442 protein-coding genes, 9 tRNA genes, 1 other RNA gene and 1 pseudogene (2 of these 453 running past the window's edge) are annotated in these 444011 nt (G+C 66.8%); 276 read left to right on the forward strand and 177 right to left on the reverse strand.

What is annotated here, in order from left to right:
• From RTX79_RS00395 to RTX79_RS00405, 3 genes are all read left to right on the forward strand, one after another.
• On the forward strand, window positions 1-415 hold the 3' portion of the coding sequence (locus tag RTX79_RS00395; protein ID WP_312680940.1) for an inorganic diphosphatase. Its footprint begins 257 nt before the window's first position; the window shows 415 of its 672 coding nt (coding positions 258-672); the start codon falls outside the window, past its left edge; its stop codon occupies window positions 413-415.
• A 33-nt stretch (window positions 416-448) separates the two neighbouring features.
• Complete coding sequence (locus RTX79_RS00400; protein ID WP_312680942.1) at window positions 449-1864, forward strand: cryptochrome/photolyase family protein; 1416 nt, start codon at window positions 449-451, stop codon at window positions 1862-1864.
• Window positions 1865-1999: 135 nt separating this feature from the next.
• A complete protein-coding gene (locus RTX79_RS00405) occupies window positions 2000-2695 on the forward strand; it encodes an OmpA family protein (RefSeq protein ID WP_042612375.1) in 696 nt (231 codons plus the stop codon).
• A gap of 129 nt (window positions 2696-2824) precedes the next feature.
• Here RTX79_RS00405 and RTX79_RS00410 read toward each other — a convergent pair whose 3' ends face one another.
• Window positions 2825-3844 carry a LysR family transcriptional regulator gene (locus RTX79_RS00410; RefSeq protein ID WP_057506671.1) on the reverse strand — a complete coding sequence of 340 codons (1020 nt, stop codon included), beginning with the start codon at window positions 3842-3844 and terminating at the stop codon, window positions 2825-2827.
• 146 nt (window positions 3845-3990) lie between these two features.
• Here RTX79_RS00410 and RTX79_RS00415 point away from each other — a divergent pair, with 146 nt between their 5' ends.
• From RTX79_RS00415 to RTX79_RS00440, 6 genes are all read left to right on the forward strand, one after another.
• The gene (locus RTX79_RS00415) at window positions 3991-4218 is read left to right on the forward strand and encodes a hypothetical protein (protein ID WP_312680946.1); all 228 of its coding nucleotides are present in this window, start codon (window positions 3991-3993) and stop codon (window positions 4216-4218) included.
• Complete coding sequence (locus tag RTX79_RS00420; RefSeq protein ID WP_312680948.1) at window positions 4215-4985, forward strand: SDR family NAD(P)-dependent oxidoreductase; 771 nt, start codon at window positions 4215-4217, stop codon at window positions 4983-4985. The genes RTX79_RS00415 and RTX79_RS00420 overlap by 4 nt, the downstream gene beginning before the upstream one ends.
• Before the next feature lie 112 nt (window positions 4986-5097).
• Complete coding sequence (locus tag RTX79_RS00425) at window positions 5098-6345, forward strand: efflux RND transporter periplasmic adaptor subunit (protein ID WP_312682146.1); 1248 nt, start codon at window positions 5098-5100, stop codon at window positions 6343-6345.
• 98 nt (window positions 6346-6443) lie between these two features.
• Complete coding sequence (locus RTX79_RS00430; RefSeq protein WP_123699343.1) at window positions 6444-9614, forward strand: efflux RND transporter permease subunit; 3171 nt, start codon at window positions 6444-6446, stop codon at window positions 9612-9614.
• 69 nt (window positions 9615-9683) lie between these two features.
• Window positions 9684-10421 (forward strand): SDR family oxidoreductase, encoded by a 738-nt coding sequence (locus RTX79_RS00435; protein ID WP_312680952.1) that lies wholly within the window; start codon window positions 9684-9686, stop codon window positions 10419-10421.
• Complete coding sequence (locus RTX79_RS00440) at window positions 10415-11833, forward strand: efflux transporter outer membrane subunit (protein ID WP_312680954.1); 1419 nt, start codon at window positions 10415-10417, stop codon at window positions 11831-11833. The genes RTX79_RS00435 and RTX79_RS00440 overlap by 7 nt, the downstream gene beginning before the upstream one ends.
• 123 nt (window positions 11834-11956) lie before the next feature.
• Here RTX79_RS00440 and RTX79_RS00445 read toward each other — a convergent pair whose 3' ends face one another.
• The 10 genes from RTX79_RS00445 to RTX79_RS00490 form a co-directional block, all read right to left on the reverse strand.
• Window positions 11957-12808 carry an endonuclease/exonuclease/phosphatase family protein gene (locus RTX79_RS00445; protein ID WP_312680956.1) on the reverse strand — a complete coding sequence of 284 codons (852 nt, stop codon included), beginning with the start codon at window positions 12806-12808 and terminating at the stop codon, window positions 11957-11959.
• 90 nt (window positions 12809-12898) lie between these two features.
• A complete protein-coding gene (locus RTX79_RS00450) occupies window positions 12899-13333 on the reverse strand; it encodes a hypothetical protein (protein ID WP_312680958.1) in 435 nt (144 codons plus the stop codon).
• Between the two features lie 13 nt (window positions 13334-13346).
• Window positions 13347-13685 (reverse strand): ferredoxin FdxA, encoded by a 339-nt coding sequence (gene fdxA / locus RTX79_RS00455; protein WP_312680960.1) that lies wholly within the window; start codon window positions 13683-13685, stop codon window positions 13347-13349.
• A 34-nt stretch (window positions 13686-13719) separates the two neighbouring features.
• Window positions 13720-14475: a 3-oxoacyl-ACP reductase FabG gene (gene fabG, locus RTX79_RS00460; protein ID WP_312680962.1), complete on the reverse strand. Its 756-nt coding sequence runs from the start codon at window positions 14473-14475 to the stop codon at window positions 13720-13722.
• Window positions 14476-14534: 59 nt separating this feature from the next.
• Window positions 14535-16070, reverse strand: coding sequence for a phytoene desaturase family protein (locus RTX79_RS00465; RefSeq protein ID WP_312680964.1), 1536 nt, complete (start codon window positions 16068-16070; stop codon window positions 14535-14537).
• Window positions 16070-16912, reverse strand: coding sequence for a diiron oxygenase (locus RTX79_RS00470; protein WP_312680966.1), 843 nt, complete (start codon window positions 16910-16912; stop codon window positions 16070-16072). The genes RTX79_RS00465 and RTX79_RS00470 overlap by 1 nt, the downstream gene beginning before the upstream one ends.
• A gap of 93 nt (window positions 16913-17005) precedes the next feature.
• Window positions 17006-17272, reverse strand: coding sequence for an acyl carrier protein (locus RTX79_RS00475; protein WP_312680968.1), 267 nt, complete (start codon window positions 17270-17272; stop codon window positions 17006-17008).
• A complete protein-coding gene (locus RTX79_RS00480) occupies window positions 17259-18089 on the reverse strand; it encodes a MaoC/PaaZ C-terminal domain-containing protein (protein WP_345784469.1) in 831 nt (276 codons plus the stop codon). The genes RTX79_RS00475 and RTX79_RS00480 overlap by 14 nt, the downstream gene beginning before the upstream one ends.
• A 2-nt stretch (window positions 18090-18091) precedes the next feature.
• On the reverse strand, window positions 18092-19360 hold the full coding sequence (locus RTX79_RS00485) for a beta-ketoacyl-[acyl-carrier-protein] synthase family protein (protein WP_345784470.1): 1269 nt from the start codon (window positions 19358-19360) through the stop codon (window positions 18092-18094).
• Between the two features lie 61 nt (window positions 19361-19421).
• The gene (locus RTX79_RS00490; protein ID WP_312682148.1) at window positions 19422-20165 is read right to left on the reverse strand and encodes a ferredoxin--NADP reductase; all 744 of its coding nucleotides are present in this window, start codon (window positions 20163-20165) and stop codon (window positions 19422-19424) included.
• 473 nt (window positions 20166-20638) lie between these two features.
• Here RTX79_RS00490 and RTX79_RS00495 point away from each other — a divergent pair, with 473 nt between their 5' ends.
• Window positions 20639-20812 (forward strand): DUF1328 domain-containing protein, encoded by a 174-nt coding sequence (locus RTX79_RS00495; RefSeq protein ID WP_042612362.1) that lies wholly within the window; start codon window positions 20639-20641, stop codon window positions 20810-20812.
• 70 nt (window positions 20813-20882) lie between these two features.
• On the opposite strand, the gene RTX79_RS00500 is transcribed toward RTX79_RS00495, so the two are convergent.
• On the reverse strand, window positions 20883-21266 hold the full coding sequence (locus tag RTX79_RS00500; RefSeq protein ID WP_312680974.1) for a VOC family protein: 384 nt from the start codon (window positions 21264-21266) through the stop codon (window positions 20883-20885).
• Between the two features lie 39 nt (window positions 21267-21305).
• Between RTX79_RS00500 and RTX79_RS00505 the strand changes: the two genes are divergently transcribed.
• Window positions 21306-21689: a hypothetical protein gene (locus RTX79_RS00505; RefSeq protein ID WP_312680976.1), complete on the forward strand. Its 384-nt coding sequence runs from the start codon at window positions 21306-21308 to the stop codon at window positions 21687-21689.
• A 78-nt stretch (window positions 21690-21767) separates the two neighbouring features.
• On the opposite strand, the gene RTX79_RS00510 is transcribed toward RTX79_RS00505, so the two are convergent.
• Complete coding sequence (locus RTX79_RS00510) at window positions 21768-22220, reverse strand: response regulator (RefSeq protein ID WP_057506654.1); 453 nt, start codon at window positions 22218-22220, stop codon at window positions 21768-21770.
• A 309-nt stretch (window positions 22221-22529) separates the two neighbouring features.
• Here RTX79_RS00510 and RTX79_RS00515 point away from each other — a divergent pair, with 309 nt between their 5' ends.
• A complete protein-coding gene (locus RTX79_RS00515; RefSeq protein WP_312680978.1) occupies window positions 22530-22661 on the forward strand; it encodes a hypothetical protein in 132 nt (43 codons plus the stop codon).
• Window positions 22661-22834: a hypothetical protein gene (locus tag RTX79_RS00520; protein WP_312680980.1), complete on the forward strand. Its 174-nt coding sequence runs from the start codon at window positions 22661-22663 to the stop codon at window positions 22832-22834. The genes RTX79_RS00515 and RTX79_RS00520 overlap by 1 nt, the downstream gene beginning before the upstream one ends.
• 178 nt (window positions 22835-23012) lie before the next feature.
• Here RTX79_RS00520 and RTX79_RS00525 read toward each other — a convergent pair whose 3' ends face one another.
• Both RTX79_RS00525 and RTX79_RS00530 read right to left on the reverse strand, forming a co-directional pair.
• Entirely contained in the window at window positions 23013-23231 is a 219-nt protein-coding gene (locus tag RTX79_RS00525; protein ID WP_312680981.1) for a helix-turn-helix transcriptional regulator, read from the reverse strand.
• Window positions 23232-23244: 13 nt separating this feature from the next.
• Complete coding sequence (locus RTX79_RS00530) at window positions 23245-23529, reverse strand: hypothetical protein (protein WP_312680982.1); 285 nt, start codon at window positions 23527-23529, stop codon at window positions 23245-23247.
• A gap of 50 nt (window positions 23530-23579) precedes the next feature.
• On the opposite strand from RTX79_RS00530, the gene RTX79_RS00535 reads away from it, so the two are divergent.
• Window positions 23580-24056: a hypothetical protein gene (locus RTX79_RS00535; protein ID WP_312680983.1), complete on the forward strand. Its 477-nt coding sequence runs from the start codon at window positions 23580-23582 to the stop codon at window positions 24054-24056.
• A gap of 5 nt (window positions 24057-24061) precedes the next feature.
• Here RTX79_RS00535 and RTX79_RS00540 read toward each other — a convergent pair whose 3' ends face one another.
• The 13 genes from RTX79_RS00540 to RTX79_RS00600 all read right to left on the reverse strand — a co-directional run bounded on the left by RTX79_RS00540 (window position 24062) and on the right by RTX79_RS00600 (window position 32260).
• Window positions 24062-26062 (reverse strand): DNA cytosine methyltransferase, encoded by a 2001-nt coding sequence (locus RTX79_RS00540; RefSeq protein WP_312680984.1) that lies wholly within the window; start codon window positions 26060-26062, stop codon window positions 24062-24064.
• Between the two features lie 170 nt (window positions 26063-26232).
• Complete coding sequence (locus RTX79_RS00545; RefSeq protein WP_312680985.1) at window positions 26233-26619, reverse strand: hypothetical protein; 387 nt, start codon at window positions 26617-26619, stop codon at window positions 26233-26235.
• Window positions 26612-26893 carry a hypothetical protein gene (locus tag RTX79_RS00550; RefSeq protein ID WP_312680986.1) on the reverse strand — a complete coding sequence of 94 codons (282 nt, stop codon included), beginning with the start codon at window positions 26891-26893 and terminating at the stop codon, window positions 26612-26614. The genes RTX79_RS00545 and RTX79_RS00550 overlap by 8 nt, the downstream gene beginning before the upstream one ends.
• Window positions 26890-27966 carry a DUF4406 domain-containing protein gene (locus RTX79_RS00555; RefSeq protein ID WP_312680987.1) on the reverse strand — a complete coding sequence of 359 codons (1077 nt, stop codon included), beginning with the start codon at window positions 27964-27966 and terminating at the stop codon, window positions 26890-26892. The genes RTX79_RS00550 and RTX79_RS00555 overlap by 4 nt, the downstream gene beginning before the upstream one ends.
• Before the next feature lie 9 nt (window positions 27967-27975).
• The gene (locus RTX79_RS00560; RefSeq protein WP_312680989.1) at window positions 27976-28878 is read right to left on the reverse strand and encodes a recombination-associated protein RdgC; all 903 of its coding nucleotides are present in this window, start codon (window positions 28876-28878) and stop codon (window positions 27976-27978) included.
• 74 nt (window positions 28879-28952) lie between these two features.
• Complete coding sequence (locus RTX79_RS00565) at window positions 28953-29207, reverse strand: hypothetical protein (RefSeq protein ID WP_312680991.1); 255 nt, start codon at window positions 29205-29207, stop codon at window positions 28953-28955.
• Complete coding sequence (locus tag RTX79_RS00570) at window positions 29204-29554, reverse strand: hypothetical protein (RefSeq protein WP_312680993.1); 351 nt, start codon at window positions 29552-29554, stop codon at window positions 29204-29206. Before RTX79_RS00570 ends, RTX79_RS00565 begins: the two co-directional genes overlap by 4 nt.
• Entirely contained in the window at window positions 29541-29699 is a 159-nt protein-coding gene (locus RTX79_RS00575) for a hypothetical protein (protein ID WP_312680995.1), read from the reverse strand. The genes RTX79_RS00570 and RTX79_RS00575 overlap by 14 nt, the downstream gene beginning before the upstream one ends.
• Window positions 29696-29992 (reverse strand): hypothetical protein, encoded by a 297-nt coding sequence (locus RTX79_RS00580; protein ID WP_312680997.1) that lies wholly within the window; start codon window positions 29990-29992, stop codon window positions 29696-29698. Before RTX79_RS00580 ends, RTX79_RS00575 begins: the two co-directional genes overlap by 4 nt.
• Window positions 29989-30186 (reverse strand): hypothetical protein, encoded by a 198-nt coding sequence (locus RTX79_RS00585; RefSeq protein WP_312680999.1) that lies wholly within the window; start codon window positions 30184-30186, stop codon window positions 29989-29991. The genes RTX79_RS00580 and RTX79_RS00585 overlap by 4 nt, the downstream gene beginning before the upstream one ends.
• Window positions 30183-30413 carry a hypothetical protein gene (locus RTX79_RS00590; protein ID WP_312681000.1) on the reverse strand — a complete coding sequence of 77 codons (231 nt, stop codon included), beginning with the start codon at window positions 30411-30413 and terminating at the stop codon, window positions 30183-30185. Before RTX79_RS00590 ends, RTX79_RS00585 begins: the two co-directional genes overlap by 4 nt.
• 259 nt (window positions 30414-30672) lie before the next feature.
• Entirely contained in the window at window positions 30673-31404 is a 732-nt protein-coding gene (locus RTX79_RS00595) for a hypothetical protein (protein WP_312681002.1), read from the reverse strand.
• A gap of 193 nt (window positions 31405-31597) precedes the next feature.
• Window positions 31598-32260 carry a LexA family transcriptional regulator gene (locus RTX79_RS00600; RefSeq protein ID WP_312681003.1) on the reverse strand — a complete coding sequence of 221 codons (663 nt, stop codon included), beginning with the start codon at window positions 32258-32260 and terminating at the stop codon, window positions 31598-31600.
• An 82-nt stretch (window positions 32261-32342) separates the two neighbouring features.
• On the opposite strand from RTX79_RS00600, the gene RTX79_RS00605 reads away from it, so the two are divergent.
• Window positions 32343-32843 carry a transcriptional regulator gene (locus RTX79_RS00605; protein WP_312681004.1) on the forward strand — a complete coding sequence of 167 codons (501 nt, stop codon included), beginning with the start codon at window positions 32343-32345 and terminating at the stop codon, window positions 32841-32843.
• Window positions 32844-32890: 47 nt separating this feature from the next.
• Here the strand turns inward: RTX79_RS00605 and RTX79_RS00610 are convergent, their stop codons facing one another.
• Window positions 32891-33163 (reverse strand): hypothetical protein, encoded by a 273-nt coding sequence (locus RTX79_RS00610; RefSeq protein WP_312681005.1) that lies wholly within the window; start codon window positions 33161-33163, stop codon window positions 32891-32893.
• 142 nt (window positions 33164-33305) lie between these two features.
• On the opposite strand from RTX79_RS00610, the gene RTX79_RS00615 reads away from it, so the two are divergent.
• The 38 genes from RTX79_RS00615 to RTX79_RS00800 all read left to right on the forward strand — a co-directional run bounded on the left by RTX79_RS00615 (window position 33306) and on the right by RTX79_RS00800 (window position 61450).
• Window positions 33306-33749 carry a phage regulatory CII family protein gene (locus RTX79_RS00615; protein ID WP_182655565.1) on the forward strand — a complete coding sequence of 148 codons (444 nt, stop codon included), beginning with the start codon at window positions 33306-33308 and terminating at the stop codon, window positions 33747-33749.
• Complete coding sequence (locus tag RTX79_RS00620; RefSeq protein ID WP_312681008.1) at window positions 33746-34060, forward strand: winged helix-turn-helix domain-containing protein; 315 nt, start codon at window positions 33746-33748, stop codon at window positions 34058-34060. Before RTX79_RS00615 ends, RTX79_RS00620 begins: the two co-directional genes overlap by 4 nt.
• 3 nt (window positions 34061-34063) lie before the next feature.
• Complete coding sequence (locus tag RTX79_RS00625) at window positions 34064-34954, forward strand: helix-turn-helix domain-containing protein (RefSeq protein WP_312681010.1); 891 nt, start codon at window positions 34064-34066, stop codon at window positions 34952-34954.
• Window positions 34944-35618 (forward strand): hypothetical protein, encoded by a 675-nt coding sequence (locus RTX79_RS00630; RefSeq protein WP_312681012.1) that lies wholly within the window; start codon window positions 34944-34946, stop codon window positions 35616-35618. The genes RTX79_RS00625 and RTX79_RS00630 overlap by 11 nt, the downstream gene beginning before the upstream one ends.
• Window positions 35615-35851, forward strand: a complete 237-nt coding sequence (locus RTX79_RS00635) for a hypothetical protein (protein ID WP_312681014.1) — start codon at window positions 35615-35617, stop codon at window positions 35849-35851. Before RTX79_RS00630 ends, RTX79_RS00635 begins: the two co-directional genes overlap by 4 nt.
• Window positions 35851-36219, forward strand: a complete 369-nt coding sequence (locus RTX79_RS00640; RefSeq protein ID WP_312681016.1) for a Ref family recombination enhancement nuclease — start codon at window positions 35851-35853, stop codon at window positions 36217-36219. Before RTX79_RS00635 ends, RTX79_RS00640 begins: the two co-directional genes overlap by 1 nt.
• Entirely contained in the window at window positions 36216-36722 is a 507-nt protein-coding gene (locus tag RTX79_RS00645; protein WP_312681018.1) for a hypothetical protein, read from the forward strand. The genes RTX79_RS00640 and RTX79_RS00645 overlap by 4 nt, the downstream gene beginning before the upstream one ends.
• On the forward strand, window positions 36719-36946 hold the full coding sequence (locus RTX79_RS00650; RefSeq protein ID WP_312681020.1) for a hypothetical protein: 228 nt from the start codon (window positions 36719-36721) through the stop codon (window positions 36944-36946). Before RTX79_RS00645 ends, RTX79_RS00650 begins: the two co-directional genes overlap by 4 nt.
• The gene (locus RTX79_RS00655) at window positions 36943-37374 is read left to right on the forward strand and encodes an HD domain-containing protein (RefSeq protein WP_312681022.1); all 432 of its coding nucleotides are present in this window, start codon (window positions 36943-36945) and stop codon (window positions 37372-37374) included. Before RTX79_RS00650 ends, RTX79_RS00655 begins: the two co-directional genes overlap by 4 nt.
• Complete coding sequence (locus RTX79_RS00660) at window positions 37371-37631, forward strand: hypothetical protein (RefSeq protein WP_312681024.1); 261 nt, start codon at window positions 37371-37373, stop codon at window positions 37629-37631. Before RTX79_RS00655 ends, RTX79_RS00660 begins: the two co-directional genes overlap by 4 nt.
• On the forward strand, window positions 37624-38040 hold the full coding sequence (locus tag RTX79_RS00665; protein ID WP_312681025.1) for a hypothetical protein: 417 nt from the start codon (window positions 37624-37626) through the stop codon (window positions 38038-38040). The genes RTX79_RS00660 and RTX79_RS00665 overlap by 8 nt, the downstream gene beginning before the upstream one ends.
• On the forward strand, window positions 38030-38458 hold the full coding sequence (locus RTX79_RS00670) for a hypothetical protein (protein ID WP_312681026.1): 429 nt from the start codon (window positions 38030-38032) through the stop codon (window positions 38456-38458). The genes RTX79_RS00665 and RTX79_RS00670 overlap by 11 nt, the downstream gene beginning before the upstream one ends.
• An 8-nt stretch (window positions 38459-38466) precedes the next feature.
• A complete protein-coding gene (locus RTX79_RS00675; protein WP_312681028.1) occupies window positions 38467-39216 on the forward strand; it encodes a hypothetical protein in 750 nt (249 codons plus the stop codon).
• A gap of 88 nt (window positions 39217-39304) precedes the next feature.
• The gene (locus RTX79_RS00680) at window positions 39305-40048 is read left to right on the forward strand and encodes a glycoside hydrolase family 19 protein (protein WP_312681030.1); all 744 of its coding nucleotides are present in this window, start codon (window positions 39305-39307) and stop codon (window positions 40046-40048) included.
• Entirely contained in the window at window positions 40048-40368 is a 321-nt protein-coding gene (locus RTX79_RS00685) for a hypothetical protein (RefSeq protein WP_312681032.1), read from the forward strand. The genes RTX79_RS00680 and RTX79_RS00685 overlap by 1 nt, the downstream gene beginning before the upstream one ends.
• Window positions 40365-40841, forward strand: coding sequence for a hypothetical protein (locus RTX79_RS00690; protein WP_312681034.1), 477 nt, complete (start codon window positions 40365-40367; stop codon window positions 40839-40841). The genes RTX79_RS00685 and RTX79_RS00690 overlap by 4 nt, the downstream gene beginning before the upstream one ends.
• A complete protein-coding gene (locus tag RTX79_RS00695; protein WP_312681036.1) occupies window positions 40838-41050 on the forward strand; it encodes a hypothetical protein in 213 nt (70 codons plus the stop codon). The genes RTX79_RS00690 and RTX79_RS00695 overlap by 4 nt, the downstream gene beginning before the upstream one ends.
• Window positions 41050-41439, forward strand: coding sequence for an HNH endonuclease (locus RTX79_RS00700; RefSeq protein WP_312681038.1), 390 nt, complete (start codon window positions 41050-41052; stop codon window positions 41437-41439). Before RTX79_RS00695 ends, RTX79_RS00700 begins: the two co-directional genes overlap by 1 nt.
• A 65-nt stretch (window positions 41440-41504) precedes the next feature.
• Window positions 41505-41921 carry a hypothetical protein gene (locus RTX79_RS00705; protein WP_312681040.1) on the forward strand — a complete coding sequence of 139 codons (417 nt, stop codon included), beginning with the start codon at window positions 41505-41507 and terminating at the stop codon, window positions 41919-41921.
• Window positions 41863-43707 (forward strand): terminase large subunit, encoded by a 1845-nt coding sequence (locus RTX79_RS00710; protein WP_312681042.1) that lies wholly within the window; start codon window positions 41863-41865, stop codon window positions 43705-43707. The genes RTX79_RS00705 and RTX79_RS00710 overlap by 59 nt, the downstream gene beginning before the upstream one ends.
• A complete protein-coding gene (locus tag RTX79_RS00715) occupies window positions 43704-44999 on the forward strand; it encodes a phage portal protein (protein ID WP_312681044.1) in 1296 nt (431 codons plus the stop codon). The genes RTX79_RS00710 and RTX79_RS00715 overlap by 4 nt, the downstream gene beginning before the upstream one ends.
• Window positions 44965-45870, forward strand: coding sequence for a head maturation protease, ClpP-related (locus RTX79_RS00720; RefSeq protein WP_312681046.1), 906 nt, complete (start codon window positions 44965-44967; stop codon window positions 45868-45870). The genes RTX79_RS00715 and RTX79_RS00720 overlap by 35 nt, the downstream gene beginning before the upstream one ends.
• Window positions 45867-47192, forward strand: a complete 1326-nt coding sequence (locus RTX79_RS00725; RefSeq protein WP_312681048.1) for a phage major capsid protein — start codon at window positions 45867-45869, stop codon at window positions 47190-47192. The genes RTX79_RS00720 and RTX79_RS00725 overlap by 4 nt, the downstream gene beginning before the upstream one ends.
• A 50-nt stretch (window positions 47193-47242) precedes the next feature.
• Window positions 47243-47605, forward strand: a complete 363-nt coding sequence (locus RTX79_RS00730; RefSeq protein ID WP_312681050.1) for a hypothetical protein — start codon at window positions 47243-47245, stop codon at window positions 47603-47605.
• A 3-nt stretch (window positions 47606-47608) separates the two neighbouring features.
• A complete protein-coding gene (locus tag RTX79_RS00735) occupies window positions 47609-47947 on the forward strand; it encodes a head-tail connector protein (protein ID WP_312681051.1) in 339 nt (112 codons plus the stop codon).
• Window positions 47944-48282 (forward strand): phage head closure protein, encoded by a 339-nt coding sequence (locus RTX79_RS00740; protein ID WP_312681053.1) that lies wholly within the window; start codon window positions 47944-47946, stop codon window positions 48280-48282. The genes RTX79_RS00735 and RTX79_RS00740 overlap by 4 nt, the downstream gene beginning before the upstream one ends.
• A gap of 30 nt (window positions 48283-48312) precedes the next feature.
• Window positions 48313-48777 (forward strand): hypothetical protein, encoded by a 465-nt coding sequence (locus RTX79_RS00745; RefSeq protein ID WP_312681055.1) that lies wholly within the window; start codon window positions 48313-48315, stop codon window positions 48775-48777.
• Window positions 48777-49130: a DUF3168 domain-containing protein gene (locus tag RTX79_RS00750; protein WP_312681057.1), complete on the forward strand. Its 354-nt coding sequence runs from the start codon at window positions 48777-48779 to the stop codon at window positions 49128-49130. Before RTX79_RS00745 ends, RTX79_RS00750 begins: the two co-directional genes overlap by 1 nt.
• Window positions 49131-49194: 64 nt before the next feature.
• Window positions 49195-49689 carry a phage tail tube protein gene (locus tag RTX79_RS00755; RefSeq protein WP_312681059.1) on the forward strand — a complete coding sequence of 165 codons (495 nt, stop codon included), beginning with the start codon at window positions 49195-49197 and terminating at the stop codon, window positions 49687-49689.
• Window positions 49690-49781: 92 nt separating this feature from the next.
• The gene (locus tag RTX79_RS00760) at window positions 49782-50171 is read left to right on the forward strand and encodes a hypothetical protein (protein ID WP_312681060.1); all 390 of its coding nucleotides are present in this window, start codon (window positions 49782-49784) and stop codon (window positions 50169-50171) included.
• 41 nt (window positions 50172-50212) lie between these two features.
• Window positions 50213-50416, forward strand: a complete 204-nt coding sequence (locus RTX79_RS00765) for a hypothetical protein (RefSeq protein WP_312681061.1) — start codon at window positions 50213-50215, stop codon at window positions 50414-50416.
• Between the two features lie 11 nt (window positions 50417-50427).
• On the forward strand, window positions 50428-52560 hold the full coding sequence (locus tag RTX79_RS00770; RefSeq protein ID WP_312681063.1) for a hypothetical protein: 2133 nt from the start codon (window positions 50428-50430) through the stop codon (window positions 52558-52560).
• A complete protein-coding gene (locus RTX79_RS00775; protein ID WP_312681065.1) occupies window positions 52560-52916 on the forward strand; it encodes a hypothetical protein in 357 nt (118 codons plus the stop codon). Before RTX79_RS00770 ends, RTX79_RS00775 begins: the two co-directional genes overlap by 1 nt.
• Complete coding sequence (locus RTX79_RS00780) at window positions 52913-53374, forward strand: DUF1833 family protein (protein WP_312681067.1); 462 nt, start codon at window positions 52913-52915, stop codon at window positions 53372-53374. Before RTX79_RS00775 ends, RTX79_RS00780 begins: the two co-directional genes overlap by 4 nt.
• Window positions 53374-53769 (forward strand): peptidoglycan endopeptidase, encoded by a 396-nt coding sequence (locus RTX79_RS00785; RefSeq protein ID WP_312681069.1) that lies wholly within the window; start codon window positions 53374-53376, stop codon window positions 53767-53769. The genes RTX79_RS00780 and RTX79_RS00785 overlap by 1 nt, the downstream gene beginning before the upstream one ends.
• Entirely contained in the window at window positions 53760-58529 is a 4770-nt protein-coding gene (locus RTX79_RS00790; protein WP_312681071.1) for a host specificity factor TipJ family phage tail protein, read from the forward strand. Before RTX79_RS00785 ends, RTX79_RS00790 begins: the two co-directional genes overlap by 10 nt.
• A 15-nt stretch (window positions 58530-58544) precedes the next feature.
• A complete protein-coding gene (locus tag RTX79_RS00795; RefSeq protein ID WP_312681073.1) occupies window positions 58545-60698 on the forward strand; it encodes a hypothetical protein in 2154 nt (717 codons plus the stop codon).
• Between the two features lie 2 nt (window positions 60699-60700).
• Window positions 60701-61450: a LamG-like jellyroll fold domain-containing protein gene (locus RTX79_RS00800; RefSeq protein WP_312681075.1), complete on the forward strand. Its 750-nt coding sequence runs from the start codon at window positions 60701-60703 to the stop codon at window positions 61448-61450.
• Here RTX79_RS00800 and RTX79_RS00805 read toward each other — a convergent pair whose 3' ends face one another.
• Window positions 61451-62116: an SOS response-associated peptidase gene (locus tag RTX79_RS00805; protein ID WP_312681077.1), complete on the reverse strand. Its 666-nt coding sequence runs from the start codon at window positions 62114-62116 to the stop codon at window positions 61451-61453.
• A gap of 92 nt (window positions 62117-62208) precedes the next feature.
• Between RTX79_RS00805 and RTX79_RS00810 the strand changes: the two genes are divergently transcribed.
• Together RTX79_RS00810 and RTX79_RS00815 are read left to right on the forward strand one after the other, a co-directional pair.
• Complete coding sequence (locus RTX79_RS00810; protein ID WP_312681079.1) at window positions 62209-62574, forward strand: hypothetical protein; 366 nt, start codon at window positions 62209-62211, stop codon at window positions 62572-62574.
• A 63-nt stretch (window positions 62575-62637) separates the two neighbouring features.
• Window positions 62638-62850, forward strand: coding sequence for a hypothetical protein (locus RTX79_RS00815; protein ID WP_312681080.1), 213 nt, complete (start codon window positions 62638-62640; stop codon window positions 62848-62850).
• Here RTX79_RS00815 and RTX79_RS00820 read toward each other — a convergent pair.
• Window positions 62838-64055 (reverse strand): tyrosine-type recombinase/integrase, encoded by a 1218-nt coding sequence (locus tag RTX79_RS00820; RefSeq protein ID WP_312681081.1) that lies wholly within the window; start codon window positions 64053-64055, stop codon window positions 62838-62840. The genes RTX79_RS00815 and RTX79_RS00820 overlap by 13 nt on opposite strands.
• Before the next feature lie 155 nt (window positions 64056-64210).
• Window positions 64211-64603, reverse strand: a transfer-messenger RNA (tmRNA) gene (ssrA, locus tag RTX79_RS00825).
• 267 nt (window positions 64604-64870) lie between these two features.
• Here ssrA and RTX79_RS00830 point away from each other — a divergent pair.
• Complete coding sequence (locus RTX79_RS00830) at window positions 64871-65392, forward strand: hypothetical protein (protein ID WP_312682150.1); 522 nt, start codon at window positions 64871-64873, stop codon at window positions 65390-65392.
• A 125-nt stretch (window positions 65393-65517) separates the two neighbouring features.
• Here RTX79_RS00830 and smpB read toward each other — a convergent pair whose 3' ends face one another.
• Window positions 65518-66021 (reverse strand): SsrA-binding protein SmpB, encoded by a 504-nt coding sequence (smpB, locus tag RTX79_RS00835; protein WP_042612310.1) that lies wholly within the window; start codon window positions 66019-66021, stop codon window positions 65518-65520.
• Window positions 66022-66078: 57 nt separating this feature from the next.
• On the opposite strand from smpB, the gene RTX79_RS00840 reads away from it, so the two are divergent.
• Window positions 66079-66507, forward strand: a complete 429-nt coding sequence (locus RTX79_RS00840) for a type II toxin-antitoxin system RatA family toxin (protein ID WP_057687205.1) — start codon at window positions 66079-66081, stop codon at window positions 66505-66507.
• Between the two features lie 4 nt (window positions 66508-66511).
• The gene (locus RTX79_RS00845; protein WP_312681083.1) at window positions 66512-66775 is read left to right on the forward strand and encodes an RnfH family protein; all 264 of its coding nucleotides are present in this window, start codon (window positions 66512-66514) and stop codon (window positions 66773-66775) included.
• Between the two features lie 72 nt (window positions 66776-66847).
• On the opposite strand, the gene RTX79_RS00850 is transcribed toward RTX79_RS00845, so the two are convergent.
• On the reverse strand, window positions 66848-67240 hold the full coding sequence (locus tag RTX79_RS00850) for an outer membrane protein assembly factor BamE (protein ID WP_312681085.1): 393 nt from the start codon (window positions 67238-67240) through the stop codon (window positions 66848-66850).
• Window positions 67241-67343: 103 nt separating this feature from the next.
• Here RTX79_RS00850 and fur point away from each other — a divergent pair, with 103 nt between their 5' ends.
• Window positions 67344-67760 (forward strand): ferric iron uptake transcriptional regulator, encoded by a 417-nt coding sequence (gene fur, locus RTX79_RS00855; RefSeq protein ID WP_042612306.1) that lies wholly within the window; start codon window positions 67344-67346, stop codon window positions 67758-67760.
• A gap of 133 nt (window positions 67761-67893) precedes the next feature.
• On the opposite strand, the gene recN is transcribed toward fur, so the two are convergent.
• Window positions 67894-69555 carry a DNA repair protein RecN gene (gene recN / locus RTX79_RS00860; protein WP_312681090.1) on the reverse strand — a complete coding sequence of 554 codons (1662 nt, stop codon included), beginning with the start codon at window positions 69553-69555 and terminating at the stop codon, window positions 67894-67896.
• A 115-nt stretch (window positions 69556-69670) separates the two neighbouring features.
• Here recN and hrcA point away from each other — a divergent pair, with 115 nt between their 5' ends.
• The 6 genes from hrcA to RTX79_RS00890 all read left to right on the forward strand — a co-directional run bounded on the left by hrcA (window position 69671) and on the right by RTX79_RS00890 (window position 76874).
• Entirely contained in the window at window positions 69671-70735 is a 1065-nt protein-coding gene (gene hrcA / locus RTX79_RS00865) for a heat-inducible transcriptional repressor HrcA (protein ID WP_312681092.1), read from the forward strand.
• 63 nt (window positions 70736-70798) lie between these two features.
• On the forward strand, window positions 70799-71308 hold the full coding sequence (gene grpE, locus RTX79_RS00870) for a nucleotide exchange factor GrpE (protein WP_057687200.1): 510 nt from the start codon (window positions 70799-70801) through the stop codon (window positions 71306-71308).
• 210 nt (window positions 71309-71518) lie between these two features.
• Window positions 71519-73441, forward strand: coding sequence for a molecular chaperone DnaK (gene dnaK, locus RTX79_RS00875; RefSeq protein WP_123699330.1), 1923 nt, complete (start codon window positions 71519-71521; stop codon window positions 73439-73441).
• Between the two features lie 155 nt (window positions 73442-73596).
• Window positions 73597-74724, forward strand: a complete 1128-nt coding sequence (dnaJ, locus tag RTX79_RS00880) for a molecular chaperone DnaJ (protein ID WP_057687198.1) — start codon at window positions 73597-73599, stop codon at window positions 74722-74724.
• 129 nt (window positions 74725-74853) lie between these two features.
• Complete coding sequence (pdxY, locus tag RTX79_RS00885; protein ID WP_312681096.1) at window positions 74854-75762, forward strand: pyridoxal kinase; 909 nt, start codon at window positions 74854-74856, stop codon at window positions 75760-75762.
• Window positions 75759-76874 carry a prephenate dehydrogenase gene (locus tag RTX79_RS00890; protein WP_312681097.1) on the forward strand — a complete coding sequence of 372 codons (1116 nt, stop codon included), beginning with the start codon at window positions 75759-75761 and terminating at the stop codon, window positions 76872-76874. The genes pdxY and RTX79_RS00890 overlap by 4 nt, the downstream gene beginning before the upstream one ends.
• Before the next feature lie 653 nt (window positions 76875-77527).
• Here the strand turns inward: RTX79_RS00890 and RTX79_RS00895 are convergent.
• The 5 genes from RTX79_RS00895 to RTX79_RS00915 form a co-directional block, all read right to left on the reverse strand.
• Entirely contained in the window at window positions 77528-77719 is a 192-nt protein-coding gene (locus RTX79_RS00895; protein WP_309686330.1) for a hypothetical protein, read from the reverse strand.
• Between the two features lie 68 nt (window positions 77720-77787).
• A complete protein-coding gene (locus RTX79_RS00900) occupies window positions 77788-79551 on the reverse strand; it encodes an ABC transporter transmembrane domain-containing protein (protein WP_312681099.1) in 1764 nt (587 codons plus the stop codon).
• Window positions 79544-80149 carry an IMPACT family protein gene (locus RTX79_RS00905; protein ID WP_312681101.1) on the reverse strand — a complete coding sequence of 202 codons (606 nt, stop codon included), beginning with the start codon at window positions 80147-80149 and terminating at the stop codon, window positions 79544-79546. Before RTX79_RS00905 ends, RTX79_RS00900 begins: the two co-directional genes overlap by 8 nt.
• Window positions 80150-80201: 52 nt before the next feature.
• Complete coding sequence (locus tag RTX79_RS00910) at window positions 80202-81158, reverse strand: hypothetical protein (RefSeq protein WP_312681102.1); 957 nt, start codon at window positions 81156-81158, stop codon at window positions 80202-80204.
• Complete coding sequence (locus RTX79_RS00915) at window positions 81155-81796, reverse strand: RNA polymerase sigma factor (protein ID WP_083492057.1); 642 nt, start codon at window positions 81794-81796, stop codon at window positions 81155-81157. Before RTX79_RS00915 ends, RTX79_RS00910 begins: the two co-directional genes overlap by 4 nt.
• A 122-nt stretch (window positions 81797-81918) precedes the next feature.
• On the opposite strand from RTX79_RS00915, the gene RTX79_RS00920 reads away from it, so the two are divergent.
• Window positions 81919-84747 (forward strand): bifunctional diguanylate cyclase/phosphodiesterase, encoded by a 2829-nt coding sequence (locus RTX79_RS00920; protein WP_312681104.1) that lies wholly within the window; start codon window positions 81919-81921, stop codon window positions 84745-84747.
• On the opposite strand, the gene RTX79_RS00925 is transcribed toward RTX79_RS00920, so the two are convergent.
• Together RTX79_RS00925 and RTX79_RS00930 are read right to left on the reverse strand one after the other, a co-directional pair.
• Window positions 84744-85337, reverse strand: coding sequence for a TIGR00730 family Rossman fold protein (locus tag RTX79_RS00925; RefSeq protein ID WP_057687281.1), 594 nt, complete (start codon window positions 85335-85337; stop codon window positions 84744-84746). The two genes, RTX79_RS00920 and RTX79_RS00925, sit on opposite strands and share 4 nt — an antisense overlap.
• A 111-nt stretch (window positions 85338-85448) precedes the next feature.
• On the reverse strand, window positions 85449-86945 hold the full coding sequence (locus RTX79_RS00930; RefSeq protein WP_057687282.1) for an aminotransferase class III-fold pyridoxal phosphate-dependent enzyme: 1497 nt from the start codon (window positions 86943-86945) through the stop codon (window positions 85449-85451).
• Between the two features lie 213 nt (window positions 86946-87158).
• On the opposite strand from RTX79_RS00930, the gene queA reads away from it, so the two are divergent.
• The 6 genes from queA to fabV all read left to right on the forward strand — a co-directional run bounded on the left by queA (window position 87159) and on the right by fabV (window position 94788).
• Window positions 87159-88223 carry a tRNA preQ1(34) S-adenosylmethionine ribosyltransferase-isomerase QueA gene (gene queA, locus RTX79_RS00935; protein ID WP_312681108.1) on the forward strand — a complete coding sequence of 355 codons (1065 nt, stop codon included), beginning with the start codon at window positions 87159-87161 and terminating at the stop codon, window positions 88221-88223.
• Between the two features lie 461 nt (window positions 88224-88684).
• On the forward strand, window positions 88685-89815 hold the full coding sequence (gene tgt, locus RTX79_RS00940) for a tRNA guanosine(34) transglycosylase Tgt (RefSeq protein ID WP_057508479.1): 1131 nt from the start codon (window positions 88685-88687) through the stop codon (window positions 89813-89815).
• Window positions 89816-89946: 131 nt separating this feature from the next.
• Complete coding sequence (gene yajC / locus RTX79_RS00945; protein WP_042615071.1) at window positions 89947-90291, forward strand: preprotein translocase subunit YajC; 345 nt, start codon at window positions 89947-89949, stop codon at window positions 90289-90291.
• Window positions 90292-90353: 62 nt separating this feature from the next.
• Window positions 90354-92207, forward strand: coding sequence for a protein translocase subunit SecD (secD, locus tag RTX79_RS00950; protein ID WP_185000368.1), 1854 nt, complete (start codon window positions 90354-90356; stop codon window positions 92205-92207).
• Between the two features lie 19 nt (window positions 92208-92226).
• Window positions 92227-93201 carry a protein translocase subunit SecF gene (secF, locus tag RTX79_RS00955; protein WP_057508477.1) on the forward strand — a complete coding sequence of 325 codons (975 nt, stop codon included), beginning with the start codon at window positions 92227-92229 and terminating at the stop codon, window positions 93199-93201.
• A 327-nt stretch (window positions 93202-93528) separates the two neighbouring features.
• Complete coding sequence (gene fabV / locus RTX79_RS00960) at window positions 93529-94788, forward strand: enoyl-ACP reductase FabV (protein ID WP_312681116.1); 1260 nt, start codon at window positions 93529-93531, stop codon at window positions 94786-94788.
• 49 nt (window positions 94789-94837) lie between these two features.
• Here the strand turns inward: fabV and RTX79_RS00965 are convergent, their stop codons facing one another.
• The 3 genes from RTX79_RS00965 to RTX79_RS00975 all read right to left on the reverse strand — a co-directional run bounded on the left by RTX79_RS00965 (window position 94838) and on the right by RTX79_RS00975 (window position 98738).
• Entirely contained in the window at window positions 94838-96907 is a 2070-nt protein-coding gene (locus RTX79_RS00965) for an EAL domain-containing response regulator (RefSeq protein ID WP_312681117.1), read from the reverse strand.
• Window positions 96908-96999: 92 nt separating this feature from the next.
• Window positions 97000-98184: an NAD(P)/FAD-dependent oxidoreductase gene (locus RTX79_RS00970; protein WP_312681118.1), complete on the reverse strand. Its 1185-nt coding sequence runs from the start codon at window positions 98182-98184 to the stop codon at window positions 97000-97002.
• Between the two features lie 5 nt (window positions 98185-98189).
• Window positions 98190-98738, reverse strand: a complete 549-nt coding sequence (locus RTX79_RS00975; protein ID WP_057508474.1) for a YaeQ family protein — start codon at window positions 98736-98738, stop codon at window positions 98190-98192.
• A gap of 42 nt (window positions 98739-98780) precedes the next feature.
• Here RTX79_RS00975 and RTX79_RS00980 point away from each other — a divergent pair, with 42 nt between their 5' ends.
• The 17 genes from RTX79_RS00980 to pcaC all read left to right on the forward strand — a co-directional run bounded on the left by RTX79_RS00980 (window position 98781) and on the right by pcaC (window position 114664).
• On the forward strand, window positions 98781-99683 hold the full coding sequence (locus tag RTX79_RS00980; RefSeq protein WP_312681120.1) for a pseudouridine synthase: 903 nt from the start codon (window positions 98781-98783) through the stop codon (window positions 99681-99683).
• A 284-nt stretch (window positions 99684-99967) separates the two neighbouring features.
• A complete protein-coding gene (locus RTX79_RS00985; protein WP_042615064.1) occupies window positions 99968-100177 on the forward strand; it encodes a cold-shock protein in 210 nt (69 codons plus the stop codon).
• A 158-nt stretch (window positions 100178-100335) separates the two neighbouring features.
• Window positions 100336-101025, forward strand: a complete 690-nt coding sequence (locus tag RTX79_RS00990; RefSeq protein WP_312681124.1) for a glutathione S-transferase — start codon at window positions 100336-100338, stop codon at window positions 101023-101025.
• Between the two features lie 42 nt (window positions 101026-101067).
• Complete coding sequence (locus tag RTX79_RS00995) at window positions 101068-102636, forward strand: protein adenylyltransferase SelO (protein WP_312681125.1); 1569 nt, start codon at window positions 101068-101070, stop codon at window positions 102634-102636.
• A gap of 227 nt (window positions 102637-102863) precedes the next feature.
• The gene (locus tag RTX79_RS01000; RefSeq protein ID WP_312681126.1) at window positions 102864-104375 is read left to right on the forward strand and encodes a right-handed parallel beta-helix repeat-containing protein; all 1512 of its coding nucleotides are present in this window, start codon (window positions 102864-102866) and stop codon (window positions 104373-104375) included.
• Between the two features lie 23 nt (window positions 104376-104398).
• A complete protein-coding gene (locus RTX79_RS01005) occupies window positions 104399-105700 on the forward strand; it encodes a carbohydrate porin (RefSeq protein ID WP_312681127.1) in 1302 nt (433 codons plus the stop codon).
• 29 nt (window positions 105701-105729) lie between these two features.
• The gene (aroD, locus tag RTX79_RS01010) at window positions 105730-106581 is read left to right on the forward strand and encodes a type I 3-dehydroquinate dehydratase (RefSeq protein WP_312681129.1); all 852 of its coding nucleotides are present in this window, start codon (window positions 105730-105732) and stop codon (window positions 106579-106581) included.
• A gap of 49 nt (window positions 106582-106630) precedes the next feature.
• On the forward strand, window positions 106631-107950 hold the full coding sequence (locus RTX79_RS01015) for an MFS transporter (protein WP_312681131.1): 1320 nt from the start codon (window positions 106631-106633) through the stop codon (window positions 107948-107950).
• Window positions 107947-108123: a hypothetical protein gene (locus RTX79_RS01020; RefSeq protein WP_312681133.1), complete on the forward strand. Its 177-nt coding sequence runs from the start codon at window positions 107947-107949 to the stop codon at window positions 108121-108123. The genes RTX79_RS01015 and RTX79_RS01020 overlap by 4 nt, the downstream gene beginning before the upstream one ends.
• The gene (locus RTX79_RS01025; protein WP_312681135.1) at window positions 108120-108812 is read left to right on the forward strand and encodes a 3-oxoacid CoA-transferase subunit A; all 693 of its coding nucleotides are present in this window, start codon (window positions 108120-108122) and stop codon (window positions 108810-108812) included. Before RTX79_RS01020 ends, RTX79_RS01025 begins: the two co-directional genes overlap by 4 nt.
• Window positions 108809-109456 carry a 3-oxoacid CoA-transferase subunit B gene (locus RTX79_RS01030; protein ID WP_312681137.1) on the forward strand — a complete coding sequence of 216 codons (648 nt, stop codon included), beginning with the start codon at window positions 108809-108811 and terminating at the stop codon, window positions 109454-109456. Before RTX79_RS01025 ends, RTX79_RS01030 begins: the two co-directional genes overlap by 4 nt.
• Window position 109457: 1 nt before the next feature.
• Window positions 109458-110672 (forward strand): 3-oxoadipyl-CoA thiolase, encoded by a 1215-nt coding sequence (gene pcaF / locus RTX79_RS01035; RefSeq protein WP_428695925.1) that lies wholly within the window; start codon window positions 109458-109460, stop codon window positions 110670-110672.
• Window positions 110673-110777: 105 nt separating this feature from the next.
• Window positions 110778-111488, forward strand: coding sequence for a protocatechuate 3,4-dioxygenase subunit beta (gene pcaH, locus RTX79_RS01040; RefSeq protein WP_312681139.1), 711 nt, complete (start codon window positions 110778-110780; stop codon window positions 111486-111488).
• A 4-nt stretch (window positions 111489-111492) separates the two neighbouring features.
• Window positions 111493-112056 (forward strand): protocatechuate 3,4-dioxygenase subunit alpha, encoded by a 564-nt coding sequence (gene pcaG, locus RTX79_RS01045; protein WP_312681141.1) that lies wholly within the window; start codon window positions 111493-111495, stop codon window positions 112054-112056.
• A gap of 66 nt (window positions 112057-112122) precedes the next feature.
• Entirely contained in the window at window positions 112123-113478 is a 1356-nt protein-coding gene (locus tag RTX79_RS01050; RefSeq protein ID WP_312681143.1) for a 3-carboxy-cis,cis-muconate cycloisomerase, read from the forward strand.
• Between the two features lie 11 nt (window positions 113479-113489).
• Window positions 113490-114269, forward strand: a complete 780-nt coding sequence (gene pcaD / locus RTX79_RS01055) for a 3-oxoadipate enol-lactonase (protein WP_312681144.1) — start codon at window positions 113490-113492, stop codon at window positions 114267-114269.
• A gap of 11 nt (window positions 114270-114280) precedes the next feature.
• Window positions 114281-114664 carry a 4-carboxymuconolactone decarboxylase gene (pcaC, locus tag RTX79_RS01060; RefSeq protein ID WP_057508461.1) on the forward strand — a complete coding sequence of 128 codons (384 nt, stop codon included), beginning with the start codon at window positions 114281-114283 and terminating at the stop codon, window positions 114662-114664.
• A gap of 71 nt (window positions 114665-114735) precedes the next feature.
• On the opposite strand, the gene RTX79_RS01065 is transcribed toward pcaC, so the two are convergent.
• Both RTX79_RS01065 and RTX79_RS01070 read right to left on the reverse strand, forming a co-directional pair.
• Window positions 114736-115590, reverse strand: coding sequence for an IclR family transcriptional regulator domain-containing protein (locus RTX79_RS01065; RefSeq protein ID WP_312681145.1), 855 nt, complete (start codon window positions 115588-115590; stop codon window positions 114736-114738).
• A gap of 102 nt (window positions 115591-115692) precedes the next feature.
• The gene (locus RTX79_RS01070) at window positions 115693-118092 is read right to left on the reverse strand and encodes a membrane-bound PQQ-dependent dehydrogenase, glucose/quinate/shikimate family (protein WP_312681146.1); all 2400 of its coding nucleotides are present in this window, start codon (window positions 118090-118092) and stop codon (window positions 115693-115695) included.
• A 310-nt stretch (window positions 118093-118402) separates the two neighbouring features.
• On the opposite strand from RTX79_RS01070, the gene RTX79_RS01075 reads away from it, so the two are divergent.
• The gene (locus RTX79_RS01075) at window positions 118403-118939 is read left to right on the forward strand and encodes an adenine phosphoribosyltransferase (protein WP_042615061.1); all 537 of its coding nucleotides are present in this window, start codon (window positions 118403-118405) and stop codon (window positions 118937-118939) included.
• 116 nt (window positions 118940-119055) lie between these two features.
• Here the strand turns inward: RTX79_RS01075 and dbpA are convergent, their stop codons facing one another.
• A complete protein-coding gene (gene dbpA, locus RTX79_RS01080) occupies window positions 119056-120432 on the reverse strand; it encodes an ATP-dependent RNA helicase DbpA (RefSeq protein WP_057687400.1) in 1377 nt (458 codons plus the stop codon).
• A gap of 37 nt (window positions 120433-120469) precedes the next feature.
• Between dbpA and RTX79_RS01085 the strand changes: the two genes are divergently transcribed.
• Window positions 120470-122365 (forward strand): ATP-binding cassette domain-containing protein, encoded by a 1896-nt coding sequence (locus tag RTX79_RS01085; protein ID WP_312681149.1) that lies wholly within the window; start codon window positions 120470-120472, stop codon window positions 122363-122365.
• A gap of 54 nt (window positions 122366-122419) precedes the next feature.
• Here the strand turns inward: RTX79_RS01085 and RTX79_RS01090 are convergent, their stop codons facing one another.
• Both RTX79_RS01090 and RTX79_RS01095 read right to left on the reverse strand, forming a co-directional pair.
• Window positions 122420-122884, reverse strand: coding sequence for a c-type cytochrome (locus tag RTX79_RS01090; protein ID WP_057687402.1), 465 nt, complete (start codon window positions 122882-122884; stop codon window positions 122420-122422).
• A gap of 11 nt (window positions 122885-122895) precedes the next feature.
• A complete protein-coding gene (locus tag RTX79_RS01095) occupies window positions 122896-123303 on the reverse strand; it encodes a c-type cytochrome (protein WP_042614923.1) in 408 nt (135 codons plus the stop codon).
• A 203-nt stretch (window positions 123304-123506) separates the two neighbouring features.
• On the opposite strand from RTX79_RS01095, the gene RTX79_RS01100 reads away from it, so the two are divergent.
• Genes RTX79_RS01100 through RTX79_RS01110 form a run of 3 tightly spaced genes read left to right on the forward strand, consistent with a single transcriptional unit; the run spans window position 123507 to window position 131268 of the window.
• Window positions 123507-124661 (forward strand): efflux RND transporter periplasmic adaptor subunit, encoded by a 1155-nt coding sequence (locus tag RTX79_RS01100; RefSeq protein WP_309686265.1) that lies wholly within the window; start codon window positions 123507-123509, stop codon window positions 124659-124661.
• Window positions 124658-128191: an efflux RND transporter permease subunit gene (locus tag RTX79_RS01105; protein ID WP_312681154.1), complete on the forward strand. Its 3534-nt coding sequence runs from the start codon at window positions 124658-124660 to the stop codon at window positions 128189-128191. Before RTX79_RS01100 ends, RTX79_RS01105 begins: the two co-directional genes overlap by 4 nt.
• A complete protein-coding gene (locus RTX79_RS01110; protein ID WP_312681156.1) occupies window positions 128188-131268 on the forward strand; it encodes an efflux RND transporter permease subunit in 3081 nt (1026 codons plus the stop codon). The genes RTX79_RS01105 and RTX79_RS01110 overlap by 4 nt, the downstream gene beginning before the upstream one ends.
• 94 nt (window positions 131269-131362) lie before the next feature.
• Here the strand turns inward: RTX79_RS01110 and RTX79_RS01115 are convergent, their stop codons facing one another.
• The 6 genes from RTX79_RS01115 to ykgO all read right to left on the reverse strand — a co-directional run bounded on the left by RTX79_RS01115 (window position 131363) and on the right by ykgO (window position 136282).
• A complete protein-coding gene (locus tag RTX79_RS01115) occupies window positions 131363-132613 on the reverse strand; it encodes a TraB/GumN family protein (protein ID WP_312681158.1) in 1251 nt (416 codons plus the stop codon).
• Window positions 132614-132617: 4 nt separating this feature from the next.
• Entirely contained in the window at window positions 132618-133148 is a 531-nt protein-coding gene (locus tag RTX79_RS01120) for a GNAT family N-acetyltransferase (RefSeq protein WP_057687407.1), read from the reverse strand.
• A 22-nt stretch (window positions 133149-133170) separates the two neighbouring features.
• Window positions 133171-134058 carry a carbon-nitrogen hydrolase gene (locus RTX79_RS01125; protein ID WP_309686239.1) on the reverse strand — a complete coding sequence of 296 codons (888 nt, stop codon included), beginning with the start codon at window positions 134056-134058 and terminating at the stop codon, window positions 133171-133173.
• A 556-nt stretch (window positions 134059-134614) separates the two neighbouring features.
• Window positions 134615-135655, reverse strand: a complete 1041-nt coding sequence (locus RTX79_RS01130; protein WP_312681162.1) for an agmatine deiminase family protein — start codon at window positions 135653-135655, stop codon at window positions 134615-134617.
• Window positions 135656-135697: 42 nt separating this feature from the next.
• Window positions 135698-136027: a hypothetical protein gene (locus RTX79_RS01135; protein ID WP_309686235.1), complete on the reverse strand. Its 330-nt coding sequence runs from the start codon at window positions 136025-136027 to the stop codon at window positions 135698-135700.
• Window positions 136028-136156: 129 nt separating this feature from the next.
• Complete coding sequence (gene ykgO / locus RTX79_RS01140; protein WP_005409283.1) at window positions 136157-136282, reverse strand: type B 50S ribosomal protein L36; 126 nt, start codon at window positions 136280-136282, stop codon at window positions 136157-136159.
• Window positions 136283-136490: 208 nt separating this feature from the next.
• On the opposite strand from ykgO, the gene cmk reads away from it, so the two are divergent.
• The 8 genes from cmk to galU all read left to right on the forward strand — a co-directional run bounded on the left by cmk (window position 136491) and on the right by galU (window position 144794).
• Window positions 136491-137168: a (d)CMP kinase gene (gene cmk / locus RTX79_RS01145; protein ID WP_057506687.1), complete on the forward strand. Its 678-nt coding sequence runs from the start codon at window positions 136491-136493 to the stop codon at window positions 137166-137168.
• Window positions 137169-137380: 212 nt separating this feature from the next.
• Complete coding sequence (rpsA, locus tag RTX79_RS01150; protein WP_057506688.1) at window positions 137381-139066, forward strand: 30S ribosomal protein S1; 1686 nt, start codon at window positions 137381-137383, stop codon at window positions 139064-139066.
• Window positions 139067-139154: 88 nt separating this feature from the next.
• Window positions 139155-139460 carry an integration host factor subunit beta gene (locus RTX79_RS01155; RefSeq protein ID WP_042615402.1) on the forward strand — a complete coding sequence of 102 codons (306 nt, stop codon included), beginning with the start codon at window positions 139155-139157 and terminating at the stop codon, window positions 139458-139460.
• A 75-nt stretch (window positions 139461-139535) separates the two neighbouring features.
• On the forward strand, window positions 139536-139817 hold the full coding sequence (locus tag RTX79_RS01160) for a lipopolysaccharide assembly protein LapA domain-containing protein (RefSeq protein ID WP_312681165.1): 282 nt from the start codon (window positions 139536-139538) through the stop codon (window positions 139815-139817).
• Window positions 139818-139823: 6 nt separating this feature from the next.
• A complete protein-coding gene (gene lapB / locus RTX79_RS01165; RefSeq protein ID WP_309686229.1) occupies window positions 139824-141002 on the forward strand; it encodes a lipopolysaccharide assembly protein LapB in 1179 nt (392 codons plus the stop codon).
• A gap of 3 nt (window positions 141003-141005) precedes the next feature.
• A complete protein-coding gene (locus tag RTX79_RS01170; RefSeq protein ID WP_312681166.1) occupies window positions 141006-141986 on the forward strand; it encodes an MraY family glycosyltransferase in 981 nt (326 codons plus the stop codon).
• A 15-nt stretch (window positions 141987-142001) separates the two neighbouring features.
• Window positions 142002-143906: a polysaccharide biosynthesis protein gene (locus RTX79_RS01175; protein ID WP_309686225.1), complete on the forward strand. Its 1905-nt coding sequence runs from the start codon at window positions 142002-142004 to the stop codon at window positions 143904-143906.
• A gap of 3 nt (window positions 143907-143909) precedes the next feature.
• On the forward strand, window positions 143910-144794 hold the full coding sequence (gene galU, locus RTX79_RS01180; protein WP_309686221.1) for a UTP--glucose-1-phosphate uridylyltransferase GalU: 885 nt from the start codon (window positions 143910-143912) through the stop codon (window positions 144792-144794).
• A 584-nt stretch (window positions 144795-145378) separates the two neighbouring features.
• Here galU and RTX79_RS01185 read toward each other — a convergent pair.
• From RTX79_RS01185 to RTX79_RS01195, 3 genes are all read right to left on the reverse strand, one after another.
• Window positions 145379-146587: an acetyl-CoA C-acyltransferase gene (locus RTX79_RS01185; RefSeq protein ID WP_057506694.1), complete on the reverse strand. Its 1209-nt coding sequence runs from the start codon at window positions 146585-146587 to the stop codon at window positions 145379-145381.
• A gap of 69 nt (window positions 146588-146656) precedes the next feature.
• Window positions 146657-149029 (reverse strand): 3-hydroxyacyl-CoA dehydrogenase/enoyl-CoA hydratase family protein, encoded by a 2373-nt coding sequence (locus tag RTX79_RS01190; protein ID WP_312681169.1) that lies wholly within the window; start codon window positions 149027-149029, stop codon window positions 146657-146659.
• 26 nt (window positions 149030-149055) lie between these two features.
• Window positions 149056-149736, reverse strand: coding sequence for a TetR/AcrR family transcriptional regulator (locus tag RTX79_RS01195; protein WP_309686214.1), 681 nt, complete (start codon window positions 149734-149736; stop codon window positions 149056-149058).
• Window positions 149737-149984: 248 nt separating this feature from the next.
• Between RTX79_RS01195 and ndk the strand changes: the two genes are divergently transcribed.
• The 14 genes from ndk to RTX79_RS01265 all read left to right on the forward strand — a co-directional run bounded on the left by ndk (window position 149985) and on the right by RTX79_RS01265 (window position 166034).
• The gene (ndk, locus tag RTX79_RS01200) at window positions 149985-150410 is read left to right on the forward strand and encodes a nucleoside-diphosphate kinase (RefSeq protein ID WP_042615376.1); all 426 of its coding nucleotides are present in this window, start codon (window positions 149985-149987) and stop codon (window positions 150408-150410) included.
• A gap of 9 nt (window positions 150411-150419) precedes the next feature.
• On the forward strand, window positions 150420-151637 hold the full coding sequence (rlmN, locus tag RTX79_RS01205; RefSeq protein WP_057506697.1) for a 23S rRNA (adenine(2503)-C(2))-methyltransferase RlmN: 1218 nt from the start codon (window positions 150420-150422) through the stop codon (window positions 151635-151637).
• Complete coding sequence (locus RTX79_RS01210; protein WP_312681173.1) at window positions 151624-152433, forward strand: type IV pilus biogenesis/stability protein PilW; 810 nt, start codon at window positions 151624-151626, stop codon at window positions 152431-152433. The genes rlmN and RTX79_RS01210 overlap by 14 nt, the downstream gene beginning before the upstream one ends.
• A gap of 6 nt (window positions 152434-152439) precedes the next feature.
• A complete protein-coding gene (locus RTX79_RS01215; protein ID WP_312681174.1) occupies window positions 152440-153312 on the forward strand; it encodes a RodZ domain-containing protein in 873 nt (290 codons plus the stop codon).
• Between the two features lie 80 nt (window positions 153313-153392).
• A complete protein-coding gene (locus RTX79_RS01220; protein WP_057506700.1) occupies window positions 153393-154031 on the forward strand; it encodes a YfgM family protein in 639 nt (212 codons plus the stop codon).
• Window positions 154031-155236 carry an outer membrane protein assembly factor BamB gene (bamB, locus tag RTX79_RS01225; RefSeq protein ID WP_057506701.1) on the forward strand — a complete coding sequence of 402 codons (1206 nt, stop codon included), beginning with the start codon at window positions 154031-154033 and terminating at the stop codon, window positions 155234-155236. Before RTX79_RS01220 ends, bamB begins: the two co-directional genes overlap by 1 nt.
• A 16-nt stretch (window positions 155237-155252) precedes the next feature.
• Window positions 155253-156650: a ribosome biogenesis GTPase Der gene (der, locus tag RTX79_RS01230; protein WP_057506702.1), complete on the forward strand. Its 1398-nt coding sequence runs from the start codon at window positions 155253-155255 to the stop codon at window positions 156648-156650.
• A gap of 129 nt (window positions 156651-156779) precedes the next feature.
• The gene (gene moeB / locus RTX79_RS01235) at window positions 156780-157922 is read left to right on the forward strand and encodes a molybdopterin-synthase adenylyltransferase MoeB (RefSeq protein ID WP_312681178.1); all 1143 of its coding nucleotides are present in this window, start codon (window positions 156780-156782) and stop codon (window positions 157920-157922) included.
• Window positions 157923-158041: 119 nt separating this feature from the next.
• On the forward strand, window positions 158042-159874 hold the full coding sequence (locus RTX79_RS01240; RefSeq protein WP_312681180.1) for a monovalent cation:proton antiporter-2 (CPA2) family protein: 1833 nt from the start codon (window positions 158042-158044) through the stop codon (window positions 159872-159874).
• Between the two features lie 126 nt (window positions 159875-160000).
• Window positions 160001-160897: a bifunctional methylenetetrahydrofolate dehydrogenase/methenyltetrahydrofolate cyclohydrolase FolD gene (gene folD / locus RTX79_RS01245; protein WP_312681182.1), complete on the forward strand. Its 897-nt coding sequence runs from the start codon at window positions 160001-160003 to the stop codon at window positions 160895-160897.
• Between the two features lie 209 nt (window positions 160898-161106).
• Entirely contained in the window at window positions 161107-162561 is a 1455-nt protein-coding gene (gene guaB, locus RTX79_RS01250) for an IMP dehydrogenase (protein ID WP_312681184.1), read from the forward strand.
• Between the two features lie 109 nt (window positions 162562-162670).
• Window positions 162671-164236, forward strand: a complete 1566-nt coding sequence (gene guaA, locus RTX79_RS01255; protein ID WP_312681186.1) for a glutamine-hydrolyzing GMP synthase — start codon at window positions 162671-162673, stop codon at window positions 164234-164236.
• A 330-nt stretch (window positions 164237-164566) separates the two neighbouring features.
• The gene (locus RTX79_RS01260; RefSeq protein ID WP_312681187.1) at window positions 164567-164977 is read left to right on the forward strand and encodes a hypothetical protein; all 411 of its coding nucleotides are present in this window, start codon (window positions 164567-164569) and stop codon (window positions 164975-164977) included.
• Between the two features lie 274 nt (window positions 164978-165251).
• Window positions 165252-166034: a 3-hydroxybutyrate dehydrogenase gene (locus RTX79_RS01265; RefSeq protein ID WP_312681188.1), complete on the forward strand. Its 783-nt coding sequence runs from the start codon at window positions 165252-165254 to the stop codon at window positions 166032-166034.
• A 32-nt stretch (window positions 166035-166066) separates the two neighbouring features.
• Here the strand turns inward: RTX79_RS01265 and RTX79_RS01270 are convergent, their stop codons facing one another.
• The 4 genes from RTX79_RS01270 to RTX79_RS01285 form a co-directional block, all read right to left on the reverse strand.
• Window positions 166067-166375 carry a hypothetical protein gene (locus tag RTX79_RS01270; protein ID WP_312681189.1) on the reverse strand — a complete coding sequence of 103 codons (309 nt, stop codon included), beginning with the start codon at window positions 166373-166375 and terminating at the stop codon, window positions 166067-166069.
• Complete coding sequence (locus RTX79_RS01275) at window positions 166372-166770, reverse strand: hypothetical protein (protein WP_312681191.1); 399 nt, start codon at window positions 166768-166770, stop codon at window positions 166372-166374. The genes RTX79_RS01270 and RTX79_RS01275 overlap by 4 nt, the downstream gene beginning before the upstream one ends.
• A 506-nt stretch (window positions 166771-167276) precedes the next feature.
• A complete protein-coding gene (locus tag RTX79_RS01280; protein WP_312681193.1) occupies window positions 167277-168719 on the reverse strand; it encodes a tyrosinase family protein in 1443 nt (480 codons plus the stop codon).
• 207 nt (window positions 168720-168926) lie between these two features.
• A complete protein-coding gene (locus tag RTX79_RS01285) occupies window positions 168927-172049 on the reverse strand; it encodes a discoidin domain-containing protein (RefSeq protein ID WP_428695926.1) in 3123 nt (1040 codons plus the stop codon).
• A gap of 492 nt (window positions 172050-172541) precedes the next feature.
• On the opposite strand from RTX79_RS01285, the gene RTX79_RS01290 reads away from it, so the two are divergent.
• Entirely contained in the window at window positions 172542-173291 is a 750-nt protein-coding gene (locus tag RTX79_RS01290; protein ID WP_312681195.1) for a hypothetical protein, read from the forward strand.
• Window positions 173292-173309: 18 nt separating this feature from the next.
• Here RTX79_RS01290 and RTX79_RS01295 read toward each other — a convergent pair whose 3' ends face one another.
• The 8 genes from RTX79_RS01295 to galE all read right to left on the reverse strand — a co-directional run bounded on the left by RTX79_RS01295 (window position 173310) and on the right by galE (window position 181000).
• A complete protein-coding gene (locus RTX79_RS01295) occupies window positions 173310-174179 on the reverse strand; it encodes a DMT family transporter (protein ID WP_057506713.1) in 870 nt (289 codons plus the stop codon).
• A 50-nt stretch (window positions 174180-174229) separates the two neighbouring features.
• A complete protein-coding gene (gene murB / locus RTX79_RS01300) occupies window positions 174230-175270 on the reverse strand; it encodes a UDP-N-acetylmuramate dehydrogenase (RefSeq protein WP_312681197.1) in 1041 nt (346 codons plus the stop codon).
• Window positions 175270-176325, reverse strand: coding sequence for a quinone-dependent dihydroorotate dehydrogenase (locus RTX79_RS01305; protein ID WP_312681199.1), 1056 nt, complete (start codon window positions 176323-176325; stop codon window positions 175270-175272). Before RTX79_RS01305 ends, murB begins: the two co-directional genes overlap by 1 nt.
• Window positions 176326-176332: 7 nt before the next feature.
• Window positions 176333-177103, reverse strand: coding sequence for a class I SAM-dependent methyltransferase (locus tag RTX79_RS01310; protein WP_312681201.1), 771 nt, complete (start codon window positions 177101-177103; stop codon window positions 176333-176335).
• Window positions 177104-177110: 7 nt separating this feature from the next.
• Window positions 177111-177395, reverse strand: coding sequence for a DUF4190 domain-containing protein (locus RTX79_RS01315; RefSeq protein WP_312681203.1), 285 nt, complete (start codon window positions 177393-177395; stop codon window positions 177111-177113).
• A 46-nt stretch (window positions 177396-177441) separates the two neighbouring features.
• Window positions 177442-178224, reverse strand: a complete 783-nt coding sequence (locus tag RTX79_RS01320; protein ID WP_312681205.1) for an SDR family NAD(P)-dependent oxidoreductase — start codon at window positions 178222-178224, stop codon at window positions 177442-177444.
• Window positions 178224-179756: an L-piperidine-6-carboxylate dehydrogenase gene (gene amaB / locus RTX79_RS01325; protein WP_312681209.1), complete on the reverse strand. Its 1533-nt coding sequence runs from the start codon at window positions 179754-179756 to the stop codon at window positions 178224-178226. Before amaB ends, RTX79_RS01320 begins: the two co-directional genes overlap by 1 nt.
• Window positions 179757-180004: 248 nt before the next feature.
• Window positions 180005-181000 carry a UDP-glucose 4-epimerase GalE gene (gene galE / locus RTX79_RS01330; RefSeq protein ID WP_312681211.1) on the reverse strand — a complete coding sequence of 332 codons (996 nt, stop codon included), beginning with the start codon at window positions 180998-181000 and terminating at the stop codon, window positions 180005-180007.
• 254 nt (window positions 181001-181254) lie between these two features.
• Here galE and RTX79_RS01335 point away from each other — a divergent pair, with 254 nt between their 5' ends.
• Both RTX79_RS01335 and RTX79_RS01340 read left to right on the forward strand, forming a co-directional pair.
• Window positions 181255-182787, forward strand: coding sequence for an undecaprenyl-phosphate glucose phosphotransferase (locus RTX79_RS01335; RefSeq protein WP_312681213.1), 1533 nt, complete (start codon window positions 181255-181257; stop codon window positions 182785-182787).
• A gap of 56 nt (window positions 182788-182843) precedes the next feature.
• Complete coding sequence (locus tag RTX79_RS01340; protein ID WP_312681215.1) at window positions 182844-183278, forward strand: low molecular weight protein-tyrosine-phosphatase; 435 nt, start codon at window positions 182844-182846, stop codon at window positions 183276-183278.
• Between the two features lie 45 nt (window positions 183279-183323).
• On the opposite strand, the gene RTX79_RS01345 is transcribed toward RTX79_RS01340, so the two are convergent.
• The 6 genes from RTX79_RS01345 to RTX79_RS01370 all read right to left on the reverse strand — a co-directional run bounded on the left by RTX79_RS01345 (window position 183324) and on the right by RTX79_RS01370 (window position 189250).
• Complete coding sequence (locus tag RTX79_RS01345) at window positions 183324-185471, reverse strand: YjbH domain-containing protein (RefSeq protein WP_312681217.1); 2148 nt, start codon at window positions 185469-185471, stop codon at window positions 183324-183326.
• A 65-nt stretch (window positions 185472-185536) separates the two neighbouring features.
• Entirely contained in the window at window positions 185537-186283 is a 747-nt protein-coding gene (locus tag RTX79_RS01350) for a capsule biosynthesis GfcC family protein (protein ID WP_312681219.1), read from the reverse strand.
• A gap of 24 nt (window positions 186284-186307) precedes the next feature.
• Window positions 186308-186997, reverse strand: coding sequence for a YjbF family lipoprotein (locus tag RTX79_RS01355; RefSeq protein ID WP_312681221.1), 690 nt, complete (start codon window positions 186995-186997; stop codon window positions 186308-186310).
• Between the two features lies 1 nt (window position 186998).
• Window positions 186999-188108: a polysaccharide biosynthesis/export family protein gene (locus RTX79_RS01360; RefSeq protein ID WP_312681223.1), complete on the reverse strand. Its 1110-nt coding sequence runs from the start codon at window positions 188106-188108 to the stop codon at window positions 186999-187001.
• A gap of 82 nt (window positions 188109-188190) precedes the next feature.
• Complete coding sequence (locus RTX79_RS01365; RefSeq protein WP_312681224.1) at window positions 188191-188523, reverse strand: hypothetical protein; 333 nt, start codon at window positions 188521-188523, stop codon at window positions 188191-188193.
• Between the two features lie 94 nt (window positions 188524-188617).
• Window positions 188618-189250 (reverse strand): phosphatase PAP2 family protein, encoded by a 633-nt coding sequence (locus tag RTX79_RS01370; RefSeq protein WP_312681226.1) that lies wholly within the window; start codon window positions 189248-189250, stop codon window positions 188618-188620.
• 125 nt (window positions 189251-189375) lie between these two features.
• On the opposite strand from RTX79_RS01370, the gene RTX79_RS01375 reads away from it, so the two are divergent.
• Window positions 189376-189452: transfer RNA gene (locus tag RTX79_RS01375), tRNA-Arg, on the forward strand.
• A gap of 22 nt (window positions 189453-189474) precedes the next feature.
• Here the strand turns inward: RTX79_RS01375 and RTX79_RS01380 are convergent.
• Entirely contained in the window at window positions 189475-190161 is a 687-nt protein-coding gene (locus RTX79_RS01380) for a hypothetical protein (RefSeq protein WP_312681228.1), read from the reverse strand.
• A 131-nt stretch (window positions 190162-190292) separates the two neighbouring features.
• Between RTX79_RS01380 and RTX79_RS01385 the strand changes: the two genes are divergently transcribed.
• Entirely contained in the window at window positions 190293-191078 is a 786-nt protein-coding gene (locus RTX79_RS01385; RefSeq protein ID WP_312681230.1) for a hypothetical protein, read from the forward strand.
• A 35-nt stretch (window positions 191079-191113) separates the two neighbouring features.
• Here RTX79_RS01385 and RTX79_RS01390 read toward each other — a convergent pair whose 3' ends face one another.
• On the reverse strand, window positions 191114-191350 hold the full coding sequence (locus tag RTX79_RS01390; protein WP_312681232.1) for a DUF1272 domain-containing protein: 237 nt from the start codon (window positions 191348-191350) through the stop codon (window positions 191114-191116).
• 135 nt (window positions 191351-191485) lie between these two features.
• Between RTX79_RS01390 and RTX79_RS01395 the strand changes: the two genes are divergently transcribed.
• Entirely contained in the window at window positions 191486-192514 is a 1029-nt protein-coding gene (locus RTX79_RS01395) for a TraB/GumN family protein (protein WP_312681234.1), read from the forward strand.
• A gap of 26 nt (window positions 192515-192540) precedes the next feature.
• Here the strand turns inward: RTX79_RS01395 and RTX79_RS01400 are convergent, their stop codons facing one another.
• Window positions 192541-193764 (reverse strand): sensor histidine kinase, encoded by a 1224-nt coding sequence (locus tag RTX79_RS01400; RefSeq protein ID WP_312681235.1) that lies wholly within the window; start codon window positions 193762-193764, stop codon window positions 192541-192543.
• Window positions 193765-194386: 622 nt separating this feature from the next.
• Here RTX79_RS01400 and RTX79_RS01405 point away from each other — a divergent pair.
• A complete protein-coding gene (locus RTX79_RS01405; protein ID WP_312681236.1) occupies window positions 194387-194509 on the forward strand; it encodes a hypothetical protein in 123 nt (40 codons plus the stop codon).
• A 255-nt stretch (window positions 194510-194764) separates the two neighbouring features.
• Here the strand turns inward: RTX79_RS01405 and RTX79_RS01410 are convergent, their stop codons facing one another.
• Window positions 194765-195121 (reverse strand): response regulator, encoded by a 357-nt coding sequence (locus RTX79_RS01410; protein ID WP_123700699.1) that lies wholly within the window; start codon window positions 195119-195121, stop codon window positions 194765-194767.
• A complete protein-coding gene (locus RTX79_RS01415) occupies window positions 195114-196271 on the reverse strand; it encodes a two-component system sensor histidine kinase NtrB (protein ID WP_428695927.1) in 1158 nt (385 codons plus the stop codon). The genes RTX79_RS01410 and RTX79_RS01415 overlap by 8 nt, the downstream gene beginning before the upstream one ends.
• A gap of 144 nt (window positions 196272-196415) precedes the next feature.
• Here RTX79_RS01415 and RTX79_RS01420 point away from each other — a divergent pair, with 144 nt between their 5' ends.
• The 10 genes from RTX79_RS01420 (at window position 196416) to thrC (ending at window position 208935) form a co-directional block, all read left to right on the forward strand.
• Window positions 196416-199553: a response regulator gene (locus RTX79_RS01420; protein ID WP_312681244.1), complete on the forward strand. Its 3138-nt coding sequence runs from the start codon at window positions 196416-196418 to the stop codon at window positions 199551-199553.
• A complete protein-coding gene (locus RTX79_RS01425; RefSeq protein WP_057506736.1) occupies window positions 199550-200374 on the forward strand; it encodes a CheR family methyltransferase in 825 nt (274 codons plus the stop codon). Before RTX79_RS01420 ends, RTX79_RS01425 begins: the two co-directional genes overlap by 4 nt.
• A complete protein-coding gene (locus tag RTX79_RS01430) occupies window positions 200374-200943 on the forward strand; it encodes a chemotaxis protein CheB (RefSeq protein ID WP_123700697.1) in 570 nt (189 codons plus the stop codon). Before RTX79_RS01425 ends, RTX79_RS01430 begins: the two co-directional genes overlap by 1 nt.
• A complete protein-coding gene (locus tag RTX79_RS01435) occupies window positions 200940-202052 on the forward strand; it encodes a hybrid sensor histidine kinase/response regulator (RefSeq protein WP_312681252.1) in 1113 nt (370 codons plus the stop codon). The genes RTX79_RS01430 and RTX79_RS01435 overlap by 4 nt, the downstream gene beginning before the upstream one ends.
• Before the next feature lie 45 nt (window positions 202053-202097).
• A complete protein-coding gene (locus RTX79_RS01440; RefSeq protein WP_312681253.1) occupies window positions 202098-202796 on the forward strand; it encodes an AraC family transcriptional regulator in 699 nt (232 codons plus the stop codon).
• Between the two features lie 66 nt (window positions 202797-202862).
• Window positions 202863-203810: a DMT family transporter gene (locus tag RTX79_RS01445; protein WP_312681254.1), complete on the forward strand. Its 948-nt coding sequence runs from the start codon at window positions 202863-202865 to the stop codon at window positions 203808-203810.
• A gap of 68 nt (window positions 203811-203878) precedes the next feature.
• Window positions 203879-204085 carry a hypothetical protein gene (locus tag RTX79_RS01450; protein ID WP_312681255.1) on the forward strand — a complete coding sequence of 69 codons (207 nt, stop codon included), beginning with the start codon at window positions 203879-203881 and terminating at the stop codon, window positions 204083-204085.
• 85 nt (window positions 204086-204170) lie between these two features.
• The gene (gene thrA / locus RTX79_RS01455) at window positions 204171-206684 is read left to right on the forward strand and encodes a bifunctional aspartate kinase/homoserine dehydrogenase I (RefSeq protein WP_428695928.1); all 2514 of its coding nucleotides are present in this window, start codon (window positions 204171-204173) and stop codon (window positions 206682-206684) included.
• A complete protein-coding gene (locus RTX79_RS01460) occupies window positions 206681-207595 on the forward strand; it encodes a homoserine kinase (protein WP_312681256.1) in 915 nt (304 codons plus the stop codon). The genes thrA and RTX79_RS01460 overlap by 4 nt, the downstream gene beginning before the upstream one ends.
• A gap of 26 nt (window positions 207596-207621) precedes the next feature.
• A complete protein-coding gene (gene thrC, locus RTX79_RS01465; protein ID WP_312681257.1) occupies window positions 207622-208935 on the forward strand; it encodes a threonine synthase in 1314 nt (437 codons plus the stop codon).
• A 76-nt stretch (window positions 208936-209011) separates the two neighbouring features.
• Here thrC and RTX79_RS01470 read toward each other — a convergent pair whose 3' ends face one another.
• Window positions 209012-209752, reverse strand: coding sequence for a Crp/Fnr family transcriptional regulator (locus RTX79_RS01470; protein WP_312681258.1), 741 nt, complete (start codon window positions 209750-209752; stop codon window positions 209012-209014).
• A gap of 142 nt (window positions 209753-209894) precedes the next feature.
• On the opposite strand from RTX79_RS01470, the gene hisS reads away from it, so the two are divergent.
• The 10 genes from hisS (at window position 209895) to hisIE (ending at window position 219161) form a co-directional block, all read left to right on the forward strand.
• Window positions 209895-211292, forward strand: coding sequence for a histidine--tRNA ligase (gene hisS, locus RTX79_RS01475; protein ID WP_312681259.1), 1398 nt, complete (start codon window positions 209895-209897; stop codon window positions 211290-211292).
• A gap of 425 nt (window positions 211293-211717) precedes the next feature.
• A complete protein-coding gene (locus tag RTX79_RS01480; RefSeq protein WP_309686042.1) occupies window positions 211718-212026 on the forward strand; it encodes a YerC/YecD family TrpR-related protein in 309 nt (102 codons plus the stop codon).
• A 57-nt stretch (window positions 212027-212083) separates the two neighbouring features.
• On the forward strand, window positions 212084-212995 hold the full coding sequence (gene hisG, locus RTX79_RS01485; RefSeq protein WP_312681261.1) for an ATP phosphoribosyltransferase: 912 nt from the start codon (window positions 212084-212086) through the stop codon (window positions 212993-212995).
• Window positions 212992-214287 carry a histidinol dehydrogenase gene (gene hisD, locus RTX79_RS01490; RefSeq protein ID WP_312681262.1) on the forward strand — a complete coding sequence of 432 codons (1296 nt, stop codon included), beginning with the start codon at window positions 212992-212994 and terminating at the stop codon, window positions 214285-214287. Before hisG ends, hisD begins: the two co-directional genes overlap by 4 nt.
• A complete protein-coding gene (hisC, locus tag RTX79_RS01495; RefSeq protein ID WP_312681263.1) occupies window positions 214284-215378 on the forward strand; it encodes a histidinol-phosphate transaminase in 1095 nt (364 codons plus the stop codon). The genes hisD and hisC overlap by 4 nt, the downstream gene beginning before the upstream one ends.
• On the forward strand, window positions 215375-216448 hold the full coding sequence (hisB, locus tag RTX79_RS01500) for a bifunctional histidinol-phosphatase/imidazoleglycerol-phosphate dehydratase HisB (protein WP_312681265.1): 1074 nt from the start codon (window positions 215375-215377) through the stop codon (window positions 216446-216448). The genes hisC and hisB overlap by 4 nt, the downstream gene beginning before the upstream one ends.
• Entirely contained in the window at window positions 216445-217050 is a 606-nt protein-coding gene (hisH, locus tag RTX79_RS01505) for an imidazole glycerol phosphate synthase subunit HisH (protein WP_057506751.1), read from the forward strand. Before hisB ends, hisH begins: the two co-directional genes overlap by 4 nt.
• Window positions 217047-217781 carry a 1-(5-phosphoribosyl)-5-[(5-phosphoribosylamino)methylideneamino]imidazole-4-carboxamide isomerase gene (gene hisA, locus RTX79_RS01510; protein ID WP_312681267.1) on the forward strand — a complete coding sequence of 245 codons (735 nt, stop codon included), beginning with the start codon at window positions 217047-217049 and terminating at the stop codon, window positions 217779-217781. Before hisH ends, hisA begins: the two co-directional genes overlap by 4 nt.
• Window positions 217775-218551 (forward strand): imidazole glycerol phosphate synthase subunit HisF, encoded by a 777-nt coding sequence (gene hisF / locus RTX79_RS01515; protein ID WP_057506753.1) that lies wholly within the window; start codon window positions 217775-217777, stop codon window positions 218549-218551. Before hisA ends, hisF begins: the two co-directional genes overlap by 7 nt.
• Complete coding sequence (gene hisIE, locus RTX79_RS01520) at window positions 218541-219161, forward strand: bifunctional phosphoribosyl-AMP cyclohydrolase/phosphoribosyl-ATP diphosphatase HisIE (RefSeq protein ID WP_312681268.1); 621 nt, start codon at window positions 218541-218543, stop codon at window positions 219159-219161. Before hisF ends, hisIE begins: the two co-directional genes overlap by 11 nt.
• An 18-nt stretch (window positions 219162-219179) precedes the next feature.
• Here the strand turns inward: hisIE and RTX79_RS01525 are convergent, their stop codons facing one another.
• The 4 genes from RTX79_RS01525 to RTX79_RS01540 form a co-directional block, all read right to left on the reverse strand.
• A complete protein-coding gene (locus RTX79_RS01525) occupies window positions 219180-221342 on the reverse strand; it encodes a hypothetical protein (RefSeq protein ID WP_428695947.1) in 2163 nt (720 codons plus the stop codon).
• An 89-nt stretch (window positions 221343-221431) separates the two neighbouring features.
• Window positions 221432-222949: a serine hydrolase domain-containing protein gene (locus tag RTX79_RS01530; protein ID WP_312681272.1), complete on the reverse strand. Its 1518-nt coding sequence runs from the start codon at window positions 222947-222949 to the stop codon at window positions 221432-221434.
• A 158-nt stretch (window positions 222950-223107) separates the two neighbouring features.
• A complete protein-coding gene (locus tag RTX79_RS01535) occupies window positions 223108-224673 on the reverse strand; it encodes a M56 family metallopeptidase (protein ID WP_312681274.1) in 1566 nt (521 codons plus the stop codon).
• Complete coding sequence (locus RTX79_RS01540; protein ID WP_312681276.1) at window positions 224670-225065, reverse strand: BlaI/MecI/CopY family transcriptional regulator; 396 nt, start codon at window positions 225063-225065, stop codon at window positions 224670-224672. The genes RTX79_RS01535 and RTX79_RS01540 overlap by 4 nt, the downstream gene beginning before the upstream one ends.
• 126 nt (window positions 225066-225191) lie before the next feature.
• Here RTX79_RS01540 and RTX79_RS01545 point away from each other — a divergent pair, with 126 nt between their 5' ends.
• The 3 genes from RTX79_RS01545 (at window position 225192) to RTX79_RS01555 (ending at window position 226976) form a co-directional block, all read left to right on the forward strand.
• Window positions 225192-225968 carry an SGNH/GDSL hydrolase family protein gene (locus tag RTX79_RS01545; RefSeq protein ID WP_312681278.1) on the forward strand — a complete coding sequence of 259 codons (777 nt, stop codon included), beginning with the start codon at window positions 225192-225194 and terminating at the stop codon, window positions 225966-225968.
• A 23-nt stretch (window positions 225969-225991) separates the two neighbouring features.
• A complete protein-coding gene (locus RTX79_RS01550) occupies window positions 225992-226432 on the forward strand; it encodes a hypothetical protein (RefSeq protein ID WP_312681279.1) in 441 nt (146 codons plus the stop codon).
• A gap of 115 nt (window positions 226433-226547) precedes the next feature.
• Window positions 226548-226976 carry a hypothetical protein gene (locus tag RTX79_RS01555; RefSeq protein WP_312681281.1) on the forward strand — a complete coding sequence of 143 codons (429 nt, stop codon included), beginning with the start codon at window positions 226548-226550 and terminating at the stop codon, window positions 226974-226976.
• A gap of 87 nt (window positions 226977-227063) precedes the next feature.
• On the opposite strand, the gene RTX79_RS01560 is transcribed toward RTX79_RS01555, so the two are convergent.
• The 6 genes from RTX79_RS01560 to hutI form a co-directional block, all read right to left on the reverse strand.
• A complete protein-coding gene (locus RTX79_RS01560) occupies window positions 227064-228962 on the reverse strand; it encodes a sensor histidine kinase (protein ID WP_312681283.1) in 1899 nt (632 codons plus the stop codon).
• Between the two features lie 85 nt (window positions 228963-229047).
• Complete coding sequence (locus tag RTX79_RS01565) at window positions 229048-231162, reverse strand: TonB-dependent receptor family protein (protein WP_312681285.1); 2115 nt, start codon at window positions 231160-231162, stop codon at window positions 229048-229050.
• A gap of 350 nt (window positions 231163-231512) precedes the next feature.
• Window positions 231513-233180, reverse strand: coding sequence for a urocanate hydratase (hutU, locus tag RTX79_RS01570; RefSeq protein ID WP_312681287.1), 1668 nt, complete (start codon window positions 233178-233180; stop codon window positions 231513-231515).
• Window positions 233177-234031: an N-formylglutamate deformylase gene (hutG, locus tag RTX79_RS01575; protein WP_309686003.1), complete on the reverse strand. Its 855-nt coding sequence runs from the start codon at window positions 234029-234031 to the stop codon at window positions 233177-233179. Before hutG ends, hutU begins: the two co-directional genes overlap by 4 nt.
• Window positions 234028-235581: a histidine ammonia-lyase gene (gene hutH, locus RTX79_RS01580; protein ID WP_312681289.1), complete on the reverse strand. Its 1554-nt coding sequence runs from the start codon at window positions 235579-235581 to the stop codon at window positions 234028-234030. The genes hutG and hutH overlap by 4 nt, the downstream gene beginning before the upstream one ends.
• A 14-nt stretch (window positions 235582-235595) precedes the next feature.
• Window positions 235596-236801 carry an imidazolonepropionase gene (gene hutI / locus RTX79_RS01585; protein ID WP_312681290.1) on the reverse strand — a complete coding sequence of 402 codons (1206 nt, stop codon included), beginning with the start codon at window positions 236799-236801 and terminating at the stop codon, window positions 235596-235598.
• A gap of 67 nt (window positions 236802-236868) precedes the next feature.
• On the opposite strand from hutI, the gene RTX79_RS01590 reads away from it, so the two are divergent.
• Window positions 236869-238239 carry a formimidoylglutamate deiminase gene (locus tag RTX79_RS01590; protein ID WP_312681291.1) on the forward strand — a complete coding sequence of 457 codons (1371 nt, stop codon included), beginning with the start codon at window positions 236869-236871 and terminating at the stop codon, window positions 238237-238239.
• Window positions 238240-238263: 24 nt separating this feature from the next.
• Window positions 238264-238995 (forward strand): histidine utilization repressor, encoded by a 732-nt coding sequence (gene hutC / locus RTX79_RS01595; protein ID WP_312681293.1) that lies wholly within the window; start codon window positions 238264-238266, stop codon window positions 238993-238995.
• 63 nt (window positions 238996-239058) lie between these two features.
• On the opposite strand, the gene RTX79_RS01600 is transcribed toward hutC, so the two are convergent.
• The 3 genes from RTX79_RS01600 to RTX79_RS01610 form a co-directional block, all read right to left on the reverse strand.
• Window positions 239059-240054, reverse strand: a complete 996-nt coding sequence (locus RTX79_RS01600; protein ID WP_312681295.1) for a restriction endonuclease — start codon at window positions 240052-240054, stop codon at window positions 239059-239061.
• 237 nt (window positions 240055-240291) lie between these two features.
• Complete coding sequence (locus RTX79_RS01605) at window positions 240292-240792, reverse strand: phasin family protein (protein ID WP_057506771.1); 501 nt, start codon at window positions 240790-240792, stop codon at window positions 240292-240294.
• A gap of 106 nt (window positions 240793-240898) precedes the next feature.
• Complete coding sequence (locus RTX79_RS01610; RefSeq protein ID WP_312681299.1) at window positions 240899-241174, reverse strand: polyhydroxyalkanoic acid system family protein; 276 nt, start codon at window positions 241172-241174, stop codon at window positions 240899-240901.
• A 114-nt stretch (window positions 241175-241288) separates the two neighbouring features.
• Here RTX79_RS01610 and RTX79_RS01615 point away from each other — a divergent pair, with 114 nt between their 5' ends.
• The 4 genes from RTX79_RS01615 to aroA all read left to right on the forward strand — a co-directional run bounded on the left by RTX79_RS01615 (window position 241289) and on the right by aroA (window position 245977).
• Window positions 241289-242089 (forward strand): FHA domain-containing protein, encoded by an 801-nt coding sequence (locus RTX79_RS01615; RefSeq protein WP_312681301.1) that lies wholly within the window; start codon window positions 241289-241291, stop codon window positions 242087-242089.
• Window positions 242090-242242: 153 nt separating this feature from the next.
• Window positions 242243-243328 carry a 3-phosphoserine/phosphohydroxythreonine transaminase gene (gene serC / locus RTX79_RS01620; RefSeq protein ID WP_312681303.1) on the forward strand — a complete coding sequence of 362 codons (1086 nt, stop codon included), beginning with the start codon at window positions 242243-242245 and terminating at the stop codon, window positions 243326-243328.
• Between the two features lie 62 nt (window positions 243329-243390).
• Complete coding sequence (pheA, locus tag RTX79_RS01625) at window positions 243391-244587, forward strand: prephenate dehydratase (protein ID WP_312681304.1); 1197 nt, start codon at window positions 243391-243393, stop codon at window positions 244585-244587.
• A 79-nt stretch (window positions 244588-244666) separates the two neighbouring features.
• A complete protein-coding gene (aroA, locus tag RTX79_RS01630) occupies window positions 244667-245977 on the forward strand; it encodes a 3-phosphoshikimate 1-carboxyvinyltransferase (RefSeq protein ID WP_312681306.1) in 1311 nt (436 codons plus the stop codon).
• 265 nt (window positions 245978-246242) lie between these two features.
• Here the strand turns inward: aroA and RTX79_RS01635 are convergent, their stop codons facing one another.
• Complete coding sequence (locus tag RTX79_RS01635) at window positions 246243-246812, reverse strand: energy transducer TonB (protein WP_312681307.1); 570 nt, start codon at window positions 246810-246812, stop codon at window positions 246243-246245.
• Between the two features lie 143 nt (window positions 246813-246955).
• Window positions 246956-247600 carry an energy transducer TonB gene (locus RTX79_RS01640; protein WP_312681308.1) on the reverse strand — a complete coding sequence of 215 codons (645 nt, stop codon included), beginning with the start codon at window positions 247598-247600 and terminating at the stop codon, window positions 246956-246958.
• A 115-nt stretch (window positions 247601-247715) separates the two neighbouring features.
• Between RTX79_RS01640 and serS the strand changes: the two genes are divergently transcribed.
• Window positions 247716-248996: a serine--tRNA ligase gene (serS, locus tag RTX79_RS01645; protein WP_312681309.1), complete on the forward strand. Its 1281-nt coding sequence runs from the start codon at window positions 247716-247718 to the stop codon at window positions 248994-248996.
• 324 nt (window positions 248997-249320) lie between these two features.
• Here serS and RTX79_RS01650 read toward each other — a convergent pair whose 3' ends face one another.
• The gene (locus tag RTX79_RS01650) at window positions 249321-249899 is read right to left on the reverse strand and encodes an FMN-dependent NADH-azoreductase (RefSeq protein WP_312681310.1); all 579 of its coding nucleotides are present in this window, start codon (window positions 249897-249899) and stop codon (window positions 249321-249323) included.
• 124 nt (window positions 249900-250023) lie between these two features.
• On the opposite strand from RTX79_RS01650, the gene RTX79_RS01655 reads away from it, so the two are divergent.
• Window positions 250024-251016 carry a LysR substrate-binding domain-containing protein gene (locus tag RTX79_RS01655; protein WP_042612553.1) on the forward strand — a complete coding sequence of 331 codons (993 nt, stop codon included), beginning with the start codon at window positions 250024-250026 and terminating at the stop codon, window positions 251014-251016.
• A 150-nt stretch (window positions 251017-251166) separates the two neighbouring features.
• Window positions 251167-251256: transfer RNA gene (locus tag RTX79_RS01660), tRNA-Ser, on the forward strand.
• 421 nt (window positions 251257-251677) lie between these two features.
• Here RTX79_RS01660 and RTX79_RS01665 read toward each other — a convergent pair.
• Window positions 251678-252004 carry a hypothetical protein gene (locus RTX79_RS01665; RefSeq protein ID WP_312681311.1) on the reverse strand — a complete coding sequence of 109 codons (327 nt, stop codon included), beginning with the start codon at window positions 252002-252004 and terminating at the stop codon, window positions 251678-251680.
• 316 nt (window positions 252005-252320) lie between these two features.
• Between RTX79_RS01665 and RTX79_RS01670 the strand changes: the two genes are divergently transcribed.
• On the forward strand, window positions 252321-253055 hold the full coding sequence (locus tag RTX79_RS01670; protein ID WP_312681312.1) for a hypothetical protein: 735 nt from the start codon (window positions 252321-252323) through the stop codon (window positions 253053-253055).
• Window positions 253056-253242: 187 nt separating this feature from the next.
• Here RTX79_RS01670 and RTX79_RS01675 read toward each other — a convergent pair whose 3' ends face one another.
• Together RTX79_RS01675 and RTX79_RS01680 are read right to left on the reverse strand one after the other, a co-directional pair.
• On the reverse strand, window positions 253243-253518 hold the full coding sequence (locus tag RTX79_RS01675) for a hypothetical protein (protein ID WP_312681313.1): 276 nt from the start codon (window positions 253516-253518) through the stop codon (window positions 253243-253245).
• Window positions 253519-253575: 57 nt separating this feature from the next.
• Complete coding sequence (locus RTX79_RS01680) at window positions 253576-253740, reverse strand: hypothetical protein (RefSeq protein ID WP_312681315.1); 165 nt, start codon at window positions 253738-253740, stop codon at window positions 253576-253578.
• 163 nt (window positions 253741-253903) lie between these two features.
• On the opposite strand from RTX79_RS01680, the gene RTX79_RS01685 reads away from it, so the two are divergent.
• Entirely contained in the window at window positions 253904-254377 is a 474-nt protein-coding gene (locus tag RTX79_RS01685; protein ID WP_312681316.1) for a hypothetical protein, read from the forward strand.
• 23 nt (window positions 254378-254400) lie between these two features.
• Here the strand turns inward: RTX79_RS01685 and RTX79_RS01690 are convergent, their stop codons facing one another.
• On the reverse strand, window positions 254401-254685 hold the full coding sequence (locus RTX79_RS01690) for a hypothetical protein (RefSeq protein ID WP_312681318.1): 285 nt from the start codon (window positions 254683-254685) through the stop codon (window positions 254401-254403).
• Window positions 254686-254816: 131 nt separating this feature from the next.
• Between RTX79_RS01690 and RTX79_RS01695 the strand changes: the two genes are divergently transcribed.
• Entirely contained in the window at window positions 254817-255314 is a 498-nt protein-coding gene (locus tag RTX79_RS01695; RefSeq protein ID WP_312681320.1) for a phosphoadenosine phosphosulfate reductase family protein, read from the forward strand.
• A 123-nt stretch (window positions 255315-255437) separates the two neighbouring features.
• A complete protein-coding gene (locus tag RTX79_RS01700; RefSeq protein WP_312681322.1) occupies window positions 255438-255692 on the forward strand; it encodes a hypothetical protein in 255 nt (84 codons plus the stop codon).
• Here RTX79_RS01700 and RTX79_RS01705 read toward each other — a convergent pair.
• Entirely contained in the window at window positions 255659-256345 is a 687-nt protein-coding gene (locus tag RTX79_RS01705; protein ID WP_312681324.1) for a hypothetical protein, read from the reverse strand. The genes RTX79_RS01700 and RTX79_RS01705 overlap by 34 nt on opposite strands.
• A 65-nt stretch (window positions 256346-256410) precedes the next feature.
• Here RTX79_RS01705 and RTX79_RS01710 point away from each other — a divergent pair, with 65 nt between their 5' ends.
• The 5 genes from RTX79_RS01710 to RTX79_RS01730 all read left to right on the forward strand — a co-directional run bounded on the left by RTX79_RS01710 (window position 256411) and on the right by RTX79_RS01730 (window position 258104).
• Window positions 256411-256713, forward strand: a complete 303-nt coding sequence (locus tag RTX79_RS01710; RefSeq protein WP_312681326.1) for a hypothetical protein — start codon at window positions 256411-256413, stop codon at window positions 256711-256713.
• Window positions 256710-256856 carry a hypothetical protein gene (locus tag RTX79_RS01715; RefSeq protein ID WP_312681328.1) on the forward strand — a complete coding sequence of 49 codons (147 nt, stop codon included), beginning with the start codon at window positions 256710-256712 and terminating at the stop codon, window positions 256854-256856. The genes RTX79_RS01710 and RTX79_RS01715 overlap by 4 nt, the downstream gene beginning before the upstream one ends.
• Window positions 256857-256898: 42 nt before the next feature.
• Entirely contained in the window at window positions 256899-257150 is a 252-nt protein-coding gene (locus RTX79_RS01720) for a hypothetical protein (protein ID WP_345784476.1), read from the forward strand.
• Window positions 257147-257311: a hypothetical protein gene (locus tag RTX79_RS01725; protein ID WP_312681332.1), complete on the forward strand. Its 165-nt coding sequence runs from the start codon at window positions 257147-257149 to the stop codon at window positions 257309-257311. The genes RTX79_RS01720 and RTX79_RS01725 overlap by 4 nt, the downstream gene beginning before the upstream one ends.
• A 211-nt stretch (window positions 257312-257522) precedes the next feature.
• A complete protein-coding gene (locus RTX79_RS01730; RefSeq protein ID WP_312681334.1) occupies window positions 257523-258104 on the forward strand; it encodes a hypothetical protein in 582 nt (193 codons plus the stop codon).
• Between the two features lie 85 nt (window positions 258105-258189).
• Here RTX79_RS01730 and RTX79_RS01735 read toward each other — a convergent pair whose 3' ends face one another.
• Complete coding sequence (locus RTX79_RS01735) at window positions 258190-258729, reverse strand: hypothetical protein (protein WP_312681336.1); 540 nt, start codon at window positions 258727-258729, stop codon at window positions 258190-258192.
• A gap of 73 nt (window positions 258730-258802) precedes the next feature.
• On the opposite strand from RTX79_RS01735, the gene RTX79_RS01740 reads away from it, so the two are divergent.
• Window positions 258803-258876: transfer RNA gene (locus RTX79_RS01740), tRNA-Gly, on the forward strand.
• Window positions 258877-259093: 217 nt separating this feature from the next.
• Here RTX79_RS01740 and RTX79_RS01745 read toward each other — a convergent pair.
• On the reverse strand, window positions 259094-259378 hold the full coding sequence (locus RTX79_RS01745) for a hypothetical protein (RefSeq protein ID WP_312681338.1): 285 nt from the start codon (window positions 259376-259378) through the stop codon (window positions 259094-259096).
• 1371 nt (window positions 259379-260749) lie between these two features.
• Here RTX79_RS01745 and RTX79_RS01750 point away from each other — a divergent pair.
• Together RTX79_RS01750 and cho are read left to right on the forward strand one after the other, a co-directional pair.
• Window positions 260750-261067 (forward strand): hypothetical protein, encoded by a 318-nt coding sequence (locus tag RTX79_RS01750; RefSeq protein WP_312681339.1) that lies wholly within the window; start codon window positions 260750-260752, stop codon window positions 261065-261067.
• Window positions 261068-261185: 118 nt separating this feature from the next.
• On the forward strand, window positions 261186-262046 hold the full coding sequence (gene cho / locus RTX79_RS01755) for an excinuclease Cho (protein WP_312681340.1): 861 nt from the start codon (window positions 261186-261188) through the stop codon (window positions 262044-262046).
• Between the two features lie 42 nt (window positions 262047-262088).
• Here cho and RTX79_RS01760 read toward each other — a convergent pair whose 3' ends face one another.
• On the reverse strand, window positions 262089-263099 hold the full coding sequence (locus RTX79_RS01760) for an AraC family transcriptional regulator (RefSeq protein ID WP_312681342.1): 1011 nt from the start codon (window positions 263097-263099) through the stop codon (window positions 262089-262091).
• Window positions 263100-263157: 58 nt separating this feature from the next.
• Between RTX79_RS01760 and RTX79_RS01765 the strand changes: the two genes are divergently transcribed.
• Entirely contained in the window at window positions 263158-264402 is a 1245-nt protein-coding gene (locus RTX79_RS01765; protein ID WP_312681343.1) for an MFS transporter, read from the forward strand.
• A gap of 22 nt (window positions 264403-264424) precedes the next feature.
• Here the strand turns inward: RTX79_RS01765 and RTX79_RS01770 are convergent, their stop codons facing one another.
• A complete protein-coding gene (locus RTX79_RS01770; protein ID WP_312681345.1) occupies window positions 264425-264754 on the reverse strand; it encodes a hypothetical protein in 330 nt (109 codons plus the stop codon).
• Window positions 264755-264981: 227 nt separating this feature from the next.
• Between RTX79_RS01770 and RTX79_RS01775 the strand changes: the two genes are divergently transcribed.
• From RTX79_RS01775 to RTX79_RS01795, 5 genes are all read left to right on the forward strand, one after another.
• A complete protein-coding gene (locus RTX79_RS01775; RefSeq protein WP_312681347.1) occupies window positions 264982-265317 on the forward strand; it encodes a hypothetical protein in 336 nt (111 codons plus the stop codon).
• 304 nt (window positions 265318-265621) lie between these two features.
• Window positions 265622-266188: a hypothetical protein gene (locus RTX79_RS01780; protein WP_312681349.1), complete on the forward strand. Its 567-nt coding sequence runs from the start codon at window positions 265622-265624 to the stop codon at window positions 266186-266188.
• A gap of 416 nt (window positions 266189-266604) precedes the next feature.
• Window positions 266605-266994 carry a hypothetical protein gene (locus RTX79_RS01785; RefSeq protein ID WP_312681350.1) on the forward strand — a complete coding sequence of 130 codons (390 nt, stop codon included), beginning with the start codon at window positions 266605-266607 and terminating at the stop codon, window positions 266992-266994.
• Between the two features lie 82 nt (window positions 266995-267076).
• Window positions 267077-267553 carry a hypothetical protein gene (locus RTX79_RS01790; RefSeq protein ID WP_312681351.1) on the forward strand — a complete coding sequence of 159 codons (477 nt, stop codon included), beginning with the start codon at window positions 267077-267079 and terminating at the stop codon, window positions 267551-267553.
• 61 nt (window positions 267554-267614) lie between these two features.
• Window positions 267615-267875: a hypothetical protein gene (locus tag RTX79_RS01795; protein ID WP_312681353.1), complete on the forward strand. Its 261-nt coding sequence runs from the start codon at window positions 267615-267617 to the stop codon at window positions 267873-267875.
• Here RTX79_RS01795 and RTX79_RS01800 read toward each other — a convergent pair.
• Window positions 267865-268461: a hypothetical protein gene (locus tag RTX79_RS01800; protein WP_312681355.1), complete on the reverse strand. Its 597-nt coding sequence runs from the start codon at window positions 268459-268461 to the stop codon at window positions 267865-267867. The two genes, RTX79_RS01795 and RTX79_RS01800, sit on opposite strands and share 11 nt — an antisense overlap.
• A 181-nt stretch (window positions 268462-268642) precedes the next feature.
• Here RTX79_RS01800 and RTX79_RS01805 point away from each other — a divergent pair, with 181 nt between their 5' ends.
• Entirely contained in the window at window positions 268643-269209 is a 567-nt protein-coding gene (locus RTX79_RS01805; protein ID WP_312681357.1) for a hypothetical protein, read from the forward strand.
• Window positions 269210-269274: 65 nt separating this feature from the next.
• Here RTX79_RS01805 and RTX79_RS01810 read toward each other — a convergent pair whose 3' ends face one another.
• Complete coding sequence (locus RTX79_RS01810) at window positions 269275-269772, reverse strand: ferritin-like domain-containing protein (RefSeq protein WP_312681359.1); 498 nt, start codon at window positions 269770-269772, stop codon at window positions 269275-269277.
• 199 nt (window positions 269773-269971) lie between these two features.
• Between RTX79_RS01810 and RTX79_RS01815 the strand changes: the two genes are divergently transcribed.
• Window positions 269972-271051 carry a hypothetical protein gene (locus RTX79_RS01815; RefSeq protein WP_312681361.1) on the forward strand — a complete coding sequence of 360 codons (1080 nt, stop codon included), beginning with the start codon at window positions 269972-269974 and terminating at the stop codon, window positions 271049-271051.
• A gap of 159 nt (window positions 271052-271210) precedes the next feature.
• Here the strand turns inward: RTX79_RS01815 and RTX79_RS01820 are convergent, their stop codons facing one another.
• The 4 genes from RTX79_RS01820 to RTX79_RS01835 all read right to left on the reverse strand — a co-directional run bounded on the left by RTX79_RS01820 (window position 271211) and on the right by RTX79_RS01835 (window position 273085).
• Window positions 271211-271687, reverse strand: a complete 477-nt coding sequence (locus tag RTX79_RS01820) for a hypothetical protein (RefSeq protein WP_312681363.1) — start codon at window positions 271685-271687, stop codon at window positions 271211-271213.
• 155 nt (window positions 271688-271842) lie between these two features.
• The gene (locus tag RTX79_RS01825; RefSeq protein ID WP_312681364.1) at window positions 271843-272259 is read right to left on the reverse strand and encodes a type II toxin-antitoxin system VapC family toxin; all 417 of its coding nucleotides are present in this window, start codon (window positions 272257-272259) and stop codon (window positions 271843-271845) included.
• On the reverse strand, window positions 272256-272510 hold the full coding sequence (locus tag RTX79_RS01830; protein WP_312681366.1) for a FitA-like ribbon-helix-helix domain-containing protein: 255 nt from the start codon (window positions 272508-272510) through the stop codon (window positions 272256-272258). Before RTX79_RS01830 ends, RTX79_RS01825 begins: the two co-directional genes overlap by 4 nt.
• Window positions 272511-272698: 188 nt before the next feature.
• Entirely contained in the window at window positions 272699-273085 is a 387-nt protein-coding gene (locus tag RTX79_RS01835; protein WP_312681368.1) for a DUF2628 domain-containing protein, read from the reverse strand.
• Window positions 273086-273368: 283 nt separating this feature from the next.
• Between RTX79_RS01835 and RTX79_RS01840 the strand changes: the two genes are divergently transcribed.
• A complete protein-coding gene (locus RTX79_RS01840; protein WP_312681370.1) occupies window positions 273369-274793 on the forward strand; it encodes a DUF4832 domain-containing protein in 1425 nt (474 codons plus the stop codon).
• A 134-nt stretch (window positions 274794-274927) separates the two neighbouring features.
• On the opposite strand, the gene RTX79_RS01845 is transcribed toward RTX79_RS01840, so the two are convergent.
• Entirely contained in the window at window positions 274928-275992 is a 1065-nt protein-coding gene (locus RTX79_RS01845; RefSeq protein WP_312681372.1) for an SDR family oxidoreductase, read from the reverse strand.
• A gap of 87 nt (window positions 275993-276079) precedes the next feature.
• Between RTX79_RS01845 and RTX79_RS01850 the strand changes: the two genes are divergently transcribed.
• Window positions 276080-276463, forward strand: a complete 384-nt coding sequence (locus tag RTX79_RS01850) for a winged helix-turn-helix transcriptional regulator (RefSeq protein WP_057687470.1) — start codon at window positions 276080-276082, stop codon at window positions 276461-276463.
• Window positions 276464-276625: 162 nt separating this feature from the next.
• Here RTX79_RS01850 and RTX79_RS01855 read toward each other — a convergent pair whose 3' ends face one another.
• Window positions 276626-277672, reverse strand: coding sequence for an NYN domain-containing protein (locus tag RTX79_RS01855; protein WP_312681375.1), 1047 nt, complete (start codon window positions 277670-277672; stop codon window positions 276626-276628).
• 88 nt (window positions 277673-277760) lie between these two features.
• Window positions 277761-278015, reverse strand: coding sequence for a DUF3253 domain-containing protein (locus RTX79_RS01860; protein WP_312681376.1), 255 nt, complete (start codon window positions 278013-278015; stop codon window positions 277761-277763).
• A gap of 102 nt (window positions 278016-278117) precedes the next feature.
• On the opposite strand from RTX79_RS01860, the gene RTX79_RS01865 reads away from it, so the two are divergent.
• The 3 genes from RTX79_RS01865 (at window position 278118) to RTX79_RS01875 (ending at window position 280511) form a co-directional block, all read left to right on the forward strand.
• Entirely contained in the window at window positions 278118-278690 is a 573-nt protein-coding gene (locus RTX79_RS01865; protein WP_312681378.1) for a nuclear transport factor 2 family protein, read from the forward strand.
• A gap of 190 nt (window positions 278691-278880) precedes the next feature.
• Window positions 278881-280083, forward strand: coding sequence for an OmpA family protein (locus RTX79_RS01870; protein WP_312681380.1), 1203 nt, complete (start codon window positions 278881-278883; stop codon window positions 280081-280083).
• 38 nt (window positions 280084-280121) lie between these two features.
• Window positions 280122-280511 carry a DUF6180 family protein gene (locus tag RTX79_RS01875; protein WP_312681382.1) on the forward strand — a complete coding sequence of 130 codons (390 nt, stop codon included), beginning with the start codon at window positions 280122-280124 and terminating at the stop codon, window positions 280509-280511.
• 8 nt (window positions 280512-280519) lie between these two features.
• On the opposite strand, the gene RTX79_RS01880 is transcribed toward RTX79_RS01875, so the two are convergent.
• Both RTX79_RS01880 and RTX79_RS01885 read right to left on the reverse strand, forming a co-directional pair.
• Window positions 280520-281185, reverse strand: a complete 666-nt coding sequence (locus RTX79_RS01880) for an NAD-dependent epimerase/dehydratase family protein (protein ID WP_312681383.1) — start codon at window positions 281183-281185, stop codon at window positions 280520-280522.
• 62 nt (window positions 281186-281247) lie between these two features.
• Complete coding sequence (locus RTX79_RS01885; protein WP_312681385.1) at window positions 281248-281508, reverse strand: hypothetical protein; 261 nt, start codon at window positions 281506-281508, stop codon at window positions 281248-281250.
• A 224-nt stretch (window positions 281509-281732) separates the two neighbouring features.
• Between RTX79_RS01885 and RTX79_RS01890 the strand changes: the two genes are divergently transcribed.
• From RTX79_RS01890 to RTX79_RS01975, 19 genes are all read left to right on the forward strand, one after another.
• Window positions 281733-283394 carry a type IV secretory system conjugative DNA transfer family protein gene (locus tag RTX79_RS01890; protein WP_428695948.1) on the forward strand — a complete coding sequence of 554 codons (1662 nt, stop codon included), beginning with the start codon at window positions 281733-281735 and terminating at the stop codon, window positions 283392-283394.
• A gap of 408 nt (window positions 283395-283802) precedes the next feature.
• Window positions 283803-284282 (forward strand): hypothetical protein, encoded by a 480-nt coding sequence (locus tag RTX79_RS01895; RefSeq protein ID WP_312682169.1) that lies wholly within the window; start codon window positions 283803-283805, stop codon window positions 284280-284282.
• Between the two features lie 85 nt (window positions 284283-284367).
• Window positions 284368-285489, forward strand: a complete 1122-nt coding sequence (locus RTX79_RS01900) for a virB8 family protein (RefSeq protein WP_312681389.1) — start codon at window positions 284368-284370, stop codon at window positions 285487-285489.
• The gene (locus RTX79_RS01905; protein ID WP_428695929.1) at window positions 285486-286259 is read left to right on the forward strand and encodes a TrbG/VirB9 family P-type conjugative transfer protein; all 774 of its coding nucleotides are present in this window, start codon (window positions 285486-285488) and stop codon (window positions 286257-286259) included. The genes RTX79_RS01900 and RTX79_RS01905 overlap by 4 nt, the downstream gene beginning before the upstream one ends.
• Complete coding sequence (locus tag RTX79_RS01910) at window positions 286256-287482, forward strand: TrbI/VirB10 family protein (protein ID WP_312681391.1); 1227 nt, start codon at window positions 286256-286258, stop codon at window positions 287480-287482. The genes RTX79_RS01905 and RTX79_RS01910 overlap by 4 nt, the downstream gene beginning before the upstream one ends.
• 27 nt (window positions 287483-287509) lie before the next feature.
• On the forward strand, window positions 287510-288553 hold the full coding sequence (gene virB11, locus RTX79_RS01915) for a P-type DNA transfer ATPase VirB11 (RefSeq protein WP_312681392.1): 1044 nt from the start codon (window positions 287510-287512) through the stop codon (window positions 288551-288553).
• Between the two features lie 49 nt (window positions 288554-288602).
• Window positions 288603-289580: a lytic transglycosylase domain-containing protein gene (locus tag RTX79_RS01920; protein ID WP_312681393.1), complete on the forward strand. Its 978-nt coding sequence runs from the start codon at window positions 288603-288605 to the stop codon at window positions 289578-289580.
• A gap of 66 nt (window positions 289581-289646) precedes the next feature.
• Entirely contained in the window at window positions 289647-290033 is a 387-nt protein-coding gene (locus RTX79_RS01925) for a TrbC/VirB2 family protein (protein ID WP_042612597.1), read from the forward strand.
• Window positions 290026-290355 carry a type IV secretion system protein VirB3 gene (locus RTX79_RS01930; RefSeq protein WP_312681398.1) on the forward strand — a complete coding sequence of 110 codons (330 nt, stop codon included), beginning with the start codon at window positions 290026-290028 and terminating at the stop codon, window positions 290353-290355. Before RTX79_RS01925 ends, RTX79_RS01930 begins: the two co-directional genes overlap by 8 nt.
• Before the next feature lie 50 nt (window positions 290356-290405).
• Window positions 290406-292853 (forward strand): VirB4 family type IV secretion/conjugal transfer ATPase, encoded by a 2448-nt coding sequence (locus RTX79_RS01935; protein WP_312681400.1) that lies wholly within the window; start codon window positions 290406-290408, stop codon window positions 292851-292853.
• Between the two features lie 33 nt (window positions 292854-292886).
• Entirely contained in the window at window positions 292887-293678 is a 792-nt protein-coding gene (locus RTX79_RS01940; protein WP_312681402.1) for a hypothetical protein, read from the forward strand.
• Between the two features lie 67 nt (window positions 293679-293745).
• A complete protein-coding gene (locus tag RTX79_RS01945; RefSeq protein WP_312682173.1) occupies window positions 293746-294873 on the forward strand; it encodes a type IV secretion system protein in 1128 nt (375 codons plus the stop codon).
• A 254-nt stretch (window positions 294874-295127) separates the two neighbouring features.
• The gene (locus RTX79_RS18255) at window positions 295128-295442 is read left to right on the forward strand and encodes a DUF4189 domain-containing protein (RefSeq protein WP_428695949.1); all 315 of its coding nucleotides are present in this window, start codon (window positions 295128-295130) and stop codon (window positions 295440-295442) included.
• A gap of 326 nt (window positions 295443-295768) precedes the next feature.
• Window positions 295769-296083, forward strand: a complete 315-nt coding sequence (locus tag RTX79_RS01950) for a DUF4189 domain-containing protein (protein ID WP_312681404.1) — start codon at window positions 295769-295771, stop codon at window positions 296081-296083.
• 351 nt (window positions 296084-296434) lie between these two features.
• Window positions 296435-296794 carry a DUF4189 domain-containing protein gene (locus tag RTX79_RS01955; RefSeq protein ID WP_312681406.1) on the forward strand — a complete coding sequence of 120 codons (360 nt, stop codon included), beginning with the start codon at window positions 296435-296437 and terminating at the stop codon, window positions 296792-296794.
• Window positions 296795-296925: 131 nt separating this feature from the next.
• Window positions 296926-297354, forward strand: coding sequence for a conjugal transfer protein TrbL (locus RTX79_RS01960; RefSeq protein WP_312681408.1), 429 nt, complete (start codon window positions 296926-296928; stop codon window positions 297352-297354).
• Between the two features lie 107 nt (window positions 297355-297461).
• A complete protein-coding gene (locus tag RTX79_RS01965) occupies window positions 297462-297902 on the forward strand; it encodes a DUF4189 domain-containing protein (RefSeq protein ID WP_312682174.1) in 441 nt (146 codons plus the stop codon).
• A gap of 289 nt (window positions 297903-298191) precedes the next feature.
• Window positions 298192-298377, forward strand: coding sequence for a hypothetical protein (locus RTX79_RS01970; RefSeq protein ID WP_312681410.1), 186 nt, complete (start codon window positions 298192-298194; stop codon window positions 298375-298377).
• Window positions 298378-298407: 30 nt separating this feature from the next.
• A complete protein-coding gene (locus RTX79_RS01975; protein WP_312681412.1) occupies window positions 298408-298950 on the forward strand; it encodes a DUF4189 domain-containing protein in 543 nt (180 codons plus the stop codon).
• Between the two features lie 156 nt (window positions 298951-299106).
• Here the strand turns inward: RTX79_RS01975 and RTX79_RS01980 are convergent, their stop codons facing one another.
• Genes RTX79_RS01980 through RTX79_RS02000 form a run of 5 tightly spaced genes read right to left on the reverse strand, consistent with a single transcriptional unit; the run spans window position 299107 to window position 303807 of the window.
• Window positions 299107-300435, reverse strand: coding sequence for an XVIPCD domain-containing protein (locus tag RTX79_RS01980; RefSeq protein ID WP_312681414.1), 1329 nt, complete (start codon window positions 300433-300435; stop codon window positions 299107-299109).
• A complete protein-coding gene (locus RTX79_RS01985; protein WP_312681415.1) occupies window positions 300432-301082 on the reverse strand; it encodes a hypothetical protein in 651 nt (216 codons plus the stop codon). Before RTX79_RS01985 ends, RTX79_RS01980 begins: the two co-directional genes overlap by 4 nt.
• A 58-nt stretch (window positions 301083-301140) precedes the next feature.
• Window positions 301141-301791 (reverse strand): hypothetical protein, encoded by a 651-nt coding sequence (locus RTX79_RS01990; protein WP_312682177.1) that lies wholly within the window; start codon window positions 301789-301791, stop codon window positions 301141-301143.
• Between the two features lie 43 nt (window positions 301792-301834).
• Window positions 301835-303157, reverse strand: a complete 1323-nt coding sequence (locus RTX79_RS01995; protein ID WP_312681417.1) for an XVIPCD domain-containing protein — start codon at window positions 303155-303157, stop codon at window positions 301835-301837.
• The gene (locus RTX79_RS02000) at window positions 303157-303807 is read right to left on the reverse strand and encodes a hypothetical protein (protein ID WP_312681418.1); all 651 of its coding nucleotides are present in this window, start codon (window positions 303805-303807) and stop codon (window positions 303157-303159) included. Before RTX79_RS02000 ends, RTX79_RS01995 begins: the two co-directional genes overlap by 1 nt.
• A 394-nt stretch (window positions 303808-304201) precedes the next feature.
• Between RTX79_RS02000 and RTX79_RS02005 the strand changes: the two genes are divergently transcribed.
• From RTX79_RS02005 to RTX79_RS02030, 6 genes are all read left to right on the forward strand, one after another.
• Window positions 304202-305329: a DNA adenine methylase gene (locus RTX79_RS02005; RefSeq protein ID WP_312681419.1), complete on the forward strand. Its 1128-nt coding sequence runs from the start codon at window positions 304202-304204 to the stop codon at window positions 305327-305329.
• A 170-nt stretch (window positions 305330-305499) separates the two neighbouring features.
• Complete coding sequence (gene mntR / locus RTX79_RS02010) at window positions 305500-305955, forward strand: manganese-binding transcriptional regulator MntR (protein ID WP_057687478.1); 456 nt, start codon at window positions 305500-305502, stop codon at window positions 305953-305955.
• Window positions 305948-306469 carry a tRNA adenosine(34) deaminase TadA gene (gene tadA, locus RTX79_RS02015; protein WP_312681423.1) on the forward strand — a complete coding sequence of 174 codons (522 nt, stop codon included), beginning with the start codon at window positions 305948-305950 and terminating at the stop codon, window positions 306467-306469. Before mntR ends, tadA begins: the two co-directional genes overlap by 8 nt.
• 67 nt (window positions 306470-306536) lie before the next feature.
• Window positions 306537-307106: an oligoribonuclease gene (gene orn / locus RTX79_RS02020; protein ID WP_312682179.1), complete on the forward strand. Its 570-nt coding sequence runs from the start codon at window positions 306537-306539 to the stop codon at window positions 307104-307106.
• 163 nt (window positions 307107-307269) lie between these two features.
• Window positions 307270-308118: an EcsC family protein gene (locus RTX79_RS02025; RefSeq protein WP_312681425.1), complete on the forward strand. Its 849-nt coding sequence runs from the start codon at window positions 307270-307272 to the stop codon at window positions 308116-308118.
• Between the two features lie 132 nt (window positions 308119-308250).
• Window positions 308251-309363 carry an alkene reductase gene (locus RTX79_RS02030; RefSeq protein WP_312681427.1) on the forward strand — a complete coding sequence of 371 codons (1113 nt, stop codon included), beginning with the start codon at window positions 308251-308253 and terminating at the stop codon, window positions 309361-309363.
• Window positions 309364-309446: 83 nt separating this feature from the next.
• Here the strand turns inward: RTX79_RS02030 and RTX79_RS02035 are convergent, their stop codons facing one another.
• On the reverse strand, window positions 309447-310355 hold the full coding sequence (locus RTX79_RS02035; RefSeq protein ID WP_312681429.1) for a mechanosensitive ion channel family protein: 909 nt from the start codon (window positions 310353-310355) through the stop codon (window positions 309447-309449).
• Between the two features lie 126 nt (window positions 310356-310481).
• Complete coding sequence (ppsA, locus tag RTX79_RS02040) at window positions 310482-312860, reverse strand: phosphoenolpyruvate synthase (RefSeq protein ID WP_309685873.1); 2379 nt, start codon at window positions 312858-312860, stop codon at window positions 310482-310484.
• Between the two features lie 146 nt (window positions 312861-313006).
• On the opposite strand from ppsA, the gene ppsR reads away from it, so the two are divergent.
• The 12 genes from ppsR to RTX79_RS02100 all read left to right on the forward strand — a co-directional run bounded on the left by ppsR (window position 313007) and on the right by RTX79_RS02100 (window position 324947).
• A complete protein-coding gene (gene ppsR, locus RTX79_RS02045; RefSeq protein ID WP_057508607.1) occupies window positions 313007-313828 on the forward strand; it encodes a posphoenolpyruvate synthetase regulatory kinase/phosphorylase PpsR in 822 nt (273 codons plus the stop codon).
• 169 nt (window positions 313829-313997) lie between these two features.
• On the forward strand, window positions 313998-314510 hold the full coding sequence (locus RTX79_RS02050) for a DUF1249 domain-containing protein (protein WP_123700613.1): 513 nt from the start codon (window positions 313998-314000) through the stop codon (window positions 314508-314510).
• 40 nt (window positions 314511-314550) lie between these two features.
• Window positions 314551-315039 (forward strand): NUDIX hydrolase, encoded by a 489-nt coding sequence (locus RTX79_RS02055; RefSeq protein ID WP_057508609.1) that lies wholly within the window; start codon window positions 314551-314553, stop codon window positions 315037-315039.
• A gap of 696 nt (window positions 315040-315735) precedes the next feature.
• The gene (locus RTX79_RS02060; protein WP_057508610.1) at window positions 315736-316350 is read left to right on the forward strand and encodes a CDP-alcohol phosphatidyltransferase family protein; all 615 of its coding nucleotides are present in this window, start codon (window positions 315736-315738) and stop codon (window positions 316348-316350) included.
• A gap of 13 nt (window positions 316351-316363) precedes the next feature.
• Window positions 316364-317443, forward strand: coding sequence for a class III poly(R)-hydroxyalkanoic acid synthase subunit PhaE (gene phaE, locus RTX79_RS02065; RefSeq protein ID WP_312681437.1), 1080 nt, complete (start codon window positions 316364-316366; stop codon window positions 317441-317443).
• Window positions 317440-318507 carry a class III poly(R)-hydroxyalkanoic acid synthase subunit PhaC gene (gene phaC, locus RTX79_RS02070; RefSeq protein WP_312681439.1) on the forward strand — a complete coding sequence of 356 codons (1068 nt, stop codon included), beginning with the start codon at window positions 317440-317442 and terminating at the stop codon, window positions 318505-318507. The genes phaE and phaC overlap by 4 nt, the downstream gene beginning before the upstream one ends.
• A gap of 65 nt (window positions 318508-318572) precedes the next feature.
• Entirely contained in the window at window positions 318573-318779 is a 207-nt protein-coding gene (locus RTX79_RS02075) for a PspC domain-containing protein (protein ID WP_309685860.1), read from the forward strand.
• Complete coding sequence (locus RTX79_RS02080) at window positions 318749-319216, forward strand: hypothetical protein (protein ID WP_312681441.1); 468 nt, start codon at window positions 318749-318751, stop codon at window positions 319214-319216. Before RTX79_RS02075 ends, RTX79_RS02080 begins: the two co-directional genes overlap by 31 nt.
• 254 nt (window positions 319217-319470) lie before the next feature.
• Window positions 319471-319686, forward strand: a complete 216-nt coding sequence (locus tag RTX79_RS02085; RefSeq protein ID WP_057508615.1) for a hypothetical protein — start codon at window positions 319471-319473, stop codon at window positions 319684-319686.
• A gap of 182 nt (window positions 319687-319868) precedes the next feature.
• Window positions 319869-322247: a Tex family protein gene (locus RTX79_RS02090; protein ID WP_312681443.1), complete on the forward strand. Its 2379-nt coding sequence runs from the start codon at window positions 319869-319871 to the stop codon at window positions 322245-322247.
• Window positions 322248-322479: 232 nt separating this feature from the next.
• On the forward strand, window positions 322480-324654 hold the full coding sequence (locus tag RTX79_RS02095) for a PAS domain S-box protein (protein ID WP_312681445.1): 2175 nt from the start codon (window positions 322480-322482) through the stop codon (window positions 324652-324654).
• A gap of 134 nt (window positions 324655-324788) precedes the next feature.
• Window positions 324789-324947 carry a hypothetical protein gene (locus tag RTX79_RS02100; protein ID WP_312681447.1) on the forward strand — a complete coding sequence of 53 codons (159 nt, stop codon included), beginning with the start codon at window positions 324789-324791 and terminating at the stop codon, window positions 324945-324947.
• Between the two features lie 112 nt (window positions 324948-325059).
• Here RTX79_RS02100 and RTX79_RS02105 read toward each other — a convergent pair.
• From RTX79_RS02105 to RTX79_RS02145, 9 genes and pseudogenes are all read right to left on the reverse strand, one after another.
• A tRNA-Leu gene (locus tag RTX79_RS02105) sits at window positions 325060-325145 on the reverse strand.
• Between the two features lie 46 nt (window positions 325146-325191).
• A pseudogene (locus RTX79_RS02110) lies at window positions 325192-326037 on the reverse strand (SOS response-associated peptidase family protein); the annotation flags it as partial.
• Between the two features lie 64 nt (window positions 326038-326101).
• Window positions 326102-326177, reverse strand: a tRNA-Ala gene (locus tag RTX79_RS02115).
• 44 nt (window positions 326178-326221) lie between these two features.
• A tRNA-Glu gene (locus RTX79_RS02120) sits at window positions 326222-326297 on the reverse strand.
• A gap of 49 nt (window positions 326298-326346) precedes the next feature.
• Window positions 326347-326422 (reverse strand) — tRNA-Ala (locus tag RTX79_RS02125).
• Window positions 326423-326603: 181 nt separating this feature from the next.
• Window positions 326604-326679: transfer RNA gene (locus tag RTX79_RS02130), tRNA-Glu, on the reverse strand.
• A gap of 49 nt (window positions 326680-326728) precedes the next feature.
• Window positions 326729-326804 (reverse strand) — tRNA-Ala (locus tag RTX79_RS02135).
• Window positions 326805-326880: 76 nt separating this feature from the next.
• On the reverse strand, window positions 326881-329235 hold the full coding sequence (locus RTX79_RS02140; protein WP_428695930.1) for a heavy metal translocating P-type ATPase: 2355 nt from the start codon (window positions 329233-329235) through the stop codon (window positions 326881-326883).
• Complete coding sequence (locus RTX79_RS02145; RefSeq protein WP_312681453.1) at window positions 329232-329630, reverse strand: MerR family transcriptional regulator; 399 nt, start codon at window positions 329628-329630, stop codon at window positions 329232-329234. The genes RTX79_RS02140 and RTX79_RS02145 overlap by 4 nt, the downstream gene beginning before the upstream one ends.
• Before the next feature lie 196 nt (window positions 329631-329826).
• Between RTX79_RS02145 and RTX79_RS02150 the strand changes: the two genes are divergently transcribed.
• The 3 genes from RTX79_RS02150 (at window position 329827) to dsbG (ending at window position 332634) form a co-directional block, all read left to right on the forward strand.
• A complete protein-coding gene (locus RTX79_RS02150) occupies window positions 329827-330870 on the forward strand; it encodes a GlxA family transcriptional regulator (protein WP_057508623.1) in 1044 nt (347 codons plus the stop codon).
• Between the two features lie 100 nt (window positions 330871-330970).
• Complete coding sequence (locus tag RTX79_RS02155) at window positions 330971-331768, forward strand: TlpA disulfide reductase family protein (protein WP_312681456.1); 798 nt, start codon at window positions 330971-330973, stop codon at window positions 331766-331768.
• Window positions 331769-331797: 29 nt separating this feature from the next.
• Window positions 331798-332634, forward strand: a complete 837-nt coding sequence (gene dsbG / locus RTX79_RS02160; protein ID WP_312681459.1) for a thiol:disulfide interchange protein DsbG — start codon at window positions 331798-331800, stop codon at window positions 332632-332634.
• 548 nt (window positions 332635-333182) lie between these two features.
• Here the strand turns inward: dsbG and RTX79_RS02165 are convergent.
• On the reverse strand, window positions 333183-333689 hold the full coding sequence (locus RTX79_RS02165; RefSeq protein WP_312681461.1) for a hypothetical protein: 507 nt from the start codon (window positions 333687-333689) through the stop codon (window positions 333183-333185).
• Window positions 333690-334001: 312 nt separating this feature from the next.
• Between RTX79_RS02165 and RTX79_RS02170 the strand changes: the two genes are divergently transcribed.
• A complete protein-coding gene (locus tag RTX79_RS02170) occupies window positions 334002-336788 on the forward strand; it encodes a beta-glucosidase (protein ID WP_312681463.1) in 2787 nt (928 codons plus the stop codon).
• Window positions 336789-336926: 138 nt separating this feature from the next.
• Here the strand turns inward: RTX79_RS02170 and RTX79_RS02175 are convergent, their stop codons facing one another.
• Complete coding sequence (locus RTX79_RS02175) at window positions 336927-338012, reverse strand: alkene reductase (protein WP_312681465.1); 1086 nt, start codon at window positions 338010-338012, stop codon at window positions 336927-336929.
• A gap of 194 nt (window positions 338013-338206) precedes the next feature.
• Here RTX79_RS02175 and RTX79_RS02180 point away from each other — a divergent pair, with 194 nt between their 5' ends.
• From RTX79_RS02180 to RTX79_RS02195, 4 genes are all read left to right on the forward strand, one after another.
• A complete protein-coding gene (locus RTX79_RS02180) occupies window positions 338207-338965 on the forward strand; it encodes an SDR family NAD(P)-dependent oxidoreductase (protein WP_312681467.1) in 759 nt (252 codons plus the stop codon).
• 70 nt (window positions 338966-339035) lie between these two features.
• On the forward strand, window positions 339036-339485 hold the full coding sequence (locus RTX79_RS02185) for an MgtC/SapB family protein (protein ID WP_057508629.1): 450 nt from the start codon (window positions 339036-339038) through the stop codon (window positions 339483-339485).
• 60 nt (window positions 339486-339545) lie between these two features.
• Window positions 339546-340685 (forward strand): FMN-dependent L-lactate dehydrogenase LldD, encoded by a 1140-nt coding sequence (lldD, locus tag RTX79_RS02190; RefSeq protein ID WP_057508630.1) that lies wholly within the window; start codon window positions 339546-339548, stop codon window positions 340683-340685.
• Window positions 340686-340845: 160 nt separating this feature from the next.
• The gene (locus RTX79_RS02195) at window positions 340846-341637 is read left to right on the forward strand and encodes a CDP-diacylglycerol diphosphatase (RefSeq protein WP_312681471.1); all 792 of its coding nucleotides are present in this window, start codon (window positions 340846-340848) and stop codon (window positions 341635-341637) included.
• A gap of 12 nt (window positions 341638-341649) precedes the next feature.
• Here RTX79_RS02195 and RTX79_RS02200 read toward each other — a convergent pair whose 3' ends face one another.
• Window positions 341650-342285, reverse strand: coding sequence for a hypothetical protein (locus tag RTX79_RS02200; protein ID WP_312681473.1), 636 nt, complete (start codon window positions 342283-342285; stop codon window positions 341650-341652).
• 160 nt (window positions 342286-342445) lie between these two features.
• Here RTX79_RS02200 and RTX79_RS02205 point away from each other — a divergent pair, with 160 nt between their 5' ends.
• Window positions 342446-343633 (forward strand): amidohydrolase family protein, encoded by a 1188-nt coding sequence (locus tag RTX79_RS02205; protein ID WP_312681475.1) that lies wholly within the window; start codon window positions 342446-342448, stop codon window positions 343631-343633.
• A gap of 10 nt (window positions 343634-343643) precedes the next feature.
• On the opposite strand, the gene RTX79_RS02210 is transcribed toward RTX79_RS02205, so the two are convergent.
• Window positions 343644-344516 carry a LysR substrate-binding domain-containing protein gene (locus tag RTX79_RS02210; RefSeq protein ID WP_312681477.1) on the reverse strand — a complete coding sequence of 291 codons (873 nt, stop codon included), beginning with the start codon at window positions 344514-344516 and terminating at the stop codon, window positions 343644-343646.
• Window positions 344517-344644: 128 nt separating this feature from the next.
• Between RTX79_RS02210 and RTX79_RS02215 the strand changes: the two genes are divergently transcribed.
• A complete protein-coding gene (locus RTX79_RS02215) occupies window positions 344645-346111 on the forward strand; it encodes an amidohydrolase family protein (RefSeq protein ID WP_312681479.1) in 1467 nt (488 codons plus the stop codon).
• 12 nt (window positions 346112-346123) lie between these two features.
• Here the strand turns inward: RTX79_RS02215 and RTX79_RS02220 are convergent, their stop codons facing one another.
• Entirely contained in the window at window positions 346124-346876 is a 753-nt protein-coding gene (locus RTX79_RS02220) for a potassium channel family protein (protein WP_312681481.1), read from the reverse strand.
• A gap of 216 nt (window positions 346877-347092) precedes the next feature.
• On the opposite strand from RTX79_RS02220, the gene RTX79_RS02225 reads away from it, so the two are divergent.
• The 3 genes from RTX79_RS02225 (at window position 347093) to RTX79_RS02235 (ending at window position 352892) form a co-directional block, all read left to right on the forward strand.
• Complete coding sequence (locus RTX79_RS02225; protein ID WP_312681483.1) at window positions 347093-347476, forward strand: hypothetical protein; 384 nt, start codon at window positions 347093-347095, stop codon at window positions 347474-347476.
• 239 nt (window positions 347477-347715) lie between these two features.
• Entirely contained in the window at window positions 347716-349401 is a 1686-nt protein-coding gene (locus tag RTX79_RS02230) for a sensor histidine kinase (protein WP_312681485.1), read from the forward strand.
• A gap of 65 nt (window positions 349402-349466) precedes the next feature.
• Window positions 349467-352892, forward strand: a complete 3426-nt coding sequence (locus RTX79_RS02235; RefSeq protein ID WP_312681487.1) for a hybrid sensor histidine kinase/response regulator — start codon at window positions 349467-349469, stop codon at window positions 352890-352892.
• Window positions 352893-352914: 22 nt separating this feature from the next.
• Here RTX79_RS02235 and RTX79_RS02240 read toward each other — a convergent pair whose 3' ends face one another.
• Complete coding sequence (locus RTX79_RS02240) at window positions 352915-353565, reverse strand: response regulator transcription factor (protein ID WP_309685809.1); 651 nt, start codon at window positions 353563-353565, stop codon at window positions 352915-352917.
• A gap of 120 nt (window positions 353566-353685) precedes the next feature.
• Between RTX79_RS02240 and RTX79_RS02245 the strand changes: the two genes are divergently transcribed.
• Window positions 353686-354360, forward strand: a complete 675-nt coding sequence (locus tag RTX79_RS02245; protein WP_312681490.1) for a response regulator transcription factor — start codon at window positions 353686-353688, stop codon at window positions 354358-354360.
• Window positions 354361-354709: 349 nt separating this feature from the next.
• On the opposite strand, the gene RTX79_RS02250 is transcribed toward RTX79_RS02245, so the two are convergent.
• The 13 genes from RTX79_RS02250 to RTX79_RS02310 form a co-directional block, all read right to left on the reverse strand.
• Window positions 354710-355405 (reverse strand): DUF2968 domain-containing protein, encoded by a 696-nt coding sequence (locus RTX79_RS02250; RefSeq protein WP_428695931.1) that lies wholly within the window; start codon window positions 355403-355405, stop codon window positions 354710-354712.
• A 98-nt stretch (window positions 355406-355503) separates the two neighbouring features.
• Window positions 355504-357678, reverse strand: coding sequence for a TadG family pilus assembly protein (locus RTX79_RS02255; protein WP_312681492.1), 2175 nt, complete (start codon window positions 357676-357678; stop codon window positions 355504-355506).
• A 2-nt stretch (window positions 357679-357680) separates the two neighbouring features.
• Window positions 357681-358133: a DUF3613 domain-containing protein gene (locus RTX79_RS02260; protein ID WP_312681494.1), complete on the reverse strand. Its 453-nt coding sequence runs from the start codon at window positions 358131-358133 to the stop codon at window positions 357681-357683.
• On the reverse strand, window positions 358130-359017 hold the full coding sequence (locus RTX79_RS02265; RefSeq protein WP_312681496.1) for a Flp pilus assembly protein TadD: 888 nt from the start codon (window positions 359015-359017) through the stop codon (window positions 358130-358132). Before RTX79_RS02265 ends, RTX79_RS02260 begins: the two co-directional genes overlap by 4 nt.
• A gap of 4 nt (window positions 359018-359021) precedes the next feature.
• The gene (locus RTX79_RS02270) at window positions 359022-359951 is read right to left on the reverse strand and encodes a type II secretion system F family protein (RefSeq protein ID WP_312681498.1); all 930 of its coding nucleotides are present in this window, start codon (window positions 359949-359951) and stop codon (window positions 359022-359024) included.
• Window positions 359952-359982: 31 nt separating this feature from the next.
• A complete protein-coding gene (locus RTX79_RS02275) occupies window positions 359983-360954 on the reverse strand; it encodes a type II secretion system F family protein (RefSeq protein WP_312681500.1) in 972 nt (323 codons plus the stop codon).
• A gap of 2 nt (window positions 360955-360956) precedes the next feature.
• The gene (locus RTX79_RS02280) at window positions 360957-362303 is read right to left on the reverse strand and encodes a CpaF family protein (RefSeq protein WP_312681502.1); all 1347 of its coding nucleotides are present in this window, start codon (window positions 362301-362303) and stop codon (window positions 360957-360959) included.
• The gene (locus tag RTX79_RS02285) at window positions 362288-363532 is read right to left on the reverse strand and encodes a fimbrial protein (protein ID WP_312681504.1); all 1245 of its coding nucleotides are present in this window, start codon (window positions 363530-363532) and stop codon (window positions 362288-362290) included. The genes RTX79_RS02280 and RTX79_RS02285 overlap by 16 nt, the downstream gene beginning before the upstream one ends.
• A 23-nt stretch (window positions 363533-363555) precedes the next feature.
• Window positions 363556-364881, reverse strand: coding sequence for a type II and III secretion system protein family protein (locus tag RTX79_RS02290; RefSeq protein WP_312681506.1), 1326 nt, complete (start codon window positions 364879-364881; stop codon window positions 363556-363558).
• Window positions 364882-364899: 18 nt separating this feature from the next.
• Window positions 364900-365934, reverse strand: a complete 1035-nt coding sequence (cpaB, locus tag RTX79_RS02295) for a Flp pilus assembly protein CpaB (protein ID WP_312681508.1) — start codon at window positions 365932-365934, stop codon at window positions 364900-364902.
• A gap of 20 nt (window positions 365935-365954) precedes the next feature.
• Complete coding sequence (locus RTX79_RS02300; protein ID WP_123699083.1) at window positions 365955-366437, reverse strand: TadE/TadG family type IV pilus assembly protein; 483 nt, start codon at window positions 366435-366437, stop codon at window positions 365955-365957.
• Complete coding sequence (locus tag RTX79_RS02305; RefSeq protein WP_312681511.1) at window positions 366434-366979, reverse strand: A24 family peptidase; 546 nt, start codon at window positions 366977-366979, stop codon at window positions 366434-366436. The genes RTX79_RS02300 and RTX79_RS02305 overlap by 4 nt, the downstream gene beginning before the upstream one ends.
• 99 nt (window positions 366980-367078) lie before the next feature.
• Entirely contained in the window at window positions 367079-367279 is a 201-nt protein-coding gene (locus tag RTX79_RS02310) for a Flp family type IVb pilin (protein WP_057508653.1), read from the reverse strand.
• 582 nt (window positions 367280-367861) lie between these two features.
• Here RTX79_RS02310 and RTX79_RS02315 point away from each other — a divergent pair.
• From RTX79_RS02315 to RTX79_RS02345, 7 genes are all read left to right on the forward strand, one after another.
• Window positions 367862-368851, forward strand: a complete 990-nt coding sequence (locus tag RTX79_RS02315) for a helix-turn-helix domain-containing protein (RefSeq protein ID WP_312681516.1) — start codon at window positions 367862-367864, stop codon at window positions 368849-368851.
• Window positions 368852-369050: 199 nt separating this feature from the next.
• Window positions 369051-373679 (forward strand): YadA-like family protein, encoded by a 4629-nt coding sequence (locus RTX79_RS02320; protein ID WP_312681518.1) that lies wholly within the window; start codon window positions 369051-369053, stop codon window positions 373677-373679.
• 64 nt (window positions 373680-373743) lie between these two features.
• Window positions 373744-374592: an OmpA family protein gene (locus RTX79_RS02325; protein ID WP_312681520.1), complete on the forward strand. Its 849-nt coding sequence runs from the start codon at window positions 373744-373746 to the stop codon at window positions 374590-374592.
• Window positions 374593-374724: 132 nt separating this feature from the next.
• The gene (locus RTX79_RS02330; protein WP_042613608.1) at window positions 374725-375009 is read left to right on the forward strand and encodes a DUF6959 family protein; all 285 of its coding nucleotides are present in this window, start codon (window positions 374725-374727) and stop codon (window positions 375007-375009) included.
• A 62-nt stretch (window positions 375010-375071) separates the two neighbouring features.
• Window positions 375072-376001: a M14 family metallopeptidase gene (locus RTX79_RS02335; RefSeq protein WP_312682182.1), complete on the forward strand. Its 930-nt coding sequence runs from the start codon at window positions 375072-375074 to the stop codon at window positions 375999-376001.
• Window positions 376002-376155: 154 nt separating this feature from the next.
• On the forward strand, window positions 376156-378135 hold the full coding sequence (gene betT, locus RTX79_RS02340) for a choline BCCT transporter BetT (protein ID WP_057687578.1): 1980 nt from the start codon (window positions 376156-376158) through the stop codon (window positions 378133-378135).
• Window positions 378136-378297: 162 nt separating this feature from the next.
• Window positions 378298-380838 (forward strand): methyl-accepting chemotaxis protein, encoded by a 2541-nt coding sequence (locus tag RTX79_RS02345; protein ID WP_312681525.1) that lies wholly within the window; start codon window positions 378298-378300, stop codon window positions 380836-380838.
• 113 nt (window positions 380839-380951) lie between these two features.
• On the opposite strand, the gene RTX79_RS02350 is transcribed toward RTX79_RS02345, so the two are convergent.
• Entirely contained in the window at window positions 380952-381929 is a 978-nt protein-coding gene (locus RTX79_RS02350) for a zinc-binding dehydrogenase (RefSeq protein ID WP_312681527.1), read from the reverse strand.
• 185 nt (window positions 381930-382114) lie between these two features.
• Entirely contained in the window at window positions 382115-382768 is a 654-nt protein-coding gene (gene fabR / locus RTX79_RS02355) for an HTH-type transcriptional repressor FabR (protein ID WP_057687575.1), read from the reverse strand.
• Window positions 382769-382861: 93 nt separating this feature from the next.
• On the opposite strand from fabR, the gene RTX79_RS02360 reads away from it, so the two are divergent.
• From RTX79_RS02360 to RTX79_RS02425, 14 genes are all read left to right on the forward strand, one after another.
• On the forward strand, window positions 382862-383938 hold the full coding sequence (locus RTX79_RS02360) for a flavin reductase family protein (RefSeq protein ID WP_312681529.1): 1077 nt from the start codon (window positions 382862-382864) through the stop codon (window positions 383936-383938).
• 13 nt (window positions 383939-383951) lie between these two features.
• A complete protein-coding gene (locus tag RTX79_RS02365; protein WP_312681530.1) occupies window positions 383952-385082 on the forward strand; it encodes a fatty acid desaturase family protein in 1131 nt (376 codons plus the stop codon).
• Window positions 385083-385164: 82 nt separating this feature from the next.
• Window positions 385165-386199: a glucokinase gene (locus RTX79_RS02370; protein WP_428695932.1), complete on the forward strand. Its 1035-nt coding sequence runs from the start codon at window positions 385165-385167 to the stop codon at window positions 386197-386199.
• Between the two features lie 54 nt (window positions 386200-386253).
• Window positions 386254-387252: a N(4)-(beta-N-acetylglucosaminyl)-L-asparaginase gene (locus tag RTX79_RS02375; RefSeq protein WP_312681532.1), complete on the forward strand. Its 999-nt coding sequence runs from the start codon at window positions 386254-386256 to the stop codon at window positions 387250-387252.
• Window positions 387249-387995, forward strand: a complete 747-nt coding sequence (locus RTX79_RS02380; protein WP_312682185.1) for a copper homeostasis protein CutC — start codon at window positions 387249-387251, stop codon at window positions 387993-387995. The genes RTX79_RS02375 and RTX79_RS02380 overlap by 4 nt, the downstream gene beginning before the upstream one ends.
• A 169-nt stretch (window positions 387996-388164) precedes the next feature.
• The gene (locus RTX79_RS02385; protein WP_312682187.1) at window positions 388165-388635 is read left to right on the forward strand and encodes a DUF2975 domain-containing protein; all 471 of its coding nucleotides are present in this window, start codon (window positions 388165-388167) and stop codon (window positions 388633-388635) included.
• Entirely contained in the window at window positions 388635-388862 is a 228-nt protein-coding gene (locus RTX79_RS02390; RefSeq protein WP_042613600.1) for a helix-turn-helix domain-containing protein, read from the forward strand. The genes RTX79_RS02385 and RTX79_RS02390 overlap by 1 nt, the downstream gene beginning before the upstream one ends.
• Before the next feature lie 51 nt (window positions 388863-388913).
• On the forward strand, window positions 388914-390449 hold the full coding sequence (locus RTX79_RS02395) for a TerC family protein (RefSeq protein ID WP_312681534.1): 1536 nt from the start codon (window positions 388914-388916) through the stop codon (window positions 390447-390449).
• 227 nt (window positions 390450-390676) lie between these two features.
• Window positions 390677-391537, forward strand: coding sequence for an STAS domain-containing protein (locus RTX79_RS02400; protein ID WP_312681535.1), 861 nt, complete (start codon window positions 390677-390679; stop codon window positions 391535-391537).
• Between the two features lies 1 nt (window position 391538).
• Window positions 391539-391901, forward strand: coding sequence for an STAS domain-containing protein (locus tag RTX79_RS02405; protein WP_123699094.1), 363 nt, complete (start codon window positions 391539-391541; stop codon window positions 391899-391901).
• Window positions 391898-392299, forward strand: coding sequence for an ATP-binding protein (locus tag RTX79_RS02410; RefSeq protein WP_309685753.1), 402 nt, complete (start codon window positions 391898-391900; stop codon window positions 392297-392299). The genes RTX79_RS02405 and RTX79_RS02410 overlap by 4 nt, the downstream gene beginning before the upstream one ends.
• Window positions 392290-393309 (forward strand): ATP-binding protein, encoded by a 1020-nt coding sequence (locus RTX79_RS02415; protein WP_312681538.1) that lies wholly within the window; start codon window positions 392290-392292, stop codon window positions 393307-393309. Before RTX79_RS02410 ends, RTX79_RS02415 begins: the two co-directional genes overlap by 10 nt.
• Window positions 393306-394178: a sensor histidine kinase gene (locus tag RTX79_RS02420; protein WP_057506811.1), complete on the forward strand. Its 873-nt coding sequence runs from the start codon at window positions 393306-393308 to the stop codon at window positions 394176-394178. Before RTX79_RS02415 ends, RTX79_RS02420 begins: the two co-directional genes overlap by 4 nt.
• Window positions 394165-396081, forward strand: coding sequence for a response regulator (locus tag RTX79_RS02425; protein ID WP_312681539.1), 1917 nt, complete (start codon window positions 394165-394167; stop codon window positions 396079-396081). Before RTX79_RS02420 ends, RTX79_RS02425 begins: the two co-directional genes overlap by 14 nt.
• Before the next feature lie 17 nt (window positions 396082-396098).
• Here the strand turns inward: RTX79_RS02425 and RTX79_RS02430 are convergent, their stop codons facing one another.
• From RTX79_RS02430 to mdcA, 9 genes are all read right to left on the reverse strand, one after another.
• Window positions 396099-396818, reverse strand: coding sequence for a GntR family transcriptional regulator (locus RTX79_RS02430; RefSeq protein ID WP_057506813.1), 720 nt, complete (start codon window positions 396816-396818; stop codon window positions 396099-396101).
• A gap of 84 nt (window positions 396819-396902) precedes the next feature.
• Window positions 396903-398249 (reverse strand): SLC13 family permease, encoded by a 1347-nt coding sequence (locus RTX79_RS02435; RefSeq protein WP_057506814.1) that lies wholly within the window; start codon window positions 398247-398249, stop codon window positions 396903-396905.
• Between the two features lie 88 nt (window positions 398250-398337).
• A complete protein-coding gene (gene mdcH / locus RTX79_RS02440; protein WP_312681541.1) occupies window positions 398338-399255 on the reverse strand; it encodes a malonate decarboxylase subunit epsilon in 918 nt (305 codons plus the stop codon).
• Entirely contained in the window at window positions 399252-400109 is an 858-nt protein-coding gene (mdcB, locus tag RTX79_RS02445) for a triphosphoribosyl-dephospho-CoA synthase MdcB (protein WP_312681543.1), read from the reverse strand. Before mdcB ends, mdcH begins: the two co-directional genes overlap by 4 nt.
• Window positions 400106-400744, reverse strand: coding sequence for a malonate decarboxylase holo-[acyl-carrier-protein] synthase (gene mdcG / locus RTX79_RS02450; protein WP_312681544.1), 639 nt, complete (start codon window positions 400742-400744; stop codon window positions 400106-400108). Before mdcG ends, mdcB begins: the two co-directional genes overlap by 4 nt.
• 3 nt (window positions 400745-400747) lie before the next feature.
• On the reverse strand, window positions 400748-401452 hold the full coding sequence (gene mdcE / locus RTX79_RS02455; RefSeq protein ID WP_312681546.1) for a biotin-independent malonate decarboxylase subunit gamma: 705 nt from the start codon (window positions 401450-401452) through the stop codon (window positions 400748-400750).
• Window positions 401449-402339 (reverse strand): biotin-independent malonate decarboxylase subunit beta, encoded by an 891-nt coding sequence (locus RTX79_RS02460; RefSeq protein ID WP_312681548.1) that lies wholly within the window; start codon window positions 402337-402339, stop codon window positions 401449-401451. The genes mdcE and RTX79_RS02460 overlap by 4 nt, the downstream gene beginning before the upstream one ends.
• Complete coding sequence (gene mdcC, locus RTX79_RS02465; protein ID WP_057506820.1) at window positions 402336-402659, reverse strand: malonate decarboxylase acyl carrier protein; 324 nt, start codon at window positions 402657-402659, stop codon at window positions 402336-402338. The genes RTX79_RS02460 and mdcC overlap by 4 nt, the downstream gene beginning before the upstream one ends.
• A gap of 12 nt (window positions 402660-402671) precedes the next feature.
• Window positions 402672-404315: a malonate decarboxylase subunit alpha gene (gene mdcA / locus RTX79_RS02470; RefSeq protein ID WP_312681550.1), complete on the reverse strand. Its 1644-nt coding sequence runs from the start codon at window positions 404313-404315 to the stop codon at window positions 402672-402674.
• Between the two features lie 191 nt (window positions 404316-404506).
• Here mdcA and RTX79_RS02475 point away from each other — a divergent pair, with 191 nt between their 5' ends.
• Entirely contained in the window at window positions 404507-404803 is a 297-nt protein-coding gene (locus tag RTX79_RS02475) for a DUF3817 domain-containing protein (protein WP_223181708.1), read from the forward strand.
• Between the two features lie 11 nt (window positions 404804-404814).
• Here the strand turns inward: RTX79_RS02475 and RTX79_RS02480 are convergent, their stop codons facing one another.
• The 3 genes from RTX79_RS02480 to RTX79_RS02490 are packed head-to-tail and all read right to left on the reverse strand — an operon-like array spanning window position 404815 to window position 407416.
• Window positions 404815-405951 (reverse strand): MFS transporter, encoded by a 1137-nt coding sequence (locus RTX79_RS02480; protein WP_312681553.1) that lies wholly within the window; start codon window positions 405949-405951, stop codon window positions 404815-404817.
• A 20-nt stretch (window positions 405952-405971) separates the two neighbouring features.
• A complete protein-coding gene (locus RTX79_RS02485) occupies window positions 405972-406757 on the reverse strand; it encodes a DeoR/GlpR family DNA-binding transcription regulator (protein WP_312681554.1) in 786 nt (261 codons plus the stop codon).
• Entirely contained in the window at window positions 406754-407416 is a 663-nt protein-coding gene (locus RTX79_RS02490) for an HAD family hydrolase (protein ID WP_312681556.1), read from the reverse strand. Before RTX79_RS02490 ends, RTX79_RS02485 begins: the two co-directional genes overlap by 4 nt.
• Before the next feature lie 333 nt (window positions 407417-407749).
• On the opposite strand from RTX79_RS02490, the gene moaA reads away from it, so the two are divergent.
• The 16 genes from moaA (at window position 407750) to glgX (ending at window position 426884) form a co-directional block, all read left to right on the forward strand.
• Entirely contained in the window at window positions 407750-408745 is a 996-nt protein-coding gene (gene moaA, locus RTX79_RS02495; protein WP_057506826.1) for a GTP 3',8-cyclase MoaA, read from the forward strand.
• A gap of 8 nt (window positions 408746-408753) precedes the next feature.
• Window positions 408754-409752: a bifunctional molybdenum cofactor biosynthesis protein MoaC/MoaB gene (moaCB, locus tag RTX79_RS02500; protein ID WP_312681562.1), complete on the forward strand. Its 999-nt coding sequence runs from the start codon at window positions 408754-408756 to the stop codon at window positions 409750-409752.
• The gene (locus RTX79_RS02505; RefSeq protein WP_312681563.1) at window positions 409749-411005 is read left to right on the forward strand and encodes a molybdopterin molybdotransferase MoeA; all 1257 of its coding nucleotides are present in this window, start codon (window positions 409749-409751) and stop codon (window positions 411003-411005) included. The genes moaCB and RTX79_RS02505 overlap by 4 nt, the downstream gene beginning before the upstream one ends.
• A complete protein-coding gene (locus RTX79_RS02510; protein ID WP_312681564.1) occupies window positions 411002-411262 on the forward strand; it encodes a MoaD/ThiS family protein in 261 nt (86 codons plus the stop codon). Before RTX79_RS02505 ends, RTX79_RS02510 begins: the two co-directional genes overlap by 4 nt.
• A 2-nt stretch (window positions 411263-411264) precedes the next feature.
• Window positions 411265-411756: a molybdenum cofactor biosynthesis protein MoaE gene (locus RTX79_RS02515; RefSeq protein WP_312681566.1), complete on the forward strand. Its 492-nt coding sequence runs from the start codon at window positions 411265-411267 to the stop codon at window positions 411754-411756.
• A gap of 14 nt (window positions 411757-411770) precedes the next feature.
• A complete protein-coding gene (gene modA / locus RTX79_RS02520) occupies window positions 411771-412514 on the forward strand; it encodes a molybdate ABC transporter substrate-binding protein (RefSeq protein ID WP_312681568.1) in 744 nt (247 codons plus the stop codon).
• A 3-nt stretch (window positions 412515-412517) separates the two neighbouring features.
• Window positions 412518-413201, forward strand: coding sequence for a molybdate ABC transporter permease subunit (modB, locus tag RTX79_RS02525; protein ID WP_309685713.1), 684 nt, complete (start codon window positions 412518-412520; stop codon window positions 413199-413201).
• Window positions 413191-413877: an ATP-binding cassette domain-containing protein gene (locus tag RTX79_RS02530; RefSeq protein ID WP_057507676.1), complete on the forward strand. Its 687-nt coding sequence runs from the start codon at window positions 413191-413193 to the stop codon at window positions 413875-413877. Before modB ends, RTX79_RS02530 begins: the two co-directional genes overlap by 11 nt.
• Before the next feature lie 50 nt (window positions 413878-413927).
• Window positions 413928-414404 (forward strand): DUF421 domain-containing protein, encoded by a 477-nt coding sequence (locus RTX79_RS02535; RefSeq protein ID WP_057507675.1) that lies wholly within the window; start codon window positions 413928-413930, stop codon window positions 414402-414404.
• Window positions 414405-414715: 311 nt separating this feature from the next.
• Entirely contained in the window at window positions 414716-416248 is a 1533-nt protein-coding gene (glgA, locus tag RTX79_RS02540; protein WP_428695950.1) for a glycogen synthase GlgA, read from the forward strand.
• 56 nt (window positions 416249-416304) lie between these two features.
• Window positions 416305-418479 carry a 1,4-alpha-glucan branching protein GlgB gene (gene glgB / locus RTX79_RS02545; protein WP_312681576.1) on the forward strand — a complete coding sequence of 725 codons (2175 nt, stop codon included), beginning with the start codon at window positions 416305-416307 and terminating at the stop codon, window positions 418477-418479.
• Window positions 418476-420215: a malto-oligosyltrehalose trehalohydrolase gene (gene treZ / locus RTX79_RS02550; protein WP_312681578.1), complete on the forward strand. Its 1740-nt coding sequence runs from the start codon at window positions 418476-418478 to the stop codon at window positions 420213-420215. The genes glgB and treZ overlap by 4 nt, the downstream gene beginning before the upstream one ends.
• A complete protein-coding gene (locus RTX79_RS02555; protein WP_312681580.1) occupies window positions 420212-422089 on the forward strand; it encodes a 4-alpha-glucanotransferase in 1878 nt (625 codons plus the stop codon). Before treZ ends, RTX79_RS02555 begins: the two co-directional genes overlap by 4 nt.
• On the forward strand, window positions 422086-424623 hold the full coding sequence (treY, locus tag RTX79_RS02560) for a malto-oligosyltrehalose synthase (protein WP_312681581.1): 2538 nt from the start codon (window positions 422086-422088) through the stop codon (window positions 424621-424623). The genes RTX79_RS02555 and treY overlap by 4 nt, the downstream gene beginning before the upstream one ends.
• Complete coding sequence (locus RTX79_RS02565) at window positions 424613-424789, forward strand: DUF2934 domain-containing protein (protein WP_309685700.1); 177 nt, start codon at window positions 424613-424615, stop codon at window positions 424787-424789. Before treY ends, RTX79_RS02565 begins: the two co-directional genes overlap by 11 nt.
• Window positions 424776-426884 carry a glycogen debranching protein GlgX gene (gene glgX / locus RTX79_RS02570; protein ID WP_312681582.1) on the forward strand — a complete coding sequence of 703 codons (2109 nt, stop codon included), beginning with the start codon at window positions 424776-424778 and terminating at the stop codon, window positions 426882-426884. Before RTX79_RS02565 ends, glgX begins: the two co-directional genes overlap by 14 nt.
• Before the next feature lie 7 nt (window positions 426885-426891).
• Here the strand turns inward: glgX and atpC are convergent, their stop codons facing one another.
• Window positions 426892-427338: an ATP synthase F1 subunit epsilon gene (gene atpC / locus RTX79_RS02575; RefSeq protein WP_312681583.1), complete on the reverse strand. Its 447-nt coding sequence runs from the start codon at window positions 427336-427338 to the stop codon at window positions 426892-426894.
• Between the two features lie 186 nt (window positions 427339-427524).
• Here atpC and RTX79_RS02580 point away from each other — a divergent pair, with 186 nt between their 5' ends.
• Both RTX79_RS02580 and RTX79_RS02585 read left to right on the forward strand, forming a co-directional pair.
• The gene (locus RTX79_RS02580) at window positions 427525-427926 is read left to right on the forward strand and encodes a response regulator (protein ID WP_312681584.1); all 402 of its coding nucleotides are present in this window, start codon (window positions 427525-427527) and stop codon (window positions 427924-427926) included.
• Window positions 427927-427933: 7 nt separating this feature from the next.
• Window positions 427934-429928 carry an HWE histidine kinase domain-containing protein gene (locus RTX79_RS02585; RefSeq protein WP_312681585.1) on the forward strand — a complete coding sequence of 665 codons (1995 nt, stop codon included), beginning with the start codon at window positions 427934-427936 and terminating at the stop codon, window positions 429926-429928.
• A gap of 416 nt (window positions 429929-430344) precedes the next feature.
• Here the strand turns inward: RTX79_RS02585 and proP are convergent, their stop codons facing one another.
• The gene (gene proP / locus RTX79_RS02590) at window positions 430345-431832 is read right to left on the reverse strand and encodes a glycine betaine/L-proline transporter ProP (RefSeq protein ID WP_312681586.1); all 1488 of its coding nucleotides are present in this window, start codon (window positions 431830-431832) and stop codon (window positions 430345-430347) included.
• A gap of 300 nt (window positions 431833-432132) precedes the next feature.
• On the opposite strand from proP, the gene RTX79_RS02595 reads away from it, so the two are divergent.
• The 5 genes from RTX79_RS02595 to RTX79_RS02615 all read left to right on the forward strand — a co-directional run bounded on the left by RTX79_RS02595 (window position 432133) and on the right by RTX79_RS02615 (window position 436816).
• On the forward strand, window positions 432133-432825 hold the full coding sequence (locus tag RTX79_RS02595) for a YjjG family noncanonical pyrimidine nucleotidase (RefSeq protein WP_312681587.1): 693 nt from the start codon (window positions 432133-432135) through the stop codon (window positions 432823-432825).
• A gap of 135 nt (window positions 432826-432960) precedes the next feature.
• Window positions 432961-433380 (forward strand): host attachment family protein, encoded by a 420-nt coding sequence (locus RTX79_RS02600; RefSeq protein WP_057507665.1) that lies wholly within the window; start codon window positions 432961-432963, stop codon window positions 433378-433380.
• Window positions 433381-433383: 3 nt separating this feature from the next.
• On the forward strand, window positions 433384-433707 hold the full coding sequence (locus RTX79_RS02605; RefSeq protein ID WP_312681590.1) for a thioredoxin family protein: 324 nt from the start codon (window positions 433384-433386) through the stop codon (window positions 433705-433707).
• A 77-nt stretch (window positions 433708-433784) separates the two neighbouring features.
• Complete coding sequence (locus tag RTX79_RS02610; protein WP_312681591.1) at window positions 433785-436139, forward strand: GH92 family glycosyl hydrolase; 2355 nt, start codon at window positions 433785-433787, stop codon at window positions 436137-436139.
• A 107-nt stretch (window positions 436140-436246) separates the two neighbouring features.
• Window positions 436247-436816, forward strand: coding sequence for a hypothetical protein (locus tag RTX79_RS02615; RefSeq protein WP_312681592.1), 570 nt, complete (start codon window positions 436247-436249; stop codon window positions 436814-436816).
• Between the two features lie 213 nt (window positions 436817-437029).
• Here RTX79_RS02615 and RTX79_RS02620 read toward each other — a convergent pair whose 3' ends face one another.
• From RTX79_RS02620 to RTX79_RS02650, 7 genes are all read right to left on the reverse strand, one after another.
• Window positions 437030-437635 (reverse strand): nucleotidyltransferase family protein, encoded by a 606-nt coding sequence (locus tag RTX79_RS02620; RefSeq protein ID WP_312681593.1) that lies wholly within the window; start codon window positions 437633-437635, stop codon window positions 437030-437032.
• Entirely contained in the window at window positions 437632-438633 is a 1002-nt protein-coding gene (locus tag RTX79_RS02625; protein ID WP_312681595.1) for an XdhC family protein, read from the reverse strand. Before RTX79_RS02625 ends, RTX79_RS02620 begins: the two co-directional genes overlap by 4 nt.
• Window positions 438630-440828: an aldehyde oxidoreductase molybdenum-binding subunit PaoC gene (gene paoC / locus RTX79_RS02630; RefSeq protein ID WP_312681597.1), complete on the reverse strand. Its 2199-nt coding sequence runs from the start codon at window positions 440826-440828 to the stop codon at window positions 438630-438632. Before paoC ends, RTX79_RS02625 begins: the two co-directional genes overlap by 4 nt.
• 3 nt (window positions 440829-440831) lie before the next feature.
• Window positions 440832-441782: an FAD binding domain-containing protein gene (locus tag RTX79_RS02635; RefSeq protein WP_312681599.1), complete on the reverse strand. Its 951-nt coding sequence runs from the start codon at window positions 441780-441782 to the stop codon at window positions 440832-440834.
• Window positions 441779-442423, reverse strand: coding sequence for an aldehyde dehydrogenase iron-sulfur subunit PaoA (gene paoA, locus RTX79_RS02640; protein ID WP_312681601.1), 645 nt, complete (start codon window positions 442421-442423; stop codon window positions 441779-441781). The genes RTX79_RS02635 and paoA overlap by 4 nt, the downstream gene beginning before the upstream one ends.
• Window positions 442424-442526: 103 nt before the next feature.
• Complete coding sequence (locus RTX79_RS02645; protein WP_312681603.1) at window positions 442527-443633, reverse strand: catalase family protein; 1107 nt, start codon at window positions 443631-443633, stop codon at window positions 442527-442529.
• A 131-nt stretch (window positions 443634-443764) separates the two neighbouring features.
• Window positions 443765-444011, reverse strand: partial view of a M23 family metallopeptidase gene (locus RTX79_RS02650; protein ID WP_309689677.1) — the end only. It continues 368 nt past the right edge of the window; the window shows 247 of its 615 coding nt (coding positions 369-615); the start codon falls outside the window, past its right edge; the stop codon is at window positions 443765-443767.

Consider the following 444011-nt stretch of genomic DNA (forward strand, 5'->3'; position numbering starts at 1 on the left):
TTCAATGCCGCGTACGCTGGCCGGAGACAACGATCCGCTGGACGCGCTGGTGCTGACCCGCGAGCCGCTGCACCCGGGAGTGATCGTGCGCTTCCGGCCGATCGGCTACCTGAAGATGGTCGACGATGGCGAGCAGGACGAAAAGGTGATCGGCGTGCCGACCGACAAGGTCGATCCCAGCTACGCCCACGTCCGCGATCTGGATGATCTGGCGCCGATCGAGCGCCAGCGCATCGAGGCGTTCTTCCGCGTGTACAAGGACCTGCCCGAAGGCCGCAATCCGGTACAGCTGAGCGGCTGGGGCAATGCGGCCGAAGCGAAGGTGCTTATCCAGCAGTCGATGCAGCGTTTCGACGCCGCCCAGCCAGCGCCGACCCCGTCGGCTCTACAGCCAGGTCACGCGCCATCGCTATGATGGCGCTTCCTGTTTTTGTCCTGGATGCAGCGCGTGTCATCAGCCCTGGTGTGGTTTCGCCGTGATCTCCGCCTTGCCGACAATCCGGCCCTGCAGGCGGCGCTGGAGGCCGGGCATGACGTCGTGCCGGTCTACATCCATGCCCCGCACGAAGAGGGCAGCTGGGCACCCGGCGCGGCATCCAATGCCTGGCGGCACCGCTCGCTGGCCGCACTGGATGCAGACCTGCGCGCACGCGGCTCGCAGTTGGTATTGCGCCAGGGCGACAGCCTGGACGTGCTGCAGCAGCTGATCAGCGAAACCGGCGCCGAAGCGGTGTTCTGGAACCGCAAATACGAGCCGGCGACGCAACCGCGTGATGCGAAGATCAAACGCACGCTGCGCGAGCAGGGCCTGCAGGCAGACAGCTGCAACGGCAGCCTGCTGTTTGAACCGTGGGAGCTGGAAACCAAGCAGGGCGGTCCGTACAAGGTGTTCACCCCCTTCTGGCGCAACGCACTGAGCAACTGGCGACTGCAGCCGGGCAGCGATGCGCCGGCCCGCTTGACCGCGCATGCCGTGCAGGGCGTCGCGCTGGATGCGTTGGGTCTGGCCCCCACGCTGGGCTGGGATGCCGGCTTCTGGGAGCACTGGCAGCCCGGCGAGGCCGGCGCGCGCGAGGCGCTGACCGTGTTCGTCGATGGCGCGCTGCACGGCTATCGCGAGCAGCGCGACCTGCCGGACCGCGTCGGCACCTCGTTGCTGTCACCGCACCTGCATTTCGGCGAGATCGCGCCGTGGCGCATCGTGCATGCGCTGGAAGCCGAGCGCACCGCCGGCCGCAGTGCCGACATCGATGCCTACATCCGCCAGCTCGGCTGGCGCGATTTCGCCCATCACCTGCTGCACCATTTCCCGAAGACCAGCGACGAAAACCTCAACCCCCGTTTTGATGGATTTGCCTGGGCCACGCCCAGCGCCGCCGACCTGCAGGCGTGGCAGCAGGGCCGCACCGGCGTGCCGATCGTCGATGCCGGCCTGCGCCAGCTCTGGCATACCGGCGCGATGCACAACCGGGTGCGGATGATCGTGGCCAGTTACCTGTGCAAGCACATGCGCGCGCACTGGATCATCGGCGCGCGCTGGTTCTGGGACACCCTGGTCGATGCCGACCTGGCCAACAATTCGATGGGCTGGCAGTGGGTGGGCGGCACCGGCGCCGATGCCGCGCCGTATTTCCGGGTGTTCAACCCGGTGACCCAGTCCGAGAAATTCGATCCGCAGGCGCGTTACATCACGCGCTGGGTACCCGAACTGGCCGCGCTTCCGGTCAAGGCCCGTTTTGCACCCTGGCAGCACCCCGCGCTGCTGGCGGACAAGGCGCCGAACTACCCGCGCACACCGCTGGTGGATCTGGCGGAAGGCCGCGACGCGGCGTTGGCTGCGTATCGACGCACCGGGGCGGAGTAGGGCGCTTTTGCACGCCGTCGGGAACAAGCTGAACGGGGCACCGGCCGCAGTCAGGACCCTCATCCCCGCATCGCATCAGGCTGTATATGCTCACCCCGACGCACGCCGGACCAGCCGGCTTCCAAGGAGAACTCCATGATCCGTTCCGCTCCCCGCAATGTGGCCCTTGCCCTGATGACCGCCGCAGCGCTCAGCGCCTGCGCCACCGGCGGTTCCTACGTGCAGAGTGACCAGTACGGCAATGAAACCCAGCAGCAGAACCGCACCGGCCGCAACGCCCTGATCGGCACCGCGGTGGGTGTCGCAGCCGGCCTGTTGACCGGTGGCAGCGCGACCGAGCGCCGCCAGCACGCCATGATCGGCGCCGGCATCGGTGCGCTCAGTGGCGCCGCCGTAGGCCAGTACCAGGACCGCCAGGAACGCGCGCTGCGCGAGCGTACCGCCAACACCGGTATCGACGTGGTGCGCCAGGGCGACAACATCAGCCTGAACCTGCCTGACGGCATCACCTTCGATTTCGGCAAGTCGGCGCTGAAGCCGCAGTTCTACGGCTCGCTCAACGGCGTGGCCAGTACGCTGTCCGAGTACAACCAGACGATGATCGAAGTAGTCGGCCATACCGACAGCATCGGCAGCGATGCGGTGAACAACCGGCTGTCGAAGGAGCGCGCCGATGCCGTGGCGTCCTACCTGACCGCGCAGGGTGTGCAGCGCGCGCGTATTGAAACGCTGGGTGCCGGCAAGGCCTATCCGATCGCCGACAACAGCACCGACGCCGGTCGCGCACAGAACCGCCGTGTTGAAATCCGTGTGATTCCTCTGCAGCAGTAACGCCCAGCGTTGTTGCGGTTGCTGCTTCGGCCGCAACAGAATGCCGCCTTTGCAGGCGGCATTTTTTTGGATGACGGCCAGCGGCCGTCACTACCGAAGCGGATGACGGCCAGCGGCCGTCACTACCGGTCAGGCGGCGACCACTTCCAGGATCCGCTTTCCTTCCGCGGCGGCCTCGGCTTCGGCTTTCTCGGTCTGTTGCTGTGCGTACTTCGCCGCCGGGCACTGCGCCATCATGTAGTTGGCGTCGAAGTTCAACTTTTCGACCAGGAAATCCACGAACGCACGTACCTTCGGCGACACCAGCTTGCCGCCGGCGAATACCGCGTTGAAGTCCACTTCCGGGCCGGTCCAGCCGGCCAGCACGCGCCGCACCATGCCGGTTTCGATGAACGGCTTGGCCATCACGTCGCCGGTCAGCAGCAGGCCTTCGCCGCACACCAGTGCGCCATTGAGCGCGGACACATCGTTGGCCACCATCAGCGGGGTGACCGGGAAATCGCGCAGCTCGCCGCCGTTCTCGCCCAACTGCCAGGTTATCCGGTTGGGATGGCTGTGGTACGCCTTGCGCATGGCCAGGATGCGATGGAACTGCAGCTCGTCCGGGTGCAGCGGCTCGCCATGGCGTTCGATGTAGGCCGGGCTGGCGAACACCTGCGTACGCAGGGTGCCCAGCTTGCGCGCCACCAGGTTGGAATCAGGCAGCGAGCCCACGCGCAGCGCCAGGTCGGCCTCGCCGGCGATCAGGTCCAGCTTCTCGTTGCCCAGGTGCATGTCCAGGCGGATTTCCGGATACATCGCATGGAACTGACCCAGCAGCGGTGCGATCCAGGTAATGCCCAGCGAATAGGGCACGGTGAAGCGCAGCCAGCCGCGCGGGCCGGACTGCAACTGGCTGACCGCACTCTCCGCCTCCTCCAGTTCGCGCGCGATGCGCTGGCAGTGCTCGTGGTAGATCGAGCCGGCCTCGGTGAGGCCCAGGCGGCGCGTGGTCCGGTGCAGCAGGCGCGCGCCGAGCCGCGTTTCCAGTTCCTGCACCTTGCGGCTGACGGTGGTCTTGGGAAGGCCGAGCGATTTAGCTGCAGCAATAAAACTGCCTTGCTCGACCACTTTGACGAAGATCAGCGTTTCGTTGAGATCGTGGGACATGGTCGAATTCCTGGACGTCGGGGACGGGACTATCGTGACAAAAAGATTGGACCGGGTGCGGGATGATTATTCCCCTAAAAGAGGACTAATCAAGTAGGAGTTAGAAGCGCACCATGGCGCCATTCCCGAATCGGAGGCCATCAGCCATGAGCCTGCGCAACATTCTCAACCTCTTCCGCTCCGCCGACCAGGACACCCTGGACCAGGCGATGACGGTCGAAAATCGTCCCAGCTCCTTGGTTAACAAGGATTTTCGGGAGTTTACCGCGGTCCCGCGCCAGCAGCGCGGTGGTGCCCTGCGTATGCGCCCGCGTGGCATGGATCGCCTGGGTCGTATCGGTATTGTCCCGCAGATGGGAGGAAATATCCCGTGAACGGGACGCTGGCACCGGAGGTCCTCGTCCTCGGCGGCACCGGTGCCGTGGGCCAGGGCGTGGTCGGTGCATTGCTGGAAGCCGGCAGCCCGGTGCTGGTGGTCGGCCGCGATCCGGGCCGGCTGGCCGCACTGCGGCTGCAGTTCGACGACGAGCCTGGCCTGGAGACGATGCTCGGCTCGCTGGCCGATGACGCGTCGGCCAAAGTGGTCGCCGACCGCGTGGCGGCGCGCCAGCGCCCCCTCGGTGCGGTGGTCGCCGCGCTCGGTGGTCCGTATGCGCGTGGCCGGGTCATCGACCGTCCCGGCGATGCGCTGATGCAGACGCTGCAGTTGGACCTGATGCCGCACGTGCATGCGGTCCGCCACCTGTTGCCGCTGCTGCAGGACCACCACCACCCGCGCCGCTTCGTGATGATCGGAAGCCCCGCCGGCCTCAAGCCGTGGGCCGCGCATGGTGATTCGTCGATCACCGCCGCAGCGCTGCGCATGTACGCCCAGGTGGTGCACCAGGAAGCGCAGGCGATCGGCGTGCGCGCGCAGCTGCTGGAAGTCGGTGCGCCGGTGTGCACGCCCAGCAATGCGGCCAACGCCTGCATCGAGTGGCCGAGCGCGCTGCTGGTCGGCCGGCGCCTGGTCTCGCTGCTGGACCAGTGCCACGACAACCGCGCCATCGTGCGCTGCGATTCACGCGATGCGCAGCTGCCACGCGGGCTGCTGCAGCTGGACGCGCCGCCGCGCTGGCGCGAATCGGCCGGGAGTGCTTGACCTCAACCTTTGTTGAGGTCGCACCATTCCCCGGCCGCCGGCCCGACCGGCACCCCGAAAGACAGAACACCCGTATCACCACCCCCTACGGATACATGCCATGAACACCATGATGCCCCTCCACCGCACCACCCGCCGCGTGGCCTTCGCCACGGTTTCGGCGTTGGCCCTGGCGATCCTGACTGCCTGCAGTGGCAGCCACGCCGAAGAAGCCGGCGCACCGCCCGCCCCGGAAGTCAGCGCCGCGCCGGTGCTGGTCAAGCAGGTCAGCCAGTGGGACGAGTTCAGCGGGCGCGTCGAAGCGGTCGAGAACGTCGACCTGCGTCCACGTGTCTCCGGCTACATCGACAAGGTCAACTACATCGAAGGCCAGGAAGTGAAGAAGGGCGATGTGCTGTTCACCATCGATGCCCGCAGCTACCAGGCCGAGTACGACCGCGCCCGTGCCGAAGTCGCCCGCGCCCGCACCCAGTCCACGCTGGCCCGCGGCGAGTCCGATCGCGCCAAGCGGCTGTCCGAACAGCAGGCCATCTCCACTGAAACCTGGGAACAGCGCCGCGCGGCGTCCGACCAGGCCGGTGCGCAGGTGCAGGCCGCGCAGGCGGCACTGGATGCAGCCGCGCTCAACCTGGAGTTCACCAAGGTGCGCGCGCCGATCAACGGCCGTGCGGGCCGTGCGATGGTCACCGCCGGCAACCTGGTCAGTGCTGGCGATGCCGCAAGCGTGCTTACCACGCTGGTATCGCTGGACAAGGTGCACGTGTACTTCGATGCCGACGAAGCGACCTTCCTGCGCTATGCGCAGATGGCGCGCAAGGGCGAGCGTCCGAGCGAGCGCGATGCGTCGCTGCCGGTACGCATCGGCCTGAGCGGCGAGCAGGGCTTCCCGCACGAAGGCAAGGTCGACTTCCTGGACAACCAGGTGACCCGCAGCACCGGCACCATCCGCGTCCGCGCGCTGCTGGACAACGCCGATCGTGAGTTCACCCCGGGCCTGTTCGCCCGCGTGCAGCTGCTCGGCAGCGGCCAGTTCCAGGCCATGCTGATCGACGACCGCGCCGTGCTGACCGACCAGGACCGCAAGTACGTCTACGTGGTCGACAAGGACGGCAAGGCACAGCGTCGCGACATCGCGCTGGGCCGCAGTGCCGAAGGCCTGCGGATCGTGGAGAACGGACTGGCGGCCGGCGACAAGGTGATCGTCGACGGCGTGCAGAAGGTCTTCATGCCCGGCATGCCGGTCCAGGCCAAGCCGGTGGCCATGCAGTCGGGCAGCGCACCTGCCGCTGCACCTGCAAAGGCCCCCGTCCCGGCACCCGCACCGGCACGTGTGGGTAGTGAAACCGCCGCACTGAACTGATCCATCCGGCCAGCGTCACCGCGAACCCCGATCCCCTGCCAGCACGGCAGGGGCAGGGTGGCTGCACCCCCACGCCGGCCAAACCCAAGGACATTCCCATGGATTTCTCCCGCTTTTTCATCGACAGGCCGATCTTCGCGGCGGTGTTGTCGATCATCATCTTCGCCGCCGGCCTGATCAGCATCCCGCTGCTGCCGACCGGTGAATACCCCGACGTCGTCCCGCCTTCGGTGGTGGTGCGCACCGTGTACCCGGGCGCCAACCCGAAAGTGATCGCAGAAACGGTGGCCACGCCGCTGGAAGAAGCGATCAACGGCGTGGAGGACATGATGTACATGAAGTCCGTCGCCGGTTCCGACGGCGTGCTGCAGATGACCATCACCTTCCGCCCGGGCACCGACCCGGATGCGGCCGCGGTGAAGGTGCAGAACCGCGTGGCGCAGGCCCAGGCGCGTCTTCCCGAAGACGTGCGGCGCCAGGGCGTGACCACGCAGAAGCAGTCGCCGACTTTCCTGATGGTGGTGCACCTGACCTCGCCGAATGGAAAGTACGACACGCTGTACCTGCGCAACTACGCCCGCCTGCACGTCAAGGACGCGCTGTCGCGCATCCAGGGCGTGGGTGATGCACAGATCTTCGGTGGCGGTGACTACGCCATGCGTGCCTGGCTGGACCCGGACAAGATCGCCGCGCGCGGGCTGACCGCCAGCGACGTGGTCGGCGCGATGCGCGAGCAGAACGTGCAGGTGTCGGCCGGCCAGCTCGGTGCCGAACCGATGCCCAACAGCCAGTTCCTGACCCTGATCAATGCGCAGGGCCGGTTGAAGAGCGAGCAGGAATTCAACGACATCGTGCTCAAGAGCGGCGTTGACGGTGAAGTGGTGCGCCTGTCCGATGTCGCCCGGCTGGAACTGGGTGCCGGTGACTACACCCTGCGTTCGCAGCTGGATGGCAAGAACGCGGTGGGTATCGGCATCTTCCAGGCACCGGGTGCCAACGCGCTGGAAATCCGCGATGCCGTCATGAACACCATGGACGAAATGCAGAAGACCTTCCCGGCCGACGTCAAGTACGAAGCGGTGTATGACACCACCATCTTCGTGCGCGACTCGATCAAGGCGGTGGTGTCCACCCTGCTGGAAGCCATCGCGCTGGTGGTGCTGGTGGTGATCCTGTTCCTGCAGACCTGGCGTGCCTCGATCATCCCGCTGATCGCCGTGCCGGTGTCCATCGTGGGCACGTTCGCCGCGCTGTACCTGCTGGGCTTCTCGATCAACACCTTGAGCCTGTTCGGGCTGGTGCTGGCGATCGGCATCGTGGTCGATGATGCGATCGTGGTGGTGGAGAACGTCGAGCGCAACATCGAAGAAGGCCTGTCGCCGACCGCGGCGGCCCACCAGGCGATGAAGGAAGTATCCGGCCCGATCGTCGCCATCGCGCTGGTGCTGTGCGCGGTGTTCGTACCGATGGCCTTCCTGTCCGGTGTCACCGGCCAGTTCTACAAGCAGTTCGCGGTCACCATCGCCATTTCCACGGTGATTTCGGCGATCAACTCGCTGACCCTGTCGCCGGCCCTGGCCGCGCGCCTGCTCAAGCCGCACGACGCGGCCAAGGATGCGCCGACGCGCATCATCGACCGCCTGTTCGGCTGGATCTTCCGTCCGTTCAACCGCTTCTTCAAGTCCAGCTCGGAAAAGTATGAGCGCAGCGTGTCGAACATCCTCGGCAAGCGCGGCGCGGTGTTCGTGGTGTATGCCCTGCTGCTGGTCGGCACCGGGGTCATGTTCAAGCTGGTCCCGCCGGGCTTCATCCCCACCCAGGACAAGTTGTACCTGATCGCCGGCGTGAAGCTGCCGGAAGGTTCTTCCATCGCCCGTACCGACGCGATGCTGAAGAAGGTCGCGCAGATCGCCATGGAAACCGACGGCGTGGCGCACACCATTTCGTTCCCGGGCCTCAATGCACTGCAGTTCACCAATACGCCCAACACCGGCGTGGCCTTCGTGCCGCTGAAACCCTTCAGTGAGCGCAATGGCCGCACCGCTGCGCAGATCAACGCGGAGATCAACCAGAAGATCGCCGCGCTGCAGGAAGGCTTCGCGTTCTCGATGATGCCGCCGCCGATCCTCGGGTTGGGCAACGGCAACGGCTACCAGATGTTCATCGAAGACCGCGGCAACCTGGGTTACGGTGCGCTGCAGACGGCCGTGCAGACCATGCAGGGTGCTGTTTCGCAGACCCCCGGCATGGCCTTCCCGATCACCAGCTACCAGGCCAACGTGCCGCAGCTGGATGCCGAAGTGGACCGCGTCAAGGCCAAGGCCCAGGGCGTGCAGCTGACCGAACTGTTCGATACGCTGCAGACCTATCTCGGTTCGTCCTATGTCAACGACTTCAACCAGTTCGGCCGTACCTGGCAGGTGATCGCCCAGGCCGATGGCCAGTTCCGTGACAGCGTGGAAGACATCGGCCGCCTGCGTACCCGCAACGACCGTGGCGAAATGGTGCCGATCGGTTCGATGGTCACCGTCAAGCAGACCTTCGGCCCGGACCCGGTGCTGCGCTTCAACGGCTACCCGGCCGCCGACCTGGCCGGTGAAACCGATCCGCGCCTGCTGTCGTCCACCGAAGGCATGGCCAAGCTGAGCGAGATCGCCGCCCAGGTGCTGCCGCCGGGCATGGTCACCGAATGGACCGACCTGAGCTACCAGCAGGCCACCCAGGGCAATGCGGCGCTGATCGTGTTCCCGGTGGCGGTGATGCTGGCCTTCCTGGTGCTCGCCGCGCTGTATGAAAGCTGGTCGCTGCCGCTGGCGGTGATCCTGATCGTGCCGATGACCCTGCTGTCGGCGCTGTTCGGGGTGTGGCTGACCGGCGGTGACAACAACGTCTTCGTGCAGGTCGGCCTGGTGGTGCTGATGGGCCTGGCGTGCAAGAACGCGATCCTGATCGTCGAGTTCGCCCGCGAGCTGGAAATGGGCGGCAAGGGCATCGTCGAAGCGGCGCTGGAAGCCTGCCGCCTGCGTCTGCGCCCGATCGTGATGACCTCCATCGCCTTCATCGCCGGCACCGTGCCGCTGGTGCTGTCGCATGGTGCAGGCGCCGAGGTCCGCTCGGTCACCGGCATCACGGTGTTCGCCGGCATGCTGGGCGTAACGTTGTTCGGGCTGTTCCTGACCCCGGTGTTCTACGTGGCCCTGCGCAAGTTCGTCACCCGCAATGGCGGTGGCCAGCTGGTGACCCACGGCGAATCCACGCTGCATCACTGATCTGTTCCTCCCCGGTAGCCGCCGAGCAAGGCTCGGCGCTACCCCCCTGATCCAACCTGGAGCCACACAATGAACGCGAATACCAACAAGATCGCCCTGGTGACCGGCGCTACCCGGGGTATCGGCACCGAGACCGTGCGCCAGCTGGCGCAGGCCGGCGTGCACACCCTGCTGGCCGGCCGCAAGCGCGACACCGCCGTGGAGGTCGCACTGAAGCTGCAGGCCGAAGGGCTGCCGGTGGAAGCGATCGAGCTGGACGTCACCGATGACGCCAGCATCGCCGCTGCCGTCGAGCAGGTCCGCGCGCGCCACGGCCGGCTGGACATCCTGGTCAACAACGCCGGCATCCTGCTCGATGACATCAGCAAGGCACCGTCGCAGCAGTCGCAGGACGCCTGGCGCCGCACCTTCGACACCAACGTGTTCGCGCTGGTGGCGGTGACCCAGGCGTTCCTGCCGCTGCTGCGCGGATCGGCTGCTGCCCGCATCGTCAACGTGTCCAGCCTGCTCGGTTCGATCACCCTGCACAGCCAGCCGGGCTCGCCGATCTATGACTTCAAGGTGCCGGCCTACAACGTGTCCAAGAGCGCGGTGAACGCCTGGACCGCACAGCTGGCCTACGAACTGCGCGATACCGCGCACAAGGTCAATACCGTGCATCCGGGTTACGTAAAGACCGACATGAACGGTGGCGAAGGCGAAGTGGAGGTGTCGGTGGGCGCGCAGTCCAGCGTGCAGATGGCGCTGCTGGACGCCGATGGCCCGAACGGCAGCTTCACCTACCTGGGCGAGGTGCTGCCGTGGTGATCAAGACCCTGGTGGTCGCCCTGACCAGCGTGCTGCTGGCTGGCTGCGTGACCGTCGGACCCAACTACACGGCACCGGTGGAAGCGCCGGTGACCCTGCAGGGATCGGCGGCACCGGTGTACAGCACCGAGTCGCCGGTGGCGACCTGGTGGGCCCAGTTCGATGATCCGGTGCTGGAGGAACTGGTGCACCGCGCGCTGGCCGACAACCTTGATCTTCGTGTCTCGGTATCGCGCGTGCGGCAGGCCCGTGCGGTGTTCGTGGAAAGCCGGCTGGACCAGGCCCCGCACGTCACTGCGGGCGGCTCGTATGACCGCCGCAAGCAGCCCGATGCGCTGGCCGGTGGCGAACGTGTGTTCAGTGAAACCTACCAGCTCGGCTTCGACGCCGGCTGGGAGCTGGACCTGTTCGGTCGCCAGCGTCGCGCCGCCGAGGCGGCCCGCGCGGACCTGGATGCGGAGTGGGCCAACCTCGCCGACGCCCAGGTGCTGGTCGCTGCCGAAGTGGCACGCAACTACTTCGAACTGCGCGGCACGCAGAAGCGGATCGCGGTGGCCGAACAGACCCTGGGCAACCTGCGCGACACCCAGAAGCTGACCGAAACCCGCTGGAACCTGGGCGCCGGCAGTGAGCTGGACGTGCAGAGCAGCCGGGCGCGCTTGAAGGCCATCGAGGCCGACATCCCGCTGCTGGAAGTCGCCCAGACCCAGTCGCGGCATCGCCTGGCGGTGCTGCTGGGCCTGCGCCCGGATGCGCTGGACAGCGTGCTGGCCCCGCGCGAGGTGCCGGCCTTTGCCAAGGCATTGCCGCTGGGCGATACCCGCGAACTGCTGCGCCAGCGTGCGGACGTGCGCGTGGCCGAACGGCGGCTCGCCGCAGCCACGGCGCGTATCGGCGTGGCCACGGCGGATCTGTTCCCGCGGCTGTCGCTGACCGGCTTCGTCGGCTTCCTTGGCGGTGATGCCAGCGGGCTGGTCAACGGCAGCAACAAGGCGTGGTCACTGACCCCGTCGCTGAGCTGGGCTGCGTTCGATTTCGGCACCGTGCGTGCGCGGTTGAAGGCCAGCAAGGCCGAAGCCGATGGCGTGGCGGCGCAGTACGAACAGGCCGTGCTGCTGGCGTTGGAAGACACCGAAAACGCGTTGACCCGGTATGCCAAGCAGCAGGCCCGGCTGGCGATCGTCGCCGAGCAGGCGCAGGCCGCACGGCGTGCGGAAACGCTGGCGCAGATCCGCTATCGCGAGGGTTCGGAGGACTTCCTGACCCTGCTCGATGCGCAGCGCACGCAGCTGTCGGCCGATGATGCATTGGCCGCCGCCGAAGCAGAGGTCAACGTCAGCGTGGTCGGTGTGTACAAGGCACTCGGCGGCTGGGGCCAGGCAGCGCAGCCAACCATCGCGCTGGCCAACTGACCTGGCGGGGTGACGACCGTCGGTCGTGGGTGGGTGACGACCGTTGGTCGTCACGCCGTTGCGCCAGCGCCGGTAACACCCGGTAGTGACGGCCGCTGGCCGTCATGCCTTCATGCCGTTGGCTTACCGCGCATCCCACTCCAGCTCCACGACCAGCGGGAAATGATCGGACGGCAGGATGCCGTCCACCCGTGCATCCAGCGTAGCGAAGCTGCGCGCCTTGAACCCGCGCACCAGCACCCAGTCCAGTTCCGTGGTCGCCTTCCCGGTGAAATCGTGGAACGTCTTCTTCGGCCCCAGCGGTTCGGCGACCTGTGTGCGCGCATCCTGCAATGCCGTGGTGAACGCGGCATACGTAGGTCCGCCCGGTTCACTGTTGAAGTCACCGGTGACCACCACCGGGATATCGGCCGGCAGCGTTTTCAGGTGCGCCACGATCGCCTGCGCGCTGCGTACCCGCCGCGGCTCGTCCTCATCGCGGTAGGGCAGGTGGGTGTTGAACAGATAGAAGCGCCGTCCGTCTGCCACGCGGCGGAACAGCCCCCAGGTGACCATGCGCGGGAACAGGTTGCCCCAGCTGATGCTGCCCGGCACCTCCGGTGTATCGGAAAGCCAGAAGTTTCCAGACTGTTCAAGCGCCAGCGCCTTGCTGTCGTAGAACACGCCCATGTGCTCATCGCCATCGCCGCCACGCCGTCCTTCGCCGAACCACCGGTAGTCCGGCAACTGCGCGGCCACGTAGTCGGCCTGCTCCTTGACCAGTTCCTGGGTTCCCATCACATCCGGGTGCGCCGTGCGGATGGTCGCCACCAGCGCCTCGCGGCGGTCCGGCCAGCGTTTCTGCGGCGCGGTATCGGCGGGCGTGCGTACGTTGAAGGACATCACCTTCAGCGGCGCGGGCGGGGTAGCCGCCGCGGCCGGCAGCGCAAGCGCCAGCAGGAGCAAAGCGGCAGGGCGCCGCAGACGGTGCAACATGGGAATCCCTCCATTCCAGTCAGACAAGGTCGGGACAAGGTTCGCATGGAAGGGAAGGGACCGGATGTGCCGTTCCGGCTGGTTGGCGCATCACGCGGGCAATGCATCCCATCGCTGCACCAGCCCCACCAGGAACAGCAGCCCGTACACCAGGCAGATGGCCGAGCTGACCCAGACGAAACGTGCACTACGGCCATTGCCGACCAGCACGAACGGGCCCAGCAGCGCGCGCAGCAGGAATACGCTTGCGATGGCAACCAGCATCGGGCGCAGCAGGGGCAGGGGGGCGATCAGGCCCGCCCCGGACAGCGCATAGGCAGCCCATGCCAGCAGCACCACGCAGATCATGCTGGTCAGCGCCGCCGGAACGCGGCTGCCGCTGCGGGCTGCCGCCACGATACGGTCACCCGCGCCGCACCACTGGTAGCCCCGCGGGCCCTGCACGATCACCACCAGGTGCAGCAGCGCGGCCAGTGCGGTCAGTGCCGCGGCAACGACCAGCACGGGTACGTTGAAGGTGCCCATCAGTGGACCTGGTTCATGCGCGTTCCTGGACGTCTTCAAGCAGCGCCAGCCGTCCACTGCGGCCGCTCCAGCGCGCATGGTCCGGCAGCGGTTGCAGACGCTCCAGCAACACCGGCCAGCGCTGCGCCAGCAGGGCGTTCAGGGCCAGGAAGTGCTGGTTGCCCGCATCCAGCGCGTTGTCGGCGACGATCGCATCTTCCGGGCATTCCGGGACGCAGAGGCCACAGTCCACGCATTCCTGCGGATTGATGGCGATGAAATTGGGGCCGACGTGGAAGGCGTCGGTTGGACAGATGTCCACGCAAAGGGTGTGCCGGCACTGGATGCAGTTCTCGGTCACGACGTAGGTCATGGAGAATCTCCTGAAGATGAGGCAGTGACGCTGTTCAAGCGGTCAGCCCCCCGTCGATCACGAAGGTCTGGCCAGTCAGGTAGCCGGCGCTGGAGGACAGCAGGAAGTTGGCCAGCGCAGCCACCTCGCTGACCTCACCCAGGCGTTTGAGCGGGATGTCGGCGGTGATCGATCGACGTATGGCAGGATCGATCTGCTCTACCATCTCCGTTGCGATGAAGCCCGGGGCGATCGCGTTGACGGTGATCCTGAAGCGCGCCAGTTCCACTGCAAGGGTCCGCGTGATGCCGATCATCGCCGCCTTGGTCGCGGCGTAGCCGACCTGGCCCTTGTTGCCTCTCAGGCCGGTCACCGACGACATCTGGATGATCCGGCCCCGGCGCGCCGGAACCATGGCCGAGGACATGAAGCGGCTGAAGTAGATCGCCGAATCGAGGTTGGTGGCCACCACGTCGCGGTAGCGCTCCACGTCCAGGTTGAACATCAACTGGTCGCCGGTGATGCCCATGTTGTTGATCAGGCCGTACGGCTCGCCGAAGCGTGCGATGAGCTGCTCGCAGGCCTGCTCCACCGCGTCAGCGTCGCGGCCATCGCACTGGATGCCGTGCGCCTGCCCGCCCGCCTCGGCGACGTCCTGCTCGAGCTGTCCGGCCGCTTCGGCGGAGGACTGGTAGGTGAAGGCCACGGCATAGCCTTCGGCGGCGAGCGCCTTCACCAGGCCCTTGCCGATGCCGCGGCTGCCCCCGGTCACCAGCACCCAGGGGGTGTTGATTGAAGTGGTTGTCTGCATGTCGGTCTCCCGTTCGACTCGTTGTGAGGTGCGCTGCGCGTTGCTGGATCCTGCGGCGGTCATGCGCGGGCGGGCTGCCGGGTCCACTGCCTGGCAGTCATCTCCGCATAGCCGAATGCCGCTTCGTAACTGGGCCCGGCCACCCACGCGCTGAGGAAGTGGACGCCGCGTACCGGGAATCCATGGTGGAAGGTGTGGCCCTTCAGGCTGGTGCCGACCATCGCCCCGTAGCCCGAACCATCGGTGTTGTTGGTGAACCGGGCGTAGGTATGCGGCGTCGCGGTTTCGGTGTGCAGCACGTGTCCGCGCAGCGCGGGCGCCTGCCGCTGCAGCCGCTGCACCAGCATGGCCGCGGCGCGCGCCTTCTTTTCCCGATAGGCCGGCGTGCGCCGTGGCGGCCAGTGCGCGGCCGAGTCCAGCACGTTCAGGCACAGCACGTTGCCACCTTTGGCATCCAGCGCCCGGTAGTTGGTCACCTCCATGGGCGAACACTGCCAGTAAGCGTGCTCGCTGGCGGCCTCACCGGCGCCCGGCTGCATCGCGGCGCGGCGCGCGGCAACCGCCGCCGCCGGATCGTCGGCGAACAGCATCGATTCGGTATGTGCAACGCCCAGCGTGGACGGGTCCCCGTCGGTCACCAGGTAGACGGTAGTAGTAGAGCGGGCCGGCTTGAGCGCGGCCAGCCGGCTGATCGTGTCCTCCAGCGCCACCTCGCTGCCGAACAGGTTGCTCGCTGCATAGTGCGGAGAGGTGTTGATGTAGACCTGCCCGGCATGGAACGTGCCGCGCCGCGTGCGCACCCCGGTCACGCGTTCGCCGCCATCGGTGAGCACCTGTTCCACCGCCGTGCCGAGCAGCAGCTGGCCACCGGCATCGATCACCTGCTGCGCCAGCAGGTTGGACAGGTGCTGCGAGGAGCCGGTGACGTAAGCATTCCCACGGCACAACGTGGCGTACATCACGTGCAGGTAATACAGGTAACCCAGATCCTCCGGATACCCGCCCACGTAGATGCCCGGTGCGGCCAGCAGTTCGATCAGGAAGGGATCGTCGACCAGTTCGGCCAGGCCCTCATACACGGTCCTGGATTTCAGGTGGCGGTGCGCATGGCGCAGTTGCGCCATGTCCGGCTCGAAACTGCCGTCCTGCATCTGGAACTGGTGGTAGCCATTGCGACCATGGGTGAGCACCTGCTCGAAGAACGTGGCGATGCCGGCCGCCTGCCGCGGGAAGCGCGCGCTGAGCAGCGCCTGCACGCCGGCGGCATCGTTGGGCAGGAGCAGGGACTGGTCGACGTGCTGGGCGCAGAAGTAATCGGCAGGCCGTACCAGTCCCAGCGCGTCCTCCAGGCCCAGGCCGCGCAGGATGCGCAGCAGGTTGCCTCCTTCATCCATGCCGCTGAGCTTGTGCAGGCTGCAGTCGAAGGTGGCCTCCACGCGCGGGCGAGAGAACGTGGACGCATAGCCGCCCGGCACGATGTGCTTGTCGATCAGCAGCAGCCGCGCTGACGGATCACGCTTCACCAGCATGGCCGCGCAGGCCAGGCTGGTGATCCCGGCACCGACGAAGATGGCATCCCAGTGCTGCGCTGTCATCAGCGCAGGCCCAGTTTGTCCACCCACGCGTACAGCGCGGAGAAGCGCTGTGCGTTCAAGCGGGCGTTGTGCTGCGACCGCCATACCGCCTCGATCGCCGCAGCATCATCGGGCTGCACGGGGAATTCGAACGAGGTGTGCAGCGCGATCTCCGGATTGTAGGTGTACATGTCGATCAGCCGCGGGAAGATCTGCCGGCACATCGCACGGACCTGTTCGAGCTCCTGCGCGCTTGCGGTTTCGAAGTAGCACTCGGCGATCCACCTGCCGAAGGCGATATGCCGCGCTTCGTCGTGGTGGTGTGCGCGGAACAGGGTGCGGGTCATCGGCTCCACGTCCGGCCCCTGGCTCGTATGCATCGCGCCCATCTCCGCCACCCATTCCAGCAGCAGGGTGAACAGCACGCCGACCGGCGGTGGCATGGCCGGCAGCGTGTCGGTGAGCAGGGTGTACAGGCCCTGCGGTGGCTGGAACAAGGGCAGGCCGGCCTTGTCCATGAAGCGCTTGAAGGTCAGCGTATGGACGATTTCCTCCTTGGAGAACACCATCAGGTATTCCTGCAGCTCCGGCGCGATGCGTGCGTGGTCACGGGTGATGTAGCCCATGTACAGCGGTGGCAGGGTCTGTTCCAGCCAGATGAACATGGAGATATCGCGCGCGGTTTCCAGCCAGGCCAGTTCGAGCCGGTTGTCCTCGGTCAATGCCTCGGCGAAGGGCGTGCCGGTGATCCAGAGGTGCTCCAGGTGCTTCGGCGCGATGCTTTTGTCGACGGGTTCGTGCCACGGCAACACCGTGGCGTGGTCCATCGTGTCCAGGTGCGAAGCTTCACTTAGGCGGAGCACTTTCCCGATCCGGGCAGGGGTGAGGGTGAGCGTGGTTTCAGTCTGCATGGTGGTCCTTTGCGGCGCGTTGGTCAGGCGGTGAGGAACACGCGGTCAAGCCGGCGCCTGCGCTGCCTGGGTGAGCCCCAGGATGTAGTCGCAGAGCGCCTGCAGCGTGCTGATGTCGCCGCTGGCGAAGGCCTTGGGATCCATTGACACGCCAAGCTTCTTCCTCACCACCACCTGCATTTCCACGAAGTCGAGGCTGTCCAGGTCCAGTGCTTCGATCGTGCTCTGCGGGGTGATGTTCTCGATCTCGTCATCCTTCAGTTCCAGGATCAGTTCGCGGATGATGTTGAAGACGGATTCAGTGGTGTTCATGGGTATCGTTCTCCTGTGGGTGGGCCAGTTTCCGGATCATCAGGCCCAACGTGATGGTCATGACGTGGCGCTGCTGCAGGTGCACGCCAAGCTCGAGCGTGCCCACTGCTTCATCGTCACTTTCGACCAGGTCGATGTTGTCGATCTGGTAATCGACGACGGGGGGAAGCGCACCGGCGAGGCAGAGTTCGCCGGCGAATACGGTCTGGTGCGTGGTCTGCACCAGCAGGTGCGAGGTCAGGGTGTGGATGAGGTCGAGCGGGTCGTCCAGCCGCAAGGCGGGTCCAAGCCGATCGAATACCGTGCCGAGGCGGTAGCGGACGAAGTCACCGAATACCAGCGCATCGAGCGCGACCCATCGATCCAGCTGTTTGCCGAGGCCGCCTTCGAACTGGTGCAGCCACGCAGCGGTTTCGCCCACCGGAAGGGTGATGCGCTGCGCATCGGAGTCCCAGGCAGGCGGTTCGATGCGGCGTGCACTGCCGATGAAATGTTCCGCATCGCCCGTGCAGGGACGCAGCTTGAATGCGGTACGGCCTACCCGAGGGACCAAGGCCAGGCTGACGTCGCGGTCGCGCAGGACCGGCGCCTTCAACAGCGATTTGAAATGGATCCAGGGTGCGGCGTCCTGCCCCGGTTCCGCTGCCGCTGCCCGCCCCAGCGCCTGTTTGATCGGCAGCATCGCCAGCATCCCGTGGACCACCACGTCGGCGGCATTCATGCGCAAGGCCGCTTCGCGGTCGAAATGGATGGGGTTGCGGTCGCCGGAGAGCCGCGCCCAGGCCTCGATGTCGTGGCTGTCGAAACGAAGGTCCATGCTTACTCCGCCCGGGCGATCATCACGCCCGCGTTGGCGCCGCCGAAGCCGAAGCTCAGGTTCAAAGCGTTGTGGATGTCCTGGTCGTGCAGGTGCTGGTTGGGCACGTAGTCCAGATCGCACTCGGGGTCGGGGCGGTCCAGGTGGATGGTGGCGGGGATGGTGCGATGGGCGATGGCCTTCAGGCACAGCACCGCCTCCAGCGCGCCGGCCGCACCGATCAGGTGGCCGGTATAGGACTTGGTGCTGGACATCGGAATCGCATGTGCGGCCTGGCCCAGTGCTTCCTTCAGCGCGTTGGTTTCATTGACGTCATTGAGCGGCGTGGAGGTGCCGTGCAGGTTCACGTAGCCGATGTCTTCGGGGGCCACGCCCGCCTGCGCGCACACCTGGCGGATCACCTGCACGCGTGCCTGCATGTCCTCGGCCGGTGCGGTCATGTCATAGGCGTCGGAGAAATTCGCATAGCCGGTGATCTCCCCCAGGATGCGGGCGCCACGCTGCCGTGCCAGTTCGTAGTCCTCCAGGCACAGCACCGCTGCGCCTTCGGACAGCACGAAGCCACTACGGTCCTGGCTGAAGGGACAGCAGGCGCGCCGGATGTTCTCCTGCTCTTTGCTCAGGGCTTGGATCACATCGACCGACCAGACGTTGAACTGTTCTTTCAACGACTCGCTGCCGCCGGCCAGCATGACCTTGGCGCGTCCGCTGCGGATGGCCTCGTAGGCTTCGCCGATGGCGATGGTGCCGGTCGCGCAGGCGGCCACCGGGCTGTTCTGCACGCCACGGAAGTTCCAGTTCATGGTGACGCCGGCGGTTGCCGCGTTGCACATCGACATGACCGTGGCGAACGAGGTCGCCACGCCGGTCTGGCGGTAGTCATTGTTGTTGTCATTGGCGGTATCCAGGCCACCCCAGCCGGTGCCGAGCATCACGCCACGTTCGAACGGCGTGCAGATCTCGTCGAGCGTGGTTTCGCCGAATGCCATGCGGATGGCCTCCTCGGCCGCGACCAGGCAGTACTTGGCGAACAGCGGCAGCATCTTGGACGTCTTCTTCGGGAACGGCCGCATCTGCTCACGCCCGAAGTCATCGATGAAGCCGAAATAGCGCGCGGTGATGGCGGGATCGTCGTGGGTATACCGCTTGTAACCGACGCGGTAGGCCATGATCGCCTGCCAGATCGCGTCGGCGCTGGTGCCCATCGAGCTGATGGCGCCGTAACCGGTAACGGCGACGCGGCGCGGCGGTGGGGTAACGGGTTTATCCATGGTGCTGGTCTCCTGCAGCAAGGGAGATGGGGCGTCGCCGCGTGGTGGCGGCAAGCGAGAATCAGGCATCTGCGAAGGCGCGTTCCACGACGTAGTCGCCGGCGTGACCGCGTCCCGGGGAAACGGCGAAGCCACGGGCATCGAGCAGGGCGCGTGTTTCTGCCAACATGGCCGGCCCGCCGCAGATCATCACCCGGTCGTTGTGCGGCGAAAGCGCAGGCAGGCCAAGCGCATCGCCAAGCCGGTCATCGGCGATCAGGTCGGTGATGCGGCCCTGGTGCAAGAAGGGCTCGCGGGTGACGGTCGGGTAATACAGCAGTTTCGAACGGACCGCCTCGCCGAGATGATCATGGCGCGGCAACTCGTGCTGGAGATAATCGCGATAGGCGAGGTCGGCGGCCACGCGCACGCCGTGCATGAGCACCACTTTTTCGAATGCGTCATAGGTTTCCGGGTCGCCTGCCAGGCTGAGGAACGGAGCCAGTCCGGTGCCGGTGCAGAGCAGGTAAAGCACCCGGCCTGGCCGCAGGTCGGAAAGGATCAAGGTGCCGGTCGGTTTGTTACCCACCAGCACCCCATCGCCAGGCTGCAGGTGTTGGAGTTCAGTGGTAAGCGGGCCGCCGGGCACCTTGATGCTGAAGAACTCCAGATGTTCTTCATGGCTGGGACTGGCCAGGCTGTAGGCGCGCATCAGCGCACGCCCTTCGCGTTGCAGTCCCACCATCACGAACTGGCCACTTTCAAACCGGAATGACGGCGAGCGTGTGGTGGTGAAACTGAAAAGGCTGTCATTCCAATGACGCACGGCGAGGACGCTTTCTACCCTGTTTGATTTTCCTGCAACCGGTGTCGATGTGTTTTCCCGCGCGGGAAAGGCGTGGGCCGAATACTGCACAACGTCTGGAACATTCATTCAAACTGTGACCGCATGAATGTAGGAAGTGCGACCTTAGTTTTGGAGTCGCGCGCCGGGTGTGCGGCCGGTCACAGTGCTGGTCGTCAAGGTATATACATAAAGTTCAAGGCGTCATGCATGGCTTTTTGGCCGCATGAAATGTCGCAACGCGCGGGTCATTTAGTTCAGATCTTTCTGATGGAAGAAGTGGGTTTGTTGCGAACGCGACAATGTGCGGGATGCGCCTGTAGCGATTTCCGTCCAATGTCGTCGGCAGCGCCGTCAAGGTTCTTCACTCGACGCAATCGGCGGGATCACCGGCACACGACATGGGTCCCGATACGCTTGGGCCAACACGTAACTCCCTGTCGGAAAGGACTGTCATGATCAAGTGGGCCATCATCTTCGCCATCATCGGCCTCATCGCCGGCGCGCTCGGCTTCGGCGGCATCGCCGGTGCGTCGGTCGGCATCGCCAAGTTCCTGTTCTGGGCGGGCATCATCATCGCCGTGGTGCTGTTCCTGCTTGGCATGACGATCGCCAAGAAAGTGACCTGACCGGCCATTCGCGAGCGAGTCAGCAAAAAGCCGCATCGGTGACGATGCGGCTTTTTTATCGGGCGCCGGATCAGCCGAAGGAAGATGCGTTGATCACCGCTTCCACATGGTGTCCATCGGGATCGATGAGGAAAGCCGCGTAGTAGTGGGGGCCGTAATCGGGACGGGGGTCGGGCGCACCATTGTCCCGGCCGCCAGCACTGACACCGTCACGATGGAAGGCATCAACCGCTTCCGGCGATGTGGCTACAAAAGCGATGTGGAAGCCATCGCGCGGCAGGGCGGCATCGTCGGTGAGGTTGAGCAGCAACAGGTCCTGGTCGTTGACCAGGCCATAGCCGATGGATTCATCGCCGTCGAAGACGCGGCGGTAGCCCAGTGCGCCGAGGGCGGCGTCGTAGAAGAGACCGGCGCGGGCGAGGTCGCTTACGCCCAGAGAAAGATGGTGGAACATCGGACACCGCAGTGGGGAACGGACGGTGAGCATAGCGGTGTGTCGGCTTCCGCACTGCGCGGGATACAGCGCTGGCGGCATCTCTTCCCGCCGCATTTCATCGAAAAGCTGGAACAGCGGCTGGAAGCGATGCAGGCGGAGCGTTCCCGACCGTGCGACGTGGTGGTGCCACTGCGACCGGCCACCGGCACGCTGCAGCGCGCGAGCCATGCGGCCGACCCGGCGCAGGATGGAAGCACGGCGGTCCCGGTCAGCACGCTGCGCGCGCTGTCCAACATCCTGGATTTCCTGCACACCGCGCATCTGCTCCAGCAGGACCACATCACCGCCAGCATGGTGTCCGAACAGAGCGTGGAGTGCCTGATCGTGTGCGGGCGGGAACTGTTGAAGGGCCACGCCGGCGCGATGTGGACCAACGCATGAAGGCCGGCGATGAGGCGTGCCACAACCCCGATGCAGTGAATCCGCGCGCCGCGCGGCCGGCTGCGCGAAGCATCCGCCTCAGGCGGTCGGCAGGAACGGGGGCGGCGGCTGGTTGGTCACTCCCCAGAACATGCCAAGCTCCTGTACGGCGGACAGGAATTCGTCGAAGTCGAGCGGCTTGACCACGAACGCATTCACGCCCACTTCGTAGCTTTTCACCAGGTCGCGGTCCTGGCGGGAGGCGGTCAACATCACCACCGGGGTATGTCGCAGGGCGGCGTCGCGGCGGATCTCGGCGAGCACTTCCAGGCCATTCAACTTGGGCAGTTTCAGGTCCAGCAGCACGACGACCGGGCCACCGTGGTGCTGGCCGGCGTAGCGTCCGGTGCTGCGCAGGTAATCCAGCGCTTCTTCGCCATCGCGCACGTGGATGACCGGATTGAGCAACTGGCAGCGGGCCAGTGCGGCGATGGTCAGCTCTGCGTCCTGCAGGCTGTCTTCTACGAGCAGTATCGGTCGCAGGTCTCTCATGCAGCGTCCTTCTGGATCGATTCGCCAGCGTCACTGGTCTGGCGTAGGGGGCGCATAGATTTGCATGAGGCTGCCCCGCTGTCAGTACTCTGATGAACGGTTAACATTAACGCTTCAGGATGTTCGTTCAGACTGTTCTGTGACCTGCTTCGCACCTTGGACTTCCCAATTGGCCAAACGCGTCAGAATCACGCGGGTTTAACCGGCGCGTCGACAAATTGACGCTGCGCGAAGGGTCAACAGGGGGACTCTGCACGGAGGTGAAAGCCTGCGTAGGCGTGAAAAGCCCCCCACACACAGGACTCACTCATGGAGCTCATGATTGCGCTGCTCGGCATTGCCGCAGCCTTTGCCTCGACGCTGGTCGTGCTGCAGGCGGCCACACTCGTATGGAAGAAGCTCCGCTTGCGGCGCGAAGCCATCAGGAGATCGATTGCCTGATGACTGCTGTTCGCTACGCCTATGCAAAAGCGCGCCATTGGCACGCCTCACCGTTGGTATCGGCCTGGGCCGCATGCCGTTATGCCCTGACCGGCGACACCGGGTATTTCCGGTCCCATGCGGGCTGGAGGCTGTCGCGCATCCAGCGCGGTTCATTGGTGCAGGATGACTGAAGCGGTAAACGAAAAAGCCCGGAAACCCTTGAAATGCGGGGGTTTCCGGGCTCTCGCGGACCTTCCCGGTCCCTTCAATGGTGGAGGTGGGCTCTACCCATTTCCATTCGTAAGTGATTGAGTAGACAGCTAGTATTGCGATGCTGGGGGCATAGGTGCCCCCAGCCATGCCCCCAACCTATGCTGCCTTGCTATCCCGCTCGTTGATCCGGGCGTGGATCCATGCGTCGACCTCGGATTCCACCCATGCGGCCATAGTCCCCAGGTGGACCGGGGCAGGGAAGGTGTTCGCCTTGATCCGGTCATAGATCGTCGTCTTCGACATCCCGACGCGCTCCTGCACTTCCTTGAGGCGGAGCAGGCGCGGCGGCGCGGCGGTGGTGATGGATTCGGTCATGTCTTCCTCGATGTCATGCCGCGGATCCGGCGGCCGAAGCCGCCAGGCGCAGGGGGATCTGTACAACGTTGCTGGCCGGCTCAGGAGCCTTGCGCGTGCTGCGCACGGGACGGTTCAGCTGGCGCCAGCTGGCCAGCGCCGCGCCCGGATCGGCGTGCTTGGCCGTCTTCTTGCAGCGGCATTCGACGAAGTGGCCGCCGCCGGCGCTGGCGCAGCGGCCGTCATGGATATGCCGCGCGCTGTGACCGGCGGCGCAGGGCGGCAGGCCCTCGGGGTGGTCGATCTGGCACTGGGTCATTGGGCACCTCGACTGGAATGGAAGGAGCGGAAGCCAATACGATGGAACGGATGAATCTGTTCGCTAATTCGACGCATGCGGAGCTGCATGGCGCTGCCAAGGGGTTGGCTGGCGAGCTGCGCATGAGCGCGGATGTGCAGGACCTGCTGCTGGACAAGCGGTATGTGCCGCCCCACCAGCGAAGGCTCTTGCGCACGCCTGCGCCTGGTGTCGACCGAAGGCTTGCGGACCTGCTCGACGCGCTCGCCAAGCAGGTGCACCACGGCACGTACATCGAGGGCGATGCCGAGCAGCTGCTGCAGGATTCCGATGCCACGCTCCTGGGCGTCTTCGGTCCGAAGCTGGTGGAGCTGCAGCGGAACGCGCGGCATCATGTGGTGCTCGAGGCGGCAAACGTCACCCTGCGGACTCACGCTGCGACGTGGCTGGAGGCGGGCCAGCCCGGACAGACCCGGCACGCTCGCGCGCTGGGCAGCAACCGCGGCCTGGCCGAAGTACTGGCCGAGCTGGAGCAGTGCAGGCGATAGCGTGGTCATGCCGCGACCGCCAGCGGTGATGCGATGGGATCCAGATTGGCCTCCGCGAGTGCGCGCAGTGGCGGTGGGCTGACGCTGTTGCCGACCATGCGCACAGCGGCCGTGGTCTTGAGCGGCGTGCCGTTGGCGGTACGATCGATGATGTAGCCCTGCGGGAAGCCCTGCGCACGGAACAGCTCGTGCGGCTTGAGCATGCGTAGGCCGATGTCCACGATCACGTAAGGCGTCCCCTTGATCACCACGGTGACCAGCGCGAGGCGGTCTTTCGTGGTTACGGTGGCCATCGGGTCGAGCAGGCTGGGCGCGTTGGCGCCGGTGCCGTAGTACTTCACCAGGAAGGCCGCCACCCGCTCGGCGCCTTCGATCTGCTCCTGACTGAGCGTGCATTCCACCAGCGCCTGATTCCCAACGCTGGTGATGGTCGGCACCGGGTCGGAACCGCCGGCGCCGCGGTGCGCGCTGGTGTTGGTCATCAGGTGGGCCGTGACCAGCCTCTGCTGGCTGCCGCTGGCGGTGATGGTGCTCACTGGGTCGCGCGCGTCGTTGCCTGCACCTTGGTAGAAACCTCCGTTGGCCTGCTCGACGAAAGCCGTAGCGAGGGCGTGGTGGCCACCTTGCGCCGCAATCGTGCTCAGCGGCGCACCAGCGTCGGCGCCGACCATGTTGTTACGCAGGGTCACCAAGCTCGCTGCCGCAATGCCGAGGGCGTGCGCAGCCCCCGCCGGGCGCTTTGCGCCAGCGCCCGATGTGATCGTCGGGACAGGATCAGTCACGGGATGTCCGATGCTGTCGCCCCGGAACTTCACCAGCGAAGGCGCCACCAGCGCGGTGTCCGCCTTCGCGGTCATGGTGTACAGCGGATCTGCGCCTGAGCGAGGCTCGGTCTGGCCAGCACGGCCGCCAACACCGGCAAGGATAGGCGTCACCACCGAGAAGTGTCCGCCCTTTACCCCTGCGCAGACCGTGCGCAGCGGCTCGTCGGCAGCCATCGTCCGCTGGTTGCTGGCATTGGCATGCTCGGCGATGAAGGCTGCTGCGGCGGCTGAGTTGTCTGCGCACGCGGAAGGCACCGGCACCACGAAGGGATCCGCCGCCTGCAGCACGTGTCGCATTACGCCCTTGGCGACGCGGCGCATGGTGGCGTCCGCAAGGTCACGTTTCCGTCCGAAGATGGAGGGGCAGGGGATGCTGAAGTCCAAGCAGTCGGCGGCTGACACGCGCGGCTGCTGGCCTGGACCGGCTCCGTGGCTGGCCTTCGGCCATACGATGGCCTCGCCGTCCCGACGCGCGATCAGGAACAGGCGCTCGCGGCTGGTCCCGGCCCCGAAGTCGCTTGCGATCAGCTTCTTCCACTCCACCACATAGCCAAGGGCACGCAAGGCGGCGACGAACTGATCCCAGGTGCGGCCGCTGTGGCGCTTGTCGGGCACCAGCTGCTGGTTGTCCACCGGCACGCGCTCGCCGCGCTCAGCAACGGTGCCATCCATGCGCAGGACGCGGCCAGTCGCCTTGCAGCGCTTCGCCACCAGCGGGCCCCAGGTCAGGATCTGCCAGACGTTCTCCATGGAGATGATGCGCGGCGCAGTATTGGTGCCGTAGAGCGCATCCGCGCGCCGCAGCTGGCCAACCCACTTCAGTACCACCCAAGACAGGGCGCGCGTCTTCCGGCTGCGCGGCTGGCCGCCCTTGGCCTGGCTGAAGTGAGTGCAGTCCGGGGAAGCGTGGAACCAGCCAATGGGGCGGCCGGCCACGTCTACGCGCGGATCCGCGTGCCAGATGTCCTCGCGGTGGTGCTGGGTTAGAGGGTGATTGGCCGCGTGCATGCCGATGGCCAGCTCGTCGTGGTTGTAGGCCAGCGCCGGGTCGACGCCCAGCGCCTGCTTAAGGCCTTCGCTGGCGCCGCCGCCGCCGGCAAATAGGTCCACCACGATCTCGCCAGGGCGCAGGCGCGACTTCTGCGGAGCCGGGAAATTGAAAGAGCGAGAGCCATCAGCCATGGGTAGATTCCTTGGGGCACTGGTTGCAAGAAGCGGTGGACGGAGCGCGCACGGAGAAGCGTGAGCCGCGGATGCGGATGGCCGGGCACATGACCTGATGGCCGCACTGCAGGGTGGCGAGGAAGAAGCGGGCGCCGTGAGGGCGCGCGCTGGTGACGTTGCGGACCGGATCAGCCATAGCGCGGCAGTCCGAGAGAGCGTGCCCGCGATTCGCGGCGCAGCCAGTCTCCGAAAGAGACGTCGCTGTCCTCGCGGAGAAACGCGGCATAGCGGCGCTGGCCTGGGGTCTGCTTCGGCGGCAGCGCCACGGCGGCCTTTCGGCCGGCACCGGTAGCGCAGAAGACGTCATCGCCGCCCGAGAGTGCATTCCCCTGATGTCTCGACATCAGGCCGCGCTCTACCAGGTCCACACAGAGCTTGTGGTCGGCGCTGCCATGGCCGGCCGCAAAGTGGTTGCGGTGACTCGGCTCCCATCCGCCGTGGCCGATGCCGAGGGCGTGCCGGAGAATATCCAGCTGCTCGGCGGGTAGAGAAGCCGAAGCGGTGGCGTCAGCCATTGGGCACCGCCTTGCCGATGTCGATCAGGGCCAGCAGGCGGTTTCGCTCAGTTACGCTCGTGGCTTGCTCTGCGGCAATACTGGCCTCCAGATTGGAAGCCGTGATATTGACCCCCTCTTTACTCAGGGAGTCTGCGCCGGTGTAGAAATCTCGAATTGCTGGCCTGCCGCTGCCTCGCCAATCAAGGCCCGGTGTAAGCACGTTAAAGGCCCGAGCCAGAACGCGAACCGGAACCCCCTTCGTAATCCGGTTGAAATCATCCGCGCGGCTCACTTTGCACTCTCCGTAGCGTTGATGGCCCGCAGCAATTCGCTGGCCGAGCTGTCGATCTTCGCCGGATCGCATTGAAGGAAATTGCACCCGTCCTTCACCCATTGAGCGAGATAACGGAACTGCTCCAGGTCAACGGCCTGCGCGGGCGGGGCGGCGTAGACCTCGCCCGATCCGTCTTCATCGGTGATTGCCCGGTCGGACACCATCAGCACGTCGCCCACTTCCAGATCGGCAATCCCGCCCTCCGTCAGCCAGTCGATGTATCGCTCGCCATCGCCGCCGCGTCGAACGGTTGCTACAGCCTCAACAGTGACCGGCTCCCCCACCGGCTGGCGGGCGGCGAGGTACTGAGCCAGGGCGCATGCGAAATCCGCCGCAAGCGTCGTGGTGATGTAGCGACCGAAGTCGTTGCGGCGTAGCTCACGGGCGAAGAATTCGGCAATGAAGCGCCGGCCTCCCTCGCTGGTGCGCACGTCGGGGGCATCAGCCCGATCCCGCAGCTCATCCCGCAGCCGCACGGCCTCGGGCTCGGCGCCCTCAGCGAACAACAGCCGCATGCCAAGGGAGGTGGCGATGTGGTGCTCCAGCAGCGCGCCACGGGACTGCGACCAGCCCGGCAGGAAGTAGATCGATTCGCAGGTGGCCAGCTGCGCGATATCGCTGCGCAGGTAGTCTTCCCACGTGGCGCCTGGCACGACGCCGTGGTCGGCCGGGTTGATTGCCGCGATGCCGGCGGAGCGCAGCAGCGCTGCCGCAAAGTTGAAGGCGGGATAGTTGAAATCGGCATGTCCGGTCATCGGCCCCGCGATATAGGTGCGGCCGACCCGGTCAGCCTTGAACTGCACGAAGGCCACGACATCGCCCAGCGCCCGCCGTACGGCCAGCTTTCCGGAAGCGGTCAAGGCGTACTCACCGTTCTCGTCACCTTCTGCGAGCCAGCCCAGCTGCTCCAGGCGCTGCATGGTCTCGGGATTGAGGTCGGTCTGGCCCACCTCGCTGAAATCGGTGTCGCAGATGATCAGCTGGCGCAGATCGTCGGCGGTCGGAGACAGGATTTTGGTTTTCTGGTCCATAGCCGGGCCTCAGTTCGCGGCGCTGATGCGGAATGCATCGGCCAAACGGTCGAACAGCGCGCCCAGCTCGCCGGCCTGCAGTGCGAAGCGGGCATCCAGCTCGGCGCGGCGGCCGTCGTCGCAGTCCTCCAACTTGTCCAGGGCGCCATCGAGGAAGCGCAGCTTGCGCACGACCAGGTCATCGCCCAGCACCAGCGAGACGTTGTCCTCGACCACGAGGCCGAGTCGGGTCACCTGCTTGCCGGCATCGAGGTGGTTGCGGATCTCGTCGCTGACGAGCTCCTGTCGGTCTAGCTTGGCGATCGCGCCTCCGGTGACGGGGTCTTCCAGCTGGCACTGCTCGCCAAGGAAGAGGCCAGCGGGCAGCGTCTCACCTGCGATCCACCCGGTGAGCACCGACCGCGGCGCGACTTCGGCATTGAGCGGCATAGCCGGGAAGCTTCCCAGCAGGCCACGGATGTCCGACATCAGGTACTCGCCCTGCTTGCGGCTGCTGGTGTCCACAAAGGCGACGCCGCGTGCCAGGTCGAGGAACACATCGCAGCGGGACGACTTCACGAGAGCCTTCGGCAGCAGCTCGTGGATCAGGTCGTCCTTCATGCGCTTGCGCTCGCGCCCACCGGGGCGGCGCCCTTCGTTGCGCTCGATCTCGGCCAGCTTCTGCTCGAAGGCATCGGCGACGGCGGATGTCGGCAGGATCTTGTCCTGGGCGCCGACGGTCAGCCACAACCAGTTGTCGATGGCGAAATGCAGCTGCTCGGTCTCTTCGCGGCCGAACGGCGAGATGAAACCGCGGGAGGACATTTCCAGCGGTCCGACCGGCTTCAGGGTGGCCGCCGGCAGCAGCTCGCCGACCTGGGAGAAGTCGAGGCCGATGGGGAAGCGGAACATGACGAGGTTACGGAAGAACATGGCTGCTCCTGAAAGGGATTGCCGGCGCGTGGAACCCGGCCGGCGCGGGACTCGGCATGGCCGAGCGGGCGGATTCAGTGGGTATCGGTGTAGGGGTAGCGCTTCTGCTGCGCGTCGCGACGGCGGTCGTCGTTGCGGCGGCGCATCTCCGCCTTGAAGGCCGGCCAGTTCTTGCGGGTCTCCACCACCGCGCGCCAGGCGAAGTACAAGGCGGCGATCAGAAAAACGGCAGTGAAGGTGTGGGCGGCGGTCTGGATAGCGCGGGCGAGCAATGCCAGGCAGAAGCCGGCGGCGAAGGCGCAGTAGGCGGGCACGGTAAGGTGGCTCACTGGCGCACCCCCGCGCTCCCGATCTGTCGCAGGCCTTCAAGATCGGAAAATGCGCAAGCCTTGCCGATCTGCTTCAAAACATCGCCGTGCGAGGCAGCAAGGCGGGAACTGACGGTCCAGTCATCGAACGACCAGTCGATCGGCAGGCGCTCCAGCGCCCAAGCGGCCTCGGCTGCTGCGGCGACCGTATTGGCGGTCACGGCCACCCGTCCGGTCCGCACGTGGGTGACAACTACCTCGTGGTCCCCGCCAATAGCACCGTGGATGCAGAAGTTCTCGCTCACCTTGAGCGCCTGGATATCCCAAGGGCCTTGCTCGGTCGGGACGCTGATATCAATCGTGTTCAATGGGAGCTCCTGCGCCGACGGCGTCCGGATGGTGGATGGCGATATCGGCGTTGCCCTTGAGGATCACTGCGGGCGCCATGGCGTTCGGGGCGGGCAGGGGCGGCAAGCTGGTCTGCATGGCGGCGATGAAGTCGAGATCGGTCATTCGCCACCAGCCTGGTGCCGTGTCTCCGGCGGGATGCCGTAGGTTTCTGCCAACGCCCGCGTCCAGCGAAAAGCGGTCGCGCGGCAGACGTTGAACCTGGTCTGCACGGCATCGACGGTTGGGAACCGCTCCTGCTCGTGGGCCCACTTCGTGAACTCCATCACGGCTCGAAGCGTTCCGTAGCCTGCCCAGTCGTGCTTAATGGTGCGCCGCGCCTGGAGATTCTTTGGCGGGAGATCCATGGACGCGACGAACGGTCGGGCACCGAGGCCCATCGAGTGGCGCAGGCTCATGCGGCACCCGGCGACAGGTCGTCACGGAACTGGCGGCTCAGCTTCTGAGCGGCGGCGACTACGGCGTTGCCACGGTTACCCGCGCGCTGTGCCGAACGGAGCTGAGCGAACAACGGAGCAGGGTTCAGTCCGGCCTCGCGAACGTTGTCCCGCACGGTCTGGAACTGTCGGAAGTCAAAGACCTGGCCGCTCATGCGGCCTCCGCCTTGGTGAAGGTGAGGGCATTGGCGTACTGCTGGGCCGTGGTGTCGGCCATGCGCAGCTCGACGAGCGCGCGCTCGATGTCCTGGGCGAGCCGGGCAGCTTCCTCGGGATTGGCGTGGAGGTATCCGTCGCTGGGCAGCTGGATGCAGACCACGCCAGCGCGGGGCCGGGCCTCGGCGGTGATGGGGCCTTGGGAGGCGAGGGCGAGGGCGGCCATGGTCAGCGGCCCTTGTCGAAGCTGCTGACGAAAGCAGCGGTGAAACCGGCAGCAAAGGCGCTGATGCAGCGCATTGCGGTGGCCATTGCCCGGATGGGGCGCTCATGCGTCGGCATGGTTGGGTCTCCTGCGCCCGGCCCCGGGATGGGGCGTCTTCGGCGACAGGTGTAGTAAAGCGACGCTTTAGGTCAATGTCAAGCAGCGCTTTAGTGATCGAGTAAAAAAAGCCCCGCGAGAGCGGGGCTATGGCTTGCGCGGATTACTTGGTGAGGCGCTCGGGTGAGAACCCGCTGACGTCGAATTCCCAGAGCGGGGCGCCCTGTTGGTAAACGTTGGCCTGGATGCGGACAGTCTCCACTGCCTGCATGCGCCTCACGAAATCGGCATAGCCTTCGATGAAAAGGGTTTCGCTAGAATTGTCGGCCGGTCCCATCGCTTTGTAACGCCGTGGCTGACCTTCGCCGAAGCGAACGAGCACGTCGCAACCCGAGTAACTGGTGCACTGCAGCTGGCCTCTTTCGATCTCCAGCATTACATCGTTGCCGTGCCTCGGGTGCCTGCGCAGTACGAGCTTTGCTCGCTGCGCGCCGGCGTAGGGGAAATCAAACTCGTGCGTATTGCTGCTCGTCACTGTGGCGCCACGGGACATGCGGCTGGTCATCCCATCGTCCTGATCCCAGTACTGCCACTGCTTGCCCAAGCTGGCTTTGCGAATCGCCTCGCGCATCTCTTTTGCAATCGGCTCAGCCTGCTTGGCCTCATCGGATACCGCAAAGGAGCTCAGGAGCTTTTCAGCAGCTGATAGCCTGCTTTGATGCGTTCCAGTCTCGCTCTTGGCCTCGGCCAGCAGCCGCGCGCGCTGCACCTCTGGAGCCTCGCGCGTGATCGGTTCAGAAGCCCGCGCCGGGGAGCTGGCAGCTGTGTCAGCTTTATCGCGGGACGGGAGGCAAGAGGCGACGATGACAAAAATCACGACCAGCAGGATGATCACTGCGCAACCCGACGACCCTTTTTTCTTAGGTGCCGGCGGCGGCGGAGGTTGGTAAGTCGCCTGAATTGGCGGCGGGGCGGCAGCGCGCACCGGATGGCCGCAATTGGGACACGCCGCTGCTTGGTCGCTAACTTGGCGGCCGCATTCTACGCACGATATCAAAGCCACTTCATCCCCCTATTGCTCTAGTCCGTTAGTTGAATCGGTCGATCCTGTTACGCAGGTACACCTTGCCCCCGATGACCGTGTTCACCGGCATGGGGAAGGCTGGGTACAGCGACGCATTCGCGCTCACTACGTAGACTGCATCGCCGCGGTCCTGCAAGGCCTTCACCTGTTGCCCGTTCCCCGTATTGAGTAAGTAGATGCCATCGCCATCAAACGAGTTGATCCCGGTGTCGACCATCAGCGACTCACCTGGCTGAATCACAGGGATCATTGAGTCACCGCGGCCAGTGACCAGCACCAGGCGCCCTGGGGCAGGGACGAATCCAACAACTGATCTGATGTAGGTCGGAGCGAAGTCCATACCCCGCACGATATCTGGATAGTCGTCGTTGATCCTTCCATCCCCCATGTCTACGTCTCCGTCAAGCTGTTGGACGCGAACATAGCTGGCAGAAGTCGCAGGGGAAGAGACGACGCCTATCGCCTCACCCATCCCGAAGTGAGACAAGGGCTTCCCAGTGAGGCTGGCCAACTTCGGCAGCTTTCGCTTATCTACCTTGCCGGTCCGCAGCCAGCCGGACACGGCCTGTTCGGTCACGCCGAAGGCATCTGCGATTCCCTTCTGGGTCAGTTTTGAGTCTTCGATGGCCGATCTGATTGCGGCCGCCATGGCGTGGTTGTCAAGCATCGCTTGATTGTCGAATGCACGCGGGATGATTGTAAGAAAGCATCGCTTGACTGAATACTAAAGTGATGCTTAAGCTAGCCATATGAACGCTATCTCTGCCGCGATCGAGAAGTTGGGGGCCGGCCAGGCCGGAATTGCACGCCTTTTGGGTGTTACCCCGCAGGCGGTAAACCAGTGGGTCAGCGGCAACAGGCCGGTTCCGCCGAGGCATGTGCTTTCTATAGAGGCCGCCACCGGTGTGTCCCGGCACGTCCTGCGCCCCGATGTCTTCGGCTGTCCGCCAGCCGCGAACGGCGATGCTGAGTCCGCTCCGCAAGCCACGCCCGTCGCTCAAATCCGCCAGCTGGTGGATAGCCGCATGAACAAGCGCGCGCTGCGCCAGAAGTTCGGCTTCAAGACGGACGCGCACCTGGCGAAGGTGCTGGGCCTGCCGCTGGAGCAGGTGGAAGGGTGGGGCGAGACGGACATCATCCCCGCGCTGCCGCAGGTAGTGAAGCTGCTGGGCCATGAGGAACAGCCGGCCCAGCAACGTCGCCCGCAGGACCCGGACGCCGACCGCATTGTCACCTTGGAGGTGGCCTGAGATGTGCGCACTGCGCGACACGTGGAACCCACATCTCTTGCCGAACGTCAGTAGTCGTATGCCCCTTCGAGCATCGACCGGGCGTACCCCAGTATTTCCGCGCGCGCCTCTTCCGAAGAGGAAAGAGGATGAGTAGCCACCTCTGCGAGCGTCTGTTCCATCAGAAGGGTCGCATCCGGCCTGTCCCTGAGCGTTTTCATCAATCCGATTGTCATCACCTCGAGAGCAGCGATGCGCCGCGTCTGGGTACGCATCAAGTTGTTGGAGGTTTCGAGGATTTTGGTTAGATCCAGAACCGCTTTCTTTGTCTTCTCGTCCATGTCGCCCTCCTTGCGGGCTGTTCGTGTGGTGCCTGCAGCGTAGCGCAAGGAGGGCGGCGCCAGTCGTCCATGAGTTGTTGATGTCCATGACGCACATGTTGCGCCGCAGTAGTGCCCGAATCCACGTTCACGAGACCACCCAATGAACATCGCAGATGCCGCCCACAAGACCGTCCACGCCTATCCGGGCGGTAGCGAATCGCTGGCCCCGCGCATCGGCATGTCCGCTGCGGTGCTGCGGAACAAGGTCAACCCGAACAACACCACGCACCACCTGACCCTGGCGGAAGCCAGCGAGGTGATGGGGGTGACCGGTGACGACAGCATCCTGCACGCCCTGGCGTCGCAGCACGGCTACACGCTGGCCCGCACCGAGGCGCCGGCTACCGGCAGCCTGATCGGCGCGCTGCTGGCGGCCAGCGGCCTGAAGGGCGACCTGGCGGACATCATCGCCGAGGCGACGAAGGACCAGCGCATTACCCCGAACGAGGCGAACGCGATCGCACAGCACTGCGCGCGGCTGCAGGCGGTGTTCGCGGAACTTTCCAATCACGCGGCAGCGGCCGCAGCGAGGGATGTGCCATGAGCGCCCAGCTTGCCCGCAACAACGATTCCAGCGGGAGCCACGAGGCTGCGGACCGGATCGTCCGGAGCGGTGCCCATGCGGCGCAGAAGGACCTCACCGCCGCAGCCGTGCAGCGCTACCCGGGCATGACCAGCATGCAGCTGGCCCGCGTCACCGGCATGGACCGGCACATGGTTGCCAGGCGCCTGCCGGATCTCGCGAAGGAGGGCCGCGCATTCCGTGGCGCCAAGACCGTGTGTCCGATCAGCAACATCACCGTCTGCACCTGGTGGCCAGTGGCCCAGGGCGACAACTTCACCCTGGCGGTCTAAGCAATGTCCACGATCATCATGTCCCAGTGCTGGCCGCTCCAGCAGCTGAGCGTCACCCAGAAAGCAGTACTCATCTCGCTGGCCGATCAGGCGAACGACGACGGCGTCTGCTGGCCGGCCATCGGCACCATCGCCAAGCGCTGCTGCATGTCCGAGCGCGCGGTGCGCACGGCGATGGACCATCTGGAGGCTGTGGGCCTGCTGAGCCGTGAGCGTCGATTCAACAGCAGCAACGTGTATTCGGTGACGCCGGCCAAGTTCGATGCGTCGGCGGTGGGCACCAAGGCAAAGCGGAAGGCTGCGAAGCCGGGTACTGCACCGGGCGCAGGGGGTGCATCAGATGCAGGGGGTGCGCCCGATGCAGTAGGGGATGCGCCCGCTGCAGGGGGTCCGGCACGGGGCGCAGGTCTGGAGGTGCGCCCCGTGCCGCCTAACCGTCATATAACCATCATTGAACCATCAGATGAACCGTCATTTCCGGCGGTCCTGCCGGACGCGCCGCCGGTGGTCGAATCGGAGACCGAGCTGCAGGCGGCGTGCCGGGCAGCCTGGACGGCCTACGCCATGGCCTACCGCGAACGCCACGGCGCAATGCCGGTGCGCAACGCCAAGGTCAACGCCAACGTGAAGCAGCTGGTGAAGCGCCTAGGCGTGGTGGAGGCTCCGCAGGTGGCTGGTTGGTTCCTGCGGGTCAACGAGCGGATGGTGGTTCAGGGCATGCACGACCTCGGCCTGCTGCTCGCGCGCTGTGAGGCCTACCGCACACAGTGGGCGACCGGCCGGCAGATGACCGCCACCAGCGCCCAGCAGGCGGACCAGACGCAGTCGAACCTGAGCGCGGCGGAAGAGGCCAAGGCCATCCTGGCGCAGGGGAGGGTACGCAATGCTGGCTGATCACGAACAGGACAGGCTGGTGGAGCTGCTGGTGGCCACGGCCGAGGTCATCGGCGACCAGATGCGCCCGACTGCCGCGGCTTTCATCGTCACCGACCTGGCCGGCTATCCGCTGTCGGCGCTGGAGAAGGCACTGGCAGCGTGCCGCCGGGAGCTGAAGGGCCGGCTGTCGCTGGCCGCGATCCTTGAGCGCATCGACGACGGCCACCCTGCACCGAACGAAGCGTGGTCCATCGCGATCCGCGCGGCGGACGAGTCGGCAACGGTGGTCTGGACCGAGCAGACGCGTGATAGCTGGACCGCGGCGCTGCCGCTGATCGAGGCCGGCGACAAGATCGCGGCCCGCCAGGCTTTCCTCGAGGTCTACGCCCGCCTGACCAAGGATGCGCGCGCTGCTGGCCAGCTGGCCGTGCACCACGCATCGATCGGATTCGACGCCTCGGGCCGGGACGCGGTGCTGCAGCGTGCGGTCGCCGCCGGCCAGCTGGCGCACGATCAGGTTGCCGAACACCTAGCGCTGCCACCGGCCACGCCGGCCTTCAATCCGGTCGCGCTGCTGGCCGGCCGCGTCGAGGCATCGCCGGAAGCCAGCGCCCGCACGCGCGCACGGCTGGCCGAGTTGGCGGAACTGCTGGGCGCGCCGAGCGCCAAGGTTGCGGCATGAGCAGGACCCCGACGCGATTCGAGATGGAGATCCGCCCGGTGAGCGAGCCGGTGTCGGCGGCCGGTTGGTATCTCGGCTACGGGTACGGGGTGAAGCCGCTGGTGCTGTACGCATCGCGCGGGCAGACCGTTTGGCGCGATGGCGTGCGTCAGGTGCCCATCACTGGTTACGCCGGCCCCATTCCGGACGGCGTTCCCACGCGCGTTGTGCCAGCCCAAGGGAGCGCGCGCTGATGTGGTCGAAAGCTCCGCCAGCGACGAAGGAAGAGGCCGCCCGCATCGAGTTGGCCAAGGTCGGCCCGTGCATGGCGTGCCTGGCACTGACGACCCAGCACCTGCTGGCAGCGTGGCAGGTGGTCTACGGCTGCGACTACAACCACGCCAAGAGCGGGAACATCCGCCGCGGCCATGCCTTCGGCTTCGCCCTGTGCAAATGGCACCACATGCGCGTGCCCATGGAAGGCAAGAGCTTCGCCCGGATGCGCGCGACCTACGGCCCGAGCCTGCTGGACGGCTCGCGGACCTTCCACGAGACCTACGGCTCGGACGACGACCTGATCGCCCAGCAGACCTATATCAACGAACTCAGGAGCGCAGCATGAGCGACCAGATCCAATCAGTGGCGGAAAAGGTGCGGCAGGCATTTCTCGCTCGCCCGGGCTATGCCTTCACCCATACGGAGCTGTATCAGGCGCTAGGCGCCGACGGCGTGCTCCAGATGGACCTGCGCGCGCGCATTCTCCAGACGCTGCGCTACCTGGTCGGGTGCGGATATCTGGCTAAGCAGGGCGAGCGGGCAGGGGCTACGTTCCGGACGACCGGGCAGCCAATGACGAAGCAGCACGTAGGAAAGGACGCGGCGGCCGCCAACCGCCGCGAGCGTGAGCGGCGCCGCTACGAAGAGCGGAAGGCTGCGCGCACCCTGGCGCCGAAGAAAAGCAATCGCACGGCCCGGGTGGACTCGCGCGCTGCGATGGTGCCCAAACCGCCGATGACGGCGCCCACGGCTCGGCCGGTTGCCGAAACAGTGGAGCAGTTCCGGGCGCGCGGCGGCAAGGTGCAGCGCCTGACGACCCACTGGGAGCAGATGGAGCAGGCAGCATGAGCAAGCGGAAGATCATCGCGGCGGCGAAGCGCAAGGGGCTGACTGTTGAGTCAGCGCACTACGGCTGGACAGCAACGCCCGGAGAGATGGTTCCTGGCTGGGAGGTGCAGTTCGGTCCAGAGGTGGATGAGCTGTTTGCCGAGGAAGCGATCCAATACTTCGACAACGCCGCCGAGGCTATCGAATGGATCGATAGCTTGGAGCCTTTGGAGCCGGGAGCATGAGCATCTGCCCGATCGTCAACGAGGCGTGGCGCGTAGCCCATGCCGCCCACGCTGGCCAAGTCGACAAAGCGGGCCGACCGTACATCGAGCACGTGGCCCGGGTGGCACTGGCTGTGGAGGGCGATGACGAGGCCGAGGCCGTGGCATGGCTGCACGACGTGCTGGAGGACTGCCCCGCGTATGCCCACCTGGTGGTGAAGTTCCCGCCGATCATCGCGGAGGCAGTTCTGGACCTGACCCGAACGCGCTTCGGTGACGCGTCCTACTACTGGAACATCCGCCGAAACTCGCTGGCGCTGAAGGTGAAGCTGGCCGACATCGCCGACAACAGCGATGAGGCTCGCCTGGCGCTGCTGGATCCGGCTACGGCCGAAAGGCTCCGCATCAAGTACGCCAAGGCGCGCGCTGCACTGGGAGTGGGCGCATGAGCGAGATGGATAAGAATGCGCGGGAGCTGCTGGCCGAAGCGTTCGCATGTGATGAGGCAGAGTTGTCGCGGGAAGAGGTAAGGGCCGCGCGCGTAGTTCTCGCGTGGCATGCCGCCCGCATGCCGCCCGATGGCTTCGTGCTGCTGCCGATGCAGGCGACGCAGGAGATGTACGCGGCATGGATGTGCAGCGAGGGCGGCTGGGCCCATCGATACAAGGCGCTGCTGGCCGCCCGGCCGGGAGCTGCCAATGACTGAGCGCGCACTCGAGCTGGTGCTGCCCTGGCCGAGCAAGGACCTGTCGCCGAACGCCCGAGTTCATTACCGGGTCAAGGCTGCAGCCACGAAGCTGGCGCGACAGACAGCGGTGGTGCTGGCCCACGAGGCCGGCTGGAAAGGCCTGCAGCTGCCCGAGGGCCGGCTGCACCTGTGGATCGACTGCTACCAGGCGCCGGGGAAGAAGCTGCCGGACGACGACAACATGATTGGCCGGTGCAAGGCGTACCGGGATGGGATCGCCCAGACGCTGGGCATCGACGACAAGCGGTTCAAGAGCCACCCGGACGTGAAGGACGAGCGCCGGCCGGGCGGGCAAGTGGTGATCCGGATCACGGGCGAGCTGCCAGCAGCAGCCCAGCAGCAAGGGGAGCAGGACAATGCAGGTTGATACGTTCGGGGCATACGTGCGGGCGGAGCTGGAGCACTGGGGCAGGGAGTTCGCGCTGCACCGGGACCTTGACTACCTAGGCCACCATTCGAAGAACGTGCTGCAGGTGCTGATCGAGCACAAGGGCGACATGCCGGGCAGGGCGCAGGGGTACAAGCCGCTGGAGTTGGATCAGCGCGCTCAGCGTATAGAAACGATCATCTTCGAGATTAGCCGCTACAACGTGCAGCGTGCCTGCGTTCTGCGCGCGTTCTATTGCGGGCAAGGCCGGAAGGGGGTTGAACGATGGGAGACAGCGAATCTGCTCTTGGCTAACTGCTCCAAGAAGGTGCTCAGTCGCCCCAAGTATTACGCAGAACATGAGGTAGGATTCGCTGAAGTCAGGGGGTTCCTGACGGGGCTGGCACGCGCCGCATAGGGGTAGAAATGGATTTGGGACTGTCGCCAGAAGCATGGTCGGCTTTGCTTGCCTGCGCCGCGATCATTCTTTCGCAGCTTCCTCCGGTAAGACTTTGGTTTAAAAAACCAGGTCTGTCGCTCATGGTAAGGAATCAGGCGGCGCTTAGGGCATCTGCAAACGGGCCGATGATCCAACTCTTTCTGCGAGTTGAGAACATAGGGACGACTAAAGTTCGAGTGGATCGGGTCAGCCTTGCGGTTCGCCGCGATAGGCTGCCCCTTATGGAGGTCGATGCCCAAGGTTACTTTGAGACCCTAGGCTCCACCAATCCCGTGGTTTTCCACCCTTTTTTCGTTGCCCCAGAGGATGCTTGGACGCATACGCTGAACTTCTTCGCGAGCCTATCCCGAGAAGACGAGCGCGCGTATCGGCGCGAAAAATCGGCCTTGATTACCAATATCCAGAGTCAGTTGTCTGTGCGTCCGGCCGGCAACACGGCGCTCGTATACGCTGATCCTGCGGTTGCCTTGCCGCTGAAAGCAAGGTTCGAGAGGAACTTTGTCTGGCAGCAGGGTGAGTACGAACTTAGCCTTTTCTTGTGGGGCAAGGATGGCAAGGTCATCACCGAAGAGAAGTATCGAATGTTGCTCTTCGAGTCGGATAGGGAAGAGCTTCTTGCGGCCAAAGAGAGGCTCGCCACCGGAGACGGGATCATGTTCGACGGCCAGTTACCACCGGTCGTACTGGTTCCGCTCGATTCCGCAAAAAACGGTTGACGGTCAGACAAATAGGAGTAGTATTTCGGTCACTGTGACATAGAAGCCTCCGGATAGCTCCGGGGGCTTTTTCATTTCCGGAATCCATATGCTCCTTACCGCCTCGACAATCCAGCAGGCGGTCGGCTGCAGTGCCGCTACCGCGCAGCTGTGGGCCAAGCCACTCTCTGATGCGTGCGCCCTGTATGCAATCAGCACGCCGAAACGGCTGGCGGCGTTCGTCGCCCAGGTGGGCCACGAATCGGCCGGTCTGAAGAAGCTGGAGGAGAACCTCAACTACGGAGCGCAAGGCCTGGCCGACACTTGGCCGAACCGGTACTCGGTGAATCCGAATGCGCGTCCCCGCGTGCCGAACCAGCTCGCGCGCGCGCTGGAGCGGAAGCCACAGGCGATCGCCAACAACGCCTACGCCAACCGGATGGGCAACGGGCCGGAGTCGAGCGGCGATGGCTGGAAGCACAGAGGCCGTGGGCCGATACAGAACACGGGCAAGGCGAACCACGCAGGCATGCGCGACACGCTGCGCGCCAAGGGCGTCAAGGCGGTTCCAGACTTCGAAGCGAGCCCGGAGCTGCTTGAGGTTCCGCAGTGGGGCGCCCTGGCGGCTGCTGCGTACTGGGATGCGAACAGCCTCAACAAACTGGCCGACGCCGGCAGGTTCGATGAGATCACCCAGCGGATCAACAACGGACAGACCGGCGCCGCCGACCGCCGGGCGCGGTATGCGCGTGCGCTGCCGATCCTGGCGGAGCGAGCAAAGGCGGCCACGGCAGCTGATTTCAGTAGAGTGAGCGGCACGGTAGACCGCACCGCTCGCAAGGTGGTGCCCTGATGGAAGAGACGACAGCCCCTTGGTGGCTCGCCGGTGGTGCGGCCGCGCTCTGGATTGCTCGTGAGTTCATCGGTGCAGTGCTGAGTCGCAAGCAAGACAGAGCCGAATCAGAGGGAAGCGTTGCACTTATCGCCGGCCTCACGGCTCGCGTTGAGGGTCTTGAAGCAAGTCAGCTGAAGCTGGGTCAGCAGCTCGCCGAAGAGATGAAGCTGCGGATGGAGGCTCAGGAGCTCGCCCACAAGTTGCGGCTGCGCGTGCTGTCTCTGGAAGCGTCCCTTCGCGGACTTGGTGCTGTCATCCCACCGGAGATACCTGGATGAACCGAATCCTGATCGCAGTTGTGATCGCTATCGCCATCTTTGCTGCTGGCTTCACCGGCGGCTGGACCTGGCGTGGGGACCGCGCTGAAGCAGCCGTTGCCGTGCAGGAGGTGGCAGTGGTCAAGCAGAACTTGACCGCTGAGCAGGGCGCCCGCGCCGAAGAACAACAGAGGGCCGACAGCATGGCCATCATTGGAGCAACGCATGAAGAAGAACGTGCTGCGGCCCCGGCCGTCGCTGATGCTGTTGTGGCTGACCTGCGCTCTGGCGCTCTCCGCCTGCGCAACGACCTCGCCGCCTGTCACACCGACCGCCTGTCCCAGGCTGCCGCCAGCGCCGGCCAACGTGATGCGGCCCCCGACCTCGGAGTCACGCTTGCGGGCCCTGCTGTTCGAATCGGCCGAGACGCCGACGACCAGCTCCGCGCCTGCCAAGCCGTCGTCGCCGCAGACCGAGCCGAGGCGACCCCATGACTGATACCCGGAACAGCGACCGAATGATCCTGTCTGGTGGGCCGCCTGAGCGGCCGACCCAGCTGGACCGCATCGAGCAGAAGCTGGACACCCTCATCGCGGCACTGGCCGAAGAGCAGGACGACCAGGAAGATCAGCACCGCATCGTGACACTGGACGGCGAGGCCATCGCTGCCGGCGACCGTGACCAGACGCAGAGCCTCGGCTGATGCCTGGATTCCCCTCACGTCACAAGCCGATGCCACGGCTGGCGCCCGTGCATGAGGCGCAAGGTCATGAAGAGAACTACGGCAAGGGCCGCGGCGGTCGCCCTTGGCGGCGCAAACGCGACACAGTCATGGCTCGTGACAAATACATCTGCCAAACCTGTCTCGCTGCCGGCCGGTACACCGCAGCGGACGAGGTAGACCACATCGTTCCCCGCGCAGAGAGCGGCACCGATGCGGAGGACAACCTGCAGGCCATCTGCCGACCGTGCCACGACGTGAAGACGAAGGCGGAGATCGCGCGAGGCGCGAACCGTTCTCATCCACGTCGCGGCGAGAAGCTGAACGTGGACGCGGGCGCGCAGACCCGGGGGGGAGGGTCGAAAGTCTGAGGGTTTGCCCTCGGACACCGGCCGCTCAGCCAAATTTTTGCACGGTCAAAATTAGGATTTGAAAAATGAGAGGACGGAAGCCGACTGCTCCGGCCCTCAAGGTGATCGCCGGGACCGCCCGGCCGGACCGTGAGGTGCCGGATGCCCCCGAGTTCGATCTGATCGACGAGTTCCCAGATCCACCGCAGCATCTCAACGTAAACGGCGCTGCTATGTGGAATGACCTTGGTCCGCAACTAGTTGCGGCGCGGGTGCTCCAGACGGTCGATCTCTATGCGCTGCAGCAGCTTTGCTACGCCTGGCAGGTCCAGGTCGCAAAGCAGATGGCCGGCGTCGACATCACAGCAGCCGAGCAGACAGCGCTCAAGGCGCTCATGTCTGAGTTCGGCATGACCCCGGCCAGCCGTCGGAAGGTGAGTTCAGGTGGCGACAGCAAGAAGACCGGGAACAAGTTCGGCGCGCTCGGCTCGCCGGGCAGGTAAGCCTGAAAGCGAGGCCGCCACGAAGAAGGCGGCGCGGCGGCCAGCGCGAGCTAAGGCGCCGGACCCATCTGACTACGTCGCGGTAGCCATCGCATACGCGCAGGAAGCAATTGCGGACAAGAAGCGAGCGCGGTTCGGGAAGCTGATCCGCCAGGCTGCACGAAGGTTCATTGACGATCTGGCCCGCGCGAAGAAGCGCGGTGCACCGTTTCGATTTTCGGCCGAACACGCCTGCCATGCATGCGGCTTCATCGAGCTGCTGCCGCATGTCGAAGGTAAGTGGGAGACGCCCGAGATTCGGATGCATAGGTCTCACGTGTTCTTCGTTGTACAGCTGTTCGGTTTCCGCAAACCGGACGGAACCAGGCGCTTCACCTCGGCGCTGTTCGCGGTGGCGCGCAAGAACGCCAAGTCCACCTTGGCATCGGCCATCCTGTTGTACTGTCAGTGCTGCGAGAACGAGGAGGGTGCGCAGGTCATCTCGGCCGCGACCACGTTCCCTCAAGCATCGATCATCTTCAACGTTGCCAAGCGCATGGTGGAGAAGACTCCGGAACTTCGAGAGGCCTACGGTCTGGAGACCTGGGCGAAGTCGATCAGTCGCATGGAAATCGGAGCAAGCTTCAAGCCAATCCACGCCAAGGCTAGTACGCAGGATGGCCTGAACCCTTCCCATGTCGGCCTGGACGAGATCCACGCGCATAAAACACCTGACCTGCTTAATGTTCTGCAGTCGGCTGCTGGTGCTCGGGAGAATCCTCTGTGGTTGTTCACCACCACAGAGGGATACACCAACCCCGGGCCTTGGGCTGAGATCAGGCAGTTCGTGAAACAGCTACTGGCCGGGCTGTTTGGTCACGAGGCCGATCACTACCTGGCGGTGTTCTACGCTATCGATGAAGAAGACAAGGAGGCCGGAATCAAGGCCGACGACACCTTCGATGAGTCGAAGTGGATCAAGGCGAATCCCTTGATCGATGTCAATAAGCACCTTCTCGCAGCTATCCGAAAGGAGGCTGTCGAAGCGAAGAGAATGCCGTCGAAGCTGGCTGAGTTCGAGATCAAGAGGGTCAATCGGCCGGCGGCCTCGGCCAACAGCTGGGTGGCTCTGCCGAAGTGGAAAGCTTGCGCCGGCGCTATCGACCTTGAGGCACTGCGGGATGTCCCGTGCTGGGGAGGGCTCGATCTGGCCAGTACCCGCGACCTGACTGCATTGCGGCTGGTCTGGCGCGTTGGCAACAAGATCATTACCTGGGGACGCCGCTGGGTTCCTGCTGATGCAGTTGAGCAACGCACAGAGCGTGGCACTGTGCCCTACGCCGGCTGGGTTGCGGCGGGCCTGATCGAGCAGACCGAGGGGCAAGTCACCGATTACGCGGTTATCGAGCGAGCGGTCTTGGACGTCGTGGAGCGGTTCAACGTGCAGTCCATCGCGTTCGACCGCTGGAACGCCACGGAAATGGTCAGCCGGCTAGTGAAGGCTGAAGTGCCGCTGGTGGAGTTCATCCAAGGCACGAAGTCCTATCACCCGGCGATGCAAGAGCTGGAGCGGGCATACATCGCCGGGAACCTGGTCCATGACGGAGATCCGGTTCTCACCTGGTGCGCGGCGAACCTAGTTGCCCGAACGGATCAAAACATGAACAAGGCTCCGGACAAGAAGCGTTCCGCGGACAAGATCGATGACATGACCGCACTGCTGATGGCTGTCGGTATTTCAATCAACGTGGAGGCGGGCGACGGTATGGACGATTGGCTCAGCAGCCCTGCGAAGGCAGCCGCATGACCGCGAACAATTCACGTAAGCCGGTCGGTCGCGTAGCTGCGGCAGTGCGCAGCTGGCTAGGGATTTCTTTCGATCTGACGAACGAACAGGCCTGGAGCAGCATGGGGGGCTATCGAGTGGCGGGTGTCAAGGTGAGCACCGGAAGCGCCATGCAGGTGTCGGCAGTCTGGGCCTGTGTGCGTCTCATCTCGGAGACTATCGCTACGTTGCCGCTGACGCTTTTCGAGAAGACCTCGGCCGGTAAGATCCCGGCCTCGCGTCACCCGCTGCACTTCGTCATCCACGATCAACCAAACACGGACTCCACGGCTGCGGTGTTCTGGGAAGCGATGGTGGCCGCAATGCTGCTCCGGGGCGTGGGCAGGGCAGAGAAGCTCATGTCGGCAGGTCAGGTGATTGGATTGGCATTCCTGAACCCCGACAGGACCACCAAGGCGCGGGACAGCCGGGGAAACCTCGAATATCGATACACAGACAAGAGCGGTCGGCAGCGGGTGATCCCGCGATCTCGCATCTGGGAGGTTCCCGGCTTCACCCTCGACGGAGAATGTGGCGTTTCGGTGATCCAGTACGGCGCCAAGGTCTTCGGCAACGCGATCGCCGCTGATGAAGCGGCGAGCAAGACCTTCACCAATGGGATGCTCCAGACCGTTTATTACAAGGTCGCGTCATTCCTCAAGAAGGACCAGCGCGACGAGTTCCGCCGCAATGTCATGGGCACAATCGAACGTGGGGAGACGCCCCTGCTCGAGGGTGGGACTGAGGCCGGCACGCTAGGGATCAACCCCGCCGATGCTCAGCTGCTGGAATCCCGTGGCTTCAGCGTGCAGGAGGTTTGCCGCTGGTTCCGCGTCCCGCCGTGGATGGTGGGTCACACGGAAACGTCAACCAGCTGGGGCACCGGAATCGAGTCCCAGATGATTGGCTTCCTGACCTTTACCCTGGCGCCATGGTTGCGCCGCATCGAGCAGGCGATCCGCAAGGACCTGCTGAGTCCTGCCGAGGGGCAGCGCTTCTACGCGAAATTTGCCGTCGAGGGGCTGCTACGGGCAGACAGCGCGGCGCGCGCCTCCTTCTACTCGGTCATGGTCAACAACGGGATCATGACGCGCGACGAAGTCCGTGAACTTGAGGACCGGGAGCCCATGGGCGGCAACGCTGCGGTGCTGACTGTGCAGTCTGCAATGGTGCCTCTCGATGCGCTGGGTGGCACGAACACCACAGATGCGGAGACGCGCGCCGCGCTCCGAGCCCAGCTTGGGCTGGACCAATTTCGAAACGGAAAAGGCTGAGGCCAAGATGACAATTCGAGCACTTCCGGGCGTCCCGCTGGGTCGGCCGCAGATGGATGTGCGCAGCTATGTGCCCCAGATGGCCTTGAGCCGCTGGGACTCGACGCTGCGGGCGGCCGAGGAAAAGGACGCGGACGAGCGCACGATCGGTGTGTATGACGTGATCGGCGAGGATTGGTGGACCGGCGGCGGGTTTACCGCCAAGCGTATGTCGGCCGCCCTACGCTCGCTTGGTAAGGGGCCGGTGACAGTGGCAATCAATAGCCCGGGCGGCGACATGTTCGAAGGCATCGCGATGTACTCCATGCTGCGCGAACACCCCGGTGAGGTGACGGTCAAGGTGATGGGGCTGGCTGCTTCTGCCGCCTCGATCATCGCAATGGCCGGTGACGCCGTGCAGATCGCTCGCCCAGCCTTCCTGATGATCCACAACTGCTGGCTGATGGCCGCCGGCAATCGCCACGACCTCCGCGACATTGCGGATCAGCTTGAGCCGTTTGATGCCGCCATGGCCGACGTCTATGCGGCGCGTACCGGGGATGACCCCAAGGCTATGTCCAAGCTGATGGATCGCGAAACGTGGATTGGTGGCAGCGCGGCCGTGGATCAGCGATTCGCGGACTCTCTTCTCGAGTCCGAGGCAGTAAAGAAGGACAGTGGCACTGGTGGCACGGCAGCAGCGGTGCGCCGCATGGAGTCCGCTCTGCGTGCCTCGGGAATGTCCAAGGCAGACGCGATGCGACTGATCAGTGATTTCAAGTCCGGCTCGGGCGATCCAGCCGGCAGCGGTGAGGGCGATCCCACCGATCCAACAGCAGCGATTGTCGCTGCACTTCGTTCGTTTGACCTCACCCAGGAGAAAAATCCATGAAGTACACCCTCTGGGCCATCACGGTGGTCCTCGTCGCACTGTTCGCGTCCGATGCTTTCGCTGGCACGCATTTCCTCAACATGGGGCCGCATGGTTTCGCGATGGCAAGTGCAGCGGCGGCCCTGCCTGAAGCAATCAGCGCCGAACTGAAGAAGATCAGTGACCAGGTCAAGTTGCAAGCCGAGCAGGCTGAAAAGGAAATCAAGACCCACGCCCGACTTTCCGAGGAAACGCGAGCATCCGTCGACAAGCTGCTGACGGAGCAGGGCTCGCTGCAGGCACGGCTGCAAGGCGCTGAGCAGTTGATGGCGAAGCTGGAACATGGCGGGTTCGGCGGCGATATGCAGCCGAAGTCGATGGGCGAACAGCTCGTTGACAACGAGGACTTCAAGGCATGGGCGGCTCGCCCGAGTTCGAAGTTCCACATGGACGTCAAGGCTGTCGTTACCAGCGACGGCGCCTCTGCGGGCGACCTCATTGTTCCGGACCGCCGGCAGGGGATCATCATGCCCGGACAGCGGCGGCTGACTATCAGGGACCTGATGAACTCGGTCCCGACCAGCTCCAACGCGATCGAGTATGTGCGTGAGACCGGATTCACCAACAACGCCAACGTGGTCGCCGAAAACCCCACCAACCCGAAGCCGGAATCGAACATCACGTTTGAAGCCGACTCCGCGCCCGTGGTGACGATCGCACACTGGATCCACGCATCCCGACAGGTGCTGAGTGACATCCCGACCCTGCGCGGGTACATCGACGGGCGCCTGCGCTACGGCCTGAAGTTCAAGGAAGAGGCTCAGCTCCTGAAGGGCTCGGGCGTGGGCCTGAACATCAACGGGCTGGTCACCCAGGCAACCGCCTATGCGAACCCCGGCGTCACGGTTCAGGCGGAAACTCGCCTTGACCGCCTGCGTCTGGCGCTCCTGCAGGTCGAGCTGGCTGAGGCGTGGGCCGATGGAATCGTGCTGTCGCCACTCGACTGGGCTGCCATTGAGCTGACCAAGACTGACGACAACGCCTACCTGTTCGCCAACCCGCGTGGCATCGCCACGCCGGCGCTGTGGGGCCGCAACGTCGTTCCGACGCAGGCCATGGACGCGTCCGAATTCCTGGTGGGCGCCTTCGGCGGTGGCATCGCCGCGGAGATCCACGACCGGGAGGACGTGCAGGTGATGGTTGCCACCCAGGACGATCGCGACTTCGTCAAGAACATGGTCAAGGTGCTCATGGAAGAGCGCCTGACCTTGACCGTCTATCGGCAGGAAGCGTTCGTCACCGGTGATTTTGCCGGCCTCGACGCGCCCGCTGGCGGCGGCTGATCCCACCTGGAACGGGGGCGCCGCCAAGCGGCGCCCCTTAGGAGAGCGAAATGATTGAAGTAAAGGCACTGCGCGGGTTGGAGCACGGTGGGACGATCAAGCGCGACCAAGTTTTTCCTGTTGCGACCCAGGCGCACGTTGACCTGCTTGTCGGGAAAGGCCTCGTCGAGGTGGTTGGTGAGGTATCTCAGCCAGGCGGTAACGCCGACAAGGGGGCTAAGCAACCTGAGAGCGCCGGCGTCGCATTGGTTGCCCAGAACGCGGCTGACGTCGTCACCGCCCTTGCTCAGGTGACCGACCCCGATCTGCTGGCCGCAGGCCTCGAGGCAGAAAAGGGAAAAGGGGAAAAAGCACGCAAGAGCGTGATCGAGGCGCTCACCGCTGCCATCGCCGCTGCCCAGCCGCAGGTGTAAGCCATGCGCCTGGTGACTATCGAACAGGCCCGGCAGCACTGCCGGGTCGATACCGCTGACGACGAGATGCTGGCCCTCTATGCCGAGGCAGCAGAGCAGGCTGCGCAGGATTTCCTGAACCGCCAAGTTTTCTCTGACGTGGACGAGCTTGCCGCTGCGGTGCTTGACGGCAAGGCAGGGGACGATCCCATTGTGGCCAACCAGGCAATCATCGCAGCGATTCTGTTGCTGACGGGACACCTGTACCGAAACCGTGAAGCCGTGACTTCGGAGAACGCTGTTCAGCTGCCTCTCGGCGCCCACTCATTGCTCTGGCCGCACCGCGTAGGCCTCGGCGTATGAGCCTGGCCGCTGGGGATCTCCGCCACCGCGTGCTGATCCAGCAGCAGGTGACCACGCGCGACGGGGACGGCGTCCAGACCACCAGCTGGGTGGACGTGGACACGGTATGGGCCAGCGTCGAGCCGCTGTCTGCACGCGATTTCATCCAGTCGGGACAGACCCAGGCGGCGGTGACGGCGCGCATCACCATCCGATACCGCGCCGGCATGCTGCCGAGCATGCGCCTGGTGCACCGCGGCCAGACCTACAACATAGCCGGCCTGCTGCCTGACAAGGCGTCGGGGCTGGAGTACATCACGATCCCGGTCTCCGCCGGCGTCAACGACGGGCGGTAGCGCATGAAGGTGGAAATGAAGATCAACGGGGTGGACGGCCTGCTGGCCACCCTGCAGGCGTTGCCGCCAGAGGTCGTCAGCAAGCGCGGCGGGCCGGTAAAGCTGGCGCTGGCCAAGGGCGCACGCATGCTGCGCGACCAGGCCAAAGAGAACTTTCGGCGCTCAGCGGCTGTAGGCGGCGCGGGCAGCACCGACACCACGGTCAACAACATCATCGCCAGCCGCGGCAAGGCGCCCACCGGGACCAAAGGCGAGCGCCAGCTGGTACGCGTCAAGCGCAAGGTTTTCGTCAATGCCAAGGGCGCTCGGACCACAACACTGCGCGCTGCACAGCTGATGGAGTGGGGATCCGCGCTACAGCCTGCACGGCCGTGGCTGCGGCCTGCATTCCAGCGGCGGGGAAGCCAGATCATCGACACGATGACCGAGGACCTGCTGAAGCGGGTGGAACTGATCACCAAGCGCCTGGCAGCCAAGAACGGGGGTAAGCGCTGATGTTCCCCAAGGTCTACAGGACCATCCGTACGCCTGCGGTCATCGCGCTGGTTGGCGAGCGCGTCAGTGGCCACGGCAAGGCGCCGCAGACGGATCCCCGTCCCTATATCACCTGGCAGATCGTCACCGGCGATCCCTACAGCAACCTCAGCAGCGCGCCGGGCGGTGACTTCACCACGGTGCAGATCGACTGCTACCACAAGGATGAGGCGGGCGCCCAGGCGCTGGCGCTGGCCGTGCGGGACGCGCTGGACGCGGAGCTGATCGTCAACCGTGTCGCGATCGACACGATCGATTCGGACACCGAGCTCTACCGGGTCGGACTGGAAGCCGACTTCATCGACCAGCGCTGAGCCGCTGAAACCATCACCAACCACGCACTGCCGCCCTCGCGCGGCTTCAAGAGAGGATCAAGCCATGACCGAGGGCGTCGTCAAGACCCAGGGCACCCATCTGTTCTTCGTCGACCCGAATGCGGCCGGCGGACCTGCCATCGTGAAGTTTGCCTGCCCGACCGGTGCGTCTGGCTTGGGCGGCGCCGCCGACCAGATCGAGGACACCTGCCTCGACGCGCTGGTCGACAAGACCTATCAGCGCGGCCTCGGCACGCCCGGCCAGGTCACTGTGCCGTTCAACTACATCCCGAGCTCTGCCTCGCACGCCTCGCTGTTTGACCTGAAGGACAGTGGTCAGAACGTGGGCTGGTATATCGGCCTGAGTGACGGCACCGCGGCGCCCACGCTGGTGGACGACGTGCTTACGGCCCCCGCCGCCACTGCGCGCTCGGGTTTCGGCTTCCAGGCCTATGTGGCTGACTTCAACATCGACATCGCCACCAACGAGATCGTCCGCGGCACCGTGACGCTGCAGCGCAGCGGCCCGGTCCTCCGCTACGGCAAGCCGCTGGCCTAAAGCAGCGGCAACGGCTGTGGCTTCAATCTGGGTCGGCATCTGGCGCTGTCAGGCCGTGGCGCCACGCCGGCCCCAACACTTCGAGAACGGGCATGAATGACGCGAACAAGGCGGCCGCCGTGCTGCTGGACGACTCCCTTTTCATCAGCGACCGGGTCCACGTGAAGGACGTGGAGCTGCCCGACGGGAAGCAGCACAAGTTCCACTTCCGCGAGCTGCCGGCGGCAGAGTTCCATGCCTTCATCAACGCGCAGCGGGATGAGAGCGCTGATCGCCAGGCTGACTCGTGGCCCCGGCTGATCGCGAAAGCGGTCGTCGATCCGGATGGCAAGCTGGTGTTGTCGCTGGACCGGGCGCGTGCCCTGAAGTTCCCCGTGCAGGCCGCCTTGGTGAACGCGATCCGCGAGGTGAACAGTTACCAGGGAAAGGCGAGCTCGCCCGACGAGGCAGCGCCGAGTGGTTCCGATACCAGCTCGCTCTGAGCCTGGGCAAGAGCGTCGCGGAGATCGATGCGCTGGGCGAAGTGGAGCTGGCCGGCTGGCGTGCTTTCTTCGAGCTCTACCCGTTCGACGACCTGCATCGCTTCCATCGGCCCGCTTCCGCAATCGCCGGCTCCTTCGGCGCCAAGCCGGAGCAGGTCCTGAAATACCTCTCGCCCGACCCAATCGACTCTGCACTGAGCGACGCCGATCGCGACGTTGCCAAGGCGCTGGGCTTCACCTCCTGACGGGATAAACCATGGCAACCGCCGGTTCCATTGTTGTTGATCTGCTGATGCGTACCGGGTCCTTCGAGACCGACGCTGACCGCGCTGCCAAGCAAGTGAAGAAACTGGGGAAGGACTCCAGCGACAGCGCGGCGCAGGTGGGCGCCGCCTTCGGCAAGATTGGTGGCGTCGTAGCCGGTGGCCTGACCGTGGCCACGGTGGCGGTGGTCAACTGGACCCGGCAGTTGGTGGTCGCTTCCGCTGAGGTGGAGAAGCTGTCGCGTCTCTCCGGCACCAGCGAGCAGACCTTCCAGCGCCTGGCCGCCGGCGCCAGCACCGTGGGCATCCAGCAGGACAAGCTGGGCGACATCTTCAAGGACACCCAGGACAAGCTGGGTGACTTCCTGAGCACCGGCGGCGGTGCGATGAAGGACTTCTTCGAGCAGATCGCGCCGCGCGTCAATCTGACCGCTGACGCCTTCCGGAACCTCAGCGGCCCCGAGGTCCTGCAGAAGTACTACAAGGCGCTGGAGGATGCCGGTGCGTCGCAAGCGGACATGGTCTTCTACATGGAGGCCATCGCCAGCGACTCGGCAATGCTGGCGCCGCTGCTGGCCAACAACGGGGAGGGGTTCCGCAAGTGGGGCGCAGAGGCGGAGCGCGTGGGGGCGATCCTCGACGGTCCGACCATCGCGGCGATGAAGGAAGTGAAGGATCAGTCCAACCAGATGGATCTGGCGTTCCAAGGGCTGCGTAGCGAAGTGGCCACGCAATTGCTGCCGCAGTTCCGGGATCTCGTTCAGCTGCTGGGTGCTGAGGACACGAAGCGTGCCTTCACCAGCATTGCCGGATTCGCGGCGGACATTGCAGGGGAGATGGCAAATGGGGTCGTGCAGATCGCCAGCTTCATCACCAGGTTCCGGGAGATGCGGAGGCTTGACGGCGCCGGAGATGCTGATCTGGCTGGTGCCTCCGAGGATGCGCTGAATCAGAAGATCGGCGAGCTGGGCGCAGTGCGTCGGGCGATGCTGGCTGCCGAAGGCGACAACGAGCGAACGGCGAAGGAGTCCCAGCGCTTGATGCTGGAGATGCAACGCGTCCAGCGAGAGCTGACGCGTCGCTACAAGGCTGAAAACGCAGCCGAGAACTTCAAGGGCGTCACCGGGAGCGTTGACAGCACCGGTCGAATCATCAAGCCGCAGGAAGCTGGCAGCTTTCGCGCCACCGTGGCCGCTGACAAGGACAAGACGGGTGAGAACGCCGCCAAGCGGCTTGCCGAGGCATTGAAGTCAGCCAATCAGCAGCTGGAGCGGCAGATCGCGCTCTATGGCGATGCATCGGAGCTGTCCCGGGTCACCTATGAGATCCAGTTCGGCGGACTGAAAGGAGTCGATGAGGCGTCCCAGTCCGCGCTGCGGTCCGGTGCGTCGTTGCTGGACATGCTCGGCAACATCGATGAGGCCGAGGCGATCATGGCCGAGGATGCGCAGCGGTTTGCCGATGCCTTCAACAGCATGCTGGGGCGAAGCGACGAAGCCAGCGAGGAACACTTCAGCCAGATCTCCACCTACGCAGACCAGGCAGCAAGAAACATGCAGGATGCTTTCGCTGACTTCCTGTTCGATCCGTTCTCCGACGGCTTGGGTGGCATGGTCGACAGCTTCGCCGATGCCATCAAGCGTATGGCCGCGGAGGCGGCGGCGGCACAGATCTTTGAGCGCCTCGGGTCTTGGGCGTCAAGCTACAGCGGCGCCGGCAGCAGCCTGATCAACGCCATAGGCGGGGCCTTCGGAGCGAAGGGGAACCGCGCCGGCGGCGGTCCAGCGGCCGGCTACGACCCTTACCGGGTAGGCGAGGGGGGACGCCCTGAGCTGTTCGAGCAGGGCGGCAAGACCTACCTCATCCCTGGCGATGCCGGCACGGTGCGCCCCATCACTGCAGGTCGCAGCTTGAATGGCCCGGGCGCCGGTGGCGCGGGAGCCCTGCAGGTCGTCATCAACAACCACACCAGCGGCAGGGTCACCACCCGCGAGGAAAACGGTCGCATGCCCGATGGGTCAGTGCTTCGTCGGATGATCGTTGACGTCATCTCCGACGACCTTGCCAATGGCGGCCAGGTAGCTGCCGCGGGCCGGCAGCGCTTCGGTTGGTCGGAGGCCGTCTGATGGCACAGTTTCCCAGCTACGTGAAGATCCGGTTCGCCGGCTACGCAGAAGAGTTCGACCCTTCGGTCGAACGGGTCGAGATGGAGCGCGGCGTGCCGAAGATGCGCCTCGTGAACTCTCACGTGATGCAGGACCTTATGGCCACGCTGCAGTTCAACAGTGCAGCCGAGGCGGCTGCATTCGAGGCTTGGTACTTCGACGATATCAAGCGGATTGGCTGGTTCACCATGGAACACCCGAGGACCAAGGCGATGATCACCGCTCGATTCAAGAACGGAAGCATCGGCAGGCTTGTTCCGCTGATGACCCAGTTCAAGTTCTCGGTACGGGACGTCGTTCTGGAGTACCTGCGATGAGCACGTTCCTTGAGCGCCGCCAGCGCACCACCGACGACGCACCCACGCTCATGCTGCTGGAGGTCTCGGCGCCATCCTTCCCTGAGGTTCTGAGGATCGTCAACGACACACGCAACTGGACGAGCAACGGTATCGAGTACATCGCGTCCCAGTTCGGGTTCAAGCTGCCCGACGACGTGAACGGCCAAGCGCCACGCGCGCAGCTCGTCCTGAGCAATGTGGGCAGAGCCATCACCGAGGATCTGGAGCGCCTTGCCCCTGGGGAGATAGTGACCGCCAGGCTGATGATCACTGACCGCGCCAACCCGAATCTGATCGAGCAGGATCACTTCTTGCCGATGATCTCGGTTTCGGTGAACACCCAGGTTGCTACTGCTGCCTGTGGGGTGGACTTCCTCACAAGGCAGCAGGCGGTGCGCGTCCGCTTCAATCCTCACGTTTCACCAGGGATCTTCTGATGCGGTTGGCGGACGTTGAGCGTTTCGTGGGAATGCCTTACGACGCAGATGCATTCGACTGTGCGGACCTGGTAGCAAAGGTGCAGCTGGAGTTGTTCGGTCGCCATGTTTCCATGCCCAGCCGTCGGCCCCGTGGCGTTCGGGGTTCTGGGCAGCTGGGTGAGTTGTCGAGGCCCTACGCGAAGCACCGGGAGGGGCCGCCCGAAGACGGCGACCTTGTGCTGATGTTCGACCACGGACAACGAAACCCCGGCCATGCCGGGGTTTTCTTCTTTCTGGCCCACGAACAGTGGGTTCTCCACAGCAACGAGAGCAACGGCTGCGCCGTCCTGCATCGCCTTCGCGACCTGCAGGGATTCGGCCTGCGCGTCGAGGGAATATACGAATGGGTCTGATGCTCGAAAAGGCTGATGCTGGACGTCTCGTCGTGACGCCGCACCCGGTGCTCGCTGACGGGCAGCGGAATCAGCCTGCGGACCTGCGCCCCGGCGAGTCGCTTTGCGAGTTCCTGCACCGGCATGTCATCGACCTGGATGCCCAGGACTGGGTCGTATTGATCGGCGGCAAGGCTGTGCCGCGCAGCGCCTGGCCCTATGTCTATCCGAAACACGGGCAGCTGATCGAGGCTCGTGGGGCCGTGGGAAGGTCCGCGATCGCGCTGGTAGCGATGGTCGCACTGACGTACTTCACCATGGGTGCGGGCGCGGGCTGGATCGCCGGCACGTTCGGCGTTGCCGCCGGCGGTGCTGCTGCGGCGGCGATCGGCACTGGCCTCTTCATGGCCGGCTCGATCCTGATCAACAGGGTGCTGCAGCCCAAGCAGCCGAAAGCAGGTTCCGCGGCCCCCACGGTCTATTCCATTGCGGCTGGCCGGAACCGGTTGCGCCCGTACGAACCGCTGGGCTTGCTCATCGGCTCGATGCGCATCGCTCCGGACCTGATCAGCAACTACTACACCCACTACGAGGGTGACGATCAGTTCCTGTCGTTCGTGCTGACGCCCGGCCTCAACGTCCACAGTGTTGACGCGCTCTACAACGGCGACGCGCTGCTGTCCTCCTACGAGGGCGTGCGGGTTTGGTACAACGGCTTCCCCGGCATGGTGAGCCAGGAGATCCCGCTTTACAGCAACGCCGATGTCACCGACGGTGGCACGCTGCTGGACACCACCAACGATCCGAAGAACCAGCCCGGGCCGTGGGTACAGCGAACCAGCTCCCCGAGCACGATTCGCCTTATGGTGGGAGTCGAGTTCCAGATCTTCGATCGCACCACGAAGGGGAAGGACAAGCTCAACAGCGACCAGCTGCAGATCCAGTACCGCGCCGCTGGCACGGCTAACTGGCAGGTGTTCGGCAATTACAACGTCCGCGGCACCAACAACAAGAGCCAGCGTGCCAGCTACGCGATCGACGTGCCCGAGGGGCAGTACGACGTGCGCGTGCGTGTGGCCGGCAACAATACGGACGGCAGTGGCGCGGAGGCATCTTTCGTCTGGACGACGCTGACCAGTGTGCAGCGTGACCAGGCCTCCTATGCTGGTATCGCCCGCATCGGCATCCGGATGCAGGCCAATGGCCAGCTCAACGGGGCGCCGGACGAGATCCGCTGCGTGGCGCATTCCATGCCGATCCCTGTGTGGGATGGCGTCCAGTGGGTGACCCAGCGCACCAGCAATCCAGGCGCGTGGATCCTTGCCTTCGCCCGCGGAATCTATGCCCCCACCGGTGAATTGGTAGCAGGTATGGCGCTGCCCGAGCGGCAGATCAACGTGGAGGCCCTGAAGGGCTTCATGTTGCACTGCGCGGCCAACAACCTGACCTACGACAACTGGATCACGGACGTCCGCAGCCGCCAGCAGGTCCTCGATGTCCTGGCGCTGGCCGGCTTCGGCCAGATCACCTGGCCGCGTGGGCAGCTTACCGTGGGGTGGGCAGCCGACGAGCAGCCTCTTTCGGGGGTGGTCAACATGGCCACGATCCAGAAGGGCCAGTTCCAGGTCGATTACACCCTGGCCAACGCCGCCGATGGCATCGAGTACAGCTACCTCGATGCGGCCACCTGGGAGGCCAAGACGCTTCGCGTGCCGGCGCCTGGCGTCACCACCATGCTCAACCCGGCGCAGGTCACCGGCGAGGGCGTGACCAACGAAGCGCATGCTGCGCTGATGGCGCGTTGGCATCTGGCCCAGAGCCTGTACCAGTACAAGGCGATCGGCTTCGGCGCTGACATCGAGCACCTGTCCTACAGCCGCATGTCGATGTTGGCGTTGTCCCATGACATGACACAGTGGGGCTTCAGCGGGCAGATCCTCGGCGCCAGCCTTGTCGGCGGGCGGGTGAATCTCCAGCTGGATGCCGAGGTGCCGGCGCCTGCACAGGGGAACGCCTTCATCGGCGTGCGCATCCCGGGCGAAAAGGTCTACCGAGTGATGCGCGTGGTGCCGTTCGCCGGCACGACGACCGTGCTCGAGCTGGCCGACCCGTGGCCCGGCGACGCGGCCCTGCCCGGCGACAGCGAAGACAACCCCGCCTGGGATTCGATCTGGATCTACGACTTCAAGCAGACGCCGGGCCTGCGCGTGCGCGTGACCGGGATCCGGCCTCAGAACGACCTGAAGGGCGCAGCAGTCGAGGTTGTGGCCGAGAGCGCCGAGTTCTGGCACTACGTCCACACGGGGGAATACATCCCGTCGCCCAACGAGTCGCTGCTGCAGACGCGGCCGGTGGCCAGCGACCTGAAGATCACCGAGCGGCAGGTGGTGCAGGGCGACACCGAGTTCACCGAGCTGCAGGCGACGTTCTCGATCACCGGCCCGGTCGGCGACACGGTGGTGCTTTCCGACACAGATGGAAACGGCGAGCTGGAGCAGGTCGCGCGCACCGTTACGCGCACGGCCAGCTGGCGGATCCCGGGCGCGGGCACCTATCCGATCACCGTTCGGCCCTACAGCCCGGACGGCAACGCCGGCGTCGCCGCGTCCGTGATCTATACCACTCGCGGCGCAGACGCGCCGCCGGTGCTGGTCGACTTCTTCGACGTGGAGCAGCTGAGCGGAGGCGTGCGGCGATACACCTGGGGCTTCTTCAGCGAGACGATCCAATCGGCCAACTTTGCCGGCGTGGAGATCCGGTACGTGCCCGGGTCTGTGCCCAGCCCGACCTGGGAGCTGATGACGCCGCTCGGCGACGAGGGTTACCACCCGGCGGCGTTCGAGGCGATCCTGCCTGAGTCCGGCCAGTGGACCTACGCGTGTCGCAGCCGGAACACCTCGGGCACGCTCTCCACCCTGGCGCGGGTGATGACGGTGACCCTGCAGCCTAACCTGGGCCAGATCATCGAGGACTTCGAACAGAGCGTCGCGGAGCTGGTGCAGCTGCAGCTGGATCTCGAGCAGGAGAAGCTGGAGCGGTTCAACGAGGACACCCGCGTAGCGCAGCAGGCGGCGGCGGATGCGACGGCCAAGGCCAATGCGGCTCGGGAGGCGGCGATCGCGCACGCGGACGCCCTGAGCGCGGTGATCGGCGACCTGGTCGGTGCGGCGGAGTGGGCCCCAGCCACCAGCTACGAAGTCGGCGCCGTGGTCAAGCACGAAGACGGACTCTACCGTGCTCTGCGGGCCAACATCGACGCGCCGCCGGCCAGCAGCCCGGACGACTGGCAGCTGGTCGGCCAGTTCGCCAGCGTCGGCGATGCCTTGGCCGCTGCGATCGCGATGGCGCACCAGAACGCCTCCGACATCGAGGCCGAAGCGGCCAGGCTCGACGCCATCCTTGTGCGGCTGCCTGCCGGTGATGGCCCGGTGGCGTCGGTTGAGGACGTGGAGCAGGTGATCGTCCGCGTCGAAGAAAACGAGAACGGCCTGAGTGCACTGGGCCAGCGGCTGACCTCTTTCACGGCCCAGGTGGTGGGCGACCACGCCGGCGACGACGACACCGGGGCAGGGGATCCGGACTCCTACGCGGGCCAGATCACCGTGATGACGGTGGCAGCGGACGCCACGCGCGCTGTATCGAAGCGGGTCGACACCGTGGTGGCCGAGTTCGGCGAGTTCGAAGCCAGCGTCACTGAGACGTTCGAGGCCTTCGCAAACGACCAGCAGGCGCTTGCTGAGCGGGTGACCGAAGTCCAGAGCGAGCTGCATGGAGAGGTGGAGCTGGTTGCCAACAACCTGGAGCTGATGCGCACGGAGGTGTTCGAAGGCCCCGAGGGTATCCGCGCGCTGTCCGAGCGTCTGGAAGCGGTGCGAGCCGAGGTCGACGGGGTAGTGGCTGAGGCGATCAGCGGTCTTGAGGCGCGCGTTACGGTCAATGAGATGGGCGTGGCGGAGGTCGAATCCCGCGCCTACCTGCGCGTGATCGGTGTCGGGCCGGACGGCGTGCCTGTTCTGGGCGGCATGACCATCAGCAACAACGGCCAGATCGTGCGCACCCGGTTCCAGAACGACATCTTCGAGATCGCCGCTCCCGATGGCCAGGACGGCTTCGAGTTCCGCGACGGCTACATGCGTGCGTGGGCTGGGCCGACTCAGGCGGTGTTCGGTGCGGGGTTCGGCGCCAACCAGGATCTGATGATCTTCACTGGCCCAAATGTCGGTGCCGAGCAGGCAACAAAGGGCATGGCCACGCTATGGACCGATCGCAACGGCAGCGGGTATTTCGGCGGCTCGCTGTCGGCGGGTGTGCTGAAGAACGCGGTGCAGACGACTACCACCCAAACCATCGGGACCAGTCTGCTCAATGGTCCATTCGCCACCAACGGACGCAACAAGAACGTCGTCATCAGCTTCAACCGTCGGCACGTGCGCATCAAGCAGGCGCAAGGCTCCGACGGCTTCGTGGCGGGCGATGGGACTAATACGGCGACGATCAACGTGTACCGGCAGATAGCTGGAAACCCGGAGACGCTGTGGCAGTCGTTTACCTGCGGCGGCGGGGTGGACATCACCAACGAGTTCGATGGTCCGGATACCGCCATCGCCACCTGGGAGGGCGCGCTGACCGTGAATGACAGCGCGGACGGAGCCGCAGACCGCAGCTACCGAGCCCAGATCGTGGGCTTCACCGCTCAGGACATCTATCACCAATCCGGCAGCTTCAACGTGCAAACGATCACGCAGTCCCTTTCGATTGTGTCGGTTGAAGAACAAGCCTAGTAACGGGGAACCAGAATGGCACTGCAGAAAGTAGACCTTGATACGCCGCAGCCTGGCGGCCGGTTCGGTGACCCGACCCGCACGGCGTGGCGCAAGCACAACGAAAATCTGGACGAGATCGAGTCGCTGGTAAGCGGGGCTGAGCAGAGCGGCGCCGCTGCCGTCGCACGTGTCGTGGAGCTGGAGGATTCCCTCGGCGACGCGGCATACGTGCCGGCGGCAGCGTTCGCCTCGGCCTCCCAGGGCGCCAAGGCGGAAAGCGCGGTGCAGCCTGACCAGCTCGCTGCGGCAGCGGGCGAGCTGCAGGTGCAGCTGGACACCATTGCCTCGGCCCAGCAGGCTGGTGCTATCGCAGAATCCACGTGGGCACGCCTGATCTCTGTTGAGCCGGGCCTGAGCGTCGCAATAGGCGGCGCGGCCGACATCCCGCCTGAAACCGACGGCGGTTCCCACGTCGACCCGATCAAGGCGGGCGGGCAGGTCGTGCCCAATGCGGGCAGGTTCGTGCGGCGCACCTCTGCAGCAAATGGCTGGGAATGGCTGAGTGCGAACACCTTGGCCTCCAAGGCTGACACTGCCTTCGTTGCCCAAGAGACGCAGGCAACGCGCCGCCCGCTGCAGGATATGGTGGCGGTCGCCCCCTTCAACGGCGCTGTGCCGCTGGGCCTGGTCAACGATGACGGTAGCTTCCCCGTGGGTGTGGAGGTGGCCACGGGGAATCTGCTGGCTCGCATCCCGGTGAACAACCCGGGCCTGGTGGCGTCGTTGAACAACCGATTCGCTCAGATCGACCCGGATGGAAGGCTGTTCCTCTACGACGGCCCCGGGCCGTGGGTCCCGCTCATCATCAACGAGCAGCGGCAGATCATCGACGCCATCAACATCGAGACCGGTGAGCGCTTTGGTTCCGCGTCCCAGGCGGGCACCGCGTATGCGTCTGCGCCGCTTCGTGACCTTGCTGCTGCAGCTGTGCCGGCACTTGCTGATTGGGTCCACATCCTGCTCTACGGCCAGTCGCTGTCGATCGGTGCCACGGCGCTGCCGCCGCTCAGCACCAGCAGCAGGTACAGCCACCTGACCTTCCAAGCCGGGCCACGTGCCACCAAGGCCGGGAGCACGGGCGACAACCCCGGCACCGGCGCCGCGGTGCCCTTGTTCGAGAACGCGGTGTCGGGCGACGGGCAGAACAACCGCGGCGAGACGCCGGCCAGCGGTTTGGCAAATGCATTCACCACCCACGCGGCGGTAGAGCAGGGAATCGCACCAGCGGAGCGCGTCCTGTTCGTCTCGGCTCCTGGGCATGGTGGATATCGCCTTGATCAGCTCGACATGGCCAGCTCGTGGATCCAGGTCTTGAAGGATCACGTCACCGAAGCGAAGGCGCTGGCCGACGCGGCCGGCAAGACCTATGTTGTGGGCGCGATTCCGTGGATACAGGGCGAGGCTGATTCGAACACCACCTTTGCCGCTTACCGCGCCGCGATGGTGTCCTTCCGCATGGGCCTGTGCACCTGGATCCGAGGTATCACCGGTCAGGCCTTCGATCCGCTGTTCATCACTTACCAAACGCCCAACAACGGCGCTCTCGACGGGCAGATCAGCCAGGCGCAGCTGGACCTGGCGATGAACGAACCGGGGTTCGCGTTCGGCGGTCCCATTTACCACCTGCACAGCACCGATGGCACGCACGTGGACAACGTGGGTAGCTACCGCATGGGCTGGGCGCTTGGCCGGGCCGTGAAGCAGTACCTCATCGACAAGAAGGCGCCTGCCTTCATCAGGCCGCTGGCTGCGGTACGGACCGGTCGACGGATCTCCTGGCGTTTCGAAGTGCCGCAGGCGCCGCTGGTGCTGGATCTCTCAGGCCTCCCGCCGACGCAGGACTATGGGTTCCGGGTCAATGACGCCAGCGGAGTGGCGCTGCCGGTGGACAGCGTGGCCATCGAGAACGGCGACACCGTCGTCGTCACGCTGGTGGGCGATGGCGCTACTGCCGCGCAGGTGCGCTACAGCCTGGACTACCTCGGCACCGGCACCACCTGGAACGACGAAGAGACCGGCAACCTCCGCGACTCGACACCCGGCCGCTGCGAGGTGGCTGGCAACTCCTATCCCGCCTGGCACGTAGCGCCTTCCTGCCGCGCCACCATCATCAATCTCGGAGCGTAACCATGCAGTCCATCGTCACCATGATCGCCGGTATCCCCGCTGCCCCCGGTGCGCCGGTCGTGCCCGCATCGAACATCAAGCCGCTGTATCCCGGGCGGCCTGAGTCGGCCGCGATCGCGCACTGGCTCCTGGGCGGCAACACGGCCTCGCTGGCGGATCTCAAAACGCAGCGCAGCCTGGTGCCGGCCGGTGCCATGCCGTCTTTCGAATCGAACGTCGCCGTCATCCCCAATGGAATCAACGGACTCAAGACGGGAGTTGCCGACGCGGCCGCCTACACCCTGGCCGTGGTGTTCCGTTTGGATAGCGAGGTGGGTGGCAACGGGCGGGTGATCGGCGGGCCTTCGGGGGCGTCCACGCTGGACAACAAGGGCGTCCTGATCTCGCAGCCAGCCGCCAACACGGTCAATATCACCCCGCGCGCGCATGCTTCTGGCATTGCACTCACTGCAGAACAGCTCGCTCCGGCGTTGGGCAACTACGTGTTTCTGGCTGTGGCAGTCGCTGCGCAGTCGGTCACTACGTTCGTCGGCGGCGTAGGGCGGGCTACCCGCACCCTGCCATCGGCTATCGGACTCTCCGACCGGCAGATTGCGGTCGGTAACGCCTATTACACCGGCGGCACCTACACGGCCGGTATGCGTCTCGCGGAAGCGATTGTGTTCGGCGAAACGCTCACGCCTGCGCAGGTTGACGCGCTGTACCAACGCTCCAAGCAGCGCGCAGCCGAACGCGGCATCACCGTCTACTGACTACGCCGCCGGCTCCAGCAGCTCCGCAACGTTGTTCCTGGGTGAATTGACGGCGCGGCTGACCCGGTAGGCCTCCATCGCTGGTGGCTCGCTGGCCAGCAGCATCGCTATGGCGTCGTCGGGTTCAGAGGCCATCCACTCGTCCACCTGGTCAGGCTGCAGCCACACCGGCATGCGGTCGTGGATGTCCGCTGACACGCCGCTGCTGTCGCCGGTGATGATGGTGAAGGTGCCGAGGTTGCCCTCGGCCAGCAGCGGGCTGGTGTCTTCCCACAGGCCGGCCGCCAGTAGCGGCCCAGCCGCGTGGATGAACCACGGGTCCTTCTTCCCGTCCTCGGGGCTCACCGACCATTCGTAGTACCCGGCCATCGGCACCACACAGCGGCGCTTCTTGAAGGCGGTGCGGAAGGCAGGCTTTGTGGCCACGGTCTCGATGCGGGCGTTGATGGTCGAACCCTGCAGGCCCTTGGCCTTGGCCCAGAAGGGCAGGAGGCCCCACGCCAGCCGAGTGACCTGCCGGCCCGTGCCGCGGTCGAGGATGACCGACGCGCGCTGCGTCGGCGCCATGTTGTAGCTGGGCGGCAGCTCGAGCAGGTCCTGGGCCAGATCGGGCAGGCCGAGCTGGTCAGGTTTGAATATTGGGGTCTGGACGAATCGGCCGCACATGGGCTGACCATAGGCCGGGCGGGGTAGGGCCGGGGTGAACGCTTCACCGATGTATCGGGCCGTGAGACTGGGCCGGCCTATGCTCCCGCCCCATGGACGCCGACACCCAGACCCTGACCCCCATGCCCGAAGGCTTCTACTGGAAGCCCCGCTGCCACCTCGACACGCTGCCGACAGGGTTGTTCCTGCATGGGGAGATTGTGGCGAGCATGCAAAAGAGGGTCGACGGGACGTGGCTGGCCAGGCTTAGCCCCGAAGAAGGGGTGCATGCGCCCTTGCTGCTCCGTCGCTGCAGCTCGTTTGATGCTGGGCGTCGCGGGTGCGAGATGTGGGCCCTGCGCCACGAGCAGGTGCTGCGCCGGAAGGTAGCGAAGAAGCTGCAGTGGATCCAGGACCACGTCGTGCTGCGCGGCAGGGGCGAGCAGCTGGACCAGCAGGACGTTCTAGGGCGGGGCTGAGGCAGTTAGCTGCCGTTGCCTGCGTATCGGCCCCTGCGACGCGCCGCCGGCACCATGGCTGCCATGACGAAGACGAATGCGGGGAAGGCGCGCTGGGCGCGCACTCAGGCTGCCGGCCTATGGCAGCAAGCCACCGAGTTGGACCGTGACCGCACCGGCAGCTGGGAAGACAGGGCACGCCGCCGCCGCGCTGCCGACCGCCTCCGCACCGAGGCCGCCCGATTCGAATCGATCGCGCGCCGCCTCGATCCCTCCCTCGACGATCAGGCCGCCTGACCGGGCCGCAGCGGCACCACATTGCCCATGCGCAGCCGGTCCAAGTAGTCGGCCCATTCCTGCATCATCCGCGTCCGCTCCACCAGGTGCGTGGTGCGGTTGTAGGCGCGGCCGTTCGGATCCTTCACCGCGTGCGCCAGCTGGTGCTCGATGATGTCCGGACGGAAGCCCAGCACCTCGTCCAGCAGCGTACGCGCGCTGGCGCGGAACCCATGCCCGGTAGCTGTGTCCTTATCGAATCCCATCACACGCAGCGCGGCCAGCACGGCCACCTCAGACATCGGCCGCTTGCTGCTGCGGGCGCCAGGGAAAACAAACGTGCCTCTGCCTGTCAGCCTGTGGAGGTCGCGCAGAACCTCAACGGCCTGACGTGCGAGCGGGACGACGTGCGCCTGGCGCATCTTCATCCGCCCCGCCGGGATGCTCCACAGTGCCGCATCAAGGTCGATCTCCGCCCATTCGGCCTGCCTCAGCTCGCCCGGACGAACGAACACCATGGGCGCGAGCTTCAGGGCCGACTGAACAACGACGGTTCCCCGGTAGGCGTACAGGGCCCGCAGCAGGCCGCCCAGCTCCACGGGGTCGACAACGGCGGCGTGGTTCCGCTCAGGCGCCGGCGCGAGCGCGCCACGCAGGTCCGCTACCGGGTTTCGCTCAGCCCGGCCCGTCGCGATGGCGTAGCGCATGATCTGGCCGCAGTTTTGCATGATCCGGTGGGCAGACTCGATGGCGCCCCGGGCCTCGATTTTTCGGGCGACGCGCAGGAAGTCAGGCGCTGTCAGTTCGCCGATGGGGCGGGACCCAATCCAAGGGTAGACGTCGTTGGCCATCCACGCCTCTACCTTGACTGAATACTTCGGCACCCAATCCCGCTTGGCCAGCCATTCGCGCGCTGTGACCTCGAACGTGTTGGACCCCAGTTCGGACTTTGCTTGGGCTACCGCCTTCCGGTGCTCGCCGGGGTCGATGCCGCGAGCAAGCAGCTGCCTGGCCTCTTCGCGGCGCTGCCGGGCTAAGGCAAGCGGGACGTCGGGGTAGACCCCCAAGGCTAGGCGCTTCTCCTTTCCGTTGAACCGGTATTTGAGACGCCACCAGCGGCCGTCACGCGGGGATATCTCCAGATAGAGGCCGCCGCCATCGAAGAGCTTCTGCGTACGGGCAGCAGGCTTCGCCCTGCGTAGGGCCAGATCGGTAAGTGGGGGCATCAGGTCGGGGCCAGGGGGCAGATGCCCCAGAATATGCCCCCACCGTCTCACCAACTGCAACGCACGGGGACGAACGAGCCCGAAAACGAAAAAGCCCGGAAACCCTTGAAATGCGGGGGTTTCCGGGCTCTCGCGGGCCTTCTCGGTCCCTTCAATGGTGGAGGTGGGCGGAATTGAACCGCCGTCCGAAGGCACTCCATCCCCAGCTCTACATGCTTAGCTCACCGTTGAGTCTCGTCCCGGAACAGCACGGTGTGCGAAGCACATCCCGGAACAAGCCTGTTGCGTTCTAGTGCTGGACTGACAGGCAGCCGCCCAGCTCGATTCCATGATAATGACTCTACGCTGCGAGCATGGACACAAGCAGTTTCGAGGCTCCGCCTAAGTCGGCAGAAGGTCTAACTCAACAGCTTTTAGGCTGCGAGTGCGACCGGAGCGTAGTTGTCGTCGTTGGCAACTAGAGTTTTGCAGCTGGATTTACGAGGAAAGCTACCCCCTCGGCATGCGCCAAGCGACTTCACAACCCCCGTCGAAACCAATGCACCCCCGGTTTCAAACAAGTGCCTGCAAGTACTGGCCCGTTTCCGATGACGCTGGAGCAGGGCTGCCCAACGCGAGTGATGCTACGCCAATCCGGCTGAACAGTCACGCAAATGATCGATTTCCGGTGGCAAGCCTGCATGTCGAACTGTTAACGTCTTGCCGACCTATTTGCGACACCTGCCGGGTGAGCATGGGGACAGGCTCTGCAGGCGAGGTAACAGGTGGACGTAAGCAACAAGCGCAGCCTTCGGCAACTGGTCGGTCCGGTGGGAATGGGCTACCTGCGCAGGGCCGTACCTCCGCCGTGGGTATGGACGGCGCTGGTTGCCCTGGTGGCCGCCGGGTGCCTGATCGAACTGCCGGTGACGGCCGCCGCGGCCTTGGTGGCCAGCGCGGTGGTGGTGCACTGGCCGCGTCGCAAGCGCCCATCGCTGGGCTATTGGCGACTTTTGGGCCTGGTAGTGCTGGCAGTGTTGGCATGGGCGCCGGAACCGGACGTATTGTCCCAATGGTTCGAGCATGGCCTGGCAATCGCACTGCTGGCGCTGGCCACTGTCAGTGCGCTGACGCATGTGCTGCAGGCGCGACGGCTGTCGCGCCGACTGCAGCAGGCGGCCGACGCGATGGATGACTCTCGGCTGCTGGCGTTGCTGCCGGGCGAAGCGGCGACACTGGCCGATCGCTGGCGCGCCGGGGACGACAGCCACGCCGATGAGTTGGCCGTGGTGATGCACCTGGCGGTGATGCACGCGGCGTTGTCACCGCGGATGCAGGGTGGGGCGGTAGACGTCTGAGGGGTGGGGCGGGAACGGCGTGACGACCAACGGTCGTCACCCACCGGAGCGAAACATTGACGGCCAGCGGCCGTCACTACTGGAGCGATGCATTGACGGCCAGCGGCCGTCAGTGCTGGGTTGGGTCAGGCGTCGCGGTTGCCGCGGCGCATGACGCGCGACTTTTCGATCGCCCATTCGCGGTCCTTGGCGGCATCGCGCTTGTCGTGGTCCTGCTTGCCCTTGGCCAGCGCCACTTCCAGCTTGATCTTGTTCTTGCTCCAGTACATCGCAGTGGGGACGATGGTGTAGCCATCGCGCTCCACCTTGCCGACCAGCTTGTCGATCTCGCTCCGGTGCAGCAGCAGCTTGCGCTCGCGGCGGTCTTCGGCCACCACGTGGGTGGAGGCCTGGATCAATGGAGTGATCTGCGCGCCGATCAGGAAGATTTCGCCCTGCTTTACATAGGCATAGGCGTCGACGATGTTGCCGCGCCCCGCGCGGATCGACTTCACTTCCCAGCCCTGCAGCGCGAGGCCCGCCTCGAAGCGCTCCTCGATGTGGTATTCGTGCCGTGCACGCTTGTTCAACGCGATGGTTTTGTTGGCCGTCGCGTTCTTTGCTTTATCCTTGCTGCTGTTCTTGCTCATTCCCGTATTGTCTCCGATTCGGGCCCGCCCGGTCGATCACCTGCAGCCGAACCTGAAATGCCTACCATCCGTCGAAGCGCCCTGGTTGAACACTCCGCGGCGCGCATGTTTGATCTGGTCAACGATATCGCCGCCTACCCGCAGCGCTTCCGTTGGTGTTCGGCCGCGCAGATCCTGGAGCAGGGCGACCAGCGCCTGGTGGCCCGGCTGGACCTTGGGCTGGGCTCGTTCTCGACCTGGTTCATGACCGAAAACACCCTGGTCCGCCCCCATTCCATCGACATGCAGCTGCGCGATGGTCCGTTCAAGCGCCTGCATGGCCGCTGGGAGTTCCATTCGCTGGCTGAAGACGCCTGCAAGGTCAGCCTGGAGCTGGAGTTCGAGCCGAAGTCCCGCTTGCTGGCGCCGGCACTGGCGCTGGGTTTCCAGGGACTGGCAGACCGCATGGTCAACGACTTCGTGCGCGTGGCTGACGAGCAGGAATGAGCCGGTGATCCGGGTGCAGGTGGTGCTGGCCTGGCCGCAGCGGGTAGGGGATCGCAGGTTGGAACTGCCAGAAGGCGCCACCGTTGCCGAGGCCATCACCGCTGCGGCGCTGGAGGGCAGCGATGCCTGTCCGGCGGTGGCCGTTCATGGGGTGGTGGCGCGCGCTGACCAGCTGCTGCAGGACGGTGACCGGGTGGAGCTGCTGCGGCCGCTGTTGGCAGACCCGAAGGACAACCGACGGCGCCGGGCGAAGGCGCAGCCGAAGTAGGTTGTCCGGGGGGCAGGGTGACGGCCAGCGGCCGTCACTACCGACTGACGGCCAGCGGCCGTCACTACCGGGTCAGCCGCCGCCCTTCTTCTTTTCTTTCGGCAGGTTGCGGCCGAACTGACGCACGGTCTGGGTGGCCAGCTTGCCGTCCTGGGCGGGGAAGTAGTCGCCTTCCCAACGGGTGACCGCATCATTTTCGAAGTACACGGTGAAATTCTTGGTCTCGGTGCGGCCGACGCGGTCGATGCGCTGGCTGGCCATGTAGTCCCAGCGCTGGGCATGGAACGGGTCGGCCACCGACGGGGTGCCGAGCAGGGCGCTGACCTGCTGCTTGCTCTGCCCGACCTGCAGCTTGGACACGGCATCTTCCCGGATCAGGTTGCCCTGATAGATGGGTTGCTTATAGATGATGCCGCAGCCCGTGGTGGACAGGGCAACGGCGGCGACCAGCAGGAGATTGCGCATCGGGAATCGCGTTTGGGGAAATCGATCCGATGATACACTCCCGGCGTGCCACCGCGACCCAATCCGAGGCAGCTGGCGCTAAATCGCCAATGAACGGAGACATATGGAAACCCACGACCTGCGCAAAGTCGGCCTGAAGGTGACCCATCCGCGGATGCGGATCCTGGCGTTGCTTGAACAGCGCAACGCCCAGAACCACCAGCACCACATGACCGCCGAAGACATCTACCGCCAGTTGCTGGAGCACGGCGATGAGATCGGCCTGGCCACGGTTTACCGTGTGCTGACCCAGTTCGAGGCGGCCGGCCTGGTGCTGAAGCATAATTTCGAGGGCGGCCAAGCCGTCTACGAGCTGGACCGCGGCGGCCACCACGACCACATGGTGGACGTGGATTCGGGCAACGTGATCGAGTTCGAAAGTGCTGAAATCGAGGAGCTGCAGCGCAAGATCGCAGCTGATCACGGGTACGAGCTGGAAGAGCATTCGCTGGTCCTCTACGTGCGCAAGAAGCGCCGCTGAGCCCTGCGGGGTAGGTGGTTGCTGAAAACCCCGGGCTTGCCCGGGGTTTTTCGTTCAGGCGCGCAGCCTGAACGATTCCGCCGAGCACGGCTCGGCGCTACCAGGGCGGGCCGTCGGGCGGCCCGGCCTCGGCTCAGCCCGCCAGCAGCTTCCTGGCCGCCGCGCGCGCTTCCTTGCTGACTTCCACGCCGCCCAGCATGCGCGCCAGTTCTTCTTCGCGGGCCTTGGTGTCCAGCTTTTCCACCGCGCTCTGGGTCATGCCATCCACCGGCGCCTTGCTGACCCGGTAGTGCGCATGGCCCTTGGACGCAACCTGCGGCAGATGGGTCACGCACAGCACCTGGCGCTTTTCGCCGAGTGCGCGCAGCTTCTGCCCGACGATGTCGGCCACCGCGCCACCGATGCCCGAATCGACCTCGTCGAACACCATGGTCGGCACCGCATCCAGGTCCAACGCCGCCACTTCGATGGCCAGCGAGATGCGCGACAGCTCGCCCCCGGAGGCGACCTTGCGCAGCGGGCGCGGTGGCTGGCCGGCATTGGCCGCCACCAGGAACTCCACCCGCTCGGCACCCTGCGGGTCCGGCTTGGCCAGGTCCTGCGGTTCCAGCTGGATCAGGAACTGGCCACCGCCCATGCCCAGTTCGGCGATCAGCCCGGTGGTGGTGGTGGACAGCTCGGTGGCCGCGCGCTGGCGCCCGGCACTGAGCACCGCGGCGTGTTCGCGCCAGGCGGCGGCGGCTTTTTCGATTTCCCCGGCCAGCTTCTGCAGGCGCACGTCGGCCCCGCGCAGCTGCTCGACTTCGGCCTGCATGCGGTCGCGCTGGGCGGCCAGGTCTTCCATCGGCACGCGGTGCTTGCGGGCCAGGTCATGCAGCCGGCCCAGCCGGCGCTCGTTGTCTTCGAACTGTTCCGGGTCCGCATCCAGGTCATCGTGCACCCGGTCCAGCAGGCTCAGCGCCTCCTGCAACTGGATGCTGGCGCTGTCGATCAGCGCATCCACCTCGCCCAGCCGGGCATCGTGTTCGACCATCCGCGACAGGTCGCCGCGCACCTGCGCCAGCAGGCCCAGCGCGGAGGCGTCGTCGTCGCCGTTGATGCGGGTGGTGGAGGTGTCGCAGGTGGTCAGCAGCGCGCTGGCGTGGGCCTGGCGGCGGTGGCTGGCGCCCAGCGCGATGATCGATTCAGGTTCCAGGTCCTCGCGTTCCAGCTCGCGCAGCTGGTGTTCCAGGAAACCGATGCGGTCGCTGACATCGCCCTGCTGGGATAGCGTGGCGGCTTCGTCGACCAGCGCCTGCCAGCCCGCAGCGGCCACGCGCACGGCGCGGCGTTGTTCGGCGTTGCTGGCGTAGGCGTCCAGCAGCGCCAGCTGCGAAGGCCGGGTCAGCAGGGCCTGCTGTTCGTGCTGGCCGTGGATTTCGACCAGCAGGCCGGCCAGCTCGGTGAGCTGGGAGATGGTCACCGGGCGGCCGTTGATCCAGGCCCGCGAGCCGCCATCGGCGCGGATCACCCGGCGCAGCTGGCACTGCTCGTCGTCGTCCAGTTCGTTGTCGGCCAGCCAGCGGCGGGCGCCGGCCAGCTGGTCCAGCGCGAATTCGGCCGACAGTTCGGCGCGCGGCGCACCATGGCGCACCACGCCGCTGTCGGCGCGCAGGCCGGACAGGAAGCCCAGGGCGTCCACCATCAGCGATTTGCCCGCGCCGGTTTCGCCCGATACCACGGTCATGCCGGGGCCGAACTCCAGTTCGGTGGCGCGGACAACGGCGAAATCCTTGATTGATAAGTGTCTGAGCATGGTCCAGTAGGTCTCTCGAGCCGCGCAACGCTAGCACGCACGTTGGCATGTACCAATGACTTGCCAAGCGTCCTTGTCGGCATTATCTAGGAGGGGAGTCTCACAGGCTGATCCGATGCCGCCGTCCTTTGACCAGTTGGCCCCACGTTCGCGCCATCTGCTGCGCACCCTGATTGCCCGCCATATCCAGGATGGCGAGCCGGTCGGGTCGGCAACGCTTGCGCGCACGGCCGGCCTGGATGTCAGCGCGGCCACCATCCGCAACATCCTCGGCGACCTGGAAGACCTGGGGCTGCTGAGTTCACCGCATACCTCGGCCGGGCGCATCCCGACCGCGCATGGCTATCGGGTGTTCGTGGACAGCCTGGTGCAGATGCATCCGCCCGGCGAGCAGGACCTGAGCCGCCTGCGCAGCGAGCTGGCCAGTGGTGCCGGCACCCAGGCGCTGCTGGGTAGTGCCTCCGAACTGCTGTCGGCGATGAGCCATTTCGTCGGCGTGGTCAGTGCGCCCACGCGGGAGCAGTTCGCCTTCCGCCAGATCGATTTCGTGGCGCTTGACGCGCATCGGGTGCTGGCCATCGTGGTGTTCGCCGACAGCGAGGTGCAGAACCGGGTGATCGAGGCGCGCCGGCCCTGGGAGCCGGGTGAGCTGGAGCAGGTGGCCAACTACCTGAATACCCACTTCGCCGGTCTGCCGGTCGTGCAGATCCGCCGCCGCCTGCTGCACGAGCTGCGCGACACCCGCAGCGAGATGGAACAGCTGCTGGCCCATAGCATCGAGCTGGCCGAGCAGGCCCTGCAGCCGCCGGCCAACGACATGCTGGTGGCTGGCCAGACCCGCCTGATGGGCGTGCAGGACCTGTCCGACCTGGAGCGCCTGCGCGAGCTGTTCGAGCTGTTTTCCAGCAAGCGCGAGATCCTGCAGTTGCTGGAGCGCACCATCCAGGCGCCCGGCGTGCGCATCTTCATCGGTGAAGAGACCGGGGTGGTGCCGCTGGAAGGCGTCTCGCTGGTCACCGCGCCGTATACCGCCGATGGCCAGGTGCTGGGCGTGCTGGGGGTGATCGGGCCCAAGCGGATGGCCTATGACCGGATGATCCCGCTGGTGCAGGCCACCGCCGAGGTGCTCGGGGCGGCCTTTTCGCCGGGATCGGGCAACTCGATGCCCCGCGGCGCTTGAAACGCAGTTTCCCGCCCACACTAGGTGGGATGGAGGCGGGGAGTCACCGCCAGGGAAACGCACATGAACCAAGATCATCACGATATCGAATCCAACCCGGCCGCCGACGAGGCCGCCATGGCCCACCACGACCAGCTGGAGCAGCTGCGCGGTGAGCTGGAGCAGGTCAAGGCCGATGCGCTGCGTGAGCGCGCCGACCTGGACAACCAGCGCAAGCGCGTGGCCCGGGACGTGGAACAGGCCCGCCGTTTCGCCAACGAAAAGCTGCTCGGCGAGCTGCTGCCGGTGTTCGACAGCCTGGACGCTGGCCTGAAGGCCGCAGGCGAGGACGCCAGCCCGCTGCGCGACGGCCTGGAAATGACCTACAAGCAGCTGCTGAAGGTCGCCGCGGACAACGGACTGGTCCTGCTGGACCCGACCGGCCAGCCCTTCAACCCGGAACACCACCAGGCGATCAGCCAGGTCGACGCCAACGGCGCCGCCCCGGGCAGCGTGGTGCAGGTGTTCCAGAAGGGCTACCTGCTCAACGACCGCCTGCTGCGTCCGGCGCTGGTGGTGGTCGCCCGCGACTGACCGCAGCGCGGTAACTCCGGTCGCGCCGCGCCCTGTTCGGCGAGCGCGCCGGCAGGGACAGGGCCCGCCGGGCATGGCTCGGCGCTGGCTGGACCCTGAATCGTGGAATACAGCGTCCCGGGATGGCTTGAATGTTCCACGAGCCTCCCCCACATCCCATTCATACACCGGCTACGGCCGGATTCACCGAATATTCTTCAGGAGTCCCCCATGGGCAAGATCATTGGTATCGACCTCGGCACCACCAACTCGTGCGTGGCGATCATGGACGGCGGCAAGGCCCGCGTCATCGAAAACTCGGAAGGCGATCGCACCACCCCGTCCATCGTGGCCTACACCAAGGACGGCGAAGTCCTGGTGGGTGCCTCGGCCAAGCGCCAGGCGGTCACCAATCCGAAGAACACCTTCTACGCGGTGAAGCGCCTGATCGGCCGCAAGTTCACCGACGCCGAAGTGCAGAAGGACATCGCCCACGTGCCGTACGGCATCCTGGCCCATGACAATGGCGATGCCTGGGTGTCCACCAGCGATGCGCGCAAGATGGCGCCGCAGGAAATCTCCGCCAAGGTGCTGGAGAAGATGAAGAAGACCGCCGAGGATTATCTCGGTGAGAAGGTCACCGAAGCGGTCATCACCGTGCCCGCGTACTTCAACGACAGCCAGCGCCAGGCCACCAAGGACGCAGGTCGCATCGCCGGCCTGGACGTCAAGCGCATCATCAACGAGCCGACCGCGGCCGCGCTGGCCTATGGCCTGGACAAGGGTGACAACAAGGACCGCAAGATCGTGGTCTACGATCTGGGCGGCGGTACCTTCGACGTGTCGGTGATCGAGATCGCCAACGTCGACGGTGAGAAGCAGTTCGAAGTGCTGGCCACCAACGGTGACACCTTCCTGGGCGGCGAAGATTTCGACAACCGTGTCATCGAGTACCTGGTCGAAGAGTTCAACAAGGACCAGGGCATCGACCTGCGCAAGGATCCGCTGGCCCTGCAGCGCCTGAAGGATGCTGCCGAGCGCGCCAAGATCGAACTGTCCAGCGCCCAGCAGACCGAAGTGAACCTGCCGTACGTCACCGCTGACGCGTCGGGTCCGAAGCACCTGAACATCAAGCTGACCCGCGCCAAGCTGGAGTCGCTGGTGGACGAGCTGATCAAGAAGTCGATCGAGCCGTGCCGCGTTGCGTTGAATGACGCCGGCCTGCGCTCGAGCGACATCAGCGAAGTCATCCTGGTCGGTGGCCAGACCCGCATGCCGAAGGTGCAGCAGGCGGTGACCGAGTTCTTCGGCAAGGAACCGCGCAAGGACGTCAACCCGGACGAAGCCGTGGCACTGGGTGCGGCGATCCAGGGCGGCGTGCTCGGCGGCGACGTCAAGGACGTGCTGCTGCTGGACGTGACCCCGCTGTCGCTGGGTATCGAAACCATGGGCGGTGTGTTCACCAAGATCATCGAAAAGAACACCACCATCCCGACCAAGGCCTCGCAGGTGTTCTCCACCGCCGAGGACAACCAGTCGGCGGTGACCGTGCACGTGCTGCAGGGTGAGCGCGAACAGGCCCGCTTCAACAAGTCGCTGGCCAAGTTCGACCTGTCCGGCATCGAGCCGGCGCCGCGTGGCCTGCCGCAGGTGGAAGTGTCCTTCGACATCGACGCCAACGGCATCCTGCACGTGTCGGCCAAGGACAAGAAGACCAACAAGGAACAGAAGGTCGAGATCAAGGCCGGTTCGGGCCTGTCCGAGGACGAGATCGCGCGGATGGTGGCTGACGCCGAAGCCAACCGCGAAGAAGACAAGAAGTTCCAGGAACTGGTGCAGGCCCGCAACCAGGCCGATGCGCTGATCCACGGCACCCGTTCGGCGATCACCGAGCACGGCAGCAAGGTCGGCGGCGATGTGATCGGCAAGGTCGAAGCGGCACTGGCCGACCTGGAAACGGCGATGAAGGGTGAGGACAAGGCGCAGATCGAATCGCGCTCGAAGGCCCTGGAAGAAGCCGGCCAGGCGCTGTTCGCCGCCGCTTCGGCCGGTGACCAGGGCGGTGCCCCGGGTGCCGATGCCGGCGCCGGTGCGAAGCACGACGACGTCGTCGATGCCGAGTTCACCGAAGTAAAGGACGACAAGAAGTCCTGATCCAGACCGACGCGGGACGCTGCCTGGCGCAGCGTCCCGTCGTCGCATCAGGGTCCTGGCCGCCGCGAGGCGAGTCGGGGCGCCCGACGCAGGAGCGGACCTTGTCCGCTTTTCTGCTTTGACGAATCCCGACGTACCGGAAAGCGATCCACTCCATGAGCAAGCGCGATTTTTACGAAGTCCTGGGCGTAGCCCGCACCGCCACCGACGAAGAGCTGAAGAAGGCTTACCGTCGCTGTGCGATGAAGCACCATCCCGACCGCAACCCGGGGGATGCGGCCGCCGAAGCGGCCTTCAAGGAGTGCAAGGAAGCTTACGAAACCCTGTCCGACGGCAACAAGCGCCGGATGTACGACGCCCACGGGCATGCTGCGTTCGAACACGGCATGGGCGGTGGCGGCGGTCCGGGTGGTCCGGACATGAATGATATTTTCGGCGACATCTTCGGCAATATCTTCGGAGGTGGCGCCGGTGGCCAGCGCCAGGCCCGTCGCGGTGCCGACATCGGTTACGTGATGGAGCTGGACCTGGAAGAAGCGGTGCGGGGCATCGAGCGCCGCATCGAAATCCCGACCCTGGCCGAGTGCGGCGACTGCGATGGCAGCGGGTCGGAAGACGGCAAGGTGGAAACCTGCACGGTCTGCCATGGCCGCGGCCAGGTACGCATCCAGCGCGGCATCTTCGCCATGCAGCAGGCGTGTCACCACTGCAACGGGCGCGGGCAGACCATCGCCCAGCCGTGCAAGACCTGCCACGGCAACGGCCGCGTGGAAGAAGACAAGGTGCTGTCGGTGAAGGTGCCTGCGGGCGTGGATACCGGCGACCGCATCCGTCTGGCAGGCGAAGGCGAAGCGGGTCCGGCAGGCACCCAGCCGGGCGATCTGTACGTGGAAGTGCGGGTGCGCGAGCACGCCATCTTCCAGCGCGATGGCGATGACCTGCACTGCGAAGTACCGATCCGCATTTCGCAGGCCTCGCTGGGTGACAGCATCCGCGTGGCGACGCTCGGTGGCGAGGCGGAAATCCGCATCCCGGCCGAAACCCAGACCGGCAAGCTGTTCCGCCTGCGTGGCAAGGGCGTGCGTTCGGTACGCAGCCGCAGCGAAGGCGACCTGTACTGCCGCGTGGTGGTGGAAACCCCGGTCAACCTGACGCCGGACCAGCGCAAGCTGATGGAACAGTTCGAAGCCACTTTCGTCGGCGAAGACGCCCGCAAGCACTCGCCGAAGTCGGCGACGTTCATTGATGGCGTCAAGGGTTTCTGGGACCGGATGACGTCCTGACGCCGGTAGTGACGGCCGCTGGCCGTCACGCTCCTGCGCGGCCGTCTGGTAGCGACGGCCGCTGGCCGTCATGCCCTTGATCGTCTGCCGGGTGACGACCGTTGATTGTCACAGGCGTAAAATGGGCAGATGAGCGAATCCCTCGAAAACCACCTGGTCCACGGCCGTCGCCAGCGCCCGGACGGTCCGTCGCCGGTCGATGTCATTTCGGTCCAGTCCCAGCTCGTCTACGGGCATGCCGGCAACAGCGCCGCCGCGCCCCCGCTACGGGCACTGGGCCTGCGCGTGGCCGAAGTGCCTACCACGCTGCTGAGCAACGCGCCCTTCTACGAAACCACCCGCGGGCGCGTGCTGCCGGCGGACTGGTTTGCCGACCTGCTGCGCGGCGCCAGCGAGCGCGGCCTGCCGCAGCGCGCGCGGATGCTGGTATCGGGCTACTTCGGCAGCGTCGACAACGGCGCCGCGTTCGCGGACTGGCTGGATCAAACGCTGCCGGCGTGTCCGCAACTGCGGTACTGCCTGGATCCGGTGATCGGCGATACGCACACCGGCCCTTACGTCGAACCCGGCCTGGAAAAAGTGTTCGCCGAGCGCCTGCTGCCGCACGCCTGGCTGGTCACGCCCAATGCATTCGAGCTGGGCCGCCTGACCGGGATGCCCGCGCTGGCACAGGACGACGCGATTGCTGCCGCCCGCGTGCTGCTGGCGCGTGGGCCGACCTGGGTGCTGGCGCACAGCGTTTCCGGGGACGGCGGCGAGCTGGTGACGCTGGCGGTGAGCGCGTCGGGCATCTGGCGCTGGACTTCGCCGCTGTTGCCGGTGGACGTAGCCGGTACCGGCGATGTGCTGATGGCCCTGATCGTGGCGTTCCTGCTGCGCGGGGAAGACATGCAGCAGGCGATCAGCCGCGCGGTGTCGGGTACCCACGCGGCCCTGGAAGCGACGTTGGCCAATGGCCACGAAGAATTCGACGTGCATGCCGCCGCACCCGCTGCGCTGGCGCAGCCGCACCGGTTTGCCGTGGAGCGGCTGGAATGAGCGTGTCGCCGCGGGTGATCGGTATCGTCGGCAGCGCCGGTGCGTTCGGGCGCTGGCTGACCCGCTTCTTCGAACAACGCATGCAGCTGCAGGTGATCGGTCATGATCCTGCCGACGCCACCTCGCACAGCCCCGAGCAGCTGCTGGAACAGGCCGACGTGCTGCTTTTTTCGGCACCGATCCGGCATACCCCCGCGCTGATCGCCGAGTACGTGCAGGCGTCGGCGGGTCGCGAGGCAGGTCGCTTGTGGCTGGACGTCACCTCGGTGAAAGAGGCCCCGGTGCAGGCGATGCTGGCCTCGCAGGCGGACGTCGCCGGCCTGCATCCAATGACCGCCCCGCCCAAGTCGCCGACGTTGAAGGGCAGGGTGATGGTGGTCTGCGAAGCCCGCGTGCAGCGCTGGCAGCCCTGGCTCAACGAATTGTGCGCCGCCCTGCAGGCCGAGTGCGTGCGTGCCACGCCGGCCCACCACGACAAGGTGATGACGCTGGTGCAGGCGATGGTGCATGCCGGCCATCTGGCGCAGGCCGGCGTATTGCGCGGCTATGCCGCCGAACTCGGCGATCTTTCCGCGCTGCTGCCGTATCGCTCGGCGGCCTTCGAACTGGATACGGCGATCATCTCGCGCATCCTGTCATTGAACCCGGCGATCTACGAGGACATCCAGTTCGGCAACCCGCACGTGGCGCCGATGCTGGAGCGCCTGATCGGCCAGCTGCAGCAGCTGCAGGCGCAGGTGCTGCAGGGCGACGACGCGGCGCGTGCGGGATTCCGCCAGCAGATGCTGCAGGCCAATCGTGATGCGTTCGGCGAGCAGGTGCTTGGCGATGGCAACTACACCTTCGAGCGTGTGGGTTACCTGCTGGCCGACCTGACTGAACGCCAGTCGTTGTCGGTGCACCTGCCCGAAGATCGTGCCGGTTCGCTGCGTGCGTTGCTGCACGTGTTCGAGCAGCACCAGATCAGCCTGGCCTCGATCCATTCCTCGCGCACGCCGGGGGGCGAAGTGCATTTCCGGATTGGTTTCGTGCCCGGCAGCAGCGACATGGCGATCGCCGCGGCGGCGGCCGAAGTGGATGACAGCGGAATCGGCCGGGTGCTGGAACGCTGACGGTTTCATCCACAGGCGGTGTGGATCGTTGTCGCACAAACATGTGGATAACCGGTCTCAGCCCTTGGCACCAGACGCTGTCAAGATGGGTGGCGAAAATTACGCCATCGCGTGTTGAGGGGGGGGCCGGGCCTGCGGCCCGGCGGCCCGCTTTTTCCACGCAACGTCAACGTCAAAAGCTGCAGGTATGTGGGTTGGCGGGGCGGGGTGGCTGTGCAGGACACGCCGCAAGTACGTCCATGTAGGCTCGCTCTTCGCATCCATGCGAAAAGACGGTCCTGCACAGCCACCCCGCCCCTCCCTTCGACAGATCACGGCGGCCTTTTGGTAGAGCCGACCCATGGTCGGCGGACTTTGTGAGGTGTTGGAAGAGTGGAAGATGAGATGGGGTCAGAGTCCTTTCGCTGCGCGAAAGGTGTCTGACCCCTGCCTTTGTTTTTTATTTTCATTACGCGGCGGGCGACCACGGAACCTGTCAGGGGGGCCGGGCGGTGGGGCTGGGCGGGGGCGTTGAGCGCCATGGATGGCGCGAAACGAGGCCCGCATGGACGCAGCTTTTGCCGTCCCCCGACCAGTCCCACCGCCCGGCCCCAAGCACGTAGCCAGCTGTACGCAGCCACCCGCGAGGGGGCAGCGCCCGTTCGCCCGGTTACTCAGATGCTCAGCCGCACATCACCACCGGGCGTCACGAACTCACGCCCGCTGCGCACCAGCACGCGCCCATCTTCCAGTTCGTAACGCGGTTCCGCCCGCGCGCCCTGCGTGGACGCGGCGTCAGGCGTGAACTCCAGGATGATGCGGCTGTCGCCATTGGAATCGACTGCGGGAAACTGACGGAACGACATCGTCTACCTCCTTCACTCCACGGGTCTGCGGCGGCCAGCGTGCGCCGCCGCTTGTTAGCCGCGCGTGGTCAATCGATGAACTGCAGGCGGGCCAGCTCCGCATACAGGCCGCCTTCGGCCAGCAGCTGTTCGTGGGTGCCCTGGGCAATGATCCGGCCATGGTCCATCACCACGATGCGGTCGGCCTTGAGGATGGTCGCCAGGCGATGCGCGATCACCAGCGTGGTGCGGCCTGCCATCAGCCGTTCGAGCGCCTGCTGCACGGCGCGTTCGCTCTGCGCGTCGAGTGCGCTGGTGGCTTCGTCCAGCAACAGGATCGGCGCGTCCTTCAGCAGGGCGCGGGCAATGGCGATGCGCTGCTGCTGGCCGCCGGACAGGCGTGCGCCGCGTTCGCCCAGTTCGCTGTCATAGCCGTCCGGCAGGCCACGCAGGAACTCATCGGCTTCGGCGGCGCGGGCAGCGGCTTCGACCTCGGCATCGCTGGCGTCCAGCCGTCCATAGCGGATGTTGTCGCGTGCGCTGGCGGCAAACAGCGTGGGCTGCTGGGGCACCAGCGCCAACTGGGCACGCAGCGCCGCCGGATCCATCGCGCGCAGGTCGATGCCGTCCACGCTCAACGCACCGGAACGCGGATCGTGGAAACGCAGCAGCAGCTGCAGCACGGTGCTCTTGCCGGCCCCGGAAGGGCCCACCAGCGCGACCGTTTCGCCATGCCGCACGTGCAGGCTGAAATGCTCCAGCGCGGCCGTGTCCGGGCGCTGCGGATAATGGAACACCACGTCGTCGAAACGGATCTCGCCGCGCAGCGGAACCGGCAGCACCGCCGGCGAGGCCGGTGCGCGGATCTCGATGTCTTCCTGCAGCAGTTCGCTGATGCGCCCCATGCCGCCGGACGCACGCTGCAGTTCGTTCCACACTTCGGCCAGCGCACCCACCGACCCGCCACCGATCAGCGCATACAGCACGAACTGGCCGAGCGTACCGGCAGACAGGCGGCCGGCGATCACGTCGTGCGCGCCCAGCCAGAGCACGCCCACGATCGCGCCGAAGACCAGCAGGATGGCGCTGGCGGTGACCAGCGACTGTGCGCGGATGCGCCGCCGGGCGGCACGGATCGAATCTTTCAGCGCATGGTCGAAGCGGCCGCGTTCGTAGGGCTCGCGCGCGTGCGACTGCACGGTGCGCACCGCGCCCAGGGTTTCGGCGGCCAGGCTGTTGGCATCGGCGATACGGTCCTGGCTGTCGCGGGAAATCCCGCGCAGGCGGCGCGCGCCCAGCACGATCGGCAGCACCGCCAGGGGAATGCCGAGCAGTGCCCAGGCGGCCAGCCGCGGGCTGGTCACGAACAGCATCACCAGGCTGCCGACCACGGTGACGCTGCTGCGCAGGGCCACCGACATGGTCGAGCCGATCACGCTGCGCAGCAGTTCGCTGTCGGCCGTCAGGCGCGAGACCAGCTCGCCACTGCGGTTGCGGTCATGGAAGCCGGCGCCGAGCGTGATCAGGTGCCCGTACAGCTGTGCGCGCAGGTCGGCGACGACCTTTTCGCCGAGCAGCGAAACGAAGAAGAAGCGCGCGGCGGTTGCCAGCGCCATCACCACCGCCACGACCATCAGCAGGGCGAACGCACGGTTGATCTGGCCGCCTCCGGTGAAGCCGTGGTCGATCATCTGCTTGACCGCCGGCGGCAGGCTGAGCGTGGCCGCCGATGACACCGCCAGCGCCACCAGCCAGGCACTGAACAACCCCACGTGGCGGCGCACGAACGGCCACAGCGTGCCCAGGCTGCCAAGGCGCTTGAGGGCGGGGCGGGACGCGTCGGTGTCAGTCATCAGTGCGGGACTCGGAAGGAGAGTGCAGGCGTACCCGGTTACGGGTGGCGTCGCGCAGGCGCGTTTTCAATGCATCGCACTGGTCGGCAGGCAGTTCGACGCGCATGATCGCGCCGTCGGCGGTGAAGGTTTCTTCCTGCTTTACCGCCAGGTGCGCGGCCAGTGCGGCGTGCAGGGCGCCGAGGTCTTCGAACGGGGCGAGGATCTGCAGCTGTGCCAGCGCCACCAACGGCTCACGCGGCGCGGTCCGCAGGCATTCGGCGGCGGTACCGCCGTAGGCGCGCACCAGCCCGCCCGCGCCCAGCTTGATGCCGCCGTACCAGCGGGTGACCACCACCATGACCCGGTCGAAGCCCTGGCCGTCGATGGCGGCCAGGATCGGCCGGCCAGCCGTGCCCGACGGCTCGCCGTCATCGCTGGAACGGTATTCGTTGCCATGCCGATAGGCCCAGCAGTTGTGGGTGGCGTCGGCAACGGCGACCTGCTGCAGGAACTCCAGCGCGTGGCTGGCATCGCGGATCGGCGCGGCATGCGCCAGGAATCGGCTGTGCTTGATGTCCAGGCAGTGGTCGACAGCAGCGGCGAGGGTATCGGGCATCCCCGCAATCTTACCGTGCGCACGCCAGCCAGATACCGGACAGGGCGCGGTGTCAGTCGGCGAGCAGCGGTTGCAGGTCACGCGGGAGGCGGGTTTCCGGGTACTGCGCCAGGTAGCGCTCCAGGCTGGCCCGTGCCAGGTCCACATCACCGGCGTCACGCCGATGGCGGATTTTCTGCAGCCACTGCCGCCGCGTCAGCAGCGCATCGGCATCGACTTCCTGCTGCACCGCCGCTGCACTCAGCGCGGGCATTGCCGTCGCGCTGTACGCGTCGGCCTTGTCCTGCGCCGAAGCTGCCGGGGCGGTACGGGCGAAGGTGCTGGGCGCTCGCTCGGCAGGGGCCGGTGCCGACATCGCCGCAGGCGCGGCCGGTGGTGGGGCGGGGGCCGGGGAGGCCTGTGGCAGCACGCGCGACGCGTCGGCTGCGCGGGCACGGAACGCCTGCGGCGCCGGTGCATCCGCGGTTCCGGTCGTGGCCGCTGCAGCGGGCGGTGGCGGTGCTGGCGCTGGGGGCTGCGTGCGTGCGGCAGGCGCCGGCGCAGGGACGACCATGGGCGTCGGGGCCGCATCGGGGACCGGCGTGCGGCGAGCCGGCGCGGCGGATCGGGTGGCATCGTCTTCGGCCGGCACCGGTGCCGCTGCCGCAGCGGGCTCGGGCGCGTTTACCGGCTCCGCCGGCGCGGGGCTGGCCATTTCCTGCAACGTAGGCGCCTGCGGCGGTGCCGGCTGCATCTGCCAGGCCAGCCCCACCGCGAAGATCACCGAGGCGGCGATGCCGGCCACGGCCGGCCAGCGCGGGCGACGCGCACGCTGGCGCCGCTCCTGCACCGGCGCACTGGCGGCTGCCGGCGCATCCACACGCTCTGCGGCCGGTGCGGCCTGCACGGCGGCCCGTGCCGCGGCCAGCACGGCGGCATCCACGGCGGCCGACGGCGCCTTGTCCAACCGGCCGCCGAGCAGCCGGGCCAGTTCGCGTTCTTCGGGGGTCAGGGGATCGCGGCCGTTCATGGGGTCAATCCTGCACGCAGTTTGTCCATCGCATAGCGCAGGCGCGATTTCACCGTTTCCCGGCCCACGCCGGTGACCTGGGCAATCTCTTCCAGGCTGAGTTCCTGCTCCAGCCGCAGCAGCAGTACTTCGCGCTGGTCCGGTGGCAGCGCATCCATGGCCTGCTGCACGCGGCGCCGCTGCTCGAAGCCGCTCAGTTCGCTTTCCGGGGTGTGACCATCGACCACCGCCTCCACGCGCGCTTCGGCGTCGGCCGGTGCGGGGGGACGGTGGCGCGCAGCGCGCCAATGATCGTTCAGCCGGTTATGCGCGATGCGGAACAGCCAGGTGCTGAAGGCCGCCTCCGGCTGCCAGCCGGCGCGCGCGGCGATGACCCGCTGCCACACGTCCTGGAACATTTCCTCGGCCAGACCGGGGTCGCGCAGCTGGCGCACCAGGAAGCCGTGCAGGCGCCGGCGGTGGCGCTCGTACAGGGCCTGGAAGGCGGGCAGGTCGCCGCCGGCCCAGGCCAGCATCAAGGCTTCATCGGTTGGCAGTGCGGCGGTATCCACGGGGGACAGGGTAAGGCCTGCCTGCGATGGCGCATAGCCGGTGACGGGCGGGCGGAGGGATGCGGCCGAGGGAGCGGAAATGGGCATGTCCCGAGCGTCAACGCATGCAGGGGCGGAACGGGGTTGCGGGACGACAAATTCAAGTCGCGGAAAGCGCTATGCTCCGCGCACAGGGGAGGTGCCGGGAGTTCCCGCACCATGGGGTCGTCATGTTGTCCAGCCAGATCGTTGCACCCACGATGGAAACACCGGGCAAGGCGGTGGTGACCACCGGATTGCTGGAGGCCCTGTGTGGCCTGCTGCCAGACCGTGCCTGTCTGTGGGTGGACTGGGACGATCCGCTGCTGGGGCAGGGGAGCCAGTGCCATCCGCCGCAGGCGATGCCGTCATTGCGCGCAGCCGGGGCGCACCCGGCGCAGCACGCGCAATGGCAGCACGACGGTGCGCGCATCGGCCTGCGTGTCGAAGGCGCAGCGGTGAGCGCGGGCTGGTGGCTGGTCGCGCGCGAGGCCCTGCAGCTGGGGCTGCAGCAGGCGCGCCAGGCCGGCCAGATCCACGCCCTGGAAGACGCCAAGCGGCTGCAGCAGGCGCTGTACGAGATCGCCGATCTGTCCGGTGCCGAACTGGAAATGGCCGAGATGCTGCGGCATGTGCATCGCGTGCTGAACACCCTGATGTACGCCCACAACTGCTTCATCGTCGAATATGACGACACGCGGCAGACCATCCGTTTCCTGTACTTCGCCGACCAGATCGATGATTTCATCGCCGATCCGTCGCGCGCCTATGCCGAAAGCGAGCTGCCCGGCAGCCTGACCTTCGCCCTGCTGCAGCATGGGCAACCGCTCAGTGGTCCGTCGCGCCAACTGCTGGCCACCGTGGGCCAGGACGGGCAGCACTGGCGTGGGCCGGAAAGCCTGGACTGGCTGGGCGTACCGATGCTGCGCGAAGGCCGGGTGTGCGGGGCGATCGTGGTGCAGAGCTACGACCAGCATGACCGCTACGGCGAAGCGGACCGCGCGCTGCTTGGCTTCGTCGCCCAGCACGTGCGCACCGCGATGGACCGGCGCCAAGCGCAGGTGCAGCTGGAGCGGCAGGTGGAGCGACGCACGCTGGAACTGCAGCGTGCCAACCGCAGCCTGCAGGATGAAGTCTTCGAACGCCGCCGTGCCGAAAAGCTGCAGGCCGCGCTGTATGGCATCGCCGAACTGGCGATGCAGGCCGAAAGCCTGTCGCAGTTCCACGCGCAGGTACACGGCATCGTCGGCACGTTGCTGGACGCGCGCAACTTCTACATCGCCCTGGTCAACGAGGCGGGGGACGGGCTGGAGTTCGTCTATTCGGTCGATGAATACACCGTCGCGCGCGCGCCGCGTCCCTTCAGCCAGGGGCTCACCGAACACGTGGTGCGCGAGCGGCGACCGCTGCTTGCCGCCCGCGCCGACATCGACGCCATGATCGACGCCGGCCAGGTGCGCGAGTCCGGCGTGCGTTCGCAGTGCTGGCTCGGCGTGCCGCTGCTGCGCGATGACGAAGTGGTGGGCGTGATCGTGGTGCAGAGCTACAGCCCGGACGTGGCGTTCACCGCGCACGACCAGCGCCTGTTGACCTTCGTGGCACAGAACATCGGCGTAGGACTGGCGCGGCAGCGCGACCAGGAACGGTTGCGACGGGCGCATGCCGGACTGGAACAACGCGTGGAAGAGCGCACCCGCGAACTGGGCGAAGTGAACGAGAAGCTGCTGGGGCAGATCGCCGAACGGCTGCGCGCCGAACAGCGGCTGACCCACCAGGCGATGCACGATGGGCTCACCGGCCTGCCCAACCGCATCCACCTGCTGGACCGGCTGGAGGACGCGCTGCTGCGCGCCCGCAAAGGCGAAGGCGGTGAGTTCGCGGTGCTGTTCCTGGACCTGGATCGCTTCAAGCTGGTCAACGACAGCATCGGCCATGCGGCCGGTGACCAGATGCTGGTCGAGGTGGCCAAACGCATCGTGTCGATGCTCGGCCCGGGCAACGTGGTGGCGCGGTTGGGCGGGGATGAGTTCGCGATCCTGCTGCAATGCCCGCATGGCCTGGCGCAGGCACTGGAGTTTTCCCAGCGCATGCTGCTGGCGCTGCAGGAATCGATGTGGGTGGCCGGGCGCGAGCTGTTCCCATCGGGCAGCCTGGGCATCGCGCTGTGGAATGCGCGCTACCAGCGTGGCGAAGAACTGCTGCGCGACGCCGATGCGGCGATGTACCGCGCCAAGGCGCAGGGCCATGACCGCTGCGCGATCTTCGACGAGGACATGCGCGAACAGGCGATGCGCAGCCTGGACCTGGAATCGGACCTGCGCCGGGCGATCATCAACCAGGATTTCCTGCCGTACTACCAGCCCATCGTGCGGCTCAGCGACGGCGTGGTGGTCGGCCACGAGGCCCTGCTGCGCTGGCAGCACGAGACGCGCGGCATGCTGCTGCCGGGCGCGTTCCTGGACCTGGGCGAAGGCAGCGGGCTGATCGAACAGGTCGACTGGCTGATCTACGAACAGGTGATCGCCGGGCTGGCCCGCGGCGGCACCGGCTATGTGTCGGTCAACGTGTCACCGCGGCACTTCCGCTCGGCGGAATTCAGCAACCGGCTGTTCGGCTTGATCGAAGCCTTCGACGCCGACCCGCACCGCCTGCGCCTGGAAATCACCGAAGTGGCGCTGCTGGACGAAGGCCCGCGCACCCTGCGCGTGCTGCAGGCACTGCGCGAGCGCGGCATCCTGGTGCAGCTGGATGACTTCGGCACCGGTTTCTCGGCGCTGTCCTACCTGCATCGATTCCCGATTTCCACGCTGAAGATCGACCAGAGCTTCATCGCCGGACTCAACGGCCCGGACGCGCAGAGCACCCTGGCGCTGGTGGAAGGCGTGGTGTCACTGGCGCGGACCTTGGGTATCACCACCATCGCCGAAGGCATCGAGACCGAAAGCCAGCGCCAGATCCTGCTGGGCCTGGGCTGTGACTTCGGCCAGGGCTACCTGCTCGGCCGTCCGGCCCCGCGTTAGACCAGGGCGTTGCGGCGCTTTTCGTCGATCCACTTGGAGGCCTGGGCGGGCTCGTAGCTGCGCATCCAGTCCAGCATCGCGTCGATGTCCGAGCCGTACCAGAGGTCGGCGCGCTGCGCCGGGTGCAGGAAGCGCTCTTCGACCATGCGGTCGATCATCCCGATCAGCGGGGCGTAGAAACCGTCCACGTCCAGGAAGGCGCACGGCTTGTTGCCGATGCCGAGCTGGCGCCAGGTCAGCATCTCGAAGATTTCTTCCATGGTGCCGAAGCCGCCGGGCAGCGCGACGAAGGCATCGGAGAGCTCGAACATGCGCGACTTGCGCTCGTGCATGGAGCCGACCACTTCCAGCGTGGTCAGGCCGCGGTGTGCGACTTCCCAGTCCGCCAGCTGCTGCGGGATCACGCCGGTGACTTCGCCGCCGGCTTCCAGCGCGGCATTGGCCACCGTGCCCATCAGGCCGACGTTGCCGCCGCCGTAGACCAGGCGCAGGCCGTCGCGGGCGATGCGGTCACCCAGCGCGATCGCGCGCTCGGTATAGATCGGCTTGCTGCCCGCGTTGGAGCCGCAGTAAACACAGAGGGACTTCATTGGGTATTCCTTGAAACGAAAGCGCCCCGCCAGGGGCGGGGTGCGGGATCAGTGTGCGGCGTATTTTACCCGCTGGCAGCGGACGCTGCCCGGTGCCAGCGGAGGCGGGGTTCAGGCAGCCTGGGCCTGTTCGCGGCGCGGGCCTTCGCGCAGGGCGCGGCCGACCATGCCGACCAGCAGTTCCAGCTCGCTGCTGTCCATGCCGAAGTGCGGGGTGAAGCGCAGCGAGCGCTCGCCGCCGTGGATCACGTTGACGCCCTGGCGGCGCAGCCATTCTTCGGTGGAACCGGCGCCGTAGCACTTGAACTGCGGCGCCAGTTCGCAGGAGAACAGCAGGCCGGTGCCCTGCACCTTGGTGATCAGCCCGCCCAGTTCGTCCTTTAGCTTTTCCAGCCGGCGCAGCGCCTCCACGCCGCGTTCGGCGATGTTGCCGCGCACTTCCGGGGTGAGCTGGGCCAGCGTGGCGCAGGCCACGTCCAGCGCACGCGGGTTGCTGGTCATGGTGTTGCCGTAGATGCCCTTGCGGTAGAGCTGCGCGGCGCGTTCGTTCACCGCCAGCACCGACAGCGGGTACTGGGCGGCGTTGAGCGCCTTCGAATAGGTTTCCATGTCCGGCGCGTCCAGGCCTTCGAAGCCGGGGTAATCCACGACCGACAGCACGCCATGCGCGCGCAGCCCGGCCTGGATGGAGTCGATCAGCAGCAGGCTGCCGTGGGCGCGGGTCAGTTCGCGCGCCAGCGCATAGAACGCCGGCGGCACCGAGCGTCCCGGATCGCCTTCGCCCATCACCGGTTCCAGGAACACCGCTTCGATGAACCAGCTGTTGCGCGCCGCCTCGTCGAAGACCGCGCGCAGGGCGGCCTCGTCGTACGGGGCGAGGGCGATCACCGAGTCTTCGTCGCGGTAGCTGGCCAGGTGCTGCTGGTAGGTGCGCCGGCTGGAATCGGAGTACAGGGCAGGGCGGTCGGTGCGACCATGGAAGCTGCCCTTGATCACCACGCGCTTGACCGTGGCACCGGCATGCGGGGCGCCCGGATCAGTCTGCAGCTTGCTGTTCACATCGGCGATGCGCGCGGCCAGGCCGACCGCTTCGGAACCGGAGTTGAGGCACATGAAGCGGGTGAACGGGCAGCCGCCGCGGCGGTGGCCGATTTCCGCGCGCAGTGCCTTGATGAAGCGCTGCTGGGACAGGCTGGGGGTCATGATGTTGGCCATCACCTGCGGCTGGGCCATCGCCTCCAGCACCGCATCCGGGGTATGGCCGAAGCCGAGCATGCCGTAGCCGCCGGCGTCGTACAGCACCGCACCCTTGAGCGTGACCACCCACGGGCCGCGTGCGGTCAGGGCGACATACGGGGTCACCGCGTCGTCGGCGTAGAAGTTGATGAAGCCGTCCTGCATGGCGTCGATCTGGGCTTGTTCGTCCAGCGCCAGCACCTCGCCCAGCTCACCCTGCAGACGGGAGAATGCGGCCGCGGCGGCGTCCACTGCGGCCACCAGGGCGGGGTGGGAGGCGGCAAGGCGCTCCAGCGTGGCGTCATCCAGGCCGGTGGTCAGGCGGGTGCCGGGCTGGGCGCGGAGGGGGGCGAGGCGTTCGATGAAGCTCATTGCAGATCTCCTGAAACGATAGGTCGCACGGCCCCGTAAAAGCAGAACGCGCGGCAAGCGCGCGCGTCGGGTCATGGCTCGTGCATTCGGACTTCCGTTTCGATGCTAGCACGCGGTTTTTTGCGCGATAACCCCGTGCGTTCGCTGCTGCATGGCAGCATTTTCGCGGGCGTTTGCCGCCAACCGCGCTGTCCATCGGTGGCCGGTCGTACAATGCGCGCCATTGCCGACCTGTTGCTGCGTGTTCCCTTGAAGAAGTCCGATTTCCATTACGACCTTCCCGCTGAACTGATTGCCCAGGCGCCGCTGCCGGAGCGCTCGGCCAGCCGGCTGCTGCTGGTGCCCCCTGCGCCGGAAGCGCTGCAGGATGCGCATGTGCGCGACCTGTCCGCGCTGCTGCGCGAAGGTGATCTGCTGGTGTTCAACGACACCCGGGTGATCCCGGCGCGGCTGTTCGGCCAGAAGGCGACCGGCGGCCGGGTGGAGATCCTGATCGAACGCCTGCTGGGCGCGCAGCAGGCGCGGGCGCAGGTGGGGGCCAGCAAGACCCCCAAGCCCGGCAGCCGCATCGCCCTGGACGCCGGTGGCGAGGTGGAAGTACTGGGCCGCGATGGCGAGTTCTATGTGCTGCAGTTCCATGTACCCGAGCCGCTGGAACAGTGGCTGCTGCATGCCGGCCGGCTGCCGTTGCCGCCTTATATCCAGCGCGAGCCGGGGCTGGATGACCGTGAGCGCTACCAGACGGTGTTTGCGCGCGAGATCGGCGCGGTCGCCGCGCCGACCGCCGGCCTGCACTTCGATGATGCGCTGCTGGCGGCCCTGCAGGCCAAGGGCGTGGGTTTCGGCCATGTCACCCTGCATGTGGGCGCGGGCACCTTCCAGCCGGTCCGCGCGGACGATCTGAAAGACCATGTGATGCACCGCGAATGGCTGAACGTCGGCGCCGAGCTGGTGCAGCAGGTGCGGCGCACGCGCGAGGCCGGTGGCCGGGTGATCGGGGTGGGGACCACGGTGGTGCGGGCGCTGGAAAGCGCGATGCGCGATGGCGAGCTGCTGCCGTTTGCCGGGGAGACCCAGATCTTCATCACCCCCGGCTACCGGATCCGCAGCGTGGACGCGATGGTGACCAACTTCCACCTACCGGAGAGCACGCTGTTGATGATGATTTCCGCGTTCGCGGGCAAGGAGCGGGTGTTCGAGGCGTACCGGCATGCGATCGAGCAGCGCTACCGCTTCTTCAGCTACGGCGATGCGATGTTGTTGTTCCCGCAGGGCTGATCGGGTTTCTGTTGGTTTGCGCGGCTCCCTGATACGGGACGAGGCAGCGGATGGGGGCAGGCAGGACACGCCGTGAACCCATCCCTGGGGGCTGCTTTCCGCCCATCCGGGGCTCCAAGCGTCCTGCCTGCCCCCATCCGCTGCCTCTGGACAGTTTCCCGCGCGCGGCCGGAGGTAGAGCCGCCCGTGCGGTGGGGGAGGGGGATAAAAGCGGTGGGTCGGCGCCGTTGGTTTCTATCCGCCGCGGCAGGCGCGGAATGCGGGAGGGGCGGGCGGGGCAGGTTGCGCGGGACGCTGAGCCGCATGGATGCGGCGATGCAGCCTACAGGGACGTACTTGCGGCGTGTCCCGTGCAGCCTGCCCCGCCCGCGCCCCGCGAAGACACCCGAGGCGCCACGCTCTTCGCGGTAAACCGAAAAGTGCGAGACAATACAACGCTATCTGTCCCGAACAACCGCACCATGTCCCGACTGCAGTTCCAGCTCCAGACCACTGATGGCCGTGCCCGCCGGGGCCGCCTGACCTTCCCGCGCGGAACCGTGGAAACCCCCGCGTTCATGCCGGTCGGTACCTATGGCTCGGTCAAGGGCATCTTCCCCGACCAGGTGCGTGCCCTGGGCGCGGAAATCATCCTCGGCAATACCTTCCACCTCTACCTGCGCCCCGGCCTGGACGTCATCGCCGACCACGGTGGCCTGCACGGCTTCGCGCGCTGGGACGGCCCGATCCTGACCGATTCCGGCGGTTTCCAGGTGTTCTCGCTGGCGCATCGCCGCAAGATCACCGAACAGGGCGTGACCTTCGCCTCGCCCACCGACGGCGCCCGCGTCTTCCTCGGCCCCGAGGAAAGCATGAAGATCCAGAAGGTGCTGGATTCGGACGTAGTGATGATCTTCGACGAATGCACGCCGTACCCGGCGACCGAAGACGTCGCCCGCCGCTCGATGGAGCTCAGCCTGCGCTGGGCCCAGCGTTCGCGCGATGCCCACGATGCGCTGGGCAACGACGCCGCGCTGTTCGGCATCGTCCAGGGCGGGGTGCATACCGACCTGCGCAGCCGCTCGGCCGACGCCCTGCAGCAGATCGGCTTTGACGGCTATGCCATTGGCGGGCTGGCCGTGGGCGAACCCGAGCATGAACGCAATGCCATGCTGGACCACCTCAATCCGGTGCTGCCGGCAGACCGCCCGCGCTACCTGATGGGCGTGGGCCGGCCGGAAGACCTGGTGGAAGGCGTGGCCCGCGGCGTGGACATGTTCGACTGCGTGATGCCCACCCGCAACGCGCGCAACGGCCACTATTTCACCTCCTTCGGCACCGTGCGCATCCGCAACGCCCGCTACGAGCGCGACATGGACCCGATCGAGCCGGGCTGCGGCTGCTTTGCCTGCAGCGGCGGCTATACCCGCTCCTACCTGCGCCACCTGGACCGCTGCAATGAAATGCTGGCGCCGATGCTGGGCACCCTGCACAACCTGTTCTACTACGAAAAGCTGATGGCCGACATGCGCGCTGCCATCGCCGCGGGAACCTTCGAGGCCTTCCGCGGGTCTTTCTACGCAGCCCGGGGGGCTGCCGTCCCGCCGCTTTGAGCGGCCGCCCCCTGCCGAAGGGCCCAAGGACGAATCCCTGGGCCCGTGGCATACTTCACGGCTGACACCGATCTGCGGTCGCGCCCGGCCACTTGTGGCACCGGAGCGCCGCCCAACCAAAGGACTCCACGATGAACCTGCTTGCTTTCCTGATTCCCGCCGCCCACGCCCAGGCTGCCGGCGGCCAACCGCAGGGCTTCACCATGACCACCCTGCTGTTCCCGGTCATCCTGATCGCCATCATGTACTTCCTGATGATCCGCCCGCAGATGAAGCGGCAGAAGGAGCACAAGGCCATGCTGGAGAAGATCAAGCGCGGCGACGAAGTGCTGACCAACGGTGGCATCGCCGGCGTGGTCACCGACATCGGCGACAACTTCGTCACCCTGGAAGTCGCTGACAACGTGCGCATCCGCGTGCAGAAGGGCGCCGTCGGCAACGTGCTGCCGGCCGGTACCCTGAAGTCGGCTGTCTGATCCACTCCCTTTTCTGAAGCACAACCGCGGCGCCGGGGATGGCGCCGCGCGGGAACCTCGCAATGCTCGAATTTCCACGCTGGAAGTACGTCGTCATCCTGATCGTCCTGGCGATCAGCACGCTGTATGCGCTGCCCAACATCTACCAGAAGGATCCGGCCATCCAGATCACCGCCAACCGCGGCGGCCTGGTGGATTCAGCGCTGCGTGACCGCGTGCTGGCCGACCTCAAGCAGGCCGGCGTCACCCCGATGGCGGCCGAAGTGGAAGGCGACAGCCTGATCGTCCGCTTGCCCGACCTGCAGGCGCAGACCGCCGCCAACGACGTGCTGAAGCAGAGCGTCGGCGAGGATTACGTGGTGGCGCTGAACCTGGCCTCCACCGTGCCGGACTGGCTGTCCAACCTGGGCGCACGGCCGATGACGCTGGGCCTGGATCTGCAGGGCGGCGTGCATTTCGTGCTGCAGGTCGACCAGAAGGCTGCCCTCGACAAGCGCCTGGACGGCTACACCGAAGACGTGCGCACCACCCTGCGTGATGCACGCATTCCCTACCAGTCGGTCGAGCGCCGGGCGGACAACACCATCGTCGCCAACCTGAGCCCGAGCGCGGGCGAGGGTGCCGGCCTGCGTGCCCGTGATGCGCTGTTCAAGTCGCAGCCGACGCTGGGCTTTGAAGTCAGCGGCAACCGCGTGACTGTCAGCCTGCCCGACGCCGAACTGGACGCCATCGCCAACGGCGCCATCGAGCAGAACGTCAACACGCTGCGCAACCGCGTCAACCAGCTTGGCGTGGCCGAGCCGATCATCCAGCGCCAGGGTGCCGACCGCGTGGTCGTGCAGCTGCCGGGCGTGCAGGACACCGCCGAAGCCAAGCGCATGATCGGTGCCACCGCCACGCTGGAATACCGCGCCGTGGTCGAAGGCAACGCGCAGGACGCCATCACCAGCGGTCGTATTCCGCCGGAAGCCAAGGTCTACCAGCTGCGCGACAACCGCGGCCCGGTGCTGCTGGCCAAGCGCGTGATCGTCACCGGTGACCAGATGGTCGCCGCGCAGGCCACCACCGACCAGAACGGTTCGGCGGCGGTCAGCGTGACGCTGAACAATGTCGGCGGGCAGCGCATGTTCGACTTCACCAGCGCCAACGTGAACAAGCCGATGGCGGTGGTGTACACCGAGCGCATCCCCACCGTGGAAACCGTCGATGGCAAGGAAGTGCGCAGCTTCCGGGTCAAGGAAGAGGTCATCTCGGTGGCCAACATCAACGGCGTGTTCGGCAAGAACTTCCAGACCACCGGCCTGGAGAAGCGTGAGTCCGAAGACCTGGCCAAGCTGCTGAAATCCGGCTCGCTGGCCGCGCCGATGGACTTCGTGGAAGAAAAGATCGTCGGCCCCAGCCTGGGTGCGGAGAACGTGCAGCGCGGTGTCACCGCGGTGGGCTTCGCCTTCCTGTTCACGCTGGTGTTCTTCACCGTGTACTACCGCATGTTCGGTGTCATCACCTCGGTGGCGATGCTGTTCAACCTGCTGATCGTGGTCGCGGTGATGTCGCTGTTCGGCGCCACCATGACCCTGCCGGGCTTTGCCGGCCTGGCGTTGTCGATCGGCCTGTCGGTGGATGCGAACGTGCTGATCAACGAACGTATCCGTGAAGAGCTGCGTGCGGGCATGCCTGCCAAGGCCGCCATCGTGGCCGGTTATGAAAAGGCATCGGGCACCATCCTCGACGCCAACCTGACCGGCATCCTGGCAGGCGTTGCGTTGTATGCGTTCGGTACCGGCCCGCTGAAGGGCTTCGCAGTGACCATGATCGTCGGCATCATCGCCTCGATGTTCACCGCCATTACCGTTTCCCGTGCCCTTGCAGTGCTGGTCTACGGCCGCCGCAAGAAGCTCAAGACCCTGGCCATCTGACGGGAAAAGGATCGATACCATGAAATTGTTTCCGCTCCACCTGATCCCGAACGACACCAAGTTCGACTTCATGCGCACCCGATGGATCGCCATCGGCATCGCCGCGCTGGTGTTCATCGCCGCCCTCGGCAGCATCATCGGCAAGGGCTTCAACTACGCGCTGGATTTCACCGGCGGTACCGTGGTGGAAGTGCGTTTCGACCGGCCGGCCGACGTCGACGCCGTACGCGAGCACCTGGAGACCGCCGGCTATGCCGGTGCCCAGGTGCAGAGCTTCGGCAGCGGCAGCAACCTGCTGATCCGCCTGCAGCCGCAGGCCCAGGCCGAAGGCGAAAGCGCCGGCGAAGCCAACAACCGCACCGCCGAAGCGGTGCGTACGGCGGTGTCGCTGGAAGGCAATGCCGCCACCGTGCTGTCCTCGGAGTTCGTCGGTCCGCAGGTCGGCAAGGAGCTGGCCCTGAACGGCCTGTACGCCGCGCTGTTCGTGCTGGTCGGCTTCCTGATCTACATTGGTTTCCGCTTCGAATGGAAGTTCGCGGTGGTGGCCATCATCACCACGCTGTTCGACGTGCTGGTGGTGGCGGGCTACTTCTCCTTCAGCGGCCGCGAGTTCGACCTGACCGTGCTGGCCGGCCTGCTGTCGGTGATGGGTTTCTCCATCAACGACACCATCGTGGTGTTCGACCGTGTCCGTGAAAACTTCCGCAGCCTGCGTGTCGAGCCGCTGGAAGTGATGAACCGCTCGATCAACCAGACCCTGTCGCGCACCATCATCACCTCGCTGGTGTTCTTCCTGTCGGTGCTGGCGCTGTACATCTACGGCGGCGGCTCGCTGGAAGGGCTGGCGCTGAGCCAGATGATCGGCGCAGTGATCGGCACCCTGTCCTCGATCTTCATCGCCTGCCCGTTGCTGACCATGGGCGTGCTGGCAGTGACCAAGCAGGACCTGCTGCCCAAGGCCAAGGACGAAGAAGCCCTGGCCCGCCGCCCGTAACAAGGCCGCCGGCAGAAACTGAAAAAGCCGCACGAAAGTGCGGCTTTTTCTTTGCCGTTCCCCTCCCCGCACACGCCACGGGCGGCGACGCTGAGCCTGGCGGGGGACGTCGGGTGAGGTGGTGCGGGACCGTTGGAGCCCATGGATGGGCGTAAACGAGCTTACATGGATGTACTTGCAGCGGGTCCCGCACCGCCTCACCCGACGGCCCCACACTGAAACAACGATACGCCCCCGTCGGTTGTGCATAATCCCGCCGCGCACTACGATTCCAGCGTTTCGTGCACGCGCGCCAGCGCGCGGCACCTGTCCCACACCGAGGTCTCCATGGTCATCAAACCGCGCGTCCGCGGCTTCATCTGCGTCACCACCCATCCCACCGGCTGCGATGCGGCGGTCAAGCAGCAGATCGACTACATCAGCGCCCGGCCGAAGATCGTCAACGGTCCCAAGCGCGTGCTCGTCATCGGCGCCTCCACCGGCTACGGCCTGGCAGCGCGCATCACCGCCGCCTTCGGCAGCGGCGCCGCCACCCTGGGCGTGTTCTTCGAAAAGCCCGGCAGCGAAACCAAGCCCGGCAGCGCCGGCTGGTACAACTCGGCTGCGTTCCACAAGTACGCAGGCCAGGCCGGACTGTATGCGAAGAGCGTGAACGGCGATGCGTTCTCCGATGAAGTGAAGGAGCAGGTCATCGCGCTGATCAAGGCCGACCTCGGCCAGGTCGACCAGGTGGTCTACAGCCTGGCGTCCCCGCGTCGCAAGCACCCGAAGACCGGCGAGGTGATCAATTCCACGCTCAAGCCGATCGGCGCGCCGATCACCTTGCGCGGCCTGGACACCGACAAGGTCAAGCTGACCGAAACCCACCTGGAGCCGGCCACCGAGGAAGAGATCGCCGGCACCGTGGCGGTGATGGGCGGCGAAGACTGGCAGATGTGGATCGACGCGCTGGCTGCGGCCGGCGTGCTGGCCGACGGCTGCAGCACCACCGCCTTCACCTATGTCGGTGAAGAGATCACCCAGGCGATCTACTGGAACGGCAGCATCGGCGCGGCCAAGAAGGACCTGGACCAGAAGGTGCTGGGCCTGCGCGAAAAGCTGGCGGCGATCGGCGGCGACGCACGCGTATCGGTGCTGAAGGCGGTGGTCACCCAGGCCAGTTCGGCGATCCCGACCATGCCGTTGTACCTGTCGCTGCTGTTCAAGGTGATGAAGGAGAAGGGCACCCACGAAGGCTGCATCGAGCAGCTCGATGTGCTGTACGACATCCTTTACGGCGGCAAGGCCGACGGCACGGCGGTGGAGCGCCTGCGCCACGACCTGACCGACGCCGATGGCCGCCACGTCGAGCTGATCGACGAGGCCGGCCGCCTGCGCGCGGACTACAAGGAAATGGCGCCGGGCGTGCAGGCCGAAGTGCTGCAGCTGTGGCCGCAGGTCACCGATGAGAACCTGTACGAGATCAGCGACCTGGAAGGCTACAAGGCAGACTTCCTGCGCCTGTTCGGCTTCGGCGTGGAGGGCGTGGACTACGACGCCGACGTGGATCCGGACGTGAAGATCGACAACCTGGTCGACATGACCTGAGGTGCGATGGGTGACGACCCACGGTCGTCACCCACCATGAGCCGGCGCTTCAACCGAAATCGAACTCCATCCGCGGCAAGGCTTCGCCGACGAACTCGCCCTGCACGTAATCCACGCCTGCGCTGAACAGCAGGGTCATGGAATTGGCGTCGGTGACGAACTCGGCAACGGTGGCGATGTTGGCCGCCTGCGCGCGTTCGGTGATTTCCTTGATCTTGTCGAAGTTCTCGCGCGTGCTCGCCGCGTCGCGGGTGAAACCGCGATCCAGCTTCAGGAACTGCGGCTGGAAATGCGCCAGCAGCTGGAACGAATCCAGCCCCGAACCGAACTGCTCCAGCCCGATCCGGCAGCCCAGCGGGGCGACCGCCTGCAGGAACTGCTGGGCGTTGCGCAGGTGGGTGAAGACCTTGGATTCCGGGGCATGCAGCCACAGCCGGTCGCCGGGCACGCCATGCGCCTGCAGCTCATCGCGCAGCGTGCTGATCAGCAGCGGATCGGCGAACGATTCCGGGGTGATCTTGACCAGCATGTGGGTGGCATGGCCGGCGCGCTGGCGTTCGCCCAGGATGGCGATCGCACGGCGCACCACCCAGCGGTTGATGTCGGCCAGCAGGCCGTGTTCTTCGGCGATGCCGAGGAAGGCGACCGGGCTCATCAGTTCGCCGTTGTTGTCCAGTCGCAGGTAGGCTTCGTACAGTTCGCGCGATTCGCCCTGCAGGTTCAGCACCGGCTGGTAATGCAGCTGGAAGCCATCGCCGTCGACCGCTTCGCGGATGCGGTTGACCCAGCGCGCGATGCGCTCTTCTTCCACCCGATCGGTGGCGGCCGGGTCGAAGATGCGCACGCTGTTGCCCAGTTCGGCCGCGGCCTGCACGCAGGTGGTGGCCCGCGCCAGCACCTGGCCGATGCTGGCGATCTTCTCGCCGACCTGCACGCCGCCGATGCTGACGGTGACCGTGGCCGAGCGCTCGCCGATGCTGAACACATGCGCGGCATAGGCGCTGCGGATGCGTTCGGCCAGGGCCGAGGTATCGGCAAAGGCACCGTCGAGCAGCACCGCGAAGCTGTGCTCGCCGAAGCGGGCCAGCTGCGCCTGGCCGCCGACCGTTTCGTTGAGCAGCGCGGCCATGGAAGCGATCAGCGCGTCGGCCGAATCCAGCCCGATGTCCGGCAGCAGGCGCGCGTAATGGTCCGGTTCGACCAGCAGCAGGCCGGAACGGCCTTCGCTGCGGCTGGCCTGGGCCACCGCGTTTTCCACCTGCACCATGAAGGTGGGGCGGTTGAGCAGGCCGGTGACCTGGTCGCGCTGGCGCAGTTCCTCCACTTCGCGGGCCAGTTCGGGGTCCAGTTCCAGCCGGCGGCGGAATACCACCTGCAGGCAGGACTCGCCTTCGTAGCTCGCACTGGTGAACTCCATCGTCGCCGCGAACGCGTTGCCATCCTGGTGGCGGGCGTCGATCTGGTACTGCGGCGGCGGCGGCTCGCCCTTGCTCAGGCCCTTGAGCAGCTGCTTGAAGCCTTCCACGTGCTGCGCGGCCACCATGTCGAGCAGCGAAATACCTTCCACGTCGTCGAAGCTTTCGAACCCGAACATCTCCAGGTAGGCATCGTTGGCGCGGATGTGCATGCCTTCATGGATATAGGCGATGGGGTCGCGCGAGGAAGCGATCAGCGCGTCGCAGCGGCGTTCGGTCTCGCGCATCTGCGCCTCGATCCGGCGCAGTCCGCGGCGTGCCTGCAGGTCGACCCACTGGTCGCGCACCACCGCCAGCAGGTGTTCCGGCCGCGGCCGCAGCGCGAGCGCGCGCAGGCCGTGCGCGCTGGCTTCGACCAGCGCATCTTCCTCGATGTGGTCCACCAGCAGGATCAGCGGCACGTCCTTGCCGCTGGCGGCGATCTGCTGCGAGACCTGGGCCAGGCTGATCGACTGCTGCGGCGCGGCCAGTACCAGGTCGATCGGCTGCCCGGCCAGTACCTGCCCCAGTTCGCCCACGTCCTGCGGCCGCGAAGGCCGCACCGCGATGCCACTGTTGCGCAGCGCGCTGACGATAGCTTCAGCGTTCTCGCCGCTGTCATCCACGATCACCAGGCGCAGCGTGATGTCATTCGAGTTCTGCATTCAAAGGCTCCCCAAGCTGCCCATTAGATACACGATGCGCGCCCGCAGGTCCATGCGCCGGCCCCGCTGGCCGCGCCCTGGAGGGGCCGCGGCTAGACCACGCTGCCGGCGGCGTGGCCGCTGGCCCACGCCCACTGGAAGTTGTAACCGCCCAGCCAACCGCTCACGTCCAGCACCTCGCCGATGAAATGCAGGCCCGGCACCTTGCGCGATTCAAAGGTGGATGACGAAACCTGCGCGGTGTCCACCCCGCCGAGCGTGACCTCGGCGGTGCGGTAGCCCTCGGTACCACTGGCCACCAGCGGGAAGCCGGCGAGCAGGGCGGCGGCCTGGCGCAGCTGCGGCTCATCGATCTGCTTGACCGGGCGGTCCGGCAGCCAGTGCTCGCACAGGCGCTGCGCCAGGCGCTTGGGCAGCACCTCGGCCAGCACCGTGCGCAGGGCCGCGTCCGGGCGCTCGCGTTTCATCGCGCGCAGCCAGTGGTCTGCGTCCTGGCCCGGCAGCAGGTCCAGTTCAAGCGCATCACCGGGTTGCCAGAACGAGGAGATCTGCAGGATCGCCGGGCCGCTGATGCCGCGGTGGGTGATCAGCAGCGAGTTGCGGAAGGCCATGCCATTGCTGCGCGCTTCCACCGGCAGCGCCACCCCGGACAGGTCCGCCAAGCGTTGCTGGTGGGTACCGCTGAGGGTCAGCGGCACCAGCCCGGCGCGGGTGGGCAGCACATCGTGGCCGAACTGCCTGGCGATCTCATAGCCGAAGCCGGTGGCGCCCAGGCTGGGGATGGACAGCCCCCCGGTGGCCACCACCAGCGAGGCGGCGAAGAACATGCCGTGCGCGGTCTGCACATGGAAGCCGTCGCTGCCGCGTTCGATCCGCTGCACCGCGCAGTCGGTGCGGACCTGCACGCCGGCCTCCACGCACTCGTCCACCAGCATCTTGACGATCTGCTTGGACGACACATCGCAGAACAGCTGGCCGAGTTCCTTTTCGTGGTACGCGATGCGGTGCCGCTCGACCAGTTCGATGAAGTCCGCCGGCGTGTAGCGCGCCAGCGCGGATTTGCAGAAATGCGGGTTGGCCGACACGAAGTTGGCCGCGGTGGTGCCGGTGTTGGTGAAGTTGCAGCGACCGCCGCCGGACATCAGGATCTTCTTGCCGACCTTGTTGGCATGGTCGATCACCTGCACCACGCGGCCGCGCTGGCCGGCGGTGAGCGCACACATCAGCCCGGCCGCGCCCGCGCCGACCACCAGCACATCGCACCGCGTTGCCGCCACGCTGCTCACTCCTTGGCGCGCTTGCGCCAGGCCGGGATGACATCCAGCTGCATCTGGTCGTTGATCAGCTGCACTTCGGCGTCCTGGATCAGCACGCTCCAGCGCATGGCACGCTGGATCTGCTGGCTCCACTGCTCCACGAAGGCGCCCGGCAGGTCCAGCACGGACAGGTTGTTGAAGCGCTCCAGCGCCTTGCCCTGCTTCTGCCACCACACATCCGATGCATGCCCGGCATAGGTCACCACCTGCACCTGGCGGCTGCGGTTGCAGGCTTTGCGCACGCGCGATTCGTCCGGGTGGCCCAAGTCGATCCAGCGCAGGATGTCACCGGTGTAGTCCTGTTCCCACAGATCCGGTTCGTCGTCGGTGCTCAGCCCGCGGCCGAACTCCAGCCGGTCCTCGGCATTGAGCGCGAAAGCCAGCAGACGCACCATCAAGCGCTCGTCGGTCTCCGACGGGTGCTGGGCGAGGGTGAGGTTATGGGTCGCGTAGTAGCCGCGATCCATGTCGCTGATCTGCAACTCGGCCTTGCGGATGGTGGCGGTGAGGGCCATGAGGCTTCCGTGGACAAAGAGCACCATGATAATGGGTGCGCCATGACCCCGTCCGATCCGATCCTTCCCGTCGTTGCCGCCAGCCGCCTGCAACTGCCCCCGGGCAGCTGGGACAGCCTGCTGGACGGGCTCTGCGCCCGCTTTCCGCGGGTCAGCCGCGCCCAGTGGCAGGACCGCTTCCAGCGCGGACGGGTGCAGGATGCGCAGGGCAGGGCGCTGCGCCCCGGCCAGCCCTGGCAGGTGGGCCTGGAAATCCGCTACTTCCGTGAAGTCGAGGATGAACCGGTCATCCCCTTCGCCGAGCGCATCGTGCACCACGACGCCCACCTGCTGGTGGCGGACAAGCCGCATTTCCTGCCGGTGGTGCCGGCCGGCGGCCATGTGCAGCAGACCCTGCTGGCCCGGCTGGTGGCCGCCACCGGCAACATGGACCTGGTGCCGTTGCACCGGCTGGACCGCCTGACCGCCGGGCTGGTGCTGTTCTCCACCCGCCCCGACAGCCGGGATGCCTACCAGCGGCTGTTCCGTGAGCGCCGGATCGACAAGGTCTACGAGGCGCTGGCACCCGCGCTGCCGGGGCGGTCGTTCCCGCTGCAGCGCCACAGCCGGCTGCAGAAAGGCGAACCGTTCCACTGCATGTGCGAAGAGGAGGGCGAGCCCAACAGTGAGACCCGCATCGAGGTGGTCGACCGCCAGGGTCCGGTCTGGCGCTACCGGCTGCAGCCGGTGACCGGGCGCAAGCACCAACTGCGCGTGCACATGGCGGCCCTGGGCGCGCCGATCCTGGGCGATGACCTGTATCCGGACTACGCGCCGCAGCCGCCGGGGGACTATCGCCGACCGCTGCAGCTGCTGGCCCGCCGTCTGTCGTTCAGCGACCCCTTCAGCGGTGAATCGCGCTGCTTCACCAGCGCCTTGACGCTGGCTGCACCGGAAGAGGCGTAGGGCGGAAACTGAATTGGGAGGCCGCCTGCGCCCCGATCCGGCCTCGCGCCTTGCCACAGCTGCGCCCGGGCGGTGGACCATGAACGCACTGCCTATCGCTTTTTAGAACAAACACGCGTATCGTCCGTCTCACTGTGTTTGCTAGGGTCACCGTAAATCGTGGCCTGGTGCAGTTGATCTCACGATCTGCTCCATCGATCCGCTTTGCCAACGCCTGCAACTCAGTCTCGGCCCCGATATCCGGTGGCTGCGATTTATTTCACATTGTTTCAGGAGTTTCAAAGATGTCTGATCGTCAGAGCGGTACCGTCAAGTGGTTCAACGATGCCAAGGGCTTCGGCTTCATCACCCCGGAAAGCGGCCCGGACCTGTTCGTGCACTTCCGTGCCATCCAGGGCAACGGCTTCAAGTCGCTGCAGGAAGGCCAGAAGGTGACCTTCGTCGCCGTGCAGGGCCAGAAGGGCATGCAGGCTGACCAGGTGCAGGCGGTCTGATCCGCTTGCTGCCGTAAGGTAGCCAGAAACGCCGGAAGCGAAAGCTTCCGGCGTTTTTTTTTGCCTGCATTGCGGTGGCGGGTGGCGACCGTTCATCGTCACGCGCTCGCCGATCCCCGCTCTCTACCCTGTACCCACCTGACTACACGGATCGCCGCATGCTCACCGTCCATCACCTCGACAACTCCCGCTCGCTGCGCGTGCTGTGGATGCTGGAAGAACTCGGGCTGGCCTACGAGCTGAAGCAGTACGCGCGTGATGCGAAGACCATGCTGGCGCCGCCGGAACTGCGGCAGGTGCATGGGCTGGGCAAGGCCCCGGTGCTGCAGGACGGCACGCGGGTGCTGGCCGAATCCGGTGCCATCCTGGATTACCTGGCCGACAGCTATGACAGCGAGCGCGTGTTGTCGCCTGCGCCGCTGCCGGCCGCTTCGGACGAGCGCATGGCTTACCGTTACTGGCTGCATTACGCCGAAGGTTCGGCGATGCCGCCGATGTTGCTGACCCTGGTGATGTCGCGGATCCGCAACGCGCCGATGCCGTTCTTCGCCAAACCCATCGCGCGCGCGATCGCCGACAAGGCCGAAAAGGGGTTCGTCGGGCCGCAGCGCCGCCTGCACCTGGACTGGATGGAGCAGCGGCTTGCCGCCAGCCCGTGGTTTGCCGGCAAGCGCTTCACCGCCGCCGATATCCAGATGAGCTTCCCGATCCAGGCCGCTGCCAGCCGCGGCGATGGGTTGGCCGACAAGCCGGCGCTGCGCGGCTTCCTGCAGCGCATCGAACAGCGCCCGGGCTACCAGCGTGCCGTGGCCCGCGGCGGCAGCCTGGAGGCGCTCAGCGGGCGCTGAGGGCGTCTTGCCGCTGGGTCCGGCCGCCCCCATGTCGGGTGCATGGATACTGCTGACACCCTCCGTTTCGACAACCGCCTGATCCAGCGCCTTCCCGGCGACCCGGAGCCGTCCAACCAGCGCCGTGAGGTACGCGGCGCGGCTTGGTCGGCGGTCATGCCGACGCCGGTCACCGCGCCGTCCACGCTGGCGGTGTGGCCTGAAGTGGCCGACCTGCTGGGACTTCCGGCCGGCTTCGTGGACAGCGCGGATTTTGCCGAGGTGTTCGCCGGCAACGCGCTGCTGCAGGGCATGCAGCCGTGGGCCGCCAACTACGGCGGCCATCAGTTCGGTCGCTGGGCTGGGCAACTGGGCGACGGACGGGCGATCTCGCTGGGGGAACTGGTCGGCGCCGATGGGCGTCACTGGGAGCTGCAACTGAAGGGCGCCGGACCGACGCCGTATTCGCGCGGCGCCGATGGGCGCGCCGTGCTGCGTTCGTCGATACGTGAGTTCCTGTGCAGCGAGGCGATGCACCATCTGGGCGTGCCCACCACGCGCGCACTGTCGCTGGTCGGCAGCGGCGAGGGCGTGTTGCGCGACATGCTCTACGACGGTCATCCGGACATCGAACCCGGTGCCATCGTGTGCCGCGTGGCGCCCTCGTTCCTGCGCTTCGGCAGCTTCGAGCTGCCCGCATCGCGCGGCGAACAGGAGCTGCTGCAGCAGATGGCGGACACCTGCATCGCGCGCGATTTCCCCGAACTGCAGGGCAGCGGCGAAGCGCTGCTGGGCGACTGGTTCGGCCAGATCGCCGTGCGCAGTGCGGAAATGGTGGCGCACTGGATGCGCGTGGGCTTTGTCCACGGCGTGATGAACACCGACAACATGTCCGTGCTCGGCCTCACCATCGACTATGGCCCGTACGGTTGGGTGGAAGACTACGATCCGGACTGGACGCCCAACACCACCGATGCGCAGGGACGCCGTTACCGCTTCGGTACCCAGCCGCAGGTGGTGTTCTGGAACCTCACCCGGCTGGCGCAGGCGCTGGCGCCGCTGTTTGCCGACGTGCAGCCGCTGCAGGCTGGACTGGATGCCTTCCAGGCCACGCTGGCCGCCTGCACCCGGCGCGACGTGGCGGCGAAGCTGGGCCTGTCCGCAGCCGATGCGGCCGACCTGCAGCTGCACCAGCGCTGGCAGCAGCTGATGCAGGACGGGGCGATGGACATGACCCTGGCGTACCGGGCGCTGATCGGGCTGGACGTGGCGTCGCCGGATGCCGCGGTGCTCGACGGCGTGTTCTACGATCCCGCACGCCAGGCAGCAGTGCGCGAGCCGCTGCTGCAATGGCTGCACGACTATGCCACGCGCCTGCGTGCCGATCCGCTCGAGGCAGCGGAACGGATCGCGCGGATGACGCGCGCCAACCCGCTGTACGTGCTGCGCAACTGGCTGGCCCAGGAAGCGATCGAACGCGCCAGCGAGGGCGACATGGGCGGCGTGCGGGCACTGCAGGAGGTCCTGCGTGATCCGTATACCGAACGGGCCGGGCTGGAGCATTACGCCGGCAGGCGCCCTGCATGGGCCGATCACAAGGCCGGCTGTTCGATGCTGTCCTGCAGTTCCTGAGGCGCGCAGTCGGGGGGATCCGTCTGTACGACGATGGTACTACCCGTTCAGTTCGGTAATCGCACACGCAGTCGATAAACGCACTTGAATGGTGCAGTGCGATAAAACTACTTTCATCCTCGTTCCAAGCGATCCACCCCTGGCGGGGCGAGGGCAGTGCCATGACGGTGCTGAAGCCAGGTGCAGGGGAAGACCGCCGGGATTCCTTCCACCTGTGCGGAGTTCGCATGCACCGTCGTCTGTCTGCCGTTTCCCTGTCCCTGCTTGCGGCGCTGCCATCGCTGGCGCTGGCTTACCAGGCCGAACCGCCGCGCGAGGCGCTGCAGGTGCTGCGCGTTGACCGTTACGCCGACGATGCGGCGCCGGGCTCGCTGCGCTGGGCGATCACCACCGCCAACCAGGCCCCCGGCCGCCACCGGATCGAAATCGAAGCGGTCGGCCAGGCTCCGTACGTGATCCGCCCGGCCTCGCCGTTGCCGGAGATCGTCGGCCCGGTGCAGATCGTCGGCGCGCCGTGGGCACGCGAGGGCGTGCACGTGGCCATCGATGGTTCGGCCTATGTCACCGGCAGCGGTACCGATGCCTGCCCGGGTGCCGAGCCGGGCCAGTCCGGCACCAACGTGCGCACCACCACGCTGCCCGGGCTGGTGCTGCGCGATACGCAGGGCGTGGAGCTGGCCGGGCTGGAGATCCGCAACTTCTGCATCGGCGTGCTGATCAACCGCGCCAGCCACAGCGAGATCCATGACAACCGCATCGTCGCCAACAAGGGCGGCGCCGGCATCATGCTCACCGGCGATGATGGCAAGGGCCAGTCCACGCCCACCACCACCGTGCACAACCGGATCGTGCGCAACGTGTTCCTGGACAACGGCGATGGCCTGGAGCTGACCCGTGGCGCGGCCTGGAACCTGGTGGCCGACAACCTGTTCCAGTCCACCGACGCCAATCCGGAACCCTCGCAGGGCATCGAAATCCTGTGGGGCAACGACAACAGCGTGGTGCACAACCGCTTCGTCGATTATTCCGATGGCCTGCAGATCAACTGGGGCAACCGCAACTACATCGCCGCCAATACCTTCACCGGCAACGCCATCGGCCTGAGCATCACCGGCAGCGGCAACGTGGTCGATGGCAACACCGTCACCGGCAATGGCATCGGCATCGCGGTGCGTCCGCAGCCGGTCAGTGCAGCGAACCGCTTCACCGGCAACCGTCTGTCCGGCAATGGGCTGCACATCGAACGCTGCGAGGCCGGTGGCGCGTGTGCGCCGGGCCAGGCACGCGGTGCGATCGTGTTCGGCGTACCGGGACTGGAACATGCCAGCTTCAAGGGATCCCGCGGCCGCGGCGTGGACAATGACCCGTCCAGGCGTGCGCGCATCTGCAGCGCCGCCGGCCAGGCCGACTGCCAGCCGCTGGCCAACCTCGGCCAGGCTGCACCGACGCTGCAATCGGTGCAGGGCAGGGGCGCTGCCCGCGTCGTGCACGGGGTGTTCAACGGCGCGCCGAACCAGCGCTACCAGGTTGAACTGTTCGGCAACACGGCGAAGGACGGCAGCGAAGCCGAACGCGTGCTGGGCACGGTGCAGGCGGTCACCGATGCACAGGGGCAGGGGCGCTTCGAGGTGCCGCTGGCTGATGCGGGCGAGGGCGCCGGGCTGGCCACGGTCACCGCCACGCTGACCTCCGCGCTGGGCGCCACCTCGCCGTTGAGCGCGCCGCTGGCGCTGCGTTGATGACTTCCTTCCGGGACCCTGCGATGACCTCCACCTCTTCCTGCCTGCTGGCCACCGCCACCGTGGCCGCCCTGCTTGTGCCGATGCTGGCCAGCGCGCAATCCGCCAATGCCAACGCCTACGACGGCCAGACGCTCACCGGTGACTGGGGTGGCACGCGCAGCGAGCTGGCCGCGCGCGGCATCGCGTTCCGCGGCGACTACGTCGGTGAAGCGATGGGCGTGGTCGACGGCGGCTACGGTGAGACCGGCGCGCGCTACGCGCAGCAGGTCCGCGTGGGCATGGACCTGGACATGGGCAAGCTGGCCGGTTGGGACGGCGGCACGCTGCACGTCACCCTCAATGACCGCCGCGGCCGCAGCACCTCGGTGGACTTCGTCGGCAATCGTTTCCCGATCCAGGAAGCCTACGGCGGCCAGTACACGCGCCTGACCGAGCTCAGTTACGACCAGAAGTTCGCCGATGGCCAGTCGTATTTCAAGCTGGGCTACTACGCGATGGGCAACCAGTTCGGGCTGCACAGCCTGCTGACCCATTTCGTCAACGCCGCGTTCTGCGCGCATCCGTTGGCGATGTCCGGCAACAGCGGCTGGTACAACTATCCGGTGGCGCGCTGGGGCGGTGAAATCGCCCAGCAGGTGAGCCCGGCGCTGAACGTGCGGACCGGCTGGTTCCAGGTCAATCCGAACCTGGGCGGCAACATCGAACGCAACGCCTTCCGGCCGTTCGCCTCCGGCACCACCGGCTCGTTGTTCCCGGTAGAGCTGACCTGGACGCCCGGCAAGGGCGGTGATCATCCCGGCGTCTACAAGTTGGGCGGTTACTACGACACTTCACGCGTGGCGCGGCGTGGGCTCGAGCCTGCTGCCACCACCGGCCGCCATGGCGGCTACCTGCTGGCCGAACAGCGTCTGACCCGTGAAGCGGCTGACCCGGAGCGCGGCCTGACGGCCTTTGCGCAGTACATGGTGTCCGACACCGATACCGCGCAGATCCGCCGCTGGTATGCACTGGGCGGCGTCTACCAGGGCATTGGTTCACGCCCCCAGGACAGCATCGCGCTGGGCTATGTCGGCGCGGACATCAACCGCCGCCTGATCGACGCCCGCCGCGCCTCCCTGGTCGATGCTGGTGTGCCTGGTGACTCGCCGCTGTACCACCTCAGCCAGGCCGAGGAGCTGTTCGAACTGTCCTACAGCGTGCAGGTCACGCCGTGGCTGATGATCCGCCCGGACGTGCAGTACATCGTCAATCCGGGCACCTTCGCCTACACCCGCACCGACAACGCCTGGGCGCTCGGCGTGCAGGCCAAGGTGACCTTCTGATGCGTTTCTTCTCCTGCCCGGTGACTCCCATGCGCGCCTTGATGCCCCTGTTGCTGGCCGTGGCCTGCGCCACGTCGATTCCTGCGGTGCAGGCCGCGCCGCCGGCCATCAAACCGCTGCAGATCGGCACGCTGCGGATCGGCGAGGGCATGCCCAAGACCATCGTGCCGATCACCGCGGCGACGGCGGAGCAGGCGCTGCAGCAGGCGACGGTGATCGCCGCCAGCGCGTCCACTGATATCGCCGAGTGGCGGATCGATTACCTGGATATCGCCACCGACGGCACCGCGCTGCTGGCGCTGGGGAAGCGCATCGAGCAGGCGTTGGCAGGCAAGCCACTGATCGTGACCTTCCGCACCCAGGCCGAGGGCGGCAGCAAGGCGATCAGCGATGCCGACTACGGGGCGCTGTACGCCACCCTGCTGCGCGGCGGCTTCGTGCAGATGCTGGACGTGGAGATGTTCCGTGATCGGCAGGTGGTGCAGTCACTGGTCGACGCGGCGCACGCGGCCGGTGCCAAGGTGGTGATGTCCAGCCATGACTTCCACGCCACGCCGCCGCGCGAAGAGATCGTCGCGCGACTGCTCAGGCAGCAGGCGATGGGGGCGGACGTGCTGAAGATCGCGGTGATGCCGCGTGATGCCGGCGACGTGCTGGCGCTGCTGGGCGCCACCTGGCAGGTGCGCCAGCAGAGCGACCGCCCGTTGCTGACGATGGCGATGGGCGGCACCGGCGTGGTCTCGCGGCTGGCCGGGGAGACCTTCGGCCAGGCGATGACCTTCGGCATGATCGGCACGCCCTCCGCGCCCGGCCAGGTCGATGTGGAGCAGCTGCAATCCGTGCTCCAGATCATCCATGCCTCCGGCCAGGCCGGCCGTTGAAGCGCGCCTGCCAGCCTCCTTCCATCGTGTGTCGTCGCAGGTATTCCGCATGAGCAGTCCCTCCGCAAGCGCACCACCGCTGGTCCTGGAAAAGATGACCGCGTTCCAGTGGACGGCCATTGCCATCTGCGTGCTGTTGAACATGCTCGACGGCTTCGACGTGATGGTGATGGCGTTCACCGCGCCGCACGTATCCGCTGACTGGGGACTGTCCGGCAAGGCGCTGGGCATGATGCTCAGCGCCGGCCTGGTCGGCATGGCACTGGGCTCCTTCCTGCTGGCGCCGCTGGCTGATCGCTGGGGCCGCCGGCCGATGATCATGTGCTGCCTGGTGATTCTGACCGTGGGCATGGCGATGTCCGCGCTGGCCGCCACGGCCTGGCAGCTGGCGGCGCTGCGGGTATTCACCGGCATCGGCATCGGCGGCATGCTGGCTGGCGTCGGGGTGATCACCGCCGAATATGCCAACGCCAAGTGGCGCAGCACGGCGGTGGCCCTGCAGGCGACCGGCTACCCGATCGGTGCCACCTTGGGCGGGGTGCTGGCCGCCTGGATGCTGCAGCACTTCAGCTGGCACAGCGTGTTCCTGATCGGCGCGGCGGCCTCGCTGCTGTGCATCCCGCTGGTGATGGCATGCCTGCCCGAGTCACTGGATTTCCTCGTCGCCCGGCGCCCGGCAGACGCCTTGCCGCGCCTGAACACGCTGCTGGCGCGGATGCAGATGGCACCGCTGCAGGCCTTGCCGCCGGCGCCGTCGCGCGATGGCCGGCGCAAGGGGTATGCCGCGCTGTTCGTCGGTGACCTGCGACCGGTCGCGGTGTTCATCGCGCTGGCCTTCTTCCTGCACATGTTCGCGTTCTACTTCGTGCTGAGCTGGACCCCGAAGCTGCTGGTGTCTGCCGGCGTATCGGCGCAGCAGGGCATCACCGGCGGCGTGCTGCTCAACCTCGGTGGCATCGTCGGCGGCAGCCTGTTCGGCTGGCTGGCCTCGCGCTGGGCGCTGTCCCGGTTGACCGCCGCCAGCCTGCTGCTGGCGATGGGAGCGATGCTGGTATTCGCCGGCTTCAACACCACCCTCGGCGTCGCCTTCCCGGTGGCCTTCGTGATCGGGGCGGCGCTGTTCGGTGCGATGGCGGGCCTGTATGCGGCCGCCCCGGTGGTGTTCGCCGCGGACGTGCGTACCACCGGCCTGGGCTGGGCGATCGGCATCGGGCGGGTTGGCGCCATCCTGTCACCGCTCAGCGTCGGCCTGCTGGTCGATCGAGGGTGGCAGCCGTCGGCGCTGTACGTGCTGTGCGCGCTGCCGCTGGGGCTGGCGGCATGGGCGTGCCTGCGGCTGCGCGTCGGCGTGGGGCAGGCGCGCACATGAGTGACGTATCCGCACCTGACGCGGTGTTCGATTATCGAACGGCACGTCCGAATATCGGATTGACCGCCCGGGCCAGCATGGCGACCATGTGGGTATCGGGTTCTTCTTCGTACGTCGCATCACCGCCTGCCGCCATCGGCCATGCAGGGGTGGTGCAGGGAGCAATGCAGTGATCGACAAGACCGTGGCCGATGCAGCAGCTGCTGTGGCCGACATCCACGACGGTGCAACGGTGATGATCGGCGGATTTGGTACCGCCGGCATGCCCGATGCGCTGATCGATGCGCTGATCGAACAAGGCGCGCGTGAGCTGACCATCATCAACAACAATGCTGGCAACGGGGATTCCGGACTGGCCGCGCTGATCCGTCACAAGCGCGTGCGCCGCATGGTCTGCTCGTTCCCGCGGCAATCTGATTCGCAGCATTTCGATGCCGCCTACAAGGCCGGTGAGATCGAACTGGAACTGGTGCCGCAGGGCAACCTGGCCGCGCGCATCCACGCCGCCGGCTCCGGGCTGGGCGCGATCTTCACCCCCACCGGTTTCGGCACGCAGCTGGCCGAGGGCAAGGAAACGCGGGAGATCGACGGGCGCCAGTACGTGCTGGAGCTTCCGCTGCATGCCGATTTCGCGCTGATCAAGGCCGACCGGGGTGACCGTTGGGGCAACCTGGTGTACCGCAAGACCGCGCGCAACTTCGGCCCGCTGATGGCGATGGCCGCGCGCTGTGCGATCGTGCAGGTCCGCGAGGTGGTGGCGCTGGGCGCACTGGATCCGGAAGCGGTGGTGACGCCGGGCATCTTCGTGCAGCGGGTGGTGGCCATCGACAGTGCGCAGGCACTGGACAGGAGCGCGGCATGAACCGCTTGAGCCGCCAGCAGATGGCCGCGCGCGTGGCGCGCGATATCCCCGAAGGAGCCTACGTCAACCTGGGCATCGGCCTGCCGACCACCGTGGCCAACTTCCTGCCCGCCGACAAGGAGATCTTCCTGCAGAGCGAGAACGGCCTGCTCGGCATGGGCCCTGCGCCGGCCGCCGGCGAGGAAGACCCGGACCTGATCAATGCCGGCAAGCAGCCGGTGACGCTGCTGCAGGGCGGCTGCTACTTCCACCATGCCGATTCGTTCGCGATGATGCGCGGCGGCCACCTGGACATCTGCGTGCTGGGCGCCTTCCAGGTGTCGGCACACGGCGACCTGGCCAACTGGAGCACCGGGGCGGCCGATGCCATTCCCGCTGTCGGCGGCGCGATGGACCTGGCGATCGGGGCCAAGCAGGTGTTCGTGATGATGGACCTGCTGACCAAGCAGGGCGAGAGCAAGCTGGTTGCCGAATGCAGCTATCCGCTGACCGGCCTGCGTTGCGTATCGCGCGTGTATACCGATGTCGGCGTGTTCGACGTGGGCGCCGACGGCGCGCGCGTGGTGGAGATGGTCGACGGTGCCAGCCTGGAGATGCTGCGCGAACTGACCGGGCTGCCGCTGCAGCTGGCCGAAGGAACCTGAAATGCGCCTGCATGACACCTACATCATTGATGGCATCCGCACGCCGATCGGGCGCTATGCGGGCGCGCTGGCCGGCGTGCGTGCCGATGACCTCGGCGCGATCCCGCTGCAGGCGCTGCTGGCGCGCCACCCGGGACTGGATCCGGCGTTGATCGAAGAGGTCTACCTGGGCTGCGCCAACCAGGCCGGCGAAGACAACCGCAACGTCGCGCGGATGAGCCTGCTGCTGGCGGGCCTGCCGGTGACCGTGCCCGGCAGCACGGTCAACCGGCTGTGCGGTTCCGGGCTGGATGCCATCGGCACGGTGGCACGCGGCATCGCCGCCGGCGAACTGGGCCTGGCCATCGCCGGTGGCGTGGAATCGATGTCGCGCGCGCCGATGGTGATGGGCAAGGCCGGCACTCCGTTCGCGCGTGACCAGGTCCTGGAAGACACCACGATGGGCTGGCGTTTCATCAATCCGCGCCTGCGCGAACTGCATGGCGTGGAAACCATGGGCCAGACCGCCGAGAACGTGGCCGAGCGCCATGCGATCTCCCGAGAGGACCAGGATCGGTTCGCGCTGCGCAGCCAGCAGCGCGCCGCGGCGGCGCAGCAGGCGGGCTTCTTCGACGGCGAGATCATCGCGGTCGATGTGCCGGGCCGCAGGCGTGGGGAGACCGTGCGCGTGGAGCACGATGAACACCCGCGTGCGGATACCACGCTGGAGGCGCTGGCGCGCTTGAAGCCGCTGTTCCGCCAGCCTGGCAGCGTGACCGCGGGCAACGCATCGGGTATCAACGACGGCGCGGCTGCGCTGCTGCTGGCGTCCGCCGCGCAGTTGCAGGCGCTGGGCCTGACCCCGCGTGCACGCATCCTCGGTTTCGCCAGTGCGGGCGTGGAGCCGTCGGTGATGGGCATGGGGCCGGTGCCGGCGACGCGCCGGCTGCTGGCCCGGCTGGGCCTGTCGATCACCGATTTCGATGCCATCGAACTCAACGAGGCCTTCGCCTCGCAGGGACTGGCCTGCCTGCGTGAACTCGGCCTCGCCGACGATGCGCCACACGTCAATGCCAATGGCGGTGCGATCGCGCTCGGCCACCCGCTGGGCATGAGCGGCGCACGCATCGCGCTGACCTTGATGCGCCAGCTGGAAGCCAGCGGCGGCCGGCGTGGTCTGGCCACCATGTGCATCGGGGTCGGCCAGGGCGTGGCACTGGCCATCGAACGGGTGTGAGCCCGGGTTCCCCTTCCTGTTTCACAGCCGCTGCCCGCCCTGCGTGGCAGCGTGCGCGAATGCACCAGCCGCGGCCTGCGGGCCGCCTGCCAACCGGAGTACGCGATGAGCGATCCCACTGAACTGCGCGGCTATCGAAAGCCGAATCCCGGCACCCAGCCGCCCCGTATCCACCTGCCGTACGCATCCACCGCCAAGCGCGGGCCCAGCCGGGATCCGATCGCGATCCCGGTCACGCTGTCCGAAGTGACCGGCCCGACCCTGGACCGCATAACCCTGGGCGCGCACGCGGCGGATCTCACCGCCGGCTTCGCCGGTGAGCCGCTGGGCGAGCGCATCATCGTCAGCGGCCGCGTGCTGGACGAAAACGGCCGCCCGGTGCGCAACAGCGTGGTGGAGGTCTGGCAGTGCAATGCCGCTGGCCGTTACCTGCACAAGGGCGACCAGCACGATGCGCCGCTGGATCCGAACTTCAAGGGCACCGGCCAGGTGCTGACCGACGCGCACGGCCGCTACCGCTTCACCACCATCAAGCCCGGCGCGTATCCGTGGCGCAACCATTACAACGCATGGCGCCCGGCGCACATCCATTTCTCGTTGCACGGCGAAGGCATCGGCCAGCGGCTGGTGACCCAGATGTATTTCCCCGGCGATCCGCTGCTGGAATACGACCCGATCTTCAACTGCGTGGACGACGCCAAGGCGCGTGCGCGCATGGTATCGGCGTTCGACTGGGAAACCAGCGCCAACGAATTCGCCCTCGGCTACCGCTTCGACATCGTGTTGCGCGGCCGCAAGATGACCGTGTGGGAGTAATCCAATGAGTTTCCAATCTACCCCGTGGCAGACCGTGGGGCCGTACTACCGGCTGGGCCTGGAACCGCTGTATCGCACCGGGATCGCACCGGTCAGCGCGCTCGGCGAACGCGTGGAAGTACGCGGCCAGGTGTTCGATGGCACCGGGCTGCCGGTGTCCGATGCGGTACTGGAAATCTGGCAGGCCGACGCGCAGGGCATCTATGCCCATGCCGAGGATCCGCGCCGCGACGACCACGATCCGGCCTTCGACGGCTGGGGGCGGGTGCCCACCGATGAAAACGGCCGCTTCGCCTTCAACACGGTCAAGCCGGGCAGCGTCGCCGGTCCCGGTGGCCGGGCACAGGCGCCGCACCTGGTGGTGCTGGTGTTCATGCGCGGCCTGCTGCGTGCGGCCAGCGCACGGATCTACTTCAGTGACGAGCCGCGCAACGACGAAGACCCGATCCTGCACCTGGTCCCGGCGGAGCGTCGCGGCACGTTGCTCGCGCAGGCCCAGGGCGAGGGCCTGTACCACTGGAACGTGCACATGCAGGGACCGGACGAGACGGTCTTCTTCGATTACTGAGCCGTTCTCCACGCCCGCTGACCGCGGGCGTGGGTACGCTGGTCCCCTCTGGATGGATGGCGGTACATGAGCGAAACCCACTCCCTGCTTGGGGCCCTGTTCGGCGATCCGCTCGTCGATGCCGGATTCACCGATGCCGCACGCCTGCAGGCGATGCTCGACGTGGAGCGCGCGCTGGCCCGAGCGCAGGCCCGCTGCGGGGTGATCCCGCAGACGGCGCTGCCGGCCATCGAAGCGGCCTGCCACGCGCAGCTGTACGACATCGCGGCACTGGCCCAGGCCACGGCGTTGGCGGGCAACCCGGCCATTCCGCTGGTCAAGGCGTTGACCGCGCGCGTGCGTGCCGATGATGCCGAGGCCGCGCGGTGGGTGCATTGGGGCGCCACCAGCCAGGACATCATCGATACCGGCGCGGTGCTGCAGCTGCGGCAGGCGCTGGGCCAGGTGCAGGCGAAACTGCAGCAGCTGTGCAGCGCGTTGGCGGCACTGGCCGAGGCCGAGCGTGACACCGGTCTGCCGGGGCGCACCCTGTTGCAGCAGGCCGTACCGGTCACCTTCGGGCTGAAGGCCGCCGGCTGGCTGGATGCCCTGCAGCGCAGCCAGCAGCGGTTGCAGGCGCTGCATGCCGATACGCTGGTGCTGCAGTTTGGTGGAGCCGCCGGGACGCTGGCGTCGCTGCAGGACCGTGGCCTGGACGTGGCGCAGGCGCTGGCCGACGAACTGCAGCTTCCGTTGCCGGCGCTGCCCTGGCATGCCGCCCGCGATCGCATCGCCGAGCTGGGCACTGTGTTCGCGCTGCTGGTCGGCAGCCTGGGCAAGATCGCCACCGACATCGTGTTGCTGATGCAGTCCGAGGTGGCCGAAGCCTTCGAACCGGCGGGCGAGGGCAAGGGCGGGTCGTCGGCGATGCCGCACAAGCGCAATCCGGTGGGCTGCGTGGCCGCCATTGCCGCAGCCACCCGCGTGCCCGGCCTGCTGTCCACGTTGTTCAGCGCGATGCCACAGCCGCACGAGCGCGCCGCCGGGCAGTGGCATGCAGAATGGGAAACCGTGCCGGAGATCGTGCGCCTGTGCGCCGGCAGCCTGGCCCAGGTGACGGTGGTGGTGCACGGCCTGCAGCTGGATCGCGAGCGCATGCGGGAGCACCTGGGCAGCCACGGCGGCCTGCTGTATGCCGAAGCGGTGGCGGTCACCCTGGCCGAGCAGATCGGCAAGGCGGCCGCGCATGCGCTGGTGGAGCAGGCCGCGCAGCAGGCGCTTGCCCACGCCCGGCCGCTGCGTGAGGTGCTGCAGGCCAACCCGGAAGTCAGCCGCCATCTGGGCAGCGCGCAGCTGGATGCGCTGTTCGCCGCCGACAGCTGGCGCGGCATGGCCGATACCTGGATCGACCGCGTGCTCGCACGCGTCCCCCACGATGCGTGACGGAGCATTGCATGGCCTTCCTTGAACTTCCCCGGCACCGACTGCGCTACGTGGTGGAGGGACCGGCCGACGCGCCCTGGCTGACCTTCTGCAACTCGCTGGGCACCGACCTGCACATGTGGGAACCGCAGGCGCGGGCCTTCAGCGGCCGCTTCCGCGTGCTGCGCTACGACCGTCGCGGCCACGGGCTTTCCAGCACGCCGCCGGGCCTGTACACGGTGGATGACCTCGGCGCCGACGTGCTGGCGCTGTGGAACCACCTGGGCATCGAGCGCAGCCATTTCTGTGGGCTTTCGATCGGCGGACTGACCGGCCAGTGGCTCGGCGTGCACGCCGGTGAACGCCTGCTCTCGCTGACGGTGGCCGCAACCGCGGCGAAGATCGGCAGCCTGGAAAGCTGGCGCGCGCGCATCGACCAGGTGCGCGACGCGGGGCTGCAGCCGCTGCTGGAGGGCACCCGCGAGCGCTGGTTCAGCACGGCCTTCGCGCAGACCCACGCGCAGCAGGTCGAGGACATCCTGCAACGCTTCCTGACCACATCCGCCGAAGGGTATGCCGGGTGCTGCAATGCGGTGGGGCATGCCGATTTCCGTGACCGGCTGGCCGACATCCGCGTGCCCACGCTGGCGATTGCCGGTGACCAGGACCCGGTCTGCCCGCCGGCCGACCTGCAGGCCATCGCGACCGGCGTGGCGCAGGGACGCCATGCCAGCGTGCCCGGCCGGCACATCTGCAACCTGGAGTCGGTGGACGCGTTCAACGCGGCGCTGGCCGATCATCTGCACGCCTGAGGAACATCACGATGGACGAACAGCAACGTTACGAAGCCGGCCTGGCCGTGCGCCGGGAGGTGCTCGGCGAAGCGCACGTGGAGCGCTCGCTGCAGGCACGTACGGATTTCACCGAAGAATTCCAGGCCTTCATCACCCGCACGGCGTGGGGCACGGTGTGGACGCGCGATGGCCTGCCACGACATACCCGCTCGCTGCTGACCATCGTGATGATGGTGGCGTTGGGGCACGACGAAGAGTTCAAGCTGCACATCCGCGCGGCCCGCAACAACGGGGTCACGCCGGATGAAATCAAGGAAGCGCTGCTGCAGGCGGCGATCTACTGCGGCGTGCCCGCCGCCAACCATGCCTTCGCACTGGCCAAGCCGATCCTCGAAGAGCAGGCCGCCGGATGACCCGGTAGTGACGGCCGCTGGCCGTCAACGTCATGCCGGTAGTGACGGCCGCTGGCCGTCAGCTTTCCACCTCAGCCCAGCAGCTGCCCCAACTGCTGCGCGGATTCGCGCAGCCGCGGCAGGATCCGCGTCTGCATCGTGCCCAGGCTGATTCTCCCGGCCTGGGTGCCGATGTTCAGCGCGCCGACCACCTCGCCACTGCGGCGCAGCACCGGTACCGCGATCGAACGCAGGCCGATCTCCAGTTCCTGGTCGACCAGTGCCACGCCTTCGCGCCGCACCTTGTCCAACGTCTCCAGGAACTCGTCCATGCGGGTTATCGTGCGTTCGGTACGCGGACGCAACGGGGTCCGCTCCAGATAGCCTTCCAGCGTGTCACGCGGCAGCGCCGCCAGCAGCACCCGGCCCATCGACGTGCAGTAGCACGGCAATCGGCTGCCGGCGCGCAGGCCGATCGACATGATGCGCACGGTTTCGGCGCGCGCGATGTACAGCACGTCATCGCCATCCAGCACGCCCAGCGAACACGACTCGTGCAGGTCGTCGCGCAGCGCATCCAGCACCGGTTGCGCCGCCGCGGTCATCGACGAGGACGCCACGTAGGCGCCGCCGAGGCCCAGCACGCGCGGCAGCAGCACGAAGCCACGGCCCTGTTCACCGACGTAGCCCAGTTTCTGCAGGGTATGCAGCACGCGCCGCACGGCCGCGCGCGAAATACCCGTCTCGCTGCTGATCTGCGACATGGTGACTTCGCGCGGGTGCTGCGAGAACACACTCATCACCGCCAGGCCACGGCCGAGCGAAGTCATGAAATCCGGATCGCCCTGGTTGTCCTGGATCTGCTGCATCAGTTCGTGGGACAGGCCACGGTCCTGTGGCAGGGCAGCGGACGGCTTGGGACGGCGACTGGGGGGAACAACAGGCATGTACGGAAGGTTCGCGCGGTGATCGTGCATGGTAAGTGCTGACGCCGGAGATGCGAAACCGCAGGCACCGCGGTCAGGGTGACCGCGGTGCCTGCAGGTGGCTTACTTCGACGGCAGGGCGTAGGCGATCACGTAGTCGCCGCGATCCGGTGACTGGCGTGCGCCGCCGGCGGAGATCACCACGTACTGGCGACCGGTGGTCGGCGACACGTAGGTGATCGGCGTGCCCTGGCTGCCTACCGGAAGCCGCGCCTTCCACACTTCCTTGCCACTGCGGCTGTCGTAGGCGCGCAGGTAGAAGTCCTGGGTACCGGCGAAGAACAGCAGGCCGGACTGGGTGGCCAGTGAACCGCCCAGGGTGGGCATGCCGACCGGAATCGGCAGGTGCATGCGGATGCCCAGCGGGCCGGTGTCCTGCACCGTGCCGACCGGCACCTGCCAGACCAGCTGCCGGGTCGCCAGGTTGATCGCCGACATGGTGCCGAACGGCGGCTTCTGGCACGGAATGCCGAGTTTGGACAGGAAGCGGTCGCGCAGCGAACCATACGGCGTACCGGTCTGCGAAGCGGCGCCCATTTCCACGCCACCATCGCCACTGGTCATCTGCGCGCGCGGGATCAGCTTGGTCCACAGGCCCAGTCGCATGTCATTGACGAACAGGTAGCCGGTGGTCGGATCCACCGATGCGCTGCCCCAGTTCATGCCACCCAGCGAACCGGGCCACTGCAGCGCGAGGTCCTCGCCCGGCGGGGTGAACATGCCGTCGTAACGGAACTGCTTGAACTGGATGCGGCACAGCATCTGGTCGATCGGCGTGGCGCCCCACATGTCCGATTCGGTCAGGGTCTGCGCGCCGATCTGCGGCAGGCCCACCGACAGACGCTGGGTCGGGGAATAACGCTCGCCCTGGGCCTTGCCCTGCGGTGCGGGGATGTCCTGCACCGCGGCGATCGGCTGGCCGGTCTGGCGGTTGAGCATGAACACCTGGCCGGCCTTGGTCACCTGCAGCAGGGCCGGCAACGTGCCGCCCTTGCCGTCGGGTACGTCGGTCAGCGTCGGCTGCGCCGGCAGGTCGTAGTCCCACAGGTCGTGGTGCACGGTCTGGTAGACCCAGCGTTCCTTGCCGGTAGCCACGTCGAGAGCGACCACGGCCGAGCTGTACTTGTCGTCCTGCGGCGTGCGCTGTCCGGCCCACTGGTCCGGCGTGGTGTTGCCGGTGGGCAGGTAGACCAGGCCCAGCTGCGCGTCGTACGCCATCGACGTCCACACGTTCGGCGTGGCGCGGGTGTATTCCACCGACGGATCCAGCGGTACGTCCGGGGTTTCCCTGGAAAGGTCCCAGACCCAGGCCAGGGCACCGGTGCGCACGTTGAAGGCGCGCACCACGCCGGAAGGCTCGTTGACTTCGATGTTGTCGGCCACGCGGCCGCCGACGACGATCAGTTCACCGGCCACCAGCGGGGCGGCGGTGATGGTGAAGAAGCCGGGCTTGATCTCGCCCATGCCCTGCTTGAGGTCGACCACGCCGTTGCTGCCGAAGTCCGGGCAGGCAGCACCGGTGGTGGCATCCAGCGCGAACAGCCGCGCATCGATGGAGGTCATCAGGATGCGCTTGCGGCACAACGCCGGGGCGGTCGGGGAGGCGACGCCGGTGAGCGGGGCCGGGCCCGGCGCCGGTGCAAGGTCGGCATCGAAGTAACCCAGCCCGCGGCAACGCTGCCAGTTCGGCGCGGTGGCCTTGGGATCGAAGGCCCAGCGCTGCTTGCCGGTATCGGCGTCGACGGCGATCACCCGGTTGTGCGGGGTGCACAGGAACAGGGTGTCACCGATCTGCAGCGGGGTGTTCTGGTCTTCGGCGCCGAACCCGTTGCTCTCCGGCACATCGCCGGTGCGCGCCGTCCAGGCCACCTGCAGCTGGTCCACGTTGTCCAGCGTGATCTGGTCCAGCGCGGCGAAGCGGGTGCCGGCGGTGGTGTTGCCCCAGTGCGCCCAGTCGCGTTGCTCGCTGCCTGCGGCGACCGGGGTCACCGCCGGGCGCGTGCCGGCGGCAGCCACCACCGGACGCGGCTGGAAGGCGGCCGCGCCGGTGCCGAGCAGCCCGACCAGCAGCAGCGCGGCGACGGCGTACCCCCCGCGGCCAGTGGGCAGGCCACGGCTGCGACGCAGCATCGGCCAGCTCAGCGCGACCAGCATCGCCAGCACCGCCGGCATCACCAGCCGCGAGACCAGCGGCCAGAACTCAAGGCCGGCATCGACCACCGACCACACCAGCGTCGCCACGAAGGCGACGCCGAACAGCAGCGCGCCCAGCGGGCGACGCAGCACCAGCAGCACGCCGGCCAGCAGGGTGATCGCGCCCGTCGGGGCGAAATAGGCGCTGCCGCCCAGCGTCAGCAGGCGCACGCCGCCGACCAGCAGGGTCAGGCCGAACAGCGATACCAGGATGCCAAGCAGGATGACCAGCACGCGACACACGGCCGGGATCTTCGTTTTCTCGTCCACGTTGCATGAACCTCTACATTCGAAACCCGGCCGGAAGGACCAGGCAGGCCCGCGCGCGCAGCTGCGTGGCGGGGACCGTCGGCATTCCCGCAGACCGCTTCCCGTAGGGAAGGGGCTGGCGTTCCCGTGCTTATCGCGGAAACGAGGTGAATGACCGGTTAGGGCGATTATCGCACCTATGTGCGATTTTGGCGTCAACGCAGCACATCACCGGTGGAACGCAGCGACACAGGCACGCAATGCGACGCCGGCGACAGCGGGCCGGCAGGCGGCCTGTTACCCTATGCCGCCCTACAACGCTGGCCTTGCAATGACCGACGCACACGTCGAACCGCAGTGGGCATCGCGCCTGCGCGACATCGCTGATTTCCCCAAGCCGGGCATCCTGTTCAAGGACATCATGCCGCTGCTCGCCGATGGCGATGATTTCCGTGCGGCGATCCAGGCCATGAGCGCCCGCTGGCGCGACCTGCAGTTGGATGCGGTGGTCGGCATCGAGTCGCGTGGCTTCATCCTCGGCGCGGCGATGGCGCTGGAGCTGGGCGTGGGCTTCGTGCCGGTGCGCAAGCCGGGCAAGCTGCCGGGCAAGGTGCTGCGCGAGGAATACACGCTGGAATACCGCAGCGACTGCATCGAAGTGCATGCCGACGCCCTGCCGGCCGGTGCCCGCGTGGCGATCATCGATGACGTGCTGGCGACCGGCGGCACGCTGGTGGCGGCGCTGTCGCTGGTGCGTCGACTGGGCGTGGACGTGGTCGGCGCCGGCGTACTGGTGGAACTGGACGGACTGGGCGGCCGTGGCCGCTGGGAAGCCGGCCTGCCGCTGCACACCGAACTGGTGTACTGAAGCAACCGCCCGCGCGCCGCGCAACCGGGGCATCCCTGGGTAGTGACGGCCGCTGGCCGTCTTGCTCTTGTCTTCGCCCCGGTGGGTGACGACCGTTGGTCGTCACCGCTGCCGGCTTACATCACGCGGGTGCGGAACCTGCGGCCCTTGATCTTGCCTTCTTCCAGCTTGGCCACGGCCCGGTTGGCGTGCTCGCGGGCGATGGCCACGTACGAACGCGTGGGGTAGATCGCAATCTTGCCGATGTGCTTGCCGGCCAGGCCGGCATCGCCGGTCAGCGCACCCAGGATGTCACCGGGGCGCAGCTTGTCGGTCTTGCCACCATCGATGCGCAGGGTGCGCATGGCGGCCTGCGGCAGTTCGGCCGGGCGCGAGGTCGCCAGGGGCGTCTTCTGCCAGTCCAGCGGCGTGCCACGCTGCGCTTCCAGGGCCTCGGCGCGGGACTTCTCACGGCCGGCCACCAGGCTGATCGCCATGCCGCTGGCCCCGGCGCGACCGGTACGGCCGACGCGGTGCTGGTAGGTTTCGATGTCGGTCGGCAGTTCGTAGTTGATCACCATCGCCAGGTCTTCCACGTCCAGCCCGCGCGCGGCCACGTCGCTGGCCACCAGCACGTTGCAGCTGCGGTTGGCGAAACGCACCAGCACTTCTTCGCGGTCGCGCTGTTCCATGTCGCCGTGCAGGGCCAGCGAGGAGAAGCCGAACTGCTGCAGCGAATTGGCCACTTCGTCGACATCCTTGCGGGTGTTGCAGAACACCACCGCCGATTCCGGCGTGTACTTCAGCAGCAGCCCGGCCAGCGCCTTCTGCCGGTGCGCCGGCTCCACTTCGCAGAACAGGTGGCGGATGGAGGGGGCATCGTCGGCGCCGTCCACCGTCACTTCCACCGGATCGCGCAGCACGTCGCGGCCGATCGCGCGGATCGCATCGGGGAAGGTGGCCGAGAACAGCAGCGTCTGGCGGTCCTTGTGGGTGCGCCCGGCGATCTCGCGGATCGGCTCTTCAAAGCCCATGTCCAGCATCCGGTCGCCTTCGTCCAGCACCAGCGTGCGCACCGCGCCGAGGTTCAGCGCGCGCTTGCGTGCCAGTTCCTGCACGCGGCCGGGGGTGCCGACCACCACGTGCGGGTGGTGGGCTTCCAGCGAGGCCAGCTGCGGCGCCAGCGGCGAACCGCCGGTCAGCACCAGCAGCTTCATGTTCGGGATGCCGGTGGCCAGCTTGCGGATCTGCTTGCCGACCTGGTCGGCCAGTTCGCGGGTGGGGCACAGCACCAGCGCCTGCACCCGCTGGGTGGCCGGATCCAGTGCCTGCAGCAGGCCCAGCCCGAAGGCGGCGGTCTTGCCGCTGCCGGTGGGGGCCTGGGCGATCACATCGCGGCGGTCGAGGATGGCCGGCAGGCTGCGCGCCTGGATGGCGGTGAGGGTGGTGTAGCCGAGCGCTTCCAGGCCAGGCTGAAGGGCCGGGCTCAGCGGCAGGGTCGAGAATTCATTCATGGCGCATTGTACGGGGTTAACCCCTTACAATACCCGCATGCCCCTGATTACCTTGCAGAACGTCGACTTCAGCGTCGGCGGCCCGTTGTTGCTGGAAAAAGCCGAACTGTCGATCGAGCCGGGCGAGCGTATCGCCCTGATCGGCCGCAACGGCGCCGGCAAATCCACTTTGCTCAAGCTGCTGTCCGGCGACCACAAGCCCGATGATGGCGAAGTCCGCGTCCAGCAGGGCGTCCGCGTGACCCGGCTGGAACAGGAGGTGCCGCATGGCGCCGCCGGCAGCGTGTTCGACGTGGTCGCCGAAGGCCTGGGCGAACTGGGCCAGTGGCTGGCCGAATTCCACCACCTGAGCGTGGCCGAAGAGTTCGACGGCGATGCATTGGGCGCGGTGCAGGCCAAGATCGATGCCGCCAACGGCTGGGGCCTGGACCAGCGCGTCAGCGAAACCCTGACCAAGCTCGACCTGGACGGCGATGCCGAATTCGCGCGCCTGTCCGGCGGCATGAAGCGCCGGGTGCTGCTGGGCCGGGCGCTGGTGTCCAGCCCGGACCTGCTGCTGCTGGACGAACCGACCAACCACCTGGACATCGAAGCCATCGACTGGCTGGAAATGTTCCTGAAGAACTGGAACGGCAGCGTGGTGTTCGTGACCCATGACCGTCGCTTCCTGCGCGCGCTGGCCACCCGCATCGTGGAAATCGATCGCGGGCAGGTCACCAGCTGGCCGGGCGACTGGGCCAACTACGAGCGCCGCCGCGAAGAACGGCTCAACGCACAGGCACAGGAAAACGCCCGTTTCGACAAGATGCTGGCGCAGGAAGAAGTGTGGATCCGGCAGGGCATCAAGGCCCGCCGTACCCGCGATGAAGGCCGCGTGCGCCGCCTGGAAGCGATGCGCAACGAGCGCTCGTCGCGCCGCGAGATCAGTGGCAACGTCAGGATGGAAGCGGCCCAGGCTGCCAATTCCGGCAAGAAGGTCATCGACATCAAGGACGTGTCGTTCTCCTTCGGCGAGCGCTGCATGGTGCGCGACTTCTCCGCCACCATCCTGCGTGGCGACCGCATCGGCCTGATCGGTCCCAACGGCAGTGGCAAGACCACGCTGCTGAAGTTGCTGCTGGGCGACCTGGCACCGGACCGCGGTGAAGTGCGCGCCGGTACCAACCTGGAAATCGCCTATTTCGACCAGTACCGCTCGGTGCTGCGCGAAGACTGGACGGCCATCGAGAACGTGGCCGAAGGCCGCGACTTCATCGAGTTCAATGGCAAGCGCAAGCACGTGCACGCCTATCTGCAGGACTTCCTGTTCACCCCGGAACGGGCGCGCGCGCCGATCACCCGCCTGTCCGGCGGTGAGCGCAACCGCCTGCTGCTGGCCAAGCTGTTCGCGCAGCCGTCCAACCTGCTGGTGATGGACGAACCGACCAACGACCTGGACGTGGAAACGCTGGAGCTGCTGGAAGAGCTGCTGGGTGATTACACCGGCACGCTGCTGCTGGTCAGCCATGACCGTGACTTCCTGGACAACGTGGTGACCTCCACGCTGGTGATGGAAGGCGAGGGCGTGGTCGGTGACTACGTGGGTGGCTACAGCGACTGGCAGCGGCATGCGGCTTTCGTGGCCGCGCAGCAGGCCAACGCGCCGGTGGTGGCCAGCCGTCCGGCAGCCGCTGCCGCCCCGGCGGCCGTGGCGGCGGCTGACGTGGTGCCGGCCAAGCGCAAGCTCAGCTACAAGGACGCGCGCGAACTGGAACAGCTGCCGCAGAAGATCGAAACGCTGGAACAGGACGTCGAAGGGCTGACTGCGGCGATGAACGATCCCGCGTTCTACCAGCGCAGCGCACCGGACATGGCCGCGCACAACCAGAAGCTGGCCAAGGTGCAGGCCGAGCTGGATGCCGCCTACGCGCGCTGGCAGGAACTGGACGCCTGACCCCTGATGTCCGGGTAGTGACGGCCGCTGGCCGTCACGCGTTGTCGGCGGTGCTCATTTCACCCCGTGCAGGTCACGCAGCTGGGTCGGGCGTGAAGCGAAATAGGCCGCCAGGTCGGCGATCTCCTGATCACTGATGCCGGTCGCCTGCGGGGTCATCAACGCGTGCTGCCGATCGCCCGAACGATAGGCCTGCAGCGCGTGCGCCAGGTAATCACTGTATTGCCCCCCCAGCTTGGGGTAGGTCGGGTCGATCGGCGCATTGCCGTCGGCACCGTGGCAGTCGATGCAGCTCTGCCCGGTGGCCTTGCCCTTGACCTGCGCACGGGCCTCACCGGCGGCGAGGCGACCGGCCGGCAGCCCGGCCGACGATGAAGGGGCGGGGAGATCACCACTGGCCTGGCCCGGCTGGTCGGGCGACTGCGTGCTGCTGTCTTCATGCGACGGCGAGCAGGCGGCCATCAGGACGGCGACGGACAAGGCGATGGCATGACGCGTGAACTGCGCGGCTTTCGACATGTAGGCGTGCCTTACTTGACGGTGGACAGGTAAACAGCGAGATCGGCGATCTCCTGTTCGCTGAAGCTCATCGACTGCGCCTGCATGGTCGGATGACGACGCTTGCCATGGCGGTACTCGGTGAGGGCCTGCAGCAGGTACTGCTCGCTCTGCCCGCCGATTTTCGGCACGCGGTAGCTGGGGTAGGCGTTCTTGTAACCGGTGATGCCGTGGCAGCCCTGGCAGGTGTACGCCAGGACCCGGCCGTTGTCGAAATTGCCGGTGAGGGCGGCGGCCGGCGCGGGTGCCTGCGGGGCCGGAAGCGGCGCCGGAGCGGCAGGGGCGGACGGGGGTGAAGCAGGAGCGGGAGCGGCCACGGCGGCCCCGAAGGGCAGGAGGACGGCCAGAGCAAGACAAGCGGCGAGCGGCTGCGGGCGCATGATGTCGTTTCCGGGCTACGGGTCTGGTCGTTCCGGCGTGGGGTACGGAACGGCCCGAGTATAGCGGCTCGTTTCATGTTGCTGAAATGGGGTCGGCCCGACCGACGGCGTGAAGTCACCGTGACCTTTGGGATATGGTGTACCCGTGAGGTGGTGCATTACTTTGCTACCACACCTGTTCACGTATCCCCAGGGACCCGACGATGTCACGCCATGCCTTCCTGCCCGCCGGCCGCAGCGGAATCTGCGCCGCCGCGCTGCTCATCTCCACCACGCTGCTGATGTCCGGCTGCGCGGGTGGCCCCAACAACGAAGCAAAGGCAGCGGACGGCAAGGACGGCAAGTCCGAACAGAAGAAGGTCGATGCCGTGCCGGTGGAAGTGGCGGTGGCCAGCCATCGCGGCGTGGCCGCCAGCTACACCGGCACCGCTGCGCTGGAGCCGCGCGCCGAATCGCAGGTGGTGGCCAAGACCTCCGGCGTGGCGCTGGCCGTGCTGGTCGAAGAAGGCCAGCAGGTGCGCGCCGGGCAGCCGCTGGTGCGGCTGGATCCGGACCGCGCGCGGCTGGCGGTGGCACAGAGTGAAGCGGTGATGCGCAAGCTGGAAAACAACTACCAGCGCGCCAACCGCCTGGTGGGCCAGCAGATGGTCAGCGCCGCCGATGTCGACCAGCTGCGTTACGACGTGGAGAACGCCCGCGCGCAGTATCGGCTGGCCACGTTGGAACTCTCCTACACCACGGTCACCGCACCGATCTCCGGAGTGATCGCCTCGCGTTCGATCAAGACCGGCAACTTCGTGCAGATCAACACGCCGATCTTCCGCATCGTCGACAACTCGCGGCTGGAAGCCACGCTCAACGTGCCCGAACGCGAGCTGGCCACGCTGCGTGCCGGCCAGCCGGTGACCCTGCTGGCCGACGCTCTGCCGGGCAAGCGCTTCACCGGCCAGGTCGATCGCATCTCGCCGGTCGTCGATTCCGGCAGCGGCACGTTCCGCGTGGTGAGCACCTTCGACGGCGGCGCGCAGTCGCTGCAGCCGGGCATGTTCGGCCGCATCCGCATTGATTACGACCAGCGCGCCGATGCCCTGGTGGTGCCGCGCCTGGCCCTGCTCGACGATGGTGACCCGGCCGTGTTCCGCGTGCGCGCCGGCAAGGTCGCGCGGGTGCCGGTGACGCTGGGCTACGCCGAAGGCGCCTGGGTGGAAGTGCGTGAGGGCCTGGCGGCAGGCGACCAGGTGGTTACCGCCGGCAAGGTCGCGCTGCGCGACGGCACCGCGGTGCAGGTGATCGTGCCCGCCGATCCAAAGCAGGTGGCCAAGGCCACGCCGGCTGCCAAGGCAGGGAGCGCCCCATGACATCGGCCGGTAACGACCACGGTCGCGACCCCCACCAGGGCCACGACCCCGGCAGCATGGGCGGCGGCCTGGTGGAGTTCGCCACCCGCCGCCGCGTGACCATCGCCATGTGCACGGTCACCCTGATCCTGTTCGGGCTGATAGCGCTGAACAGCCTGAAGGTCAACCTGCTGCCGGACCTGAGCTATCCCACGCTGACGGTGCGCACCGAGTACACCGGCGCGGCACCGTCTGAAATCGAAACCCTGATCTCCGAGCCGGTCGAAGAAGCGGTCGGCGTGGTCAAGAACCTGCGCAAGCTGAAGTCGATCTCGCGCACCGGCCAGAGCGATGTGGTGCTGGAGTTCGCCTGGGGCACCAACATGGACCAGGCCAGCCTGGAGGTGCGCGACAAGATGGAAGCGCTGAACCTGCCACTGGAGGCCAAGGCCCCGGTGCTGCTGCGCTTCAATCCTTCGACCGAACCGATCATGCGGCTGGTGATTTCCAGCAAGGATGCACCGGTTACCGACGCCGAGGCGATCCGCGAACTGACCGGCCTGCGCCGCTACGCCGACGAAGACCTGAAGAAGAAGCTGGAACCGGTCACCGGCGTGGCCGCAGTGAAGGTCGGCGGTGGCCTGGAAGACGAGATCCAGGTGGACATCGACCAGCAGAAGCTGGCGCAGCTGAACCTGCCGATCGACACCGTCATCCAGCGCCTGAAAGAGGAGAACATCAACATCTCCGGCGGCCGCCTGGAAGAGGGGTCGCAGCGTTTCCTGGTGCGTACCGTCAACCAGTTCGTCGATCTGGAAGAGATCCGCAACCTGCTGATCACCACCCAGTCGTCCAATGGCAGCGCAGCCGATTCGGCGATGGCGCAGATGTTCGCCATCGCTGCGGCGACCGGCTCGGATGCGGCGATGTCGGCCGCATCGGCGGCGCAGAGTGCCTCGGGCGGCAATTCCAGCGTCATCGCCAACGGCGTGCCGGTGCGGCTCAAGGACGTTGCCACGGTGCGCCAGGGGTACAAGGAACGCGAGGCGATCATCCGGCTGGGCGGCAAGGAAGCGGTGGAGCTGGCGATCTACAAGGAAGGCGATGCCAATACCGTGGCTACCGCCGAGGCCCTGCGCGCGCGGCTGGAGCAGATCAAGACCACCTTCCCGTCCGATGCCGAGCTCACCACCGTCGAAGACCAGTCGCGCTTCATCGAACACGCGATCAGCGACGTCAAGAAGGATGCGGTGATCGGCGGACTGCTGGCCATCCTGATCATCTTCCTGTTCCTGCGCGATGGCTGGAGCACCTTCGTCATCAGCCTGTCGCTGCCGGTGTCGATCATCGCCACGTTCTTCTTCATGGGCCAGCTGGGCCTGAGCTTGAACGTGATGTCGCTGGGCGGCCTGGCCCTGGCCACCGGCCTGGTGGTGGACGATTCCATCGTGGTGCTGGAGAGCATCGCCAAGGCACGCGAACGCGGGCTGGGCGTGCTGCAGGCCGCCATCGCGGGGACGCGGGAGGTGAGCATGGCGGTGGTGGCGTCCACCCTGACCACCATCGCGGTGTTCCTGCCGCTGGTGTTCGTCGATGGCATCGCCGGGCAGTTGTTCCGCGACCAGGCGCTGACCGTGGCGATCGCCATCGCGATCTCGCTGCTGGTGTCGATGACCCTGATCCCGATGCTGAGCTCACTGAAGGGCCGCCCGCCGCTGGCGTTCCCGGAGGAACAGGCGGGCGAGGCCTGGCGTCCGCAGAACCGCTGGTTGAAGCCGGTGGCCGGTGGCCGTCGCGGCTTCGTGGCCGCGCTGCGCTGGAGCTTCTTCGGCGCAGCCTGGGCGGTGGTGCGCGTGTGGCGCGGCATCGTGGCGGTGGTCGGCCCGGTGATGCGCAAGGCCAGCGACATGGCGATGAAACCGTATGCCGGTGCCGAACGCGGTTACCTGCGCCTGCTGCCCAGTGCGCTGGCCCATCCGGGCAAGGTGCTGGGGCTGGCGGCACTGGCCTTCGTGGCCACCATGGCACTGGTGCCGATGCTCGGCGCGGACCTGATCCCGCAGCTGGCGCAGGACCGCTTCGAGATGACCGTGAAGCTGCCGGCCGGCACGCCGCTGAAGCAGACCGATGCGCTGGTGCGCGAACTGCAGCTGGCGCATGGCGATGGCAAGCAGGCTGCCGGTGAAGGCATCGCCTCGCTGTACGGGGTGAGTGGCGCCGGCACCCGGCTGGATGCCAGCCCGACCGAAAGCGGCGAGAACATCGGCAAGCTGACCGTGGTGATGGAAGGCGGCGGTGATGCACGCAGCGAAGCGGCCATCACCGAACGCCTGCGCGACACCATGGCCTCGCATCCCGGCGTGCAGGTGGACTTCGCACGACCGGCGTTGTTCAGTTTCTCCACGCCGCTGGAAATCGAGCTGCGCGGACAGGACATGGCCTCGCTGGAGCAGGCCGGGCAGCGGCTGGCGGCGATGCTGCGCAACAACGCGCACTACGCCGACGTCAAATCCACCGTGGAAGAGGGCTTCCCGGAAATCCAGATCCGCTTCGACCAGGAGCGCGCCGGTGCACTGGGCCTGACCACCCGCCAGATCGCCGATGTGGTGGTCAAGAAAGTGCGCGGCGATGTCGCCACCCGTTACAGCTTCCGCGATCGCAAGATCGATGTGCTGGTGCGTGCGCAGCAGGGCGACCGGGCCAGCGTGGACAGCATCCGCCGGCTGATCGTCAATCCCGGCAGCACCCGTCCGGTGACCCTGGACGCGGTGGCTGAAGTGGTCGCCACCACCGGCCCGAGCGAGATCCATCGCGCCGACCAGACGCGGGTGGCGGTGGTATCGGCCAACCTGCGCGACATCGACCTGGGCGGTGCTATGCGCGAAGTGCAGGCGATGGTGGCCGAACAGCCGCTGGGCGCGGCGGTGGGCATGCACATCGGCGGGCAGGGCGAGGAGCTGGAAGAATCCGCGCGCTCGCTGATCTTCGCCTTCGGGCTGGCGATCTTCCTGGTGTACCTGGTGATGGCCTCGCAGTTCGAATCGCTGCTGCATCCGTTCGTGATCCTGTTCACCATCCCGCTGGCCCTGGTCGGCGCGGTGCTGGCGCTGCTGCTGAGCGGCAAGCCGATCTCGGTGGTGGTGTTCATCGGCCTGATCCTGCTGGTGGGGCTGGTGACCAAGAACGCGATCATCCTGATCGACAAGGTCAACCAGCTGCGCGAAGCCGGCGTGGCCAAGCACGAGGCGCTGGTGGAAGGCGCACGTTCGCGCCTGCGTCCGATCATCATGACCACCCTGTGCACGCTGTTCGGCTTCCTGCCGCTGGCAGTGGCGATGGGCGAGGGCGCCGAAGTGCGCGCGCCGATGGCGATCACCGTGATCGGTGGCCTGCTGGTGTCCACCCTGCTGACGCTGCTGGTGATTCCGGTGGTGTATGACCTGATGGACCGCAAGGGTGATGCGTACTACCGCGAGCGCGGCCGCAAGCTGGCCCACGATGCAGGCTTCGATGCGCCCGACGCCGGGCAGGGACGGGAGGAGCCGGCATGAGCATCGCCGAGTTCTCCATCCGCCGCCCGGTCACCACCATCATGTGTTTCGTGTCACTGGTGGTGGTGGGACTGATCGCCTCGTTCCGGCTGCCGCTGGAGGCGCTACCGGACATCACCGCACCGTTCCTGTTCGTGCAGATTCCCTACACCGGCTCCACCCCTGAAGAGGTGGAGCGCACCTTGATCCGCCCGGTGGAAGAAAGCCTGGCGACGATGACCGGGATCAAGCGGATGCGTTCGTCGGCCACCTCCGAAGGGGCCAACATCTTCATCGAGTTCAGTGACTGGGACCGCGACATCGCCATCGCCGCGTCCGATGCACGCGAGCGCATCGACGCCATCCGCACCGACCTGCCCGACGACCTGCAGCGCTACAACGTGTTCAAGTGGTCCAGCAGCGACGAACCGGTGCTGAAGGTACGCCTGGCCAGCGATACCGACCTGACCGGCGCGTACGACATGCTGGACCGCGAATTCAAGCGGCGCATCGAACGGATCCCCGGCGTGGCCCGGGTCAACATCTCCGGCGCACCACCGAACGAGGTGGAGATCGCGATCGATCCGAACCGGCTGAACGCACATGGGCTGAGCATCAACGAACTCAGCGAGCGCCTGCGCACGTTGAACTTCTCCTTGTCGGCCGGGCAGATCGACGACAACGGCCAGCGCGTGCGCGTGCAGCCGGTGGGCGAAATCACCGACCTGCAGGAAATGCGCGACCTGGTGATCAACGCCAAGGGACTGCGCCTGGGCGACATCGCCGAGGTGCGCCTGAAGCCGACCCGCATGAGCTATGGCCGTCGCCTGGATGGCAATCCGGCGATCGGCCTGGACATCTTCAAGGAGCGCAGCGCCAACCTGGTGGAAGTCTCGCGCGCTGCGCTGGCCGAAGTGGAGGCGATCCGCGCGCAGCCGAGCATGCGCGATGTGCAGATCAAGGTCATCGACAACCAGGGCAAGACGGTGACGTCCTCGCTGCTGGAATTGGCCGAAGCCGGTGCGGTCGGCCTGATCCTGTCGGTCACCGTGCTGTTCTTCTTCCTGCGCCACTGGCCGTCCACGCTGATGGTGACCCTGGCCATCCCGATCTGCTTCATCATCACCCTGGGCTTCATGTACTTCGTCGGGGTGACGCTGAACATCCTGACCATGATGGGCCTGCTGCTGGCGGTGGGCATGCTGGTGGACAACGCCGTGGTGGTGGTGGAAAGCATCTACCAGGAACGCGAGCGGATGCCCGACCAGCCGCGGCTGGCCTCGATCATCGGCACCCGCAACGTGGCCATCGCGCTCAGCGCGGGCACCCTGTGCCACTGCATCGTGTTCATCCCGAACCTGTTCGGTGAAACCAACAACATCAGCATCTTCATGTCGCAGATCGCGATCACCATCTCGGTGTCCCTGCTGGCGTCCTGGCTGGTGGCGGTGAGCCTGATCCCGATGCTGTCCGCGCGCATGGACACGCCCAAGCTGCTGCATTCCAAGACCGGCGTCATCGCGCGCCTGCAGGGCCGGTATGCGGTGCTGCTGGACTGGACCCTGCGCCACCGTGGCTGGAGCCTGCTCGGCATCCTGCTGGTGGTGCTGGTCAGCCTGGTGCCGATGAAGCTGACCAAGGTGGACATGTTCGGTGGCGAAGGCGGCAAGGACGTGTTCATCGGCTACATGTGGAAGAGCGCCTACACCTACCGGCAGATGTCCGATGAAGTGAAGCGCGTGGAAGACTGGCTGGATGCCAACCGCGAGCGGCTGCACATCACCCAGGTGTATTCCTGGTACAGCGAAGACGAGGGCAGTTCCACCATCGTGACCCTGGACGAGGCGCACGCTGGTGGCCTCAAGGCGATCCAGGAGGAACTGCGCAAGGGCCTGCCGAAGTCCGCGCGTGCCGATTACTTCGTCGGCAACCAGGGCGGTGATTCCGGCGGCAGCAACAGCGGCGTGCAGGTGCAGCTGGTCGGTGATTCCAGTTCGATGCTGCAGGAGATCGGCGAGGAAGTCCTGCCGCTGCTGGCGCAGCGCAAGGAACTGCGCGACGTGCGCATCGACAACGGCGAGAAGGGCAGCGAGCTGGCGATCAAGGTCGACCGCGAGCGTGCGGCCGCGTTCGGCTTCAACGCCGAACAGGTGGCCAGTTTCGTCGGCCTGGCGCTGCGTGGCGCCCCGATGCGCGAGTTCCGCCGCGGTGACAACGAAGTGCCGGTATGGGTGCGTTTCGCCGGCGCCGAACAGAGTACGCCGGAGGACCTGGATGGCTTCAGCGTGCGCACCGGCGATGGCCGCACCGTGCCACTGCTGAGCCTGGTCTCGGTGGAGATCCTGTCCTCGGCCACGCAGATCGGCCGCACCAACCGGCAGACCACGCTGACCATCAAGGCCAACCTGGCCGACAAGGTCACCGCCCCGGATGGGCGCAAGGCGATCGAGGCGGTGCTCAAGCCGATGAACTTCCCGGCCGGCTACAGCTTCAGCTTCGACGGCGGCGACTTCGGCAACGATGACGAGGCGATGCAGCAGATGCTGTTCAACCTGGTGATCGCGCTGCTGATGATCTACGTGGTGATGGCCGCTGTGTTCGAGTCGCTGCTGTTCCCGGCGGCGATCATGAGCGGGGTGCTGTTCTCGATCTTCGGCGTGTTCTGGCTGTTCTGGCTGACCGGCACCTCGTTCGGCATCATGTCCTTCATCGGCATCCTGGTGCTGATGGGCGTGGTGGTGAACAACGGCATCGTGATGATCGAGCACATCAACAACCTGCGCCGGCGCGGCATGGCCCGTACCCAGGCGCTGGTGGAGGGCTCACGTGAACGCCTGCGCCCGATCATGATGACGATGGGCACGGCGATCCTGGCGATGGTGCCGATCTCGCTCACCGACACGCAGATGTTCGGCGATGGCCCGCCGTACTACCCGATGGCGCGCGCGATTGCCGGCGGGCTGGCGTTCTCCACGGTGGTCAGCCTGCTGTTCCTGCCGACCATCTACGCGGTGCTGGATGATGCACGCAGTGCGGCGGCGCGGTTGATCGGCAAGGCCCGCGGCCGGGGCGTGGACACCCCGGTGGTGGAAGCCTGAACCGCGGAACGGGTAGCGCCGAGCCATGCTCGGCGGGATGTCCGGGCCAAAAGCCCGCTGCACTCGCCGACCCTGGGTCGGCGCTACCCCTTCTTCATGCGGCGACCTTGCCCCATACCTGGAAACCGGTCAGCCACAGGCCCAGCATGCTGCCGATATTGGTCAGCATGAAGGTCAGCACCACGCGGGTGACGCGGTTGCGGTACCAGCCCTTCAGGCTCTGCGCATCGTCGCGCAGCTTGAGGAAATCCTCGTAGGCCGGCTTGCGCAGGCGCGCTTCCACCAGCGCGGCGAAGGCGCCGGTGGGAATGCTCAGGCGGAACGGTTTGAACGGTGCCACAACGATCGCGGTGAGGATGCTCAGCGGATGGCTGCCGGCCAGCAGGCAGCCCAGGCCGGCCAGGCCGCCGGTGTACATCGCCCAGGTCAGCAGCAGCTCGCCGCCCACGCCCAACCCGCCGCGGTAGAAACCCACACCGATGCCGGTCGCCACGATGGCCAGGATGGCCAGCGTGAACCAGGGAATGTTGCGCTTCTTCGCCACTTCTTCCAGCTGCGCGCGCAGCGGTACCGGCGCGTCGTGGTCGGTTTCCAGATACGTCGCCAGGCCGGCAAGATGGCCCGCACCGACCACCGCCAGCACCTCGCGCTGGGCAGGCACGGCACCCTGCAGGGCACGTTCCTCGCGCAGGCGGGTGGCCATGTAGCGGTCGCGCTCACCGATGATGGCGTCGTACAGCGCGGGGCTTTCCTTGGCGAACTCGCCGAAGCTGGACTCCAGCATGTCGCCCTGCTTGAGCTTTTCGATTTCGTCCGTGCCGACCTCGTCGGACGAGAACAGGCCGGCGGCCAGCCCGGTCATCAGCTTGATCTTGCCGAAGAAGCCCAGCTGCGCCGAAGCGCGCTTGAAGGTCAGCCCGACCTCACGGTCGATCAGGTGCACCGGCAGGCCCTGTTCCCGGGCCAGCAGCACCGCGCGCTTGAGTTCAGCGCCCGGCTCGATGCCCAGTTGTTCGGCCAACCGACGCTGGTATGCCGACAGCGCAAGGTTGGCGGCGAACAGCGCCACGCGGCCCTTGCGGATCACTTCCACCAGGTCCAGCTTGGCCAGCGTGTCCGGCTCGGTCAACGCCTGCAGGCGCTGCGGATCCAGTTCCACCGCGACCGCATCGAAGCGACCGCTGTGGATGGCCTTTTCCACCGCTTCCACGCTGGCGTGCGACACGTGCGCGGTGCCCAGCAGGGTGTAGCGCACGCCATCGCGTTCGACGATGCGCACCGGCTGGCCGGCAAACAGCGTATCGCCTGCGGCCGCGTCGGTGGAGGGAAGGAGGGTGTCAGTCATGCGTTTACTCGTTTGTTGGGGCGCTGTCAGCGCCATCGCCCAGTGCACGTTGCATCTGGACGGTGTCCAGCCAGCGGCCGTGCTTGCGGCCCAGGCCCTGGAACACGCCGACCAGATGGAAGCCGAAGCGCTCGTGCAGCTTGATGGAGGCGGTATTGGTGGGTTCGCCGATGACCGCGACCATCTGCCGGTAACCGCGCGCGGTGCAGGCATCGATCAGCGCCTGCAGCAGCGTGGTGCCGACGCGCTGGCCCTGGAAGCGCGCATCGACGTAGACCGAATTTTCCACCGTCCACTGGTAGGCCACGCGGGTGCGGTAGGTATTGGCGTAGGCATAGCCGGCCACCTCGCCGTCGACTTCGGCGACCAGGTAGGGGAAGCCACGGGCGACGATGTCCTGCATCCGTCGCTGCATTTCGGCCGCGTCCGGGATGTCGTACTCGTAGGTGTTGACGAAGTCGGTCACTTCCACCGCGTAGATCGCGGTGATCGCGGCGATGTCAGCCTCGCTGACATCACGGATAAGCACGGCCATGGGCGCAGGTTCCGGCAGGGAATCAGTCGATGTAACGCTTCAGCAGGTCGCCGTAGGCGTCGATGCGGCGGTCGCGCAGGAACGGCCAGATACGCCGCACGTGCTCGCTGCGCTGCAGGTCGACCTCGCACACCAGGATGGTTTCCTCGCCGCCGGCTTCGGCGATGAACTCGCCCTGCGGACCCAGCACGTGGCTGTTGCCCCAGAACTGGATGCCCGAGGCGCCCATCGGCGAAGGCTCATGGCCGACGCGGTTGCAGCTGAGCACCGGCACGCCATTGGCCACGGCATGGCCGCGGTGGCTGAGTACCCAGGCATCGCGCTGGCGGTTCTTTTCATCCTGCTGGTCATCCGGATCCCAGCCGATGGCGGTCGGATAGAGCAGCAGTTCGGCACCGGCCAGCGCCATCAGGCGCGCCGCTTCCGGATACCACTGATCCCAGCACACCAGCACGCCGAGGCGACCGACCGAGGTATCGATCGGGGTGAAGCCGAGGTCGCCCGGAGTGAAATAGAATTTTTCGTAGAAACCCGGGTCGTCCGGGATATGCATCTTGCGGTACTTGCCCAGCAGGCTGCCGTCCTTTTCGAACACCACTGCGGTGTTGTGGTACAGGCCGGCGGCACGGCGTTCGAACAGCGAGGCAACGATGACCACGCCGTGCTGCTTGGCCAGTGCGCCGATGCGCTCGGTGCTGGGCCCCGGGATCGGCTCGGCCAGGTCGAATTCGTCGACGCTTTCGTGCTGGCAGAAGTACGCGCCGTTATGCAGTTCCTGCAGCAGGATCAGCTTGGCACCCTGTGCGGCCGCTTCAGCGACGCGGGATTCGATCACGGCGAGGTTGGCGGCGGCATCACCGTGGTTGCGCTCCTGGATCAGGGCGACGGTAAGGGGCTGGCGGGGGCTCATCCGGAAGCGTTCCTGCGGGGGAAAACACGCATGTTAACGCGGATGGGGAAGGGCGGCGTGGTGGCGGCTGAATGATCGGTTTTTGCTGGCCTGCGGCCGGTAGAAGCCAAAGCGTAAAGCCGACGCGTAAAGGCAAAGCCGAAGTCAAAGCCAAAGCCAAAGCTGCAGGGCTGAGGGGTGGTGGGGCGGGGTGGGTTGGTGGGACACGCACAAGTACGTCCATGCAGCGCTTCGCGGCTCCTGCCGCTCAAGGTCCCACCAACCCACCCCGCCCCACCTTCGACAGGCCGGCGGTGGCCTTGGAGAAAGGACCAAGAAGGGGTCAGAGTCCTTTTCGTGCGAAAGGACTCTGACCCCCTGCCTCTGTTCTTTTATTTTCATACGTGGCTGGCGGCCACGGGAATTGTCCGAGGGCCGGGCGGTGGGGCTGGGCGGGGGCGTTGAGCGCCATGGAGGGCGCGAAACGAGGCCCGCAGGAGCGGCTTCTGCCGTCCCCCGACCAGCCCCACCGCCCGGCCCACCCAACGATGCGGTGTTACAGCCACCCACGAGGGGCTCAGCCGTTCGCCAGCAACCCCGCCGGCAGCTGCATCGTGATGCAATGCAGACTCCCGTTCTGCCAGATCAGCGACCGGCACGGCACCTGCACGATCTCCCGGTCCGGGAACGCCGCCGCCAGCACATCACGCGCCGCCTCGTCCGCCGCATCGCCATAAGTCGGCATCAGCACCGCACCATTGACGATCAGGAAGTTCGCGTAGGACGCCGCCAGGCGACGCCCTTCGTCCAGGACCGGCTGCGGCCACGGCAGCGGGAACAGGCGGTACGGCTGGCCATCGGCGGTACGCAGCGCGGCCAGTTCAGCACCCATCGCCTGCAGTTCCGCGTGGTGCGAATCAGACGCATCGTCGCAGGCCTGGTACACGATGCTGTCGGCCGAAGCAAAGCGCGCCAGCGTATCGATGTGGGCGTCGGTGTCGTCACCTTCCAGGTAGCCGTGGTCCAGCCACAGCACGCGGTCCTGCTGCAGCCAGTCAGTCAGGTCGGCGGACAGGCTGGCGCGGTCACGGTCCGGGTGGCGCTCGTGCAGGCACTTCCAGGTGGTCAGCAGGGTGCCCTGGCCATCGGTTTCAATGCCGCCGCCCTCCAGTGCGAAGGCAATGCTGCGCACCGGTGCGTCGTTGAACACGCGCGCGGCATCCAGCACGCCGACCAACTGGTCGTCCAGCGTGGCGTCGAACTTGCCGCCCCAGCCGGTGAAGCGGAAATCCAGCAGCTGGAAGCCGCCGTCCTTGCGCTGCAGGGTGATCGGGCCGGAATCGCGCAGCCAGGTGTCGTCGTAGGCTGCAGTGACGAAGCGCACGCGCTGCATGTCGATGCGGTTGGAGCGCAGCCGCATCTCGGCGTAGGTCTCCACGTCATCGTCGGCCACGCAGATCAGCACCGGCTGGAAGCGGGTGATCGCGGCTACCAGGGCGATGTAGGTCTCTTCCACCTGGCCCAGGCGGTCGGCCCAGTCGGTGTCGGCCGTCGGCCAGGCAATCAGGACGCCGCTCTGGGCTTCCCATTCGGCAGGAAAACGAAGGGTCTGGTTCATGGTCTCGCTTGGATGCGCCCGCGCAGGCGCGGGCCGGGTTCGTCAACGAATCGGCGGCTTGGGACCGATCTCGTTGGGGGCCGCCTTGTTGGCCACCACGTCGATCACCTTCTGCTTTTCGAAGTAGACGGTGAACTGCGGGTAGACCCAGCGGTTGATGGTCGGCCACTGGCGCTTCTGGCCGCCGCGGGCATCGAGCTGTTCAGCGGGTGAGCCGAACTGGCTCTGCACCTGCTGCATGCTCTGTCCACGCACGGGCAGGGCACCGGCCGGCTTGTCGGCGGCACGGTCGATCAGCAGGGTGTCGGCCAGCGCCGGCGTTGCGGCGGCCAGGGTGGCCAGCACGGCCAGGGACATCAGGTAACGCTTCATCTCGAGCTACTCCCCAGTGGTCAAGAACGGCGATTACAGCATAAACAAAGCAGAAAGCCGCCCGGAGGCGGCTTTCAGCATCAAACCGGCCCCGCGAAGGAACCGTGGACGGCCGTCAGGCCGGCCGACTCAGCGCTGGCGCGCCTTGAAACGCGGGTTCGACTTGCAGATGACGAAGATCTTGCCACGACGACGCACGACCTTGCAGTCACGGTGACGGGCCTTCGCCGACTTCAGGGAGGACAGAACTTTCATGGCATACCTCGGCGTACACGTTGAGTGTAAAAGTAAGTGTTCAGGTGGAGCGCGCCGCGATATGCCGGAGACAATACTGCGTTGACGCTCGTTCAAGCCCGCCATTCTACCGGGCTTTTCTCCATCGTTTCAAGTGGTTGCACAGACGGATCGCAGCAGCCGCTCAGGCTGGGGCTAGAATGGGGTCTTCACACCTGCTGGAAACCCCATGTCCGCACTCGCTCCCGTCCTCACCATCGACGGCCCTTCCGGGGCTGGCAAGGGTACCATCAGCCGCATCGTAGCCCGCCGGCTGGGCTGGCATTACCTGGATTCGGGCGCGCTGTACCGGGCGGTGGGCGTGGCCGCCAGCTGGGCCGACATCGATACCTCGGACGCCTCGGCGCTGGTGCGCTGCACCTTTGATACCAAGGTCCAGTTCGTGGAGCAGGGCGAGACCATGCGGGTGCTGGTCAACGGCACCGACGCCACCGACGAGCTGCGCCTGGAGACCACCGGGGCACTGGCCTCGGCGATTGCCGCCATTCCGGAGGTGCGCAGCGCATTGAAGGAACGCCAGCGCGCATTCAGGTTGGCGCCGGGCCTGGTCGCCGATGGCCGTGACATGGGCACCGTCATCTTCGCTGACGCCCCATTCAAGGTTTTCCTGACCGCCAGCGCCGAGGAGCGCGCCGAGCGCCGGCATAAGCAGTTGAATGACAAAGGGGTTTCTGTTAACTTTGATGACCTCCTGCGCGAGATCATGGCCCGCGACGCCCGTGATGCACAGCGCACTGTGGCGCCCCTGAAGCCGGCAGACGATGCCGTCCTCATCGATACCACTGGTATCGGCATCGATGATGTCGTTGCAAGAGTGATGGATCTGCTTCCGGTTTCGGCTGCCTGATCCGTTCGTACAGGAGTACCGCCAGCAGTCGTGGCGGTTGTCGCCGCCGCAAGGCGATACGTACTGCAAGGTAGTAAATGCTCCGTCGCGCAATGATGCGTGGCGGTTTAACCACTTCACACACGGCCTGCTTTTCCGGGGTCGACCAACAGGCGGGCAGACGGACTCCTTGATGGAAGCCGCTGACCCATGTGATCAACAGAGTAAATCTAATGACCGAATCTTTTGCCGAACTGTTTGAAGCCAGCCAGGCCAATCTGGCCAAGCTGAAGCCGGGCTCGATCGTCAGCGGTACCGTCGTGGAAGTCCGCGGCGATGTCGTGGTGATCAACGCCGGGCTGAAGTCCGAAGGCATCGTGCCGATCGAACAGTTCCGTAACGACGCTGGCGAGATCGACGTCGCCGAAGGTGACATCGTCAAGGTCGCCCTCGATTCCATCGAGAACGGCTTCGGTGAAACCGTGCTGTCGCGCGAGAAAGCCAAGCGCGCGATGGTGTGGGACGAGCTGGAAGAAGCGTTGGAAAAGAACGAAACCATCACCGGCCGCATCAGCGGCAAGGTCAAGGGTGGTTTCACCGTGGACATCAAGGATGTCCGCGCGTTCCTGCCGGGTTCCCTGGTCGATGTGCGCCCCGTGCGCGATCCGGCCTACCTGGAAGGCAAGGAGCTGGAATTCAAGCTCATCAAGCTGGACCGCAAGCGTAACAACGTCGTGGTTTCGCGCCGCGCTGTCGTCGAAAGCGAGCACTCGGAAGAGCGCGAGCAGTTGATGGACAAGCTGCAGGAAGGCGCGATCCTGAAGGGTGTCGTCAAGAACCTGACCGATTACGGCGCATTCGTGGACCTGGGCGGTATCGACGGCCTGCTGCACATCACCGACATGGCATGGAAGCGCGTGCGCCATCCGTCCGAAGTCGTGAACGTCGGCGACGAGCTGGACGTGCGCGTGCTGAAGTTCGACCGCGAGCGCAACCGCGTTTCGCTCGGCCTGAAGCAGCTGGGCGAAGATCCGTGGGATAACATCTCGCGTCGTTACCCGGCCAACAGCCGCGTCTTCGGCAAGGTCTCCAACGTGACCGATTACGGCGCGTTCGTCGAGATCGAGCCGGGCGTGGAAGGCCTGGTGCACGTGTCCGAGATGGATTGGACCAACAAGAACGTCAACCCGTCCAAGGTTGTGCAGGTGGGTGACGAAGTCGAAGTGATGGTGCTGGATTGTGACGAAGAGCGTCGCCGCATCTCGCTGGGCATGAAGCAGGTTGCCGCCAATCCGTGGGAAACCTTCGCTGCCACCCACAAGAAGGGTGACAAGGTGTCGGGCCAGATCAAGTCGATCACCGACTTCGGCATCTTCATCGGTCTGGACGGCGGCATCGACGGCCTGGTCCACCTGTCCGACATCAGCTGGGCAACCACTGGCGAAGACATCGTCCGCAACTTCAAGAAGGGCGACAACCTGGACGCAGTCGTCCTGGCCGTTGATCCGGAACGCGAGCGCATCAGCCTGGGCGTCAAGCAGCTGGAGCAGGACCCGTTCGGCCAGTTCATGGCCGTGAACCCGAAGGGTTCGAAGATCGAAGGTGTGGTCAAGGAAGTTGACGCCAAGGGCGCCATCATCGAACTGGCTGACGGCATCGAGGGCTATGTGGCTGCCCGCGATATCTCCGCCGACCGCGTCGACGATGCGACCCAGCACCTGAAGGTTGGCGACAAGATCGAAGCCAAGTTCGTGGGCATGGACCGCAAGGGCCGCACCCTGCAGCTGTCGATCAAGGCGAAGGACGATGCCGAGATGCGCGAAGTGATGGACGACTACCAGTCGGCTGCTGCTTCCGGTGGCATGACCCAGCTCGGCGCGCTGCTGCGTGCACAGCTGGGCGGCAACAAGTCCGAGTAATCGGCCTTACGCTGTCGTAGTTTCCTGGACGGCCCGGACATCATGTCCGGGCCGTTTCAGGGTTTGAGCCCCCCGAGCAGAGCCTGCAATGACCAAATCCGAACTGATCGAAATCCTCGCGCGCCGGCAGGCGCACCTGAAGGCCGATGATGTCGATCTGGCGGTCAAGTCGTTGCTGGAAATGATGGGTGGTTCGTTGTCGGCCGGTGACCGTATCGAGATCCGCGGTTTCGGCAGCTTTTCCCTGCACTACCGTCCGCCGCGGCTGGGCCGCAATCCCAAGACGGGTGAGTCGGTGGCCCTGCCGGGCAAGCATGTGCCGCATTTCAAGCCGGGCAAGGAGCTGCGCGAACGCGTCAGTGACGTCGTCCCGCAGGATGCTGATCCTGCCTGAGCGCAGTGATGTAGAGCGTGCGATTCCCCCGCCGGGTCGGATAAGCTACAGACCGGGCATGACTGGAGCTGTCGCATGAAGGTTTTCCGTTTGCTGGTCCTGCTGGCCGTTCTGGTCCTTGGACTCATCATCGGCGCGGTCAACATGACCGAGATGTCGATCAATCTCGTATTCACCCAATTGCATACCTCGGTCGGCGTGGCGATGATCGCCGCATTGCTGGTCGGGGTGGTGGTCGGTGCCGGTCTGGTGCTGGTGAGCGTGGTCGTCCCGCTCTATGCCCAGCTGCGCCGCGCCAACAAGGCCGTACCGGCGACCCCGGTGACGCCCCCCCAACCTCCTTTTACAGGACGCTGATCACGCATGGAATTCGTTTCCCAGTATTTCTGGTTCTTCCTGTGCGTGCCGCTGGCCGCCGTCGCCGGCTGGGTGATCGGGCGTCGCGGTGGGCAGCGGCACGGTGACAACCAGGTCAGCCGCCTGTCCAGCACCTATTTCCGCGGCCTGAACTACCTGCTCAATGAACAGCCGGACAAGGCGATCGAGCTGTTCCTGCACATCGCCGAACTGGACAAGGAAACCTTCGAGACCCAGGTCGCGCTGGGCCATCTGTTCCGCCGTCGCGGTGAGGTCGATCGCGCCATCCGCCTGCACCAGGGGCTGGTCAACCGCACCGACCTGAGTGATGCCCAGCGCGTGCAGGCGCTGCTGGCGCTTGGCGAGGACTACATGAAGTCCGGCCTGCTGGACCGGGCCGAAACGGTGTTCAGCGAACTGGCGCAGATCGACCAGCGCGCGCCGCAGGCGCTCAAGCACCTGATCGGCATCTACCAGGCCGAGCGCGACTGGGAAAAGGCGATCGACAACGCCCTGCGCTTCGAAGAAGTGACCGGCGAGCCGATGGGCAAGCTGGTGGGCCAGTTCGAATGTGAACTGGCCGAACGCCACCGTGGCGCCGGCAACGTCGAAGAGGCGAGGGCGGCCATCGCGCGCGCCTACCAGGCCGATGCGATGTCGGTCCGTGCCGGCATCATCGAAGGCCGTCTTGAAACCGACGCGGGCAACGCGGAAGCGGCCGTGCGCGCGTTCGAACGTGCTGCACGCAACGATCCGGAATACCTGCCCGAAGTGCTGCAGGCGCTGATGCAGAACTACCGCAAGGTTGGCGACATGGGCGGCGCGCGCAGTTTCCTGTCGGAAATGACCGAGCATTACCGCGGCATCGCCCCGGTGCTGGCGCTGACCCGCCTGATGGAGGAGCAGGAAGGCGTTTCGCCGGCCCGTGCCTACCTGGGCCGGCAGCTGAAGGACCGCCCGTCGGTACGTGGGGAGTCGGCGCTGATCGACCTCACCCTGGCCGAAGGCGCTGATCCCACCGCGACCCTGCATGACCTCAAGCACATCACCGACCAGTTGCTGGTGCGCAACCCGGCGTATCGCTGCACGCGCTGTGGCTTCGGTGCACGCACCCATCACTGGCAATGCCCCAGCTGCAAGGAATGGGGAACGGTCAAGCCGCTGCTGAACTACGCGGTGCTGTAACCGATGCGGGATGTTGATCCGTGGATGGCGCTGCTGGTGCTGGCGCTGCTGTCGGCCGGGCTGACCTGGCTGGCACGTCGCTACGCGCTGCGGCGGCAGCTGCTGGACCACCCTGGCGAACGTCGCAGCCACCACGTCGCGACACCGCGGGGCGGGGGCATTGCGATCGTGGTCACCGTGCTGGCCGGCACCGCCGCCGGCGCGTTCCTGTATCCGGCCGCAGCGCCCCAACTGGCGGTGTTTGCCGCCGGCCTGGTGATGGTGGCCGGGATCGGCTGGTGGGACGACCATCGCCCGCTGCCGGCCGTGCGCCGGCTGCTGGTGCACATGCTGGCGTCGGCGCTGCTGGCCGGACTGGCCTGGCAGGCGACCGGCAATGCGCTGCAGGCCCTGCTGCTGTTCCTGGTGGCGACCGCGCTGGTGAACCTGTGGAACTTCATGGACGGCATCAACGGCATCGCCAGCGGCTATGCGCTTGTTGGCGCGTTGAGCCTGGCCGTGGTGATGCCGATGCCGTTCGCGTTGATCGCCGTGGTGGTCGCCGCGGGCTGCCTCGGTTTCCTGCCATTCAACTTCCCGCGCGCGCGCATCTTCATGGGCGACGTGGGCAGCGGGGCATTGGGTTACCTGATGGCCGCGCTGGCCGGGCTGGCAAGCGCGGTAACTGACATTAACTGGCTGGCTTTGCTGATACCGTTGTCAGCCTTCATCGTGGACGCAGGCTTCACGCTGTCATCCCGCATGCTCACGGGGCAGCGCTGGATGGAACCCCATACGCAGCATGTCTACCAGCGCGCGGTGAAGGCCGGCTCCAGCCACACGCGTGTGACAGGCGTGTATATTCTGCTCGGCCTTGCCGGCGCGGCAGTAATGGCGGCTCTGGTTCCACTGCCGCCGCTGCAGCAGGCCGGCGTGGCGGTCGCCTGGGGGGCGTTGTTGGCCTGCCTGTGGGCTGTCATGCGTGTTCGCCTGCGCAACTATTGAGGGTTTAACCTGGTCATGTCAGCTCGGTGGAATCGAATAATCGCGTTGGTGCCCCGCGCGGCCATCGTCGTCCATGATCTGTTCATGGTGTGGGCGTGCTGGCAGCTGCTGCATGCCGGTCGTTACTCCATCCTGCCCGACGCCCCCGCGTTGCCGCTCTGGAATGTCGACACCTCGCTGGTGCTGGGCATCCAGGCGCTGGTGTTCTGGCGCGTCGGCCTGTATCGCGGCCTGTGGCGGTTCGCCAGCGTTGCCGACCTGATCAACATCTTCAAGGCCAGTTTCATCGGTCTGGTGGCCATTGTCCTGACCCTGATGTGGAAGCGCTTCGACGGCGTGCCGATGTCGGTGCTGGTCATCTATCCCTTTGCGCTGTCTGCGCTGCTGGGTGCCCCGCGGCTCCTGTACCGGGCCTGGAAGGATTACCAGTCGGTCCAGTCCGACACCAGCGGCCGGCGCGTGCTGATCCTCGGTGCTGGTCAGGCGGCCGAGGCGCTGGTCCGTGACCTGCGCCGTTCAGGCGAATTCGACCCGGTCGGCCTGCTCGACGACGCCCCGCACCTGCAGGGCGCCAAGCTGCAGGGCCTTCCGATCCTCGGCACGCTGGACGATGCCGCTGCCGTCGCCCGCGAAACCTCCGCCAAACTGATCGTCATCGCCATTCCGTCGCTGGATGCAGTTGGCATGCAGCGCGTGGTCGGGCTGTGCGAGAGCACCGGCGTGCCGTTCCGCACCGTGCCCAAGCTGACGGACATCCTGCAGGGCCAGTCGCTGCCGGGCCAGCTGAAGGAGGTGGCGATCGAGGACCTGCTCGGCCGCAAGCCGATCCAGCCGGACTGGTCGCTGATCCGCAACTGGCTGGGCGGGCGTACGGTGCTGGTCACTGGCGCCGGCGGTTCGATCGGTTCGGAACTCTGCCGGCAGTGCGCCCGGCACGGGGCAGGGCGCATCGTCCTGCTGGAAATGAGCGAGCTGCTGCTGCTGACCATCGAAGCCGAATTGTGCCGCAGCTTCCCTGATATCGAAGTGGAGGCGGTGCTGGGCGACTGCGGCGACCCGGCGGTGATCCGCCACGCGCTGTCGTTGCACCGCATCGAAGCGGCCTTCCATGCCGCGGCCTACAAACAGGTTCCGGTGCTGGAGCGCCAGCTGCGCGAGGCCGTGCGCAACAACATCCTGGCCACCGAAAACGTGGCCCGGGCCTGCATGGAGGCCAAGGTGGAGCACTTCGTGTTCATTTCCACCGACAAGGCCGTTGACCCGGTCAACTCGCTGGGCGCCAGCAAGCGCTATGCCGAGATGATCTGCCAGAGCCTGGACCAGAAATCCACGCATACCCGTTTCGTGACCGTGCGCTTCGGCAATGTGCTGGCATCGGCCGGCAGCGTGGTTCCGTTGTTCCGCGACCAGATCATGAAGGGCGGTCCGGTCACCGTGACCGACCCGGAGGTCACGCGTTACTTCATGACCATTCCCGAGGCCTGCCAGCTGATCCTGCAGGCGGCTGCCTCCGCCTCGCATGGCGCCATCTACACGCTGGACATGGGCGAACCGGTGCCGATCCGCGTGCTGGCCGAACAGATGATCCGGCTTGCCGGCAAGCAGCCGTACAAGGACATCGCGATCATCTACACCGGACTGCGTCCCGGCGAGAAGCTGCATGAGACGCTGTTCTATTCCGATGAGGACTACCGTCCCACTTCGCACCCCAAGGTGCTGGAAGCCGGGGTGCGCACGTTCTCACGCGACCTGGTGCTGGGCAACGTGCCGAAGCTGCGCGACGCCATCACCACTTACGATATCGATGCGATCCAGCAGATTCTATTCGCGACCATGCCGGAGTTCGATCCGCTTCAACAGGATGCATACATTCCATCCGCTAACGTAGTGCCCTTCCCGGCACGTGAGGCCAACAGGTAATCGATGAGCAAGCGAATCAGAAAAGCAGTTTTTCCAGTGGCAGGGCTCGGGACGCGCTTTTTGCCGGCAACCAAGACGGTTCCGAAGGAAATGCTGCCGATCATTGATCGTCCGCTTATCCAGTACGCCGTCGATGAGGCCATCGAGGCCGGTTGCGATACCCTGATCTTCATCACCAACCGTTACAAGCACGCCGTCGCCGATTACTTCGACAAGGCCTATGAGCTGGAACAGAAGCTCGAGCGTGCCGGCAAGCTGGAACAGCTGGAGCTGGTCCGCCACGTGCTCCCCAACGGCGTGCGCGCGGTATTCGTCACCCAGGCAGAAGCGCTGGGGCTCGGTCATGCGGTGCTGTGCGCCAAAGAGATCATCGGCGACGAACCGTTCGCGGTGCTGCTGCCGGATGACCTGATCTACAACCGTGGCGACAGCGCGCTGAAGCAGATGGCCGACTTGAATGAGGCCACCGGTGCCAGCGTGATCGCGGTGGAAGATGTGCCGCACGAGCAGACGGCCAGCTATGGCATCGTCGCCACCGAGACGTTCGACGGCAACCGTGGTCGCATTTCCGCCATCGTGGAAAAGCCCAAGCCGGACGACGCGCCCAGTGACCTGGCCGTGGTCGGCCGCTACGTGCTGAGCCCGAAGATCTTCGAACTGCTGGAAGCGACCGGCACCGGTGCCGGCGGCGAGATCCAGCTGACCGATGCGATTGCCGAACTGCTGAAGACCGAGCCGGTGGATGCCTACCGTTTCGAGGGCCGTCGCTTCGATTGCGGCACACATCTGGGCCTGGTGGAAGCCACCATCCGTTTCGCGCTGAACAGCAAGAAGCTGGCCAAGCCGGCGCGGCAGAAGCTGCAGGAAATGCTCGCCGAAGACGATTGATCCGGCGAGCGGCTGGGCCCCTCGTGGCTGGCGGCTTTGTTGCTGTCGCTGCGGGGTGGGGGGCGGGCGGTGGGGCTGGTCGGGGGACGGCAAAAGCTGCATCCATGCGGGCCTCGTTTCGCGCCATCCATGGCGCTCAACGCCCCCGCCCAGCCCCACCGCCCGACCCCTGACATAGTCCGGTGGCCGCCAGCCACGCAAGAAATAAAAAAGGGGGTCAGAGTCCTTTCGCGCAGCGAAAGGACTCTGACCCCCTTTTCATGTTTCATCCCCATCCGCCGACCATGGGTATGCCGGTCGTCCTGACAGGCACCCTGCGGGCCGTCGCAAGCAACGTTGGCAGCGGCTCCTGCCGCTGCCTTCGGCGCTACCAGAGCAACCAGGACCTGTCGAAGGCGGGGCGGGGTGGGTTCGCGGGAACGCTCATCCGCATGGATGCGGATGGCGAGCCTCCAGGGATGGATTCACGGCGATTCCCGCGAACCCACCCCGCCCCGCCAAACACACAGCCCTGCGGCTGCGGCTGTTGCCGTTGCCCTGGCTCCAGCAGGCTGCCGGGGCGCAGCCCCGGCAACACCCCCGACTTACAGCGATTCGAAGATGCCCGCCGCACCCATGCCGGTGCCGATGCACATCGTCACCATGCCGTACTTCTGCTGGCGACGACGCAGGCCGTGCAGCAGGGTCGCGGTGCGGATAGCACCGGTCGCGCCCAGCGGATGGCCCAGCGCGATCGCACCGCCCAGCGGGTTGACCTTGGACGGATCCAGCCCGCAATCGCGGATCACCGCCAGCGACTGCGCGGCGAAGGCTTCGTTGAGCTCGATCCAGTCCAGCTGGTCCTGGGTCAGGCCGGCCTGCTTGAGCGCCTTCGGAATCGCGGCGATCGGGCCGATGCCCATCACTTCCGGGCGCACACCGGCCACCGAGAAGCTCACGAAGCGGGCCAGCGGCTTCAGGCCGTAGTCCTTCACCGCCTGCTCGGAAGCCAGCAGCACCGCGCCGGCGCCATCACTCATCTGCGAGGAGTTGCCGGCCGTGACCGTGCCGCCGAACTGGCCGTTGCGGAACACCGGGCGCAGCTTGGCCAGGCCTTCGGCGGATGAGTCCAGGCGCGGGCCTTCGTCGGTGTCGACGATCTTGTCGCGGGTGATGATACGACGGCCGTCGGCCAGGTCAGGCTGGCGCGTACGCACGTCGTAGGGGCTGATCTCGTCCTTGAACTCGCCGTTCTGGATCGCGGCGATCGCCTTCTGGTGCGAGGCCAGGGCAAACGCATCCTGCTCCTCGCGCGAAACCTTCCATTCTTCGGCAACCTTCTCGGCGGTGATGCCCATGCCGTAGGCGATGGCGACGTGGTCGTTGTCGAACACGCTCGGTGCCATCGCGATCTTGTTGCCCATCATCGGCACCATCGACATCGACTCGGTGCCACCGGCCAGCATCAGGTCGGCGTTGCCGAGGCGGATCTGGTCGGCGGCCATCGCCACGGCCTGCAGGCCGGACGAGCAGAAACGGTTGACCGTCTGCGCAGCGATGGTGTCCGGCAGGCCGGCCAGCAGCACGCCGATGCGCGCCACGTTCATGCCCTGCTCGGCTTCCGGCATGGCGCAGCCGATGATCGCGTCATCGATGCGGTTGACGTCGATGCCGGGGGCCTGCGCGACGACGCTGCGCAGCACGTGGGCCAGCATGTCATCGGGTCGGGTGTTGCGGAACACGCCCTTGGGCGCCTTGCCGACCGGGGTACGGGTGGCGGCGACGATGTAGGCGTCCTGGATTTGCTTGGTCATTGCAGTGATCTCTCGAATAGGGGTTGGAAGAGGTTGCCGGCCAGCGGCCGGCACTACCGATGTCTTCCGTCAGTTCCGCAGCGGCTTGCCGGTCTTCAGCATGTGCGCGATGCGGGCCTGGGTCTTTTCCTGCTGGGCCAGTTCGACGAAGTGCTTGCGCTCCAGGGTCAGCAGCCACTCTTCGTCCACCAGCGTGCCGCGATCCACTTCGCCGCCGCACAGCACGGTGGCGATGCGCACGGCGATTTCGTAGTCGTACGGGCTGATGAAGCGGCCTTCCAGCATGTTGACCAGCATCATCTTGAAGGTGGCGATACCCACGTCACCGGCGACCTGGATGCGGCGCGCCGGCATCGGCGGACGGTAGCCGCCTTCGGCCAGTGCGCGCACTTCGGCCTTGGCGATGTACAGGGCCTCGTAGCTGTTGAACACCACCTTGTCGGTGGCGCGCATCAGGCCCAGCTCCTGTGCGTTGACGGCCGAATTGGAGACCTTGGCCATGGCCACGGTTTCGAAGGTCTTCTTCAGTTCGGCGAACACGTCCCCGCCCGGGCCAGCGGCCTGCGAGGCACGCACCGCCAGTTCCTTCAGCCCACCACCGGCCGGCAGCAGGCCGACGCCGGCTTCGACCAGGCCGATGTAGCTTTCCAGCGATGCCACGCTCTTGGCGCTGTGCATCTGGAACTCGCAGCCACCGCCCAGCGCCAGCCCGCGCACCGCGGTCACCACCGGCACCAGCGAATACTTGATCGCCTGGCTGGTGCGCTGGAAGTTGTGCACCATCTCTTCGAACTGCTCGACCTTGCCGGCCTGCAGCAGGCCCAGTGCACCGGCCAGGTCGGCACCGGCGGAGAAGGGTTCCTTCTGCTGCCAGATCACCAGGCCCTGGAAGCCCTGCTCGGCGCGCTTGATCGCTTCCTGCAGGCCATCGAGCACATGGTCGGAGACGGTGTTCATCTTGGTCTTGAAGCTGACCACCGCGATGCCGTCGCCGTCGTGCCACATGCGCACGCCGTCGTTCTCGAACACGGTTTCGCCTGGGGCGAACGTCTCGCCCAGCAGCGGATCCGGGAAGCGCTGGCGCTGGTACACCGGCAGCGCCGAGCGCGGCAGCTTGGCATTGCGCGACGGGCTGTAGCTGCCCTCGGCGGCATGCACGCCGTCGCGGCCATCGAACACCCAGTCCGGCAGCGGCGCGTTGCTCATGCTCTTGCCGGCGACGATGTCATCGGCGATCCACTGCGCGACCTGCTTCCAGCCGGCAGCCTGCCAGGTTTCGAACGGGCCCAGCGACCAGCCGTAGCCCCAGCGGATGGCCAGGTCGACGTCGCGCGCGGTCTCGGCGATGTCGGCCAGGTGGTAGGCGCTGTAGTGGAACAGGTCGCGGAAGGTCGCCCACAGGAACTGCGCCTGCGGGTGCTGGCTCTCGCGCAGCTTGGCGAACTTCTCGGCCGGGTTCCTGATCTTCAGGATCTCGACCACTTCCGGCGCAGCGGCGCGGTCAGCCGGACGGTAGTCCTGCTTTTCCAGGTCCAGCACCATGATGTCCTTGCCGACCTTGCGGAAGATGCCGGCGCCGGTCTTCTGGCCCAGCGCGCCCTTGGCAATCAGCGCGTCCAGCCACTTCGGCGACTTGAGGAACTCATGCCACGGATCGTTGGGCAGGGTATCGCCCATGGTCTTGATCACGTGCGCCATGGTGTCCAGGCCGACCACGTCGGAGGTGCGGTAGGTCGCCGACTTCGGGCGGCCGACCAGCGGGCCGGTCAAGCCATCGACTTCGTCGAAGCCCAGGCCGAATTCCTGGGTGTGGTGGATGGTGGACAGGATCGAGAACACGCCGATGCGGTTGCCGATGAAGTTCGGGGTGTCCTTGGCATACACCACGCCCTTGCCCAGGGTGGTGACCAGGAACGCTTCCAGGGCTTCCAGCACGGACGCATCGGTGGTGGTGGCCGGGATCAGCTCGGCCAGGTGCATGTAGCGCGGCGGGTTGAAGAAATGCACGCCGCAGAAGCGGTGGCGCAGCTGTTCGGGCAGCACGTCGGCCAGCTTGTTGATGCCCAGGCCCGAGGTGTTGGAGGCCAGCACGGCGTGGTCGGCCACGAACGGGGCGATCTTCTTGTACAGGTCCTGCTTCCAGTCCATGCGCTCGGCGATGGCCTCGATGATCAGGTCGCAGTCGCGCAGCTGTTCCAGGCCGGTCTCGTAGTTGGCCGGGGTGATCGATTCGGCGTAGGACTTGCTGGCCAGCGGGGCCGGGCTCAGCTTGGTCAGGTTGGCGATCGCCTTGATCACCACGCCGTCGGCGGGACCTTCCTTGGCGGGCAGGTCGAACAGCACGGTGTCGACACCGGCATTGGTCAGGTGGGCGGCGATCTGGGCACCCATGACGCCGGCACCCAGCACGGCGGCGCGGCGGACTGGCAGGGAATTGGACATGTCGATAAGCCTTGGTTGGTCAGCAGTTACTGGGTGGAAAGGGAGGGAGCAGGGGTCGAAGGCGTGGGGCTGCCTTCGCTGCGTGCCGCGGCGCGGAAACCGGCCTCGGCGAAGTGGATGAGTTCCTGGGCGGCCTGTGCACGATGGGCTTCTTCGGTGACACCGGCGGGACGCTTGATCAGGCCGAAGTCGGCCATGGCGTAGGTCAGCGAGCCGGCCAGGAAGTCCAGCCGCCAGTACAGCTCTTCCTTGCTCAGGCCCGGCACGCAGGTGGCGATGGCGCGGCCGAAATCGCGCAGCACGTGGCCGTAGTGGTCGGAGAGGAAGCGGCGCAGGTTGTCGTTCTTCTCGGCGTAGGCGCGGGCGATCACCCGCACGAAGGCGCCGCCGCTCTGCCGGTCCTGGGCCATCGCCAGCGCCGGTTCGACGAAGGCGGCCAGCACCGGCCGCAGCTCACCGGGGTGGTTGCCGAGGGCTTTTTCCAGCTGGCCCATGCGCGCGGCGGTCATCTCGTCCATGCGACGGCGGAACACCTCGTTGACCAGGTTTTCCTTGGAGCCGAAGTGGTAGTTGACCGCCGCGATGTTCACGTCCGCCTGGGTGGTCACCTGGCGCAACGAGGTCCCGGCAAAGCCATGCAGCGCGAACAGCTCCTCGGCAGCGCCGAGAATGCGGTCCTTGGTGGAGAAGTGGGCGGGTTTGGCCATGGGGCGGGGCAGGTTCAATCAAACGATTGTTTGATACTAGACCCGGCCACGGATCAGTGCATTGTGCACCGCAGCATGCCGAGGCCACCGTTCATCCACGTCCCTTACATGAATGGCCGGGGCTACCGTGGAAGGGAGCGAGGCGTTACAATCCGCGCACGTTTATCAGGCTAAGCCCGCGTTTTGACGCGGGTTTTTTTCATGTTACCCTCGGGCCTTGAGTGGCCCGGACTTTCGGAGATACCACCATGGCGCTGGAGCGCACCCTTTCGATCATCAAGCCGGACGCCGTTGCCAAGAACGTCATCGGTGAAATCTACGCCCGCTTCGAGAAGGCTGGCCTGAAGGTCGTTGCCGCCAAGTACAAGCAGCTGTCGCGCCGTGAAGCCGAAGGCTTCTACGCCGTGCACCGCGAGCGTCCGTTCTTCAACGCACTGGTCGAGTTCATGATCTCCGGTCCGGTGATGATCCAGGCCCTGGAAGGCGAGAACGCCGTGCTGGCCCACCGTGACCTGCTCGGTGCCACCAATCCGAAGGAAGCTGCGCCGGGCACCATCCGCGCCGATTTCGCTGAATCCATCGATGCCAACGCCGCCCACGGCTCGGACTCGGTCGAGAACGCCACCAACGAAATCGCCTATTTCTTTGCCGCTACCGAAGTGGTCTCCCGCTAAGAGGTCGACGTGAACGAGGTCGTACAGACACCCGCCATCCAGCCGCTGCCGAAGTCGGCACCCACGGCTGGCAAGCAGAACCTGCTCGACCTCGATCGCGCGGGCCTGGAGCGCTTTTTCGTCGAAAAACTGGGCGAACAGAAGTTCCGGGCCCATCAGGTGATGAAGTGGATCCACCATCACTACGTCACCGACTTCGATGAGATGACCGACCTCGGCAAGAACCTGCGCGCCAAGCTGCAGGAACATGCCGAGGTCCTCGTCCCGAACATCGTGTTCGAAAAACCGTCCGCCGACGGCACCCACAAGTGGCTGCTGGCGATGGGCACCGATGGCAAGAACGCCATCGAGGCGGTGTACATCCCGGACAAGAACCGCGGCACGCTGTGCGTGTCCTCGCAGGTCGGCTGCGCGCTGAACTGCACCTTCTGTTCGACCGCCACGCAGGGCTTCAACCGCAACCTGTCCACCGCCGAGATCATCGGCCAGGTGTGGGTGGCCGCGCGCCACCTGGGCAACATCCCGCACAAGCAGCGTCGCCTCACCAACGTGGTGATGATGGGCATGGGCGAGCCGCTGATGAACTTCGACAACGTCGTGCGCGCCATGAGCGTGATGCGTGATGACCTGGGCTACGGCCTGGCCAACAAGCGCGTGACCCTGTCCACCTCCGGCCTGGTGCCGCAGATCGACCGGCTGTCCACCGAAAGCGATGTGTCGCTGGCCGTTTCGCTGCATGCCCCGACCGATGAGCTGCGCGAGACCCTGGTGCCGCTCAACAAGAAATACCCGATCGCCGATCTGATGGCGTCCTGCGCGCGCTACCTGCGCGCCAACAAGCGCCGCGAATCGGTGACCTTCGAATACACCCTGATGAAGGGCATCAACGACCAGCCCGAGCACGCCCGTGCGCTGGCCCGGCTGATGCGCCAGTTCGACAACGCCGTGCAGGCCAAGGGCTCGGGCAAGATCAACCTGATCCCGTTCAACCCGTTCCCGGGCACCCGCTACGAGCGTTCGGACGAGGTCCAGATCCGCGCCTTCCAGACCATCCTGCTGGACAGCAACGTGCTGACCATGGTGCGTCGCACGCGCGGTGATGACATCGATGCGGCGTGTGGCCAGCTGAAGGGGCAGGTGATGGACCGCACCCGCCGCCAGGCCGAGTTCAACAAGATCCTCAACGAGTCGCTCAAGGATGGGGCCGGACGTGATGCGGCGGCCTGACCGCCCGCTGTCCCTTGCCTTCGTTGCGCTCTGCGTGATCGCGCTGAGCGCCTGCAACAGCGGTTCCAAGGGCGTCAAGCTGCCCAAGGCGCAGCTGGCGGTGGCGCCCACCTACGTGGCCCAGGATGACGGCCGCATCCGCAAGCTGCACCAGTACCAGAGCCAGCTGACGCTGGCCGGGTCGGACTTCGGCAGCGGCAACCTGGCGTCGGCGGAAAAACGTGCGCGTGCCGCGCAGAAACTCATTCCCGAGCGTCCCGACGCGCTGCTGCTGCTGGCCGCCATCGCCGACCGTCGCGGTGAGGGTCCGCGTGCCGGTGAACTGCTGCAGCGGGCCGTTGCACAGGCCCCGGAGCGCGGCGACGTGCTGAACAACTACGCGGCCTGGATGTGCCAGCACGGTGATGCCCAGGCATCGCTGGGCATGTTCGAGCGCGCCATCGCAGCGCCGGGTTACGCCAGCCCCGGCGTCGCGTTGTCCAACGCCGGCGCCTGCGCGCTGCGCGCCAGGCAGCCGGTCGTGGCCGAACGCTACCTGCGCGCGGCGCTCGCGCAGGACCCGCGTGATGCCCAGGCATTGGATGCCATGGCCCAGCTTTCCTTCGACGATGGCCGTTACATGGAAGCCCGCGCGTTCTCCGAGCGCCGGCTCGCGGCTGCACCGCCAACGCGTTCCGTGTTACAACTGGCGTCGCAAATAGAGACGCGACTGGGTGATCAGCGAGCAGCTGAGCGCTACCAGCAGCGGATTCGACAGGAATTTCCGCAGGATGCGGACCTCAATTCCAAGGGTTGAAGCACTGTGACTGACAACCAGACCGTGAACGCTTTCGAGACGGCAGCCGGCTGTGGCCAACGCCTCCGCCAGGCCCGTGAAGCGGCAGGACTGACGCTTGACGATGTGGCCCAGCGCCTGCACATGCCGGCGCAGGTGGTGCGTTCGCTGGAAGAAGAGCAATGGCAGCGCCTCGGCGCGCCGGTGTTCGTCCGTGGCCAGCTGCGCAGCTATGCGCGGCTGCTGGGGGTGGATGTCGGCGAGGTGCTGGAACAGGCGCAGGTCGGCCCGATCGTGCCGCCGACCCTGGTCAGCCACACCCATACCCCGCGTGCACGCCGCATCGCCGAAAGCATCGGTCGCCGCCTGCTGTACGTGGGCATCACCGCCGCGTTGGCGGTGCCGGTGTGGTTCGCCACCCGCAGCCACCTGGATGCGGACGGGCAGGGCCCGAGCACCGCGTCGCTGGATGTGATTCCGGCGACCGTGGCAGTGGCTCCGCCGCGCAACGACGACGATGCCCCCCGCGTGGCCACCCCGGCCGCCGCGCCGGCCAGGCCGGCAACCCAGCCCTACATGGCCTCGCTGACGCCGGTACCGCGTCCTGCCGTGGCCACTGAACCGGCCGCTGGCAAGGGCGCGCTAGGCCTCCAGTTCAGCGGTGACAGCTGGATTGAAATCACCGCGCCGGACGGCTCCACGGTGGAAAAGGCGCTGGTCCAGGCCGGCCAGTCGCGCAGCTTCACGCCGGGCCAGGTGGGCCGGGTGGTGCTGGGCAACGCCGCGCAGGTGCAGGTTCAGCAGAACGGCGCCATCATCGATCTTGGCCCGTATCGGCGAGCCAACGTCGCACGCTTTACGGTATCCTCTGAAGGCTCCGTGGTCCCGGTTTCAAACTGAGGCCCGGGCTGGAATCCACAACCCATTGAACAGTCCTCCCCGGCGAGCTTGCCTCCGGCTCGGGTAGGGCGAGAGTACGCATGGCGATCGACGACCTGCTCGACGAGCACGAACAAAGTGAACGCGTCCGCACCTGGCTGCGGAAGAATGGCCTGAGCATCATCGGCGGCGTGGCGATTGCCGTCGGTGCGATCTGGGGCTGGGGCTATTGGCAGCAGGAGCACGGCAACAAGCTGGCTTCGGCCAACGTCGAATACCAGAAAGTGCTCCAGGGCATCCAGGAAAACAAGCTCGACGACGCCGGCAAGGCGGTCAAGGCGCTCGACGCCGGTCCGTCCAACATCTATTCCGAACTGGCTGCGCTGCAGCTGGCCAAGGCGCAGGTGGAAGCGGGCAAGAACGATGACGCGCTGGCTACCCTGCGCGCGGTGACCGTGGAAGGCGACCTCAAGCATGTCGTCGACCAGCGCATCGCGCGCCTGCTGGTGGCCACCGGCAAGGGCAGCGAAGCGATCACCCTGCTGGGCAGCGCCACCGACCCGGCGTCGCTGGAAATCCACGGCGATGCCCTCATCGCCGCCGGCAAGCGCGACGAAGCGCGTGGGCAGTATGAGAAAGCGCTGAAGACGCTGGACGTGGCAGCGCCGCAGCGGCGCCTGCTGGAAACCAAGTTGATGGACGCCGGCGGCACCGTCGCGGCGACTGAGGAGTCGGTTTAATGAGTCAGATGGTCATCCTCAAGCGGGTTGCCACGGTTGCCATGCTCGGCATGGCGCTGTCCGGTTGCAGCACGGTCAAGGGCTGGTTCGCCGGCAAGGACGCTGAAGCCAAGAAGTTGCAGGAGCCGGTGGAACTGGTGAAGTTCGACGCCACCGTCAAGGTCGACAAGCTGTGGACGGTCAACCTGGGCAAGGGCGAAGAGCGCATCGGCGTCCGCCAGGGCCCGGCAGTGGCCGACGGCCGCGTGTTTGCCGCTGCCATCACCGGCGGCGTGCATGCCATCGACCTGCAGACCGGCAAGAAGGTCTGGACGTATGAGCCGGCCAAGGAAAAGAAGAAGCCCAAGCTGCGCCTTTCCGGTGGTCCGGGCGTGGGTGACGGCCTGGTGGTGATCGGCACGCTGGACGGCCAGGTGATCGCGCTGGATGCCGCTGACGGCACTGAAAAGTGGCGCGCCAAGGTTCCCGGCGAAGTGATTTCCGCCCCGGCCGTCGGCCAGGGCATGGTGTTCGTGCGCAGCAACGATGGCCGCATCACCTCCTTCGACGCGACCAACGGCACCCAGCGCTGGTTCAACCCGCGCGAACTGCCGATGCTGACCGTGCGTGGCAACGCGCCGGTGGTGCAGGGCCCGGGCGTGGTGTTCGTCGGCAACGATGACGGCACCCTGGCCGCGCTGGGCGCTGCCGATGGACGCACGCTGTGGGACCAGGTGGTCGGCAACCCGGAAGGGCGCACCGAACTGGATCGCATGGCCGATGTCGACGGCGCTCCGGTGCTGGAAGGCAGCACGCTGTATGCCAGCAGCTTCAAGAACCAGACCATCGCCATCGAAGGTCCGACCGGGCGTCCGTTGTGGACGCGCGACCACGGTGGAGCAGGCGGCGTCACGCTGTCTTCGTCCTATGTGATCGTCACCGACAACCAGGGCGGCGTGTTCGGCCTGGACAAGCAGAGCGGTGCGGCCAGCTGGTCGCAGACCGGCCTGGCCCGGCGCCAGCTGACCGGCCCGGCGCTGCAGGGCGATTACGTGGTCGTCGGGGATTTCGACGGCTACGTTCACTGGCTGCAACAGTCCGATGGCGCGATGGCCGCCCGGGCAAAGACCGGCGGGACCGTCAAGGCCCAACCGATAGTCGCCGACGGGGTCCTGCTGGTGCAGAACATCGAAGGCAAGCTGACCGCTTTCCGGTTGGCCAATTAATTACGGAGTAAACGCGATGCTGCCCCTGGTCGCCCTGGTCGGACGGCCGAATGTCGGCAAGTCCACAATCTTCAATGCGCTCACGCGCACCCGCGACGCGCTGGTCCATGACCAGCCCGGCGTGACCCGTGACCGCAACTACGGTGTCTGTCGCCTGGACGAGGACAATCACTTCCTGATCGTGGACACCGGCGGCATCGCCGAACAAGAAGAAGGCCTGGCCGGCGCCACCGCGCGCCAGGCCCGTGCCGCCGCCGAAGAAGCCGATCTGATCGTCTTCGTGGTCGATGCACGCGATGGCACCTCTGCGCTGGACGATGACATCCTGGCCTGGCTGCGCAAGCAGCAGCAGCCGAAGGTGTTGCTGATCAACAAAATCGACGGCACCGACGAGCACACCGTGCGCGCGGAGTTCTCGCGCTACGGCTTCAGCGAAATGCTGACCGTCTCGGCGGCCCATCGCCAGGGTCTGGACGACCTGCTCGAGGAAATCGTCGAGCGGCTGCCCGAAGAGGGCAGCGCCGAAGAGATGGACAACGACCCGAACCGGGTGCGCATCGCCTTCGTCGGCCGTCCCAACGTGGGCAAGTCCACGCTGGTCAACCGCATCCTCGGCGAGGAGCGGATGATCGCCTCGGAAGTGCCGGGCACCACGCGTGATTCGATCTCGGTGGACCTGGAACGCGAAGGTCGCGATTACCGCCTCATCGACACCGCCGGCCTGCGCCGTCGTGGTCGGGTCGACGAAGCCGTGGAAAAGTTCTCGGTCGTCAAGACCATGCAGGCCATCGAACAGTGCCAGGTCGCGGTGCTGATGCTGGACGCGCATGAAGGCGTGACCGACCAGGACGCGACCGTTCTGGGCGCGGTGCTGGATGCCGGCCGCGCGCTGGTCATCGCGATCAACAAGTGGGACGGGCTGACCGATTACCAGCGCGAGCAGGCAGAGACCCAGCTGTCGTTGCGCCTGGGCTTCGTACCGTGGGCGGAATCGGTGCGCATCTCGGCGATGCACGGCTCCGGCCTGCGTGAGCTGTTCAGCGCGATCCACCGCGCGCATGACTCGGCCAACCACCAGTTCAGCACCAGCGAAGTGAACCAGGCACTGGAAATGGCCTACACCGCCAATCCGCCGCCGACCATCCGGGGCCATGTGTCCAAGCTGCGCTACGTGCATCCGGGCGGCGCCAATCCGCCGACCTTCATCGTGCACGGCACGCGCCTGAAGGAACTGTCGGAGACCTACAAGCGCTATCTGGAAAACTTCTTCCGCAAGCGCTTCAAGCTGGTCGGCACCCCGGTGCAGTTCATCTTCCGCGAAGGGTCCAACCCGTACGAAGGCAAGAAGAACCCGCTGACCGAACGCCAGGTCAAGGCCAAGCGCCGCCTGATGAAGCACGTCAAGGGCCGCTGAGGCCCGTTCGCGACGAGGGGTAGCGCCGACCCTTGGTCGGCGAGCGCAGCGGGCGGTGCGCGGCAGGATTCCGCCGAGCATGGCTCGGCGCTGCGACCGCATCCGGCGTCCATGGCCGATAATGCGGCCATGCGCATTCCTGAAATCACTCCAGAACTCGCCCTGCAGCGCCTTTCCGAAGGCGCCGTACTGATCGACGTGCGCGAGCCGCACGAGCGCGCCGGCGGCATGGCCGAAGGCGCGCGCGGCATCGCCCTGGCCGATCTGCAGGCGGCCCCGGCAACCCACCTGCCACGTCGGGAACAGGACATCCTGCTGATCTGCCAGACCGGCAGGCGCTCTGCCGATGCCGCGCAGTTCCTGCACGCCGCAGGCTACGCGCAGGTCGCCTCGGTGGCCGGCGGCACCGTCGCCTGGCGCCTGCAGCAGCTGCCGCTGGTGCAGCCAGCCGGCAGCGCCGAAGACCGCGATTTCCATGACCGCTATTCCCGCCACCTGCTGCTGCCGCAGGTCGGCGTGGATGGCCAGCGCCTGCTGCAGCGTTCGCGCGTGCTGGTGCTGGGCGCCGGCGGCCTGGGCTCGCCAGCCGGTTTCTACCTGGCCGCCGCCGGGGTAGGGCAGCTGCGCTTCGTCGACGATGACCGCGTGGAGCGCAGCAACCTGCACCGGCAGATCGTGCACACCGACGCCAGCGTCGGCCAGTACAAGGTCGATTCGGCGCGCGAGCGCCTGCTGGCGTTGAACCCTTCCATCGCCATCGAAGCCATCGCCGAACGCGCGACGTCGGCCAACATCGACGCCTTGATGGACGGCGTGGACGTGGTGCTGGACGGTTCGGACAATTTCCCGCTGCGCTACCTGCTCAATGATGCGTGCATCAAGCACGCCACGCCGCTGGTGTATGCGGCCATCGAACGTTTCGACGGCCAGGTGAGTGTGTTCGATGCCGGTCGCCAGCGTGGCGTGGCGCCGTGCTACCGCTGCCTGTTCCCGCAGCCCCCGCCGCCGGAATTCGCGCCCAACTGCGCCGAAGCCGGGGTACTGGGCGCGCTGCCCGGGCTGGCCGGCGTGCTGCAGGCCACCGAAGTGCTGAAGCTGCTGCTGGGCATCGGCGAACCGCTGACCGGCCGGCTGTTGCGCTTCGATGCGCTGTCCATGCGCTTCCGCGAAACCCGGCTGTCGCCGGATCCCCACTGCGCCGTCTGCGCGCCCGGTCAGGCCTTCCCCGGCTACATCGACTACGCTGCGTTCTGCTCAAATCCGCAACGATGATCAGGGTCGTTCGGATATTTGTTTCATATCCGGAACGATGAACCGCAACCCACGTGCTATTGATTGCGACGTGCATGCCCTATCGTTGACGCACTTCAACGCATCACAGGAATGGCCGCATGGCGGTGGAAGCAGCTGCAAGCAGTGAACTGGTCAAGGTCGTCGCTCTGTTGGGCGCGGCAGTGGTGATGGTGCCGTTGTTCCGGCGTTTCGGCCTTGGGTCGGTGCTGGGGTACTTCACTGCTGGCCTGGCGATCGGGCCGTTCGGGCTGGGCTGGTTCTCCGATCCCCAGGCGATCCTGCACACCGCAGAACTCGGCGTGGTGATGTTTCTTTTCGTGATCGGACTGGAGATGCGGCCCTCGCACCTGTGGAGCCTGCGCAAGGAGATCTTCGGGCTGGGCACGGCGCAGATCGCCACCTGTGCGATCGTGCTGACCCTGGTCGCCAAGCTGTTCGGGCTGCCGTGGCAGGTGGCCTTCATCGGCGCCACCGGCTTCGTGCTGACCTCTACCGCGGTGGTGATGCAGCTGCTGGCCGAACGCGGCGACATCGCGCTGCCGCCGGGCCAGAAGATCGTCTCCATCCTGCTGTTCGAAGACCTGCTGATCGTGCCGCTGCTGGCGCTGGTCGCCTTCATGGGCCCCTCGGCCGGCAGTGCCGACGGCGAAGGCTCGCGCTGGCTTTCGGTGGCCATCGGCGCCGGCGCCGTGGTCGGCCTGGTGCTGGTCGGGCGCTTCCTGCTCAATCCGCTGTTCCGCATCCTGGCCGCTGCCAAGGCACGCGAGGTGATGACCGCCGCCGCGCTGCTGGTGGTGCTCGGCGCGGCGCTGTTGATGCAGCTGTCCGGCCTGTCGATGGCGATGGGCGCCTTCCTGGCCGGCGTGCTGCTCAGCGAATCCACCTTCCGGCACCAGATCGAAGCGGATATCGAGCCGTTCCGCGGCATCCTGCTGGGACTGTTCTTCCTCAGCGTCGGCATGGCGCTGGACCTGGGCGTGGTGGCGCGCAACTGGCCGCTGATCGTCGGGCTGGTGCTGGCGCTGATGGCGGCCAAGGCACTGTGCATCTATGCCGTGGCCCGGGTGATGGGCAGCAGCCATGCGCAGGCGCTGGACCGCGGCGTGGTGATGGCGCAGGGCGGTGAGTTCGCCTTCGTGCTGTTCGCCGCGGCCGCCAGTGCCGGCGTCATCGATGTCGACATCAATGCGAACTTCACTGCCGTGGTGGTGCTTTCGATGGCGCTGACCCCCCTGGTGGTGCTGGCGCACAAGCATTTCGCCGCGCCTGCGGTGGTCAGCATGGAAGGCGTGGAAACCGCCGAAGGGCTGTCCGGCAGCGTGCTGCTGATCGGCTTCGGCCGCTTCGGCCAGGTCGCCAGCCAGTCGCTGCTGGCGCGCGACGTGGACGTGACCATCATCGACAACGACGTGGAGATGATCCACAGCGCCGAGCGCTTCGGCTTCAAGATCTATTACGGTGACGGCACCCGGCTGGACGTGCTGCATGCCTCCGGTGCGGGCAGCGCCCGGGCGATCGCGGTGTGCGTCAACGATGCTGCCGAAGCCGACCGCATCGTCGAACTGGTCTCCCATGAGTTCCCGCAGGCCAAGCTGCTGGTGCGCTCGTTCGACCGCGAACATTCGCTGCGGCTGATCCATGCCGGCGTCGATTTCCAGATCCGCGAAACCTTCGAATCGGCGGTGATGTTCGGCCAGGCCGCGCTGATGGAACTGGGTGCGGACGAAGACGATGCGCGCGACATCGCCGAGCAGATCCGCGAGCGCGACGCCGAGCGCCTGCAGCTGGAAATGGCCGGCGGCGACCTCAGGGCCGGCGCGCACATGGCCTTCGGCAGTTCACTGCCGGGTGTGCCTACGCCGACCCCGTTCACCGTGCCCAAGCGCCAGTCGCGCACGCTGAACGCCGAACAGGTGCCGCCCGAGGCCTGAGCAGGGGAGGGACCGCCCGGCAGTGACGGCCGCTGGCCGTCATTCCCTGGCTGACGGCCAACGGCCGTCACTACCGGGCCTGAATCAGGGACAATAGCCATCCCCGCCGCTCCACGCCCGCTTTCGATGACCCTGCCAGCCACCGCCTCCCACCCCGCCCGCATCCTCGACGGCCGCCGCATTTCCGAAGACCTGCTGGACAGCCTGAAGGTGCGCGTAGACGCCCGTGTCGCCGCCGGTGGCAGCCGTCCGGGCCTGGCCGTGGTGCTGGTGGGTGGCGACCCGGCGTCCACCGTCTACGTGCGCAACAAGCGCCGTGCGGCGGAAAAGGTCGGTATCGAGGCACATGATTTCGATCTCCCGGCCGGCACCAGCGAATCCGAGCTGCTGGCCCTGATCGACCGCTTGAACGCCGACCCGAAGATCCACGGCATCCTGATCCAGCTGCCGCTGCCCGGCATTCCCGACGCGCGTCGGCTGATCCAGCGCATCGATCCGCGCAAGGACGTGGACGGTTTCCACCCGGAAAACGTCGGCCACCTGGCCCTGCGCGAGTTCGGCCTGCGCCCGTGCACCCCGCGCGGCATCACCACGCTGCTGGGCCACACCGACCAGCCGGTGCGGGGCCGCAACGCCACCATCGTCGGGGTCAGCAACCATGTCGGCCGGCCGATGGGACTGGAACTGCTGATCGCCGGCTGCACGGTGACCAGCTGCCACAAGTTCACCCCCAAGGACGTGCTGGAACAGGCCGTGCGCAACGCCGACATCCTGGTGGTGGCGGTCGGCCGCCCCGGCATCGTGCCGGGTGAATGGGTCAAGCCGGGTGCGGTGGTGATCGATGTGGGCATCAACCGCCTGGACGATGGCCGGCTGGTCGGCGATGTCGGCTTCGAAGCGGCTGCAGAGCGCGCCAGCTGGATCACCCCGGTGCCCGGCGGCGTCGGCCCGATGACCGTGGCCACCCTGATGCAGAACACCCTGGAAGCGGCCGAAGGGTACGCGTCCGCGCAATCGCGCTGACGCTCCCGCGATTTGCTGCGCAAATGGCGGGCCCCCACTCACCATCACCCACGCCCCCGCCGCTTCGCGGCCGCCCCCGAACTTCGGGGGCGCTCGCCTCCGGTGGTTGAACGGACCCCACCGGCGCGACACTGCGTCGCATCTACCCCCTGCCGCTCGACGGAGAAACAGGGTAAAATGACGCGCTTCCCCACATCTCGGGTATGCCGATGCTGCGCATCCAGGCTGAAGCTCTCACCTACGACGACGTCTCGCTCGTCCCCGCCCACTCGATCATCCTGCCCAAGGATGTCAGCCTGGAAACCCGGCTGACCCGCGACCTGCGGCTGAAGCTCCCGATCCTGTCCGCTGCGATGGATACCGTCACCGAAGCACGCCTGGCCATCGCCATGGCCCAGCTCGGCGGCATGGGCATCATCCACAAGAACCTGAGCTTGGAACAGCAGGCCGCCGAAGTGGCCAAGGTCAAGAAGTTCGAGGCCGGCGTCATCCGCGACCCGATCACCGTCGGGCCGGAAACCACCATCCGCGACGTGCTGGCGCTGACCCAGGCCCGCAACATCTCCGGCGTGCCGGTGGTCGATGGCGGCCAGCTGGTGGGCATCGTGACCCACCGCGACATGCGCTTTGAAACCGAGCTGGACGATCCGGTCCGCCACATCATGACCAAGAAGGATCGCCTGATCACGGTCAAGGAAGGCGCCGCGTCCGAAGAAGTGCAGCAACTGCTGCATCGCAACCGCATCGAAAAGATCCTGGTGGTCAACGATGATTTCGCCCTGCGTGGCCTGATCACCGTCAAGGACATCCAGAAGAACACCGATTACCCGAACGCCGCCAAGGATTCGGCCACGCGCCTGCTGGTCGGTGCGGCGGTCGGCGTGGGCGGCGATACCGATCGCCGCGTCGAAGCGCTGGTCGCCGCCGGCGTGGACGTGCTGGTGGTGGACACCGCGCACGGCCATTCGCAGGGCGTGCTGGACCGCGTCAGCTGGGTCAAGAAGCACTTCCCGCAGGTGCAGGTGGTCGGTGGCAACATCTGCACCGGCGAAGCCGCACTGGCGCTGCTGGATTGCGGCGCGGACGCGGTCAAGGTCGGCATTGGTCCGGGCTCGATCTGCACCACCCGCGTGGTCGCCGGTGTCGGCGTGCCGCAGATCACCGCCATCGACCTGGTCGCCGAGGCGCTGCAGGATCGCATCCCGCTGATCGCCGACGGTGGCATCCGCTACTCCGGTGACATCGGCAAGGCGCTGGCCGCCGGTGCCTCCACCATCATGATCGGTGGCCTGCTGGCCGGTACCGAAGAATCGCCCGGCGAGACCGAGCTGTTCCAGGGCCGTTCGTACAAGAGCTACCGCGGTATGGGCTCGCTGGCGGCGATGGAAAAGGGGTCCAAGGACCGCTACTTCCAGGATGCTTCCAGTGCCGACAAGCTGGTGCCGGAAGGCATCGAAGGCCGCGTGCCGTATCGCGGCCCGGTCGGCGGCATCATCCACCAGCTGATGGGCGGCCTGCGTGCCACCATGGGCTACGTGGGCTGCGGCACGGTCGAAGACATGCGCAGCAAGCCGAAGTTCGTCAAGATCAGCGGCGCCGGCCAACGTGAGAGCCACGTCCACGACGTGCAGATCACCAAGGAACCGCCGAACTACCGCGCCTGAGGCCGGACGCAGGAAGAGGAACGAGGAAGCTGATTCCCGTTCCTCTTTCTACATACGCCGCTGGTTGCGCTTTCGTACTCCGTTATTCCTCCTGCATCGCCCGGGCATCATGACCAACATCCATACCGACAAGATCCTCATCCTCGATTTCGGCGCGCAGTACACCCAGCTGATCGCCCGTCGCATCCGCGAACTGGGTGTCTACTGCGAAATCTGGGCGTGGGACCACAATCCGGCCGACATCGCCTGCTTCGGTGCCAAGGGCATCATCCTGTCCGGTGGCCCGGAATCGACCACCCTGCCGGGCGCGCCCGCCGCGCCGCAGGAAGTGTTCGACAGCGGCCTGCCGGTCTTCGGCATCTGCTACGGCATGCAGACCCTGGCCGCGCAGCTGGGCGGTGAAACCGAAGCGGCCGACCAGCGCGAATTCGGCCACGCCGAAGTCAATATCGTGGCCCCGGATGCGTTGTTCGCCGGCCTCAGCGACCATCCGGGCGAGGCCAAGCTCAATGTGTGGATGAGCCACGGCGACCACGTCTCCAAGGCGCCGCCGGGCTTCACCATCACCGCCACGACCGACCGCATCCCGGTGGCCGCCATGGCCAACGAAGAAAAGCGCTGGTACGGCGTGCAGTTCCACCCGGAAGTGACCCACACCCTGCAGGGCCAGGCGCTGCTGCGCCGCTTCGTGGTGGACGTGTGCGGCTGCGAAACCCTGTGGACCGCCGCCAACATCATCGAAGACCAGATCGCCCGCGTGCGCGAACAGGTCGGCGATGACGAAGTGATCCTGGGCCTGTCCGGCGGCGTCGATTCGTCGGTCGTGGCCGCACTGCTGCACAAGGCGATCGGTGACAAGTTGACCTGCGTGTTCGTCGACACCGGCCTGCTGCGCTGGCAGGAAGGCGACCAGGTGATGGCGATGTTTGCCGAGCACATGGGCGTCAAGGTGATCCGCGTCAACGCGGCCGACCGCTACTTCGCCAAGCTGGAAGGCGTCAGCGACCCGGAAGCCAAGCGCAAGATCATCGGCAACCTGTTCGTGGACATCTTCGACGAAGAATCCAACAAGCTGAGCAACGCCAAGTGGCTGGCGCAGGGCACCATCTACCCGGACGTGATCGAATCGGCCGGCAGCAAGACCGGCAAGGCGCATGTGATCAAGAGCCACCACAACGTGGGCGGCCTGCCGGAACACATGAAGCTGGGCCTGGTGGAGCCGCTGCGCGAGCTGTTCAAGGACGAAGTGCGTCGCCTTGGCGTTGAACTCGGCCTGCCGCGCAGCATGGTCTACCGCCACCCGTTCCCGGGCCCGGGCCTGGGCGTGCGTATCCTGGGCGAAGTGAAGCGCGAATACGCCGAACTGCTGGCCAAGGCCGATGCGATCTTCATTGAAGAGCTGCGCAAGGCGGATCTTTATGACAAGACCAGCCAGGCGTTCGCCGTGTTCCTGCCGGTGAAGTCGGTGGGCGTGGTGGGCGATGCACGGGCTTATGAGTGGGTGATTGCGCTGCGTGCCGTGGAGACGATTGACTTCATGACCGCGCATTGGGCGCATCTGCCGTATGAGTTCCTGGGTACGGTGAGCAATCGGATCATCAATGAGTTGCGGGGAGTTTCAAGGGTTGTCTATGACATCTCGGGCAAGCCGCCGGCTACTATTGAGTGGGAATGAGTTGAAAGAACGAGGCGCCGAGAGGCGCCCTTGTTCATTGAGGGGAAGGCGCCGCAGACATTGGAATTGGGGGCTGTCTGGATGCGGTAGTGCCGGCTGCTGTCCACGCTGCCAGATGTCCCTAGCTCGTAGCAACGCTAGTAGCCGGTGCCCCCATGGTTTTCAGGATTGAGAGCAGATCCGTACCGGTGACCTATGTGACTGCTAGCATTAACTTAGCCATGGTGCACATTCTGATGCGCGGAAGGGCAGTGCGCTACTGGTGCAGAGAAATACTCTACACGAGCATGGATCCTTAGGTGCGCGATCGCCTTATCGAAGGAATAATTTATGAGTGTCTCGAGAGACGTCATTGTCACCTTCGCCGAACCGATTCTGTACGAGGGGCGTTCCAATACCAAAGATCGGGATTTCTACGTCGACCTCGGCCTGCTAGGGATGTGTCGCGATGGATACCGCTTGATAGACCGCTTCAACCTTCCTCTCGTTTCGGATCCGCATGCTCTCGCTGATTGGTCGCGGGAGATCACCGAGGTCGAATATCTCGATCTTGTAGGCCCACCTGATATTGATTTATTACAGGCCAAACATCCCGGTTTGCGATGGATGATGGAATGGCGGAGTAAACCTGGGCGCGAGACCGATTACGGTCAGGTTGAGAGGATTTTCCATCTCATCTCGGAGTTCAAGCGAGGCAATCGCGCCTTGCGCTATCGGCTCACCATTTCCGATATGGGGTGATTGGCACGCCGCGCGAATGTTGTACGACCGGCACATGGCGGTGAAACCAACGGCGTCTGCACTCGGCAATAGAAGGGCTGCCCTCAACCCGGTTGTGGCCGGACGTATAGGAAGGGGGGGGGCCACGAAGTGACTTATGCCGCTCAGTTCGATGAGAGCCTGTGGGGTTCCGGAGAACCACATGCGAAGCACGCGGCATTTTCATTGTCTTCGGACAGGGCGAATGCAACCACACCGGCTACACTGCCCACCTACGCCCGAATGAAACTCCCCCATGTTCAGTGGAAAAGTCGCCGTGGTCACCGGCTCCACCAGCGGTATCGGTCTTGGCATTGCCACCGCGCTCGCGCGGCAGGGTGCCGACATCGTGCTGAATGGATTCGGCGATGCGCAGGAGATCGAAAGGATCCGCGCCGGGCTGGAGGCCGACTTCGGTGTGCGGATTGCCCATGATGGCGCCGACCTGTCGCGTGGCGAGGCGGTGCGGGAAATGATCGCCCACGCGGTTGCGACGATGGGGCGCATCGACATCCTGGTGAACAATGCAGGCATCCAGCACACCGCGTCGATCGAGGAGTTCCCCGTCGAGAAGTGGGATGCGATCCTCGCGCTGAATCTATCGGCAGTGTTCCATGCGACGGCGGCGGTCTTGCCCTGCATGAAGCAGCAGGGGGCCGGTCGCATCATCAATATTGCGTCGGTGCATGGACTGGTTGCGTCGGTGAACAAGGCGGCGTACGTGACGGCCAAGCATGGCGTGGTGGGATTCACCAAGGCGACGGCGCTGGAAACCGCGGGCACCGGCATCACCGCCAACGCCATCTGCCCCGGATGGGTGCGAACGGCGCTGGTCGAGCAGCAGATCACCGCATTGGCGGAGCGGGACGGAACGGATCAGGACTCGGCCGCTCGCGCGTTGCTGGCCGAGAAGCAGCCATCGCTGCAGTTCGTGACGCCCGAGCAGCTCGGGGAAATGGTGGTCTTCCTGGCTTCGGATGCGGCGGCTCAGATGACCGGCACTGCGCTTCCCATGGATGGTGGCTGGACAGCCCGCTAGTTCACTGCAGGGTTGCCGGCCAGCGGCCGGCACTACCGGGGGCGGTCGGGTAGTGCTTCTACCCGCAGTTGCACACCTAGCGCACGCGTCACCTGCAGCACCGAGTCGAAGTGGAGCGGACGCGTGCCGTTCAATTGCCTTCGCATGAACTCGGTACCCACGCCGCACGCCCTGGCGACATCGTCGATTCCATCCAGTTCCGCGACCAGCAGCAACGCGCGGGAGAAGCTGGCTTCATCGCAGCCGTTCATCCGCAGGCGCACATCAAGGAACTCCGCACGCTGCGCGGCGCGGGCTTCGGGGCCGTTGACGGCGGGGCCGCTGAAGTCGTCTGCGCTCATGGTGTGCCTCCCGTCTCAGCCATCGACGCTTTTACGATTTCGCGTCCGCAGACAATCAGGCCTTCCACCATCTGCGCGGTGATTCCGGCGTCCGGATGGGCTTCGGGTCTGGCCGCGTGCACCGCGTGCAGGGTCTCCAGGATGGAGCCCAGTGCGTGGAGACTGTGCAGGGGGACGCCGACCTCGCCTTGCCGCCTGCGCCCGGCTTCACTGGCCACGTCGGGTGACCGGCGCAGGCTGACGACGCTGTCGCAGCATGCGCTGCGAGCGCGCAGCAGCTCGGACTCTTCGAGCCGATGTTCCAGGCGTTCTATGAAGTAGGGCGGGAACTCGCTGATGCGGTCGCCGATCAAGGCGTACAGGCGCTTGGCACTGAGGGGGTAGTTGGTTTCCATCGATCGTCCTTCGCATGGCGGGTGGCCACTTGCGCGAAGGCGCAAGGTGGCGGGCGATGCGGGTTGGCATACCGGTGATGATTCCCAAAAAAGCCGGCGGATCAGGATCCCCTCGCATCGCCCACCGTCGAACCGATGGGCAATGCTGTGCATTCTCCGCCGTGCCCAGAGGGCAAAACAGAGCTAAGTAGGGAATCAATCAAACAGGATGCCAATCCCGGCTGTTGCTCTTCGGCTTCAGCACGGCCAGCTTGCGATGGGGTGGGGTAGGCGTCCATGAGAATAGTTGCGAAGTTGGGGATGGCCGTCAGAGCAGAAGCGTGACGACCAACGGTCGTCACCCACCGGGGCAGGGATCACCCACCGGTGCAGGAACCATCCACCGGGGCAGGGGATCGCTTGGTAGGGCAGGGACCACCCACCGGGGTGGGTGGTCGCCTTGACGACCAGCGGCCGTCACTACCGAAGCGGATCAGCATGCCTTTGTGGGCAACGCGATGCAGCCGTTACACCAGGCCCACGTCGATCATCTCGGGGCCGACGGCGAGGTCGGTGGCGGGTGCCCCGGTCCGCTGGATCGGCACCAGCTGCAATGTCAGTGATCCCGGCGCCGGCGGACCGTTCTGTCCAAGTTTCTTCAATGCATTGGTCAACTCGACCGAATAACAATGCCCGGGATCCATATGGCCCTGATGTGCCGCGTTGGCGAAGAAGTTGATCGCGGTGACGTAGTGCGGATCGGACGTCGGCGTGCGTGGCCCGGCACCTGGCAGATTGACGAAGACGCGCACGCACTGCAGGTTGCTGCCGACGTGCGTGCCGCGCATGACGGTGAAGACGCGCTTGCCGCTGGAAGCCGATGCCGATGGTACGTTGAGCGGAATGCTGAGGGGCCTGGACGGCGTCGCGCTGCCGATGCGTTCGGTACGCGCGCGGGGGACCACGGTGGTGGCAGCGGGGTTGAACAGGGCTTTGAAGCGGATTTCGTCTGTGCCGGTCTGCGCCAGGCTGCGCAGCGGGGCGGCGGCGGCGCGGCTGTCATCGTATTTGTAGCCCAGGTCTGCAGTGCGCCGCACCGTGTCTACCCGGACGCTGTAGGTCTGGCCATTCATGCGCAGGAAATGATTGGGAAACACCATGTCCAGCCAGAGCGGGTCGGTGGTATTGACGTGCCCCTGCAGGATCCAGTTCTCCCAGATCCGGTCGATGTTGGCATGGTGCAGGAAGAACAAGGGGTCACGCGCGGCGGCGGGGAACCCCATATAACCGTTTATCTCGTCGTGGACATAATTGTGCGGACCCGATTCCAGCTCTGAAACCGCGCCGCGGCGCCCCAGCCATACCGGTGATACGTTGTTCTGGACCTGCGGTGGCGTGACGGTTTCATCGAACGGGCGGCCCCCGGCGAAGTTTTCCAGGATCGTGGCGTTGAGCAGTCCGCTTATCTTCCCCACTCCTGTTTCGGCGGCCGGCAGGCTGGGAACCGGCTTCCTCTCCTGGCGCATATCGTCGCCAGCAAAAGGAGAAAACAGGGGATTGGGCATGCCCTGGTACATCGGATCGGTAAATGCAGGCGGGTATGCCTGCTGGGTCGACCAGTCCCAGTAGGGCAGGGCGAACCGGGTATGTCCGGTCAGCTCGATGACGGCCTGCTCGTACATGTCCAGATAAGCCCGGTGCCAAGGCAGGAAATACCAATTGCTGTGCTGGCAGTATTTGAAGTTGAAGGAGCCGCCATGGATGTCCGCGAATTTGATCCAGCTCGGCGCATTGGACTGGTCGCGAGCGCGCATCTCCCCGACAAACGTCCTGAACGCAACGAGGTCCGGGTCGTCCAGCGACATGTTCGCGATATTGCGGCGCACTCGGAGGGTCTGCTGTGCCGATGCACGTTTCGAGCCTGCCAGTCCGCCTGCCAGGATCAGCGCGGAAGCGCTTCCCACCATCATTGATCTTCGGTTCAACACATTGGTCTCCTTGGAGGGCCGTGATGGCCCTGCAAGGTCGATTCAAGGTGACGTCGGCGGTGGCATCAAGCCGGGATATGCGTCGAGCCCTGCCCCGCAGCGCATGGGAACAGGACGGGTCTGCAGTCGCTGCCTGCAGGCGACAATCTGCAAGCCGGTTAACGTCACGTACTTCGACGGCCGCCTGTTTTACCAGCGCGCTTCAAGATGCTTGAACGCGCGCGGCAGCAACACGCCATCGGCATCGAATGCGTCCACGCGGCGTCCGTCCACGTGTACCGCGCGCGGCCGCGTTCGGCTCGGCCACCACACCCGCACGGCGGTTCCTTCGCGCAGGCCTTCGCCCAGCGTCACGCTCAGCACGCCGTCGCGCTGCCGTGCGTCCAGCTTCAATGTGCCGTAGGCCGTCGGCAGGCGTTCCACCGACAGACCGTCGCCCACAAGCCAGGATGCTGGCGTGCCCGGCAGCAGGGACAGCGCGTCATCGTCCTCGCGCATCAGCATGCCGAACAAGGTGCGGCCATATTCCGCGCCGATCCACGTATGCGGCATGTCGCCGAGGTAGCGCGGGAACCGCAGCCGCGAATGCACCACTTCGGCCAGCACCTGCCATTCCAGCGGGCGGCGGTCATGCAGCAGGCCGAGCAGCAGTTCGTTGGCCGCCTCCGGTTGGCCAAGGTGCACGTAGCTGAGCACATTGCGGATTTCGTACGGTGTATAGGCATACAGCGCGCCCGGCTGTGCGCGCTTGCGGACATCGTCCAGGTAACGCGCGAACGTTGTGCGCAGGGCCGCGTCGGGCAGCACGTCCTGCGCGCCGGTCGGGTCCAGCGCGATCGAAACGCCGGTCGGATCGCCATCGCCCAGGTCGGCCGAAGACGGAATGAAATCGATGCCTTTCCAGGCCATCGTGGCGCGGATCGAAGCGGCGACGGCGTCATGCAGCAGGCGGCCCTGTGCGCGCGCCCAGAGGGCGGTTTCGCGGTCGCCCAAGGCGTCGGCCAGCCATGCGCCGTCGTGCCAGCCCTTGATGCCCCAGTAGTCATCCCAGTAGCTGTGGGTGGGTGCGGGATAGCCTTCATGGCTGATCGAAGGCGCCAGGATACCGGCGAAACGCTCCGGTGCGGGGTGATTGGCCATGTAGCCTGGCACCAGCGTGCGCTCGCGCAGTTCCTGCAGGAAACGCATCGCGGCCTTCACCTTGGGCAGGAAAGCCCGCACCGATTCCGGGCCACCATCCAGCCGTGCCACGTCAGCGACAAGGCTGATGTACTGGCCCTGGCTGTCGTACTCGATGTCCGAACCGAAGCCGGTGTTGACGCTGCCGTCGTTGTTGAGGATCGGCGAGACCAGGCCGTTGGCATGCACGCCGTGCGCGCTGTACCAGGCCAGGTAGTCGCGCGCCACCGCCGCTTCGCCCATGCGCAGCAGCACCGCCGAGGTGGCCATGCCATCGCGGATGAAGGAACGGTTGTAGTTGCGCGGGCCGGGCTGCATCGCCGGGCCGGTCTGGTTGATCAGCATGTAGGCGGCCTGTGCGCGCAGCATGTCCACCAGTGAGTTGTCCGGCAGCCGCAGGCCGACCTGGCCCAGCCGCGCCTGCCAGTCGGCGGAGGCGCGTGCGGCCAGTGCATCGAATTGCGCGTCGGCGTCAGCAGGGGCGTCGGGCAGCACCAGCGGCGGCGCCTGCGGCAGGCTGCCATCGGCCGCCGCTGGCGCGGTACCCAGCGGGAAGGCGACCACGACGGCGCGGGATTCACCCGGCTGCAGCGCCATGCGATAGGCGAGGGCGGCCGCGGCCAGTCCGTCGGCATCTTCCGCACGCTGCGCGTGGGGCAACTGGCCGCTGGCAATGGCGGCGCTGATTTCACTGCTGCCCTCCATGCCGAACGGTGCGGCGCCCGCGGCGTCCACCGGCGTCAGCGACTGCAGCAGGCGGCGACCATTGACGCTGATCGTGCGGCCTTCGATTGCCACCTCGCGGATCGGTGACAGGCCGCCGTTCTGCCACGGTGGGTTCATCTGCATCGGGCGCACGGCCAGTGTCAGCGTGCCGCTGATCGCCGTCGTGCCGGTGTTGTGCAGGCGATGACGCAGCAGCGTCACCGGTTGCCCGCCCAGTTCAATGGCGAACGCCTCGCTGTGCAGGTCCAGCCCTGGCTGCGGTGACCACGCTGCCGATGGCATCGGCTTCCAGCCATCGCGCAGTGCATGCCGCAGCGGGTGCCCGGCGGCGCCTGCGGCGTGGCCGTCGGCATTGCGCCAGATCGGTTGCACCAGCGGGGCGCCCTTGAAGGCTTCGATGTTGCCGTACTCGTCGAAGATCGATTTCTGCACGCCGGCATGCACGCCCACGGCGGTCCAGTAGGTCTGCTGCATCTGCAGCGATGCCGGTGCCAACGCACGCTGCGCGCCACTGGCGGCCACCTGGTAGCGCTTCATCGGGGTCATTACCGCGGCAGGTCCCAGCAGGCGGATCCGCCGGATCGACGGCGCGCTACCCTCCACCCGCAGGCGCAGGCCATGTGCGCTGACGGCGGCAGTGCCGGCCAGCCAACTCTGCTGGCGGCTGCCTGCCTGCGGGTCACGCGCCAGCACGGTCCATCTGCCGTTCGCGTCCCGCACCTCAAGCTGCGCAGCGCCATGTGCGCCTTCCGCCCAGTCCACCACCAGGCCGGTCGTGGCCAGGGCGCGGGGCAGGGCGACATCCAGCACATGCGTGCCATCGGCTGCAGCGGGAACCCCTACCGTGCGGCCGCCCTGCCACAGCGCGGCGGCCGGCTCGGCGCCCAGCTGGGCCAGACGCGCGCTGCTGCGCGTATCAAGCGGTTCCATTTCAAGGATCGACACGCCCCAGTCCGAGGTACGTTCGGGGCTTGCCACGCGCAGATAGCGGGCCTGGCGCGGGGCGAAGAACAGGGTTTCGACGCCGCCCAGCGAATCGCCCATGGTGTAAGCCAGGTCCCACTGCTTGCCATCCAGCGAGGTCTGCAGGGTGTAGCCCTCCGGATTGGAGACGTCCCAGGTGATGCGAACGCCGCCGAGCAGCGCCGGCTGGCCGACATCGACCTGGAACCAGTGGCCGGGGCTGAAGGCGCCACCGGTCACCGTCCTGGGATCGTTGTCGATCAGGTGGCCGATGGCCATCGCCGCTACCTGCTGCGATGAACTGCTGGCCTGCCACTGGCTGCGTGGCGCCAGTTCCTGCGCGCTGCAGATCCCGGCCCAGGCAAGGGTCGGCAGCAACAGCAGGCGCGCCATGCCCGCCGTCGCGCCGCGGATCGTCTTCCCGTTACCGGCTTGCAGCACCATCTCTCCACTCCTCTACGCGTTGGTAACCCCACGCTGGGGTGAGCAGACGCTAACAGGCACTGGAAGCGCTTACACGACGCGCTGCGGTACGCCGCCGGCGCCGCCTCAGGCCTGTCCGGGCGTCAGGCCGGGATGGGTTGGGGGGGCGCGGGAACGGCGTCGAAAGGACGAGGAAAGGCGATTGCGCGGATCACTGGCTGAACGCGCCAGATTGCGCCAGATTCCCAAGCGTGCGTGCAAGCGATTCCTGGTAGCCGGCATTCCGCCGACACCGCATCCTGCGCGGGCTCGGTCGTCCATCTTGCGGTTGAAGTCGGGCCATAGCCCGCACCTCTCGACGATCCTGAGCCTTGTGTGGCGTAAATGGCTTGTCGGTGAGCCGGCCCATCGGGCCGGGAGCGACCTGCGATGTCGCCCTGAGGCTGTTTCTACATCCGCTTTTCCCGCTTCTGGGATAGTTCGGATTCAGACCAGTCCTATGGCGGATTCCTCATGAACCAGGTGCCGATCGTCCACGCAACGGAGATGTTGGCCCGCGCGTTCGGGGTCGTCGCAGCGAGCGTACGACGGCAGTCCAATGAGAATGACGGCGTGACGGCGAGGTTCGACGTCGTCGATGACGCCGGCCGACAGTGGCGGCTGGACGCAGCGCCCCTGCGCCGTCAGGCGGGCCACCACGCGCGGCCCCCTGGCGCGACCCGCTGGGGTCGGCATTGGGTGCTGAGGGAAGTATTTGCCGCGCCGGACGGACCGGGCGATGCAATGCCGCCGCAACCGCTTCTGGTCGAACCGGCACCGCCCTGCATACCCGATGCCTGGGAGTGCGCCGACGGGCGCGCGCTGGAACGGGTGGGCAGCTGGCTCGCGCAGCCGGCTGGCCTGCCGACGGCAACGGACATCCTGGGACAGGCGTTCGTCGATATGTGGCTCGGCAACCGCCAGCACATCGCGACCATGCACGCGCGTGCCGAAGCGCTTCACGATGCGTTGGCCCGGCATGCGTCGGCATTGGAACAAGCCCCGCCAAGCGGTGCCGCATCGCCGGTATGCAACGAAGCCTACCGCCACCAGCGCGTGCTGCGGCATCTGGTGGAAACCCAGCAGCTGCTGCTGGGCCCGCAGGCGTCAGGGCATCCGGTCGGCGTGCGTCGCGACGCGCTGCGGCGCCTGAACGCCCTGCTGGAAACCGAGCGGACCCGGAGCGTGCAGGGCGATACGTTATGGTGGGCCGGAGCGGGCTGATCCCACCGCGGCGGCCGTCTATTCGCCCGGCTTGGCGGCCGCGCTGGCGGCTTCGCTCTTCGCCCGGCGTGCCAGCACCGCCTCGCGGTGTGCGATGTAGGCATTGGAACCGAGGATGATCAGCGCGCCGATCACGGTCCAGCGATCCAGCACCTCGTCGAACAACAGCCAGGCCATGACGCTGACCAGGGGCAACTGCATGAAGCTGATCGGGGTCAATGCGGACACCTCCCCCAGGCGCAGGGCGCGGGTCCACAGCAGCTGGCCAAGCGTGCCCAGCACCCCCGTGAGCGCCAGCCACAGCCAGGCGATGCCGCTGGGCCATTGCCAGACAAACAGCGCCGGTATCAACGACAGTGGCACCCAGAACACATAGGTGTAGAACACCACGGTATCGGCGCTGTCCACGCGGGTGAGCTGTTTGATCTGGATGGCGACCACCGAGCTCAGCACGGCCGCGGCCACTGCCACCAGGCTGCCCGCGCTGAAGCTGCCGGTGCCCGGCCGCACGATCACCAGCACACCGATGAAGCCGATGATCACCGCGGCCCAGCGCCGCACGCGCACCGTCTCGCCCAGCCACAGCACCGCGGCGATGGTGACGAACAATGGCGTGGAGTAGGACAGCGATACCGCCTGCGCCATCGGCAGATGACCCAGCGCCCAGAAGGCGCACAGCATCGAGGCCAGGCCGATCGCACTGCGCATGAAGTAGCGCGGAAGCTGCTGGGTTTTCAGCGGAGCGCGGCCGGGGCGAAGCAGCATTGGCAGCAACGCCAGCAGGCCGAACGCGTTGCGGAAGAAGGCCACTTCCTGGGTGGGCACGTAGGCGGTGGCATAGCGGATGGCCAGGGCCATGAAGCCGAACGACAGCGTACTGCCCAGCATCAACCAGGCCGCGCGTATCGGCGGCGCACGGGTACTCGAAAGGGAGGGGGTCACCACTGCGCGCCGATCAGCCTCGGTTCCGGTTCAATGGCAACCGCGAAGGTTTCCAGCACCGAAGCGGAGATGCGCCTGGCCAGGGCGAGCAGCTCTGCGCCGCTGGCGTTGCCGTGGTTGACCAGCACCAGCGCATGGCTGGGCGCCACCCCGGCATCGCCTTCGCGGAATCCCTTCCAGCCGCAGTGCTCGATCATCCAGGCGGCCGATACCTTGCGCTGGTCCTCGCGTTCTGCCGGATACACCGGCAGTTCCGGGAAGGACTGCAGCAGCACCTCCACCTGGTCCACGCCAAGGATCGGATTCTTGAAGAAGCTGCCCGCATTGCCCAGTACGTCCGGGTCCGGCAGCTTGCGGCGGCGGATCGCGATCACCGCGTTGGCCACGTCCACCGCACTGGGCGTATCGATGCCCTGCGCCTGCAGTTCTTCGGCGATGCCGGCGTAGTCCATGCGCAGTGCGTGCAGCAGCGGCAGGCGCAGCTCCACGGCGATGATCAGGTAGCGCTCCGGCTGCTGCTTGAACACGCTGTCGCGGTAGCCGAACGCACACTGTTCGGTGTCCAGCCGCACCCACTCGCCGGCGTCGCGGTCCCAGGCTTCGACGGTCTGGATGAACTCACCGACCTGGACGCCGTAGGCGCCGATGTTCTGGATCGGCGATGCGCCCACGGTGCCGGGAATCAGCGCCAGGTTTTCCAGTCCGGACAGCCCGTGCTGCAGCGACCAGAGCACCAGCTTGTGCCAGTTCACCCCGGCCGCGGCGCGCACCACGGTGTAGTCGGCGCGGTGTTCCAGGATGTCGATGCCCTGGTTGGCGAACACCAGCACGGTGCCCTGCACGTCACCGGCCAGCAGCACGTTGCTGCCACTGCCCAGCACCAGCAAGGGGCCGTCGGCCACGCTCGGCAGGGCCAGGGCCTCGGGTAGGGTGGCGGAGTCCTGGATTTCCAGCAGCTGCGCGGCCTGCGCCTGCACATGGAAGGTGTTGAGCGCCAGCAGGGAGGCGTTTTCGGTGAGGGTCCAGCCGTTGGTCATCACAGGCCTCCCACCGCACCGCGACTGGGTGCTTCGCGGCGGCGACGGATCGCTTCGACGCATTCGGAAACCAGTGCCGGGCCGCGGAACACCAGCCCGCTGTAGAGTTGCACCAGCGCGGCACCGGCGGCCATCTTGGCCACTGCATCGGCGCCGGAGCTGATTCCGCCCACGCCCACCAGCGGCATGCTTTCCGGCAGCCGCGCGCGCAGGCGGCGCAGCACCAGCGTGGACTGGTCCAGCAGCGGCGCACCGGACAGGCCGCCGGCCTCGTTGGCGCGCGCATCGCCGGCAATGCGGCTGCGATCGATGGTGGTATTGGTGGCGATCACCCCGTCCACCTGCAGTTCGGCCAGCACGCGCGCTGCCGCATCGATATCGCGCTCATTGAGATCCGGCGCCACCTTGACCAGCATCGGCACGCGCTTGCCGTGCACGCTGGCCAGCTGTTCCTGGCGCTCGCGCAGGCCGGCAACCAGCTGGCGCAGGGCATTTTCTTCCTGCAGTTCGCGCAGGCCGGCGGTGTTGGGCGAAGAGATGTTGACGGTGATGTAGTCCGCCAGCGGGTAGACCTTGTCCAGGCAGGCGATGTAATCGTCCAGTGCCTGCTCGTTGGGGGTGTCCTTGTTCTTGCCGATGTTGATGCCCAGCAGCCCGCGGCGGTCGCGTGCGGCTTCCACGTTGCGCACCAGTGCGTCCACGCCGGCGTTGTTGAAGCCCATGCGGTTGATGATGGCGCCGTGGTCCGGCAGCCGGAACAGCCGCGGCCTGGGGTTGCCCGCCTGCGGGCGCGGGGTGATGGTGCCGATCTCCACCGACCCGAACCCCAGCGCGAACAGGGCGTCGATGTGCGCCCCGTTCTTGTCCAGCCCCGCAGCCAGGCCGACCGGGTTGGGGAAGGTCAGGCCGAAGGCGGGCGTGGGCAACGGCGCGATGCGCGGCGCCACCAGCGGCGTAGTGCCGAAGCGGTAGGCGGTGTCCAGCGCGGCCAGGCCCAGGCCATGGGCGCGCTCGGCATCGAGGGAGAACAGGAAGGGGCGTGCAAGCGAGTACATGGGCAGATCAGTCCAGCGTGCCGAGGAAGGCACGGGTTTGGTATTCAAAAGCGACCTTGCCGTCGACGGCATGCTGGTCGAACAAGGTGCGCAGCGCGGCAAGCATCGATTCGTGATTCGGCTGGCCGGCAGTGGGGGCGTAGGACGAAGAGAGCAGGCGACCCTTCAGGGCATCCAAGTCCAGCATCTGCACGTTGGGGAAATAGCCGATGGCCTGCAGGCCGCCGGCGAACCAGTCACGCATCTGCTCGTCGGTCTGGTAACGCTCGGCCACCGCGCTGTAGTCGGTGCCGAACTCCAGCAGCAGCTGTTCGTAGCCGCGCAGGAACGCGGACGCATCCAGCAGCCGCGAGTTCCAGAACACCAGCACCCGTCCGCCCGGGGCCAGGATGCGTTTCCACTCCCGGCGCACGGCGTGCGTGTCGAACCAGTGGAAGGCCTGCGCGGCGCTGACCAATCCGATGCTGGCATCGGCCAGGCCGGTGGCCTCGGCGGTGCCATCGGCGGCGCGGAAGCGGGGGTACTCCGTGCCCAGCCAGTGTTCGGCTGCCGCGCGCATGGCCGCATTGGGTTCCACCGCGATAAGCGGATGGCCGGCGGCCAGCAGGATCTGGCTGGAAATGCCGGTGCCGGCCCCGATGTCGGCGACCAGCGCCTCGCGCGGCACGCCCTGTTCGTCATGCAGCCAGCGCAGCAGGGCCGGCGGATAACCCGGGCGGAAGCGCACGTAGTCTTCAACGCGGTTGGAAAAACGGGATGCCGATTCAGGAGTGCTCATGCCCACCTCATGATGAAACGTGGGCCAGCCAGGCCAGGCCACCGAAGAAGGCAAGGAAGGCGCCGATGGCCAGCACCGCGCCCAGCACCATCAGCCAGCCGAGGATCAGGCCCCCGATGGCCAGCCCGTCGCCGTCGAGCTCGTGCGGGCGGCGGCGGATGTCGGCGCGGGCCATGTGCCCGGTGATGATCGCCCCGATGCTGGCGATGAAGGGCAGCACGGTCCAGCTGCAGATCCCCAGGACCAGGCTGGCGACGGCCAGTCCACTGGTATGACGGTTAGGCACGCTCATGCGGGTCCTCCCTAAAGACCCGGTCATGATAGAGGTTGCGCCTCGATTAGCCCATCAATACCTGACCACCGTCCACATTGAGCACGTGCCCGGTGATCCATCCGGCCAGCGGCGAGCACAGGAACAGGGCGGCATGGGCGATCTCTTCGGGCCGGCCGAAGCGGCCGAACGGAATCTTCGCCAGGGTGCCGTGGTACAGCGCCGGATCGTCCACGCGGCGGCGGTCCCACAGGCCGTCTTCGAATTCGATCGAGCCCGGCGCGATGGCGTTGACCCGGATCCGGTACTGCGCCAGCGCCAGCGCCTGGCTGGTGGTGTAGTGGGACAGCGCGGCCTTGGCCGCGGCGTAGGGCGCAGCGCCCGGACGCGGTTGCTGGGCGGCGATCGAAGACAGGTTGAGGATGCAGGCATCGGTGGACGCCCGCAGCCAGGGCAGGGCCAGCCGCGAAGCGCGCACCGCTGCCATCAGGTCGACCTGCAGGCTGGCGGCCCAGCCGTCTTCGTCGTCGGCCATGCCGTAGCCGGTCGCATTGTTGACCAGCACATCGATGCCGCCCAGCGCTTCGGCAGCGTTTTCCAGCCATCCGCCGATCTGCTCCAGACGGGAGAGATCGGCGGCGTGGGTATGCAGCGGGGTGCCCTGGTCCTGGGCATCACGTGCCAGGGCGGCGAGGCCCTGCTGGCCGCGCGCGCAGACCGACACCGACGCACCCGCGCCGGCGAAGGCCAGCGCGATGCAGCGCCCGATGCCCTTGCTGCCACCGGCAATGACGACCCGGCGGCCAGCCAGCGTTGCGCCGTGCCCGGCGGCAGTGCGGCCCGTATCCATCACAGGTCGAACTTGATGCCCTGGGCCAGCGGCAGCGAATCCGAATAGTTGATGGTGTTGGTCTGCCGGCGCATGTAGACCTTCCAGGCATCGGAGCCGGATTCGCGGCCGCCGCCGGTGTCCTTCTCACCACCGAAGGCGCCGCCGATCTCCGCACCGGACGTGCCGATGTTGACGTTGGCGATGCCGCAGTCCGAACCGGCCGCCGACAGGAAGCGCTCGGCGGTCTTCAGGTTGGTGGTGAAGATCGAGGAGGACAGGCCCTGCGGCACGCCGTTCTGCATGTCGATGGCTTCTTCCAGCGTGCTGTACTTCATCACGTACAGGATCGGGGCGAAGGTCTCATGCTGGACGACCTCGTCGCTGTTCTTCAGGCCGGTGACGATGGCCGGCAGCACGAAGTTGCCGGGGCGGTCGATGCGCGTGCCGCCGGTTTCGATGGTGCCGCCGCTGGCCTTGGCCTTTTCAATGGAGGCCAGGAACTGCTGCACGGCGCCGTCGCTGTTGAGCGGGCCCATCAGGTTGGCCGGGTCGGTCGGATCACCGATCTTGCCTTCCACCTGCTTGTACGCCTTGACCAGCGTGGCCAGCACGTCGTCATGGATGGATTCGTGCACGATCAGGCGGCGGGTGGTGGTGCAGCGCTGGCCGGCGGTGCCGACCGCACCGAACACGATGCCGGGAATGGCCAGCTTCAGATCGGCGGTTTCGTCGAGGATGATCGCGTTGTTGCCGCCCAGTTCCAGCAGGCAGCGGCCAAGGCGGTGCGCGACCTTCTCGGCGACCGTGCGGCCGACCTGGGTCGAACCGGTGAAGCTGATCAGCGGCACGCGCTTGTCGGCCACCATCTTTTCCGACAGCGCGGTGCCGGCGTCGTTGATCAGGAAGAACAGGTCCGGGAAGCCGGCATCGCGCAGCGCTTCATTGCAGACGCGCATGGAGGCGATCGCGGTCAGCGGGGTCTTGTTGGACGGCTTCCACAGGCAGATGTCGCCGCAGACGGTAGCCAGGAACGCATTCCACGCCCAAACCGCGACCGGGAAATTGAACGCGCTGATGATGCCGACCAGGCCGAGCGGCTGGTACTGCTCGTACATGCGGTGGCCGGGGCGCTCGGAATGCATGGTGTAGCCGTACAGCATGCGGCTCTGGCCGACCGCGAAGTCGGCGATGTCGATCATCTCCTGCACTTCACCGTCGCCTTCCGGCTTGCTCTTGCCCATTTCCAGGGCAACCAGCGAACCCAGCGCATCCTTGTTGGCGCGCAGGGCTTCGCCGCACAGGCGCACCGCTTCGCCACGGCGCGGAGCCGGGGTGGTGCGCCAGGTCTTGAAGGCTTCCTGCGCCCGCGCGATCACGGTTTCGTATTCGTCGGCGGTGGTGGCGCGGACCTGGGCGATGGCTTCACCGGTGGTCGGGTTGACCGGGGTGATCAGCTCGCCGCCGGTGGCGGTGGACCACTCGCCGTTGCCCAGATAGGTACCGGCGTTGATCGCATCCAGGCCCAAGGCCTTGAGCAGCTTGGCAGACATGCAGACTCCCTCTTTTCGCGTTGTATTGGGGCAGCCGCAGGCCCTGGGGGCAGCGGCGCACTGAGCCGGAGATGGTAGCAGAGGGCCCGGCGGGGCCATGGTGCGGTGCGGTGGGGCGGACGTTACAGGTAGCGCCGACCCGTGCTCGGCGGGGGCGGTGGGACGCAGAGGCGTGACGGCCCCCGCCCCCGGTAGTGACGGCCGCTGGCCGTCTGCTTCTGCTCGTGGTGGCGGACGACCTTAGGTCGTCACGCTCCTTGCCTGGACCAGTCCGGCTGATCCCGGTGCCAGCGCCACGCGCTTTCAATGATCGGCCCCAGTTCGGTCCAGCGCGGTACCCAGCCCAGTTGCGCCCGCGCCTTCGCGCTGGATGCCACCAGGCTTGCCGGGTCGCCGTCCCGGCGCGGCGCCACCTCGAACGGCACCGGCTTGCCGGACACCTCGGCCGCAGTCGCTATGACCTCCCGCACCGAGAAGCCCTGGCCGTTACCCAGGTTGAAGGCATGCGCGCCGAGTTGGCTTTCCATGAAATCCAGCGCAAGCGCGTGCGCCTGGGCGAGGTCCTGCACATGCACGTAGTCCCGTACGCAGGTGCCATCCGGTGTCGGGTAATCGTCGCCGAACACTTTCAGCGCCGGACCGTCGCCCAGCGCGGCCTTCAGCACATTCGGTATCAGGTGGGTCTCGCACAGGTGGGCCTCGCCGATACCCTGATCGGGCAGGGCACCTGCAGCGTTGAAGTAGCGCAGCGTCACCGAACGCAGGCCGTAGGCGTGGGCGGCGTCGGCCAGGACGCGTTCGGCCATCAGCTTGCTGGCGCCGTAGGGGTTGATCGGGGCCTTGGGGTGCTCTTCGTCGATGAGGTCTGCCACCGGGTTGCCGAACACCGCTGCCGTCGAGGAAAACACGATGCGGCCCACGTCATGACGACGCATCGCCTCAAGCAGGTTCAGCGTGCCGGCCACGTTGTTCAGGTAATACGCGTAGGGCTGGGTGACCGACTCCCCCACCAGCGAGCGCGCGCAGAAGTGCATCACGGCGTCGAAGTGTCCACCTGCCAGGGCCCGGTCCAGCGACGCCGGGTCCAGCAGATCGGCGTGGATGAAGTCGCCCCAGCGCACTGCGCCGCGATGACCGGTGGAGAGGTTGTCCAGCACGGTGACCCGATGGCCCTGATCATGCAGCCAATGCGACATGTGGCTGCCGATGTAGCCGGCGCCGCCGCAGATGAGGATGTTCTTCATTGATGTCTCGTAAGGCGTGGGGAGTTTTCATATTTTTCCGCTGGCACCAGCGCCCTGTGTGGGGAATGCTGGCAGCGATCTTCAATATGCGAGCCCAGTGAAGGATAGTGGATCCGCGCACGTCAAATTATTGGCACTTTTGGCCCGAAATAGGGTGGGCTGTGAAGCAGTTCACGTTTTAGCAGTACTGGGGCAGGGGCAATCTCTGGTACATTTGCGTCATAAATCAATACGTTTCTTCCATTGTAGTTTTTATGGTTGCGCTGCCAGGGGAGGTCAGTGCACGAGCGAGAAGGTGCCGGAAGATGCGTAATCCAGGAGAAGTTGAGGTGCTACAGGGATCTGTAGGCGGCCTTCCAGAATCGCAGGCAGCAGGCCGTGGTCGTCGTGTTGAAGCGCGGGCCGCGCTGGAGTTGGGGCTTCGGCTCGCTGACCTTCTGGTCATACCCGCTGCCGCAATCGTGAGTCATCTGGTTCGCAACGGCGTCATGGCCCCGTCGCAGCCGCAGCGGATCGTATTCGGCGCACTGCTGCTCAGCACGGTGATCTGCTTCGGTATCGCCCCGGTGTATCGCAACTGGCGCGCACGTGGCCTGCTGGCCGATCTGTGGGTGGTGCTGCTCGCCTGGACGGCCTCGTTCGGCCTGTTCTCCACCTACGCGGTGCTGGCGGACATGGCCGATGCCGTGCCGACGTTCTGGCTGGTCGGCTGGTATGCCCTGGGACTGCTGGGCATGACGGCCACGCGGGTCAGCCTGCGCGTGCAGCTGCATCGCCTGCGCTCGAAGGGACTGGATTGCCAGCGCGTCATCCTGGTGGGCCTGCGCGCACCCTCGCTGAAGCTGCACCGCCTGCTGCGCGGCAAGCCGGAGCTGGGCAAGGAAGTGATCGGATATTTCTCCAGTCCCGGCGACATCGCGCGACCACGTCGCGAGGACGGTCCGCGCTGCCTTGGCACCATTGATGACCTTCCGCAGTACATGGACCTGCACCGCGGCGAATTCGACCAGCTGTGGGTGTCGCTGCAGATGGGTAGCGGCCCGCAGATCAAGCAGATGTTGAAGCGCATCGAGCGCTATCCGGTGCCGGTCCGCATCATCCCGGACATCAGCGGCTACGGCACGCTCAATCCGGGCGTGCATCTGGTCGGCAACGTGCCGATGATCGGGGTGCGGCAAGGCTTGCCGGACCAGCATTTCAGGTTGGTGAAGCGCATCGAGGACTTGATTGTCGCCAGCGCGGCCCTGGTGCTGCTGGCGCCGCTGTTGGCCGTGTTGGCCGCGGGCGTCAAGATCAGCTCGCCGGGGCCGGTCTTCTTCAGGCAGCGCCGCCATGGCCTGGGCGGTAAAGAATTCTCGATGCTCAAGTTCCGTTCCATGCGGGTGCATGCCGAGACGCCGGACAAGATCACCCAGGCGACCCGCAACGATCCCCGGATCACCCGCTTTGGTGCTTTCCTGCGCCGGTCGAGCCTGGATGAGTTGCCGCAGTTCCTGAACGTACTGGGCGGCAGCATGTCGGTGGTGGGTCCACGACCGCATGCGATCCAGCACAACAACCACTATGAAAAGCTGATCGAGCGCTACATGCATCGGCACTACGTCAAGCCCGGCATTACGGGATGGGCGCAGGTGCATGGATTGCGTGGCGAGACGCCGGAGCTGCGATCGATGAAAAAGCGCGTTCAGTACGATATCGACTACATCCGTCGTTGGAGTCCGACGCTGGATGTGCGGATCATCGCGCTGACGGCGTTCAAGGTGTTGGGGCAGAAGTCGGCTTACTGATGCAGCACGGATGCTCGCTGCGCTACCCTGTGCGCTGATGGCGACAGGAACGTGTTGTGTTCAAGAATATTCTTTTCGTATGCGTGGGAAACATCTGCCGCAGCCCCTCCGCGGAGTTCATGCTGCGCGAACTGGTTGCCGGTAAAGGCATCCAGGTGTCTTCGGCGGGGCTGGGTGCACTGGTCGACCACGGTGTGGACCCCACCGCGCAGGCACTGCTGCTTGAGCATGGGCTGGATGGCAGCAGCCATCGGGGGCGGCAGATCAGCGGCAGCATCCTCGGCCAGGCCGACCTGGTGCTGACGATGGAACGCAAGCACGTGCGGCGCATCACCGAGATCGCACCGGAAGCTTCTGGCAAGACGTTCCTGTTGGGCAAGTGGCAGCAGGACCGTGAGATTCCCGATCCCTACCGCCAGCAGCGCGCGGCCTTCGAACACGTTTACGGTCTGATGGCTGAAGGCGTGCAGAGTTGGGTCAAGTACCTGTAAGCCCGGTGCGAAGTGTCGGTGCCGAGCGGGTCGGCACCGTGGTGGTCAGTCGCTGATCGACTTCAGGTTGTCATAGAAAAAGCGCTCATCGCGCTCGCCGGTGACGTTGTACAGCGAGTACTTGCGCTGCAGCATCGCGCCGCCATCGCGGATCAGCGGATTCCAGTTGATCGCCGCGCGGGCGCGGGTGGAGCGGGGCAGGATGTTGTCGAACGGGATGCTGAAATACAGGCCTTTGTCAAAGCTGCCTTCGCCGAAGTCCGCCGCCGATACATCGGTCTTGGTGGCATAGGCGCCCATTGTCACGCCGTTGTCGAAGACACGCGCGATGTTCACGGTGGCGCCGTAGTCGCCGGCCAGATAGCGGCCCACCGACATCGAGCCGACGATGCGTTCGCGTGCATCGAAGGCGTAGTACAGCGTGGCATGGCCCGTGGTCATGCGGTAGTCGCGCAGGCCCCAGTGCTGGTCGAAGTCGCGTTGCTGCACGCGGTTGATGTTGACACCGACGGCCCACGGCTGGTCCATGGGGCGATACAGCAGTTCACCGCCTACGCCGGCGTACATCCATTCCAGGTAGCCGGCGTAGGCCATGCCGTAGACATCACGTCCGAAGCGATGGGCAACGTTGAGCTGAAGGTTGGGCAGGGTGACATCATTGTCGACCATGTAGCGGCGCAGGTCGGTGCGCACGCGCGGCAGGCGGCTGGGCGCGTTGTACTTGAACTTGTCATAGTTGTTCAGCAGGTCGGCGCTGACCGTGCCGGTCAGCCACATGTCGGGCCGGAAGAAGAGGCTGCCGGAGTAGTTGGCCGAGACCTGGTACAGGATGAAGCCGTCCGGACCGCCGAGGTTCTGTCGGTAACCCAGGCTGAAGCCGCCGCCAAATGGTTGGTTCGGCGCACGGTAAAGCACCTCGCGCGCGACCTCGGCGGGAGCCTGCAGATCGGTGCTGCGACGAAGGACATCGTCACTGACCGTGCCGTCAAGGTTGCCGAGCAGGGCATCGCGCTTTACCGACATGTCCACGATCGGCATGCCCAGGCGCGTGGTGCGCAGGGTGTACCAGTCGTAATCGTCTCCCGTCGTGCTGGACAGGATCCGTCCCGCGCGTCCAAGGCCCTTGGCAGGGCTGAAATAGCGTACCTGGTAGCCGTCGACAAACAGTTCACCCTCGCGGCGGGAAATCTCGTCCACGCGGAAGCCGGCGTTGTTGCGGAGCTGCGATGCGATGGCTGCCCAGTCCGTCTCCCCCTGGTCCAGCGCGTCGGTTTCAACCGGCGCGGGGACCGCACCGCCGGGAGAAGTGGCGTCTGTGATCTGGGCGCTCTGGGCGGTGGCGGGGGCCGGGTTGACTGGCGGTGGATCGAACGGTTTGGGCGCCGTCGTGGCGCCGCCGGGATTGCCGCGCAGGGTCAGCGAGAACATCGCCGCGTCGCCGCGCTCCCACGCCGCCGTCAACTCGACATTGCGGTTGGGAACGTAAACGAGGCCGACATTGATCGGCGTGCGCTGGGTCAGGTTGTTGTTGCGCGGTTCCCGTTTGTAGTCGTTGCCGTCGTATTCCACTTTCACCAGCAACGCATCCCAGGGCGTCTGGTAGGTAAGACCACCAAAAATACCGACCGGGCCGCGGAACATGTTGCTGACGCCGAATTTACCGGCTTGGGCAATGGCGCTGGTGGCGATCGGACGACGGTCCTTGAACCGGTCATCGATGATGCCCAGCGGATTGGAAAAATCGCCTCGATTGCCGAGATAGCCGGTGGCAAGGCCGAGGGAGGCGTCGATCGGACCGAAGTTCTTGCTGGCCACCAGGTATTCACTGGAGAAGAAGCCGGTGCCGCCGATGTCGCGTACACCGAACGACACGTCCGGCATCCAGCGCGATTCCTGCCACAGGCGCAGCTTGAAATCGATCGACTTGTCCTTGTAGTTCTGGTCGCCACTGATGCTGTTGGAGCCGTAGCGGATGTTGGACACGTTGATGTAACGGAACGTGCCTTCGAACCAGGTGAACGGCTGCAACGTGACGTTGTAGCGGCTGTAGGGGGAATTGTGCGACGCGGTGAAGGCGATGTCGCCCGCTGTGTTCATGCGTGCGGTCGGGGTCTGCAGCAGCCCGCTGCCACCCCATTCGCTCGCCGTGACCGGCGGTGCCTGCTGCGCATGCAGCGCCGTGGACAGGCACATTGCAAGCATGCTCACGGTGAGCGTGACACGGCGTCGGGAGGCCAAGGGTTTTGCGGAAACGGTCATCAAGGATCGACAGGTTGCGTGGCGACGAACGAAGCGAAATCTTCGTTGAAGGAGGCATCAATGCGCTTCAGCGCGGATTCCCGGATCGGCACGTAGATCGTGCCGCCGGCAGCCACGGGCTGTGGATCGGCGCGGTTCCACGCGGCGACACCCAGCGCCTGAACGAGCCCGTCGGGCTGCACCACGTACAGCGTGTCGGGATCGGCGGCGTTGGATACCGCGCAGCGGGCCAGATAGGCCTTCGCATCCTGCAACGGCTGATGCGGCAGCTCGCAGGGCCGGGTCACGGCGCCGATGACGTGCACGGTCTGCGGGCGCAGCGGGATCATGATTTTGTCCCCCTGCCTGGCGATGGGATTATTGAGCGGCTGGACCTGCATCAGTCGGCGATCGAGCACCAGGCGCACGCGACCCGTTGCGGGATGCGCATCGAGCCAGTCGTGCAGCAGGTCGCCTGCCGCCCGTACATCGAGGTTTTCATGCTGCGGCAGCTGCTCCAGCGTATGCAGCAGGCCGGCACGCTGGCGCACCTGGTCCTGCCGTTCGTGCTCGCGCTGCAGGCTTCCGCCGAGCAGGTAGGCCGCTGCGTCCGGGCGCACGGCGTTGAGCACATCGGAAATGCGTCCACCGGGCTGCACCTGGACGACGCCGGGCTCCGCGACTGCTCCCTGCACGCTTACCTCTGACATCCCGGCTGCCGGGGGGGCGGCCAGCACGGGCCAAGCGCAGGCCAGGAGGGCGACCATTGCCGCACTGCGAAACATCATCATTCAGTCCTGCGCCGGGCGATAGGGTTTGAGCTGGGTCAGTTCAACCGCGTAGCCTGGTGCCAGGTGCTGGCGGCTCTTCCAGATGAAACCGGTCGATGCATCGGCCCAATACAGGTTGGTGGCACTGATGCCGCCCCCCTCCAGGCGTTCCTCGAAGCGCACCAGCTGCATTTGCCTGCCGAGGATGTCGACCTTGTCCGTGCCATGCCGCACGAGCGTTCCGGTAACCGGCACCGACACCGCATACGCCGGCGTGGCGTCGTACTGGCGCTGCACCTGCACCGGTGCGATGATCGCAGCGAGGTCGTGGAATGGCGAATCGCCAACGATGCGGGTGGTGATCTGTCGACCATTCCCGTTCGTGCCGGTAACCAGGCCGTCGCGGTCCAGGTGGAAGACCGCTTCCTTCCCCGCGTACCAGGCCTGCTGCCCGTCGTCGACATAGCCGAGCACCATGACCGCGCTCATGTCCGGGGCGCTCAGCTGGATCTGCGGGTAGCGGTTGGCGGCGACCTGTGTAGGTGTGGCTCGAACGTCGCGCTTGAAGAGCAGCCGGAAGGAATCGCTGGTAGAGCGACTGGCCGATGTACAGGCGGCCAGCGCGAGAAGCAGCGCAGATCCGGCGACGAGCGGCCGCATCGAGCGCCAGCTGCGGTAGACAGCACACTGCGAGGCCTTACGGGCCATCATGTCAGTTGCTTCCGACTTCGTTTTCCGTCCGCGCGGCGGTGTACAGGATACTGGTGAACGGCAGCAGTTGGTTGACGAAGCGGTTCCAGCGGGTCACGCCGGCTGCGCCGATGAATACGACGTCGCCAGGCTGCAGCATGAACTGGCTGCCCACGGCAAAGGCCGTCGGCGAACGTGCCTCGAGCTGGTAGACCATCGATGGTTCGGCGATCAGGTCGTGGGAACCGCGGATCACGTACACGGCATTGCCGTTGGCCGTGGCCTGGGTCAAGCCGCGTGCCCGGCCCAGGGCCTGGTTCAGCGACACGTCGCCGGTGCGGAAGCTGTACGCACCGGGGAGGTTCACTTCGCCGACGACAAAAATTTCCTTGCGGTCCAGGTAGGGTACGAAGATCGAATCGCCGTCCTTCAGATACAGCTGTCGGCCGCCGTATTGGTTGGCCAGTGTTTCCAGGTTGATCGTGTAGGTGACCCCGGCTCGGCTCAGGCGCACGCCGGACAGGTCAGCCTGGGTGGGGTTGAGACCGCCTTGGCTGATCGCATCGGCAAGTGTCAGCGGGGAGGTGCCCAGCGGGATAGGCGTGGAGCGTTCAGCGGCGCCGGTAACCCAGATCCGCTGGCTGCCGTAATTGAGCACCGACACGTCGACCTGCGGTGATTCGATGTACTTCGCCAGACGCTGGGTGATTTCCTCGCGCAACTGAACGGGGGTCCTGTCACGGGCAACCACTTTGCCGATGTAGGGATAGAAGAACGATCCATCACTCTGCACCAAGCGTCCTGCGAGGTTGCCCTGCTGCTGTGATCCTGCGGGTACCGTCAGTTCCGGGTGGTCCCAGACCGTCACATACAGCACATCGCCGACACCAACGCGATAGTCCTGCGGCTGGTAGTCGAACAGATCGGCTGGTAGTACCTGCTCTGCCTGCGTCGCCCGGTCCATGGCGATCAGCTTGGGCGTGATCGTGACCATTTCCAGGCGGCCGTCGTCGCTGCGTTGCGAGCGCGAAACATCGCCCTGCCGTAGATGCTGGCCGGGCGCGAGCAGGCAGCCGGAAAGGGTGACGGACGCCAGGACGGCGACAGCAAGGCAGGAGAGCTTGGTCTTCATGGATGGATGTAGTTTCCAGCAGGCAAAAAAAACCCTCGCCAAGCATTGCCCGGCGAGGGCTGGGATTCAAGCGGGCTGGACCTCAGCCGCCGGTGCCACCGGTACCGCCGGTACCGCCGGTGCCACCCGTGCCGCCGGTGCCACCACCGCCGTCGCCACCGCCACCGCCACCGTCGCCGCCCGCATCGTTTTCACCGCTGGAGCTGTCGCCGCCTATGCTGTAAAGAACGGCGGCGGTTGCCACGGCCGCAACGGCAGTGCTGGCAATTGCCACGGTGGAGTAGCCGGTTGCCTCAGTGCCGGCGATTTCCGCGCTGGTGGTGCCATCGGCCGAGCTCTGCTCGACCTGTGCATCCTGAGCCAGGACGGGGGAAGACAGGCCAACCAGGGCCAGTACCGCAAAGATCTTCTTCATAAAACGGGGTCTCCTACTCCGTCTGGGGGGATTTGAACGCCCCTATGGTCGCGGTAATGAGCTCCAGGTGTCAAGGCGATCACGTCATAAAGGCCTAATCCGTCAGTATTTTAGCTTCCAATGTGATGGACTTCTCATGTAGCGCGCTTCGCGCATGCGGGTCTTTTGCCCCGGACAGCGTCGTGGCGAGACGGACCACGGCCTCATGTGTCGTTGCCTGAGGAAACGCCAGCGGTATGAAGGCGCCGACGACGAGCGCCGTGGCGAGCCATCCGGGCCGCGCCGTGGGGCTCGCGTCCAGCCGCCGTAATGTCCATACCGCGCCACTCGCGCCGAGCAGCCAGCCGCTCATGACCTCCGACCACGAATGCGCGTGCAACGGCAGACGCGAATAGGCGATGGCCGCCGCCAGCATCAGGCCGGCTGCTGCGCCCCAGTGCGGTCTGCGTGTGGTCAGTCCGATGGCGAGCAGCACCGGCCAGATCAGCGCGGACAGGGTGGCGTGACCGCTGAATCCGGTGAAATCGATCCGTGCCACTCCGATGCCCCATCCCAGGAAGGCCAGTTTCGAGCTGAGCACCAGCGTTCCGATGACGCACAGCGAGCCGGCCCATCGCAGCGACCAGCGACTTCGCTGGAGCGCACCGAAGGCGATGAGGACCACGGCGGCTGGCAGCAGCAGACGGCTGTCGCCAAGCATCGAAAGCAGGTGCCACGTAGAAGGCATGCGGTTGCGGCGTCACGCAGGGGAGGGTGCGCCAGCATACGGGGTGCATAGCCTGCGCAGCTGACCGCGACCCGTCCGAGGTAGTCCTGCAGGCCGCCACCCTGTATCCTTCACATCCTCGATCTGGCCCCGTAGCTCAGCTGGATAGAGCGTCCCCCTCCTAAGGGGAAGGTCGCCCGTTCGAATCGGGCCGGGGTCACCAGAATTCCAGGGCGCCAGTGAGGTCAGCTGGCCGGCCCATGCACACTGACCAGCACATACACCACCACGCTGTTGGCGGCCGATCCGGCAATACAGATCACCGTCGCCGCCACCGCGCAGCGCCACAGCCGCAGCGCGGTCCGTTGCCGTAGCCAGGCAACCTGCGCAACCCAGAACCAGCCTGCTGCCAGCAATGACAGCACCACGCCCGCCAGCTCCGCTCCTTCCTGCCCCATCGACATCAGGCTCAGGCCGATGGAGACCAGCAGCGCGAATGGCGAAACCAGGTAGCACTGCTCGTAGAAGGGCAGCCGCAGGGTCTCCCGGTCCACCGGCCGGCGGGTGCGCAGCAGGTAGTACAGCGATCCGGCCAATGCCCAGATACCGAACGCGATGGTCCGGTACAGCAGCAGGTTCTGCTCCGAGGCCAGCACCACGGCCGCCAGCGAGCCGCCCAGATCCGGCGCGGAAGACCGGATCGCCATGTCCACGCCATGGGCGATCAGCACGCACAGGATCAACAGCAGCGGTGGACTGATCGCCGCACTGAAGCGGGTCTCGCTTTCCGAACGCTGCTGGCTTGCAGCGTATTCGGCCATGACCACCGGGGAGTGCAGGATCCGCAGCAGCGAACGCGGCAACAGCACGATCCAGCTCAGGGCTTCGAACACCAGTTCTTCAAGCGATTTCAGGATCTTCAGGAAATCCATGCCGGGGTCCGCTGTCGGGCAGGAGGGGCCCGTTGGCGCACATTACCACCGGCACTCTGTCGTACCCGTCATTCCCTGTGGCAATCTCCACTCAACGCGGCCAGCCCGGCCTGCCCATCCGGAGATCTGCAATGTCCATTGCCCATCGCAGTGCCTTGGCGGTCGCGATCATGCTGTCGGCGCTGTGCGCCTCGTCGCGCGTTTCTGCGCAGGACCCCGCACCCGGCCTGGGCGACCTGCAGGGCCTGGATGATCGCGATGCCGCCCGCACGCTGGGTGCTCGTGGCTATGCGCGGCAATCAGTTTCCGGTGAGTACGGCAACTGGTGGAACGAGCGCGACCAGCGCTGCGTGATGGTCCGCAGTGACCGTGGCCGCATCGCCTCGGCGGTCACCACGCCCGCGCCGGACTGTGGCAAGCAGGCTGGCGGAAAGAAGGACGGGATGAGCGATGGCGCCAAGGTGGCCGTGGCCGCTGCCGCCATCCTCGGCATTGCCGCACTCGCGCACCAGGCGCACCATCACGACGATGGTGACCACGACGATGATGCGCGCCACGAAGCCGACTACGAACGCGGCTACCGCGATGCCGTCCACGGCTACGACGCCGGTGCCGATCGCGGTGCTTACAGCGATGGATACGGCGCCGGCCTGCGCGAGCGCTCCAGCCAGGTGCCGTGGCGCTCTGGCAACAGCGCGGGAGCATCCGCCAGCATGGACGACCTGGTAGGCGCACGTGCGGCTGGTGCGGACACGCAACTGCGGGCGCGCGGCTTTACCGATCGCGACGCACAGCAGCGCGATGGCCGCTCGGTGGTGACGTGGTGGAATGCGCAGACCCGCGAATGCCTGCACGTTGCGACCGGGGACGGCAGGATCGAGTCGATCCGCCGCGTCGACGCCGACAACTGCCGCTGACGCAGGCACGCCGCAGCGCCCGCGCGCGTCCTCGATCACCCAGCCAGCGATTTGAAGACCCGCACAGGCGAGGCGGGGTTGCGTTCCAGCGCGGCGCCCTCGCGTGGCGGGCGCGGGCACAGCGTGCCGCCGCAGTTCGGGCAGCGTCCGCCCAGTCGTCCCTGCGCACAGGCGGTGCAGAACGTGCACTCGAACGAGCAGATCCACGCGCCGGTCGACGCGGCGGGCAGGTCGGTGTCGCAGCATTCGCAGCCAGGACGCATCTGCAACATGGGGTGGGCCCGGAACAAGGATCGGGCGCCAGCGTAACGCCGGGCCGCCCGCGGTTCCAGCGCCAGCGCCAACGAACGTTTTACACAGCACGCAGAAGCACTGGATACAGTGCGCGATCACTAAGGGGGTTGGCCATGCAGCACCGACATGACGGGCAATGGATCAGGTGCGGTTTTACCCTGGCGCTGCTGCTGTGCGCGCCGCTCTCTGTCGCCGCGCAGGCCGTCGCCGCAGAAGGGCCCGTGGTGGACATGGCGGCCGTCCAGGTCACCGGCGAGCAGCCCGGTCCAGGCCTGTGGAAGGTGAGCAACGCGCAGGGCCACGTGTTGTGGCTGCTGGGTACGGTGGCCCCGTTGCCGGCCGGCGTGACTTGGCGTTCGGACCAGGTGCAGCAGGTCATCGCCGCCTCCGACCACGTGCTCGGCCCGCCCGGCTGGACACCGGACGTCAAGCTTGGCCTGCTGCGCGGCCTCACCCTGCTGCCGCTGGCGATGAAGACCGCCAGGGATCCGCAGGGGCGCACCCTGCAGCAGATCGTGGCACCGGACACCTACGCGCGATGGCTGGGCTTGAAGGCCACTTATCTGGGGCGCGATGGCGGGGTGGAAAAGAAGCGCCCGATGATCGCTTCGGGCGAGCTGTACATGGCCTTCCTCAAGCGCCAGGGCCTGCGCGACAGCGGGCAGGTCACCGAGGCCCTTGAGCGTGCCTACAAGGCCAACAAGCTGGAGCCGGAAGAGGCGCGGGTGAAGCTGCCCATTGCCGATGCGCGCGGCGCGCTGAAGGAATTGCAGGGCAGCGAGGTGGACGACCGCGCCTGCTTCGAGCGCACCCTGGATACGGTGGAATTCCAGGCCCCGGTACTGCGCGAGCGTGCCAATGCCTGGGCTGCTGGCGATATCGGGGCCCTGCGCCGGCTGGCCGTGATGTCCATGGCGCGCACCTGCAGGGACGTGGTGCAGGATTCGGCGTTCGCGCGCAGCCGCGGCTGGAACGACCTGGGGCAGCAGGCGCGCACGCAGTGGCTGGGCCTGGCCGACAAGGCTCTGGCCCAGCACGCCAGCACGTTCTCCACGGTGCCGGTCAGCCTGCTGCTGGGACCGGAAGATTATCTGGGCGCGCTGCGCGCGCGCGGCTACACCATCGAAGCGCCGCCGGAATGAGCTGCCGTTGCTGACGCCTGCATGGCTCAGCGCAACGGCATGCGCAGGGTAAAGGTGGTGCCGATGGCGTCTGCGGACTGCACCGTCAGCGCGCCGCCATGCGAAACGGCGATCTGCGAGGCGATGTAGAGCCCCAGGCCCAGGCCGGAATCCAGCCGCTGGTCGCCGGTGCGGTGGAAGGGCTCGAACAAGGTCTTCATCGACGCCTCGGCGATCACGCCCTCGTTGCGCACTTCCAGCACCAGCGCCGTGTCGTCGGCGTGGCCGCGCAGGGCGATCGGACTGCCCTTGCGGCCGTGGATGGCCGCGTTGATCAGCAGGTTGCTGATCAGTTGCGAGAGGCGGTCGGCATCGCAGGTCACCACCTCGGGAAGGGCCAGTTCAACGATCAACGGGCAGCCGGGGTAGGGCGCCATTGCCTGCTCGGCGGCGTTGGCCAGCAAGGCAGACAGGTCACGCCAGGGGCGCACGCGCAGGGCGATGCCCGAGCCGAGGCGGCCGCGCGCGAAATCCAGCGTCACATCGATCAGTTCCGCCATCCGGTCAGCGCTGTCGTCCAGGTGCCGCAGCAGACTCTGCTGCGCCTCGCTGGTGGCCGACAGGGACAGCAGGTCGGAGGTCACCCGGATCGCCTGCAGCGGGTTGCGCAGGTCGTGGGCCAGCACCGCGATGAACTCCTCGCGCTCCTTGCCTTCCTGGCGCAGCGCGCTGTTGAGCACTTCGGAGGCCTGCAGGCGGCTCTCAGAAGATGCGGCCCGATCCCGCTCGACGCTGTCGTGGTGGTCATCGGTGTCATGTGCTTCCGCCGCGCTGATCTGCTCGGCCACCACCGCACCCAGTGCGCGCATGGCGTGCAGGATTTCATCGGTGATCGGGCGCGGCTCCGGGTCCAGCGTGCACAGGGTGCCGAACACCCGCCCATCGGCCAGCACCACCGGCACCGAGATGTAGCTGCGGAAGCCGTGCATCGCCGGGATGGGACTGTCGCAGCGCTTCTGGTCCTGGCGGTAATCGCCGAACCAGATCGCCTCCTGGGTCGCGGTGACGTCGCGGCAGAAGGTGTTGATCAGATCCAGCCGCAGGCCGGCGGAGATGCCGAGCCCGGCACGGTCCAGTGCGTGCACGGCGCGCCATTGCTGTTCACCGACCTCGCCGATCAGTGCGACCCGCATGCCACTGACGGCACAGGCGAGTTCCAGGCAGGAGTGAAACGAGGGCAGGGGGCCTTCCTTGGTGGATCTGTTCTGCATGGGTAGGTGCTTCTGTCTCGGCAACGTTGAGTCGATCACGGCGTTTGCGCGTCGATTGTGACATCGCCTTTCGTGCTCCGTCCCTGGGTGCGGGACGTTACCCTTAATCATTCAGCGTTGCCCTGTTGGTTTGGTGAGTCATTCAGGGGCTGAGGGACAGGTGTGCGAAGGGATTCCGGAAATGCGCACGTGTTTGCAGACCGGGGCGAGGACGGGGCGCTAGCGTGTCAGCTGCAGGCCCGATTTCCCCAAGCCGAGGATTACCCGCATGCACCTCCTGCTCGCGGTGTCAGAAGTCGCAATCGCCTTTGCCTGCGTCCTTGGTCTGGTGCATCTGGGCAGTCGTGCGCGGCAGCGGAGCAAGCGCAAAGGTAAGCGAAGTCCATTTTCAGATAAGTCTCATTGAGCTCCTGGCAGGGCGTCCTTAGCGTTGGCCCGGCAGCGGTCCGCTGCGTGGGTCACCGCTTGCGTCTTTCGACGTGCGTAGCGGCGATCTCCCGTCCTTCGGAGTGTCGTGAAATTGTCTGAACGTTCGAAAGGTCCCCGCGTAGCGGCGGGGCGTGCCGTGCCAAAAAGCCGCTTCTCCTACGCCTACGCGAAGCTGCGTCACTGGCATGTCGGGATGATGTCGGCACTCTGCCCGGCCATCCGCTATGCCTTCACCGGCGACACCGGCAGGGTGCGTTCGCATGGGGGCTGGCGCAAATCGCGCCTGCGCATCCCCAGCCTGCGTGACACCGACTGAAACGCGACGGTTGATTTCACCAAGCGGCGTCCAATGGGGTGCATGCGTCGCATGCGTCACGAAGCCGCCGATCAGTTTACCGGCCATCCGCATCGCAGGTGCCGGCGTTCCCCGTCACGAGCTGTGGTGTCGAGCGAAATCCCTCTGGGCGGCCGTTACGCCTTCTGACGGCGCAGCGTGCGGTTTACCCGCGCTGGTGCGTTCGGTGGCGGGCTGCACGCGCGGCCCGTCGCCGCGCTCGATCCTGGCGACCGATCAACGCGCGGTCAGCAGCTCGACCAGCTGCCGCAGCCGATACGGTTTGGGCAGGAATTCCACGTGCCCCGGCAACGGCGGCAGCTGCGAGCGGGCATAACCGGAGGACAGGATCATCCGTGCGCCGGGCTGGGTACGGGCGACATGTTCGCTGAGCTCGATCCCGGACATGCCGTTGGGCATGCTGACATCGCTGAACACCACGTCGTACTGACGCTCGCCGGCCATCATCGCCAGTGCTTCGTGGCCATCGGCGGTGGTGTCGACATTGATGCCCATGTCCTGCAGGGCCAGGCCGATCATGTCGCGCAGGTCTTCCTGGTCTTCGACCATGAGTACGCGGATGGAATCAGTCATTGGCGGGAACCTCCAGGGCAGGCAGCAGCAGGCTGACCGTCGTGCCACCACCTTCGGTGCTGGACACGTCGACGAAACCACCGCATTGGGTGATGAAACCGAACACCTGGCTCAGGCCCAGACCGCTGCCCTTGCCGATGTCCTTGGTCGTGAAAAACGGCTCGCTGGCCCGGGCGGCGACGTCTGGCGCCATGCCGTGGCCTTCATCCTGAACGCGGATGGCGACGAAATTACGGTAGGTGGGCGTGTCGGCCTGCGGATCCAGGCGACGCTCGATGTCCCCGATGATACAGATACGACCGCCCTGCGGCATGGCATCGCAGGCATTGCCGACCAGGTTGGACAGCGCCGCCTCCAGCTGCCCAGGATCCAGCAGCACGTCCGGCAGGTCGCTGCGCAGCTGCAGGCTGAGCGAATGATGGGCCAGGCAGCGCTGCTGCAGCGCCGCCATCGCCGGCTGCAGCCAGTTCGCGGTGGTGACGCGTTCGCGCACCAGCGTCTGGCCGGCGCCGAAGGCCAGCAGCTGCCGGGTCAGCAGCGCGCCACGGTCGGCCGCGGCCTGCGCGTTGCCGATCAGGCGTTCGGTGGTCTCATCGGCCGCACAGCGCAGCGCGATCAGGTCCAGCGCATTGTGGATGGTGGTCAGCAAATTGTTGAACTCGTGTGCCAGCCCGCGGCTGAGCTGGCTGACCTTCTCGAACTGCTGGGTGCTGGCCAGCGCACGTTGCGCATCCCGCAGCAGCACCTGTGCCTGGTAGCTTTCGGTGATATCGCGGGTCACCTTGACGAAGCCGACCAGCTGCTCGGCCTCGAATACCGGCTCGATGACCACGCTGGCGCGGAAACGACTGCCGTCACTGCGCAGGCGCCAGCCTTCCCCGGCATAGCGGCCTTCGCTTATGGCGATCGACAGCGAGCGTTCGGGCTCGCCGGCATCGCGGTCGGCGGGGCAGTGGAAACGGCTGAAGTGGGTGCCGATTACTTCCTCGGCGCTGTAGCCCTTGATCCGCTGCGCACCGGGATTCCAGGTGCAGACCACGCCGTCCGGATCCATCAGGTACAGGGCATGGTCAGTGACGCTCTCGATGAGGAGCGTCAACTGTCGGGACGTATCTGTCTGGGCGGTGAGCTTGGAGACGGCGTTTACCACGGGACTGCGCTGAAACCCCTGAGGCCGGTGACGCTAGAAGCGACAGTGTGAAGGAATTGTGTAGGCGGGCACGTGCCGAAAGTCGTGCCGGAAACGACGGGCATTCAGTTAACATCTCACTTCTTTGTGCCGGGATCTCCAACGATGACGTCAGCTTCAAGTATGCGCGACCCGTGGGTATGGGCATTGTCGGCCGCCCTGCTGGGAGCAACCGCCGCGCTTGAACTGGTTGTGCCACTTGGCTATGCGGTCTGGCTGGCGTATTTCCTGGCGATCGGCGTGACGGTATTCCAGCGCCATGCCGGGCTGCCGTTGGTGGTTGCGGTGGCGGCCTGTGTGTTCCTCGCGGTGGGCTACAACATTGCCCCCGCCAGTACCAATTCAGCTTTCTCTTTCGTCAACCGGACCATTGGCGGATTCGCCTTCCTGATGATCGCGTTGATCGTCAATCGCGCAATCCAGGCGCGCCGCGAAGCGTCCGAGGCGCTGTGGCTGCAGGAAAGCGAAAACGTGGTGGCGATGAGCCTGCGCGGCGACTTGGGGCCGGAAAAAATCGCCGAAGCGGCGATGACCACCCTGGCCGAGCACCTGAAGGCGCAGACCGCGGTGATGTACCGCATCGAGAACCACCAGTTGCTGCTGACCGGCGGCGTGGCGCTGCCGGCGTCCATTCCGCAGTCGCTGGGCCTGGAAGAAGGACAGCTGGGCCAGGTGATCCGCGAGGGCAAGGTGCGCCACCTGCAGGAAGGCGAGGGCAGCGTGCTGCAGATCAGTACCAGCCTGGGCAGCACCCAGCTGCGCGAGCGGGTGCTGGCGCCGATCTTCAGCGATGAGCAGATCGTCGGCGTGGTGGAACTGGGCCGGATCCGCCCGGGTCGTGCCCCGCAGCTGGACCGCGAGCTGCTGCAGCGCTGCGCCGACACCATCGGCATCGCGCTGCGTGCGGCGGTGCTGCGCGCGCGGCTGGCCGAGCTGCTGGAAGAATCCCAGCGCCAGGCCGAAGAACTGCAGGCCCAGCAGGAAGAGCTGCGGGTGGCCAACGAAGAACTGGAAGAGCAGAGCCGCAGCCTGCTGCATTCGCAGACCAAACTGGAGCAGCAGCAGGCCGAGATGGAACAGACCAACGTGCAGCTGGAAGAGCGCACGCATGAGCTGGAAGGCCAGAAGCAGGCGCTGCTGGTGGCGCAGGCGCAGCTGGTGCGCAATTCCAATGAACTGTCGGCCGCCTCGCGCTACAAGTCCGAGTTCCTGGCCAACATGTCGCATGAGCTGCGCACCCCGCTCAACAGCTCGCTGATCCTGGCCAAGCTGCTTTCGGACAACCGCGACGGCACGCTCAGCGACGAGCAGGTCAAGTACGCGCAGGCCATCCTGTCGTCCAACAACGACCTGCTGGCCCTGATCAACGACATTCTGGACCTGGCCCGCATCGAGGCCGGTCACGTGGAGCTGGCCGATGAAATCGTCGTAGTCGAAGGTGCACTGCAGCGCCTGCGCGAGACCTTCGAGCCGCTGGCGCGCGAAAAGGGACTGGCGCTGGAGATCGTCGCCGACGCCGGCGCGCCCAGCCAGTTCACCGCCGACAGCCAACGCCTGCAGCAGATCCTGAAGAACCTGCTGGCCAACGCGGTGAAGTTCACCGAACACGGCACGGTCAGCCTGCAGGTGCAGGCGGTCGGTCGCGACCGCGTGCGTTTCGTGGTGCGCGACAGCGGTATCGGCATCGCCGCAGAGCAGCTGGACGCCATCTTCGAAGCCTTCCGCCAGGCCGATGGCAGTACCCGCCGCCGCTACGGCGGCACCGGCCTGGGGCTTTCCATTTCGCGCGACCTGGCAACCCGCATGGGCGGTGACATCCGCGTGGACAGCGAGCCGGGTCGCGGCAGTACCTTCACGGTGGAATTGCCGCTGAGCGGAGCACCGGAACAGGCCGATGCGCCGGCAACGCTGGGCACGGCGCACGCGCCGCAGCCGGTGGTCGCCTCGGCACCGTCACCGGCCCGGGCAGCGTCCGGCGCCGGCCCGTCGCCGGTGCGCAGCGACGCGGTTCCGCCGTCGTTGGGCGCCTGGAAGACAGCCGTGGCCAACGGTGCCGGCGCCCAGCGCAGTGAGCGCCTGATCCTGGCCGTGGAAGATGACGCGACGTTCGCCGAAGCGCTGGTCGCGCTGGCGCGCGAACTTGATTTCGACTGCGTGGTGGCCACCACCGCCGAAGAAGCCTTGTCGCTGGCGCGCGAGCTGCGCCCCAGTGGCGTGCTGCTGGATATCGGCCTTCCCGATGTGTCCGGCCTGAGCGTGCTGGAGCGCCTGAAGCGCGATCCGCTGACCCGCCACATCCCCGTGCACGTGGTGTCGGGCATGGAGCGCAGCCAGCTGGCGATGGAACTGGGCGCCATCGGTTACGTGATCAAGCCGGCCACCCGTGAGCGGCTGGTCGAGGCGATCCAGCACCTGGAAAAGACCAGCCAGCGCGACGTGCGCCGTCTGCTGATCGTGGAAGACGACACCGAACTGCGCGGCAACCTGGAACTGCTGCTGGGCCGGGAGCAGCTGGAAATCACTGCCGTGGGCACCCTCGCCGAGGCGGTGCAGCAGCTCAGCAGCGCGACCTTCGACTGCATGGTGACCGACCTGGCGCTGCCCGATGGCAGTGGCTACGACCTGCTGGAGTTCATGGCCGGCAGCGAAGATGTCAGCTTCCCGCCGGTGATCGTGTATACCGGCCGCGCGCTGGGCCGCGAAGAAGAACAGCGCCTGCGCCGTTATTCCAAGAGCATCATCATCAAGGGCGCCCGCTCGCCGGAGCGCCTGCTCGACGAGGTCACCCTGTTCCTGCACAGCGTGGAAGCGAACCTGCCCAGCGACCAGCAGCGCCTGCTGCGCGAAGCGCGGCGCCGCGATTCGGTGCTCGATGGCCGCACGGTGCTGTTGGCCGAAGACGATGTGCGCAACATCTTCGCGCTGTCCAGCGTGCTCGAACCGCTGGGGGTGAAGCTGGAAATCGCCCGCAACGGCCGCGAAGCCGTCGATCGCTTGGCCAGCGTGGAAGTGGACCTGGTGCTGATGGACATCATGATGCCGGAGATGGATGGCTTGACCGCGATGCGCGAGATCCGCAGCCAGCGCCAGCACAAGGACCTGCCGATCATCGCGCTGACCGCCAAGGCCATGCCCGACGACCGCGAGCGTTGCCTGCAGGCCGGCGCCAACGACTACATCGCCAAGCCCATCGACGTCGACAAGCTGGTGTCCTTGTGCCGTGTGTGGTGCTCGCGGCAATGAACGATCAGGAGCTGTTCGACCTGGAACTGAAGGTGCTGGTGGAGGCGATCTACCAGCGCTACCACTACGATTTCCGCAACTATGCGGTGTCTTCGCTGCGGCGTCGGATGCACCAGGCGATGCAGCGCTACGAGTGTGCGCGCCTGTCGGACCTGCAGCACCGGCTGCTGCACGAGCCCGAACTGTTCACCCAGGCCATGCAGTTCTTCACCGTGCAGGTGTCGGAGATGTTCCGTGACCCGGCCTACTTCCAGGCGCTGCGCGAGCACGCCGTGCCGGTGTTGAAGACCTATCCGTCGATCAAGCTGTGGGTGGCCGGCTGCAGCACCGGCGAGGAAGTCTGGTCGCTGGCGATCCTGCTGCAGGAAGAGGGGCTGCTGGACCGCAGCATCATCTACGCCACCGACATCAACCCGGCTGCTTTGGCGGCCGCCGAGTCGGGCACCTACGGCATCGACCGCATCGCCCAGTTCAGCCGCAATTACCTGCAGGCCGGCGGTCACGGTTCGTTGTCGGACTACTACACCACCGGCTACGACGGGGCGATGTTCGATCGTCGCCTGCGCCGCAACGTGGTGTTCGCCGACCACAGCCTGGCCACTGACACGGTGTTTTCCGAAGTGCACCTGGTGTCCTGCCGCAACGTGCTGATCTACTTCAACCGGCCGCTGCAGGACCGCGCCGTCGGCCTGTTCCGCGAAGCGCTGGTGCATCGCGGTTTCCTGGGCCTGGGCAGCAAGGAATCGCTGCAGTTCGGCGAGCATGGCAACGCCTTTGAAGCCGCCGCGCGCGAACAGCGCCTGTACCGGAAGGCGGCCTGATGGACGCCCTGGTCCCGCGCCTGTTGGTGATCGGTGCTTCGGCCGGCGGCGTTTCGGCGCTGCAGCGGGTGCTGGGTGCGCTGCCGGCGGCGCTGCCCTGCCCGGCGCTGGTGGTGCTGCACATCCCCCGTGACCGGCCCAGCCGCATCGCCGAACTGCTCGATCCGGGCTCGGCGTTGCGGGTGCGCGAGGCCGAGGACAAGCAGCCGCTGGAGGTGGGCACGGTGACCTTCGCGCCACCGGACTACCATATGCTGGTCGAAGACGAAGCCTCCATCGCGCTGTCGCTGGATGAGGCCGTGTTGTTCTCGCGCCCGGCCATCGACCCGTTGTTCGAATCGGCCGCGGCGGTGTTTGGCCCCGATGTACTGGCGATCCTGCTGACCGGGGCCAGCAGCGATGGCAGCGAAGGCGTGGCCGCGGTGCGCCAGGCCGGTGGCCAGGCCTGGCTGCAATGCCCCGAAGATGCCGAGGCGTCGATGATGCCTGCCTCGGCCCTGCAGCGTGCCGGCGCCGATGCGGTGCTGACGCTGGACGAGATATGCGAATGCCTGAAGGAAATGAAATGAACCTGCTTGCTCCCGCGCCAGTGGCAGACGCCTCGCCGGTCAACATACTGATCGTCGATGACGTGCCGCAGAACCTGGTCGCGATGGAAGCGCTGCTGCGCCGTGATGGCCTGCGCATCCTCTGCGCTGCCTCCGGCAACGAGGCGCTGGAACTGCTGCTTGAACACGAAGTCGCACTGGCCCTGCTGGACGTGCAGATGCCGGAAATGGATGGTTTCGCGCTGGCCGAACTGATGCGCGGCTCGGCGCGCAGCCGCGATGTGCCGATCATCTTCCTGACCGCCTCGCCGCAGGATCCGGTGCGTGCGTTCAAGGGCTATGAAAGCGGTGCCGTGGACTTCCTGCACAAGCCGATCGAACCGCAGATCATCCTCGGCAAGCTCGGTGTGTTCATCGAGCTCTATCAGCAGAAGCGCCTGTTGAAATCGCGCAACGAAGCGCTGGAGCGCGCGCTGACGCTCAACGAAACCATGATGGCGGTGCTGACCCACGACCTGCGCACGCCGTTGTCGGCGATCCTGCTGTGTGCGGACAAACTGTCGCTCGACATTCCGGCCGATGCCAGCGCGCAGCAGACCCTGCGCCACCTGGAAACCAGCACGCTGCGGATGGCGCGCATGGTTGACCAGCTGCTCGATTTCTCCCGCATCCGCTCCGGCGGGCTGCGCCTGGAGCGCACCCCGTGCAACGCCGCCAGCGTGGTGGACGCGGTCGTGCAGGAAGTGGAGCAGGGCAATGCGACGGCCGCGATCGAAGTGGTCGCGCTGGGCGATGCGCGCATGCAGGGCGACCCGGACCGGCTGGCGCAGGTGGCCTCCAACCTGATCGGCAATGCGCTGCTGCATGGTGGGCAGGCGCCGATCCAGGTGCACGTGGATGGCGAGGATCCCGCCCAGGTGGTGCTGCGCGTGCGCAACCGCGGGCAGATCGGTGAAAGCCTGCTGCCGCGCCTGTTCGAACCGTTCAAGGCCAGCTTCCACGCCAGCAAGGGACTGGGCCTGGGCCTGTTCATCGCCGACCAGTTCGTGCGTGCGCACGGCGGCCAGCTGCAGGCACGCAACGAAGCGCAGGACGTGGTGTTCGAAGCCCGGCTGCCGCGCCGGGCCTGACCGGCCGGCATTGCGCGGCCGCCATCGCGGCGGCAGACTCCTGCCATGCACGCGCCGCGCTTCCATGTCCGCAGTTACGGTGACGCCTGGGGCGGCGATCGCCATGCGTACGCCCAGTGGGTGTTGCCGTTGCACGGTGAGCTGCAGTTCGAGCTCGACGGTCACGGTGCGCGGCTGGATGCGCTGCAGGGCGTGTTCGTGGCGCCCGGCGAGAACCATGACCAGGTCGGGCAGGGCATCAACCAGCACCTGATCATCGACTGCGACGCCGCCTGGTTCGACGACCACACCCTGGAACACCTGCGCGGGCAGCGCTGGCTGTCGTTGCCGCAGGCGCTGCGTACCTCGTTGCAGGCACTACCGGCCGGGAGCTCGGGCGAGCACCTGCTGCCGCTGCTGCTGCAGGCATTCGCGCCCGATGGCAGCGGTGCACGCCTGCAGGCCTTGTGCGCTCGCATCCAGGCGGCCCCCGGCGAAGCCTGGCCGGTGGAACGCATGGCACGCGTGGCAGGCCTGAGCAGCAGCCACCTGCACGCCCGTTTCCTGCGCGAGCTGGGGCTGCCGCCGCAGGCCTGGCTGAGTGCGCTGCGGCTGCGCTGGGCGCGCCACCTGCTGCGCAGCACCCAGGTGCCGATCAGCACTGTCGCCCAGCTCGCCGGTTACTCCGAACAGAGCGCGCTGAGCCGTGCGTTGCGGCGCGAGACCGGGCTCACCCCGTCGATGTGGCGGCGCCAGTCACCGTAGCCCGGGTCAAGACGCGCGCCACCGCGGCGCACTAGACTTCGCGCCTGTCTGCAGCATGGGTGTGCGATGAATCGTTCGATGGGCGTGGGGATCGGCAACGGTGTGATGGCCGGTGCGCTGTGGGGCGTGGTGTTCCTGGCCCCTGCGGTATTGCTGGCATTCGATGCCCTGCAGCTGTCGGCCGGCCGCTACCTGATCTACGGGCTGGTGGCACTGTTGTTGCTGGCGCCGCGCTGGAAGCGGCTGGCGCCGCGGATCGGCATGGCCGAATGGCGCGGACTGGTGTGGCTGAGCCTGGCCGGCAACCTGGTGTATTTCCTGCTGCTGGCCACGGCGGTGCAGTGGGCGGGCGGCGCGGCTGCTTCGCTGATCGTCGGGCTGATTCCGGTGGTGGTGACCCTGGTCGCGGTGCGCGAAGAAGGCGCGGTGCAGCTGCGCCAACTGGCGCCGGCGCTGCTGCTGTGCCTGCTGGGCGTGGCGCTGGTGGGCTACGAAGCCCTGGTGTCCGAACATGTGCAGACGCCGTGGCGGCAGCGCGTGCTGGGCCTTGTATGTGCCTTCGGCGCGCTGCTATCATGGGCGGCGTATTCGGTGGGCAACAGCCGCTGGCTGGCCCGCCGCCCGGATCTGTCCGCACACGATTGGTCGCTGCTCACCGGCGTGGTCACCGGTGCCCTGGCGCTGCTGCTGGTGCCGTCGGCGTTCCTGTTCGATGGCAGCGTGCACGCGCCGGCCCAGTGGGGACTGTTCTGGATGGTCAGCGCCGGCGTTGCGGTGATCGCCTCGCTGCTTGGCAATGCCTGCTGGAACCGCGCCAGCCGGCTGCTGCCGCTGACCCTGACCGGACAGATGATCGTGTTCGAGACCCTGTTCGCGCTGCTGTATGGCTTCGCCTGGCAGCGGCGTTGGCCCACCCTGCTGGAAACCATTGCGATCGGCTGCCTGGTGGCAGGCGTGCTGTGGTGCGCGCACGCACACCGTGCGCCGCCGGCGATCGCCGAGCATGCCGGCTGAACGCAGGCGTGGCCTGCATCGTGTCTGATGCAACCATTTTCGCCGGCGTTGGCTGCTGATGAAGGGACGTGTTTTCTGCACTGCAACACTTGACAGCGGCTTGCCCGGCGGTGTTTTCTAGCGGCATGGTCCTTGCCGCCGCCACCTTCGCCTCGCTTCCTGCCGCTTCTGCGGCAGGCCTGCGCGCGGGCTCCATGGCCGGCACCACCACCATTACCACCATTACCACCACCACCACCACCACCCGCAGGGTGCGGTCCGTCGTCTTCGCGTAACTCACGAAAACCACGGCCCCGCACCGAACCAGGTGGCGGGGAAACCTTCCACTGGCGCGATGCGGGGCCTCCCACCGAGGTCACCATGTCCATTGCCGCTGCTGCACCCTCCGCCGATTCCGCTCCGCTCCGTTCCGCCGTGCAACCGCACGTGGTGGTGCACAAGTTCGGCGGCACCTCCGTCGCCGATGCCGACTGCTACCGCCACGTCGCGCGACTGCTGCAGGCGCGTCCGGAAGCGCTGCAGGTCACCGTGGTGTCTGCCATGAAGGGCGTGACCGATGCGCTGATCGCGCTGGCGCGGTTGGCCGCAGCCGGCGATGCGCAGTGGCGCGAAGACTGGCATGACCTGCGTGCCCGCCATCGCGGCGCGGCTGCTTCGCTGCTCGGTGAACACGCCGGCGCCAGCGTGGAATGGCTCGATGCGCGGTTCGATGAGCTCGCCGAACTGCTGGCCGCCCTGGCGGTGATCGGTGGCCTGCCCGAGGAGGTGCTTGACCGCGTGCAGGGCCTCGGTGAAGTGTGTTCGGCACACTTGCTGGGCCAGCATTTCCTGGCCAGCGGCGAGCCGTGCGCGGTGCTGGATGCGCGCGAGGTGCTGGTGGTCGAACACGGCGAGCTGGGTGTCAACGTGGATTGGGAAACCAGCGCACAGCGCCTGCACGCGTGGCGGCAGGCGAACGTGCAGCCGCGCATCGTGGTCACCGGCTTCATCGCCCGCGACCGCCGGGACCGCATCACCACCCTCGGCCGCAACGGCAGTGATTACTCCGGGGCGATCTTCGCTGCGCTGTTCAACGCCGATGAGCTGCAGATCTGGACCGACGTCGATGGCGTTCTGTCGGCTGATCCGCGGCTGGTGCCCGAAGCGGTGCAGCTTGAAGCGTTGAGCTACGACGAGGCCTGTGAACTGGCCTACTTCGGGGCCAAGGTGGTGCATCCGCAGACCATGTCCCCGGCGATCCAGCGCGGCCTGCCGATCCTGATCCGCAATACGTTCCAGCCCGAACACCCCGGCACGCGCATCACCGCCGAGCGCTCGGTGCGCGGGCCGATCAAGGGCCTGACCCTGAGTGCGGAGCTGGCCGTGCTGAACCTGGAAGGCACCGGCCTGATCGGCGTGCCGGGCACGGCGGAGCGGGTGTTTTCCGCGCTGCGCCAGGCGCAGGTGTCGGTGGTGATGATCTCGCAGGGGTCTTCGGAACACTCGATCTGCTGCGTGGTCCGCGGCAATGAATCCGAACGCGGCCGCGACGCGCTGCTGCAGGCGTTCGCCCATGAGCTGGCAGTCGGCCAGGTCCAGCGGGTGCAGCTGCGTGGCGGGGTCAGCGTGCTGGCGGCGGTGGGGGATGGGATGGCCGGCCAGCCCGGCGTGGCCGCGCGCCTGTTCGAATCGCTTGGCAGGGCGCAGGTCAACATCCTGGCCATCGCGCAGGGCTCGTCGGAACGAAACATCTCGGTCGCGGTGGACAGTGGCGATGCCACCCGCGCGCTGCGCGCGGCGCATGCCGGTTTCTGGCTGTCACCGCAGACCTTCGCGGTCGGGGTGATCGGGCCAGGCAACGTCGGCGCGGCACTGCTGGACCAGCTGCAGGCCGCGCAGCCGCAGCTGCTGGGCAAGGCCAACATCGACCTGCGCCTGCGCGCGGTGGCGTCACGGCGCGGCATGCACCTGGCCCCGCGCGCGCTGCAGGGGCCTTGGCGGGCTGCCCTGGCCGACGCAGCGTCGACCAGCGACCTGGACGCGTTCACCGCGCACCTGCTGTCGGCGCACCTGCCGCATGCGGTGGTCATTGATTGCAGCGGCAGTGCCGAGGTCGCCGGGCGCTACGAAGGCTGGCTGGCGGCCGGCATCCACGTGGTCACCCCGAACAAACAGGCCGGCTCCGGTCCGCTGGCACGCTACCAGTCGATCCGCGCTGCGGCCGCCGCCAGCGGGGCGCGCTTCCGTTACGAGGCCACCGTGGGCGCGGGCCTGCCGGTGATCACCACGCTGCGCGACCTGGTCGATACCGGCGATGAGGTGCTGTCCATCGAAGGCATCTTCTCCGGCACGCTGGCCTGGCTGTTCAACCGCTTCGATGGCAGCCAGCCGTTCTCTGCGCTGGTGGAGCAGGCGCGTGGCATGGGCTATACCGAACCGGACCCGCGCGATGACCTGTCCGGCATCGACGTGGCACGCAAGCTGGTGATCCTGGCGCGCGAAGCCGGCCGCGACCTGAGCCTGGAACAGGTGCAGGTCGAAAGCCTGGTGCCTGAGGCGCTGCGTGCGGGCAGCGTGGATGCGTTCATGCAGCGCCTGGGCGACAACGACGACGCGCTGCTGCAGCGCCTGCAGCAGGCCCGCGCACGCGGCGCCGTGCTGCGCTATGTCGCTGCGCTGTCCGCGCAGGGCGCATCGGTCGGGCTGGTGGAAATACCGCTGGACCATGCCTTCGCCAACCTCAAACTGACCGACAACGTGGTGCAGTTCCGCACCCGGCGCTACTGCGACAATCCGCTGGTGGTGCAGGGCCCCGGCGCCGGTCCGGAAGTCACCGCGGCCGGCGTGTTCGCCGATCTGCTGCGGGTGGCGGCTGGTGAAGGAGCGCGCCTGTGATCGCACGTGCCTTTGCACCGGCATCGGTCGGCAACGTGGGGGTGGGCTTCGACATCCTCGGCCATGCCATCGCCGGTGTCGGTGACACGGTGAGCGTGCGCCGCATCGCCGAGCGCGAGGTGCGCATCGAGGCCATCCGCGGGGCGGACGTGCCGCTGCCACGGGAGGCTGCGTTGAACACCGCCGGTGCCTCCCTGCTGGCGTTGCGGCAGGCGCTGGACCTGCCGTTCGGCTTCGCGGTGGAGATCGACAAGGGCATCCCGTTGGGATCGGGCATGGGCGGCTCGGCGGCCTCGTGCGTGGCCGCGCTGGTGGCTGCCAATGCGCTGCTGGTCAGCCCGCTGGACCGCCACGCGCTGTATCGCTTCGCGCTGGAAGGCGAACTGGTGGCCAGCGGTGGTCGCCATGGCGACAACCTCGGCCCGATGCTGCTGGGTGGGCTGGTGCTGAGCACCGCCGACCGGCTGGTGCCGATCCCGGTGCCGGCGCGCTGGCACAGCCTGCTGGTGCACCCGGATGCGGTGCTGGAAACGCGCCGCGCCCGCGCCGCGTTGCAGGGCAGCTACGCGCTGGGTGATTTCGTGGCGCAGAGCGCCAACCTGGCGCTGGTACTGGCCGGCTGCCACCAGGGCGATGCGGCGCTGGTGCGTGCGGGCCTGCGTGACGTGCTGGTCGAACCGCGCCGCGCGCCGTTGATCATCGGCTTCGACGCCGCGCGCGATGCCGCGCTGGCGGCCGGGGCGATGGGGGCCAGCATCTCCGGCGCCGGCCCCAGTGTGTTCGCCTGGTTCGAAGACCAGGCCAGTGCCCAGGCCGGTGCCGCGCCGGTGCAGGCGGCGTTCGCTGCCGCCGGCTTCGACAGCCAGGCCTGGGTGTCTTCGCTGGCGGCGCCAGCGGCGGTGCTGTTGTGACTCTCTCCCCCCTACAGGAACGTGCGATGCGCTTTGTCTCTACCCGCGGCCAGTCTCCTGCCGTTTCGCTCAGTGCGGCGATCGCCGCGGGGCTGGCGCCCGATGGCGGCCTGTACGTGCCGGAACAGCTGCCCGCGCCGCGCCAATGGGTCGCGACGCCAAGCCTGGCGCAGACCGCCGCGCAGGTGCTGGCACCGTTCTTCGACGGCGACCCGCTGGCGGATGCGCTGCCGGCGATCTGCGCCGAAGCCTTCGATTTCCCGGTGCCGCTGCGTGCCTTGCCGCGTCGCGGCGACCACGTGCTGGAACTCTTCCACGGGCCCACGGCCGCGTTCAAGGATGTCGGCGCGCGTTTCCTCGCCGCCACCCTGGCGCGGCTGCGCAGCGGCGCGTCGACGCCGCTGACGATCGTGGTGGCCACCTCCGGCGATACCGGTGCCGCCGTCGCGGCGGCCTTCCATCGCCAGCTGGGCCTGCGCGTGGTGGTGCTGTATCCCGATGGCCGGGTGTCGCCGCGGCAGGCGCACCAGCTGGGCTGCTTCGGCGACAACATCCAGGCCTTCCGCGTCGCCGGTTCGTTCGATGACTGCCAGGCGCTGGTCAAGCAGGCGCTCGGCGATGCCGCGCTGCAGGCCGCGGTGCCGCTCAGTTCGGCCAACAGCATCAGCCTGGGCCGGCTGCTGCCGCAGATGAGTTACTACGCCCATGCCGCGCTCCAGCACCAGCAGGCGGGCAGGGCGGCGTTGAACCTGGTGATCCCCACCGGCAACCTCGGCAATGCGATGGCCGCGATCCTGGCCCGGGCCATCGGCCTGCCGATCGGGCGCATCGCCCTGGCCACCAATGCCAACGATGTGCTGCCGCGCTACTTCGCCGGTGCTGACTACCATCCCGCACACAGCGTGGCCACCACCGCCAACGCCATGGACGTCGGCGCGCCGAGCAACTTCGAGCGGCTGCGCTGGCTGTTCAATGGCGATGATGCGGCGTTGCGCCAGGCCTTCACCGCAGAGGCGGTGGATGACGTGGCGATCCGCGCGACCATCGCCAGCGCACATGCCGGCAGCGGCGACGTGTTCTGCCCGCACACCGCCACCGCGGTCACGGTGCTCAACGCGCTGCGCGCCAGGGGAAGCAAGGGTGACTGGGCGGTGGTGGCCACCGCGCACCCGGCCAAGTTCGAATCGGTGGTGGAACCGTTGATTGGTGAAACGGTGGCGGTGCCGCCGGCGCTGGATGCACTGCTGCACAGGCCGGCACACGCCGAGCCGCTGGCGGCCGACTATGCGGCGTTCCGTGCGGTGCTGCAGGCCGGCTTGCCGAGCCCGGAACGCCGGTAGCGCCGACCCATGGTCGGCGAGCGCGCAGCGCGGCCTGGGTCCGGCTGACGCCAGCCGTCGCCCCGCGCGCAGCGCCTTACCCGGTGGCCAACGTCCGCAGCGCCGGCTCGTCCAGCAGCTCCACCACGTTCAGGTGGGGCAGGGCGATCAACGCCTGCTGGCGCAGGCGGGTGAAGGTACGGCTGACCGTTTCCATGGTCAGTCCGAGATGGTCGGCGATGTCGCCGCGGCCCATCGGCAGGGTGACCCGCAGCGGGTCACCGCCCAGCCGCGCCTCGCGCGCGGCCAGCCGCAGCAGGAAATCGGCGACCTTCTCGGTGGGCTGCAGGCGGGCCAGTGACAGCGCGGCATCCTGCGCCTCGTCCAGCGCCTGGCAGGCGCGCTGCAGCAGTTTGCGTTCCAGGTGCGGGTAGCGGCTGCGCAGGTCGCGCATATGCGCCAGCGAGACCCGGCAGACGCGGCTGTCGGCGATGGCTTCCACATCGTGGCGATGATGGTCGCTGCTGCTCAGCCCCAGGTAATCGCCCGGCAGCACGAAGCCGTTGATCTGGCGGCGGCCATCGGACAGCGTGCGCACCAGCCGCAGGGCGCCCTGGGTCAAGGTATAGACATGCTGGCGCGGTTCACCGGCGCGGGCCAGCGTGGCGCCCATCGCCACCTGCTGGGACACCGTGACCGCTTCCAGCGCCTGTACTTCTTCGGGCGACAGCGCCGAACACACCGCCAGGTGGCGCACCGAACAGTGCAGGCAGGCCTGCGTCGTACAGCCGGGGGCGGTACGCAGCGTGTCGGCAGGGGCGGGATCAGGGCGCGACATGGCGTGGGGGCGACGCGTGCGGCAGGGGAAGTGCCCATGATACGGCATGTGGTCGCTTGGCCCTGGCGCAGGCGCGCCGGCCGGTGCAGCCGCTACAATAACCGTCCTTGCCCTTCCCCCCCGTTTTTCGCAGGAGCCCCACGTGATCAAGCCCCGTACCCCGCCCGGCATCATGGAACTGCTGCCGCGCGAGCAGATTGCGTTCCAGCGCATGCTGGACGTCATCCGCCGCAACTACGAGCGGTTCGGGTTCCTGCCGGTGGAAACCCCGGTGTTCGAGCTGTCCGACGTGCTGCTGACCAAATCCGGCGGCGAAACCGAGCGCCAGGTGTATTTCGTGCAGTCCACCGGCGCGCTGGCCAATGCCGCCCAGGCCGGTGATACCTCGCTGCCCGAATTGGCACTGCGCTTCGACCTGACCGTGCCGCTGGCGCGTTACGTGGCCGAACACGAGCACGAGCTGACCTTCCCGTTCCGCCGCTACCAGATGCAGCGCGTCTACCGTGGCGAGCGCGCCCAGCGCGGCCGCTTCCGCGAGTTCTACCAGTGCGATATCGATGTGATCGGAAAGGATGCGCTGAGCATCCGCTACGACGCCGAAGTGCTGGCGGTGATCCACGCGGTGTTCTCGGAACTGCGCATCGGTGCTTTCGCCGTGCAGCTGAACAACCGCAAGCTGCTGCGCGGGTTCTTTGAAACGCTCGGCGTGGCCGAGGGCGAGCGCCAGCTGGCCGTGCTGCGTGAAGTGGACAAGCTGGACAAGCGCGGCGCGGACTATGTCCGAGACACCCTGGTCGGCGCCGATTTCAACATCCCGGCCGCGCAGGTCGAGCGCATCCTGGCCTTCGTCGCCGTGCGTTCGCAGGGCCATGACGATGCGCTGGCGCAGCTTGCCCTGCTGGAAGCCGATGCGGCCGCCAGCGAGACCCTGCGCACCGGCGTGGCCGAGCTGCGCGAAGTGCTGCAGCTGGTCAAGGCGTTGGGCGTGCCGGAGCAGGCGTACTGCCTGAACTTCTCCATCGCCCGCGGCCTGGATTACTACACCGGCACGGTCTACGAGACCCTGCTGTCCGACCACCCGCAGATCGGCTCGATCTGCTCGGGCGGCCGCTACGAAGACCTCGCCAGCCACTACAGCAAGTCCAAGCTGCCCGGCGTGGGCATCTCCATCGGGCTGACGCGGCTGTTCTGGCAGCTGCGCGAAGCCGGCCTGATCGAAGGCATCGAGGCCAGCAGCGTGCATGCGCTCGTGGCGCTGATGGATGAGCAGGGCATGCCGCATTCGCTGGATATCGCCCGCCGCCTGCGCGTGGGCGGGATCAACACCGAAGTGCAGATGGAAGCGAAGAAGATCGGCAAGCAGTTCCAGTACGCGGCCAAGGCCGGCATCCGGTTCGTGGTGCTGGCGGGCGAGGATGAACTGGCGCGCGGCGTGGTGGCGGTCAAGGACCTGCTGCGTGAACAGCAGTTCGAAGTCTCCCGCGAGGAGCTGGCCAGCACCCTGCAGGTGGAACTGGAGCAGGCCCGCGCGATGGCGTAAAACGCCACGCGAGCCGCCGGTAGCGCCGACGCATGGTCGGCGGCCTTTACACGCGTGCCCTGACGCATGACGCCGATCATGGATCGGCGCTACCGCTGTTACGCCACAGGTCGCGCGCGGACTGTCAGGGCCGGGCGGTGGGGCGGGGGCGTTGAGCGCCAGGGACGGCGCGAAACGAGGCCCGCATGGGTGAGGGCACTTTGCTTGCGAAGCACCGCTTCGCAAGCGCCCGAACGCACAGCCGCCCAGCGGCTGGCCGGACCCCGGAGGGGCGGCTCTTGCCGTCCCCCGACCCGCCCCACCGCCCCACCGCCCGGCCCAACCCCAATAGACCGCTTCCACACCGGCACCCGCCGGTTTGACTGTCAGGTCGTGTTTGCGTTAATGTACTAGCGCGCTATTACATTGATACCCGCTCCGACCCGATGAAAGCCCGTCCCGCCCCCGATCAGAAAGACACCCAGGCCGACCTTGCCTCGCTGGCTGAGGCCTTTGCCGCCCTGCGCGAGCCGGCCGAAGTGGCCGCCTTCCTGCGCGACCTGTGCACCCCGGCCGAACTGGAAGCCATTGCCGATCGCTGGAAGGTGGTCCCGCTGCTGCAGCAGGGCGTGCCGTATCGCGAGATCCACGAGCGCACCGGGGTCAGCGTGACCACCACCGGGCGCGTGGCGCGTTCGCTGGAGCATGGCCATCGCGGCTACGCCGCCGCCATTGCCCGCCTCGCCACGCGCTGATCGCCCTTTCCGGAGCGCCCCCGCCGCTCCCACCCCGTATTCCAAGAGACCTTTCCCATGAGTGCATCGCAAGCAGCCCCGGCACGTGACCGGCTGCGTATCGCCATCCAGAAAAACGGCCGCCTGGCCGAGCCGGCCCGCAACCTGCTCAGTGCCTGCGGGCTGAGCTGGCGCGAGAGCCGCGACAAGCTGTTCTGCTATGGCGAATCGCTGCCGGTGGACCTGCTGCTGGTGCGCGACGATGACATCCCCGGCTTGATCGCCGATGGCGTCTGCGATCTCGGTATCGTTGGCCGCAACGAACTGGACGAGCAGGGCGCCGCCCGCGTGCAGCGCGGCCTGAAGCCGGCCTTCCAGGCGCTGCGTGGGCTCGGCTTCGGCGCGTGCCGGCTGATGCTGGCGGTGCCCGAAGAGTGGGACTGGCAGGGCCCGCAGCAGTTGGCCGGCACCCGCATCGCCACCAGCTATCCGGCGATCCTGAAAGACTGGCTGGACGCACGCGGCATCCAGGCGCAGGTGGTGGAACTGTCCGGTTCGGTGGAAATCGCCCCGCGCCTGGGCACCGCCGACCTCATCTGTGACCTGGTCTCCAGCGGCGGCACGCTGCGCGCCAACCAGCTCAAGCCGGTGGAAACCCTGCTCGACAGCGAGGCCGTGCTGGCCGGTGCGGTGATCGCCCCGGACGATGCGCGCGGTGCACTGCTGGCGATGCTGCTGCGCCGCCTGGATGGCGTGGTGCAGGTGCAGGACCGCAAGCTGCTGATGTTCCGCGCCGAGCCGGCCAACGTGGCCGCGCTGGAGAAGTTGCTGGCCGACGCCGAACCGCTGGTGCGTTTGCCTGCTGACGACGGCGCGCCGCGCCTGCAGACGATGTGTCCGGGGCCACTGAGCTGGCAGCGGATGGAAGAACTGGAGCGCGCAGGCGCCCAGGGCCTGATGGTACTGAGCGTGGAGCGGTCGCTGGCATGAATCGTCTGAACTGGTCGGAACTCAATGAACTGGACCGCGCCGAGGCCTTGCAGCGCCCCGTGCAGGCGGTCGCCGCACAGACCCGCCAAGCCGTGGCCGCGCTGATCGCGCAGGTACGTGCCGACGGCGATGCGGCCCTGCGCGAGATCACCGCGCGTTTTGATCGCGTGCAGCTGGACGACATCGAAGTCACCGCTGCCGAATTCGAGGCGGCCGAGCAGGCCGTCGCCGTTGACCTGCGCGCGGCGATGGAAGAAGCCGCCGCGCGCATCCGGCGCTTCCACGAAGCGGGCATGAGCCAGGGCTACGCAGTGGAAACCGCGCCGGGCGTGCACTGCGAGCGGATGATCCGGCCGATCGGCCGCGTGGGCCTGTACGTGCCGGCGGGCAGCGCACCGCTGCCGTCGACCGCCCTGATGCTGGGTGTGCCGGCGGCGCTGGCGGGCTGCCCGCAGGTGGTGCTGTGCACGCCGCCGCGCGCCGATGGCAGCGCCGACCCCGCCGTGCTGGTCGCCGCGCGCCTGACCGGCGTGCAGCGCGTGTTCAAGCTGGGCGGCGCGCAGGCCATTGCCGCGATGGCCCATGGCACCGCCAGCGTACCGGCCTGCGACAAGCTGTTCGGCCCGGGCAACTCCTTCGTGACCGAAGCCAAGCAACAAGTGGCGCAGGACGGAAGCGTGGCCATCGACATGCCGGCCGGCCCGTCCGAGGTGCTGGTGATCGCCGATGCCGGCGCCAATCCGGCCTTCGTCGCCGCCGATCTGCTGTCCCAGGCCGAGCACGGCCCGGATTCGCAGGTGCTGCTGCTGACCGACGATGCCGCGCTGCTGCAGGCGGTGGAAGCCGAAGTCGAGCGGCAGGTGGCGCTGCTGCCGCGCGAAACCATCGCACGCCAGGCACTGGGCGCGTCCCGGCTGATCCTCGTGGATCGCCTGCAGGACGCCTTTGAAATCAGCAACCGCTACGCACCAGAACACCTGATCCTGGCGCTGCGCGAACCGCGTGCCTGGCTGGGCCAGGTGCAGGCGGCCGGTTCGGTGTTCCTTGGCGATTACACCCCCGAAGCGCTCGGTGACTACTGCAGCGGCACCAACCACGTGCTGCCCACCGCCGGTGCGGCGCGGGCGTGGAGCGGGGTCAGCGTGGCCAGCTTCCAGAACACCATCAGCGTGCAGAGCGCCAGCGCCGAGGGCATCGTCGCCATCGGCGGTTGCGCGCGCATCCTGGCCAGCGCCGAAGGGCTGGATGCGCACGAACGTGCGGTCGCGCTGCGCATGGAGGCGGTGGCATGAGCGCGAGCGTGCAGGACGTGCTGGCGCTGCTGCGACCGGACCTGCAGTCCTTTGCCGGCTACAGTTCGGCGCGCAGCACGGCGCTGCAGGGCGATGTGTGGCTGAACGCCAACGAATCGGCATGGGCCAATCCGGCCGATGCCAGCGGCAGCAGCCGGCGCTACCCGGACCCGCAGCCGCCGGCGTTGCTGCAGGCCTTGGCCGGGTTGTACGGCGTCATCCCGCACCAGCTGCTGGTCGGGCGCGGCAGCGATGAAGCGATCGACCTGCTGGTGCGCGCGTTCTGCCGCCCCGGCGTGGATGCGGTACTGGCGACGCCGCCGGTGTTCGGCATGTACGCAGTGTGCGCGCGGCTGCAGGGTGCGCCGCTGCTGGAGGTCCCGCTGGTGGACGGCCCTGCCGGCCTGCAGGTCGACCTCGATGCGGTGATCGCCACCGCACGCGGGCAGGGCGCGCGCCTGGTGTTCCTGTGTTCGCCGTCCAACCCGGCCGGCAGCGAGATCAGCGCCGCCGACATCGCCCGCACCGCGCAGGCGCTCCAGGGCCAGGCCGTGGTGGTGGTGGACGAGGCCTACATCGAATACAGCGACCAGCCATCGGCCACCGCGCTGCTGGCGCACTACCCGAACCTTGCCGTGCTGCGTACGCTGTCCAAGGCGCATGCGCTGGCCGCCGCGCGCGTGGGCAGCCTGATCGCCGCACCAGAAATCATCGCCGCGCTGCGCCGCTGCCAGGCGCCGTATCCGGTGCCGCAGCCGTGTGCCGAACTGGCCGTGGCGGCCCTGCAGCCGGCCGCGCTGGCCGCCACCCGCGCCCGCATCGATGACGTGGTGCGCGAGCGCGCGCGACTGTTCAAGGCGCTGGCGGGCGTGGACGGCGTGCGCCAGGTGTACCCCTCGGCCGGCAACTATCTGCTGGTCCGGTTCGACGACGCGCAGGGCGCGTTCGATGCGCTGCTGGCCGCCGGCGTGGTGGTGCGTGACCAGCGCGCCGCGCCGCAACTCGGTGATGCGCTGCGCATCAGCATCGGCAGCACCGACGAAAACCAACGCGTGCTTGCCGCGCTCTCGGCCTGGAGGGCCGCTGCATGACCCCCATCCTGTTCATCGACCGCGACGGCACCCTGATCGAAGAGCCCGCCGATCACCAGATCGACGCCTACGACAAGCTGCGCTTCGTGCGTGATGTCATTCCGGCATTGATCAAGCTGCGCGACGCGGGTTGGCAGTTCGTCATCGTCAGCAACCAGGATGGCCTGGGCAGCGAGAGCTACCCGCAGGCGATCTTCGATGCGCCGCATGCGCTGATGATGCACGTGTTCGAAAGCCAGGGGATTACCTTCCGTGACGTGCTGATCGACACCAGCTGGCCGCACGAGAACCTGCCCACGCGCAAGCCCGGCATCGGGCTGATGACCGCCTACCTGCAGGACCGCAGCATCGACTGGGCGCGTTCGGCGATGGTGGGCGACCGCCTGACCGACATCCAGTTCGCGCAGAACCTCAACATCCGCGGCTTCCAGCTGCGCACCGAAGAGTTCGGCGGCGACTGGGACTGGCCGGCCATCGCCCACGCGCTGGCCGATGCGCCGCGCACCGCAGTGGTACAGCGCAACACCAAGGAAACCCGCATCCGCGTCGAACTGGACCTGGACGCGCAGGCCGAGCCACGGATCCATACCGGCCTGCCGTTCTTCGACCACATGCTGGAACAGATCGGCAAGCACGGCGGCATCTCGGTGCGCATCCAGGCCGAAGGTGACCTGCACATCGACGAGCACCACACCATCGAAGACACCGGGCTGGCGCTGGGCCAGGCGCTGCGTGAAGCGCTGGGTGACAAGCGCGGCATCGGCCGCTACGGCTTCACCCTGCCGATGGACGAGACGCTGGCCAGCGCGGCGCTGGATTTCAGCGGACGGCCGTACTTCGTGTTCGATGGCGAGTTCAAGCGCGAGCGCGTCGGCGACCTGCCCACCGAACTGGTGCCGCATTTCTTCCGCTCGCTGTGCGATGCCGCCGGGTTGAACCTCAACCTGCAGGTGCGTGGCGACAACGACCACCACAAGGTAGAAGCCTGCTTCAAGGCGCTGGCGCGCGCGCTGCGCACCGCCGTGGCCCGGCAGGGCACCGAGCTGCCCAGCACCAAGGGGGCGCTGTGACCGAAGTCGCCTTGATCGATGCCGGCGGTGCCAACCTCGGTTCCGTGCGCTATGCGCTGGAGCGGCTGGGCGCACAAGTCCGGCTGGTGCGCGATGCCGACGGACTGCGCGACGCGCGGCGGGTGATCCTGCCCGGCGTCGGCGCGGCGGTACCGGCCATGCAGCGCCTGCACGCGCAGGGCCTGTTCGAGCCGCTGCGCCAGCTGGAGGTGCCGCTGCTCGGCATCTGCCTGGGCATGCAGTTGCTGTTTGAACGTTCCGAAGAAGGCGGTGGCGTGGCGACGCTGGGGCTGATTCCCGGCACGGTGCGCAAGCTGGTACCGGCCACCGGCATCCGCGTGCCGCACATGGGCTGGAACCGCCTGCTGCCGCTGCGCGGCTCGCCGCTGCTGCGCGACATCCCCGAACGTGCCAGCGCTTATTTCGTGCACAGCTATGCCGCCCCGTTGAACGCGCACACCGTAGCCGCCTGCGACCATGGCGGGCTGTTCAGCGCAGTGGTCGAACATGGCCGCTATTTCGGTGCGCAGTACCACCCCGAACGCTCCGGTGACACCGGCGCCTTGCTGTTGCGCAACTTCCTGCAGGACACCGCCGAATGAGTTTCATCGTCTATCCCGCCCTTGATATCCGCGAAGGCCGCGTGGTGCGCCTGCGCCAGGGCGACTACGCCCAGGAAACCCGCTACGGCGATGATCCGCTGCCGCGTGCGCAGGCGTTTGCGCGCCAGGGCGCACAGTGGATGCACCTGGTCGACCTGGATGCCGCCCGTGCCGGCGGCTACACGCTGGCGCCGCTGCTGGCGCAGATCCGCCAGCATGCGGGACTGCACGTGCAGACCGGTGGCGGCGTGCGCGGTCGCGAGGACGTCGAGCGCATCCTGCAGGCCGGTGCCGGCCGGGTGGTGGTCGGCTCGCTGGCCGTGCGCGAACCGGATGCGGTGATCGGCTGGCTGGCCGAATTCGGGCCGGAGCGCATCACCATCGCACTGGACGCCCGCCAGGACCAGGACGGCCAGTGGCAGCTGCCGATCCACGGCTGGACCGAAAATGCCGGCGTCACGCTGGACGTCCTGGCCCGGCGCTACGCTGCGGCCGGCATGCGCCACCTGCTGTGCACCGACATCGCCCGCGACGGCATGCTGGCCGGCCCCAACCTGGATCTGTACCGGCACCTCGCCGCACTGCTGCCGGGCGTGGCGATCCAGGCCTCCGGCGGGATCCGCGACGTGGCCGACGTGGCCGCTTCGCGCGCTGCCGGCTGCAGCGGCGCGGTGCTTGGCAAGGCGCTGCTGGAGCAGCGGATGGACCTGGCCGAGGCACTGGCATGTTGAGCCGCCGCATCATTCCCTGCCTGGACGTGCGCGATGGCCGCGTGGTCAAGGGCGTGCGCTTCCGCGACCACGTGGACATGGGCGATATCGCCGAACTGGCGCTGCGCTACCGCGACCAGGGGGCCGATGAGCTGGTGTTCTATGACATCGGCGCCAGCCCGGATGGCCGCAGCGTGGACGTGGAATGGATCGAGCGCATCGCGCGCTTGATCGACATCCCGTTCTGCGTGGCCGGTGGCATCAGTGACGTGGAAACCGCACGCCGCGTGCTGCACGCCGGTGCCGACAAGATCTCGATCAACTCGCCCGCGCTGGGTCGCCCGGAACTGATCACCGAACTGGCCGACGCCTTCGGCGTGCAGTGCGTGGTGGTGGGTATCGATTCGGTACGCGAAGCCGATGGGCAATGGCGCGTGCGCCGCTTCACCGGTGATCCCTCCAAGACCCAGGCCGTGGCCGTGCGCACGCTGGACTGGGTGCGCGAGGTGCAGCAGCGCGGCGCCGGCGAGATCGTGCTGAACTGCATGGACAGCGACGGCGTGCGCCGCGGTTACGACGTGGAGCAGCTGCGGCATGCGCGCGCGGCCTGCCACGTGCCGTTGATTGCCTCCGGCGGCGCCGGCAGCCGCGAACACTTCGCCCAGGTGTTCGACCAGGCCGATGTCGATGGCGCACTGGCGGCCAGCGTGTTCCACAGCGGGGCCATCGCCATTCCAGAATTGAAGCGCTATCTGCGCGAGCAACAGATCGAGGTGCGGGATGTCTATTGAAGTACTGCCGGGACTGCCGGCGCTGGAACGCCTGGACTGGAGCAAGGGCGATGGCCTGCTGCCGGCCGTGCTGCAGGATGCCGACAGCCTGCAGGTGCTGATGCTGGGCTATGTGAGTGCGGAGTCGCTGCAGGCCACGCTGCAGACCGGCCACATGACCTTCTTCAGCCGCAGCAAGCAGCGCCTGTGGACCAAGGGCGAGCAGTCCGGCAACGTGCTGGCGGTGCAGTCGATCGCGGTGGACTGCGATGCCGATACGCTGCTGGTGCGCGCACGCCCGGCCGGCCCCACCTGCCACACCGGGGCGGACAGCTGCTTCCCGCAGGCGCCGAAGGATTTCATCGGCCAGCTCGACCAGCTGGTGGCCACGCGCGAGGCGCAGCGTCCGGCCGGCAGCTACACCACTTCGCTGTTCGACGGTGGCATCCGTCGTATCGCCCAGAAGGTCGGCGAGGAAGGCGTGGAGACCGCGCTGGCAGCGGTGGTGCAGGGCGATGACGAGCTGCTGGGCGAAGCCTCGGACCTGGTCTTCCACCTGCTGGTGCTGCTGCGCGCGCGCGGCCTGGGCCTGCAGGACGTGCGCACGCTGCTGGAATCACGCCACCGCTGAGTCATCCGGCGCGGCGGGTCATTTCGCAGGCAGGTAGCGCGGGCGCTGTTCGTACCACTCGCGCGCACCGGCCAGGTGCCACTTGCGCTGCTCGCCATTGAGTTCCACGCCCGCACCCAGCACACCCCAGCGCAGGTACATGTAGCCGCGCCGGCCGGCCTTGCCCAGGTCAAGCCGGCCGCGCAGCGACAGTCGTTCGTTTTCTGCCTGCAGGTCATCCACCACCAGCTGGCCATGCCGCAGCCGCAGTTGTCCGCTGGCCTGCACCTGCCCGGAGTCGACCAGCCCCAGCACCCAGCGCGGGTAGCTGCTGCGCTCACCGAAGGCATCCAGCAACGGCCCGGCGTCACGCAGGGTGATGTCGGCCACCGCATCGGCGCTCAGCGGCGGCGCGGCGGCCAGGTGCCCGCTGCGTACCGCGACCTCGCCCCACCAGCCGGCGTCCTTTGATTCGGCGATGCGCACTTCCTGCAGTCGCACCGTGGTGCCGCCCAGGTCGAATTGCTTCTGGCTGAAATCGGCGCGCCGTACGCGGGCCCTCAGCAGTGCGTTGCCGCGCATCGCCACGCCCGCCACCTGCATGCGCGCATTCTGGCCGCTCAGGTCGGCCCGGCCGGTGCCGATCCGGCCGGTGGCATCCAGTTCCACGTCCCCGCTGATCAGCCCGGTGCCGCCCAGCAGCTTCACCTGTTCGTTGCCCAGGTAGCGGTTGTAGCGGGTCAGGTCAGGCACCTGCGCGTTGTTGAAACGCAGCCGCGCCCGCACGCCTTCCTTCAGTTCCTGCAGGCGGGCGTCGCCGCTGAGTTCCAGCGCCAGCGCACGGCCGTCGAACAGCACCTGCGAAGGCGCATCGGACGGTGCGGCGCGGAACTGGTCCACGTCCACCTGCACCTGCACCTGCGGCGTGCGGCCTTCGACGATCCGACCCTGCGCACGGGCATCGCCCTGCATCCGTACCCCGGCTACCTCGGCGATGGCAGCCACGTTGGGAATCTCCGCGGTGCTGCCCGGTGCCAGCCGGCCATCGGCCAGCCTCACGTCGGCCCGCAGCAGCCCGCCCCCATCCAGCCGGAACCACGGTTTGCGCACGATCAGGTCGGATATCCAGTTCAGCGAATCGAACGTCCATGCCGCCTTCAACTGCCCGGACGTGCGCGGCAGCAGCTCGGACATCGCGTGGAACGGGATCTCGCGCCCGGCGATGTGCAGGTCGGCATCCAGTTCACTGCCGCTGGCTTCATCGCGCGGCAGCCGCGCCTGCAGCCGGATGTCATCGGCCACGTCCAGCTGCAGCGCCAGCAGGCCGCGATCCTTGGCGTGCTCACCGGCGTGCACCGGCAGGCGCCACACCACGTGCCCGCCAGGCCGCAGCGTGCCATGGTCCATCGCCAGCTGGCCCTGCAGGCGGGCGGTGGAGGGCACCGTGCCGACCGTGGCATGGGCCCCGGCGGTGTCGATGCGCACGGCCTGGCTGCGGCCGTCGATGGCCAGCTCGGCGGTCAGGATGCCGAGCTTGCGCAGGCCCGGCGCATCGTCGCGGTAGTGGCGCGGGAAGCTGGCCCGCGCCTGGATATGGGCCTGGTCCAGCAGCGTCGTACCATCCCAGCTGATCCGCGCATCATCGAAGGTGGCGTTGGAATCGAACAGTTCGGACGGGCCGCCCTTCATCTGCTTCAGAAAGCCCACCGTGGCGCTGGCCTTGCCGGAGATCAGCAGCTTGCCGAACTGACCGCTGCGGATGCTGTCGCTGTGGATCGCATCCATCCGCACCGTCCAGCCACGGTCGCCACGTGGCGGCGGTGGGATCACCTTGTCCACGCGGGTGATCACCGCGCGTACGCCGGCTGCATCCACGCGCGGGATGTGGATCTCGCGGCGCAGCAGCGCCGGCAACGAAATGAACGCACTGGCCCGTTCGGCACTGAAGATATACACGGTGCGGTTGGCCTGCCCGCGAACGTGCACGTTCCACAGCACCGCATGGCCCGGCACCAGGGTGAGCGCCGGCCCGTTGCGCAGCTGGAATTTCTCCGGCTTGCGGTTGGTCACCATGTCGAACAACGGCGTGTTGAGGAACACGTTGCCGGCGACCAGATACAGCAGGTACAGCGCCAACACTACCGCCAGCAGGATGCGCACCGGGCGCGGCCAGCGCTGCAAACGCTGCAGGCGCTTGGGAATCAGGGACATGGCGGGGCGCAGTTGGAAAGAATGCCGCCACTATCGGCAGTGGCGGCGCGCCATGGCGTGAAGGCGGGCGGTCGCAGCCCTCAGCGGCGGCGGTAATACGCCCGTGCCGGGCCGTGTTCGACGCTGAAGGCGTTGACCTTGCCGAACGCATCGCGGTGGAACTCGATCTGCAGCCCGTCGATATCCGGCGATACGAAACGGTTCGGGGCCAGCGCCAGCATCGCGCCATCGCGCGGCTGGCCGGGCACGCCCACCCGCAGCACGCCGTCGACGATCCTGACCTGTAGCGCCGGTACATCGAAGAAGTCGGCCAGGGCGCGGCGCTGGTCCATCGGCACGCTGCTGTCCTGGGCGAAGATGCCGGTGTAATCGGCATGGCCCGGTGCGCCCAGGTCCAGCGCCAGCGTGCGCTGCAGCGGGTTGACCCCGCCGCCGATCGCATCGGACAACGCGTTGCGGATCTCGGCGGCCAGTGCCGCACCGTTCTCGCCATTGGTGAGGATCACCAGTCCGTCGCCGGTTTCCAGATAGCCCTCGATCCACGCCCGGTAGCTGTCGTTGGACCCGCCGTGGTGGAAGATGCGCGTGCTGCCCGCGCCGTCCAGGCGCGGCCCCAACCCATGCCAGCTCGGTGAGACCTCGGTCATCATGTCGGTGGCGATGGCGCGTGGCAGGAACGCGCCACGCCCGTGATAGCTGTCCAGCAGCGCGGCAACGAAGGCGGAAAGGTCATTGGCGCTGGTCCACAACCCCGAAGCCGCCTGTTCCGGGAAGCTCTGCCAGCCACGCGGCAGCGCGGTGGCGGCGCCTTCGCCATCGTGGGCCTTGGCGATGTTGGGCGTGCCGGCGGCAGGCGTGGCATAGGTGCTGCGCTGCATGTGCAGCGGGGCGAATACCTCGGTGCGTGCGAGCGTCTCCAGCGGCTTTCCGCTGGCCTGCTCCAGCACCAGCTGCTCCACCATCACGCCGCCACCGGAGTAATTGCCGCGCTCACCCGGCGCATGCAGCAGGCGCACCGGACGGTTCTTCGCCGGCGCCACGCCGTCCAGCGTCTGCAGCAGGGTGGGCAGGGGCTCGTCGGGCAGATAGTCGGCAAACCCGTGCACGCCCAGTCCGGAGGTATGCGACATCAGCATGCGCAGGGTGACGTGCGGGGCGGGAACCTCGGGCGTGGCAGGGATTTTCCAGCCGGCCAGCAGCGGGTTGACGTCGCGGTCCAGCGCCAGCCGGCCATCGGCCACCAGCCGCAGGGTGGTCGCGGCGGTCACCACCTTGCTGACCGAACCGACCGAAAACAGCGTGTCGCCGTCCACCGGCAGCGTGGCGCCGGCCTGGCGCGTGCCGTAGCCGGCGCTGTGTACCACCTTGCCATCGCGCAGCACGGCGATTGCTACGCCCGGCACGTGGTGGTGGGCCATGCGCTGCTGCAGCGACCAGTGCGGCAGCGGCGCGGCTTCCGGCAGCAGGGTCGGGCGCAGGCCGCTCTGCAGCGCGCTGCGGATGGCAGCGTCTTCGCCGGCCAGTGCCAGCACGGGCAGGGCCAGCAGCAGGCCGATGGCCAGCGCAGGGCGCAGGGATGAAGCGGTCAGGAAATCCATGCGGGGCCTCGGGTGGTCCGGTGTGGGAGGGGGAACGTCAGGCAGGGCAAGGCACGGGCCGGCAGGGCACGTTCAAGCGGGACGCGGGGGATCACGGGCCTGCCAGGCGCAGGCGCGCGGGGAATGACGGGCCTGCCAGCAGCAGGCCCGTGCGGGATTCAGCGCCGCTCGGCGACGGCCCCGCGTTGTTGCAGGTAGCTGCGGATGTCAGCGCTGCGCGCCTGGTTCAATGGCGAACGCCACTGGCCCAGGTCAGCGACTACGCCAAGGTTCACGTCCGCGCCGTGTTCGACAAGATAGGCGAGCGTGGCCAGGTTGCCGGAGCGTGTGGCATTGATCAGCGGCGTTTCGTCACCGGGTACGATCCGGTTGACGTCGGCACCGGCAGCCACCAGTCGCTGCACCACCGGCAAGTGACCACGGCCGGCGGCGACGATCAGCGGATTGCCATCGCCAGCGGAGGGCAGGTCGGCACGCGCGCCCAGCGCAAGCAACTGATCAACCATCGCCAGCTGGCCACTGCGTGACGCGGCGATCAGCGCGGTGCCGTCGCCGCGCTGGCGTGCATCGACCGGCACGCCGGCGGTGACCAGCTGCTGTACTTCGGCGCTGTCACCCGCCGCTGCGGCGGCGATCAGCCGCTCTACCTGTGCGGAGGTGTACCCAGCGGCGGTGCGTCCGCCTGCATCGCGCGGCGTGGAGGCCAACGGCGCACCGAGCCGCGGCGTGGCGGCAACGCTGAGGCCGGCGCACGCCAGCAGCCCGGCTACGCACAGTGTGGTCCAGGCCATGCGCCGGGCCGGGGCGACGCGCTGCGTATCGATGGCCAGCAGGCCGTCAACGCGCTCGGCCAGGCCGCCGCGCTGGCCGGACATGCCCACCGCCAGCGGCCCCTGTGCCGCCGAACGTGGCATCAGGCCGGCCACCGCCTTCAACAGCGACGAAGCGTACTGCTGGCCGCCGCCGGACTGGCGCGCCGCGCGTGCATCACAGGCCATCTCGCGTGCCCGTTCCAGCTCGATTCCCAGCCGCTTCATCAGCGGGTTCCACCAGTACAGCGCCAGCACCGCGTGCTGCGCGGCTGCCACCCACAGGTCGCGGCGGTGGATATGCGCGGCCTCATGCAACAGCAGGTCGCGCAGTGCGGATGCGGACAGTGCGTCCACCAGGTGCGGCGGGATCAGGATGCGCGGGGTCCATAGACCCACCACCATCGGGCCGGGCGCAGTGGTCGACAGGGCAATGCGCGCACCGGGGGGCAAGCTCCAGCGCAGCGCCGATTCCAGCGCCGGCGACAGCGTGGCAGTGCGATGCAGGCGGCGTGCCTGCTGCCATGCCTGCGCCAGGCGCAGCAGGTGGACGAGGGTGCCGGTCAACCAGGCCAGTGCCAGCAGCGGCAGCAGCATCGCGCTGATCGCAGGCAGCCGAGGGGCAGGCGCTGCGGCATCGGTTGCCACGGGCGACACCGCCGCCGTCGTGGTGGACGCAGGTGCGGTGGCGACCGCAATCCCCTGCGTTTCACTCGCCTCCGGCGCACCCGGCAGCAGTACCAGCAACGGCGAGGCGGCGGCCAGCACGAACGCGGCCAGCAACACCCACGAGCGCGTTTCCGCACCCAGCCGGCTGCGGCGCAGCAGCACCACCACCACGCCCATCAGCAGGGCGCTCTGCCACAGGTGCTGCGCAGCCATCATCAGCAGGGTTGGGACCCATTCCAGGCTCATTTCGCTTTCCTTCCCGTGGGGGCATCGTCGACGCGCTTCTGCAGCGCGGCCAGTTCATCGGCATCCATGTCGTGCTCTTCGATCAGGTGCTGCGCCAGCACGCTGGGCGAATCATTGAAGAAGCTGCGCAGGAGATTTTCCAGTGCCTGGCGACGGGCTTCACCGCGGCTGATGGCTGCGCTGTAGATGAAAGCGCGTCCTTCGGTGCGGTGGTGCACCAGGCCCTTCTTGTCCAGCACCTTGAACATTGTCAGTACCGTCGTATACGCCACTGGCTTGCTGCGCGACAGCTCATCGGCGACCTCGCGCACCGAGGCCTCCTTTTTCTTCCACAACACCTCCAGGATGCGGCGTTCGGAATCGGTCAGCATGGACGAAACAGGACGGGCCATGGGCGCTTCTACTATCGAATTAGTTGATGCGTGCATCGTGCTCCGCCGCGCCACGGCGTGTCAACTATGTAATTAGTAATGGGACGGGTGCTACCTTCGCTGCACCGCCGTTTTCCGTGATGCCTGATGAGCAAGCTGTTCCGCCGCCTCTCCATCCTCCTCGCCGCAGCAACGCAGTTGGGTACGGTCCATGCACAACCCGCCGCGACCGATCCGCTGTTCACCGCCGCGCCGGAATCGCTGCAACCGCAGCAGGTGCGCGCGCTGCAGCAGCGCCTGTCGGACTGGCCGCAGCTGGCGTACTACCGCGGCCAGAACGCCGCGTTGCCGCCGCCACGCGAGGGTGAAGCGCGGGTGGTGTTCTACGGCGATTCCATCACCGAAGGCTGGGGCCGTACCGGCAGTGAAACCTTCTTCCCGGGCAAGGGCTACCTCAACCGCGGCATCTCCGGCCAGACCACCGCGCAGATGCTGCTGCGCTTGCGCCAGGACGTCATCGCGCTGCGTCCTGCGCTGGTGGTGATCCTGGCCGGCACCAATGACATCGCCGGCAACACCGGCCCGGCCAGCCAGGCGATGATCGAAGACAACCTGCATTCGATGGCTGAACTGGCGCAGGCGCACGGCATCAAGGTGGTGCTGTCTTCGGTGCTGCCGGTCAGTGCCTACCCGTGGCGTCCCGGCCTGCAGCCGGCGGCCAGCGTGCGCGCGCTGAATGCCGCACTGAAGCGCTACGCGGACCACCAGCGGCTGGTGTACCTGGATTACCACGCAGCGCTGGGCAATGCGGACGGCGGACTGGACAAGGCGCTGGCCGATGATGGCGTGCATCCCACGCCGGCGGGCTATGCAAAGATGGCCCCCTTGGCCGAAGCCGCGGTGGCGGCGGCACTGGGCCGCTGATCCAATCCATCAAAGGGACGGGCATGCTGGGGATGCAGGCGTGGGGTGCGGTGGAAAGTGGGGTCCTGGGCGGCGCGCTGGCCAGCATGCTGGTGGCGTGGTGGACGCGGCGGTTGCCCCGCCACTACAAAGGCTGGTCGCGCGGCGCGTTGTCGCGTCGACATCGCACGGAAATACGCATCGCCAATACGCTGTTCTTCGCCGGATTGTTGTCCGGGGTGGCGCTGTATCCGCTGGGCGGCTTTGCGCAGAATGATCCGCGGCCGTTGTTGCTGGCCTTCGGCTTGGCCTCGCTGCTGCCGTTGCTGGCGCTGATGGTGGTGCCGTGGCTCAGCGGGCGCAGTGTGCGGGCGGCATTCGTCGCTTTCAGCCATGGCCAGGGGACGCCGGTCTGGGCGACCTATCCGCTGCTGGCCGCCGGTCTGGTGGGGCTGGGCTTCGCCATCGCCGGGTTCCTGCGCTGACCGGCTTGAGGCGCCCTGGCAAGCCCGCTACGGTGTGCGCCATGACCATCACCCTTCGCCAGGAACGACCCGCCGACGCCGGCCCGATCGCGCTCATCGCGTGCGGCAGCATGCCATGAGCGGACGCGGCGTGGTTTCGCTGCTGGTCTGGCTGAGTTGCGTGCCGGGCATGTTCGTGCACAGCACGATGGGGACGACGCTGTTCGGCATGCAACTGGCCGAGGTGGCGTGGCCGCCGTCGTGGCAAAGCCTTTGGTTGCTGTGTGCCGTCCTGGCCAGCTTGGCGGCTTGGCCGATGCTGGGTGTGTTGACCCTTCGCTGGCTGGAGAATCGTCCGCTGCACTGGAGATGGCCGCTGGTCGGCACGCTGATGGCCACCTGCTGGATGCTGCCGCGCGGCTGGATTTTCGCCCTGTTCGTCGCCCCCGGGGTACTGTTCGCAGCGTACCTGTGCGCATGGCACGTACTCGGTTGGCGGCGGGCCCAGCGGTCATCGGCGGCACCGCCCCGCGCTTACCCTGAGCGCCCTGCGGACGGCCTGTAGCGACGGCGCCCGCTGGTGCCTCTTGCCAGGCAGGTGCGCTGCGGGTGGCTGACCGCACCGCCTGCGTCGCGGCCTGGCGCGCAGGCCTCAGTCGGCCAGCGCGACCGCCTGCTCCGACACCGCCAGCAGGATCGAACAACGCAGTCCGTCTTCGGCGAAACCGTAGTCCACCTTCGCACCGATCTGGTACGGCAGGGCGCGTTCGATCAGCTCGCGGCCGGCGCCGCCACCGCGGATGCTCGAAGGGTCGGCGGGCAGGTCGCGCACGCCATGCTCCTGCCAGTCCACCCGCAGTCGCGGACTGGCCGCTTCGGATGCCCCTGCATCCACCAGGTTCCAGCGCACGTGCAGGCGGCCGCCCTGCTGGCGCAGGGCCCCGTACTTGACCGCATTGGTGGCCAGCTCGTGCAGGGCCATCGCCAGTGGCTGCACCGTGCCCGAACGCAACGGCACCTCGGCCGGTCCTTCCAGCACGATCTGATCATCGTGCGCGGCAGGATCCACGTGGGCGGACAGCTCGGCGCGCAGCAGCACGTCGAACTGCACGCGATCCAGTTCACCCAGCCGCGACAGCAGGCTCTGCGCGCGTGCCAGCGCATCGAGCCGCGCATCGAAACGGATGGAAAAATCGGCCATGTCACGGCTGGTGGCCAGCGTACGGCTGGCCATCGCACGCACCACCGACATGATGTTGCGGGTGCGGTGCTGCAGCTCGTCCACCAGCATGCGCAGCAGCGATTCGTTGCGGGCACGTTCGTCTTCGTGTTCGCTGCGCTCGGTGACATCGCGCGTGGTGCCGATGATCGCCTCCACCTCGCCATCCAACCCCAGCTGCGGCACGAAGATGTAGTCGTACATGCGCCGCCCCAGCGGACCTTCGAAGGGAACATCGCCGCGGATCGGCCGACGCGTGGCGATCACCTGCTCGATCTCGCGGCTGTGCATCGCCGCGTGCCAGTCCGGATAGCCCAGCTCCAAGCAGTTGCGCCCCAGCGCCTCTTCTTCGGTCTTGCCCCACATGCGCAGCAACGCGCGATTGGCGTAGGTGAAACGATGGTCCAGGTTGAACACGTAGGCCAGGTCGGGCGAGCTGTCCAGGAACGCCTGCAGCCTACGCCGCTCGCGCTCGGTGTCATGCAGCGCACGGCCCACCGCATCGGCGGCCTGCTGCAGGGCGAGCTGCTGGTCTTCGCGGTCCAGCACCAGCGCGGCAATGCGGGTAGCGAAGCTGGCCACTTCCTGTTCCCAGCCGCTGAGCGCGCGCGGCGTGGACAGGAACAGCAGCAGCCACGCATGTTCGGGCTGGTCCTGCCGAGCCACCGCGATGGGCCTGCAGGCGGGGCTGCCGTGCTCGATGCATGCGTCCCGCCAGTTCGCGTGCCACGCCGTGTCGGTGGCAGCGTCGTCCTGGCCGGGCAGTTCCAGATGCGCTGCCTGCGGCGCCGCGTCGGCATGTTCCAGCAGTGTGGTGATCGCCGGGTGCACGTTGCAGCTGCTGCCATAACCAGGCCGCTGCCGGTCGCCGGGGGTGACGAAGAAGGCACTGCGCAGGCCGGGCTTCAGGCGCTCGATGGCCTCGGTGAGTACCCGCAGGCATTCGCGCGGCGGCGTACCGCGGGCCAGGGTATCCAACAGGATCGCCTGCTCGCGGACCAGTTGTTCGGCACGCACCCGGCGGGTCATGTCCACGCACATGCCGTGCACCTGCCCGAGCGCGCGATCATGGCGGCCGCGCAGCATCAGCCAGCGGCGGCTGGTGCCATCGGTCCACGGAAGCTCGATTTCAAAGACCGGCTGTTCCTGTTCCTGCCGCAGGATGCGTCGCCACGCACTGCGCAGTGCCTGCGCGCCGATGCCGGCCAGTTGTGCGCTGGCCGTCTCCGAAGCACGCAGCTGGCGAGTGGCGGTATCGAACTGCCACACCCCTACGCGGGTGTCGTCGAGGATGGCGTCGATGGCGAGCGCGTCGGTCAGGGCAGGGGACATGGCAGGCGCGGACGTTCAAGGATCGCCTTTTTTGCCAACCTTCCCGCCAACACCCTGTGAAGGCGGGTCGCGCTGCTGCCGGGTCTTACTCGAAACGCAGGCGCACACCGGCATACACGCCGAAGCCTTCGCCCGGCGTGGAGCGCGCCACATCGCGCCCGCCATCGTCATAGCCCGGCGTCACCGTGGCGGCGTAATGGCGGTCGCCCAGGTTGCGCAGCTCCAGCCAGCCCTGCCAGCGCCCACTGGGCGCGTCGAAGCCCACGCGGCTGCCGAAGATCAGATGGCTGTCGGCACGTACGCTGTTGGCGTAGTCGACGAACACCCTGGAAGCGTATTCGGTGTTCAACGCGGCATACACGCCCGATGCATGGTCGTAGCGCAGTTCGGCCTGGTAGAAGTGCACCGGCAGGCCCGGCAGGCGGTTGTCACCGAAGCGGTCGTCATGGCGGTAGCGGAAGTCACTGAAGGTATACGCCTGGCGCAAAGAGAGACGCCCGGTTCCTCCCTGCCACAGCGTGCTGTCCAGTCCGGCTTCGATGCCCCGGTGCACGGTGGGGCTCGCGTTGTTTTCGGCGATGAACAGGTTCGGCACCGGCACCACTTCCACGCTCAGCAGCTCATTGTTGACGTGCGCGTAGTAGGCGGTGAGCTCCCAGCGGCCGATACGTCCCTCGCCGCGTGCGCCGAGTTCGAGCGTGGTGGCGGTCTGGTTGTCCAGCTCCACCGGCGCGCGCTGGCGGCCGCTGGATGCACCGTTGCCGGCGGCGAAATACTGGTTGGAGCCCCAGATCATCGACCAGGGATGGGCCGGCTCCACCGAGCGGCTGAGGTTGCCGAACCACTGCGTGGCCGGCGAGGCCTGCCAGGTGAAGCCGAGCCGCGGCGCGTAGTCCCAGTCGCGCTCGTTCAAGCGCGCGTCGGTGCGCGGCCAGGTGACTTCCACCGTGCGCCGCGTCTGCACCAGCGCCAGCCCGGTCTGCACGCGCAGTGCGTCGCTCAGCTGCAGTTCGTTGCTCACGTGCAGCGTGCTGTCGGTGCCGTGGTGGGAAAAGTCACGGGTGTGGGTACCGGCCGGATAGCCGTTGCTGGCCAAGCGCAGCGTCTCGCGTACGTCGGCATCCAGGTCGTGGGTGACGCGCAGGCCGAGCGTGGTCACGCTGTCATGGCCGAACAGGGTGTGCCGGCGGCGGTAGTCCAGCGTGGCATTGAGGTTGGCGTAGTCCAGCTGCTGCCGGTACAGGCTTTCGTTCAAGTCCATCGGGTACTTGTGGTACACCAGCCCGGCCTGCAGCGAGGAATCTTCGTCCAACTGCAGCGTGGTCATGTTGCCGATCCAGGTGCTGCCCGGCTGCGGCCGCTTCGCGTCGATGGCCAGGTTGGCCGGGTTGGCCGCGCGCGGGTCGTTGCGGATCTGCGCGCGGGTCAGCCGCCCGGGTGTTTCGTGGTTGGTTTCGCGGTAACGCAGGAAGAAGCGCGTCTGCAGGTCCGGGGTGATCTGCCAGCCGATGTTGGCCATTGCGCCCTTGCCATCGCCGCTCGCATGTTTCTGGTAGCCGTCGAATTCGGTGTCGGTGTAGGCGAAGTAGTAATCCACCGCGTCCTGCACGCCGCCATAGCCCAGGCTGCGCTTCTGGTAGCCGCGGCTGCCGGCTTCGTAGTGCAGTTCCAGGCCGGGTGCATCGCGGCCGCTGCGGCTGACGTAGTTGATCGCACCCCCCAGCGCCAGCGCGCCGCGCTCGAAGCCGTTGGCGCCGCGCAGCACGTCCACGCGCGACAGCCACAACGGTTCCAGCAGCTCGTACGGGGTGCCGCCGGCCGCAGTGAGCGGCAGTCCATCCAGCGACACCGCGATACCGGAGGCATGTGCGCCCGGGCCGCGGTTGATGCCCGAACCGCGGATGGACACCTTGGTGCCTTCGTTGCCGGGGGACTGCGCACTGATGCCTGGCTGGTAGGCCAGTACATCGGCGGTGCCGCCGACGCGGCCCTGCGCGACCTTGGCCAGATCGATCACGTTGCCCGCGCCGGGAACACGGGCCAGCGCCTTGCGCGCGGCATCGGTGGTCTCGGCGGCGGTGACCTCGACGCGGTCCAGGGTGGTGGGCTGGGCAGCCGTGTCCGCATGGGCGGGCAGGGCGGCGAGGGCGGTCAGCACGGCAACGGTGAGCACGCAGGTACGCGGGAGAGCAGAAGTCATGAGCAGTAGAGCCAGCAGCGGAGTGGGGTCGCGGCTGGGGACGAATCCTGTAAACCGCGTAGAGGCGGCGAAAGTTAACAGGGTGTTCGGAGGTTGTCGAGACGTGGATGCAGGGGCAGCTTTGGTAGCGCCGAGCCGTGCTCGGCGAGCGCAGCGGCAGGAGCAGGGGCGGAAGCGTGACGACCAACGGTCGTCACCCACCGAAGCAGGAGCATGACGGCCAGCGGCCGTCACTACCGAAGCAGGAGCGTGACGGCCAGCGGCCGTCACTACCGAAGCGGGAGCATGACGGCCAGCGGTCGTCACCCACCGAAGCAGGAGCATGACGGCCAGCGGCCGTCACTACCGGGTCAGCGCAGGATGCCGGGCAGGTCCAGGCCCTTTTCCTTTGCGCAGTCGATGGCGATCTCATAGCCCGCATCGGCATGCCGCATCACGCCGGTGGCGGGGTCGTTCCACAGCACGCGGGCGATGCGCTTGGCGGCCGCTTCGGTGCCGTCGCAGACGATCACCATGCCCGCGTGCTGCGAGAAGCCCATGCCCACGCCGCCGCCGTGATGCAGCGACACCCACGTCGCGCCGCTGGCGGTGTTCAACAAGGCATTGAGCAGGGGCCAGTCGGATACCGCATCGGAGCCGTCGGCCATCGCTTCGGTTTCGCGGTTCGGCGATGCCACGCTGCCGCTGTCCAGATGGTCGCGGCCGATCACCACCGGCGCCTTCAGTTCACCGTTGGCCACCATCTCGTTGAACGCCAGCCCAAGCCGGTCGCGGTCGCCCAGCCCGACCCAGCAGATACGTGCCGGCAGGCCCTGGAACTTGATCTTCTCGGCCGCCATGTCCAGCCAGCGGTGCAGGTGCGGGTTGTCCGGTATCAATTCCTTGACCTTGGCATCGGTTTTGGCGATGTCTTCCGGATCACCGCTCAGCGCCGCCCAACGGAACGGGCCGATGCCGCGGCAGAACAGCGGCCGGATGTAGGCCGGCACGAAACCGGGGAAATCAAATGCATCCTCGACGCCTTCCTCCAGCGCCATCTGGCGCAGGTTGTTGCCGTAGTCCACGGTCGGCACGCCCAGCGCGTGGAAGGCCAGCATCGCGCGGATGTGGTTGGCCATCGATTCGCGCGCGGCTTTCTCCACTACCTTCGGCGCGGACACGCGCTTGTCGTCCCATTCCTCCACCGTCCAGCCCTGCGGCAGGTAGCCGTTGACCGGGTCATGCGCGGAGGTCTGGTCGGTCAGCAGGTCCGGCTTGATCCCGCGCACCAGCAGTTCGTCCAGCACGTCGGCGACATTGCCGAGCAGGCCGACCGACAGCGGCTTCTTCGCCGTGCAGGATTCTTCGATCAGGCGCAGTGCTTCGTCCAGGTCGTCGGTCCAGGTGTCCAGGTAACCGGTGCGCAGGCGCATTTCGATGCTGCTCCTGCGGCATTCCACCGCAAGGCACGAGGCGCCGGCCATCACCGCGGCCAGCGGCTGCGCGCCGCCCATGCCGCCCAGGCCGCCGGTGAACAGCCACTTGCCGGCCAGGCTGCCGTCATAGTGCTGGCGGCCCATCTCCACGAAGGTTTCAAAGGTGCCCTGCACGATGCCCTGCGCGCCGATGTAGATCCAGCTGCCGGCGGTCATCTGGCCGTACATCGCCAGGCCCTTCTTATCCAGTTCGTTGAAGTGGTCCCAGTTGGCCCAGCGCGGCACCAGGTTGGAATTGGCGATCAGCACGCGCGGCGCATCGGCATGGGTGCGGAACACCCCGACCGGCTTGCCGGACTGCACCAGCAGGGTCTGGTCGTCCTCCAGCCGGGTCAGCGCATCGACGATGCCATCGAAGCTTTCCCAGTCCCGCGCGGCGCGGCCGATGCCGCCGTACACCACCAGTTCCTGCGGCCGTTCGGCCACGTCCGGGTGCAGGTTGTTCATCAGCATCCGCAGCGGCGCTTCGGTCAGCCAACTCTTGGCGGTCAGCGTGGTGCCGGTCGGCGCGATGATGGTGCGGGACGGGTCGTTACGGGTCATGCGGCGCTCCGGTTGGATGCGAATTCAAGGCAGGCGGTGAGCACCTGCGCCAGCGTGTGGCGCAGCGGTGTGGCGTGGTCGTCATCCAGCGGGGTGGGCCAACTGTGGGCATCCAGCGCCTCGGCGGCCGGTTCGGCCATGTAGCCGCGGCAGGCCAGTTCCATCTGCAGGCTGTGCACGCCGCCGGGGATGTCGCTGTAATGGCGGGTGATCCAGCCGCCCTTGAAGCGGCCGTTGCGCACATGCGGCAGGCCGCTCAGCCGGCACAGGTTTTCCACCACGTCGGACAGCGCGTTGTCGCAGGATGTGTCCACTTCGCCGGTCGGGCCGGCGGTGCCCAGGTTGAACTGCGGCAGCTCGCCGTCGAACAGGTGCGGGATGCGCGAGCGGATCGAATGCGCGTCGTACACCACGACGGTGCCGTGGCGCGCGCGCAGGCGGGCGATCTGTGACGCCAGCGCCGCATGGTAAGGCGCGAAGTACACCTCGCGGCGACGCAGGATCTCGGCCTCGTCCGGTTCCTGCGCCGGCTTGTACAGCGGCTGGTTGTCGAAGGTGGTCAGCGGGCACAGGCCGGTGGTGTTCTGGCCCGGATACAGCGACACCCCGCTGGGATCGCGGTTGAGGTCGATCACCGAACGCGAGATCGATGAACGCACCGTGGTCGCGCCGAGTCCGCGCGCGAAGGCGTACAGCTCATGCACCCACCAGTCGGCATCGCGCCGGGCCAGCCACGGCGAGACGAAGCGCCCGGCGAGGTCGTCCGGCAGCGCGGTGCCGGTGTGCGGGAAGCTGATCAGCAGCGGCGCATCGCCTTCGTGCACTTCCAACCACGGCGGCTGCGCACTCATGCCACCGGCTCCACGTTGGGCAGCACATCGGCCAGCCCGGACGCCAGCGCGCCACTGCGCACCAGGTCGGTGGCAGCCACCATGTCCGGATGGAAGTAACGGTCTTCTTCCAGCGTCGGCACCTGTGCGCGCAGCAGCACGCGGACGGCTTCCAGCGGACCACTGGACTGCAGCGGCGCGTGGAAATCACACCCCTGCGCGGCGGCCAGCAGCTCGATGCCGACCACGTTGGCGGCGTTCTCGGCCATCTGCAGCAGGCGCCGCGCGCCATGTGCGGCCATCGACACATGGTCTTCCTGGTTGGCCGACGTGGGAATGGAATCCACGCTGGCCGGATAGGCGCGCTGCTTGTTCTCCGATACCAGCGCGGCGGCGGTGACCTGCGGGATCATGAAGCCGGAGTTCAAGCCCGGACGTGGGGTCAGGAACGCCGGTAGGCCGGACAGCGCCGGGTCCACCAGCATCGCCGTGCGGCGTTCGCTGATCGAGCCGATCTCGCAGATCGCCATCGCCAGCATGTCCGCGGCAAAGGCCACCGGCTCGGCGTGGAAGTTGCCGCCGCTCAGCGCTTCACCGGTATCAGTGAACACCAGCGGATTGTCGGACACCCCGTTGGCTTCGATTTCCAGCGTGGTGGCGGCCTGGCGGATGATGTCCAGCGCCGCGCCCATCACCTGCGGCTGGCAGCGCAGGCAGTACGGGTCCTGCACGCGTACGTCGTTGTCGCGGTGCGATTCGCGGATCGCCGAACCCTGCATCAACGTGCGCAGCGCAGCGGCGGTGAGGATCTGCCCGCGCTGGCCGCGGATGCTGTGGATGCGCGGGTCGAACGGGGTATCCGAACCCTTGGCCGCTTCCACCGACAGCGCACCGGTGACCAGGGCGGCCTGGAACACGATCTCGATCTCGAACAGGCCGGCCAGCGCGTAGGCGGTGGAAAACTGGGTGCCGTTGAGCAGCGCCAGGCCTTCCTTCGCGCCGAGCTGCAGCGGCTGCAGGCCGGCACGCGCCAGCGCGTCGGCAGCGCTGAGACGCTGTCCGTCAACGAACGCTTCGCCGACGCCGATCATCACGCTGGCCAGGTGGGACAGCGGCGCCAGGTCACCGGAGGCACCGACCGAACCCTGCGCCGGAATCACCGGCACCACATCCTGCTGCAGCAGCGCTTCCAGCAGCTGCAGTGTCTCAACGCGCACGCCGGAGGCGCCCTGCGCCAGGCTGACCAGCTTCAGCGCCATCATCAGCCGCACCACCGGCAGCGGCATGGGTTCGCCGACGCCGGCGGCATGTGACAGCACGATGTTCCGCTGCAGGGTGGCCAGGTCTTTCGGTTCGATGCGCACGCTGGCCAGCTTGCCGAAGCCGGTGTTGATGCCATACACCGGCGCGCCCTTGGCGACGATCGCTTCGACGGTGGCGGCACTGGCACGCACGGCCGGCAGGGCCGCCGCGTCCAGCGCGATGCGCGCGCCACGGTAGACCTGCCGCCACTGCGCCAGTGGCACGTGGGCGGGGCGAAGCACCAGGGTGTCGGGTGTTTCATGCTGCATTGAAGCGTGCTCCATCAGATGGGATCAGGCTGCCCGCGCACCACGCGCGCGTGCAGCGGGTTGAAGCCGATGCGGTAGACCAGGTCGGCGGGGGCGTCGATGTCCCAGATCGCCAGGTCTGCGTCCATGCCCACCGCCAGCTGGCCGATGCGGTCGGCGCGGCCGAGCGCGCGCGCGGCGTTGCGGGTGAAGCCGGCGATGCATTCGTCCACGGTCAGCCGGAACAGCGTGGCGCCCATGTTCATCGCCAGCAGCGGGCTGGTCAGCGGGGAGGTACCGGGGTTGCTGTCGGTGGCCAGCGCCAGCGGCACGCCGGCCGCACGCAGCGCCTCGATCGGCGGCAGGGTGGTGTCACGGGTGAAGTAGAACGCGCCGGGCAGCAGCACGGCGACCGTGCCGGCGGCCGCCATCGCCGCGATGCCGGCCGCGTCCAGGTGCTCGATGTGGTCGGCCGAAAGCGCCCCGTGGCGCGCGGCCAGTTCGGCCCCGTGCTGGTTGCTGAGCTGTTCGGCATGGATCTTCACCGCCAGCCCGTGCGCGCGTGCCGCCTCGAAGACCTGCGCTGCCTGCGCGGTGGAAAACGCGATGTTCTCGCAGAAGATGTCCACCGCCTCGGCCAGCCCTTCGGCGGCGACGGCAGGGATCATCAGCTGGCAGACTTCATCGATGTACTCCTGCGCCTGCCGTCCCGGCGGCACCGCATGCGCGCCGAGGAAGGTCGGCACCACGTGCACGTTGCAGTCCACGCCAAGCTGGCGCGCGACCTGCAGCTGCTTGCGCTCATCGTCCAGGGTCAGCCCGTAACCGGATTTGATTTCCAGCGTGGTGATGCCTTCGGCGCGCATCGCCCGCAGGCGAGGGCGGCTCTGGCGTGCCAGCTCCTGGTGGCTGGCCGCGCGGGTGGCACGCACGGTGGACACGATGCCACCGCCGGCGCGGGCGATGTCGGCATAGCTGACGCCCTGCAGGCGCTGCTCGAATTCGTTGGCGCGGTTGCCGGCGTAGACCAGGTGGGTGTGGCAGTCGATCAACCCGGGCGAGATCCAGCGGCCTTCGCCGTCGATGCGCGTGGCCGGCTGCAGCTGCGCGCCACTGCCGGCCGCGCCGACATGCACGATGCGGCCGTCAAGGCTGGCCAGTTCGGCATCGGCGATCACGCCCAGGCCGTCGCCCTGCAGGGTCATCAGGTGTACGTTGGTCCAGAGGGTGTCGCAGTGCATGGGCTGGGCTACACGGCTGAGCTGATATGTCTATACAATATAGGCGTCCCTTTCCGGTTGTCCAGCCATGACGGATTCGTTGTCTCCCCCTGCCTTCCACGCCGCCCGCGCACTGCTGCCACAGTGCTGGGCGCGCGATGTCCGGTTGACCGTGGTCGATGGCTGCATCGGGGAGATCCACGTCGGCGTGCCGGCGCAGGCGGGCGATCAGCGCGTGCAGATCCTGGTGCCGGGCGTGCCCAACCTGCACAGCCACGCCTTCCAGCGCGGCATGGCCGGGCTGACCGAAATCGGGGGTGGCGATGGCGACAGTTTCTGGAGCTGGCGCGAGCTGATGTACCGCTTCCTGGCCCGGCTGGTGCCGGACGCGGTGGAGGCGATCGCCGCCCAGGCCTACATGGAAATGCTGGAGTCCGGCTTCACCCGCGTCGGTGAGTTCCACTACCTGCACCACGATGCCGATGGCCGGCCGTATGCCGACCGCGCCGAGATGTCCGCGCGCATCGCCGCCGCCGCCGCGCAGACCGGCATCGGCCTGACCCTGCTGCCGGTGTTCTACGCGCATGCCGACTTCGGCGGTGCCGCGCCCAATCCGGCCCAGCGCCGGTTGATCCACGACGTGGGCGGGTTCGCGCAGTTGCTGGCTGGCGCGCGCACGGCCCTGCGCGCGCTGCCCGATGCGGTGCTCGGCATCGCCCCTCACAGCCTGCGCGCCGTAACCGGCGAGGAGCTGTCTGCCCTGTTGCCGCTGAACGACGGGCCGGTGCACATCCATATTGCCGAACAGCTGCGCGAAGTGGACGCCTGCGTGGCCTGGAGCGGCCTGCGCCCGGTGCGCTGGCTGTATGAAAACGCGGCAGTGGACGCACGCTGGTGCCTGGTGCATGCCACCCATATCGATGACGACGAACGCGCGCGCATCGTTGCCAGCCATGCCGTGGCCGGCCTGTGCCCGATCACCGAAGCCAACCTCGGCGATGGCCTGTTCCCGATGCAGGCCTTCGCGCGCGAAGGCGGACGCTTCGGCATCGGGTCGGACTCCAACGTGCTGATCGATGCAGCCGAAGAGCTGCGCCTGCTGGAATATGGCCAGCGCCTCAGCCTGCGCGGGCGCAACGTCATTGCCCCGGATGCGCAGCGCAGCAGCGGCCGGTTCCTGTTCGATGGCGCGCAGCACGGCGGCGCGCAGGCGCTGGGCGTGCTGGCCGGATTGCAGCCCGGCGCCAGTGCCGACCTGCTGGAACTGGATGCCGCGCACCCGGCGATGATCGCCCGCGATGGCGATGCCTTGCTTGACAGCTGGGTGTTCGCCGCACGTAATGGCGCGCTGCGATCGGTCTGGCGGCGCGGTCGCCAGTGCGTGGCCGACGGCCGCCACCTGCAGCGCGACGCCATCACCGCCCGTTTTGCCCAGGCCCTGCGCGGCGTGCTGGGCTGATCCTCTTTCCGAATCGAGACCACAGTGAAGGCCAGCAAGTCCGCCACGCTCAACCAGCGCATCCGCAGCGAACTGGAAGGCCGCATCCTCAGTGGCGAATGGGCGCCGGGATTCCGCATCCCGTACGAACACGAGCTGATGGAGCAGTACGGCTGCTCGCGGATGACGGTGAACAAGGTGCTGACCGCACTGGCCGAAAGCGGGATGATCGAACGTCGGCGGCGTGCCGGTTCGTTCGTGGCGCGGCAGTCACCGCACCTGGAACAGGTGGCGCTGGCGATCCCGGATATCGCCATGCAGGTCACCGCGATGGGACACCAGTATGCGTACCGGCTGCTGCGCCGCCAGTTGCGCAGCGCCCGCGACGGCGATGACGGCGAACAGGAACTGGCCGGTGAGGCGAGCCTGCTGGCGATGGAGTGCCTGCACCTGGCCGATGACCGACCGTTGGCGCTGGAACACCGGCTGATCAGCCCGACCGGCGTGCCGGAGGTGCTGGAGGTGGATTTCGCGGTGACCGCACCGGGCAGCTGGCTGCTGCAGAACGTGTCGTGGACGCGGGCCCAGCACCGCATCAGTGCGTGGGGGGCCGATGCGGCCAGCGCCAGGCTGCTGGATGTCAAAGCGGGCACGGCGTGCCTGGTGATCGAGCGGCATACCTGGCGCGGGGATCAGGCGATCACGCGGGTACGGCAGATATTCCTGGGGGATGCGTGGGATCTGGTGGCGCGGTTCGCGCCTGGGAATAATCGTTGATTCGTTGTTGACGGCCAGCGGCCGTCACTACCGAAATTGTGGCCAGCGGCCGTCACTACCCGGTTACAGGGTGGTGCACTGGCGCCAGCGGACCGGCTCGTCCACGCCGGGTCGGGAATTGAGCTGGATGCGCACGTTGCTCAGTGCGGGGTAGCGGGTCACCTGGTCGCAGATCATCGGCCACACCTGGTCCAGTTCGCCGCTGCGGTTCACCACCAGCGTCTGCCGGGTCTGCCAGATGCCGCTGTGCACGCCGGGCAGCTTGCTCAGGGCGCGGGAGATTTCCTGCTGGTAGCGATCCAGCGTTTCGGTATCCGGGTTGAGGTCCGGGCCGGCCACCGGTGCCTGCGTGGCCGGCGGCGCCGGATCGACGGCGGCAGGTGCAGGTGCGGTATCGCCAGCGGCAGGCGCAGCAGCCGGGGCCTGGACGACGGCCGGGGCCTGCACCGGAGCCGGCGCGGCCACCTGCACGGTCTGGTAGCCCATGCCCACCAGCAGGCCCAGCGTGCTGGAGGCGAAGGCAGCAATCACGATGCGCCGGATCGCCTCGTGGCGGGCCGCATTCTTGACCCCCGATTCGATGTCACCGGGCAGGTAGGGCGACAGCAGCGGCCACAGCCGGCGGCCATCCAGCACTTCCACGGCCTGCTTTTCGGCAATGGCCTGGCCATCGCCATCCACCAGGCCTTCGGTGATCAGGATGCCGCCGTGGGCGCCGGCCAGCCGCGCCGCCGCGCCCAGTTCGTTGATCGCTGCGGTGCCGATGCGGTAGGCCAGCCCATGCTTGCAGGTCACCAGGAAGTGCCCGCTGGCATCGGCCATCAGGAAGTCGCTGCGCGGCTCGCGGGTGTCGTCCTCGTGGCGGCTCATTTCGGTCAGCCCGCGGCGCTCGTGCAGGGCGCGCTTGACCAGTTCGGAGAAATCGCGCCAGTGCATGCCCGCCAAGGCCTGCAGCCCCAGTTGCATTTCCTTGCGACGCCGTTTGACCAGCCACAAGAAACCGGTGGCGAGGACGAAACAGGTGACGGCCAACAGCAGGGCCAGTATCCAGGAGAACATGCAGGCAGCAACGCACAACGCAGGAAGGGGCGGACAGTGTACTGGGGCGCAGTGCTTATAGCGTCAGGGCAATCCCCACAAAGCGCGGCGCACGTCTCAAACGGCAGGCACGAAAAACCCGCCATTACCGAATCCGTGAGGGGAGGGACAAACGGGGTAATGACGGGTTGATTGAAGTGTCGCCCACCGCCTGTTGCGTTGCAACAAAGCGGCAGGCAACACAGCGTTCCGGCAGGATCAGCTACCGGTAGGCGACTGGTGGCTGCCCGGGGTCGGTTCACCACTGGCCGGGCTGGCCTGGCGGCTTTCCAAGCGGTTCAAGCGCGCGGTCAGCGAATCGATACGTGCGTTGAGCGCGGTCACGTCTTCGGCATTGGGGACGTGCAGGCGCTTGAGCACACCGTGCACGCGGTCCTCGAAGGCTTTTTCCACCTTGTCCCACGTGCCGGAGGCTTTCTCGCGCGCCTGGCCCAGCTGTTCTTCCACGTTGTCCCGCCAGCCCGGGCCGTCTTCGGTGGCTTTCTCGCGGCGGCGGTTCTCGAAGGCTTCGCCTTCCTTCACCAGGCCATCGAAGAAGCGGCTGCCTTCGGCCTGCGCGCGACCCAGCGCACCCAGGCCGGCCAGCCAGACCTGCTGCGCCGAATCACTGAGCTTGCGCGAAACGCGCTCTGCCTGGTCCTGGAAGGAGGCTTTGTCCTGTCCGTCGTTGCGGGGGTCGTGCTCGTCATACTGGTTCATGGGGTCTCCTGCATGGGCGGATGCAGGGACCAGACTAGCGCTGCAACTGCTGGGGCGGCGTGATGGCCGCCGGCAGCGTCGACCGGCAGTTCAGCCGGCGGTCGGATCAGCCCAGTTTTTCCTTCAGCACGCGCTGGATCTCGCTTTCCACCATGCCCTTCATCGCCGACAGCAGGAAGCCGAGCTTTGCGGTCACGCGCACCGCGCTGGGCTGCAGTTCGATGGCACCGTCCACGCCGCTGCCGGAGAAATCCAGCACGTCGCCGCGCCAGGTGGACTGCAGGCCGAAACGATCAGCCAGTTTGGCGGCCACTTCCTCGATCGCCTGGCGCGCGGCCGGTGCGGCCAGGGCGTGGGCGTGGACGATATCGATGCTGGACATGCGGATTCCTTTGCGGGGTGGGGCGGTGGCAGGGCGTGCATTGTGCGCATCAGCCGCGCAAACGCCAAGCGAGGGTTCTTCTGCGAATGCCAGCCAACTGCTAGTCTGCGCCGCATGCCTAAACTGCTCGTGCACTACAGCCAACCCTCGCAACCCGACCAGCCGCTGGTGCCGGGGGTGCAGAAGATCGTGCGCCAGGCCAACGGCAGCATCCGCCTGGTCGAAGCCAGCCAGGGCAGCCTGCTGTTGGCCCAGCTCAGCCTGGACCAGCGCGGCCTGTGGCTGCAGGTGGCCGCCGGCGTGCGCGGGGTGCATGTCAATGGACGCCCGGTAAAACGCATGGCGCTGCTGCGCGCCGGTGATGCGGTGTACGTGGAAGGCGTGGAACTGCTGATCCAGGGCGAAGTGGATACGCCGATGCTGCCGCCCTCGCCACAGGCAGCGGTACAGTCCGACGAACCGCGCCTGCTGCGCGGCGTGGGCGGGCCGCACCACGGCCGTGGCTACCCGCTGCACGGACCGTTGCTGGTGGGCCGCAGCAGCGAAGCGGACATCGAGATCGACGAGCCAGCGTTTGCCGACCAGCACGCGCGCATCGAAAGCCACGGCGAACGCATCCTGCTGCGCGACCTGGGCACCGGCGAAGGCAGCCGGGTCAACGGCGTGGCCGTGCGCCACTGCTGGCTGCAGGGCGGCGACCAGGTGGTGTTCGACGGCCAGCACCGCTTTGTGCTGGAACTGCCCGACGACCCGCGCCAGCGCCCGCTGCCGACGGAAGAGTTCGTCTTCAACGACGTGGACGAAGCGGCCGAACCGCAGGTCCCGCGCCGCGTGCGCCGCTGGCCGTGGCTGCTGGTCAGCGCCCTGCTGCTGGCCGGCGTGCTGAGCCTGCTGCTGTGGTTCGGCGCCCGCTGAGCCCGGCGACGACGACCGCGCGAACCGGTAGTGACGGCCGCTGGCCGTCATCGCCCGCCAATGGATACCAATGCAACCAAATTTCCCTTGAACGGCGCGGTCTAAAGCCTGATGCGCTGCGGCATACTAGGGGTCTTGCCCCACAGGTGTGACATGACCCGCGCGTACAACTTCAGTGCCGGCCCTGCAGCGTTGCCGGAAGTGGTCCTGCGCCAGGCGCAGGAAGAGATGCTGGACTGGCATGGCGCCGGTGCCTCCATCGTGGAAATGAGCCATCGCGGCCCGGAATTCATGGCCGTCGCGGCCGCCGCAGAAGCCGACCTGCGCCAGTTGCTCAGCGTGCCCGACGACTACGCGGTGCTGTTCCTGCCCGGTGGTGCCACCACCCAGCAGGCGCTGATCCCGATGAACTTCGCCAGCCCCGGCCAACGTGCCGACTACGTGCTCACCGGCCACTGGGGAAAGACCGCGGTCAAGCAGGCTTCGCCGTATGTCAGCGCGCACATCGCCGCCAGCAGCGAAGCCAATGCCTTCCGTGTCATTCCCGCGCGCGCCGACTGGCAGCTGTCGCCGGATGCCGCCTACGTGCACATCACCGCCAATGAAACCATCCATGGCGTGGAGTTCCGTGACATCCCCGATACCGGCGATGTCCCGCTGGTGGCCGATTTCAGTTCGTCCATCGCCAGCGAACCGCTGGACATCAGCCGTTTCGGCGTCATCTACGCCGGTGCGCAGAAGAACCTCGGCCCGGTCGGCATCGCCGTGGTGATCATCCGCCGCGACCTGCTCGAGCGCACCGGCCAACCGCGTGCGGACATCTTCACTTACGCCTCGCATGCCGCCCGCGACTCCATGCTCAACACCCCACCTACCTGGAACTGGTACCTGGCCGGGCTGGTGTTCAAGTGGATGCTGGCCGAAGGCGGGGTGGTCGAGTTCGCCCGCCGCAACGCCGCCAAGGCCGCGCTGGTGTACTCGGCGATCGACGCCTCCGGCGGCTTCTACCGCAACGAAGTGGCCGTGTCGGCGCGCTCGCGGATGAACATCCCGTTCTTCCTGCCCAGCACCGATCTGGACGCGCGCTTTGTCGCCGATGCCAAGGCCGCAGGCCTGCTCGCGCTGAAGGGCCACAAGGCGGTCGGTGGCATCCGGGCCTCGCTGTACAACGCCATCCCGGTGGCGGGTGCCGAGGCACTCGTTGCCTTCATGGCCGATTTCCAGCAGCGTCACGGTTGAGCCGCTTCACTGTGTCTACCCCCGGCGCGCGTTGACCGCGCGCCCTGTACCAAGGAACACCGATGGCACGCAAACCTGCCAAGCCGGCCAGCCCCAAGGCCCCCGCTGCAGCACCGAAGAAGGCCTCGCCGAAGGCCAAGGCCAGCAAGCCGGCCGACCGGGAAACCCCCGCCAGTGCACCGCCGGTATTGGCCGATGTGCGCGGCAAGATCGACCAGATCGACCGCGACATCCAGTCGCTGATCGCCGAGCGCGCCCGCTTCGCCCACCAGGTCGGCAAGGCCAAGGGCAAGCTGGCCGCCGCCGTGGATTACTACCGCCCCGAACGCGAAGCCCAGGTGCTGCGCATGGTGGTGGACCGCAACGAAGGCCCGCTCAGCGATGAACTGCTGGTGCATGTCTACCGCGAAATCATGTCCGCCTGCCTGGCCCAGCAGGAGCCGCTGAAGATCGGTTACCTCGGCCCGGAAGGCACCTTCAGCCAGCAGGCCGTGCTCAAGCACTTCGGCCGTTCGGCGCTGGGCCTGCCGATGGCCAGCATCGAAGAAGTGTTCCAGGAAGTGGAAGCGGGCAACGCCGATTTCGGCGTGGTGCCGGTGGAAAACTCGGGGCAGGGCACCATCCAGATCACCCTGGACATGTTCCTGACCTCCAACCTGAAGATCTGCGGCGAAGCAGAGCTGCGCGTGCAGCAGTTCATCATGTCGCGCAGTGGCCACCTGGAAGACATCGAGCGCATCTACGCGCATCCGCAGTCGTTCATGCAGACCTCGGCCTGGCTGCGCGCCAACCTGCCCAAGGCCGAGAAGATCCCGGTGTCCAGCAATGCCGAAGGCGCCCGGCGCGCCCGCAATGCTGACGACGCAGCGGCGATCGGCGGTGAGAACGCCGGCCACGTGTACAACCTGAAGAAGGTGGTCACCAAGCCGATCCAGAACGATGCCGACAACACCACCCGCTTCCTGGTGATCGGCCGCAGCCTGTTCCCCAGTTCCGGCCATGACCGCACCTCGGTGCTGGTGCTGATCCATGACAAGCCGGGCGCGCTGTTCGATGTGCTCAGCCCGTTCGCCCGCCATGGCATCAGCATGAACCGCATCGAATCGCGGCCCTCGCACCACGGCAAGTGGGAATACGGCTTCTTCATCGACCTGTCCGGCCACATCGACGATGCGCCGATGCAGGCCGCGCTGGCCGAACTGGAAGGGCATGCGGCCCAGATCAAGGTGCTCGGCTCCTATCCGGTGGCCGTGCCCTGAGTAAGTTCCGCGGGAGTGCCCACGCGCTCCCGCGCCCAGATCCCTCGCCGCACCGCGGCGCTGACGGAAGCAACAGACGATGAGCAACGCGCAACACTGGATCGCCCGCAAGGGCCAGCCCCTGCAGGGCAGCCTGGTCATTCCCGGCGACAAATCGGTTTCCCACCGCGCGGTGATGTTCGCCGCGCTGGCCGACGGCACCTCCACCATCGACGGCTTCCTGGAAGGCGAAGACACCCGCGCCACCGCGCGCATCTTCAGCCAGATGGGCGCGCGCATGGAAACCCCGTCGCCGTCGCGGCGCGTGGTGCACGGCGTGGGCATCGACGGCCTGCAGGCCCCGGATGGCGAACTGGACTGCGGCAACGCCGGTACCGGCATGCGCCTGATTGCCGGCGTGCTGGCCGGGCAGGCGTTCGACAGCGTGCTGGTCGGCGATGAGTCGCTGTCCCGCCGCCCGATGCGCCGGGTCACCGGGCCGCTGGCGCAGATGGGTGCGCGCATCGATACCCAGGACGACGGCACCCCGCCGCTGCACGTGCACGGTGGCCAGCCGCTGAAGGGCATCGATTTCGCCTCGCCGGTGGCCAGCGCGCAGGTCAAATCCGCAGTGCTGCTGGCCGGGCTGTACGCCGAAGGCGAGACCTCCGTGGTCGAACCGCACCCGACGCGTGACTACACCGAACGCATGCTCGCCGCCTTTGGCGTGGAGATCGCGTACTCGCCCGGCAAGGCCCGCCTGCGCGGCGGCCAGCGCCTGCGCGCCACCGATATCGTGGTGCCGGCAGACTTCTCCTCGGCCGCGTTCTTCCTGGTGGCGGCCAGCATCATTCCCGGTTCCGAACTGCGGCTGCAGCAGGTTGGCCTGAACCCGCGGCGCACCGGCCTGCTGCACGCCCTGCGGCTGATGGGCGCGGACATCACCGAAGAAAACCCGGCCGAGCAGGGCGGTGAGCCGGTGGCGGACCTGGTGGTGCGCTATGCCCCGTTGAAGGGCGCGCAGATTCCCGAAGCGCTGGTGCCGGACATGATCGACGAGTTCCCTGCGCTGTTCGTGGCGGCCACGGCGGCCGAAGGCCAGACCGTGGTAACCGGCGCGGCCGAACTGCGGGTCAAGGAATCCGACCGCCTGGCGGCGATGGCCACCGGCCTGCGCACGCTGGGCGTGCAGGTGGACGAAACCGAAGACGGCGCCACCATCCACGGCGGTGCCGTGCTGGGCAGCGGCACGATCGAAAGCCACGGCGATCACCGCATCGCCATGGCCTTCGCCATTGCCGGCCAGCTGACCGACGGCGAAGTGCGGATCAACGACGTGGCCAACGTCGCCACCTCGTTCCCCGGCTTCGACAGCCTCGCCGGCGGCGCCGGCTTCGGCCTGACCGCCTGAGCCCCGGTAGTGACGGTCGCTGGCCGTCATGCTCTTGCCCCGGTAGTGACGGCCGCTGGCCGTCATGCTCCTGCCCTGGTAGTGACGGCCGCTGGCCGTCATGCTCCTGCCGTGGTGGGTGACGACCGTTGGTCGTCACGCTGTTGCTCCATTACCGCTGCGCTCGCCGAGCACGGCTCGGCGCTACCAGGCGTCGCCTCGCCTCACGCACAGAAAAATGCCGGCCCAATCAGGCCGGCATCTTCATCTCACACCCTAACCGCACTCAACGCTCGGTACGGAAATCCACCGGCACGTTGACCACGCTGGCAATCGCACGGCCGTTCTGCATGGCCGGCTCGAACTTCCAGTTACGCACCGTAGTCAGCACCGCACGGTCCAGCTCGCGGTCGCGCTGACCAGTGCGCGAGACGATGCTCGCCTCGGTCACGCTGCCACTCGGGGCCACCTTCAGGCTGGCCACCACGCTGCCCTGCACGCCATTGCGCAGCGCGCTCGGCGGATACGACGGCTTGGTATTGCTGGTCAGCGGACGCGCCTCGCGGTTACGCACCGCCGGGGTCGCACGCTGCTGGGGCGGGGCCGGGGTGGCACGCGGCGCAGTGGCCGGCGCATTGGCGACCTGCGTGCCGGTAGCCGGCAGCATCCGCTCACCGATCGGCGCCGGCGCCACTTCGGTGTTGGACGTCCGCAGCCATAACAGCGCAGCGGCGAACATCGCCACGATCAGCGCTATCCAAAGCAAAGGGGACGGGCGGCGGCGTTCGTGGACAAGATCAGCATCGGCCTGGTGATGCGGCGAGGCCGGCATTTCCGGAGCATGGGTCGCACTCATGTTGGATCTCCTGCACTGTCGTTTCCGACGACGCCCAAAGTCTTGCCGCTAACGCATGGCGCGGGTGTAACCATCGCGTCAACGCGGTGCATGGAGTTCAGGTTCGGGTGCAGGGACCGTTCAGTGATGCAGAACGCGCGTGATCAACGGCCAGGGGTGAAGTCAAACGGCACTTCAATGGTGCCCGGAACGGCTTGGCCATTGCTCATCGCCGGGGTGAACTTCCAGCGGCGAACGGCTTCGGTGGCCGCACGGTCCAGGTCGCGCGAGCCACTGCGCTGTACCAGCGCCACCCCATACGGGCGGCCGGTGGCATCGACTTCCACGCGCAGCACCACCGAACCGGACTCGCCACGGCGCAGCGCGGCCGGCGGATAGGTCGGCGGCGGTGACTGGCCGGCGATCGGCATCGGGCGGTCATTGGCCACCGGACCAGCGGTGGTCGGCGCGGTACCGGGGGCCGGCACGCCTTCGACCATCGGCGCAGGCGCCGGCGTGGTTTCCACCAGGGTCGGGGTTTCTTCCGGCGGCGGGGCAGGGCGCGCGTCGGGCATGTCGCTGGAACCGGCTGCGGCGGCCAGCGGCTCGGGCAGCGGCTCGATCTCGGCCACTTCCTGCGGCGCCTTGGCGGCCGGGTCGGCCTGGAAGAAGCCCTTGTCGCGGGTGCTCAACCACACCACCACGAACAACAACAGCCCCACCGCGAACGCGATGCCGGCGATCTTCAACGCATTGCGGGGAATCTGCAGGGTGATGGACTTGCCGGACGAGGTGCGGGTAGCAGGCATGACGCAAACCAATACGGGACCGGGCGATTCTGGCACAGCCGCGATGAACCGTCCGGCAGAAATCCGCATAACAGGCGATAATCTGGTTCCTGAACCACAACCACCGACAGCCGCCATGCTCGATCCAGCCCTGCTCCGCAACCAGCCCGCCGACCTTGCCGAACGCCTGCGCTCCAGTCGCGGCTTCGAGCTGGACGTGTCCGCGCTGGAGTCGCTGGAAGCAGACCGCAAGCGCATCCAGGTGCGCACCCAGGAACTGCAGAGCCTGCGCAACAGCCGCTCCAAGGCGATCGGCCAGGCCAAGGCCAAGGGCGAAGACGTGGCCGCGATCATGGCCGAAGTGGCCGCCTTCGCCGACGAACTGAAGGCATCGGAAGTCACCCTGGACGAACTGCGCGAGAAGATCGACGCGGTCGCGATGATGATCCCGAACCTTCCGGCAGAGGACGTGCCGGCCGGCGCTGACGAAAGTGAGAACGTCGAGCAGTCGCGCTGGGGCACCCCGCGCCAGTTCGATTTCAAGGTGCTCGACCACGTAGAACTGGGCGCCCGCAACAAGTGGCTGGACGGTGAGACCGCGGCCAAGCTGTCCGGCTCGCGCTTCACCGTGCTGCGCGGCCCGATCGCGCGCCTGCACCGCGCCCTGGCCCAGTTCATGCTCGACCTGCACAGCGGCGAGCACGACTACCAGGAAACCAACGTGCCGGTGATCGTCAACGCCGACAGCCTGTACGGCACCGGCCAGCTGCCGAAGTTCGAAGAGGACATGTTCATTACCCACCTGGGTGAGCAGAAGCGTTACCTGATCTCGACCTCGGAAATCTCGCTGACGAACATCGTGCGCGATGAAATCGTCGATGCCGAGCGCCTGCCGCTGCGCATGACCGCCCACTCGCTGTGCTTCCGTTCCGAAGCCGGCAGCGGTGGCCGCGACGTGCGCGGCATGATCCGCCAGCACCAGTTCGAGAAAGTTGAACTGGTCACCGCCTGCCGCCCGGAAGACAGCGATGCCGAGCACCAGCGCATGACCCGCTGCGCCGAAGTGGTGCTGGAAAAGCTGGGCCTGCCGTACCGCAAGGTGCTGCTGTGCACCGGCGACATGGGCTTCTCCGCAGTGAAGACCTACGACCTGGAAGTGTGGCTGCCCTCGCAGGACACCTATCGCGAGATCAGCTCGTGTTCCAACACCGGTGACTTCCAGGCCCGCCGCATGCAGGCCCGCTGGCGCAACCCCACCACCGGCAAGCCCGAGCTGCTGCACACCCTCAACGGCTCCGGCGTGGCGGTCGGCCGCGCGATGATCGCAGTGATGGAGAACTACCAGAACGAAGACGGCAGCATCACCGTGCCGGACGTCCTGCGCCCGTACATGGGCGGCATCGAAACCATCGGCTGAAACACCGGTAGTGACGGCCGCTGGCCGTCAGCTCTTGCGTGGGTAGTGACGGCCGCTGGCCGTCAGCTCGTACCTTGGTGGGCGACGACCACACCCCGGTGGGCAACGACCACACCCGGTGGGTGACGACTGTCAGTCGTCACGCCTCTGCCCCTGCCGCCTCGCTCGCCGAGCACGGCTCGGCGCTACCCACCCATTCGCAGGACAAAAAAAACGGCCCCGCAAAAGCAGGGCCGCCGGTCGGGCTGGAATAGGGGAGGGGGTCTTCCAGCCCACGGCTACCGGCCGACGACGAGCCGCCAGCAACCGTCTTGAACGCTTTACTCAGGCCTCGGCAAATTCCGCTTCCGGCAGGCTCGCCAGCGCGGCCGCAATGGCCTCTTCGCGGTGCTTCGGCGAATACGCGATGCCTTCGGCACGCACGAACTCCACCTCGGTGATGCCCATGAAGGCGAACACCTGGCGCAGGAACGGCTCCTGGAAGTCTGCCGGCGAATCGGTATAGATGCCGCCGCGGCTGCTGGCGATGATCACCCGCTTGCCACCGGCCAGGCCCACCGGGCCCGCTTCGGTGTACTTGAAGGTCTTGCCGGCCACGGCCACGCGGTCGATCCAGGCCTTCAGCGTGGACGGAATGCTGAAGTTGTACATCGGCGCACCGATGACCACGACATCCGCCGCCAGGAACTGCGCCATGACGTTTTCAGCATCCGCGACCTCGGCCGCATCCGCGCCGGCCAGCGAGCTGCCGCGCAGGTGGGGGATCGGGTTGGCATCCAGATCACGGTAGGACACGTCGAGGGAGTCGACCGACTCCTTGAAACGGGCGACCACGGCCGCCGACAGCTGGCGGGAGACCGAGTTGTCGCCGAGCGCGCTGGCGTCGATGTGAAGAAGCTTCATGGCAGTCACCTGATGTTTGTGGGGGTGGGCAGCCGTGCTGCCGACGGGACAAACGATAGGTTGTTGCCAATCTGGGATAAAGATGGTTGAATGCCACGTATTGTTCTAGATATGGAACTGCAGCATGCAAGACCTCAACGATCTCTACTACTTCGCCATGGTCGTGGACCACGGCGGTTTTGCCGCAGCCGAACGCGCGCTGGGCATCCCCAAGTCCCGCCTGAGCCGCCGCATCAGCCAGCTGGAGACCGATCTTGGCGTCCGCCTGCTGCAGCGCTCCACGCGCCGTTTCGCAGTCACCGACGTCGGTACCAGCGTACACCGACACGCGCAGACCATGTTGGCCGAAGCCCAGGCTGCCCGCGAAGTGGTAGACCGCCTCAGCGCCGAACCGCGCGGGCTGGTGCGTGCCAGCGTGCCGGTATCGCTGGCGCAGATGCAGCTGCCCAAACTGCTGCCGAAGTTCCTGGAGCAGTACCCCAAGGTGCGGCTGCAGCTGAACATCAGCAACCGCCGCGTGGACATCATCAACGAAGGCTACGACGTCGCCCTGCGCGTGCGTTCGCGGCTGGATGACGATGGCAGCCTGGTGATGCGCAGCTTCGGCCAAGTGCAGGAACTGCTGGTGGCCAGCCCGAAGTACCTGGACCGCGCCGGTCGCCCCAAGGACCCGGACGAACTGACCAACCATGTCACCCTGAGCATCAGCGAAGACGAAGCCCGCCAGCGCTGGGAACTGCACGGCCCCGAAGGCGCGGTGCGCCGCGTGGACCTGCAGCCGCGCGTGGCCGGCTTTGATTTCCCGCTGCTGCAGAGCATGGTCAAGGATGGCTTCGGCATCACCATGCTGCCGGAAACCGTCTGCGCCGATGCCGTACGCAAGGGCGAACTGGAAGTGGTGCTGCCGGACTGGTCGCTGCCGCAGGGCATCTGCCACGCCGTGTTCGCCTCGCGCCGTGGCCTGCTGCCGGCCGTACGGGTGTTCATCGACTTCCTGGCCGAGCACCTGCCGCCGCAGCTGGAGGCCTCGCGCCTGGATTGCGGTGGCGCCTGCGAACGGGCGAAAGAGAAGATCAAGGCGACAGCCTTGGGCGCGTTGGCCGTAGACGCCGGCTGACCTGCACGCCGGCCGCCCTGGTAGCGCCGAGCCACGCTCGGCGTAACCCTTCACCGCCCGGTGTGCTGGCAGGCGCAGGACCATGGGCAAACGCCCCCGACGCATGCGAGAATACGCCTCCCCGGACCGCCTCCGGGACTGCAGCACATCGGAGAGATGGCCGAGCGGTTTAAGGCACCGGTCTTGAAAACCGGCGAAGGGTCAAACCTTCCGTGGGTTCGAATCCCACTCTCTCCGCCAGATACACAAGACGCCCCGAAAGGGGCGTTTTGCGTATCTGGCGGAGAGAGTGGGGTGGCAGAAGCTGCGTGGGTTCGACGGATTCGCCTGGAGCGAATCCGGACAGCCGAATGGCTGGCCCTGGAGCGAAGCGGAAGGGTGAGGTGCATGGATGCACCTCACAATCCCACTCGGAGTAACTCTCCACGGAAATGCCTTTATGTTTTTGTATGCAGTGAGCAGAAGGCGAAGTTGGCTGCGGCAAATAGGCATGATCCTGGCCACCTGTTCTCTCTCACCGCGCACCATGGCGATCAGCGCCAGGCCGCGCGCTTCCCACAGCCGCACGACGCCTTTCCGTGCGCGCGTCAGGTCCACCCCGGAGCGCCGGGCCAGCTCATGGCCCACTGCACGATGGTTGGGCGCTTCTTCCTTCAGCAGGTCAGCCACCTGCCATCTCCACGCGCTTGAACTCGATTACCCAGACCCACGGGTTGCTATCCCAAGACGGCTCGCCGTAGGCCTGCGCCCACCGCTGGTGGAAAGCCCACTCAGGGTGGTCGCATGGTTCAGGCGGCCAGCTGCCGTCATCCGTCTGCGTCAGGCCTTCAGCGATGGCATCGGCCTCACTGATCGCCTGCAGCCGCTCCACGCGCACGCCGGTGATTTCCAGTACAAGGCGGCATGCCCAGCGCGGCATGTGGATGTTGGGGGGCCGAATTTCCTTCCACTCGGCCCGGTCCTCGGTGGCCCGATACAGCGGCAGCATGTGCTTTTCCAGCACGCTCCACCGTCCGAGCGTGCGCGGCGCCCACGTCTCCCGCACCCACAGCCTGTCGCCCAGAAGGGGCAGCTGTGCAGATGCACGGCCGTGGAAGTAGTGACGCGGAGCCGGCCATCCTCAGTAACGCTAGGCCGGTACTGATCTGGGCCATCAAGAAAGCTTGTCTCGAACGGCTGCAGCTTGATCGCCCGCCGGGTCTGCGTCTTCGCCCCTGACAGGATGGCGCGCACCATGGCGCCGATGAACAGGATGGGACGCTCTTTCGAAGTCATGTCAGAATCGGCTCCGACAGGGAGGGGTGATGAAAGATTTTCTGTACTGGACGTTTGTCCGTTGCTGGCCGCTGGGCGATAAGTGCGAGGTGAACTGGGACGCTTGGGCAGCGCTGGGAACACTGCTCGCAGTCTTCGTCGCGCTCCAGATTGCAAATAAAGACAAGGTTCGTCGTTGGGCAGAGACTGATGCACGCGCGGGCGTCGCCTACGCGAAACTGCTGGTTCCGATCCAAGAGTGGACCCACAACATCAACCCCTACTCGCAGATGCTGCAGATCGATGCCGCGGCGTGCTTGAGCGACGATGCGACGGCTTACTCCACGAAGATTCCGACCCAAGTCCTGGAAGCAGCGGGTGACATGAGGGACCTTGGACCTGCAGCGGAACCCCTTCTCGATGCGATCTTCCGAATGCAAGAGGCAGACGCTTTGAAGGCGGACGTCGACAAGATTTTGGGCCAGCCCGAGCTTGCCGAAACGATCTGGGGAATTGAGGTCATGGATCGGTTCGCTTGGTCCTTCGTCTCGGCCTGCCGGGCGGCGCGGACTGCTCGCGGCCTCATGCAAACCCGACTCAATCGCGTGAACTCCAAGACTTATTGGAAAACTAGGTACATCGATACTGTGATTGCGAGCATGGAAAGACGAGGCATGCTGGCGCCGGCGGGTAGGAGGCGGTGGTGGGCACCCATGTGGCTCATTTCCCGCCTTTCGACATGGGATGCTTGGCGACGAGAGGTCAAGGCCTTCCGTGGGCATTAGTGCTGCTTGTCTTGCGCGACGAGCCCCGTTTACGGCCAGTCCGGTGTCACCCACTTTGTCGCGCAGATAGCGGCTCGCGCGGTGGAGCTGGCCGGCGATCACGGCGCGGTTGCCATGGGCAAAGACGGTTTGAAAGTTAATATGCAGCGCACTATGGCGGCCACAGCGATACAGTTCGCGGTACGGCTCAGCCATTGCTCGCCGCCTTGCCGCTGTCGATCAGGTCGCGAGCCGCCCGGAGGTCAATGTCTCTGGCCTCCATCACGTCGACCGGATCGCAGGTGCCGCCAAGGTCGAGGATGCGATCCCGGCCAGATTCCAGCAGGCGTACGTAGGCTCGATACAGAGCTTCGTAGTCGGCCAGATCCACGATCTGCGCGGGCAGGGTGTCGATAGCCGCTTCCATCACGTCGATGCACTGACCAGCTGACCAGCGGTCCACCGAGCTCGAAAAGGAAGCCATGGCCAGGAACTTCCAAATGTTTCGTCGTGCCAACTGCGTGCCCGCCGCTGCCACTGGCTATAACGGTCCCGACAGGCTCGCGTACGTCCTTGCTTCTTGCGCCTGCTTCAGGCCTTCGCTGCCGCTGCCGCCGCCGGCGAAAAGGTCCACCACGATCTCGCCGGGGCACAGGCGCGAGCGCTGCGGCGCCGGGAAGTTGAAGGAGCAGGAAGCATCAGCCATGAGAGCAGTCCTTGTATTGGGTGTCGGGGCGCAGCCTGGTGCGCCGGTTACGCGGTGGCGTGACGGTGAAGAGGCTGGCATGCACCGCTCCGTGTGCGACCCGCGAGGCTGGGGTGAGGCGGCAGTGTTAAGCTCGAATGAAACAGACAAGGAGATACAGCTGATGAACAATCCGCAGGAGCTGGATCGGGACACTTTTCTTGTAGAAGTAAAGGGCGTCGTCGCTACCGTTCACTTGCACCGCTCTGCGGCCGGCTGGAGCGTCCACGTGATGACCGCCCAAGATCCAGACGGAAATACAATTCAGTTTGGACATGGCGCAGGCCAGTTCGCGACTGTCGACGAGGCACGCAATGTTGGGACCAACATCGCTAGACAGAGAATCGAAGAGGCTCGCGTCCGCGGCGCAGGCGGGCTCGGGTTCACAGTTCGCGCCGCTGCGATTGAGAGAGCGGCGGATCTGGGTAACTTCGACGCCGTGCTCGAGGTGCTCGATGGTGCGGACCAGGTCACTGACCGGCACTTCATCAAGATTATCAACAACCACTGCCAGAGCGCCGAGCAGGCGCGAGAGACAGCCCGGCGCTCCCTCGACCGAGTTGATGGTGTGAGTGACACAGGCAAGTTGATTTTCTAATCTGGCGTATAGCTGATCGGCCGTCATGGCTGGCTTCCCTTCTCGTGGTCTTTGATCCGGTCGATGAGGTAGGTGGCTTTGCACTGCGCGGCCAGCGCCTTAAGTCGCTCGGCGCGGATGTAGTGTTCGTGCCGATCCTTGCGAACCGGCTGGGTGAACTCGATGTCGGTCAGAGCGGTGGCTGCGGAGACGCGGTAGAGGGTGGCCAGTCGCGCGGGGTCGTGCTCGAAGATGTGGAGCTGCTGCGGCTTCTTCAGGGTGCTTGGCTTACGCCGCCTGCGCGTGTTCTTCGATCTTCGTGAACCCATTTTCTCGACCTGTGCATCAGCGAGGGGAGGTTCCCATCCCGCATGGCGCAGTTCTGCACTGAGGAGCTGAAGACCCTGCCTATCCCGCTGTAGGTGCTTGGACCCATGCTGAAGGCTGGCCCGGTGTTGCAGTGCTGGGCATCCGCGCGGATGAGTCGGCAAACCGCGCCAAGCAGCCTCGCTTCAACCGGCACGAGTCGGGGTCGATGGTCTGGCGCCCCAGCTTCGACTGGTCAGTGGAGCAGGTCTGGGCCCCGCATCGGAAGCACGGCATCGAGCCGAACCCGTTCTATTCCTTGGGCATGGGCCGATTCGGCTGCATGCCTTGCATCAACTGTCGCAAGAGCGAGCTGCGGAACATCGCGGACCTGTTCCCTGACCACATCGAGCGGATCCGCCAGTGGGAAGAGATCGTCGCCTCTGCTAACAAGTGCCGCAGCGCTACCTTCTTCCCGGCCGTTACCGACCCCACCGATATCGACCGGCCAGGCAGCTACTCCCGCATCGACACGTTGGTCGAATGGAGCCATAACGCCCGAAGGGTCAGGCAGTTCGATCTTTACTTCCATGTTCAAGCCGGTGGCGGCTGCACGTCTGATCTTGCCCTTTGCGAAAGAATGGCGGCATGACTGGCTTGACCCCGAAGGACTGGCAGGAGCGCGGCGAGAGTATGATGACGCCCAAGCAGCGGCGATCTGGCCGCTGGCCTGTCATGGCACGGCCAGCGCCTGACGAAGGACGACTGGCGCCACATGGTGGCCGGCACGACGCTGCGTTGGCGCCTGATGCCGGCCATCCACCGGGGGCAGGGTGCATCTGGTCACATCATGGTGGGCGGATCCAGCCTCAAGCTGACGAAGTTGCTGGCCTGCGACGCCATAACCGTGCTGGTTCACATCGGCGACCACCCGGAAGAGCAAGGGTTGCACGCACTGCAGGTGCGATGGTCGGACTCAGTCTTGCTGGGGCTGGGTCATAACCCCCACGACTTTGCCGCGGCGGCGTGACCATCGTCCTCCCTAAACAGTGCGTCGACGCCCTGCTGCATGAGGGTGGTCGCCTTAAGGGCCGACTTCAGCGCCTCGTGAAGATTTGGTGGTTCGTCGATCTCAACTACTTCAACATTATCGTAATTGTCGTAGTAAATCTGACCGTTGTGACCGTAGTAGAAGTCCCAATCGTGAAGGATGCTTGCGAGCTTGTTAGTGGCGAATATTGCTGTTTGGGTATGGGCGCCGAGGTCGCCGAGATGTTCGAAGTCCTTGTACTTTTCGGCCCATTCAGCGGGGATGCTGAGCTGATTTGCAATTTCCTCCAGTTCTTCGGACGAATCGGATTTGTCGAGAGCGGAAGCTGCACGCGTGACCATGAAGCGCAGTGCGTTCGTAATATCCATAAGCGCTAGAGCATGACCCCTAGCTCTAAGCAGACGCTCTTTCTGCTTCTGACGCTCGTCTTGCCTCCACAGCCAAGTCGGGATGGCGGCTGCGACAATGATTGCGATGATGCTGCCTATAGCCTGTATCCACGTGGCCCAGAGAGCAGACGTAGTTGGATTGAAAGGTATGCAAGGCAGGCCAATGGAAGCTCCCAAACAAAAGCCCACCATGCCCATTGCGGCGAGGGATGCAACTCGCATCCAACTGATTTTCTTGACCATGCCCGGTCCATATTTACGGATAAGTGCATGGTAAGGCTGAACACGCGCGCGAGGCAGGCCTTTTAATGCACAGCAACTACCGCGATCGCGCCCTGCTGGATGCCATGTACCAGGTCGAGTGCACACTGCAGATCGAGAACTGCTGCGAAGGCGGCTTCGGCGAGCCTGCTCACAGCAACCAGAGCCGGCACGGCAAGGGCGGCGCGCTCAAGGCGCACGATTGCTTCGTGGCGGCGAGCTGCAGCCACCGCGAGGTGGACCAAGGCCGGCGTTTCACCCGCGAGGAGAAGGCCGAGATCTGGCAGCGCGGGCACGAGCGCACCATGCTGGCCCTGTGGCAGATGGGCGCGATCCAGGTGGTCGCATGAGCATCCGGATCGTCGTGTATGGTTCGCCGGCGCCACAGGGCAGCAAGTCGTTCAAGGGATTGGCCAAGAGTGGCAGGGCGATCCTCGTTGAGTCTTCGAAGAAGGTCTGCCCGTGGCGGCAGGATGTGAAGCTGGCTGCCTAGCAGCTGTGCGCCGAGCTGGGCCTGGCGGTCCTCGATGAGCCGCTGCTGGTGCGCATGACCTTTACCTTGCGCAAGCCGCTGAGTGCGCCGAAGCGGCGCGTAGTGTTCCCGAGCAAGCTGCCGGATCTCTCGAAGCTGGTCCGGTCAACCGAGGATGCCCTGACTGACGCCGGCATCTGGCGCGACGACGCACGGGTAATCGAATGCACCTCGGCGAAGCGCTGCCCCGGCGAGGGCGTGGACGCCCACGATGCGCCGGGTTGCGTGATCGAGCTAGAGCGGCGGCTGCCATGACCACACCCCGCTACAGCGAGGAGATCGGATGGCCTCGGCAGTCCGTTCGGGTAGCCCTGCTGATCGCCTGCCGGGTCGCTGACAAGTACGGGCGCCGGCTCCCCACCGTCGAGGAGCTGATGGGCGACTTCCGCATGCGCCGAGCCATCGCATATCTCTGACGCGCCACTCTCGCGGAGGCGCGCGGCATTTCTACCACCAGCAGTACCCCCAGGAGAGATCACCCATGGTTGACCGCCGCGAGATGCAGGTCCGCGTGAACCCGCAGACCCTGCGCTTCGACGTGGGGCGGGGCGGAGGCGCGCCCAGCCTGACGACGTCCGATATCGCTGCCGCGCTTGGCATGGTGCCGGCAAGCTTGGGCGGCGAGGGATGGAAGCGGTTTACCTGCCCGACGGAGCCCTGCGGCATCGGCCGAAGCTCGCCGAGGCGGTGCTGGCCATCGTCCGGCCCGAGTTCACCCGTCGCGCGCGAGCGCTGGCCGACGCGGAGGCCGAGCTGGAGTTCATGCAGGCCATCGTGTCGCTGGGGCGGCGCGGGATGTCGGATGCGCAGCGCCGCGCACTGCAGCAGCGCAAGGCGGCCGTTGAGCGGGCGCGCGCCGCCGCGTGGCCGTGTAACACCTACCAGCACCTCAGCCGAATGGTCGACGCCGTGGTGCAGGAGCTGGCCAGCGGCAACCGGTGCGAAGAGTGTCCCGGCGCTGGCATCATCGACGGCAATGGCTGCACGGTCTACAGGTGTACAGGGATTGAGCCCTTGCCGGACATGCGCCGCGCCGCAGCCGTGGGCTGCCATCGATCAGGCTATCCGAAGAGATGGAAGCCGGTGTTTGAATGGCTGCTTGCGGGGTTGAATCAAGCTGGTGAGGTTGCTGCGCGGAAGTTCTCCCACGCATTGAGCAACGGCGATGGGCTGCAACAGGCACGCGCCGCATGGGGTTTGAAAATGTAGAGTTGATGACTCTACATTTTGACCTGCAGAATCCACATCATCGCGAGACTTGGCCGCCGGCCAAACTAGGGCCAGCCGGCTGAAGTCACAGGGTCGCCCATAGCTGCAAGACGTACCAAGTCAAGAGCCATAGCGCTGATGCGAGGCCGAGAGCAACGCATGGGATCAAGAAGACAAGCCAAAGACGATTCATTCGCCTGTCGTGGACTGCAGCGTCTGCTTGGAATTTCTTGATGCCCTCCGGAGTAGGACTCTGGGCCAAAGCGCGGGAGAATCGATACATTGCGATCGAGGACCAGGTCGATTTCGTAATCTCCCAAGTTATGAATAGCACCAGCGATAGCAGGAACAGAGAGCCAATCCAGGCGTGGTACGGCTGCGGAACAGTAGTCGTTGCCTTCGTCCAAAAGGCGAGAAAGCCCGCATAGCCTGCGGCAATGATGATCTTCGTGTAAGACTCGCTTGCTGATTGCGCTTTGTCGAGCGCCTTCTGATGGGCTTCGACAAGCTGTTTAGCCTCTTGAGCTTCACGGTACGCGTCGAGCGATCCCACACGGTCATGCAGGCGCTCATTTTGGTCGTTCAGGCGTTTCATCGCCTGTAACAGGCTGGGATCAAGAGACATCTCGGGCTCCGGTCGAGGCGGCAGGCCTCGCAGCAAGATTATGCCAACACGCTAATCGTCAAACATCATTCAAGCGGGACTGGCCGAGTGGCTAAGGCATCAGCCTCCCAAGCTGACCACGTGGGTTCGCTTCCATGGCCCGCTCCATCTACGCCCGCTTTCCCCAACCGGCCGGCGGCTCAAGGAGCTGTGGGGCCCGACCCCCGCCCAGAGCCGATACGAAGCCCGCAACTTCTTGGGCAACACGCACTCTGGCGACGGCTTCCGCTTCCGGGGCGGCATCTCTCTAGCCATCCTGGCTTCCCCTGTTGCTGCAGTGGATCCAAGACCGCGTCGTGTTACGGGGCTGGGCGAGGCAGCTAGATCAGACCTCTGCGTCGTGATGGGGTGTCGGTCTGCGGATACTGAGCGACTGCAGTGTTACTCCTTCCCGCAGTGCGGAAAGGAATGGTCCGGTTTCGTTACTGTGCGTAGCGAATAGATCAGGTAACACGCCCTCCCAAACGCTGGCCAGCGCTGCAGGGGCGGGATGGGATTCAATGATGGCATGTAGGCCGCCCTCCAGTGCTTTGATGTAGCCACGCGCTGTCTGCAGCTCGTGTTCGCACGCTTCCAGACGCTGGAGGATCTCGGACGCGAACTGGTCCATGGGTCGGCTCGCTGTAGTGGGATGGCCATTCTAAGGCGGGAGTCAGCTGGCGTTGCCTACGTATCGGCCCGTGCGACGCCGCAGCCGGAAAATGGGCCCCATGACGGGAGAGCACGCGGGAAAGGCGCGCTGGGCGCGCGGCAAGGCCGAGGACCTGCACGGGCAGGCTCGGGAACTGGAGCAGGACCGAACCGGCGACTGTCAGGCTATGGTTCGACGGCGGGGGGCGGGGTCGGAAATAAGCTGTTCACTTCCCGACACTCGAGCGTGGGCTATGGGTTCTTTTAGCCAACGCAGCTGCATTGCCAAAGCCCTTTCAGCCGGCGCTTTGTTGTGGGGATTGGCCGCCTGCGCCGAGCCGCCGATAGCCCATCAGGAGAAAGCCATGCGGGAAGCAACCACCGCTGACCTTCAGCGCGAGCAGGACCGTGCCGCAGCCGTCTCTGACGCTGCACTTCCTTCCGGTTCGTCGCCGATGATGACGTGGGACAGTTACCCTGCACTGCAGCCAAGGGCCGAGCACACCTCCGACCAGCTGCTCAAACAGATCGAAGTGCTCGCTCAATCGCTTCATTCCCAAGCAGACTCCGATCCCGCCAGCGTAGAGCGGGTGTTGGGAGTCGCTCTAATCGATGGCCGCCAGGCGGTCTCAGGAACCGGCGCAGCAAAGCTTGCAGCAAGCCGAGGCGCTCCAGCAATCTCAGTCCCGCCAACACGCGCTTGAGCAGACGCAACAGCAAATCCTGCAGCAGGAGCAGGCCCCGAAGATGTCAATGGCTGGGCCATTGCGAAGCGTGCGGTCTGGAACTCAGTTCCGAGACTGATACTCCCTGATCATCTCGGCAGTGACATCTTCCGGATAGCAAACGGGGGAGTACCCGCCGCCGCGACTATACGAGCTTCGTTTCCCACACCGACTACCATTGGCGGCGGTATTGAAGGGGCAGGGGCAGTTGCCGGGCGTGGATGCTATGGATTGCTGGATCAAGGCTTCCCTGATCTGAGCGTCTGTGGGCGGCGCGCCCGACGGCTTGGCCATTGCCGCGGGAGCGAAGGCGAGCGCAGCGATCAGCAGTCTGGTACTAAGGTTCATTGGTTGGGTCCTTCCAAGCGCACCTGATTTTTGCCGAGGAGGTCCTGCAAAAGCTGTGCCATTTGATGTTGTCGGTAGGCAGCCGAGCATCCGTTGCGAATCACTTTGGGCGCACTTCCGCAGAACGCCGCTCCTGAATCGTTGAGACGCCACATGCCCGACGCGGGGGAGGGCAATGGTCCTCGACAAGGCCAATCCCCAGCTTTCAAATACCGCGCCTTCCCCGCACTCGTGGCAAGCTCAAATCCGCACGCTCATCTCCCCAACAGGCGCCCCAAATGGAAACCTTGATGACCCCGGACGGCCGCTACCTCATCGTCCGAGGGCGCCTATGGCGAGCCACCAATCCTCACCTGGATGAGCAACGCAGAGACGAGCTTGTCCACGCGTTAATGGATGCGCGTAGGGCCGTCAAAGCAGCCAAGGCCTCATCAGATGAGAGGGCCCTGGCCGCTGCACGGCAGGCAGTAAACACCGCCAAGGTAGGACTGGGCGAACGAGGCCCGGTGTGGTGGACGGACGGCTCCCCCGACCTCAACCGGCGTATGGTCAGCAACACACCCTACGCGGACTGGTTCAACAGCCTCAGCGCATGACCGACAACAATGCGGCAGGCGTCGCGCCGACGCGTCCACGGTCACCACCCAGGCACGCCATTTCCCCGCACATGCCGATACAGCTGGGAGTTTGAATGCCGCTGGTAACCTTGAGCTCATGCCTTCATCTGCCGCTCAAGCACGTCGATCAAGCCACGCATCTGAGTACCAGTATCCCGAGCACCTGCGGGAGGTAGCCGCAGCGTTACCCCGCCTGCCGGGGGTGTATACATTTCACGGCGTCGAAGGCGGCTTGCCTCTGTATATCGGCAAGAGCATCAATGTTCGTACCCGTGTGATGGATCACCTGCGCACGCGTGAAGAAGCCTCGCTGCTGCGGCAAAGCCGAAGCATCAGCTGCGTGCGAACGGCAGGCGACCTGGGCGCTCGGCTTCTGGAGGCGCAGCTGGTCAAGCGCCAGATGCCGCTCTACAACCGGCTGCTGCGCAAACTCCCTCGGCAGTTCAGCCTGCGGCTGTATCGCGGCGAGGTTTCGGTGGTCAACTCCGCCGACTATGAGCTCGCCAGCGCTCCGATGCTCTACGGACTGTATTCCAGCGAACGATCCGCGTTGGAATCACTGCGACGCGTCGCCGATGATCAGGCGTTGTGCTACTCACTGCTGGGCCTGGAGCGCCTGCCCAAAGGGCGTCCGTGTTTCCGTTCCATGCTGCGCCAATGCCTCGGCGCCTGCTGCGGAAAGGAGAGCGCTGCTGAGCATGAGCTGCGCCTGCGTGCCGCACTTGCGCATCTGGAAGTCACCGCGTGGCCTTACGGAGGACGCATCGCTATCGAAGAGGTCGGCGAAGACATGACCCAGTTTCATGTTGTCGACAACTGGGCCTACCACGGCAGTGCGCCGACACTGGCCAAAGCGCGGCGTATCAAGGCAGATTCCGAGCAGTTCGACCGCGATTCGTACAAGATTCTCCGTTATGCGCTGGACCGTGGCACCGCGGTTGTCCATCTGCTTTCCTGAAGCTTTCCGCCCGCGCCCCAACGCCGGACGCCGCGGCTCCTTCTAAAGGGCCGCCAACCCACGCCCTCGCCGCGTCGCGCCAGGCGAATGCCCCATCACGCGCTTGTAGGCACGACTGAAAGCCGCCTGCGACGCGTAACCGAGACGCTCCGCCACCACTTCGATGGGCAGGCTTTGCTGGGTCAGCCATTGACTTGCCAACTGCATGCGCAGCTCAGTCACGTAACGCAGCGGCGCGGTACCAATGACGGCCTGGAAACGGTCTGCAAACACAGACCGTGAAATGTTCGATTCTGCGGCCAGCGCTTCGACGGTCCAGTCGCGTCCGGGGTCGTGGTGCAGGGCTAGCAACGCCAGCGATAGCCGAGGGTCGCGCATCGCCATGACCAATCCAGATGCGCCTTCGCACCCACGCTCCACCCAGTCACGCACGATCATCGCCGCCACTGCATCCGCCAGACGGGCGAGTATTCCAGCAAAGCCAATACGTCCGGAGCAGACCTCGCGCTTCATCGCATCGATCATCGGCAACAGCCCGGGAAACTGAGCGGCATTGCCATCGGCCAGCATCACGCTTGGCATCAACTTGCTCAGCCCTTGCATGCCGCCGAGATCGAACGCCATGCATCCGTGGAAGAGCACGGCGCTTGGCACGGCATGCGTACTCGGGCACGTGTCGATCCCGCTCACCGCATCACCCAGCGGGGCGGCGTCCAGCGTCTCCAGATATTGGACGGACTGGTCCTCTCCCGACAACAGCGAGTGGCCGTCTCCGCGGGGAACAAGCACAACATCGCCGGCCGACAAAAGATGCTGGCTGCCGTCCGCACTACGAAGCAACGCATTGCCCACCGCCACGTAGTGGAAGTAGGCGTGCCCGGGCTTCGGGGGAAATCCCAGCCCGAAGCTTGGCCCGGTCTGGATGCGCCGGTAATGGACACCCTGTATCCGCATGCCGGTCAGCAGCTGGCTGATCAGGTCGTTGGAGTGGGGCGCAGCGTCGTTCATGGGGCGGCCAGGGGTTTCGATCAAAAATTCAGGTCGGACGATCATAGATCATCCTGATCTCGCTCCCTAGACTCTCGGCTGCACGATTGCACTGGGATCTTTGATGCGTAATGACGTAGTTGATGCCGCAGGCGCGCCTGACGCTGTGGAATGGAATGCCGAGGCGCCGTCTTCATCGGCATGGGTGGCCGTTTTCTCGCTGGCCATGGGGGTCTTTGGGCTGCTCACGGCCGAGTATCTGCCTGCCAGCCTGTTGACGCCGATGGCGGCGGATCTGGGCGTGTCCGAGGCCTTGGCAGGTCAGGCGGTGACGGTCACTGCCGTGGTGGCGCTGTTTGCTGGCCTGCTGGTGCCCCGGCTGACCCGTTCCATCGACCGACGCGTGGTGCTGTTGAGTTTCACGCTGCTGATGATCCTCTCCAACGCCTTGGTGGCGCTGTCTTCCAGCATGGGCGTCCTGCTGGTGATGCGCGTCCTTCTGGGCGTCGCGCTGGGCGGTTTCTGGAGCATGGCAGCGGCTGTGGCCATGCGGTTGGTGCCGCCACAGCGTGTGCCGCGCGCGCTCTCGATCATCTTCAGCGGGATTGCGGTCGGCACGGTGGTATCCGTTCCTTTGGGCAGCTACCTGGGTGGACTGTGGGGCTGGCGCAGCGCGTTCTGGGCGGCGACGGCGGTAGGTGGGCTCACCTTTGCATTCCAGTGGTTCACGCTGCCCCGGATGGCCCCGCGCAGGTCGGCAGTTCCAGAGTCGGTGGTGGGGCTTCTGCGCCGGCCCGGCATCGCGGTCGGCATGCTCGGCTGCGTTCTGGCGCACACCGGTCAGTACGCGCTGTTTACCTATATCCGCCCCACGTTGGAAAGCCTGGGGCAGATGAGCGCCGATGGCCTGGCGCTGATTCTGCTCGGGTTCGGTGTGGCGAACTTTGTCGGCACGCTCCTGGCCGGCTGGCTCATGGAGCGCAGTCTTAAAGTCACGCTGGTGGTCATGCCGGCCTTGGTTGGCCTAGCGGCGCTGGGCATGCTTCTGCTGCCGGTGGGCGTTGGCGGGCTGTCGATCCTTGTCGCGCTCTGGGGCCTGGCCTTCGGTGGCGTGCCCGTCGCCTGGTCGAGCTGGGTCGCGCGTGCGGTGCCCGACCAGGCCGAGAGTGCCGGCGGGATGGTCGTCGCCGCGGTGCAGTCTTCCATCGCGGCGGGTGCGGCGCTGGGCGGCCTGGTGTTCGGGTTGGGCGGCATCGTAGCCGTGCTCAGCGTTGCTGCGACGGTGATGCTCCTCGCCAGCCTGCTCATCGCGTTGCGGGTCAGGGTGGGGTCGCGGCCGCTCTCAGCAGGTCCGATGCTCCACCTCTAGCCAATAGCCGGCAATCCGGGCGTTAGACACTGGCCGATTGAAGGCGGCGACGCAGCGCACCTGCCGCCGCCGCGATCGCCATGGCAGGCACCGCCAGCACCAGGGCGTATACCAGTCCGGCCAGCAACAACGGGCCAACGCCCGACATCACCGCCACCACCGGCACCTGCAGCAGCATGAGCAACAGTCCCCACAGCCATGCGTGACGGGGAAAACAGGCACCCAGGACCGCCGCAATGACCAGTGCGATGGGATAGACGACCGTCCAGAACGCGGGCGCGTCCCAGGGCTCGCCGCCCGGCGTCCGCCAGGCCACCAGCACCCAGAACACCACGCCGACTTTCAGCGTCACCGCACTTGCTGCAAGCAAATTACCCGTCATCCGCGTCGTTGGTCTCCGCACGAACGCGCAGCATGCCACTGGCGCCGTGGACGGGGTATGACCAGCACGGGCAGCAGGATTCTGGGAGAAGCAGCGCCGCCAGCACATATCGATGCACCGATTTCTGTCTCCATCCCTGAGACCAGCCCAACCTATCCTCCAGCCCCATGGACGCCCCCCACCAAACCCTCACCCCCATGCCAGACGACTTCCACTGGAAGCCGCGCTGCCACCTCGACACGCTCCCCACCGGCCTTTTCCTCCACGGCGAGATTGTCGCCAGCATGCACCAGCGCATCGACGGCGCGTGGCTGGCCCGGCTGCACCGGGACGATGGTCTGCACAGCCCGCTGGTCATGCGCCGCTGCACGTCCTTCGATGCCGGCCGTAGAGGCTGCGAACTATGGGCCCTGCGCCATGAGCGCGCCCTGCGCCGCAAAGTGGCGATAAAGCTGCAGTGGATCCAGGACAACGTAGTGCTGGGCGGCAGGGGCACGCGGCTGGAACTGCCAACTACACGTGCATATGGCTGACGAACGTCCAAGCTCTGCTGGCTTACGCGTGTCAGGGAATGCATCAGGCTTAAATAACTAAAATGGTTACTCGAGCAATATTTGACTGAAGGCTGGAAAATACGTGCGCAGCGTAGAAGTCAGGCATTGGCGATCCCGGTGAGGCTGCTACGGAGATGTGGCGTCAAACGCTTAAGATTGAATCGTGAACAGTTCCAATTTGCAGCTGTCATCCTTATTTACGACAGGCGTCACACAAACGATTTTGACGCTTAAATAATCTGACAGCTCGAATGACGAGCCGCCTGCTAGAGGATATTCATCAATGGAAGTAGCTTCGTGGGGAAGATTTCTGGCATGCGTTGTATTGTTATTGTTATCAGCTTGCACTCAAGATCGCCGGCGCCCTGGAGATCGCGGCGGAAGCGTCGATGGGTCCCTGCATGACGACAACGCTTGTGGACAAGATCAGGTTGAGCGAGATCTGGTATCTGCAATCATCCCTGTCCGGCTTGAGAATCTTGAGCGCTACGCAGGCCGTAGAATAGTTTGTGATCCGTTGGGGATTGTGGTTCTCCTGAAAGGCAGTGGCGCTCTTGGGCAGCGAAAGCTAAAAACGTCTCGCGGTGATGTTGTTGTCACATACGAGGCTGACTATCGCTATTCCGTGCGTGAAATGGAGGTCTTAGCGAATGGGGAATTCATGGAAGATCGATTTCCGGGGGCAAGAGGAATTTACACCGACGCCGTTTACGGGCGTGTAATAATCCTCGTGGATGATCCATCAAAAATTGGTTCATCGAGAGAGCAGGCTCGCAGGGTTGAGCGTGAATTAGGCTTTCCTATTTTCATAATGCCAATAGGTAAGGCTAAAACTAAAGACAATATTTGAATATACTTTTACATGCATTCGCCGGATCCTGTGGATTATTGATGAACAAGCAGGGATGGGTCTATGGCACGGATTGTCATTGCTGCAAGGCGCTATGCCAGGACAGTGATTTCGCAACTTTCCTCATGTACACGCCCGCCACACCAGCACACGATGTTCGTGCTGACCCGTAGGGCCAGCCGGGATCGAAGTCCCGCATGTCGTTAGCAAAGCTTCTCCGTTGTCGCCTTCGGGTACGGCGGAGCATGCGCCCTCGTGCCATCCTTTTGGCGGACGGTGCGGGGGATCGCATGATCCGCCGGTTAACTGCTTTGTACGACGCCGGTACTTCGACCCGCACCGTCCGCCACCCCGCGCCCCGGCGCCGGTGGCCATGCCATGCGAGGTCACCCTTGTCCGCACAATTCAGAGCCCGCGTGCGCCTGTACGCGCTCATTGGCGAATCCGTCCACACGCTCCCGCCGCGCTTCGTCCAGAAGCTGGAAGGCATCCTGCAGGCCCACGAGAGTTCGCGGCACGCCTATCGCCCCGTGGTGGCCGTACCGCCGCCGTGCCGGCGCTCGGCCGGCGACGGCTCCAACCCGGATCCCCGCGCCGCCGCCGACGCCTGGCGCTGCGACCTCAGGCTGGTGGACCGCCAGCTGCGCGCCCTTGCCGAAGTACTGGAAATCGTCCATATCGCGCACCGCGACATACAGACCTCCGTGGAGGAGGGGATATCCAGCGAGAGCCTGATCGACGCCTTGCTGGGCGACGGTCGCGACAGGGTCAGGGCGGCGCGCGATGCCTTGCGTGGCGTGCTTTGAGTCGCGCCGGGTAACGCTACAATTCCCCACAGCCGGCAGCACGCGGGCACGCCCGATCTATACCCCCATGAGCAGGATGCACATGCGCAGATCCGCCTATACGTTCACCGAAACCCCGCACGTCATCGTCGGCCTCGGTACCGCCCTCGTGGCGACCCTTCTGGTAATCACCGTCGCCAAGGGCTTTGTGCTCTGGTTCGGCGCTGCGATCGCGGTGTTCTCCGCACTTGCCGCGCTCCGCTCACTGGGCGCAACGATCATCGTCACCGGCGATTCGCTGACCCGTCGCTCGCCGTTCGGCGAGACCCGCATACTGTGGCGCGATCTGGATGGCGTGGAGATCGGCCCCGGCTGCAGGACCCTGCTGTTTCGTGCCGGCGCCAAGCAGGTATGGATGCGCCGTCCCGCCGAATCGGTGGCGGCGTGGTTCAAGGCATTCCACGAGCAGGATGCTGACGAGGACGCACTCGAGCAGTTGTTGTACATGGCCGACGTGCAGCGCGTTTCGGCAGAGCAGGGCTGGTTGACGCCGCTACGTGCCTCGCGAGGTCACCAGTGAGCCGTGGCGGGGCACCCCATCATCTGCTGACTGAAAGCGCGGGAAGCGCGAAGGTCCTTCCATGAAGCTCTTCTGGGACATTGCGGCGAGAGCGTCACTTCTGTCCGCTGTCTTCATGGCGTGGGTGCTCGCCGGTGCGCCGCCAGTAGGCGGGGTGCATTCGGAGGCACACGTGCTTTGGTTCGGCGCAGGCGCAACCGTGATCTGCCTGGTGACCGCCTTTGGCCTGGACCGTCGTCGACTGGCCGCGAGCGGAATATTGATGGTGCTCTACGCTGGGGTTTTTGCAGCGCAGTGGTTGCAGGCGATGGCTATAAGTTGATCGATCTGGCCATGTTCGGCCGCAGGGAAATCGAAAGGCCCAGCACACCCTCAAGCTCGCTGATCGAAGCCTGCAGCGCCTGCGCCTGTTGTTCGTTTCCCTCGATGTGAATGACAAGGCGATCTTCGCCTGGCTGACCCATCGAGCCAGTAATTCCTGGAATGGTGCGGTAGAGCAGTTCCCTGTGCTTATCGACCAGGGCGTAGAACGCTTCGTTGGTATGCCTGTGGCCCGTCTCGAACACCACTTTCGTGTTCCCGCTCCTGGTGCTGACAGTCCGGTTGGCGACAGGCGCTGAGCCTTCCAGCTCAACCAGGATGTGTTGATCGGGCACTGGCTGGATGGAGATCTCCGTCAATCTGCCAGCGAACTCCTGTCGGAGGCCTTCCATCGCGTGCAGGATCCCGGTCTGGATCGTCAGCCGGGTTATCGCGTCGTCAATGGATACCTCAGGATGCCGGGTGACATAACTTCTGACTAGAACCTGCATCTCCTCATCCAGCTCGGATTGCTGATCCACCGCCTGCGCGTGCGCGTAAGTCGAAAGGCTCAACAAGAAGAAGCATCCGAGAAGCGTCCATTTCATGAGGGGTCTCTGTATTACGTCAGGTGATCAAACGGCGTGGGCAGCAAAATATGTGCAGGCTAGCAACCAGACGACCAGCCTTCCGTGACGCGGCTCACGATGGCACGCTTCGCTGGCAGGCGACGGTCTGTCCGGGCGAGTGCGAGTGCATAATCCTCGCAAAGGGGTCGGAGGATCTGGAATGACGAAGTCCACGCTTTACGCTGCCGCCGCACTGGGCATGCTCGTGTGCGCGCCATTTCAACTGCGCGCCGCATCCCCGGCTCTGCCTGTCCCTACGGCTTCAAGTAAAGCCTCGCGCGCCGACGAAGCCGCCCTCTGGAACAAGATCGAACAGTTCGCATCAGCCGCAGTCGAGGGCGCAGGCCGCTTGAGGCGCACAGCGGGGATCGAAGGTGGCAAGGAGGGCGAAAATAGTGGCCCGGACATCGTCATAAGCCCAAGCCTCACCGCAACAAACGTCACGATGGATCTGGATCAGACGGGACAGCATGAGAGGCTCTCATTCGAGCTTCGGGGCGGGTGCATTTCCACGCGCGCCCTGTTGGCGCACTTCCCGGAGGTGCTGGTTCTCGGGGTTCCCAAACACCCGGATGTGGCCTCACTGCTCGGCACGATCCTGGGCGACGCGGTGGCTGTCTACACGATTACCTCAGCAACGGGTCCGGAACCGGGCCCATGTATCAGCGACGTCTCCGTGCTGACCGTCGAAAGCGCAAAAGCACGGATGCTGCTGCGCCTCCAGTAGCCAAGCTCGAAAAATCAGGGGAATGGCCCGGCCAATGAAAGGCCATCCCCTGACCGCCATCGGCTTTACGCCGGCTCGACCGCCTTCGCTTTCTGCCCTGCCTTCGCCAGCAAGGTCAGTTTCTCGTCGGTGGCCTTTTCTTCGGCCAGCGTCTCCAGCAGCAAGGGCAGGGCCTCCTTGTAGCCCAGCTCCTTGGCCAGCGCCGCGATCGTGCCGTACGAGGCGATCTCGTAATGCTCGACCTTCTGCGCTCCGCCAATCAGCGCGGCATCGCGCACCGGCCCCTTTTCCACTGATTCAATGACTTCCTTGCCTTCTTCCACCAGGCCTTCCATCGCCGCGCACTTGATGCGCTTCAGGCGGATGCCCAGCACCTCCACGACCTTGTCGATCCGTTCGATCTGGCCCTGGGTTTCTTCAAGGTGGGTGTCGAACGCGGCCGCCAGGTCGGGATTGGTCGATGCGCGCGACAACCGCGGCAGCGCCTTGCTCATCTGCTTTTCCGCACTGTAGATGTCGGAAAGTTCGTGGATGAAAAGATCTTCGAGGGTTTTGATCGGCATGTCGGCGACTCCACTGAGGAGAGGCGAAGGTAGGCCTGCAGGTGTTCAAGCGAAGGGGCGGGTGGGTGAGGGGCGTGAGAGGGTCGGCGCGGCGGGGTGGATCAATTGCGCGTGATTTCCCCATTTCCCCGTGTTCACAGCAAAGCGCGCAGCCTCACCTCGCTTGCTGCGCCCGCAGCTATTCAGATGGAGCATCACCATGAGTACACCCAGTGGATTCCCGGACCGCCGCCCACTCGGCACCGAGTACGACACCGTCGTCACTTCTACCCCCGTCATCACCCCCACGCCGGAAAGCGCGGTGTCCTGGGGCGCGATCATCGCCGGCGCCGTGGCCGCCGCTGCGCTCTCTCTGGTGCTGCTGATCCTGGGCGTCGGCCTGGGCCTGTCTTCGGTGTCGCCGTGGTCGTTCGACGGCGTATCCAAGGAAACCTTTGGCTGGACCAGCGTCGCCTGGCTGACCTTCACCGCGCTGGCCGCTTCCGGCCTGGGCGGTTACCTGGCCGGTCGTCTGCGTACCAAATGGACCAACCTGCACGGTGATGAGACCTACTTCCGCGATACCGCGCACGGTTTCGTGTCGTGGGCGGTCGCCACCCTGCTGACCGCTGGCCTGCTCACCTCCGCCATCGGCGGCGTGCTGGGTGCCGGCGCGAAAGTGGCCGGTGCCACCGCTGGCGCCGCTGCGACCACCGCTGCTGCGGCAGGTGCGGGCGCTGGTGCGGCCGCGATGGGCCCGCAGGAAGGCGACATGAATTATTGGGTCGACTCCCTGTTCCGTAACGCCTCCACCAATCCGCCGCCGGCACCGCCGGCCCCGCCGATGGGTGCCGATGCAGGCGCGCCGCCGGCTGCCCCGGTCGGTGCACCGATGGCTCCGGCTGCCGGCCCGCGTGACGCTGCCATGCCGCCGCCGCCGCGTCCGATGCCGGGCAACGAGCGCGCTGGGGATCGCCGTGAAGTGCGTGCCGAGGTCAATCGCATCGTGGTGTCCAGCCTGCAGAGCGAGGGCCTGGATCCGGCCGACAAGCAGTACCTGGCCCAGCTGATCGCCCGCGAAACCGGCATGACCCAGGCCGAGGCAGAGGCCCGCGTGACCGACGTGCAGACCCGCATGCGGGCCGCGCTGGAAGATGCCAAGAACACCGCCAAGACCGCTGCCGATGATGCCCGCAAGGCAACTGCCTACGCCGCGCTGTGGCTGTTCATCACGCTGCTGATCGGCGCGTTCTTCGCCAGCCTGAGTGCCACCTGGGGCGGCCGTCGCCGCGACCTGTAACTTTCGTATCCACCAAGGAGAACCGACATGAAAACCCTACTGCTCTGGTTCCTGGGCGTTCCGATTCCGCTCCTGATCCTGTACGCGATCTTCTTCTAAGCATCGCCCAGTAAGTAAAAACGCCAGGCCGCAGTGATGCGGCCTGGCGTTCTTTTTGGGTCAGTCCTGCAGGCCCCACTTGCCGGCGTCGGCGTGCTTTTCTTTATAGATGGCACCGGCGAAGTCGACGTGCAGTTCGGTCCAGTTGCCGCCATCGCGGTGGGCCAGCACTTCGAAGTGCTTGGGCTTGCGCTCCAGCGTGCCATCGACCGTCCAGCCGGCCTTCTTCACCGCAGCCAGCACCGCGCGTGGATCGGCGGGCACGTCCGGGTGGTGGTGCTTGGGGCCGTGGTGCGGCTTCTTGTGTTCCACCTCGACAAACCGGCCGCCCTTCTTGGCGATGCGGCTGACCTTGATCTCCGACGGCCGTTGCTCGCCTTCCAGACGGATGGCGATGCCTTCGGCGAGCGGGAACGCTTCAGCGCCCTTCGGACCGAGATCGGCCAGGTAGGCGGCATCGTCGGCGATGAAGGTGAAACGGTGGGCAAAGACGTGTTCGATGACGCCGGTGAGGGCGACCTTTTCGTGGTGCGGCATGCATTTCTCCTGAGAGCGCCCAACCGCGGGCGCATCTCCGTTATGGAGTTGGCGAGCGGGCGTTGCAATGCATGCCTGGCGGTACTCGCCAGGCGTAGATGGCAGCCAGTCAGCCACGGCCAGCCAGTCGGCTCTACAGGGCCAGGGGCGATGCCTCAGCAGGTCCACGGGTCGATGATGTCGATCCCGGCTGCCTGGAACGGCCCGGCATCGCGGGTGGCGACGGTGAAGCCATTCGCTACTGCAATCGCGGCAATGTAGCCATCCGGCGTTGGGAACCCCTTGCCGCCCATCCGCGCAGTCACTGCGAGATCGGCGTAGCAGCGCGCGGCCTCCAGATTGAAGGGCAATACCCGGTCGTCGAACAGCTCGATCAGGCCATCGACCGCGCTCCGCAGCGCCTGCTTTCTGCGCCCGGCCGGCAACGCGCCGACGCCGTACAGCAACTCCGCGATCGTCACGCTGGAGAGATAGAGCGTCTCCGCCGCCTGCCTGTCCATCCAGTCGAGTACAGCGGGGGAGGGCGTAGGCCTCATCGCTTCTGAAACGACATTGGTGTCAAGGACGATCATTCAAACCCCATCGGCTTGGCCGGCGTTTCATCGCGCGTGGCCGTCAGCGCATCGATATCGGCGTCGGTGAGGCCGTGATCGGCGCTCAGCGCCGCCAGGGCCGACCCCAGCCGCACCCGGCTGGCCGGTCGCACGGCGGATTCCAGAATGTCGCGGATCTCGGCCTCGGTGCTGCGACCATGCTGTGCCGCGCGCACTTTGAGCGCCCTGTGGGCTTCCTCGGAAAGGTTTCGAATGGTCACGGCAGGCATGTGAGGGCACCTTTTGGCGTGTGACTTCGATGATATCACTACGCCGGTTATGATATCAGTCAGGCCCGAGTCTCGCTTCTCGGCAGCGCCGCGCCACGCTCAGCCAGCGCAGGCGCGGCCGCAGTCAGACGGACTGCGGCCTGACCCCGAGCGCCGCCGAGCACGGGCCGGCGCTACCGTTCTCCCGCTTAGAACAGGCCTTCGAACGGGTTCCAGCTGACCTTGCCCTGCACGCGTTCGGCGTAGTAGCTGTAGTTGGTGCTCATGGCCACTGAGAGGCCAAGCGCTGCCGCCAGTGCCCGTACCAGCAGGTCCGGCACGAAGAAGGAGACCACGATGAGCGCCACGTACAGGCCAAACACCACCAGGCCCTTGCGCCACATGCCCAGGATGAAAAGGTAGATCCAGCTGAAGAACAGGGCGAACAGGTTGATGTTCACTTTGAACTTGCCGGCGAAGGGCAGTTCCTTGAGTGCCTGACGGTATTCCTTGGTCTTCGGTGCGCCATGCTGTGCGAAGAAGTCGAACCGGTATTGCCACTTCGGACTATGCGGGACGGTGTTCGGTGTTTCCATTGTTGATCAAAGCTCCATGTAATCGTTTACATGATAGCTAGAACGAATCGCATTCACCATGGGAAAGCCGCCGAGCACGCCTCGGCGCTACCGATGTGTTCTGCACGGAGCGAAACTGTGATCCGGTCGAGAAATTTCGCTATGTTTCGATATTGATACATAACGAAACATGACATAAGGTCGTCGGCGACAACCCTGGGGCAGGTCCAACGCCTCCCTGTCGCGTCTTCCCTCGTGCAACCGAAGAGGTACGTCCATGTCGTCGTCACGTCCGTTTTCCGGAATGCTGGCTGTCGCAGTCCTCGCCAGCGCCCTGTCCGCCGCCTGTGCCCACGCCGGCACGCTGACCCCGGCGGTATCCACCCAGGAGTTCGACAACCCGCATCGCGGTTTCATGTTGTGGGGCAGTTCGTATGCCGTGGATGGCGGGGTGGACAATTTCCACGGGGCGCACATCTATCACGTGTACCTGCCGTGGCGGATCATCGAAACCGCCGACCAGGTATTCGACTGGAACGCGGTGGAAACCTTGTACCTGCAGCCGATCCTCAACGACGATCCGCTGGCCACCTTCGTGCTGCGCCCCGTGGCCGATTATCCGGAAAGTGCCGCCAGCCAGATCGATGCGCATTACACCGGCGGCGAGAACGAACGCGACTATCCGAAGTTCCTCGAACAGGCGCCGCTCAACATTCCGTATGCGGTGCGCGCCAAGTGCGATTCGGATGGCCCGATCCGTAGCCTGGACTACAACAACCCGGCGGCGCGCCAGCAGATGCAGCAGTTCGTGCAGGCGCTGGCTGCGCGCTTCGATGGCGATCCGCGCATCACGGCCATCCAGGTTGGCCTGCTCGGCTTCTGGGGCGAATGGCATACCAGCGGCTGCGAAGACCTGCAGCCCAATGCGCAGACCCGTTCGCTGATCCGCGATGCTTACACCGCCGCCTTCCTGAAGACGCCGCTGCAGACACGCTATGCGCGGGCGTCGGACGTGGGATCGGCGCTGTTTGGTTTCCACGAGGATTACTTCCCCTCGTTCACCGGCAAGTGCAATGCGTTCAATCCGCAGATGCCCAGTTGCAGCGACGATGGCTGGTGGAACCTGGAATACGGGCTGGCCAACGAGGTGCCGGCGGCGCGGCAGAACTGGATGGTCAACCCGGTCAGCGGCGAGAGCCCGAACAGCAACCAGAAGAGCACCTGGACCAACCGCACCGCCGATGTACGCAAGCTGCTGCGCGATTACCACTTCAGCTTCCTCGGCCCGGCCGGTGCGCACGAAACCAGCGGCAATGCGGCCAAGCTGAAGACCCTGAAGAGTGACCTGGGTTACCGGCTCGGCATCAACACGGTGACCTGGCCCAACACCCAGGTGCGTGGCCAGCAGGCGGCACTGCAGCTGGATATCAAGAATCACGGCTCGGCCCCGCTGTACAACGCCTACCACGTGGAACTGCACTGGGTGGCGGCCGATGGCAGCACCAAGGCGCGCACCTCGATTCCTGCGGTGACCCTGAGCGAGATCATGCCGGGCACGGTGCAGAGCCGCAGTACCACCTTCACCGTGCCCAGCACCTTGGCGGCGGGTAGTTACTCGCTGCGGCTGGCGCTGGCCGACGACGCCCCGGGCCGACGCAACATCGCCCCGCAGAACGACGGGCAGGATGCGCAGCGTCGGCTGCCGCTGGGGCAGGTACAGGTGAACTGAGGTATCGCGGTTCGCTGATACGTGGCGATGCGGCATAGGGCTGCATCGCCAAGTCGGCAGCGGGGCAGGGCAGGCCCGAGCGGCGGCCTCGCCCGGGGATGGATGCCGGGGCGCCTGGCTGCGCTTGGGAGCGCTTACGGAATCAGCCGCTGCGCCCGCAGCGTGGCGAACAGGTCGAAGAAAGCGTCATCGCTGGGCTGGTAGTCCAGGAAGCCCAGCCGACGGCTCTTGGACATATCGGTCATGACTTCGACCGGGCGGCCCAGGTCGGCGTCGGTGTGCCACGGCGACACCAGCCGGTGGATGTCCGGCTCGGCCAGGCCCTGTTCGATGGCCAGCTGCACCCACAGCGCCGCATCGTCGGCCATCTGCCGTTCCAACGGGCGCAGCTCGCCGGTGAACGGCGCCGCTTCGATGCCGAACCAGTCTGCGATGCGGCCCCACATCCAGCTCCAGCGGAACACATCGCCGTTGACGATGTTGAAGGCCTGGTTGGCGGCTGCCGGGGTCTGGGTGGCCCATACCAACTGGCGTGCCAACTGGCGCGCGTCGGTCATGTCAGTCAGTCCGTTCCACTGCGCCAGTGAGCCGGGGAAATAGAACGGACGGCCGCTGCGCTTGCACAACGAGGCATACACCGCCAACGTCGTGCCCATGTTCATGGCGTTGCCCACCGCTGCGCCGATCACCGTATGCGGGCGATGCACGCTCCAGCTGAAGCCATCACGCGCGGCCGCGGTGAACACCTCGTCTTCCTGCGCGTAGTAGAAGTTTTCGATCGGCAGGCGCGGCTGTTCCTCGCGGAACGGGGTCTGCGGCAGCGCGCCCTGTGCGTAGGCCTCGAATGGCCCGAGGTAATGCTTCAGCCCGGTCACCAGCGCGACGTGCTGCACCGACGCGGCCGGCTGCAGTGCATCCAGCAGGTGGCGCACCATGGCTGCATTGACGCGGATATTTTCGGCCTCGTTGGCCTGCCGCGACCACGTGGTGATGAATACATGGGTCGGCCGCAGGTCCGCCAGTGCGGCCCGGGTGGCCTGCGCGTCACGCAGATCGGCCGAGACACCGTGAACGCCCGCCGGCAGCGCCGCCGGATTGCGCGCCAGGCCGTGAACCTCCCAACCTTTCTGGAGCAGCTGCTGGATCAGGGCGCTGCCGGTAATGCCGGTTGCACCGACTACCAACGCTTTCTGGGTCATGGGATTGCCTTTTGCATCAAATAACAGGCAGACACCTTAGGATATCGGGGTCAGGCCCGAAAGAAGGCACCAAATGGTAACCACGCGATGAAAGCAGGCACTCCGGAACAGGAATGGCGTGAAGACTGCGCGCCCCGGCGGGTGCTGGAGCTGTTCAGCACCAAGTGGACATCGATGGTGCTGCACACCTTGGCCGTGCGCCATGACGGCGTGGCGCGCAGCAACGCGCTGCATCGCAGCCTGCCTGCGATTTCCAGGAAGATGCTGATCCAGACCCTGCGCGAGATGGAGTTGGCGGGCATCGTGCTGCGGACCGAACATCCCACCGTGCCGCCGTCGGTGGAGTACAGCCTCACCGCGCTGGGCCGGCAGCTGGTGGAGCCGATCGAGCTGATCTACGACTGGGCGCGACGCAATGCCGATGCGCTGGACGCGCTGAAAGCGCGGCCGACGTCACGGCGGCGCGGATAGCCCCAGGCAGGCCCTTTCCCATGCGCGCATCCACCCCCCAGGAGAGTGTCGTGACCACTGACATGTTGGATACGCAAGGCGATACCCCGGCCGATTACAGCGACGCGCTGTACCGGGTGTATTTCGAGGTGGGGGAGTGGCAGCAGGTCGCGCTTGGTGCGATCAGTGCATTCCTGCTGGAGCGCAGCCGGGACCATCCGGCGTTCCACTTCGATCCTGCGTCGGTGCAGCGGGTGGACCATGGTTATGCGCTGGAACTGCCGATGCAGCTGATTCCAGAAGTGGTGCGAGCGCTGGCTGAGCGGAATGTGGCGGTGTACCAGGTTGTGAGGCGGGGGCGGGTTTGAGTGGCGGCGTTGCGATCTGGATGGTCGCTTTAACGGCTGGTTTCTGCTGCACAAGCGTTACAGCCCATTTTCCAGAGCCGGCCGGGATGTGGGCCAGCTGAGGATAGCTCTTCAGCATTTTCATCAGTCCTGAGTGGCCGTATTTCTTCGGTGCAAAGCCGTTGTGCGTCTTGGTCAGGTGCAGCATCAACTCGTTGCCGCCCACCTTGCCGCCGGGCGCTTGCGCAGCCAGGTGCCTGACTGCATCAAGCACGAAGGAAGGCGACTGCTTGGCGACGGGCGACGCCGCTTTCTTCGCTGCAGGCGCCTTGATCACGACCGCTGGCGAAGGCTTGGCGGGCACCGGCGGCTTGGTTGGCATCGCCTTCGCCGCAGGCGGTACGGGCTGCTTCACCACTGGCACTGGGCCAACCACCACGCTGGTCCCTTTGCCCTCGAAGAACTGGTCGCAGGCTTTCCGCAGGGCAGGGGGCGATTTGGCGTCGCCGACGATAAAGACAGCGGCACCCCGTTCCCGCAGCTTTCGACACAGGTAGGCGAAATCGGAATCACTGGTCACCAGGCAGAACGCATCTGCTCGACCATCCAGCAGGATCTCCATGGCATCCAGTGCCAGGGCGATGTCCGTGGTGTTCTTGCGTGGTGCATAGGCGTACTGCAGGCAGGGGGTGAATGCCTCGCGAACCAGCATCTCCTGCCACTTTCCGCCCAGCGTAGGGGGCATGCCGTAGCCGCGCCGGATGACCAGCCGCCCGAGCCCGGCGGTCTTCTGCAAGGCGAACTCAGCGATTTCGGGTGAGACGTTATCGCAGTCGACGAGGATCGCTACGCGGGCCGTGCTGGTCGTCGAGGAGCCGCTCATCCGTGCGCTACCTGAGGTGTGATGCCCCATCTTGGCGGCAAATCGGGAGCCTCGGCAAGCAGGGCCCCGTCAGGGGTACGCGGCGCTGCTACGGGAATCCCGCTCCGCGCCGCAGACGGATGGGGCCCGACCCCAGGGCATCCGGGTCCAGTTGCTCATCCTTGCGGGTGATGATGATCCGATCTGCCCGCGCCAATGCTGCGGCGGCGTCGCGTACCGGCTGCATCAGCGGGCGCCATCCGGCGGGATCCGGGCTGAGCGCGCGGGCCACCTCGGACGGGCAGATGGAGGCCGACGCCGCGCGCTGGCCCAGCAGGTCGATGATGGCGGCCGCGATATCCATCGCTGCACGATGCGTCGGCGCGCGTGATGGGCGCGCGGAGGGCTCGTAGCGGTAGGGCGCAGGGGATTGTCCAGCGCGGCTAACCGTGGTGTCCAGCGGCTGATGGATACCGCCGTCGGGTGGTGGAGCGCATTCTCGTTCCCACCGAATGGCAGGGAGAATCACGTGAACCGATCGACTCCGAATAATCGCCTGGCACTGGTACTGACACTGGCCATTGCAGCGCTGAGTTCCGCCCACGCCTCAACGCCCGAGCCAGTGCACGCGACCGCCGCACGCAACGAGGCCCTGGTGCGGAACGCCTTCACCCACTGGTCAGCGGGTAACGGCACCGTGTTTGCGCTGTTGTCCCCCGATGTCGTCTGGACCGTTCATGGTTCCGGCTCGGTGGCTGGAACCTACCAGGGCGTGGAAGCGTTCCTGGAGGGTGCGGCGGCTCCGCTGACCCGCCGGCTGGCGCGGCCGTTGGTGCCGAAGGTGCATGCCATCTGGGCAGTGGGCGATACGGTGATCAGCCGATTTGAGGCCGAATCGACCACCAGCGGAGGGCATCCGTACAAGAACCAATACGTGTGGATTTTCCGGATGGAAGACGGTGTCGTGGTGGAGGCCGAGGCATTCCTGGACCTGGCGGCGTATGACAAGGTGGTGGCCGAGAATGCGGTGGCCGGGTAGCGACGAGCCGTGCACGGCGGCGTTCCGTTGCGGCAGCTCGATGCCGGATGCAGGCCGCGCGGTGCGCTCGCCGAGCGTGGCTCGGCGCTACCAGGGCCGGAGCCATGCGTTCGATTCTGGCCATTCACGCCGTGCAAATGGGCGCCGGATAGGATGCTGGCCTCACTGCCATCACGGATCGATCCAGTACATGAGCTCATCCACGCGTGCCCTGCCGCTGTCTGCTGTTTCTGTGCTGTTGATCGCCCTTGCCGGCTGCTCCAAAGCGCCCGATGCGGCAGCGCCGGACCCGGTGTCAGGCACCGCCGCAACGACCCCCGATGAGGACGCCGACGTTGAGCAGGCCAGCGAAGCCCCTGAGTTCCCGGTCATTCCGTCGATCGTGGTGCCGGAGATCATCGGCGTCACCCCGGCGCAGCGTGCGTTGGAAAGTTCACTGCAGTCGATCCTCGATCCGGTGGAAGGCATTACCGTTTCCCCGGCTCGCTGCAGCACCGATGGCAGCCTGATCAACGATGCCGGCATCACCAGCGTGGACGCACAGGGCAAGCTGACCCGCAACGGCGACGAGGGCATCTTCGTGATCAACCCCGATGGCAGCGGCACCGCCAATTTCGAGGGCGGACTGGTGCGGGTGAACGCCGATGGCAGCGGCACGATCAACGGCAACCCCGGTGGTGGTGGCGACGATGCCATCATCAGCGTGGAGGCCGATGGGTCCGGAACCTACAACGGCGTGGCCGGGTTGATCCGCTTGGATGGCAAGGGTGCGGGCACGTGGAATGGTGACAGCGGCCTGATCACCAACAACGGCGATGGCAGCGGGACCTGGAACGGTCCGAAGGGGCTGGTGCGCGTCAATGCGGATGGCTCGGGCACCTGGAATGGCGATGAGGGCCTGATCACCAACAACGGCGACGGCACCGGCACCATCGGACCGCCGGCACGACCGGTGAAGATGCCGCCGCTGGCACGCCTTGCACCGGCCGGAAAATTCCCGCCGCTGAAGAAATTCGCACCCCCGGGTGCCCCCTGCGGTTATGTGATCACGCTGAACGACCGGGTGCTGTTCGACTTCGACAAGTCCGACATCCGCCCCGACGCGGCCACCCTGCTGGATACCTTGGCCGGCGCGCTGGCGGAAGTGAAAACCACCGGGATGGAGGTGCGCGGCCACACCGATTCCAAGGGCGCGGACGATTACAACCAGAGCCTGTCCGAACGTCGCGCGGCATCGGTGGTGGCGGCATTGCGCGAGCGGGGTGCGGGCCAGCAGGCGGCGTCGAAGGGCTATGGCGAAACCCAGCCGGTGGCACCCAACGAGCTGGACGGCAAGGATAATCCCGGCGGCCGGCAGTTGAATCGCCGCGTGGAAATCTTCGTGCGCTCGTGAGTTCGGCGACGCACGCTCACCACTTGCAGGAGAATGGAATGAAGGCAGCGATACTCGCAGCGTTGGGCACGGTGGCCGTAGTGGGAATGGCCTCGCCGGCCAAGGCGGACGATTTCAGCCTCGGCTACGATGTGGACCGCTTTCCAGCGGCCAAGCTGAGCATGCAGGCGTGCCGCGCGGCGGTAACGCGTGGGGCCGCGGCGGTGGGCTACACTACCCGCGTGGACCAGGACCAGAAGACGCTGGTGCTGCACGTGTCCGCCCCGCGCGAGGACGGGCGGTCGCTGATTTCGTACTGCATCAGCGCGGGGGACCAGACCGTGTTCGTGATCCAGGCATTCGACTATTCCGGGCCGAACAATCCGGACGTGGACCGCGTCAAGGCGCGCGTCGGTGCGGAAGTCCGCAAGGTCGCGCGCGGCGGCTGAGTCCGGCGTTACGCGGCCGGCTGGCCGAGCTGGTTGATCTCGCGGTTTTCGACGATGGCAGGCGGGCTGGGGGAGCGGGCCAGGGCGATCATCGCCCGGCCGATGGCACCGTTGGTGGTGGCCGCCCCCGGCACGTTCTTGACGATCATTCCCTGCAGCGGGCTGGCAAGCGCATGCAACATGCGCATCACCCCGTGCGGGCTGTGCGTGCCTTCTTCGGGCAGGATGCCGCCCGGTCGCAGCATCACGGTGGTGACCGGCAGCCGTTGCAGCGCATCCTCGGTTTCGCCCTTGATGCGCAGCGGCATCAGCCGGCTTTCGGGATCGGAATTGGCGCCGGAAATATAGAAGAACTGCCCCTGCGGATTGGCGGCGGCATACGCCCGTGCCACCGACAGGGTCAGCTCGAAGGTAACGCGGCGGTATTCCTTTTCTGCGGTGCCGATGGGCGGTGCCCCGGCGCAGTAGAAGGCTGCGTCGATACCGGACAGCTGCGCCTGCACGCTGGCCGCCTGGCTGAAGTCTTCAAGCAGCACTTCGTTGACCTTTGCCTCGGCGCGGTCCAGTGGCCGGCGGGCCAGCACGGTGATGCGGGTGACGTCGGGCGAGGCCAGGCAGGCGTTGAGCACGCCCTGGCCGAGCAGGCCGGTCGCGCCGGTGAGGAGGATATGCATGGCGAGGAATCCTGCGAATCGGGAGTAGAGTGCGGTGACCCGGACTCTACTCCCGCTGCGCGTTACTTGGCGTGCATGCACTCGTTGAACAGCACCGGGCAGACCGCTTCTTCGCTTTCCACGCATTGGGTGACCACGGCATCCTCTGCCGCCGACTTCGTGCCGGCTTTGGCGCTGTAGGTCTTCCAGCCGCCTTTGGAATCCTTGGCGGGGCAGCGAGAGCAGGGGCACCGAAGCTCGCTGCCAGCATCAGGGCACCAAACATCCACGACGAGGATCGTTGCATTCCTTTGCTCCAGGTTTGTTTTTGGCGCGCGGAGCATACCCGGATCGCGGTCCGCGTGGTGTGGTGCCCTTGGTATGGGGCGAGAAGGGTGACCACCAACGGTCGTCACCCACCACGGGTCGTCTTTACCCGCCCTCAGGCGGCCGTCACCGTGAGGCGGTCGTCACCCGCCAGGGGTGCGCAGCTACCCGTGTCACGGCCAGTTGTGTAGAGTCCGGCCCATCATGCGCTCACGGAGGATCGGGTTTGTCCACGCAGAAATTGGTTCGTTATTCGGTCGCCATCGTCGCGACCCTCTTCATCGGTTACCTGCTTTCGGGCTACCTGACCCTGCTGTTCCTGGGCTTGGATACGGCGCATTACAGCTGGAACACCTACTACCCCTACGTCAGCGCACTGGACCAGCCGCAGGTCGCGCCCTTCGTGGGCAAGATCAAGGCCGCCGGTTACGTGGGCTTCGGCATCCCCCTGTTCCTGTTCGTGGTTGTAGCCGGCTTCCTGCTGCTTCGGCGCAAGAAGAAAGGCCTGCACGGCGATGCGCGCTTCGCCACCGGTTCGGACCTGTCCTCACACGGGTTGTTCAAGAAGACCGGCGACAGCATCGTGGTGGGCAGCTACAAGGGCAAGCTGGTGCGCTTGTCTGGCCAGCAGTTCGTGATCCTGGCCGCGCCGACCCGTTCGGGCAAGGGCGTGGGCGTGGTGATTCCCAACCTGCTGGAATACGAAGAGTCCGTGGTGGTGCTGGACATCAAGCAGGAAAACTACGAGCTGACCAGCGGATGGCGCGCCAAGCAGGGCCAGGAAGTGTTCCTGTTCAACCCCTTCGCTGAAGACCGCCGCAGCCATCGCTGGAATCCGCTCAGCTACGTCTCCGATGACCCCGCTTTCCGCGTGTCCGACCTGATGAGCATCGCCGCGATGCTGTATCCGGATGGCTCGGACGACCAGAAGTTCTGGGTCAGCCAGGCGCGCAACGCCTTCATGGCCTTCACGCTGTACCTGTTCGACAACCACGATGACGAACGCCGCAGCGGCTTCCCGGGCGGGCAGGGGGTTCCGACGCTGGGCGCGATCTATCGCATCTCCTCCGGTGATGGCACCGACCTGCGCAAGTACCTGCAGACGCTGGCCAGCCGTCCGTTCCTGAGCGCCAATGCCAAGTCGGCCTTCGCCAACCTGCTGTCGCAGGCGGACGAGACCTTCGCCTCGATCATGGGCACCTTCAAGGAGCCGCTGAACGCCTGGATCAACCCGGTTCTGGACGCGGCCACCAGCAGCAACGACTTCCTGCTGACCGACCTGCGCAAGAAGAAGATGACCATCTACATCGGCATCCAGCCCAACAAGCTGGCCGAAAGCCGGATGATCATCAACCTGTTCTTCAGCCAGATCATCAACCTCAACACCAAGGAGCTGCCCAAGTCCAATCCGGACCTGAAGCACCAGGTGCTGCTGCTGATGGACGAATTCACCTCCATCGGCAAGGTGGACATCATCGCCTCGGCGGTGTCCTACATGGCCGGCTACAACGTGCGGCTGCTGCCGATCATCCAGAGCATGGCCCAGCTGGACGCCACCTACGGCCGCGATGTGTCGCGCACCATCATCACCAACCACGCCCTGCAGATCCTGTTCGCCCCGCGCGAGCAGCAGGATGCCAACGACTATTCGGACATGCTGGGGTACACCACCCTGCGCAAGAAGAACATTACCAAGGGCCGTGAGAAGAGCCACAGCTTCAGTGAAGAGCGGCGTGCGCTGATGCTGCCGCAGGAGCTGAAGGCGATGGGCACGGACAAGGAAGTGTTCCTGTACGAGGGCATTCCGCACCCGGTGATGTGCGACAAGATCCGCTACTACAAGGATCGTCACTTCACCTCGCGCCTGCTAGCAAAGGTTGACGTACCCAGCTTGCAGATATGAATCATTGGGCGTTGAATAAGGTCATATAAATGCGTTCATCCGCGTGAAGTGGTGACGCACGTCAACAAATTGTCGTGCGTGGGTAGAACTTTCATGCTTTCTTGACGCATTGTTGACCTCGTTCTATGCCACTCTTCGCCATCGGTTCAGTTCATCGAATCGATGGAGTCGATCAGGTGGTGATTAGCATCACCGGAACAGGGATGGCTTCGAACGTGGTGCAAGGCGATGCGACAGGCCTCAAGGGGCGGCGCATCGTCAGGTGGGCAGGCGGCTTCGGCCGCAGGGGAGACGGTTGCACGTAACGGCACAGGCCGGCGCGTAACCGGTTCCAGCGTGCAGATGCAACGCTGGACTGCCGGACCACCCACGTCGAAGCTGCTTATTCGTACGTCAAAGGATGTTCGTATGCAGCAAGCGTTGCTGAAGATTTTCATCGCCGTGTCGGCGGTCGCGATGTCGGGTTGTGCCACCAAGCCTGCGCCGGATTTCGGCGGGCGTTGGAAGCCGGTCAATCGCTTTGACGCTGCTCCCACTGAAATTCCCCTCTACACCAGCTATGCCTTCCAGGCATCGCCGATGGATGGCACCTTGAAGGCCATGCTCGAGCGCTGGGCGGCCGATTCGGGCATGTCGCTGGATTACCGGCTGGGTTCGGATTACACGCTGCATGGCGGCGTGTCCCGCATCTCCACCACCAGTGCACAGCAGGCCGTGGCCGACGTCACCACTGCATACGCAGCGCAGGGCGTCTACGTGAGCATCGTGGGCAACAAGATCGTCGCCGGCAGCAGTGCCGCCGTGCCGACGGCTGCCACCACGCCAGCCAGTGCGCCCAACGCCACACCCGCATCCGCACCCGCCGAAACCGCGCCGAGCGGTAGCTGACTGCTGCCGTTTTCCCATCGTGATGCTCCTGCGCTGGTCGCAGGGGCATGGCGCTCATTGACGATCATGCAGTCCGGAAAACCCCATGTTCCGTAAGAAAGACCCAGGCAATAGTCCGAAGGTGGAGCAGGCCGTCGCCAAGGCGGTGAGCTATGAGCTGACCGTGGCCGACATGGCGCGCAAGAGCGAGCGCCGCGCCTGGTGGGTGGCCGGTGCGTCGCTGGTGATGTCGCTGGCGTTGGCTGGCGGCTACTACTACATGCTGCCGCTGAAGGAGAAGGTGCCGTTCCTGGTGATGGCTGATGCCTACACCGGCACCGCTTCGGTGGCGCGGCTGCAGGGCGATTTCGGCAGCAGTTCTGTGACCCACGTCGAGGCGGTGAACCGCAGCAACGTGGCGCAGTACGTGCTGGCGCACGAATCCTATGACCTGGCGCTGATGCAGCTGCGTGACTGGAACCTGGTGTTCACCATGTCCGCCGACAACATCGCCGCGCAGCTGCGGGCACGCTATGCGCGCACCAACCCGCAGAGCCCGGTGGTGCTGTACGGAAACACCAAGGCGATCCGGGTGAAGATCCTCAGCATTACCCCGATCGGCGAGTTGGACAACGGCGGCTTCCGTGGCGCGTCGGTGCGCGTGCAGCGCACGCTGGTGGACAAGAACACTGGCGCGTCCACGTTCATGGACAACCGGCTGGTGACCCTGCGCTTCAACTACGACGCCAAGCTGGCACTCAACGACCAGGACCGCCTGCTCAATCCACTGGGTTTCCAGGTCACCGAATACCGCGTGGACAGCGACTACGCCGCCGCGGTTCCGATGCCTGACCAGGCCGCCACCGACGCACAGGCGCAGCAGCAGGCGATGCTGCAGGCACAGCAGCAGGCAGCCGTGCAGGCCGACCCGGCGATGTATGACCCGACCCAGCAGATGGGCCAGGGTGCGATCGATCCAGTGACCGGCCAGCCGACCGTGGCACCGGCCCCACCGGCGCCGGGCCAGATGGTGCCGGCCCAGCAAGGCATCCCTGGCCAAGGCCTTCCCGGAGCTGCCGGGCCGGGGCAGGCCGTACCTGCGCAGGGCTACCCGGTGCAGACCGCACCGGTCCCCGGTGCACCCGCTCAACAAGCGCCAGGCCGCGGAACGCCGGTCCCAGCGCGCAACCTTTCCACCGGAACTGCTGATGGAGCAAGCAACCGATGAGTAGTCGCAGAAACAAGGCATGTGCCTGGGTGCTGGCGGGAATGCTGGCAGGGTCTGCCACCACCGTCTCGGCCCAGGCCGTGGACCGTTACGCCTATGTGCCTGACCAGATCTATACGGTTCGCACCGGCCTGGGCTTGACCACCCAGATCGAGTTGAGCCCGCATGAAAAAATCCTCGACTACAGCACTGGTTTCAGCAGCGGCTGGGAGTTGACCCGTCGCGGCAACGTGTTCTACCTGAAGCCGAAGAACGTGGACGTGGACACCAACATGATGGTGCGCACGGAAACCAACTCCTACATCTTCGAACTGAAGGTGGTGGCCACCGACTGGCGCCAGCTGGACCAGGCACGCAAGGCAGGTGTGCAGTACAAGATCGCCTTCACCTATCCCAGCGACAGTGAGTTCACCGTCGCCCAGGAGTCGGTGGAAGAGAGCAAGCCGCTGCTCAGCACCACCATTGCCAAGGATCGTCGCTACAACTTCGATTACTCCTATTCGACCCGCAAGGCCAAGCGGATGGGCTGGCTGATCCCGGTCAATGCCTACGATGATGGCCGCTTCACGTATGTGCGCCTGCCGTCTTCGCCAGAGTTCAAGACCGGTATCTTCCCGGCCGTGTTCGGCCGCGAGACCGAGAATGGCGAGGATTTCGTCATCAACACGACGGTGGAGGGTAATACGCTGGTGGTGCATGGCACCCACCCGTACCTGGTGATCCGACACGGTGACAACGTGGTCGGCCTGCGGAGGAATACCAAGAAATGATCCAGAACACGCCTCCAGGGAATGACCCCCGCCAGGACGACGATGCCTACCGCCAGGAAGGCACCGCGCAGGAGCCGGGTAACCCGTACTACAACCGTGTGCAGCCCCAGGATGCACCGGATCTGGATGCCAGCGCGCCGCAGCTGCGTACAGCGGAAGAACGCCGGTTGAACCGCAAGGCCCTGATGTTCATCGGCGGCATCCTCGCCCTTGTGCTGCTGATGGGCTTCCTGCTGCTGCGCAAGGGCCGGGACGACGCGGAGGCACCGAAGCGGGGTGCTGAAGTATCCCGTCCCAGCACGCCGGACCTGCCGAGCGTGGCGCCGACGGTGCAGGCGCCCCCGCCGGTGCAGGCCGACCCGATTCCGATGCTGCCGCCGCCGATGCCGGACGACATGCCGATGCCGATGGAGCGCAGCAGCCGGACCATTGGCGAGGCGCCGCGCATGCCTTCGCTGCTGGATCGCCGCATCGCGGCTACCGGTGGCGGTGGCGGTGGCGGCGGTGATCCTTCCGAGCGGCAGGCGCCGATCGATCCCACGCTGCAGGCACTGCAGCAGATGAACGCGCGCCAGGCACCGGAAGAAACGCGTCGCGGTGCGGATGTGGACGATGTCTCCAACGCGGCTTTCATCCGCAGCCCGGATGCGTTGCTGGTTCGCGGCACGTACCTGCGCTGCGTGCTGGAGACCCGCATCATCACCGATGTGGCCGGGTTCACCTCCTGCCTGGTGACCGAACCGGTCTACTCGATCAACGGACGTACGCTGCTGTTGCCGAAGGGTTCCAAGATCTACGGCAGCTACGGTGGCGGCCCGATCGGCGAACGCGTGGATGTGATCTGGGATCGCATCACCACGCCGAACGGCATCGACGTGGCCATGTCCAGCCCGGGCACGGATGGGCTCGGCGGCGCAGGCATTCCCGGCCAGTACACCGCGCACTGGGGCCAGCGCATCGCCAGCGCCCTGATGATCAGCCTGCTGGCCGATGCCTTCAAGTATGCCGCCGCGGAGAATGGCCCGGAGACCACCACGGTCAACAGCAGCGGCTTCGCCATGCAGTCGCCGTATGAGAGTGCCACCGCCCGCACCATGGAAAGCCTTGCCCAGCAGGCCGCGAGCCAGCGGCGTGCGCCGACGGTAACGGTCAACCAGGGCACCATCATCAACGTCTACGTCGCAAAGGACGTCGACTTCAGCGCCGTGCTGGCGCGTCGCTGATCCAGGAGCACAGGACCCGTCGTGGACATGGAGACTTCACCCCTCGCGCTGGTTTCCAGCGAATTCCTGCAATACCAGTACGAAGTGCTGGGTATTGCGGGCTACATGGGGTCGTCTGAAGTCACCGAAATCTGCGTCAACCGTCCTGGCGAGATCTACCTGGAAACGCGTGCTGGCTGGCAGCAGGTGGCGGTGCCCACGTTGACCTTCGAACGGGCCCGCCAGTTCTGCACAGCGGTGGTGAACGAAAGCAACACCGGGCAGCGCATCACCGATGCCGATCCGATGGTGTCGCTGACCTTCCCCAGCGGGCAGCGTGCGCAGTTCGTGATTCCGCCCGCGTGCGATGCGGGCAAGGTCTCGATCACCATCCGCCTTCCTTCGCGGCAGATGCGCACGCTCCAGCAGTACCAGGACGACGGCTTCTTTGACCGCATCGTCGAGCACGATGGCAGCCTGAGCGCGCAGGACGAAGAGTTGATGGAACTGCGCCGCGCGCGCGACTTTGCCGGCTTCTTCCGCCGCGCGGTGCAGTACCGCAAGAACATCGTCGTCTCCGGTGCCACCGGCAGCGGCAAGACGACGTTCATGAAATCGCTGGTCCACCACATTCCCCAAGAGGAACGCCTGGTCACCATCGAAGATGCGCGGGAGCTGTTCATCGAGCAGCCAAACGTCGTGCACCTGCTGTATTCCAAGGGCGGCCAGAGTGGCAGCAATGTCAGCGCGAAGACCTGCATGGAAGCCTGCCTGCGCATGAAGCCGGACCGGATCATCCTGGCCGAGCTGCGCGGTGATGAAGCGTTCTACTTCATCCGCAACTGCGCCTCCGGCCATCCCGGCTCGATCACCAGTTGCCATGCCGGTAGCCCGGAACAGACCTGGGACCAGCTGGCGCTGATGGTGAAGGCATCCAACGAAGGGTCGGGGCTGGAGTTTCCGGTGATCAAGCGCCTGCTGCAGATGACCATCGATGTCGTTGTGCACGTAAAGGCGCATGCTGGCGATCGGCACATCACCGGCATCGATTTCAATCCCGGGCGTGCCCAGGGCCAAGGGAGCGCGGTATGAATAACTGTCATGGCGGCCGCTGCCCGCATGCTGGCCAGGAGGTGCACTGATGCTGCCGGGACTGGAAGCGTTGGCGTGCCCCGAGCTGGCCGTGTCGATGGACGTCATGGCCCATGTGGTGAACGTGGAGTCATCGCGCAACCCGTACGCCATCGGCGTGGTGGGTGGTCGCCTTGCGCGCCAGCCCAAAGCCTTGGACGAGGCGGTCGCGACGGCACGGATGCTGGAAGAGAACGGCTACAACTTCTCGCTGGGGCTGGCCCAGGTCAATCGTTACAACCTGCAGAAATACGGGCTGGAAAGCTACGAAAAAGCGTTCCAGCAGTGCCCGAACCTGCAGGCGGGATCGCGCATCCTGGCCGAATGCCATTCGCGTTCGAAGGGAGACTGGGGCAAGGCGTTCAGTTGCTACTACTCGGGCAACTTCGAAACCGGCTACCGGCACGGCTACGTGCAGAAGGTGTTCAATTCGATGCAGCGCGGCCAGATGGTCGCCTCTGCGAATGGCGCGTTGCCGATTCCGGTGGTGGATCGCACGCCGCGCGCACCCGCTGCGGCAGTCCGCGCGCCCGCCGAATCGGCCGATGCCGCGCGCCTGCGCACCCGGATCGAAGGCCTGCAGACACAGATGCTTGCCCAGGGCGGTGGCGTCGTGATGCCGGTCCCGGAAGATCCCGCGCGCGCGTACGTGGTGTATCCCAATACCGGCGCCATGGTGCGCGGCAGCCTGCTGCGCGCCGCTGATGGTGGGCTGGCCCGTGCGGTGACCAATCTGGTCGACCGTGCGGTTCCGTCCGCAGCGCCGCTGGCCGGCTATGCCGATGACGGCTACCCGCAGGGCCAACCCGTCGTCTCCGCACCCCCCATCGGCCCACAGCCGACGGCCGCTGGCAGTCCCGGGGCTCCCGTGCTGCTGCGTCCATGGAGTGAACGCAACCAACCCGCAGCAACCGGCGCGGCGGCAACCCCCGTGTCTGCCGCGCCTCCCACCGATGCACCTGCCAGGGACGCGGCTTTCGTGTTCTGAGCAGTTTACTGGCCGCCGGGCAGGGGCCGCACATGTTGTTTTTCGTCCATCAATAAGGAAGTCCCCATGAAGCTGAACACCCATGATCTCGCCCAGGCCCAGCGCACCCTGAAGACCTTGGCGATGGCCGTTGCCTTTGTTGGCATGATGTTCGTCCCGCAGGCCTTCGCGCAGGAATTCGGCGGCACCGACAAGAAGGTGTGCGGCTTCTTCGACAGCGTCAAGGGCCTGTTGAACCTGGTGTCGATCGCCGTGGTGACCATCGCGGTGATCTTCGCCGGCTACCAGATCGCCTTCGCCCACAAGCGCATCAGCGACGTGTCGCCGATCCTGATCGGTGGCGTGCTGATCGGCGCGGCTGGCCAGATTGCGCGCATGCTGCTGGGTGACGAGTACGGCGAGTGCTCGGCCGTCGGCATGCTGAGCACCGCTGCCCAGTACTACAGTGCATAAGAACGTCGTCTTCCGCGGCTGCACACGCCCACCAATGTTCCTGGGCGTGCCCTACGTACCCTTCTTCATGGTGTGCGGCGGCCTGTTCCTGCTCGCCATCTACTGGGATTTCTGGGTTCTGCTCAGCATCCCCTTCGCCGTGATGATCATGCGGCAGATGGCGCGTCGGGACGAGATGATCTTCCGGCTGATGGGGCTGCGTCTGCAGTTCAAGTTCCGCGCACGTAACGTGCGCGACCATGAAGGTATGTGGGTGTTCACCCCGAACCACTACCGCGACAAGCCGGCACCTGCAAAGGCGCCGGGTGGAAACCGCCGCTGAATGTTTCAGCGGCGTAGCAGCAGGCATATGGCAGTTCCTGGAGAGTAGGCATGTTCAGTCCGGATACGTCGATCAGCGAGTTCATTCCCTTGTCCTCGCACGTGGCCCCATCGGTGGTGAAGACCAGCGGTGGCGACTACCTGTTGACGTGGCACCTGGAGGGATTGCCCTTCGTGGGCAGGGAAGAGTGGGAGCTTGAGCACAAGCACAACACCTTCAACCGGCTGCTGCAGACGCTGCGCGCTCCGGATTTCGTCAACGTGGCGTTCTGGACGCACGACGTTCGCCGCCGCCGGCAGCTGAAGGAACGCAGCAAGTTCGCCCAGCGTTTCAACCAGGACGTGTCCGATACGTACCTGGACATGCTGTCCAGCCAGCGGATCATGCAGAACGAGCTGTACCTGACGATGATTTACCGGCCGGTGGTTGCCGGTAAGCGCTTCGTTGAGAAATCAGCTGATGTGCCACGCCTGCAGGCCGAGCAGGAACAGGCGGTGGAGAAGCTGATGGAGCTGGCCGGCAACGTCGAAGCGGTGCTGCGCGACTACGCGCCGTACCGCCTGGGCATGTACGAAGCGGCCAACGGCGTGGTGTTCTCCGAGACGCTGGAGTTCTTCGGCTACCTGATCAACCGGATCGACGAGCCGGTGCCGGTGCTGGCTGCGCCGGTGAAGGAGTACCTGCCGGTGAGCCGCCACATGTTCTCGGCCAAGACCGGCGATTTCGTGATCAGTACGCCCAACGGCAAGAACCACTTCGGCGCGATCCTCAACATCAAGGAGTACGCCGAGGGTACCTATCCCGGCATCCTGAACGGCTTGAAGTACCTTGATTTCGAGTATGTGGTCACCCAGTCCTTCAGCCCGATGGGGCGCCAGGACGCGCTGAAGATCCTGGATCGTACCAAGGGCATGATGATCTCCTCCGGTGACAAGGCGGTGAGCCAGATCATCGAGCTGGACCAGGCAATGGACCACCTGTCGTCGGGTAACTTCGTGCTCGGTGAATACCATTTCACCGTCGCGGTGTATGCGGACAGCCAGGGCCAGCTCTCGGCGAACGTGGCCACCACGCGTGCCGAGTTGTCTAACGCCGGCTTTGTCTCGGCCAAGGAAGATATCGCGATCACGGCATCGTTCTATTCACAGATTCCGGCTAACTGGCGCTACCGTACGCGACTGGCCAACGTCAGTTCGCTGAACTTCCTCGGGCTGTCGCCGTTGCACAATTTCGCTACGGGCAAGCAGCACAACAACCCGTGGGGCGACTGCCTGACCACGTTGCAGACCACCAACGGGCAGCCGTACTACTTCAATTTCCACGCGACCCATCCGGCGGAAAACTCGTTGGGCGAGAAGGCCATCGCCAATACGATGGTCATCGGCAAGTCCGGCACCGGCAAGACCGCGTTGATCAACTTCCTGCTCAGCCAGGTGCAGAAGTATGATCCGGCGCCGACCATCTTCTTCTTCGACAAGGACCGCGGCGCGGAGATCTTCGTGCGTGCCTGTGGCGGCAACTACCTGGCGCTGGAGAACGGTCGGCCCACCGGCTTCAATCCCTTCCAGTGCGAGCGCACCGAGGCCAACGTGCAGTTCCTGGCAGACCTGGTCAAGGTACTGGCTGGCAAGGGGCAGTACAGCGCACGCGAGGAAGAGGACATCTTCCGCGCAGTGGAAAGCATGCTTGATACGCCCATGCACCTGCGCAGCATGACCAACTTCCAGAAGAGCTTGCCGAACCTCGGTGACGATGGGCTGTACGCGCGCATGCGCCGCTGGACGGCCGGCAGCTCGCTGGGTTGGGTGTTCGACAATCCGGTGGACACGATCGATCTGGAGCGGGCGAACATCATCGGCTTCGACTACACCGATGTGATCGATAACCCGGAAGTGCGCGTACCGGTGATCAACTACCTGCTGCACCGGCTTGAATCGCTCATCGACGGCCGTCGCCTGATCTACGTGATGGACGAGTTCTGGAAGATCCTCGACGGCGAAGGCGGGCTGAAGGAGTTCGCCAAGAACAAGCAGAAGACCATCCGTAAGCAGAACGGCCTGGGCATCTTTGCGACGCAGAGCCCGGAAGACGCGTTGAAGAGCGATATCTCCGCCGCGCTTATCGAACAGACCGCCACCTTGATCCTGCTGCCGAATCCGAATGCCAACCGGACTGACTACATCGACGGCCTGAAGTTGACCGACGCCGAGTTCAAGGTGGTCACCGCGCTGGACGAACGCTCGCGCTGCTTCCTGGTCAAGCAGGGCCACGCCTCCAATGTCTGCCAGCTCAACATGCGCGGCATGGACGACATCCTGTCGGTGATCTCTGCCTCCACCGACAACATCGACGTCATGCACCGTGTGCTGCAGGACGCCGCTGCCCGTGAAAACGTTGCGGAATCGATGCTGACCCCCGAACAGTGGCTGGAGGATTTCTACCGCCGCCGCAAGGGCTCGGGCAAGCCGGCCAGCAACGACCGCGACAAGGCAGCCTGACCCATGACCACCCACCTCATTCCGGAGGCCACCATGAATCCCGTTGCCCCGCAACGTCCCTCGCTTCGTCGTCGCCTGATGCCACTGGCGATGGCCTCGCTCGCGTTTTGCGCGTCGTTTTCACTGATGGCACCTGCACCGGTGCAGGCCCAGTGGATCGTCAACGATCCGCCCGCGCTGATCCAGAGCGTGAAGGCCGATATCGCGACCGGCCTGGAGTACATCGAAACGGCCGGGCGCTGGACCCAGACCGCTTCGCACTACACCGCGACCTTGAACAACTGGCTGCAGAAGCTGCAGAACTGGTCGCAGATCATCGCCAACCCGATCATGCCGGCGACGCCGACGCTTACCACCATTCCGGATGACTGGAACATTGCCGAGCGCTGCGGCGGCGGTTCGGTGTTCAGCATCACCGGCATCATGGCCATGGCGGGAATCAGCCCTGGCGGCGACATCGGTGCGCAGCAGCGGACGATCTGTTCGTACATCCAGGCGCTGGAAAACCGCAAGTACAACGAGACCGTCAAGGTCGTGCAGCAGTCGCTGCCGCTCATGCAGCAGACGCTGGGAACGCTGCGCAACATCCGTCGGCTGTTTGACAACGAAGGCGCGCTGGCCGAAACCACCGCGAACGCAACCGCATCGCAGTTGCAGATCGATGCGAACTTCAAGACCTGGGAAAACCAGATGCGCATCTACGACCAGCAGATCGTGGCACTGCAGAGCCAGCAGCGTGCGCTGGCGCAGCGTGCGCTGAAGGGTGAAACCAATCCGATCGGCTCGGTGATCAAAGCTGCAGCGTTGAAGACGGCACTCGATTGAAAACCGTGCGTAATGCACCCCTGCGAGGCCCCGAAAAGGGGCAGGTGAAGCAATGAGTCTAGGGATGATGGACAGTATGTGGGCACAAGGAGCGCTGCACGGACCGATCGCGACCTCGTCGATCGGCGATTTCGTGTTTTTCAAACTGATCTTCGACTATCTCAGCAGGGAGATATCCGAGTTCGGCTTGGGTTTCCTCAGCCGCATGATGGAGTGGGTGGGCATCATCGCGCTGGTGGTGATGACCATCTGGTTGCTGCTGCAGGGCTACCGCATCGTGACCGGCCGCAGCCGGGACTCCATGATGGCGCTGGTGACGGACATGGCGCGTGCCGCCCTGATCGTCATCACCGCCACCACGATGGCCATCTTCGGCCAGAACGTGCATTCCTTCCTGACCCATTACGTGCAGGACGAGATCACCTACGTGGTCACCGGTGAGGAAGACACGGCCAAGGACCTCATCGATGAGAACCTTGCCTACATGCAGGTCGCGTTGTCAGCGGTGGACGTGCTGGATGTGGCCGGTGACGTGACCTTGGACAACGCCAAGACCCGTGCCATGTGGTTCATCGGCCTTGGCACGGGCGGGCCAGCCGTAACCGCAGGCGCGATGCTGCTGCTGTATGAAGTTGCCATGGCACTGTTCATTGGTTTCGCGCCGTTGTTCATATTGTGCCTGCTGTTCGAGCAGACCAAGTCGCTGTTCCAGCGATGGCTGTTCTATGGCATCGGCACGATGTTCTCGATGGCGGTGCTGGCGGCCATGACCGGGATCGCGATGAGCATGGTGTCCAAGGTGGCCTTTGCGTTCTGGGGCACCGCCGCGGCCGGCGCGCTGATGGGTTCCAACTTCACCGAGGGCATGACCAGCATGGCGCTGCAGCAGGGCGGCATGGGGTTGATCCTGACCACCTTGATCCTGACCGCACCGCCCATGGCGGCGATGTTCTTCCAGGGCACGCTGGGTGCGTTCATGGCGTACTCGCAGATCGGCGGTTCGCCGGGCGCTACTGCACCGGGTCCGCAGGGTCAGCCGCCGGGTTCTTATGCGCCGCAGCAGGCCGCTCCAGCAAGCACGGCAGCCACCGGTGAGACAGCTCAGAGTCGGGTAGTGATGCCTAATATGGGAGGAGAAGCGGGCGCCGGTAACGTGGCACCAGCAGGTAGCCGCGGTAATGCGCCCATTGGTTGAGACGGTACAGGGATGGAGGTATGGCAATGACGTACAGGAGACCGCGGGGCGCTTGGATGCTTTTCATCGCATTCTTCTTCTCACTGGGCAGCGCGGGTGCCTACGCCGAAGGGCGCTGCCCTCCGGGCCAGTACCCTGTAGGCGGCCAAGGCGTAGGAGGCTGCGCACCGATTCCAGGCTACAGCGGCAACCAGGCGGCGCAGCCCGCGCCGCCGCCGATTGATCCGGGTCGTTACGAGGACCGCTGGGGCGCAATGGCGCTGTCTGACTCGACTCCTGATGCCGGCGTCGTGGTCGACCAGTTGACTGAAGGTGATGCCAAGCGTGTCGCCATCGAAAAATGTTCCCGGAACGGTCTGAAAGACTGTCGGATACTCCTTACCTACCGAAATCAGTGCGCTGCGTGGGTCGTTCCATCTGCAGACGCGCCAGGGGCGAAAACAGGCATTTCAGCTGGATTGTCCGAGCAGGCTGCGGTGGACAATGCAACTTCGAAGTGCAAACACGCCCCCGGTGGTTCATGCGTGCTCGCTTACAGCGCGTGCAGTCTCCCCCAGTGGACGCGATAAGCAACGGCTGGGCGTCGAGTCCATCCTCGCCGGCACGCGAGTCAACGCATGCGGGTCGGCATCTGTTGAGTGCACCGCCACCCTTGGTCAACCGCGTGCACAACTCTTCATGCGCGTTACTCTTGCTGTCAGCAGTTATCGTCTGCACCTGGCTTCCTGCTTTTCCCGCATTCGCAGAGGGCCGCTGCCCGCCCGGTCAATATGCTGTGGGCGGCCAAGGCGTAGGAGGCTGCGCCCCCATCCCGGGGGCTGCAGCGAGCCAGCAACGCGCTGCTCCGCAGGCAACTGCGCCGACATCACGTTGGGGAACGCGATGGGGGGCCATCGTGGCCTCCGCAGCCACGTCTGATGCGGGTGCCGCCACGGGCCGTCTGACGAAAAGCGACGCGCTCAGCGAAGCGATGGCGAAATGTCGACGCAATGGCGCAACGGACTGCAAGGTGATGGCCGAGTACAGCAACCAGTGCGTGGCATGGGTCGTACCGGACGGCGGAGATGCAAAGGCGCTCGGCGGTCTCGGCGAGGGCGCCACGCCGGAGCTGGCATTGCAGAAAGCGCAGAGTTATTGCGAGAACCGTGCAGGTAATGGCTGGAAGGCCGCCTACAGTGCCTGCAGCCTGCCGGAGATCGAGCCGATCTAGGCGCTGCCTAGGCTTGAGCTGCCAATCGACGCTGCTCCTGGTAGCGGCGAAGGATCAGGTGGTTCGACGCCGGCTAATTTGCATAGAGACGTTGCCGGCAGTGGATCGCAGGCAGCCACGGTTGTGGGTGCAGGCCAGCGCGGCAACGCACGTGAGTATTGATGCAGTGTTATGGAACGTGAGGGGTAATTCCTGATGCTTGGACGAATAGCCGCAGCACTGTTTTCTATCTCAGGCATGTGGGCCTTTACTGGCGATGCTGCAGCCGAGGGTGGGTGCCCGCCTGGGCAGTATCCGATAGGGGGCCAAGGCGTGCAGGGCTGTGCGCCAATTCCATCAAACTCAGCACCCATGGCGCCTCGTCCCGATGGAAAATGGATCACGACGTGGGGCGCAATTGCGAGTTCGGCATCGACAGGATCCACCGGCGTCAGCACCGGCAAGAGGCGAAAGTCCGAGGCGCTGGGTGAAGCGATGACCGTTTGTGCCCGCAAGGGAGCTACCGACTGTAAAGAAGACATTTCCTATAAGAACGGTTGCGTTGCGCTTGTCGATCCACCTGTAGGATCTTCCTTCCAAGGTGGAATTGCGACTGCCGCGACGGTTGAGCGTGCGCTGGAGCTTGCAACCCAGAGGTGTAGGGAGGGAGGCGCGCCCACGTGCACCGTTGTACATACCAACTGCAGTGAGCCGATCTTCAAGCGCTTCTAGCCAGAAGTGGTGTTTGGGCTACGGTAAGACGTTGCTGTTGGTCAACTGCTGAGCCGGCGTTGGGTTGGTCGCTAATAGTCCTGTCATCGTCCATAACGGATTCCAAAAGGTACGCCACTGGAATCGGCACGATGTTCTCCATGGTGGCGCTGGCTGGAATGGTGATCTGTGTCGCAGGTACCTTCTGGATAACGGCATTGGCCGACAAATTCCTGCTTGATGGCGCACTCGCCGATGGCGTGACCAGTCAGGCCATGCAGCAGGGTGGCATGGGGCTTATCCTAACCACCTTGATCCTGACCGCTCCCCCAATGGCGGCGTTCTTCTTCCAGGGTACGCTGGGCAACTTCATGGCATATTCGCAGATAAGCGGTGGTGCCGGCGCTGCCCCGAATGCGGATGGAAGGCCGCCGGGGACGTATACGCCGAGTGCTCCTGCGCCGGCTTCAGTGAATGGAAATGAGGCGCGCCTCTCAGGTGCAAGCCGTGATGTGTTCGGCTCCGGGCAACAGGTCGGGTCAGCATCATCCACGGGGCAGCGTGGTGCAGCCCGGGAATAGTCCAAGTCATTGTCCATAACGGATTCTAAAAGGCGCGCTAGATGAAACGTGTTGGGCTGTTGCAACTGCTGATGATTTGCTCGCTGACCCTCGTGTCAGGGGTAGCTATGGCTGAAGGTGGCTGTCCTCCAGGACAGTATCCAATCGGCGGCCAAGGTGTGCAGGGATGTGCACCGATACCCGCGGCATCAGCACCCGTGAGCAGGCCCAATGGTAAGTGGATAAAAACGTGGGGCGCGTTGGTGTACTCGAACAGCACCGGAGACACGGGCGTTGCGACGGGTAAGACCAGCAAATCGGCCGCGGTGGACGAAGCGTTGGCAAATTGCCGGGGTGGCGGATCACCGGACTGTGAGAGCCAGGTCACTTACAAGAATCAGTGTGTAGCCGTGGCCAGGCCTAAGACTGCGGGCTCTGAGGGCGCCTACTTCACCGGCGCGACTGAGGATATTGTTCGACGGGGAGCACTGGCGCGCTGCACTAGAGGTGGTGCGATCTGTGAGGTCAAGTATGTCGACTGCACGCTGCCTATCTTTGAGAAGTTCTAGAAGCTTTGGGGATCAATGCGCGCCGGACTTACGTGCACTGGCGCGCACGCCTCATGTAGGACGGAGCTGCGTAGCGCACGATGCCCAAAGCTTGAGGGCTGTTTACAGTGACTGCAGTAGACCAATCTTCGAGGCGTATCAAGACTCCGGTGATTTTGAAGGCTCAGTTGTTGCTGGGTAACCAAGTGGCGATGGCCCTGTTCATCGGCCGGGGCCCGATCTTCATCCTGTGCCTGTTTTTCCAGCCCGAGCGCTGTTCCAGAGGCGGTTGCTGTACGGAATCGGCACTATGTTCTCCATGGTAGTGCTGGCTGGGATGGCGATCCGTGTCGCAGGTGCCTTCTGGAAAACGGCAGTGGCCGACAAATTCCTGCTCGATGGCACACTCGCCGATGGCGTGACCAGCCAAGCCATGCGGCCGGGTGACGTGGGACTTATCCTTACGACCTTTCAGCGTTGCCTGAGTAAGTTTTGAGCACGAATTCATGAAGAGGGGAATGGCGGGATGAACATCTATCGCGTGGGCATTCTGGTCAAACTGGCGCTCGCGGCTTCGGTTCTGTGGATGTCGTTCGCCTTCGAAGCGAGTGCGGAAGGCCGCTGCCCACCGGGTCAATATCCTGTGGGCGGTCAAGGCGTGGGAGGATGCGCCCCCATTCCGGGCAGGGGAAATGCTCAGCCTGCCCAGCAGCAGGCCCCGCCGCCGCCGCCGGTCTGGCTGCAGACGCGCTATGGAGCCATCGCGATGTCGCCCTCGACTTCCGCGGCGGGTGTTGCTGCGGAACAGACAAGCAGCGAAGCCGCGGCGGCGGTGGCGATGAAGGATTGTCAGCGTGAAGGCGCCCGGGACTGCGCGGTGATCTCGCGGTACAGCAATCAATGCATCGCGCTTCTGGTCCCAGGCGCATGGCCTGCAGGAGCCAAGGGCGGAATAGGGACCGGCGTGACGCCTGAACTGGCCCGGCAAGACGCTCAAAAACACTGCATCGATCCTGCCGGGTCCGGGTGTACAGCGAGCTATGAGGCCTGCAGTTTCCCTGAGCGCTGAGCCTGTTCGTTCAACCTCTTCCCCAGTGGACGCTCAGAGCGTCCATCTGGCCTGGTCTTGAGCCGATCCCACGCCGAAACCAGCGCGTGAGATCGGCTTGAGGGAGCCACGTAGGCGTACGGTAGGCCCTGCCCAACCAGGGCGCCCGGGAACGGCTCAGGCATTCATGCTGCGCGCAGCCGCCTGGCTCTGCTCGATCTGCATGTCACGCTCCTGCGAGGCCACCTGCTGCGCGGCCTGCTGTGAAGCCACGCGCTCGCTGGACTGATCCAGTGACGTGTTCATTGCCTCGGTGGTCGCCACCGACACCCGCAGGTGCGCCGGATCGTTGACTTCACCCTGCACGCCGAACGTGCGCGACGCATCGCTGCTCATCAGCACATTGTCGATGCGGGTGCCGCCGTTGGCATGCATTTCCGCCGCCAGGCTGCCGGCGAGCTGGCCGCTGTGGTGGTCCGGTGTGCGGCCCACGCGCAGGTCCTGTGCTTCCACGCCGCGCAGCGCGTCCTGGAACAGCAGGTTGCCGGGGTGGCCAGGCTGATCCATGCGCATCGCGCCGTCGCGCTTGTGCGCTTCTTCTTCCGCCGCCTTGCGCGCAGGCTCGCCCGGCTCCAGCGGGCCGCGGATGCGGTTGATGATGTCCTCCGCGTTGCCGATCCCACCGCGGGTCGCAGTGGTCAGGCCGCCGCGCAGGAATTCCAGCTTGTCGCGGTACTCGCTGATCATGCCGTCGTTCTGCTTGGCCAGCGTCTGCGAGGCGGGATTGTTCAGTACAGAGCCCTCGCCCAGGAAGTTGTGCATCTTGTGCGAATCCAGCGACCGACCGGCAGCCAGCAGCGCCGAATCGGGCATCAGGAAGCCAGCTACCGCGCCGTTGCGGAAGCCGGATCCGTACAGGTTCTTGATCTCGGTTTCGTTCGCGTAGACCTTCACCTGGCCATAGTGGCCGGACGCCGCGCTGACCGGATCAGCCGACATCACATGGTTGACCATCGCGTCGCCGCCTTCGCGGATGCGGTAGCCCAGACTGGCTGCGCCGTAGGCATTGAAGGTTTCGCCCTTCAGGCCGTGGTGATGCGCGGAAATCTGTGCGAGTGAGCCGCCCAGCGAATGGCCGGTGACGGTGACATCCAGACGCTGTCCGCTGCGGGTTTCCTCGCGCTGCGCGAACTCATTGGCGCGCGCGGTCAGCGCGATCGCATCGTCCGCCTGCAGGTTGGTGCGGGCCACGACCATGCCCAGGTCAGTGACCACATCGTGCAGTGGCTGCTCCGTTCCACGGTGGGCGACCACGATCTCGTTGGTGTCCACCCGTTGGTAGATGAAACCCTGGTAGCCGTTCTTGTTGTTGACGTGTTCCAGGATGCGGTAGCTGTGGTCACCGATCGGGACAACCTCCGCTTCCTCGGGAGCCCAGCGGCCGACAGCGCGATCCTTGTAGGCATCATCGGCGAGTGCGGCGTAATCCTGGCTGCGCAGGCTCATGGCTGGGCCTCTTTGCCGGCAAGGGTCACCGAGAACAGTGCGTCACGCAGCTCGGGCTTGAAGCCCTCCGGTGTGTCCTTGCCATAGTCGGCGTAGTTGTCCATCGCATCGCGAGGATAACCGAGGTCGGCGTAGTGCTGGGTCTCAGTCTCGCCTTTGACGAAGCGGTCGGCCTCGATGAAGGACACGAAGCGGGTTTCGCCATCGGCACCGGTCGCCTTCAACGTGGCGCCGGCCCCGCTGAACTTCCACTGGCAGACGCCGCGATCGTAGTAGTCCTCATCGAGCATGCGGTCAAGATAGACCGTTCCCTGGTACTCCGTATCTGAGATCTTCTTCAGCTCTACCGGTTCCTGGCTGGTGATGCGGCCCGCGCGGCCGGTAGCCGGTACGATGCGCCCGCATTCCTGTTCGTTGATGACGTCGTACTGGGCGGTGCCTTTGACCACGGTGAACGGGCCCGGCGCATCGTTGATCTTCAATACGAACTCGTATGCCTGGCGCGGGGCCGGGTTGAGCTTGGCCAGGCCGCGGCCGCCCTGTTCGACGTCCTGTTCTGCGGCAGTGATTTCCTGGTTCATGGCGGTCTCCGAATGGCAAGCAGTTAGAAGCAGCAACACAGCGCACGGTAGAAGTGATCGGCGCACTGGGGGCCTCCTGGATGGTGGGGGGAAGAGGGAAGCAATCAGGGTCATCGGGCGGCACTCATGGGCGCGCTTCCTTACCCATCAGGGTGGCTGAAAACAACGATCCGCGCAGTTCCGGCTTGAACTCGGCCGCGGCATCCTCACCGTAGTCGGCGTAGTCATCCAGCGACTCGCGCGGATAGCCCATGTCAGCGTAATACCGCGTTTCGGTCCCACCCGAGATGAAGCGGTCGGCGGCGATGAAGGACAGGAAGCGGGTCTCGCCCACGCCACCGGTCGCCTTCAGCATCGCGCCTGCCCCGCTGAACTTCCACCGGCAGACGCCGCGATCGTAATAGTCTGCATCGAGCATGCGATCCAGATGGACCGTGCCGCGGTACTCGGTGTCGGAGATCTTTTCCAGCGCGACCGGTTCCTGGCTCGTGATGCGCCCGGCGCGTCCCGTCGACGGCAGGATGCGTCCGCATTCCTGTTCGTTGATGACGTCGTACTGTGCACTACCTTCCACCACCGCGAACGGGCCCGGCGCATCGTTGATCGTCACCACGAATGCGTACGCTTGGCGGGGGGCGGGATTCAGCGTGGCCAGCCCGCGTTCGCCCGGGCGCGCTTCCTGTCCCGCCGTGGTTTTCTGCTGCTCCACCGAGGTGCCGGAGTGGCATGCGGCGAGCAGCACAAGGAGGAGGCTGGGCAGGATCCGCATGCGCATGAAACGCCGCTTGGCTGATCCGCCAGATGGCAGTGGCGTGCAATCAGGCATGCATCTGCCTCGTTGCATTCTGCTGCTGGGCCAGCTGAAGATCCTGTTCCTGGCCCATGCGCTGGGTGGCTGCCTGCTGCACGCGCTCGCTGCTCTGTTCCAGGGGAATCTGCATCGCCTCTGTGGTCGCCACCGAAACCCGCAGGTGAGCCGGATCGTTGGCCTGGCCCTGCACGCCGAAGGTGCGCGAGGCATCGCTGCTCATCAGCACGCTGTCGATGCGGGTGCCGCCGTTGGCATGCATTTCAGCGGCCAGGCTGCCGGCCAGCTGGCCGCTGTGCTGGTCCGGCGTGCGGCCCACGCGCAGGTCCTGTGCTTCCACGCCGCGCAGTGCGTCCTGGAACAGCAGGTTGCCGGGGTGGCCGGGGCTGTCCATGCGCATGGCGCCATCGCGCTTGTGCGCGTCTTCTGTGGCCTTGCGAGCCGGCTCACCCGGATCCAGCGGGCCGCGGATGCGGTCGTAGAGATCCACGGCCACGCCCGGCACGCCGCGCGCACCGGTGGTGACGGCCCCGCGCAGCAGTTCCATCTTGTCGCGGTATTCGTTGATCATCCGCGCGTTCTGCTTGGCCAGCGCCTGCGTGGCAGGGTCGTCCAGCACCGAGCCGGCATCAGCGAAATTGCCGAGCTTGTGCGCGCCCAGCGAACCGGCTGCGGCGACCAGCGCCGAATCCGGAATCACGCCGTTGTACCACTTGTTGCTGAAGCCGGCTTTGCCCAGCGTGCGTATCTCATCGGGCCTGGCGTACAGGCGCACCTCGCCGTAATGGCCAGAAGCTGCGCTGACCGGATCCGAGGCCATGGCGTGGTTGAGAACGCTCTTGCCCCCTTCGGGAATGCGCAGGCCAAGGCTGGCCGCGCCGTAGGCGTTGAAGGTTTCGCCTTTCAGGTCGAAGTGATGGGCGGTGACCTGGGCCAGCGCGCCGCCCAGCGAATGCCCTGTGACAGTGACTTCCGGGGCCCGGCCTTCGTTCTCGCCGATGTGCTTGGACAAGGCGACCGCACGCTGGGTCAGCGCGATGGCGTCGCCTGCCTGCAGGTTGTAGCGCGCCAGCACCATCCCGCCATCGGCAAGCACCGCATCCTGCGCGATCTCTTCGGTGCCGCGGTGGGAGACGATGATCTCGCCGGTATCCTCGCGCTGGTAGATCGTGCCCTGGTAGCCGTTGACGTGGTTGTTTACGTGCTCCAGGACCTTGTAGTTGTGCCCGTTGAGTGCAACCACTTCTTCCTGGCCAGGCGCGTGGCGGCCGACCTTGTGGTCTTCATATGCATCGGCGGAAAGCGCAGCGTAGTCGCGGTGGGTGAGCGGCATCAGCGCACCTCATGGGCAGTCAGGGTCGCGGTGAACAGCGCATCCTGCAGTTCCGGGCGGAACCGGGTCGGGTCTTCGTGGCCGGCCTGGCCGAAGTCCGGTACCGACTCCACGCGCGGGTAGTCGCGATCCGGGTAATGCCGGGTGAACGCCTTGCCGGCGATGAACTGATCGGCCTGGATGAACGAGGTGAAGCGGGTTTCGCCGTCGGCCCCCGTGGCTTTCAACATCGCACCGGCTCCACTGAAGGACCACGTGCAGACACCGCGGCCGTAGTAATCCTCATCCAGCATGCGGTCCAGGTAGACCGTGCCGCGATACTCGGTATCGGACACCTTCTTCAGCTGCACCGGCTCCTGGCTGGTGATGCGCGCGGCCATGCCGGTGGCGGGAATGATGCGGCCGCACTCCTGCTCATTGGTCACGTCGTACTGCGCCACGCCTTCCACCACGGCGAATGCACCGGGGGCATCGGCGATGCTCAGCACCAGCTCGAACGCCTGGCGCGGGCTGGGATTGAGCTTGGCCAAGCCCCGGCCGCCGTTCTCGACGTCCTGTTCGGCGGTGGTGATTTCCTGGTTCATGGCGTTCTCCGGATGGCAGGCGGTGAGGAGGAGCAGGGCAGCGCACGGCAGAAACGTTCGGCGCACGGAGGGCCTCCTGGCTGCGGGTGGAAAGGGGGAAGTCGGTGCAGTCATGCCGGGTCGCGCAAGCGATCGAGCATGCCGCCGAAGGGCGCAGGGCAGGGCACGCGTGCGGGAGCCTGGGGCTCGAACCGGTGTGCGTGGACTGCGGTGTTGTCTCCGTTCCTTGGCGACATGTGCTCGATTCGTGACGAATAGACCTCCTTTTTACCAGTTCGACGTTTCGTTTGCGTCAAAACGTTGGCGCGCGGGTAACGGGATCACATCGGTGGCGCCGCGCAACGCTAGGCGGAAACGCCTGATCCCAGGCGTGATTGACCGCACTGCATACCCGCCAAGCGCGGCTCGGCGCTACCATGGCGGGGAATTTTGAATGCCATCATGTGATCAGGGGAACCGATTGAATCCGCAGGAAGATTCCACTGACTCCGTGCCTGCCGAGCACGCGGCTTACCTGCGCAGCCAGCTGATCACCTATATCGGCAACAAGCGCGCCCTGCTGCCGTTCGTGGAGGCCGGCATCGCCCATGCCAAGGACTGCCTGGGCAAGACGCGGATCGATTTCCTGGACCTGTTTTCCGGCTCCGGCGTGGTCGCACGGCTGGCCCGCCGGCATGCTGTGCTTCTGCACTGCAATGACCTGGAGCGCTACAGCGAGGTCGGCAACCGCTGCTACCAGGCCAACGTGGCGGACGTGGATGCGCGGGCGCTGGAGGCAGCGCTGGCCCACGTTGCACGGCGGGTGCAGCGCGAACTGGCGCCGGGCTTCCTGTGTGAACTGTATGCGCCGCTGGACGACGATGATATCCAGCCCGGTGAGCGGGTGTTTTATACGCGGCGCAACGCGATGTTCCTGGATACCTTCTGCCAGGTGCTGGTGGATACGCCGGTCGACCTGCGGCCGTTCCTGCTGGCGCCGGTGCTGGCGCAGGCGTCGATGTATACCAACACTTCGGGCGTATTCAAAGGCTTCCACAAGAACCGCGAAGGCGTTGGCCAGTTCGGTGGTACCGCGCGCAACGCGCTGTCGCGCATCCTGCGCCCGATCGAGGTACAGGCGCCGGTGTTCAGTCGCTTCGCCTGTGATGTGCAACTGCACCGCCGCGACGCCAACGCGCTGGTGCGTGAACTGGACGTGGTGGACGTGGCGTACTTCGATCCGCCCTACAACGAGCATCCATATGGTTCGAATTACTTCATGTTGAACCTGCTGTGCGATTACCAGCGGCCGTCGCAGGTCAGCCGGGTGTCGGGCATTCCGAGCGACTGGAACCGTTCGGACTACAACAAGGCCCGGTTGGCCGAGGCCGCACTGTTCGATGCGGTGGCGCAGGTGCGCGCCCGCTTCGTGCTGATCTCGTACAACTCCGAAGGCTTCATCAGCCACGAGCGTTTCGTTGCCGGGCTGGAGGCGATGGGCGCGCTGAGCGTGATGGACACGCGCTACAACACCTTCCGCGGCAGCCGGAACCTCGGCGCCCGGGACACCCATGTGACCGAGTTCCTGTACCTGCTGGACAAGCGTTGAACCACATCCGGCCGTGCCGCAGCGGCGACGCAATGAAGGCCGCCAGTTGCTGGTAGTGACGGCCGCTGGCCCCCGGTAGTGACGGCCGCTGGCCGTCATGGTGGTTGCTGCGCTCGCCGAGCATGGCTTGGCGCTACCGATGGTTTCCGGCGCCCGCGTACAATACCCGCATGCCAGACAGCACCCGCCCGAAGTCCGTCCTGCCCGCTACCCAGGTCCACATGGAGGGCTTCGCGCAGGTGCGTGAGGCGCGCCGGTCCGAGCTGGTGGAGGACTACGTGGAGCTGATCGCCGACCTGATCGCCGACGGTCGCGAGGCCCGCCAAGTGGACATCGCCAGCCGCCTCGGGGTGGCGCAGCCGACGGTCGCCAAGGCGCTCAAGCGGCTGGTCAAGGAAGGCTGGGCGATCCAGCGCCCGTACCGCGGCGTGTTCCTGACCCCGGCCGGCGAACAGCTGGCGCGCGATGTACGCGCCCGCCACCAGACCGTGGAGCGCTTCCTGCTGGCGCTTGGCGTGGATGCCGATTCGGCGCGGCGCGATGCCGAGGGCATCGAGCACCATGTCAGCGAAGCGACGCTGGCCGCGTTCGAGGCCTTCCTGGCCAAGGCGGCGCCGCATGTCTGACGCGCTGCCGGTCCACGATGCCGACGAACACTGGATGCGCCACGCACTGGCGCTGGCCGAGCGCGCGCAGCGCGAGTTCAACGAGATCCCGGTTGGTGCGGTGCTGGTCAGTGCGGACGGTGAGGTGCTGGGCGAAGGCTGGAACCTCAACATCGCCGAGCACGACCCCAGCGCGCATGCCGAGATCGTGGCGATGCGGCGGGCGGGCAGGGCGCTGCAGAACCACCGGCTGATGGGCAGCACGCTGTACGTCACCCTGGAGCCCTGTGCGATGTGCGCGATGGCGATCGTGCACGCGCGCGTCGCCCGGCTGGTGTATGCGGCCACCGACCCGAAGACCGGGGCCTGTGGCAGCGTGTTCGACCTGCTCGGCGACGCGCGCCACAACCACCGGGTGGACATCCATGGCGGCGTGCTGGCACGCGAGGCGAGCACCCGGCTGACCAATTATTTCCGCGCCAAGCGCGGCCGCCCGCTGCTGTCATTGGATTCGCCGGCCACCGACGAGGGCTGAACGGCGCGGTATCATGGCCGCATCCATTCATGGCGAGGCCGCGGCCCGCCCACAGCGAGGAAACACGATGGCCGACACCGGCGCGGGCAATGACCGACTGATCTGGATCGACCTGGAAATGACCGGGTTGGACACCGACAACGATTCCATCATCGAAATCGCCACGGTGGTCACCGATGCCCAGCTCAACGTGCTTGCCGAAGGCCCGGAGTTCGCCATCCACCACGCGGTGGAGCGGCTGGAGGCGATGGATGAGTGGAACCGCAACCAGCACCGTCGCTCGGGCCTGTGGCAGCGCGTGGTCGACAGCCAGGTCAGCCTGGGCCAGGCCGAAGCGGCCACGGTGAACTTCCTGGCCGAATGGATCGGCGCGGGGGCCTCGCCGATGTGCGGCAACTCGATCTGCCAGGACCGCCGGTTCCTGCATCGTGAAATGCCGCGGCTGGAGAAGTATTTCCACTACCGCAACCTGGACGTGTCCACCATCAAGGAGCTGGCCAAGCGCTGGGCCCCGACGGTGGCTGCCGGGGTAGGCAAGAACAGCAACCACACCGCGCTGAGCGATGTGCATGATTCGATCAACGAACTGAAGCACTACCGGCAGTTCATGGGCACCCTGGCCGGCCTGTCCGACTGAAAGGTAGTGACGGCCGCTGGCCGTCAACCGCGGTGGGTGACGACCGTTGGTCGTCACGGTTCATGGTGCAATGGAGCTGAGGAGCGTGACGACCAACGGTCGTCACCTACCGAGGCGCGGGTCGTCACCCGGCCGTTCAACTCCCCGGCGCTAAGATCAGGCGATGAACGAGCCGATCCTGCTTCCCCGTGACATCGCCCATCAGCCCCAGGACTGGGCTGACCTGCAGCGCGCCGTAAGCCTGCTGGAGGCGCCGACCATCACCGCGCGCATGGCCAACCTGGTCGGCACGCCGCTGGAGTTCGCGGTGAGCCGGCTGCCCACCGCGGTGTCCAGCCGCATCCATGGCGCCGTGCAGGCCGCGCTGTACAAGGCGGTGCAGGGCGCGTTGATGAGCATGGACAACACGCCGGGCAAGTCCGCCTCCACGCGCTGGCACAAGCTGGCAGCGGCCACCTCCGGTGCGGTCGGCGGGGCGTTTGGTTTCGCCGCGCTGCTGATCGAACTGCCGGTGTCCACCACCATCATGATGCGTGCGGTGGCCGACGTAGCCCGCAGCGAGGGCTTCGACCTGGCCGACATGTCCACCCGCCAGGCCTGCCTGGAAGTGTTCGCGCTGGGCGGCAACGCCAAGAGCGATGATGCCAGTGAAACCGGCTATTACCTCGCGCGCGGCTTCACCGCCGACGTGGTGCGGCACCTGTCGGCCGAGCTGGCCGGGCGGGTGGTGACCGGCCGCAACCTGACCCTCGGCGTGGCGCCGAAGGAGGCCGGCAAACTGCTGGCCAAGCTGGTGGAGAAAGTTGCCGCGCGCTTCGGCGTGGTGATCACCGAGAAGTTCGCCGCGCAGGCGGTGCCGATCGTCGGCGCGGCCACCGGTGCGGCGTTGAACACCATGTTCACCGACTACTACCAGGACGTGGCGCGCGGTCATTTCATCGTGCGCCGGCTGGAGCGCAAATACGGCGAGGACGTGGTGCAGGGCTGCTACCAGCGCATCGCCCAGGGCTGACGCGCCGGCGCTGCTGCGTCGCCGGCGCGCTGATCGTTGCGCCACAGGCACAACTGTATTGCCGGGCCGGGTCTGTAAGCGGCGGCGGCCGGCCCCCATCCTTGTTGCCTGATCATCGCGCAAGGAATTTCCATGCTGTTCTCCCCCTATTCCCTGGGTCCGCTGCGGCTGGCCAACCGTATCGTGATGCCGCCGATGACCCGCTCGCGGGCCGCCGAAGGCAACGTGGCCACCGCGGCCATGGCCACGTATTACGCCCAGCGGGCCTCGGCCGGGCTGATCGTCAGCGAAGGCACCCAGATCAGCCCGCAGGGCCAGGGGTATGCGTGGACGCCGGGTATCCACAGTCCCGCGCAGATCGAAGGCTGGCGCGCGGTCACGGACGCGGTGCATGCTGCGGGCGGGCGCATCTTCGCCCAGCTGTGGCACGTGGGACGGGTCTCCCACGTGGCCCTGCAGCCGGGTAATGCCGCACCGGTTTCTTCGTCCGCGCTGCAGGCCGAAGGAGTGAAGGTGTTCGTCGATCCTACCGGAGCGGGTCCGCAGTCCGGGGTGGGCGAGATGATCCAGCATTCGATGCCGCGGGCGCTTTCGGAGGGAGAGATCCCGGGCATCGTCGCCGAGTATGCGCAGGCCACCCGCAATGCTTTGGCCGCCGGCTTTGATGGGGTGGAGCTGCACGGTGCCAACGGGTATCTGATCAACCAGTTCATCGATTCGCAGGCCAACCAGCGCACCGATGGCTACGGTGGCGCGCTGGCCAACCGCCTGCGCTTCCTGCGCGAAGTGGTGGCGGCGGTGGTCGAGGTGGCCGGCGGCGAGCGGGTAGGGGTGCGGCTGGCGCCGCTGACCACGCTGCAGGGCGCAGTGGATGACACGCCGCAGGCCACCTATCTCGCTGCCGCGCACGTTCTGGACCAGCTGGGCGTGGGCTACCTGCACATCGCCGAGGCCGACTGGGAGGATGCGCCGGTGATGCCGGTGGCCTTCAAGGAGGCGTTGCGGATCATCTACCGCGGCACGTTGATCTATGCGGGGAAGTACACCGTGGCGCGCGCCGAAGAAGCGCTGGAGAAGGGCTGGGCGGACCTGATCGGCTTCGGCCGGCCGTTCATCGCCAATCCTGACCTGCCGCAGCGCCTGCAGGCGGGCGCGGCGCTGAGTGAGCCCGACCGCGCCACGTATTTTGGTGGCGGGGCGGAAGGGTTCATCGATTATCCGGTGCTGGAAGCGGTAGAAGCGTAGGTGCAGGAGCGTGACGACCAACGGTCGTCACCCACCAACGGCAACGGAAGGGGCATGACGGCCAGCGGCCGTCACTACCGGGGTCAGCGCGGGTCGCGCACCAGGGCGTCGGCGCTGGTAACGCTGCCGTCCTTGCCGTGCAGGTACAGGTGCATGTCCTGCTGCGGGTACGGGATGTTGATGCCTGCCTTGTCGTAGCCCAGCTTCAGCTGCTCCAGCAGGGTCACCTTGGTGCCGAAGTGGTCGGCGGCGTTGACGTAGCAGCGGATGCCCAGGTTGATCGAATGCGCCCCCAGTTCGTAGACCACCACGTCCGGCGCCGGCGTGGCCAGCACGCGCTTGTCGGCCTTCATGATGGCCAGCGCGGTATCGCGCGCCAGCTGGATGTCGTCCTCGTAGCCGATGCCGATGACCAGTTCCACGCGGCGCGTCGGCTCGGCGGTGAGGTTGATGATCGGCGCGGCGGTGATCAGCGTATTGGGGATGGTGGTGTGCTGGTTGTCGGCGCCGGTGATAACGGTCTGGAAAATGCGCACGTCACGTACGGTGCCGGTCTGCCCGGCCACCGTCACCACATCGCCCACCCGGAACGGTCGCAGGGTGACCAGCATCACCCCGGAGGCGATGTTGGACAGCGAATCCTTCAGTGCCAGGCCGATCGCCAGGCCGGCGGTACCCAGCACCGCCAGCAGCGGGGAGATCGGCACGCCCAGCGTGGCGATGGCCAGCACGGCGACGATCACCAGCGCAGCGGCATACACCACGTTGCGCATGAAGCTGCCGAGCATCGGGTCCATGCCGATCCGCGCCGTGGCGCGTGGCAGTACGTTGGATACGCGGCGCGCCAGCCAGATGCCGACCAGCAGCACCACGACGGCGGCGATCAGTTGCAGGCCGTAGGTTTCGAAGATGCGTTCCCAGTTGAGGCTGTGCCACCAGGACGAAGCGGGCAGGGCGGGCGCGGGGGCGGTCGTGGGGGCAGCGGCGGACATGCGGTCTCCTGGGCAGGCGCTGGAAACAACAAGCCCCGCATAGGCGGGGCTTGTGTGTGGCAGGAGTATGCCGGGCGATCGGTAAAGATCCTGTAGAAGCGTGACGGCCAGCGGCCGTCACTACCGTCAGCCGGCCTGCTTCAGCTTGGCCAGGCGCAGCCAGGTGTCGACCACGGTGTCGGGGTTGAGCGATACCGATTCGATGCCTTCCTGCATCAGCCACTCGGCCAGGTCCGGGTGGTCCGACGGACCTTGCCCGCAGATGCCGACATACTTGCCCTTGGCGCGTGCGGCCTTGATCGCCATCGACAGCAGCTTCTTCACCGCCGGGTTCCGTTCGTCGAACAGGTGCGCGACGATCGACGAATCGCGATCCAGGCCCAGGGTCAGCTGGGTCAGGTCGTTGGAGCCGATCGAGAAGCCATCGAAGATATCAAGGAACTCATCGGCGAGCAGTGCGTTGGACGGCACCTCGCACATCATGATGATCTTCAGGCCGTTCTCGCCCTGCTTCAGGCCATTCTGTTCCAGCACCTCGACGACCTTGCGGCCTTCTTCCAGCGTGCGGACGAACGGAATCATGACCCACAGGTTGTCCAGGCCCATCTCGTTGCGCACGCGCAGCACGGCCTTGCATTCCAGCGCGAAGGCAGCCGAGAAACTCGGGTCGACATAACGGCTGGCGCCGCGGAAGCCGATCATCGGGTTTTCTTCGTGCGGTTCGTAGTTGGTGCCGCCGATCAGGTTGGCGTACTCGTTGGACTTGAAGTCCGACAGGCGCACGATCACCGGGTTCGGGGCCACCGACGCGGTCAGCGTGGCGATGCCTTCGGCCAGGCGATCCACGTAGAAGCTCACCGGATCCTTGTAGCCGGCGATCTTCTCGTCGATCTTCTTCCTGGTCGCCGCGTCCTGGCGGTCATATTCCAGCAGCGCATTCGGGTGGATGCCGATGTGGCTGGCGATGATCATTTCCAGGCGCGCCAGGCCGATGCCGGCGTTCGGCAGCTGGCCGAAGTCGAAGGCACGTTCCGGGTTGGCCACGTTCATCATGATCTTCAGCGGCGCCGGCGGCATGTTGCCGAGATCGGTGGTGGTGCGTTCGAAGTCGAGGATGCCTTCGTAGATGAAGCCGGTGTCACCTTCGGCGCAGCTGACGGTGACCTGCTGGCCGTCCTGGATCAGCTGGGTGGCGTTGCCCGAGCCGACCACGGCCGGCACGCCCAGCTCGCGCGCGATGATCGCGGCGTGGCAGGTGCGGCCACCGCGGTTGGTGACGATGGCCGAAGCACGCTTCATCACCGGTTCCCAATCGGGGTCGGTCATGTCGGCGATCAGCACGTCGCCGGGCTGCACGCGGGCCATGTCGTCCAGCGTCTTGACCACGCGGGCGGTACCGGCGCCGATCTTCGCACCCACGGCGCGGCCTTCGGCCAGCACCTTGCCGTCCTTCTGGCTCAGCGCGAAGCGCTCGATCTGGGTGGCGTGGCTGCGCGACTTCACCGTTTCCGGGCGGGCCTGCACGATGAACAGCTTGCCGCTGACGCCGTCCTTGGCCCACTCGATATCCATCGGGCGGCCGTAATGCTTTTCGATGACCAGTGCCTGCTTGGACAGTTCCTGCACGTCTTCATCGCTGATCGAGAAGGTGCTGCGCAGGTCGCCCGGGGTGTCTTCGATGCGCACGCGCTCACCGGGCACATCCGAATACACCATGCGGATGGCCTTGCTGCCCAGCGAACGGCGCAGGATCGCCGGCTTGCCGGCATTCAAGGTGGGCTTGTAGACGTAGAACTCGTCCGGGTTGACCGCGCCCTGCACGACCATCTCGCCGAGGCCGAACGAGGAGGTCACGAAGACCACGTCGCGGAAGCCGGATTCGGTGTCCAGGGTGAACAGCACGCCGGAAGAGCCGACGCCCGAACGCACCATCAGCTGCACGCCGGCGGACAGGAACACGTCCTCGTGCTTGAAGCCGTGGTGGACGCGGTAGGCGATGGCGCGATCGTTGTACAGCGAGGCGAACACTTCCTTGACCTTCAGCACGACATCGTCGGCGCCGGTCACGTTGAGGAAGGTTTCCTGCTGGCCGGCGAAGGACGCATCGGGCAGGTCTTCGGCGGTGGCCGAGGAACGCACCGCCACGGCGATGTCGCCTCCGCCGTTTTCGGCGCTCAGCTGCGCGTAGGCCGTGCGGATGTCCTGGTCCAGCTGCGGCTGCAGCGGCGCATCGATGACCCAGCCGCGGATCTCCTTGCCGGCAACGGTCAGCGCAGCGACGTCTTCGACATCCAGCGTGGCCAGTTTGTCGAAGATGCGCTTGGACAGGTCGTTATGGGCAATGAAGTCCTTGAAGGCTTCAGAGGTCGTGGCATAGCCTCCGGGCACGGACACCCCGAGACCGGCGAGGTTGCCGATCATTTCGCCAAGCGACGAATTTTTTCCACCTACGCGGGCCAGGTCGGCCAAGCGCAGTTCGTGCAACCACAGGATATTCTCGTTCAAGCGCGATGCTCCGTTTGGCCATCGCCCGAGGCGGGCTGGGAATGGCCGCGTCCGTAGGAAGAAGCCGCTATGATGCCGGTCGGACTGCCGTCGGCACAAGCTTGTGACAGCAGGTGTTTTAAGTTTCGGACTGGGAAAATGCGCATATGACGACCATCCGGCCGGTGTTCTATGTATCCGATGGAACCGGTATCACCGCTGAAACCATTGGGCATAGCCTGCTCACCCAGTTCTCCGGATTCAGCTTCATCACGGACCGGATGTCGTTCATCGACGACCCCGAAAAAGCCGCCGAGGCCTGTGCCCGGATCCAGGCGGCGGGGGAGCGCTACCAGGTCCGGCCGATCGTGGTGAATTCCTGCGTGGACCAGAGCCTGAGCGTGATCCTGGCCAGCAGCGGGGCGCTGATGCTGGATGTTTTCGCCCCTTTCATCGAGACGCTGGAGACCGAACTGTCCTCACCGCGCCTGTCGCGGGTGGGCCAGGCGCACGGCATGGTGGACTTCGAAACCTACCACCGCCGGATCAACGCGATGAACTTCGCGCTGAGCCACGACGACGGAATTGCTGTCAATTACGACGACGCCGACGTGATCCTGGTGGCCGTCTCGCGGGCCGGCAAGACGCCGACCTGCATCTACCTGGCCCTGCATTACGGGGTCAGCGCGGCCAATTACCCGCTGACCGACGAAGACCTGGAAACCGAGCAGTTGCCACCGCGCCTGCGCAATTACCGCCGCAAGCTGTTCGGGCTGACCATCGACCCGGAGCGCCTGCAGCAGATCCGCCAGGAACGCCGGCCGAATTCGCGCTATGCCGCCGCCGAAACCTGCCGCCGCGAAGTGGCCATCGCCGAGCGCATGTTCCAGCTGGAACGGGTGCCGACGCTGAGCACCACGCATACCTCGATCGAGGAGATTTCCAGCAAGGTGCTGGCGACGTTGGGGCTGCGGCGGGAGTTGTATTGAGGGGGGAAGCGTGACGGCCAGCGGCCGTCACTACCGGAGCGAGGCGCTGACGGCCAGCGGCCGTCACTACCGCAGGGCGGCCGTCAGTGCCGGGTGAACCCTGATCGTGCGCCGAACATGGCAGCGGCACAAGCTGCCGCGGCGCGCCGGCTTTGTGTAGGATCGAGCCATGGCCCAAGCCCGTCCCCTCGCCGAACGCATTCCCCGTCTCAGCCGGCTCAGCTGGCTGATGGGCCTTTACGCAGAGAACCACCGGCACCTGGTGCGCCTGTTCGCGCCCGGCGACCTGGAGGTCGGCAGCTATGTTTCCTCGGTCGGTGATGGGCTGGATGTCCGCCTGGACGTGATCGCCCGCCACGCCTACACGGTGGAGCTGCGGCTGACCTACGACCTGTGCGACCCGGTCACCGGGCAGCCGGATCCATCGGCGTACATCCGGCTGTACCGCGACGCCCGCCAGGCCGAAACCACGCACTGCTACGTGGGCCGCCGCTGGCAGGACGTGGTGGGCATGTACCCGCCGCCGGCCGAGCTGATCAGCCACCGCATGCGCATGAACACCTTCCTGGGCAAGTGGCTGGATTACCTGGCCGAACGCGGCCATGGCGTGGCCACGCTGGTCCGGGACCACGACACGCAACCGGCTGCAAGCGCTGAAAAGCGCCTGTCGGTCGTGCCCTGATCGGACATAATCAGCGGCTCACCCGTTGCTGGACCCCCGCATGCCGTACACCCCCATCGTTGCCACACTGGGCTACGTGCTGTCGCCTGACCGTCGCCAGGTGCTGATGATCCACCGCAACACGCGGCCGGGTGACCATCACCTGGGCAAGTACAACGGACTGGGCGGCAAGGTGGAGCCGGACGAAGACGTTGCCACCGGCATGCGCCGGGAGATCCAGGAAGAGGCCGGGATCGACTGCACGTCGATGCAGCTGCGCGGCACGATCAGCTGGCCGGGCTTCGGCAAGCACGGCGAGGACTGGTTCGGTTTCGTGTTCGTGATCGATGCCTACGAGGGCACGCCGCACGGCGGCAACCACGAAGGCACGCTGGAGTGGGTGGACGTGGACAAGCTGGACACCCTGCCCATGTGGGAAGGCGATCGCCATTTCCTGCCGCTGGTGTTCGACACCGATCCGCGCGCCTTCCATGGCGTCATGCCGTACCGCGATGGGCGGATGCAGTCCTGGAATTACAGCCGGATCTGACGGGTGCAGGCAGCAACGCCGAGCACGGCTCGGCGCTTCCGAGCCCAGCGCGGCGAAGGCGGGGGGATGCAGGGCATGCGTGGACAACCGCGCCACGCGCCGGATCTGAAGGGCGCGGGCTGCAACCCCAACATACCGCGGTCTGTCAGAGGGAAAGCCCCCTTAAAAGGGGGCGCGCCGAAGGCGGGGGGATGCAAGGCATGCGCGGACAACCTGCGCCACCCGCTGTATCTGAAGGGCCCTCGCTTCAACCCCGCCATACCGCGGTCCGTCGGAGGGAAAGCCCCCTTCAAAGGGGGCGCGCCGAAGGCGGGGGATGCAAGGCATGCGCGGACAACCTGCGCCACACCCGCTGTATCTGAAGGGCCCTCGCTTCAACCCCGCCATACCGCGGTCCGTCGGAGGGAAAGCCCCCTTCAAAGGGGGCGCGCCGAAGGCGGGGGATGCAAGGCATGCGCGGACAACCTGCGCCACGGCAGTGGCGCAGGTTGTCCACAGGGGGTGTGGATTGTTGGTGAGCAACTTTGTGGATAACCCCCGCACGCCCCCGCCGGGCAACGCTGTCAAGATGGGTGGCCAAAAATTCACCGCACGTGATGATCGGTGATGGCGTGGTGAATACGTCGGCCGCGGCACCCGCTGTTGCCTTCGCGCGCCCTCGCGTACCCTGTAGCCCACTGCTGCCCGTGAGCCTTCATGAAACGACACTTCTCGATGCTGCGCGAGTTCCAGCTGGCCGACTGGTTTACCCTGGCCAACGCCTTCTGCGGCACCGGCGCGGTGTTCGCGGCGATGCGCTTCCTGCAGGACGGGGCGCAGGGCTACCTGCTGTTCGGCATGGCGCTGATCCCGCTGGCTTTCATTTTCGATGCCCTGGACGGGCGCATCGCGCGCTGGCGCAAGTCCAGTTCCACGCTCGGCCGTGAGCTGGACTCGCTGTCCGACGTGATCTCCTTCGGCGTGGCGCCGGCCGCGCTGGCGTATGCCTGCGGCATGCAGGGCGGCTGGGACTGGCTGGTGCTGAGCTACTTCGTGTGCTGCGGGGTCAGCCGCCTGGCGCGCTACAACGTGACCGCCGAGGCGCTGTCCGATGGCGGTGACAAGGTGCCGTATTTCGAAGGTACGCCGATCCCGAGCAGCCTGCTGCTGGTGATCGTGCTGGCCATTGCCGCGGCAACCGGCGGTATCGGCGAGGCGCTGTGGCTGGGCCAGTGGCAGCTGGGTCCGTGGCAGCTGCACCCGCTGGTGCTGCTGTTCGCGCTGTCCGGGTCGCTGATGATCAGCAAGACCCTGCACATCCCCAAGCCATGACGCAGGCATCGGCATGAGCGGATCGAGCAACCAGCCCGGCGGCATGGATTTCGAGGCCCTTGCGCGGCAGTACTACGGCGCGTGGGGCGATTCGCTGCGCCAGGGCGGTGCCGCTGGCACCGATCCGGGTGAGTGGAAACAGGTGCTGGACTGGTGGGCGCAGCTGCTGCCCGAGCGCGGGCCGGGGCCGGCGGACGATGCGCTGCATCGTTTCCGCGAACAGGCCGGTGGCTGGTACGGCACCATGCAGCAGGTGGCCTCGCAGTTTGCCGGCCGCGATGCCAGCAGCGCGGACGTGGCCCAGGCCTGGCGCGATGCGGTGATGGGGCAGGGCAAGGGCGAAAGCCTGCTGCATTGGATGCTGCAGGGCGCGCAGGGGAGCACCGGCGCCGGTGGCGGCATGGACGATGTGGTGGCCGTGCTGGAGCAGTGGCAGCAGCGCCTGGCGCCGTGGCTGCAGAGTCCGGCATTCGGCCCGGCGCGCGAACACCAGGCGCGCTGGCAGAAGCTGCTGCAGGCCCAGCAGGCGTTCCAGGGCCATTCCAAGGAGTATGTGGCGCAGATCCAGCAGGCGCTGGACGCGGCATTCGCGCTGTTCGAACAGCGGCTGGCCGAGCACGAGTCGCCGGGAAGCCAGCTGACCAGTGCGCGGGCGATGTTCGATCTGTGGATCGAGGTCGCTGAAGAGGCGTATGCGAAGGTGGCGTTGTCCGAGACCTTCCAGCAGGTGTTCGCCTCGTTGGGCAATGCACAGATGCGCCTGCGTTCGGCCGTGCAGCATGAAGTGGAACAGCTGAGCGAACGCGTGGGCCTGCCGACGCGCACCGAAATGGATGCCGCGCACAAACGCATCGCCGAGCTCGAACGCCAGTTGCGCCGCCTGCAGGCCAGCGTGGAGCAGTTGCTGCGTACCCCGGCGGCGGCAACCGACGACTGGGCCGAGGCGGTGCAACCGGCGGTGGCCAAGGTGGTGCCGCGGCCGCGCAAGCGTGCGGCGGCTGCACCGAAGGCGGCGCCCCCCACGGCCAAGCCGGCCAAAGCGACAAAAGCGGCCAAGCCGGCCAAGCCGCGCGTCCGGAAGCCACGCGCATGAAGGGCCCGCTGGGATTCAACGCCGACGACCTGATGCAGGAAACCCTTGCCATGCAGCGCAAGCTGATGGAGGGCCTGCAGCTGCTGCCATCGGTGGAGGACGTGGATTACGGCGTGACCGCGCGCGAAGCGGTCTGGAGCGACGGCAAGGTGGTGCTGTACCGGTTCGTGGGCGACCAGCCGCCGGTGCATGCCCGGCCCCTGCTGATCGTCTACGCCCTGGTCAACCGGCCGTACATGGTGGACCTGCAGGCCGACCGTTCGCTGGTGCAGAAGCTGCTGGCACTGGGGCACGATGTCTACGTGCTGGACTGGGGCTACCCGGACCGCTCCGAGCGCTACCTCACCCTTGAAGATTACCTGCTGCGTTACATCGACGGCGCGGTGGACGCCCTGCACGCGCGCAGCGGCGGGACGGTGGACATGCTCGGTATCTGCCAGGGCGGGGTGTTCGCGCTGTGCTATGCCGCGCTGCGCCAGGCCAAGCTGGCCAATCTGGTCACCATGGTCACGCCGGTGGACTTCCATACCGCCGACAACATGCTGTCGCATTGGGCGCGCCAGGTGGATGTGGACCTGCTGGTGGACACGCTGGGCAACATCCCGGCCGACCTGATGAACAGCAGTTACCTGATGCTCAAGCCGTTCCGGCTCAATGTGCAGAAATACGTGGGCCTGCTCGACATCCTCGATGACAAGGCTGCGCTGGAGGACTTCCTGCGCATGGAGAAGTGGATTTTCGATTCGCCGGACCTGGCCGGCGAGGCCTTCCGCGAGTTCATCAAGCAGTTCTACCAGGGCAACGGGTTGATGCGTGAGGGCGTGCAGATAGGCGATGAGCGGGTGCAGCTGTCGCAGGTGACGTTGCCGGTGCTGAACCTGTACGCCGAGCAGGACCACCTGGTGCCACCGGATGCATCGCGCGCGCTGCGCGGACGGATCGGCAGCACCGATTACACCGAATCCAGCTTCCGTGGTGGTCATATCGGCATCTACGTGTCCGGCCGCGCCCAGCGTGAGGTGCCGGCCACCCTGCACGAGTGGCTGGTGGCGCGCAGTGGCTGATCCCGCTGACCTCTCGTAGACGGCGAGGTCGCTAGGGTAGTATCCAGACCATCGGAGTCCCTGCCATGAATGCCACCACGCCTCGTACTCTCTCGCGCTCGCTCAGTGACCGCATGATCGCCGGGGTGATCGGCGGCATCGCGCACCGCTTCGGTTGGAGCCCGACCCTGCTGCGCATCCTGTTCGTGGTGGTGTCCATCGCTTCGGCCGCCTTCCCCGGCATCCTGGTCTACCTGATCCTGTGGCTGCTGATCCCCAACGAAGCCGACTGATTCCGGCGCCGCGCTGGCTGCGCCCACTGCAGTTGCTGGGCGCGGTGTGGACCTCGCCCAATACGCTGATCGGCCTGGCTGCAGGCGCGGTCGGGCTGCCGGCTGGCGCACGCGCGCGCTGGAGCAGCCGCGACTGTGCGCTGGTATTCCAGCACTGGCCGTGGGGACCGGGCGGGGCGATCACCCTCGGGAACGTCATCCTGCATACCGGCGGCGATCTCAAGGTCGCCTGCCATACCTATGCGCACCGGGCCGGGCATGGCGTCGAGCCGACGATCCGGCTGGACGACCATGAGCGCGCGCATGTCTACCAGTATCTGGTGCTGGGCCCGCTGTACCTGCCGGTCTACCTGCTGTGCGGCGGGGTGAGCGTGCGCAATCCGTTCGAACGTGCCGCCGATCATTACGCGCGCTTCGGCCATGGCTGGTGGCCCTGACGGCTGCGGCATGGGGGTCATGACGTCGACAGCGGGCGCCCGGCCTCAGATGTGATCGGGATGTTACCGGGGCGTTAAAAACACGTAAGGATTTCGCATGGATCTTCCGTAATTTCCGTGCAACCGGTCGTTATTACCCTTCGTGACATCTGAGTCAGCTTGCACGCGCTAAGCTGCACTCAGGCGGTCGTGAAGGCAGTACTGCAGCGGCCACCTGCACCAAAGCGCAGTACGTAACCTGGAGAACACATCACATGGCAATTGTTCTATATGTCGGTGGTAGCAAGGACGGCGACAAGGGCGTGATGCCCTATGGTTTCAGCAAATCCCGCGCCGAAACCGCGCTGGGGCCGGAGATCTATACCGAGCGGTTCATGGAACTGCAGGGCGTGGGCAAGGTCCGGTTGATGGCACTGGAAAGCCTGCGCGACGACATCGTCATGCAGCACGCCGCACGCCACTACCGCTGATCGCAGCAACTGGCCTGGACACGCGATGAGGGCGTGTCCGCGCCGACATCCCAGCCGAACGCAAGGATGTCGGCGCAGGCAGGATTCCTGCCCCGCCGCGCACGCCGCTGTCAACGCCTTCCCGTGCCAGCCGTGCGGGGCCAGAATGGGATCTTTCCGCATCAAGGCCACGGCCGGACGCAATGTCAGATACCCAGCTTGCCCAGCAGATCGCCCAGACCATCGCCGATGAAATCGGTGCCCAGGCTGCCCAGGCGCGTGCCGCCATCGCGTTGCTTGACGAAGGCGCCAGCGTTCCGTTCATCGCGCGCTACCGCAAGGAAGTCACCGGTGGGCTGGACGACACCCAGCTGCGCAACCTCGAATCACGCCTGACCTACCTGCGTGAACTGGAAGACCGCCGCGCTGCCGTGCTGTCCAGCATCGACGAGCAGGGCAAGCTGACCGACGAACTGCGCAGCGACATCCTGGCCGCCGATACCAAGAGCCGGCTTGAAGACCTGTACCTGCCGTACAAGACAAAGCGCCGCACGCGTGCGCAGATCGCCCGTGAGGCGGGTCTGGAGCCGCTGGCCGATGGCCTGCTGGAGGACCCGACGCGCGATCCGAAAGTGTTCGCCGAAACCTTCGTCGATGCCGCAAAGGGCGTGGCCGATGCCAAGGCCGCGCTGGAAGGTGCGCGCGCGATCCTGATGGAGCGCTGGGGCGAAGATGCCGCGCTGGTCGGCGAACTGCGCGGCTGGCTGTCCGACAACGGTGTGATCCGTGCGCGCGTGGCCGAAGGCAAGGAAAACGAGGGCGCCAAGTACCGCGATTATTTCGAGCACGCCGAGGCCCTGGCGAAGATCCCGTCGCACCGGCTGCTGGCGCTGTTCCGCGCGCGCCGCGAGGAGATCCTGCACCTGGAACTGGATCCGGGCACCGATGCCGAGGCCGGGCACCAGTACGGCGAAGGCCGCGTCGCGTTCAAGGCCGGGATCCGTGACGCGGGCCGTGCGGCCGACCGCTGGCTGCTCGATGCCTGCCGCCTGACCTGGCGCGCCAAGCTGCACATGCACCTGCTGCTGGACCTGTTCAACCAGGCCCGCGAGAAGGCCGAGGCCGAGGCGATCACCGTGTTCGGTGACAACCTGAAGGATCTGCTGCTGGCCGCACCGGCCGGGCCGAAGACCGTGCTCGGGCTGGATCCGGGTATCCGCACCGGCTGCAAGGTGGCCGTGGTGGATGCCACCGGCAAGCTGGTAGCCACCGACACCATCTACCCGCACGAGCCGCGCCGGCAATGGGAGCAGTCGCTGCAGTCGCTCAGGCACCTGTGCATCAAGCACAACGTGGAGCTGATCGCGATCGGCAACGGCACCGCCAGCCGCGAGACCGACAAACTGGCCGGTGAGGTGATCGCCGCCGTCGGCAGCCCCACGCTGCAGAAGATCGTGGTCAGCGAGGCCGGTGCGTCGGTGTATTCGGCATCGGAATTCGCGGCCCGGGAGTTCCCGGACCTGGACGTGTCGATCCGTGGCGCGGTGTCCATCGCGCGCCGCCTGCAGGATCCGCTGGCCGAACTGGTGAAGATCGAGCCGAAGGCGATCGGCGTCGGCCAGTACCAGCACGACGTGGACCAGTACCGCCTGGCACGGGCGCTGGAAGCGCGCGTGGAAGACTGCGTCAACGCGGTCGGCGTGCACGTCAATACGGCCTCTGCCGCGCTGCTGGCGCGCGTTTCCGGGTTGTCCTCCACGGTGGCTGAGAACATCGTGCGGCACCGCGACGACAACGGCCCGTTCAAGCGCCGCAAGGACCTGCTGAAGGTTCCGCGACTGGGCGAGAAGACCTTTGAACAGTGCGCCGGCTTCCTGCGCATCGCCGATGGCGACCAGCCACTGGACGCGTCCTCGGTGCATCCGGAGGCCTATCCGGTGGTGGAACGCATCGTGGCCGCGACCGCGCGCCCGATCAAGGCGCTGATCGGCGATGGCAGCTTCCTGCGCGGACTGAAGCCGGAACAGTTCACCGACGAAACCTTCGGCGTGCCGACCGTGCGCGACATCCTGAAAGAGCTGGAAAAGCCCGGTCGCGATCCGCGTCCGGAGTTCAAGGCCGCCCGCTTTGCCGAGGGCGTGGAGGACATCAAGGACCTGCGCGAAGGGATGATCCTGGAAGGCGTGGTGAGCAACGTGGCGGCGTTTGGCGCGTTCGTCGACATCGGCGTCCACCAGGACGGACTGGTGCACATCTCGGCGTTGTCGGACACCTTCGTCAAGGATCCGCGCGACGTGGTCAAGGCCGGCGACATCGTCAAGGTGAAGGTGCTGGAAGTGGACGTGGCGCGCAAGCGCATCGCCCTGACCCGGCGCCTGGACGATACGCCCGGTCAGTCGACCAGCCGACCCGGCGCCCGCGATGAGCGCCCGAACGCTGGCAATCCAGCGCGCCGCGATGGGACCGGTGGCCGCGGTCCCGGCCAGCCGCGCGGCCATGGCGGCGGTGGGCGTCCGGGCAGCGCGGCGGCCCCGGCGAACAATGCGCTCGCCGACGCCTTCGCCCGGGCCAAGCGCAGCTGAGTACGACGGCCTGGCCGACCGGTCCGCGCTGACCGGTCGCCGCTGCTTCGGCATTCTGTGACGGGGGGGCTTACGTAGCGCCCCGCGATTGCGCACACTGCACGATGAGGGGGCCGATAAGGCCCGGGCCAGATGCCGGGAGGGCCATGGAGGTCAGTTCTGCAGGCGTATCGACCAGGTCCCCGTGCGCGAGCACGCGACAGGCCTGCGCGCGGCTGCGTGCGGTGCGCCGATGAGCGATCTTTCCGACGGTCCGGCCAAGGGCCTGCAGGCGCAGCTGGAACAGGCGCTGGAGGAGGTCCGGCGGCTGCGCATGATCATCGACGGCAGCGCCGCCGGCACCTGGGAATGGAATCCGACCAGCCACCACATGCAGGTCAACGCGCGCTGGGCCGAGATCGTCGGCTACACGCTGGAGGAGCTGCAGCCGATTTCCTCGGACACCTTCGAACGCCTGGTCCATCCGGATGACCTGCAGCGTTCGGATGCCCAGCTGCAGGCGCATTTCGCCGGCGAGACGCCGTTCTACGAGTGCCTGGTACGGATGCGCCACCGCGATGGCCACTGGGTGTGGGTGCAGGACCGTGGCCGGGTGTGCGAGTGGGATGCGCACGGTGCGCCGGTGTGGATGGCCGGCGCGCATGCCGACGTGACCGATCTGCAGCGGGCGCGCCAGGAAGTAGCCGGTGCGCGGCAGCGGCTGCAGTCGATCGTCGATTCGTCCGATGAAGTAGCGGTCATCGTCACCGATGAGCACGGCACCATTACCCTGTTCAATTCCGGGGCCGAACGCCTGCTCGGCTACCGCGCCGACGAAGTAGTAGGCGTGGCCAGCCCGGTGCTGTTCCACCATGGGCAGGAAGTGGAGGCGTTCCTGCAGACCCTGCCCGCCGACGAGGTAGCCGGCAGGGACCTGTTCGGTGTGCTCAGCGGGCGTGCGCGCGAGCACACCTATTCCCGGCAGTGGACGTTCCTGCGCAAGGATGGCCAGCACCGCCAGGTGCGGCTGTCGATCAGCGCGCTGGCCGATGCCCAGGGCGAGGTCACCGGCTTCGTGGGCATGGCCACGGACATCACCGAAGTGCTGCAGGCGCGGGCCGAAGCGCGCCTGGCCGAAGAGAAATTCGCCGGCGCCTTCACCAGTGCCGCGCTGGGCATGGCGCTGGTGTCGCTGGAGGGGCGCTGGCTGGACGTCAATGACGCGCTGTGCCGGATCATGGGCTATTCGCGCAACGAACTGCTGCAGGTCGATTTCCAGCGCCTGACCCACCCCGATGACCTGGATGCCGACCTGGCCATGGTGCAGGGCCTGCTGCGCGGCGAGCGCGCGCACTATCACCTGGAAAAACGCTACATCGGCCGCGAGGGCAACGTCATCTGGACGCGGCTGTCGGTGTCGCTGGTGCGCAGCGAGCAGGGCGATCCACTGCACTTCGTATCGCAGATCCAGGATGTCACCGCCCAGCACGCCAGCGAACAACGCGTGCTGCAGGCCGAACAGCGCAGCCGGATCACCCTGGATGCAGTGACCGACCTGGTGCTGAGCGTGGACCTGGAGGGCCGCATCGAGCATGCCAATGCGGCCGCGGTGCGTGCGCTGGGTGGCCCGGATGGCGCCCCGCTGCACGGCCACCACGTGGGCGAGATGCTGCAGCTGACCACCGAATACGCGCCGCTTTCGCCATTGGACCTCTCCGTGCTGCTGGACCCGGACAGCAACGCGGTGGACCTGCATTCGGACCTGCTGCTGGTGCAGGGGGGCGAGAACATGCCGGTGGATGTGTCGCAGGCCTGGTTGCATGACGACGCTGGCGCGCTGCGTGGCGCGGTCTGGGTGATACGCGATGTGACCCAACTGCGCGCGCGGCAACGCGAGGCGCGGCAGCTGGCCGAGATGGATCCGCTGACCGACCTGGTCAACCGGCGCGGTTTCGAAGCGCACCTGCAGCAGGCCATCGCCCACGTGGACCGCACCGGGCAGGCTGCCTCGCTGATGTTCATCGACCTGGACCAGTTCAAGCCGGTCAACGACACCTGGGGGCACCTGGCCGGGGATGCCGTGCTGTGGGCGGTGGCCAACGTGCTGCGCCATGGCGTGCGCGATTCGGACGTGGTGGCGCGGCTCGGGGGCGATGAGTTCGCGGTGATCCTGGCGGGCTGTTCGCTGCGCCGCGCACGCCGCATCGCCGGTGAGCTGCTGCACACCATCGGCGGGCTCTCCATCCCGTGGGAGCAGCATCGGATCAAGGTCGGGGTGAGCATCGGCATCGCCTCGATCAACACGGGGATGAGTGTCGACGAAGCGGTGGCTGCGGCCGATGTGCAGTGCTATCGGGCCAAGGCGGCCGGGCGCAACAACGTGCAGTCCGAACCGATGGGGCTGGAATCGCCGCCGGAATTTGACTGATCGGTGCGTGAAGGTCTCAGCCGGTGAGAGCGGGGCAGGGGACACTGCCCGCACCTTCAGACACACCGGGGAATGGCATGGCAGGTTGGGATCGGGACGTGCTTCGCGCGTATGGGCCGGCGGCAGCAGCATGGGTGGCCGCAGTGCTGGGTTGGCTGCTGCTGGAACAGGTGCAGGGTGCGCCGCTGCAGGTGGAACTGGCCAGCGTGCTGCGCTGGGGGGTGGTGGCCCTGCTGGGTGCCACGCTGGGCCATGGAGGCTGGGTGAGCTGGCGGCTGTGGCGGAGCGCGTGACGAGGGAGCGCGTGACGACCAACGGTCGTCACCCACCGGGCATGGGGCATGACGGCCAGCGGCCGTCACTACCAATGAAAAAGCCAGGCACGTGGCCTGGCTTTTTTCGTGCTGGTGCCGGTGAAAGGACTCGAACCTTCATGGGGTCACCCCCGGCTGATTTTGAGTCAGCTGCGTATACCATTCCGCCACACCGGCAGCGTGGCCGCGTAGTGTAAACAAAAGCACGCGCCACGGGTAGGCCTCAGGCCGCTTCGCTCCACGCGTAGTGGATGTCTTCGCGGTCGTCGAGGATCCGGTACTGCGCGGCCAGGTCGTTGGGGTCCGGGTTCAGCCACGCATCCAGATGGGTTTCGCGGATCGGCACGATGCCGCGGTCGTGGCCGGTGGCGGCGACATCGCGCGGCGGCTCGTCGGTGACCGCCGCAAACGACAGCAGGCGCCCTTCGGGTCCTTCCCATTCGGCCCACAGGCAGGCGATCAGCAGGTCGCGGCGTGGCTGCGGCTGGAATTCCAGCACCACGTCGCTTTCGTCATCGGCGGCCTGCAGCGGCAGGCCCTTGCGCGGAACGTGCTCGTAGAACGACTGCACCACCACCACCCCGTGGCGATGACCGAACGCGCCGCGCCAGTAGCCTTCCAGGCTGTCGCGGCGCGCGTTGTAGGTGCCCGGATACAGTACGTCGTTGCGCGCGGGTTTGTCCGGCAGCCGGCACTGGTAGCGCATCGGCTTGATCACCCGCTGGCCCTGTTCTGCCACGATCACCGGCGCATAGGTGCCGGGGAAGATGCGGTTGTCGCGCGGCAGCTGCTGGCTGCGCTGCAGGTCGTCCAGGCGCGACTGCGCGCGTTCGATGCGGTTGCCGGCGATGCGCAGCTCATTGCGCGCCTTCTGCGTGGGCTTGCTGGCCACGGCAGCCTGGGCGATGGCGCGCCGCTCATGCTGGCGACGCAGTTCGGCTTCCAGTTCGCTCTGTTCCTGTGCATGCCACTGCTGGATCATCGCCACGATATCGCGGCCGGCGTCGGTGCGTGCGCCACGGAATCCATCGTCCATCTCGCCACCGTGAAAGGGTGATGTCCTAGGCCTCTAGACGATGGGGACGCACGAAAACTTGAGTTGTACTGCTATCCAGACGGCCTAATGCCTGGAGTGGTGGAGCCAAGCGGGATCGAACCGCTGACCTCCTGCATGCCATGCAGGCGCTCTCCCAGCTGAGCTATGGCCCCATTGAAACCCGGTTGCCTGATGGGTCAGGTTTCCGTTTTGAAACTGGCGTCCCCACGGGGATTCGAACCCCGGTCGCCACCGTGAAAGGGTGATGTCCTAGGCCTCTAGACGATGGGGACGCACGAAAACTTGAGTTGTACTGCTATCCAGACGGCCTAATGCCTGGAGTGGTGGAGCCAAGCGGGATCGAACCGCTGACCTCCTGCATGCCATGCAGGCGCTCTCCCAGCTGAGCTATGGCCCCGTGTAACCGAGCCGCCTATCATACCGGCTTATTCACGTTTGTGGAAGCTTTTTTGAAGCTTCCCGGCAATTGAAGGATACACCCACCGAAGTGAAGACCCGACAAGCGCCACGCCCGTGAAGGCCAAAGGCGATGAACAAAAAAGACCCGGTTTGGTCCGGGTCCCGGTTGTTCAGATGAGTGGCGTCCCCACGGGGATTCGAACCCCGGTCGCCACCGTGAAAGGGTGATGTCCTAGGCCTCTAGACGATGGGGACGCACGAAAACTTGAGTTGTACTGCTATCCAGACGGCCTAATGCCTGGAGTGGTGGAGCCAAGCGGGATCGAACCGCTGACCTCCTGCATGCCATGCAGGCGCTCTCCCAGCTGAGCTATGGCCCCACGTCGCTGAGGTGCGAAATCATAGCGATGGGTACTGGGGTTGGCAAGCATTTGTTGCAGTTTTCTGCATGCCGATTCAGACGCCCGGTAGACGCTGCGAACGCAGCCGAAGTGCATTGCTGATCACCGAGACCGAACTCAGGCTCATCGCCACCGCCGCGAGCATCGGCGACAGGCTGATTCCCCACGGCATCAGCACCCCGGCAGCGACCGGAATGCCCAGCCCGTTGTAAGCGAATGCGAAGCCGAGGTTCTGCTTCATGTTGCGTACCGTGGCACGCGACAACTGGCGTGCGCGCAGGATGCCGCGCAGGTCACCCTTGACCAGTGTTACCTGCGCGCTGGACATCGCCACGTCGGTGCCATGCCCCATGGCGATGCCGATATCGGCGGTCGCCAGTGCCGGCGCATCGTTGATGCCGTCGCCGGCCATTGCCACGCGGCGACCCTGCTGCTGCAGCCGGCTGACCAGGGTGGACTTGGCTTCCGGGCGCATGTCGGCGTGGACCTCGTCCACGCCGAGCCGCGTGGCGACCGCCCGCGCGGTCCGTTCTGCGTCGCCGCTGGCCATGACGATGCGAAGGCCATCGGCGCGCAGTGCACGGATGGCCTCGGCGCTGGTCGGCTTGATCGGATCGACCACCGACAACGCCGCGGCAAGCGTGCCATCGAGTGCCAGCAACATCACGCTCGCACCATCGGCACGCAGTGCATCGGCGCGCTGCAGCAGTCCGGCAGGCAGCATCACGCTGTTCTCTTCCATCAGCGCACGGTTGCCGATCAGGAGGGTGCGCTCGCCGACGCGACCGCGTGCCCCGCGTCCGGTCATCGAATCGAAATCCTCGACCGGCAGCAGGGCCAGGCCGCGCGCGCGGGCTTCGGCCACGATCGCCATCGCCAGCGGGTGTTCGCTGCCCTGGTCGACACTGGCGGCCAGCTGCAGCAGCTGCGTGGCATCCAGCGAGTCGTCAGCGGCAGCCAGCTGCCCGAACACCGGTCGGCCTTCGGTCAGCGTGCCGGTCTTGTCCAGCACCAGGGTGTCGATGCCGCGCAGCGTTTCGATGGCCTGCGCATCGCGGAACAGCACGCCGTGCTGGGCGGCCCGTCCGGTCGCGACCATGATCGACATCGGCGTGGCCAGTCCCAGCGCGCAGGGGCAGGCGATGATCAGCACGGCCACCGCGTTGAGTACGCCATGCGTCCACGACGGCGCAGGGCCGAACAGGCCCCAGCCCAGCAGGGTCAGCGCGGCAACGCCGAGCACCGCCAGCACGAACCAGTACGCGGCCCGGTCGGCCATCTTCTGCATCGGCGCACGCGAGCGCTGGGCCTGCGCGACCAGCTGCACGATCTGCGCCAGCACGCCGTTTTCGCCCACGCGCCCTGCCACGATCACCAGGCTGCCCGAGCCGTTCATCGTGGCACCGATCACCGCATCGCCGGGCGCCTTGGCCACCGGCAGCGGTTCGCCGGTCAGCATCGATTCGTCCAGGTGCGACCGGCCTTCCAGCACCGTCCCGTCCACCGGTACTTTTTCGCCGGGCCGCACCCGCAGGCGGTGGCCGCTGGCAATCTGCTGCAGCATGACGTCGTGTTCACTGCCGTCTGCATCGATGCGCCGTGCGGTCTTCGGCGCCAGGCCGAGCAGTGCCTTGAGCGCGCCGGAGGTACGTGCCCGCGCATGCAGTTCCATCAGCTGGCCGAGCAGGGTGAGCGAAATGATCATCGCCGCCGCTTCGAAGTACACACCGACCTGGCCGTGCTGGTGGAACGAAGCGGGGAACAGGCCGGGGGCAACGGTGGCGACCAGGCTGTAGCCGTATGCGGCGATCACCCCGGTACCGATCAGTGTCCACATGTTCGGGCTGCGGTTGCGGATCGACTGCGCCCAGCGCTGCAGGAACGGCCAGCCCGCCCACAGCACCACCGGACTGGCCAGCAGCGCTTCGATGCCCACCCGCAGGGCCGGGGCCAGGCCGTGCAGCAGCGGGGTCATCGCCAGCATCGCCAGCGCCATGGTGGCCAGGCTGAGCGGCAGCGACCACCAGAAGCGCCGGCGGAAGTCGGTCAGCTCCGGGTTCTCGCCGTCATCCAGCGTCGGCATCATCGGTTCCAGCGCCATACCGCAGATCGGGCAGGTGCCCGGGCCGTCCTGCACGATTTCAGGATCCATCGGGCAGGTGTACTGCGCTCCCTCGACGGCCGCTCCCTGTGCCGCCTGCGGCTGCAGGAAACGTTGCGGGTCGGCCAGGAAACGTTGCCGGCAACGGGCGGCGCAGAAATACCAGTCCTGCGCGTCGTGATGCGCGTGGTGGGGCGTGCTGGCCGGGTCGACGGACATGCCGCAGACCGGGTCGCGCGCGGTTGCTGCGGGGAGGGGCGCGGAGGCGGCCGCTCCACTGCAGCACGAACGGGGGACGCCTGCACTCATTCCAGGTCCTCCTGCAGGGCGGCCATGATCGGACAGCCGACCATCGCGCCGTGCCCGGGGCAGGCGTCGACCAGAGGCGCCAGTACACGCCGCATGCGCTCCAGTTCGCGCATGCGCAGGTCGATGTCGGCCAGGCGGGCAGCGGCGGTCTGGCGCACGCTGGCCATGTCACCGCCGCGTTCGGCCGACAGCATCAGCAGGTCGCCGACTTCTTCCAGGCGAAAGCCCAGCGCCTTGGCGCGACGGATGAAGCGAAGGCGCTGCACCGCGTCATCGTCGAATATCCGATAGCCGGCCGCCGAGCGTCGGGCGGTCGGTAACAGCTGTTGTCGCTCGTAATAGCGGACGGTATCGATAGGCACACCGGCACGGCGTGCGAGTTCACCAATATTCATAAAGCCCTCCGAATGTGACCATCATCAACCCTTGAGTGAGGTCTAGAGTCAATAGCCGCTGAAAAGCAAGGCTTCTGACGCAGTTTGCAGCTTTCTTCATAGCCTCGGCCTGTACGCGATTCCTAACCTGCATCCACCGAAGAGCCTCGCCGTCAATGGCGGCGGCTCTGTTCGCGGGAGGCAAGAGGAGGAGCTGATGGACGCAAACAAGAACGAGCTGACTGAAATCGCAGTAGTGGAATATCCGGGCGCAGACCCGTCGGCTGCATCGATGCTGGCCGAGATGGCGCATGTCGGGAACCGGCTGGCGCAGCAACAGGGCCGGCATACGGCACGTATCCTGGTGTCGCGCTGGATCATGGCCAGCGATGGCGGTGGACCACAGCGGGTGGCCGGCGCGGAGATGCTGGATGCGACCGTGCCTGCGATCATTGCCCTGCCCGGGCAGGTCAGCCAGAACGGACAGATCCGTGATGAGTCGGTCCTGTTGGATTGGTTGAGCGCCCACTACGATGGCGGGAGCCTGATGGCGGCGGTAAATGACGGAATCGGCGTGTTGTCGCGTGCCGGCCTGCTCGCTGGCCGCACCGTTGCCAGCGTGGATGCCACCCGTTTCCCCGGGCTGTCGTCGCAGGGCGGCAGCTGGGTTCCCAGTGAGCGGCTGCTGGTGGACGATGGTGACCTGCTGACCGTCACCGGTTCCCAGGCCTGGCGTTTCCTCGCCCTGCGGCTGCTTTACCGGGTGCACGGCCAGGGCGTCATGGCCGCGGTGGCACACCAGCAGGGCATCGTCGTGCCTGCCGGTATCCAGCAGGACCTGGAGCGTTTCAGTGCCAACTTCGCCCATGGTGATCGCGACGTGCTCAAGGCGCAGCGTTGGCTGCATACCACGGCTGCACGCGGTGCCACGCTGGGCGCGATCTGCCAGGCCTCGGGGCTGGAGCCGCGTACGCTGCAGCGTCGCTTCCTGAAGGCCACCGGGCTGCGCCCGATCGAGTACTGCCAGCGGCTGCGTATCGCCAAGGCGCAGCTGCTGCTGCAACTGGGCGGGGCGATCGATGAAGTGGCATGGGGCGTCGGGTATGCGGACCAGAGCGCATTCCGCCGCCTGTTCCTGCGCATCGTCGGCATGACCCCGGCAACGTACCGGCGCATGGTGGCAGGCAAGCAGCGCGCCGCGCAGGCTGGATCGTCGCCGATGGGCAGCCCGGTCCGTCCGATCGACCGGCACGCAGCCTGAATGGACACCTGTCCTGTGGCTTGCCGCCGTCGCGAGGGTGAACGACCCTCGCTGGGCTTGAAGATGCAGGGCAGGACCCGTTGATGACGCACCCGTGATGATGAGCCTGGGACCAGTGCCGCTGCCGGTGGCACTGGCTGTTTCATTCCTGCTGCTGGCGTTGCTGGTGGCACGCCTGTGGCCACGTCCCCCCGGCACCCCGTGGCGGCCTGCCAGTGCCTTGCTGGTGGACATGTTCCTGCTGGGGCTGCTGGCTGCACGCGCGGTCTTCGTGCTGCGCGCTGCGCCGCTGTACCTGGACGATCCCTGGTCGATCCTGCGTATCGGTGATGGCGGTTTCGATCCCATCGGATTCTTCGTCTTTGCCGCGGGCTGGGGCGCCTGGAAGCTGCGCCGGCATCCTCCGCTGCGCCCGGCCGTGCTTGCCGCGACGCTGCTCGCCGCGGCTGGCTGGTGGGGTGCGAGCGCGGGCCTGCAGCACTGGCAGGCTGGGCAGGTCCGGCTGCCGGAGCTGGTACTGCAGGACCTGGCTGGCCAGCCGGTCGGGCTGGCGGCGGGGCAGGGCCGCCCCGTGGTGGTGAACCTGTGGGCCAGCTGGTGCGGTCCGTGCATCCGCGAGATGCCGGTGTTGGCCGCAGCGCAGCGGGCGCACCCGCAGGTGCGCTTCCTGTTCGTCAACCAGGGCGAGGATCTGGCGACGGTGCAGGGATTCCTGCGCGCGCATGCCCCCGGCCTGCAGGGCGTGCTGCTGGACGAACCCGCCCTGACGGGCCAGGCGATGGGCGTGCAGGCGTATCCCAGTACGCTGTTCTTCGACCGCGAAGGACAGCTTCGCGAATTGCACCTGGGCGAACTGACCGCTGCAGGCCTCGAGCACAAACTGCGTCGGCTGCGGTAGCCTGCGCGAGCATTCAATCAGGAGTTGTCATGCTTTCCACGAATCTGCGCGTCGCACCCGCGGCGCTGGTGTTGCCGATCCTGTTGGCGCTGTCCGGCTGTGGCGAGGCGCAGACGCCGAAAAACGCCGCGCAGGCAACGCCTCCCGAGGCAGGTGCCAGCGGTGACGCATCCGCGGTCCCGGCTCCGATCAAGGGCCTGCAGAAACTCGGCTTCGACGTCGTTTCGGAATTCGAGGCGCCCGGTGGCCTGCGCGGCTTTGCCGGCGTGGTCGGCGGGCAGCAGCCGGCGGCGGCGTATCTCACTCCCGATGGCAAGCATGTGGTGGTGGGAAGCCTGTTCGATGCGCAGGGCAATGACGTCGCGCGCGACCTGCTGACCGAAAAGGTGGCCGGGCCGATGACCGAGAAGATCTGGTCACAGCTTGAATCCAGTGCCTGGGTGGCCGACGGCAAGGCAGGTGCGCCGCGCGTGGTGTACACCTTCAGCGATGCCAACTGCCCGTACTGCCACAGGTTCTGGGAGGCGGCGCGGCCGTGGGTGGATGCCGGCAAGGTGCAGCTGCGTCACATCATGGTGGGCGTGATCCGCGAAGACAGTCCGGGCAAGGCGGCGGCGATCCTGTCGGCGGCCGATCCGAGCGCTGCGCTGCTGGAGAACGAGCACGCCTTTGATCGTGGTGGCATCAAGCCGGTGGCGATCAGTGCCGATGCGTCGCGCAAGCTGGATGCGAACCAGGCGTTGATGGTGGAAATGGGCTTCCAGGGCACGCCGGGGATCCTGTTCAAGGATGCTGACGGGCACGTGCAGCGGCGTTCGGGCATGCCGCAGGGCAACGACATGGAGTTGATGTTCGGCCCGCGCTGATGGGGTGTCGGTTTGCCGGGGCTGCGCCCCGGCGCCCGCTTTTTTCGAGCCGGGGCAAGGGCAAGGGCAACGGCTGCAGGGCTGTGGGTTGGTGGGGCGGGGTGGGTTCGTGGGAATCGCCGCAAGTACGTCCGTGTAGGCTCGCCATCCGCATCCATGCGGATGAGCGTTCCCACGAACCCACCCCGCCCCACCTTCGACAGGTCCCTAGCGGTGTCCTGGTAGCGCCGACCCATGGTCGGCGGATGGTAGGGGAAGCGGAGGGATGGGGTCAGGACACACGGGGTCAGAGTCCTTTCGCTACGTGAAAGGACTCTGACCCCTGCCTTTGCTTTTTTTTTCCATTGCGCGGGTGGCGGCCACCGGAACCTGTCCGGGGGCCGGGCGGTGGGGCTGGGCGGGGGCGTTGAGCGCCATGGATGGCGCGAAACGAGGCCCGCATGGATGCGGCTTTTGCCGTCCCCCGCGCAGCCCCACCGCCCGGCCCCGAGCACGTAGCCAGCAACAAAGCCACCCGCGAGGGGGTCCCACCCGTTCGACCGACGCGCCTACGGCGCCGAAGGCATCCCCGGCCGCACGTAGAACGAGCGCCCGCTATCGTCCACGAACATCAGTTCCGGCGCGCCCTGCCAGGAGGTCAACATTGCGCCGGTGTTGTTCTGGTGCTTGACCATCAGCGTGGCGCCGCGATCCGGGTTGGCGACCACTTTGAAGACTTCGGTCGCGCCGGTGGCATCGTCCAACGTCAGGATCGCTTCGCCGCCCACGTCCAGCGTGCCGTAGCCGCCGCGCTCGGCGCCATCCGGGCCCAACAGCACCACGCCGGACAAGGGCGCCGCACGCGGACCCAGCGGTTTTCCGCCGCCAGCGGGATCGGGGACCGGTGCCCCCAGGATCAATCGCGGCTGGCCCTGCGCATCGCGGATGACCAGTCCCCGGGCCTGCAGTACCTGGTCGGGTGATTGCGCCTGCTGCTGGCGCCACGCGGTCCACCCGCAGGCAGCCAGGGCGAGGAAAGAGACGGCGAGGGCGGTGCTGCTCAGCGCACGGGACATGATGGATTCCTTCCTTGGATCGATCCATGACAATAGCCGATGCACGCAGGCGGCTCCAGTCCATCCGACCTTCGCCGCATGCGACGAAGGTTGACAGCAGCAAACCCCCTCGACCACTCTTCACCTGTTGGATTGCCCCGCAATCCAGGAGCAGGTTGTCACGCCGGACGGAGGGGTCCGTGCGCAGGCCCGCTCCGCCCCGGCCCCTGCAGCACCGCTTCGGCGAGGCCTGCATGCGGGCTAGCGCTGCTCCCTTCGGCGGCACCCTTTCCAGGACCGACTGCGCAGGCATCGGGTTTGAAACGTCTGTCGATGAAAACGATTACAAAGCAGCTCTCCCTTTCCGCCGCCATCGCGCTGGCGCTTTCCGTTCCCGCCTTCGCCGCCGACACCGCGCCGTCCTTCAACGTGCTGGCGCTGGACAAGGCGCCGTTGGTTGCTGACGTGCCGTCGCTGGTCACCCAGCTGGGCGAGGTCCAGGCCGACGTGGTGGCCGTGCTGGACGTTGAGCGTCCGGTGGGCGCGATCGATCCGCTGCAGACCCTGGCCGACCAGCTCGGCTATGACTATCGATTCGTCCAGGCGGATGTGGATGCGCTAGGCACGGCGCAGGGCCAGGTGCTGCTGAGCCGTATCCCGGTGCAGGCCGAATCCGGCCCGGACCAGGTCGGTCGCGGCTACCTGCGACTGGCCGATGAGCGCCACGTGGTGGCGCTGTATGCACAGGCCAGCGCGGATGCGACGGCCTTGCCGGCGCTGCTGCAGTCCTCGCGCCTGGGTGCGCCGGCGGTGCTGCTGGCGCCGGGCTCGGTGGCCGCCGACGGTTTCGTTGCCAGCGGTGTATCCGGTGTGGCGAGCAACGGCTTCGGCGAAGGCCGCGCATCGGACCTGAAGCTTCGCGATGCCAGCGGCAAGGGGTTGAAGGCGCAGCTGCTGGCGCTGCCGTATGCGCAGGGCGCCACGCCGTCGCAGCCGTGGATGGACACCACGCTGGGCGCCGACGAGCGCACCCGCCTGCTGCTGGGTGAGATGACCCAGGACGAAAAATTCCAGATGCTGCGCAGCTACTTCGGGTTGGGCAAGGACGGCGGTCCGCTGCCGGAAGGCGCGGTCGGGTCGGCCGGCTTCGTGCCGGGCGTGGCGCGGCTGGGCATCCCGGCGCAGCAGTCGGCCGATGCCGGTGTCGGCGTGACCAACCCCGGCGGCATCCGCAAGGGCGACTTCGCCACCGCGATGCCGTCCGGTCCGTCCACGGCGTCCAGCTGGAACCCACTGATCGCCTATGTCGGCGGCGCCACCATGGGCCGCGAAGCGTGGCAGCAGCGCTTCAACATCCTGCTCGGCGGCAGCGTCAACCTGCAGCGCGATCCGCGCAACGGGCGCAACTTCGAATACGCCGGCGAAGACCCGCTGCTGGGCGGGGTGATCGTGGGTGAGTCGATCCGCGGCATCCAGAGCCAGCACGTCATCTCCACGATGAAGCATTACGCGCTCAACGACATGGAGACGCGACGCAACTTCCACAGCGTGCAGATCGGCGACCAGGCCATGCACGAGTCGGACCTGCTGGCGTTCGAGATCGCCATCGAACTCGGCAAGCCCGGTTCGGCAATGTGTTCCTACAACAAGATCAACGGCATCTACGGTTGCGAACATCCGTACCTGATGAACCAGGTGCTGAAGCAGGAATGGAAGTTCCCCGGTTTCGTGATGTCCGACTGGGGTGGCGTGCACAGCGGCTCGAAGGCGGCGCTGGCCGGCCTGGACCAGCAGTCGGCCGGCGAAGTGTTCGATGCCACCACCTTCTTCGACCAGCCCCTGCGCCTGGCCGTTGCCGGTGGCACCGTGCCGCAGGCGCGGCTGGATGACATGGTGTCGCGCATCCTGCGCACGATGTTCCTGCATGGCAACTTCGACAACCCGCCGCAGCACCAGCCGATCGACGTGGAAGCCGGGTATGCCGCGGCCCAGCGCACGGTGGAAGAGGGCAGCGTGCTGCTGCGCAACGAAGGCAACCTGCTGCCGCTGGCCGACAGCGTGAAGCGCATCGTGATCATCGGCGGTCACGCCGACAAGGGCGTGATCGGCGGCGGTGGCTCGTCGATGGTGGGGGTCACGGCAAAGGGCACCAACGCGGTGCCGGGCGTGATGCCGACCACCTGGCCGGGTCCGGTGATCTTCCATCCGTCATCGCCGCTGGAGGCGCTGCGCGCCGAGCGTCCCGATGCCCAGATCACCTACGTGGATGGACGCAATCCGGCCGCCGCCGCGCGTGCGGCTGCACAGGCCGACGTGGCCCTGGTGTTCGCCACGCAGTGGTCGGCCGAATCGGTCGACCTGCCGGACATGCAGCTGCCCGACCAGCAGGACGCGCTGATCAGTGCGGTGGCCAAGGCCAATCCGAAGACCGTGGTGGTGCTGGAAACCAACGGCCCGGTGCGTACGCCATGGCTGGCGCAGGTGCCGGCGCTGCTGCAGGCGTGGTACCCGGGCATCCGCGGTGGCGAGGGCATCGCCGCACTGCTCACCGGCAAGGTCAATCCGTCCGGTCGCCTGCCGGTGACGTGGGTGGTGGACGAATCGCAGCTGCCGCGCCCGCACGTGCCGGGGCTGGGCTTCAACCCGAAGCAGCCGGCGGTGGACATCTTCGATTTCGACATCGAAGGCGCCAACGTGGGTTACAAGTGGGCAGCGGCCAAGGGCCTGGTGCCGACCTTCGCCTTCGGCCATGGCCTGTCCTATTCCAGCTTCGCCTACGAGAACCTGCAGGTGAGCGTGGAAGGGCAGCGCGTGGTGGCCAGCGTGGACGTGCGCAACACCGGTGCGCGTGCCGGCGCCGACGTGGCCCAGTTGTACCTGAAACTGCCGCAGGGCCACACCACGCCGATCCGCCTGGTCGGCTTCGACAAGGTCAACCTGCAGCCGGGTGAGCAGCGCCGGATCCGCATCGAAGCCGAGCCGAAGACCCTGGCTGATTTCGATCCGACTGCGCGCCAGTGGAAGATTGCCGCTGGCACGTATCAGCTGCAGCTGGGCCGCAACGCGGCCGAGCCGTTGCAGGTGGTCGATGTGCAGCTGCAGGACACCGTGGTCCGCTGATCGCGGCAAGGGAGGTGACGACCAACGGTGGTCACCCACCCGCGTTCCGCAACGCGGTAGCGCCGAGCCACGCTCGGCGAGCGCAGCGGGACGCAGAAGCGTGACGACCAGACGGTCGTCACCCACCGGCCGGCGTTGTTACAGCGACGGGTAGTCGGTGTAACCCTCCGCGCCGCCGCCGTACAGCGTGGACTGGTCCAGCTGGGCCAGCGGTGCATCGCGGCGCAGCCGCTCCACCAGGTCCGGATTGGCGATGAACGCGCGGCCGAAAGCCACCGCGTCAGCGTAGCCCGATGTCACGGCTGCCTCGGCACGTGCCTTGTCATAGCCGTTGTTGGCGATCCATGCACCGCCGAAGCGCGAACGCAGCGCCGCGTAGTCGAAGGGAATGTTGTCACGGTCACCGCCGGTCGCCCCTTCGATCACATGCACGAAGGCCAGCCCGTCGATCCCGTCCAGCCGTTCCACGGCACGTTCGAACAGCGGCTGCGGATTGCTGTCGTGCGCATCACCTGCCGGCGTGGTGGGGGACAGGCGCACACCGGTGCGGGCCGCGCCGATGGTGCCGGCGACCGCGCTGACCACTTCGAACAACAGGCGGGTACGGTTCTCGATGCTGCCGCCGTAGGCGTCCTCGCGCTTGTTGCTGCCATCGCGCAGGAACTGGTCGATCAGGTAACCGTTCGCCGCATGGACTTCCACGCCGTCGAAGCCGGCCTCGATGGCGTTGTGCGCGGCCCGGCGGTAGTCCTCGATCAACGCAGGAATCTCGTCCAGGGCGAGCGCGCGCGGCGCTGAAACATCCTCGAAACCGTTGGCGGTGAACGTCTTCGCGTCTGCGCGGATCGCACTGGGCGCGACCGGCACTTCGCCTTCCGGCAGCAGGCTGGTGTGCGAGATGCGGCCGACGTGCCACAGCTGCAGCACGATCTTTCCGCCGCGGGCGTGGACTTCGTCGGTCACTGCCTTCCAGCCCTTCACCTGTGCATCGGTGTAGATGCCCGGTGTGTCCAGGTAGCCCTGGCCCAGCGGACTGATCTGGGTGGCTTCGGCAATGATCAGCCCGGCGCTGGCGCGCTGCCCGTAATACTCGACCGCCAGCGGCGTCGGGACGCGGTCCGGCAGTGCGCGGTTGCGGGTGAGCGGTGCCATCACCACCCGGTTGGCGAGGTCGATCCCGCCCAGGCGGGTTGCAGAGAACAGCAGGTTGTCATCGGTTGGCATCAAGCATCCTTCGTTGGGGGAGGAGGGGCCGTGGCAGGGCCCGTGCGCCGAGCATAGGACCTGGGTTGTTGCAGCGATGGGAAGGCCTGTTGCACACGCCGTGGACGCATGATGCGGGCGCGTCACGCCGTGCGGCGTACGGTTGTCGGCAACGGATGGACGTCCATCCAGACCAACGCAACTGGAGTCGAGCAATGATTGATTACCAACTCAAGGGCAAGGCCGCGATCGTGACCGGCGGTGTGTCCGGGATCGGCCTGGCCGTGGCGGAAATGCTTGCCGCATCCGGTGCCGCCATCTCGGTATGGGACCTCAAGCAGGAGGCGGTCGATGCCACCACCGAAGCGCTGCGCGGCAAGGGTGCAAAAGCGATCGGCATCGCGCTGGACGTCACCGACGAGGCGGCCGTGGAAGCGGCCGTGGCGCGCACCGTGACTGAACTGGGCAGCGTGGATATCGCGGTCAACAACGCCGGCATCGCCGGACCGGCCGCGATCAGCGGCGACTACCCCGTGGACGGCTGGCGCAAGGTCATCGACGTGAACCTGACCAGCGTGTTCCTGTGCCAGCGCGCGCAGATCCAGGCCATGCGCAAGGCCGGCAACGGCGGCAGCATCATCAACATGGCCTCGATCCTGGGCCAGGTGGGGTATGCCGGATCGGTGGCCTACGCGGCAGCCAAGCACGGCGTGGTGGGGCTGACCCAGACCGCCGCATGGGAGCATGCGTCCGACCAGATCCGCATCAACGCGGTCGGCCCTGGTTTCATCAGCACCCCGTTGCTGGAACAGATGGACCCCAAGGTGCGGGCCACGCTGGAAGGCCGGCACGCGCTCAAGCGGCTGGGCACTCCCGAAGAGGTCGCCGCGCTGGTGGCCTGGCTGGCCAGCGATGCGGCCTCGTTCGCCACCGGCACCTACTACGCCATCGATGGCGGTTACCTGGCGCAGTAAGCCAACGGCTTTCACGGTCCTCGCACGGCGTTCCGGCCACCTTCACGGTTTGACCAAGGGAAGACGTGCGATGGATTTCAGCCAGGATATCTCCCTGCTGCTGCGGGTGGCGGCGGCCATGCTGTTCGGTGGGGTCATCGGCTTCGAACGCGAACTGGGCAAGCATGCGGCGGGACTGCGCACGCACATGCTGCTGGCGGGTGCGGCGGCGCTGATCGTCGGGCTCGGTGATTCGGTGGCCGAACACTTCCAGCAGGACCAGTACCGGGACCTGCTGCAGGTTGATCCGATCCGCCTGATCGAGGCCGTGGTGGCATGCGTGGGCTTCATCGCCGCCGGCACCATCATCCGTGGCGCGCGCGATGGCGAGGTCAGCGGCCTCACCACCGCCAGTTCGCTGATCATGTCCGCCGCCGTCGGCATCGCGGTCGGTATCGGCGCGTATGTGATCGCCGCCGGCGTGACACTGATGTGCGTAGTGGTGCTGACCGTGATGCGCAAGGTCGAAAAGAAGCTGTAACCCGGCCATGCGCCGAAAGGTGGATTGCCTGGCGGCGCAGACTGCACCCATAGTCGAGCCATGATCATTTCCGCCTCCACCGACTACCGCGCAGCGGCGCAGCGCCGGCTGCCGCCGTTCCTGTTCCATTACGTGGATGGCGGCGCCTACGCCGAACACACGCTGCGGCGCAACGTGGAGGACCTGGCCGGCATTGCGCTGCGCCAGCGCGTGCTGCGCGACATGTCCGAACTGGACCTGCAGACCGAGCTGTTCGGCGAGACCCTGGCGATGCCGGTGGCGCTGGCGCCGGTCGGCCTGACCGGCATGTTCGCCCGGCGCGGGGAAGTGCAGGCGGCGCGCGCGGCGGCCAGTCGCGGCATCCCCTTCACGCTGTCCACGGTGTCGGTATGCCCGATCGAGGAGGTCGCCCCGGCGATCAACCGGCCGATGTGGTTCCAGCTCTACGTCCTGCGCGATCGTGGCTTCATGCGCGATGCGCTGGAACGCGCACAGGCGGCCGGGGTGACCACGCTGGTGTTCACCGTGGACATGCCGGTGCCCGGCGCGCGCTACCGCGACATGCATTCGGGGATGAGCGGTCCCAATGCCGCATTGCGGCGTGCCGGCCAGGTGCTGGCGCATCCGCGCTGGGCCTGGGACGTGGGGCTGCGCGGGCGCCCGCACGACCTGGGCAACATTTCGGCGTACCGCGGCAACCCGACCGGGCTGGCCGACTACATCGGCTGGCTGGGCAGCAACTTCGATCCCTCGATCAGCTGGAAGGACCTGGAATGGATACGCGCATTCTGGAAAGGACCGATGATCATCAAGGGCATCCTGGATGCGGATGACGCACGCGATGCGCTGCGCTTCGGTGCCGATGGCATCGTGGTGTCCAACCATGGCGGGCGCCAGCTGGATGGCGTGCTGTCGACCGCGCGCGCGTTGCCGGCCATTGCCGATGCGGTAAAGGGCGAGCTGAAGATCCTCGCCGATTCGGGCATCCGCAGTGGACTGGACGTGGTGCGCATGCTGGCGCTGGGCGCCGATGCGGTGCTGCTGGGGCGTGCCTTCGTCTACGCTCTGGCCACCCACGGAGAAGCCGGGGTGGCCAACCTGTTGGACCTGGTGGCCAAGGAGATGCGGGTGGCGATGACCCTCACCGGCGCGCGTCGCATCGCCGACATCGGCCCCGGCCTGCTGGTGCGTGCCGACTGAGCACGGACCGGCGCGGTGCGCACGGCGGTCCGCAGCGCACGGCGGTGATCACGTGGACACTGTCGATGAGTACCGGCAGGCGGTCGTTGCACGGTCCTTGGCCACGGCCGCTGGGCGACGACGCGGTAAACTGCGTGGCCTGCTGCCTTGCTCATGTTTCGTGACCTTACGTTCTGTTTCCCGTTGCCTGCTGCCGATCCTCCTGCCGGCCTGCCTTGCCGCCTGTAGCAGCATTGCGCCAGCGCCGCCGCCGGCCGCCTCCGATGCGCTGTGGCGGGTGATCCAGCGCGACTGCCGGCCCGCCGACCGGCAACCCGGCTGCCTGCTGCTGGATGAAAGTGCGCTGCACCGGCATGTGCTGGTCAAAGACCATCATGGGGCGTACCAGTACCTGCTGATGCCTCTGGACAAGATCAGCGGGATTGAAAGTGCGGCGCTGTACCAGCCGGGTTCGCCGAACTACTTTGCCGCTGCCTGGCAGGCCCGCCGCTTCACCGAACAGGCGCTGGGCCGGCCGCTGCCGCGGCGCTTTGCCAGCCTGGCGTTGAACTCGCCGCACGGGCGCTCGCAGCACCAGCTGCACATCCATGTCGACTGCCTGCGTGGCGAGGTGGCCGAAGGGGTCGCAGCGCAGCTGGCGGGCCTGGACAGCCAGTGGCGCCCGCTGCCGACGCGGTTGCGCGATCACGCCTATCAGGCACTTTACCTGCCCGGCGAGCAGCTCACCGCCAATCCGCTGCACCTGCTGGAACAACGCGTGGGGCTGGCGGCGATAGGCGAGTGGAGCCTGCTGGTGGCCGGTGCCGAGGATGCCGAACGGGGGCCGGGTTTCGTGCTGCTGGCCACCCGGGTCGACCCGGAAAGCGGCAACGAGGCCAGCGCCGAAGAACTGCAGGACCACGCCTGTGCGGCGCTCACCGGCAGTGCCCAGGCGCTGGAACGCGAGCGCTGACCGGAGCCCGTCTCAGTGCGGCAGCGCGCCCTGCAGGTAACTTTCGATCACATAACTGAAAGGCCGCTGCGCACTGTCATGCAGCAGGGCACGGATCTCCAGCACGGTGGCGCCGGCACCATCGCCGCGCGCGGGCCAGTACGTCTGATCATGCAGGGTCTGGCGCTTGAAGCCGAGCGGGGCGACCACCCGGCCGAAGGGTTCGTCACTGCCATCGAGCAGGCCGTTCATCGCCGGCGTCAGCAGCGCGGGCACGTACCAGTTGTCCGCTTCGGACAGCACGCGCTGGCCGCAGGCCAACTGCACGCGCCGGTAGCGCAGCGGCGTGCCGGCGTCTACCTGCAGCGCCCTGCGGACGTCGTCGGGTGCATCGCGCTGCACGCCCTGCACCCGTACCGCGCGGACCCGTGCCTTGCCGGCCAGGCCATGTTCGGCGCACCAGGCTTCCAACGTGGCGGTGGCGCTGCGCCCGGCCAGCACGCGCTGGTGCAGCTGTTCCACATGGTGGCGACCGCTGGCCATTGCCGCTGCGATGGACGCTTCCTGCGCCGGCTCGGTTGCCGCGAAGGCGGCCACGGGCGCGGCGGCCAGCAGCGAAGCAGCCTGCCAGCGGAGTCGGTCGTTGCGGTCGAATGGGCCCATGGACATCTGGAATGAACGCGTGGCGCCTAGTCTACCCGCTCCCGCAGGCGGCCCGCTGCCGGGGTGCCTGGCAGTGGCGGGATGGATGCCTGCGATGCACCGATTTCATTGGCCGTCCGGCCGCGCGAGGCCGTAAGGTCGGCTGCATTCATCGAAGGAGATCCGCATGACGGTCCTGCATGTCCATGGCGCGGTGGATTCCGCCGGCCAGCCGCTGTCGTTCACGATCGAGCACGGGCGGTTCCGCCGCTTCGGTGCCAGCGTGCCGGCCGACGCCGGTGCCGGTGCCGGCGAGGGGATCGACCTGCGCGGGTATACCGTGCTGCCGGCGCTGGTGGACGGCCATATCCATCTGGACAAGAGTTTCGTGGGCGACCATTGGCATCCGCACCAGCCGGTCGCCAGCCTGCGCGAGCGCCTGGCCCAGGAGAAGCGGGCGCTGGCGGCTGCCGCGCCGATGGACGTGCGCGCCGAGGCGTTGATGCGGCAGATCGCCGCGCTGGGTACCGTGGCGGTGCGTTGCCACGTCGATGTGGATGCGACCACCGGCCTGCACAACCTGCACGCGGTGCAGCAGGCGCATGCGCGCTGCGCCGACCTGCTGGACATCCAGTACGTGGCCTTCCCGCAGGCCGGGGTGATGTCCTGCGCCGGTACGGCCGCCGTGCTGCAGCAGGCGCTGGCGGAGGGGGTCGAGGTGGTGGGCGGAATCGATCCGCTGGGCCTGGACGGGGACGTGCAGGGACAGCTTGACCTGCTGTTCGACCTGGCCGACCGGCATGGCGCGCGGATCGACGTGCACCTGCACGAGCCCGGCGAGCAGGGCCTGGCGCAGCTGCTGCAGGTGTGTGCGCGGACCGAAGCGGCCGGGCTGCAGGGCCGGGTGGCGGTCAGCCATGCGTATGCCCTCGGCGAGGTGCCGCTGGCCCGTGCGCAACAGGTGGGCGAGGCGCTGGCACGCGCGCAGGTGGCGATCATGACCAATGCACCGGGCGACCGTCCGTTCCCGCCGGTGGCGGCACTGCATGCGCAGGGCGTGCGGCTGTTTTCCGGCAACGACAACATCCGTGACAGCTGGTGGCCGTATGGCAACGGCGACCTGCTGCAGCGTGCGATGTTGATCGGCTACCGGTCCGGCTTCTACACCGATGCCGAGCTGCAACTGGCGCTGGACATGGTCACCACCCATGCCGCCGCGGTGCTCGGTCTGCCGGCCTATGGCCTGCAGGAAGGCGCGCCGGCGACCTTCGTGGCGGTGCGCGCTGATCACGGCCCGGCCGCGGTGGCGGGGGTGCCTGCGGACCGTATTTCGATGCGCCACGGGCGCTGGATCCTGCCGCCGCGCACCGCCTGAGCAGGCCCGCTCAGCGCGCTTGGCTGTCGACCTGGCGCTTCAGCTCCAGCGCCAGGGCGCGCACGCCATCATCGGCGTTGTCACGGTAGAGGATGCCGATCTCGTAACTGTCGATCACCGGCAGTCCGTGCTCGCCATCGATGATGCGGTGGTCAGCGGTTACCGCGCGCCGTGGCAGCAGGCTGATGCCGATGCCATCGGCCACCGCACCCTGGATGCCGCTCAGCGAGGAACTGGTGAAGGTGATCCTCCAGCGCCTGCCGAGCGTTTCGATCGCATGGATCATCTCATCGCGGTACAGCCCACGCGGCGGGAAGGTGACCAGCGGCAACACGTCCTGGCCTGCGCTGGGCGCGTCCCTGGCGTCGATCCAGTGCATCGGCTCGGGCCAGCAATGCACCGCGGGTCGGCTGTTGCGCCGCTGCTTGACCAGTACCAGGTCCAGCTCACCATGGTCGAAGCCATGCGCCAGGTCGCGGCTCAGGCCGCTGCTGATTTCCAGCCGGACCTGCGGATTGCCGCGGTTGAAAGCAGCCAGCATGCGCGTGGTGGTCGGATTGACGAAATCCTCGGGCACGCCGAGGCGCAGCGTGGTGGCCACCGTTGCGCCGGCCAGCGCCTGCAGCAGTTCGTCGTTCAACCCCAGCATGCGGCGCGCATAGCCCAGCAGCGTCTGGCCGGCGTCGGTCGGCTGCACATCGCGGTGACCGCGTTCCAGCAGCCGATGGCCGGCGAGCTGTTCCAGGCGCCGCACCTTCTGGCTGATGGTGGACTGGGTGGAATGCAGCCGGCTGGCGGCTGCGGTGAAACTGCCGCAGTCGGCGACCATGACCAGCGCGCGCAGCAGGTCCAGTTCAAACAGTGATCTATTTGCCTGGTTCATCGCTGATATTCAATTATTTTGTTTCCGCATGGATAAGGCGACTTCTACCATGGGTCGGCCGGGCATGCCAGCGCGCACGCCTGCCTTTTGTTCCCGCGGCCTGCATGCCGCGCAACCGGATGCCTGCCATGTTTGCCAGAACCCTGTGCCTGCTGACCCTTGCGGTAGCCGGCGTACCCGCTGCGTCGGCGGCTTCGCCACAGCGTGCCGACGTGCTGATCCAGCACGCCACCCTCGTTGACGTTGAAGCGGCACGTACCGTCCCCGGGCAAAGCGTGGCGCTGCGCGGCGAGGACATCGTCGCCGTCGGTGACGATGCGTCCATGGCCGCGCGGTGGACCGCGACGCGGCGCGTGGATGCGGGCAACCGCTACCTGGTTCCGGGGCTGTGGGACATGCACGTGCACTTCGGTGGTGGCCCGGCGTTGATCGAGGAAAACAAGGCGCTGCTTCCGCTGTACATCGCCCATGGCATCACTACCGTGCGCGATGCGTCCGGCGACCTGCCGCAGCAGGTACTGCAATGGCGCGGGCAGATTGCCAGCGGTGCGCTCCAAGGGCCGCGGCTGCTGACCTCCGGCGCCAAGATCGAAGGCCTCAAGCCGGTCTGGAAGGGCACGCTGGAAGTGGGCAGCGAGGCGGACGTGGATGCCGCGATCGCGCAGCTGCGCCGCGACCGGGTGGACTTCGTCAAGATCACCGACAGTACCTTGAAGCCCGAATTGTTCCTGTATGCGGCCAGCGCGGCGCGCAAGGCGGGACTCAAGGCCTCCGGGCACATCCCGATGGCATTGACGGTGGAGCAGGCCGTCGATGCCGGACTGGCGTCCATCGAGCACCTGGATTACGCGTTCAAGGCCGGCAGCCGGGAAGAGGCCGCCATCGCCGCGGACTTCGGGGCCGGGCGGATCGACCGCGCCCAGGCCAACCAGCGACTGGATGCCAGCTTCGATCGGGACACCGCGATGGCGGCGTACCGTGACTTCGCCCGTCGCGGTGTGTTCGTCACGCCCACGCTCAACGGCGGACGCATCCTGGATTTCCTCGACCAGGACGACCACAGCCAGGATCCGTACCTGGCCTACATCGGGCCGGGCCTGCGTGCGACCTACGCATGGCGCGTGGAGCGCGCCGCCAAGGCCACGCCGGCGCAGGTGCAGGCACGCCACCGGCAGTACCACCAGGTGGCCGCCGTGCTGCCGATGCTGCAACAGGCCGGGGTGACGATCATTGCCGGCACCGATGCTGGATTCCTCAATTCGTTCAACTATCCGGGCATCGGGCTGCACCAGGAGCTGCAGCTGTTCGTGCGCGAGGGACTGACGCCGGCGCAGGCACTGGCGGCGGCGACCCGCGCCGGTCCGGCCTGGTTCGGCCAGCTGGGCCGTTACGGTTCGGTGGAAGCGGGCAAGGCCGCCGACCTGGTGCTGCTCGATGCCAACCCGCTGCAGGACATCAGCGCGACCGGGTCGATCAACACCGTGGTGCTGCGTGGACAGGTGCACGACCGGCCCGCGCTGGACGCGATGCTGGAGCAGGTGCGCAGCCAGGTAAAGGCCTGGGACGCGGCGCAGGACGATGCGCCCTCTGATTGATCGGCGCCGCACTCAGTGTTCGCCGGCCTGCGGCGCGCGGGTCGCCGGGGAAGGCGGAAGGGGGGCGTGGCAGGCGCAGCAGCAATTGCCGTGCGCGGGCGGGCGCCCCTGCATCGCACCGGCGAACAGTTCCGCGCCCATGATGCCGGTGGGAAAGGCGATGATGCCGTAGCCGAGCAGGATCGCGCAGCCGGTGATCAGTCGACCCAGCCCGGTCTGCGGGGTGATGTCGCCGTAGCCGGTGGTGCTCATGGTCACCGCGGCCCAGTAGACGCCGACGGGAATGCTGCTGAAGCCATTGCCAGGACCTTCCACCAGGAAGATCACCGTGCCCAGCAGCATGACCAGCAGCACCATCACCCCGATGAACACCAGGATCTTCCGGCGTGCACGGGCCAGGGCATGGCGCAGGTGCCGGGTTTCTTCCAGGTAGACCGGCAACTGCAGGATGCGGAACAGGCGCAGCAGGCGCAGCAGGCGCACATCGGCCAGCACATGCAGCCCGGGCAGCAGCAGGGCCAGGAACACCGGCAGGATCGACAGCAGGTCGACCACGCCGAAAAAGCTGCGTGCGTACTGCCAGGGCCTGCGCAGCAGCCACAGGCGCAGAAGGTATTCGGCAGTGAACAGCGCGGTGAACATCCATTCCAGCGTGTTCAGCAGGCGGCCGTGCTGGCGGTGGACGTCGGCCACGCTGTCGAGCATCAGCACCAGCACGTTGACCACGATCACCACCATCACCGCCGCTTCCAGGCGGCGTGCCACGTGACCGCGGTCGGCGAGGCATCGTGCGGCAGTGCGGAGGTGCGCGAGCAGGGAATTCATGGCAGGGGAGAGGCGACAGGAAAGGATCGAGGGCGGGCAGCTTGGTGGCTCGAGGCGGGGTGCGGAATACAACAAACACGAAAAGGGGCCTATGCTGCTTTCGACTCTGGGCTGGCATTCATCCCTGCAGCAGCGTTGCCTGCAGGGAGGCGCTCCATGCATGCATCGATCGGATGGCTGGCACTGGGTATCTGGGCGTGCTGCACTGCGTTGGCCGGTCCGGTCCAACGCTGTGGCAGCGGTGCCACCGTGCGCTATCAGGACACACCGTGTGCCGCAGGCGAACCGGCGGCGCAGTGGACGGCCCCCGACACCCACGCACCTGCCGCCAGGCCACCCGCCGTACGGCCGCCGCCGGTGCGGCACAGGGCGCCCCGGCCGGTGCCGGGCCGCAGCGTGCTGATTCCCCTGCAGGCCGATCCGCAGGCCTGCAGCCGCGCGCAGCGCGCACGGAAGAACGCGCTGCAGCGCCGCAGCCGACGCGAATCCTATGTCGAGCAGCGGCAGTGGGATGATCGCCTCAGGGATGCCTGCCGCTGATCCTGTACCCGGCACAGCGATTCAGGCGCGTCCTATGGGGAATGAGGACACGTCCGCCTATCGTGCAGGTCATTTCCCCGGAACCCTGTCGCAACCAGGAACGCCGCGCACGGCGCGGGCCTTTCCTGCCTGCACGCTCGAGCATGATCGCCTGTCTGCGGCCCCTCATCGACCTGTGTCGCCCGCGTGGACGGGGCCGTACTGCGCACCGCCGTGCGCCTGGCCCGGTACGTCGGCTCATGCGCCGTCTGCTGAGGGCGGCCGCGACCGCATCGGGGATCCTGTTGGGCATGGCGTTGGCCATCCCGGTGGCATTCGGCGCTCTCGTCGATGCCGGAGGGCCGGGTGCGCTGGCGATCGCCGTCGCGGCGTGTGTGGTGCTGACCGCTGTGGCCTGGCCGTTGCTGGCCCGGCTGGAGCGAGGTATGCCGTGCACGGCAACGCGGTGGGCGCGCCAGGCCGGCAGCGATGAGCTGTTGTTCCGTTCGCTGATCCAGATGACGCCTTGCGGACTGTGCCTGGTAGACACCGCACGGGCGCAGCCGGTGGTCCAGAACGAGCTGATGCGCCGCTATGCCGGCGCGGCCGAACGCTGCGGCATGGACCTGTATGCCGCACTGGTGGAGACGCATGTGCGCGCGCGGTGCGCAGGCGGGCAGGGCGGTGATCCGGATATCGTCGAGTTCGAAGTGTCCCATCCTGCGGCGGGCCCGATACCGGCGCGGCACCTGCTGGTCAGTGCGACCCGGGTGGTGCACGCCCAGCGTCGGGTGCTGTTGTGCGTGTTGCAGGACCTTACCGCGCGGGTTGAACTGCAGCAACAGAAGGACCTGCTGCATGACCAGGCCGAAGCCGCACACCGCGCCAGATCACACCTGCTGGCGGCCATGAGCCACGAGATCCGCACGCCGCTGCATGGCATCCTCGGCCACCTGGAGCTGTTGGCGCGCTCGCGCCTGGACAGCGAACAGCAGGCGCGCCTTCGCCGCATCACCCAGTCCGCCGATTCGCTGCTGCTGATCATCAGTGACGTGCTGGACCTGGAGCGGGTCGAGGCCGACCAGCTGGGCCTGGAGGTGGTCAGCTTCGAGCCGGCCGTGCTGATCGAGGGCGTGGCGCTGTTGTATGCGCCCCTGGCGCAGGGCAAGGGCGTGGACCTGGACATGCTGATCGATCCGCTGCTGGCGCGCCATTATTCCGGTCCGATGGCGCGCATCGAACAGGTGCTGCGCAACCTGGTGGGCAACGCGGTCAAGTTCACGCCTTCCGGCAGGATCGAGATCCGGCTGCTGCGATCACGCCGGCCCGGCGCCCTGCGCTGGGAGGTCGCCGACTCGGGGATAGGCCTGGACACCGCACAGCAGCAGAACCTGTTCGAGCCGTTCTTCCAGGCAGACGCCTCCATCGCCGGCCGCTTCGGCGGATCCGGCCTGGGCCTGTCCCTGTGCCGGCAGCTGTGCCGGGTGATGGGGGGGGACATCGACGTGCAAAGCACCCCGGGGGTGGGCAGCGTGTTCGGATTCGACATCCCGCTGATGGCCGCAGAACGGCCCGGTGACGCTGGCTGCGGGCCGCTGTCAGGCCGTCAGGTTCTGCTGCATTCCCCGGTCATCGGATGGCGTGAGGAGTTGGCGCGCCGCCTGCGTGGCTGGGGCGCCGAGGTGCTGCTGCTGGACAGCGTGGGGCAGCTGGACCTGCAGGGCGACAACGAGCCGTTGCCGCTGGTGGTGTTCGAGCGCAACCAGCGCGTCGCCGGTCCAGCAAGGCCTGCGGGGGTGGAGCGCATCGTGCGGGTACGCAGCGATGGTCCCCTGCGTGCGGCGCTGCGGGAGGGCACATGGCAGGTGTCGGCCTATTCGGCCGCCTCGCTGCTGCAGGTGCTGCTGGACGCAGGCGGCCGCGGCGATGGGGCGCCAGAGGGGTGAACCGATGGCAACCCCCGCAGTGATCGGCTAGATTCGAGCCGCGCAGTCGCGCAAAGGAAACCGGCTTGGATACGTTGCCCACCAGTGTTGCATCGGCCGTGCAGGGACGCTCCCTGTTGTCGTCGCTGCGCCGCCACCAGCGCAGGCTGTTGCTGGGCGGCGGAGGGCTCGTCAGCCTGTTGATCCTGGCAACCCTGCTGGTGGCGGTGCTGTCCGACATCGATGCATTCCATGCTGCGCAGCAGCGGAAGTTTGCCGAAGCGCGTGCATCGGTGGACTATTTCCTGTTCCAGCGCGACCGCGCCTACGCGGCCAACATCAACGGCAGCGAGGCCCTGTGGAACGGGCAACAGGCCCCGTTGCAGGCGCAGGGACGGCCGCTGGCGGACCGCTTCCTTGCCGCTGGCAGCCAACTGGTGGTACGGGCGGAGGGACGCACCGCGGTACCGTGGCTGGTACTGGGCGCGAAGGACAATCCACTGCCTCGACCACAGCTGGACGCCTATCTGGGCATCATGGTCGAGTACTCGGCCTATACCGCATCCACGGTGACCGCATTGCGTGCATCGGGACCGGTCACGATGTACCTCTACGAACCGCAGGGACGCCTGCTGGCGGTGGCCGGGGTGGCTGACGAGGCCCAACTGCTGCGCGCGTTGCGGGTCGGCAGCCGCGAAGAAGCCTTCACCCGGTTGCTGGTCAATGAAGAAAGGGCCCGCGCGATGCGACCGTTGGCGGGGCCGGTGGAAAGTGCGGCGGCCAGTGGCCGGTTGATCTCGCGCTTTGATACCAATCCAATCACCGGGCAGCCGTCGCTGGTCGGCGTGCAGACCTTGCTGCAGGGGCGTGAACCCGCCTTCCGGCGCATCGTTTTCGAGCCGGTCCAGACCATCAAGGCGCGGCTGGACGAGCGCGTATCCGGTGCTTACGCCGTGGTCACCCGTGACGGACGTACGGTGCTGCGCAGTGCCGGGATGCCACGCGATGTCAGTCCCGCGCTGGCGGGGCGGATCGCCGGCAGCGGCGGCGGCGACGGGCGCTTGCACAGGGGTGGCGAGTTCATCGTGCATGGGCCGGTACGCGGGGTGGACTGGACCGTCCTGCACTTCTATGGCTGGGGTGATCTGTGGCATGAAAAAGGTGGGCGGATGCTGGCCCAGGCGCTGGCGTCGGCGGTCATCCTGCTGGCGTTGTGGCTGCTGCTGCTGCGGCTGCACCGGCGCGTGTTCACTCCCGCCCTGGCGGACGCTGCACGGGTGTATGAAAGCGAGGCGCTGAGCAGGGTGATCATCGATACTTCGCCGGTGGGACTGGTGCTGATCGATCCGTCCAGCGGTGAGCCGCTGGTGGAAAACGAACCAGCCCGGCAGATGGCCGCACTGGTGGCCGCCGACGGCGATGCGCTCTACACACTGTTGGCCACGCATGCGCGTACCGCAGCCGGTGCCGGTGCGGGTGCGGGTGCGGGTGCTGCGCTTGAGTTCCAGTGGAATGCCGCGGGTGCTGCCCGGCATGCGCTTGAACTGCAGGTGTCGATGGCCCCGGCGTCGTTCCGCGACCGGCCGGTCTGGGTTTGTGCCCTGCGTGACGTCACCGCGCAGGCCGAGCTGGAACGCACCCTGCGCGATGCGCGCAGCGATGCCGAACGCGCGCGCGCTGCCGCCGAGTCGGCATCGCAGGCCAAATCCGCGTTCGTTGCCACGATGAGCCACGAAATACGCACTCCGCTCAACGGCGTGCTGGGCCATCTGGAACTGCTCGCGCGCTCACCGATGCAACCGGCGCAGCAGGAGCGCGTGGAGCGCATCCGGCTATCGGCCGATGCGCTGCTCGGCATCATCAGTGACGTGCTGGATTTTTCCAAGATCGAAGCCGGGCAGCTGGACATCGACCCGGTGGCGTTCGAGCCGCGGTCGTTGATCGAACAGTCGGCGCTGCTGTTCTCGGCGCAGGCCCAGCGCAAGGGCGTGAAGCTGTACTACGCACTGGATCCGGCCCTGGACCGCGTGTTCGTCGCCGATGTGCAGCGCATCCGCCAGGTGCTCAACAACCTGCTGGGCAATGCGGTGAAGTTCACCGAATCGGGCAGGATCGTGGTCAGGGCCGCGCTGCTGGAGCGCCCGACCGCAGCGGATCCGCTGCTGCGGCTGCAGGTGGTGGACTCCGGCATCGGCCTGGCCGAAGACCAGCTGGCGCAGTTGTTCCAGCCCTTCCAGCAGGCCGACGCCAGCATTTCGCGACGCTACGGCGGCAGTGGGCTCGGCTTGGCGCTGTGCCAGCAACTGGCTCGGTTGCTGGGTGGCAGCATCGGCGCGGAAAGCACGCTGGGCGTGGGCAGCGTGTTCACCCTGGACGTACCGGTGCAACGTGGCCGTGCGCCCGCTGCCGCCGTCGCTGCATTGGCCGGGCAGCACATCACGCTGCTGTCGGCCGCGGCGGAGTGGCGGCTGGAAATCGGCGGGCTGCTGCAGCGTGCGGGAGCGGAAGTGACGGTGCTGGAGCAGCCGCCGCTGGAGCCTGTCGACGGCCAGAACGCCACCCTGCTGCTGTTCGGCGAGCGACGCGCGTGGAGCGCCGAGGACGAAGCGGCGCTGGTCGCGCAGCACCGGCACGTGGTGCGTGCCTACGCCAATGGACCGCTTTCGCCGCAGGAGATGCCCGATGGAGTGCATGTCAGCTGCTATGCAGGCCAGGCGCTGCTGCGCGCGCTCGGCGCATTGCATGGCGATCTTCGGGCCACCGGACCCACGCCGTCGGCGTCACCTGCCGTCCCTCGTGGCCGGGTGCTTCTGGTCGAAGACAATCCCATCAACCGTGAATTGATCCAGCAGCAGCTGGAAACGCTGGCGTTCTCCGTGGACACCGCCGAGGACGGCCGGGAAGGCCTGCTGGCGTGGCGGCAGCACGACCACCTGGCGGTGCTGACCGACATCAACATGCCGGTGATGGATGGGTACGCGCTGGCACGTGCCCTGCGCGAACGCGGCGCGTCCGTGCCGATCCTGGCAATCACGGCCACGGCACTGGCCAGCGAACGCGAACGCTGTCGCCAGGCCGGGATAACCGACCTGCTGCTCAAGCCGCTGAACCTGGAAACACTGGCGCGCGTGCTGCAGCAGCATCTCGGTGCGCTGCCGGACGCTGTCAGCGTCGCTGCGGTGCCTGCGGCGTCCGTCGACGACCCTGCGCCAGGCGCAGCGATGGCGCTTCCCGAGCACCTGCGCCGCACGTTCGTCACCAGTTCCGCTGACGACCTCCAGCGCATCACGCGCGCGCGCGCCGACCAGGACGGGCCGGCGCTGCTGGACCGGGTGCATGCGCTGAAGGGCGTGCTGATGATGCTGGGGCAGCAGGCACTCGGCGAGCGATTCAGCGCACTGGAAGCACAGTTGCGCGACGGCGGAACGGCCGACGCGGCGATGCTGGATGCGGCGATCGAAGCGCTGCAGGCGCTGGTGGACCAGCAGGCGGCGCAGCTGGACGTTGGTTGAACGGTCCTGCTGCGGTGCGCGGTCAGGGGGCCGTCGCCGACAGGCCCAGTTCCACGGCGTATTTGAACAGGTCCGCATCGCGTTCGATGCCCAGCTTGGCCATCCCGTTGACCTTCTGCGTGCTGACGGTCTGCTTGCGACGGTCGAGTTTTTCGGCAATCGCGTTGACGCTCCAGCCGGCGACGAACAAGGTCAGTACTTCACGTTCGCGCGGGGACAGGGCAAGGGTGGGGCGCTGGGTACCGCGCGACGGCAGCAGCGGGGCGATGCTCGGGGAGAGATAGCGGCGCCCGACATGCGCGGCCATGACCGCCGCGGCAATGTGGCTTACATCATCGGCCTTGCTCAGGATATGGCTGATTCCTGCTTCAAACAGCGCCTGCACGATCGCGGCCTGGTCCAGACCGGTGAACACCACGATCTGCAGTTCCGGATAGCGCTCGCGCAGCATCTGCAGCAGCGGCAGGCCGTCGCCATGCGCGCCACCAGGCATGGCGAAATCGGTGACCAGGACGTCGCAGGGGTGGGCGTCGAGCAGCGTGATCAGCTCGGTTGAATCGGCGGCGGATCCCACATGGACAAGGGCCGGTACCGTATCGAGCGCGGACTCCACGGCCACCCGGATCAGCGGATGATCGTCTGCCACCACGACGTAGATGGAATTATCGGCCATTCTGGACTCCCGCTTTCGTTGTCAGCCCCTGCAAAATGGGGGCGCGGCGCAACTATATGACAGCTTCGATTGAAGGTGGCATATAGTTCCCGGCATACCCTCTCCGCATGGGCTGACAACGTGTCACTTCGCATAGCGATCGCCGATGATCACCCCGTCCTGTTGGCCGGAATCGCTCATCTGCTCCGGTCCGAGGCCGACCTTGACGTGGTGGGCATGGTCAAGGACTCCACCGCCCTGGTCGCGCTGGTCAGCGGACAGGAAGTGGATGTGGTGGTCACTGATTTTTCAATGCCGCATGGGCAGTACGGCGACGGCATCGCCATGTTGCGGTTCCTGCAACGCCGGTTCCCGCAGACCCGCCTGGTGGTGCTGACCGGCATGGAGAGCCCGCTGGTGCTGAACAACATTCTGGCGGCGGGCGTGGAATGCATCGTCAGCAAGAGCGACCCGATCGATGAAGTGCTGCCTGCGCTGCGGATGGCGTGGGCGCAGGGTGCCTATCTGTCGCCGCAGGTGCGGGCGAGGCTGGCACCCGATGTCGGCACCGACGACGATCAGCAGCGCTTGTCCAAGCGCGAGAAAGAAGTGCTGCGCATGTATGCCGAAGGGCTTTCGGTGATCGAGATCGCCACCCGCATCGGACGCTCGCGCAAGACCATCAGCACGCAGAAGGTGGCGGCGATGCGCAAGCTCGGGCTGGCCACGGATGCCGATGTGTTCCAGTACGCCATCGCCCATGGCCTGGTGAATGCCTCGCAGCAGGCACGCGCCAAGGCGGTCGATGCGGGCTAGGGTTTGGGCCGGGTCCGATTCGCGGCGCATGGCCATGCCTCTATGGTGGCATGCAATGTCGCGGATCCACCGGTGCCGATGTGTTGCCCCTCCCACCTGCCCGTATCGCGCTGATGCTGGCCCGGTTCGCCGAGCTTGACGCAAAAGGTCAGGCTTCCTTCCTGGATACGCTCAACGCCTATCTGTATGCCTCGCCACAGCAACGCACGCACCTGCGCGATGCTTGGTGCCAAGCCGTGGAAGGCGACCCGGGGCGAGGGCATGGCGCCCTTCCGTGCGAGGAGCCGGCAGGCCGGCCCTGAACGCCGATGGCGCCTTGCGGCGCCATCGGAGGGATACCTGGGCAGGATCAGTCGGCCGGCGGGGTGGGCGACGGCGCCTGGCTCGGCGTGGGCAGCGTGGTTTCCGGATTGCCCTGCTGCAGTTGCAGCTGCTGGATGCGCTGCTGCAGCGTACCGAGCTGGCTGTTGCTGCTCTGCAGTTCGGTGCTCAGGCTGACCGCCTGCTGCTGTGCCTGCTGCAGGGCGGTGCTGACCTGCAGCGACTGCGCACGCTCCTGTTCCACCTGCGCCTGCAGGGTGCGCAGGCGCTCTTCGTTGAAGCTGACCAGGCGTTCGGTGTAGCGCTTGCCGGCATCCAGGCGGATGGTGTCGATGTTGACCTGCGCCAGCTGCTCGGTCTGCTGCACGAACGTGCGGTACACGTGCTCGGCATTTTCGACCGAATCGGTCTTGATCACGCGCCAGAAATTCTTTTCCTGGAACAGCGCCACGTAGTAGTTCAGCGTGCTGGGATTGAACAGCAGGCTGGCACCATAGTTGCCGTTGTAGGTGGTTCGCAGCTCGGTCAGCTGCTTGGCGTCCATGAGCTGGCGCAGTTCGTCCACCGAATTGCGCGCTACCGGCGCGGTACGTTCGGCATCCGGCACCGGCGTGCGCTCCGCGCGCGCCGCATGCGCGGCCGGCACCGAAAGGATCATCGCCAGTGCAGCCGCCACGACGCGCGTACGTCGGATGGGCGCTGCCGTCCCTGAGTCATGTCGCATGTATTGGCCACCCACGAGTGGATTAGTGTTGATGTTGATGGTTCCCCATCGGCAGTCTAGCACGCGAAAATCCGCCGCCAATGGCACCTGTGTCGCATTCAGTAGACCAGCTGCGCGCTGTTGCACTGGATCGACTGCACGTGCACGTCGGTGCGGCCCAGCTCAAGCCCGAGCACGTTGGCCAGGGTGGTGGTGAGCAGGGTGCCGATGCCGTTGAGCACCGGCTTGAGCACATCCAGCACCGGCTTGAGCAGGATGCACAGCAGGCCGCGGCAGCTGACCTGGTTGCCCGGTGCGGTGACACCGCTGCCGAGGTACGCATCGAGCACGCCTTCCGGAGCGGTCTGCAGGTAGGACGACAGGTTCTTCTGCACGCAGCTGTTGTAGCCCACCAGGTTGCTGATCAGGCTGTCGCAGCGGTTGATCAGCAGGCCACCGGCGACCGATCCCAGCAGGCCGTTGAGCACGCCCAGGCCCTCGCCGGTCACGGTGGCCTTGAAGCCGTCCCAGACCGGGCCGGTCCTGAAGCAGGTGTTGAGGCCGAGCAGGCTGCAGGCAAAAGGGACGCCGTTGGTCAGCTGCCACTCGGCGAACGGTTCGATGCCGTTGTGTGGCTGGGTGCGGCGCAGGAAGGTCACGGTGTCGTTGACGTTGTAGCGGCCGCCGCCGGGATTGGCCGCCTTCAGCAACTGGTCGGCCAGGTTGTCGGCGGCCTGGCTGGTGCTCATGCCGTTGCTGGCAGGACTGAGCAGGTTGGACAGCACGCGCAGCAGCTCTTCGACGATGTGGCTGACGGTATCGCCGATCAGCAGCGGGTTGATCCGCGTGGAGGCGGTCTCGCCGGCCGCCAGGGTGACCTGCTCGCTCGCCTGCAGTGCATCCAGGCTCAGCTTGTCATTGACCACCGCCGCGCCCAGCAGGGTGATCATCTGCTCGTTCTGCAGGGGGGTACCGCACACGTTGCGGGTTGAAAAGCGATCGGCCTCGGCAACCTTGCCGACGCAGCTGCGCAGTACCGACGCATCCACGCGGATGGTCGCGGTGGGCCGTTCGGCGGTGCACTGCAACGACACCAGCGTGCCCATCGCGTTGGTCACATCGGCATGCACCGGCAGCTTGACCCGGATGCCGAGGTTTCCCAGCAGCTGGCCCAGCCCCAGGCCGAGGATCCGGATGCCGTTGGTGTCCACGTCGGCCACCACGCGTACCTGGGCGTTGTACGCCGTCGCGCCCACTCCGCCGATGCCGATCGACGGCGGTTCCACCACGCCGGTGCGCACGCTGACCGCCTCGCCGAGCAGGTTCAACTGGTTGATCGAAACACCACGCCCGTCGCTGGCGATGGTGATGCCGGTGGTCAGCAGGTCCAGCGCGCTTACATTGGCCTGCAGCGCACTGGAGGCGCTGCCATCGGGCGCCACGACCTTTGCGAACAGGCCGCTGCCGTTGGCATCGCTGCCCAGCTGCACGGCCAGTGCGTCCAGGTCGAGTCGTGTGCCGAGCGCATTGCGCAGCAGGGTGAGGTCGGCCGCGGCGACGCCGCTGCGTGCAAGGACGCTGGCGGTGGCATCGACCAGCCGTCCAAGTGACACCTTGTGCGCGGCCAGCAACGCGTTGAAATCGCCGATGCTGATGTTGGCGTCCACCGGGATGCCCAGCGCCTGCAGCAGGCCGCCGGGGGTGACGCGTGCCTGGGCCAGGCCGTCATAGCCGAGCAGGGTGGTCTGGTCCAGGTCCACGCCGACCAGTTTCAGCGTGCTGCCCAGCGGGGTGTTGCCATTGACCCGCAGCAGTTGCGAGCCAACGCTGAACACCGCGGTGGGGGCGCTGCGCTTGGCCACGGCCTGTGCGCTGATCTGCGGCAGCGATGCGTTCTGGCCGAACAGCGGCAGCACGCTGCGGCTGGCGGTGACCTTGACCGCGTTGAGCGGATGGCTGGCCGAGGCGCCGGCCACGAAATGGTCGGCGGCCGGATGGGTGGCGTTCCAGCTGCCGCACTGGATGGCCAGGACGCCGACGAAGCGGTTCTGGCGTTCGGCGTTGTTGCGTGCCGCGCTGTTGTCGCTGAAGCTGGCGTTGCACAGGTCCAGTCGTTGCGCACCGGCGATCGCCGACAGGTCAGCGACCTTCTGCGCGTCGCGCTTTGCCCAGTACAGGTAGCCGATTTCCACCAGGCCCAGCATCGCTACCAAGCCGATCATCACCAGCAGCATCGTCACCGACATGGCGCCGCGTTGCGGGTGCGGGGAGCCGGGCGTACGCGCACGCTGCATGCTCAGTTGCTCCCGCCCGGGGTGCTCTGGCTGACCGTGTTTTCGAAGTATTCGGGGATCTCGTGTTCGAAGCTCTTCAGGTAGCGGGCATAGCTGGCGTGGGCCTGGTCGCCCAGCACCGGCAGGCTGCGCCCGCCCTGCGCGCCGGACGCCTGCAGGCGCAGCAGGTTGCGGGTGGCATCGCCGGGTTCGGGCCGCGCGGCGCGCTGCACCACCGGCGCGACGGGCACGTCGGCGTAGCGCGGTGGCGGTGGCGGTGCGGCATGCTGCGGTCCGTGTTGCGGCAGGGCCTCGGCCGGCGCAGGTACGGGCGCTGCCGGGGGGGCGTCGGCCGGCGCTGGCACGGTGCGGCCGAGCATGTGACCGGTCACCGGCACCTGCTGTGCAGCGGCGACGCCGGTAGCCAGCAGCAGGGACACGGCCAGCCCGTGCGCGAGGATCAGGGAACGGGTCATCGGATGCTCTCCGTGGCAGGGGTGGGATGGCCGAAGCGTTCCAGCATGGTCGCCGGCAGGGTTGCATCGCCGCGCTCGGCACTGCCCAGCGCAACGGCCGAGACCGCGCGTGGATCAGCGGGCACGCGACGCGGCAGGCTGTCGGCACGTGCGGCGGCCGCTGCGATGGCGGTTGTGGTCTGCGCGGCCGGAGCGGCCGTGGTCGCGATGGCCGGTCGGCGCTGGCGCAGGGCGATGGCCTGGCGCTGGACCTCGGCGCGGGTGGTGTCGCTGACCTTGCCCTGCTGCATCAGGCGCTCGGCTGTTGCGGTGTCATTGCGCAGCAGCGCCCACACCGCCAGGTTGGCGACCGCGCGCGCATCGTCCGGGGCCAGCTCCAGTGCCTGTGCGAGCGGGGCGCGGGCCTGTTCCAACTGACCGGCACGCAACCGCGCATAGCCGAGGTCGCCCAGCACGGCAGTGTCCAGCGGGGTCAGCTGGGCAGCACGTGCGAGCGCGGCCTCGGCCACGGCATCCTGGTCGCGCTGGGCGGCGATCAGGCCCAGGCCATGCCACGCCGCAGCGGCCTGCTCGCCGCGGGTCAAGCCGTCGTAGAGCGTGCCGGCGGCATCCAGCTGGCCGGTGTGGCGCAACGCATCGGCCTGCAGCAGGCGCAATGCCGGGCTGTCGCCATGGCGCTGGCGGAAGGCCTCGATGTGCGCCAGCGAAGCGTAGTAGGCGCCCTGTTTCTGCATCCGCCTGATCAGGTCCAGGTAGGTGCCACGGGTGTCCACCGCATCGGCGCCGGGTTCGGCCAGGCTGGGCGCTGCCTGGCGATAACCGCCGACGCTCTGCGCGCAGGCGGCGAGGGCGAAACAGGAGACAAGGATCAAGGGCCGCAGCATGGCATCACATCCGGGTAAGGGTAGAGGCCAGCGCCATCAGCGCCGGGCCGGAAAGCACCAGCATCAACGCCGGCAGCAGGGTCACCATCATCACCACGGTCATCTTCACCGAGAGCTTGCCGACCTTTTCCTTCAGCGTGTGCCGGCGCTGTTCGCGCAGCCGCACGCTGAACTGCTTCAACGGCTCCTGCACCGCGCCGCCATGCGCATGCACCTGCACGATCAGCTGCATCAGGCTGCGCAGGTCTTCGTCGTCATAGGCTTCGGACAACCGGCGCAGCGACTGCGGGCGGCTGCGGCCGAGGCTGTAGTTGATGTTGGCATCGTGGATCTCCTGGCCGAGCACCGGCAGCGCCGGGCGCAGTTTGTCGCCCAGCGTCTGCAGGCTCTGGTCCATGCTGAAGCCCACGCCCTGCAGCAGGCGCAGCAGGTCGATCAACATCGGCAGTTCGTTGCTGACGCGCTTGCGCCGGCGCGCGGCCCAGACGCCCAGTCCCACCTTCGGCAGCAGCAGGCCGGCAGCCAGCGCGCCGATGCTGGTCAGCAGGCCGGCGACGCCTTCGGTGGGGGCCAGTGCCAGCGCCAGCAGCAGCACCGACACCGCCAGCAGCAGGCGCAGCGCCAGGTAGATGGCCGTGCCGCTGCGGGTGTTCCAGCCTCCCAGGTCCAGCAGCATGCGGTCCTCGCTGGCCAGCAGCGCGCCTTCGATGCGGCTGCCGCTGAACTGCGTGCCGATCGCTTCCAGCCACGCCCATCGGCTGCGCGCGGCCGGCGGCGCGGCCGGCGTAGCCGGCTCACGCGGCTGCAGGGCGGATTGCAGGGTCGCTTCGCTGCGCTGCTGGCGCGAGCCCTGCACCCAGTACGCCACGCCGAGCAGTGCGATACCGGCAGCAAGCAGCACCAGCGCCAGTATCCACCAGGTGGACGGGTTCATCGGTCTGCTCCTGCAGCGGTCGGGAGGCGGGTCATAGGGATTTGGCCAGCCGGTACAGCAGGAAGCCGCCGACCAGCTCCAGTCCCAGCGCCGCCAGCAGGATCTTGTGGCCCTGCGGCTCGCGCAGCATCGGTTCGAAGAAGCCGGGGCTGACCAGTGCCATCAGCAGCGCGCTGATCGGCGGCAGCAGCGCCAGCACCCACGCCGACATCCGCGTTTCGGAGGTGGTCGCCTTCAGTTCCTGCTGGGCCTGGTCCAGGTCGCGCATGAAATCGCTGAGCCGCTGCAGCACCTGGTCGGAGCGGCCACCGATGCGGACGCACACGCCCAGCACCACCGCCAGCACCTCCAGCGCTTCCACCCGCCACGGCGCGGCCGCCTGGGCCAGTGCACGGTCCAGGTCCATGCCGCCGCGTGCATTGCGCAGGGTGGTATCAAGCAGGTCGCGCAGCGGCGCGACGGTCTGGGTGGAGGCGGTCTGGAAGGACATCTGCAGGCTGTTGCCCAGTGCGGTGAGGCGCACCAGGTTGTCGAGGAAATCCGGCAGCTGGCGGATCAGTTTCTGCTGCAGCCGGCCGATGCGTCGCTGCAGCAGCAGCCAGGCCACCAGTGCATACAGCAGCAGGGTCAGCGGGAAGGCCCAGCCGGTTCCCAGCCGCATCGCCGCGAAGCCGGCCAGCGCCAGTCCGGGCACCAGGGCCAGTAGCGGCGCACGCCAGCCGGGCGTCATTCCGGCGCGCAGCAGCGCGGCATCCCAGGGCAGGGCGGGGCGGCCGCCTGCCGTTGCCTTGCCATCGGCGCTGGCAGCACCGGCGGGTGTGGCGGCCACCGCTGCAGGTGCCGCGGTGGTCGCTGCCATCGACACGGCGCTGCGCTGCAGGCGCTGTTCTGCATGGCCCAGCGTGGCCTGCGCGCGCGCGCGTCGCTGCGCGCTGCCCAGCAGCAGCACGGCACCGGCGCCGAGCAGGGCGGCAAGGCTCAGCAGCAGCAGGACGATGCCCATCGTCACCAGGCCCCCGGACCGAAGGAGTCACGCAGTGCCTGCCGGAACGGTTCGAGCTTGTGCGAATGCGGATGGAAGCCCAGGCCGATCCAGCGGTCGGTTTCACGGCCGGCGTCGTCGATCTGCACCTCGTGGCGGAACATCTCCTGGGTGGAGATCATGTTGTCGCTGACGCCGGTGATTTCCGTGATGGAGATCAGCACGCGGCGGCCGCTGCCCAGGCGCGAGATCTGCACGATGAAATCGATCGCACTGGCGATCTGCCGGCGCAGGCTGTCTTCGCTGCCCTGGAAGCCGGCGAAGCCGGCGAGCATCTCGATCCGGTACAGGCAGTCGCGCGGTGAATTGGCGTGGATGGTCGCCATCGAGCCGTCATGCCCGGTGTTCATCGCCTGCAGCATTTCCAGCACTTCGGCGCCACGCACTTCGCCGACCACGATGCGGTCAGGGCGCATGCGCAGGCTGTTGCGCACCAGGTCGCGGATGCTCACCGCGCCTTGTCCATCGGCGCCGCCAAGCCGGCTTTCCAGGCGCACCACGTGCGGATGGTTGAGCGACAGTTCGGCGGTGTCCTCCACGGTCAGCACGCGCTCGTTTTCCGGAATGTAGTGGGCCAGCGCGTTCAACAGCGAGGTCTTGCCCGAACTGGTGCCGCCGGACACCAGGATGTTGCAGCGGCCCAGCACCATGGCCTGCAGCAGCGCCTGCATCGGCTTGTCGAAGGTGCCCATGTCCAGCAGCTCGTCCGGTGTATAGGGATCCTTGCGGAACTTGCGGATCGACACCATCGGGCCGTCCACGGCCAGCGGCGAGATGATCGCGTTGAGGCGGCCGCCGTTGGGCAGGCGCGCATCCACCATCGGGTTGGAGTCGTCCAGCCGGCGGCCGAGCGGGGCGATGATGCGACGCAGGATGCGCAGCAGGTGGGTGTCGTCGGTGAAGCGCTGGGTGGCGCGCTGCATCCGGCCGCCCTGCGAGACGTGCACGTCCTTGTAGCCGTTGATCAGGATGTCTTCGATGGACGGGTCGCGCAGCAGGTCGTCCAGCGGCCCGAAGCCGGTCAGTTCCTTGACCAGTCCGGCAGCGACGTCCTGCATTTCCTGTTCGTTGATCGGGATGCGCCATTCCTGCACGAAGGCAGCCGTTTCGCCCTGGGCCCAGCGGCTGACCGTGTCCGGCGCCCACGCGTCGATGTCGATCCGCTCGTCCTCGATCCGGTTCAGCAGGTGCTCGTGCGCGGCCGACAGCACCTTCTGGTACTGGTCGGTCTGGGCGAACGGCGCGGCGGCCGGTTCGACCGGCACCTCGCGGAACGGTGCATTCGGGAAGGGCATCACTTTGTCTTCCATCGCAGGCTACTCAAGGCGTTGGCAAGCCGGTCGCGCAGTCCCTGCGCTTGCGGTGGCCGGGTGGACGGGTCGAAGCGGGCAAGCAGCGGGACAAGCGCACGCAGGTAGGGATCGCGTGGTGCATCGTCCAGCAGCAGGCGTCCCTGGCTGGCGCTGGCGCGCAGTCGCGGGCGTTCGGGCAGGGTTGCCAGCAGCGGCAGCTCGAAGCGTTCGGCGATCTGTGCCGCGCCCATGCCGGCCTCTTCATCGCTGCGGTTGACGATCAGGCCAAGGCGCCCGCCCTCGCGTACGCCGGCGGGCAGTTGCTTCAGCAGCTGGTCCAGCGAGACCAGGCTGGCAATGGCACCATCGGTGACCAGCCATATCGCATCCGCGCTTTCCAGCAGCACGCCGGGAACCTGCCGCAAGGGCGTACCGCCCAGTTCGCACAGCACGCTGCAGAACAGGCCGCACAGGCGCTTGAGCAGCAGGCCGGGATCACTTGGCGGCAGCGATTCACTGCCCACGGCGCGATCCAGCAGGACCAGTCCGCCGGGACGGCGGGCCATGGCGGTGCGCACCAGCGTGGCATCGATGCGGCCGGCGCTGCGCAGCGCTTCGTCGTAGTGGAACCGGCTTTCGATGTTCAGGTACAGCGCGACGTCGCCTGCCGGCTGCCCCATGTCCAGCAGCAGCACGTCCTGGGTGTTTTCGGGCGCGCGCTGCTGCTGGGCCAGCGCGCACAGGTGGGCGGCCAGCGTGCTGGTGCCCATGCCGGGCCGCACACCCAGCAGCAGCGTCAGCGGGGCCTTGCGCGCGCGCTCCGGCGCGGATGCGGCGGCCGGCGCGGAGGCGCGCAGCAGCACCGCCTGCACTTCTTCGGTGTCCGCGTCCAGGTCGACGATGTCGCGCAGACCGACGCGCAGCGCAGTGACGACGCCTTCCAGCTGTGCGCTGCCGGTGGCGCCGACCGCGACCATGGCCAGCTCCGGGCGGAACTGGCGGATCTGCCGCACCAGCTCCGCCGAGGCGGCGGCGCGCGCGGCGTGGAAGTCCAGCAACACCAGCGTCTGCACCCCTGCGCGCAGCTGCTGCACCGCGCCGGGGAATCCGGCGTCGTGGTAGGTCAACGGCCAATGCGGCGGCAACTTGGCCGCCAGCCGGGACAGCAGCTCGCGGTCACTGGCGAACACGACCAGGTTCATCGGCAATCCCGACGAAGGCAGGTGGCGTGCAGTGGCGAAGGGCATGTGCTGGGTGCTCCGGCCATGGATCAGCGCGAGAAGCCGGGGACGGCGTCGGGTCCGGCCGGGCCGATCAGCCAGGAGCCCCACACCGGCAGGTTGGCGCGTGCTTCACGCTCGCCCGGCAGCGGCAGTTCGGTGTTGCGTGCCAGCGGCTTGACCAGCCGAGGGGTGACGATGATCACCAGCTCCTTGTCCTGGCGCTTGTAGTCCAGGTTGCGGAAGAACGAACCGATGATGGGCAGGTCGCCCAGCAGCGGCAGCTTGTTGACGGTGGAGGCCACGGTGCTGCTGACCAGCCCGCCGATCACGAAGCTTTCGCCATCGCCGAGTTCCACCGTGGTATCCGCACGCCGGGTGCTGATCGAAGGCACCTGCACGCCGTTGAGGGTCAGTGCGTTGCTGTAGTCCAGGTCGCTCGCTTCCGGGGCCACCTTCAAGGCGATGCGGTCGGCGGACAGCACCGTGGGCGACACGGTCAGGCCGATGCCGAACGGCTTGTAGGTGATGGTGGTGGTGCCCAGCCCCTGTGGTTCCAGCAGGGGCAGTTCACCGCCGGCCAGGAAGCTGGCGCTCTGGCCGGACAGCGCGACAAGCGTGGGTTCTGCCAGCACGCGCGCCATGCCATTGCTCTGCAGCAGGTCGATGTCCGCGCTCCACAGGTCCTTGCTGGAGCCGAACACCAGCTTGAACGCTGACTGCAGCGGGGTGCTGCCGCTGTCCCCGTCGCCGCTGGCCACGCCACCCGGGCGCGCGATGCCATACGAGAAGCCGCCGTTCTGGTTCTGGAAATTGATGCCGATCTGGCGCAGCACGCTGCGGTTGAACTCCACCACCTTCACTTCCACCTGGACCACGCCGCCGATGCCGACCGTGGACACGTCGGCCACCCGCCCATCGGCGCCGGTCGCGGCCTCGGCGGCCTTGCGCGCCTGCGCGTGGTCCAGCAGCGATGGGCTGCTGCCGCTGAGCAGCGCGTCATTGCCCTGTACCGTCAGCGCGGTGCCGGCGTCGCTGGCCAGACCGCCCTGTACCGCGCTGCGCACGTCCACCTGCAGGCGTTGCGGTTCGGACTGGCCACGCTGCCACAGCAGCAGGGTGGTGGTGCCCGGCGCCTTGCCGACCAGCAGCGCCTGGCGGTTGCCGCGCAGCATCACCACGTCGGCGACCCCGGGGTCGGCGATCGCCACCCGTTCCAGGTTGGCCGGCAGCGTCCACGGACGTTGTTCGCGGGTCTGCAGGACGAAGTCCGGCTGGGCCTGCGCCTGCAGGCCGGGCGGGCAGGCCAGCGCAAGGGCCAGCAGGGCCAGCAGCAGCGGGCGTCGGAACAGGCGAGGGGTGCAGCGATACGTCATGGGTCGGTCTCGTCTCGTTCAGGGGGTGCCGCTACCGCGGATGATTTCAATGCCGGCCGGCGCCCGCGGTGCACTGCTGCGGCGCACAGCGGGGGCTGTGGTCGCCACCGCCGGTGCCGCGCGCATGCTGTTGCGGCCGGCCAGCGCATCGCCGTCCAGGCCGGCGTATGCATCGTTTTCCGGCTGTGCCAGCGCGGCGGCGCGATCGCCTTCCAGGCCGCGTGCCGCGGCCAGTACGGGTCGGGGCAGGGGGAACAGCGAGGGATCGGCGATGCCGGTATCAGACGGATTGCGCAGGGCCAGGAACAGCTTGCCCTGCTGTGCGCCGAGCAGCAGGCGGTTGGCATCGGCGACCGGCACGGCCAGCACGGCGCTGCGCGCAGGCGGCTCCGGCGCAGCGCTGGACGACGGGCTGCCGGAAGCGTTCGAACCACGGATATCGGCGGCCCGCGGGTCACCCTCGACACTGGCCGTGGCTTCACCCTGCGGCGCTGGCTGCAGTGGACGCAGGTCGTGCGCGCCGTAGCTCAGCACCCGCAGCCGCGACAACAGCAGCCGGGCCTGCGCGGTTTCCTGTTCGCCGTAGCCTTGGCTGCCCTTCAGGTTGAGGAACACATCGACGAAGTCGCCGGGCAGGATGCGGTTGCCGGCCGCGGCCAGCTCATCCACCGGTACGGCGAGCGCGCGCTCGCCTGGGCGCAGCTGCAGCGAGAACCCTTGGGCCAGCAGGCCCTGCTGCAGCACCGTGCCCTCAGGTACGTCCTGGGTGGGCACCAGCCCGACCACGCTGACCACGTCCAGATAGGCACCGGCTGGCGCCTGGCTGCGGCTGGCCATGCGCACCTGGCCAGGCTCGATCGGCACGCCGGCGGCAAGCCGTCCGCCGGCCTCCACCACGCTCACCCCCTGCGGGGTTTCGCTGGCGGCAAGCGCGGGCGTGGCGCTGGGTGCCTGCACGGTGCTGGCACGACGGCCCACCACGAAGGCGACCAGGGCCAGCAGCACGGCGAGGGCGATCAGGGCGATGGCGGCGATGCGGGTGAACTTGAGCATGGAGCTTCTCCTGTCGCCTTTCAGTTGCTGCCCAGGTCGAGCTGGGCGACGGCGGTACTGCTGATGGGTCGGTCCAGCACCCAGCCGTACAGGCGGCCGGTGCCAGGAAGGAAGGGTTTGGCGCGGTAGTCGAAGCTCACCGACACCTGCATGCATTGCGCATCGGCGAGGCCGGAACACGGCGCGGCCGGCGACACCACGATCGGGCCGCTGCTGGCGCTGCTGCAGTCCGGCGTCTGTGCGGCATAGGTCAGCAGCCATTGCATGGAGCGCCGCGCGGCTTCACAGGCCGCCACCCGACGCTGGTCGAGCGGGGCAAAGCGCAGCGAGGCGCGCGCGCCTTCGGAAGAGGCGGTCGCCAGGGTCTGCTGCACCGCCATCAGCATCACCCCGGTATAGGTGAGCAGCAGCAGTGGTATCAGCCCGAACATCAGCATGAAGGCGTATTCGATGGTGACCACGCCGCGTTGCCCGTTGCGCGTCGTTCGTCCAATGCGTCTCATGGCGCGGCCCCCCACAGGGTCCAGCCAGCCCAGCAGATGCTGGTCAGGCCGAGATAGGCGGCATACGGGATGCCTTCGCGGCCATCGCGCGCCTGTTGCACCTGATGCAGCACAGGGGCCAGTGCGCGATGCTGGGCGGCGTCGTGCTGCAGCAGCATCAGCCGTGGCGGCAGATGCAGGCGCAGGCTGCGCCAGCTGTACACCGCGACCGCATGCACGCCAGCCATCAGGCTGGCGCCGATCCAGACCGGCAGCAGGGCCTGCCAGCCGAGCAAAAAGCCGAGCACGGCGAAGAATTTGACATCACCGGCGCCCATCCAGCGCGTCGCGTAGAAGGGAAGCAGGCTGCACAGGCCCAACAGCAGTCCGGCGCCGTGTGGCACGGTGCTGGCGATGCCCTGCTGCACGGCCTGCCAGGCGAGCAGCAGCGTACCCAGCAGCAGTGCGCCCAGCAGCCAGCGGTTGGGCACGCGTCGTGCGTACAGATCGCTGGCGATGACGCGCATGCTCAACGTGGTTGCCAGCATAGCGAACAGCAACATGTGGCCTCCCTTTCCCTGGAAACGATGCAACGTGCGGCAAGCCGCCGCCCGCGCTGCAGGCCGGAGCCTGCAGCGATCGGGACTGTCCTGTGACCGGCCTCAGGTGGAGGGCGGCGGACTGCCGTTGGACGCGGTGGTCAGGAAACCGGTCAGCGTGGTGAAAAGGGTAGTGAAGAAGGTGCGGATCTGCGGTCCGGCGACGGCGACCAGGACACCGGCGACCATCGCGGCCAACAGGCCGTATTCCAGCGCGGTGACGCCGTCTTCTTCTTTCAGGAACGTGCGGATCGATGCATTCATGACGGTTTTCTCCTTGTACCTGTCAACGGTTGCATGGTGGCTCCTTTCGATTAACCGGACGCGTCCGGGTTGATAATCAAAGGCCATGCGGGGGCGCGGCCGAGTTAATGCGGCCGTGAATACAGGTGGCAGGTTCAAGGAATAAAAAACCGCGCCGCCGCCAGCGGCGCCGTCGCTTCCTTAGATAGTGGGATGTACATCACATCGCCACGTTTCCCCTGGGTAGCCAGATGTCCCCCGGCCAACCACCGTGGTCCTACTGTGCCGTAGTTTCACCTGCCGACGACATCTTTCGATACGCAAATTCGGCACAAATGCGAAATCCGCCGTCCTGCAATGGCCGTGCCCGTAATCATTTACGTTTGGATCGTAATAAACGGCGCCAGGCCGGTGCGGGACGACGGAAAATTGACGCCGCCTCTTAACTGTTTATGCGGACGCGCCCACGCAGTTTAGGAATGTTTACGGCCATAGATAATAGGGCATACTCCACCCCATGAATGACAAGGCGGGGTTGGCGGTCACGCGAATGTGGCCGGCACCGGCCGTCGTACGGAAATTGCAAAGGGGGGCGTCACTGTCATGGCAGATGGTGTGGGAAGCGAGAGCACGGATGGGCTTAGGCCGATGGACCTGGCCACGCTGGGCAACGTGCTGCGCGTCTGCGAGGTGGAGCTGGTGCTGCTGGATGGCAACGGACCACGCGCTGCAGTGGATGCACGGGTACAGGACGAAGCGTTGTTCTGCCATGCGGTCACCGGCTTCCAGGCACGTGGCCGGTTCATGCTGCCCACCGACTGGGCCCTGCTGGGCTACGTGCATGCATCGGACCCGGCATTGAGCTGGTGCCACGGCGTGCCACTGACCGCGGGCACGGTGTTGACCGTGCTCCCGGATGGCATCAGCGAATTCGCCCTTGGCGCAGGCACGCACTTGACCCTGGTGATGGTGTCGGCGGCGCGGCTGCAACGCAAACTGTCCGAACTCAGCCTGCGCAGCATGCCACCATCGGGCCAGGCGCTGAATCTCTTCTCCATCGGCGAGAATTCCCTGCTGGCCAACCACTACCGTCAGCTGCAGGACGCGCTGGTGGGCGCCGATGGGGCGACGATGGCAGGCGAGGGCAGCGAGCGGCTGCTGCACGAGCACGTGCAGGCACTGCTGGCGGCTGGACCGGGCGAGCAGGCGATGAACACCCGTGCGCGGCGCACCCACTACCTGATCGTGCAGCGGGCCGAGAACTTCATGCGCCTCAACCTGCGGCGCAACATCTACATGAACGAGATCTGTGACGCGGCGGGCGTCAGTGAGCGTGGCCTGCGCTATGCGTTCGAAGACCTGTTCGGGATCTCGCCCAACCGCTACCTGTCGATGCTGCGGCTGTGCGCGGCGTGCCGCGGCTTGTCGATGGCCGACGGTGGCCGGCGGTCGGTCAAGGCGATCGCGCTGAGCTGCGGCCTGTGGGATCTTTCGCGCTTCGCCGACAACTATCGCAAGGTGTTCGGTGAACTGCCGCGCGACACGTTGATGCGCGCACCGGGTGCGCCAGGGATGGTCGGGCAGCCTGCCTGATGCCGGCGCGCAACGCGCGCAGGACCCGGTTGCCGAATTGGTGCATCGCGCTGCCGAATCTGGTCGAGGTCTTGCCGGATTGCGCGCTTGCCCTGCCGGAATGAAGTGCCCCGCCTTCGTTGCACGCGCTCAAATATGAGTCACCTGCCAGCAGGCAGATCTCTGACTCACGAAGCGTCGTCCACGGGGGACTGAACTCATGAATCGTATTTTCCGCTTGGTGTGGAGCAGGCAGCTGCGCGCCATGGTCGTGGCCTCTGAACTGGCCACCGGCGCCCACGGCGCCTCCTCGCTCATCGATCAACGTGCCGCGCTGCCGGCGCCGGCGATGCTGGCCGTTGCCCTGGCGCTGGCGTTGTGCGCCGGTACGGCAACCGCCACCGAGAACAACCAGACCCTGCGCGACCTGCAGGCGCTGACCGCCAAGTACACCCAGCAGGCGCCGGTAAAGGTGGATGCCGAGGTGGCCCTGGCTGCCCTTGCCGGCCATCCTTCGGGTAATGCGTTGGCCAATGTCGATGCCAGCGTTTCGCTGGGCATTGCCAGCAGCCTGCCGGTGGTGAGGAATGTCCTGCCGGCGAAGGTGGACGTCGCGGCCGTAGTGCATGCGCCGAGCGTCGCAGCACCGGCACCGGCAGTTGCCACGCAGCTTGGGATCAACGCGTTGGTCGGCGCAGCCGCTGCGCCTTCGACCCCGCTTGCCGCGATCGCTGCCGCGGTGGATGCAGGCGTCACCGTCTCGCCGACGTCGGCCGCCCTGGTGCAGGCGACGCTGGCGGGCGCAGTGCAGGCGGATGCTGCAGGCACCGACGCAGTGGATGCGAAGGTTGCCGCGCACGCATCGGTCCGTCTCGATGCGAAGGAAGAGGAGCTGGTCGCCACGGATGCTGCAGTCAGTGCCGCGCTGGATACCGGGGTGGCCGGTGGCGTAGGCGTGAACGGTGATGCGCATCTGCTGGCGGTGGCCGATCGCAACCCGAAGCTCGCCACCCAGGCAACGGCGGCCGCGCAGGCCAGCGGGCTCAACCTGGGCAGCGTGGTCGGCGGTGTCGGATCGCTGCTGGATGGCGTGGGCAACGCCGTCGGCGGGTTGGTGCAAGGTGATCTCAACGGCGTGGTAGGCGGCGTGGTGGGTGGCGTAGGCGGACTGGTCGGCGGGGTGACCGATGGCCTTGGCCTGTCGTCGCCGTCAGCCATTCCGCCGACCAGCCCCAAGGCGCCGCGTCCGGCGGATCCGAACTCCGGCCTGATCATCGGCAGCGGTGGCCTGGTCGGCACCCTGTCCACGCTGGTCGGCCCGACCGCGCAGGGCCTGCTCGGTGGCGATGGCTATGTCCGCAACGGCAACCTGGCGGTCAGCAGTGCCAACGTGCAGCAGACCTATTCGGTGACCAACGTGCTGGGCGTGCCGGTGGTCAACCTGACCCCGGTCGGCACGCTGCTCAATGGACTGGGCGGTGCCACCACCGGCGGCAGCTCGCACCTGACCCTGATCGGCGGGGTGACCTCGGACAGCTACATCTACAACATCAACAATGGCGATCCCAATGGCCTGCTCGGCCTGCTGCTGCCGGGCCAGGCGCCGGACTGGGCCGCGTCGTGCCTGAATGTGCTGGGCGTCGTGTCGATCGACTGCTGGGCGGTCAATCCCGCGCAGGATTACCAGGTGTTGATGGGCGACGGCGCCTACGCCAACGGCTCGCGCGAAGTGGTGATCGGCGCCAACGCCAGCCATCGACTGCCGCTGCAGGATGCCAATGTTGCGTTCCCGGGCAACGGGGTGAACGATCCGAGCGATCCGACCGGCGTACCCACCGCGGACTACGCCGCGCGCATGGGCCATTCGGTGATCGTCGGCGACAGCGCCAGCGGCACCGCCAACGGCCAGGTGCTGCTGGGCGCCGAAGCGACCTCCAACCAGGCCAACAGTGTGGCGCTGGGCTACCGTTCCAGCGCGTTGCGGGGCGCACAGGCCAGCTATAACGCCTACGGCCTGGACACCGCGCAGGTGTCCAGTGGCGAGGTATCGGTGGGCTTTGCCGGTGGCGAGCGGCAGATCAGCAACGTGGCGGCCGGCAGTCTGGCGACCGATGCGGTCAACGTCGCGCAGCTGCAGGGTGCGGTCGACCTGATCAATGCCGCCGGCGTCATGGCGATCACCTACGACGACGATGGCACCGGCGCGCCGAACTTCCGCCGCGCCACGCTCGGCGGCGGTACCGGCACCACCACGCTGGCCAACCTGGCCGATGGCGTGGATGCCAACGATGCCGTCAACGTCAGCCAGCTGCAGGCGGTGGAGCAGGGCGCGGTCCGCTACGACGTGGCCGCCGACGGCAGCGTCGATTACCGCAACGCGACGCTGGGAAACGGCAGCGGCACCACCCGGCTCGGCAACCTGAGCAACGGCCTGGTCGCGGCAGGCAGCACCGAAGCGATCACCGGCGCCCAGCTGCTGTCCACCAATGAAGCGCTGGTGGCCTATTTCGGCGGTACCACCGCGTTCGATCCGGCCACCGCGCTGTTCACCGCCCCGGCCTTCGCAATCACCTCGGTGGCAGCCGACGGCGTGCTCGCCCCGGCGGTGTACGACAACGCCAGCGATGCCTTCGCGGCGGTGGACGGTTCGCTGGTCAACCTCAACACGCAGATCAATGACATCCGCAACGGCGAGGCATCGCGCTTCTTCAAGGTCAATTCGGCGGGCGTGGATGCTGTGGCCGGCGGCCTGGAATCGGTCGCCATCGGTGGCGGCGCCAGCGCTGCGGCGGCCAACGCGGTGGCGATCGGCTCGGGCAGCATCGCCGACCGCGATGGCACGGTGTCCATCGGTGCTGCCGGCGCCGAACGCCAGCTGGTCAACGTCGCCGATGCGACGGCGGCCACCGATGCAGTGAACCTGGGCCAGTTGCAGGCCTCGGAACAGGGTGCGTTGCGCTATGACATCGCCGCCGATGGCAGCGTGGATTACAGCAGCGCCACGCTGGGCAACGGCGCCACCGCGACCACGCTGAGCAACCTGGGTGCAGGCGAGGTATCGGCCAGCAGCAGCGAAGCGATCAACGGCGCCCAGCTGTTCGCCAGCAGCCAGTCCGTGGCCACCCGGCTGGGTGGCGGTGCCGGGCTGGATGCCAGCGGGGCGGTCACCGCACCGACCTACACGCTCAACAACGTCGCCGCCGATGGCAGCGTCAGCAGTGGCGACTACAACGATGTAGGCAGCGCCTTCGATGCGGTCAGCAGTTCGCTGGCCAACGTTGCCGACAAGACCGATACGGTCGACCGCCTGGCGGTGAAGTACGACGCCGATGGGGCGGGCAATGCGAGCAACCGCATCACCCTGGCCGGCGATGGCAGCGGCAGTGCGGTGGTGCTGGACAACCTGGCCGATGGCAGCGTGACCGCGGGCAGCCGCCAGGCGGTCACCGGCAACCAGCTGTCGGCGACCAACCAGACCGTGGCGAACTATTTCGGAGGTACCACGATGTATGACGGCGGAAGCAACATCTGGACCGCGCCGACCTTCCGGATATCGTCCATCGCCACCGATGGCACGGTGACCGGCAATGACTACGGCAACGTGACGGTCGCCTTCTCGGCGGTGGATTCCTCGCTGCTCAACATCAACCAGCGCATCGACACCATCGCAGGCGGCAACCCGTTCCTGGCAGTGAATTCGGCCAAGGCCGGCGCCACCGCCAGTGGCGTCGACGCGGTGGCGGTCGGGCCCGAAGCCAGCGCAGCCGGGGCGGCCAGCGTGGCGATCGGCGATGGCGCCGATGCATCGGCCGGCAACAGCGTGGCGCTGGGCGCAGGCTCGGTCGCCGACACCGGCGCGCAGGCGGCTTACACCGGCGCCTACGGCCAGGCCGGGGCCAGCAATTCGGCGGGCGAAGTCTCGGTGGGCAGCAGCGGGGGCGAGCGCAAGGTCACCCATGTTGCCGACGGCTCCGAACGCTATGACGCAGTCAACGTCGGCCAACTGCAGAACGGGGTCAACTACGCGATCGATGAATCCAAGAGCTACACCGATCAGCAGATCAACAACATCAACAACGGCACCTCGGGCATGTTCCAGGTGAACAACTCGCAGGGGCTGGCCAATCCGTCGGCCAGCGGCGCCAACGCGGCGGCCGGCGGTGCCGGTGCAAGCGCCGCCGGTGCCAATGCCACCGCGCTGGGCAACGGTGCGCAGGCCCGGGCCGACAATGCCGTGGCACTGGGTGCAGGCTCGGTCGCCGACCGTGCCAACACGGTGTCGGTGGGCAGCGCGGGCGCGGAGCGGCAGATCGCCAACGTGGCCGATGGCAGCCAAGCCACCGATGCGGTCAACGTCCGCCAGCTGCAGGCCTCGCAGCAGGGCACGCTGCGTTATGACAACAACACCAATGGCACCACCAACTTCAGCAGCGTCACCCTGGGGCAGGCCGGCAGCGGTCCGACCCAGGTGCGCAACATCGCTGCCGGCACCGCCGGTACCGATGCGGTCAACGTCGACCAGCTGCGCAGCGGCATGGCGCAGACGCTGGACTGGTCCAAGGCCTATACCGACGAGCGCATGGACAGCTTCGACCGCAACCTGAAGCGCACCGACGACCGTGCATCGGCCGGTATCGCCTCGGCGATGGCGGTGGCGTCGCTGCCGCAGCCCAGCGAGGCCGGCCGCAGCATGGCCTCGTTCGCGGCGGGCAGTTTCAACGGCGAATCGGGCATGGCGGTCGGTCTTTCCGGCGTCTCCGATGGCGGGCGCTGGATCTACAAGTTCAGCGGTTCAACCAACACCCGCGGTGATGGCGGGGTGGCCGTAGGTGCCGGCATCCAGTGGTAAGCACGCCGGACGGGCTGGCGCGATGCCGGCCCGTCCAGGCTCCAGCAATGACAGGGGGAATTTGATGGACACGACGATTACACATGACAGGGCGCTGCGCGCGGTGCTGCTGCCTGCGCTGCTGGCCTGCCTCACGCTCGCCGGCTGCCGCAGCCATGGCGCGGCGGGCGAGGCACCGGTTGCCAGCAGCAGCGCCGGCGAAGCCGTGAGCTTCCCGGAACCCGGCAAGGCCTCGCTGAAGGAAGGCGTGTTCGCCGACCCGGCCGACCTGCGGCGCTTCGCGCCGGGCATGAGCAAGCGCCAGCTGTACGCCTTGCTGGGCACGCCGCACTTCAACGAGGGCATGTGGGGCGTGCGCGAGTGGAATTACCTGTTCAACTTCCGCACGCCGCAGCGCGGTGAGTACTTCACCTGCCAGTTCCAGGTGCGGTTCGATGGCAAGGGGATTGCCCAGGGGGGCTACTGGAAGCCGCAGTCGTGCGCGGCGCTGGTCGAACCGCCGCCGCCGCCGCGCGCGGAACTACCGGCCACGCTGCCGCGCGAGCCCCTGCGGCTGGCCGCCGATGCGTTGTTCGCCTTCGACAGTGATGAACTGAGTGCCGCCGGTCACCGCGCGGTGGACGCGGTACTTGGCCAGGTGCAACGTGCCAGCGAGGTACAGCGGATCGAGGTGGTCGGTTACACCGATCGCATCGGCAGCGCGTCCTACAACCAGGCGCTGTCACAGCGTCGCGCCGAGGCCGTGCGCCGTGCGCTGGTGGATGGCGGGGTGGCTGCCGAGGCGATCCGTGCCGAGGGTCGCGGCGATGCCGAGCCGCTGGTGCAGTGCGAACAGCGCAGCCAGCCGGCATTGATCGCCTGCCTTGCGCCGAACCGCCGGGTGCAGATATCCGGGCGTGCCCGGATCGACTGACCTTTCCTTTTCGTGGGCGGCCTGCGGGCCGGCCCACATCCCGTGTCCCCCTGGTTCCCCGGCACGCGCGGCAGCGTCTCCCCCGTCCAGCCCGCGCGTGCCGGTGAACCAGTTCTTTCCAGGCAGGATTGCATGAACGCCCAACTGGCCATGAAGACCTACACCACGATCAGCCTGTACGGACAGCTCGGCAACCATGCCGTGGTGCGCCTTCCCGGGCGCCGCCATCCCGGCCTGATCGTGCAGTCCGACACCGTGGCCGGATTCATCGCGCAGCTGCAGGAGGCACAGGTGTCGCTGCGTGCCGGGCGGCTGCCCCGGGCCGACGCCGAGATGGACCTGCTGATCGAAGTACTGCAGGACTGGTATGCGCAGATCGAAGAGCGCCTGGCCGATGCCGGCGAGGCGATGGGCTGACACCGGGCGGTGGCGGGTGCGGTGCTAAAATGCGCGCTGATTTCCGCTGCCGCGAGCGCACCATGACCCCTGTTGCCTTCTATCCCGTGGGAACCCCCGGCCAGCCCTGGGGCGAGGCCGAGCGCACGCAGTGGCGTGCCCGGCAGCAGCGCCTGCGCCGCTTCGACCAGGACGTGCTGCCGCGCATCGATGTGTTGTCGCGCACCTTCGAACGCGTGCAGTACGGTGCGCTGGACTACGCCGGCGAGACCTATCCGCTGCTGGCCCTGCGCAGCCCCGACTGGGACCGGTCACTGCCGGCGGCGCTGGTGACCGGTGGCGTGCACGGCTATGAAACCAGCGGCGTGCTGGGCGCGCTGGAGTTTCTCGAACAGCATGCCGCCGCCTACGCCGGGCGCATCAACCTGCTGGTGGTGCCCTGCGTGAATCCATGGGGCTACGAGCGTATCAACCGCTGGAATTTCGATGCCATCGACCCGAACCGGAACTTCCGCGCGGGCGGTCCGGCGCGCGAATCGACGGCGGTTATCGAGCTGGTGGCTCCGCTGAAGTCGCAGTTCGTGCTGCACATCGACCTGCACGAGACCACCGACAGCGACGAAAGCGAGTTCCGCCCGGCGGTGGCTGCGCGCGACGGCAAGCCGTTCGAGCCGGGCCTGATCCCGGATGGCTTCTATCTGGTGGATGACACCGAAAACCCGCAGCCGGCGTTCCAGCAGGCGGTGGTGGCGGCGGTGGAGCAGGTGACCCACATCGCGCCGGCCGACGAAGCCGGGGAGATCATCGGCTCCAAGGTGGTATCGCACGGGGTGATCGAGTACCCGCTGGTGGCGCTGGGCCTGTGTGCCGGCATCACCGGTGCCCGTTACACGACCACCACCGAAGTCTATCCGGACAGCCCGCGGGCTACGCCGGCGCAGTGCAACCAGGCCCAGGTGGTGGCGATCCGGGCGGCGCTGGATCATGCGCTGGCGCATGCCGATCGCGCGTGATCTGACGTTTCCAGCACCTGCAGGGCCGGGCCCGGCAGCCGACTGAGGTCGGCTCCAGCGGGCTTCGCGAACGGTTTGCTGGTTCTTCATTCGTTCTCCATGTGATGTCGTCCACACTTGCGCGGATGTATCACTGATCTGGAGTAGGCCGTCCATGGAAGCACTGGAGCCTGGCATCCCCCCGGTGCGTACCCTGCGACCTGTCTTCGCCGTTGCCTCGGTGATCGTCGTGGCGTTCGCGGTTTTCGTCAGCCTGTTCCCGCTCGGGGCCGGGCGGATGCTGATGCAGGCGCAGGACTGGGCCTCGTCCAACGTGGGCTGGTACTACCTGCTGGCGATGACGCTGTACCTGGTGTTCGTGGTGGTGGCCGCGCTGTCGCCGTATGGCAGCATCAAGCTGGGCGCCGACCATGACGAGCCGGAGTTCAGCTATCTGTCCTGGGCCGGCATGCTGTTCGCGGCCGGCATCAGCATCACCCTGTTCTTCTTCTGCGTGTCCGAGCCGCTGACCCACTTCATGCAGCCGCCGCAGGGTGACCCGGCGGCAGGCGAAGCCGGGGCGCGCCAAGCCATGCAACTGCTGTTCCTGCATTGGGGCCTGCACGGCTGGGGCGTGTTCGCGCTGGCGGCGATGGCGATGGCCTACTTCGCCTACCGGCACAACCTGCCGCTGGCCCTGCGTTCGGCCCTGTATCCGCTGATCGGCAACCGCATCAACGGACCGATCGGCTACACCGTGGATGCGCTGGGCATCGTCGCCACCGTGTTCGGGCTCGGCGCGGACATGGGCTTCGGCGTGCTGCACCTCAACGCCGGCCTGGCCCATCTGTTCGATGTGCCGCACACCCACGGCGTGCAGATCACCCTGATCGTGCTGATGATGGGCGCGGCGGTCGCGGTGGCGGTCACCGGCGTGGAAAAGGGCGTGCGCTGGATGTCCAACATCAACATGCTGCTGGCCATCGCGCTGGTGCTGTTCATGCTGTTCGCCGGCCCCACCCAGTACCTGCTGGGCACGCTGATGCAGAACGCCGGTGACTACCTGGGCAGCGTGGTGGGCAAGAGTTTCGATGTGTATGCCTACGGCGGCAAGCCGGGCTGGATGGGCAGCTGGACGGTGTTCTACTGGGCCTGGTGGATCGGCTGGTCGCCGTTCGTGGGGCTGTTCATCGCGCGCATCTCGCGCGGCCGCACCATTCGTCAGTTCGTGTTCGGCGTGCTGCTGATTCCGCTCGGCTTTACCCTGGCGTGGTTGTCGATCTTCGGCAACAGTGCGCTGGACCAGGTGCTGCACCATGGGCAGTCGCAGCTGGCGCAGCTGGCCATCGACGACCCACCCACCGTGCTGTACGCCTTGCTGGAAAGCTATCCGTGGAGCCGGGCGGTGATCGCGGTGACGGTGCTGGTGAGTTTCGTGTTCTTCGTGACCTCGGCCGATTCCGGTGCGGTGGTGCTGTCCACGCTTTCTTCGCACGGCGGGGCGCCCGAAGACGATGGTCCGCGCTGGCTGCGGGTGTTCTGGGGCACGGTCACTGCCGTGGTCACCGCCGGCCTGCTGCTGGCCGGCAACATGGATGCGTTGAAGTCCGCCGTCGTGCTGGCATCGCTGCCGTTTTCCGCGGTGTTGCTGCTGATGGCGTGGGGACTGATGCGGTCCTTCGCCGACGAATCGCACCGCAAGCGGGCGCTGCAGTACCGTGCCTCGCCGTTGGTTGGGGCCAGCCGGCACCACCAGGGTTGGCGCCAGCGCCTGGGCCAGGCAGTCAATTTCCCGGTCCGCGACCAGGTGTACCGTTTCATGGATGCCGACGTGAAGCCGGCCATGGAAGCGGTGGCCGAGCAGCTGCGCGGGGATGGCTGGGAGGTGTCCACGCGGCTCGAGGCCGGTGACATGGAGCTGTCGGTCAACCATGGCGACCAGCAGGATTTCCTGTACCGGGTGATCCTGACCGGCTACCGGGTACCGTCGTTCGCCTCGCACCAGGCGCGCAACAGTCGTTACTACCGGGCCGAGGTGCATCTGTACGAGGGCAGTCAGGACTATGATCTGGTGGATTACAGCCGCGAGCAGATCATCAACGACATCATCAGCCAGTACGAGCGCCACGTGCAGTTCCTGCACCTGAGCCGCTGATTTACCGCTGGCGCCGGGCGATGCCCGGCGAGTGCAGAAGCGGACGGCCAGCGGCCGTCCCTGCCAAGCGGGGAGGGGGCCGTCGCTGGCGCCGGGGCGACGGTCAAGAAACCGTCACACAGGTCGATAGAGAGGCTGTCCGCCCCCCTTCCGAGTTCCGTGATGCGCGCCGTTCCCCTCTCTTCCCGCTCCAAGCGCCCGCCCAGCGTGGCCCGGCGCCTGATGCTCGGCACCGGCCTGCTGGCCCTGGCCTGCTTCGGTTTCACCGCTGTGATCAGCTACTGGCGCAGCAGCGACGCGCTGCTGGACAGCGCGCAGGCGCGGCTGCAGGACCTGGCCGGGCAGGAAGCCCAGCGCATCGCGGCGGAGATCGCGGTGGCCGCCGATACCGGCACGGCGTTGGCCAACAGCTTCAGCGTGCAGCGATCGCTGGGAAGCCTGGACCGCACGGCCGCCAACGAGATCATCCGCGCCCAGCTGCAGGCACATCCGCAGTGGCTCGGCATGGGCACCTTGTGGGAGCCCGATGCGTTCGATGGCAAGGACGCTGCGTTCGTGGACAGCGAGGGCCATGACGGCAGCGGCCGTTTCATGACCTGGTGGGCCTGGCAGGACGGCACGCTGGTACGCGAACCACTGCGCGATTACGAACAGCCCGGGGATGGCGACTGGAACCTCAAGCCCCGCCAGACCCTCGCCCAGGCGGTGGTGGAACCGTATTACTACCCGGTGGCCGGCAAGGACACCCTGATGACCACCGTGGCCACCCCGATCCTCGAAGACGGGCGCTACCAGGGCGTGATCACCGTGGACTTCACCCTGGCCACCCTGCAGGCGCGCATCGCGGCGATGCGTCCGATGGAGGTCGGCCACGCGACGCTGCTGTCGCCGGCCGGTTCGGTGATGGCCAGCCGGGATGCGGCCGAGGTCGGCAAGCTGCGTGACGATGCGGGCACCCAGGCGATGCTGGCCGCCGTGGCCAAGGGCGAGACGGTCAGCAGCGAAGACCGCTTCAACGGCGAGCAGCAGCTGCAGGTGTTCGTGCCGCTGCGGGTTGGCTCGGCGCCGCAGGTGTTCGCGTTGGGTATCGCGGTGCCCAAGGCCCACGTGATGGCGCAGGCGCGCACGCTGCTGTGGGTGATCGTGGCGGTGGGCCTGTTCTCGGCCGTGCTGCTGAGCGCGGCGTTGTTCGTGCTGCTGCGGGCGCTGGTGCTCAAACCGCTGGCCGAGGCCGAACGGGTGTCCGCAGCGGTGGCCGAGGGGCGCCTGGACAGCCGCGTCGCAGTGGCGCGCAATGACGAAGTGGGACGCTTGTTGACCTCGATGGGGGCGATGCAGGACCAGCTGCGCGCGGTGATCGACGCGCAGGCCGACATGGCCCGCCGGCATGACCAAGGGCAGATCAGCCATCGGCTGGATGCGCAGGCGTTCCCGGGCGAATACGGGCGCATGGTGGCCGGCACCAACATGCTGGTGGCCGGGCACGTGGACGTGCAGCGCCGGCTGGTGGAGGTGATGGCCTGCTACGCGGTGGGTGACATGAGCGCGGACATGGAGGAGCTGCCCGGCGAGAAGGCGATGATCAGCGCGGCGATGCGTGACACCAAGGCCAACCTGCAGGCGATCAACGCGCAGATCCTGCAGCTGGCACACGCTGCCGCGGCCGGCGATTTCACCCAGCGCGGTGATGCGGCGCGCTTCACCCACGATTTCCGCAGCATGGTGGAGGGCCTGAACACCCTGATGCACACCACCGATGGCAACCTGGCCGAGCTGTCGCGGCTGCTGCGGGCGATCGCCCGTGGCGACCTCACCGCGCGCATGCAGGGTGATTTCCACGGCGTGTTCGCGCAGATGCGGCGCGATGCCGATACCACGGTGGAGCAGTTGACCCGCATCGTCGGCGGCATCCAGCAGGCCAGTGCGATGATCAACAGCGCGGCAGGCGAGATCGCCGCGGGCAACGAGGACCTGTCGCGGCGTACCGAGCAGCAGGCGGCCAGCCTGGAAGAAACCGCCGCGTCGATGGAAGAGCTGACCTCCACCGTGCGACAGAATGCCGACCATGCGCGCCAGGCCAACCAGCTGGTGCAGGGCACCGCCGCGGTGGCATCGCAGGGTGGGGACGTGGTGGCGCAGGTGGTGCAGACCATGACCGGCATCGAGGGATCGTCGCGGCGCATCGCCGAGATCATCACGGTGATCGATGGCATCGCGTTCCAGACCAACATCCTGGCGCTGAATGCCGCGGTGGAGGCCGCGCGTGCCGGCGAGCAGGGCCGCGGCTTCGCCGTGGTGGCCACCGAGGTGCGCGCCCTGGCCCAGCGTTCGGCCACCGCCGCGCGCGAGATCAAGGGGCTGATCGATGATTCGGTCAGCCAGGTGGAGCAGGGCGCGCAGCTGGTGCGCCAGGCCGGCAGCACCATGCAGGACATCGTCAGCTCGGTGCACCGGGTGACCGACATCATGGCCGAGATTTCCGCTGCGTCGCAGGAGCAGAGCGCGGGCATCGAGCAGGTCAGCCAGACCGTGGTGCAGATGGACGAGGCGACCCAGCAGAATGCCGCGCTGGTGGAAGAGGCCAATGCCGCGGCGCGTTCGCTGGAAGAGCAGTCACACGAACTGCAGCAGGCGGTGGCGATCTTCCGCCTGCGCGAGGCATCAAGCCGCACGCAGCGTGCCGCGGTCGCCGTAACGGCCTGAGCGGGCGACGAGAGCAGGGAGCGGACGGCCAGCGGCCGTCCCTACCAGAGCGGTGAAGCGGACGGCCAGCGGCCGTCCCTACCGCAGCGGGGAGCGGTCGACGGGTGCCGCGCTCAGGGGCGCAGCAGTACCTTGCCGGTGCGTCCGCCCGCGAGGCTGGCTGCGGCGGCTTCGGCGATCTGCCCGAGCGGGTAGACCGCCTGCACCGGCAACTGCAGTTCGCCTGCCGAAGCACGCTGCAGCAGCTCGCCGACCAGCCGGCGCTTGTCCTCCACCGCCATCGCCTGGCTGACCTTGCTGCCCCAGAAGCCCTTCACCGTGGCTTGCTTGAAGATCACATCGCCAGAGGGAATCTGCATCGGTTCGCCGGTCATCGAACCGAACGACACCAGCGTGCCGCCTTCGCCGAGCAGCCCCATCAGTGCTCCGCTGGCGGCGCCACCGATCGAGTCCACCGCCGCCGTTGCCAGCGCATCGCCGAGCCGTGCGCGCACCGCGTCCTGCCAGCCTTCCGATGCGGTGGAAAACACGTTGCCGATGCCCAGTGCTTCCAGTTCGGCCACGCCGTCATCGCGACGGACCAGGTTGGCCACGTTCACTCCGCGGGCGCTGGCCAGCATTGCCAGGGTCTTGCCGACCGCACCATTGGCGGTGTTCTGCACGATCCACTGACCGCGCTCGACCTTCAGGAATTCGAGCAGCATCAACGCGCTGAGCGGCATCGCGATCAGCTGTGCCGCGGTTTCATCGGCAATCGCATCCGGCATCGGGATCACCATCCGCACCGGCGCGATGAACGCTTCGGCCCAGGTGCCGTGGACCGAAGCGGCAGCCACGCGCTGTCCCAGCGTGAAGCCTTCCACACCGTCACCCAGGGCATCGATGGTGCCCAGCCCTTCGCTGCCGCCGACCGCCGGCAGGGTCGGCTTGTAGCCGTACTGGCCGCGCACGGTCCACAGGTCGTGGTTGTGGATCGGCGCCAGCACGGTGCGGATGCGCACCTCGCCGGGACCGGGTTCGGGCAGCTCGGCCTGGCCTTCGGAAAGGACGGAAGCGGGGTCGCCGAAGCTGGCGTGGAGGGCGGCGCGCATGCAGGTTCCTTGGTGTTCGAGGGAGCGCCACAGGGTGCCACCGCGCGCGGTAACGGCAGGTCAACGGCAACAGCGATGGGGGGTAGTGACGGCCGCTGGCCGTCAGAGGGGTAGCCCCATGACGGCCAGCGGCCGTCAGAGAAGGAGGTGGAGCGTCATGACGGCCAGCGGCCGTCACTACCCGGTCAGCGCTTGCGGCGGAAGGCGGCCGGGGTGCGGGCGCCGACGATGATCATGCGCACCATCGTGGAGATCTCTTCGATCAGCTCGGCATCCTTTTCCGGCGGCAGGTCCATGGCGCTGGCGCCCATCGCGAACACCAGCCGGGTGATCGCCTTGGCTGCCAGCTGGGGGGCATGCAGGCGCACCCCGTCCATCGCGGCCAGCCGCACCAGGTCGACCTGCAGTTCGTCTTCGAAGTACTGCAGTTCGCGTTCCACCGCGTGCTTGAAGTCATCCGAGCCGACCGCGCCTTCGCGCAGCAGCACGTGCAGCAGCTTGTCGTCGGCGCGCAGCTGTTCCATGAAGGTTTCCACCGACACCCAGACCACGCTGGTGGCCGATACCGTGGCACGCCGGCGGGCCTGGCCGATGATCGTGCGCAGCGAACGCCCGGCCAGGTCGATCAGCGCGATGGACAGTTCATCCATGTCGCGGAACTGGCGGTAGAAGCTGTTCGGCGCGATCCCGGCCTCGCGGGCCACTTCACGCAGGCTGAGGGTGGACAGGCTGCGGTGCGGCCCGATCAGTGCCAGTGCCGCGATGATCAGATCCTCTCGGGTCACCGTACGGCGGACCGGGGTGGCGTCTTCGGGCGGAGGCGTGACGATGGGGGGCATGGGGTAACCGGGTGGACCAAGCGTGAATCATACCTGATCCGCTTTGATATACACCTGTATACACAGCTGTGTGCGCGCACGTATAGTTCACCCATGAACGCTGCCGCCCGCGCCCAGATCGATCGCAAGTCGCCGCTCTCCCCCCATCGCTGGCTGTCGCCGGTGCTGTTCGACTACTGGGCGGGGCAGGTCAACCGCCTGTGGACCCTGCGCCAGCCGCTGGCCCGCCTGGTCCGCCGCGAGCCGGCAGGCGAGGGCGCCTGCACCCTGGTGCTGCGCACCAACCGCCACTGGCGTGGCATGCAGCCGGGCCAGCATGTTTCGCTCGGTGTGGAGATCGACGGCCGGCTGCTGCAGCGCAGTTACAGCCCGACCGTGCTCGGCCGCAACCTGCTGTCCATCACGGTCAAGGCCGTCGACGGCGGCCGCGTGAGCCGCTACCTGGTTTCGCAGGCCCCGCAGGGCAGCGTCTTCCACATCGGTGAAGCCTTCGGTGATTTTTCCGTGCCGACCGCGGCCCCGCTGCTGCTGCTGGCCGCGGGCAGTGGCATCACCCCGATGCGCAGCCTGCTGCGCGCCCTGGCCAGTCGTCCGCTCGGTGCACCGGTGGATCTTTATTACTGGGAACGCAGCCACGCCGGCTTCAGCTTCCGCGAGGAGCTGCTGGCCATGGCGGCCGCCGATCCGCAACTGCAGGTGCGCCTGCTGGCCACGCGCGATGCGCAGGCGCCGGCGGCACGCATCGACAACGTGGTCTTCGACAGCCTCGGCGATGTGCCGCTGGCCCAGCGCCACGTGCTGGCCTGTGGTCCGGACGGCTTCGTGGCTGCCGCACGCAACCGCCTGCTGCATCACGTGGCAGGCTTCCAGGCCGAAGCCTTCACCCCGCCACCGGCGCCTGCCGGTGACCAGGGCGAGGTCCAGCTGACCTTGGCCCGCAGTGGCCGCACGTTGACCGTGCCGCGCGGCAGGCCGTTGCTGGACAGCCTGGAAGCGCATGGACTGAAACCCAAGCATGGGTGCCGCATGGGCATCTGCAATACCTGCACCTGCGTACGCGCCAGTGGCGCCACGCGGCACCTGCGTACCGGCCAGGACCAGGATGAACCGGCAATGCCGGTGCGTATCTGCGTCAGTGCCCCGACCACCGACCTGGTCCTGGATATCTAAGGAAGCCTTGCTGATGAGCCGCCCTGATCGTGCCCTGACCCCTGTTGAGCTGGACGCCTTCGGCGCCGAACTGGACGCGATCCGCGACCGCGTGATCGGCGAACTGGGCGCCAAGGACACCCGTTACATCCGCCGCGTCGCCGCTGCGGTGCGCTGGTCCGGCGTGCTCGGCCGCCTGCTGCTGTTCGTCGGCGCGTTCTCCCCGCTGTTCTGGTCGCCGCTGCTGTGGCCGGCGTGCATCGCCGGTACGCTGCTGCTGGCGCTGTCCAAGATCCTGGAAAACATGGAGCTCGGGCACAACGTGATGCACGGCCAGTACGACTGGACCGGCGACCCGAAGCTGGATGGCAACAGCTACGAGTGGGACATCGTGGCCACCAGTGACAACTGGCGCAAGACGCACAACTTCAAGCACCACACCTATACCAACGTGCGCGGCATGGACGATGACATCGGCTACGGCCTGCTGCGCATCTTCCCCGAACAGCGCTGGCGCCCGTTCTACCTGCTGCAGCCGATCATCGCGCCGATCTTCGCGCTGCTGTTCCAGTGGGGCGTGGCGATCCAGGACCTGCGCATCGGGCGCTGGCTGAAGGGCCGCATGACCGCCCGCCAGCTGTGGAAGGAAACCCGTCCGGTCGGCGCCAAGATGGCGCGCCAGCTGGGCAAGGACTACCTGCTGTTCCCCGCGCTGGCCGGCCCGTTCTTCCTGCCGGTGATGCTGGGCAACCTGGTGGCCAACGGCATGCGCAACATCTGGACCTACGTGATCATCTTCTGCGGTCATTTCACCGCCGATGCCGAAACCTTCTCCAAGGACTGCCTGCGCAATGAATCGCGCGGCCACTGGTACCTGCGCCAGCTGCGCGGCTCGTCCAACCTCAAGGGCGGCTGGGTGATCAACGTGCTGTCGGGCAACCTGAGCCACCAGATCGAGCACCACTTCTACCCGGACCTGCCGGCCAACCGCTATTCACGCATCGCCGTGGAAGTGAAGGACATCTGCCGCCGCTACGGCCAGCACTACAACACCGGGTCACTGCCGAGCCAGTTCGGGCAGGTGGTCTGGCGGATCCTGCGGCATGCCTTCCCGAGCCGGCCGGCGCGCATGCGGGTACGCCAGCCGGTGGCCGGTGCTGCCTGAACGGCCAGGGCCCGCGCTATGCAAAGCGCGGGCAATCGCTGAGAATTGCGCGCATTGAGTTGCTTTCCGTAAAGGCGTGCGAGTGAACGTTGCGGCATCGTCCCAGGCCTCCATCCAGAGCCCATCCCCCTCGCCGCGGCCGTTGCCCGAATCCCCTGATGCGCAGATCGTCGCCGATGTCGGCGGCACCTTCGCGCGCCTGGCCTGGTCGCATGGCGGTGCCCACGCGCCGCGCATCGACGGCTTCCGGCGCTACCGCTGCGCGCAATACCCCAGCCTGGCCGCGATCCTGGCCGATTTCGCTGCGACTGCCCCGCCACGGCCTGCTGCGGCGGTGGTCGCCATCGCCGGACTGCTGCAGGGCGATACGCTGGTCAACGCCAACCTGCCGTGGCCGGTATCGGTGGACGCCACGCGCCAGCAGGCCGGGTTGCGGTCGCTGCAGTTGATCAATGATTTCGAAGCGGTGGCACTGGCCATCCCGCACGTGCGCAGCGATGCGCTGGTGGCCCTGCATGGCAGCGCGGACCCGGCCATGGCCTGGCCGGCACTGGTGCTGGGGCCCGGCACCGGCCTGGGCGCAGCACTGCGTTTCGCCGACGGCGCACGGCCGGTGCTGGCCAGTGAAGTCGGCCATTCGGCGTTGTCGGCCGGTACCGCGCTGGAGCTGGACGTGCTGCGCCTGCTGCTGCAGCGCTGGGACCACGTCGACAACGAACGCGTGCTGTCCGGCACCGGCCTGCTCAATCTCTACCAGTGCCTGTGCCAACTGCGTGGCGCGAGCGCGCACTGCGACGACACCGAAGCGCTGCTGGCTGCCGCCCACCGCGGCGATGATCCGCTGGCGTGCGAGACCGTGGACGTGTTCTGCGGCTGGCTCGGCAGCTTCGTCGGTGACCTGGCGATCACCTTCGGCGCCCGCGCGGTCTACCTGGCCGGCGGGGTGTCGGCACACATCGCCCCGTTCCTGCCGGACAGTCCGTTCGTCGCGCGCTTCCTCAACAAGGGTGTGCTCGGCAGTGTGCTGCAGCAGGTGCCGGTGTGGCGGGTGGAACATGGCGAACTGGGCGTGCTGGGCGCGGCGGCCTGGAACGCATCGAACGCATCAGCGGCGTGACCGCGCGCGTCCGGCGGCGGCCAGGCGCGGGGCTTGGACAACAGAGGGGTTCGCATGACCGATCGTAGAAGCTTCCTGCAGGCCGGTGCGTTGGCCGTCGGCGCGCTGGGACTGCCACGCAGCGCACGTGCGGTCGATCCCGCTCCCCGGGTGGTGTCGACCTGGGATTTCGGCGTGGGCGCCAACCAGGTGGCCTGGAAGACCCTGGCCGACGGCGGCAGCGCGCTGGATGCGGTGGAACAGGGCGCACGCTGGGCGGAGAGCGAACTCTGCAACCCGACCGTGGGCCGCTGCGGCAACCCGGACCGGGACGGCAACCTGAGCCTGGACGCCAGCATCATGGACGGCGACGGCCGCTGTGGTTCGGTTGCCGCGCTGGTCGACATCCTGCATCCGGTATCGGTGGCACGCCGGGTGATGGAAAAGACCCCGCACGTGATGCTGGTCGGGCAGGGCGCGCAGGCCTTCGCGGTGGAACAGGGTTTCCCGCGCGGCAAGCTGCTCACCCCCGCCGCCGAGAAGGCCTGGAAAGCGTGGCTGAAGACCGCCGAGTACGCACCGCAGATCAACGCCGAACGCCGCGCGATCCCCGGCGACAGCAGCAACCATGACACCCTGGGCATCCTGGCCCGCGACGCACGTGGGCGCCTGGCCGGTGCCTGCACCACCAGCGGCATGGCGTGGAAGATGCAGGGCCGGGTCGGCGACAGCCCGATCATCGGCGCCGGGTTGTACGTGGACAACGAGGTCGGCGCGGCCACCGCATCCGGTGTCGGCGAAGAGATGATCCGCAACGCCGCCTCGTTCCTGGTGGTGGAGCTGATGCGGCAGGGCCGCAGCCCGGCCGAGGCCTGCCGCGAGGCAATCGCGCGGGTGGTGCGCAAGCGGCCGGAGGCCAGCCGCACCCTGCAGGTCTGTTTCCTGGCGATGAATCGTGACGGTGACGTGGGGGCGTATGCCCTGCACCGTGGCTTCGTCTACGCGGTGTGCGATGCGCAGCGCCAGGATGTGCTGCACGATGCCGACGCGGTGTACCGCACGGAGCAGACCTGAGCATGCGCCGGCTGCTGGAGATCGCCTGTGATGGGGTCGGTTCGGCACTCGCCGCGCAGGCCGGCGGCGCCGACCGCGTGGAACTGTTCGCCGACCTCGCCAGCGGCGGACTCACGCCCTCGCACGCGACCCTGGCCGTCACCCGCGACCGGGTGCGGCTGCCGGTGTTCGTGTTGATCCGTCCACGCGCTGGCGATTTCCTGTACGGCGACTGGGAGGCGGAAGTCATGCTGCGCGACATCCAGCACTGCCGCGCACTGGGCATGGACGGGGTGGTGCTCGGCGCGCTGACCGCCGAAGGCGAGGTCGATGCCGCGCTGTGCCGCGAGCTGGTGGCGGCGGCAGGTGACCTGCCGGTCACCTTCCATCGCGCCTTCGACGCGGCGCGCGACCTGCCTGCCGCGCTGGAGGCGGTGATCGGGCTGGGCTGCGCGCGGGTGCTCAGCTCCGGCGGCCACGGCTCGGCAGTGGACGGCGCCGACGCGCTGGCCGGCATGGTCCAGCGTTCTGCCGGGCGCATCGGGATCATCGCCGGGGCCGGACTTGCCGCGTCCACCATCGCCGATGTCGCCCAGCGCAGTGGCTGCACCGAACTGCATGCCTCGGCGAAGGGGCTGCGACGCAGTGCGATGCAGCATCACAACCGCGCCCTGACCGGTCTGTCGCTGGACCACCAGCAGAGCGACGCCACCCAGGTCGCCGCACTGCGGGCGGCGCTGGACGCCCTGACGGACACGCGCTGACGACCGCATCACCGGCTGGACACGACGGTGTTTATCGTTTATCAATAAACACACGGCGCCCTTCCGGCGCCTGTCTGCTGGAGTCCCCGTGCCAAGCCGTACCCGCCGTGCGCCTGATCCGCGTGGCATCTTCAACCTGACCCATGCCGCGATCCACGCCGTCATGGCGATGTGCTGGCTGGGCATCCTGGCCGCCCTCTGCGCCGTCCCGCTGGTGTTCCATCAGCCAGCGCGGCTGCTCGACGCGGTGGACGCGTCGGTGGTCGCCGACCATGGCGATGCGCCACACCTGCTGCTGCACTTCAGTGCCGGCCTGCTGGCCATCGTGGTGCTGCTGGCGCTGGGCCTGGTGTTCCTGCGCCACCTGCAGCGGCTGGTGCGATCGGTGCGCGAGCAGCAACCGTTCACCCAGGGCAATGTCGGCCGGCTGCGCCGGATGGCCTGGCTGATGCTCGCGATGGAGGTGCTGTCGATCCTGATCGGCGTCTACTCCAGCTGGATGGGACCGCAGTTCGCGTGGATGGAGGTCGGCGGCGGCATGTCGATCACCGGCTTGGTGGCGGTGCTGATGCTGTTCGTCATCGCCCATGTCTTCGCCGTAGGCACCGCGATGCGCGAGGACCTGGACGGGGTGGTCTGATGGCGATCGTCATCACCCTGGACCGCATGCTGCAGCAACGCGGCATGACGCTGTCCGAGCTGGCCGGGCGCATCGACATCACCCTGGCCAACCTGTCCATCCTGAAGACCGGCAAGGCGCGTGCTATCCGCTTTTCCACCCTCGATGCGATCTGCCGCGAACTGCGCTGCACGCCCGGTGACCTGCTCGGGCACGATCCGGCCGCGACGCAGGACGACGGCGCCTGATCCGGCAGCACCTGCACGACTTCCCCTTCAACCACAGAAAAGAAACGACGCATGGAATGGCTGGCTGACCCCTCGATATGGATGGGGCTTGCAACCCTGGTAGTGCTTGAGATCGTGCTGGGCATCGACAACCTGGTGTTCATCGCGATCCTGGCCGACAAGCTGCCCCCGCACCAGCGCGACCGCGCGCGGGTGATCGGCCTGGGCCTGGCGCTGCTGATGCGGCTGGTGCTGCTGGCCGCGCTGTCCTGGATCATGAAACTCACCGAGCCGCTGTTCGCGGTGCTTGGGCATGCGTTCTCCGGACGCGACCTGATCCTGCTGGTGGGCGGCCTGTTCCTGCTGTTCAAGGGCACCATGGAGCTGCACGAGCGGCTGGAAGGGCGCTCGCACGAGGGCGGCGGCACGCAGGTGTATGCGAGCTTCGGCACCGTGGTGGCGCAGATCGTGGTGCTCGATGCGGTGTTTTCGCTGGACTCGGTGATCACGGCGGTCGGCATGGTGGACAACCTGGGCGTGATGTATGCCGCCGTGACCATCGCGATGGCACTGATGCTGCTGGCCAGCAAGCCGTTGACGCGCTTCGTCAACCGGCATCCCACCGTGGTGGTGCTGTGCCTGGGCTTCCTGCTGATGATCGGCTTCAGCCTGGTCGCCGAGGGCCTGGGCTTCAAGATTCCGAAGGGCTATCTGTATGCGGCCATCGCGTTTTCGATCCTGGTGGAGGGCTTCAACCAGTGGGTGGGCTTCAACCGCGCGCGCGACCAGGCGCAGCTGCCGTTCCGCCAGCGCACCGCCGATGCGGTGATGCGGATGTTCGGGGTGCGCGATGCAGGCACGGCGGAAGACGAGGGTGGGCAGGATGCCGGCCACGCCGGCGAGCGGCTGCAGCCGGTCGAACAGGACATGATCCGCAGCGTGCTGACCCTGGCCGAGCGGCCGGTGTCCAGCGTGATGACGGTCCGCACGGATGTGCAGTGGATCGACATCAGCCGCGGCACCGACGATGTGATCGCACGGTTGATCGCCAGCCCGCATACGCGCCTGCTGGTGGCCGACGGCGACCTGGACCGGTTGCGCGGGGTGGTGCAGAGCCGTGACCTGCTGGCCAACCTGCTGCAGGGCAGGCCGCTGCAGCTGGAGGCCAGCCTGCGCGAGGCCCAGTTCGTGTCCTCCAACGCCAGCGCGCTGCAGGTGCTGGAACTGATCCGACAGCATCCGGTGCCGCTGGCGGTGGCCGTGGATGAGTACGGCAGCGTGGAAGGGCTGGTGACCGCCAACGATCTGCTGGCCGCCATCGCTGGCGACCTCGCCGATACCCAGGACGAGCGCTATGGCATCACCGAGGTCGCAGCGCAGCACTGGGAGGCCGACGGCGCGCTGACCCTGGACGACCTGCAGCGCATGGCCGGCATCCGCTTCGAGCGCAGCGGCGACTACCAGACGCTGTCCGGGCTGGTGCTGCATGCGCTGGACCGGATGCCGCAGGCCGGCGATGTGATCGAGCATGCGGGCTTCCGCCTGCGCGTGCTGTCGATGGCCAGGCGCCGGGTCGGACGGGTGGCGCTGCAGCGCAATTCTGAATGAGTCAGCTGCGTCCGTAGCCTTATACGGGCGAGAGGCGGCGGATCGTGTCGTAGACGGTATGCTGGCCTTCACGCGTTGAACACATTGCTGATTGCGTAATGTGAAGGTTGTCCGGTCGGGGGAGGGGCACGTACCGCATTGCGGTCCGCCAGACCCGGCTGGAATCCCTCCGGCCAGGTGGGCATGCAATGGCATGCACTGCTGGCCCTATCCAGCAGGAAACTCCCATGGCGGCATTGCAGCAGCGCACCCTTGAACTCATCCGCAGCAACCAGGAACAGGTCCTCACGCAGTGGCAGCAGAACCTTGCCGCCGCAGGCCAGGGACAGGACAACCGTATTTCCAGCCAAGAGGTGGATGCGCAGCTCCGTGAGTTCTGGCGCCTGTTCCTGCAGGCCATCTCGGCCGCCGATGTCGGCAGCCTGCAGGGCCAGGAATGGCAGGGCATCCGCCGCTTCCTGGAAGACCTGTCCACCGACCGTGCGCGCAGGGGCTTCAATTCGTCGGAGACGGCGAGCTTCATTTTCTCGCTGAAGCGCCCGTTGTTCGCGCAGGTCCAGGCCGCACTGGCGGCCGATCCGCAGCAGCTGGGTGACCAGCTGTGGGCCATTTCCGAACTGCTGGACCTGCTCGGCCTGCAGACCGTCAAGGCATTCCAGAAGAGCCGCGAAGAAGTCATCCAGCGCCAGCAGGAAGAAATGCTGGAGCTGTCCACCCCGGTGGTGAAGCTGTGGGAAGGCGTGCTGGCGCTGCCGATGATCGGCACGCTCGATTCGCAGCGTACCCAGGTGGTGATGGAGTCGCTGCTGCAGCGGATCGTCGACACCGGATCGGAGATCGCCATCATCGACATCACCGGCGTACCGACGGTGGACACGCTGGTCGCCCAGCACCTGCTGAAGACCGTCACCGCCATCCGCCTGATGGGCGCCGATGCGATCATCAGCGGTGTGCGGCCGCAGATCGCGCAGACCATCGTGCACCTGGGCCTGGACCTGCAGGGCATCGTCACCAAGGCCAACCTGGCCGACGCGCTGGCGTTGGCGCTGAAGCGGACCGGCCAGGCCGTGACCAAGGTGGCTGGCTGAGATGGATCGCATCCCGATCCTGCAGATGGGCGATCTGCTGCTGGTGACCATCCAGGTGGACATGCACGACCAGTTGGCTTTGACCCTGCAGGATGACCTGACCGAGAAGATCCAGCGTACGTCCGCACGCGGCGTGCTGATCGACATCTCCGCGCTGGATATCGTGGACTCGTTCATCGGCCGGATGATTTCCACCATTTCCGCGCTGGCGCGGATCATGGATGCCACCACCGTGGTGGTAGGCATGCAGCCGGCAGTGGCGATCACCCTGGTGGAGCTGGGCCTGGACCTGCGTGGCGTGCGCACTGCGTTGAATGTCGAGCGTGGCATGAAGCTGCTGCAGCTGCCTGCAGGCGATCCATGATCGCCGATGCGGGGTCGATCCCCGTGCGGATCGAACAGGACGTGGTGCTGGCGCGGCAGACCGTGCGGCAGCTGGCGGTGGCCTTCGGGTTGCGGCTGGTGGACCAGACCAAGCTGGTCACCGCCGCCAGCGAGCTGGCGCGCAACGCGGTGATCTACGGCGGTGGTGGCGACATGCACTGGCGGATCGTCGAACGCGGTGTCCGCCGCGGCATCCAGCTAGAGTTCGCCGACCAGGGGCCGGGTATCCCGGACCAGGTGAAGGCGCTCACCGACGGCTGGTCGTCGGGGTCGGGGATGGGCCTGGGCCTGTCCGGCTCGCGTCGTCTGGTCGATGATTTCGATCTGGACTCCGCCGCAGGGCAGGGCACGCGGGTAACCATCACCAAATGGATCTGAATTTTTCCGGTCCGCTTACCCGTGTCGTGGTCGTCGAGGAAACCACCCAGGTCGGGCAGGCACGACGCGAAGCGTTGCGCGTGGCCGCCGAAGCCGGCTTCAACGAGATCGACGCCGGGCGGGTCGCGCTGGCCGCCACGGAAATGGCGACCAACCTGTGGCGCCACGGTGGTGGCGGTCGCATGCTGCTGTCGGTCATCGCCGCAGCGCACGGCCATGCCGTGGAACTGTGCACCATCGACCGGGGGCCGGGTTTCGTGCTGGCCCAGTGCCTGCAGGACGGCTACTCCACCGGTGGCAGCCAGGGGCTCGGCATGGCGGCGATCGCGCGCCAGGCACGGGTCATGGACGCCTGGTGCGACGCACGCGGTGCGGTGCTGCTGGTCAGGATCCATCCCGAGCGCGCGCCGCGCGACGCCGATCTCGCCTACGGCGCCCTGTGCCTGCCGATGAAGCATGAAGTGGCGTGCGGCGATGCCTGGCATCTGCGGGTGCAGGACCAGCAGCTTGCGCTGACCGTGATCGACGGCCTAGGGCACGGGGTGCTGGCAGCCGAAGCATCCGAAGGCGGGGTGCGCGCGCTCGCCGCGCGGCCGCCGGCCGGCCAGGCGGTGGATGCCATCAACGACCTGCATGCCGCCCTGTCGGGCTCGCGCGGCGGCGCGGCGGCGGTTGCTTTCGTTTCGCTGGGCAGCGGCGACATCGAGTACGCCGGCGTGGGCAACATCGCCGGCACGCTGCTGATCGGGGATACCTCGCGTGGCATGGCGTCGATGCCCGGCATCGTCGGCGTGCAGTACCGCAAGGCGCAGGCATTCAGCCTTCACGCCCCCGCTGGCACGCTGCTGGTGATGCACAGTGATGGACTGCAGGCGCGTTGGAGCCTGCGCGATTACCCAGGATTGCAGCACCGCCATCCGGCGTTGGTGGTTGCCGTGCTGCAACGTGATTTTGATCGTGGTCGCGACGATGTCTGCGTCGTCGCGCTGCGCGTGGGAGCCTTCCGATGAGCGTCACCGATCTGTCCCTGCAGCAGGAAATGGAGCGTCTCCGCGTGGAGAACGAGGGCCTGCGCGCTGAGCTGGACGAGACCAACCAGGGGGTGCTGGCGCTGTATGGCGAACTGGACCAGCAGGCCGAACAGCTGCGCCAGGTGTCCGAATTGAAGAGCCGCTTCCTGTCCTACATGAGCCATGAGTTCCGCACCCCGCTCGGGTCGATCCTGAGCATGACGCGGCTGCTCGACGACGGCATGGATGGCGAGCTCAGCAGCGGGCAGCGCCAGCAGGTACTGTTCATCAGCAGTGCCGCCAGCGAGCTGCGCGAGATGGTCGACGACCTGCTCGACCTGGCCAAGATCGAGGCCGGCCGGATCACCATTTCACCGGGCTGGTTCGACCTGATGGACCTGTTCTCGGCCCTGCGCGGCATGTTCCGCCCGTTGGTGGACGGCAACGACATCGAACTGGAGTTCATCGCGCCGCCGCAGCTGCCGATGCTGTACACCGACGACAAGAAGCTCGCGCAGATCCTGCGCAATTACGTGTCCAACGCACTCAAGTTCACCCCGCGCGGCCGGGTCGTGGTATCGGCCGAACTGGAAGGCGAGGCCGCCGTGCGTTTCAGCGTGCGCGACACGGGCATCGGGATACCGGTGGAGATGCACGCTGCGCTGTTCGAGGATTTCGTGCAGGTGGATTCGCCGCTGCAGAAGCGCCTGCGCGGGACCGGACTGGGATTGTCGTTGTGCAAGCGCTTCGCGGTTCTGCTCGGCGGCCACGTCGGCGTCAACAGCGTGCCGGGCGAAGGCTCGGAATTCTTCGTGGTGGTGCCGCTCAACCTTCAATCCGCAGCAGAGGCCCTTGATGCCGCACCGTGACCGCATCCTGATCGTGGATGACAACGTTGCAACGCGCTACGCGGTGCGCCGCGTGCTGGAGCACCATGGCTACCGCGTGGACGAAGCCGGGCTTGGCCAGGATGGCCTGGACGCGGTGGCGGGCAATGAGTTCGCTGCGCTGGTGCTGGATGTCAACCTGCCCGACATGAGCGGCTTCGACGTGGTGCGCGAGCTGCGCTCGCAGCCGCGCACCGCGTTGCTGCCGGTGGTGCACGTGTCGGCGGCATCGATCAGCACCGGCGACATGATCACCGGCCTGGACGCCGGCGCGGATGGCTACCTGACCCACCCGGTGGACCCGGAAGTACTGCTGGCCACGTTGCGCAGCCTGCTGCGGGCGCGTCGCGCCGAGGATGCACTGCGCGAGGCCGAGGCGCGTTTCGGTGAAATCTTCCGCCAGATCAATGCACCGATCGCGGTATTGAACGCGGACCTGACCGTTCGCGATGCCAACGCCGCGTTCGCCCGCCTGCTCGGTACCGGGCTCAGCGACGGGTCACCGCTCGACCGGCTGGGCAATGCCGGCGAGTTCATCGACGGACTGCGCGACGCGCTGCGCCTGCGTGAGCGCTGGCAGGGCACGGTGGCGCTGCCTACCCCGGGCGGTACGGCGCGCATGACCCAATGGCGGTTGACGCCGTACCAGCAGCCGGACCTGGGCCTGGTGGTGGTGGAAGACATCACCGCCCACCACGAACGCGACCGCGAACAGCGACGCGAACTGGCGTACCAGATTTCCGAGCGCGAGCGCACCGAAGCCGAGCTGCTGCAGGCACAGAAGATGGACGCGCTGGGCCAGTTGACCGGCGGCATCGCCCACGATTTCAACAACCTGCTGACCACCATCATCTCCGGCCTGGACATGATCGAACTGGCAGCGGACAGCGGCAAGCTGGACCGCCTCGGGCGCTACATCGACGCGGCGTCCAGTTCGGCTACCCGTGCCGCGGCGCTGACCCAGCGCATGCTCGCCTTCGCGCGCAAGCAGCCGCTGGATCCGCAGCCGTTCGACGTGGCCCAGCGCGTGCATTCGCTGGAAGACCTGCTGCGGCGGACCATCGGCGAGAACATCGAACTGGAGTTCGAACTCGGCGACGAACCGCTGGTGGCGCTGGCCGACCCCAACCAGTTCGAAAGCGTCGTGCTGAACCTGGTGATCAATGCGCGCGATGCGCTGGGCGGCAACGGCCTGATCCGCATCCGCGGTGAACGCACCACGGTGGAAGGCGACTACAGCCTGGCCGCCGGCGACTACATCAGCGTCAAGGTGATGGACAACGGCAGCGGCATCGAAGCGCACCTGCTGAAGAAGGTCTTCGAACCGTTCTTCACCACCAAGCCGCAGGGCGAGGGCACCGGACTGGGTCTGTCGATGACCTATGGCTTTGCCCGCCAGAGTGGCGGCGTGGCACGCATCAGCAGCGAACCCGGCGCAGGTACCGAAGTGGAGCTGCTGTTGCCGCTGGGCGATGCGGCGAAGATCGAGGTGGCCGGTGAGCGCGGTGAAACGCCGGTAGGCCGTTTCGAGCGGATCCTGGTGGTGGACGACACCGATTCGGTGCGCCAGATGGTGCAGGACATGCTGCGCGAGGCAGGCTACGAGGTCATCGCGGTGGCCGATGCCCGCCAGGCGCTGCGCGAGCTGCGCGACGATGAAGGCATCGCGCTGCTGCTGTCCGACGTCGGCCTGCCCGGCATGAACGGCCGTGAGCTCGCCGACGCGGCACGTGAGCTGCGTCCGCGCCTGCCGGTGCTGTTCATCACCGGCTATACCGAACGGGCAGCGGTGCGCAACGAGTTCCTCGGGCCGGGCATGGGCCTGCTGCCCAAGCCGTTCAACCTGTCCGAACTGCTGCGTGCGGTGAGTTTCGCCCTGCGTTGAGCGGGGCGCCGGTGCCCTTAGATGCCGCCTTCGCGCGGCAGCGGCGCGGGAACATTCAGCTGGCCGCCGGCCGCCACGTAGGCGGCCAGCGCCTCGCCCTGGCTGAGCAGGTGACGGTTCATGGTCGCTTCGGCGGCCACGGCATCCCGACGGCGGATGCAGTCCATCAGTTCGCGGTGTTCGGCCAGCGACTGCGCCATCCGGCCCGGCGTCAGCAGCTGGCGGCCACGGTGCATCTTCAGGATCCGGTGCAGGTCATGGGTCACCCGGATCAGCCACGGATTGCCGGCGTGGGTCTGCAGGGACTCATGGATGAAGTAGTTGTTGCGGTAATACTCGGCCAGGTCACCGCACGCGGCGGCGGCTTCCATCGCATCGTGCAGGGCCTGCAGCTGGGCGATGCCGGCATCATCGATGCGGCGCACCGCATCGTGCGCGCAGCGACCTTCCAGCATCGCCATCACCGGGAACAGCTGGTTGAGGTCTTCCAGGGTGAGCCGGGTGACCCGGCTGCCACGGCCGGCATCGATCTGCACCAGGCCTTCGGCGGCGAGCAGCTTCAGGCTTTCGCGCAGCGGCGTTCGGCTGATGCCCAGTTCTTCGGCCAGCGCCGGCTCGTCGATCCATTCGCCCGGTGGCAGCAGGTAATCGTAGATCTTCTGCCGCAGCTGTTCGGCCACCTCTTCATAGAGTGGCACGCGGCGGGTGCTTTTACGGGGGCCGGGGGCCAGGGGCATGGTCGAAGCGCAGTCCAGGTGGATGCATCAGTCTAGCGGGTGCACCCGGGGGTGACGACCAGCGGTCGCCACCCCCGGCACGGCTTACATCCAGCCCGGTACCACGAACAGCAGCCACGCCAGCAGCGGGCCGAAGGCCACCACCAGTCCGCTGTAGACCAGGAAGCGACGGAACAGCGCCTCGCGCTCTTCCTTCGCCGCCGACGCCACCACCAGCGCGCCATTGGTGGAGAACGGGCTGACGTCCACCACGGTGGATGACACCGCCAGGGCGCAGATCACGCCGGCGGCGCTGAGGTGCCCCTGCATCAGGAACGGGACCGCCAGCGGAATCGTGGCGCCGAGCACGGCCGCCGACGAAGCGAACGCCGAAACGATGCCACCCACGTAGCAGACCAGCAGCGCACCCAGCAGCGGAATGCCGATGGCACCGACGCCGTGGCCGACGAAATCGACCGCACCGGCCTTCTGCAGCACCGCGACATAGGTCACCACGCCGCTGATCAGCAGCACGGTGGACCAGCTGATGCCATCCACCGCGCCCTTCTGCGCGGACGGCGAGGCCAGCGCGATGGCCACCGCAACGGTGATCGCCACCAGGCCCACGTTGAGGTCATACACCAGGGCGGCCACGCCCAGGCCCAGCAGGCCGACCAGGGTGATCAGGCGGTCGCGGTTGATGCGTACCTCGTCCAGTGCCTGCGGATCGTTGGACAGGGTGCCGCCACCGGCGCTGACCACGGCGCCATGGCCTTCGATGGCGAACTGGCGCGAAGAGGCCTGCACCCCGGCGACCAGCGGTTCCTCGGCGACCGCACGCCCACGCCGCAGCAGCGCGATGCCACCGAAGGCGAAGAAGCAGATGAACGCCATCAGCAGGTTGAAGCCGAGGCTGGTCAGGAACACCGCCATTTCCGTGACTTCCAGTCCAGCCTTCTGCACCACCTGGTTGGTGATGCCGCCGTACACGCTGATTGGCGAAAATCCACCAGCCTGCGCGCCGTGGATGACCAGCAGGCCCATCATCAACGGGTTGATCTTGTACTGCTTGGCGAAACGCAGCGCGACCGGGCCGATGATCGCCACCGCTGCCGGACCCAGCGCGCCGAACGCGGTGAGCACTGCGGTCACGATGAACATCACCCACGGGATGGCCACGATATGGCCTCTTACGGCTTTCACCGCCCAGTGCACCAACAGGTCGATGGTGCCGTTCTTCTGCGCGATGGCGAACAGGTAGGTGATGCCGACCAGGGTCAGGAACAGATCACCGGGGAATCCGGCAAGGACTTCCTTGCCGTCCATGCCGACCCAGATGCCGCCGACGATGAACGCCAATGCAAAGCCGACGGCACCCATGTTGATGGGCAGGGCCGTGGCCACGATGAACATGATCACCAGACCGATGATCGTTGCAATTTCCGGACTCATGCGCCCTCCCGAGACACCTGGTTCGTTGCTTCCGATGGCGACCCGCCATCCAGGGGTAGTGCTTCAACTGCGTGGCCGATGCGCCCGCTCATACGCGCGCGCAGGCCGTTTCCACCCATTCCGCCACGCCCTCCAGCGTGTGGAAATCCTCCACCGACCGCGCCTGCAGCTGGGGATGCAGCTCGCGCGCGAGACGGCTCAATGCACTGCCGGGGCCCAGTTCCAGGAACACCCGCGCACCGCGTTCCACGGCCTGCTGCATCACCGCCTGCCACTGCACCGTCTGGGCGATCTGGCGCGCCAGCGTGTCGCGGACCTGGTCCGGCGTGGCCACGCGGCGGCCGTCGACGCCGGCCAGCAGCGGCAGGCGCGGTGCCTGCAACGGGGCGGCGGCCAGCCGTCCCCCGAATCCGGTGGCGGCCGCGGCCAGCAGCGGGGTATGGGCTGGCACGTGCACCGGCAACACCACGCAGCGCGCGCCGCGTTGTTCGGCGCTCGCCTGTACGGCCAGCAGATCGGCGCGCAGGCCGCCGAGCACCACGTGGTCGTCCCCGTTGACGATGGCGATGGACACGCCGTGCTCGGCACACAGCGCTTCGATGCCGCCGCGTTCCAGACCCAGCACCGCCACCAGGCCGGCGTCGGCGGGACTGGCCGCATCCATGCAGGCGGCGCGGTGCACCGCCAGCTGCAGGCAGGTGGCTGCGTCGTAGCTGCCGGCCACGGCATGCGCGGCCAGTTCGCCAGCACTGTAGCCGGCAACGACGGCGGGTACCGGCAGGCGTGCTTTCAGCGCCAGCCAGTGGGTGAGTGCGCCGGCGCAGACCAGCGGTTGGGCGATGGCGTTGTCGAAGCGGCTGGGGCGGCTGGCAGCGTCGGTGGGCGCATCGCCGAGCACCGCCGCCGCAGCAGCCAGCAAGGCGCAGGCATCCGGGTCTGCCTGCACGCGGCGGAACATGTCCGGGTGCTGGCCGCCCTGGCCGGGGCACAGGATGGCCAGGCTCATGCGGCCTCCTGCTGCAGCAGGAACAGCGCGCAGGCCAGCAGGTCAGCGCTGCCGCCCGGGCTCAGGCGGCGCTGTTCGAAGGCGTTGCAGATGCGTGCCATGTGCGCGGGTGCGTCGGCTGCGCGCACGCCGCCGGCGGCGAGAAAGCCGCGCGCCTGCGCCTGTGCGAAGGCCAGGCCTTCGGCGCCGCCACGATGCAGCAGGTTGAGATCATCGGTGACCGCGACCAGCTGCATCAGTGTCTGCAGCAGGGCGGCATCGCGCGGCAGCCCATCGGCCAGCGCGGCGCGCAGCGCCGGTACGGCGACCTCGCGCAGCAGCGGGAAGCCGACGGCAGCCTGTTCGCGCACCCCCGGTACCGCGTGGCGGGCACGGGCACGCTGCCCGGGGCTGGTGGCATCCAGTGGCGCCTGCAGCAGGGCGTGGCGCCACTGTCGCACGCCGTCGCACACCGCATCGGCGGAGCGGGCAGGGCAAGCGTCGGCGCGCAGCCGCGCGGCCGAAGCAACCAGCAGGCCGAGGCTGAAGATCGCGCCGCGATGCGTGTTGACGTTGCCAGTGGCGGCCAGCATGCCGCGCTCGGCCTGGATGCCGAGCTGGCGCAGCGGCGCGAAGTCGGCGCAGGTGGCCGCCTGCGCGGCGATCGCGGTGAAGTAACCGCGCAACGCGAACAGGCTGCGCAGGAAGGTGCCGGCATCCATGTCGTGGTGGCTGCCACGGCTGAACGGAGTCACCAGTCCGGGCTTCGGACTGCAGGCCAGTTCGGCATGCAGCGCGGCGATTGCAAGGCGGCCGAGCGGACGCGCACGCGGCAGGACCGGCGCGGCCGTACGCGGGCGGGCCAGCGCGCTCATGCCGGCAGCTCCTCGCCGGCAAGGCATGAACGCGCTGCCAGCCAGCAGGCAGCATCGCCCTTGACCACTACCTGCGTGGCGTCGCCAGCGTACTCGCGCCAGTTCACGGCGTGCGCCGCATCGAACACCAGTTCGCCGTCGGCACGCAGCCCGTGCAGCGCTTCCCAGTCCTGCAGCAGGCGGCAGACCTGCGTTGCCTGGCCGGCTCCATCGACCTGCCAGAGCAGGTCCAGGTCCGAACCGGCATGCAGGTAGTCCAGGCCGGTGATCGCCTGCCAGGCATGGCTGCCGAACACGCGCGCGGACAGGTCCTGCGCCGTGCAGCGCTGTTGCAGCGCCTGCAGGGCAGGGCGCCACGGCGCGGACAGCGCATCGATCACCTCGGTCAACCGCGGCGGTGGCGCGTGACGGATGACCGCTTCGCGATCAATCCGCAGTGACAGCCGTTGCCGGCCCTCATCCAGTGGCAACGGCACGCCTAGCCGCAGCTGCGCGCCGTCCACGGCCGGGTCACGCCGTGCCACCACCAGCGGCAGGCGCGCCTGCACCCACGCACGCAGGCGCGGTTCGGCGTGCGGGCTGAGCGTGGTCCACGCCGCCTGCGCGTCGATCCACACCAGGTCGTGGCGATGCATCGCTCAGGCCTCGCCTGCGGCCACGGCGCGGGCGACGGCGTGCGCCAGCAGGCGGCCGCCACGTTCCAGCCCGCGCTCGCGGCGCAGGTCGAGCCGTTGTGGTTCGGCCAGCGCGGCGGCCAGCGCGGCGGCAAGATCGCCCTCCCAGACCCCCTCCACCGCGCCCATGCGCACGTAGTTGTCCACGCCCGGTGCGAATACCGGCGAGCTCTCGCTCAGTGCCTGCAGCTTTTCCAGCGGTTGCTTGGTGACACGCGCCATCGCGCGCAGGTCCATCACACGCACCTGCGCCTCGGGCAGGGCGAAGATGCGGTCGGCCATCAGGCCGAAGGACAGGAAACCGCCGCTGACCGATTCACCGTAGACCAGGCTGACCAGCGCGGCGCCGCGCCGGCGCGCCAGCTCCAGGCTGCGTGCCAGGTGGGCGAAGCAGCCGTTGATGCCCAGCAGTTCATCGCGCCGGGCCAGCCGCTGGCCGGCGGTATCGACCAGCATCACGATCGGGCGCGTCGGATGGGCGCGGGTACTGGCCAGCACGCAGGCCGACAGCGCCAGCGCATGGTCCACGCCGACCTCCAGCTTGTTGGCCGTGCCGATCACCGTCACCTCGCCGCTGGCGGTGGTGGCCGTACCGGTGAGCACGTCGTCGTTGCATTCGATGCGATGACCGGCGGGAAACAGCGCCGGCAACAGTTGATCAAGCTTCATGGAACGCTCCGCGCGGCGACCGCGTCGAGGAAGGCGGCGGTATCCAGCAGCGGCAGCCCGGCGGGATCGGCGATGCCCTGGCGGGCCCAGATCTCCAGCCCGTCACGGCAGTCGCCGTAGGCCGCGATGCGCGCTTCCAGCTGCTGCTGCGCCTGCTCCAGCGCCGCCAGTGGATCCTGGTCTGGATCGCAGGCCGCGATCGCGGCGACCGCGGCATCAGCAAAGGCCTGCATGCGGTCGGCGACCAGGGTGGCCGCTTCGCCGATCAGGAAGCGGTGCTTGCCACCGGTCACCCGCCACACCAGCGCGCGATCGCGCGAGTCGAACTCTTCCACGCCGCGCACGGTTTCGATGACTTCCGGGCCAGACAGCGACAAGCGGCCTTCTTCGGACATCAGCACGGCCGAGCAGCAGCGGGCGACGATGCCCATGCCGCCGAACGCCCCATTGCCGCTGCCCACCAGCGCGATGACCGGCACGCCCTCGGCACGCGCAGCGAGGACCGCGCGCATGATTTCGGAGATCGCGATCAGCCCGGCATTGGCCTCGTGCAGGCGCACCCCGCCGCTGTCCAGCAGCAACAGCACGGCCTCCGGGCGCAGCTCACGGGCACGTTCCAGCAGGCCGGTCAGCTTGGCGCCATGCACCTCGCCGACACCGCCGCCCATGAAGGCCCCCTGCTGTGCAGCGACCAGCACCTCGCGCCCCTGCAGCCGTCCGGCACCGACCACGATGCCATCGTCGAACGCGCCGGGCACGTCCAGCTGCGCCAGGTGCGGGCTGATGGTACGGCGGCGCGGACCGAAGAACTCGCTGAAGCTGCCGGCATCCAGCAGCCCTTCGATGCGCTCGCGCGCATCGGCTTCGTAATAACTGCGCTGGTTCATGCGTCGCTCCCGCGTTCGGCGAGGGTTTCCAGCGCCTGCTGCAGGCGTAGGCTGACCACGGCCGGCGTGGCGCCGGCATCGTTCAACGACAGGCGGACATCGCGCAGCGGATGGCGGGCGGCGAAATCGGCCAGCACCGCCTGCCAGACCTCGCCGAAACCGCGCGCGGAGGTGATCACCTCGATCTCCATCGCGCCGTCCAGCGCGGCCGGCTCGACCAGTACTTCCAGGTTGCCGGAGGCGACCACGCCGACCAGCGCATGCAGCTCGGCGCTGCCAAGCGCCTGGGTACCGGGAAAACGATAACGAAGGGTTTCCATGGAGAGTGTCCCTTACCAGTTGCGGAAACGTTTGGGCGGGTCGTACAGGCCGCCGGACCAGTGCACCAGGTCCTTCACCGAGCGCGCGGCCAACAGGTCGCGGCTGGCATCGCGGCTGCGCACGCCAAGGTCTTCGGCGCGGCGGATCACCCCGCGGTCGCGCAGGTTTTCCACCATCGCCTTGTCGCGCGCCATGCCGACGGCGGTGTAGCCGGCGACCCCGCGGATCGCCTGTTCGCGCTCTTCCGGCGTACGGCACAGGAGCAGGTTGGCGATGCCTTCTTCGGTGAGGATATGGGTGACATCGTCGCCATAGATCATCACCGGCGGCAGCGGCATGTTCGCCCGCTCGGCCAGTTCCCAGGCATCCAGCCGGTCGACGAAGGCGGGCGCCATGTGTTCGCGGAAGGTTTCCACCATCTGCACCACCAGCTTGCGGCCGCGCGGCATCTGGCCGGGCAGGGCGGCCTGCTCACCGGCCTTCAGCCAGGCCGGGCTGGCATGCCGGCGGCCGCGGGCGTCGGAGCCCATGTTGGGCGCGCCGCCGAAGCCGGCGATCCGGTCGCGGGTGGCGGTGGAGCTGTTGCCCTGCAGGTCGATCTGCAGGGTGGAGCCGATGAACATGTCGCAGGCGTACAGACCGGCGGTCTGCGAAAACGCGCGGTTGGAGCGCATGCTGCCGTCGGCGCCGGTGAAGAACACATCCGGACGGGCCTGGATGTACTTCTCCATGCCCAGTTCGGAACCGAACGAATGCACGGATTTGACGAAGCCGGACTCGATCGCCGGGATCAACGCGGGATGCGGGTTGAGCGCCCAGTGGCTGCCGATCTTGCCTTTCAGCCCCAGCGATTCGGCATAGGTGGGCAGCAGCAGTTCGATCGCAGCGGTATCGAAGCCGATGCCGTGGTTGAGGCGCTGCACATCGTATTCGGCGTAGATGCCCTTGATCGCCATCATCGCCATCAGCACCTGGATCTCGGATATCTGTGCCGGATCGCGGGTGAACAGCGGTTCGATGTAATTGGGGCGTGGCGCCAGGGTCACGAAATCGACCCAGTCGGCCGGGATGTCGACGCGGGGGAGGGTGTCGACGATCTCGTTGACCTGGGCGATGACGATGCCACCGCGGAACGCGGTGGCCTCCACGATCACCGGGGTGTCTTCGGTATTGGGGCCGGTGTAGAGGTTGCCGTGGCGGTCGGCGGCCTGCGCGGCCACCAGCGCGATCTTCGGGGTGAGGTCGACGAAGTAGCGGCCGAACAGTTCCAGGTAGGTGTGGATGGCACCGATGTCGATGCGGCCTTCGGCCACCAGCCCGGCCAGCCGTCCGCCCTGCGGACCGGAGAAGGAAAAGTCCAGGCGCTTGGCGATGCCGCGCTCGAACACATCCAGGTGCGATGGCAGCGACAGCACCGACTGCACCATGTGCAGGTCGCGCACCCGCTCCGGATTCACCTGGGCCAGCGATTCGGCGAGGAAATCGGCCTGCTTCTGGTTGTTGCCTTCCAGGCAGACCCGGTCGCCTGGTTCGATGACGGCCTCGAACAGGTCGATCACGCGGGCATGCGGCACCTCGCGCTGCAGTCCGGCTTCGGCGGCCCGCTGCAGGCGTTGCTGGCGCTGTTGCTCAAGGGTGTTCCAGACACGGGTCATGCCACTGACCTTTGTAATTACGGAGTAATTACGACGCTATCACCGGATCCGGAGCGCTGCAAGCGCGAGTGCAGCAGATCATCCGTATCTTTAGAAACGGCGGCGCCCGCAATCCAGTGCGGATGCGTATCATCCGTATCTTTGGCCCGCCGCCGGAGTCCCGCTTGACCTCTCTTCGCCCGATCAGCCCGATGGGCCGCGTGTTTGCGTGGACCGCTTTCTTCGAAGCCCTTACCTGGGCTGGCCTGCTGCTGGGCATGTGGCTCAAATACGGCCCACAGACCACCGAGTCGGTGGTCTGGCTGTTCGGTCGCCTGCACGGGGTGGTGTTCATGGCCTACGTGGCGGTGACCGTCGTCGCGGCACTGCGCCTGCGCTGGCCGTGGTGGGCGACCCTGCTGGCGCTGTTGGCGGCCGTGCCGCCGCTGGTCACCCTGCCGCTGGAATGGTGGTTCCGCCGGCGCGGATTGTTGTCGGTGCAGCGCTGACGCGCCGCCGCTCAGTGCACCGCGCGCGCCGCGATACCCACCAGCAGCAGGGCCATGGCCACCAGCACGAAGGCGACCACCAGGCTGCTCTGGTGGGCCACCAGGCCGACCAGTGCCGGACCGGCCAGTACGCCGGCATAACCCAGCGTGGTGACCGCAGGAATGGCCAGGCTTTCCGGCATCGCCTTCTGGTTGCCGGCCAGGGTGAACAGTACCGGGACGATATTGGCGCAGCCCAGGCCCACCAGCGCGTAGCCGATCAGCGCCAGCGGCAGCGCGCTGGCAAAGGTGGCCAGCAGCAGGCCAGCGGCCGCCACCGCGCCGCCGATCAGCACCGCACGCTGCTGGCCCAGCCACGCGACCATCCGGTCCCCGAACAGCCGGGTCAGCGTCATCGCCACGGAAAACACCAGGAAGCCGAGCCCGGCGCGGCCCGCCGGCACGCCCTGCACCTGGTTGAGGAACACCGCGCTCCAGTCCAGCATCACGCCCTCGCCGAGGAACGCGACAAAGCACAGCAGGCCGATCAACAGCACGATCCCGCGTGGGATGGCGAACATCGGCGCATCGCCGGCGGCGCGCTCATCGCGCCAGTGTGGCGCGGCCACCAGCACCACCATGGCCATCGCCGCCAGCAGCAGGCAGGCGCCCACCCACGGCGCCACGCCCAGCGCGAGCAGGCCGGTCATCGCCGCCGCACCGACCGCCCCGCCGATGCTGTAGAAGGCATGGAATCCGGACATCATCGGGCGCCGGGCATCGCGCTCGACCATCACCGCCTGCAGGTTCATGACGCAGTCGCAGGCGCCGATGCCTGCCCCGAACGCGAACAGGGCCAGCGCCAGGCTGATCGCCGACGGTGCGATGGCAAGCAGCGGCAGGGTCAGGCCCGCCATCAGCAGGGTCACCAGCATCACCACGCGGCAGCCGAAGCGGGCCGCCAGCGCGCCGGCCACCGGCATCGCCAGCAGCGAGCCGGCGCCCAGGCACAGCAGGGTCAGGCCGAGGCCACCTTCGTCCAGGCCGGTGCGTGCCTTGGCGAAGGGAACCAGCGGGGCCCAGGCCGCGATGGCGAAGCCGGGCAGGAAGAACACAGCGCGCGTGGCGTGCTGCTGCCGCGCGGCAACGGGGAAGGAGGCTGCAGACATAGGTAGGCCCGGTCGGGGAATCAGGAGGAGGGGGCGGCGCTGACGATCACGTCCAGCCCCTGCAGGCGCAACGCATCGACCAGCGCGGCGGGCGCATCGGCTTCGACCAGCAGCAGGTCCAGCTGCGCGCGCGAGGCGATCCGATGGCTGGCGATCGCACCGAGTTTTTCATTGCTGGCCACCACCACCACGCGATCGGCGCAGCGCACCAGCGCACGCTTGAAGGCCGCTTCCTCGCCGTCCACCGCCCAGGCGGTGCCCTCGCGATCGATCGCGCAGGTGCCGGCGAAGCAGACATCCACGTGCAGGCCGTCGAGGCTTTCCATGGCCTGGCTGCCGAGCACCGCGCCGGAGCGCCGGTCCACGCGGCCGCCGATCAGGCTGACCTCGATGCCCTCGCGCGCCATCAACAGCAGCGCGATGTCCGGTGCATTGGTGACCACCTGCAACTGCAGGTCACGCGGCAGCACTGTGGCAATGGCGCTGTTGGTCGATCCGGCATCCAGTGCGATGACCTCACCGTGGCGGACCAGGCCGGCCGCCTGCAGGGCGAGTGCGTGCTTGCGCGGCAGGTCCTGCTGCTGGCGCTCGGCCAGCGGCGGGAAGGTCGGGGTGAGGGGCAATGCGCCGCCGTGCACGCGCCGGCACAGGCCGCGCTGGGCCAGGTCGCGCAGATCGCGGCGGATGGAATCCTCGGACACGCCGAACTGCAGCGCCAACGGTGAAGCAAGCACCCGGCCGTGTTCGCGCAGCAACTGCAGGATGGCCTGCTGGCGCTCGCCGGGCAGGGTGTCCGCAGTGTTCATCGCGGTGCCTGCGCGGCAACCGGCAGGCCCAGCGCATGCAGCGACGCGCGCAGGCTGTCGGCGTTGCGGAACAGCAGCGAAGGAATGCCCCGGCCCATTGCTGCCTGCACGTTGGCCGCGGCGTCATCGATGAACAGCGTGGCCGATGGCTCGACGCCGAAACGCTGGAGCGCGCGTTCGAAGATGCGGGGGTCCGGCTTGGCCAGGCCTTCCTCGCCGGACACCAGGATATCGTCGAAGGCGGACAGGAAGCCGAAGCGTTCGCGCGCGATCGGGAAGGTCTGCGCCGACCAGTTGGTCAGCGCATACAGCGCAACGCCCGCGGCCTTCAGCTCGGCCAGCAGGGCGACCGTACCGTGCAGCGCATCGCCCAGCGTTTCCTGCCAGCGCAGCCAGTAGGCGGCGATCAGCTCGCGTTGGTGCGGATGCTCGGCCGCCAGTTCGTCGACCGCCTGTTCCCAGCTGCGCCCCGCATCCTGCTCGGCATTCCACTGCGGGCTGCAGACGTGTTCGAGGAAGTGCTCCATCCGCGCGGCATCGTCGAACAGAGTGCGGTACAGATAGCGCGGGTTCCAGTCGATCAGCACGCCGCCGAGGTCGAAGATCAGCGAGGACGGCGGCGCGGAAGGCAGCAGGGCGCGGGGCGGCGATGCGGGCATGGGCGGGCACAGGGTCGGGGCAGGGCGCCATGCTAGCGCATCCGTGCAGGTGCGTGCACGCCCGTGCAGCATCGTGCATACGTATGCAGTGCCCTGCTGCACAGACGCTGCCTCGGCCGGCGCGCGATCGCCCGCGCTCGCGGCCGCACGGGTGCCTCATCAATCGGCAGGCAACCGAAATGGAATGCTGCTTGCTGCGCAGCGCTGCAGCCTGGCATCGCAACGCGCGCGAAAGTCATCCCATCACGACGGCGCGGACGGTACGCTGGAGCCCATGATGGCGATGGGAAGTGGACGGATGGACAACGCATGCCGGTAGGACGGGTAAGTGCAATGATTGATGGGGACGCCCCCGCGCTCGGCGACAGCTTTGGCCGTCGCTTCCCGTATCTGCGCCTGTCGCTCACCGAAGCCTGCAATTTCAGTTGCAGCTACTGCCTGCCCGATGGCTACCAGGGGGAGGCCGGTCCGCGCTTCCTCGGCGTCGCGGAGATCCAGCGGCTGGTGCGTGGCTTTGCGGCCCTGGGGATGCACAAGATCCGCCTGACCGGTGGCGAGCCCAGCCTGCGCAAGGACCTGGAACAGATCATCGAAGCGGTCGCCGCCGTGCCGGGCATCCGCAAGGTGGCCATCACCACCAATGGCACGTTGCTGCCACGCCGGTTGCCCGGCTGGCATCGTGCCGGCCTGACCGCGTTGAACGTCAGCATGGACAGCCTGCAGCGCGATCGCTTCCATGCTTTGACCGGCCATGACCGGCAGCCGGAGATCCTGCAGGGCCTGCAGATGGCCCAGGCGCTGGGCATCGCGTCGGTGAAACTCAACGCGGTACTGCTGCGTGGCGTGAATGACGACGAACTGCCGCAGTGGATGGAGTTCCTGCGCGAGCGGCCGGTCAGCGTGCGCTTCATTGAACTGATGCGCACCGGCGACAACGAGGCCTACTTCCTGCAGCACCACCGGCGCGCGGACGAGGTCATCACCCAGTTGCTGGAGGCCGGCTGGAGCGAACGCCCGCGGTATCCCGATGCGGGGCCGGCGCGCGAGTTCGGCCATCCGGGCCACCGTGGCACGGTTGGCATCATCGCCCCGTATGCCCGTGACTTCTGCAGCAGCTGCAACCGCCTGCGGGTGACCGCGCGCGGTGACCTGCGGCTGTGCCTGTTCGGTGAGTTCGGCGTGCCACTGCGCCCGCTGCTGCAGTCCGATGACGATTTCGATGCCCTGCTGGCCCGCATCACGACCCAGCTCGGGTTGAAGGCGGCCGGCCACGGCTTGCACCAGGGCCAGACCGGGCTGATCCCGCACCTGGCCTCCATTGGAGGATGAAACACAGCATGAGCGGTGAGATGAGCGCGGCCTTCCACATGGCCGATGTGCGTGACAAACGGATCACCCGACGTCGCGCGGTGGCGGTCGGCGAACTGCTGGCAGGTCCGTTGGCGTACCCGATGATCGTCGAGCGCCGCCTGCCCAAGGGCGATGCGCTGGTGATGGCGGAGATCGCCGGGCTGCAGGGCGCCAAGATGGCCTCCGCGCTGATGCCGCTGTGCCACCCGCTGCCGCTGGAACTGGTTCGCGTGCACTGTGCGCCGGTGCCCGCACGGCACGCCATCCGCGTGTGGTGCGAGTGTGCCAGCGAGGCCCGCACCGGGGTGGAGATGGAGGCCCTGGCCGGGGTCAACGCCGCGCTGCTGACCCTCTATGACCTGACCAAACCGGTCGAACCGGCGCTGGAGATCGGTGGCGTGCGGCTGCTGTTCAAAGAAGGTGGCAAGCGCGGGGTATGGATCCATCCGCAGGGCATGGATGCGCAGGAAGCCGAACGCTTCGCCCCGCGTGCGCCGTTGCAGTTGGACGGCGCGCGGAGCGCGGTCCTGACCCTGAGTGATCGGGCCAGCGATGGCCGCTACGAGGATCGTTCCGGACCCGTACTGGTGGAGGGCCTGCAGGCGCTGGGTGCGCAGGTGCTGCACGCGGAGCTGCTGGCCGATGGCATCGAACCGCTGGCCTCGCGCCTGCGCGCGCTGGCGGCGGAGGGCGTGCAGCTGTGCCTGTGCACCGGCGGCACCGGACTGGGGCCGCGTGACCTGACCCCGGAAGCGCTCCAGTCGCTGGGTGGCCGGCGGGTCGATGGGCTGGCGCAGATGCTGCGCGCGCTCAGCGCCCAGCACACGCCGATGGCCTGGCTCAGCCGCGCCGAAGTGGTGCAGCTGGACGGCATGCTGGTGTTCGCCCTGCCGGGCAGCCCGCGCGCCGCCGCGCAATGCCTGGAGATGCTGGCGCCATTGCTGGGCCATGCACTGGCGATGGTGACCGGCAGGGGGCACGCGTGATCGCCTATGCCGAGGCACTTCGCATCGTGATGGAGGCGGCAGCATTGCTGCCCGACGAGCCGGTCGCGCTGGACCAGGCGTGCGGTCGAACGCTGTCCGCGCCGGTCTACAGCCCGCAGTGCGTTCCTCCGTTCGACAATTCAGCGATGGATGGCTTCGCGCTGCGCCTTGATGGATCCACGGCCACGGCCGGCAGCGAATTCAACGTAGCAGGGTGGCAGGCCGCGGGGGATGCGGCGAGCGTGGCGGGCAACGGCGCCTGGGAAATCATGACCGGGGCACGCCTTCCCGATGGCCTGGACAGCGTGGTGCCGGTGGAGCAGGTGGAGATCCTGCGCAGCGAAGGGCGGCGCCCGCTTCGCATCCGGCTGCGCGCCGACGTGGCACCGCAGCAGTTCGTGCGCCTGCGCGGGCAGGACGTGCAGTCCGGCGAGCAGGTGCTGGCCGAAGGTGAGTGCCTGGACCTCAATGCGCTGAGCCTGCTGCACGCCATCGGCGCAGGGCAGGTGAGGGTCCGGGTGCGTCCGCGCGCGGCCGTCATCGCCACCGGCAAGGAGCTGGTCAGCCAGGCAGGGCAGGCCCTGCAGTCCGGACAGATCCGTGACAGCAGCCGACCCGCGCTGATCGCCCGGCTGCAACTGGCGGGTGCGCAGGTGGTTGCCGATGCGCTGGTGGGTGACGACGCAGCCGCCTTCGATCAGGCGATGGACCAGGCGCTTGCCGGCGGCGCGCACGTACTGGTGAGTACCGGCGCGGTGTCCGCCGGCCGCTACGATTTCATTCCCGCCGCGCTGCAGGCGCGCGGGGCGCAGATCCTGTTCCACAAGGTGGCGATCCGTCCGGGCAAGCCGGTGTTGTTCGCGCGGCTACCCTGCGGCGCGCTGTACTTCGGCCTGCCGGGCAACCCGGTATCGACCGCGGTCGGCCAGCGCTTCTTCGTGGAGCCGCTGTTGCGCGGCATGCTCGGCCTGCCTGCGGAGGTCGCGCTGCGCCTGCCCCTGCTGGCGGCCGCGGACAAGCCGGAAGGCCTGCGCTTCCACGCGCGTGCACGGGTGGAGGTGGATGCCAGCGGGCAGCTGGGCGTGCGCCTGTTGGCCGGGCAGGAGTCATTCCGCCTGAAGTCTTCATTGCAGGCCAATGCGTGGGCGGTACTGGATGAAGCGGGTAGCCATGCCCCGGCGGGAACCCCGGTGCAGGTGATGGGCTGGGGCCATGCAACGCCCCTGCAGGTGAATCGACAGGAGCAGGCATGAGGCAGGTGACGGTGCAGTTGTTCGGCGCGTTTTCCGAACTGGATCCCACGCGCGAAATCGCGGTGGAGGTGGCCGGCGGCCAGGTAGCGCATCTGCGTGCGGCGTTGAAAGCGCTGCTGCCGCTGCGCTGGCCCGCGTTCCGCGCTGGATTGCTGGACTATTCGGCGTTCTCCGACCAGCAGCAGGTGCTGCGCGATGATGACGCGCTGCCCGATGACGGGCGCGTGGCGATCCTGCCGCCGGTGAGTGGAGGATGAGCATGCCAGAGCAGGACCAGTGGATGATCGTCGAACGCGCCAGCGCGGCCATCGATGCGGCCGAGGCGATCGCGTTCGTGTCCGATCCCGGCTTCGGCGGTATCGATGTATTCATCGGCAAAGTGCGCGACCTCAATCACGGGCGCCCGGTACAGGGCATCACCTACGACCTGTTCGACCCGTTGGTGATGGCCGAGTTCGAACGACTGGTCGCTGAGGTGCGCGGGCAGTTCGGGCCGCGGGTGAAACTCTACGTGGCGCATGCCAAGGGGCGCCTGGCGGTCGGCGATACGGCGGTGGTGGTGGCCGCCGGAACGCCGCACCGCGACGAGGCCTTCAAGGCCTGCCGCGCGCTGATCGAAGCGGTCAAGCATCGCAGCCCGATCTGGAAACAGGAGCACTACCTGGACGGCGACAGCGTCTGGAGCGAAGGTTGTTCGCTGTGCCACGCCGACGATGGGGCCCGCCCCGCACCGCCGCCGCCGATATCCTGAAAGAGACCCATCCGATGAAAACCCTGATTGCCACGTTCCTGCTGCTCGCCGCGGCGCCGCTGGCGGGTGCCGCAGAGTTGACCGTATCGGCGGCCTCGAGCCTGACCGAAAGCTTCCGCGAGATCGCCAGCGCCTACCAGAAGGCGCATCCCGGCACCCGGGTCGACCTGAACTTCGCCGCCTCCGGCGTCCTGCTGCAGCAGATCGCGCGCGGGGCGCCGGTGGACATCCTCGCGTCGGCCGATGAGGCCACCATGGACCAGGCGGTGCAGGGCGGCCACGTCGACCTGGCCACCCGCCAGGTGTTCGCGCGCAACGCGCTGTGGGTGATCGTGCCGCCGGACAGCGCACTGCCCCTGACCTCGCTGCAGTCGCTCGCGCAACCGGCGGTCACGCGGGTGGCCATCGGCAACCCGGACAGCGTGCCGGTGGGTCGTTATGCACGCGCCGCGCTGCAGTCCGCCGCACTGTGGACCGCCGTGCAGCCCAAGGCGATCACCACCCAGAACGTGCGCCAGTCGCTGGACTACGTGGCCCGCGGCGAAGTGGACGCCGGTTTCGTCTATGCCACCGACGCGCAGGCGATGCCAGGCCGTGTCAAGCGCGCCTTCCAGGTGCCGGTCAGCGCCGGCATCACCTATCCGCTGGCGGTGGCTTCGCACAGCAGCAGGGCGGCCGAGGCGAAGCGCTTCGTCAGCTTCGTGCAATCGGCAGCGGGCCAGGCGATCCTGCGCCGGCATGGCTTCAGCTCGCCCTGACCGATGGACCTGGACTGGAGCGCACTCGGGTTGTCGCTGAAGGTGGCCGGCTGGGCCACTGCGATAAACCTTGTGCTGGGTGTCGCGCTGGGCTGGCTGCTGGCCCGCCGCCGCTTCCCCGGGCGCGAACTGCTGGACACGCTGCTGACCCTGCCGATGGTGCTGCCGCCGACCGTGCTCGGTTACTACCTGCTGGTGCTGATCGGTCGCAACGGTCCGCTGGGCGGGTGGCTGCAGTCCAGCTTCGGCATCAACCTGGTATTCACCTGGCAGGCGGCCGTGATCGCCGCCGCGGTGGCGGCCCTGCCGCTGGTGTTCAAGCCGGCCCGCGCGGCCTTCGAAGGCGTGGACGGCCAGCTGGAGCAGGCAGCGCGCACGCTGGGTGCCACTGAGGCGGCGGTGTTCTTCCGCATCACGCTGCCGCTGGCCTGGCGCGGCATCCTGGCGGGGCTGTTGTTGGCGTTCGCCCGCGCGATGGGGGAATTCGGTGCCACGCTGATGGTGGCCGGCAGCATTCCCGGGCGCACCCAGACCTTGTCCATCGCCATCTACGAGGCAGTGCAGGCGGGCCAGGATGGCCGCGCCAATACGCTGGTGCTGCTCACCTCGGCGGTCTGCATCGTGGTGCTGCTGGTGGCTGCGCGACTGGTGGGTGGTCGCCGGCAGGAGGTGCGTGATGTGGCTTGAAGCCGATATCAGCCGTCACCTGCAGGCCGCCGGCCAGCACTTCCGCCTGCAGGTGCAGCTGCACTGCAGCCAGCGCCACGTGGTGCTGTTCGGCCCGTCCGGTGCCGGCAAGAGCCTGACGCTGAAGGCCATCGCCGGGCTGCTCACGCCCGACGCCGGCCGCATCGTGCTGGATGGCCAGGTGCTGTTCGATGCCGCCGCCGGCATCTGCCTGCCGGCACGCGCGCGCCGGCTTGGGTATGTGTTCCAGGATTACGCGTTGTTCCCGCACCTTACGGTGCGCCAGAACGTTGCCTTCGGCCTGCAGACCGGATGGTGGAATCCACGCCGCGGCGGCCGCCATGCCGAAGTGGAGCACTGGCTGCAGGCGCTGCGCATCGAGCGCCTGGGGGACCTGATGCCATCGCAGGTGTCCGGCGGCCAGCGTCAACGCACGGCGCTGGCCAGGGCACTGGTGACCCGGCCGCGTGCGTTGCTGCTGGATGAACCCTTCGCCGCGCTGGACCATGATCTGCGTGCACACCTGCGCAGCGAGCTGCAGGCGGTGCTGGAGCAGGCCGGCATTCCGCTGCTGCTGATCAGCCATGATCCGCAGGACGTGACGATGTTCGGCCAACAGGTACTGCGGCTGGCCGATGGCCGTACGCTGCAGCCCGGACCGCTCACTGCCCGCTGACAGCAGCTGCACTAGAACAGGTCGTGTCATCGGCGAGGGAAGGGCGCGTCATGAGTGATCTGTGGACATTGAGCATGCCGTGGTGGGAGTTCATCCTGCGCGCCGTGGCCGTGTATGTGATCGTGCTGCTGATGACGCGGCTCAGCGGCAAGCGCTCGCTCGGACAGTCCACTGCCTTCGACGTGCTGGTCATCGTGCTGCTGGGCAATGCCGTGCAGAACTCACTGATCGGCCAGGACAGCTCGCTGCTCGGTGGGCTGCTGCTGGCGGCCACGCTGTTGTCGTTGAACTGGCTGGTAGGTTTCGTGACCGCGCGCAACCGTCGGCTGGACCGCCTCGTGGAAGGGGCACCGGTGGTGCTGGTGCGCAATGGCACGGTGTTCTGGAACCAGTTGCGCCACTGCAATCTCTCCCCCGCCGATCTCGATGTCGCGATGCGCAGCGAGGGCTGTCGGCAGCATGCCGACATTGAACTGGCGATGCTGGAAACGTCCGGGCGCATCACCATCACGCCACGGCCGGACTGAAACGTACGCCGCCGTTTGCAGCGCGCGCGATGTCGCAATGCTGCGCAGTTCACGCGCAGTGGCGCTGTCGCATTCGTTTCTGAAGCAGTTCATCAGCGCCCTCATGCGTCGCTGTACGGCGCTCATTACGCAATGTCACACAGAGTGCGCTCTGATTTCACGAAGGGTTGATTCGCTGCAGGTATAGATTCACTGCAAGAGCAACGCCAGCGTCCCCCACGCCCGCGCCGATCCCCGATTACTACCTCGCTGCCTGAACGGGCGGCTGGGTACGCCACTCTGCACGCCTTTCGAGCCCCCTGATGAACACGATGCCTCCCTTCAGTCGTCCAAAGCCGTCCCCTGTCGCGCGCAAGACGAGCCAGCGCTCGCGCCGGCGTGATGTGCGCGGCCGGTTCGTCCCCGCCGTTGCATCGGTGGATCGTGGCGAGCCGGTCCTGTTCGTCGTTTCTGAAATGGCCGACTTCATCAAGGCCGGTGGCCTCGGTGATGTCGCCGCTTCATTGCCGCGCGCCCTGCGCGGCGCGTGTGATGTGCGGGTGCTGATTCCGGGCTATCCGGAGGTGCTGTCGCGGCTGCGCTCGATCGAAGTGGTCGGCAGCGTGGCACCTCGCGGCCACCTGCCAGCCTGCCGCATCGGACGGGCGATGCAGAGCGACGGGCTGCCGATCTACGTACTGCTCAACGGCCCCTTGTTCGACCGCGAAGGCACGCCGTACGTCGACCATGCAGGCAAGGAATGGAAGGACAACGCGATCCGCTTCGCGACCCTGTCGCACGCCGCGGCGGAAATCGCTGCGGGCCGCACCGGCATGGAATGGAAGCCGGGCCTGTTGCACCTCAATGACTGGCCGACCGCGCTGGCGGCCGCGTACGTGCGCTGGGACGGCACGCAGGTGGCCACCCTGCTGACCATCCACAATCTGGCCTACCAGGGCTTGTTCCCGTACGCGCTTTCCGAGGCGCTGGGGATCCCGGCCGGGCACCTGGAGGAAATGCAGTTCTTCGGCCACATGTCCTTCCTGCAGGCGGGGATCGTCAATGCCACGCGACTGAATACCGTAAGCCTGAACTATGCCGAGCAGATCACCGCACCGGCGGATGGCTGCGGACTGGATGCGCTGCTGGCACGCCGCGCCGCGCGCGGTCACCTGAGCGGTATCGTCAACGGTATCGACGCCAGCTGGGATCCGCGCTCGGACCAGCACCTGAGCGCCCATTTCAGCGTGCAGCAGTGCGCTGGCCGGGCCGACAATGCCGCCAGCGTCCGCCAGGCCTTCGGCCTGCGCGACAGTGGCGGCCCGTTGTTCGCGGTGGTCAGCCGGCTGGTGCACCAGAAGGGCCTGGACATCACCTGTGACGTTGCCCCGCAGATCATCGCGGCCGGTGGCCAGCTGGTGGTGATCGGCGGCGGTGAGCCGCAGGTCGAACAACAGGTCCGCGCGCTGGCGCGGCGCTTCCCCGGGCAGGTCGGGGCGTGGATCGGATTCGATGAACAACTGGCCCGGCAGATGTTCGCCGGCGCCGATTTCCTGCTGATGCCCTCGCGCTTCGAACCGTGCGGGTTGAGCCAGATGTATGCCCAGCGGTTCGGCTGCCTGCCCATCGCGCATGCCACCGGCGGACTGGTGGATACCGTGGATGACGGCGTGACCGGCTTCCTGTTCCATGAGGCCACCGCCAACGTGATGCGTCGCTGCGTGGAACGCGCGCTGCGCACCTTCCGCATGCCGTCGCTGCTGCGGTCGATGCAGCGTGCGGCGATGCTGCGCCCCAGTGGCTGGGACATCGCCGGGCGGCATTACCTCGACCTGTACCAGCAGGCAAGGCAGGTGGCGGCATGATGGACGGTGAGCATGGTCCATCGCCTGCCGTGGTGCGCGAAACGGATGTATCGGCAATGATTGATCCCCTTCCCGCGTCGTTGCTGGCGCTGTCGCGCGGCGAACCGGTGGACCCGTTTGCCTGGCTGGGCGTGCATGCCGATGGCAAGGGCGGGCACGTGCTGCGTGTGCTGCTGCCGGAAGCCCGGGCGGTGTGGGCGCGGCTGCCAAGCCAGGCGGCCGAACAGGCGCTGGCTGCCACGGCGGCCGATGGGTTGTTCCAGCTGGCGGTGCCGGGCCCGGGCCGGGCGATGCTGCGGATCAGCTGGGCCGAGGGTGAACAGCGGATGGAGGATCCGTATGGGTTCTGGCCGCTGCTGCCGGACGACGTGCTTGCAGGAATCCGCGACGGTGACGGCGAGGCGATGCGCGCGCTCGGCGCCCTGCCGATGCAGGTCGACGGCGTGGACGGCGTTCGTTTTGCGGTGTGGGCGCCCAATGCGCAGCGCGTCGCGGTGGTCGGTGAATTCAACGGCTGGGACGGGCGCCGCCACCCGATGCGGCTGCGCCATGATGGCGGGGTGTGGGAGCTGTTCCTGCCCGGCGTGGCGGCCGGTGCGCGCTACAAGTACCGCATCACCGGGGCCGACGGCACGATCCTGGCCGACAAGGCCGACCCGATGGCGCGCTGGGCCGAACTGCCGCCGGCCACCGCCTCGCGCGTGGCGCCGGTCGAGGCACGGCAGTGGCAGGATGCGCAGTGGATGCAACAGCGCACCGCCGCACGCCACGCCCCGCTGTCGATCTACGAAGTCCATGCCGGATCCTGGCAGCGCGATGCCGAGGGCAATGCCTATGACTGGAACGCGCTGGGCGACCGCCTCATCCCGCATGTGCAGGGGCTGGGCTTCACCCACATCGAACTGCTGCCGGTCAGCGAGCATCCCTTCGGTGGCTCGTGGGGCTACCAGCCGCTGGGTATCTACGCACCGACCGCGCGCCACGGTACGCCAGAGGATTTCGCGCGCTTCGTCGACCGCTGCCACCAGGCCGGCATCGGCGTGATCGTCGACTGGGTCAGCGCCCATTTCCCCAACGATGCACACGGGCTGGAGCGTTTCGATGGCACCGCCCTGTACGAACACGCCGACCCGCGCGAAGGCTTCCACCAGGACTGGCACACCCTGATCTACAACTACGGCCGTAATGAAGTGGCTGGCTACCTGATCGGCAGCGCATTGGAATGGATCGAACGTTTCCATGTCGATGGCCTGCGCGTGGATGCGGTTGCTTCGATGCTGTACCGCGACTACAGCCGCAACGAAGGCGAGTGGGTGGCCAACGAACATGGCGGGCGCGAGAACCTGCAGGCGGTCGCCTTCCTGAAGCGGATGAACACCACGCTGCAGGCACGCTTCCCCGAGGTGATGGTCATCGCCGAGGAGTCCACCGCATGGCCCGGGGTCACCGCGCCGGTGGAGCAGGGCGGGCTCGGCTTCTCGCACAAATGGAACATGGGCTGGATGCACGACTCACTGCGCTACATGCAGCATGACCCGGTGCATCGCCAACATCACCACAGCGAGATGACCTTCGGCCTGGTCTACGCGTTTTCCGAACGGTATGTGCTGCCGCTGTCGCATGACGAAGTGGTGCACGGCAAGGGCGCGCTGCTGGCGCGCATGCCCGGCGATGAGTGGCAGCGCTTTGCCAACCTGCGCGCCTATTACGCACTGATGTGGGCGCACCCCGGCAGCAAACTGCTGTTCATGGGCGGGGAGTTCGGCCAGGCCCACGAATGGAACCATGACGCTGCACTGGACTGGGAGCAGGCCGGGCGCCCGTTCAACCACGGCGTGGCCCGGCTGGTCGGTGACCTCAACCGGCTGCTGCGCGCTCAACCCGCGCTGCACCGCGACGAGCAGGACGAACGCACGTTTGAATGGAGCATCGGCGATGACCATGCCAACAGCGTGTTCGCCTTCATCCGCCACGATCCGCACGGACACGCTCCGCCGTTGCTGGTGGTCAGCAACCTGACCCCGGTGCCACGCCACGATTACCGCGTAGGCGTGCCGCGTGCCGGGCAGTGGCGTGAGGTGCTCAACACGGACAGCGCTTTCTACGCCGGCAGCAATGCGGGCAACGGCGGTGCACTGCATACCCAGCCGCACAGCATGCACGGGCAGCCGCACTCGCTGCAGCTGACCCTGCCGCCGCTGGCCACGCTCTACCTGCAGGTCGACGCATGACGCCAGCGGGGAGGGGGCGGCTGGGCGCATGGCCGCTCGGCGACGGACGCTATGCGTTCAGGCTGTGGGCGCCCGATGCCGGGCAGGTTGCACTGGTACTCGATGGCGAGGTGCATCCGATGCAGCCCGAACACGAGGGCTGCTTCTTCCTGGAGGCCTCGGGCAGCAGCGGAACGCCGTACCGGTTCCTGGTCGATGGCCAGGCGCAGGTGCCCGATCCTGCGTCGCGCTGGCAGCCGCACGGCGTGGAGGGTGCCAGCGCACTGCTTCCCGATGATGGCCACGCATGGCAGGCACGATGGGAAGGGCGGCCCTGGCAGGAACTGGTGATCTACGAGGTGCACCTGGGCTGCAGCGGGGGCATTGCCGGGCTGATGGCGCAGTTGCCTGCGCTGGCCGCGATGGGTATCACCGCGCTGGAGCTGATGCCGGTGGCGCAGTTCCCGGGGCGGCGCAACTGGGGCTACGACGGCGTCTTCCCGTACGCGCCCGCCGAGGCCTACGGGCATCCGGACGCGCTCAAGGCGCTGGTCGACGCCGCCCACGGACACGGCATGGCGGTGCTGCTGGACGTGGTCTACAACCATTTCGGGCCGCAGGGCAACCTGCTGGACACCTATGCCTCGGCATTCTTCAAGCACGATGCACCCACGCCGTGGGGCGAGGCCATTGATTTCACCCAGGCGCAGGTCAAGCGCTTCTTCGTCGACAACGCCTTGATGTGGCTGCAGGAGTATCGTTTCGACGGCTTGCGGCTGGACGCGGTGCAGGCGATCACCCCGAATGCGTTCCTGGGTGAACTTGTGCAGGCGATACGCGAGGGCTGCCCGGGGCGGCCGCATGTTCACCTGGTGCTGGAAAACGAACGCAACCAGTCGCGCTGGCTGCGGGGGGACTACCAGGCGCAGTGGAACGATGACGTCCACAATGCGCTGCACGTTATGCTGACCGGCGAAGTGGAAGGGTATTACGCCGACTACGCCGGGCGCGCACCCCAGTTGCTGGCGCGCGCGCTTTCGGAGGGATTTGCGTGGCAGGGCGAGCGCAACCACAAGGGCGAACTGCGCGGTGAGCCGAGCGCGGACGTGCCGCCGCAGCGCTTCGTGGTCTTCGCGCAGAACCACGACCAGATCGGCAACCGGGCATTCGGCGAGCGGCTGGTGACACTGGTCCCCGCTGCGCATGCGCGCGCCGCGCTGGCGCTGGTGCTGCTGCTGCCGATGGTGCCGTTGCTGTTCATGGGCGAGCCGTGGCAGGCGCGGCAACCGTTCCTTTTCTTCACCGATTACGTGGCGCCGCTGGATGATCTCGTACGCGAGGGGCGACGGCGCGAGTTCGCCGGTTTCGCCGCGTTCGCCGATGCCGACCAGCGCCAGCGGATTCCCGATCCCAATGCGCGCGCCACCTTCGATGCGTGCCGGGTCATGCTGCCCGCGGCCGGTGATGCAGATGCCGATGCGCATCTTGCCGTGTTCACCGAACTGCTTGCGCTGCGTCGTCGCTACCTGCAACCGGGACTGGCGCAGGCGCGCTCGCTGGGCGCGCGGGTACTGGGACGGCAGGCGGTGCAGGCGGGCTGGCAGCTGCCGGAGGGGCAGTGGTGGATCGCGATCAACGTGGGCGATTCCGAGGTGGAGCACGCGCTTCCCGATGGCGCGCTGGTGTGGGAACAGCAGCCCGCCGCGGCCGGCAGGATCGCCGCCGGCAGCGTGCGGGTGCACTGGGTGGCAGGATGAACGGCCGCCATCCGTTGCAGCAGCGCGCTGACCAGGCCGGCCTGCAGGTACGCTGGACCGACGTGGCCGGCGTGGAGCGCGACGTGGCGTGGGACGTGGTCGAAGCGGTGTTGCTGTCGCTGCAGGGGAACACCGACGAGGAAGGTGTTTCCCCGCCGCTGCTGACCTGCATCGCCGGCCAGGGGCTGCGGGTGCCTGATGCGGGATCCGGGCCTGCCGATTGGGTAGGGGAACAGGGGGCGGAGCTGCCGGCGCAGCAGGTCGGTCCCGATCAGTGGATTGCCCCGGCAACTCCGGGCTACTGGCACTGGCGCCAGGGCGAACGCCTGCAGGCCGTGGCCGTGGCGCCGCTGCACGCATGGTTCCCCGACAGGGCCGATGGCCCCCGCTACTGGGGCATTTCCACGCAGGTGTACGGCGTGTCCGCTGCAGGCGATGGCGGGATCGGTGACAGCGGCGGGATTGCAGCGTGGCTGCCGCGCCTGCAGCGCCATGGTGGGGACGCGATCGGGCTTTCACCGATCCACGCCAACATGCCGATCCGCAGCAGCTTCAGTCCGTATTCGCCGAGCGACCGGCGCTGGCTGGAGCCGTTGCATGGCGCGCCCCTGCAGCACCTCGCCGAAGCGGCCCTGGCGGTGCGTGCCGCCGATCCCCGGCTTGATGCGGACCTTGCCCTGCACGAAGCGGCCGGTCAGATCGACTGGCCCGCGGCGGCGGCGGCGAAATGGCAGTGGATAGGCCGGTTGCCCGCGTGGCTGCAGACGCACCGCCCTGGCCATTGGCAGCTTATCGAATCGGAAATTGCCGCCTACGGTGCGCCGCTGGCGTCGTGGGCCAGCCACACCGCCGCCTTGTCCCGGACGCCGGCTTCAGTGCAGGCGTTCGGGCAATGGCTGGTGCAGTCGAGCTGGCACCAGGTGCAGCGTGATGCACGCGAACGCGGCATGGCGATCGGGCTGATCGCCGACCTGGCGATCGGCTTCGATCCGGCCGGGGTGGAGGCGCATGACAACGCCGGTGCCGTGCTGCAGGGCCTGGAGCTGGGCGCACCCCCGGACGCGTTCAATCCGCATGGGCAGGCGTGGGGCATCACCGGGTACGCGCCACGTGCGCTGCGCGCGCAGGGCTATGCGCCCTTCATCAGCCTGCTGCGGGCGGTGATGGCGCGTCGCGGCGGCGTGCGCATCGACCACATCCTGGGCCTGCTGCGGCTGTGGGTGCTGCCGCGGGGTGCCGGCGCGGGGCAGGGCGTCTACCTGCGCTGCCCGTTCGATGACCTGCTCAACCTGCTGGTGCTTGAATCATGCCGCCACCGCTGCGTGGTGATCGGCGAGGACCTGGGGGTGGTGCCCCCCGGCATCCGTGATGCCTTGGCGTCGCGCGGCGTACTGGGCATGGACGTACTGGCCTTCAGCCGCGATGGACAGGGATTCCTGCCGGCCAGGCAGTGGCGTGCATCGGCCGTGGCGATGAGCTCCACCCATGACCTGCCACCTGTTGCAGGCTGGCTGCAGGGGCGCGACCTGCAGTGGCGGCGTCGACTGGGCTGGACCGGCGAAGCGGCGCAGCAGCTGCAGCTCGAACAGCGCCAGGCCGAGGTGCGGCAGCTGGCCGCGCAGGTGCAGGCCGAAGGTCTGGACAGTGGCGACCTGCAGCGCGATGCGTTGGCCTTCACCGCGCGTACGCCGTCGGTGCTGGCGCTGCTGCCGCTGGAGGACGCGGCGGGGATCATCGAGCAGCCGAACCTGCCCGGTACCGTGGACGAACACCCGAACTGGCGGCAGCGGTTGCGGCTGCAGGACGACGACACTGCGCTCGACCAGCGCCTGTCTGCGTTTGCCGCGCAGCGGATGCCGGCGGTGGGCGCATGACCGCGCTGCGTGCCAGCGTGCGCCTGCAGCTGCATGCCGGCTTTGATTTCGATGCCGCCGCAGCCCAGGTCGATTATTTCGCACGGCTGGGCATCAGCCACCTGTACCTTTCACCGATCGCGGCGGCCGTCCCGGGGTCAACGCACGGTTATGACAACATCGACCCCACCCGGATCAGCCCCGAACTGGGCGGCGAAGCCGGTTTCGCGCGGCTGGCCGACGCGGTGCGGGCCCATGCCATGGGCATCCTGCTGGACATCGTGCCCAACCACATGGCGGCGCATCCGGGCAACCGGTGGTGGAGCGACGTGCTGCGGCACGGCCGGCGCAGCGTGCATGCAGGCTGGTTCGATATCGACTGGGAGGCGCCCGGGTGCGAGGGCAAGCTGTGGCTGGCCGTGCTGGACAGACCGCTGGCCGCTGCGCTTGCCGACGGCGTGCTGAGCCTTGACATCGGTGCGACCGGTCCCTGCCTGCGCCACCACGACCTCACTTTGCCGCTGTCACCGCTGAGCTTCCCTGCAGCGGCCGACAGCTGGCCGGCCTGGGTCGAGCGCTGCCAGCGCTCGCCGCAGCGGCTGCATGACCTGCTGCAGCGCCAGGCCTACCGGCTGGCGTGGTGGCGCAGCGGCGCTGACCGCACCAACTACCGTCGCTTCTTCGACATCGATGGGCTGGTCGCGTTGAAGGTGGAAGAGCCGCAGGTCTTCGAGGCGGTGCACGCGCTGCCGCTGCGGCTGGTCGCCGAAGGCCACGTCGATGGCCTGCGCATCGATCATGTCGACGGGCTGGCCGATCCGGCCGGGTACCTGCAGCGGCTGCGGACGTGCCTGGACGGCGTGGCCGCGCAGCGCAGCGTCCCGCCCGGTTCGATCACCCTGCACGTGGAGAAGATCCTCGCCGACGGTGAAGCGCTGCCGGCCGACTGGACCTGCGATGGGACCACCGGTTACGACTTCATGGACCAGGTGGGCGCATTGCTGCACGACGGCGCCGCCGAACCTGCCCTGCAGGCGCTCTGGCAGGCGCAGAGCGGGGACGGACGCGGTTTCGATGCCTGGCAGCAGCAGGCCCGGCTGCAGATGCTGCAGGGCTCGCTGCGCTGCGACCTTGATCGGTTCCTTCGCGGCCTGGCCGAACCCTGCGCGAACGATCCCGGGGCAGCGGACCTGACCGGCGGCATGTTCGAACGTGCAGCGATCGCCCTGCTGCAGCATTTCCCGGTGTACCGCACCCACGGGTTGCGCTCGGCAGCCGACCAGCAGTGGCTGGACCACGCCGCCACGGCAGCCGCTGCGCAGCTGGGTGAAGGTGATCGCGCGGCGCTGCGGCATGTCTGTACGTGGCTATGCGAGCACCCGGCCCTGCGCACCCGGTTCGAACAGCTGACCGCGCCGCTCAACGCCAAGGCGGTCGAGGACACCACCTTCTATCGGTACGCGCGGCTGCTGTCGCGCAACGAAGTGGGCAGTGACCCGGCCCGGATCCACCTGCCTCTGGAGCAGTTCCTGTTCTGCGCCGGGCAACGCGCGCAGCACTGGCCGCAGGCGCTGCTTGCCGTGGCCACCCACGACCACAAGCGCGGCCCGGATGCTCGCTGTCGGCTGGCGGTGCTGAGCTGGAACGTGGCGTACTGGGCAGACCAGCAGCGCCACTGGAATGCGCTGGCGGTCGCGGCCGGGCATCCGTGCCCGCTGCCGGGTGGCGAAACCAGCATGCTGTGGCAGACCCTGGTCGGCAGCTGGCCACTGCAGGCGGAAGCGGTGGATGCCGCCTTCATCGCGCGCGTCGGTGGCTGGTTGCAGAAGGCCCTGCGTGAAGGCAAGCGGGTGAGCAGCTGGAGTGACCCCGACCCGGTCCTGGAGCAGGCGGCAGCCGACTGGTTGTCGTGGTTTGGCGGCAGCCCGGAGGCGGCGGTGCTGCGTTCGGCCGTGGAGGCGTTCGTGCATGGCATTGCGCCACATGCGGCGCGCCTGGGGCTGGTCCAGCTGGCCCTGCAGCTGTGTTGCCCGGGGGTGCCGGATATCTACCAGGGCAACGAGGGCTGGGATACCAGCATGGTCGATCCGGACAACCGCGGCGCGGTGGACTACGCGCAACGGCGTGCGTGGCTGGCCGCTGCACCGGACTGGCAGCAGACGCTGCGGGCCTGGTCCGATGGCGCGCCCAAGGCGCTGCTGCTGGCTACCCTGCTGCGCTGCCGCGCCGCCATGCCGGACTTGTTCGGTGCCGCCCCGTTGACGTCGCTGGCCGCGCACGGTGCGGTATGGGCGCTGGGGCGGCTGGCCGGCTCGCACGGCATGGTACTGGTGGTCGATGCTGCCGCGTCGGTGGACGTGGAGCTGGCCGGCCCCGGCCTGTTACGGCAGGGCGCCGGCCACGCCGGCCGCGTCACGCTGCCAGTGGGACACTGGCGCAGCCTGCTGGATGCACGGCGGTGTGAAGGTGGGCAGGACGTCGATGCGGCCTCGCTGCTCGATGGGGCCCCCGTGGCGATCTGGGTTCTGGATAACGGAGATGAGGATGGATGCTGAACAACGCCGGGCGCGCACTGCTGCGCTGGCCCACCAGATATGGGAAGCCGAAGGTCGTCCCGATGGGCAGCAGCAGCGGCACTGGCAGATGGCCGAACGGCTGGTGCTGGCCGACATAGCAGCCGCCCATGAAAGGGACCCGGAGGCAGGCAGTGGCCCTTCGTAAATGGACGCAGACGTCGCGTGTCCGCGAAGGGCTTCCGTATCCGCTGGGTGCCAGCTGGGACGGGCTGGGGGTCAATTTCGCGCTGTACTCCCGCCATGCCACCCGCGTCGAGCTGTGCCTGTTCGACGAACGCGGGCGCGAAAAAGAACGCATCGCGCTGCCCGAATACACCGACGAAATATGGCATGGCTACCTGCCTGATGCGCGTCCGGGCCAGCGTTACGGGTACCGCGTGCATGGACCCTACGCGCCGGACGCGGGGCATCGCTTCAACCCCAATAAGCTGCTGCTTGACCCCTATGCCAAGCAGATCGTGGGCGAACTCAAGTGGGCGCCCCACCTGTTCGGCTACACCATCGGCCATCGCGACCGCGACCTGAGTTTCGACAAGCGTGACAGCGCCGCCTACATGCCGCGCTGCGCGGTGATCGACCCGGCCTTCAGCTGGGGCAGTGAACGGGCGCCGGCCACCCCGTGGGACCGCACCGTGATCTACGAAGCGCACGTGCGTGGGCTCACCATGCGCCATCCGTCCGTATCCAAGGACGAGCGCGGCACGTTCTCCGCGCTGCGCCACGATGCGCTGGTGGACCATCTCAAGCACCTGGGCGTGACCGCGATCGAGCTGCTGCCCGTGCATGCCTTCATCGATGAGCAGCACCTGCTGCAGCAGGGCCTGCGCAACTACTGGGGCTACAATTCGATCGGCTTCTTCGCCCCGCACCCGCGCTATCTGTCGCTGGGCACCGTGGCCGAGTTCAAGCAGATGGTCGCGCGCATGCACCATGCCGGGCTGGAAGTGCTGCTGGATGTTGCCTACAACCACACCGCCGAAGGCAATGAGCTGGGACCGACGCTGTCGTTCAAGGGCATCGACAACACCAGTTATTACCGGCTGGGCGATGACCGTCGTTATTACATCAACGATACCGGGACCGGCAACACCTTCGACCTGACCAACGCCGGTGCGCTGCGCATGGTGATGGATTCACTGCGGTACTGGGTGACGGAAATGCGCGTGGATGGTTTCCGCTTCGACCTGGCCACCATCCTGGGCAGGGAAAGGCATGGCTTTGATCCGTCCTGCAGTTTCCTGGACGCCGTGCGCCAGGATCCGGTGCTGAGCCAGGTCAAGCTGATCGCCGAGCCGTGGGACATCGGTCCGGGCGGCTACCAGTTGGGGGCCTTCGCGCCGGGCTGGGCGGAATGGAACGATCGATTCCGTGACACCAGCCGTGCGCTGTGGCGCGGTGATGGCGGGCAGCTGCCGGGCTTCGCCGCGCGCTTCACCGGTTCAGCGGACCTGTTCGACCACCACGGCCGACGTCCATCGGCCAGCATCAACTTCGTTACCGCCCACGATGGGTTCAGCCTGCACGATCTGGTCAGTTACGAGCACCGGCACAACCTTGCCAACGGGGAAGAGGGGCGCGACGGACACGGCAACAACCTGTCCAGCAACCACGGCGTGGAAGGACCGACCGAACAGCCGGCGATCCTGGCGTTGCGGGCGCAGCAGATGCGCAACCTGCTGGCGACGCTGCTGCTGTCACAGGGCACCCCGATGCTGCTGGCCGGCGATGAGTTCGGCCATACCCAGCAGGGCAACAACAACGTCTACTGCCAGGACAACGAGCTTGCGTGGATCGACTGGGAGCGCGCCGAACAACCGTTGGCGCAGGCCCAGCTGGCCTTCGTCCGCCGCCTGCTGCTGCTGCGGCGCCGCTATGGACTGCTGCGCCGCAACCGCTTCCTGCGCGATGCAGGACAACGCAGCGGCGACATCCACTGGTTCACGCCGGAAGGACACCGGATGCAGGAGGTGCACTGGCATGACGGTGAGCGACGGGCGCTGACCATCGTGCTCGATGGCCGTAGTCCGGACAGTGGCCTGCAGGAGCCGGGCCGGCATGTCAGCCTGGCGCTGTTGATCAACACCGGCACCACGCCGCAGGCCTACCGCGTGGAACTGGACGGCATGGAGTTCCGCAAGGTCCTGCTGCAGACCCCGGAAGCGCCGTTGCAGCAGGACCCCGACGGTCAGTGGCAGCTGCCCGCCCACAGCCTGTGCCTGCTGGCGGCAAGCAGCAGCTGACGGGTCCTCAGCCCTGCCCGGGCCGGCGGATGCGCGCCAGGCGGGCAACCAGCTCGGCATGCAACTGCGGATACTGGTCATCGCTGAAGGCGGCGGCCATCGGCGAACCGGCCAGCTGCCGCGCTTCGTCGGCGCGTGCGGCATCCAGCGCATCGCTGCGCGCGGCCAGGTCGGCGAGCACGATCACCTCGCCGGGCTGCACTTCGACGTAGCCGCCGGACACATGCAGGTACAGCGGCGCGCCGCCCGGTTCCGGGAACAGGTGGATGAAGCCTTCCACCAGCGGTGCCAGCAGCGGCAAGTGGCCCGCCATGATGCCGAACCGGCCGTCCGCGCCGGGCAGGCTGGCTTCGCGCACCCGTCCTTCCCAGCACAGGCCGGCCAGGCTGACCACGCGAAGGGGAAAACCTTCGCGGGCGCCGGAAATGATCGGGGGAACGTCGGCCGGGGTCATGTAGCGGGCCTGGTGGTGGGGCCTCCAGCTTCCTACGTTGCCGCGGCTGCCGCTGTGACGTAGCGCAATTGCCATGTCAAAGGCCTACAAACCTTCCCGTCACGTTGCGTTGCGGTGCACTACGCTCATCATCTGGCTGTATTCATGGCCGCCGCGACGAGGCGGGGCTACCTCTGGAGGCGATGTGTGACGGTAACGAACGTGGACAATGGCGGGCTGGCGGGCAAGCGGGTGCTGGTCGCCGAAGACGAATACAACATCGCCATGTTCCTGGTGGAATATCTGCAGATGAAGGACGTCGACGTGGTCGGTCCTGCCGGCAACCTGAAGGCGCTCGATGCATTGGTGGACGCGCATGCCATCGACGGTGCGCTGCTGGACATCAACCTGGGCGGTGAGCTGGTGTATCCGCTAGCGGACCGCCTGCTTGAACGTAACATTCCCTTCGTATTGACCTCCGGCTACGACGACAACGTGCCCGAGCGTTTCGCCGATGCACCGCGCTGTGGCAAGCCGTACCGGCTGGAGGCGCTGACCCAGGCGCTGGAGCAGGCATTACAGGCGCGCAGCGTGCCTGGCAGCGGCTGAGGTGACCATGGCCAGTCGACTGGACCCGCGCAGCGCATCGCAGGGCCGCCTGGCCGGCGCTGCCGGTGCACTGGCGGCCTGCGCGCGGGCCGGCATGGCCGAACGCATCCGCGGTCACGACTGGTCGGCCTCCTCGCTGGGGGGCATGGGCAGCTGGCCCCCGCACCTGCGTGCCAGCGTGGACCTGATGGCCGCCCATGGCTTCCCGATGATCCTGCTGTGGGGTCCGGAGCTGCTGCAGATCTACAACGACGGCTATGCCGAAGTGATGGCCGACAAACATCCGGCCGGGCTGGGCCAGCCAACGGCCGAGTGCTGGCCCGAAGTCTGGCACATCAACGAACCGCTCTACGCCAAGGTATGGCAGGGCCAGACACTTACCTTCTCGGACAAATGCTATCCCCTGCAGCGGCACGGTCGCCTGCAGGACGTCTGGTTCACCATCACCTACAGTCCGGTGCGTGACTGCGATGGTGCGATCGAAGGCGTACTGGTCACCATGTTCGACACCAGTGCCGAGCACGTCGCGCGGGTGGCGCGCGAGCGTACGGAGCGGGAGTTGCGACGCACCAACGCCTCGCTGCAGGCCAACGAGGAACGTTTCCGCCAGTTCGCTGCCGCCTCTTCCGATGCGTTGTGGATCCGCAACGCCGACACCCTGGAAACCGAGCTGCTGAGCAGCGCGTTCGACGGGGTGTACGGGCTGTCGCCGGGGCAGGCGTCCGGCGCGCTTCGCTGCTGGGCCGCCCGGGTGGTTCCCGATGATCGCCAGGCTGCGATCGACAGCGTGGCAAGCGTGCGCGACGGCACCCCGCGGGTGCACGAATTCCGCGTGCAGCGCGAGGACGACAGTCAGTTCCGCTGGGTGCGCGACACCGTGTTCCCGTTGTTCGACCAGGAGGGACGGGTAAGCCGCATCGCTGGCATCGCGCGCGATGTCACCGACGAACGGCGCTGGGCCGAGCACCAGTCCGTGCTGGTGGCCGAGCTGCAGCACCGGGTGCGCAACATCATGGCCACCATCGGCTCGATCACGCTGCGCACGCGCGAATCGGCGACCAGCGTGGAGGACTATGCACAACGCTTGTCCGGCCGGGTGATGTCACTGGCGCGCACGCAGGCGCTGCTGACCCGCGCCGGCAATGTCGGCATCGACCTGCGCGGCCTGCTGAACGACGAACTGTCCTCCACGGCTTACGGCGAAGGCCGGTTCCTGCTGCACGGTCCCGCGGTCACGGTGCCCCCGAAGGCGGCCGAGGTGATGTCGCTGGCGATCCATGAGCTGGCCACCAACGCGCTGCGGCATGGCGCCCTGCGCGACCCGGACGGCAGGCTGGACGTGAGCTGGGAGGTGCGAGAGGACGCACAGATGCAGCGCTGGGTAGACCTGCGCTGGGTCGAAACCCACGCCACCCGGCCTGGCTGGCAACCGCCCGCGCGCCGCGGGTTTGGGACGTCGCTGGTCGAAGACCGCATTCCCTACGAACTTGAAGGCGAGGGCCACCTGCAGGTCGCCGCCGATGGCACCGAGGCCTGCATTTCCTTCCCGCTGCGGCACCGTGACAGCATCCTGCAGACCGATGCCCCGCAGGGCACGGCGATCGGTGGCGGCTCTGTCGACCTGGGGGATGCCGGGCTGCTCGCCGGCCATCGGGTGCTGGTGGTGGAAGATGACTTCTACCTGGCCCATGACACCGCGACCGCACTGCGCAGCGCCGGTGCGCTGGTGCAGGGGCCGTGTTCGACCGTGCAGGCTGCGCTGCAACAGCTGGACGGCGGTGCGGTGGATGCGGCGATCATCGACATCAACCTCGGCAACGGGGCGCGGTCCGGGATCATCGTCGCGCTGCAACGTGCCGGGCTGCCGTTCGTGGTGGTCACCGGCTACGACGAAGGCGCGGTGCCGGTCGATGGTGGCCGCTTCGTGCGGCTGCAGAAGCCGGCCACGCCGGCCGGTATTGCGCGCGCGCTCGCCCAGCTGGTGCAGGCCGGCACGGGCTGACTGCCGCCGGGATTGTGTATGCGCGAAACCTGAAAGCCATTCGACCTGTGCTTTGTTTCAATTGCCCTGCGCCGCCGATACGGGGCGCGCCCGGATCCAGTCGTTGGCAACGGGTTATGGCTGTACGAAGCAAGGAGGAGGCGTTGCGGACGCGGGTTCGAGTCCCGCCAGCTCCACCACCTGGGTATTGGGGGGCCAATGGCCAGGTGAAGGGGCTGTACTGGTTTCGACGTGGCGAGCAATCGGCGTGGACAGCCCGGGAGGCGACCGACGTTATCGGCGCAAAAACCATAATCGCCAATCATGTCGATTATCATCAGGCCCTCAAAGCGGCCTGATCCACGCAAGCGCACGTGGTCATCGAACGCGCGGCACCCCGCCGGCAACGGCGGGGTGTTTTCGTTGGAGCGCTTGGCTCAGGCCGGGCGCGCAGTCTCCACACTGTCGGCAGGCTGCAACGAAGGCACGCTGGCATCGACCGTCACCGGGGTCGTGCCGCGCAGCAGGGCGCGGGCTTCCTGGTCACTGGCCACTGCCGGCGGCGACCCCCGCAGCGGCAGGCCGGCGGTCTCGCGTACGAACAGCATCGTGACCAGCCCGATCACCGCCGCGCCCATCAGGTAATACGCCGGCACCATCGGGTCGCCGCTGCGTTCCACCAGCCACGCGGTCACCAGCGGGGTGGTGCCGCCGAACAGCGAGACCGATACGTTGAAGGCGATCGACAGAGCGCTGTAGCGTACCGGCGTGTAGAACAGCGCAGGCAGCGTGGAAGGCATGGAACTGGTGAAACAGACCAGCGCGATGCCCAGCAGCATCAGTCCCAGGAAGATCAGCCCGTCCTCGCCGCTGCGCACCAGCAGCAGGCAGGGGATGGCCAACAGCAGCAGCGCGATGCAGGCGCCGATGATCATCGGGCGGCGGCCGAGTCGATCACTGAACAGCCCGCCGACGATGTTGAGCGGCATCATCACCAGCATCACGATGATGATCAACAGCAGGCCCTTGCTTTCGGCATAGCCCAGGGTGACGGTGAGATAGCTGGGCATGTAGGTCAGCAGCATGTAGTCGGTGACGTTGAACACCAGCACCAGGCCCATGCAGATGAGCAGCTGGCGCCCGTGCACGCGCAGCAGTTCGCCCAGCCCCGGCCGCTCATGGTCGCGCTTGGCCGCTTCTTCGGCATACGCGCGGAACGCCGGCGTTTCCTCCAGCCGCATGCGCATGTACAGGCCGAGCAGGCCCAGCGGACCTGCGACCAGGAATGGAATCCGCCAGCCCCAGTCGAGCATCTGCGCGCCACTCAGCAGCAGGTGCAGCGTGGTGACCGTGGCCGCACCGGCGATGTAACCACCGAGCGTGCCGAACTCCAGCCAGCTGCCCATCAGGCCGCGGTTGCGATCGGTGGCGTACTCGGCGATGAACGTCGCCGCGCCGCCGTACTCACCGCCGGTGGAAAATCCCTGCACCAGCCGCGCCAGCAGCAACAGCACCGGCGCCCAGATGCCGATGCGCTCATAGGAGGGAATCAGGCCGATGGAGAAGGTGCCCAGCGCCATCAGGATCATGGTGAACGCCAGTACTTTCTGCCGGCCGTAACGATCACCCAATGGACCGAACACCAGTCCCCCGAGCGGGCGCACCAGGAAGGCGACGGTGAAGGTGGCGAAGGTGGCGATCAGCTGCGCGGTGGGATTGCTGGCGGGGAAGAACACCTGGCCCAGGGTCACCGCAAGGTAGCCATAGACGCCGAAGTCGAACCATTCCATGGCATTGCCCAGCGCAGCGGCGCCCACCGCGCGGCGCAGCATGGGTTTGTCGACGACGGTGATTTCTTCGACGTCCATCTGGCGGCGGCGTTTGAACCAGCCGAAATGGGGATGTGCAGAGGAGGGATCCTGCATCGTTTTTCTCCTGTGGAAAAGCAACAGCAACAGCAACGGCGGGCCGGCGGCCAGGGGCCGCAGCAGACATGGGGTGAACGGACGGACTGGCTGGAATCAACACAGCGCAGCACCCGCAGGTGCACGGCAACGCGCACCGCGTGGAACGGCAGGCCCGGGGGCTGCAATCAACGAGGGGGTCTTCAAGCATACGGCCCGTCAGCGGGCCACGCTTTGCGGAGTGGGGCGGTGCAGCGTGCCGTGCTGGGCCGGGGCGCGCGCTGATGCTAGCCTGCACTGCCCTGCAACGCAGCTGCGCCCATGGATTACCGGCTTTTCCTGTTCGATCTGGATGACACCCTGCTGGATTTCCGCGCCTCCGAACGTCTCTCGTTCGCGCGTACGCTGTCCAGCCTCGGTATCGAACAGCCCGTGGAGCCGCTGTATGCCACCTACCAGCAGTGCAACCGCGCGCTGTGGGAGGCGCTGGAGCAGGGAAGGGTGGACAAGGATTTCCTCAAGGTCGAGCGCTTCCGCCGGCTGTTCGCCGCGCACCCCATCGACGCCGATCCAGTACGCGCCGGGCAGGTGTACCTGGAATGGTTGCCGCAGACGGTGGTACTGGTGGACGGAGCACGGGCCGCCTGCGAGGTGCTGGCCGCGCACGGCGAGATCGGCATCATCACCAACGGCATCGAACAGGTCCAGTCCCGGCGCATCGCGGTATCCGGGCTTGGCGACCTGATCCGCTTCGTCGCCACGTCCGAGGCCTGCGGCCATGCCAAGCCCGATGTGCGTTTCTTCGCTTACGCCACCGCCATGGCCAGCGCCTTCGAACCGCACCGCACGATCATCATCGGCGACCGGCTGGAAGCGGACATCCTGGGTGCCAACCGTTACGGAATAGACAGCTGCTGGTTCAATCCAGCTGGTTCACCCCGGCACGGTGAGGCGATCCCGACCTGCGAAATCAGCAGGCTGGATGCGTTGCCCGCAGTGCTCGGCCTTGCCTAGGCTGCGATTTGCGGCGCGTGCGCGATCAATTGTTGGAAAAGGTGCACGGCATGCACACGCCGGTGTTGCAGGATGCTTACATCGCTGCCTCTACGGTGGTGACTCACGCCGTAGGCAACCCGCAGAGGAACCACCATGACCGAGCACACTCCCATTCCCGAAGGCACCCTGATCGTCGTCGCCGACGGCGGCTCGGCCCGCGTCTTCACCAACGTCGGCAGCAAGACCGAGCTGAAGCTCAAGCAGCAGGATGAACTGGTCCTGCGCGATGTCAGCGAAGCCGGCGTGTCCGGGCAGGGGCCTTCCGGTGCGGTGCCCAAGGACATGAGCATTTCCCAGCTCAACGAAGCGACCTTCGCCAAGCAGTTGGCCGAGCAGTTGAACGATGATGCGCTGAACAACCGCTACGCCCATCTGGTGCTGGTGGCCGATCCGCAGACGCTCGGCCGGATCCGCCCGCAGCTGCACAAGGAAGTCCAGTCGCGCCTGGTGCGTGACCTGGCCAAGGATTTCACCAATGCACCGCTGGAAGACATCCAGCGCGCGCTGGCCTGAGCCATGGCAACGCCTGCAGGAACGCCGCAACCGGAGCCGCTGCGATCGGCTGTCGATGCCAGCGAAGGCTGGCTGCTGCTTGAATTCGGTGCGACGTGGTGCGGTCACTGCCAGGCCGCCAAGCCGACGGTGCAGGCGTTCGTGCAGGGCCATGCGCTGGACCACCTGTGGGTGGAGGACGGCAAGGGGCGCCCGTTGGGGCGCTCGTTTGCGGTGAAATTGTGGCCGACGTTGATCCTGCTGCGTGACGGGCAGGAGCTGGCGCGGGTGGTGCGACCGTTGCGGGAGCAGGACCTTGCGCCGCTGCAGAATGCGATGACCGTCTAGCAACAACGCAATGCAGCATGAACGGCGCGCGCGCCGATGCTAGGATCGGCTTCCCTGAATCGATCTAAATGCCGCCCATGCCAAACCGAGCGAAGCGTCGATGGATACTCCTGGCTGCCGCCATGCTGCTGGGCCCGACGGCGGCAGCGGCCGGTGCCGCCAGCGTGGGTGAGCGCGCATTCGCCGCCGTTGATCCGTTCATTGGCACGGCAGGCGAGGGGCATACCTATCCGGGCGCGACGGTCCCGTTCGGGATGGTGCAGCTGAGCCCGGATACGCGCATCCAACCGCGTGAAAAGGCCTATGACTGGGCCGCGGGTTACCGCCACGACGACACCAGCATCGTGGGTTTCTCGCATACCCATTTTTCCGGCTCTGGCCATTCCGACCTCGGCGACGTGCTGTTGATGCCCTATACCGGCGAGCCCGGGCTCGAACGCGGCGATCCGGACAAACCGCGTAGTGGATATGCCTCGCGCTTCAGTCACAAGGACGAGCGCGCCGAACCGGGCTATTACGCCGTGAGCCTGGACGACTACCGCGTGCGGGCCGAGCTGACCGCGAGCGAGCGGGTCGGCGTGCACCGCTATCGTTTCCCGGCCGGGGAGCAGGCCAAGGTGCTGCTCGACCTGCGCACCAGCCTGTACGACTATCCGGGCAAGATCCTGTGGTCGCGCCTGCGCGTGCATGCCGATGGCACGGTGACCGGTTTCCGCGAGACGCGTGGCTGGGCGCCGGGGCGCCAGTTGTATTTCGCGATGCGTTTCTCGCGCCCGGTCACCGGCCATGCGCTGCACAACACCGAAACCGACATCGCCTACAAGGGCTTCCCGCCACCGGGGCACGGCTCGCCGCTGCAGCGCGCGCAGGTGGAGGGCCGCCAGCTGGTGGCGACCTTCGATTTCGGCAAGCTAGACGGCCCGCTGGTGGCCAAGGTAGCCATTTCTTCGGTCAGCGAGGCAGGTGCCATCGCCAACCTGGAGGCCGAGGTGCCGGCCTTCGACTTCGACCGCGTGCGTGCCGATGCGAAGAAGAAGTGGATGGACGCGCTTGCGGTGGTGGACATCCAGGCGCCGTTGGCTGACCGTCGCAGCGCCTACACCGCGCTGTACCACTCGCTGCTCGGTCCGACCCTGTCGATGGACGTGGATGGGCAGTACCGTGGTCCGGACAACGCGGTGCACCGTGCCGAAGGATTCCGCCACCATTCCACGTTCTCGCTGTGGGATACCTACCGCGCCCTGCATCCGCTGCTGACCCTGGTGCAGCCGCAGCAGCGCAACAGTGATTTCATCAATTCGCTGATCGCCCACCAGGCGCACAGCCCCTACGGCATGCTGCCGGTGTGGTCGTTCCACGGCCAGGAAACCTGGTGCATGATCGGGTACCACGCCGTGCCGGTGATCGCCGATGCCTACCTGAAGGGCATCCGCGGCTTCGATGCCGACAAGGCGCTGGAGGCGATGGTCGCCACCGCCAATTACGGCCCCTACGATGGCATCGCGCAGTACCGCGAGCTGGGCTGGGTGCCGATCGACGAGGAAGGCGAGGCCGCCAGCAAGACGCTGGAATATGCCTTCGACGACTGGACCATCGCGCGCATGGCGCAGGCGATGGGGCGCACGGAGGTCGCCGCCGAGTTCGGCAAGCGCGCGGGCAACTGGCGGAATGCATTCGACAAGGAAACCGGCTTCATGCGCGCGCGCAAGCGTGACGGCAGTTTCCGCACCCCGTTCGATCCATCGGCCAGCGGGTATGGCACCGACTACACCGAAGGCAACGCCTGGCAGTATTCGTGGTACGTGCCGCAGGACGTGCAGGGCCTGGCCGATGCGCACGGTGGCAGCGATGCCCTGCTGCAGCGGCTGGACCAGGTGTTCGAGGCCAAGGTCGACCCGGCCGTGTTCGAACACATGGAAGACATCACCGGGCTGATCGGCTGGTACGCGCACGGCAACGAACCCAGCCACCACGTGGCCTACCTGTACGCCCATGCCGGCCAGCCGTGGCGCACCCAGGCGCGGCTGAAGCAGATCATGGACACACAGTACGCCGATCGTCCCGATGGCCTGGCCGGCAATGATGACCTCGGCCAGATGTCAGCCTGGTATCTGTTCACCGCGCTGGGCTTCTATCCGGTGGCACCGGGCAGTGGCGAGTACATCATCGGGCGGCCGTTCCTGCCCAAGGCCACGTTGAACCTGCCCAATGGCAAGGTCTTCACCATCCTCACCGAGGGCTTGAGCGCTGGCCACGGCTACATCGCGTCGGCCACGCTCAACGGCAAGCCGCTGCAGCGTGCCTTCCTGCGCCATGACGAGATCGTCGCCGGTGGCGAGCTGCGATTCGTGATGCAGGCCAAGCCGAACACCGCATGGCCCGGGGAAGACGCCGAGAGGCCGTACTCGATGTCCGGCGCGCAGCAGCAGTAACCGGCGCCGACACCGGCGCACCTGCCCATGGCGGCGAGCCCTGCTTGCCGCCATGATCAGTGGACCCGGAACCCGCAGGTGGCACGATGCCGATGGTCTTATCGCTGATGATGCTGGGCGTCACGCTCACGCACGCACCGGGCGCGGCCGTCGCCGCAGCGTCGAAGGTCCCATCCGATGCCGAGGCGCGGACCGCGATACGCGCCGAGCTGCGGCGCATTCCCGGCGGTGACATCGAACACGATTTCCGTCCCTTGCAGGTCCACGTAGCGGACCTCGATGGCGACGGTATCGCCGAGATCATCCACGTTTACAGTTCCACCTATACCGGCGGAACGTTTGAACAATCCAACGAGCTGGTGGTGATGACCGCGCTCTCCGAAGATGATCGCCGCGGTCAGGTGGCGCATCCGGGTGCGAACGCCATCGATGACAGCGACATGGCAGCGATACGCGCAGCCGGCTATGCCACCGATGCCGAGGAACACGTGCCGGGTCGGCTGGACGCGCTGCAGGTGGTTGGTGGAACGATCATCGTGCGCTTCACCGCTGCGGCGGGCTCCACGTTCTGCTTCGAAGAAGACCGGGCGCGTGCGAAGCTGGAGGACTGCCCGACGCCTGGGCCGCATGTGTGGCGGTTCGCTTGGCGCCCGGGGCAGTTGCAACGCATCCGCTGAGCCCTGCCTCTGTTTTTTATCAACGCCGCGCAGCTGGCGACCACCGGAACGTGTCAGACGGTCAGCCGTTCGGGCGGTGGGGGTGCACGGGGGCGTTGAGCGCCATGGATGGCACGAAACGAGGCCCGCAGGATGCGGCTCCTGCCGTCCCCCGTGCAGCCCCACCGCCCGGGCGGCCCCGCACAGCGTCCAGGACGTCCAGCGGTCCAGGAATCAGGGATCCAGCAGTCCCAGGGAACGCGCATGCGCCAGGTCGTGTGGGGTGTCGATGTCCAGTTCCAGCCCGTCGGCCGGCAACAGCAGCAGCGCATCGTCGGCGAGCGCGCGCAGCCGCGCGCGGAAGCCGGCATTCGACGCGGATTGCGGCAGCTGCGTGAACCAGTGACCGGGTACCACCGCGGGCACGCCGGCGAGCCCCTGCAGGCGGGTGGCCGCGCAACCGGAGCGTGACCGGCGTGCGCCATCCAGCAGCCGCTGCAGATGCGCAGCTGACAGCGCCGGCTGGTCCGACATCAGCACCAGCACCTGCGCATGGTCGGCTACCTGCCCTGCAGCAACCTGCAAGCTGCTGGCGAGGCCATCGGCCGCGTTCTCGTTGATGACGGTCACGTGCGACAGGTCCTGCAACTCTGCCTGGTACGCGGTCGGGTCGCTGCCCAGTACCACGACCAGCACCGCGGGGCGGGTCTCCAGCGCGATGCGCGCCGCACGGTGCAGCAGGGTTTCGCCGTCGCGGCGCAGCAGTTGCTTGGGCTGGCCCAGCCGCGTGCTGCTGCCGGCGGCGAGCAGCACCACGGCATGTCCGCCGCGCCCGCTCATGCAGACGCCATCACACCGTGACGCCACGACTGCAGCTGCGCGGCAATGCTCAACGCGATCGCGTCAGGGCCGCGTCCACCGAGAGCCAGCCCGACCGGCGAATGCAGGCGTGGCTGCAACGCGAGCCGGGCCGTGTCGGGCAGCAACGAGAACAGGTCATCACGGCGCCGGGTCGGGCCCAGCAGCCCGATGAACGCCACGGGGCAGGGGGCCAGCGCCTCCAGCGCCTGCAGGTCGAGTTCGAAATTGTGATGCATCACCAGCACGACATCGGGCGCGACGGAGGTGTCGGCCAGCGCGGCCGGGGCCGCCAGTGCCTCTACGTCCACGTGGCTGCGCTCGCGCCACGCAGCGCGCGGGTCAACCCCACGCACCTGCCAGCCGAGGCCGCGCAGCATGGGCCACAGCGCGGTTACTTCCGGTCCCGCACCCAGCAGCAGGACGCGCGGTGGCGGCATCCAGCGCAGCGACCAAAGACCCTGCGGCGCAGCAAATGCACAGGGATCGGGGGACAGCAGCTGATCCACCACCTGACCGGCGCAGGCCATGCGCACGCCGCCGCCGACATCCACGTCCAGCTGCAGCGGGCCGTGGCCGCGCAGCCAGGCCTGGAGCACCTCCGCGCACCCGGTCAGCGCGGACAGCGGCAACAGCAGCAGGCGCTGGCAGCCGCGGCAGCCGACCGCGTTGCCGGAAAACAGCGCGGAATCATCGCGGGTATCGATCTCCATCCAACCGATGCGGCCAGCATCGGCGCAGTCCCGCGCCACGCGTTCGATCTCCGGCTCAAGGCAGCCGCCACTGAGCCAACCGACCTGGGTGTGTTCGCCGAACAGCACCATGGTGCCGGCCCGCGCATAGGTCGACCCTTCCGTCTCCAGCACCACCGCCAGCGTGACCGGCTGGCCAGCGCCGCACGCGGCGGCCGCCGCCTCCACGACCCGGGTCATCCCGGCATCGTGCACGTCCACCACGGGGATCGCAGGCAACCGGGTCATGCGATGTCCGGCAGCCCACCGAGCAGCTTGTCCAGCGTGATCGGATAGCTGCGCACGCGCACGCCGGTCGCGTTGTAGATCGCGTTGGCCACCGCGGCACTGACACCGCACAGGCCCAGCTCACCCACGCCCTTGGCCTTCATCGGCGAAGAGATCGCATCGGCTTCATCCAGGAACACGACCTCCTGGTGCGGCACATCGGCATGCACGGGAACTTCGTATCCGGCCAGGTCATGGTTGACGAAGAAGCCCAGGCGGGTATCGACGGCCAGCTCTTCGGACAGTGCCGCGCCGATGCCCATCGTCATCGCGCCGATCACCTGGCTGCGCGCGGTCTTGGGATTGAGGATGCGGCCTGCGGCACAGACGGCGAGCATGCGGCGGATGCGGCTTTCGCCGGTGGCCACGTCCACGCCGACTTCCACGAAGTGTGCAGCGAAGGTGGACTGCTGGTACTTCTCTTCCAGTGTGGAGAACTCGATGCTGTCTTCGGCCACCAGTTCGCCATCGGCGGCGGCCTTGCCCAGCGCCGCCGAGCGGTTGCCATCGCGGACCTTGCCATCGGCGAAGGTGGCGGTGCCGGCGTCGTAGCCGAGCTTGCCGGCAATGGCTGCGCGCAGCTTGGTGCAGGCCGCGAACACGCCGGCGGTGGCGCTGTTGGCGCCCCACTGGCCGCCCGAGCCGGCCGAGGCCGGGAAGCTGGAATCCCCCAGCTTCACCGTGACCTGGTCCAGCGTCACGCCGAGCATTTCCGCGGCGGTCTGGCCCAGGATGGTGTAGCTGCCGGTGCCGATGTCGGTCATGTCGGTCTCAACGGTGACATGGCCCTTGCCATCCAGCCGCACGCGCGCACCGGACTTCATCACCAGGTTGTTGCGGAAGCCGGCTGCCACGCCCATGCCGACCAGCCAGCGGCCATCACGACGCTGCGCCGGCAGGGCCGAGCGCTTGTCCCAGCCGAAGCGCTGCGCACCGTCCTGCAGGCACTGCACCAGCTGCCGTTGCGAGAACGGCCGTTCGGGGTTGGAGGGATCCACCTGGGTGTCGTTGCGGATGCGGAACTCGACCGGGTCCAGCTTGAGCTTCTCGGCCATCTCGTCCATGGCGATTTCCAGCGCCATCAGGCCCGGTGCCTCGCCCGGTGCGCGCATGGCGTTGCCTTCCGGCAGGTCCACGGTGTGCAGGCGCAGGCCGGCCAGACGGTTGGCGCCGGCATACAGCAGCTTGGTCTGCTGCACGGCTTCTTCCGGCGAACCACCGCTCAGGTTGCCCGACCACGATTCGTGGCCGATCGCGGTGAGCGTGCCTTCGGCCGTGGCACCCAGCCGGATGCGCTGCACGGTGGCAGGCCGATGGGTGGTGTTGTTGGCGATCAACGGGCGTTGCAGCGCCAGCTTGACCGGTCGCTTGGCCGCACGCGCGCCAAGCGCCGCCAGCACCACGTCGGAACGGATGAACAACTTGCCGCCGAAGCCGCCGCCGATGTACGGCGACACCAGGCGCACCTTGTCCTCCGGCAGGCCGAGCGTGGTCGCCAGGTCCTTCTTTCCCCACGCGATCATCTGGTTGGAGGTCCACACGGTCAGCTGGTCGCCGTCCCAGGCGGCCAGCGAGGCGTGCGGTTCCATCATCGCGTGCGACTGGTCCGGGGTGTGGTATGTGGCGTCCAGCGTGACCGGTGCATCCCCGTAGGCCTTTTCAAAGTTGCCCACGCGCGCATCCGGGTCGGTGTCCTGCAACGGGTTGCCGGCCTTCTTCGCAGCGTCCAGGTCAAACACCCCTTTGGTCGGGGCATAGCGGATCCGCACCAAGTCTGCGGCGGCGCGTGCCTGTTCGAAGGTTTCGGCCACCACCAGTGCCAGGGCCTGGTGGTAGTGGTCCACCTTCGGGCCTCCCAGCAACGGGGCGGTATTGCGGTCGCCCTTGTGCAGGGTGCCGGCGTTGTCGGCGGTGACGATGGCCAGCACGCCGGGCGAGGCACGTGCGGCGTCGAGCTCCATTGCGGTGACCCGGCCCTTGGCGATGCCGGCGCCGACCACGTAGCCATAGGCTGGCGATGCAGCCACGTCGTGCCACTCATACGCGTAACGGGCGTGTCCGGTGGTCTTCTGCGGGCCGTCGATGCGGTCCAATGGTTTGCCGACCACCTTCATCTGGTCGATGGGATTGGTGCCTGCGGGGGTATCGAATTTCATGGATCAGCTCCTCGCCTGCATCAGGACCGAGGCCAGCGTGCGTTCGGCAAGCTGTACCTTGAACTGGTTTTCTGGACTGGGCGTGGCGCCCTGCAGCAGGTTTCCCACCACCGCGCGCGCGCCCTGCGGCAGCAGTGCGTCGGCCGCATCGCTGCGCCACGGCTTGTAGGCTACCCCGCCCAGCGCCACGCGGCCGCTGCCATCGGCCTGCAGCACGGCCGCGACCGACACCAGCGCGAACGCGTAGGACGCACGGTCGCGGACCTTGCGGTAGATATGCGTGCCGCCCAGCGGCGCAGGCAGGGTGACGGCGGCGATCAGCTCGCCCTTGTCCAGCACGCTGTCGATGTGTGGCGTCTTGCCGGGCGCGCGGTAGAAATCGTCCAGCGCGATGCGGCGCGTGCTGCCATCGGCGCGCACGGTCTCCACCGTTGCATCCAGCAGCATCATCGCCACGGCCATGTCGCTGGGATGCGTGGCGATGCACGCTGGGCTGGTGCCGATCACCGCCAGTTGCCGACTGACGCCGCCGATGGCCGCGCAGCCACTGCCGGGCAGCCGCTTGTTGCAGGGCTGGGCGGTGTCATAGAAATACGGGCAGCGGGTGCGCTGCAGCAGATTGCCGGCGGTGGTGGCCTTGTTGCGCAGCTGTCCGGACGCGCCGGCCACCAGCGCACGGGTCAGCAGGGCGTAGTCGCGGCGGATACGGCTGTCGGCGGCCAGGTCGGTGTTGCGCACCAGCGCGCCGATGCGCACGCCACCGTCGTCGGTGGCCCCGATGGTATCCAGCTTGAGCCCGTTGACGTCGATCAGGTGGCTGGGGATCTCGATCTCCAGCTTCATCAGGTCCAGCAGGTTGGTGCCACCGGCGATGAAGCGGGCACCCTGGGTGCGTGCAGCAGCCGCGGCTGCCTCGGCCGGGGTGCGTGCGCGTTCGTAGGTGAAGGCTCTCATGCGCGCTGGCCCCCCACGTCTTCGATGGCTTCGATGATGTTGGAGTAGGCACCGCAACGGCACAGGTTGCCGCTCATGCGCTCGCGTATTTCCTCGGCGCTTGCCTCGCTGCGTGCGCCGAGGTCGGCGGTGACGTGGCTGGGAATGCCGTCCTTGATTTCCTTCAGTACCGCAACGGCCGAGCAGATCTGCCCCGGCGTGCAGTAGCCGCACTGGTAACCATCATGTTTGACGAAGGCGGCCTGCATCGGGTGCAGGTCATCGGGGGATCCCAGGCCTTCGATGGTGGTGATCTCGGCGCCCTCGTGCATCACCGCCAGGCTCAGGCAGGCATTGATGCGGCGGCCGTCGACGATCACCGTGCAGGCGCCGCACTGGCCGTGGTCACAGCCCTTCTTGGTGCCGGTCAGGTGCAGATGCTCGCGCAGGGCGTCGAGCAGGGTCACCCGGGTATCCAGCTTCAGCGCGCGCGCCTTGCCGTTGACCTTGAAGGCGACGTCGGCGGTGACCGGGGCGCGCGCGGGGGATCCGATACCGGGCACGTCAGCCATGGCGGCAGGTGCGACCAGCACCGATGCCGAGCCCGCGCCGAGCTTCAGCAGGGTGCGCCGGCTGAGCGCGAATTCGGGAGGGGTATTCATGCAAGGCAGTTCCTCTGTGGCTGATGCAGGCGTGGCTGAGGGGACTGCGGCGCTGCGTGGGGGACACCGCGCCGGCGTGTGCAGCATGGCCTGCAGCCGGTAATCATGAAGTGAACCGGTCATCGGCGTGACCGTCGGGCTCGTGGATCGGGCAGCCGTTGAAGCCGCTGCGGAAGGTGCGCGAGGCCTGCATCACCACGCGGCGGGCGCGATTGATGCTGCCCAGCGGCCGATGCGCGGCGAGTGTGTGCCAGGGCGCGAAGGCGAGCTTGTCTTCAGCCTGCGGTGACGCCGAAGGATCCCATGCCGCCTGCTGGCCAACGATGAGGTGCGCCACCGTCTGCCACGGACTCAGTTCCTCGGGCCAGGCTACCGACGCGTCTTCCAGCGGCATCTGCTCGAGGTCGCGGCACAGCTGCACGCGCAGGGCCCATACCGCAGGTTCCTGCAGGGCAGCGAAGAAGGCGACGACCGCCTCGCGCTGGGTGTCATCGGTGGACGCCAGGGCTTGCCCATGCAGCGCCTGCAGTGCGGGGGAGACGGGGGCCAGCGAGAACTTCGCCATGAAAGGACCGTAGAGGTACGGGACCTGGCTGAAGTAGGTTTCACCCAGTGGGTGCCGCTGCGGCTCGCCGCCCATTCCCTTCAGCGTACTGCTTTCGCCACCGACGCTTTCCAGCGCGGCCTCTGCGGTGCGCAGGGTCGCGGAGATCACCTTCTTGGTGCGCGGCATGCGTTCGGTGGTCGCCGCGAGCAGCTTGGACGAGCGCAGGAAGCCGGCCACGCCGGGTGTGCTGAAGGCCGGTCCATTGACCATCAGGAAATCCTGGGTGTGCTGCTCCTCGTCGCCGGGCAGGCGCTGGCCTTCGACATCGAGCACCTTCAGCGCGATCGCGCGCGGGGTGGATACGCTGTCCGGAAGCTGCTCGGCCGGCGGTGATGACAGCCGCACCAGTGCGTCGTGGCGTCCCGGCCTGGCGAACAGCCCGTGGGCCAGCTCGGACGGCAGGCCTTCGAAGATCTGCAGTTCGGCCTTCAGAAGGCCCTGGCCCTTGGCATGTACGGCGCGGTGCGCATGGCCTTCGGCTTCGGCGACGGTCTGCGACATGCGGGTGAACACATCGGTCAACGCTGCGATGTGGGCGGCTTCGTCGGCCTCGGGTTGTTCGTAGGCGGGATCGAAGCGGAGAGGGGGAAGCGTAGCGGTCATGGGGCGTCCTGCATCTGCTGTGGAAGGGCTGTCGATGGATGGCGTTCCAGCCTCCAGTGTGCTCCACGCGTGGTGCAGGTCGCGTGCCGGTACGCCCACCCCGGCTTCACATGCGCGCCGCTGCGGCCCGGTCAGGGCGTCGGTGACAGCGCGGGGCGCGCTGCCCAGGCGCGCAGCAGCGGCAGGGGATCGTAGGCACCGTCCGCACCGTAGATGCCCCAGTGCAGGTGCGGCGGGGTGCCCTTGGCATTGCCGGTATCGCCGACGTAGCCCAGCAGCGTGCCTGCATCGACCACCTCGCCGCGCTCCAGTCCCTCGCGCCAGTCGTCCAGGTGGGCGTAGTAATAGCGCTCCATTGCCGGCCCCTGGATCCACACC

It is taken from the genome of Stenotrophomonas chelatiphaga (assembly GCF_032054965.1).
Taxonomy (GTDB): domain Bacteria; phylum Pseudomonadota; class Gammaproteobacteria; order Xanthomonadales; family Xanthomonadaceae; genus Stenotrophomonas; species Stenotrophomonas chelatiphaga.

Excerpts from the sequence above, each read along its gene's own strand:
- RTX79_RS01760 (WP_312681342.1), bottom strand. The coding sequence starts at position 263,099 with ATGATCGTCCGACCTGAATTTTTGATCGAAACCCCTGGCCGCCCCATG.
- RTX79_RS02185 (WP_057508629.1), top strand. The coding sequence starts at position 339,036 with ATGGATTTCAGCCAGGATATCTCCCTGCTGCTGCGGGTGGCGGCGGCC.
- RTX79_RS02095 (WP_312681445.1), top strand. The coding sequence starts at position 322,480 with ATGAGCGATCTTTCCGACGGTCCGGCCAAGGGCCTGCAGGCGCAGCTG.
- RTX79_RS01085 (WP_312681149.1), top strand. The coding sequence starts at position 120,470 with ATGCCCCTGATTACCTTGCAGAACGTCGACTTCAGCGTCGGCGGCCCG.
- RTX79_RS01750 (WP_312681339.1), top strand. The coding sequence starts at position 260,750 with ATGGAAACCTTGATGACCCCGGACGGCCGCTACCTCATCGTCCGAGGG.
- RTX79_RS01530 (WP_312681272.1), bottom strand. The coding sequence starts at position 222,949 with ATGGATTTCCTGACCGCTTCATCCCTGCGCCCTGCGCTGGCCATCGGC.
- pcaH (WP_312681139.1), top strand. The coding sequence starts at position 110,778 with ATGAGCGATCCCACTGAACTGCGCGGCTATCGAAAGCCGAATCCCGGC.
- RTX79_RS01900 (WP_312681389.1), top strand. The coding sequence starts at position 284,368 with ATGTTCCGTAAGAAAGACCCAGGCAATAGTCCGAAGGTGGAGCAGGCC.
- modB (WP_309685713.1), top strand. The coding sequence starts at position 412,518 with ATGGACCTGGACTGGAGCGCACTCGGGTTGTCGCTGAAGGTGGCCGGC.
- RTX79_RS02615 (WP_312681592.1), top strand. The coding sequence starts at position 436,247 with ATGATGCTGGGCGTCACGCTCACGCACGCACCGGGCGCGGCCGTCGCC.
- RTX79_RS02230 (WP_312681485.1), top strand. The coding sequence starts at position 347,716 with ATGCGCCGTCTGCTGAGGGCGGCCGCGACCGCATCGGGGATCCTGTTG.
- ykgO (WP_005409283.1), bottom strand. The coding sequence starts at position 136,282 with ATGAAAGTTCTGTCCTCCCTGAAGTCGGCGAAGGCCCGTCACCGTGAC.
- RTX79_RS01370 (WP_312681226.1), bottom strand. The coding sequence starts at position 189,250 with ATGCCTTCTACGTGGCACCTGCTTTCGATGCTTGGCGACAGCCGTCTG.
- RTX79_RS00990 (WP_312681124.1), top strand. The coding sequence starts at position 100,336 with ATGCTCACCGTCCATCACCTCGACAACTCCCGCTCGCTGCGCGTGCTG.
- RTX79_RS00600 (WP_312681003.1), bottom strand. The coding sequence starts at position 32,260 with ATGCTTGACAACCACGCCATGGCGGCCGCAATCAGATCGGCCATCGAA.
- RTX79_RS01095 (WP_042614923.1), bottom strand. The coding sequence starts at position 123,303 with ATGCGCCCGCAGCCGCTCGCCGCTTGTCTTGCTCTGGCCGTCCTCCTG.
- RTX79_RS01640 (WP_312681308.1), bottom strand. The coding sequence starts at position 247,600 with ATGCCTGCTACCCGCACCTCGTCCGGCAAGTCCATCACCCTGCAGATT.
- RTX79_RS02250 (WP_428695931.1), bottom strand. The coding sequence starts at position 355,405 with ATGCGACATGACTCAGGGACGGCAGCGCCCATCCGACGTACGCGCGTC.
- RTX79_RS02610 (WP_312681591.1), top strand. The coding sequence starts at position 433,785 with ATGCCAAACCGAGCGAAGCGTCGATGGATACTCCTGGCTGCCGCCATG.
- RTX79_RS00735 (WP_312681051.1), top strand. The coding sequence starts at position 47,609 with ATGCGCCTGGTGACTATCGAACAGGCCCGGCAGCACTGCCGGGTCGAT.
- yajC (WP_042615071.1), top strand. The coding sequence starts at position 89,947 with ATGAACCTGCTTGCTTTCCTGATTCCCGCCGCCCACGCCCAGGCTGCC.
- RTX79_RS00675 (WP_312681028.1), top strand. The coding sequence starts at position 38,467 with ATGGATTTGGGACTGTCGCCAGAAGCATGGTCGGCTTTGCTTGCCTGC.
- RTX79_RS00965 (WP_312681117.1), bottom strand. The coding sequence starts at position 96,907 with ATGCAGAACTCGAATGACATCACGCTGCGCCTGGTGATCGTGGATGAC.
- RTX79_RS01170 (WP_312681166.1), top strand. The coding sequence starts at position 141,006 with ATGCGGGATGTTGATCCGTGGATGGCGCTGCTGGTGCTGGCGCTGCTG.
- dnaJ (WP_057687198.1), top strand. The coding sequence starts at position 73,597 with ATGAGCAAGCGCGATTTTTACGAAGTCCTGGGCGTAGCCCGCACCGCC.
- RTX79_RS00560 (WP_312680989.1), bottom strand. The coding sequence starts at position 28,878 with ATGTTCTTCCGTAACCTCGTCATGTTCCGCTTCCCCATCGGCCTCGAC.
- RTX79_RS01715 (WP_312681328.1), top strand. The coding sequence starts at position 256,710 with ATGAGCATCCGGATCGTCGTGTATGGTTCGCCGGCGCCACAGGGCAGC.
- RTX79_RS02535 (WP_057507675.1), top strand. The coding sequence starts at position 413,928 with ATGAGTGATCTGTGGACATTGAGCATGCCGTGGTGGGAGTTCATCCTG.
- hrcA (WP_312681092.1), top strand. The coding sequence starts at position 69,671 with ATGCCGCCGTCCTTTGACCAGTTGGCCCCACGTTCGCGCCATCTGCTG.
- RTX79_RS01610 (WP_312681299.1), bottom strand. The coding sequence starts at position 241,174 with ATGTCCAGCATCGATATCGTCCACGCCCACGCCCTGGCCGCACCGGCC.
- aroD (WP_312681129.1), top strand. The coding sequence starts at position 105,730 with ATGCGCGCCTTGATGCCCCTGTTGCTGGCCGTGGCCTGCGCCACGTCG.
- recN (WP_312681090.1), bottom strand. The coding sequence starts at position 69,555 with ATGCTCAGACACTTATCAATCAAGGATTTCGCCGTTGTCCGCGCCACC.
- RTX79_RS00725 (WP_312681048.1), top strand. The coding sequence starts at position 45,867 with ATGAAGTACACCCTCTGGGCCATCACGGTGGTCCTCGTCGCACTGTTC.
- RTX79_RS01990 (WP_312682177.1), bottom strand. The coding sequence starts at position 301,791 with ATGCGCATGCGGATCCTGCCCAGCCTCCTCCTTGTGCTGCTCGCCGCA.
- hutU (WP_312681287.1), bottom strand. The coding sequence starts at position 233,180 with ATGACCCGTAACGACCCGTCCCGCACCATCATCGCGCCGACCGGCACC.
- RTX79_RS01830 (WP_312681366.1), bottom strand. The coding sequence starts at position 272,510 with ATGCCTGCCGTGACCATTCGAAACCTTTCCGAGGAAGCCCACAGGGCG.
- hisIE (WP_312681268.1), top strand. The coding sequence starts at position 218,541 with ATGTCTATTGAAGTACTGCCGGGACTGCCGGCGCTGGAACGCCTGGAC.
- RTX79_RS01425 (WP_057506736.1), top strand. The coding sequence starts at position 199,550 with ATGAACGATCAGGAGCTGTTCGACCTGGAACTGAAGGTGCTGGTGGAG.
- RTX79_RS01065 (WP_312681145.1), bottom strand. The coding sequence starts at position 115,590 with ATGCCTGTTGTTCCCCCCAGTCGCCGTCCCAAGCCGTCCGCTGCCCTG.
- RTX79_RS02645 (WP_312681603.1), bottom strand. The coding sequence starts at position 443,633 with ATGACCGCTACGCTTCCCCCTCTCCGCTTCGATCCCGCCTACGAACAA.
- RTX79_RS01665 (WP_312681311.1), bottom strand. The coding sequence starts at position 252,004 with ATGCTGCCGCTGTATCGGGCCACCGAGGACCGGGCCGAGTGGAAGGAA.
- RTX79_RS01615 (WP_312681301.1), top strand. The coding sequence starts at position 241,289 with ATGCCTAAACTGCTCGTGCACTACAGCCAACCCTCGCAACCCGACCAG.
- serS (WP_312681309.1), top strand. The coding sequence starts at position 247,716 with ATGCTCGATCCAGCCCTGCTCCGCAACCAGCCCGCCGACCTTGCCGAA.
- RTX79_RS02430 (WP_057506813.1), bottom strand. The coding sequence starts at position 396,818 with ATGCCCCTGGCCCCCGGCCCCCGTAAAAGCACCCGCCGCGTGCCACTC.
- hutI (WP_312681290.1), bottom strand. The coding sequence starts at position 236,801 with ATGCACTGCGACACCCTCTGGACCAACGTACACCTGATGACCCTGCAG.
- RTX79_RS00995 (WP_312681125.1), top strand. The coding sequence starts at position 101,068 with ATGGATACTGCTGACACCCTCCGTTTCGACAACCGCCTGATCCAGCGC.
- RTX79_RS01305 (WP_312681199.1), bottom strand. The coding sequence starts at position 176,325 with ATGTACTCGCTTGCACGCCCCTTCCTGTTCTCCCTCGATGCCGAGCGC.
- RTX79_RS00800 (WP_312681075.1), top strand. The coding sequence starts at position 60,701 with ATGCAGTCCATCGTCACCATGATCGCCGGTATCCCCGCTGCCCCCGGT.
- RTX79_RS00790 (WP_312681071.1), top strand. The coding sequence starts at position 53,760 with ATGGGTCTGATGCTCGAAAAGGCTGATGCTGGACGTCTCGTCGTGACG.
- RTX79_RS00445 (WP_312680956.1), bottom strand. The coding sequence starts at position 12,808 with ATGTTGCACCGTCTGCGGCGCCCTGCCGCTTTGCTCCTGCTGGCGCTT.
- RTX79_RS02485 (WP_312681554.1), bottom strand. The coding sequence starts at position 406,757 with ATGAACACTGCGGACACCCTGCCCGGCGAGCGCCAGCAGGCCATCCTG.
- RTX79_RS00770 (WP_312681063.1), top strand. The coding sequence starts at position 50,428 with ATGGCAACCGCCGGTTCCATTGTTGTTGATCTGCTGATGCGTACCGGG.
- pdxY (WP_312681096.1), top strand. The coding sequence starts at position 74,854 with ATGAGCGAATCCCTCGAAAACCACCTGGTCCACGGCCGTCGCCAGCGC.
- RTX79_RS01565 (WP_312681285.1), bottom strand. The coding sequence starts at position 231,162 with ATGACTTCTGCTCTCCCGCGTACCTGCGTGCTCACCGTTGCCGTGCTG.
- treZ (WP_312681578.1), top strand. The coding sequence starts at position 418,476 with ATGACGCCAGCGGGGAGGGGGCGGCTGGGCGCATGGCCGCTCGGCGAC.
- RTX79_RS02165 (WP_312681461.1), bottom strand. The coding sequence starts at position 333,689 with ATGTCCCGTGCGCTGAGCAGCACCGCCCTCGCCGTCTCTTTCCTCGCC.
- tgt (WP_057508479.1), top strand. The coding sequence starts at position 88,685 with ATGTCCCGACTGCAGTTCCAGCTCCAGACCACTGATGGCCGTGCCCGC.
- RTX79_RS01430 (WP_123700697.1), top strand. The coding sequence starts at position 200,374 with ATGGACGCCCTGGTCCCGCGCCTGTTGGTGATCGGTGCTTCGGCCGGC.
- RTX79_RS00730 (WP_312681050.1), top strand. The coding sequence starts at position 47,243 with ATGATTGAAGTAAAGGCACTGCGCGGGTTGGAGCACGGTGGGACGATC.
- cho (WP_312681340.1), top strand. The coding sequence starts at position 261,186 with ATGCCTTCATCTGCCGCTCAAGCACGTCGATCAAGCCACGCATCTGAG.
- RTX79_RS00830 (WP_312682150.1), top strand. The coding sequence starts at position 64,871 with ATGGGCTACCTGCGCAGGGCCGTACCTCCGCCGTGGGTATGGACGGCG.
- RTX79_RS00975 (WP_057508474.1), bottom strand. The coding sequence starts at position 98,738 with ATGGCCCTCACCGCCACCATCCGCAAGGCCGAGTTGCAGATCAGCGAC.
- pcaG (WP_312681141.1), top strand. The coding sequence starts at position 111,493 with ATGAGTTTCCAATCTACCCCGTGGCAGACCGTGGGGCCGTACTACCGG.
- mdcE (WP_312681546.1), bottom strand. The coding sequence starts at position 401,452 with ATGAAGCTTGATCAACTGTTGCCGGCGCTGTTTCCCGCCGGTCATCGC.
- RTX79_RS01870 (WP_312681380.1), top strand. The coding sequence starts at position 278,881 with ATGAGCTCATCCACGCGTGCCCTGCCGCTGTCTGCTGTTTCTGTGCTG.
- RTX79_RS01800 (WP_312681355.1), bottom strand. The coding sequence starts at position 268,461 with ATGAAATGGACGCTTCTCGGATGCTTCTTCTTGTTGAGCCTTTCGACT.
- RTX79_RS00925 (WP_057687281.1), bottom strand. The coding sequence starts at position 85,337 with ATGAAGTCCCTCTGTGTTTACTGCGGCTCCAACGCGGGCAGCAAGCCG.
- RTX79_RS02635 (WP_312681599.1), bottom strand. The coding sequence starts at position 441,782 with ATGAGAGCCTTCACCTACGAACGCGCACGCACCCCGGCCGAGGCAGCC.
- hisB (WP_312681265.1), top strand. The coding sequence starts at position 215,375 with ATGACCCCCATCCTGTTCATCGACCGCGACGGCACCCTGATCGAAGAG.
- RTX79_RS02530 (WP_057507676.1), top strand. The coding sequence starts at position 413,191 with ATGTGGCTTGAAGCCGATATCAGCCGTCACCTGCAGGCCGCCGGCCAG.
- glgB (WP_312681576.1), top strand. The coding sequence starts at position 416,305 with ATGATTGATCCCCTTCCCGCGTCGTTGCTGGCGCTGTCGCGCGGCGAA.
- RTX79_RS02435 (WP_057506814.1), bottom strand. The coding sequence starts at position 398,249 with ATGAGTCCGGAAATTGCAACGATCATCGGTCTGGTGATCATGTTCATC.
- RTX79_RS00815 (WP_312681080.1), top strand. The coding sequence starts at position 62,638 with ATGACGAAGACGAATGCGGGGAAGGCGCGCTGGGCGCGCACTCAGGCT.
- mntR (WP_057687478.1), top strand. The coding sequence starts at position 305,500 with ATGCCAGACAGCACCCGCCCGAAGTCCGTCCTGCCCGCTACCCAGGTC.
- serC (WP_312681303.1), top strand. The coding sequence starts at position 242,243 with ATGACCCGCGCGTACAACTTCAGTGCCGGCCCTGCAGCGTTGCCGGAA.
- RTX79_RS00645 (WP_312681018.1), top strand. The coding sequence starts at position 36,216 with ATGAGCGACCAGATCCAATCAGTGGCGGAAAAGGTGCGGCAGGCATTT.
- RTX79_RS01780 (WP_312681349.1), top strand. The coding sequence starts at position 265,622 with ATGGAAGTAGCTTCGTGGGGAAGATTTCTGGCATGCGTTGTATTGTTA.
- RTX79_RS02145 (WP_312681453.1), bottom strand. The coding sequence starts at position 329,630 with ATGAATATTGGTGAACTCGCACGCCGTGCCGGTGTGCCTATCGATACC.
- RTX79_RS01745 (WP_312681338.1), bottom strand. The coding sequence starts at position 259,378 with ATGGACCAGTTCGCGTCCGAGATCCTCCAGCGTCTGGAAGCGTGCGAA.
- RTX79_RS02200 (WP_312681473.1), bottom strand. The coding sequence starts at position 342,285 with ATGTCCATGGGCCCATTCGACCGCAACGACCGACTCCGCTGGCAGGCT.
- RTX79_RS02285 (WP_312681504.1), bottom strand. The coding sequence starts at position 363,532 with ATGCCCTTCGCCACTGCACGCCACCTGCCTTCGTCGGGATTGCCGATG.
- RTX79_RS01280 (WP_312681193.1), bottom strand. The coding sequence starts at position 168,719 with ATGATGGTGGGAAGCGCTTCCGCGCTGATCCTGGCAGGCGGACTGGCA.
- RTX79_RS02180 (WP_312681467.1), top strand. The coding sequence starts at position 338,207 with ATGATTGATTACCAACTCAAGGGCAAGGCCGCGATCGTGACCGGCGGT.
- RTX79_RS01795 (WP_312681353.1), top strand. The coding sequence starts at position 267,615 with ATGAAGCTCTTCTGGGACATTGCGGCGAGAGCGTCACTTCTGTCCGCT.
- RTX79_RS01310 (WP_312681201.1), bottom strand. The coding sequence starts at position 177,103 with ATGAGCACTCCTGAATCGGCATCCCGTTTTTCCAACCGCGTTGAAGAC.
- RTX79_RS00700 (WP_312681038.1), top strand. The coding sequence starts at position 41,050 with ATGCCTGGATTCCCCTCACGTCACAAGCCGATGCCACGGCTGGCGCCC.
- thrA (WP_428695928.1), top strand. The coding sequence starts at position 204,171 with ATGTCCATTGCCGCTGCTGCACCCTCCGCCGATTCCGCTCCGCTCCGT.
- secD (WP_185000368.1), top strand. The coding sequence starts at position 90,354 with ATGCTCGAATTTCCACGCTGGAAGTACGTCGTCATCCTGATCGTCCTG.
- RTX79_RS02415 (WP_312681538.1), top strand. The coding sequence starts at position 392,290 with ATGGATCTGAATTTTTCCGGTCCGCTTACCCGTGTCGTGGTCGTCGAG.
- RTX79_RS02620 (WP_312681593.1), bottom strand. The coding sequence starts at position 437,635 with ATGAGCGGGCGCGGCGGACATGCCGTGGTGCTGCTCGCCGCCGGCAGC.
- RTX79_RS01390 (WP_312681232.1), bottom strand. The coding sequence starts at position 191,350 with ATGTTGCAGATGCGTCCTGGCTGCGAATGCTGCGACACCGACCTGCCC.
- RTX79_RS01815 (WP_312681361.1), top strand. The coding sequence starts at position 269,972 with ATGAGTACACCCAGTGGATTCCCGGACCGCCGCCCACTCGGCACCGAG.
- RTX79_RS01555 (WP_312681281.1), top strand. The coding sequence starts at position 226,548 with ATGAGCGGACGCGGCGTGGTTTCGCTGCTGGTCTGGCTGAGTTGCGTG.
- RTX79_RS02265 (WP_312681496.1), bottom strand. The coding sequence starts at position 359,017 with ATGCTGCGGCCCTTGATCCTTGTCTCCTGTTTCGCCCTCGCCGCCTGC.
- RTX79_RS01135 (WP_309686235.1), bottom strand. The coding sequence starts at position 136,027 with ATGAAGCGTTACCTGATGTCCCTGGCCGTGCTGGCCACCCTGGCCGCC.
- RTX79_RS01945 (WP_312682173.1), top strand. The coding sequence starts at position 293,746 with ATGGACAGTATGTGGGCACAAGGAGCGCTGCACGGACCGATCGCGACC.
- RTX79_RS00930 (WP_057687282.1), bottom strand. The coding sequence starts at position 86,945 with ATGAGCTTCATCGAACGCCTCGCCCCCCTCCGCGCCCAGCCCGGCACC.
- RTX79_RS00450 (WP_312680958.1), bottom strand. The coding sequence starts at position 13,333 with ATGGGCACCTTCAACGTACCCGTGCTGGTCGTTGCCGCGGCACTGACC.
- RTX79_RS01710 (WP_312681326.1), top strand. The coding sequence starts at position 256,411 with ATGCACAGCAACTACCGCGATCGCGCCCTGCTGGATGCCATGTACCAG.
- RTX79_RS01885 (WP_312681385.1), bottom strand. The coding sequence starts at position 281,508 with ATGCTCCGCGCGCCAAAAACAAACCTGGAGCAAAGGAATGCAACGATC.
- RTX79_RS01765 (WP_312681343.1), top strand. The coding sequence starts at position 263,158 with ATGCGTAATGACGTAGTTGATGCCGCAGGCGCGCCTGACGCTGTGGAA.
- RTX79_RS01005 (WP_312681127.1), top strand. The coding sequence starts at position 104,399 with ATGACCTCCACCTCTTCCTGCCTGCTGGCCACCGCCACCGTGGCCGCC.
- virB11 (WP_312681392.1), top strand. The coding sequence starts at position 287,510 with ATGGAGACTTCACCCCTCGCGCTGGTTTCCAGCGAATTCCTGCAATAC.
- hisG (WP_312681261.1), top strand. The coding sequence starts at position 212,084 with ATGAGTGCATCGCAAGCAGCCCCGGCACGTGACCGGCTGCGTATCGCC.
- RTX79_RS01160 (WP_312681165.1), top strand. The coding sequence starts at position 139,536 with ATGAAGGTTTTCCGTTTGCTGGTCCTGCTGGCCGTTCTGGTCCTTGGA.
- RTX79_RS01540 (WP_312681276.1), bottom strand. The coding sequence starts at position 225,065 with ATGGCCCGTCCTGTTTCGTCCATGCTGACCGATTCCGAACGCCGCATC.
- RTX79_RS01265 (WP_312681188.1), top strand. The coding sequence starts at position 165,252 with ATGTTCAGTGGAAAAGTCGCCGTGGTCACCGGCTCCACCAGCGGTATC.
- RTX79_RS00895 (WP_309686330.1), bottom strand. The coding sequence starts at position 77,719 with ATGTCGTTCCGTCAGTTTCCCGCAGTCGATTCCAATGGCGACAGCCGC.
- fabR (WP_057687575.1), bottom strand. The coding sequence starts at position 382,768 with ATGCCCCCCATCGTCACGCCTCCGCCCGAAGACGCCACCCCGGTCCGC.
- RTX79_RS18255 (WP_428695949.1), top strand. The coding sequence starts at position 295,128 with ATGGCGCTGTCTGACTCGACTCCTGATGCCGGCGTCGTGGTCGACCAG.
- RTX79_RS00590 (WP_312681000.1), bottom strand. The coding sequence starts at position 30,413 with ATGGCCGCCCTCGCCCTCGCCTCCCAAGGCCCCATCACCGCCGAGGCC.
- RTX79_RS00900 (WP_312681099.1), bottom strand. The coding sequence starts at position 79,551 with ATGACTGACACCGACGCGTCCCGCCCCGCCCTCAAGCGCCTTGGCAGC.
- RTX79_RS01355 (WP_312681221.1), bottom strand. The coding sequence starts at position 186,997 with ATGATGGCCCGTAAGGCCTCGCAGTGTGCTGTCTACCGCAGCTGGCGC.
- RTX79_RS01315 (WP_312681203.1), bottom strand. The coding sequence starts at position 177,395 with ATGAGCGTGCCTAACCGTCATACCAGTGGACTGGCCGTCGCCAGCCTG.
- RTX79_RS01775 (WP_312681347.1), top strand. The coding sequence starts at position 264,982 with ATGCCAGACGACTTCCACTGGAAGCCGCGCTGCCACCTCGACACGCTC.
- RTX79_RS00680 (WP_312681030.1), top strand. The coding sequence starts at position 39,305 with ATGCTCCTTACCGCCTCGACAATCCAGCAGGCGGTCGGCTGCAGTGCC.
- RTX79_RS01845 (WP_312681372.1), bottom strand. The coding sequence starts at position 275,992 with ATGACCCAGAAAGCGTTGGTAGTCGGTGCAACCGGCATTACCGGCAGC.
- RTX79_RS01735 (WP_312681336.1), bottom strand. The coding sequence starts at position 258,729 with ATGTCTCTTGATCCCAGCCTGTTACAGGCGATGAAACGCCTGAACGAC.
- RTX79_RS01020 (WP_312681133.1), top strand. The coding sequence starts at position 107,947 with ATGAGTGACGTATCCGCACCTGACGCGGTGTTCGATTATCGAACGGCA.
- RTX79_RS01365 (WP_312681224.1), bottom strand. The coding sequence starts at position 188,523 with ATGAAGAAGATCTTTGCGGTACTGGCCCTGGTTGGCCTGTCTTCCCCC.
- RTX79_RS01905 (WP_428695929.1), top strand. The coding sequence starts at position 285,486 with ATGAGTAGTCGCAGAAACAAGGCATGTGCCTGGGTGCTGGCGGGAATG.
- RTX79_RS00515 (WP_312680978.1), top strand. The coding sequence starts at position 22,530 with ATGGAGCTCATGATTGCGCTGCTCGGCATTGCCGCAGCCTTTGCCTCG.
- RTX79_RS01835 (WP_312681368.1), bottom strand. The coding sequence starts at position 273,085 with ATGGAAACACCGAACACCGTCCCGCATAGTCCGAAGTGGCAATACCGG.
- RTX79_RS00430 (WP_123699343.1), top strand. The coding sequence starts at position 6,444 with ATGGATTTCTCCCGCTTTTTCATCGACAGGCCGATCTTCGCGGCGGTG.
- RTX79_RS01270 (WP_312681189.1), bottom strand. The coding sequence starts at position 166,375 with ATGAGCGCAGACGACTTCAGCGGCCCCGCCGTCAACGGCCCCGAAGCC.
- RTX79_RS00635 (WP_312681014.1), top strand. The coding sequence starts at position 35,615 with ATGAGCAGGACCCCGACGCGATTCGAGATGGAGATCCGCCCGGTGAGC.
- fabV (WP_312681116.1), top strand. The coding sequence starts at position 93,529 with ATGGTCATCAAACCGCGCGTCCGCGGCTTCATCTGCGTCACCACCCAT.
- orn (WP_312682179.1), top strand. The coding sequence starts at position 306,537 with ATGGCCGACACCGGCGCGGGCAATGACCGACTGATCTGGATCGACCTG.
- phaE (WP_312681437.1), top strand. The coding sequence starts at position 316,364 with ATGAGCGGATCGAGCAACCAGCCCGGCGGCATGGATTTCGAGGCCCTT.
- RTX79_RS02035 (WP_312681429.1), bottom strand. The coding sequence starts at position 310,355 with ATGTCCGCCGCTGCCCCCACGACCGCCCCCGCGCCCGCCCTGCCCGCT.
- glgA (WP_428695950.1), top strand. The coding sequence starts at position 414,716 with ATGCCTCCCTTCAGTCGTCCAAAGCCGTCCCCTGTCGCGCGCAAGACG.
- RTX79_RS01790 (WP_312681351.1), top strand. The coding sequence starts at position 267,077 with ATGCGCAGATCCGCCTATACGTTCACCGAAACCCCGCACGTCATCGTC.
- RTX79_RS02420 (WP_057506811.1), top strand. The coding sequence starts at position 393,306 with ATGAGCGTCACCGATCTGTCCCTGCAGCAGGAAATGGAGCGTCTCCGC.
- RTX79_RS01345 (WP_312681217.1), bottom strand. The coding sequence starts at position 185,471 with ATGTGCCTGTCCACGGCGCTGCATGCGCAGCAGGCACCGCCGGTCACG.
- RTX79_RS01805 (WP_312681357.1), top strand. The coding sequence starts at position 268,643 with ATGACGAAGTCCACGCTTTACGCTGCCGCCGCACTGGGCATGCTCGTG.
- RTX79_RS01220 (WP_057506700.1), top strand. The coding sequence starts at position 153,393 with ATGGCGATCGACGACCTGCTCGACGAGCACGAACAAAGTGAACGCGTC.
- dsbG (WP_312681459.1), top strand. The coding sequence starts at position 331,798 with ATGCTTTCCACGAATCTGCGCGTCGCACCCGCGGCGCTGGTGTTGCCG.
- RTX79_RS02175 (WP_312681465.1), bottom strand. The coding sequence starts at position 338,012 with ATGCCAACCGATGACAACCTGCTGTTCTCTGCAACCCGCCTGGGCGGG.
- RTX79_RS02085 (WP_057508615.1), top strand. The coding sequence starts at position 319,471 with ATGGCAATTGTTCTATATGTCGGTGGTAGCAAGGACGGCGACAAGGGC.
- bamB (WP_057506701.1), top strand. The coding sequence starts at position 154,031 with ATGAGTCAGATGGTCATCCTCAAGCGGGTTGCCACGGTTGCCATGCTC.
- RTX79_RS01685 (WP_312681316.1), top strand. The coding sequence starts at position 253,904 with ATGAACAATCCGCAGGAGCTGGATCGGGACACTTTTCTTGTAGAAGTA.
- RTX79_RS00615 (WP_182655565.1), top strand. The coding sequence starts at position 33,306 with ATGAACATCGCAGATGCCGCCCACAAGACCGTCCACGCCTATCCGGGC.
- betT (WP_057687578.1), top strand. The coding sequence starts at position 376,156 with ATGGAAGCACTGGAGCCTGGCATCCCCCCGGTGCGTACCCTGCGACCT.
- RTX79_RS00785 (WP_312681069.1), top strand. The coding sequence starts at position 53,374 with ATGCGGTTGGCGGACGTTGAGCGTTTCGTGGGAATGCCTTACGACGCA.
- RTX79_RS00665 (WP_312681025.1), top strand. The coding sequence starts at position 37,624 with ATGACTGAGCGCGCACTCGAGCTGGTGCTGCCCTGGCCGAGCAAGGAC.
- RTX79_RS02060 (WP_057508610.1), top strand. The coding sequence starts at position 315,736 with ATGAAACGACACTTCTCGATGCTGCGCGAGTTCCAGCTGGCCGACTGG.
- RTX79_RS01000 (WP_312681126.1), top strand. The coding sequence starts at position 102,864 with ATGCACCGTCGTCTGTCTGCCGTTTCCCTGTCCCTGCTTGCGGCGCTG.
- RTX79_RS01680 (WP_312681315.1), bottom strand. The coding sequence starts at position 253,740 with ATGGCTGATGCTTCCTGCTCCTTCAACTTCCCGGCGCCGCAGCGCTCG.
- RTX79_RS01700 (WP_312681322.1), top strand. The coding sequence starts at position 255,438 with ATGGTGGCCGGCACGACGCTGCGTTGGCGCCTGATGCCGGCCATCCAC.
- RTX79_RS01855 (WP_312681375.1), bottom strand. The coding sequence starts at position 277,672 with ATGAGCGGCTCCTCGACGACCAGCACGGCCCGCGTAGCGATCCTCGTC.
- RTX79_RS02345 (WP_312681525.1), top strand. The coding sequence starts at position 378,298 with ATGCGCGCCGTTCCCCTCTCTTCCCGCTCCAAGCGCCCGCCCAGCGTG.
- lapB (WP_309686229.1), top strand. The coding sequence starts at position 139,824 with ATGGAATTCGTTTCCCAGTATTTCTGGTTCTTCCTGTGCGTGCCGCTG.
- atpC (WP_312681583.1), bottom strand. The coding sequence starts at position 427,338 with ATGACCCCGGCCGACGTTCCCCCGATCATTTCCGGCGCCCGCGAAGGT.
- RTX79_RS00740 (WP_312681053.1), top strand. The coding sequence starts at position 47,944 with ATGAGCCTGGCCGCTGGGGATCTCCGCCACCGCGTGCTGATCCAGCAG.
- RTX79_RS00820 (WP_312681081.1), bottom strand. The coding sequence starts at position 64,055 with ATGCCCCCACTTACCGATCTGGCCCTACGCAGGGCGAAGCCTGCTGCC.
- fur (WP_042612306.1), top strand. The coding sequence starts at position 67,344 with ATGGAAACCCACGACCTGCGCAAAGTCGGCCTGAAGGTGACCCATCCG.
- RTX79_RS02030 (WP_312681427.1), top strand. The coding sequence starts at position 308,251 with ATGCTGTTCTCCCCCTATTCCCTGGGTCCGCTGCGGCTGGCCAACCGT.
- mdcH (WP_312681541.1), bottom strand. The coding sequence starts at position 399,255 with ATGAGCCTGGCCATCCTGTGCCCCGGCCAGGGCGGCCAGCACCCGGAC.
- RTX79_RS00755 (WP_312681059.1), top strand. The coding sequence starts at position 49,195 with ATGACCGAGGGCGTCGTCAAGACCCAGGGCACCCATCTGTTCTTCGTC.
- RTX79_RS02275 (WP_312681500.1), bottom strand. The coding sequence starts at position 360,954 with ATGGGCATCGTCCTGCTGCTGCTGAGCCTTGCCGCCCTGCTCGGCGCC.
- RTX79_RS02090 (WP_312681443.1), top strand. The coding sequence starts at position 319,869 with ATGTCAGATACCCAGCTTGCCCAGCAGATCGCCCAGACCATCGCCGAT.
- amaB (WP_312681209.1), bottom strand. The coding sequence starts at position 179,756 with ATGTCTGCCAAGCTGCTCAAGGCCTTGGGCCTGGATGCGATCAACGCC.
- tadA (WP_312681423.1), top strand. The coding sequence starts at position 305,948 with ATGTCTGACGCGCTGCCGGTCCACGATGCCGACGAACACTGGATGCGC.
- RTX79_RS00510 (WP_057506654.1), bottom strand. The coding sequence starts at position 22,220 with ATGAGAGACCTGCGACCGATACTGCTCGTAGAAGACAGCCTGCAGGAC.
- RTX79_RS01210 (WP_312681173.1), top strand. The coding sequence starts at position 151,624 with ATGCGGCGGCCTGACCGCCCGCTGTCCCTTGCCTTCGTTGCGCTCTGC.
- RTX79_RS01535 (WP_312681274.1), bottom strand. The coding sequence starts at position 224,673 with ATGAGCCTGGAATGGGTCCCAACCCTGCTGATGATGGCTGCGCAGCAC.
- RTX79_RS01290 (WP_312681195.1), top strand. The coding sequence starts at position 172,542 with ATGAACCAGGTGCCGATCGTCCACGCAACGGAGATGTTGGCCCGCGCG.
- RTX79_RS00685 (WP_312681032.1), top strand. The coding sequence starts at position 40,048 with ATGGAAGAGACGACAGCCCCTTGGTGGCTCGCCGGTGGTGCGGCCGCG.
- RTX79_RS02400 (WP_312681535.1), top strand. The coding sequence starts at position 390,677 with ATGGCGGCATTGCAGCAGCGCACCCTTGAACTCATCCGCAGCAACCAG.
- RTX79_RS01880 (WP_312681383.1), bottom strand. The coding sequence starts at position 281,185 with ATGCATATCCTCCTCACCGGCGCGACCGGCCTGCTCGGCCAGGGCGTG.
- RTX79_RS02510 (WP_312681564.1), top strand. The coding sequence starts at position 411,002 with ATGAGGCAGGTGACGGTGCAGTTGTTCGGCGCGTTTTCCGAACTGGAT.
- RTX79_RS02305 (WP_312681511.1), bottom strand. The coding sequence starts at position 366,979 with ATGTTGCTGTTCGCTATGCTGGCAACCACGTTGAGCATGCGCGTCATC.
- mdcG (WP_312681544.1), bottom strand. The coding sequence starts at position 400,744 with ATGCATCGCCACGACCTGGTGTGGATCGACGCGCAGGCGGCGTGGACC.
- RTX79_RS01015 (WP_312681131.1), top strand. The coding sequence starts at position 106,631 with ATGAGCAGTCCCTCCGCAAGCGCACCACCGCTGGTCCTGGAAAAGATG.
- RTX79_RS02050 (WP_123700613.1), top strand. The coding sequence starts at position 313,998 with ATGGCCCAAGCCCGTCCCCTCGCCGAACGCATTCCCCGTCTCAGCCGG.
- RTX79_RS02405 (WP_123699094.1), top strand. The coding sequence starts at position 391,539 with ATGGATCGCATCCCGATCCTGCAGATGGGCGATCTGCTGCTGGTGACC.
- RTX79_RS01820 (WP_312681363.1), bottom strand. The coding sequence starts at position 271,687 with ATGCCGCACCACGAAAAGGTCGCCCTCACCGGCGTCATCGAACACGTC.
- RTX79_RS00580 (WP_312680997.1), bottom strand. The coding sequence starts at position 29,992 with ATGAGCCTGCGCCACTCGATGGGCCTCGGTGCCCGACCGTTCGTCGCG.
- RTX79_RS00840 (WP_057687205.1), top strand. The coding sequence starts at position 66,079 with ATGCCTACCATCCGTCGAAGCGCCCTGGTTGAACACTCCGCGGCGCGC.
- RTX79_RS02255 (WP_312681492.1), bottom strand. The coding sequence starts at position 357,678 with ATGCAGCGTGCGCGTACGCCCGGCTCCCCGCACCCGCAACGCGGCGCC.
- RTX79_RS01155 (WP_042615402.1), top strand. The coding sequence starts at position 139,155 with ATGACCAAATCCGAACTGATCGAAATCCTCGCGCGCCGGCAGGCGCAC.
- RTX79_RS01600 (WP_312681295.1), bottom strand. The coding sequence starts at position 240,054 with ATGTTCTCCTGGATACTGGCCCTGCTGTTGGCCGTCACCTGTTTCGTC.
- RTX79_RS01940 (WP_312681402.1), top strand. The coding sequence starts at position 292,887 with ATGAATCCCGTTGCCCCGCAACGTCCCTCGCTTCGTCGTCGCCTGATG.
- RTX79_RS02475 (WP_223181708.1), top strand. The coding sequence starts at position 404,507 with ATGGGCCGCGTGTTTGCGTGGACCGCTTTCTTCGAAGCCCTTACCTGG.
- pcaD (WP_312681144.1), top strand. The coding sequence starts at position 113,490 with ATGGCCTTCCTTGAACTTCCCCGGCACCGACTGCGCTACGTGGTGGAG.
- RTX79_RS02215 (WP_312681479.1), top strand. The coding sequence starts at position 344,645 with ATGTTTGCCAGAACCCTGTGCCTGCTGACCCTTGCGGTAGCCGGCGTA.
- RTX79_RS02385 (WP_312682187.1), top strand. The coding sequence starts at position 388,165 with ATGTGCTGGCTGGGCATCCTGGCCGCCCTCTGCGCCGTCCCGCTGGTG.
- RTX79_RS01075 (WP_042615061.1), top strand. The coding sequence starts at position 118,403 with ATGACCGACGCACACGTCGAACCGCAGTGGGCATCGCGCCTGCGCGAC.
- RTX79_RS02025 (WP_312681425.1), top strand. The coding sequence starts at position 307,270 with ATGAACGAGCCGATCCTGCTTCCCCGTGACATCGCCCATCAGCCCCAG.
- murB (WP_312681197.1), bottom strand. The coding sequence starts at position 175,270 with ATGACCAACGGCTGGACCCTCACCGAAAACGCCTCCCTGCTGGCGCTC.
- RTX79_RS00555 (WP_312680987.1), bottom strand. The coding sequence starts at position 27,966 with ATGGACCAGAAAACCAAAATCCTGTCTCCGACCGCCGACGATCTGCGC.
- RTX79_RS02595 (WP_312681587.1), top strand. The coding sequence starts at position 432,133 with ATGGATTACCGGCTTTTCCTGTTCGATCTGGATGACACCCTGCTGGAT.
- RTX79_RS01995 (WP_312681417.1), bottom strand. The coding sequence starts at position 303,157 with ATGCCGCTCACCCACCGCGACTACGCTGCGCTTTCCGCCGATGCATAT.
- RTX79_RS02140 (WP_428695930.1), bottom strand. The coding sequence starts at position 329,235 with ATGAGTGCAGGCGTCCCCCGTTCGTGCTGCAGTGGAGCGGCCGCCTCC.
- RTX79_RS01560 (WP_312681283.1), bottom strand. The coding sequence starts at position 228,962 with ATGTCCCCTGCCCTGACCGACGCGCTCGCCATCGACGCCATCCTCGAC.
- treY (WP_312681581.1), top strand. The coding sequence starts at position 422,086 with ATGACCGCGCTGCGTGCCAGCGTGCGCCTGCAGCTGCATGCCGGCTTT.
- queA (WP_312681108.1), top strand. The coding sequence starts at position 87,159 with ATGCGCGCCATTGCCGACCTGTTGCTGCGTGTTCCCTTGAAGAAGTCC.
- RTX79_RS00640 (WP_312681016.1), top strand. The coding sequence starts at position 35,851 with ATGTGGTCGAAAGCTCCGCCAGCGACGAAGGAAGAGGCCGCCCGCATC.
- RTX79_RS02565 (WP_309685700.1), top strand. The coding sequence starts at position 424,613 with ATGGATGCTGAACAACGCCGGGCGCGCACTGCTGCGCTGGCCCACCAG.
- RTX79_RS02395 (WP_312681534.1), top strand. The coding sequence starts at position 388,914 with ATGGAATGGCTGGCTGACCCCTCGATATGGATGGGGCTTGCAACCCTG.
- RTX79_RS02625 (WP_312681595.1), bottom strand. The coding sequence starts at position 438,633 with ATGACCCGGTTGCCTGCGATCCCCGTGGTGGACGTGCACGATGCCGGG.
- hisC (WP_312681263.1), top strand. The coding sequence starts at position 214,284 with ATGAGCGCGAGCGTGCAGGACGTGCTGGCGCTGCTGCGACCGGACCTG.
- RTX79_RS00485 (WP_345784470.1), bottom strand. The coding sequence starts at position 19,360 with ATGGATAAACCCGTTACCCCACCGCCGCGCCGCGTCGCCGTTACCGGT.
- RTX79_RS02515 (WP_312681566.1), top strand. The coding sequence starts at position 411,265 with ATGCCAGAGCAGGACCAGTGGATGATCGTCGAACGCGCCAGCGCGGCC.
- RTX79_RS00890 (WP_312681097.1), top strand. The coding sequence starts at position 75,759 with ATGAGCGTGTCGCCGCGGGTGATCGGTATCGTCGGCAGCGCCGGTGCG.
- paoA (WP_312681601.1), bottom strand. The coding sequence starts at position 442,423 with ATGAATACCCCTCCCGAATTCGCGCTCAGCCGGCGCACCCTGCTGAAG.
- RTX79_RS01100 (WP_309686265.1), top strand. The coding sequence starts at position 123,507 with ATGTCACGCCATGCCTTCCTGCCCGCCGGCCGCAGCGGAATCTGCGCC.
- RTX79_RS02585 (WP_312681585.1), top strand. The coding sequence starts at position 427,934 with ATGGCCAGTCGACTGGACCCGCGCAGCGCATCGCAGGGCCGCCTGGCC.
- RTX79_RS01110 (WP_312681156.1), top strand. The coding sequence starts at position 128,188 with ATGAGCATCGCCGAGTTCTCCATCCGCCGCCCGGTCACCACCATCATG.
- RTX79_RS02310 (WP_057508653.1), bottom strand. The coding sequence starts at position 367,279 with ATGAATGCATCGATCCGCACGTTCCTGAAAGAAGAAGACGGCGTCACC.
- RTX79_RS01260 (WP_312681187.1), top strand. The coding sequence starts at position 164,567 with ATGAGTGTCTCGAGAGACGTCATTGTCACCTTCGCCGAACCGATTCTG.
- RTX79_RS02330 (WP_042613608.1), top strand. The coding sequence starts at position 374,725 with ATGAACGCCCAACTGGCCATGAAGACCTACACCACGATCAGCCTGTAC.
- RTX79_RS01935 (WP_312681400.1), top strand. The coding sequence starts at position 290,406 with ATGTTCAGTCCGGATACGTCGATCAGCGAGTTCATTCCCTTGTCCTCG.
- RTX79_RS01400 (WP_312681235.1), bottom strand. The coding sequence starts at position 193,764 with ATGCAGAACAGATCCACCAAGGAAGGCCCCCTGCCCTCGTTTCACTCC.
- RTX79_RS02375 (WP_312681532.1), top strand. The coding sequence starts at position 386,254 with ATGACCGATCGTAGAAGCTTCCTGCAGGCCGGTGCGTTGGCCGTCGGC.
- RTX79_RS00750 (WP_312681057.1), top strand. The coding sequence starts at position 48,777 with ATGTTCCCCAAGGTCTACAGGACCATCCGTACGCCTGCGGTCATCGCG.
- RTX79_RS01910 (WP_312681391.1), top strand. The coding sequence starts at position 286,256 with ATGATCCAGAACACGCCTCCAGGGAATGACCCCCGCCAGGACGACGAT.
- RTX79_RS01550 (WP_312681279.1), top strand. The coding sequence starts at position 225,992 with ATGCTGGGGATGCAGGCGTGGGGTGCGGTGGAAAGTGGGGTCCTGGGC.
- RTX79_RS02410 (WP_309685753.1), top strand. The coding sequence starts at position 391,898 with ATGATCGCCGATGCGGGGTCGATCCCCGTGCGGATCGAACAGGACGTG.
- RTX79_RS02335 (WP_312682182.1), top strand. The coding sequence starts at position 375,072 with ATGACCCCTGTTGCCTTCTATCCCGTGGGAACCCCCGGCCAGCCCTGG.
- RTX79_RS02055 (WP_057508609.1), top strand. The coding sequence starts at position 314,551 with ATGCCGTACACCCCCATCGTTGCCACACTGGGCTACGTGCTGTCGCCT.
- RTX79_RS02155 (WP_312681456.1), top strand. The coding sequence starts at position 330,971 with ATGAGCCTGGGACCAGTGCCGCTGCCGGTGGCACTGGCTGTTTCATTC.
- RTX79_RS01030 (WP_312681137.1), top strand. The coding sequence starts at position 108,809 with ATGAACCGCTTGAGCCGCCAGCAGATGGCCGCGCGCGTGGCGCGCGAT.
- RTX79_RS02555 (WP_312681580.1), top strand. The coding sequence starts at position 420,212 with ATGAACGGCCGCCATCCGTTGCAGCAGCGCGCTGACCAGGCCGGCCTG.
- RTX79_RS02325 (WP_312681520.1), top strand. The coding sequence starts at position 373,744 with ATGGACACGACGATTACACATGACAGGGCGCTGCGCGCGGTGCTGCTG.
- RTX79_RS01445 (WP_312681254.1), top strand. The coding sequence starts at position 202,863 with ATGAATCGTTCGATGGGCGTGGGGATCGGCAACGGTGTGATGGCCGGT.
- RTX79_RS02605 (WP_312681590.1), top strand. The coding sequence starts at position 433,384 with ATGGCAACGCCTGCAGGAACGCCGCAACCGGAGCCGCTGCGATCGGCT.
- RTX79_RS00650 (WP_312681020.1), top strand. The coding sequence starts at position 36,719 with ATGAGCAAGCGGAAGATCATCGCGGCGGCGAAGCGCAAGGGGCTGACT.
- RTX79_RS01480 (WP_309686042.1), top strand. The coding sequence starts at position 211,718 with ATGAAAGCCCGTCCCGCCCCCGATCAGAAAGACACCCAGGCCGACCTT.
- RTX79_RS02205 (WP_312681475.1), top strand. The coding sequence starts at position 342,446 with ATGACGGTCCTGCATGTCCATGGCGCGGTGGATTCCGCCGGCCAGCCG.
- RTX79_RS01925 (WP_042612597.1), top strand. The coding sequence starts at position 289,647 with ATGAAGCTGAACACCCATGATCTCGCCCAGGCCCAGCGCACCCTGAAG.
- RTX79_RS00810 (WP_312681079.1), top strand. The coding sequence starts at position 62,209 with ATGGACGCCGACACCCAGACCCTGACCCCCATGCCCGAAGGCTTCTAC.
- guaB (WP_312681184.1), top strand. The coding sequence starts at position 161,107 with ATGCTGCGCATCCAGGCTGAAGCTCTCACCTACGACGACGTCTCGCTC.
- RTX79_RS02390 (WP_042613600.1), top strand. The coding sequence starts at position 388,635 with ATGGCGATCGTCATCACCCTGGACCGCATGCTGCAGCAACGCGGCATG.
- RTX79_RS00410 (WP_057506671.1), bottom strand. The coding sequence starts at position 3,844 with ATGTCCCACGATCTCAACGAAACGCTGATCTTCGTCAAAGTGGTCGAG.
- RTX79_RS00670 (WP_312681026.1), top strand. The coding sequence starts at position 38,030 with ATGCAGGTTGATACGTTCGGGGCATACGTGCGGGCGGAGCTGGAGCAC.
- RTX79_RS00655 (WP_312681022.1), top strand. The coding sequence starts at position 36,943 with ATGAGCATCTGCCCGATCGTCAACGAGGCGTGGCGCGTAGCCCATGCC.
- RTX79_RS00715 (WP_312681044.1), top strand. The coding sequence starts at position 43,704 with ATGACCGCGAACAATTCACGTAAGCCGGTCGGTCGCGTAGCTGCGGCA.
- hisA (WP_312681267.1), top strand. The coding sequence starts at position 217,047 with ATGAGTTTCATCGTCTATCCCGCCCTTGATATCCGCGAAGGCCGCGTG.
- RTX79_RS00530 (WP_312680982.1), bottom strand. The coding sequence starts at position 23,529 with ATGACCCAGTGCCAGATCGACCACCCCGAGGGCCTGCCGCCCTGCGCC.
- RTX79_RS00660 (WP_312681024.1), top strand. The coding sequence starts at position 37,371 with ATGAGCGAGATGGATAAGAATGCGCGGGAGCTGCTGGCCGAAGCGTTC.
- RTX79_RS02075 (WP_309685860.1), top strand. The coding sequence starts at position 318,573 with ATGAATGCCACCACGCCTCGTACTCTCTCGCGCTCGCTCAGTGACCGC.
- RTX79_RS00625 (WP_312681010.1), top strand. The coding sequence starts at position 34,064 with ATGTCCACGATCATCATGTCCCAGTGCTGGCCGCTCCAGCAGCTGAGC.
- RTX79_RS02360 (WP_312681529.1), top strand. The coding sequence starts at position 382,862 with ATGAACGCTGCCGCCCGCGCCCAGATCGATCGCAAGTCGCCGCTCTCC.
- RTX79_RS01860 (WP_312681376.1), bottom strand. The coding sequence starts at position 278,015 with ATGGATATCGCGGCCGCCATCATCGACCTGCTGGGCCAGCGCGCGGCG.
- RTX79_RS00805 (WP_312681077.1), bottom strand. The coding sequence starts at position 62,116 with ATGTGCGGCCGATTCGTCCAGACCCCAATATTCAAACCTGACCAGCTC.
- RTX79_RS01895 (WP_312682169.1), top strand. The coding sequence starts at position 283,803 with ATGCAGCAAGCGTTGCTGAAGATTTTCATCGCCGTGTCGGCGGTCGCG.
- RTX79_RS00620 (WP_312681008.1), top strand. The coding sequence starts at position 33,746 with ATGAGCGCCCAGCTTGCCCGCAACAACGATTCCAGCGGGAGCCACGAG.
- RTX79_RS01975 (WP_312681412.1), top strand. The coding sequence starts at position 298,408 with ATGAACATCTATCGCGTGGGCATTCTGGTCAAACTGGCGCTCGCGGCT.
- moeB (WP_312681178.1), top strand. The coding sequence starts at position 156,780 with ATGCGCATTCCTGAAATCACTCCAGAACTCGCCCTGCAGCGCCTTTCC.
- RTX79_RS01275 (WP_312681191.1), bottom strand. The coding sequence starts at position 166,770 with ATGGAAACCAACTACCCCCTCAGTGCCAAGCGCCTGTACGCCTTGATC.
- dbpA (WP_057687400.1), bottom strand. The coding sequence starts at position 120,432 with ATGAATGAATTCTCGACCCTGCCGCTGAGCCCGGCCCTTCAGCCTGGC.
- RTX79_RS00425 (WP_312682146.1), top strand. The coding sequence starts at position 5,098 with ATGCCCCTCCACCGCACCACCCGCCGCGTGGCCTTCGCCACGGTTTCG.
- smpB (WP_042612310.1), bottom strand. The coding sequence starts at position 66,021 with ATGAGCAAGAACAGCAGCAAGGATAAAGCAAAGAACGCGACGGCCAAC.
- RTX79_RS00910 (WP_312681102.1), bottom strand. The coding sequence starts at position 81,158 with ATGAACGGCCGCGATCCCCTGACCCCCGAAGAACGCGAACTGGCCCGG.
- hutG (WP_309686003.1), bottom strand. The coding sequence starts at position 234,031 with ATGAGTGCGCAGCCGCCGTGGTTGGAAGTGCACGAAGGCGATGCGCCG.
- RTX79_RS01385 (WP_312681230.1), top strand. The coding sequence starts at position 190,293 with ATGTCCATTGCCCATCGCAGTGCCTTGGCGGTCGCGATCATGCTGTCG.
- RTX79_RS00985 (WP_042615064.1), top strand. The coding sequence starts at position 99,968 with ATGTCTGATCGTCAGAGCGGTACCGTCAAGTGGTTCAACGATGCCAAG.
- RTX79_RS00760 (WP_312681060.1), top strand. The coding sequence starts at position 49,782 with ATGAATGACGCGAACAAGGCGGCCGCCGTGCTGCTGGACGACTCCCTT.
- RTX79_RS02350 (WP_312681527.1), bottom strand. The coding sequence starts at position 381,929 with ATGCGCGCCGCCCTCCACGCCAGCTTCGGCGACCCCGCTTCCGTCCTT.
- RTX79_RS02425 (WP_312681539.1), top strand. The coding sequence starts at position 394,165 with ATGCCGCACCGTGACCGCATCCTGATCGTGGATGACAACGTTGCAACG.
- modA (WP_312681568.1), top strand. The coding sequence starts at position 411,771 with ATGAAAACCCTGATTGCCACGTTCCTGCTGCTCGCCGCGGCGCCGCTG.
- RTX79_RS02225 (WP_312681483.1), top strand. The coding sequence starts at position 347,093 with ATGCATGCATCGATCGGATGGCTGGCACTGGGTATCTGGGCGTGCTGC.
- hisF (WP_057506753.1), top strand. The coding sequence starts at position 217,775 with ATGTTGAGCCGCCGCATCATTCCCTGCCTGGACGTGCGCGATGGCCGC.
- RTX79_RS01545 (WP_312681278.1), top strand. The coding sequence starts at position 225,192 with ATGAGCAAGCTGTTCCGCCGCCTCTCCATCCTCCTCGCCGCAGCAACG.
- pcaF (WP_428695925.1), top strand. The coding sequence starts at position 109,458 with ATGCGCCTGCATGACACCTACATCATTGATGGCATCCGCACGCCGATC.
- RTX79_RS02315 (WP_312681516.1), top strand. The coding sequence starts at position 367,862 with ATGGCAGATGGTGTGGGAAGCGAGAGCACGGATGGGCTTAGGCCGATG.
- folD (WP_312681182.1), top strand. The coding sequence starts at position 160,001 with ATGACCCTGCCAGCCACCGCCTCCCACCCCGCCCGCATCCTCGACGGC.
- RTX79_RS00525 (WP_312680981.1), bottom strand. The coding sequence starts at position 23,231 with ATGACCGAATCCATCACCACCGCCGCGCCGCCGCGCCTGCTCCGCCTC.
- RTX79_RS00905 (WP_312681101.1), bottom strand. The coding sequence starts at position 80,149 with ATGCCCGATACCCTCGCCGCTGCTGTCGACCACTGCCTGGACATCAAG.
- RTX79_RS01965 (WP_312682174.1), top strand. The coding sequence starts at position 297,462 with ATGGCTGAAGGTGGCTGTCCTCCAGGACAGTATCCAATCGGCGGCCAA.
- RTX79_RS01960 (WP_312681408.1), top strand. The coding sequence starts at position 296,926 with ATGTTCTCCATGGTGGCGCTGGCTGGAATGGTGATCTGTGTCGCAGGT.
- RTX79_RS02365 (WP_312681530.1), top strand. The coding sequence starts at position 383,952 with ATGAGCCGCCCTGATCGTGCCCTGACCCCTGTTGAGCTGGACGCCTTC.
- RTX79_RS01590 (WP_312681291.1), top strand. The coding sequence starts at position 236,869 with ATGACGGATTCGTTGTCTCCCCCTGCCTTCCACGCCGCCCGCGCACTG.
- RTX79_RS01335 (WP_312681213.1), top strand. The coding sequence starts at position 181,255 with ATGGTTGCGCTGCCAGGGGAGGTCAGTGCACGAGCGAGAAGGTGCCGG.
- RTX79_RS01675 (WP_312681313.1), bottom strand. The coding sequence starts at position 253,518 with ATGGCTTCCTTTTCGAGCTCGGTGGACCGCTGGTCAGCTGGTCAGTGC.
- dnaK (WP_123699330.1), top strand. The coding sequence starts at position 71,519 with ATGGGCAAGATCATTGGTATCGACCTCGGCACCACCAACTCGTGCGTG.
- RTX79_RS01295 (WP_057506713.1), bottom strand. The coding sequence starts at position 174,179 with ATGCTGGGCAGTACGCTGTCGTTCGGCTTCATGGCCCTGGCCATCCGC.
- fabG (WP_312680962.1), bottom strand. The coding sequence starts at position 14,475 with ATGCAGACAACCACTTCAATCAACACCCCCTGGGTGCTGGTGACCGGG.
- RTX79_RS01840 (WP_312681370.1), top strand. The coding sequence starts at position 273,369 with ATGCTGGCTGTCGCAGTCCTCGCCAGCGCCCTGTCCGCCGCCTGTGCC.
- RTX79_RS01635 (WP_312681307.1), bottom strand. The coding sequence starts at position 246,812 with ATGAGTGCGACCCATGCTCCGGAAATGCCGGCCTCGCCGCATCACCAG.
- RTX79_RS01470 (WP_312681258.1), bottom strand. The coding sequence starts at position 209,752 with ATGTCGCGCCCTGATCCCGCCCCTGCCGACACGCTGCGTACCGCCCCC.
- RTX79_RS00435 (WP_312680952.1), top strand. The coding sequence starts at position 9,684 with ATGAACGCGAATACCAACAAGATCGCCCTGGTGACCGGCGCTACCCGG.
- RTX79_RS00795 (WP_312681073.1), top strand. The coding sequence starts at position 58,545 with ATGGCACTGCAGAAAGTAGACCTTGATACGCCGCAGCCTGGCGGCCGG.
- RTX79_RS02460 (WP_312681548.1), bottom strand. The coding sequence starts at position 402,339 with ATGAACCAGCGCAGTTATTACGAAGCCGATGCGCGCGAGCGCATCGAA.
- RTX79_RS01810 (WP_312681359.1), bottom strand. The coding sequence starts at position 269,772 with ATGCCGATCAAAACCCTCGAAGATCTTTTCATCCACGAACTTTCCGAC.
- RTX79_RS01920 (WP_312681393.1), top strand. The coding sequence starts at position 288,603 with ATGCTGCCGGGACTGGAAGCGTTGGCGTGCCCCGAGCTGGCCGTGTCG.
- RTX79_RS02280 (WP_312681502.1), bottom strand. The coding sequence starts at position 362,303 with ATGGAAGACAAAGTGATGCCCTTCCCGAATGCACCGTTCCGCGAGGTG.
- RTX79_RS00575 (WP_312680995.1), bottom strand. The coding sequence starts at position 29,699 with ATGACCGATCTCGACTTCATCGCCGCCATGCAGACCAGCTTGCCGCCC.
- fdxA (WP_312680960.1), bottom strand. The coding sequence starts at position 13,685 with ATGACCTACGTCGTGACCGAGAACTGCATCCAGTGCCGGCACACCCTT.
- RTX79_RS02170 (WP_312681463.1), top strand. The coding sequence starts at position 334,002 with ATGAAAACGATTACAAAGCAGCTCTCCCTTTCCGCCGCCATCGCGCTG.
- RTX79_RS01410 (WP_123700699.1), bottom strand. The coding sequence starts at position 195,121 with ATGACTGATTCCATCCGCGTACTCATGGTCGAAGACCAGGAAGACCTG.
- RTX79_RS01120 (WP_057687407.1), bottom strand. The coding sequence starts at position 133,148 with ATGGCCGTGCTTATCCGTGATGTCAGCGAGGCTGACATCGCCGCGATC.
- RTX79_RS01285 (WP_428695926.1), bottom strand. The coding sequence starts at position 172,049 with ATGGTGCTGCAAGCCGGTAACGGGAAGACGATCCGCGGCGCGACGGCG.
- RTX79_RS01125 (WP_309686239.1), bottom strand. The coding sequence starts at position 134,058 with ATGAGCCCCCGCCAGCCCCTTACCGTCGCCCTGATCCAGGAGCGCAAC.
- RTX79_RS02210 (WP_312681477.1), bottom strand. The coding sequence starts at position 344,516 with ATGAACCAGGCAAATAGATCACTGTTTGAACTGGACCTGCTGCGCGCG.
- RTX79_RS00495 (WP_042612362.1), top strand. The coding sequence starts at position 20,639 with ATGATCAAGTGGGCCATCATCTTCGCCATCATCGGCCTCATCGCCGGC.
- RTX79_RS00415 (WP_312680946.1), top strand. The coding sequence starts at position 3,991 with ATGAGCCTGCGCAACATTCTCAACCTCTTCCGCTCCGCCGACCAGGAC.
- RTX79_RS00705 (WP_312681040.1), top strand. The coding sequence starts at position 41,505 with ATGAGAGGACGGAAGCCGACTGCTCCGGCCCTCAAGGTGATCGCCGGG.
- RTX79_RS01405 (WP_312681236.1), top strand. The coding sequence starts at position 194,387 with ATGATGTCGGCACTCTGCCCGGCCATCCGCTATGCCTTCACCGGCGAC.
- RTX79_RS00780 (WP_312681067.1), top strand. The coding sequence starts at position 52,913 with ATGAGCACGTTCCTTGAGCGCCGCCAGCGCACCACCGACGACGCACCC.
- RTX79_RS01435 (WP_312681252.1), top strand. The coding sequence starts at position 200,940 with ATGAACCTGCTTGCTCCCGCGCCAGTGGCAGACGCCTCGCCGGTCAAC.
- RTX79_RS00540 (WP_312680984.1), bottom strand. The coding sequence starts at position 26,062 with ATGGCTGATGGCTCTCGCTCTTTCAATTTCCCGGCTCCGCAGAAGTCG.
- RTX79_RS01185 (WP_057506694.1), bottom strand. The coding sequence starts at position 146,587 with ATGACCAAGCAAATCCAGGACGCCTACATCGTCGCCGCCACCCGTACC.
- rpsA (WP_057506688.1), top strand. The coding sequence starts at position 137,381 with ATGACCGAATCTTTTGCCGAACTGTTTGAAGCCAGCCAGGCCAATCTG.
- RTX79_RS01690 (WP_312681318.1), bottom strand. The coding sequence starts at position 254,685 with ATGGGTTCACGAAGATCGAAGAACACGCGCAGGCGGCGTAAGCCAAGC.
- RTX79_RS00610 (WP_312681005.1), bottom strand. The coding sequence starts at position 33,163 with ATGGACGAGAAGACAAAGAAAGCGGTTCTGGATCTAACCAAAATCCTC.
- RTX79_RS00915 (WP_083492057.1), bottom strand. The coding sequence starts at position 81,796 with ATGCCCATTTCCGCTCCCTCGGCCGCATCCCTCCGCCCGCCCGTCACC.
- RTX79_RS00605 (WP_312681004.1), top strand. The coding sequence starts at position 32,343 with ATGAACGCTATCTCTGCCGCGATCGAGAAGTTGGGGGCCGGCCAGGCC.
- ppsR (WP_057508607.1), top strand. The coding sequence starts at position 313,007 with ATGACGACCATCCGGCCGGTGTTCTATGTATCCGATGGAACCGGTATC.
- cmk (WP_057506687.1), top strand. The coding sequence starts at position 136,491 with ATGTCCGCACTCGCTCCCGTCCTCACCATCGACGGCCCTTCCGGGGCT.
- RTX79_RS02600 (WP_057507665.1), top strand. The coding sequence starts at position 432,961 with ATGACCGAGCACACTCCCATTCCCGAAGGCACCCTGATCGTCGTCGCC.
- pcaC (WP_057508461.1), top strand. The coding sequence starts at position 114,281 with ATGGACGAACAGCAACGTTACGAAGCCGGCCTGGCCGTGCGCCGGGAG.
- RTX79_RS00520 (WP_312680980.1), top strand. The coding sequence starts at position 22,661 with ATGACTGCTGTTCGCTACGCCTATGCAAAAGCGCGCCATTGGCACGCC.
- RTX79_RS01175 (WP_309686225.1), top strand. The coding sequence starts at position 142,002 with ATGTCAGCTCGGTGGAATCGAATAATCGCGTTGGTGCCCCGCGCGGCC.
- RTX79_RS00690 (WP_312681034.1), top strand. The coding sequence starts at position 40,365 with ATGAACCGAATCCTGATCGCAGTTGTGATCGCTATCGCCATCTTTGCT.
- RTX79_RS01380 (WP_312681228.1), bottom strand. The coding sequence starts at position 190,161 with ATGGATTTCCTGAAGATCCTGAAATCGCTTGAAGAACTGGTGTTCGAA.
- RTX79_RS01670 (WP_312681312.1), top strand. The coding sequence starts at position 252,321 with ATGAAAGATTTTCTGTACTGGACGTTTGTCCGTTGCTGGCCGCTGGGC.
- RTX79_RS02480 (WP_312681553.1), bottom strand. The coding sequence starts at position 405,951 with ATGTCTGCAGCCTCCTTCCCCGTTGCCGCGCGGCAGCAGCACGCCACG.
- RTX79_RS01825 (WP_312681364.1), bottom strand. The coding sequence starts at position 272,259 with ATGATCGTCCTTGACACCAATGTCGTTTCAGAAGCGATGAGGCCTACG.
- RTX79_RS02270 (WP_312681498.1), bottom strand. The coding sequence starts at position 359,951 with ATGAACCCGTCCACCTGGTGGATACTGGCGCTGGTGCTGCTTGCTGCC.
- RTX79_RS00545 (WP_312680985.1), bottom strand. The coding sequence starts at position 26,619 with ATGGCTGACGCCACCGCTTCGGCTTCTCTACCCGCCGAGCAGCTGGAT.
- RTX79_RS02300 (WP_123699083.1), bottom strand. The coding sequence starts at position 366,437 with ATGAGACGCATTGGACGAACGACGCGCAACGGGCAACGCGGCGTGGTC.
- RTX79_RS01350 (WP_312681219.1), bottom strand. The coding sequence starts at position 186,283 with ATGGTCGCCCTCCTGGCCTGCGCTTGGCCCGTGCTGGCCGCCCCCCCG.
- RTX79_RS01130 (WP_312681162.1), bottom strand. The coding sequence starts at position 135,655 with ATGAACCAGACCCTTCGTTTTCCTGCCGAATGGGAAGCCCAGAGCGGC.
- guaA (WP_312681186.1), top strand. The coding sequence starts at position 162,671 with ATGACCAACATCCATACCGACAAGATCCTCATCCTCGATTTCGGCGCG.
- RTX79_RS01725 (WP_312681332.1), top strand. The coding sequence starts at position 257,147 with ATGACCACACCCCGCTACAGCGAGGAGATCGGATGGCCTCGGCAGTCC.
- mdcA (WP_312681550.1), bottom strand. The coding sequence starts at position 404,315 with ATGACCCGTGTCTGGAACACCCTTGAGCAACAGCGCCAGCAACGCCTG.
- moaCB (WP_312681562.1), top strand. The coding sequence starts at position 408,754 with ATGAGCGGTGAGATGAGCGCGGCCTTCCACATGGCCGATGTGCGTGAC.
- RTX79_RS01420 (WP_312681244.1), top strand. The coding sequence starts at position 196,416 with ATGACGTCAGCTTCAAGTATGCGCGACCCGTGGGTATGGGCATTGTCG.
- moaA (WP_057506826.1), top strand. The coding sequence starts at position 407,750 with ATGATTGATGGGGACGCCCCCGCGCTCGGCGACAGCTTTGGCCGTCGC.
- RTX79_RS01955 (WP_312681406.1), top strand. The coding sequence starts at position 296,435 with ATGGCGCCTCGTCCCGATGGAAAATGGATCACGACGTGGGGCGCAATT.
- RTX79_RS01850 (WP_057687470.1), top strand. The coding sequence starts at position 276,080 with ATGAAAGCAGGCACTCCGGAACAGGAATGGCGTGAAGACTGCGCGCCC.
- grpE (WP_057687200.1), top strand. The coding sequence starts at position 70,799 with ATGAACCAAGATCATCACGATATCGAATCCAACCCGGCCGCCGACGAG.
- RTX79_RS01050 (WP_312681143.1), top strand. The coding sequence starts at position 112,123 with ATGAGCGAAACCCACTCCCTGCTTGGGGCCCTGTTCGGCGATCCGCTC.
- RTX79_RS01875 (WP_312681382.1), top strand. The coding sequence starts at position 280,122 with ATGAAGGCAGCGATACTCGCAGCGTTGGGCACGGTGGCCGTAGTGGGA.
- RTX79_RS02290 (WP_312681506.1), bottom strand. The coding sequence starts at position 364,881 with ATGACGTATCGCTGCACCCCTCGCCTGTTCCGACGCCCGCTGCTGCTG.
- RTX79_RS00980 (WP_312681120.1), top strand. The coding sequence starts at position 98,781 with ATGACCCCGTCCGATCCGATCCTTCCCGTCGTTGCCGCCAGCCGCCTG.
- galU (WP_309686221.1), top strand. The coding sequence starts at position 143,910 with ATGAGCAAGCGAATCAGAAAAGCAGTTTTTCCAGTGGCAGGGCTCGGG.
- RTX79_RS02320 (WP_312681518.1), top strand. The coding sequence starts at position 369,051 with ATGAATCGTATTTTCCGCTTGGTGTGGAGCAGGCAGCTGCGCGCCATG.
- RTX79_RS01320 (WP_312681205.1), bottom strand. The coding sequence starts at position 178,224 with ATGGATACGGGCCGCACTGCCGCCGGGCACGGCGCAACGCTGGCTGGC.
- RTX79_RS00585 (WP_312680999.1), bottom strand. The coding sequence starts at position 30,186 with ATGAGCGGCCAGGTCTTTGACTTCCGACAGTTCCAGACCGTGCGGGAC.
- RTX79_RS01190 (WP_312681169.1), bottom strand. The coding sequence starts at position 149,029 with ATGTCCAATTCCCTGCCAGTCCGCCGCGCCGCCGTGCTGGGTGCCGGC.
- RTX79_RS00630 (WP_312681012.1), top strand. The coding sequence starts at position 34,944 with ATGCTGGCTGATCACGAACAGGACAGGCTGGTGGAGCTGCTGGTGGCC.
- RTX79_RS01865 (WP_312681378.1), top strand. The coding sequence starts at position 278,118 with ATGGATACCGCCGTCGGGTGGTGGAGCGCATTCTCGTTCCCACCGAAT.
- mdcB (WP_312681543.1), bottom strand. The coding sequence starts at position 400,109 with ATGAGCGCGCTGGCCCGCCCGCGTACGGCCGCGCCGGTCCTGCCGCGT.
- paoC (WP_312681597.1), bottom strand. The coding sequence starts at position 440,828 with ATGAAATTCGATACCCCCGCAGGCACCAATCCCATCGACCAGATGAAG.
- RTX79_RS00475 (WP_312680968.1), bottom strand. The coding sequence starts at position 17,272 with ATGAACACCACTGAATCCGTCTTCAACATCATCCGCGAACTGATCCTG.
- mdcC (WP_057506820.1), bottom strand. The coding sequence starts at position 402,659 with ATGGAAACCCTTCGTTATCGTTTTCCCGGTACCCAGGCGCTTGGCAGC.
- lldD (WP_057508630.1), top strand. The coding sequence starts at position 339,546 with ATGATCATTTCCGCCTCCACCGACTACCGCGCAGCGGCGCAGCGCCGG.
- RTX79_RS00775 (WP_312681065.1), top strand. The coding sequence starts at position 52,560 with ATGGCACAGTTTCCCAGCTACGTGAAGATCCGGTTCGCCGGCTACGCA.
- RTX79_RS01980 (WP_312681414.1), bottom strand. The coding sequence starts at position 300,435 with ATGAGCCTGCGCAGCCAGGATTACGCCGCACTCGCCGATGATGCCTAC.
- RTX79_RS01650 (WP_312681310.1), bottom strand. The coding sequence starts at position 249,899 with ATGAAGCTTCTTCACATCGACGCCAGCGCGCTCGGCGACAACTCGGTC.
- RTX79_RS01195 (WP_309686214.1), bottom strand. The coding sequence starts at position 149,736 with ATGGCCAAACCCGCCCACTTCTCCACCAAGGACCGCATTCTCGGCGCT.
- proP (WP_312681586.1), bottom strand. The coding sequence starts at position 431,832 with ATGCAGGATCCCTCCTCTGCACATCCCCATTTCGGCTGGTTCAAACGC.
- aroA (WP_312681306.1), top strand. The coding sequence starts at position 244,667 with ATGAGCAACGCGCAACACTGGATCGCCCGCAAGGGCCAGCCCCTGCAG.
- RTX79_RS00480 (WP_345784469.1), bottom strand. The coding sequence starts at position 18,089 with ATGGACCTTCGTTTCGACAGCCACGACATCGAGGCCTGGGCGCGGCTC.
- der (WP_057506702.1), top strand. The coding sequence starts at position 155,253 with ATGCTGCCCCTGGTCGCCCTGGTCGGACGGCCGAATGTCGGCAAGTCC.
- RTX79_RS00695 (WP_312681036.1), top strand. The coding sequence starts at position 40,838 with ATGACTGATACCCGGAACAGCGACCGAATGATCCTGTCTGGTGGGCCG.
- hutH (WP_312681289.1), bottom strand. The coding sequence starts at position 235,581 with ATGCAGCATGAAACACCCGACACCCTGGTGCTTCGCCCCGCCCACGTG.
- RTX79_RS01705 (WP_312681324.1), bottom strand. The coding sequence starts at position 256,345 with ATGGTCAAGAAAATCAGTTGGATGCGAGTTGCATCCCTCGCCGCAATG.
- thrC (WP_312681257.1), top strand. The coding sequence starts at position 207,622 with ATGCGCTTTGTCTCTACCCGCGGCCAGTCTCCTGCCGTTTCGCTCAGT.
- pheA (WP_312681304.1), top strand. The coding sequence starts at position 243,391 with ATGGCACGCAAACCTGCCAAGCCGGCCAGCCCCAAGGCCCCCGCTGCA.
- RTX79_RS01970 (WP_312681410.1), top strand. The coding sequence starts at position 298,192 with ATGTTCTCCATGGTAGTGCTGGCTGGGATGGCGATCCGTGTCGCAGGT.
- RTX79_RS02260 (WP_312681494.1), bottom strand. The coding sequence starts at position 358,133 with ATGACCCGTTCCCTGATCCTCGCGCACGGGCTGGCCGTGTCCCTGCTG.
- RTX79_RS01240 (WP_312681180.1), top strand. The coding sequence starts at position 158,042 with ATGGCGGTGGAAGCAGCTGCAAGCAGTGAACTGGTCAAGGTCGTCGCT.
- ndk (WP_042615376.1), top strand. The coding sequence starts at position 149,985 with ATGGCGCTGGAGCGCACCCTTTCGATCATCAAGCCGGACGCCGTTGCC.
- RTX79_RS02150 (WP_057508623.1), top strand. The coding sequence starts at position 329,827 with ATGGACGCAAACAAGAACGAGCTGACTGAAATCGCAGTAGTGGAATAT.
- RTX79_RS01440 (WP_312681253.1), top strand. The coding sequence starts at position 202,098 with ATGCACGCGCCGCGCTTCCATGTCCGCAGTTACGGTGACGCCTGGGGC.
- RTX79_RS00920 (WP_312681104.1), top strand. The coding sequence starts at position 81,919 with ATGTTGTCCAGCCAGATCGTTGCACCCACGATGGAAACACCGGGCAAG.
- RTX79_RS01105 (WP_312681154.1), top strand. The coding sequence starts at position 124,658 with ATGACATCGGCCGGTAACGACCACGGTCGCGACCCCCACCAGGGCCAC.
- secF (WP_057508477.1), top strand. The coding sequence starts at position 92,227 with ATGAAATTGTTTCCGCTCCACCTGATCCCGAACGACACCAAGTTCGAC.
- RTX79_RS01730 (WP_312681334.1), top strand. The coding sequence starts at position 257,523 with ATGGAAGCGGTTTACCTGCCCGACGGAGCCCTGCGGCATCGGCCGAAG.
- RTX79_RS01395 (WP_312681234.1), top strand. The coding sequence starts at position 191,486 with ATGCAGCACCGACATGACGGGCAATGGATCAGGTGCGGTTTTACCCTG.
- RTX79_RS00465 (WP_312680964.1), bottom strand. The coding sequence starts at position 16,070 with ATGACAGCGCAGCACTGGGATGCCATCTTCGTCGGTGCCGGGATCACC.
- RTX79_RS00535 (WP_312680983.1), top strand. The coding sequence starts at position 23,580 with ATGAATCTGTTCGCTAATTCGACGCATGCGGAGCTGCATGGCGCTGCC.
- hisD (WP_312681262.1), top strand. The coding sequence starts at position 212,992 with ATGAATCGTCTGAACTGGTCGGAACTCAATGAACTGGACCGCGCCGAG.
- RTX79_RS01655 (WP_042612553.1), top strand. The coding sequence starts at position 250,024 with ATGCAAGACCTCAACGATCTCTACTACTTCGCCATGGTCGTGGACCAC.
- RTX79_RS00850 (WP_312681085.1), bottom strand. The coding sequence starts at position 67,240 with ATGCGCAATCTCCTGCTGGTCGCCGCCGTTGCCCTGTCCACCACGGGC.
- RTX79_RS01090 (WP_057687402.1), bottom strand. The coding sequence starts at position 122,884 with ATGTCGAAAGCCGCGCAGTTCACGCGTCATGCCATCGCCTTGTCCGTC.
- RTX79_RS01605 (WP_057506771.1), bottom strand. The coding sequence starts at position 240,792 with ATGAACCAGTATGACGAGCACGACCCCCGCAACGACGGACAGGACAAA.
- RTX79_RS00500 (WP_312680974.1), bottom strand. The coding sequence starts at position 21,266 with ATGTTCCACCATCTTTCTCTGGGCGTAAGCGACCTCGCCCGCGCCGGT.
- phaC (WP_312681439.1), top strand. The coding sequence starts at position 317,440 with ATGAAGGGCCCGCTGGGATTCAACGCCGACGACCTGATGCAGGAAACC.
- RTX79_RS02490 (WP_312681556.1), bottom strand. The coding sequence starts at position 407,416 with ATGCCCGCATCGCCGCCCCGCGCCCTGCTGCCTTCCGCGCCGCCGTCC.
- RTX79_RS01360 (WP_312681223.1), bottom strand. The coding sequence starts at position 188,108 with ATGAAGACCAAGCTCTCCTGCCTTGCTGTCGCCGTCCTGGCGTCCGTC.
- galE (WP_312681211.1), bottom strand. The coding sequence starts at position 181,000 with ATGAAGAACATCCTCATCTGCGGCGGCGCCGGCTACATCGGCAGCCAC.
- RTX79_RS02240 (WP_309685809.1), bottom strand. The coding sequence starts at position 353,565 with ATGGCCGATAATTCCATCTACGTCGTGGTGGCAGACGATCATCCGCTG.
- RTX79_RS01115 (WP_312681158.1), bottom strand. The coding sequence starts at position 132,613 with ATGACTGACACCCTCCTTCCCTCCACCGACGCGGCCGCAGGCGATACG.
- RTX79_RS00405 (WP_042612375.1), top strand. The coding sequence starts at position 2,000 with ATGATCCGTTCCGCTCCCCGCAATGTGGCCCTTGCCCTGATGACCGCC.
- cpaB (WP_312681508.1), bottom strand. The coding sequence starts at position 365,934 with ATGCTCAAGTTCACCCGCATCGCCGCCATCGCCCTGATCGCCCTCGCC.